This is a genomic window from Pseudomonas putida (assembly GCF_004357765.1).
In the GTDB taxonomy this organism is placed as follows: Bacteria; Pseudomonadota; Gammaproteobacteria; order Pseudomonadales; family Pseudomonadaceae; genus Aquipseudomonas; species Aquipseudomonas putida_U.
The window spans coordinates 226,068-554,739 of record NZ_SMTE01000001.1 but is presented as its reverse complement, the minus strand read 5'-3'; the positions used below and the strand labels follow the sequence as shown (position 1 = coordinate 554,739).

General features: G+C 63.2%; 295 protein-coding genes and 2 pseudogenes. 151 read left to right on the top strand and 146 right to left on the bottom strand.

Annotated features, from left to right (window positions below; all coding sequences use genetic code 11):
- Window positions 1-328: 328 nt before the first annotated feature.
- The gene (locus tag E2H86_RS02560) at window positions 329-1,648 is read left to right on the top strand and encodes a Na+/H+ antiporter family protein (protein WP_133324374.1); all 1,320 of its coding nucleotides are present in this window, start codon (window positions 329-331) and stop codon (window positions 1,646-1,648) included.
- Window positions 1,649-1,655: 7 nt separating this feature from the next.
- On the opposite strand, the gene E2H86_RS02555 is transcribed toward E2H86_RS02560, so the two are convergent.
- Window positions 1,656-2,660: a FecR family protein gene (locus E2H86_RS02555; RefSeq protein ID WP_133324372.1), complete on the bottom strand. Its 1,005-nt coding sequence runs from the start codon at window positions 2,658-2,660 to the stop codon at window positions 1,656-1,658.
- A gap of 208 nt (window positions 2,661-2,868) precedes the next feature.
- Here E2H86_RS02555 and E2H86_RS02550 point away from each other — a divergent pair, with 208 nt between their 5' ends.
- The 4 genes from E2H86_RS02550 to E2H86_RS02535 all read left to right on the top strand — a co-directional run bounded on the left by E2H86_RS02550 (window position 2,869) and on the right by E2H86_RS02535 (window position 6,945).
- Window positions 2,869-3,342 carry a MarR family winged helix-turn-helix transcriptional regulator gene (locus tag E2H86_RS02550; RefSeq protein WP_133324370.1) on the top strand — a complete coding sequence of 158 codons (474 nt, stop codon included), beginning with the start codon at window positions 2,869-2,871 and terminating at the stop codon, window positions 3,340-3,342.
- 30 nt (window positions 3,343-3,372) lie between these two features.
- Window positions 3,373-4,563: an HlyD family secretion protein gene (locus E2H86_RS02545; RefSeq protein WP_133324368.1), complete on the top strand. Its 1,191-nt coding sequence runs from the start codon at window positions 3,373-3,375 to the stop codon at window positions 4,561-4,563.
- On the top strand, window positions 4,560-6,095 hold the full coding sequence (locus E2H86_RS02540; RefSeq protein WP_133324366.1) for a DHA2 family efflux MFS transporter permease subunit: 1,536 nt from the start codon (window positions 4,560-4,562) through the stop codon (window positions 6,093-6,095). The genes E2H86_RS02545 and E2H86_RS02540 overlap by 4 nt, the downstream gene beginning before the upstream one ends.
- 103 nt (window positions 6,096-6,198) lie before the next feature.
- Window positions 6,199-6,945, top strand: coding sequence for an SDR family oxidoreductase (locus E2H86_RS02535; protein WP_133324418.1), 747 nt, complete (start codon window positions 6,199-6,201; stop codon window positions 6,943-6,945).
- Window positions 6,946-6,952: 7 nt separating this feature from the next.
- Here E2H86_RS02535 and E2H86_RS02530 read toward each other — a convergent pair whose 3' ends face one another.
- The 3 genes from E2H86_RS02530 to E2H86_RS02520 form a co-directional block, all read right to left on the bottom strand.
- Window positions 6,953-9,016: a PAS domain-containing protein gene (locus E2H86_RS02530; RefSeq protein WP_133324364.1), complete on the bottom strand. Its 2,064-nt coding sequence runs from the start codon at window positions 9,014-9,016 to the stop codon at window positions 6,953-6,955.
- 72 nt (window positions 9,017-9,088) lie between these two features.
- Window positions 9,089-10,498 (bottom strand): GntR family transcriptional regulator MpaR, encoded by a 1,410-nt coding sequence (mapR, locus tag E2H86_RS02525; protein WP_133324362.1) that lies wholly within the window; start codon window positions 10,496-10,498, stop codon window positions 9,089-9,091.
- An 83-nt stretch (window positions 10,499-10,581) separates the two neighbouring features.
- Window positions 10,582-10,815 (bottom strand): DUF3203 family protein, encoded by a 234-nt coding sequence (locus E2H86_RS02520; RefSeq protein ID WP_133324360.1) that lies wholly within the window; start codon window positions 10,813-10,815, stop codon window positions 10,582-10,584.
- 152 nt (window positions 10,816-10,967) lie between these two features.
- On the opposite strand from E2H86_RS02520, the gene E2H86_RS02515 reads away from it, so the two are divergent.
- Window positions 10,968-11,507, top strand: coding sequence for an MgtC/SapB family protein (locus E2H86_RS02515; RefSeq protein ID WP_133324358.1), 540 nt, complete (start codon window positions 10,968-10,970; stop codon window positions 11,505-11,507).
- A 530-nt stretch (window positions 11,508-12,037) separates the two neighbouring features.
- Here E2H86_RS02515 and E2H86_RS02510 read toward each other — a convergent pair.
- From E2H86_RS02510 to E2H86_RS02500, 3 genes are all read right to left on the bottom strand, one after another.
- A complete protein-coding gene (locus E2H86_RS02510) occupies window positions 12,038-12,937 on the bottom strand; it encodes a hydroxymethylglutaryl-CoA lyase (protein WP_133324356.1) in 900 nt (299 codons plus the stop codon).
- 21 nt (window positions 12,938-12,958) lie between these two features.
- Window positions 12,959-13,357: a MerR family transcriptional regulator gene (locus E2H86_RS02505; RefSeq protein ID WP_133324354.1), complete on the bottom strand. Its 399-nt coding sequence runs from the start codon at window positions 13,355-13,357 to the stop codon at window positions 12,959-12,961.
- A gap of 96 nt (window positions 13,358-13,453) precedes the next feature.
- Window positions 13,454-14,332, bottom strand: coding sequence for a helix-turn-helix domain-containing protein (locus tag E2H86_RS02500; protein ID WP_133324352.1), 879 nt, complete (start codon window positions 14,330-14,332; stop codon window positions 13,454-13,456).
- A 170-nt stretch (window positions 14,333-14,502) separates the two neighbouring features.
- Between E2H86_RS02500 and pobA the strand changes: the two genes are divergently transcribed.
- From pobA to sodC, 3 genes are all read left to right on the top strand, one after another.
- Window positions 14,503-15,690: a 4-hydroxybenzoate 3-monooxygenase gene (gene pobA, locus E2H86_RS02495; protein WP_133324350.1), complete on the top strand. Its 1,188-nt coding sequence runs from the start codon at window positions 14,503-14,505 to the stop codon at window positions 15,688-15,690.
- A 74-nt stretch (window positions 15,691-15,764) separates the two neighbouring features.
- A complete protein-coding gene (locus tag E2H86_RS02490) occupies window positions 15,765-16,646 on the top strand; it encodes a LysR substrate-binding domain-containing protein (protein WP_133324348.1) in 882 nt (293 codons plus the stop codon).
- 175 nt (window positions 16,647-16,821) lie between these two features.
- Complete coding sequence (gene sodC, locus E2H86_RS02485) at window positions 16,822-17,337, top strand: superoxide dismutase family protein (RefSeq protein WP_133324346.1); 516 nt, start codon at window positions 16,822-16,824, stop codon at window positions 17,335-17,337.
- Between the two features lie 55 nt (window positions 17,338-17,392).
- Here the strand turns inward: sodC and E2H86_RS02480 are convergent, their stop codons facing one another.
- Window positions 17,393-17,989 carry an START domain-containing protein gene (locus E2H86_RS02480; protein WP_133324344.1) on the bottom strand — a complete coding sequence of 199 codons (597 nt, stop codon included), beginning with the start codon at window positions 17,987-17,989 and terminating at the stop codon, window positions 17,393-17,395.
- A gap of 770 nt (window positions 17,990-18,759) precedes the next feature.
- Window positions 18,760-19,596: a bifunctional allantoicase/(S)-ureidoglycine aminohydrolase gene (locus E2H86_RS02475; RefSeq protein ID WP_133324342.1), complete on the bottom strand. Its 837-nt coding sequence runs from the start codon at window positions 19,594-19,596 to the stop codon at window positions 18,760-18,762.
- Between the two features lie 274 nt (window positions 19,597-19,870).
- On the opposite strand from E2H86_RS02475, the gene E2H86_RS02465 reads away from it, so the two are divergent.
- The gene (locus tag E2H86_RS02465; protein ID WP_133324340.1) at window positions 19,871-20,749 is read left to right on the top strand and encodes an SMP-30/gluconolactonase/LRE family protein; all 879 of its coding nucleotides are present in this window, start codon (window positions 19,871-19,873) and stop codon (window positions 20,747-20,749) included.
- A gap of 3 nt (window positions 20,750-20,752) precedes the next feature.
- Here E2H86_RS02465 and E2H86_RS02460 read toward each other — a convergent pair whose 3' ends face one another.
- Window positions 20,753-21,415 carry a class I SAM-dependent methyltransferase gene (locus tag E2H86_RS02460; protein WP_133324338.1) on the bottom strand — a complete coding sequence of 221 codons (663 nt, stop codon included), beginning with the start codon at window positions 21,413-21,415 and terminating at the stop codon, window positions 20,753-20,755.
- A 153-nt stretch (window positions 21,416-21,568) separates the two neighbouring features.
- On the opposite strand from E2H86_RS02460, the gene E2H86_RS02455 reads away from it, so the two are divergent.
- The 5 genes from E2H86_RS02455 to E2H86_RS02435 all read left to right on the top strand — a co-directional run bounded on the left by E2H86_RS02455 (window position 21,569) and on the right by E2H86_RS02435 (window position 24,616).
- Window positions 21,569-21,853: a DUF6555 family protein gene (locus E2H86_RS02455; RefSeq protein ID WP_133324336.1), complete on the top strand. Its 285-nt coding sequence runs from the start codon at window positions 21,569-21,571 to the stop codon at window positions 21,851-21,853.
- Between the two features lie 76 nt (window positions 21,854-21,929).
- Window positions 21,930-22,463, top strand: coding sequence for a hypothetical protein (locus E2H86_RS02450; RefSeq protein WP_133324334.1), 534 nt, complete (start codon window positions 21,930-21,932; stop codon window positions 22,461-22,463).
- A gap of 137 nt (window positions 22,464-22,600) precedes the next feature.
- The gene (locus E2H86_RS02445; RefSeq protein ID WP_133324332.1) at window positions 22,601-23,137 is read left to right on the top strand and encodes a cupin domain-containing protein; all 537 of its coding nucleotides are present in this window, start codon (window positions 22,601-22,603) and stop codon (window positions 23,135-23,137) included.
- A 105-nt stretch (window positions 23,138-23,242) separates the two neighbouring features.
- Complete coding sequence (locus E2H86_RS02440; protein WP_133324330.1) at window positions 23,243-24,349, top strand: Gfo/Idh/MocA family protein; 1,107 nt, start codon at window positions 23,243-23,245, stop codon at window positions 24,347-24,349.
- A gap of 33 nt (window positions 24,350-24,382) precedes the next feature.
- A complete protein-coding gene (locus E2H86_RS02435; protein ID WP_133324328.1) occupies window positions 24,383-24,616 on the top strand; it encodes a PLD nuclease N-terminal domain-containing protein in 234 nt (77 codons plus the stop codon).
- A gap of 14 nt (window positions 24,617-24,630) precedes the next feature.
- On the opposite strand, the gene E2H86_RS02430 is transcribed toward E2H86_RS02435, so the two are convergent.
- Both E2H86_RS02430 and bamA read right to left on the bottom strand, forming a co-directional pair.
- Entirely contained in the window at window positions 24,631-25,029 is a 399-nt protein-coding gene (locus E2H86_RS02430) for a hypothetical protein (RefSeq protein ID WP_133324326.1), read from the bottom strand.
- Between the two features lie 103 nt (window positions 25,030-25,132).
- On the bottom strand, window positions 25,133-27,496 hold the full coding sequence (bamA, locus tag E2H86_RS02425) for an outer membrane protein assembly factor BamA (protein ID WP_133324324.1): 2,364 nt from the start codon (window positions 27,494-27,496) through the stop codon (window positions 25,133-25,135).
- 210 nt (window positions 27,497-27,706) lie between these two features.
- Here bamA and E2H86_RS02420 point away from each other — a divergent pair, with 210 nt between their 5' ends.
- From E2H86_RS02420 to E2H86_RS02410, 3 genes are all read left to right on the top strand, one after another.
- Window positions 27,707-28,399, top strand: coding sequence for a response regulator transcription factor (locus E2H86_RS02420; protein WP_133324322.1), 693 nt, complete (start codon window positions 27,707-27,709; stop codon window positions 28,397-28,399).
- Window positions 28,396-29,649, top strand: coding sequence for a HAMP domain-containing sensor histidine kinase (locus tag E2H86_RS02415; RefSeq protein WP_133324320.1), 1,254 nt, complete (start codon window positions 28,396-28,398; stop codon window positions 29,647-29,649). The genes E2H86_RS02420 and E2H86_RS02415 overlap by 4 nt, the downstream gene beginning before the upstream one ends.
- 772 nt (window positions 29,650-30,421) lie before the next feature.
- Window positions 30,422-30,892 carry a MaoC family dehydratase gene (locus E2H86_RS02410; RefSeq protein ID WP_133324318.1) on the top strand — a complete coding sequence of 157 codons (471 nt, stop codon included), beginning with the start codon at window positions 30,422-30,424 and terminating at the stop codon, window positions 30,890-30,892.
- Here E2H86_RS02410 and E2H86_RS02405 read toward each other — a convergent pair.
- From E2H86_RS02405 to E2H86_RS02360, 10 genes are all read right to left on the bottom strand, one after another.
- On the bottom strand, window positions 30,855-31,853 hold the full coding sequence (locus tag E2H86_RS02405) for a 3-hydroxybutyryl-CoA dehydrogenase (protein ID WP_133324316.1): 999 nt from the start codon (window positions 31,851-31,853) through the stop codon (window positions 30,855-30,857). The genes E2H86_RS02410 and E2H86_RS02405 overlap by 38 nt on opposite strands.
- Complete coding sequence (locus tag E2H86_RS02400) at window positions 31,850-32,950, bottom strand: NAD/NADP-dependent octopine/nopaline dehydrogenase family protein (RefSeq protein ID WP_133324314.1); 1,101 nt, start codon at window positions 32,948-32,950, stop codon at window positions 31,850-31,852. Before E2H86_RS02400 ends, E2H86_RS02405 begins: the two co-directional genes overlap by 4 nt.
- 97 nt (window positions 32,951-33,047) lie before the next feature.
- On the bottom strand, window positions 33,048-34,007 hold the full coding sequence (locus E2H86_RS02395) for an AraC family transcriptional regulator (RefSeq protein WP_133324312.1): 960 nt from the start codon (window positions 34,005-34,007) through the stop codon (window positions 33,048-33,050).
- A 1-nt stretch (window position 34,008) separates the two neighbouring features.
- Window positions 34,009-35,367 carry a spinster family MFS transporter gene (locus tag E2H86_RS02390; protein ID WP_133324310.1) on the bottom strand — a complete coding sequence of 453 codons (1,359 nt, stop codon included), beginning with the start codon at window positions 35,365-35,367 and terminating at the stop codon, window positions 34,009-34,011.
- Between the two features lie 70 nt (window positions 35,368-35,437).
- Window positions 35,438-36,742 (bottom strand): MFS transporter, encoded by a 1,305-nt coding sequence (locus E2H86_RS02385; protein WP_230385473.1) that lies wholly within the window; start codon window positions 36,740-36,742, stop codon window positions 35,438-35,440.
- Window positions 36,743-36,764: 22 nt separating this feature from the next.
- Window positions 36,765-38,009: an OprD family porin gene (locus E2H86_RS02380; protein WP_133324308.1), complete on the bottom strand. Its 1,245-nt coding sequence runs from the start codon at window positions 38,007-38,009 to the stop codon at window positions 36,765-36,767.
- Window positions 38,010-38,118: 109 nt separating this feature from the next.
- Window positions 38,119-39,078, bottom strand: coding sequence for a PDR/VanB family oxidoreductase (locus E2H86_RS02375; RefSeq protein ID WP_133324306.1), 960 nt, complete (start codon window positions 39,076-39,078; stop codon window positions 38,119-38,121).
- Between the two features lie 10 nt (window positions 39,079-39,088).
- Window positions 39,089-39,565 carry an aromatic-ring-hydroxylating dioxygenase subunit beta gene (locus E2H86_RS02370; protein ID WP_133324414.1) on the bottom strand — a complete coding sequence of 159 codons (477 nt, stop codon included), beginning with the start codon at window positions 39,563-39,565 and terminating at the stop codon, window positions 39,089-39,091.
- The gene (locus E2H86_RS02365) at window positions 39,565-40,848 is read right to left on the bottom strand and encodes an aromatic ring-hydroxylating oxygenase subunit alpha (protein ID WP_133324304.1); all 1,284 of its coding nucleotides are present in this window, start codon (window positions 40,846-40,848) and stop codon (window positions 39,565-39,567) included. Before E2H86_RS02365 ends, E2H86_RS02370 begins: the two co-directional genes overlap by 1 nt.
- Before the next feature lie 173 nt (window positions 40,849-41,021).
- Window positions 41,022-41,945: a LysR family transcriptional regulator gene (locus E2H86_RS02360; RefSeq protein WP_133324302.1), complete on the bottom strand. Its 924-nt coding sequence runs from the start codon at window positions 41,943-41,945 to the stop codon at window positions 41,022-41,024.
- Window positions 41,946-42,476: 531 nt separating this feature from the next.
- Between E2H86_RS02360 and iacA the strand changes: the two genes are divergently transcribed.
- The 5 genes from iacA (at window position 42,477) to E2H86_RS02335 (ending at window position 46,366) form a co-directional block, all read left to right on the top strand.
- Window positions 42,477-43,646 carry an indole-3-acetate monooxygenase gene (gene iacA / locus E2H86_RS02355; RefSeq protein ID WP_133324300.1) on the top strand — a complete coding sequence of 390 codons (1,170 nt, stop codon included), beginning with the start codon at window positions 42,477-42,479 and terminating at the stop codon, window positions 43,644-43,646.
- Window positions 43,647-43,664: 18 nt separating this feature from the next.
- Window positions 43,665-44,027 carry an IacB protein gene (locus tag E2H86_RS02350; RefSeq protein WP_133324298.1) on the top strand — a complete coding sequence of 121 codons (363 nt, stop codon included), beginning with the start codon at window positions 43,665-43,667 and terminating at the stop codon, window positions 44,025-44,027.
- 82 nt (window positions 44,028-44,109) lie between these two features.
- On the top strand, window positions 44,110-44,850 hold the full coding sequence (locus tag E2H86_RS02345; protein ID WP_133324296.1) for an SDR family NAD(P)-dependent oxidoreductase: 741 nt from the start codon (window positions 44,110-44,112) through the stop codon (window positions 44,848-44,850).
- Between the two features lie 48 nt (window positions 44,851-44,898).
- Entirely contained in the window at window positions 44,899-45,858 is a 960-nt protein-coding gene (locus E2H86_RS02340; RefSeq protein ID WP_133324294.1) for a PDR/VanB family oxidoreductase, read from the top strand.
- Window positions 45,859-45,868: 10 nt separating this feature from the next.
- Complete coding sequence (locus tag E2H86_RS02335; RefSeq protein WP_133324292.1) at window positions 45,869-46,366, top strand: flavin reductase; 498 nt, start codon at window positions 45,869-45,871, stop codon at window positions 46,364-46,366.
- A 38-nt stretch (window positions 46,367-46,404) separates the two neighbouring features.
- On the opposite strand, the gene E2H86_RS02330 is transcribed toward E2H86_RS02335, so the two are convergent.
- Window positions 46,405-46,884 (bottom strand): MarR family winged helix-turn-helix transcriptional regulator, encoded by a 480-nt coding sequence (locus E2H86_RS02330; protein WP_133324290.1) that lies wholly within the window; start codon window positions 46,882-46,884, stop codon window positions 46,405-46,407.
- Between the two features lie 173 nt (window positions 46,885-47,057).
- On the opposite strand from E2H86_RS02330, the gene E2H86_RS02325 reads away from it, so the two are divergent.
- Together E2H86_RS02325 and E2H86_RS02320 are read left to right on the top strand one after the other, a co-directional pair.
- Complete coding sequence (locus E2H86_RS02325) at window positions 47,058-48,182, top strand: amidase (protein ID WP_133324288.1); 1,125 nt, start codon at window positions 47,058-47,060, stop codon at window positions 48,180-48,182.
- Between the two features lie 7 nt (window positions 48,183-48,189).
- The gene (locus E2H86_RS02320; RefSeq protein ID WP_133324286.1) at window positions 48,190-48,702 is read left to right on the top strand and encodes a nuclear transport factor 2 family protein; all 513 of its coding nucleotides are present in this window, start codon (window positions 48,190-48,192) and stop codon (window positions 48,700-48,702) included.
- A gap of 83 nt (window positions 48,703-48,785) precedes the next feature.
- Here the strand turns inward: E2H86_RS02320 and dctM are convergent, their stop codons facing one another.
- From dctM to E2H86_RS02280, 8 genes are all read right to left on the bottom strand, one after another.
- Complete coding sequence (gene dctM, locus E2H86_RS02315; RefSeq protein ID WP_133324284.1) at window positions 48,786-50,069, bottom strand: C4-dicarboxylate TRAP transporter large permease protein DctM; 1,284 nt, start codon at window positions 50,067-50,069, stop codon at window positions 48,786-48,788.
- Entirely contained in the window at window positions 50,069-50,701 is a 633-nt protein-coding gene (locus E2H86_RS02310) for a TRAP transporter small permease (protein WP_133324283.1), read from the bottom strand. The genes dctM and E2H86_RS02310 overlap by 1 nt, the downstream gene beginning before the upstream one ends.
- Window positions 50,702-50,773: 72 nt before the next feature.
- Window positions 50,774-51,772: a DctP family TRAP transporter solute-binding subunit gene (locus E2H86_RS02305; protein ID WP_133324281.1), complete on the bottom strand. Its 999-nt coding sequence runs from the start codon at window positions 51,770-51,772 to the stop codon at window positions 50,774-50,776.
- A 157-nt stretch (window positions 51,773-51,929) separates the two neighbouring features.
- Window positions 51,930-52,748 carry an HpcH/HpaI aldolase/citrate lyase family protein gene (locus E2H86_RS02300; protein WP_133324279.1) on the bottom strand — a complete coding sequence of 273 codons (819 nt, stop codon included), beginning with the start codon at window positions 52,746-52,748 and terminating at the stop codon, window positions 51,930-51,932.
- Window positions 52,745-53,944: a CaiB/BaiF CoA transferase family protein gene (locus E2H86_RS02295; protein WP_133324277.1), complete on the bottom strand. Its 1,200-nt coding sequence runs from the start codon at window positions 53,942-53,944 to the stop codon at window positions 52,745-52,747. The genes E2H86_RS02300 and E2H86_RS02295 overlap by 4 nt, the downstream gene beginning before the upstream one ends.
- A gap of 36 nt (window positions 53,945-53,980) precedes the next feature.
- Window positions 53,981-55,330, bottom strand: a complete 1,350-nt coding sequence (locus tag E2H86_RS02290; protein ID WP_133324275.1) for an MmgE/PrpD family protein — start codon at window positions 55,328-55,330, stop codon at window positions 53,981-53,983.
- Window positions 55,331-55,340: 10 nt separating this feature from the next.
- Window positions 55,341-56,504, bottom strand: coding sequence for an acyl-CoA dehydrogenase family protein (locus E2H86_RS02285; protein WP_133324273.1), 1,164 nt, complete (start codon window positions 56,502-56,504; stop codon window positions 55,341-55,343).
- Window positions 56,505-56,524: 20 nt separating this feature from the next.
- Window positions 56,525-57,364 (bottom strand): FAS1-like dehydratase domain-containing protein, encoded by an 840-nt coding sequence (locus E2H86_RS02280; protein WP_133324271.1) that lies wholly within the window; start codon window positions 57,362-57,364, stop codon window positions 56,525-56,527.
- 147 nt (window positions 57,365-57,511) lie between these two features.
- Between E2H86_RS02280 and E2H86_RS02275 the strand changes: the two genes are divergently transcribed.
- Window positions 57,512-58,426, top strand: a complete 915-nt coding sequence (locus E2H86_RS02275; protein WP_133324269.1) for a LysR family transcriptional regulator — start codon at window positions 57,512-57,514, stop codon at window positions 58,424-58,426.
- Here E2H86_RS02275 and E2H86_RS02270 read toward each other — a convergent pair.
- The 3 genes from E2H86_RS02270 to E2H86_RS02260 all read right to left on the bottom strand — a co-directional run bounded on the left by E2H86_RS02270 (window position 58,423) and on the right by E2H86_RS02260 (window position 61,851).
- A complete protein-coding gene (locus E2H86_RS02270; RefSeq protein ID WP_133324267.1) occupies window positions 58,423-59,142 on the bottom strand; it encodes a TorF family putative porin in 720 nt (239 codons plus the stop codon). The genes E2H86_RS02275 and E2H86_RS02270 overlap by 4 nt on opposite strands.
- An 83-nt stretch (window positions 59,143-59,225) precedes the next feature.
- Window positions 59,226-59,948: a FadR/GntR family transcriptional regulator gene (locus tag E2H86_RS02265; RefSeq protein WP_133324265.1), complete on the bottom strand. Its 723-nt coding sequence runs from the start codon at window positions 59,946-59,948 to the stop codon at window positions 59,226-59,228.
- 169 nt (window positions 59,949-60,117) lie between these two features.
- A complete protein-coding gene (locus E2H86_RS02260) occupies window positions 60,118-61,851 on the bottom strand; it encodes an IlvD/Edd family dehydratase (protein WP_133324263.1) in 1,734 nt (577 codons plus the stop codon).
- 186 nt (window positions 61,852-62,037) lie between these two features.
- On the opposite strand from E2H86_RS02260, the gene E2H86_RS02255 reads away from it, so the two are divergent.
- The 8 genes from E2H86_RS02255 to hemB all read left to right on the top strand — a co-directional run bounded on the left by E2H86_RS02255 (window position 62,038) and on the right by hemB (window position 70,943).
- Window positions 62,038-63,345, top strand: coding sequence for an MFS transporter (locus tag E2H86_RS02255; protein WP_133324261.1), 1,308 nt, complete (start codon window positions 62,038-62,040; stop codon window positions 63,343-63,345).
- Window positions 63,346-63,373: 28 nt separating this feature from the next.
- Window positions 63,374-64,363 (top strand): AraD1 family protein, encoded by a 990-nt coding sequence (araD1, locus tag E2H86_RS02250; RefSeq protein WP_133324259.1) that lies wholly within the window; start codon window positions 63,374-63,376, stop codon window positions 64,361-64,363.
- Between the two features lie 29 nt (window positions 64,364-64,392).
- Window positions 64,393-65,967 carry an aldehyde dehydrogenase (NADP(+)) gene (locus tag E2H86_RS02245; RefSeq protein WP_133324257.1) on the top strand — a complete coding sequence of 525 codons (1,575 nt, stop codon included), beginning with the start codon at window positions 64,393-64,395 and terminating at the stop codon, window positions 65,965-65,967.
- A 98-nt stretch (window positions 65,968-66,065) separates the two neighbouring features.
- Window positions 66,066-67,397 carry an MFS transporter gene (locus tag E2H86_RS02240; RefSeq protein ID WP_133324256.1) on the top strand — a complete coding sequence of 444 codons (1,332 nt, stop codon included), beginning with the start codon at window positions 66,066-66,068 and terminating at the stop codon, window positions 67,395-67,397.
- A gap of 9 nt (window positions 67,398-67,406) precedes the next feature.
- Window positions 67,407-68,363, top strand: a complete 957-nt coding sequence (locus E2H86_RS02235; RefSeq protein WP_133324254.1) for a 2-hydroxyacid dehydrogenase — start codon at window positions 67,407-67,409, stop codon at window positions 68,361-68,363.
- Between the two features lie 90 nt (window positions 68,364-68,453).
- Window positions 68,454-69,347: a PA4780 family RIO1-like protein kinase gene (locus E2H86_RS02230; protein ID WP_133324252.1), complete on the top strand. Its 894-nt coding sequence runs from the start codon at window positions 68,454-68,456 to the stop codon at window positions 69,345-69,347.
- A gap of 14 nt (window positions 69,348-69,361) precedes the next feature.
- Complete coding sequence (locus E2H86_RS02225; RefSeq protein ID WP_133324250.1) at window positions 69,362-69,829, top strand: hypothetical protein; 468 nt, start codon at window positions 69,362-69,364, stop codon at window positions 69,827-69,829.
- 139 nt (window positions 69,830-69,968) lie between these two features.
- Complete coding sequence (gene hemB, locus E2H86_RS02220; RefSeq protein WP_133324248.1) at window positions 69,969-70,943, top strand: porphobilinogen synthase; 975 nt, start codon at window positions 69,969-69,971, stop codon at window positions 70,941-70,943.
- 13 nt (window positions 70,944-70,956) lie between these two features.
- On the opposite strand, the gene E2H86_RS02215 is transcribed toward hemB, so the two are convergent.
- On the bottom strand, window positions 70,957-71,913 hold the full coding sequence (locus tag E2H86_RS02215) for an AraC family transcriptional regulator (RefSeq protein WP_243744021.1): 957 nt from the start codon (window positions 71,911-71,913) through the stop codon (window positions 70,957-70,959).
- Between the two features lie 108 nt (window positions 71,914-72,021).
- On the opposite strand from E2H86_RS02215, the gene E2H86_RS02210 reads away from it, so the two are divergent.
- Together E2H86_RS02210 and proP are read left to right on the top strand one after the other, a co-directional pair.
- Window positions 72,022-72,855: an oxidoreductase gene (locus E2H86_RS02210; RefSeq protein WP_133324244.1), complete on the top strand. Its 834-nt coding sequence runs from the start codon at window positions 72,022-72,024 to the stop codon at window positions 72,853-72,855.
- Between the two features lie 114 nt (window positions 72,856-72,969).
- The gene (proP, locus tag E2H86_RS02205) at window positions 72,970-74,472 is read left to right on the top strand and encodes a glycine betaine/L-proline transporter ProP (protein WP_133324242.1); all 1,503 of its coding nucleotides are present in this window, start codon (window positions 72,970-72,972) and stop codon (window positions 74,470-74,472) included.
- A gap of 9 nt (window positions 74,473-74,481) precedes the next feature.
- On the opposite strand, the gene E2H86_RS02200 is transcribed toward proP, so the two are convergent.
- From E2H86_RS02200 to yghU, 13 genes are all read right to left on the bottom strand, one after another.
- The gene (locus tag E2H86_RS02200; protein ID WP_133324240.1) at window positions 74,482-75,183 is read right to left on the bottom strand and encodes a YoaK family protein; all 702 of its coding nucleotides are present in this window, start codon (window positions 75,181-75,183) and stop codon (window positions 74,482-74,484) included.
- 9 nt (window positions 75,184-75,192) lie between these two features.
- On the bottom strand, window positions 75,193-75,822 hold the full coding sequence (locus tag E2H86_RS02195; RefSeq protein ID WP_133324238.1) for a riboflavin synthase subunit alpha: 630 nt from the start codon (window positions 75,820-75,822) through the stop codon (window positions 75,193-75,195).
- A 92-nt stretch (window positions 75,823-75,914) separates the two neighbouring features.
- Window positions 75,915-77,981, bottom strand: a complete 2,067-nt coding sequence (gene treS / locus E2H86_RS02190) for a maltose alpha-D-glucosyltransferase (protein ID WP_133324236.1) — start codon at window positions 77,979-77,981, stop codon at window positions 75,915-75,917.
- Window positions 77,982-78,016: 35 nt separating this feature from the next.
- Window positions 78,017-78,883, bottom strand: a complete 867-nt coding sequence (locus E2H86_RS02185; protein WP_133324234.1) for a TIGR03915 family putative DNA repair protein — start codon at window positions 78,881-78,883, stop codon at window positions 78,017-78,019.
- Window positions 78,874-80,094, bottom strand: coding sequence for a putative DNA modification/repair radical SAM protein (locus tag E2H86_RS02180; protein ID WP_133324232.1), 1,221 nt, complete (start codon window positions 80,092-80,094; stop codon window positions 78,874-78,876). Before E2H86_RS02180 ends, E2H86_RS02185 begins: the two co-directional genes overlap by 10 nt.
- A gap of 80 nt (window positions 80,095-80,174) precedes the next feature.
- A complete protein-coding gene (locus E2H86_RS02175) occupies window positions 80,175-81,959 on the bottom strand; it encodes a thiamine pyrophosphate-requiring protein (protein WP_133324230.1) in 1,785 nt (594 codons plus the stop codon).
- Between the two features lie 14 nt (window positions 81,960-81,973).
- Complete coding sequence (locus E2H86_RS02170; protein WP_133324228.1) at window positions 81,974-82,684, bottom strand: SOS response-associated peptidase family protein; 711 nt, start codon at window positions 82,682-82,684, stop codon at window positions 81,974-81,976.
- A 204-nt stretch (window positions 82,685-82,888) separates the two neighbouring features.
- Window positions 82,889-84,133: a saccharopine dehydrogenase family protein gene (locus tag E2H86_RS02165; RefSeq protein ID WP_033698250.1), complete on the bottom strand. Its 1,245-nt coding sequence runs from the start codon at window positions 84,131-84,133 to the stop codon at window positions 82,889-82,891.
- A 32-nt stretch (window positions 84,134-84,165) separates the two neighbouring features.
- A complete protein-coding gene (locus E2H86_RS02160; protein ID WP_133324226.1) occupies window positions 84,166-85,263 on the bottom strand; it encodes a carboxynorspermidine decarboxylase in 1,098 nt (365 codons plus the stop codon).
- 186 nt (window positions 85,264-85,449) lie between these two features.
- Window positions 85,450-86,367, bottom strand: coding sequence for a pyridoxal-phosphate dependent enzyme (locus tag E2H86_RS02155; protein WP_133324224.1), 918 nt, complete (start codon window positions 86,365-86,367; stop codon window positions 85,450-85,452).
- Window positions 86,364-87,047 (bottom strand): helix-turn-helix transcriptional regulator, encoded by a 684-nt coding sequence (locus E2H86_RS02150; protein WP_133324222.1) that lies wholly within the window; start codon window positions 87,045-87,047, stop codon window positions 86,364-86,366. Before E2H86_RS02150 ends, E2H86_RS02155 begins: the two co-directional genes overlap by 4 nt.
- Window positions 87,048-87,135: 88 nt before the next feature.
- Window positions 87,136-88,839, bottom strand: coding sequence for an amidase (locus tag E2H86_RS02145; protein ID WP_133324220.1), 1,704 nt, complete (start codon window positions 88,837-88,839; stop codon window positions 87,136-87,138).
- 161 nt (window positions 88,840-89,000) lie between these two features.
- Window positions 89,001-89,840 (bottom strand): glutathione-dependent disulfide-bond oxidoreductase, encoded by an 840-nt coding sequence (yghU, locus tag E2H86_RS02140; RefSeq protein ID WP_133324218.1) that lies wholly within the window; start codon window positions 89,838-89,840, stop codon window positions 89,001-89,003.
- A gap of 240 nt (window positions 89,841-90,080) precedes the next feature.
- On the opposite strand from yghU, the gene E2H86_RS02135 reads away from it, so the two are divergent.
- From E2H86_RS02135 to E2H86_RS02125, 3 genes are all read left to right on the top strand, one after another.
- Entirely contained in the window at window positions 90,081-90,968 is an 888-nt protein-coding gene (locus tag E2H86_RS02135; protein WP_133324216.1) for an EamA family transporter, read from the top strand.
- A 157-nt stretch (window positions 90,969-91,125) separates the two neighbouring features.
- The gene (locus tag E2H86_RS02130; RefSeq protein WP_133324214.1) at window positions 91,126-91,314 is read left to right on the top strand and encodes a hypothetical protein; all 189 of its coding nucleotides are present in this window, start codon (window positions 91,126-91,128) and stop codon (window positions 91,312-91,314) included.
- Between the two features lie 139 nt (window positions 91,315-91,453).
- Complete coding sequence (locus tag E2H86_RS02125) at window positions 91,454-91,759, top strand: hypothetical protein (protein WP_133324212.1); 306 nt, start codon at window positions 91,454-91,456, stop codon at window positions 91,757-91,759.
- 46 nt (window positions 91,760-91,805) lie between these two features.
- On the opposite strand, the gene E2H86_RS02120 is transcribed toward E2H86_RS02125, so the two are convergent.
- Both E2H86_RS02120 and ampC read right to left on the bottom strand, forming a co-directional pair.
- On the bottom strand, window positions 91,806-92,138 hold the full coding sequence (locus tag E2H86_RS02120) for a hypothetical protein (protein ID WP_133324210.1): 333 nt from the start codon (window positions 92,136-92,138) through the stop codon (window positions 91,806-91,808).
- Window positions 92,139-92,437: 299 nt separating this feature from the next.
- A complete protein-coding gene (gene ampC / locus E2H86_RS02115) occupies window positions 92,438-93,574 on the bottom strand; it encodes a class C beta-lactamase (RefSeq protein WP_133324208.1) in 1,137 nt (378 codons plus the stop codon).
- Window positions 93,575-93,678: 104 nt separating this feature from the next.
- Between ampC and E2H86_RS02110 the strand changes: the two genes are divergently transcribed.
- Window positions 93,679-94,683, top strand: a complete 1,005-nt coding sequence (locus tag E2H86_RS02110) for a bile acid:sodium symporter family protein (RefSeq protein ID WP_133324206.1) — start codon at window positions 93,679-93,681, stop codon at window positions 94,681-94,683.
- A 32-nt stretch (window positions 94,684-94,715) separates the two neighbouring features.
- Here E2H86_RS02110 and E2H86_RS02105 read toward each other — a convergent pair whose 3' ends face one another.
- The 3 genes from E2H86_RS02105 to E2H86_RS02095 form a co-directional block, all read right to left on the bottom strand.
- Window positions 94,716-95,309 (bottom strand): eCIS core domain-containing protein, encoded by a 594-nt coding sequence (locus tag E2H86_RS02105; protein ID WP_133324204.1) that lies wholly within the window; start codon window positions 95,307-95,309, stop codon window positions 94,716-94,718.
- Window positions 95,310-95,323: 14 nt separating this feature from the next.
- Window positions 95,324-95,869: a cupin domain-containing protein gene (locus E2H86_RS02100; RefSeq protein ID WP_133324202.1), complete on the bottom strand. Its 546-nt coding sequence runs from the start codon at window positions 95,867-95,869 to the stop codon at window positions 95,324-95,326.
- A gap of 96 nt (window positions 95,870-95,965) precedes the next feature.
- Window positions 95,966-97,168, bottom strand: coding sequence for an MFS transporter (locus E2H86_RS02095; RefSeq protein ID WP_133324200.1), 1,203 nt, complete (start codon window positions 97,166-97,168; stop codon window positions 95,966-95,968).
- A 53-nt stretch (window positions 97,169-97,221) separates the two neighbouring features.
- Between E2H86_RS02095 and E2H86_RS02090 the strand changes: the two genes are divergently transcribed.
- Window positions 97,222-97,380 carry a transposase gene (locus tag E2H86_RS02090; protein WP_243744020.1) on the top strand — a complete coding sequence of 53 codons (159 nt, stop codon included), beginning with the start codon at window positions 97,222-97,224 and terminating at the stop codon, window positions 97,378-97,380.
- A gap of 43 nt (window positions 97,381-97,423) precedes the next feature.
- On the opposite strand, the gene E2H86_RS02085 is transcribed toward E2H86_RS02090, so the two are convergent.
- Together E2H86_RS02085 and E2H86_RS02080 are read right to left on the bottom strand one after the other, a co-directional pair.
- On the bottom strand, window positions 97,424-97,957 hold the full coding sequence (locus E2H86_RS02085; protein ID WP_133324198.1) for a cytochrome b: 534 nt from the start codon (window positions 97,955-97,957) through the stop codon (window positions 97,424-97,426).
- Window positions 97,954-99,000 carry a catalase family peroxidase gene (locus E2H86_RS02080; protein WP_133324197.1) on the bottom strand — a complete coding sequence of 349 codons (1,047 nt, stop codon included), beginning with the start codon at window positions 98,998-99,000 and terminating at the stop codon, window positions 97,954-97,956. The genes E2H86_RS02085 and E2H86_RS02080 overlap by 4 nt, the downstream gene beginning before the upstream one ends.
- A gap of 132 nt (window positions 99,001-99,132) precedes the next feature.
- On the opposite strand from E2H86_RS02080, the gene E2H86_RS02075 reads away from it, so the two are divergent.
- Both E2H86_RS02075 and E2H86_RS02070 read left to right on the top strand, forming a co-directional pair.
- The gene (locus E2H86_RS02075) at window positions 99,133-99,654 is read left to right on the top strand and encodes a sigma-70 family RNA polymerase sigma factor (protein ID WP_133324196.1); all 522 of its coding nucleotides are present in this window, start codon (window positions 99,133-99,135) and stop codon (window positions 99,652-99,654) included.
- A complete protein-coding gene (locus E2H86_RS02070; RefSeq protein ID WP_133324195.1) occupies window positions 99,651-100,403 on the top strand; it encodes an anti-sigma factor family protein in 753 nt (250 codons plus the stop codon). Before E2H86_RS02075 ends, E2H86_RS02070 begins: the two co-directional genes overlap by 4 nt.
- A 60-nt stretch (window positions 100,404-100,463) precedes the next feature.
- Here the strand turns inward: E2H86_RS02070 and xthA are convergent, their stop codons facing one another.
- Entirely contained in the window at window positions 100,464-101,276 is an 813-nt protein-coding gene (xthA, locus tag E2H86_RS02065; protein WP_133324194.1) for an exodeoxyribonuclease III, read from the bottom strand.
- A 161-nt stretch (window positions 101,277-101,437) separates the two neighbouring features.
- Between xthA and E2H86_RS02060 the strand changes: the two genes are divergently transcribed.
- Genes E2H86_RS02060 through E2H86_RS02050 form a run of 3 tightly spaced genes read left to right on the top strand, consistent with a single transcriptional unit; the run spans window position 101,438 to window position 107,553 of the window.
- A complete protein-coding gene (locus tag E2H86_RS02060) occupies window positions 101,438-102,088 on the top strand; it encodes a GNAT family N-acetyltransferase (protein WP_133324193.1) in 651 nt (216 codons plus the stop codon).
- A 51-nt stretch (window positions 102,089-102,139) separates the two neighbouring features.
- Complete coding sequence (locus E2H86_RS02055; protein WP_133324412.1) at window positions 102,140-103,882, top strand: autotransporter assembly complex protein TamA; 1,743 nt, start codon at window positions 102,140-102,142, stop codon at window positions 103,880-103,882.
- Window positions 103,879-107,553, top strand: a complete 3,675-nt coding sequence (locus tag E2H86_RS02050; RefSeq protein WP_133324192.1) for a translocation/assembly module TamB domain-containing protein — start codon at window positions 103,879-103,881, stop codon at window positions 107,551-107,553. The genes E2H86_RS02055 and E2H86_RS02050 overlap by 4 nt, the downstream gene beginning before the upstream one ends.
- Before the next feature lie 204 nt (window positions 107,554-107,757).
- Here E2H86_RS02050 and E2H86_RS02045 read toward each other — a convergent pair whose 3' ends face one another.
- Complete coding sequence (locus tag E2H86_RS02045) at window positions 107,758-108,249, bottom strand: winged helix-turn-helix transcriptional regulator (RefSeq protein WP_133324410.1); 492 nt, start codon at window positions 108,247-108,249, stop codon at window positions 107,758-107,760.
- Window positions 108,250-108,462: 213 nt separating this feature from the next.
- Here E2H86_RS02045 and E2H86_RS02040 point away from each other — a divergent pair, with 213 nt between their 5' ends.
- Both E2H86_RS02040 and E2H86_RS02035 read left to right on the top strand, forming a co-directional pair.
- Window positions 108,463-109,086: an isochorismatase family cysteine hydrolase gene (locus E2H86_RS02040; RefSeq protein WP_133324191.1), complete on the top strand. Its 624-nt coding sequence runs from the start codon at window positions 108,463-108,465 to the stop codon at window positions 109,084-109,086.
- A gap of 15 nt (window positions 109,087-109,101) precedes the next feature.
- Window positions 109,102-110,310, top strand: a complete 1,209-nt coding sequence (locus tag E2H86_RS02035; RefSeq protein WP_243744019.1) for an MFS transporter — start codon at window positions 109,102-109,104, stop codon at window positions 110,308-110,310.
- 220 nt (window positions 110,311-110,530) lie between these two features.
- On the opposite strand, the gene E2H86_RS02030 is transcribed toward E2H86_RS02035, so the two are convergent.
- On the bottom strand, window positions 110,531-111,454 hold the full coding sequence (locus tag E2H86_RS02030) for a LysR family transcriptional regulator (RefSeq protein ID WP_133324190.1): 924 nt from the start codon (window positions 111,452-111,454) through the stop codon (window positions 110,531-110,533).
- Window positions 111,455-111,489: 35 nt separating this feature from the next.
- On the opposite strand from E2H86_RS02030, the gene E2H86_RS02025 reads away from it, so the two are divergent.
- The gene (locus E2H86_RS02025; RefSeq protein ID WP_439958274.1) at window positions 111,490-111,741 is read left to right on the top strand and encodes a TetR/AcrR family transcriptional regulator; all 252 of its coding nucleotides are present in this window, start codon (window positions 111,490-111,492) and stop codon (window positions 111,739-111,741) included.
- On the opposite strand, the gene E2H86_RS02020 is transcribed toward E2H86_RS02025, so the two are convergent.
- From E2H86_RS02020 to E2H86_RS02000, 4 genes are all read right to left on the bottom strand, one after another.
- On the bottom strand, window positions 111,692-112,402 hold the full coding sequence (locus tag E2H86_RS02020; RefSeq protein ID WP_003291493.1) for an SDR family NAD(P)-dependent oxidoreductase: 711 nt from the start codon (window positions 112,400-112,402) through the stop codon (window positions 111,692-111,694). The two genes, E2H86_RS02025 and E2H86_RS02020, sit on opposite strands and share 50 nt — an antisense overlap.
- Window positions 112,403-112,431: 29 nt before the next feature.
- On the bottom strand, window positions 112,432-113,088 hold the full coding sequence (locus tag E2H86_RS02015; RefSeq protein ID WP_133324189.1) for a DsbA family oxidoreductase: 657 nt from the start codon (window positions 113,086-113,088) through the stop codon (window positions 112,432-112,434).
- Window positions 113,085-113,300 carry a tautomerase family protein gene (locus tag E2H86_RS02010; RefSeq protein ID WP_133324188.1) on the bottom strand — a complete coding sequence of 72 codons (216 nt, stop codon included), beginning with the start codon at window positions 113,298-113,300 and terminating at the stop codon, window positions 113,085-113,087. Before E2H86_RS02010 ends, E2H86_RS02015 begins: the two co-directional genes overlap by 4 nt.
- Before the next feature lie 537 nt (window positions 113,301-113,837).
- Window positions 113,838-114,206, bottom strand: coding sequence for a Mor transcription activator family protein (locus E2H86_RS02000; RefSeq protein WP_133324187.1), 369 nt, complete (start codon window positions 114,204-114,206; stop codon window positions 113,838-113,840).
- Between the two features lie 384 nt (window positions 114,207-114,590).
- Between E2H86_RS02000 and E2H86_RS01995 the strand changes: the two genes are divergently transcribed.
- Window positions 114,591-114,779 carry a hypothetical protein gene (locus E2H86_RS01995; protein WP_133324186.1) on the top strand — a complete coding sequence of 63 codons (189 nt, stop codon included), beginning with the start codon at window positions 114,591-114,593 and terminating at the stop codon, window positions 114,777-114,779.
- A 35-nt stretch (window positions 114,780-114,814) separates the two neighbouring features.
- Here E2H86_RS01995 and E2H86_RS01990 read toward each other — a convergent pair whose 3' ends face one another.
- The 3 genes from E2H86_RS01990 to E2H86_RS01980 all read right to left on the bottom strand — a co-directional run bounded on the left by E2H86_RS01990 (window position 114,815) and on the right by E2H86_RS01980 (window position 116,644).
- Window positions 114,815-115,189 (bottom strand): fe2+ zn2+ uptake regulation protein, encoded by a 375-nt coding sequence (locus E2H86_RS01990; RefSeq protein WP_133324185.1) that lies wholly within the window; start codon window positions 115,187-115,189, stop codon window positions 114,815-114,817.
- Window positions 115,190-115,424: 235 nt separating this feature from the next.
- Window positions 115,425-116,147, bottom strand: coding sequence for a UDP-2,3-diacylglucosamine diphosphatase (locus tag E2H86_RS01985; RefSeq protein ID WP_133324184.1), 723 nt, complete (start codon window positions 116,145-116,147; stop codon window positions 115,425-115,427).
- Window positions 116,144-116,644: a peptidylprolyl isomerase gene (locus tag E2H86_RS01980; RefSeq protein WP_133324183.1), complete on the bottom strand. Its 501-nt coding sequence runs from the start codon at window positions 116,642-116,644 to the stop codon at window positions 116,144-116,146. Before E2H86_RS01980 ends, E2H86_RS01985 begins: the two co-directional genes overlap by 4 nt.
- A gap of 248 nt (window positions 116,645-116,892) precedes the next feature.
- Here E2H86_RS01980 and E2H86_RS01975 point away from each other — a divergent pair, with 248 nt between their 5' ends.
- Together E2H86_RS01975 and cysS are read left to right on the top strand one after the other, a co-directional pair.
- Complete coding sequence (locus E2H86_RS01975) at window positions 116,893-118,596, top strand: glutamine--tRNA ligase/YqeY domain fusion protein (RefSeq protein ID WP_133324182.1); 1,704 nt, start codon at window positions 116,893-116,895, stop codon at window positions 118,594-118,596.
- Window positions 118,597-118,605: 9 nt separating this feature from the next.
- Window positions 118,606-119,988 (top strand): cysteine--tRNA ligase, encoded by a 1,383-nt coding sequence (gene cysS / locus E2H86_RS01970; protein ID WP_133324181.1) that lies wholly within the window; start codon window positions 118,606-118,608, stop codon window positions 119,986-119,988.
- A gap of 35 nt (window positions 119,989-120,023) precedes the next feature.
- Here the strand turns inward: cysS and E2H86_RS01965 are convergent, their stop codons facing one another.
- The 3 genes from E2H86_RS01965 to E2H86_RS01955 all read right to left on the bottom strand — a co-directional run bounded on the left by E2H86_RS01965 (window position 120,024) and on the right by E2H86_RS01955 (window position 123,241).
- Window positions 120,024-121,415: a sensor histidine kinase gene (locus E2H86_RS01965; RefSeq protein ID WP_133324180.1), complete on the bottom strand. Its 1,392-nt coding sequence runs from the start codon at window positions 121,413-121,415 to the stop codon at window positions 120,024-120,026.
- Window positions 121,393-122,073, bottom strand: coding sequence for a response regulator transcription factor (locus E2H86_RS01960; RefSeq protein WP_133324179.1), 681 nt, complete (start codon window positions 122,071-122,073; stop codon window positions 121,393-121,395). Before E2H86_RS01960 ends, E2H86_RS01965 begins: the two co-directional genes overlap by 23 nt.
- Before the next feature lie 148 nt (window positions 122,074-122,221).
- Complete coding sequence (locus E2H86_RS01955; RefSeq protein WP_133324178.1) at window positions 122,222-123,241, bottom strand: branched-chain amino acid aminotransferase; 1,020 nt, start codon at window positions 123,239-123,241, stop codon at window positions 122,222-122,224.
- Window positions 123,242-123,665: 424 nt separating this feature from the next.
- On the opposite strand from E2H86_RS01955, the gene E2H86_RS01950 reads away from it, so the two are divergent.
- From E2H86_RS01950 to ureG, 8 genes are read left to right on the top strand one after another with little or no spacing between them, the layout of a single operon-like run.
- Window positions 123,666-124,499, top strand: a complete 834-nt coding sequence (locus E2H86_RS01950; protein WP_133324177.1) for an urease accessory protein UreD — start codon at window positions 123,666-123,668, stop codon at window positions 124,497-124,499.
- Between the two features lie 9 nt (window positions 124,500-124,508).
- Window positions 124,509-124,811 carry an urease subunit gamma gene (locus tag E2H86_RS01945; protein WP_133324176.1) on the top strand — a complete coding sequence of 101 codons (303 nt, stop codon included), beginning with the start codon at window positions 124,509-124,511 and terminating at the stop codon, window positions 124,809-124,811.
- A gap of 19 nt (window positions 124,812-124,830) precedes the next feature.
- Window positions 124,831-125,148 carry an urease subunit beta gene (locus tag E2H86_RS01940; protein ID WP_133324175.1) on the top strand — a complete coding sequence of 106 codons (318 nt, stop codon included), beginning with the start codon at window positions 124,831-124,833 and terminating at the stop codon, window positions 125,146-125,148.
- Window positions 125,145-126,848, top strand: coding sequence for an urease subunit alpha (gene ureC, locus E2H86_RS01935; protein WP_133324174.1), 1,704 nt, complete (start codon window positions 125,145-125,147; stop codon window positions 126,846-126,848). The genes E2H86_RS01940 and ureC overlap by 4 nt, the downstream gene beginning before the upstream one ends.
- Before the next feature lie 10 nt (window positions 126,849-126,858).
- On the top strand, window positions 126,859-127,344 hold the full coding sequence (gene ureE, locus E2H86_RS01930) for an urease accessory protein UreE (RefSeq protein ID WP_133324173.1): 486 nt from the start codon (window positions 126,859-126,861) through the stop codon (window positions 127,342-127,344).
- Window positions 127,345-127,367: 23 nt separating this feature from the next.
- Window positions 127,368-127,913: a HupE/UreJ family protein gene (locus E2H86_RS01925; protein WP_133324172.1), complete on the top strand. Its 546-nt coding sequence runs from the start codon at window positions 127,368-127,370 to the stop codon at window positions 127,911-127,913.
- A complete protein-coding gene (locus E2H86_RS01920) occupies window positions 127,913-128,587 on the top strand; it encodes an urease accessory protein UreF (protein WP_133324171.1) in 675 nt (224 codons plus the stop codon). Before E2H86_RS01925 ends, E2H86_RS01920 begins: the two co-directional genes overlap by 1 nt.
- 11 nt (window positions 128,588-128,598) lie before the next feature.
- On the top strand, window positions 128,599-129,222 hold the full coding sequence (gene ureG, locus E2H86_RS01915) for an urease accessory protein UreG (RefSeq protein WP_133324170.1): 624 nt from the start codon (window positions 128,599-128,601) through the stop codon (window positions 129,220-129,222).
- Between the two features lie 60 nt (window positions 129,223-129,282).
- Here the strand turns inward: ureG and E2H86_RS01910 are convergent, their stop codons facing one another.
- The gene (locus E2H86_RS01910) at window positions 129,283-129,942 is read right to left on the bottom strand and encodes an HAD family hydrolase (protein ID WP_133324169.1); all 660 of its coding nucleotides are present in this window, start codon (window positions 129,940-129,942) and stop codon (window positions 129,283-129,285) included.
- 93 nt (window positions 129,943-130,035) lie between these two features.
- Between E2H86_RS01910 and lexA the strand changes: the two genes are divergently transcribed.
- Genes lexA through E2H86_RS01890 form a run of 4 tightly spaced genes read left to right on the top strand, consistent with a single transcriptional unit; the run spans window position 130,036 to window position 135,775 of the window.
- Window positions 130,036-130,653 carry a transcriptional repressor LexA gene (gene lexA, locus E2H86_RS01905; protein ID WP_133324168.1) on the top strand — a complete coding sequence of 206 codons (618 nt, stop codon included), beginning with the start codon at window positions 130,036-130,038 and terminating at the stop codon, window positions 130,651-130,653.
- Window positions 130,653-131,273, top strand: a complete 621-nt coding sequence (imuA, locus tag E2H86_RS01900) for a translesion DNA synthesis-associated protein ImuA (RefSeq protein ID WP_133324167.1) — start codon at window positions 130,653-130,655, stop codon at window positions 131,271-131,273. The genes lexA and imuA overlap by 1 nt, the downstream gene beginning before the upstream one ends.
- 6 nt (window positions 131,274-131,279) lie before the next feature.
- Window positions 131,280-132,698: a Y-family DNA polymerase gene (locus tag E2H86_RS01895; protein WP_133324166.1), complete on the top strand. Its 1,419-nt coding sequence runs from the start codon at window positions 131,280-131,282 to the stop codon at window positions 132,696-132,698.
- The gene (locus tag E2H86_RS01890) at window positions 132,695-135,775 is read left to right on the top strand and encodes an error-prone DNA polymerase (protein ID WP_133324165.1); all 3,081 of its coding nucleotides are present in this window, start codon (window positions 132,695-132,697) and stop codon (window positions 135,773-135,775) included. The genes E2H86_RS01895 and E2H86_RS01890 overlap by 4 nt, the downstream gene beginning before the upstream one ends.
- 9 nt (window positions 135,776-135,784) lie before the next feature.
- Here the strand turns inward: E2H86_RS01890 and E2H86_RS01885 are convergent, their stop codons facing one another.
- Window positions 135,785-136,606, bottom strand: a complete 822-nt coding sequence (locus E2H86_RS01885) for an aldo/keto reductase (protein ID WP_133324164.1) — start codon at window positions 136,604-136,606, stop codon at window positions 135,785-135,787.
- A complete protein-coding gene (locus E2H86_RS01880; protein WP_133324163.1) occupies window positions 136,594-137,499 on the bottom strand; it encodes a LysR family transcriptional regulator in 906 nt (301 codons plus the stop codon). Before E2H86_RS01880 ends, E2H86_RS01885 begins: the two co-directional genes overlap by 13 nt.
- Window positions 137,500-137,639: 140 nt before the next feature.
- Here E2H86_RS01880 and E2H86_RS01875 point away from each other — a divergent pair, with 140 nt between their 5' ends.
- The 4 genes from E2H86_RS01875 (at window position 137,640) to E2H86_RS01860 (ending at window position 141,466) form a co-directional block, all read left to right on the top strand.
- Window positions 137,640-138,338 (top strand): CoA transferase subunit A, encoded by a 699-nt coding sequence (locus E2H86_RS01875; RefSeq protein ID WP_133324162.1) that lies wholly within the window; start codon window positions 137,640-137,642, stop codon window positions 138,336-138,338.
- Window positions 138,339-138,373: 35 nt separating this feature from the next.
- Window positions 138,374-139,030, top strand: a complete 657-nt coding sequence (locus tag E2H86_RS01870; protein WP_133324161.1) for a CoA transferase subunit B — start codon at window positions 138,374-138,376, stop codon at window positions 139,028-139,030.
- Window positions 139,031-139,187: 157 nt separating this feature from the next.
- Window positions 139,188-140,606, top strand: coding sequence for a short-chain fatty acid transporter (locus E2H86_RS01865; protein WP_133324160.1), 1,419 nt, complete (start codon window positions 139,188-139,190; stop codon window positions 140,604-140,606).
- Between the two features lie 20 nt (window positions 140,607-140,626).
- On the top strand, window positions 140,627-141,466 hold the full coding sequence (locus E2H86_RS01860) for an AraC family transcriptional regulator (RefSeq protein ID WP_133324159.1): 840 nt from the start codon (window positions 140,627-140,629) through the stop codon (window positions 141,464-141,466).
- Here the strand turns inward: E2H86_RS01860 and E2H86_RS01855 are convergent.
- Window positions 141,428-142,012, bottom strand: coding sequence for a LysE family translocator (locus E2H86_RS01855; protein WP_133324158.1), 585 nt, complete (start codon window positions 142,010-142,012; stop codon window positions 141,428-141,430). The genes E2H86_RS01860 and E2H86_RS01855 overlap by 39 nt on opposite strands.
- 261 nt (window positions 142,013-142,273) lie before the next feature.
- Here E2H86_RS01855 and E2H86_RS01850 point away from each other — a divergent pair, with 261 nt between their 5' ends.
- Window positions 142,274-143,845, top strand: coding sequence for a TerC family protein (locus E2H86_RS01850; protein ID WP_133324157.1), 1,572 nt, complete (start codon window positions 142,274-142,276; stop codon window positions 143,843-143,845).
- Here E2H86_RS01850 and rarD read toward each other — a convergent pair.
- Entirely contained in the window at window positions 143,808-144,695 is an 888-nt protein-coding gene (gene rarD / locus E2H86_RS01845; protein WP_133324156.1) for an EamA family transporter RarD, read from the bottom strand. The two genes, E2H86_RS01850 and rarD, sit on opposite strands and share 38 nt — an antisense overlap.
- Before the next feature lie 31 nt (window positions 144,696-144,726).
- Window positions 144,727-146,313, bottom strand: coding sequence for an EAL domain-containing protein (locus E2H86_RS01840; protein ID WP_133324155.1), 1,587 nt, complete (start codon window positions 146,311-146,313; stop codon window positions 144,727-144,729).
- Window positions 146,314-146,615: 302 nt separating this feature from the next.
- Between E2H86_RS01840 and hppD the strand changes: the two genes are divergently transcribed.
- A complete protein-coding gene (hppD, locus tag E2H86_RS01835; RefSeq protein WP_133324154.1) occupies window positions 146,616-147,692 on the top strand; it encodes a 4-hydroxyphenylpyruvate dioxygenase in 1,077 nt (358 codons plus the stop codon).
- Window positions 147,693-147,698: 6 nt separating this feature from the next.
- Here the strand turns inward: hppD and E2H86_RS01830 are convergent, their stop codons facing one another.
- Both E2H86_RS01830 and E2H86_RS01825 read right to left on the bottom strand, forming a co-directional pair.
- A complete protein-coding gene (locus tag E2H86_RS01830) occupies window positions 147,699-148,295 on the bottom strand; it encodes a hypothetical protein (RefSeq protein WP_133324153.1) in 597 nt (198 codons plus the stop codon).
- A gap of 134 nt (window positions 148,296-148,429) precedes the next feature.
- A complete protein-coding gene (locus tag E2H86_RS01825; RefSeq protein ID WP_133324152.1) occupies window positions 148,430-149,116 on the bottom strand; it encodes a type 1 glutamine amidotransferase domain-containing protein in 687 nt (228 codons plus the stop codon).
- A gap of 203 nt (window positions 149,117-149,319) precedes the next feature.
- Between E2H86_RS01825 and E2H86_RS01820 the strand changes: the two genes are divergently transcribed.
- Window positions 149,320-151,386 (top strand): hybrid sensor histidine kinase/response regulator, encoded by a 2,067-nt coding sequence (locus E2H86_RS01820; RefSeq protein WP_133324151.1) that lies wholly within the window; start codon window positions 149,320-149,322, stop codon window positions 151,384-151,386.
- Between the two features lie 8 nt (window positions 151,387-151,394).
- Here E2H86_RS01820 and E2H86_RS01815 read toward each other — a convergent pair whose 3' ends face one another.
- The 5 genes from E2H86_RS01815 to E2H86_RS01795 all read right to left on the bottom strand — a co-directional run bounded on the left by E2H86_RS01815 (window position 151,395) and on the right by E2H86_RS01795 (window position 159,126).
- A complete protein-coding gene (locus tag E2H86_RS01815) occupies window positions 151,395-152,450 on the bottom strand; it encodes a tetratricopeptide repeat protein (protein ID WP_133324150.1) in 1,056 nt (351 codons plus the stop codon).
- A gap of 188 nt (window positions 152,451-152,638) precedes the next feature.
- Window positions 152,639-154,054 carry an efflux transporter outer membrane subunit gene (locus E2H86_RS01810; protein ID WP_133324149.1) on the bottom strand — a complete coding sequence of 472 codons (1,416 nt, stop codon included), beginning with the start codon at window positions 154,052-154,054 and terminating at the stop codon, window positions 152,639-152,641.
- A complete protein-coding gene (locus E2H86_RS01805) occupies window positions 154,051-157,230 on the bottom strand; it encodes an efflux RND transporter permease subunit (RefSeq protein WP_133324148.1) in 3,180 nt (1,059 codons plus the stop codon). Before E2H86_RS01805 ends, E2H86_RS01810 begins: the two co-directional genes overlap by 4 nt.
- A gap of 12 nt (window positions 157,231-157,242) precedes the next feature.
- Window positions 157,243-158,484 carry a multidrug efflux RND transporter periplasmic adaptor subunit MexE gene (mexE, locus tag E2H86_RS01800; protein WP_133324147.1) on the bottom strand — a complete coding sequence of 414 codons (1,242 nt, stop codon included), beginning with the start codon at window positions 158,482-158,484 and terminating at the stop codon, window positions 157,243-157,245.
- A gap of 162 nt (window positions 158,485-158,646) precedes the next feature.
- Window positions 158,647-159,126, bottom strand: coding sequence for a GNAT family N-acetyltransferase (locus tag E2H86_RS01795; protein WP_133324146.1), 480 nt, complete (start codon window positions 159,124-159,126; stop codon window positions 158,647-158,649).
- A 188-nt stretch (window positions 159,127-159,314) separates the two neighbouring features.
- On the opposite strand from E2H86_RS01795, the gene E2H86_RS01790 reads away from it, so the two are divergent.
- From E2H86_RS01790 to E2H86_RS01780, 3 genes are all read left to right on the top strand, one after another.
- Window positions 159,315-160,229 (top strand): alpha/beta fold hydrolase, encoded by a 915-nt coding sequence (locus E2H86_RS01790; RefSeq protein WP_133324145.1) that lies wholly within the window; start codon window positions 159,315-159,317, stop codon window positions 160,227-160,229.
- 63 nt (window positions 160,230-160,292) lie between these two features.
- A complete protein-coding gene (locus tag E2H86_RS01785; protein ID WP_133324144.1) occupies window positions 160,293-161,156 on the top strand; it encodes a pirin family protein in 864 nt (287 codons plus the stop codon).
- A gap of 213 nt (window positions 161,157-161,369) precedes the next feature.
- The gene (locus E2H86_RS01780; RefSeq protein WP_133324143.1) at window positions 161,370-161,630 is read left to right on the top strand and encodes a DUF1652 domain-containing protein; all 261 of its coding nucleotides are present in this window, start codon (window positions 161,370-161,372) and stop codon (window positions 161,628-161,630) included.
- 106 nt (window positions 161,631-161,736) lie between these two features.
- Here E2H86_RS01780 and E2H86_RS01775 read toward each other — a convergent pair whose 3' ends face one another.
- On the bottom strand, window positions 161,737-162,024 hold the full coding sequence (locus E2H86_RS01775) for a hypothetical protein (RefSeq protein ID WP_133324142.1): 288 nt from the start codon (window positions 162,022-162,024) through the stop codon (window positions 161,737-161,739).
- A 275-nt stretch (window positions 162,025-162,299) separates the two neighbouring features.
- On the opposite strand from E2H86_RS01775, the gene mnxG reads away from it, so the two are divergent.
- The 20 genes from mnxG (at window position 162,300) to E2H86_RS01675 (ending at window position 184,791) form a co-directional block, all read left to right on the top strand.
- A complete protein-coding gene (gene mnxG / locus E2H86_RS01770; protein ID WP_133324141.1) occupies window positions 162,300-168,131 on the top strand; it encodes a manganese-oxidizing multicopper oxidase MnxG in 5,832 nt (1,943 codons plus the stop codon).
- Window positions 168,132-168,149: 18 nt separating this feature from the next.
- On the top strand, window positions 168,150-170,129 hold the full coding sequence (locus E2H86_RS01765) for a cytochrome D1 domain-containing protein (RefSeq protein WP_133324140.1): 1,980 nt from the start codon (window positions 168,150-168,152) through the stop codon (window positions 170,127-170,129).
- On the top strand, window positions 170,126-170,794 hold the full coding sequence (locus E2H86_RS01760) for an SCO family protein (protein WP_133324139.1): 669 nt from the start codon (window positions 170,126-170,128) through the stop codon (window positions 170,792-170,794). Before E2H86_RS01765 ends, E2H86_RS01760 begins: the two co-directional genes overlap by 4 nt.
- On the top strand, window positions 170,791-171,459 hold the full coding sequence (locus tag E2H86_RS01755) for an SCO family protein (RefSeq protein ID WP_133324138.1): 669 nt from the start codon (window positions 170,791-170,793) through the stop codon (window positions 171,457-171,459). Before E2H86_RS01760 ends, E2H86_RS01755 begins: the two co-directional genes overlap by 4 nt.
- Before the next feature lie 41 nt (window positions 171,460-171,500).
- Window positions 171,501-173,006 (top strand): ABC transporter substrate-binding protein, encoded by a 1,506-nt coding sequence (locus E2H86_RS01750; protein ID WP_419183275.1) that lies wholly within the window; start codon window positions 171,501-171,503, stop codon window positions 173,004-173,006.
- Window positions 173,007-173,018: 12 nt separating this feature from the next.
- Window positions 173,019-173,663, top strand: coding sequence for a SurA N-terminal domain-containing protein (locus E2H86_RS01745; RefSeq protein WP_133324137.1), 645 nt, complete (start codon window positions 173,019-173,021; stop codon window positions 173,661-173,663).
- Between the two features lie 239 nt (window positions 173,664-173,902).
- Complete coding sequence (locus E2H86_RS01740) at window positions 173,903-174,436, top strand: response regulator (protein ID WP_165976025.1); 534 nt, start codon at window positions 173,903-173,905, stop codon at window positions 174,434-174,436.
- Window positions 174,437-174,496: 60 nt separating this feature from the next.
- The gene (locus E2H86_RS01735; RefSeq protein WP_133324135.1) at window positions 174,497-176,188 is read left to right on the top strand and encodes a GspE/PulE family protein; all 1,692 of its coding nucleotides are present in this window, start codon (window positions 174,497-174,499) and stop codon (window positions 176,186-176,188) included.
- Entirely contained in the window at window positions 176,169-176,963 is a 795-nt protein-coding gene (locus tag E2H86_RS01730) for a hypothetical protein (RefSeq protein WP_133324134.1), read from the top strand. Before E2H86_RS01735 ends, E2H86_RS01730 begins: the two co-directional genes overlap by 20 nt.
- Window position 176,964: 1 nt before the next feature.
- Window positions 176,965-177,507, top strand: a complete 543-nt coding sequence (locus tag E2H86_RS01725; protein ID WP_133324133.1) for a PilN domain-containing protein — start codon at window positions 176,965-176,967, stop codon at window positions 177,505-177,507.
- A complete protein-coding gene (pilO, locus tag E2H86_RS01720; RefSeq protein WP_133324132.1) occupies window positions 177,494-178,057 on the top strand; it encodes a type 4a pilus biogenesis protein PilO in 564 nt (187 codons plus the stop codon). Before E2H86_RS01725 ends, pilO begins: the two co-directional genes overlap by 14 nt.
- Window positions 178,057-178,569, top strand: a complete 513-nt coding sequence (locus E2H86_RS01715) for a hypothetical protein (RefSeq protein ID WP_133324131.1) — start codon at window positions 178,057-178,059, stop codon at window positions 178,567-178,569. Before pilO ends, E2H86_RS01715 begins: the two co-directional genes overlap by 1 nt.
- Window positions 178,566-180,428, top strand: a complete 1,863-nt coding sequence (locus tag E2H86_RS01710) for a secretin N-terminal domain-containing protein (RefSeq protein ID WP_133324130.1) — start codon at window positions 178,566-178,568, stop codon at window positions 180,426-180,428. Before E2H86_RS01715 ends, E2H86_RS01710 begins: the two co-directional genes overlap by 4 nt.
- Complete coding sequence (locus tag E2H86_RS01705) at window positions 180,425-180,898, top strand: type II secretion system protein (protein ID WP_133324129.1); 474 nt, start codon at window positions 180,425-180,427, stop codon at window positions 180,896-180,898. The genes E2H86_RS01710 and E2H86_RS01705 overlap by 4 nt, the downstream gene beginning before the upstream one ends.
- A gap of 5 nt (window positions 180,899-180,903) precedes the next feature.
- Window positions 180,904-181,278, top strand: coding sequence for a type II secretion system protein (locus E2H86_RS01700; RefSeq protein ID WP_133324128.1), 375 nt, complete (start codon window positions 180,904-180,906; stop codon window positions 181,276-181,278).
- Window positions 181,253-181,780 carry a type II secretion system protein gene (locus E2H86_RS01695; protein ID WP_133324127.1) on the top strand — a complete coding sequence of 176 codons (528 nt, stop codon included), beginning with the start codon at window positions 181,253-181,255 and terminating at the stop codon, window positions 181,778-181,780. The genes E2H86_RS01700 and E2H86_RS01695 overlap by 26 nt, the downstream gene beginning before the upstream one ends.
- Complete coding sequence (gene csgE, locus E2H86_RS01690) at window positions 181,777-182,178, top strand: curli production assembly/transport protein CsgE (RefSeq protein ID WP_133324126.1); 402 nt, start codon at window positions 181,777-181,779, stop codon at window positions 182,176-182,178. The genes E2H86_RS01695 and csgE overlap by 4 nt, the downstream gene beginning before the upstream one ends.
- Window positions 182,175-182,588, top strand: coding sequence for a curli assembly protein CsgF (locus tag E2H86_RS01685; protein WP_133324125.1), 414 nt, complete (start codon window positions 182,175-182,177; stop codon window positions 182,586-182,588). The genes csgE and E2H86_RS01685 overlap by 4 nt, the downstream gene beginning before the upstream one ends.
- Before the next feature lie 35 nt (window positions 182,589-182,623).
- Window positions 182,624-183,466, top strand: coding sequence for a CsgG/HfaB family protein (locus E2H86_RS01680; RefSeq protein ID WP_133324124.1), 843 nt, complete (start codon window positions 182,624-182,626; stop codon window positions 183,464-183,466).
- 1,106 nt (window positions 183,467-184,572) lie between these two features.
- Window positions 184,573-184,791, top strand: a complete 219-nt coding sequence (locus tag E2H86_RS01675; protein WP_306466420.1) for a hypothetical protein — start codon at window positions 184,573-184,575, stop codon at window positions 184,789-184,791.
- Between the two features lie 129 nt (window positions 184,792-184,920).
- Here the strand turns inward: E2H86_RS01675 and alkB are convergent, their stop codons facing one another.
- From alkB to E2H86_RS01645, 6 genes are all read right to left on the bottom strand, one after another.
- Window positions 184,921-185,565 (bottom strand): DNA oxidative demethylase AlkB, encoded by a 645-nt coding sequence (gene alkB / locus E2H86_RS01670; RefSeq protein WP_133324122.1) that lies wholly within the window; start codon window positions 185,563-185,565, stop codon window positions 184,921-184,923.
- 91 nt (window positions 185,566-185,656) lie between these two features.
- Complete coding sequence (locus tag E2H86_RS01665) at window positions 185,657-187,168, bottom strand: M60 family metallopeptidase (RefSeq protein WP_133324121.1); 1,512 nt, start codon at window positions 187,166-187,168, stop codon at window positions 185,657-185,659.
- A gap of 288 nt (window positions 187,169-187,456) precedes the next feature.
- The gene (locus E2H86_RS01660) at window positions 187,457-188,902 is read right to left on the bottom strand and encodes a curlin (protein ID WP_133324120.1); all 1,446 of its coding nucleotides are present in this window, start codon (window positions 188,900-188,902) and stop codon (window positions 187,457-187,459) included.
- Between the two features lie 16 nt (window positions 188,903-188,918).
- On the bottom strand, window positions 188,919-189,389 hold the full coding sequence (locus tag E2H86_RS01655) for a curlin (protein WP_133324119.1): 471 nt from the start codon (window positions 189,387-189,389) through the stop codon (window positions 188,919-188,921).
- Window positions 189,390-189,403: 14 nt separating this feature from the next.
- Window positions 189,404-191,641, bottom strand: coding sequence for an Ig-like domain-containing protein (locus E2H86_RS01650; protein ID WP_133324118.1), 2,238 nt, complete (start codon window positions 191,639-191,641; stop codon window positions 189,404-189,406).
- Between the two features lie 32 nt (window positions 191,642-191,673).
- Complete coding sequence (locus tag E2H86_RS01645) at window positions 191,674-193,002, bottom strand: hypothetical protein (protein WP_133324117.1); 1,329 nt, start codon at window positions 193,000-193,002, stop codon at window positions 191,674-191,676.
- 377 nt (window positions 193,003-193,379) lie between these two features.
- Here E2H86_RS01645 and E2H86_RS01640 point away from each other — a divergent pair, with 377 nt between their 5' ends.
- The 4 genes from E2H86_RS01640 to qhpG are packed head-to-tail and all read left to right on the top strand — an operon-like array spanning window position 193,380 to window position 198,977.
- On the top strand, window positions 193,380-195,290 hold the full coding sequence (locus E2H86_RS01640; RefSeq protein ID WP_133324116.1) for a sigma-54-dependent Fis family transcriptional regulator: 1,911 nt from the start codon (window positions 193,380-193,382) through the stop codon (window positions 195,288-195,290).
- Window position 195,291: 1 nt separating this feature from the next.
- The gene (locus E2H86_RS01635) at window positions 195,292-197,025 is read left to right on the top strand and encodes an ABC transporter ATP-binding protein (RefSeq protein ID WP_133324115.1); all 1,734 of its coding nucleotides are present in this window, start codon (window positions 195,292-195,294) and stop codon (window positions 197,023-197,025) included.
- Window positions 197,015-197,692 carry a subtilisin-like serine protease QhpE gene (qhpE, locus tag E2H86_RS01630; protein WP_133324114.1) on the top strand — a complete coding sequence of 226 codons (678 nt, stop codon included), beginning with the start codon at window positions 197,015-197,017 and terminating at the stop codon, window positions 197,690-197,692. Before E2H86_RS01635 ends, qhpE begins: the two co-directional genes overlap by 11 nt.
- A complete protein-coding gene (gene qhpG, locus E2H86_RS01625) occupies window positions 197,685-198,977 on the top strand; it encodes a flavin-dependent monooxygenase QhpG (RefSeq protein WP_133324113.1) in 1,293 nt (430 codons plus the stop codon). The genes qhpE and qhpG overlap by 8 nt, the downstream gene beginning before the upstream one ends.
- Window positions 198,978-199,024: 47 nt before the next feature.
- On the opposite strand, the gene E2H86_RS01620 is transcribed toward qhpG, so the two are convergent.
- Together E2H86_RS01620 and E2H86_RS01610 are read right to left on the bottom strand one after the other, a co-directional pair.
- Window positions 199,025-200,338, bottom strand: coding sequence for a hypothetical protein (locus E2H86_RS01620; RefSeq protein WP_133324112.1), 1,314 nt, complete (start codon window positions 200,336-200,338; stop codon window positions 199,025-199,027).
- A gap of 141 nt (window positions 200,339-200,479) precedes the next feature.
- Window positions 200,480-201,973, bottom strand: coding sequence for an aldehyde dehydrogenase family protein (locus E2H86_RS01610; protein ID WP_133324111.1), 1,494 nt, complete (start codon window positions 201,971-201,973; stop codon window positions 200,480-200,482).
- Window positions 201,974-202,381: 408 nt separating this feature from the next.
- On the opposite strand from E2H86_RS01610, the gene peaA reads away from it, so the two are divergent.
- The 5 genes from peaA (at window position 202,382) to E2H86_RS01585 (ending at window position 208,696) form a co-directional block, all read left to right on the top strand.
- The gene (gene peaA, locus E2H86_RS01605; RefSeq protein ID WP_133324110.1) at window positions 202,382-203,947 is read left to right on the top strand and encodes a quinohemoprotein amine dehydrogenase subunit alpha; all 1,566 of its coding nucleotides are present in this window, start codon (window positions 202,382-202,384) and stop codon (window positions 203,945-203,947) included.
- 48 nt (window positions 203,948-203,995) lie between these two features.
- Window positions 203,996-205,426: a quinohemoprotein amine dehydrogenase maturation protein gene (gene peaB / locus E2H86_RS01600; protein WP_133324109.1), complete on the top strand. Its 1,431-nt coding sequence runs from the start codon at window positions 203,996-203,998 to the stop codon at window positions 205,424-205,426.
- A gap of 1 nt (window position 205,427) precedes the next feature.
- Window positions 205,428-205,751 (top strand): quinohemoprotein amine dehydrogenase subunit gamma, encoded by a 324-nt coding sequence (gene qhpC / locus E2H86_RS01595; protein ID WP_133324108.1) that lies wholly within the window; start codon window positions 205,428-205,430, stop codon window positions 205,749-205,751.
- 32 nt (window positions 205,752-205,783) lie between these two features.
- Window positions 205,784-206,905, top strand: a complete 1,122-nt coding sequence (peaD, locus tag E2H86_RS01590; protein WP_133324107.1) for a quinohemoprotein amine dehydrogenase subunit beta — start codon at window positions 205,784-205,786, stop codon at window positions 206,903-206,905.
- A 114-nt stretch (window positions 206,906-207,019) separates the two neighbouring features.
- The gene (locus E2H86_RS01585; RefSeq protein WP_133324106.1) at window positions 207,020-208,696 is read left to right on the top strand and encodes a fatty acid CoA ligase family protein; all 1,677 of its coding nucleotides are present in this window, start codon (window positions 207,020-207,022) and stop codon (window positions 208,694-208,696) included.
- A 71-nt stretch (window positions 208,697-208,767) separates the two neighbouring features.
- On the opposite strand, the gene mobA is transcribed toward E2H86_RS01585, so the two are convergent.
- The 3 genes from mobA to E2H86_RS01570 all read right to left on the bottom strand — a co-directional run bounded on the left by mobA (window position 208,768) and on the right by E2H86_RS01570 (window position 213,714).
- Window positions 208,768-209,343 (bottom strand): molybdenum cofactor guanylyltransferase MobA, encoded by a 576-nt coding sequence (gene mobA, locus E2H86_RS01580; protein ID WP_133324105.1) that lies wholly within the window; start codon window positions 209,341-209,343, stop codon window positions 208,768-208,770.
- A gap of 61 nt (window positions 209,344-209,404) precedes the next feature.
- Window positions 209,405-212,527 carry an efflux RND transporter permease subunit gene (locus E2H86_RS01575; protein ID WP_133324104.1) on the bottom strand — a complete coding sequence of 1,041 codons (3,123 nt, stop codon included), beginning with the start codon at window positions 212,525-212,527 and terminating at the stop codon, window positions 209,405-209,407.
- 11 nt (window positions 212,528-212,538) lie between these two features.
- Window positions 212,539-213,714 carry an efflux RND transporter periplasmic adaptor subunit gene (locus E2H86_RS01570; protein ID WP_133324103.1) on the bottom strand — a complete coding sequence of 392 codons (1,176 nt, stop codon included), beginning with the start codon at window positions 213,712-213,714 and terminating at the stop codon, window positions 212,539-212,541.
- Window positions 213,715-213,903: 189 nt separating this feature from the next.
- Between E2H86_RS01570 and E2H86_RS01565 the strand changes: the two genes are divergently transcribed.
- Window positions 213,904-214,605 carry a response regulator transcription factor gene (locus tag E2H86_RS01565; protein WP_133324102.1) on the top strand — a complete coding sequence of 234 codons (702 nt, stop codon included), beginning with the start codon at window positions 213,904-213,906 and terminating at the stop codon, window positions 214,603-214,605.
- 6 nt (window positions 214,606-214,611) lie between these two features.
- Window positions 214,612-215,925: an ATP-binding protein gene (locus tag E2H86_RS01560; RefSeq protein WP_133324101.1), complete on the top strand. Its 1,314-nt coding sequence runs from the start codon at window positions 214,612-214,614 to the stop codon at window positions 215,923-215,925.
- On the opposite strand, the gene E2H86_RS01555 is transcribed toward E2H86_RS01560, so the two are convergent.
- Genes E2H86_RS01555 through wecB form a run of 5 tightly spaced genes read right to left on the bottom strand, consistent with a single transcriptional unit; the run spans window position 215,922 to window position 224,168 of the window.
- Entirely contained in the window at window positions 215,922-216,998 is a 1,077-nt protein-coding gene (locus E2H86_RS01555; RefSeq protein WP_133324100.1) for a GGDEF domain-containing protein, read from the bottom strand. The genes E2H86_RS01560 and E2H86_RS01555 overlap by 4 nt on opposite strands.
- Window positions 216,999-217,013: 15 nt before the next feature.
- Window positions 217,014-217,853, bottom strand: coding sequence for a DUF4434 family protein (locus E2H86_RS01550; RefSeq protein WP_133324099.1), 840 nt, complete (start codon window positions 217,851-217,853; stop codon window positions 217,014-217,016).
- A complete protein-coding gene (locus tag E2H86_RS01545; RefSeq protein WP_133324098.1) occupies window positions 217,853-220,846 on the bottom strand; it encodes a phage receptor in 2,994 nt (997 codons plus the stop codon). The genes E2H86_RS01550 and E2H86_RS01545 overlap by 1 nt, the downstream gene beginning before the upstream one ends.
- Window positions 220,843-223,017: a cyclic di-3',5'-guanylate-activated glycosyltransferase NfrB gene (gene nfrB / locus E2H86_RS01540; RefSeq protein WP_133324097.1), complete on the bottom strand. Its 2,175-nt coding sequence runs from the start codon at window positions 223,015-223,017 to the stop codon at window positions 220,843-220,845. Before nfrB ends, E2H86_RS01545 begins: the two co-directional genes overlap by 4 nt.
- Window positions 223,014-224,168 (bottom strand): non-hydrolyzing UDP-N-acetylglucosamine 2-epimerase, encoded by a 1,155-nt coding sequence (gene wecB, locus E2H86_RS01535; RefSeq protein WP_133324096.1) that lies wholly within the window; start codon window positions 224,166-224,168, stop codon window positions 223,014-223,016. Before wecB ends, nfrB begins: the two co-directional genes overlap by 4 nt.
- Before the next feature lie 192 nt (window positions 224,169-224,360).
- Between wecB and E2H86_RS01530 the strand changes: the two genes are divergently transcribed.
- The 3 genes from E2H86_RS01530 to yiaY all read left to right on the top strand — a co-directional run bounded on the left by E2H86_RS01530 (window position 224,361) and on the right by yiaY (window position 227,856).
- Complete coding sequence (locus tag E2H86_RS01530) at window positions 224,361-224,792, top strand: PACE efflux transporter (protein WP_133324095.1); 432 nt, start codon at window positions 224,361-224,363, stop codon at window positions 224,790-224,792.
- 181 nt (window positions 224,793-224,973) lie between these two features.
- A complete protein-coding gene (gene ilvA, locus E2H86_RS01525; protein WP_133324094.1) occupies window positions 224,974-226,536 on the top strand; it encodes a threonine ammonia-lyase, biosynthetic in 1,563 nt (520 codons plus the stop codon).
- 171 nt (window positions 226,537-226,707) lie between these two features.
- A complete protein-coding gene (gene yiaY, locus E2H86_RS01520) occupies window positions 226,708-227,856 on the top strand; it encodes an L-threonine dehydrogenase (protein WP_133324093.1) in 1,149 nt (382 codons plus the stop codon).
- 18 nt (window positions 227,857-227,874) lie between these two features.
- Here yiaY and E2H86_RS01515 read toward each other — a convergent pair whose 3' ends face one another.
- The 3 genes from E2H86_RS01515 to E2H86_RS01505 all read right to left on the bottom strand — a co-directional run bounded on the left by E2H86_RS01515 (window position 227,875) and on the right by E2H86_RS01505 (window position 231,362).
- Window positions 227,875-229,062 carry a hypothetical protein gene (locus E2H86_RS01515; protein WP_133324092.1) on the bottom strand — a complete coding sequence of 396 codons (1,188 nt, stop codon included), beginning with the start codon at window positions 229,060-229,062 and terminating at the stop codon, window positions 227,875-227,877.
- 90 nt (window positions 229,063-229,152) lie between these two features.
- Window positions 229,153-229,620 carry a VOC family protein gene (locus tag E2H86_RS01510; RefSeq protein ID WP_133324091.1) on the bottom strand — a complete coding sequence of 156 codons (468 nt, stop codon included), beginning with the start codon at window positions 229,618-229,620 and terminating at the stop codon, window positions 229,153-229,155.
- Window positions 229,621-229,742: 122 nt separating this feature from the next.
- Entirely contained in the window at window positions 229,743-231,362 is a 1,620-nt protein-coding gene (locus tag E2H86_RS01505; RefSeq protein WP_133324090.1) for an NADP-dependent glyceraldehyde-3-phosphate dehydrogenase, read from the bottom strand.
- Between the two features lie 140 nt (window positions 231,363-231,502).
- Between E2H86_RS01505 and E2H86_RS01500 the strand changes: the two genes are divergently transcribed.
- Window positions 231,503-233,734: a putative bifunctional diguanylate cyclase/phosphodiesterase gene (locus tag E2H86_RS01500; protein WP_133324089.1), complete on the top strand. Its 2,232-nt coding sequence runs from the start codon at window positions 231,503-231,505 to the stop codon at window positions 233,732-233,734.
- 141 nt (window positions 233,735-233,875) lie between these two features.
- Window positions 233,876-234,151 carry an HU family DNA-binding protein gene (locus E2H86_RS01495; protein ID WP_133324088.1) on the top strand — a complete coding sequence of 92 codons (276 nt, stop codon included), beginning with the start codon at window positions 233,876-233,878 and terminating at the stop codon, window positions 234,149-234,151.
- 8 nt (window positions 234,152-234,159) lie between these two features.
- Here E2H86_RS01495 and E2H86_RS01490 read toward each other — a convergent pair whose 3' ends face one another.
- The 17 genes from E2H86_RS01490 to E2H86_RS01415 all read right to left on the bottom strand — a co-directional run bounded on the left by E2H86_RS01490 (window position 234,160) and on the right by E2H86_RS01415 (window position 253,926).
- Window positions 234,160-237,804, bottom strand: a complete 3,645-nt coding sequence (locus E2H86_RS01490) for a dermonecrotic toxin domain-containing protein (RefSeq protein ID WP_133324087.1) — start codon at window positions 237,802-237,804, stop codon at window positions 234,160-234,162.
- 81 nt (window positions 237,805-237,885) lie between these two features.
- The gene (locus tag E2H86_RS01485; protein ID WP_133324086.1) at window positions 237,886-238,656 is read right to left on the bottom strand and encodes a ChbG/HpnK family deacetylase; all 771 of its coding nucleotides are present in this window, start codon (window positions 238,654-238,656) and stop codon (window positions 237,886-237,888) included.
- Window positions 238,628-239,788 (bottom strand): GNAT family N-acetyltransferase, encoded by a 1,161-nt coding sequence (locus E2H86_RS01480; RefSeq protein WP_133324085.1) that lies wholly within the window; start codon window positions 239,786-239,788, stop codon window positions 238,628-238,630. The genes E2H86_RS01485 and E2H86_RS01480 overlap by 29 nt, the downstream gene beginning before the upstream one ends.
- A 3-nt stretch (window positions 239,789-239,791) precedes the next feature.
- Complete coding sequence (locus E2H86_RS01475) at window positions 239,792-240,481, bottom strand: GNAT family N-acetyltransferase (protein WP_133324084.1); 690 nt, start codon at window positions 240,479-240,481, stop codon at window positions 239,792-239,794.
- The gene (locus E2H86_RS25915) at window positions 240,469-240,615 is read right to left on the bottom strand and encodes a hypothetical protein (protein ID WP_165976024.1); all 147 of its coding nucleotides are present in this window, start codon (window positions 240,613-240,615) and stop codon (window positions 240,469-240,471) included. Before E2H86_RS25915 ends, E2H86_RS01475 begins: the two co-directional genes overlap by 13 nt.
- Complete coding sequence (locus E2H86_RS01470) at window positions 240,615-241,919, bottom strand: lipopolysaccharide biosynthesis protein (protein WP_133324083.1); 1,305 nt, start codon at window positions 241,917-241,919, stop codon at window positions 240,615-240,617. The genes E2H86_RS25915 and E2H86_RS01470 overlap by 1 nt, the downstream gene beginning before the upstream one ends.
- Window positions 241,916-242,926, bottom strand: a complete 1,011-nt coding sequence (locus tag E2H86_RS01465) for a polysaccharide deacetylase family protein (RefSeq protein WP_133324082.1) — start codon at window positions 242,924-242,926, stop codon at window positions 241,916-241,918. The genes E2H86_RS01470 and E2H86_RS01465 overlap by 4 nt, the downstream gene beginning before the upstream one ends.
- A gap of 10 nt (window positions 242,927-242,936) precedes the next feature.
- Window positions 242,937-244,073, bottom strand: a complete 1,137-nt coding sequence (locus E2H86_RS01460) for a glycosyltransferase family 2 protein (RefSeq protein WP_133324081.1) — start codon at window positions 244,071-244,073, stop codon at window positions 242,937-242,939.
- Window positions 244,066-245,031, bottom strand: a complete 966-nt coding sequence (locus tag E2H86_RS01455) for a glycosyltransferase (protein WP_133324080.1) — start codon at window positions 245,029-245,031, stop codon at window positions 244,066-244,068. Before E2H86_RS01455 ends, E2H86_RS01460 begins: the two co-directional genes overlap by 8 nt.
- Window positions 245,028-246,398 (bottom strand): O-antigen ligase family protein, encoded by a 1,371-nt coding sequence (locus tag E2H86_RS01450; protein WP_133324079.1) that lies wholly within the window; start codon window positions 246,396-246,398, stop codon window positions 245,028-245,030. Before E2H86_RS01450 ends, E2H86_RS01455 begins: the two co-directional genes overlap by 4 nt.
- Window positions 246,395-247,495, bottom strand: a complete 1,101-nt coding sequence (locus tag E2H86_RS01445) for a glycosyltransferase family 4 protein (RefSeq protein WP_243744018.1) — start codon at window positions 247,493-247,495, stop codon at window positions 246,395-246,397. The genes E2H86_RS01450 and E2H86_RS01445 overlap by 4 nt, the downstream gene beginning before the upstream one ends.
- A complete protein-coding gene (locus E2H86_RS01440; RefSeq protein WP_133324078.1) occupies window positions 247,492-249,066 on the bottom strand; it encodes a GumC family protein in 1,575 nt (524 codons plus the stop codon). Before E2H86_RS01440 ends, E2H86_RS01445 begins: the two co-directional genes overlap by 4 nt.
- Window positions 249,067-249,081: 15 nt before the next feature.
- Window positions 249,082-250,101 (bottom strand): polysaccharide biosynthesis/export family protein, encoded by a 1,020-nt coding sequence (locus E2H86_RS01435; RefSeq protein ID WP_133324077.1) that lies wholly within the window; start codon window positions 250,099-250,101, stop codon window positions 249,082-249,084.
- A 19-nt stretch (window positions 250,102-250,120) separates the two neighbouring features.
- Window positions 250,121-250,768 carry a CpsD/CapB family tyrosine-protein kinase gene (locus tag E2H86_RS01430; RefSeq protein ID WP_133324076.1) on the bottom strand — a complete coding sequence of 216 codons (648 nt, stop codon included), beginning with the start codon at window positions 250,766-250,768 and terminating at the stop codon, window positions 250,121-250,123.
- A gap of 1 nt (window position 250,769) precedes the next feature.
- Complete coding sequence (locus E2H86_RS01425; RefSeq protein WP_133324075.1) at window positions 250,770-251,516, bottom strand: sugar transferase; 747 nt, start codon at window positions 251,514-251,516, stop codon at window positions 250,770-250,772.
- On the bottom strand, window positions 251,513-252,577 hold the full coding sequence (locus E2H86_RS01420; protein WP_133324074.1) for an NAD-dependent epimerase: 1,065 nt from the start codon (window positions 252,575-252,577) through the stop codon (window positions 251,513-251,515). The genes E2H86_RS01425 and E2H86_RS01420 overlap by 4 nt, the downstream gene beginning before the upstream one ends.
- Window positions 252,574-253,926 carry a UDP-glucose dehydrogenase family protein gene (locus E2H86_RS01415; protein WP_133324073.1) on the bottom strand — a complete coding sequence of 451 codons (1,353 nt, stop codon included), beginning with the start codon at window positions 253,924-253,926 and terminating at the stop codon, window positions 252,574-252,576. The genes E2H86_RS01420 and E2H86_RS01415 overlap by 4 nt, the downstream gene beginning before the upstream one ends.
- A gap of 382 nt (window positions 253,927-254,308) precedes the next feature.
- Between E2H86_RS01415 and E2H86_RS01410 the strand changes: the two genes are divergently transcribed.
- Complete coding sequence (locus tag E2H86_RS01410) at window positions 254,309-256,006, top strand: sulfatase-like hydrolase/transferase (protein ID WP_133324402.1); 1,698 nt, start codon at window positions 254,309-254,311, stop codon at window positions 256,004-256,006.
- A gap of 29 nt (window positions 256,007-256,035) precedes the next feature.
- Here the strand turns inward: E2H86_RS01410 and E2H86_RS01405 are convergent, their stop codons facing one another.
- Window positions 256,036-256,968: a LysR substrate-binding domain-containing protein gene (locus E2H86_RS01405; protein ID WP_133324072.1), complete on the bottom strand. Its 933-nt coding sequence runs from the start codon at window positions 256,966-256,968 to the stop codon at window positions 256,036-256,038.
- A 145-nt stretch (window positions 256,969-257,113) separates the two neighbouring features.
- On the opposite strand from E2H86_RS01405, the gene E2H86_RS01400 reads away from it, so the two are divergent.
- Entirely contained in the window at window positions 257,114-258,490 is a 1,377-nt protein-coding gene (locus E2H86_RS01400) for an L-serine ammonia-lyase (protein WP_133324071.1), read from the top strand.
- 185 nt (window positions 258,491-258,675) lie between these two features.
- Window positions 258,676-260,610 (top strand): acyltransferase family protein, encoded by a 1,935-nt coding sequence (locus tag E2H86_RS01395; RefSeq protein ID WP_133324070.1) that lies wholly within the window; start codon window positions 258,676-258,678, stop codon window positions 260,608-260,610.
- A 106-nt stretch (window positions 260,611-260,716) separates the two neighbouring features.
- Here E2H86_RS01395 and E2H86_RS01390 read toward each other — a convergent pair whose 3' ends face one another.
- The 3 genes from E2H86_RS01390 to E2H86_RS01380 are packed head-to-tail and all read right to left on the bottom strand — an operon-like array spanning window position 260,717 to window position 264,527.
- The gene (locus E2H86_RS01390; protein ID WP_133324069.1) at window positions 260,717-262,012 is read right to left on the bottom strand and encodes an NAD(P)/FAD-dependent oxidoreductase; all 1,296 of its coding nucleotides are present in this window, start codon (window positions 262,010-262,012) and stop codon (window positions 260,717-260,719) included.
- 15 nt (window positions 262,013-262,027) lie between these two features.
- The gene (locus E2H86_RS01385; RefSeq protein WP_133324068.1) at window positions 262,028-263,116 is read right to left on the bottom strand and encodes a polyamine ABC transporter substrate-binding protein; all 1,089 of its coding nucleotides are present in this window, start codon (window positions 263,114-263,116) and stop codon (window positions 262,028-262,030) included.
- A gap of 52 nt (window positions 263,117-263,168) precedes the next feature.
- Window positions 263,169-264,527 carry a glutamine synthetase family protein gene (locus E2H86_RS01380; protein WP_133324067.1) on the bottom strand — a complete coding sequence of 453 codons (1,359 nt, stop codon included), beginning with the start codon at window positions 264,525-264,527 and terminating at the stop codon, window positions 263,169-263,171.
- A gap of 149 nt (window positions 264,528-264,676) precedes the next feature.
- Here E2H86_RS01380 and E2H86_RS01375 point away from each other — a divergent pair, with 149 nt between their 5' ends.
- Entirely contained in the window at window positions 264,677-265,573 is an 897-nt protein-coding gene (locus E2H86_RS01375; protein WP_133324066.1) for a helix-turn-helix domain-containing protein, read from the top strand.
- A 145-nt stretch (window positions 265,574-265,718) separates the two neighbouring features.
- A complete protein-coding gene (locus tag E2H86_RS01370) occupies window positions 265,719-267,632 on the top strand; it encodes an AAA family ATPase (protein WP_133324065.1) in 1,914 nt (637 codons plus the stop codon).
- Window positions 267,633-267,764: 132 nt separating this feature from the next.
- On the opposite strand, the gene E2H86_RS01365 is transcribed toward E2H86_RS01370, so the two are convergent.
- Window positions 267,765-269,150, bottom strand: coding sequence for an aldehyde dehydrogenase family protein (locus E2H86_RS01365; RefSeq protein WP_133324064.1), 1,386 nt, complete (start codon window positions 269,148-269,150; stop codon window positions 267,765-267,767).
- Between the two features lie 104 nt (window positions 269,151-269,254).
- Here E2H86_RS01365 and ptrR point away from each other — a divergent pair, with 104 nt between their 5' ends.
- The 3 genes from ptrR (at window position 269,255) to E2H86_RS01350 (ending at window position 271,685) form a co-directional block, all read left to right on the top strand.
- A complete protein-coding gene (gene ptrR, locus E2H86_RS01360) occupies window positions 269,255-270,121 on the top strand; it encodes a putrescine utilization regulator PtrR (protein ID WP_207955605.1) in 867 nt (288 codons plus the stop codon).
- Between the two features lie 88 nt (window positions 270,122-270,209).
- Entirely contained in the window at window positions 270,210-270,956 is a 747-nt protein-coding gene (locus tag E2H86_RS01355) for a phytanoyl-CoA dioxygenase family protein (RefSeq protein ID WP_133324062.1), read from the top strand.
- 207 nt (window positions 270,957-271,163) lie between these two features.
- Complete coding sequence (locus E2H86_RS01350) at window positions 271,164-271,685, top strand: acyloxyacyl hydrolase (protein ID WP_133324061.1); 522 nt, start codon at window positions 271,164-271,166, stop codon at window positions 271,683-271,685.
- A 22-nt stretch (window positions 271,686-271,707) separates the two neighbouring features.
- Here the strand turns inward: E2H86_RS01350 and E2H86_RS01345 are convergent, their stop codons facing one another.
- Window positions 271,708-272,598: a universal stress protein gene (locus tag E2H86_RS01345; RefSeq protein ID WP_133324060.1), complete on the bottom strand. Its 891-nt coding sequence runs from the start codon at window positions 272,596-272,598 to the stop codon at window positions 271,708-271,710.
- Between the two features lie 118 nt (window positions 272,599-272,716).
- On the opposite strand from E2H86_RS01345, the gene hisN reads away from it, so the two are divergent.
- The 11 genes from hisN to aldA all read left to right on the top strand — a co-directional run bounded on the left by hisN (window position 272,717) and on the right by aldA (window position 285,238).
- Window positions 272,717-273,508, top strand: coding sequence for a histidinol-phosphatase (gene hisN / locus E2H86_RS01340; protein ID WP_133324400.1), 792 nt, complete (start codon window positions 272,717-272,719; stop codon window positions 273,506-273,508).
- Window positions 273,509-273,626: 118 nt separating this feature from the next.
- Window positions 273,627-274,358, top strand: a complete 732-nt coding sequence (locus tag E2H86_RS01335) for a hypothetical protein (RefSeq protein ID WP_133324059.1) — start codon at window positions 273,627-273,629, stop codon at window positions 274,356-274,358.
- A 199-nt stretch (window positions 274,359-274,557) separates the two neighbouring features.
- Entirely contained in the window at window positions 274,558-275,514 is a 957-nt protein-coding gene (locus E2H86_RS01330) for an AraC family transcriptional regulator (RefSeq protein ID WP_133324058.1), read from the top strand.
- A 102-nt stretch (window positions 275,515-275,616) separates the two neighbouring features.
- Window positions 275,617-276,975: a benzoate 1,2-dioxygenase large subunit gene (benA, locus tag E2H86_RS01325; RefSeq protein ID WP_133324057.1), complete on the top strand. Its 1,359-nt coding sequence runs from the start codon at window positions 275,617-275,619 to the stop codon at window positions 276,973-276,975.
- On the top strand, window positions 276,972-277,457 hold the full coding sequence (gene benB / locus E2H86_RS01320) for a benzoate 1,2-dioxygenase small subunit (protein WP_133324056.1): 486 nt from the start codon (window positions 276,972-276,974) through the stop codon (window positions 277,455-277,457). Before benA ends, benB begins: the two co-directional genes overlap by 4 nt.
- Before the next feature lie 70 nt (window positions 277,458-277,527).
- Complete coding sequence (gene benC / locus E2H86_RS01315; RefSeq protein ID WP_133324055.1) at window positions 277,528-278,538, top strand: benzoate 1,2-dioxygenase electron transfer component BenC; 1,011 nt, start codon at window positions 277,528-277,530, stop codon at window positions 278,536-278,538.
- A gap of 68 nt (window positions 278,539-278,606) precedes the next feature.
- Window positions 278,607-279,368, top strand: coding sequence for a 1,6-dihydroxycyclohexa-2,4-diene-1-carboxylate dehydrogenase (locus E2H86_RS01310; RefSeq protein ID WP_133324054.1), 762 nt, complete (start codon window positions 278,607-278,609; stop codon window positions 279,366-279,368).
- 220 nt (window positions 279,369-279,588) lie between these two features.
- Window positions 279,589-280,683 (top strand): metal-dependent hydrolase, encoded by a 1,095-nt coding sequence (locus E2H86_RS01305; RefSeq protein WP_133324053.1) that lies wholly within the window; start codon window positions 279,589-279,591, stop codon window positions 280,681-280,683.
- Between the two features lie 3 nt (window positions 280,684-280,686).
- Window positions 280,687-281,379, top strand: coding sequence for a TraX family protein (locus E2H86_RS01300; RefSeq protein WP_133324052.1), 693 nt, complete (start codon window positions 280,687-280,689; stop codon window positions 281,377-281,379).
- Between the two features lie 237 nt (window positions 281,380-281,616).
- The gene (locus E2H86_RS01295) at window positions 281,617-283,797 is read left to right on the top strand and encodes a PQQ-dependent dehydrogenase, methanol/ethanol family (protein ID WP_133324051.1); all 2,181 of its coding nucleotides are present in this window, start codon (window positions 281,617-281,619) and stop codon (window positions 283,795-283,797) included.
- Between the two features lie 7 nt (window positions 283,798-283,804).
- Window positions 283,805-285,238, top strand: coding sequence for an aldehyde dehydrogenase (gene aldA, locus E2H86_RS01290; RefSeq protein ID WP_133324050.1), 1,434 nt, complete (start codon window positions 283,805-283,807; stop codon window positions 285,236-285,238).
- Window positions 285,239-285,359: 121 nt separating this feature from the next.
- Here the strand turns inward: aldA and E2H86_RS01285 are convergent, their stop codons facing one another.
- The 3 genes from E2H86_RS01285 to E2H86_RS01275 all read right to left on the bottom strand — a co-directional run bounded on the left by E2H86_RS01285 (window position 285,360) and on the right by E2H86_RS01275 (window position 290,329).
- A complete protein-coding gene (locus E2H86_RS01285) occupies window positions 285,360-287,270 on the bottom strand; it encodes a sigma-54-dependent Fis family transcriptional regulator (protein WP_133324049.1) in 1,911 nt (636 codons plus the stop codon).
- A gap of 75 nt (window positions 287,271-287,345) precedes the next feature.
- The gene (locus E2H86_RS01280) at window positions 287,346-288,863 is read right to left on the bottom strand and encodes an FAD-dependent oxidoreductase (protein WP_133324048.1); all 1,518 of its coding nucleotides are present in this window, start codon (window positions 288,861-288,863) and stop codon (window positions 287,346-287,348) included.
- 137 nt (window positions 288,864-289,000) lie between these two features.
- Complete coding sequence (locus tag E2H86_RS01275; protein ID WP_133324047.1) at window positions 289,001-290,329, bottom strand: MFS transporter; 1,329 nt, start codon at window positions 290,327-290,329, stop codon at window positions 289,001-289,003.
- 163 nt (window positions 290,330-290,492) lie between these two features.
- Here E2H86_RS01275 and E2H86_RS01270 point away from each other — a divergent pair, with 163 nt between their 5' ends.
- Together E2H86_RS01270 and E2H86_RS01265 are read left to right on the top strand one after the other, a co-directional pair.
- Window positions 290,493-291,590 (top strand): sugar diacid recognition domain-containing protein, encoded by a 1,098-nt coding sequence (locus E2H86_RS01270; protein ID WP_133324046.1) that lies wholly within the window; start codon window positions 290,493-290,495, stop codon window positions 291,588-291,590.
- Between the two features lie 124 nt (window positions 291,591-291,714).
- Window positions 291,715-292,854 (top strand): glycerate kinase, encoded by a 1,140-nt coding sequence (locus E2H86_RS01265; protein WP_133324045.1) that lies wholly within the window; start codon window positions 291,715-291,717, stop codon window positions 292,852-292,854.
- A 10-nt stretch (window positions 292,855-292,864) separates the two neighbouring features.
- Here E2H86_RS01265 and E2H86_RS01260 read toward each other — a convergent pair whose 3' ends face one another.
- Entirely contained in the window at window positions 292,865-293,863 is a 999-nt protein-coding gene (locus E2H86_RS01260) for an SCO family protein (protein ID WP_133324044.1), read from the bottom strand.
- A gap of 99 nt (window positions 293,864-293,962) precedes the next feature.
- On the bottom strand, window positions 293,963-297,358 hold the full coding sequence (locus E2H86_RS01255) for an Ig-like domain-containing protein (protein WP_133324043.1): 3,396 nt from the start codon (window positions 297,356-297,358) through the stop codon (window positions 293,963-293,965).
- A 289-nt stretch (window positions 297,359-297,647) separates the two neighbouring features.
- Here E2H86_RS01255 and E2H86_RS25910 point away from each other — a divergent pair, with 289 nt between their 5' ends.
- Window positions 297,648-297,818, top strand: a complete 171-nt coding sequence (locus E2H86_RS25910) for a DUF6021 family protein (RefSeq protein WP_165976023.1) — start codon at window positions 297,648-297,650, stop codon at window positions 297,816-297,818.
- 28 nt (window positions 297,819-297,846) lie between these two features.
- Here E2H86_RS25910 and E2H86_RS01250 read toward each other — a convergent pair whose 3' ends face one another.
- Both E2H86_RS01250 and E2H86_RS01245 read right to left on the bottom strand, forming a co-directional pair.
- Entirely contained in the window at window positions 297,847-298,098 is a 252-nt protein-coding gene (locus E2H86_RS01250; protein WP_133324042.1) for a hypothetical protein, read from the bottom strand.
- Between the two features lie 24 nt (window positions 298,099-298,122).
- Window positions 298,123-298,623 (bottom strand): DUF4142 domain-containing protein, encoded by a 501-nt coding sequence (locus E2H86_RS01245; RefSeq protein WP_133324041.1) that lies wholly within the window; start codon window positions 298,621-298,623, stop codon window positions 298,123-298,125.
- Between the two features lie 170 nt (window positions 298,624-298,793).
- Here E2H86_RS01245 and E2H86_RS01240 point away from each other — a divergent pair, with 170 nt between their 5' ends.
- From E2H86_RS01240 to E2H86_RS01230, 3 genes are all read left to right on the top strand, one after another.
- Entirely contained in the window at window positions 298,794-299,036 is a 243-nt protein-coding gene (locus tag E2H86_RS01240; protein WP_133324040.1) for a hypothetical protein, read from the top strand.
- Entirely contained in the window at window positions 299,033-299,827 is a 795-nt protein-coding gene (gene xth, locus E2H86_RS01235) for an exodeoxyribonuclease III (RefSeq protein WP_133324039.1), read from the top strand. Before E2H86_RS01240 ends, xth begins: the two co-directional genes overlap by 4 nt.
- Before the next feature lie 104 nt (window positions 299,828-299,931).
- Complete coding sequence (locus E2H86_RS01230) at window positions 299,932-300,399, top strand: sterol desaturase family protein (protein ID WP_133324038.1); 468 nt, start codon at window positions 299,932-299,934, stop codon at window positions 300,397-300,399.
- Between the two features lie 6 nt (window positions 300,400-300,405).
- Here E2H86_RS01230 and E2H86_RS01225 read toward each other — a convergent pair whose 3' ends face one another.
- A complete protein-coding gene (locus tag E2H86_RS01225; protein WP_133324037.1) occupies window positions 300,406-301,293 on the bottom strand; it encodes a bile acid:sodium symporter family protein in 888 nt (295 codons plus the stop codon).
- 191 nt (window positions 301,294-301,484) lie between these two features.
- Here E2H86_RS01225 and E2H86_RS01220 point away from each other — a divergent pair, with 191 nt between their 5' ends.
- The 10 genes and pseudogenes from E2H86_RS01220 to ku all read left to right on the top strand — a co-directional run bounded on the left by E2H86_RS01220 (window position 301,485) and on the right by ku (window position 310,265).
- Window positions 301,485-302,363 carry a Dyp-type peroxidase gene (locus tag E2H86_RS01220; RefSeq protein WP_133324036.1) on the top strand — a complete coding sequence of 293 codons (879 nt, stop codon included), beginning with the start codon at window positions 301,485-301,487 and terminating at the stop codon, window positions 302,361-302,363.
- An 82-nt stretch (window positions 302,364-302,445) separates the two neighbouring features.
- Window positions 302,446-303,357, top strand: a complete 912-nt coding sequence (locus E2H86_RS01215; protein WP_133324035.1) for an aldo/keto reductase — start codon at window positions 302,446-302,448, stop codon at window positions 303,355-303,357.
- A gap of 4 nt (window positions 303,358-303,361) precedes the next feature.
- Window positions 303,362-304,648 (top strand): NTP/NDP exchange transporter, encoded by a 1,287-nt coding sequence (locus E2H86_RS01210; protein ID WP_133324034.1) that lies wholly within the window; start codon window positions 303,362-303,364, stop codon window positions 304,646-304,648.
- Window positions 304,649-304,905: 257 nt separating this feature from the next.
- A pseudogene (locus E2H86_RS01205) lies at window positions 304,906-305,019 on the top strand (KGG domain-containing protein); the annotation flags it as partial.
- A 63-nt stretch (window positions 305,020-305,082) separates the two neighbouring features.
- Window positions 305,083-305,277 (top strand): hypothetical protein, encoded by a 195-nt coding sequence (locus tag E2H86_RS01200; protein ID WP_133324032.1) that lies wholly within the window; start codon window positions 305,083-305,085, stop codon window positions 305,275-305,277.
- Between the two features lie 25 nt (window positions 305,278-305,302).
- A complete protein-coding gene (locus E2H86_RS01195) occupies window positions 305,303-306,634 on the top strand; it encodes an iron-containing redox enzyme family protein (protein ID WP_133324031.1) in 1,332 nt (443 codons plus the stop codon).
- Window positions 306,634-307,590, top strand: a complete 957-nt coding sequence (locus E2H86_RS01190; protein WP_133324030.1) for a methyltransferase — start codon at window positions 306,634-306,636, stop codon at window positions 307,588-307,590. The genes E2H86_RS01195 and E2H86_RS01190 overlap by 1 nt, the downstream gene beginning before the upstream one ends.
- A gap of 140 nt (window positions 307,591-307,730) precedes the next feature.
- On the top strand, window positions 307,731-308,312 hold the full coding sequence (locus E2H86_RS01185; RefSeq protein WP_133324029.1) for a phosphorylase family protein: 582 nt from the start codon (window positions 307,731-307,733) through the stop codon (window positions 308,310-308,312).
- A 117-nt stretch (window positions 308,313-308,429) separates the two neighbouring features.
- A complete protein-coding gene (locus E2H86_RS01180; protein WP_133324028.1) occupies window positions 308,430-309,335 on the top strand; it encodes an SDR family oxidoreductase in 906 nt (301 codons plus the stop codon).
- Between the two features lie 87 nt (window positions 309,336-309,422).
- Window positions 309,423-310,265 (top strand): non-homologous end joining protein Ku, encoded by an 843-nt coding sequence (ku, locus tag E2H86_RS01175; protein WP_133324027.1) that lies wholly within the window; start codon window positions 309,423-309,425, stop codon window positions 310,263-310,265.
- Window positions 310,266-310,273: 8 nt separating this feature from the next.
- On the opposite strand, the gene E2H86_RS01170 is transcribed toward ku, so the two are convergent.
- Genes E2H86_RS01170 through ligD form a run of 5 tightly spaced genes read right to left on the bottom strand, consistent with a single transcriptional unit; the run spans window position 310,274 to window position 315,887 of the window.
- Complete coding sequence (locus tag E2H86_RS01170; protein WP_133324026.1) at window positions 310,274-310,936, bottom strand: glycosyltransferase; 663 nt, start codon at window positions 310,934-310,936, stop codon at window positions 310,274-310,276.
- The gene (locus tag E2H86_RS01165) at window positions 310,933-311,532 is read right to left on the bottom strand and encodes a class I SAM-dependent methyltransferase (protein WP_133324025.1); all 600 of its coding nucleotides are present in this window, start codon (window positions 311,530-311,532) and stop codon (window positions 310,933-310,935) included. The genes E2H86_RS01170 and E2H86_RS01165 overlap by 4 nt, the downstream gene beginning before the upstream one ends.
- Before the next feature lie 11 nt (window positions 311,533-311,543).
- Window positions 311,544-312,299: a PIG-L deacetylase family protein gene (locus E2H86_RS01160; RefSeq protein ID WP_133324024.1), complete on the bottom strand. Its 756-nt coding sequence runs from the start codon at window positions 312,297-312,299 to the stop codon at window positions 311,544-311,546.
- Entirely contained in the window at window positions 312,296-313,339 is a 1,044-nt protein-coding gene (locus E2H86_RS01155) for an acyl-CoA dehydrogenase family protein (RefSeq protein ID WP_133324023.1), read from the bottom strand. The genes E2H86_RS01160 and E2H86_RS01155 overlap by 4 nt, the downstream gene beginning before the upstream one ends.
- Window positions 313,340-313,391: 52 nt before the next feature.
- Window positions 313,392-315,887 carry a DNA ligase D gene (gene ligD / locus E2H86_RS01150; RefSeq protein ID WP_133324022.1) on the bottom strand — a complete coding sequence of 832 codons (2,496 nt, stop codon included), beginning with the start codon at window positions 315,885-315,887 and terminating at the stop codon, window positions 313,392-313,394.
- A 156-nt stretch (window positions 315,888-316,043) separates the two neighbouring features.
- Between ligD and E2H86_RS01145 the strand changes: the two genes are divergently transcribed.
- Together E2H86_RS01145 and E2H86_RS01140 are read left to right on the top strand one after the other, a co-directional pair.
- Window positions 316,044-316,511: a phosphotransferase system, HPr-related protein gene (locus E2H86_RS01145; RefSeq protein ID WP_133324021.1), complete on the top strand. Its 468-nt coding sequence runs from the start codon at window positions 316,044-316,046 to the stop codon at window positions 316,509-316,511.
- The gene (locus E2H86_RS01140) at window positions 316,508-316,738 is read left to right on the top strand and encodes a metallothionein (RefSeq protein WP_133324020.1); all 231 of its coding nucleotides are present in this window, start codon (window positions 316,508-316,510) and stop codon (window positions 316,736-316,738) included. Before E2H86_RS01145 ends, E2H86_RS01140 begins: the two co-directional genes overlap by 4 nt.
- A 49-nt stretch (window positions 316,739-316,787) precedes the next feature.
- Here E2H86_RS01140 and E2H86_RS01135 read toward each other — a convergent pair whose 3' ends face one another.
- The 5 genes from E2H86_RS01135 to E2H86_RS01115 are packed head-to-tail and all read right to left on the bottom strand — an operon-like array spanning window position 316,788 to window position 321,025.
- Window positions 316,788-317,165 carry a termination factor Rho gene (locus E2H86_RS01135; protein WP_133324019.1) on the bottom strand — a complete coding sequence of 126 codons (378 nt, stop codon included), beginning with the start codon at window positions 317,163-317,165 and terminating at the stop codon, window positions 316,788-316,790.
- Window positions 317,166-317,179: 14 nt separating this feature from the next.
- Window positions 317,180-318,127, bottom strand: a complete 948-nt coding sequence (locus tag E2H86_RS01130) for a lysylphosphatidylglycerol synthase domain-containing protein (RefSeq protein WP_133324018.1) — start codon at window positions 318,125-318,127, stop codon at window positions 317,180-317,182.
- Window positions 318,127-319,329 (bottom strand): cardiolipin synthase ClsB, encoded by a 1,203-nt coding sequence (gene clsB, locus E2H86_RS01125; RefSeq protein ID WP_133324017.1) that lies wholly within the window; start codon window positions 319,327-319,329, stop codon window positions 318,127-318,129. Before clsB ends, E2H86_RS01130 begins: the two co-directional genes overlap by 1 nt.
- On the bottom strand, window positions 319,326-320,111 hold the full coding sequence (locus E2H86_RS01120) for an endonuclease/exonuclease/phosphatase family protein (RefSeq protein ID WP_133324016.1): 786 nt from the start codon (window positions 320,109-320,111) through the stop codon (window positions 319,326-319,328). Before E2H86_RS01120 ends, clsB begins: the two co-directional genes overlap by 4 nt.
- The gene (locus tag E2H86_RS01115; protein WP_133324015.1) at window positions 320,108-321,025 is read right to left on the bottom strand and encodes a DUF72 domain-containing protein; all 918 of its coding nucleotides are present in this window, start codon (window positions 321,023-321,025) and stop codon (window positions 320,108-320,110) included. The genes E2H86_RS01120 and E2H86_RS01115 overlap by 4 nt, the downstream gene beginning before the upstream one ends.
- A 203-nt stretch (window positions 321,026-321,228) precedes the next feature.
- Here E2H86_RS01115 and E2H86_RS01110 point away from each other — a divergent pair, with 203 nt between their 5' ends.
- Window positions 321,229-321,624, top strand: coding sequence for a low affinity iron permease family protein (locus E2H86_RS01110; protein WP_133324014.1), 396 nt, complete (start codon window positions 321,229-321,231; stop codon window positions 321,622-321,624).
- Between the two features lie 45 nt (window positions 321,625-321,669).
- Window positions 321,670-322,221 carry an ATP-dependent Clp protease proteolytic subunit gene (locus E2H86_RS01105; RefSeq protein ID WP_133324013.1) on the top strand — a complete coding sequence of 184 codons (552 nt, stop codon included), beginning with the start codon at window positions 321,670-321,672 and terminating at the stop codon, window positions 322,219-322,221.
- Between the two features lie 39 nt (window positions 322,222-322,260).
- Here the strand turns inward: E2H86_RS01105 and E2H86_RS01100 are convergent, their stop codons facing one another.
- Complete coding sequence (locus tag E2H86_RS01100) at window positions 322,261-326,403, bottom strand: CheR family methyltransferase (RefSeq protein ID WP_133324012.1); 4,143 nt, start codon at window positions 326,401-326,403, stop codon at window positions 322,261-322,263.
- A gap of 334 nt (window positions 326,404-326,737) precedes the next feature.
- On the opposite strand from E2H86_RS01100, the pseudogene E2H86_RS01095 reads away from it, so the two are divergent.
- Both E2H86_RS01095 and E2H86_RS01090 read left to right on the top strand, forming a co-directional pair.
- Window positions 326,738-326,899: pseudogene (locus E2H86_RS01095) on the top strand (general stress protein); the annotation flags it as partial.
- Between the two features lie 165 nt (window positions 326,900-327,064).
- On the top strand, window positions 327,065-327,352 hold the full coding sequence (locus E2H86_RS01090) for a DUF6555 family protein (RefSeq protein ID WP_133324010.1): 288 nt from the start codon (window positions 327,065-327,067) through the stop codon (window positions 327,350-327,352).
- 42 nt (window positions 327,353-327,394) lie between these two features.
- Here the strand turns inward: E2H86_RS01090 and E2H86_RS25905 are convergent, their stop codons facing one another.
- From E2H86_RS25905 to E2H86_RS01080, 3 genes are all read right to left on the bottom strand, one after another.
- Window positions 327,395-327,562 (bottom strand): hypothetical protein, encoded by a 168-nt coding sequence (locus tag E2H86_RS25905; RefSeq protein WP_165976018.1) that lies wholly within the window; start codon window positions 327,560-327,562, stop codon window positions 327,395-327,397.
- 150 nt (window positions 327,563-327,712) lie between these two features.
- Window positions 327,713-328,180, bottom strand: a complete 468-nt coding sequence (locus E2H86_RS01085) for a DMT family transporter (protein ID WP_207955606.1) — start codon at window positions 328,178-328,180, stop codon at window positions 327,713-327,715.
- 25 nt (window positions 328,181-328,205) lie between these two features.
- Window positions 328,206-328,637, bottom strand: a complete 432-nt coding sequence (locus tag E2H86_RS01080) for a DMT family transporter (protein WP_133324008.1) — start codon at window positions 328,635-328,637, stop codon at window positions 328,206-328,208.
- Window positions 328,638-328,672 lie beyond the last annotated feature (35 nt).

Genomic DNA, 328,672 nt, shown 5'->3' with positions numbered 1-328,672 from the left:
GGGCCGGATGCAGGAGCAAGCGGTTTTGCCTACTTTTCCCAAGAGAAAAGTAGGCCGCCGAAGGCGGAAGGGGCCAGTAGCGCCGCTACACCTCTCGGATCAACCATCCAATCCCCAATCCCCAATCCCCAATCCCCAATCCCCAATCCCCAAGCCCCAAGCCCAAACCCCACCAATCCAGGAAGAACCTCTAGCTCGCAGGACGGAAGGCCTAGACTACGAAACGCTGGCACAGCCGCACATGATTTCAACAGTCGCCGTTTTGACATCCTCCGCCCACTGCGGCAGAGTGCGCGCTTTTTTTAATCGCAACGAGGAACGCCAAACCATGAATGCAGTGATCGCCGCAGTGGGCATCATGCTCGTTCTGAGCCTGTCACGCGTGCACGTGGTCATCGCCCTGATCATTGGCGCACTGGTCGGTGGGTTGGTCGGTGGGCTGGGGATCGAGGGCACGCTCAACGCATTCAATGGCGGCCTCGGTGGTGGCGCTACTGTAGCGCTGTCCTATGCCTTGCTCGGTGCTTTTGCCGTGGCGATAGCCAAGTCGGGTCTCGCCCATGCCTTGGCCGACCGGGCCTTGTCGATGGTCGACCTGAAGGGGCGTGCCGAGGGTGGCAAGGTCAAGGGCCTGCTGATTGGCCTGATGCTGGTGGTGGCCGTGGCGTCGCAGAACATCCTGCCTATCCATATCGCCTTCATCCCGCTGCTGGTGCCGCCGTTGCTGTATGTGATGACGCGCCTGCGCATCGACCGGCGGATGGTGGCCTGCGTCATCACGTTCGGTCTGATTACCCCTTACATGTTCCTGCCCGTGGGGTTCGGCAACATCTTCCTCAATCAGATCCTGCTGGCCAATGTGGCCCGTGCCGGTGTCGATATCAGCGGGGTCAATGTCAGCCACGCCATGGCCATTCCGGCGGCCGGGATGCTGGTGGGGCTGCTGCTGGCGGTCTTCTTCAGTTACCGAGGCAAGCGTGACTACGACCTGGCACGCATCGAGCAGGTTGAGCAGGTCAGCGTGCAGTACAACCCCTTGACCCTGCTGGTGGCCGGCCTGGCGATTGCCTTGGCGTTCATCATCCAGTTATGGGTGGGGTCGATGATCATCGGCGCCATGGTCGGCTTCCTGGTGTTCTCGCTGTCGGGGATCGTGCGCTGGAAAGACACCGATGACCTGTTCACCGAAGGCATGAAGATGATGGCGATGATCGGTTTCATCATGATCGCGGCCTCCGGCTTCGCCGATGTGATGAAGGCCACCGGCGAGGTCAACAGCCTGGTCGAGGCCGCGGCCCAGTGGATCGGCCATAGCAAAGGCGTGGGGGCATTGCTCATGCTGCTGGTAGGCCTGTTGGTGACCATGGGCATTGGCTCGTCGTTTTCGACAGTTCCGATTCTTGCGGCGATCTTCGTGCCGCTGTGCGTGCAGCTTGGTTTCGACCCATTGGCCACGGTCTGCATCGTCGGCACCGCCGGCGCGTTGGGCGACGCTGGCTCGCCCGCATCGGACTCGACCTTGGGGCCGACCTCCGGGCTCAACGTCGATGGCCAGCACCACCATATCTGGGATACCGTGGTGCCGACCTTCATCCACTACAACCTGCCGTTGTTGACGTTCGGCTGGTTGGCGGCCATGGTGCTGTAACGCAGGGTCAGCCTTTGTTCGGCGGTGGGGAGATGCTGTTGAGGACGGTGCTGCCGTCCTTGCTGCGGGTCAGGTAGACCGGCAATACCTTGGGCAGGTTATCCACCAGTCGGCTCACTTCTCGAGTGTTGTAGATGCCGCTGATACGAACCCGGCCGGTGGCTTGGTCGGCCAGGCGCAATGGCGACTCCAGGTAGCGATTGATGACCGGCAGGGCCTGATCGAGCGGGAGGTTGTCGAGGATCAGCTTGCCGCTGCGCCAGGCCAGGTTGTTGCCGTAATCGTCACTCTGGGCCAATTGCGGCTCGAAGTCGCCCGCCTGGTAGTGAGCCTGCATGCCCGGGCTCAGATGGTAACCCGCACCGTTGCCGTTGCTGCTGACCAGCACGGAGCCTTCGACCAGTGTGACCTTGACCTGGTCCTGGTATTTCCAGACGTTGAACTGAGTGCCGGTGACCTGGGTCTGGCCCGCGCCTGCGTGGACGATGAACGGGTGGGTGCTGTCGTGCGCGACCTTGAAGAACGCCTCGCCGTGGTCCAAGGTCACGTGGCGCTGATCCTTGTAGTTGAGGAAGGTCAATTCGGTGTGCAGATTAAGCTCGACGGTGCTGCCATCGCTCAATTGCACGGTCTGCATCTGATCGCCGGCTTCGAAGTGCTGGTAATGGTTGGGCAGCCAACCTTGCTCCCAGCCCAACCAGCCGAGCAGGGGCAGTGCGACCAGCGCGACCACTGCAGCCGAGGCCAACGGGCGCCAGTTGCGTGGTGCCTTGGCCGCGGCCAGCGGGTTGAAGTCGACCACCGTCGCCGTGCGAGGCAGGAAATCGGCGGTGTACCAGATCTCCAGCATCGCTTCGTATTCTTCCCGGCGCCGGGAATCCGCTGCTATCCAGCGCGAAAATGCCTCCCGCTCGGCTGCTGTGCAGTCATCGGCATGCAAGCGCATGCACCAGTGGGCGGCAGCATCGGTCAGGTCATCATCGGGGCTGGGGTCGAGGCGGTCTTGGTTCATTGCGGCTCCGGGTTTTGCGCATTCTACCCTCGCAACCGGCCATCGATAAACGCTGTAATGGCGAATGACTATCAGTTGTGTGTTTTTTCGTCGGAATTGCGAGTGATTCCGATCCCGAAATGACTGTATTTGATAGCTTGCTAATCAAGGCTTTGACATTGACTGCCTAGGCAGTAATATTTGCATACAATTGTCCGAGTCATTCGCTATGCCTCATTTCACCCCGGAAAATTTCGAGACCTGTGCCATCGGCATCTTGCTGGGACGTGCGGCGCTGCTGAAGGACCGCATCCTTGACTCGCATCTGGAGTCCGAAGGCATCACCGCGGCCCAGTTCAAGGTGTTGATCATCGTCACCCAATATCAGGTGGATACCCCGGCCGAGCTGTGCCGCTATCTGGGGCTGGACAGCGGTTCGATGACACGCATGCTCGACCGCTTGGTGCAGAAGGGCCTGGTCGAGCGCAATCGCTGCGCCCTGGACCGCCGCCAGGTGCGTCTGGCGTTGACCAGCGAAGGCCAACGCGTGGCCAACCGCTTGCCTGAAGTGGGCGCTGCGGCAATGAACGAGCTGGTCGGCGTGCTGCAACCCGAGGAACTCGCCACCCTCGAAAGCTTGCTGGCCAAACTGCTGATGAATGCTGGCGACCCGCTGATGATCCGCCGTTTCGGCGATCGTTGAACCCTGTTACGTACTAGCCAAGGTATTATCATGGCCACTTCCACTGACACCCCGAACCCTGCCGAACAGGGCTCGCCACGCAAGCGCAAGGCCTGGTTGCTGGGTCTGCTGCTGTTACTCATTGTTGCTGGGGCCTGTACCTGGGCCTGGTACGCGCTGGTCGGTCGCTGGCAGGTCAGCACCGATGACGCATATGTCAACGGCAACGTGGTGGAGATCACCCCCCTGGTGACCGGCACCGTGACCAGCATCGGTGCCGATGATGGCGACCTGGTGCATGCAGGGCAGGTGCTTCTGCAGTTCGACCCTGCCGACAGCGAAGTGGCATTGCAGGCTGCCGAGGCCAACCTGGCGCGCACCGTGCGCCAGGTGCGCGGGCTGTACAGCAACGTCGACGCGCTCAAGGCGCAATTGCAGACGCGTCAGGCCGAATTGCAAAAGGCGCGGCAGAACTACAATCGGCGTAAGGTTCTGGCCGACAGCGGCGCTATCGCTGCGGAAGAAATTTCCCACGCCCGTGATGACCTCGCCGTCGCCCAAGCCGCCGTCAACAGCGCCCGTCAGGAGCTCAAGACCAGCAGCGCCTTGGTGGACGATACGCAGGTTTCCTCGCACCCCGAGGTCATGGCGGCCGCTGCCCAGCTGCGCCAGGCGTTCCTCGACAACGCCCGTACCACCCTGGTGGCACCGGTCACCGGCTACGTGGCCAAGCGCACCGTGCAGCTCGGCCAGCGCCTGCAGCCTGGCACCGCGACCATGGCGGTGATCCCGTTGGACCAGGTGTGGATCGACGCCAACTTCAAGGAAACCCAACTGCGCGACATGCGTATCGGTCAGCCGGTGGAAATCACTGCCGACCTGTACGGCAGCGATGTCAAATACAGCGGTACCGTCGATAGTCTGGGAGCCGGTACCGGCAGTGCCTTTGCATTGTTGCCTGCGCAGAATGCCACCGGTAACTGGATCAAGATCGTTCAGCGCGTACCGGTGCGTATCCACATCAATCCCGATCAGCTCAAGGACCATCCCCTGCGCATTGGCCTGTCGACCGTGACCGAAGTCGACCTGCACGACCAGAGCGGCCCGACCCTGGCGCAGCAACCGCCGCAGCAGGCCAGCTTCACCACCCAGGTCTACGACCACCAGTTGGCCGAAGCCGATGAGCTGATCGCCCGGCTGATCCACATGAACAGCGCCGCCGGCAAGACGGCCCAGCGATGAGCAAGGAAGCGCCTGCGCAGTTCACCCCGCCGAGTCTGTTGTTGACGACCATCGGTCTGTCTCTGGCAACGTTCATGCAGGTGCTGGACACGACCATTGCCAACGTGGCCCTGCCGACCATTTCCGGGAACCTGGGCGTGAGTTATGAGCAGGGCACCTGGGTGATCACTTCGTTCGCGGTGAGCAACGCCATTGCGTTGCCGCTCACCGGTTGGTTGAGCCGACGCTTCGGCGAGGTCAAGCTGTTCATTTGGGCCACCCTCCTGTTCGTGCTGGCATCGTTCCTGTGCGGTATCGCCCAGTCGATGCCGGAGCTGGTTGGCTTCCGGGTGCTACAGGGTGTCGTGGCCGGGCCGTTGTACCCGATGACCCAGACCCTGCTGATTGCCGTGTACCCGCCGGCCAAGCGCGGTATGGCCTTGGCGTTGCTGGCGATGGTCACGGTGGTGGCGCCGATTGCCGGGCCGATCTTGGGCGGCTGGATCACCGACAGCTACAGCTGGCCATGGATCTTCTTCATCAACGTACCGATCGGCCTGTTCGCCGCTGCCGTGGTGCGCCAGCAGATGCGCACGCGTCCGGTGGTCACCAGCCGCCAGCCCATGGATTACATCGGCCTGCTGACGTTGATCATCGGGGTCGGAGCGTTGCAGGTAGTGCTGGACAAGGGCAATGATCTGGATTGGTTCGAATCGACGTTCATCATCATCGGCACCCTCATCTCGGTGGTATTCCTGACGATCTTCATCATCTGGGAGCTGACCGACCGGCACCCGGTGGTGAATCTGCGGCTGTTCGTACACCGCAATTTTCGGATCGGTACCCTGGTGCTGGTCGGTGGCTATGCCGGCTTCTTCGGCATCAATCTGATCTTGCCGCAGTGGTTGCAGACGCAGATGGGGTATACGGCGACTTGGGCGGGGCTGGCGGTGGCGCCTATTGGCTTATTGCCGGTGATCATGTCGCCGTTCGTGGGTAAGTATGCGCACCGCTTCGATCTTCGGGTGCTGGCGGGGCTGGCATTCCTGGCCATCGGTGGCAGTTGCTTCATGCGGGCTGGGTTCACCAGTGAGGTGGACTTCCAGCACATAGCCCTGGTGCAGTTGTTCATGGGTATCGGTGTGGCGTTGTTCTTCATGCCGACGCTGAGCATTCTGCTGTCCGACCTGCCGCCGCATCAGATTGCCGATGGCTCCGGGTTGGCGACTTTCTTGCGCACGCTGGGTGGCAGCTTTGCGGCGTCGTTGACCACTTGGATCTGGATTCGTCGGGCGGAACAGCATCATGCCTATCTGAGCGAACACATCAGTACCTTCGATCCGGCGACCCGGCACACCCTTGAGCAACTAGGTGGTGCGGGGGAGCAGGGATATGCGCGCTTGGAGCAGATCCTCAACGGCCAGGCATACATGATGTCGACGGTCGACTATTTCACCCTGATGACTTGGGTGTTCGCGGGGTTGATCTTGTTGGTGTGGTTTGCCAAGCCGCCGTTCACTGCCAAGGCTGCGGCGGGGTCGGCTGGGCATTGAGGGTGGGGTTGGGCGAACAAATGCTGTACCCCAGATTCTCAGATTCCCACAAACCGGCTTTTCCCCTATTGTCGAGGACCCGTTACCAACGATGGGCAGATCTATGGAGAAAGTCATCATCATCACCGGAGGCAGCCGCGGCATCGGCGCGGCCACTGCGTTGCTGGCCGCTCGCCAGGGCTACCGGGTGTGCATCAACTACCACACCGACGACCGAGCCGCGGAGCGCATCCTCACCCAAATCCGTACGCTCGGCGCCGAAGCCATCGCAGTGCGTGCCGATGCCAGCGTCGAGGACGAGGTGATCCAGCTGTTCCAGCGCGTCGACCACGAGCTGGGACCTATCACCGCGCTGGTCAACAATGCCGGCACCATCGGCCAACAGAGCAAAGTCGAGGACATGTCCGAATTCCGACTGCTCAAGATCATGAAGACCAATGTCGTGGGCCCGATGCTCTGCGCCAAGCATGCGTTGCTGCGCATGTCCCGTCGCCACGGCGGGCAAGGTGGCGGCATCGTCAACGTCTCGTCGGTAGCCGCCCGTCTCGGGTCGCCCAATGAATATGTCGACTACGCCGCTTCCAAAGGTGCATTGGACACCTTCACGCTCGGGCTGGCCAAGGAAGTGGCCGGCGAGGGCGTCCGGGTCAATGGTGTGCGCCCCGGCTATATTCACACCGGGTTCCATGCATTGTCCGGTGACGCCGACCGCGTATCCAAGCTCGAAACAGGCTTGCCCATGGGCCGCGGCGGCCAGCCGGAAGAGGTGGCTGAGGCCATTCTCTGGCTGCTGTCGGACAAGGCTTCCTATTGCACAGGCAGCTTCATCGACCTCGGCGGAGGGCGCTAGCGGCGCGCTACTCGTGGCGCAGCAGCTTGCTCACGCACGTGGCCAGCTGTTCCAGGTTGAATGGCTTGCGCAGGACTGCCGAGTTGGGCAAGGGCTGCCCGGTGCCCAATGCCGCGCGCTCATCGTAACCGGTGATGAACAGCACCTTCAGGTCCGCGCGCAGGGCCATGGCCTGCTCGGCCACCTGCCGACCCTTGAGCCCATCGGGCAACTCTGTATCGATGATCAGCAATTGGGGATGGGGCAGCTGGCCGCAGACGTCGATCGCCGCACGCCAGGAGTCCAACGCCTGAACTGGATACCCCAGGTCCGCCACGACCTCTCCGATCACTTGGCGCATCGCCATGTCGTATGCCAGCAAAGCGACCCGCACAGACCCTGCGTCGGGCTTCGGTGCAATGTGCGGTGGTTTTTCGACACGCCTCACGTCTGCTCGGTGACGGGGTAGGTAGAGGCGAACATGGGTGCCCACGCCAAGTTCGGATTCAATGCATAGCTGCCCCTCTGATTGGCGCGCGAAACCGTACACCATCGACAAACCGAGCCCCGTTCCCTGGCCTAGCGGCTTGGTGGTGAAGAACGGCTCTATGGCACGCTCCAGTACCTGGGTCGACATGCCCAGACCGTTGTCCTCGACGCCAATACAGATGAAGTCGCCTGCGACCAGGCCCAGTTCGCTGGCGAGTTGGGTGTCGAGCGAAACGTTAGCGCCATGAATACGGATGGTGCCGCCATCTTGCAGGGCATCGCGGGCATTGAGGCAGAGGTTGAGCAGCGCGCTTTCCAGCTGGGGTGGGTCGACGAACGTAGGCCATAGTGTTTCAGCGAAATGGCAGCTTAGCGTCAGGTCCGGTCTCAGGCTGCCATGTATCAGGTATTGCATTTCATCGACCAGGCGACGTACATCGGTCGGCTGCGGTTGCAGGGTTTGCTTGCGGGAGAAGGCCAGCAAGCGATGGACCATGGTCGATGCGCGCTCTGCCGAGCGATTGCTGACGGCGAGAAGGGGGGCAAGCTCGCCGAATCGCTGCTGCTGCAACCGCTGCTGCATGACCTCCTGAGCGCCAAGGATACTGCCGAGAAGGTTGTTGAAGTCATGGGCGATGCCACCGGTGAGTTGGCCCACGGCTTCCATTTTCCGTGCTTGGTACAGAGCCTGCTCGGCTTGCTGCAAACGCTGTTGATCGTTGACCCACTCACTGATGTCGTAGGCGAAGACGAACGCTGCAGTGACGTTGCCGTCGTCGCCACGAATGCAGTCGAAGCGCAGCTCATAATGGCGCTGTGTAGCGCCCTGGCCAAACCTCTCGGTCACGGTGAACTGCTCGCCAGCCAACGCTCGCTGCCAAAGCGTCAGCGCAATGACGCTGTCGTGCTGGTTGGCTGGCAGCAGCTTCGGCAGTTCATCGCCCACGTTGGGGGTGATGCCGTACAGGTGATGAAAGTCGTGCTTGGCCTGACGATTGATCGCCAGCCATCGCAGCTCGGTATCCAACACATGGACATTGGCCGCGCTGTGATCGACGAGTTGAGCGAACAACTGTCGCTCCGACATCGCGATGTGGACGCGTTGTTCCAGATCCTTCTTGATCTGCTGCAGCAACTGTTCGGCCTTGCTCCGCTCGGTGACATCCCTGAACAGCACCGCCACCTGCCGCCGAGCCGCCGGCTCGATGCGAAAGCTGGTGACCGAGAGGACGTGGCCGGTGGCGATCAGCGTTTGTTCGAAGTGGGACGGTTCGCCCGTTCGCCACACTTCACGGAACCGCGCTACCCACAAGTGGGCTTCGTCAGGGATCAACTCACGTACGGATTTGCCGATTACTTCGCAGCTGCCTGCATGCCTGGTATAGGCCGCGTTGGTCAGCACATGTATGTAATCGCTGAGCGGGCCGTGCGGACCGTCGAGCAGCTCGAGGATGCCAAAGCCCTCGTCCATGGTTTCGAACAGGGAGCGATAGAACGACTGGTCATTCTGCCGATGCAACGCCAGACAAGCCTGCAACTGAGCGTTGCTGCGCCGCAGCTGCGCGATCTGCCGTTTTGGAGAAAGGTGTCGGCGGGATGACATGAGCGTGCTCGACTGGGGACCCAGCACTGACTTTAGCGGGTCCGTCGGCTGAACACTAACGATTCGCGATCGTTAGAACGATCGGATGATGCGCCCCAGCGTCTCCATGGCGTTCTCGATGCTAGTGCCCCAAGGACTTCCGTAATTCAGGCGGATGCAATTGTCGAAACGTCGGCTTGGGGAAAAGATCGGTCCCGGGGCGATGCTGATGCCCTGGGCGAGCGCGAGCTGGAACAATTTGAGCGCGTCCACTCGTTCAGGCAGCTCGAGCCACATGAAGTAGCCGCCGGACGGTTGGCTGACCCTGGTTTGCGCAGGGAAATAACGGGTGATGGCCGCGAGCATGTTGGCCTGCTGGCCTTCCAGCGCATAGCGCAGCTTGCGCAGGTGACGATCGTAGCCACCGTGCTGCAGGTAGTCGGCTATGGCCGCCTGAGCGGGCATCGAGGCGCACAGCGAAGTCATCAACTTGAGCCGTTCGACCTTGCGCGCGAAGCGTCCGGCAGCCACCCAACCGACTCGGTAACCTGGTGCGAGGCTTTTGGCAAAAGAGCCGCAGTGCATCACCAGGCCTTGGGTATCGAATGCCTTGGCCGGTTTTGGGGCCTGTTGAGCGTAATAGAGTTCGGCGTAGACATCGTCCTCGATCAGTGGCACCTGATGCCGCGTGATCAATTCCACCAGCGCCTGCTTTTTCGCTTCCGGCATGCTGGCACCTATCGGGTTCTGAAAATTGGTCATGCACCAGACCGCCTTGATCGGGTGCTTCTCCAGGGTTTGTGCCAGTGCCCCGAGGTCCATGCCTTCGCGCGGGTGCACGGGAATTTCCACGGCCTTGAGTTTCAGACGCTCCAATATCTGCAGGCAGGCATAGAAGGCAGGTGCTTCGATGGCCACCAGGTCGCCGGGCTCGGTCACAGCCTGCACACACAGGTTCAATGCCTCCAGGGCGCCATTGGTGATCAGCAGTTCCTCCATCGGTAGCATCAGCCCGCCGACCATATAGCGCAGGGCAATCTGTCGTCGCAGCTGCGGGTTGCCTGGCGACAGGTCGGTGACCACCATGCGCGGATCCATGGCACGGCTGGCGCTGGCCAGCGAGCGCGACAGGCGCTGCAGGGGGAACAGCTGCGGACTCGGGAATGCCGAGCCGAAGGGGACGGTGCCGGGGTCCTTGATCGATTCGAGTATCGAAAAGACCAAGGCACTGACATCCACCTCCGTCGACTCGCTGAGCGCTGGCTCGAGCTGTGGCTCGCAGAAGGAGCGCGGCGTATGGGCGTTGACGAAGTAGCCTGATCGCGGTCGAGCGCGGATGAGCCCCCGGCGCTCCAGCAGATAGTAAGCCTGGAATACCGTGGAGGGGCTGATCCGGTGGGTCTGGCTGGCGTAGCGAACCGACGGCAGGCGCTGGCCAGGGCCAAGCACCCCGGAGCGGATCAGTTCAGCGATGTCGTCGGCAAATTGTTCGTAGCGTTTCATACGGGTCTGCTGGCCAAGGTGAGACCCAGTATGGCGCCGGAACTGTTTGCAATACAGAAGCAGGTTAGCCGTTTTCAACCATATCAGATGACCGAGCCGGGGGTACTGGCTTTGAGATGCCTGCGGCTGTCCCGCGCTCCCGCGACGGTCAATGCATCGGCTTCGGCTTCGGTGATCGGTATTCGTTCACCGGCGAGCACTGCCACCGACATGCGCAGGCGCTCATCGGTGAAGATCTCGATCTCACTCCCTTTACCCTCGATACGCAGTCGGTCGCCAATCAGGGTGCAGTGGTGTTCGTTGATTTCGATGGGCATGGCTGTGGCCTCCTGGGGCGGACAATCATTCAGACCGTGGTTTCGAGGTGGATGCTGCATTTATTCGCTGCCGCCCACTGCGGGGGAACAGATTTCTCTGGGCCATGGTCAACCGCTTACCGACAACAGACCGACGTAGCGAGGGTGCGCTGATGGACCCATGGTGGGATTCGATCCGGCAGGCCGTCGCGGCCGAATTCGCCGATGTCACCGATCTGCACGAAGTGACGCGGATATTGGTGCGCCTTCTGATGGCCGCGCTGCTCGGTGCGGTGCTGGGGTTCGAGCGTGAACACCGAGGCAAGTCGGCGGGCGTGCGCACTCATATGCTGGTGTCCCTGGGGGCTGCTTTGTTCGTGTTGGCACCGAGCATGGCCGGCGCCGACGAGCAGGCAATGAGCCGGGTCATCCAGGGCATCGTCGCCGGCATCGGTTTTCTTGGCGCCGGTACCATCCTCAAGGGCAACGGACGGGACACCAGCCACGTCAAGGGGCTGACCACAGCGGCGGGATTGTGGATGACGGCGGCCATCGGCACGGCGGCAGGTATGGGGCGTGAGGCCACGGCCCTGGTCAGCACGGTCATGGCGCTGCTGGTGCTTGGGACGATGCCGTTGCTGGTCGAGAAGGTGGAGGGGCAGGACAAGGAGGAGCAGGCGATGAAGCAGGAGGAAGAGGGCAGGAAGCACTGAGGGGAGCCGAAGCTCCCCTCAAAGCGTTGTTGCCTGCTCTTTTATTATTATTGGAGACGGGCCTTTTGTTGTTTTTGTAAGCCTGCCTCGGTGTCGCGGGCGACCCCCATTCGGGGTCAAGAGCAAACGTATTTTTTTGAGCGCTGACCGATTTTCATCCTGAGATCCGTTCTGACTGCCGCTACCTGAAGGTAGTTTTATTGTTCTGTGTCAGTCCGCGGGGCGAACCCCTGAAAAAGCTGTCTACTCCAAAAAAATCTGCTTGCTGCGTCTCTGCCGTGTTGTTCTTGTTCTGTCAGAGCCGTTATCTGTTGTTTTTATTGGGTATCGCATTCTTGTTGTTCTTGTACCAAAGATATAGCAGGTCCCGTGCCAATTTTGAAAAATCCTTTTAAATCAAGCGGATACGATTTTCACTGAAAAAGTCACTCGGGAAATTCTATCGATTTGTTTCCCTGTTACCCGATTTTCTGTGGAGGAGGGCAGGGGCGGTAACACTCCCGCCCACACCGGTGTGACACCTGCACGAATCAGTGTGCGCTGCGCGCCCTCGCCACGCGTGAACCATTGGTGCGGCCCAGCACATCACTGATCCGCTGCCCTGCAGCGATCAGCCTGTCCAGGTCGATGCCCGTGTGGATGCCCAGTCCATGCAGCAGATACACCACATCCTCGCTGGCGATGTTGCCGGTGGCGCCTTTGGCGTAGGGGCAGCCACCGAGCCCCGCCACCGAACTGTCGAACACGGCGATGCCTTCGAGCAGGCTGGCATAGACGTTGGCCAGGGCCTGGCCATAGGTGTCGTGGAAATGCCCGGCCAGTTGCTCTCGTGGTATCTGTGCAGATACCACTTCGAACAGGCGGCGGGTATCGCCGGCGGTTCCTGTGCCGATGGTGTCGCCCAAGGAAACCTCATAGCAACCCATGTCATGCAGGGCCCGAGCCACCGGTGCCACCTGCTCGGCGCTAACCTTGCCTTCGTACGGGCAGCCCAGTACACAGGACACGTAGCCACGCACCCGCACGCCATGGCTGCCGGCGGCTTCCATGATTGGCTCGAAGCGCTTGAGACTGTCGCTGATCGAGCAATTGATGTTGCGTTGTGAGAAGGCCTCCGACGCAGCGGCGAACACCGCCACTTCTTTCACGCCGGCCGCCAGGGCATCTTCGAAACCTCGCAGGTTTGGCGCTAAAGCCGCGTAGGTGACGCCGGGACGCTGATCGATCGAAGCGAAGACCTCGGCGGACCCGGCCATCTGCGGGACCCACTTGGGCGAGACGAAGCTGCCGACTTCTATATAGCCCAAGCCCGCTGCGCTCAGGTCGTCGACCAGACGCACCTTGTCGGCGACGCTGATAGGTTGGGCTTCGTTCTGCAGGCCATCGCGTGGCCCTACTTCGACCAGGCGGACTTTGTTCGGCAACGACATGGCAAGGGCTCCAGTGACAGGTCAGGCTTTCTGGTTGTTGTTCAGAGTGGCGGCCAGGGCTTGTTCGCAGCGCTCCTGGGCGGTGTCGAGCTCGAGTTGCATCTGGTGGATGTCGAGCATCTGCTGTTCGAGCTGGCTGCGGCGTTCGGCGATCTTCGCCAACATGCTGTTGAGCTGTTTGAGGTTGCCGCTACTGGGATCGTAAAGCTCGATCAACTCGCGGCACTCGGCCAGCGAGAAACCGATTCGCTTGCCCCGCAGGATCAGCTTCAGGCTGACTTTGTCCCGTGCCGAGTAGACACGCTCAAGCCCACGCCGCTCAGGGCTGAGCAAGCCTTGCTCTTCATAGAAGCGGATGGCCCGGGTGGTGATGTCCAGCTCGCGGGACAGGTCGGAAATACTGTAGGTCTGGCTGCTCATGCGTGGCGCTCGACGGAAGACATGCAGCTATCCTGAAGGCAGGTTTACGTAAACGTCAAGCAGAAGCCTCAGGCACCCTGCATCCCGGGATGTGAGTCAATCCGGCTGCTGCGCGCGGCGATAGTGGTTGGGGGTCTGGCCGCTCAAGCGCTTGAAGAACCGGGCGAAGTACGTAGGGTCGCTAAAGCCAAGGTTGTCGGACAGCTGGCCGATGCTCATCTGGGTGTAGGTCAGGTTGCGCCGCGCTTCCAGGAGCAGGCGCTGATGGATCACCTGCAGCGCGGTTTGTCCGCTCAGTGCGCGGCACAGCTGGTTGAGTTGCAGACTGGTGATGTTCAGGCGCGCGGCAAACGCCTCCACGCTCAGGTGTTCGCGGTAGTGCGCCTCGACCAGGCGCAGGTACTGACCCAACAGTTGGCGGTCGCGTTCGTCGCGATTGCGAGGGGCCTGGCCTAGCTGCTGGCGCCGGCTGAGCCAAACCATCAGTGCCGTTACCAAGGCCTCGAGCATGACCGCCCGTGCCGGAGCGCTGCCTTGATACTCCCGTTCCAAGGTTTCGATCAGGCCACGCAGCGACCGTCGGTCCTTGCCAAGGGCATAGCAGGCGGGCGCCGTCAGCACATGCAGCGGCGCGCCAAGGCGCTGCTCCAGGTCGGCCACCAGCGCCGGGCCAAAGGTGAGGACGTAGCCTTGGATATCGGCGCTGAAACGAAAACCGTGCACCGCCAAAGGCGGTACCACCTGGATGGCAGCCTCGTGCAGGGTGGTGTTCACCCCTTCGATCTGCACCTGGGCCTCGCCGCGCTGGACGTACAGCAACTGATAAAGGTCGGGATGCTGGTGCGGCTTGATTTCCCAATGGTGCAGGCGGCTACGCGCCGGGATCGACTCGCAATGCAGCAGATCGGTGCTCGGCCAGGCCTGATTCTCACCGTACAGCTGAAACAGGGGTACACCAGGTAGGCTTGATTTCATGTTTTTCTGCCTGTCCGTTAATCGAACGCTTTTTGTAAAAGTGCAGGTTTTGCATCGGATAGCACAGTTTATTGGCCATGTTTGCCAGTAAAAATGCAAGGGCAAACCCTAACAGCAGATGTGCGCCACTGCCAGAGGTGGGGCGGCATCGCCACAAAGAGACAACAACAATGAGAACTCAGGTTGCAATTATCGGAGCGGGTCCGTCGGGCCTGCTGCTTGGCCAGCTGCTGCACAAGGCTGGCATCGAAACCGTCATCCTGGAGCGTCAGACTGCCGAATACGTGCTTGGCCGCATCCGCGCCGGTGTGCTGGAGCAGGGCACCGTAGACCTGCTGCGCGAAGCCGGCGTTTCGCAGCGCATGGACCAGGAAGGCCTGGTGCATGAGGGGGTCGAGCTGTTGGTGGCGGGGCGTCGCCAGCGCCTGGACCTCAAAGGTCTGACCGGCGGCAAGACGGTCATGGTCTACGGACAGACCGAAGTCACCCGCGACCTGATGCAAGCACGGGAAGCCAGCGGTGCGCCGATCATCTATTCCGCCAGCAATGTTCAGCCCCATGAACTCAAGGGCGAGAAGCCCTACGTCACGTTCGAGAAGGACGGCGAGACCTATCGCCTGGACTGCGACTACATTGCAGGCTGCGATGGATTCCATGGTGTGTCGCGCCAGAGCATTCCCGAAGGTGTGCTCAAGCAATACGAGCGCGTTTATCCCTTCGGTTGGCTCGGGCTTTTGTCCGATACGCCGCCGGTCAATCACGAGCTGATCTATGCCCACCACGAGCGTGGCTTCGTGTTGTGCAGCCAGCGTTCCAATACGCGCAGCCGCTACTACCTGCAGGTGCCTCTGGATGACCGTGTCGAGGCCTGGTCCGACGAGCGATTCTGGGACGAGCTCAAGGCGCGCTTGCCCGAAGACGTCGCGGCTCGGTTGGTGACTGGGCCTTCTTTGGAGAAGAGCATCGCTCCACTGCGCAGTCTGGTCGTCGAGCCGATGCAATACGGCAACCTGTTCCTGGTCGGTGATGCGGCGCATATCGTTCCACCCACCGGGGCCAAGGGGTTGAACCTGGCGGCTTCCGACGTCAATTACCTGTATCGCATCTTGGTCAAGGTCTACCGCGAAGGCCGGACCGAACTGCTAGAGCAATACTCGCCGTTGGCTTTGCGCCGAGTCTGGAAGGGTGAGCGGTTCAGCTGGTTCATGACGCAATTGCTGCATGATTTTGGTGAGCACAAGGATGCCTGGGACCAGAAAATGCAGGAGGCGGATCGGGAGTATTTCCTGTCGTCCCAGGCAGGGTTGACCAACATTGCCGAGAATTATGTGGGGTTACCGTACGAGGACGTGGTTTAGGTTCACATTCGGCTATCGGCAAGAACAAGCCCGTGCTAAAACAGCTGACCGCCATTTGAAAGCTGAATACCAAGATGTCCAACAGCGTCAAATCGAATAGGACCTTGTTCGACCTCGACTTGCTACGTGCCATTGTCGTCGTGGCCGATTGCGGTAGCTTCACCACCGCCGCCACGCGACTGCACTCCACCCAGTCGACGATCAGCCAAAAGGTGCGCCGCCTGGAGGACATGGTCGGCCACCGCCTTCTGGTCCGCGGCAAGCGCGATGTCCTGCCGACCGATGCCGGGCAGACCCTGCTCGGCTATGCCCGTCACATGCTCGCGCTCAACGACCAGATGCTCGAAGCCCTGGCCGGCGCCATGGTCGGCGTCAGCGTTCGCCTGGGCGTGCCCGAGGACTTCGTCGGCGGCCGTACCACCCATGCCCTGTCGGCTTTCAGTCGTCAGCACCCGCAGGTCAAGTTGGAAGTCACCAGTGGCCTGTGCCGCGATCTCAGCCAAGCCTACGACAATGGTGAGCTCGACCTGGTGCTGCTCAAACAAAAGCGCAACAGCCGTGAAGGCGTGGCCTCTTGGCCGGAGCGGTTGCAATGGATCGACAGCGCCCGCAGCCCGACCTTCGAGCTCGATCCTGTGCCGTTGGTGACGTTCCCTCCGCGCGGGCTGTATCGCGACGATATGATCAGCGCCATCGAGAGCATGGGCCGGCGCTGGCGCATCAGCTTCACCAGCTCGAGTCTCAGTGGCATCCAGGCCGCTGTAGCCAACGGCATGGGCATCAGCCTGTTGCCGCCGCGGGCAGCCACCCACGAGCATCGGGTGCTCGGTGGCGCACAAGGGCTGCCCGAGGTGGACAGTTACGAAATCGTCGTCAATCACCGGCCCACGGCCGACATCATGGTCAAAGCGCTGGCCGACGTGCTGCAACAACTGCTGGCTGCCGGCGGAATCTGACTGGCCCACCTCCAGGTGCTGCCTCTGCGGCGTAGTGGTGGCGGTGGATGGATTCGATACCCGCACGCGGTAAGTGTTTCAGTCTGTGGCTGTAGGGAATCGCCAGGAGTGGATGCGGTCCGACCTGTTACGTGGGTAGGACATCCCACCCACTCCAAAACCAGGGAGAGACCCCATGAAAACAGTGCTGTTCACCGCGTTGCTGGCCAGCGCCGGCGTGGCTCAGGCCGCGCAGACCGTGGAGCTGAAGATGGCGGGACCAGATGGTCCCGGCAGGACGATCGGCACCGTCAGCATCGAGCAGAATCGCTACGGGACGCTGCTGACGCCAGACCTCAAGGATCTGCCGCCTGGCGTGCACGGTTTCCATCTACATCAGAAAGCTTCCTGCGCCCCTGCCCATGAAAACGGCAAGGCCGTACCGGCGGGTGGGGCAGGCGGTCACTGGGACCCCGATTCGAGCAACGCGCATAAAGGACCCTACGACGACACTGGCCATCGTGGCGACCTGCCTGCGCTGTACGTAGGTGCCGACGGCAAGGCCACCTATCCGGTGTTGGCGCCACGCTTGAAGGCCGCGGACTTCAAGGGGCATGCGCTGATGGTGCACGCTGGCGGTGACAACCACAGCGACCAACCAGAGAAGCTTGGCGGCGGCGGTGCCCGGGTGGCTTGTGGTGTGGTGCAGTGATTGGTCTGGCGGCCCTCGGGCAGGGTCGCCGTCCCACGGCGCGGTTCGCTGCGCTTCAGGGTTGCCGCTCGGCCACGGCGCGCAGGGTGCGTAAGGTCACCACCGGGGCATCGACGACGAAGCGGTTGGCCAGCCAGCCAGGCACGTCACCGGCCGGGTCGGCCTGGAGCTGGTAGGTCACCTCGGTCTCGCGCTCGCCCAGCGGTTTCATGATCCATTTTCCGCTCAGGTGCTGCACGCGGATCATTCCCGGCTCCACGGGCAGCTTGCCCGGTTCGGCCTGCAGATGACGTACCAAGGTGCCGTCGTCGAACCGCTCGGTGCTGACCTTGAGGATGATGTCCCGGGGGAGGGTCGGCCACGGTAAGTTGGTGGTCAGGTACACCCAGGTACTATCGCCTTCGACCTCCACCAAGCGCATCTGGTCGCACGCGTACAGCCATTTGCAGGCCACTCGCAGGTTTTCCTGCAGGTCGGCAAGGGTGCGTACGCTGGCCTTGATGGTGCTGACGCCACGAAATTGCTGGTAGGGCGAATCGACCACGCCGCTGAGGTACACACGGATGCCCTCGCGGTCATAGGCGAGGTTCCAGTCGTCGGCCTGTCCGAGCGGGGACAGGAGCGCAAGGGCTAGCAACAGGCAGCGATGCATGGAAAGAGCCGCATTAGTTGAGCGTTTCGATTATGCGCGGCAAACGACCGGTGCGCCATGGGCGTCGGGGATCAGGTCCGATCGTCGAGTGAGTGGATTCCCACCAGAGTCAGCGTCGTTTCTAAGTGAGTGCACAACATTTGCCTAGATATCTCGGCCAGGGCGGGAGCGTATCGTTTTTCCGTCTGCGGTAGCCGTGCAAACACGACGACTGCTGCAGCGCTCCTTAACTCACAAAGAAAGGCACCTATGAAATCTATTGCATGGATAACGCTGGTGGCGATGACCGCCCTGGTTCAAGTCGCACACGCACAGCATCTCCCGCCTTGCCCGGAAGGTACGTGGGAAACGCTTCAAGGCTACTGCGTGCCGGACTCCGATTGGGAATGAGTCACCGCTCCAGCGCACGCTGACTCAGCTACGGAACAGGCCGGCCAGTAGGCGGCCTGTCGCACAACCTAAACGTCTTGGAGGAATACCATCTTGAAATCGATCGCATGGCTGACGCTGGTGGCGATGACCGCCCTGGTTCAAGTCGCACACGCGCAGACGCGACCACCATTACCTTGTCCAGAAGGTACCTACCCAACATCGGCAGGTCATTGTCAGCCGGAATGGGATTTCGACTGACCTTGAATGGTTTGAGCGGTCACCAGCGGCATAGCCCGCTCGGGTGAAGAGCGCTGGAAAGGAGGGGCAGGCCCTGACTCGCTATTCGCGGCCGACAACGCTCCACCTTTCCAGTCCATGCATTCAAGCGACAGAAGCCATCAGCGCTGCGGGTTGAGCGTCAAGTGCACGTGACGGTTGACGTCCTTGTACAGCAGGTAGCTGAACTTGCCCGGGCCGCCGGCATAGCAAGCCTGCGGGCAGAAGGCACGCAGCCACATGAAGTCGCCGGCCTCTACTTCCACCCAGTCCTGGTTCAGACGATACACCGCCTTGCCTTCGAGCACGTACAGGCCATGTTCCATGACATGGGTTTCGGCGAATGGAATCACACCGCCAGGCTGGAAGGTCACGATGTTGACGTGCATGTCATGGCGCATGTCGGCCATGTCGACGAAACGGGTGGTGACCCAGCGGCCTTCGGTACCCGGCATCTCGATGACGGTGGCGTTGTCGCGGTGGGTGACGAAGGACTCCGGCACGTCCAGCCCTTCGACTTTCTGGTAGTGCTTGCGCAGCCAGTGGAAGGTGACGTTGGACTTGCTGTTGTTACGCAGGCTCCACTCGGCGCCTGGCGCCAAGAAGGCATAGCCGCCCGGTACCAGGGTGTGGTGCTTGCCTTCCACGGTGATGTCCAGTTCGCCTTCGACGATGAACACAACGGCTTCGGCATTCGGGTCCAGTTCAGGGCGCTCGCTGCCGCCTTCCGGAGCGACTTCGACGATATATTGGGAGAACGTCTCGGCGAAACCGGTCAGCGGGCGGGCGATGACCCACATGCGCATCTTGTCCCAGAACGGCAGATGGCTGGTGACGATGTCACGCATCACGCCTTTGGGGATGACGGCATAGGCTTCGGTAAACATGGCACGGTCAGTCAGCAGCTCGGTTTGAGCCGGGTGCCCACCGTGGGGGGCGAAGTACGAATGATTCGACATGGACGATCTCGACTTGTTGTTCTCTCCCCGTGCCTTGGACCACACCGGCCGGTGCGTGCAGGGGATGTGCAGACAGAATAAGAGCCTGTGCATGGCATCCACAAATTAAATGTTGGAATACCCTGTATTTGATTACTGAATGCCCTGACTGCTATGTCCCGAATGGCCCTGAGGAGGTTGGCTTGTAGCGAAAACCCACGGGTACTGCGGTCTTCCTTTACATATTTTTCACATCCGCTTGCTAGGATCCTTGCGCCAATCAAGGAGCCTCTACATGCCCATCCTGCGCAGCCGCGGCTTTCGTCTCGGCGTGATCACCACCGCTGGCCTGCTTGCCGCTACCCTGAGCTTTTTCGCCTGGCAGACCTTCTATCCCGTTCAGGCCGCCGATGGCTGGACGGTCGATGTGCTGCACAGCAATGTGGAGAAGGCGGCGTCCTTGCTGCCCCAGGCCGACGGCAGCCTGATCGTCAGCCGTGAGCTGGACGATGGTCGCGGCAGTATCCTCAAGATCACCCAGCACGGTGATCGTGTGGTGCTGGTGAGCAATCTCTCTAAACCCGATGGCATGGTCGCGGTACAGGGAGGATGGGTGTTCAGCCAGGAAGGCGGGCGGGCGCCTGTGAGTCTGTCGCGTGACGGCCAGGTGACTCGTCTGTTCGATGGCGAGAGTGTGCAGGGGTTGTGGAGCGATGCTGATCACCTGTTCGCCATCGAAGACCGCAAGGGCAATGGCCGTCTGCTGCGTTACGACTGGCAGAGTGGTCAGCTCGACGTGCTGCGCTCGGGCCTGCGTGAGACCGAAGGCCTGACCCGCTGTGACGATGGGCGGCTGCTGTACACCGAAAAGGCCGCTGGTATCGTCCGCGCACTGTCCGACGATGGCCGGGATCCGGTGGTGGTCAGAGGTCTGCGCAACCCCACCTTCCTGCTCTGCGACCAGCGCGGTCTGTGGATCAGCGAGGATAACACCCACCGTTCCCGGCTGCTGCGCGTGGACGCTGATGGCAGCCAGCACACGGTGCTGTCGTTCCTCAAGGCACCACAGGCCATCGCGCCCGATGGCAAAGGTGGCTACTTGCTGGCCGAGGGTGGTCGCGACCGGGTGTTGCAGTTGACTCCGCCGGTAGAAAAAGCCATCGCCCGGCGTTGAAACTTATCCAGCTATCAACAGCAAGGACTGCGGTACCACGTTCTGCGGGTGCTGCGGCTCTTGCAGGCTGAGCAGGCCAAATCCCCCCATCTCCAGTGCATTCAACCAGCTCCCAAGGGTTCGGAAGTACCACGGCATCGGCTGCCAGTCGCCATTGAAACCGGTAAACGACTCCTCCCTCCAGCCGTCTTGATAGTCCCCGTTTGCCGTGCTCCAAGGGTGCAAGGTCTGGATCACCAGCGCCCCGCCCGGCGACAGCAGCGTTCTCACTGCGGCCAGTAACGGGATGATGTCTTGGTGCAGCAAAGCGAAGTTGGCGCAGATCAGGTCGTAGTTCCTGCCGATATCCACCTCGCCGCTGGCCAATTGCGCATAGTTGGCCTGATACACGGGAGTCGAACCCGCAGCCTGGGCAGCGGCAACCAGGGACGCGTCGCCATCCACGCCCGTGGCATCGATGCCGCGCTCTGCCAATGCGCGCAGCAGCCAGCCCTCGCCACAGCCGAGGTCGAGCACCCGCTCGGGCTGGCGACCGAGGATCGCCAGCAGGATGGCCTGATCGGTAACCTGCCGGCGGCTTTCTATGGCACCGCTGCGAACGGCGGCGATCCAGGACTGGGCATTGTGCCGCCAGCTTTGCAGCAAGGCGTTTTCAGGATCGTGCATTCAAGGCTCCCAGGCAGTGGTCAGCAGCTAGCATAGGCGCTCACTGGTAGGTATCTGCAAGTTCGATCCGTTTGAAGCGTCGCAAAACAATCCGATTGAATTATTTCCTCCGGTCTCGGCTCCATTAGGCGAGTGCTGACTGAGGAGTCACTGATGGCTGGAACCAACCTGTACGTAATTGAATACGCGCTTCACGGAGAGTACCGCACGTTCATTCTGCGCGCCGAGCGCATGGACAATGCTGAAGCCTGGCATTGGGCCAGTTGTGATGCCGGTGTCGGCATCATTCCACGTTTCGGCCAGCACAAGGTCAAGAAAGTCAGTCGTCCTATGGCTGAGCGCTACGGTTTGTCGAACGTACGCTGGCATCGATCCGGGCAAGGGCCTGAATTCGTGCCGTTGCCGGTGGATCCGAAAAAATTCACCGAATCGTTATAAATCGGCAGGGGCAGGGGGCGCAGTCCATGGAGTCCAGTCCCTGCCATTGCCCAACGATCGCCGAGGAATACGTACCGTGCCGCGTATCATTACACCTGCCACCCCTGAGCATGAAATCACCGAACTGACCGAAGGTAACACCAGGGTGTTCGGTTCGCCCAAGGACCGTCTGGATTTCTACCGGCGCGAGATCCATTACGAAACCAGCATTCTCGCCAACCGTACCGATGCCTATCTGGCGGCTCAGGCGTTCCTGGTGATTGCCTTCTGCTCTTCCATGGCCAACCTCAATCCAGACTGGGGCAAGGCTTTCACCTTGGTGGTGCCGCCGTTCCTGGCGCTGCTCGGTGCTTTCAGCTCGTTGAATGCCTGGCCGGGCATTCATGCCGCGTACAAGATCATCGAGCATTGGCAGTTCAAGCAAAGCCAGCTGTTGCGCAGCGAGCCGATGATGGGCATGGCCTACGACGAGTCGCCGCTGTTCAGCGACACGGAAACCTCACAGCAAGGCTACCGTAAAGCGTTGTTGTTTTCCTTGCGCACGCCGTGGGTGTTTCTGGCGTGCTGGATCTTTCTGGGAGTCTATTCGCTGTTCGTGCAATTGGCCTGATTGTTTCAGACATCAGCGGTCGGTTTGCTCGTGATCATCGGCGCAGCTTTTGCCATCCACCAAAAGGATGGAACTGCCACGCCGCCAGCTTGCCAACCGCAATAGATACCTGACGTTTGGCAACCAAGGAGCGGCCAATGACCTCTGCACCTGGCAATTCCGTGCAAACCCTGCACTTTGGCGATGACGGCGCCACCCCGAACAGCGCCTTGCCGGTCCTGTTGTATCCCTCGCGGTTAAGTGCAATCGACGACAAGGCCGCCGAATTCGAGGCCCTTTGCGCAGACCATCGTTGGCGGGCGCTCTGGCGCGGGGGCATCTTCGACTACCACCACTTCCACCCCAACGCTCATGAAGCACTTGGGGTCGCCAGCGGCCATGCGCGGGTCACCTTGGGCGGCCAGTCGGGTCAGACCCTGACCATTCGTGCCGGCGATGTGCTGGTGCTGCCGGCCGGTACCGGTCATCGCTGCGTCGAGCACAGCGCTGATTTCGTGGTGGTCGGTGCCTATCCGCACGGCCAGGAAGACTATGAGATCCAGCGGCCTGCTTCTGGCTCCCACGCCCGTACGCTGATGCGCATCGCCCAGGTGCCATTGCCTGAGCAAGACCCCCTGGCAGGTGCAGCGGGACCGTTGGTGACGGCATGGGGCAGGCGACGCGTTGCGCACTAGGCCGGCAGTGGGTCGCATCGCCAACGGAAAGATGGAACTGCGGCGCTGCTGCGCTTGCCCACTGCCCTGAACGGTTCACATTTGTCCGCATACGAGGAGGCGTCAATGCCCAACGCACAAGGGAAGGTTCGCTATGCAGTGGTCGGAGGCGGTTCGATTTCCCAAGGGGCGTTCATGCCCGGTGTCGGCCAGACTGACAACTCGGTGATGACCGCGCTGGTGACCGGGGACCCGAAAAAGGCCCGGCTGCTGGCGGACCGCTACGGCTTGTTGGCCTACGACTATGACCAATACCCCGCGTTGCTAGCCTCTGGCGAAATCGACGCGGTGTATGTCGCCACGCCCAATTTCCGCCATCGAGAATTCGTGGTGCCGGCACTGGAGGCGGGCATACACGTCCTGCTGGAAAAACCCATGGCCAGTACCGAGGCCGATTGTCTGGCCATCATCGAGGCCGCCAAGCACTCGGACGCCAAGCTGATGGTTGCCTACCGCTTGCACTGCGAGCCCGGGACGCTGGACATGATCGAACGGGTCCGTGCCGGCAATTTTGGCGATCCACGACTGTTCACTTCGACCTTCACCCAGACCGTCAAGACCAACAACCACCGAACCCAGAACGGCTTCGCCAGCGGCCCGGTGATGGACATGGGACCGTACCCGCTGAACATGGTGCGCCAACTGTTCAATGCCGAACCCATCGAGGTGTCGGCCATAGGCGTACGCAGTCCAGGCAGCCAGATGAATACCTGGGACACGGTGACAGTGAGCCTGCGTTTTGCCCAAGAGCGCCTGGCGCAGTTCACCCTGAGCTACAGCCTGCCGGACTCCGAACGGTTCCAACTGCTCGGGACCGAGGGCGAAATCGAGGCGTCGCCGTGCTTTGGCTATGGCGAGGGGGTTTCGATCAGCTATCGCGCTACCTTGGATGGAGAAACCCGGGTACATGTGAATCCGGTGGTGGATCAGTTCGCCGGTGAAACGGCCTACTTCTCGGATTGCATTCTCAACGATCAGACCCCTGAGCCTGACGGCGAGGAGGGGTGGCGCGACGTACGGGTGATCCTGGCCATTGCGCGCGCCCTCGAAACCGGCCAGTCGCAACGCCTGGAACCACTACCGCCGCGACGCCTGGCCCAACGTGAGCAGCGCCGCACCTTTGCTTTGGCGAGCGTGCCCGATTACATCGATACCGAATCGCCGACCGAGTAGACCGTCCATTTCGTTCAAATCAGGAGAGCGATCATGACTGACCCTGTGACGTATTTCTGGATCGCCTTGGTGGCGATCATTCTGCTGGTCGACCTGTGGGCGATCGTCAGCGTGTTCCGCAGCGACAAGTCCGATGTCACCAAGATCCTGTGGGCCTTGCTACTGGTGATTTTGCCGGTGGTCGGTCTGATCATCTGGGGCATTGCCGGGCCACGCGGTATCAAGCGCGGTACGGGCCCCAGCTCACCGGAGCACAGCAAAGGGTAGAGAGCAGCAGAGTCTCAGTCCTGCTGAGCCTGCAGCTGACGTGCGGTGGCCTTCAGTGTCTCGGGGCAGTCCAGGTCGCTGATCCAGGCCACCAGACGCTTAGGATCGTCGCCGCCCATGCGCTTGAAAGTATCCGATTCGAGCATGGCCTTGGTCCGCCAGCCCAGCGCCAAAAGATGTTCGACCATGTCCGGACCTACGGGGCCGTTGTCCTCCAGCGACAGCCCACTGCGACCGTGCTGGATGGCAAGGTGGTACTGGTTGGCGCCGAGACCGTCACCACTGCCAGCCAGGACCACGGTGTAGCCGGCGCCGAGCAGGCTCGCCAGGCGTTGCTGGACCAGGTCGAGCAACGAGACAGGTAACTCGTCGTGCACCGCGCAGGCGAGAACGTTGGGGGCGAATGGGGGCATGGTGGGTCTCTGCTGTGGCATTTGCATATGGCTGAAAGAGTAGGCCAGCCTAGGGTCAAGGAGAGTTAAGCGCGGGTAAAAACAGGTAATACCCGCGCGTCACTCAGAAGGTCTGGCCCAGAGAGAACTGGAACACCTGTGTCTCGGCGTTATCCGGCTTCTTGACCGGCATCGCCAGGCTGAAGCTCAGCGGCCCCATCGGGCTGTACCAGGTCACGCCAACGCCCAGCGACACCGCCAGTTGGTCGAGGCTGACCGTGCCGCAGCCCTGGGTGGTCGACAGGTAGCAGGTATCGGCATACACGTTGCCCGCATCGACGAACACCGAGCTGCGCAGCTGGCTCTGGTCCTTGATGAACGGCATCGGGAAGATGTATTCCGCACCGCCGGTGATGAGGATGTTGCCACCCAGCACGTCGGTGTCGCGATCGGAGTAATACGCCTGGCCGGCGCTGGAATAGGTTCCGGTGGCTGGCGTGCTGCGTGGCCCCAGGGTGCCGTCCTTGAAACCGCGCACCGAACCTTGGCCGCCTGCGGTGTAACTTTCGTAGAACGGCAGTCCATCGGTCGAGCCGTAGCCATTGCCGTATCCCAGGCTGGTATGCAACCGCACGCTGCTGCTATTGCTGACCGGCAGGAACGTCTGGCCGTTGTAGTCAATCTTGTAGAACGACAGGTCGCTGCCGGGCGTGGTAGCCATCAGGGTCAAGCTTTGCGAGTGTCCTCGGGTCGCCAGCACGCCTTTGTTCAGGGTGGACTCGGACCAACCGATCGACGCTTTGAGGTTGTTGAAGCTCTTGCCTTCGCGCTCGATGAAGTCGTAGATTTCGTCGGCGCTATAGGTACCCGGCGAGATATCATCGTGTTGCAGGGTCAGGCCGTAGCTCAGGCGCGACGTTTCGTTGATCGGGTAGCCGAAACTGACGCCGGCGCCATAGCTGTTGATGGCGTAGTAGGACACCCCATCGTCGTAGTAGTCGCTGTAGTCGGTGCTGCTGTAGAACAGGTTGTAACCCAGGCTCACGCCGTCTGCGGTGAAGTAGGGGTCGGTGAAACCGAAGTTGTACTTGGTCTGGTACTCGGAGCGGGTCAGTCCGATGGACACCTTGTTGCCGGTGCCGAGGAAGTTGTTCTGGCTGATCGAGCCACCGAGGATCAAACCGGCGCTCTGGGCGAAGCCGACGCTGGCGGTGATCGAGCCGGACGCCTGTTCCTCGACGCTGTAGTTGACGTCGACCTGATCGTCGGTGCCGGCCACCTGGGGTGTTTCGACGTTCACGGTCTTGAAGAAGCCCAGACGCTCGAGACGGGTCTTGGACTGGTCGATCAGGTAGGTCGAAGCCCAGCCGCCTTCCATCTGACGCATCTCACGTCGTAGCACTTGGTCTTCGGTCTTGGTGTTGCCGCGGTTGTTGATCCGGTTGACGTAAGCGCGTTTGCCCGGGTCGACGACGAAGGTGATGTCGACGGTGTGATCTTCGTCGTTGGCCTGAGGCACGCCGTTGACGTTGGCGAAGGTATAGCCTTCGTTGCCCAGGCGACGGGTGATCAGGTCGGAGGTATTGGTCATCACCTTGCGCGAGAACACCTGGCCCGGCTGCACCAGCAGCAGCGCGCGGACCTGATCCTCCGGTACCTTGAGATCACCGGAAAGCTTAACGTCGCGGACGCTGTATTTTTCGCCTTCGTTGATGTTGACCGTGATGAACACATGCTTCTTGTCCGGGCTGATCGAGACCTGGGTAGAGGCGATGTCCATGTTGATATAGCCACGGTCCAGGTAATAGGAGCGCAAGCGTTCCAGGTCGCCGGAGAGTTTTTCCCGGGCGTACTTGTCGTCGTTCTTGAAGAACGACAGCCAATTGGTCGTGTGCAGTTCGAACAGTCGTTTCAGCGTGTCGTCGTCGAACACGTCGTTACCGACGATGTTGATGTGCTGAATCGCGGCGACGGTGCCTTCGTTGATCTTGATCTTAAGCGCCACGCGGTTGCGCGGTTGCGGCACCACCTGAGCATCGACCTCGGCGGAGTAGCGGCCCTGGGCCACGTACTGGCGCTGCAACTCATTACGCACGCCTTCCAGGGTGGCGCGCTGGAAGATTTCGCCTTCCGCCAGCCCCGACTGTTTCAAGCCCTTCATCAGGTCTTCGGTGCTGATCGCCTTGTTGCCTTCGATCTCGATACCGGACACCGAGGGGCGCTCGACCACGTTGATGATCAGGACGTTGCCGTCACGGTCCAGCTGGATGTCCTGGAAGAAGCCGGTCTTGAACAGCGAACGGGTCGACTCCACCAGGCGCTTGTCGTCGGCCTGATCACCCACGTTCAGGGGCAAGGCGCCAAAGACGCTGCCGGCGGACACCCGCTGCAGGCCATTCACGCGGATGTCAGCGATCCTGAACGGCTCGGCCTGGGCCAGGGAGGCTTTTAGCAGCAGGATGGAGAGCAACAGTCGCGGGTAGTTCATGGGGGATTCCAGACGAGCGGGTAGAGGAGGTGACGGCGTCACCGAAGGCGCACGGCGGCTGCCAGCAAGCGGGCGATGAGAATAAGGGCGGGCTGTGTACGGCGCCGTTAACCCTGGGTAAAGATGTGTAAAGTTGCGGCGCTCGGCGGTGACAGCCCCGGCTCCCCAGGGCGATCATTGATCCTCCGAATAACTGACAACGAACCCACCATGACCCCCGTGCTGTTGGTCGACGACGACCGTGAACTCACTGAGATGCTCGCCCTTTACCTGGCCCGCGAGGGCTTTGCGGCCACCGCCGTGGGCACTGGCGAGGAAGGCGAGCTAAAGGCCCTCAGCGGCGCCTTTCAGTTGGTGGTACTGGATGTAATGTTGCCGGACATCTCGGGTATCGAGGTGTTGCGGCGGATCCGGGCGCGCAGTCAGGTGCCGGTATTGCTGCTCACCGCGCGTGGCGACAACATCGATCGGATCGCCGGACTGGAACTGGGGGCCGACGACTATGTACCCAAGCCCAGCTCACCGGGTGAGTTGGTGGCGCGGCTGCGGGCGATCCTGCGGCGGGTGCAGCCGCAATGGGTGTTGGAAAGCCTGGTGCCCGAGCGGGTGAGCAGTGGCAGTCTGACCCTCTGGCCCGGCCGTCGGCAGGCGCAGTGGGGCTCGGCGGGGCTCGAACTTACCGGCACCGAGTTCAGCCTGCTGGAGGCCCTGGCGCGCAACGCCGGGCAGTTGGTGAGTAAGCAGGACTTGTCGCTCAATGCCCTTGGCCGGCCCTTGACGCGTTACGACCGGCGTATCGATGTACACGTCAGCAGCATCCGCCAGAAGCTCGGCCCGCGCGCCGACGGCAGCAGCTGGATCCAGAGCGTGCGGGGCATGGGCTACATGTTGATCGTCGAATGAACCGCCGGCGCCTGTTCTGGAAGCTGTTTCTGGCTTTTTGGCTGGCCAACAGCCTGACCTTCCTGGTCGGCGCTGGCGCGTTCATGCTCGATGAGCTGCGTGGCGACACGCCGGCGCTACGCTCGCTGCTTGCTACCGAATTGAACATGTTGCAACGCTATGGCGAACAGGCTGGGCGGCAACTGCTCAACGTGACGCCCCAGGCGCCGGAAGTACAAGTGGGCCTGTACGACGAGCAGGGGCGATTGCTGGCGGGGCGCGCCGTTGCGCATGCGCGCTTCGAGCAAACGGTGCTAGACGTGAGAGGTCGCCCGTTGATTCTGCGGGCATCGGCGGCCAGTGGCATCGACCAGGCGCCGCGCCCCCGCGGCATGGGGCCTTTGGTCACCGGTACGCTGATGAGCGCGTTGTTCGCTTTGCTCTGCAGCCTGTACCTGACGCGCCCGCTGGCCTGGTTACGCTCGGCGATGGCCGAGGTCGCCCAGGGCCGTTTCGACATCCGGGTGCGGCCGCGCTTGGGGCGGCGGCGCGATGAGATCGTCGATCTGGCCGAAGATTGCGATCGCATGGCAGGGCAGCTCAAGGCCTTGGTGCAGGCACAACAGAACCTGCTGCACGACATTTCCCATGAGCTGCGTTCGCCGTTGGCGCGCTTGCATGCTGCCATCGGTCTGCTGCGCCAGCAACCGGAGCGGCATGAGATGCTCGAACGCATCGAGCGTGAATCGCGGCGCATGGACGACCTGATCGAGCAACTGTTGACCCTGGCCCGCGTCCAGGCGCAGCGGGGCGAAGAGGTGGGTGCGGCGCTGGACGTGGTCGAGCTGTTGGCGCAGATCGTCGAGGATGCGCGGTTCGAGGCGGGCATCAAACAGTGCCAGGTCGTGCTTGCCGCGCAAGCGCCTTTTCTCACCCATGGTCATGAGGAGCTGTTGTACCGAGCGTTCGAGAACGTCATCCGCAATGCGGTGCGCTACACCACTCCCGGTACGCAGGTGCGGGTAGAGGCGACGTTGCTGGCGGGGGAGCGTTTGCAGGTGTGCATCACTGACGAAGGTCCCGGTGTCGATCCGGCGCGGCTGCAGCGCATTTTCGAGCCGTTCGATCGGGGTGGCGACTCTGGTGGCGATGGTTTCGGCCTTGGTCTGGCCATCGCCCAACGTGCCGTCGCCCTGCACCAGGGCACGGTCACGGCCCGGTCAGGGGGCGAGGGTGGCCTGCAGGTGTGTATCGAGTTGCCACGGCTGTAGTCGAGGCCTTGAGCGGGCTTGTCCACGCAGAGCTTTGGTTCTTCACGGATTGTCGGGTGGGGGGCTGGCTGGTTTGGCATTGAGACTGGGGGAAGATCCATTTTGTGTAGCGGCGCTACTGGCCCCTTCCGCCTTTACGGCGGGCAACTTTTTTCTTGGGAAAAGTTGCACAAAACCGCTTGCTCCCACATACGGCCCCTACGCTGCGCTTCGGGGTCCCCTCGCTCCGGCGGCTTGCGGGCCCGCGCGGCCTACGACTTGCTGCGCAAGTCTACATCTCGCGCCTCCGGCTACGCCGGAGGGTGCTGCGCACCTGGCCCTCCAGCCACCTCCACTCGGCCTCCTGAGGTCGCGGGTAGATCAAAAGCAAGATCAAGAGCAAGAGCAAGAGCAAGATCAAAAGCCAGAGCCATGGCAGGCGAATCGCTGCGCTCTCGCTTTTCCCTTTACCTTCGTTTTGTGTTGCCGCGGATAGTGCGATCTGTCTTTCGAAGATAACGCCCGTGCAGGCGCCGCCCGTAACTTTGCGCCGTAGCGAGGGGACCCGTAGCGAAGCGGAGGGCCGGATGCAGGAGCAAGCGGTTTTGCCTACTTTTCCCAAGAGAAAAGTAGGCCGCCGAAGGCGGAAGGGGCCAGAAGCGCCACTACACACAATGGATCAGCTCACGATCTAGATGCCAAGCCAAGCCAAGCCAAGCTCCCCGACAATCCGTGAAGAGCCAAAACTTTGCGCTAGCCTAGAAGCCGACGACCCTACTTGGAGAGGCACGATATGTCCGTTGGCAATGCGATCTATCTCGATGACCTGCACGTCGACCAGACTTTCAGCAGTGGCGAGTTCCCCCTCGATGCCCAGCAGATCATCGATTTTGCCCGCCAGTTCGACCCGCAACCCTTCCATCTGGACGACGCCGCGGCACGAGGCACTTTTTTCAAAGGCCTGGCCGCGAGCGGCTGGCACACCGCGGCGATCACCATGCGCCTGCTGACCGAATGCCTGCCCATCGGCAGTGGCGTGATCGGTGCTGGCGGCGATATCCAGTGGCCCCGCCCGACCCGGCCCGACGACGTCCTGCACGTGGTCTGCAAGATACTGGAAATCCAGCCGTCGAAATCCAAGCCTGACCGCGCCATGGTGACCACCGAATGCCTCACCCTCAACCAGCACGACGAGGTGTGCCAGCGCATGGTCAGCAAGCTGTTGGTCATGCGCCGGCCGTCGGAGCCTGGAACACCGGCGTAAGCCCACTGCTGCGTATGCGCCCCACCAGCGTGGCCAGCCGAGCCTGACGGTAGGCGGCCACATCGACGTCCTGGTAATCATAGAAGCCGATGCCGTCTCGCAGCCCGCTACGCCCATCGCGCATGTTGGCGAGCACGCTGGGCGGTGCCTGGAAACGCTCGCCGAGCTGGCTGGCAAGGTACTGCGAGGCGTAGTAGAGGATGTCGCCACCGCCCCAATCGATGAACTCCAGCAGGCCCAGCACGGAAAAGCGCAGACCGAAACCGGTACGCACCGCAAGGTCGATCTGCTCAGCGCTGGCCACGCCTTCTTCGACCATGCGCGCAGCTTCGTTCATCACCAGCGCCTGCAAGCGGGGCACGATGAAACCTGGCACGGCGTTGCATACGACAGGGACTTTGCCGATGGCGCGCAGGGTTGCCAACAGGGCATCGACCGTCGAATCGCTGGTCTGCGCACTGCGTGACACCTCCACCAACGGCATCAGATGCGCGGGGTTGAGCCAATGCGCGTTGAGCATTCGCGCGGGCTTGTCGACCATGGCGGCCAGCTCGGTCACCAAAAAGGTCGAGGTGGTCGAGGCGATGATGGTGTCCGCTGCCACATGCTGGTCGATCCAGGCGAATGCCTCGCGCTTGGCCTGCAACACCTCGGGCACTGCTTCGAAGACCAGTCCACAATCTTGCAGCGCCTGGGGCCCCTCGGTGCGCGGCAGTAGGCAGATGCGCTCCAGCAAACACTGCGCCTGCGTGGCGTCGATCAGCTCGAGGGTCGCCAGGTTGGCGGCTTCGGCTGCCAGGTTGTCCCGTAGCACCTGAAAGTAACGTACCTGCGCCGTTTGCTCACGGACCTTGAGATCGATCAGGCTCACCTGCAACCCGGCCTGGGCGAAGGCCAGGGCGATACCTTCGCCCATGCGCCCGGCCCCCACCACTGCGATGCGCTGTACAGGCGCGCTCATGGCAGCACCCCCTCGCGCAGCAGCGCCGCCATCTGCGCCTTGTCCAGCGTCGCCAGGCCCAGGTTGTCCAGGGTTCGACCTTCGCTGTAGAGGTCGCGCCCGGTCACTGCCGAGGCGAGGGCCAGCAAACCCTCGGCCACAGGCGTCGGCACGCCCGCCCAGCGTCCCACCGAGACCAGCAGTGAAAGGCCCAGGCGAGTGTCTTCGAGCATGTAGCGGTGTTGCTGCAGATCGATCTTCTCACGCCAGTCGCCACTGTCGGTAAGCTTGCCGTGGGCACCGCGACCATACATCCATTCATCGCCCTGGTCGGTGTTGTAGTGGTCGGCCAGAGGGAAGTGCGGCGCGGGGTAGCCGAGCGCTTCGCGCACGCGCATGCGTTCGGCGTCCAGTTGGTTGGTGACCCGGCGGATCGATGGTTGGGTGCCTTCGTTGTGGATGTCCCAGGAGTCGAAGTGTTCCAGCGGGCCGGCGTTCATCAGGATCAGCGGTGGGTGGATGATCGGCCCGGCGTTCATCAGTGCGCCACTCAGGGCATCCTCGATCGGCTCCACGCTAGGGTACGCCTCGCGCAACACGGCAAAGGCATGGGCCGACAGGCGACTGGGCAGCACGCCGGTAGGCAGGCGTGTGGCATAGGCGCTGATCACCAGTTGATCGGGACCATGCTTGCGTACCAGGTAGGGCAGGGTGCCGGTTTCGGCGAAGGCTACCTCGGCGTGGTTGCCACACTCGTGCATGGCCTTGGCGAACACATAGCTGCCGAAGGTGCCCGGCGGCAGGAACACCACCTGGCCGTCGCGCAGCAAGGGTGCGACGTCAGCGGCCAGGGCCTGGTGCGTGGTCGCCGGCAGCGGAATGACCACCAGCTGCGCACCTTCCAGGGCCTGGGCCAGGTCGCCGACCAAGGTCAGTCGCTGGTCGAGCGCGACCTGCCGGGTGCCGCGAAAGTCGCGAACGGTCAATGCGCCGATGGCCTGCAATTGCTTCAGCGCCGCCTGGTCGCGCCGCCACAGGCGAGTGCTGTGACCGCGCTCGGCCATTTCGACGGCGGCTGCATAGCAGCCGTGGCCGCCACCAAGGATGGTGATATTCATGGGTGTCGTTTCCTGTGTTGAGGTCAGTCGATGCTAGCGAGCGGATCCGTCCAGGGCGCTACGGATCGCGCAGCAGGCGTACCGATTGCGCAGCGACTCAACGGTTCAGGGTGGCCGAGGGCAGGCAGCCGAAGCGGCGGCGGTATTGCTGGGTGAAGTGCCCGGGGCTGTTGATGCCATGGCGCAGCAGCACATCGGTGACGCTGCCTTCGCCAGCTTGCAAGGCATGGTGCACCGCCAGCAGGCGACGCTCGCGAATGTATTCGACCGGCGTTTGCCCCAGGAAACGACGAAAGCCGGTTTGCAAGGTGCGTAGCGAGACGCCGCTGAGGGCGCACAGGCTGGCCAGGGCCAAGGGCTGGTCCAGGTGTGCGTCGATATGGTCGCAGGCCCGGCGCACGTGCCAGGGCAACGGGGGGCGCTGAGCATGTTCGAGGGCGGCGCTGTAGTTGTGCGGCAATTGGGTCAGCAGCAGGTGCGCCAAGTGCTCCGACATCCCCTGACGCAACGCCGCCAGATTGAGGTCGAGGGCGAACAAGCGGCAGATATAGTCCAACCCCAGGCCCAGCGCCTGCACGCCAGGATGGCTGGCGGCAAGCGGCACATCGAACGCCAGTGGCTGGCGCAGGCTGTGCCCAAGCAAGCGCTGGACCTGCACTTCCAAGGCCTCGCGCGGCACGCTCAGGACGGCGTTGCGGCAGCTGCCGCCCGTGACGATACGGCTGCTGGCGAACGGCGAGCTGACGCTCAGGCCACCTGCGGCGACCGCTGCCTGCCGTCGGCCTTGGGTCACTTCGCAGCGCCCCTGCAAGGTACTGCGAAACAGGTACTGCTCACCGCTGCTCTCCAGGCTGATCTCCACTGGCGCGTGGTAGTGCAGTTCGAGCAACCGCACACCGCCGAACTCCACGCCGCCGACCTGTAAGTGCGGCGGCGTATCGTCCAGTACCCGCAGGCGATGCGGGCACAGGTAATTGGCCAGCTGCGTCTGCATCTCGGCCAGGTCGAAGGAGTCGAGCAGGACGAAACGCTGCAGCAGGCCGCTGTCGCTGAGCATCTCAGGCGGCGCCGGGGTGTTCGCGTTGCATGCTGGCCCTGAAACACTTGCAGCCCTTGGCCAATAGAACGATGGCCAGGAACGAAGCGAACACGCTGACGATCGACATCGACGAGCCGACTGCCGCCGGTACGCCGAAGTAGCGGTCGGTGATCAGCGCGACCAATGTGGTGCCAAGGCCCAGAGCGAGCAGGTTGCTGATCAGCAGGAACACCGCCGACACCTGTGCGCGCACCTGGTTCGGCGAGAGGATCTGCATGGCAGCCGTGGAGGCCGGCATCGGGAACGAGGCGAAGAACATGGCAGGTACCAACAACGTCACCGACAACCACAGCTGGTCGACCTGCGAATACAGGGCTGCCGGCACGATCATGCCCACTGCACCGATCACTCCTGTACGCATTGCCGCATCGCTGCGCCCGCGCTTGGCCAGGTGGTCGGTGAGCCAGCCACCGAACACCACACCGGTGGTATTGGCCAGCAGCAGGATGGAACCTAGCATGAAGCCTGCCTGCTCGGGGCTCATGCCGAACTTGCGGATATACAGTGCCGGTGTCCAGCTGAGCATGCAGTACAGCGCCATGGCGTAGAACGAGAAGCCCAGGTAGTGGCAGGCGAACGTCGCCCGATGACGACCGATGAAACGCAGGCCGTCGGTGAGCCGGACCTTGCGTACCTTGCCGTCGGCGTCCAGTTGGGCCCCTTTGCGTTGAGGATCGCGCACGGTCAACCAGATCAGCAGGCCGACGATCACCCCCGGCAGGCCGACGATGAAGAACGCCAGCTGCCAGGCCTTCATGGCGCCGAGAAACGCCACCTCGATGGTTTGCGCATCCTTGAGCATGGCGATCACGTAGCCGCCGACCAGGAAGGCGACGCCACCACCGACGAACGAACCGATCGAATAGATGCCAACAGCGCGGCCCAGCTTTTCCTTGGGAAACATGTCGCTGAACATAGAGTAGGCCGAAGGTGACAGGGCCGCCTCGCCGACGCCGACGCCGATGCGGGCCAGGAACATCTGCACGAAGTTCTTGCTCAGGCCGCAGGCCGCGGTGGCGATGCTCCAGAAGATCACTCCCAGGGCGATGATCCGCGGTCGCGAGAAGCGATCCGCCAGATAGGCGATGGGCATGCCCATGAACGCATAGAACAACGAGAATGCCAGGCCATGCAGCAAGCTGAACTGGGTGTCGGTCAACTGCAGGTCGGCCTTGATCGGCTCGATCATCAACGCGAGGATCTGCCGGTCGACGAAGGAAAATATGTAGGCCACCATGCACAGGATGACCACGTACCATTCGTAGAAGTAGCGCTTTTCGCGCAGCGTTTCGGGTTGCGCTTGGGTGAGGTTCGTCATGCTCGCATGCTCTCGAAAAGGAAGCCGTAAGGTGTCGGGGCGTTGAGATGTGGCTGAGGGCGCGGCGGGCTCATCGCCGTGGATCAGCCTGCGGCTTGATGGAAAACACCGCGACGGTAGTGATCGCGCCCATGACCAGGAGCATCACCGAGACCGGCCAGGCGTCCTTGTACAGGCTGAACAGCGCGGTGGCCGCCAACGGCGCCAGACCGCCGGAGAAGATCGAGGCGATCTCGTGCCCCATGGCCAGGCCCGAGTAGCGCACCTTGGGCGGGAACAGTTCGCCCATCAGCGCCGGTTGCGTGCCGATCATCGCGCCGTGACAGAACGCCATGCCCAGCAGTGCCGCCAGGTACACCCACACAGGCGAATGGGTATCGAGCATCCAGAAGAACGGGAAGGCCAGCAGCATCAGCCCCACCGAACCGATCGCGTACACCACGCGGCGGCCAAGGATGTCCGACAGCCAGCCCCAGAACACAATGGTGCCGGCTTCGACGATCATCGCGACCATCACGGCCGCCAGCACCAACTGGGTGTCCAGGCCGGTGAACTTGGCGTAGGCGATGGTGAACGCCAGAAACAGGTAGGCACTGCCGTTCTCAGCGATGCGGATACCCATGGCTTGCAGCACCGCCTTGGGGTGCTTGCGCAACACTTCCATGGCCGGGATGTGCTCAGGCTGGTCGGCTTGAGCCTGTTCTTCGACGAATGCCTTGCTTTCAGGCAGCCGGCGGCGGATGTAGACGCCAACCCCGAAGATCAGGATGCTGGCCAGAAACGGCACGCGCCAGCCCCAGCTCATCATGTCGTCGACCGGCAACATCTGCACCAGATAGAACGCGGCAGCCGACAGCACGAAGCCACCGGAGACCCCCAGCTGGCTCCAGGCCGCATAGAAGCCGACGCGGTCCTTGGGCGCGTTTTCGCTCAGCAGCAGCACGCCGCCGCCCCATTCGCCACCTGAAGCCACCCCTTGCAGCACGCGCAGAATCACCAGGCATGCGGGGGCCAGATAGCCGGCCTGCTCGAAGGTCGGCAACAGACCCATGGCGAAGGTGGCGGCGCCCATGATCGCAAGGGTCATCACCAGGGCCTTCTTGCGTCCGGCCTTGTCGCCGATGTGGCCGAAGATCAGCCCGCCGAGCGGGCGGGCCAGGAAACCCACCGCGAAGCCTGCGAACGAAGCCATGGTGCCGAGCACCGGATCGGTGCCAGCGGGGAAGAACAGCGGCGCGAAGATCAGTGCCGCTGCCGTGCCATAGAGGAAGAAGTCATACCATTCCAGGGCATTACCCAGTACCGAGGCAATGACGATACGGCGCATGGTGCGAGGATCGGTATCACGGGTGATGCTGGTGTTCAGATTACTCATGAGCCATCTCCAGACGGGCCACTCACCAGAATTTCCAGGTGTAGGAAGTGATCAGGCGGTACTCGTTGTAGTCGTTGCCATATTTTTGTTGGGTACGCATGTTCTTCAGGTCGAACGACAGGTCTTTCAGTGGCCCGCTCTGGATCACGTAGCTGAGCATGATGTCCCGTTCACTTTCCTGGTCCCGTGCAAGGCCTGGACCACGGTCGACGTCGGTGCCTTTGATATAGCGGGTGAACAGTTTCAGGCCGGGGACGCCCATCGCCGCGAAGTTGTAGCCGTAGCGCACGCTCCAGCTGCGCTCGTCCGGGCGAATGAAGGGCACGCTGGCCCAGTTGGGCAGCCACAGTTGCGGCACGTAGCCGTTGAGGGTCGGGAACACCGTGTCACCGGTCATGCGCTGGTAGCTCAGGCCGACCATGTGGCCGCTCTTCTCCAGGGTCACCAGGCCGAAGTAGGCGCGGTTGTCCACCGGTCCGCTGCGCGCGGCGCCGTCCTCGCGGTTGTTGAAGTAGCCGACGTCGGTCTTGAGCTGATAGCCATCGGCGAACTTCAGGGTGTGCTTGATGCCGCCGTAGTCCTGCTTGTAGACGTCGTTGAGCACGCCATGGAAGTAACTGCCTTGCAGGTCCGGGGTCAGGTTGTAGGTGGCTCCGACGAAGTCCAGGCCGTCGCTGTCCTGGCTATCGCTGGTGCCGTAGCGGTAGAGGCGCTCGTGGTTGGAGGATTCACGGGTGACGATCGACCAGAAACGGCCGCCGACCAAGGTCAGGCCATCGATGTCCCGCGACTCGACCACTGCACCCTGGTAGATGGTGTCGAGCTGGCGGCTGGGGTCATTGGACGCGACCGGGTAGAACGGCTTCTGGTCACCGATTTTCACCACGGTGCGGGCGTATTTCAGTTTCAGTGTGGCGCCACCGCGACTGTAGTCGTCGGCGGCCTGTTGACGATGCCGGCTGTAGGGCAGGGAGCCGTCGTTGCCGGTCGAATCCAGACGCAGCGCATACTGGCCATTGAGGTCCAGGCCGACGGCCAACGGCGTGTCGGTGTAGCCGGATTCGAACTGCAGGTCGAAGCCCTGGGACCAGTTGCCGACCTTGGACACAGGGGCACTGGAGTTGGTGAAGTTACGGTTCAGGTAGAGGTTTCGGAAGTTCAGCGAGAGGTGGCTGTCATCGACCACGTCCGCCCAACTGCTCAGGGGTATCAGGGTGCCAATACACAGGCAAATCGATTTCGCACGCAACGGCCTTATGAGTTCCATGGGGTAATCCTGGAAATGTGATCAGTACAAGTTCCGGGCAGTCGGGTAACTGGGCAGAAAACACTGCAGGTCTGGGCCCGCTTGTCTGTCACGTCTTGTTTTTGTTGTTTTAGATATCCAGCACCAGGCGCTTGCCGCGCGCCCGGGAACAGCACAGCACGATCTGTTCGTTGCTCTGTTTCTCCTCATCGGTCAGGTAATGGTCACGGTGATCGGGTTCGCCTTCGAGCACATCGCACAGGCAGGTGCCGCACACACCTTGCTCGCAGGACACCTCGACCTTGACCCCGACATCACGCAGCGCGGCAATCAAGGTCTGCCCGGTTTGCACCTGCACGCGCTTGCCACTGCGTGCCGCCACCACCTCGAAGCTGGCGCCCGAGGTGTCGACTTCAGCCTGGAAGTGCTCGTGGTGGATATGCCGGTCGTCGAAGCCTTGCTGGCGTGCGCCCTCGATCACCCAATCCATGAAGCCTGTCGGGCCACAGGTATAGAGATGCACGCCTTCAGTGCCTGGCCCCAGCACCCGGGCCAGGTCCAATGGCCGGTTGCCGTCTTCGTCGCTGAAATGGGTGAACACACTGGCGGCGAACGGCGCCGCCAGCAGTTCGTCGACGAAGGCGCAGCGGCTGCGCGAGCGGGCCCGGTAGTGCAGTTCGAACGGCTGGCCCTGGGCGTGCAGGGTGTGCGCCATGGCGATCAGCGGTGTGATGCCGATGCCGCCTCCGAGCAGGATCGAGCGTTTGGCATCACTGGCCAACGGAAACAGGTTGCGTGGCGCACTGATACGCATCGGCGTGCCGGGTTGCAGGCGTTCGTGCACCGTCCGCGAGCCGCCGCGCGATTGTCGGTCGTTGAGCACGCCGAGGCGATAGACATTGCGTTGCGCTGGGTCGCCGCACAGCGAGTACTGACGCACCAGATCGGGAGCCAGATGCAGGTCGATATGGGCCCCCGCGGCGAACTGCGGCAGCACCTGGCCATCGACCGCAGCCAGTTCGAGGACGACGATGTCGTCCCCTTGCACCTCGCGGGCGGTGACGGTCACGTCGAGCAGTTGTTCGCTCATGGCCGTCGCCCTAGAGGATGTAGCCGATACCGGCCAGGGCATCGTCGCTGTTGATCAGGCTGATGACCTTGCGGTGGATCTTGAAGCTGGCTTCGGCACGCACCAGGGTGTAAGTCAGATCGGCGCTGTAGTGCTTGAGGCTTTCCTTGCGGAACTCGCGGATGTTCTGTGCCGCACGCACGGTGACATTCACCCCATCGTCGGCGAGCACGCGGATGCGCGAGATCGTGCGCACGGTACGCGGTTGCGGGCTGGTCGAGATCGACTCGCCACCGATCAGCCGCTGCACGCGCAGGCCGCGCATGTGGTGGTCGTCGTAGGCGTAGTTGAGGGTATTCTCGTAATCGGTCTGCTTGGGATCGATGGGGATGATGTAGGTCCCTTTGTCGGTCCACAGGTTAAGCCAGGCGTCGTACTCACCATGGTCGAGCATGTCGCCTTCCTGCCAGATGAACGCGGTGACTTCGTTGAACAGGTTCAGGTTCATCATTTGCTCTCCGCGCTCATCATTTTCTTCCACTGCTGGTACGCCGCACGCATGCCGGTTTCGGCACTCACGTCGGAGATCAATCCGTCTTCGCTGGGCTTCTCGCCTGGCAGGCCGCGGTTGAGCATGATCCACAGGTTCTCGCCGGCATTGGCGCCTTTCTGCACCCGCTCCCAGGCCTCGGAATCGTCCGGCGTGCCGAAGCCCATCGGCCCCTGGAAGTGTTCGTGCAGACGCAGGCGGTAGCGGTTGGCTGCCGCCGGGCCGCCGTCCATGGTGATCACCGAGTGGTGGATCTCGGTCTCGCTCACCGAGATCGGCTGCAGCACACGGAAGAACGCCATCGAGCAGGCGACGTTGGGGAACAGATTGAGGTTGAAGCCCGAACCGCCGACGGCGCGCACGATGCGACGTACCTGCTGTTCCTCGATGCCCTCGTCACGCAGCTCGGCGGCGAGGCTTTCGAAGCGCTCCGGGATCGGCTTGTCGAGGTCGGCTTCGAGGTCCACCAGCTCAGGGATCATCACCATCACGCTGTGGCCATTGCCCAGGTCTTCGACGTAGCCTGGGCCTTTGACGAAGTCGAACAGCTCCAGGGTCTGCTCGTCGACCGAGGACAGGAAGCTCTTGTGCACCAGCGGGAAGTGGTAGGCGTCGGTGGTGTTTTCCAGCTGGATCTTCCAGTTGCCGGGGAAGCGGAAACGGTGCTCGCCTGGGACCTTGATGCCGTAGCCGGCGCCCTGTTTCATGAACAGGTCCATCCATTTCTTCGCCGCGCCGAGGAAGTCTTCCAGCGGCTCGATGTCCTCCTTGAAGGTGGCGAAGACCATGCCGGCGTAGCTTTCGGTGCGCAGGCTGACCAAAGGCAATTCGCTCTTGTCGATGCAGTCGCCATAGCTTTCCGGGTGCGGGATGCCACGCAACGAGCCGTCCAGGGCGTAGCCCCAGCCGTGGTAGGGGCAGACGAAGCTGTTGGTCTTGCCTTTCTTGTGCTCGCACACCGTAGCGCCACGGTGGCGGCAGCGGTTGAGCAGGACGTTGATGTCCTTCTTGCGGTCGCGCACCACGATCACCGGCTGTTTGCCGATATAGGTGGTCTTGTAGCTGCCGGCGTCGGGGATTTCGCTTTCGTGGGCGACCCAGATCCAGGTGCTGTGGAAGATCTTTTCCAACTCGGCATCGAACAATGCCGGGTCGGTGTAGAGGGAGGTGTGGACACGGTCGGCCTGCACCAGCTCGGCCGGGTCGACCGTCAGGTTGACGGCGGGAATCAGGTTGCTCACGGGAATACCTCTGCAAGGCGATTTCTTATGTGAGCAACGCTAATGGCAGGGTGAGGGGCGCTCAATGACAGGGACGGGCAATGTCGTTGCGTTTTATGCAACGAGTGTTCAGTTGCAACTGCGGTGTCTTCTTACCGGGGCCAACCCACTGCAGTGGTATCAGCAACTGGCTCTCAGGAGTTGGCCGCCATGCGTACCGCCTTGGCCATCTCCGTTGCCAGCTCGCGGCTCAGCCCATCCAGGGTCCGACCTCGGCGGGTGACGATCTGAATATCGGTGGCGTTCATCGCCGGGCAATCGATGGCCAGTGCCTTGAAGGTGCCGTTCCTGATCTCGTCGATGATCGGCAACTCGGCCAGCAACGTGGCCCCCAACCCCGAACGCACGTAGTCGAGGATCACTGCCAGCGAATTGGAGGTGAGGGTGGGCACGATGTCGAACGGTTGATCCTTGCACGCGGCATCGGCCAGTTCGCGCACCCGGAAGTTGGCGCCGGGCAACACCAGCGATTCGCGCGCCACCTCTGCGAGGGTGACGGTCGAGCGCTGGGCCATGCGACTGTCACGGTGCACGATCATGCGCAGCGGTTGGGCCAGGCTGAACAGCCGGGTCAGGCGCGCCGTCGCGCTGGGCGCGAAGATCACGCCGAGGTGGGCCTCGTCGGCCAGCACCTTGCGCTGCACCTCGAGCGATGGCGCGCTGATGATCTCGGCCTTGTGCGCGCCGTGGGCGTGGAGGAAGCCTTGCAGCGAATTGATCGCTCGGGCGCCGAGCAGGCCTTCGCCGATGGCGATGACCGTCGAGGCCTGCTGACGCTGACGCAGTTCGTCGAGACGGTCGATCAGTGCCGAGTGCTGGCGCAGGCGCTCGACGTAGTAATCCACGGCCGCCTCGCCGGCAGCAGTCAGGCTGATGCGATGGGTGCCGGGACGTACCAGTTCGATATCCAGTTCCTCTTCCAGCCGCGCAATCTGGCGGCTGACCGATGACGTGGCGACCCCCAGGGCTTCGGCGGCGGCGCGCATCGAGCCCTTGTCATGGCTCAGGTGCAGGTAACGCAGGCGGTGGTCCTGCATGTCGATAGGGCGGGTGGGCATGACCTCTACCTCGGAGTAAGCACGGCAGGCATTGGCGTGGTCCCCGCCATCCTGGTGGGGCGCTTTCTGGCTTGTTGTTATCGTCCCGGCGCGGTTGCCGGGCGTCGTCGCGGTCCATGCCTGGCCATCCTACACCAGCTTTTTTTTCGCTGAAATCATGTGAAAAGTGCATAAAAAATTTTTTGGAATATTGGCGGGGTCGGTTAGTTTTTTTTGCTTTGCCGCGAAGGTTCGGGATCTGAATAAAACGCCATTTAAATCAATTAATTAAGCGGATAGGTCGGGCGAATGCGGCCGGCTAGATCGTGAGAAAGCCATGATTTAAGCGTGAAAATTCAATTGACAATTCACGTAATCGAACGCAAATTTTGTTCACCGGCACACACAACAAGAGAGATACACCATGCCGCCCAGACCCACCTTCGCCATTGCGCCTGGCCCCTGTTCGCCTCGAGTGAGCGCAGCCAATTCGCATCCTGCCCCCGAACTCCAGCATCACTACAAAAACCGCGCCTGAGACGGAGATAGTCCATGGATTCGCTTTGCCTGCGTGCCGCGCCTGTATCGGCGCTTGCCTCCGGCCCTGCCTTCGAGGCTTTGTTAGAAGGCGTTCGTGATCGTGCCCGCCTGGGTGAGTTCGATCGCCAGCGCCACATTTCCCGCGACGTGATCGATGCCTTCAAGGCTCATGGGGTCTACCGCGCCCTGGTGCCGAAGCGCTTCGGTGGGCTGGAGTGCTCGCCAGCGGCCTTCTGCGAAATGATCGAACGCATCTCCCATGCCGATGGATCGGCTGGCTGGGTGGCCAGCTTCGGCATGAGCCCGGTTTACCTGGCAGCATTGCCGCTGGAAACCATCACCGAGATCTATGGCAACAGCCCCGATACGGTGTTCGCCGGAGGCATCTTCCCGCCGCAGCCTGCCGAGATCGTCAGCGGTGGCTTCAGGGTCAATGGCCGCTGGAAATACTCCAGCGGCTCGATGTGTGCCGATATCGTCGGCGTCGGTATCGCCCCACGCAACGGCGACAAGCTCGACCTGCCGCGCCTGGCCGTACTGCCACGCAGCCAGGCGCGCATCGAGCAAACCTGGGACACCGTCGGCCTGCTCGGCACCGGCAGCCACGACCTGGTGGTCGAGGACGTGGTGGTCGGCGAGCAGTGGACGTTCGTACGCGGCGGTAAGCCGAACCTGGACGAGCCGTTTTTCCGCTATCCCTCACTGTCTTTTGCTACCCAGGTCCTTTCGGTGGTTGGCCTGGGTGTGGCCCGCGCTGCCCTGGATGAGTTGTCGGGCATGGCCAGCGGGCGTATTTCGGTAACCGGAGCCCCGGCATTGGCCGACCGGCCGTTGGCCCAGGTGGACGTGGCCAAGGCCGAGGCTGCGTTGCGTTCGGCGCGTGCCTTCTTCTACGAGTCCATCGAACGGGCCTGGGAGCACGTGCTGACCGGCGATCCGGTACCGGTCGAGGTGACCAACCTGTTGCGACTTTCCTCGACCCATGCCGCACGGGTATCTGCCGAAGTGGCACGCAGCGCGCAGATGCTCTCGGGAATGACCGGCATCTACAACGAAAGCCCGCTGGCCCGCTGCGTCAACGATGCGCAGGTGGTCACCCAGCACGCCTTCATGGGCGACGTCACCTATCAGAACGCCGGGGCGATGTTCTTCGGTAAACAGCCCCTTCCGGGCTACCTCTAATTTCCAGGGATCTTTGTCATGAGCGATAAGAAAACCTTGCGCGTGCTGTTCTGCATGGGCATCAACCAGAACTTCTTCGATGCCCCACGCGAGGAGCAGTTGCAGGTGTGGGCCGCCTTCAGCGCCATGTGGAACGACATCCACGACCTGGCCGGGGTCAGCGTGCTGGGCAACATGGACGACGACCAGAGCATGGTCGGTCCGTCCGATGGCTACCCCTGGACCACCTACCTGCTGGCCGATGTGCCGGACATCGAAACCGTGCATGCCGCCTGTAACCTGTTCCGCACCACGGCGGTGGGCGACGGGCCGTACAAACTGTGGCGCTACGCCAAGGTCGAGGCCCGCGTGGGCCGCGAACTGATCATCCAGCGTGCCTGATGTCGAGGAGATCCTGTGAGCAATCTGATCAAGCCTGTCGATGCCATTGCCGGTATCGGCCATTTCTTCTGAGGAGCCGACCATGAACCAAGTCGCATTGGTCACTGGCGCCGGTCAAGGTCTGGGTCAGCGTTTTTGCGCTCGGCTCCTGGCAGCAGGATTCGACGTGGCGGTTTCGGACCGTGATCTGGGTTTGGCCCAGGCCGCCGCCGAGCAGTTGCAAGGGGCGGGTGGCCGGGTATTGGCGGTGAAGCTCGATGTCGGCGACAAGGCCGATTTCGAACAGGCCCTGGCCCAGGTGCTGCAGCACTTCGGCGCGCTGCACGTGGTGGTCAACAACGCCGCCGTGACCAAAACCACGCCGCTGATGCAGATCAGTCCGGAAGAGTTCGACGCGGTGGTCGGCCTCAACCTGCGCAGCGTGTTCCTGGGTTGCCAAGTGCTGGGGGCGTACCTGGCCGAGGCCGGTTACGGCCGCATCATCAACATGGCCTCGCTGGCCGGGCAGAACGGCGGTACCGCTACCGGCGCGCATTACGCGGCGAGCAAAGGGGCCATCGTCACCTTGACCAAAATCTTCGCCAAGGAATTCGCCGCCCGCGGCGTCACGGTCAACGCCGTTGCGCCTGGGCCGATCGACTCGCCGGCGGTGCACGCCGCCGTGGCTGCCGAACGCCTCCCGGGCTTGCTGGCAAACATTCCGGTGCAGCGTTTGGGCGATGCCGACTTTCTCGGCGATCTCATCGTGCAACTGGCGCGACCTGAAGCCTACTTCACCACCGGAGCGACCTGGGACGTGAACGGCGGGTTGTTCATGCGTTGATTTTTTCGGGGCGCACGGCGCCCCCTCTGGTAACCCGAGACACCGGCCATGAATGAAGAACTGTTGAATGTAGTCGTGCGCAAGCGCGAGATCCAAGGGGCCGACGTGGTCGTCCTCGAACTGGGACGGGCCGATGGCGCCGCGCTGCCAGCCTTCGAGGCTGGCGCACATGTCGATATCCATGTGGCACCTGGTCTGGTGCGCCAGTATTCGCTGTGCAGCGACCCCGCCGAGGTGACCGTCTACCGCCTGGGCGTGCTGAAGGACCCTGCGTCCCGCGGCGGTTCGGTGCAAGTTCACGAGTCGCTGCACGAGGGCCGCGAAGTGCAGATCAGCACGCCGCGTAACCTGTTCCCGCTGGCCAGCGATGGCAAACGCTCGATTCTGCTCGGCGGCGGTATCGGCATCACCCCGATGATTGCCATGGCCCATGCCCTGCATCGGCAGGGTGCCGAGTTCGAGTTGCACTATTGCGGACGCTCACGCAGCCGTAGCGCGTTTCTCGACGAACTGGCCAATGCGCCGTTCGCTGCGCGGGTGGTGACCCATTTCGACGACGAGGACGCCGCTCAGCGTCTGGACTTGCCTGCCGTGCTCGGCCAGGGCAGCTCTGGCACGCACCTGTACACCTGTGGTCCGTCGGGCTTCATGGACTGGGTCATCGCGGGCGCACGGCAGCAGGGTTATGACGAGTCCCATATTCACAAGGAGTACTTCCAGGTCGAGGTCGACGCCAGCGGTGACACCTTCGAGGTGGTGGCGGCGCGCAGCAACAAGACCGTGCAGGTCGCCGAAGGTCAGACCATTCTCGATGCCCTGGCTCAGGTCGGTATCAAGATCGACATTTCCTGCGAGCAGGGTGTGTGCGGCACTTGCATGTGCGAGGTGCTCGAAGGCGAGCCGGACCATCGCGATGTGTACCTGACCGACGAAGAAAAGGCCGCCAACGACCAGATCCTGGTGTGCTGCTCGCGGGCCAAATCCAACAAGCTGGTCCTGGATATCTGAGGAGATGACCATGGTAGAGGTAACCCAATTTCGCAACGCAATGGCGATGCTCGGTGGCGCCGTGTCGGTCATCACCACCGATGGCCCGGCCGGACGCTTCGGTTTCACCGCCTCGGCGGTGTGCAGCGTGACCGACTCGCCGCCGACCTTGCTGGTATGCATGAACCGGTCGTCGTACTCCAACGAGATGTTCAAGACCAACGGCGCGCTGTGCGTGAACGTGCTGGCCGGTACTCACCAGGCGTTGTCCGGCGCGTTCGCCAACCGTGAGCTGGACATGGACCAGCGCTTCGCCAGTGCCGACTGGATGGTCCTTGAGAGCGGGGCGCCGGTGATGCAGGAAGCGCTGGTGAACTTCGACTGCCGTATCGCCCAGGTTCATGAGGTGGGTTCGCACAGCATTTTCTACTGCGAGATCCAGGGCATCCGCCATGGCGGCGCCGATGACGGGCTGGTGTATTTCAACCGCGCCTATCACCGCGTCAGCGAAGCTTCGAAGGCGTGCTGAGGCGGCGCATGGCGAGGGCTGCCTAGCAGCCCTGGGCATCACGGCGTTTCGAGGTTATGGAAGACCACTTCGAGCATGCGATTCAAGCGTTGTACCTGGGCTTCGGTGAGCCCCTTGAAACTGCGCTGGAACAGGTCGCGGGTCACCTCCTGCATCCGCTCGATGCTCTGCAGGCCAACGGCAGTGATGCGTACCTGAGTCACGCGACCGTCCTCGGGGCTGGGCGCGGTATCGACCAGGCCGTCCTCCTTCATGCGGTAGACGATCTTGGTGATGGTCGAAAGCTTGGCGATGGCGTGGGTGGAAATTTCGGAAATGCTCGATTCGCCGTTCTCGTTGAGGATCCACAGCACGCGCCAGCGCGGCACGTCGAGGTCGATCTTCTTGAGCAGACGCTCCATGTTCTGGGTATAGCGGCCATGCACCCGGGCCAGCCAGTAGAAGGGGAAATCCTCCTTGCGAAATTCATCGCTGGCCGGGTCGTGATGGCGGTGACCTTTGCTTTTCGAGGTGCTCATCGATTCACTACTTGTGCGGAAATAGTCGCGACATCATAGACGTTTCAGCGAGTTTGGCCATGAAAAAGTGGCGGCATAATACTGGAAAGTTCAGTTGACATTTCACGTAATTATTCGCCATGTTAACGCCGGGCTCAGGTCCGGTATACATTCTTGAAAAGGGCTGCGCGAACATGACGATCATAGTTGAAACCCTTGACTTGGGCGGCGATGGCCCTCGAGTCGTGGTCAAGGACACCCTCGATGTCGCCGGTACTGCGACCCGTGCCTCTAGCCAGGCGTTGGAACATGCACCGCTGGCCGAGCGGCATGCCGAGGTGGTCAGCAATCTGCTGGCAGCCGGCGCACGCCTGACCGGCAAGGTCAGCTTGCATGAACTGGCGTTCGGCACCACCGGCATCAATCGCTACACCGGTACGGCGGCCAACCCGCGTTTTCCGGGGCGCATTCCGGGTGGTTCGTCGAGCGGCTCGGCGGCGGCGGTCGCCGCCGGCCTGGCCGATTTCAGCCTGGGTACCGACACTGGCGGCTCGGTGCGCATCCCGGCTTGCTGCTGCGGTGTGTTCGGGCTCAAACCCACGTTCGGCCGGGTCAGCCGCCAAGGTGTGATGCCAGCACGCACCAGCCTCGACTGCGTCGGTCCGTTCGCTGCAAGCCTGCCGATGCTGGTACGGGCCATGGGCATGATCGATCCGACCTTCACGCCTGCCCAGGTGCCGAGCCAGGCACGTATCGGTGTTCTGCGCGTCACTGCCGAAGCTGCCATCCACAAGGTGGTACAGGGCGCTTTGGCGGCCACCGGGCTGCCCCTGGGTAACGTCGAGTTCAAGCATTTCGGTGCCGCTTACGAGGCTGGCATGGTGGTGATCAACCGCGAAACGTTCGAAGGATGCGGGCACCTGTTGGACACCGGCAAGGTCGGCGCCGATATCGCCGGGCGTTTGGCAGCGGCAGGGCAGACCAGCGACACGGCGCTGGCAGAGGCCGAAGGCGTACGCACGCGTTTCACTGAGGAAGTCGACCGGGCCCTGGCTGAATTCGACGTGCTGGCATTGCCGACCATGCCGGATTTTCCCTTGCGCCTGGAAGATGCCGCCGACACCCGCGCTGTCCTGGGCATGACCTCGTTGGTGCGCCCGTTCAACCTGTCCGGGCACCCGGCGTTGAGCATTCCGCTGGGCAGTGAGTGCGGTTTGCCGGTGGGCTTGCAACTGGTAGCGGCCAAGGGCGCCGACGAAAAACTGCTGGCGGTGGCTGAGCGCGTGCTGCTCAACCTGTACGCCAACACTCGATGCTGAGGTGACGATGAGCGATATCGTTGAGTTGCAGGCACGCCTGCAGCGGTTCGAAAGCCAGCAGGCCATTCGGGTCTGCATCAATCGCTACATGGAGCTGTGCGACCAGCTCGATGCCAGCACGCCGCTGGATGAGCTGGCGGGGCTGTTCAGTCGCGAGGCGGTGTGGGAGGGTAAGGGTGCCAAGTATGCGGCGAGCTTTGGCGGATATCGCGGGCGTGAGGCGATTCGGGCGATGTTGGCCACCTACATGAAGACCCCGGCGCACTTTGCCCTGAACGTGCACTTCTTGACCAGCGAGGTGATCGAGGTCGATGGCGAGGAAGGGCTGGGACGCTGGGTGATGTTACAGACCAGTACCTTTGCCGATGGCGCCTCGCACCTGAATGCGGCGCGATTGACTGTGCGATTCGTGGTCGAGGATGGGGTGTGGCGGATGGCGCATTTTCAGACTGAGAATCTGTTCAGTCGGCCGGTTTCGCGATGGCACAGTGAGGCGGAGTTGCCAGTTCCTGGGCGGTGATTTGGGGGGTCGCTTGGGAGGTTTGGTGTGGCGGAGATCGAGCGCCGCTCGTGCGGCGCTCGATCTCGAAAGCACCGAAGACCTCAAGGCATGCCCAACCACTCCGGCAAAGCCAACGAGATAAACGGCACATAAGTAACCAGGATCAGGAACAACAGCAGAATCGACAACCAAGGCAGCGCAGCCCGGATCGTCTGCCCCAACGTCAACCCGGTCACCGCCGAAGTCACGAACAGGTTCAACCCCACCGGCGGATGCACCAACCCAATTTCCATGTTCACCACCATCACGATCCCCAGATGAATAGGATCGATGCCAAGCTGCATGGCAATGGGGAAGAAGATCGGCGCCAGGATCAGGATGATCGCTGAGGGCTCCATGAAGCTCCCCGCCACCAGCAGCACGATGTTGACCATGATCAGGAAGCCGATCGGCGTCAGTCCTTCGGACATCACCCACTGGGTGATCTGCTGGGGAATCTGCTCGGTGGTCAGCACATGGGCGAAAAGCATGGCGTTGGCGATGATGAACAATAGCATGATGGTCAGTCGCCCAGACTCCAGCAACACCTTCGGGCAGTCCCGCAAGCGCATGTCCTTGTACACGAACAAGGCAATGAACGCCGAATACACCGCCGCCACCGCCGCTGCCTCGGTGGGAGTGAACATGCCGCTGTAGATGCCGCCAAGGATGATCACCAGCAGCAACAGCCCCCAGAACGAACGCTTGGCACACCGCAGCCACTCGGCGAAGCTGGCCCGTGGTTGCGCCGGCAGCTTCTTGACCCGGGCAACGATGTAGATGGCCACCATCAATGCCACGCCCAACAGCGCGCCTGGCACCACACCGGCCATGAACAGCTTGCCGACCGACGTCTCCGTGGCGGCCGAGTACACCACCATCACGATCGAGGGCGGAATAAGGATACCCAGGGTACCGGCGTTGCAGATGATCCCCGCGCCGAACTCCCGTGGGTACCCCGAGCGCACCATCCCAGCCACGGCGATGGAGCCGACCGCTGCCACGGTGGCCGGCGAGGAACCCGACAACGCCGCGAACAGCATGCACGCCAGCACGGCGGCGATGGCCAGGCCGCCACGGATATGACCGACACAGGCATTGGCGAAGTCGATCAGGCGCTGCGCCACACCACCGGTGGTCATGAACGCCCCTGACAGCAGGAAGAACGGGATCGCCAGGAAGGTGTAGCTGTCGGAGGTCTCGAACAGCTTGATCGCCAGCGAGCTGAGTGAGTCCTGGCTGAACATCAGGATCGACAGCGCCCCGGAAAGGCCCAGCGAGATCGCGATCGGTACGCCCAGGAACATGAACACGAACAACAACAGGAACAGGCAGAGTACCGTCATCAGTGATGCTCCTCACCGGGGTTGGCCAGCTTGCTCGCTTCCGCAGCCTCGTCGGCCAGACCCAGGTCGTACTGGCGATGGGTGTAGAGGCGATAGAGGATTTCCAGGTAGCGCACGATGATCAGGGCAAAGCCCAGCGGCACGATCAGCGCGATATGGCCGATCTTGATGCCATAGCGGTCCAGGTCCTCGGCACCGATACTGGCCGCGAGCACCGCGCTCACCCATTTCACGCTGGCCAGCAGGAACAGCCCGGCGTAAGCCAGGCAGCAGGCGCAGGCGATCATCGCCAACACCCGCTGCACCGGTTTGGACGTGCGCCGCACCAGCACATCGACCCCCAGGTGGCCGGCAGTACGCACGCCATAGGAGATACCGAAGAAGATCAACCAGCCGAACAGGGCCTTGGTCAGGGCGATGCTCCAGGTCATTTCCTGGGCGTAGCCCATCAGATGGTCGCCGATGGACAGCAGCAGGTCGCTGGCCCAGGGCCAATGGTCACTGAGGCTGTAGAACAGTGCGTAGACGTTGTTCAGGGCCACGTAGATGAAGGTCACCAAGGTCATGGCCGCCAGGAGAAAGGCGATGGCGCCTTCCTCGAAATGCTCCCAGACACGCCTGAGCGATTGCATAGGGATTCTCCAGACAGAAAGGGCGGGCGGGCCACCCGTGCAAGGGGTGGCCCGGACAGCGCGGGAGGGCCGTCAGGAAGCTTTGTTGGAGGCGGCGGCAGCCTTGATCAGGTCGGCACCGATCTGGTCGGAGAACTTCTCCCATACCGGGCGCATCGCTTTGCGCCATTGCTCGCGCTGCTCGGCGGTCAGCGTGTCGATCTCGCTGGTCTTGGCGTCGATGATCTTCTGCTTCGCAGTTTGGTTGAGCGCCTCGGCCTGTTTATTCACCTCGACGGTGACCTTGTCCATGATCGTCTGCAGCTCGTTGCGGACCTCTTCCGGCAGGCCGTTCCAGAACTTGGCGTTGGTGATCACCATGTAGTCGATCAGGCCATGGTCGGTCTCGGTGAAGAACGGCTGCACTTCGTTGACCTTCTGGCTTTCATAGTTCGACCAGGTGTTCTCGGTGCCGTTGACGGTACCGGTCTGCAGGCCCTGATAGACCTCGGCGAAGCTCATCTTGCGCGGGTTGGCGCGAATGGCCTTGAACTGCTCCTCGAGCACGCTGGAGGCTTGCACGCGGAACTTCAGACCACGGGCATCCTTGGGCAGGATCACTTTCTTGTTTGCCGACAGTTGTTTCAGACCGTTGTGCCAGTAGGCCAGGCCGCGGATGCCCTTGTCTTCCATGGACGTCAGCAGCGCCTTGCCTTGGGGGCCTTGCTGGAAGCGGTCGACTGCCGCCAGGTCATCGAACAGGAATGGCAGGTCGAAGATCTGCACCTGTTTGTTGTAGTGCTCGAACTTGGCCAGCGACGGCGCCAGCATCTGCACGTCGCCCAGCAGCAGGGCTTCCATTTCCTTGCCGTCGCCGAACAGCGACGAGTTGGCGTAGACCTCGACCTTGACCTTGTCCTTGAGCTGCGGGTCTTCGGCGACCAGCTTCTGGAACATCAGCGCGCCCTGGCCCTTGGGCGTGCTGTCTGCCACCACGTGGGAGAACTTGATGACGATGGGATCGGCGGCGTGGGCCATGCTGGCCATGGACACTGCGGCGGCGCAGAGGAGCGCCTGGGTCAGCTTGAACATCGATGTCACCTCGGATTTATTGTTGTAGAGGGTTGGCGTAAAGATGGACCACGGTGCGTGTATGGACAATCAGCTTTTGGATAAGGCAGCGTTCGGCAGAGCCGAACGCACTGTCATTGACCGCGCAAACGTTCACTATAGAAGATTGTGCGAATCCTCAAGCACTGGATTGATCGAGCAAGCGTTGCGCCCTCAGCAGCACCGGCGCATCGACCATCTGGCCATCGAGCTGAAAGGCACCGGCACCGTTTGCCGCAGCACTGGCCGCCACCACCCGCTGCGCCCAGGCCAGCTCATCGTGGCTCGGCGCTAGCGCGGCGTGGATCACCGCCACCTGCCGGGGATGGATGCACAGCGCGCCGCCATAACCGATATAGCGGGCATGGCGCGTCGCCTGCTGCAAACCTTCGGGGTCGTCGATTGCCGGGAATACGCCGTCGAGCGGTGGCAGCAGCCCGGCGGCACGCGAATGCAGTTGCACCATACGGCGGGCGTGTTCGATGAATTGCCGGGCCGCGTCGCTCTCGGTGTTGAGGTCGAGGTCCAGTGCCAGGTCGAGGCTGCCGAACGATAAGCGCTCGACGCCATCGGCGGCGGCGATCTGCGCCAGCGCCAACAGACCTTTGGCGCTTTCGATGATCGGCCAGATCGGTTTGCCTGTGTGCCAGGCGACCGCGATCTGGGCGGCGTTTTCCACCTTCGGCAGCAACAGCCCGGCAACGGCTGGCTGGCGGGCGCAGAACGCCAGATCGGCGGCATGCTCGGCATGTTGCGGCGCATTCACTCGGACCCATACGCGCGACTGCGGCTCGGCTTGCAGGAAGGCTTTCAGGTTGGCGCGGGCTTGCTGTTTCAGTGGTTCCTCCACGGCATCCTCGAAATCGACGATGACCACGTCGGCACCGGCCGCCAATGCCTTGGCGAAGCGCTCCGGCCGGCTGCCAGGCACGAACAGTGCCGAGCGCACGCGGCTCATACCACACCGCCTGCGGCGAGATCGGCCTGTTGCGCGTCGTTCAAGCCCAGTTCGGCGAGGATGGCCTGGGTGTGCTGACCCAGCCCCGGAACGCCGTCCATGCGAGGGCTGAAGGCGTCGTTGCGCCCTGGTGGCAGCAGCGACGGCAACTTGCCGACCGGGCTGTCCACTTCGCGCCAGCGGTCGCGGGCCCGCAGTTGCGGATGCTGCCAGACGCCATGCATGTCATTGACCCGGGCGTTGGCGATCTGTGCCTGTTCCAGGCGCGCCACCACCTCGTCCAGCGACAGGCTGGCGAAGCGCTCGATGATCAGCTGGCGCAGTACGTCGCGGTTGTCCGAGCGTTTGAAGTTGGCGTTGAAGCGCTCATCGCTTGCCAGTGCTGGATCGAGCAATACCTTGTCGCAGAACAGCGCCCACTCGCGCTCGTTCTGCAGGCCGAGCATGAGCGTGCCGCCGTCGCCGGTGGGGAAGGGGCCGTAAGGGTAGATGGTCGAGTGCGAGGCTCCGGCCCTTGGCGGCGGTGTCGCACCATCGTAGGCGTAATACATCGGGTAACCCATCCATTCCACCAGGCTTTCCAGCATCGACACGTCGATGCGGCTGCCCACCCCGGTCTTGTCGCGCAACATCAGCGCTGAAAGCACACCGGTGTAAGCGTACATGCCGGCGGCGATGTCAGCGATCGAGCAGCCGGCCTTGGCCATTTCGTCGTCGCCAGGGCCGCCGGTCACCGAAAGGAAGCCGCCCTCGCTCTGAATCAGCAGGTCATAGGCTTTTTTCTTTTCATAGGGACCGCCTTCACCGTAGCCGGAAATGTCGCAGACGATCAGGCGTGGGAAGCGCGCATGCAGCGCCTCGAACGACAAGCCCATGCGCGCCGCTGCGCCGGGCGCGAGGTTCTGCACGAGCACGTCCGCCTTGGCCAACAGTCCCTCCAGGATGCTGTCGGCAGCGGGCTGCTTGAGGTCCAGGGTAAGACTTTCCTTGGAGCGGTTGGTCCAGACGAAATGCGAGGCCAGGCCGTCGACACGCTGATCGTAGCCGCGGGCGAAATCGCCGCTGCCGGGGCGTTCGACCTTGATCACGCGGGCGCCCAGGTCGGCCAGCTGACGGGTGCAAAAGGGCGCCGCGATGGCGTGCTCCAGGCTGACGACGGTGATGCCATCAAGGGGACGGGGCGTGGAGTGGGTCATGAGAGTCACCTAAGGTTCTGGGTTGCCGGGCGCGGCTCAATACAGGTCTGTCAGCGTGGTCGCATCGCGCAATTGCCATACCCGCTCGATCAACTGCTGGCCCTGGGCCTCGCTGCGTGCACCGGAATAGGCCAGCAGACGCTGGAACTTGGCTTCAAGCTCCGGGCGGCTGAGGGTATTGCCCGGATCGCCTTTGGGTTCGTCGATGGCGGCGCTGTAGTGGCGACCCTGCACATCGGTGACCTCGACACGGCCAAGCCAGCGCGCCGGGTAGGCCGCGTCGACTTCGGCGTCGAGTTGCATCTGCACTTTGTCGCGCAGGGCAGCTACCCGTGGGTCGCTCAAGGCCAGGTCGCGGAACTCCAACAGTTGTGCGCTACCGTGCACGGCGATCAGGCCCAACACGGTGCCCATGGAAAACTTGGCCTGGTGCACGGTGGTCGGCACGTTGACCCGGCCCAGTACATCGATGGCGCCCTGGTGGACGCGAGTGACCACCTTGGCGATCTGCTCATGGCTCAGGTTCTCGCGCTGCATCAGATGGAGCAGGGCATCGGCGGCGGGGTGGGTGTGACGGCACGAGGCATGGAACTTGAACGAGGTCTCGACCAGCGCCCAGCGTGTGCCGAGACCGTCACTCAGGCGGCTCGGGTCGGCGTCGCTGGACATGCCAGCGGCCATGCCTTGCTCGCCTTCGAGGATGTTGCGTGCGCCGGTCAGACCGTCAGCGGTGAGGTAGGCGGCGAGCAGGCCATCGGCGGCAGCCTTGGCGGTATGCAGCTGCTTGGAGTCGGCGGCGTCGCGCAGGAACTCCCACAAACCGGCGGCCTGGGTACCGGCGCTGCCCAGCAGGTTGATGAACTGCGCTTTGTCGAAACCGAGCAGCTTGCCCACCCCCACCGCGGCCGCGAGGGTGCCGACCGTGGCGGTGGTGTGGAAGATGCGATAGTGCGAGCGACCGAGAAACTCGCCGATACGAATGCCCGCCTCATAGCCGGCGACCGCAGCCAACAGCAGGTCCTGGCCGGATTTGCCCAGGTCCTGGGCGGCAGCCAGAACCGCCGAGAACACCACGGTGGCCGGGTGCAGCACCGAGCTGTTGTGCAGGTCGTCCTGTTCGACCAGATGGGAAGCGGCGCCGTTGACCAGCGCGGCGAAGTAGGGCGATGAGGTACGCCCGCTGGTCAGGATGCGCGCGCTGCCCTGGGCGGGGCCCATGCGTTCGGCATAGCGCTCGAACAGCGGGATCGGGTGCGCGCCCTGGCTGGCCAAGGCCGAGCCCAGCCAGTCGAGGAACAAGTCTTCGGTTCGGTCCAGTACGTGGCCGGGGATCTGTGCGTAATGCAGGCCGGCAAGAAAGTCCGCCAAGGCATGGGTATTTTGCATGGTCGGGCCCTCAGAAGCTGCGTGGCAGTTCGAGCAGGTGCTCGGCTACGTAGGACAGGATCAGGTTGGTCGAGATCGGCGCCACTTGGTACAGACGTGTTTCGCGGAATTTGCGTTCGACGTCGTATTCGTTGGCGAAGCCAAAGCCGCCGTGGGTCTGCAGGCAGGCGTTGGCGGCCTCCCAGCTGGCCTTGGCCGCCAGGTACTTGGCCATGTTCGCGGCGGCTCCGGCATTACGCCCACTGTCGTATTCCTCGCAGGCGCGCCAGCGCATCAGGTCGGCAGCCTCGATTTCGATATGCGCCTCGGCGATGGGGAACTGTACGCCCTGGTTCTGCCCGATCGGTCGGCCGAATACCACACGGTCGCGGGCATACTGGCTGGCTTTCTCGACGAACCAGCGGCCATCGCCGATGCACTCGGCAGCGATCAGCGTGCGCTCGGCATTGAGGCCGTCGAGGATGTAGCGGAAGCCTTTGCCTTCTTCGCCGATCAAGCTGCTGGCGGGGATTTCCAGGTTGTCGAAGAACAGCTCGTTGGTTTCGTGGTTGACCAGGTTGGCGATCGGCTGCACGGTCAGGCCGTTGCCGATGGCATCGCGCAGGTCGACCAGAAAGATCGACATACCTTCGGACTTCTTTTTCACTTCGGCCAATGGTGTGGTGCGCGCCAGCAGAATCATCAGGTCGGAATGCTGGACCCGCGAGATCCACACTTTCTGACCGTTGATCACGTACGTGTCGCCTTTGCGCACGGCGGTGGTCTTGATTTTGGTGGTGTCGGTACCGGTGGTGGGTTCGGTCACGCCCATCGACTGCAGGCGCAGTTCGCCGCTGGCGAGCTTAGGCAGGTAATAGCGCTTCTGTTCTTCGCTGCCGTTACGCAGCAGGGTGAACATGTTGTACATCTGGCCGTGGATGGTGCCGGAGTTGCCGCCGCAGGCGTTGACCTCTTCGAGGATGACCGATGCCTCGGCCAGACCCAGGCCCGAACCACCGAATTCCTCGGAAATCATCGCCGACAGCCAGCCGGCTTCGGTCATGGCTTTGACGAAGGCCTCGGGGAAGCCTTTTTCCTCGTCGATCTTGCGCCAGTATTCGGCAGGGTACTCGGCGCACAGTGCGCGCACGCCTTCGCGAATGGCAGTCAGGTCATCGTTATCGTAAGTAGGCATTTGGGTGTCCCTGTCAGCGATCAGTCGAAACGAACTTCGGCGCTTTGCGCCACACCGTCGGCATTACCGGCCCACAATTGGGCCTGGCCGGGCTCGACGAGGCGACCGGCTACCTCGAAAGGCGTCGGCACGGTCAATGGGCGTACGCCGCGATAGGCGAAATGCCGCACGCACTTACCCGGATTGGCGCGAATGAACGCATGCAGGTTGAGCGTGGCGATCATCGGGCCGTGCACCACCAGTCCGGCATAGCCTTCGGTGGCGGTCACGTAGGGGTGGTCGTAGTGGATGCGATGGCCGTTGAAGGTCACCGCCGAGTAGCGGAACAGCAGGGTCGGCGTCGGTGTCACCGACTCGCTCCAATCGGCTCGGGCATCTGCCTGGCGGCTGTCCAGCTTGGGCGGGTTGGGTTCGCGGTAGACGATGTCCTGTTCTTCACGCACGCACAGTTGGCCGTCTTGGGAGTAGTCGTGGCGCACGGTGACGAACAGCAGGGCGCCTGTGCGGCCATGCTTTTCTTCGATATGAACGATGGTCGAAAGACGCTGGGCTTCGCTGCCGACCCGCAACGGGGCGATGAACTCGACCCGTCCGCCCGCCCACATGCGGTTGCGATTGTCGGCCGGAGGCAGGAAGCCACCGCGGGCCGGGTGGCCGTCGCTACCCAACTGTGCCTCATTTACCGGCTCCTGGAAGAAACACCACATCCACAGCGCTGGCAGGGGCTGGCCGACAGCCGGCGCAGTCTCGCCGAAGGTCGCTGCGATGCGCTTGACCAGGTTGCGGCTCAGCTCGTCATGGACCTCTTCGGTGCGGCCGATCCAGGCGCTGTAGTCGGTAGGCGGAGTTGTAGCAGTCATCACGATGCCTCTGCTTTGTTGTTATGGGGCGATCATGCGAGGCGCCTGGCATTCTGTGAATTTGCATTTGCGTAAAGCCGCGTTCATGTATGCTGAACGCCATGATTGTGCCTGTATCGACGCTAACGCCCCCGACCGGAGCCTCCCATGCATTTCGACCTGGCCGACCTGAGGCTATTCATTCATATCGGCGAGTCGCCGAGCCTGACCCAGGGCGCACGCCGCGCCTGTCTTTCCCCAGCTGCCGCCAGCGCCCGCATCAAGGCGCTGGAGGCGCAGCTCGATACCCGTCTGCTATACCGCGACAGCCGAGGTGTCGAACTGACACCCGCTGGCCACAAGTTGCTGACCCATGCGCGGCTGATCATGCGCCAGGTGGACTACCTCAAGGCTGAGTTCACGCAATTCGGTACTGATTCGGCCGGGCATATCCGCATTTTTGCCAATACCACCGCGGTGACCGAGTTCCTGCCTGAGGTGCTGGCAGGCTTTCTGGCCAAGCGTCCAGGGGTGACGGTCGACCTGCAGGAGCGCCTGTCCCGGGATATCGTGCGGGGTGTGCTCGATGGCAGCAGCGACATGGGCATCATCGCCGGCCCGGTCGAGGCGAGCGGCCTGCAGGTGATGCATTTCAGCACCGACCGCCTGGTGCTGATCGTGCCCCAGGGGCATGAGCTGGCGGAGTACCAGCAGGTCACGTTGAAGCAGACGTTGGCGTTCCAGCATATCGGCCTGCATGACGGCAGCACGTTGCTGAGCTTTCTGCGCGACCATGTCGAACGCATGGGCTTGAACCTGTCGCTGCGTATCCAGCTTTCGAGCTTCGAGGCCATCTGCCGGCTGGTAGAGGCCGGTGTCGGGATCGGCATCATTCCCGAATCGGCCGCGCTGCGGAACAGCCAGACCATGAACCTGGTCACCATTACCCTCGACGAGCCCTGGGCGGTGCGTGAACGCAGTATCCTGGTGCGTGAACTGGAGGCGCTGCCAGGGACTGTCCGGGCTTTGATCGCGACCTTGATGCCAGAGAACGGCGCACAGGCACTGACGCCAAGTACCTAGAAGAAATTGCGTTGAGCCTTGAGTGTGACCACGCTTTCGCAATAGGTATTGATGCCGGCGTAGGCGTCGCAACCACCACCGCTGAGGTCGGAACTGCTGTAGATCAGGTCCAGGTCCAAGCCTAGCCAAGGGCGCGAGAGCTGTAGCGACCAGTCGGAGAAGCCATCGATCTGGCTACCGTCACCGATGGTGAACGGTGTGCCCAGCTGATGATGGGCAAGCTTGACGGTGAGCTGCGCATCGAGCAGTGGCAGCCGGCCGAGATCGGCGAACAGGGTACCGGTGCGATTGTCGGGGTTGTCGCGCAGTGCGCCGCCGAAGCGGCTGCCGAGTATCGAGACGCCGCCATACACGGCATAGCTGTCAGGTCCGGCGATATTCGGCTGGCTGTAATGGATCAACCCCACCTCATACCCCAGGGTATGGTCGAAGTGATGCTTGTAACCCAGATAGCTGTCCAGCCGCAGCGTGGAGTCGGGCGCTACGCCCATGCTCGGGGCATACTGGCCGACGTACCAGCCGCTTGGGTGGCTCAAGTCGAGGCCGCCGTGAAAGGCGCCGACGGCGCTGGGCGAGATCAGGCCCTGAGCCATGCTGCGTGAGGGAGTGGTACCGAGGGTGAAGTCGAAGTCGCCCAGCTGGCGGAGCATTTGCTGGGCGTGCAGCGCAGGGCTCAGCAGCAGGGCCGCGCCCAGCAGCAGAAGGGGCCTGGTCATGGTCACCGTCCTGGAAGGCTTGCTCTAAAGGGGCCAAGGATACCTGGGTTGACCGCAACGGGTATACCATGACGCCCAGCGTATCAACCGAGCGGGTCTTGTCCGAGAACCTTGCTCAGGGCCACCCGCGCATCCTCGAGCTGAACCAGCGAAGCATGCCGGGCCCCCAGCGCATCGCCATTCTGGATCGCGGTGAGGATCGCCTTGTGCCGAGGCAGGGCGAGTTCATCGAAGTTGGGGCGCTGGTTGGAGTAGCGCACCGATTCACGCAGCGCCATCGACAGCATGTTGCACAAGTAGGCCAGCAGGTCGTTGTGGGTTGCGTCGGCGATCCGTGCATGGAAATCCAGATCCGGCTGCAGGCGTTCTTCATGGTTGCGCGCCGCTTCCATGCGTTGGTAGGCCTCATCGATCGAGGCAACGTCTTCGGCCGTGGCATTGGTCGCTGCCAGCGCGGCGGCGGCCGGTTCGATCACCCAGCGTACGCTGGACAAGGTATTGAAGAATTCCTGTTGCGGCGTGGCCTGCATCAGCCAGTGCAGCACGTCGGGGTCGAGCATGTGCCAGTCATGGCGCGGACGAACCAGGGTGCCGACCCGCGGGCGGGCTTCGACCAGGCCCTTGGCGGTGAGCGCGCGCATCGCTTCACGAAATACCGGCCGGCTGATCGCGTAGGTTTCGCACAGGCTCGCCTCGGAGGGCAGTTTCTGCCCGGGCTCGAGTTGGCCGGATACGATCTGCAGGCCGAGGTCCTGGACCAGAGTGGCGTGCATGCTCTTGCGCGTGGTGGGCTGGCGGTAGTTCATGTGAGGCGGGGGAGATCCTTCGGGCGGAGGCTGCGCATCATAGCATCAGTGGGAGGGGGGCCGGTCTGGTGTTCGTCGTGACATGCGCGGCGCCTTGGGCATCGAGCGCCGCGCGGGCGGCGCTCGATGCGTGCAACGCCACCCCATCCAACGACGAGCCCCCAGGCATTCAGTGCGAATGCTTGGGTACCGCCGAGCCACGGCAGCCGACCAGGAAGTCGAAGTCACAGCCTTCGTCGGCCTGCATCACGTGATCCAGGTACAACTTCGCATAACCGCCGCTGATCAGTTGCACGGGCGTCTGCAGGTCGGCCAGACGGCCAGCCAGTTCCTCTTCGGAAATGTCCAGGTGCAGACGGCCCTCCTTGCAGTCCAGCTCGATCCAGTCACCTTCACGCACCGCCGCCAATGGTCCGCCGGCCGCTGCTTCAGGCGCCACGTGCAGCACCACGGTGCCATACGCCGTGCCGCTCATGCGGGCATCGGAGATACGCACCATGTCGGTGACGCCCTGGGCCAGCAGCTTGGCCGGCAGGCCCATGTTGCCCACCTCAGCCATGCCTGGATAACCCTTGGGTCCGCAATGCTTCATGACCAGGACCGAATCGGCATCGACATCCAGTTCAGGGTCGTTGATACGTGCCTTGTAGTCTTCGAAGTTCTCGAACACCACCGCGCGACCACGATGTTGCATCAGTGCCGGTGTTGCCGCCGATGGTTTGAGCACCGCGCCCTTGGGGGCCAGGTTGCCGCGCAGGATGCAGATGCCGCCATCGGCCACCAGCGGTTTGTCGAGCGGACGAATGACCTCTTCGTCATACAGCGGTGCAGCCTGACAGTTGTCCCACAGGCTCTTGCCATTGGCGGTCAATGCGGTGGGGTTGGGCAGCAGGTTGTGTTCGCCGAGGCGACGGATGACGGCAGGGAGACCACCGGCATAGTAGAACTCTTCCATCAGGAAACGCCCTGACGGCTGCAGGTCGACCAGGGTCGGCGTACCACGGCCGACCCGGGTCCAGTCTTCGAGCTGCAGGTCGACGCCAATGCGCCCGGCGATCGCCTTGAGGTGGATCACCGCGTTGGTCGAGCCACCGATGGCGGCGTTGACGCGGATGGCGTTCTCGAACGCCTCGCGGGTGAGGATTTTCGAAAGGCGCAGGTCTTCGTGGACCATGTCGACTATCCGCATGCCCGACAAGTGCGCCAGCACGTAGCGGCGTGCATCCACCGCCGGTATGGCAGCGTTGTGGGGCAGCGAAGTGCCCAGTGCTTCGGCCATGCAGGCCATGGTCGAGGCGGTACCCATGGTGTTGCAGGTGCCCGCCGAGCGCGACATGCCGGCTTCGGCCGAAAGAAACTCGTTGAGGTCGATCTGGCCGGCTTTGTAGGCCTCGTGCATCTGCCAGACGATGGTCCCAGCGCCGATGTCCTTGCCTTTGTGCTTGCCATTGAGCATCGGCCCGCCGGTGACCACGATGGCTGGTACGTCGCAGCTGGCGGCGCCCATCAGCAACGCAGGGGTGGTCTTGTCGCAGCCAGTCAGCAGCACCACGGCATCCACCGGGTTGCCACGGATCGCTTCTTCCACATCCATGCTCGCCAGGTTGCGGGTAAGCATGGCAGTCGGGCGCAGGTTGGACTCGCCGCTGGAGAACACCGGGAATTGCACAGGGAAGCCGCCAGCCTCGAGCACGCCTTTCTTCACATGCTCGGCGATCTTGCGGAAATGCGCGTTGCAGGGCGTGAGCTCGGACCAGGTATTGCAGATGCCGATGATCGGCTTGCCCTGGAATTCGTGGTCGGGAATGCCCTGGTTCTTCATCCAGCTGCGGTACATGAAACCGTTCTTGTCGGCAGTGCCGAACCATTGGGCAGAGCGCAGCGGGCGTTTGTGATCAGACATGGGAGGGGTACCTTATTGGTATTACTATTTGTCGTTATGGTTGTGAATGTACCGGCAAAAATGACGGATGTGAAGGGTTGTCGATTTAAATAGTAATACTATAAGATCGTTCAGCCAGGTCAGAGGTCTGCCAAAAAGCCCCGGCCCGGTGCTGTGCCCATTACAAGAACAATTGGAGACATCGCCATGATTCAGGAGCAGCGGCTGGTCCGCCTGATCACACTGAAACTCATCCCTTTTTTGGTTCTGCTTTACCTGGTGGCCTATGTCGATCGTTCGGCGGTGGGCTTCGCCAAGCTGCACATGGGGGCCGATATCGGTCTTGGTGATGCGGCCTACGGCCTGGGCGCCGGACTGTTCTTCATCGGCTATTTCATTTTCGAGGTGCCCAGCAACCTCCTGCTCGACCGCTTCGGCGCCCGTCGTTGGTTCGCCCGCATCCTGGTGACCTGGGGGGCGATCACCGTCGGCATGGCGTTCGTCACCGGGCCCAATGGCTTCTATGTGATGCGTTTCCTGCTCGGCGCGGCCGAGGCGGGCTTCTTCCCGGGTGTGCTGTACTACATCACCCAGTGGTATCCGGTGCGCCACCGCGGCAAGATCCTCGGCTTCTTCATCCTTTCGCAACCGCTGGCGATGTTGGTCACCGGCCCGCTGTCCGGGGCCTTGCTGGGGCTCGATGGTCTCCATGGCCTGCATGGCTGGCAGTGGCTGTTCATCTGCATCGGTACCCCGGCGGTGTTGCTGGCCTGGCCAACCCTGCGCCTGCTGCCGGATGGTCCGGCCAAGGTGCGCTGGCTGTCCGACGAGCAGCGCAACTGGCTGCAGGAGCAACTGGCCAACGACCTGCGCGAGTTCGGCCAGACCCGCCATGGCAATCCCCTGCATGCCTTGAAAGATGGCCGGGTGCTGTTGCTGGCGCTGTTCTATCTGCCGGTGACCTTGAGCATCTATGGACTGGGCCTGTGGCTGCCAACGCTCATTCACCAGTTTGGTGGCAGCGACCTGGTCACTGGCTTCGTATCGGCCGTGCCCTATGTGTTCGGCATCATCGGCCTGCTGGTGGTACCCCGCAGTTCCGATCGCCTGAACGATCGTTACGGCCATTTGGCCTTGCTGTATGCCCTGGGCGCACTCGGCCTGTTCCTCAGCGCCTGGTTGAGCGTGCCGGCGATGCAGCTGGCGGCGCTGTGCCTGGTGGCGTTCGCGCTGTTCTCCTGCACCGCGATCTTCTGGACCCTGCCGGGGCGGTTCTTCTCCGGAGCCAGCGCTGCGGCGGGGATCGCCCTGATCAACTCGATCGGCAACCTCGGTGGCTATCTCGGCCCATATGGCATCGGTGCGCTCAAGGAGCACACCGGGCAGTTGTCGTCGGGCCTGTATTTCCTGGCCCTGGTGATGCTGTTCGGGCTGCTGCTCACCGGCGTGGTCTACAACCGCCTGGAGCGCCGCCAGCGCCTGGCATCGACGCGGGTGGCCGAGCCCTCCCGCTAATCTTCGCAACTGAAAAGCGAGCACAAACATGCGATTGATCCAATTCGAAACCGCTACCGGCGAGCGCCGTGTGGGCGTGGTGGAAGGCGAGCACGCCTTGGAAGTGCGTGGCGCCGGCAGTACCCGCGAGCTGGCCCTGCAGGCCATTGCCGCTGGCCGCGACCTGGCCAGTGAAGTGCAGGCCGCAGGCTTGGGCGAGCACCACGACTACCTGGCCCTGCTGGCCGAAGGTCGGGTGTTGCCCCCGCTGGACCATCCGGATCCGGCGCATTGCCTGGTCACTGGTACCGGCCTGACTCACCTGGGCAGCGCCGCCACGCGTGACAAGATGCACCAGCAGCAGGCCGAAGGCGCCGTGACCGACAGCATGCGCATGTTCCAGTGGGGCCTGGAGGGCGGTCGGCCGCTTGCAGGCGAGGAGGGCGCACAGCCGGAGTGGTTCTACAAGGGCGACGGCGGCATCGTCGTACGCCCCGGCGCCGACCTGCCGTTACCCGCTTTCGCTGAGGATGCCGGCGAGGAGCCGGAGCTGGTCGGGCTGTACCTGATCGGTGAAGACGGCACGCCGTACCGCCTCGGCTATGCCCTGGGCAACGAGTTTTCCGACCATGTCATGGAACGGCGCAATTACCTGTACCTGGCCCATTCCAAACTGCGCGCCTGCAGCTTCGGGCCGGAACTGCGCCTGGGCGCGTTACCGGCGCACCTGGAAGGCACCAGCCGCATCCTTCGCGATGGCCAGGAGCTGTGGAGCAAACCATTCCTCTCCGGCGAGCAGAACATGTGCCACAGCTTCGAGAACCTCGAGTTCCACCACTTCAAGTACGACCAGTTCCTGCGCGCCGGCGATATCCATGTGCACTATTTCGGCACTGCCACCTTGTCGTTCGCCGACGGCATCCAGGCCCGTCCTGGCGATACCTTCGAGGTCAGCCTGGATGCCTTCGGCCAGCCGCTGCGCAACGGCATCAAAGCCGCGCCCGAGCAGGTCCGCCCCGGGGTCGTGAAAAGCCTCTGAGTTTTTTTCTTTCGTTACAGGAGTCAACCATGACCGTAAGCAACTTCATCGGTGGCCAGCGCAGCGCTGCTGGCAGCGTACGCCTACAGAGCCTCGATGCGCGGACCGGCGACGCATTGCCCCTGGCCTTCGCCCAGGCCACTCCTGAAGAAGTGGCCGCCGCAGCGCAGGCCGCCGAAGCGGCATTCGCCGAGTACAACGGTCTGGCGCCGGAGCGTCGGGCGCAGTTCCTCGATGCCATTGCCGAGCAACTGGATGCGCTGGACGATGACTTCGTGGCCACCGTTTGCCGCGAGACGGCGTTGCCGGCCGGGCGCATCCAGGGCGAACGTAGCCGCACCAGCAACCAGATGCGCCTGTTCGCCAAGGTGCTGCGCCGTGGCGACTTCCTGGGTGCACGTATCGACCGCGCGCAGCCCGATCGTCAGCCGTTGCCGCGCCCGGACCTGCGCCAGTACCGTACCGGCGTCGGCCCGGTGGCCGTGTTCGGCGCCAGCAACTTCCCGTTGGCGTTCTCCACCGCCGGTGGCGATACCGCCGCTGCCCTGGCTGCCGGCTGTCCGGTGGTGGTGAAGGCGCACAGTGGCCACATGGCCACGGCGGAAAAGGTGGCTGAAGCCATCGAGCGTGCAGCCGTAGCCACTGGCATGCCGGCTGGCGTGTTCAACATGATCTACGGCGCCGGTGTCGGTGAGGCGCTGGTCCGTCACCCGGCGATCCAGGCGGTTGGCTTCACCGGTTCGCTCAAGGGCGGTCGCGCCCTGTGCGATCTGGCAGCGGCAAGGCCGCAGCCGATCCCGGTGTTCGCCGAGATGAGCAGTATCAACCCGGTGTTGGTGTTGCCTGGAGCGTTGCAGGCCAGGGGCGAGCAGGTGGCCAAGGAGCTGGCCGGCTCGGTGGTGTTGGGCTGCGGGCAGTTCTGCACCAACCCTGGCCTGGTCATTGGTATCGCCGGTGAAGCCTTCAGCGCCTTCGTCGCGGCACTCGGCGCGCAACTGGCCGACCAGGGCGGGCAGACCATGCTCAACGCCGGCACTCTGCGCAGCTACGCCAGTGGCGTGCAGCGTTTGCAGCAGCACCCGGGAGTGCGCCACCTGGCCGGTGCCGATCAGGTCGGCGACCAGGCCCAGGCGCAGCTGTTCCAGGCCGATGTGAGCCTGCTGCTCAATGGCGATGAGTTGCTTCAGGAAGAGGTCTTCGGCCCTACCACGGTCGTCGTCGAAGTGGCCGACGAAGCCGAACTGCGCCGGGCGCTGGAAGCCCTGCACGGGCAACTGACCGCCACGCTGATCGCTGAGCCGGAGGACTTCCAGCGCTTCGCCGCCTTGGTGCCGCTGCTGCAGCGCAAGGCCGGTCGCCTGCTGGTCAACGGCTACCCGACCGGCGTCGAGGTGTGCGATGCGATGGTGCACGGCGGCCCCTATCCGGCGACCTCCGATGCCCGCGGCACGTCGGTCGGGACCTTGGCCATCGACCGTTTCCTGCGTCCGGTGTGCTACCAGGACTACCCGGACGCGCTGCTGCCTGATGCCCTGAAGAACGCCAACCCACTGGGCCTGCAGCGCCTGGTCGATGGTCAGCACAGCCGTGAGGCGCTGAGCTGACGCCCAGCGGTAGGCGTTGCACTGCTGTACGCCCGCCAGGCCTCGTCCGGCGGGCTTTTACCGAATGCCCCCAAGAACAACAACAAGAGGTTGCAGCCATGCCCAGCCGTTCCGTGCCCGTCGACCTGGTCGAACGGGAGTCGTTGGATAACCGCCTGTTCCGCAAGATCAACTGGCGCATCGTGCCGTTGTTCATCCTGTGTTTCCTGTTCGCCTATCTGGATCGCGTCAACATCAGTTTCGCCAAGTTGCAGATGCAGAGCGCACTGGGTTTCAGCGATGCCGTGTATGGCCTGGGTGCAAGCCTGTTCTTCGTCGGTTACTTCCTGTTCGAAGTACCGAGCAACGTGTTGCTGCACCGCATCGGCGCGCGCATCTGGATCGCTCGCATCATGATCAGTTGGGGCCTGACGTCCGCGGCGATGATGTTTGTCACCAGCGAGACCTGGTTCTATGTCCTGCGTTTCCTCATCGGCGTCATGGAAGCCGGGTTCGTCCCAGGGGTACTGTACTTCTTCACTCAGTGGTACCCCAGTGATCGCCGTGCGCGTATCAATGCCTACTTCAAGAGTTCGATCTGCCTGTGCGGGATCGTCGGCGGCCCGCTGGCCGGTTTCATTCTCAGCCATTTCGACGGGGTCAACGGCATGGCTGGCTGGCAGTGGCTTTTCCTGCTCGAAGGCTTGCCGTCGGTGCTGCTTGGCCTTCTGGTCCTATGGCTGGTGAGCGATCGGATCGAGGACGCGCGCTGGCTCGACGCAGAGGAGAAACGCTACCTGCGCGAGCGCCTGGACGCCGAGCCCAAGCCCAGCGGTGGCAGCTCCATACGGGCCATTCTGCGCGAGCCGGCCTCGATCGCGCTGTCGGCGATCTACCTGTGCCTGGTGATGGCGCTGACTGGCCTGCTGTTCTGGATGCCCCAGCTGATCCGCAACGCCGGGGTGGCTGATGCGATGGATATCGGCCTGCTGACGATGATCCCGTATCTGCTGGCGGTGGTCGGCAACCTGCTGATCGGTCGCAGTTCTGACCTGCGCAGCGAGCGTCGCTGGCACATGGCGAGCTGCGCGGTGATGACTACCCTTGGCTACGCGCTGTGTGCCGGCTTCACCGGACAGCTGTGGCTGTTGATGCTGGGCATGAGCCTGATCATGACCGGGATCATCGCCTGGATGCCGATCTTCTGGACCCTGCCTCCGAAGTACCTGGCTGGCCTCGCTGCCGCCGCCGGCATCGCGTTGATCAACTCCATCGGTCAGCTCGGCGGCATCGTCGCTCCGTACCTGGTGGGCAAGGTGCGCGATGTGAGCGGCTCGCCGACCCCGGCCCTGTGGCTGCTGACGGCGGTCAGCCTGTTGGCGGTGGTGTTGATCCTCTGGGCCGTGCCGCGCCGCCTGTATGCAGCTCAACCTGAATCGCGCATCGACTGAGGAGGTTTCATGCAACATGTCGTTTCCTTCGGGCCCATCGCCAGCGCCGAGGTGCTGGCCGACCTGGGTCAGCGTTATCGCTTCCAGCGTTTCGACCAGCCGTTGGCCGATCGCGAGGCTTTTCTCGCGGCATTGGCCACTGCTGACGGGCTGATCGGCAGCACGCTGCCGCTGGGTGCAGAGTTGCTCGACCGCGCACCGGCGCTCAAGGTCATCGCCAGCGTGTCCGCTGGATTCGACAACTACGATCTGGGCTACCTGCGCAAACGCGGCATCTGCCTGACCAACACGCCTGATGCGGTGACCGAAACCACTGCCGACACCGGCTTCATGCTGTTGATGATGGCCGCACGCCGGGCCTGCGAGATGGCGCAACTGGTACGCGACGGCGAGTGGAGCAGCGGAATCGACGCTTCGCGCTTCGGTCTCGACGTGCACGGCAAGACCTTGGGCATCGTTGGACTGGGGCGTATCGGCGCGGCCGTGGCCCGGCGCGGGCATTTCGGTTTCGGCATGCCGGTGCTGTACAGCGGCAACAGTGCCAAGCCTGAGTACGAGGCGGAATTCGGCGCCCGACGCCTGCCGCTGATGCACTTGTTGGGCGAGGCCGATTTCGTCTGCGTCTGCGTGCCACTGAGCCCGGCCACTTATCGCCTGTTCGGCCGCGAGCAATTCGCGGCGATGCGTGACCATGCCGTGTTCATCAATATCGCCCGTGGTGCGGTGGTCGACGAGCCCGCCTTGGTTCAGGCGCTGGCGCAGGGGCAAATCCGCGCGGCTGGACTGGATGTGTTCGAGCGTGAGCCTTTGCCTGGCGACTCGCCATTGCTGGCGCTGCCCCAGGTGGTGGCCTTGCCGCACATCGGTTCGGCCACCGTCGAGGCGCGCGCCTTGATGGCCCGTACCGCGGCGACTGAAATGGCAGCGGTCCTCGCGGGTAGGGCACCTTGCCACCGCGTGGTGTAAGACGCAGACAGACGAGCAAGACGCAGCAGCCTGTGAGAGGATGGCTACTTCGCCGCCAAGTGGCCAAACAGGACCTCGAACGCAAGCCTGATGAAGACGCCAAAACGAATCGAACCGCTGATTGAAGACGGCCTGGTCGACGAAGTGCTGCGCCCGCTGATGAGCGGCAAGGAAGCCGCCGTCTACGTGGTGCGCTGCGGTAGCCAGGTGCGCTGCGCCAAGGTCTACAAGGAAGCCAACAAGCGCAGCTTCCGTCAGGCCGCCGAATACCAGGAAGGGCGCAAGGTGCGCAACAGCCGTCAGGCCCGTGCCATGGCCAAGGGCAGTAAGTATGGGCGCAAAGAAGCCGAGGACGCCTGGCAGAACGCCGAAGTGGCCGCCTTGTTCCGCTTGGCCGGTGCCGGGGTCCGGGTGCCGAAGCCGTTCGATTTCCAGGACGGTGTGCTGTTGATGGAGCTGGTCACCGATGCCGATGGCGACGCCGCGCCACGCCTGAACGATGTGCATCTGGAGGCCGAGGAGGCGCGCGAGTACCACGCTTTCGTCATCCGTCAGATCGTGCTGATGCTGTGCGCCGGCCTGGTCCATGGCGACCTGTCGGAATTCAACGTGCTGCTCGGGCCCGACGGCCCGGTGATCATCGATCTGCCGCAGGCCGTGGACGCTGCCGGTAACAACCATGCGTTCAGCATGCTGCAGCGCGATGTAGGGAACATGGCGCATTATTTCGGCCGTTTCGCCCCGGAGCTCAAGGCCACCCGCTATGCCCAGGAAATGTGGGCGCTGTACGAAGCCGGTGAGCTGCGACCGGACAGCCCGTTGAGCGGGCAGTTCGAGGATGACGAGCATGCAGCGGACGTCGCTGGGGTGATGCGCGAGATCGAAGCGGCCCGGCTCGACGACGCCCGTCGACGTGCTGCACTGGCGGAAGTCGAGAGTGGGCCGGCCAGGACCGAAGAGCCGCCTCCGCCCTGGTTGCAGTAGTTGGGTTGAGGTCGATGGGGTTTTTCAGGTCGTGCCTCGGGGAAATCGACGTAGTCGCCAGCGTCCCAGGCAAAGTCGTACCCAGTGGGCGGAACAAGCTGATACAAGCCAGCGAAGTGGCCATCGTTCAGTCGATTCATGTACACCTGTCCGGTGATCCGGAAGGGAAGAAAGTGCAGTACCTGGACGCACTCGAGGTCGCTCAGGTGACCGCCGATGACTTCCTGTTCGCCAAACCTGCCATGGTGACGGCCAAAGCCCTGGCGATCGTCCCGCAGAGTGGCCTGCAGTTGGCCGAATCGACCTTGGCGATGCAACCCGCTTCGTTAGCAGAGAGACCGTCGACCACACCTGCGCCGCTGCCCAATGTGGCCAACCTGGTCGAGGCGATGGCTGCCTTCTTGCCTCAGCCGGGGGGTTCCGCACTGGCTGCCCAGGCGCCTGTACAACCCTGGGAGTCGACGCTCGCCGTTGCAGTCTGAACATGCCTGCCAAGCCGGTCCATGAGGTGCTTATGGGCCGGCTATTGCATCACCTGCAATGCACATTCTCGCGATTTGGCCTTTCCACTGGCGCGTGACAGGCATAAGGTATACGCCGTTAAAAATCCCTGGAGCTGTCATGTCCAACCTTTTCCCTGCCGTTCGTCCACGCCGCCTGCGCCAGAACGAGTCCCTGCGCACGATCTTCCAGGAGACCGAGTTCCGTCTCGAGGACCTGATCCTGCCGATCTTCGTCGAGGAAGGCATCGATGACTTCGTGCCAATCACCAGCATGCCGGGCGTCAACCGCATTCCGGAAAAACGGCTTGCCCAGGAAATCGAGCGTTATGCCCGTGCCGGTATCAAGTCGGTGATGACCTTCGGCGTTTCCCACAACCTCGATGCCACCGGCAGCGACACCTGGAATGAGAACGGTCTGGTGGCGCGTATGGCGCGTATCTGCAAGGACACCGTGCCGGAAATGGTGGTGATGTCCGATACCTGCTTCTGTGAGTACACCAGCCACGGTCACTGCGGCGTGCTCCACGACCACGGCGTGGACAACGACGCCACCCTGGCCAACCTGGGCAAGCAGGCGGTGGTCGCGGCCGCAGCCGGTGCCGATTTCATCGCGCCGTCGGCGGCGATGGATGGCCAGGTCCAGGCGATTCGCAGCGCATTGGACGGTGCGGGCTTCCATGACACGGCGATCATGGCCTATTCGACCAAGTTCGCCTCGTCGCTGTATGGCCCGTTCCGTGAGGCTGGCGGTACCGCGCTCAAGGGCGACCGCAAGAGCTACCAGATGAACCCGATGAACCGCCGCGAAGCGGTGCGTGAGTCGCTGCTCGACGAGCAGGAAGGGGCAGATGTGCTGATGGTCAAGCCGGCCGGCGCCTACCTCGATGTGATCGCCGACATCCGCGCCGCCTCGCGCCTGCCGCTGGCGGCGTACCAGGTCAGCGGCGAGTACGCGATGATCAAGTTCGGCGGTCTGGCCGGCGCCATCGACGAAGGCCGCGTGGTTCGTGAAAGCATCGGCGCGATCAAGCGTGCCGGGGCTGACCTGATCCTGACCTACTTCGCCATGGACCTGGCGCGCGAAGGTATCTGATTTGCCGAACGCCTCAATGTGACGAGACGTACTGTGCCCCGGCGCACGCCGGGGGCAGGGCAAAGCTTTCCCGCATCCGCTTGGCCTCGGCTGCCGGTGTCAGGCCGAACAGTCGCTTGAATTCCCGGCTGAACTGCGAAGGGCTGGTATAGCCCACCGCATAGCACGCCGTTTCCGCCGTCATCCCCTGACGCACCATCAGCAGCCGCGCCTGGTGCAAGCGTGTCGACTTCAAGTACTGCATTGGCGAGGTGCGGGTGATCGCCTTGAAGTGACTGTGGAAAGTCGGCACGCTCATGCCGGCTTCACCGGCCAGGTGCCCTAGATCGAGCGCTTGGGCATAGTGGGCGTGGATGCAGCGCAGGGCCTTGCCGATCTTGCCGAAGTGCCCCTGCATCGCCAACGCCGCGCGCATCGTTTTGCCCTGGGGCCCGGTGAGCACCCGATAATACAGCTCGCGTACCCGTGCCGGTCCGAGGATGGCTGCGTCCAGCGGCTCGTCCAGTGCTTCCACCAGGCGCAGCACGCACGCCTGCATCGTGGCATCCATGGGGCTGGACATCATGCTCTCGGGTGGGTGTACCCGTGCCGAGGGCTGATGCTGGTCGATCTCCACCAGCAACTCGGCAGCCAGTTGGAAATCCAGATGCAGGTAGAGCGCCAACAAAGGGTGTTGCGCACAGGCTTCGGTTTCCATGGTGAACGGCACCGGGACCGCGACCGCCAGGTAGTGCTGCTCGTCATACAGGTACACCTGGCTACCGAAATAGCCCCGCTTGCGGCCCTGGCAGACGATCACGATGCCAGGGTCATACAGGACCGGCGTGCGGGCCAAGGCCCGGTTCGAACGCAGGATGCGCACGTCGGGCAGGGCCGTCAGGTTGTAGCCTTCGGTGGGTGCCTGAGCGCGCAGCAGGGTCAGCAAGCGTTGCCGGTCGGCCAGCGGCGCAGCGGCAGCCGTCTCGTTCATCGGCGATGGCCTCATAGAAATAGGCAAGAAAACCACAGAAACCAGCCTGAGGAAAACTACCACGGCTGGTTATCGTGCATCCACGTCAACGTTCAGTGGAGTGCGCACATGTCATCTAGCAAAACGCTTTTCATCACCGGCGTCAGCAGTGGATTCGGTCGAGCATTGGCCCAGGAGGCGCTCGCTGCGGGCCATCGTGTGGTCGGCACGGTCCGCAGTGAGCAGGCGCGGCAGGCCTTCGAGGCGCTCGATGGCGCCCATGCAGTGGGCCGCGTGCTCGACGTGAGCGACTTTTCTGCCATCGACGCGGTGGTAGCAGACATCGAGAACAACGTCGGGCCGATCGATGTACTGGTCAACAATGCAGGCTACGGCCATGAAGGGGTGATGGAAGAGTCGGCACTGAGCGAGATGCGCCGACAGTTCGACGTCAATGTGTTTGGTGCGGTGGCCGTGAGCAAGGCCGTGCTGCCGCACATGCGCTCGCGCAGACGCGGGCACATTCTCTACATCACCTCGATGGGTGGCTTCATCACGATGCCGGGCATCGCCTATTACTGCGGCAGCAAGTTCGCGCTGGAAGGCATCTCTGAAGTTCTTGGCAAGGAGGTGAAGCCGTTCGGTATCCACGTCACCGCCGTCGCGCCCGGCTCGTTTCGCACCGACTGGGCTGGGCGTTCGATGAGCCGGACGGCCCGTTCGATTACCGATTACGACGCGCTGTTCGACCCGATTCGCCAGGCCCGCGAAGAAAAGAGCGGCAAGCAGCTGGGCGACCCGAGCAAAGCGGCGCGTGCGATGTTGGCGATCATCGGCAGCGAAACACCCCCTGCGCACCTTCTGCTGGGCAGCGATGCGCTGGCATTGGTGCGCGAAAAGCTCGCGACCTTGAGCGAGGAGATCGATGCCTGGGAGGCGTTGTCGCGTTCGACCGATGGTTGAGCGGGATAAACGCTGGCGTACTGAATTTTTGCGGGCAGCCGCGTATCTCATGCTTAGCACCCGGCCATCCAGACGATCAGGTCCGGGGAACAGTGAAGCACAAGGGATATCGGCATGAAATCACGCAAGAAGGGCGTCAAGCCCATCGGCCTCAAGGACATCACCATCGTCGACGACGCCAAGATGCGCAAAGCGATCACCGCTGCGGCGCTGGGCAATGCCATGGAATGGTTCGACTTCGGTGTGTATGGCTTCGTCGCCTACGCCCTCGGCAAGGTGTTCTTCCCCAACGCCGACCCCAGCGTACAGATGATCGCTGCCTTGGCGACCTTCTCGGTACCCTTCCTGATCCGTCCGCTGGGCGGCCTGTTCTTCGGTGCCTTGGGCGATAAGTTCGGCCGGCAGAAGGTGCTGGCCGCGACCATCGTCATCATGTCGCTGAGCACCTTCGCTATCGGACTCATACCCTCGTACGCGACGATCGGCATCTGGGCGCCGATCCTGCTGCTGCTGGCCAAGATGGCCCAGGGCTTTTCGGTGGGAGGCGAATACACCGGCGCCTCGATCTTCGTCGCCGAGTATGCGCCGGACCGCAAGCGCGGCTTTCTCGGCAGTTGGCTGGACTTCGGTTCGATTGCCGGCTTCGTGTTGGGTGCCGGGGTCGTGGTGCTGATCTCTACGGTCCTGGGCGAAGAAAAGTTCCTCGAGTGGGGCTGGCGCCTCCCATTCTTCCTGGCCTTGCCGCTGGGCATCATCGGGCTCTACCTGCGCCATGCACTGGAAGAAACGCCGGCATTCCAGCAGCACGTCGACGCGCTCGAGCAAGGTGACCGCGAAGGGCTGGCCTCAGGACCGAAGGTTTCGTTCAAGGAGGTGGCGACCAAGCACTGGCGTAGCCTGGTGACCTGCATCGGCGTGGTCATCGCGACCAATGTCACCTACTACATGCTGCTCACCTACATGCCCAGTTACCTGTCGCACAACCTGCACTACAGCGAAGACCACGGCGTGTTGATCATCATCGCCATCATGGTCGGCATGTTGTTCGTCCAGCCAATGATCGGGCTGCTCAGTGACAAATTCGGTCGCCGTCCATTCATCATCCTGGGCAGCGTCGGCCTGTTCGCCTTGGCCATCCCGGCATTCATGCTGGTCAACAGTGGCGTGTTGGGGCTGATCTTCGCCGGTCTGTTGCTCATTGCCGTGCTGCTCAACTTCTTCATCGGCGTGATGGCCTCGACGCTGCCGGCGATGTTTCCGACCCATATCCGCTATAGCGCGCTGGCCAGCGCGTTCAACATCTCGATCCTGATCGCCGGCCTGACCCCGACCTTGACTGCCTGGCTGGTGGAAAGCACCGGCAACCTGTACATGCCAGCCTACTACCTGATGGTGGTCGCCGCCATCGGCCTGCTGACCGGGGTGACCATGAAGGAGACCGCCAACAAGCCACTACGCGGGGCCGCACCGGCAGCGTCGGACATCGAAGAAGCGCGCGAACTGTTGCAGGAACATCATGACAACATCGAGCAGAAGATCGAGGACATCGACGCGCAGATCGCCGAACTGGAGGCCAAACGCAAGCTGCTGGTGCAGCAGCATCCGCGCATCGACTAGTGGCTGTGCTCAGCGCGGCATGTAGCCGCGCTGCCAGTTGCGCGGGATGAAGCGCGATACCAGGGCCAGCACGCAGGCCAGGGCGCAACTGCCAGCCAGCGCCTGCAGGCCCAGGCGCTGCTGCAACCAGGCGCCGAGGGCCGCACCCAGGAGCATGCCGGTCCACGGCACCAGTTGCACGCGCCAGCCGCTACGGCGCTCGCCCAGCAACCAGCGGCCCAGGCCGCGACCGAAACGCGACAGCGCGCCGGTCACGTAGGTCAGCCCAATGGGCAGGCCGTTTACCTGCTCGACCACCGCATTGATCATGCCCATGGCCAAGGTCGCCGCGAGCAAGGCCGGAAAGCTCGCTGCCCACGGCCACGCCGCAGCGCCGGCAAGCAGTCCCGCCACCACCAGCAACACGGGCCAGGCCCGTCGCTGGAAGCTGCGTGCCAGCAGCACGCCCAGCGCATTGCCGGCGACGAATCCGAACAACGCGCCACTCAGGCGCAATACCAGGGCAAGGTCAGCCTCGCTGATGGCTACCGCCAGGCGGGTGGTATTGCCGCTCATGAACGACACGAAGTCGCCCAGTGCCAACAGGCCGATGGCATCGGTCATGCCGGCCAGTACCGACAGGCCGGCGACCAGCCCGAGGCCCACGCGCCCACGCAGGACTTGCAGGCGCACACGCCTGGCGTTGCGGCTGGAGAACGCGCTCGGCAGCATCGGCAGGCCTCAGCGCAGCAGGTTTTCGCGGGCCAGCGTCCCTTTGAGGGTGCGCTCGACCACATCCACCAGAACCATGGTCTGGTGATCCACCTCGATGTTGAGCAGGTCCCCGGCCTGGTAGCGGGCAAAGGTGGTCTGGCGCAGGGTTTCCGGAATCAGGTTGATGGTCACCACGCCATCCTCGACATCGGCCACGGTCAAGCTGCAACCGTTGACGCCGAGAAAGCCGCGGGCGAACACGTACTTGGCCCATTCCGGCGGCATGCGGAATTTGATGAAGGCGCCGGTTTCCTCGATCGACAGCTCGACGATCTCGGCCGTGCAAGCAATGTGACCTGCCATCAGGTGCCCACCGACCTCGGCGTTCATCTTCGCCGAACGCTCGATGTTCACGCCTTGGCCAGCGCTCAGAAAGCGCAGGTTGGTGCGTTCAAGGGTTGCGGTCATGGCATCGAAACGCACCTGGCTGCCGTCGATCTCGGTGACCGACAGGCAGGTACCTTCGACACTGACACTGGCGCCGATCTTCAGCTCCTCTAGCAGTTCGGGGGTGAGGTCGATGGTGAACTGATTGTGACCCGGGTAGCGGGTCACATCGAGGAGAGGGCGGACGGCCTGGACGATGCCGGTGTACATGGTGTTGCTCCTGGGCGCGGGCTGGAAACCCCAGCACGCTATGCCTCTGGAGCGGTAAATGCAAGGTGGCCGTCCTGGGCTCATCGCCGCTATCAGACATGTCCGCTGCTGCTGACGATCCTCAGGCACAGTGCCTCGTACGGGTCCAGATTGATCATCAGGCGGCCATCTTCGGTCAGGTCGCCCTCGACCGTCTCGTTGATCATGTCGACCACCGGGCCTGGGCTGAAGCCGGTCAGGTGCAGCTCCTCGGCGATCACCTGCTGACTGAAGTTCAGCGCACTGATCTGAATGCCGCGGCCAGCCGGTAACTCGTGCACCATCACCAGCAGCCCAGGGCTGGTCACCTCGGGCACCAGGACTTGGCGACTGGTGGCGATGCCGTAGGCTTGGCGTACGGCGAGCAGCTTCTTGACCTTGCAGGCGAACGAGTCGCCGTTTTCCAGCTGGCTGTCCAGGCTGCCATACAGCGCCCGCGCCCGTGGCATGCCGCGCACCGAGGCCTCAGCCTGATCATCGAGCCCGGCCAGGTCGTAGCCGCCGCGGTGGATCCAGCGGGTGTCGCCGTCGGCCATGCGTTCGGCCACTTGCTCGGCGTCCAGCGGCAAGGCGCCGACCAGGTCCCAGCCGGACAACGCCACCACCCCCGGCTGCATGGCGTTGTACATCACCAGCAGCAGGTGCACCTTTTGCACTTGCTCGATATCTGCCGCGCTGATCCGTTCCAGGTCACGAATGCCCAGTGCCGCAGTGATCAGGCTTGCCGTAGTGCAGGAAATACCATTGGTGACGAAGCGCAGGTTGTACGGCGCATGTTCCCCCGAGAGGCGCTCGTAGATCTCCTCCCGAATGTGCTCGCGCAGGATGTTGCCGGGCAGGGTCTGGCCCTTGTACATGAACATGTCGTGGGCATGCAGGGTCCAGAAGTGCACCAGCTCGACCGTCAACTCGTCATGGTTCTGCAGGGCATGGATCAGCGATGCCGGGTCGATGCCGAAACTGTGCATCTCCTTGAGCATCAGACGCAGGAACTCGGTATCGCCGGTGAGCAGCGCATGCTGGTAGGCCGGCCGGGTGATGAAATCGTAGGAAAGATCGGCGCCGCCCTTGGACATCTGTGCGATATCGTCCAGGGTCAGGTTCAGCTCCTGAAAGCTGAAGCCACCGGCTTTGCGGATCATGCCGCCGATCAGCTGGTTGCCGACGATCGACAGCGGGTGGCTCTCGGACCAGGCCGGGCCGTCGACACGCGTCTCGACGCCGAGAAAGCCGTTGGCGTCCAGGCGCAGGCCACGGGCACCGAGGCAGTCCAGCGCATGCAAAGCGTCGCCGATGATCATCTGCTGGGCAGCGAAGGTCGGGTCGAGCCAGTTGAGCGAAGGTTGGCCCTCCTTGAAGTAGTGCAGGTACACCCAGCGTCGGGTCTTGCCGTCCACGCCAGTGATCGCTGCTGTGGCGCTCCAGTCGGTTTCCTTGACCCCTGGCTCGAAGAAGATCACTCGTTGCAACTGGCCGACGATGTAGTGGCGCAGCTTGAGTTCGTCACACTGTGCCGGCAGCAGGTTGACCGCATCGCGGCCCTCCGGCACCTCTGGTAACAGGTGCCAGTCTTCCTCGCGGATCTCGATCATGTGATAAAGCCCCGGATAGGCGCCATGGGCCATTTCCGCGAGACGGAAATCGGCGCCTTTGCCGGTGTGCGAAGGGATCAGGTCGTCGATGGTCACGGCATTGTGCGCTGCTGCCATGCGGCTCATGTACACCAGCTCCTGCTCGCTACCGTACAACGGGTCGATGTCGAAGCCGATGCGGTCGAAATTGCCATCGATGCTAGGCGTGTAGTCACGCCCGCGGATGCCGCCAGACTGCTTGATCGGGCCAGTGTGGATGCCTTGTACACCCAGCTCGGACAGGCGTTTCCACAAGGTCTCATGGCCCAGCGCAGCGAGCACCGAACAGCCTTCGGGGGCGATGATGGCGTCGGGATAGACGGTCAGCCAGACCGAGGCGATCTCGGTGGCGCGGCGGGGCTGGGCCTCGGCGTACGGGTTGAGCCACAGGCGCGACTGCCCCGCGTAGAGCTTTGCGCGTTCCTGGGAGGCCTTGAGCATCGATCGCTCTTCGAGCCACTTGACGTATGACGGGTCGGGTTGGGTCATTGCGCATCCTCTTTGCATGTCGGCACCGACCCAAGTTAAGACGATGTTGTCGGCGGAACGTTCGGCTGGAGTCGACCGACCCGTTTCCCACGCTGGCTGGCCACTTCCACGGCCTGCCCATCGCGCTGCTTGCCCTGCCGGGCCAGCCCCTCCAGCTGCGGGATCAGCATGCCCTCCGGCAGGTGCCGCCAGAAACGCCCCGGCAGATGCTGGCGCAGTGCATCGGGGTTGAGACGGGCGGGGTTGAAGGTGTGTCGGTAATAGGTCCGCCACAGGTCGGCACCTGGGTCGTCGGCGTTGCGCGCCCAGTCACGCCAGGCTTGCGGGCAACATCGCTGGTAATCGAACGCCTGGCCATCGAAACGGATGCCGTCTTCGGGTGTGGCGATCAACCAGCGCTGGCGACCGAGGCGGTCGGCAAAATGTCCGCTGGCGCTTTCCAGAATGTCGTGGGCCGGCTCGTGGAAGGCCACCAGGTCGAGTTGCAACCGTGCGGCCAGGCCTTCGGGCAACGGCACGAACCGTACGAATGCGTGTAAATGGTGGGCTTCGCGGCTGACCTGCTTGATCCGTCGCTGCAACTCGCTGCCCAGGCGGTCGCCAGCCAACATCGCGGTGCGGTCGCCATGGGCCACCCGCCAGAGCACCTCGTAGAGCAGGTTCCAGCGCTGCGCGCCGCGATAGCGTGCCGCTTGTTCCAACTGATCTAGCAGCGCCGCCGGTACCCGAGCCTTGAACGGTCCGGGCTGTTCGGGCAGGGGCAGCGGCGTGGCCAGCAGGTCATTCATAGGTCCCTGGGCCCAGGTCACTTCGGCAGGGTCGACGCCGTGTTCGAGCAGGCGCCGGGCTTGTTCACGCCAGCGGCTGAAGCGGTTGTCGCAATCGAGCGCGATCATCCCCACAGCCCCATTTGCACGGGGGCCTGAGGTTCGCGCAGGCGGGCCCGCAGCAGTCCGCTGCGCAGGTCTGCCTGGGCCGGTCGATAGTCGCTGGTGACGATGAACGGCCGGGCCTTTTCCAGCACGCAGCGCAATTGGATCAGATCGTCGTAGCGAATCCGCCGCTCGCGGCGCAGTGCGACCAAGCGCTGTACGCTGCGCAGGCCGATGCCAGGGATACGTGCCAGCAACGCCGGCTCGGCCCGATTCACATCCAGCGGGAAAACTTCACGATTGGCCAGTGCCCAGGCCAGCTTTGGATCGATGTCCAGGGCCAGGTTGGTGTTGTCGCTGAACAGTTCGCCGGCCTTGTAGCCATAACCGCGCAGCAGGAAGTCGGCCTGGTACAGGCGGTGTTCGCGCAGCAGGGGCGGGGCGGCCAGGGGAACGCTACCCGGGCTATCAGGGATCGGGCTGAACGCCGAATAGTACACGCGCTTGAGCCCGTAGCCCTGGTACAGCGACTCGGCATTGCGCAGAAGGGTGCTGTCGTCGGTGGCATCGGCGCCGACGATCACCTGGGTACTTTGCCCGGCCGGGGTGAAACGCGGTGCCCGCGGCTCGTTGGCCACGGCCTGTTGGCCCTGATGGATGACGCCCATGGCCTGGCGGATGGTGTGTGCTTGCTTCTCCGGCGCCAGGCGCTTGAGGCTGGCGTCGGTGGGCAACTCGATGTTCACGCTCAGGCGGTCGGCCAGACGCCCGGCTTCTTCGATCAGCAGGGGATCGGCGTCAGGGATGGTCTTGAGGTGGATGTAGCCGCGAAAGCCATGCTCTTCGCGCAGCAGGCGGGCCACACGGATCAACTGCTCCATGGTGTAGTCCGCCGAGCGGATGATCCCCGAGCTCAGGAACAGGCCGCTGATGCAGTTGCGCCGATAGAAATCCAACGTCAGGCGCACCACCTCCTCAGGGCTGAAGCGCGCCCGGGGCACATTGCTGGAGCGGCGATTGACGCAATACTGGCAGTCGTACAGGCAGAAGTTGGTCAACAGCACCTTGAGCAGCGACACACAACGACCATCGGGGGTGTAGCTGTGGCAGATGCCCATGCCATCGGTGGCGCCCAAGCCGTTGCCGCCACGCGAACTGCGCTTGGGCGCACCACTGCTGGCGCAGGAGGCGTCGTATTTGGCGGCATCGGCGAGGATGCCGAGCTTGGCGATGAGCTGCATGGGGCGTTCTCAATTTACTGAATATTCATACAGTATTTTGAGCGCGCGCGTATTGCAAGGGCCTGCTGTCGACCTCGTCCTCAATCCTTCGATCCTGGCAGAACGTTGCTCAGCAATTGCCGCGCCGTTTGTTTGATGATTCCGCCGCTGTCAGGGTCCTGCAGCAGTGCCGAGGCGAATTTTTTTGCCTGTTCCAGGCTGATGTGCGGTGGCAACGGCGGCACGTCCGGGTCGGTACGAAAATCGATCACCACCGGTACGTCGCTGGCTAGGGCCTGTTCCCAGGCCGGGCCGACGTCTTCTTCGCGCTCTACGTAGATACCCTTGAGGCCGATCGAGATGGCGAACAGATGGTAGGGCACATCGGGGATCTCCTGGCTGGCGACGAACTTGGGGTCGCCCTCCATGACCCGCTGCTCCCAGGTCACCTGATTGAGGTCCTGGTTATTGAACACTGCACAGATCCAGCGGCCATTCGTCCACTGGCGCCAGTACTTGGCCACGGTGATCAGCTCAGCCAGGTTGTTCATCTGCATGGCGCCATCGCCGACCAGGGCGATCACGCTGCGTTCGGGGTGGGCGAACTTGGCGGCGATCGCGTAGGGGACGGCCGCGCCCATCGAAGCCAGGCCGCCGGACAGCGAGCATTGCATGCCCGGACGGATCTGCAGGTCGCGGGCGAACCAGTTGGCGCATGAGCCGGAGTCGCTGGTGATGATCGCCTGGTCCGGCAGGCGCGGCGACAGTTCATGCACCACCCGTTGTGGATTGATCGGCGATGCCGGGGTAAGGGCGCGTTTCTCCAGCTTGTCGTCCCAGCGCTTGCGCCAGCCTTCGATGCGCTCGCGCCAGGTGCGTTTTTCCTTATGGACCAGTAGCGGCAGCAAGGCGTCCAGGGTATCGGCCGCATCGCCTTGCAGGTTCACCTCCATCGGGTAGCGCAGGCCGAGCATGTCGGGTGCGATATCGATCTGCACGCCGCGTGCCTTGCCTTCCTCGGGAAGGAACTCAGCGTAAGGGAAGCCTGAACCGATCATCAGCAAGGTGTCGCATTCGTTCATCAGTTTCAGGCTGGGCTCGGTGCCTAGCAGGCCAATGCTGCCGGTGACCCAGGGTAGCTCGTCGGCGAGTACGGCCTTGCCCAGCAAGGCCTTGGCTACGCCTGCGCCCAGGGTGTTGGCCACCGCTGCAACCTGGCGGCTGGCTTGCAGCGCCCCGGCGCCGACCAGGATCGCCACCCGTTCACCGCTGTTGAGGATCTGCGCAGCTCGCTCCAGCTCTTCGCCCCGGGGGACCATACTGGGCCGCTGGTAGCCAACGCCGGAGTGCAAGGTGCCATGGGCCCGGGCCGGGGCCTCGTAGGGCAATTCCTGCAGGTCGTTGGGCAGAATCAGCGCGGTCACCCGACGCTCTCCCAGGGCGGTGCGTGCCGCACGGTCGAGCAAATGGCGGACCTGCGCCGGTGCCGAGGCCTGCTGAACGAAAGCGCCGGCCACGTCCTTGAACATCGACACCAGGTCCAGTTCCTGCTGGTAATGCCCACCCAGGGCGGTTCGTGCCTGTTGGCCGACGATGGCCAGCACCGGCATGTGGTCCATGCGCGCATCGTAAAGACCGGTGAGCAGGTGCGAGGCGCCCGGTCCTGAGGTGGCGATGCATACACCCAGCTCGCCAGTGAACTTGGCATGGGCGCTGGCCATGAAGGCGGCCATCTCTTCGTGGCGGCACTGGATGAATTCGATCTTGCCGGCGCGGCGTAGGGCACCGAACACGCCGTTGATGCCGTCCCCGGGATAGCCGAAGATGCGCGTCACGCCCCATTGGCTAAGGCGTTCGACAACAAAGTCGCTGACGGTGGTGGTCATGGTTTGACTCCTGTTCAGATTGCGTTCGAGGTGGCGCAGGGCTGCATTGCCGTGCTGCGTCGGCGCCCAGCCATGAAGGTGCGCTTGGTCCAGAACAGTTGTTCCAGGTGGTCTGCGCCCAGTGCCCCTTGGTTGGCCAGGGTTCGGGCCTGTTCCCAGTCAAGGCCGGCGCGCAGCCAGGCCTGGGCGCCGGCCTCGTCGAAGGCGAGGAGGTGAGTCACGCCATTGCCGGGGTCGTAGGTCACCAGAGCCAGGCCGTCACAACCATTGTGTTCGTCGCTGGCCTGGGCTACGGCAGCCAAAAACAGGGGTTCATTGCGCCGCGAAGTGACGTAGGCCAGCCGAGGGCGCGCTCCGGGTGTGTCATCACGGGCGGCCTCATACCAGCCTTCCACGGGGATCAAGGCACGGCCCTCGTCGCGCAACCTGGCATACAGGCGCGAGCGCATCACCTGCTCAAGGGGTAAATGGGTCAGGGCGGGGCGGGTGCCCATCGACCAGTGGGGCACCCAGCCCCAGCGCACCTGCAATGGCGTAGCCTCGCCATCACGGCTGAGGAGGGCCTGCAGGCGCATGCGTGGTTTGACCAGGCGTCGCCGAGGTTCGCCTTGGCTTGGGGCAGTGTCCTCCGGATCTTCGTCCGTACCTGTCACGTCGCAGTGGAGCGGGCCTGACGGTGCAAGTCGGGCACCGGTTGCGGGTGGCTGGACGATGCATTGGCACATAGTGTTCCTCCTCCTTGGCTTGGATCCCTGGGACGACAGGCCAGGCTCATGGCGAGCGGGCCTGCACTTCCGAGGGCAGGAGGACGGTTGCCGTTCAGCCTCATGCGAGGCGGCGGCGACGAACGGGGAGGGGACCGAGGAATCGGGCAAACCAATGCCGGAAAAATGAAAGGGGCGCCGATTGGCGCCCCTTTCGTGAACCGCTTAGGCTTCAGCGTCCCAAGGACGATCGCCTTTTTCATCCTTGACGCGGGTGGGCAGGCCCATCACGTCCAAGGCTTTGAGGAACGGCTCGGCTGGCAGCTCCTCGACATTGACCATGCGCTTGGCATCCCACTCGCCACGGGCGACCAGCAAGGCCGCCGCCACAGGTGGAACGCCTGCAGTGTAGGAGATGCCCTGGCTGTCGGTCTCAGCGTAGGCTTCTTCATGATCCGCCACGTTGTAGATGAAGACTTCGCGTGGCTGGCCGTCCTTGGTGCCTTTGACCAGGTCGCCGATGCAGGTCTTGCCGGTATAGCCGGGGGCCAGTGAGGCTGGATCCGGCAGCACCGCCTTGACCACTTTCAGCGGTACCACTTCCAGACCTTCGGCGGTTTTCACCGGTTGCTCGGAGAGCAGGCCGAGGTTCTTCAGCACGGTGAACACATTGATGTAGTGCTCGCCGAAGCTCATCCAGAACCGTACGTTCGGCACGTTGAGGTTCTTCGAGATCGAATGGACTTCGTCGTGGCCGGTCAGGTACAGGTTCTGCGAACCGACCACCGGCAGGTCGTCGGTACGCTTGACTTCGAACATGGTGTTGCTGGTCCACTGGCTGTTCTGCCAGCTCCAGACTTGACCTGTGAATTCGCGGAAGTTGATTTCCGGATCGAAGTTGGTGGCGAAGTACTTGCCATGTGAACCGGCATTGACGTCGAGGATGTCGATCGAATCAATGCGGTCGAAATACTGTTGCTGCGCCAGCTTGGCGTAGCTGTTCACCACACCCGGGTCGAAACCGACGCCGAGAATGGCGGTGATGTTCTTTTCTTGGCACTCTTCGAGGTGTTTCCACTCGTAGTTGCCGTACCACGGCGGGGTCTCGCAGATCTTGCCCGGCTCTTCGTGGATGGCGGTGTCCAGGTAGGCGACACCGGTATCGATGCAGGCACGCAGCACCGACATGTTGAGGAAGGCAGAACCGACGTTGATGACGATTTGCGATTCGGTTTCGCGGATCAGCGCCTTGGTTGCCTCGACATCGAGGGCATTGAGCGAGAAGGCCTGGATGTCGGCGGGTACCTTGAGGCTACCCTTGGCCTTGACGCTGTCGATGATGGCCTGGCATTTGGAGATGTTCCGTGACGCGATGGCAATACGACCCAGTTCGTCGTTATGCTGCGCGCACTTGTGGGCCACCACCTTGGCGACACCTCCTGCACCAATGATAAGAACGTTCTTCTTCAATTTATCCCTTGCTCCTTACTTGAAAGCCGGTCTTACGACAGGCTGGAAACGTAGTCTTCGAAACCGAATTCGCGTTTGACTTCGACGCTGCCGTCGAGCTGCTTGACGACGATGGCCGGCATCTTCAGACCGTTGAACCAGTTTTTCTTGACCATGGTGTAGCCCGCTGCGTCGACGAACGACAGGCGGTCGCCGATGGCCAGCGGACGCTCGAATTGGTATTCGCCGAAGATGTCGCCGGCCAGGCACGACTTGCCGCAAACCATATAGGTGTGCTCGCCGGCGTTGGGGGCCATCTTGGCGTTGAGGCGGTAGATCAGCAGGTCGAGCATGTGCGCTTCGATCGAGCTATCGACCACGGCCAGGTGCTTGCCGTTGTACAGGGTATCGAGCACGGTCACTTCCAGCGAGGCGCTGTTGGTGATGGCGGCTTCGCCCGGCTCCAGGTACACCTGCACGCCGTACTGCTCGGAGAAGGCTTTCAGGCGCGCGCAGAATGCGTCCAGGGCATAGCCTTCGCCGGTGAAGTGGATACCGCCACCGAGGCTCACCCACTCAACCTTGTGCAGCAGATGACCGAAGCGCTCTTCGATGTGCGACAGCATCTTGTCGAACAGACCGAAGTCGCCGTTCTCACAGTTGTTGTGGAACATGAAGCCGGAAATCTGCCCGATGACCTGCTCGATCTTTTCCGGATCCCATTCACCGAGGCGGCTGAACGGGCGCGCCGGGTCGGCCAGCAGGTAGTCGGAGCTGCTTACCTGGGGGTTGACCCGCAGGCCGCGGACCTTGCCTTCGGACTGTTCGGCGAAGCGTTGCAACTGGCCGATCGAGTTGAAGATGATCTTGTCGCAGTTATCGAGCATTTCCTCGACCTCATCGTCGGCCCAGGCCACGCTGTAGGCATGGGTCTCGCCGGCGAACTTCTGACGGCCGAGCTTGAGCTCGTAAAGAGACGAGGAAGTGGTGCCATCCATGTACTGCTGCATCAGGTCGAATACCGACCAGGTGGCGAAGCACTTGAGGGCGAGCAGTGCCTTGGCGCCGGAGTGTTCGCGCACGTAGGCGATCTTCTCCATGTTGCCCAGCAGCTTGGTTTTGTCGATGAGGTAGTACGGCGTCTTGATCATTTAAAGGCCCCCGGCCAGGCCGGCCAAAAAAAGGACACGCATTGTGCCTTCCCTTGCCGCATATCGAAAGGGCGGAACACGCATTTCGTCAGCGATGCTGGCGATTCGCCGGATTTTTTCCGTGCATGGCAGGTTCAGTAGAGCAGGACTATGTGACTATCTCGGGTAACCGCTGCACCACAACCCTCAAGCGCACCCCTCCAACCACGCCCGAATCTGCTCCAGCGTCGCCGTAGCCCCACCACAGACCACCACCAGCACCTGCTGGTAACTGCCCAACGCACCCGGCGTATACGCCAAGGCCAACGCCGCCCCACAGGCCGGCTCCACCAGCACGCGATGATCGAGCAGGAACCGCTCGCATGCCTCCAGCGCTGCCCGGTCGCTGACCCGGTGGCTCTGCACCGGATGCCGACGCGTGCACGTCATCGCTTGCTCGGCAACGCGCTTGGCCCCCAGCGAAGTGGCGACCGAATCAATTCGCTCCAGCTCCACCGTATGCCCTGCCTGCATCGCCGCATGCAGGGATGCCGCGCCGTCGGTTTCTACCGCCAGGACCGGCACATCGTGCCAACCATTGCGCGTCAACCCTTCGACCACGCCGCTGAGCAGACCACCGCCGCCTACCGACAGGACCACTGCGTCAGGCTTGAATCCGCTTGCCGCCACTTCATCGATCAGGCTGGCATGCCCGGCCCACAGCAGGGGGTCGTCGAACGGATGAATGAAGGCATCTTCAGCGCCGATCAAGGTTTGCGCCAGGGCGTTGGCCTCCTGCCATGAGCTGCCGTGCACGACCACATTGGCGTCTTCCTGGCGCAGCAGTTCTTTCGCCCGTTCGGTGGTGGTCTCGGGCACCACGACGGTCACCGGCACGCCCAGCTTGCGCCCGGCGTACGCAACCGCAAGGCCCGCATTGCCCCCCGAAGACGATACGAATCGACGCGCGCCACGGGCATGGTGCACCTCGCAGGCATGGCCGACGCCGCGTAGCTTGAACGAGCCACAGGGTTGCAAGGCCTCGAGCTTGAGCCATATGGAGCGTTCAGCGGTGAGGGAGAGCGGGCGCGATTCGATCAGGGGCGTATTGATATGTAAGGTCATGGCTTGGCTCCGCGCAGTTGCTCGAGATAGTTGTATACGGTGTAGCGGGTCACACCCAAGGCCTCGGCGGCCTTTTCCACGCCGCCTTTGACGATGAACAGCCCGCGCTCCTGCATGACGCGCACGGCTTCGACCTTGGCCTGTTTGTTCATCCGGCCCTGGCCTGAGCGCTGCAACGAGTCCTGAATGATTTCACTCATCAACAGGGCCATGTCGGCGGGCTCATCGGCAGGGCTCTGCGCGGGTGTGGCGCCCAACGGCTGGAGCTGCTGCAGAAAGCGCATGGCGGCGTCCAGGCCGGTGACGTCGGTGTTGACGCATAGACTGGCGAAGGGATGACCGCTGCTGTCGCGAAAGATCGCCGTAGCGCTGCGTAGGCTGCGGCCCTTCAGGTAGGTGGGGTAATCGGGCAGTACCACAGGGTCGCAACCCTGCTGTTCGGCAGTGGCCTGCATCAGTGCCTTGAAACCCTGGTCCTGTTCGGGGGCGGCCAGGATCGGGCTGCCGACCGTCCGCCCAGAAAGATGGCCGTTGACGATTGCCACCACGGACTGTTCCGGATGGTCGAGGTCGTGCAGGAGGATTTCCAGGTTGCCTGGAGCGACGCTACCCAAGGCCTGAATGGCGGCCTTCAGGACAGTGAGGGTGAGTTGACGCTCTTCAACGAGAGACAGGGGCATGGATGATCGCCATATTCAACTTTTTGTGTATTTTTGCACAAAAGGTTGAATATGGCGATCACCGATTACCCTCGAAGATGCCAGCGATTCAGCCCAGCGCGGGGGTGCGCGGCGGGATCATGCGGCGCGAGCCGGTCGACTCGAACGCCGCGGCGTAGCTCAGCAATGCGTTGTCGCTGTAGGCTTTGCCGGCAAAGGTGAGGCCAACCGGCATGCCGATATCCGCCATCACGCCCATCGGCACGGTCACCGTCGGCACGCCCAGGTGGCGGATGGCAAGGTTACCGTTCGCCACCCAGACCCCGTTGCTCCAGGCGATATCTGCCGAGGCCGGATTGACGTCGGCATCGGCTGGGCCGACGTCGGCTACGGTCGGGAACAGCACCGCGTCCAGACCAAGATCGTCCATCCAGTCTTCCAGGTCCAGCTTGCGGGTCGCCTCCAGGCCGCGCAGTCCGTCCGGCAGGGTCTCGATCTGGTCCCAGGTCTTCAGGCCGCGCTTGGCCATGTTGACGTATTCGTCCATGCCGGCGGCCAAGTCGTCTTCACGGTTGGGCAGGGTGCCTGGGTCGTGCGGGAATATCTGCGGCCCGTCGACGTCGGCCAGACGGTTGAGCTTGGGATCGCCATTGGCGCGCAGGAAGTCGTCGAAGCCCCAGCCCGACAGTTCCCACAGTTCATCGTGCAGAAACGCCTTGCTGACGATGCCCCGGTTGTAAACGGTCGGTGCACCAGGGCGATCGCCCTCGCAATTGGACACCAGCGGGAAGTCCACTTCGACCACCTCGGCCCCGGCTGCTTCCAAGGCCTGGCGCGCCGCCTGCCACAGCGCGATGACGCTGGCGCGGGTGTGGATGCGCTGGCCAGTCGGGCCGCCGATACCTGGCTTTTCCGAGGTACCGGCTTCGGGGTCGGCATTGATATACATGCGCGGTACGCCGAAACGCTTGCCCTTGAGGCTGCTGGCGTCCATCGCCAGGTCGAGGTAAGAGGCCGGGCGCACCGAGGAGGCCGCCGGAATCGGCACCCAGGGCTGCAGGCGCCAGAGGTCGCCGCGGGTGTCGGCATCGTCAGCGACCACCACATCGAGCACTTCGAGCAAGTCGGCCATGGTGCGGGCGTAGGGGACTACCACGTCCATGGTCGGCGTCAGTGGCCAGTTGCCGCGCACCGAGATCACGCCACGGGAAGGGGTGTAGGCGCACAACCCGTTGTTCGAGGCCGGGCCACGCCCGCTCGACCAGGTTTCCTCGGCCAGGCCGAAGGCACTGAAGCTGGCGGCAGTCGCGGTACCTGCGCCGTTGGAGGAGCCTGAGGCGAACGGTGCGGTCAGGTAGTTGGCGTTGTAAGGGCTCTCTGCGCGACCGTACACACCGCGCTGCATGCCGCCATTGGCCATCGGCGGCATGTTGGTCTTGCCCAGGCACACGGCGCCGGCAGCGCGAAGGCGCTCGATGGTGAAAGCGTCGCGCTGGGCGACCAGGTCCTTGAACGCCGGGCTGCCGGAGGCTGCCGTGAGGCCTTTGACCAGATAGCTGTCCTTGGCGGTGTAGGGAATGCCGTCGAGCGGGCTGAGAAGCTCGCCTTTGGCGCGACGGGCGTCGGATGCTTCGGCCTCCTTGATCGCCTCGGGATTGCGGACGACCACGGCGTTCAGCGCGGTAGCGGTGCCGGCCGGGTCATAGGCGTCGATGCGCGCCAAGTAGGCCTTGACCAGCTCGACTGCCGTCGTGCGGCCAGACTCGAGCGCGTCACGCAGCTCGGCAATGGAAACCTCGGTTACCTCGATCATGCTTTCACCAAAAAGATTGTGCAGGTTTGGGCTTATGCGAGGAGTGTACAAGAAGGGATTAGGGTAAGCAGGTTTGCGCGGCAGAAATGGATTTTTGCATGGGGGCATTGTTGCGGCGGGATTGCCCTATCGCCAGCGCACCGGCGATAGGGCTCAGGCCGTCAGTCCAGATCTGCCGCCGAATGTCGTTCCGCCACCTGGCTCGCCTCATCGCCCCAGGTACGGTTGACCCGGGTGCCACGTTGTACCGCCGGGCGCTGGGCGATTTCCTCGGCCCAGCGCTGCACGTGGACATATTCGTGCACGGCCAGGAACTCGGCGGCACCATACAGATTGCCGCGCACCAGTTGGCCGTACCAGGGCCAGACGGCGATGTCGGCGATGCTGTACGCGTCGCCGCCCAGGTAGCGGCTCTCAGCCAGACGTCGATCGAGCACATCCAGCTGGCGCTTGGCTTCCATGGTGAAGCGGTTGATGGCGTATTCGAACTTTTCTGGCGCATAGACATAGAAGTGGCCAAAGCCGCCGCCCAGGTAGGGCGCCGAGCCCATCTGCCAGAACAACCAGTTGAGCGCCTCGGTACGCTCGGCCGGGGCCGTGGGCAACAGAGCACCGAACTTTTCCGCCAGGTACAGCAGGATCGAGCCTGACTCGAACACCCGCACCGGCGGTTCTACGCTGCGGTCGAGCAGGGCGGGAATCTTCGAGTTGGGATTGACCTGGGCGAAGCCGCTGCCGAACTGGTCGCCCTCGCCGATGCGGATCAGCCAGGCATCGTATTCGGCATCCGTGTGGCCCTGGGCGAGCAACTCTTCCAGAGCGATGGTGACCTTGACGCCGTTGGGAGTGGCCAGGGAGTAAAGTTGCAAGGGGTGCTTGCCCACGGGCAGGTCCTTGTCGTGGGTCGCGCCGGCCACTGGGCGATTGATACTGGCGAATTGGCCGCCAGAGGCCGCGTCATTGCGCCAGACCTTGGGTGGGGTGTAGGGGGACTTGCTCATGCACGGTTCTCCTTCAATGGCGCAATGATTCAGGTAAAGACGTGGACCTGCATCTATGCCACGGGTTCGCTGGCGAGCGCAAATGAACAACCAGCGGGGCGCTCCCGCCGAGAGGGGGCCTTGCCGGGCATAACAGCGGACTGTTGCGCAAGGCTGCTCGGTAACTGTGCTGGTCCTTGGCTTGGGAATGGCCTTATGCTGTAACGAAATATGTCTCGAAGCCTGAAAAAGGATGCTGCAATGCCGCTCAAGGACCTGCTGACCGCGTTGGTGGTGATCATCGCGTGGGGAGTCAATTTCGTGGTCATCAAGGTCGGCCTCGACGGGTTGCCTCCGATGCTGCTGGGCGCGCTGCGATTCCTTCTTGTCGCTTTCCCAGCGATCTTCCTGATCAAACGACCCAATCTGCCGTGGCGGTGGTTGATCGCCTATGGCGCGACCATCTCGCTGGGGCAGTTCGCCTTTCTCTTTCAGGCTATGTACAGCGGCATGCCTCCCGGCTTGGCGTCGCTGGTGCTGCAGTCGCAGGCGTTCTTCACCCTGGGCTTCGCCGCGCTGTTTCTGGGTGAGCGTTTGCGTGTGGCCAGCGTGCTGGGGTTGTTGGTGGCGGCCAGTGGCCTGGCGCTGATCGGCAGCGAGGACAGCGGTCATGTACCGCTGGTGGCCTTGCTCCTGACCTTGTGCGGTGGAGCCATGTGGGGCATGGGCAACATCATCACCCGGCGTTTCGGTTCGGTGAACCTGGTGGCGCTGGTGATCTGGGGCGGGCTGATTCCACCGCTACCGTTCCTGGCGTTGTCGTGGTGGCTTGAAGGCCCTGAGCGTATCGGCCAGGCGCTGGTCAACATCAGCTGGAGTTCGATTCTGGCCTTGGCTTACCTGGCGTTCGTCGCCACCATGCTTGGCTACAGTCTGTGGAGCAAGCTGCTGTCGCGCCATCCGGCTGGCAAGGTGGCGCCGTTTTCGCTGCTGGTGCCGGTGATCGGCCTGAGCTCCTCGGCTTGGTTGTTGGGCGAGCGGTTGACACCGATGCAGGGCTGGGGTGCCTTGTTGGTAATGGCCGGCCTGCTGGTCAACGTGTTCGGGCCCAAGCTCGGCCAGCGCTTGCGGGCCGTGAGCGCCCAGTGAGCGTGGCGAGGATGAGCTGGCATTGAGCCACTGGTCGGCTGCCGCATGTTTTGCCCAGGTAGTCTGCAAATGACCGGCTAGTCTCATTTCATCGGCCCCGTTCTTTCAGGCAACCGATCTGGTTGCCGGCAGGGTCGCCGCTGGAGGGAGACAGGGCATGAGCGAGTCCTTTTACGAAGACATGAACGACGCATTCCCGATCAACAGCCAGGTACGTTGCGGTCAAGCCGCTTACCGCCTCGGCTTCGCCCACATGACCCTGGACGAATCGGAGCAATTGCAGCCGGCACATCTACAGCGTGCCAAGAAGGGCCGCTTCACTCCCCGCATACCACAGAAACGTTGAAACCCATCACACCCCGCCGAATGGCGGGGTTTTTGTAGGAATTGGTTGATCCTGCTCATGGTAACGTCGCTTCGCTCTCGCTGAAGCCAGGCGCTTGTGAAATCCTTGCGCGGTACAACGGCAAAGGAGAGCGTTATCCATGCGAGTCAGGGAAAAGACCTATTGGCAATGGGCCGATGCCCAGCTGCACAGCCGCTGCCATGATGAAGCATTGAGCGATGGCACCACCTTCGATGTCCAGGTGCGCTTGTCGCGCCTGGGCGCCACGCAATTGTTCATCGGGCTGTATGCCCCGGATGGCAAGGCCCTGGTAGAGGAGTATTACCGCGCTCGTCCGGGCGAGACCATGACCCGTGCGATGGTATGGGGGGTCGACCGCGCCCGCGCCTTGGCCACGGGGGCAATTGCCTTGCCGGAACCGGTCGCGGCAAAGTTGCGAGCATGAAAAAGCCCGGCCATCACTGGCCGGGCTCGAGTATCGGTGCAGCGATTCAGTTGAGCGGCTCGATCACCTTCACTGCCTGCTGCTCACGGGCGGCGGGCCATTCTTGTTGCAGGGTCTGTAGCAGGCGGCCAACGAACTCGGTGTCGGCGGCGGCCTTCTTGCCGACGTAGCCCTGGCCACGGCGGTAGACCTTGAAGCGTGCACGCATGCTGGGCAGGTGCTCTTCGAATTCATCTTCGATGGTATTGGGCGGAAGGCGGTCGAGGCGCACTTCGCCGGTTTGGCTGACCCACAGCAGGTGGTCATCCATGCTGTCCTTGCGTGCGGCGAACAGCTGGGCCAGTTGGTCGATCGTGGGATTGTTGTTCAAGTTCATCATATAAAGCCCCTATTACCCATTCGTTGTTGATTTTTCTCAGTTGGCGCTATCTCGGTGTAGCGCACTACCTAGGCTGCTACAGCAGCATCGCAACAGGGGCTTTCTCACGCTGCCTTTTGGACAGTTTCCCTCTCCACGGACGGCCTGCGTTACCGCGCAGGCCGTCTGGAACACCCTTGCCACCGCTCCCGATCGGGGAGACGGCCTCATCATGCCCAAGGGCGATTGGCGGCGTCAACAGTTTTGTAGTGAATTTTTTTTGGCACTACATCGTGTCGGACAATCCTGATGAAAGTGACTCACCGGTCCGCTTCAGAGAGGATCTGATAGGCGGCGCGCACCCGGGCTTCGTTAGGGTAATTGCGGTTCGCCAGCAAGGCGATCGCCTTGTTCTGCCCAGGGATGAACGCCACGTAGGCACCAAAACCATTGGTCGAACCGGTCTTGTTGTACCAGGCCGCAGTTTGACGTGGCAGCGCCGGATCCAGGCGCTGGGTAGCCTGCGGTTCACGGACCATTTGTGGGCCGTTGCCGTCGATCAGCGTCGCTAGCGAAACGGGGTAGGGATAGCGTTCCCATCCCAGGCCCTGGGTCATGGCTCCGACCTCGAAATAGCCTTGCTGGGTGATGTCCACGGCTTGGCGCAGTGCTGGCGCCAGTTCGGCGGGCTGCATGTGCAGGCGGGCGTAACGGAGCAGGTCTCGGGCGCTGGTCTTGATACCGTAGGCTGCATCGGCGAAGGGGCCTGGGCTTACCCGCACCGGGCGGTTCTGCGCATCGTAACCCTGGGCATACAACCCTTGGGCCTCGGCTGGGACCTGTAGGTAGGTGTGATGCAGGCCTAGGCGCGGCAACAGGTCCTGGGTCATGAGTGTGGCGAAGGGCTGATGCCGTGCGCGGGCGGCCAGATCGCCGAATAGCCCCAGACTCGGATTGGAGTAACAGCGCTGGCTGCCGGGTTGGCTGTGCGGCTGCCAGCGCTGAAGGAAGGTCAGCGCTTGGGCGTCGGTCCGTACCTCGTCGGGAAACTGCAGGGGTAGGCAGTCGGCACTGTAGGCGCCAAGGTCCAGCACCCTGGCCTTGCCCAAGGCGCTGCCCGCCAATGCCGGTTGATAACGCTGGGCCTGGGCGGTCAGGTCGAGCGAGCCTTCGGCGCTGGCCAGCGCGGCGAGGGTGGCGGTGTAGGTCTTGCTCAATGAGCCGATCTCGAACAGCGTGTCGGCGGTTACCGGCGTGCGCTCGAGTTTGCTCGCCACGCCATAGCTGAAGTAATGCGCCTGACCATGGGTGTAGACCGCTACGGCCATGCCGGTGATTCCTTCGGCTTTCATCAGCGGCTCGATGACGTCGTCGACCTGGGTTTGTAGCGGCTCGGCAGCCTGGGCCAAGGGACTGGACAAGGCCAGCAGAGTGAGGGTGAGGCGGGTGAATGACATGGTCGATCCTTTGAAAGGGTGTCCGTTGAGCGATATCGGCGGGAGCTCTGGCGTTAGCAGGAAGCAACAGCAGACGGTATCGTCGCGGTTTGGACAACGACAAGATGGAAACTGTTATGAAGTATGTGCGGATGTTGTTCGACAACTTCACCCTGGCCTTGCTCAGCGTTGTAGCGATCGCCACTTTGCTGCCTTGTTCGGGCGATGGCGCTGTCTATTTCGGCTGGCTGACCAACCTGGCCATCGGCCTGCTGTTTTTCTTGCACGGGGCGAAATTGTCGCGCGAAGCGATCATCGCCGGCGCCGGGCACTGGCGCCTGCACCTGCTGGTGTTTTCCTGCACCTTCGTGCTCTTCCCCCTGTTGGGCATGGCCTTCAAGCCATTGTTCGTGCCGCTGGTCGGTAACGAGCTGTACCTGGGGATTCTCTACCTTTGCGCGCTGCCAGCCACCGTGCAATCGGCCATCGCTTTCACCTCGCTGGCGCGCGGTAACGTCCCCGCGGCCATCTGCAGCGCTGCTGCCTCCAGCCTGATCGGCATCTTCCTCACTCCGCTGCTGGTGATGATGCTGCTCGGCGCCAGTGGCGACACCGGCTCCGGCCTGGATGCCGTGCTCAAGATCACCCTGCAATTGCTGGTGCCATTCGTGGCCGGACAGATTGCGCGCCGCTGGATTGGCGCTTGGGTCAAGCACAACGCCCGTTGGCTGAAGCTGGTGGATCAGGGCTCGATTCTGCTGGTGGTCTACACCGCATTCAGCGAAGCGGTGGTCACGGGTCTGTGGCATACGGTGTCGTCCCAGCACCTGGCAGGTTTGTTTGCCGTTTGCGGCATTCTGTTGGCGGTGGTGCTGTTCGGCACCCACTTGCTCGGCAAGGTACTGGGCTTCAGCGTGGAGGATCGCATCACCATCGTCTTCGCCGGCTCCAAGAAGAGCCTGGCCACGGGGGTGCCGATGGCGCAGGTATTGTTCGTCGGCAGCGGCATTGGCGCGATGATCTTGCCGCTCATGCTGTTTCATCAGATTCAACTGATGGTCTGTGCGGTCCTGGCGCAGCGCTATGCCAGCCGTGAAGTGGCGGCGGAGCAGGCGACCGCTGCGCCTTGAGTCGCAGGGCCATTGATAATGGCAGGGCGCGCTCAGCGTGCGTGCCCTGAACTGCGTCCACGCAATGCCTTTCTCACCTCGGCCTCGATCGCATAGGCCGGCTCCTCCAGCGCCTGGTAGTCGCGGGTGTAACGCTGGGCGAACGCTTCGACGCCCAGCTCCTGGTACTGTTGGACATGCTTGAGCTCGTGGGCCCACAACGCCACGTTGTCCTCGGCATCGTCGGCATGGCGGAACACGATCGTGTCGATCAAGGTGACCGCATTTACATCCGGGTTCTGCAGCATGGCATTGGCCGCACTGAGCTGTTGCTCGTCGCCAACCCGGTAGCGCGCTGCGTCCAGCACGGCAAAGTCGTACCACGGCTCAAGCTGCGCACGGATATGCAAAGGGATCGGTTCGCTGCCCAGGGCAGCCGCCTGGTCGCGCGCCTGGCGCAAGGCAAAGGCAAGACTGGCCGAGGCCATCACCTCGACATCCTTGAGCACCTGGCCAGCCTGGCCTGGATCGATCGGGGCGCAGAAGCACCCCAACAGGCACACCGGATATTGTCCTTCGGGGCAGGCTTGTTCGGCCGATACCGGGAGCGCCAGCAGCAGACTGGCCAGCAGGAGGAGGTGCCTCATCGGGGCGCCTGCGGTCAGAAGTTGGCCGGGGTGTTGGCGCTGATGATCTCGGCCTCGTCGGGGCCGATATTCTTGAAGCTGTGCGGCAGGGTGGTCGGGATGTAGTAGCCATCGCCAGAGTTCAGCACGCTGACCTGGCCATCGACCCACAACTCCACCGTGCCTCGGGTCACCAGGCCGCATTCTTCGCCTTCGGCGTGCACGATCGGCTCGCCCGAATCGGCGCCCGGGGCGTAGAGCTCACGCAACATGCGCATTTGCCGCGCTTCGACACTGGCCCCGACCAGCAGCATACGCAGGCCGTTGCGACCGAGGTCCGGCTGCTCGCCGGCGCGGAACACGAAACGCTCCTCGCGAACCGGCTCGTCGAAGCTGAAGAACTCAGCCAGGGTCATGGGGATGCCTTCGAGCAGCTTTTTCAGCGAACTGACCGATGGACTGACGCGGTTCTGCTCGATCTGCGAAATGGTCGAGTTGGTCAACCCACTGCGGCGGGCGAGTTCCCGCTGGGAGAGGTTATTGCGTTCACGCACCAGTTTGAGTCGTGTCCCCGTGTCCATAGCCGCCTTGAAGTCAGAAAAGAAGGGTTGTCAAAGGTGTCAAAAATAATGGGCGAGGCATTAAAACATACTCTGCTCGCTTGCGCGCTGTGCTTCTCAGGCTAGTTTGACGCGTGGCATCGGCCACAGCCCGACCAGCAGCAACAGCGCAGCCACTGCCAGGAACGGCAGGCGCGGATCGAGGGCGTAGACCAGGGTCCCGGCCAATGGTCCGATCACTGCGCCCATGCCCTGGGCTGCGCCGATCGAGCCGGCCGTGGCGCCTTGCTCGTTGGCTTGCATGGCGTTGGCGGCCAGTGCGGAAAAGGCCGGGAAGACGAAGCCCATGCCCGCCGCGGCAATGAAATAGCAGGCCCACAACCAGGAGGCGGAGGTGGCCGCCGCGCCACAGGCGAAACCAAGCGCCGAAACGCTGGCGCCCACCCGGATCATCTTCAGCGGTGGCCATTCCAGCCGCCGCAGCAGGAACTGCGCCAGAATCAGTGCCACGCCCACCGTGGTCAGGGCGATGCCGGCCGTCTGGGCAGCTTCGGCCGGGCTCAGTTGCAGGCGGTCGAGGGCAAAGAAACCGACCACGATCTGCGATACCGTCACTGCCAGCATGGCGCTGAAGGCCACCAGCAGGGGGCGGCGCAGGCGCGGATCAGCCAGGTGTACCGGGCTAGGCGCATGGTTGTGGGGCAAGGGGCGTGTTCTCAAGCGCAACAGTAGATAGAGAAAGGCCCCGGCAGGCAGCAGCGACATTACGTGGAACGGCAAACTCAGACTGTGTCGCGCCAGCAGCGCGGCCAGCGCCGGGCCGACCACCAGGCCGACCGCATTGGCTGCACCCAGTGAGGCCATGGCCCGAGCCCGTCGGCGTGGCTCGACATGGTCGGCGATCAGGGCATTGCACGCTACCGGAATCGCGGCATAGAACGCTCCGATGCAGCCACGGGCGATGATCAGGCCGACGAACGCCAGGGTCGCCCCTGGCAGCCAGCGCAGGGCGCCTTCGATGAACAGGCACATCAGCCAGTAGGCCAGGGTAAAGCCGGCGCTGCCCAGCAACAGAATGCGCCGCCGTCCAAGGCGGTCGGCGGCTCGCCCCCAGGGCCTTGCCAGCAGCACCCAGACCACGCCAGCCACGGTAACCGCCGCGCCGGCCTGCCAGGTGGCCATGCCGAGCAGCCGGGCGATCGGTCCGATCAGGGCGACGAACGCCATCATCGACATGGTACAGGCCATGTTCGCCAGCAGCAGCGGGCGCAGGTCCAGGCGGGAGGCGGACAGATTGGCAGGGTCCTGGGCGACGTTCATCGGTTTTCTCCGCGAGATACCCCGTACTTTAGTGCGGGAAGGGATAGCGAGGCGTGCGAACTCCGCCCAGTAGTCCGAAAGGTAGGACAGGCCTTGGAATAAGAGAATGGACTTGTGAGTGTGGTGTCACTCACGACCGCGACATTAACGCGGCGAAGAACATTCTCGCGGTCGGGCATGGCCGTCTACCTGTAGGAATCCCCGTCCTTTAGGGCGGGGAGGATGTCAAGAGAATGCTTACCCGATGTCGACCCGCTATTCGCTACGCCCCAACGGCCCAGGCCACATGCTGCGCATCACCGTGTCCCGACGTACCCAGGCATGCACCAGGGCTGCGCCAAGGTGGACCAGGACGGTAGCGAACAACAGATAGCCCGCCCAACCATGGGCCTGTCGCAGCATGGCATACAGCTGCAGGTCATGGGGAGCGATGGCGGGCAATTGCAGCGGACGCGGATAGCCACCTGCCGACAGCATGGCCCATCCCAACAGCGGCATGGCCAGCATCAAACCGTACAGCAGCAGGTGCGAGGCACCCGCAGCGAACCGTTGCACGGGGGGCAGGTCGGTGGGCAGGGCCGGGTGCGCAAGGGTCAGGCGCAGGCCAATGCGTACCAGTACCAGCACCAGCAATGCCAGGCCAATGGCCTTGTGCAGGGGCAGCAGCCAAGTGTGCCGGGGCGAGAGGTCGCCGACCATGCTCACACCGATGAACAGCATGGCCAGGATCAGTAGCGCCATCAGCCAATGCAGCAGGCGTGCGACGGGGTGGAAGGCTTGAGGTTTCATGGGCGGGCTCCGGTTTGCAGCGATTCTCGGCTGCGGCGGTTGAACGACTCCGAATAGGCGGTCGACCGCGCCGCGAGGATCGGATCGGCGGAGGGGCGGATACCGCTCGGCAGGATCAGCGGGTCGAAGTTCAGATCGCGGCAAGCACCCTGTTCTGGCCCGTCGACCTTTTCCAGCACCAGGGTGCCGGCGTCGACGCTGCGTCGTTCGCTTGGCCAGGGACGGGCGGGATCGTCGACGGCATCGCCGGGTTCGGCCAGGGTCAGGCGCAGGGTCCAGCGCAGCGGCCCCTGGGCCAGGCGCTGCTGCAGGTCGTGCTGGAGGAACTGCTTGTCGTCAACCTGTCCCGGCAGGGGCGTGAAAGCGGCCTGCGGCTCAAGCTGCCAGCGCACCGGATGCTCGGCGCCCTGCGCATCGATCAGGCGAAAGGCGTTGATGCTGTGGTACTGGGTGTTGGCAAAACTGTCGCTCGGCTTGTAGTTGGCGGCCCACTGGCGAAACGCCGCGCTTTCCGGGTGGGCAGCGAAGAAGGCTTGCAGCTTGGCCGGGTCGGGTTTGCGAGTGGCTGGGTCCGGTGCGCTGGCCAGTACCTGATCGTAGAAACCTTCTATCGTGCTCACCGCCAGTACCGGCGGATTGTTCATGCCAGTGCGCCAGACTTGGCCGTCATCGCTGCTGAGCTGCAGCGCCAGGCTGCGCACTGGAACACTGGTGTCCGGCGCGAAGGGATTGGCGCCGCCGATGGCGAAGCGGCCGATCACCGGTACCCGGGCCTGGCTGAACACGCGGGCGGTGGAGAGTGCGGCAGCCTGCCCACTGGCCTGGAAGTAACCACTGACGCAAAGGCCCTTGGCGTGGTTCTTCCGATAGCCTGGATGATGACCGGCCTGGGCTTCGAAAGTGTCGATGATGCGCTGCGGGGTCAGCGCGGGGCCACCGACCCAGCCGGCGGCATAGGCGAAGGCGCCGCCCAGCGCCAGCAATGTCGCGCCGATCCCGCCAAGGCGCAACGCCTTGGGCAGACCGTGCAGGGGAGCTTTCATGGCATGTGTCCATTGCAGTTGAGGTGCGTGTACGACGCGGCAGGGCAAAACTTATTCCCTGCCTGGGAATAGATTTCCTGCTCAGACGTCTGCCTCTTACACTGACCCACATCCAAAGCCCGGAATCTTGCCATGCATGAGCTGGATGACACCCAGTGGCGCGAGCTGCTGCAACGCCTGCGTCGCTTTGCCCTCTGGCTGACCCGCGATGCCGGTGGTGCCGATGACCTGGTCCAGGCTACGGTCGAGCGGGCCCTGAGCCGCAGCGACCAGCAGCGTGATGCCGATGGCCTGCGCGCCTGGTTGTTCACCATCCTGTATCGGCTGTTCCTCGACGGTAAACGTCGTGAGCGCCTGCACGCCCGCTGGCTGTCCTGGTTCGGCCTCGGCGAGGCTGCCAGCGAGCCGCTGGCCAGCGACACCGAGAGCATCGTCATGGCCCAGGCCGACTTGCGAGCCTTCGCCCGTCTGAGTGCGGAACAACGGGCATTGCTGCTGTTGGTCAGTGTCGAGGGACTGAGTTACAAAGAGGCCGCCCAAGCCTTGGGCATACCCATTGGTACGGTGATGTCGCGCCTGTCGCGCGCCCGCGCCGCGTTACGTGAATTGACCGAGGGCAACCCGCCGCCCCCGGCCTTGCGGAGGCTGAAATGACGCGCCTGATTCCCAGCGAGCACGAACTGCATGCGTATATCGACGAGCGCCTGGACCCGCAGCGACGGGCCGAGGTGCAGGCGTGGCTGGCTGCCAATCCTGAACAGGCCCTGCGCGTCGAGGCTTGGCGCAGCGACGCTCGGCGCCTGCGCACTGCATTAGCCGGGATGGGTGAGTTGCCAGGAGCGCCCCAACTGGATCTGAGCCGATTGCGCCGGCAGTTGCGCCAGCGTCGTCAGCGCCGCTGGGCATCGGCGGCAGTCTTGCTGGTAGCCCTCGGCGTAGGTGGGCTGGGCGGTTGGCAGGCCAGGGACATGGCTTTGGTGGACAGTGTGTTGCCCATGGCCGATGCGCTGCAGGCGCACCGCATGTTTGCCGCCAGCCAGGCGCTGGATGTCAAGGCCAGCGATCCGGCTATGCTCCGTGCCTGGCTAGGCCAGCATTTCGACCAGGTGGGTCCGCTGCCGGACCTCGGCGGCTATGGCTTCGCACCGGTAGGTGCACGATTGCTCAGCAACGAACAGGGGCCGGCAGCGCTGTTGGTGTTCGAAGACGAGCAGGGGCGGCGGATCAGCCTGTTCATGCGCTCGCCCGGCAAGCTGTTCGGGCGCATGCCCGATGGGCAGCGTGTAGATGGGCAGTTGGAGGCGCGTTACTGGTCCCATGGTGCGTACAACTTTGCCCTGGTCAGTGCCGCGGACGATGCGCGCGGGGCAGGGGTAGGGCAGGCGTTGCGTTTGGGGTTGTAGGCCAAGACTGCCAAGGCCCCATCGCCGGTCAGCCGGCTACAGGCGACGGGGCCGCTGGCATCAGCCCAGCTCCAGCCAGATCGGTGCGTGGTCAGATGGCTTTTCCATACCGCGCAGCTCGTAGTCGACGCCCGCCGCCTTGACCCGTGGCAGCAAACCCTGAGAGGCCATGATCAGGTCGATGCGCAGACCACGCTTGGGTTCATCCTCAAAACCGCGGCTGCGATAGTCGAACCAGCTGAAACGGTCGGCTACCTCCGGGTGCAGGTGGCGGAAACTGTCTACCAGGCCCCAGTTCTTCAGGCGCTCCATCCACTCGCGTTCCTCGGGCAGGAAACTGCACTTGCCGGTCTTGAGCCAGCGCTTGGCGTTGTCCGGGCCGATGCCGATATCGCAATCCTGGGGCGAGATGTTCATGTCACCCATCACCAGCAGCGGCTGTTCGGCAGTGAACTGACCTTCGAGCAGGGCCTGCAGGTCACTGTAGAAACGCTGCTTGGCCGGGAACTTGGTCGGGTGGTCGCGGCTTTCGCCTTGGGGGAAGTAGCCATTCATGACGGTGATCGGATTGCCGTCGGCGTCTTCGAACGTGCCCCAGATGAAGCGCCGCTGGGCGTCCTCTTCATCGGTGGCAAAGCCTTTGTGCAACGCCAGGGGAGGCTTGCGCGAGAGCAGGGCGACGCCGTAGTGGCCTTTCTGGCCGTGGTAATGCACGTGATAGCCCAACGCCTGGACATCTGCCAGCGGGAACTGATCGTCACTGACCTTGGTTTCCTGCAGGCCGATCAAGTCCGGCTGATGCTTGTCGATCAGCGCCGCCAGTTGGTGCGGGCGGGCACGCAGGCCGTTGATGTTGAAACAGACGATCTTCATGGCAAAGATGATCCTGGTAAAAGGCGCGATGCTAGCCGACATCGACCCTCATCACCAGCGTGGCGGCCTGTTAAGGTGACTGCTAACGTGCTGATGAGGCTGAACGATGCGCCTCTACGCGCCTCCAAGGCACTGAACGAATCTTTCCAAGGAGGAGCGCGATGCCCGATACCCATGCCCCGCAGGCAACGGTCTGCCAACTGGACGGCGGCTTTCGCCGTGAGGCGCGCTCGTTGCTGTACAACGCTTACCGCCATGAGCCCACCTTCGCCTACCTGTTCGAGGCGCAACGCCCTGGCTACGAGCGGCGGCTGCGCACCTGGGTGCGGGAATGGGTGCGCCAGCATTTCTACCTGCAGTTGCCAGCCATCGGCCTGCTGCTCGACGACCGCCTCATCGCCCTTGCCCTGATCGTACCGCCCCGGCGCCGGCTTGGCGTCGTCGACAGTTGGGCCTGGCGTCTGCGCATGATGTTGGGTACTGGCTTGCGCTGTACTCGGCGCTTCATGGATTACCAGGCCGCACTGGCCGGTTGCCTGCCGACCGACCCGGTCCATGTTCTGCCGTTGCTCGGGGTGCATCCGCAATTCCAGGGGCGGCATTATGGCGAGCAATTGTTACAGGCTGTGCACGACTGGTGTGCCGAGGATCCGACCACCCAAGGGGTGGTGCTGGACACCGGCAATGAGCATTACCTGGCGTTCTACCAGCGCCAGGGCTATGAGGAAATCGGTGAAATTGCGGTAGGACCAATACGAGAGCGGGTGTTCTTTCATCCGAATCCTTCCTCTTCAAAAGCGACACCCGTGTGAACTTCGCCCAGGCCGCTCCCTTGAGCGGCTGGCTCTGGTAGCATGCGCGGCATGACGTATTCAGGAAGACTGACCTGGGGCCTGGTTTTCTGGGCCGCCAGTTTTACCGCATGGGGCCAGAGCGAGTTGCTGGTGAAAGTCGCGCCGGCCAACAAGGACCTCAAGGCAAATGTCGAAGGCTATATAGGCAGCCTGGGAGACCGCGATGAGGAAGCGCTGCTGCGCTTTAGTCGTGGCGCCCAGGAGCAGGCTCGCAAAGCGGCGCAGGCACTTGGCTACTATCAGGCGCAGATCGACACCGAGGTCAAACCACCGGCCAAGGCCGATGGCTCGCCCCAGCTTGTTCTGCGCATCCAAACCGGTGAGCCTGTGCGCTTGCGCAACGTCACCGTGCGTGTCGAGGGGCCAGCCAGCGAACTTAAGGCGTTCAGGGTGCCGGACAGCAAAGCACTGCGCGCAGGCGAACAGCTCAACCACGGGGTATACGAGGACGCCAAGCGGCTGATCCAGAATCAAGCCCTGCGCTACGGCTTCTTCAGCGGTCGTTTCAGTCAGCAACGTTTGGCCGTCGATCCACAGGCCGGGGTTGCCGATATCGATCTGGTCTACCAGAGCGGACCCCGCTACTACCTGGGCGCCGTGCATTTCGACGGCGACACGCCCTTGGACGAAGACCTGTTGCAGCGCATGGTGTCGTTCGAGCCTGGCACGCCCTATGACTCGCAGTTGATCGCTGAACTCAACAACGACCTGCAGTCCAGCGGTTACTTCGAAGGAGTACGGGTGGATGCGGCACCGACCGCGGCGGTTGGCCAGGAGATTCCCGTCGATGTTCGCCTGGACAGCCGCAAGCCGCGCACTCTGGGCCTGGGCCTGGGCTTTTCGACCGACGTCGGCCCGCGTGGCAAGGCCAACTGGACCCGCCACTGGGTCAATCCCCAAGGCCACAGTTATGGCTGGGAAACCGAGCTTTCAGCCCCGCGGCAGAACGTCGGATTGTGGTACGACATTCCCCTCGATCCGCCGCTGACCGACAAGCTGCGCTTCGCCGGGGGCTACCAGTACGAGGAAATCGCCGGTACCGATACCCTCAGCAAATTGCTCACCGTGGGTCCCGAATGGCACAGCAAGTTGCCCAGTGGCTGGCAACGGGTGGTGTCGCTGAAGTACCAGCGTGAGGAATACCGCCTAGGTGATGACGCGGGGCTGAGTAACCTGTTGATGCCGGGCGTGAGTTTTTCCTACCTGCGCAGCGACAATCGGATCGACCCGCACAATGGCTACCGTCTGCAGTTCGACGTGCAGGCGGCCAAGGAAGGCCTGGTGTCGGACACCAACCTGCTGCATGGCAACGTCCTGCTCAAAGGCCTGACCACCGTCGGCCGCCGCCATCGCCTGCTCGGGCGTGTGCAGTTCGGCGGCAGCGCCACCAACGGTTACAAGCACAATATTCCACCATCGCTGCGTTTCTTCGCCGGTGGCGATCAAAGCGTGCGTGGTTATGACTACCAGACGTTGTCGCCGACCAACAGTGACGGCGACCGCATCGGTGGCCGTTATCTGGTTGCGGGCAGCGTCGAGTACCAGTATTCGCTGGCCGAGAAGTGGCGTGTGGCCACCTTCGTCGACCAGGGTAACTCCTTCAACACCTTGGAGCTGCCCAGCCTCAAGACGGGCGTCGGTATCGGAGTGCGCTGGGTGTCGCCAGTAGGGCCGCTGCGCCTGGACCTGGCTCATGCGCTCGATGATGACGGCGGTTTCCGCCTGCACTTTTCCATGGGGCCGGAGCTGTGATGCGTGTAGTCAAATTCGTTGTGCTGCCTGTGCTGGCGCTGTTGCTGCTGGTGGTCTTGGCAGTGACCACGCTGCTGGCCAGCGAAGGAGGCAGCCGCTGGTTGCTGGAGCGCGTCCCTGGGCTGGAGGTCAGTGACTTCCAGGGCCGTCTGGGTGGTAGTTGGCAAGCCAGCCGGTTGAGCTGGAACAGCGCAGGCAACCAGGTAGAGCTGCAGCAGCCGCAACTGGCCTGGTCGCCGGCCTGCCTGCTGCGTGCGACCCTGTGCGTCGAGCGTTTGCAGGCGCAACGCATCGACATGGCCTTCGCCCCCAGCGATCAGCCCGCCGAGCCAGGTCCGGTGCTGCTGCCGGCCCTGCGCCTGCCGGTGGCCATCGAACTGGGTGAAGTCAAGGTCGGCCAGTTGCGCCTCGATGGCAGCGACTTGCTGGGCGACCTGCAGCTGGTTGCACGCTGGACCAGCAGTGGCATGCGCATCGACAGTCTGCAACTGCAACGTGATGACCTGCGGGTCGACCTGCACGGCGACCTGCAACCGGAGGGCGACTGGCCGTTGAGCCTCGAAGGCGACGTACAGTTGCCGACTGTGGACGGCCAGCCCTGGCTACTGGCCCTCACCGCCACCGGCGAGCTGCAGAAGACCCTCAATCTACAGGCCACCAGCAGCGGTTATCTGCAAGCCCGGCTTAATGGCGAGGTGCAGGCGCTGGCCGAGCACCTGCCGGCCAAGTTGCACATCCAAAGCGATGCCTTCAAGCCGAGCGCAACGCTGCCGGACACCCTGCAACTCAACCAACTGAAACTCGATGCCAACGGCGACCTGCTCAAGGGATACCAATTGGCAGGCACGGCCAGCCTGCCTGCCGAACAGTCACCCGTGGCGCTGGTGCTGGCCGGTCGGGTCGATGCCAAGGGGGCGCGGCTGGCCGCTCTCGATCTCAGCGCCAGCGAGACTCAACGTCTCAGCCTGTCGGCCAGTGCCGACTGGCAGCAGGCACTGAAGGCCGAGGCGCGGCTGGTTTGGCAGGACTTCCCCTGGTTGCGCTTGTATCCCCTGGAAACCCCGCCTGAGGTGACCCTCAAGCGCCTCGACGCCCAAGTCCGGTATCTTGACGGCATGTATCAAGGCACCTTTGCCGGCGACCTCGATGGCCCGGCCGGCGCATTCAGCGTCGCCAGTCCGTTCGAGGGCGACCTCCAGCAGGTACGCCTGCCGGAGTTTGCGCTCAACGCAGGCCAAGGCAAGGCAGCAGGCTCCGTTGCCGTGCGCTTCGGCGACACCTTGGCGTGGGACGTCGACGTGCAGGTGTCTGCACTCGACCCTGCCTATTGGCTCGCCGAGTTGCCGGGGACCCTGGCCGGCCCGCTGCGTAGCAAGGGCGAGTTGAAAGGCGAGCAACTGTCCCTGGATGCGCAACTCGACCTCAAAGGCCGGCTGCGCGGGCAGCCAGCGGTGCTCAAGGTTGATGCCAAAGGCGCAGACCAGCAGTGGACGCTGGGGGCGTTGGCCGTGCGCCTGGGTGATAACCGCATCAATGGCAGTGGCAGCCTGCAGCAACGCCTGGCCGGGCGAATCGACCTCGACCTGCCACGCCTGGGGCAGTTGTGGCCGGGTTTGCAGGGCCAGGTGAAAGGTCGGCTGGACGTCGCCGGCACGCTCAAGGCGCCGCAAGGCACCTTTACCCTGCAAGGCCAGCAGGTGGCTCAGGCCGATAACCGCATCCAGCGCCTGGCGCTGAATGCGCGACTGGACAGCGCCCAGCGTGGCGTTGTCGACCTCACCGCCAATGGCATCCGCCTGGGCGAAACCGCCATGGGCACGCTCCAGGTCAACGGCAGCGGCGATATCCGCCAGCAGGCCATGACCCTCGGCCTGGACGGTCCGCAACTCAAGCTGGATTTGGCGCTCGATGGTCAATTGAAGCAGGGTGACTGGCGCGGCCGCCTGGCCAGTGGGCGGATCCAGGCCGGTGGTCAGGACTGGCAGCTGCAGGCCCCGGCGCGTTTGCAGCGCCTGGCCAGTGGCCAGGTGGACTTCGGTGCCCATTGCTGGCGCTCGGGCCAGGCCAGCCTGTGCGGCGACGACCAACGCCTGGCGCCGGAGCCGAGGCTGCGCTATCACCTCAAGCAGTTCCCGCTGGACAGCCTGGCGCAGTGGCTGCCCAAGGATTTCGCCTGGCATGGCCTGCTCAACGCCGACGTCAACCTCGATATTCCGGACAGTGGCCCCAAGGGCACGTTGGTCGTCGACGCCAGTGGCGGCACCCTGCGCGTACGTGACAAAGGGCAGTGGATCGACTTTCCCTACCAGACCCTGCGCCTGGACAGCACCCTGGCACCGCGTCGGGTCGACACTCGTCTGGTGTTTCGTGGCGATCGGCTCGGTGAGCTGAACCTCAATGCGCGCCTCGATCCACTGGGCAAGGACAAGCCGTTGAGCGGCGACTTCCGCCTGGCCGGCCTGGACCTGTCGGTGGCTCGGCCGTTCGTGCCTATGGTCGAGCGTTTGACGGGGCAGCTCAACGGCACTGGGCGCTTGTCCGGTACGCTGCTGGCTCCGCAGATCAATGGCAACCTCGCTCTTACCGGCGGCGAAGTCAGCGGTGCAGAGCTCCCGGTCAGTTTCGAGCGTCTGTCGTTGCAGGCATTGATTGCAGGTGAGCGTATTCAGTTGGATGGCGCCTGGCAGAGCGGAGCGAGTGGCCGTGGGCAGCTGTCCGGCGACTTGACTTGGGGCCAGGCGCTGGCAATGGATCTGCGTCTGCAGGGCCAGCGCCTGCCGGTTACCGTCGAGCCCTATGCCACGCTGGAAGCCTCGCCCGACCTCAACGTGCGCCTGGTCGACGACAAGCTGGCGGTGACGGGCAAGGTGCGGGTGCCCAAGGGTGAGATCGTCGTGCGCGAACTGCCGCCATCGACGGTGAAGGTGTCGGACGATACGGTTATCGTCGGTCATCAGACCGAGCAGGGGCAGACGCCGATGGCCGTAGCCATGGACATCGATGTCGAGGTGGGCCAGGAAAAGCTCTCGTTCAGTGGTTTCGGCCTGACGGCCAATCTGCTTGGTCATGTGCACATCGGCGATAACCTGGACACCCGTGGCGAACTGAGCCTCGCCGACGGCCGCTACCGGGCCTACGGTCAACGCCTCACCATCCGCCGGGCGCGGTTGTTGTTCGCCGGCCCCATCGATCAGCCTTATCTGGATATCGAAGCCATTCGCAAGGTCGATGACGTGATTGCCGGGATCCGTTTGAGCGGCAGCGCCGAGCAGCCCACCACCCAGGTGTTCTCGGAGCCGGCGATGAGCCAGGAGCAGGCATTGTCCTACCTGGTTCTGGGGCGACCGCTGAATAACAGTGGTGAAGATAACAACATGCTCGCAGAAGCGGCATTGGGCTTGGGGCTGGCCGGTAGCGCAGGGGTGACCGGCAGCCTTGCCTCCAGCCTTGGTATCGAGGACTTCCAACTCGACACGGAAGGGGCCGGCAACTCCACCAGCGTTGTCGCCAGCGGCAACCTGACCGAGCGCCTCAGCCTGCGCTATGGGGTAGGGGTATTCGAGCCGGCCAACACCATCGCGCTGCGCTACAAGTTGAGCAAGAAGGTGTACCTGGAAGCCGCCAGCGGCGTGGCCAGCTCTCTGGATATCTTCTACAAGCGTGATTTCTGAGCCCCGCTTCGGCGGGGCTGGCACTGCATCTGACGACGTTGTTCAAAAACGACTGAAATGACCAGGCCGAAATGTCACATTGGATTGCTGTGCACTAGCTGAGACGCAGTGATCGCTCGATCATGGCGGGACGCATAATCGCTTCCCTTCATGCGCTCACTCAGAATCCAAATATATCAGTAGAGGAAGGCCTTTTAGCCTCAGCTATTTTCGCTTGAAGGCTTCACGACGAGACTCGCGTTCGTCGAGAAAACGATCGCTGATCAGCGCTTCCAAGTCCTTGCGTTCCACAGCGTCGCCGCAGTGAGGACAAACGCTGGCCACCCCCACATCATGGCCGCAGGCGCGGTGCACGAAATGCACGGCCAACCCCTCATCCGGGTTCTTGCACCACTTCTCGCCCCAAGCGCGCAGCGCGTAGATCACAGGATAGAAGTCCCAGCCCTTGTCGGTCAGATGATATTCGTAGCGCAGAGGCTTTTCGCTATAGGGCCGGCGTTCGACCAGACCGTTCGCCTCCAGCGCTTTCAGGCGCGAAGTCAGCATCTGGGGCGTAGCGGTGGTTTGGATCTGCATTTCCTCGAAGCGTGTCGCGCCCATGTACAGCTCACGCAGGACCAAAATGGTCCATTTGTCGCCCACCAAATCCATCGAGCGTGCCACCGGGCACACCGTATCGCTTGTCACGTCCAGCATCGACTTCACGCTGCTTTCTCCGTAGAAACTATTGTTTTCATAGTAACCCAGTGAGATTAACCATGTCGCATGGAATAACGCTCAAAGCCTCATCCTCGTTGACACTATGATTTTCATAGTTAATATGAAGCCTCTGCGGCATGCGCTGTCGCAGCGCGGCATTTGCCGGTATAGCACACGTCCCAGAACGCCTCTCTCACCTGGAGCACCCTTATGACCCATCCTGTGTATGCCTCGGAGCGGACCGCTCTGCTGCTGGTCGACCCCTACAACGACTTCCTGTCCGATGGCGGCAAGCTTTATTCCATGCTCAGAAGCGTTGCGGATGAAGTGCGACTGCTCGACAACCTGCGCATGACCGTTGCCGCCGCGCGAGCACAAGCAATTCAGGTGTACTACGTGCCTCATCGGCGCTGGCAGCCCGGCGACTACACCCGCTGGGATCACCCCAATCCCACCCAACGCCTGATCCAGGAACGTCACACCTTTGCCAAGGGGTCCTGGGGCGGCGAATGGCATCCCGACTTCGTGCCACAGGAGGGCGACATCATCATCCAGGAACACTGGGGACAAAGCGGGTTCGCCAATACCGACCTCGATTTCCAGCTGAAGCAACGAGGCATAACACATGTAATCGTCGTAGGCCTGCTGGCGAACACCTGCATCGAATCGACCGCACGCTTCGCCATGGAGTTGGGTTATCACGTCACGCTGGTCCGCGATGCGACTGCCGCTTTCAGCAAGGAAATGATGCACGCGGCGCACGAACTGAACGGGCCGACGTTTGCGCACAGCATCGTCGACACCCGCGGGCTCGTGCAGACTTTGCAACAGTAGTGAAGGGGCTGCGTCATGTCTGCGTCTTGCGCATCACCAATGGGAGTTTCCAGCCGCCTTGTCACGCTTATGGCTCTGTGCTGCGCGCTGGCGGTCTCGACCATCTACTACCATCAGCCGCTTCTGCCCCAGATGGCCGCGTCGTTTGGCCTGGCGCCGACACAGGCCGGCCTGATCGCCACGCTGACGCAGCTTGGCTATGCGCTAGGCCTGTTGTTCATCGTGCCGCTCGCCGATTGTCGACAGCCACGCCAACTCGCGCTGCTGGCCATCGCGGGAAATGCCGTTGCCTTGCTTCTTTGCGCGGTAGCGCCGACGTTCACCATGCTGTGCGTGAGCAGCCTTCTGGTCGGGGTGACGGCGATCACTGCGCAGCTCATCATTCCCTGTCTGTCGGGGTTGGCCACTCCGGCTGAGCGAGGTCGAATCGTAGGGAGCCTGCTCAGCGGCCTCTCGGCAGGTCTGTTACTGGCGCGCATGCTCGGGGGCTTCGCCGGCGCACATGCGGGATGGAGAGTCGTCTTCGTGCAGGCCTCGCTCTGCGATGTCCTGCTGCTGCTCATCGTTGCCAAGCGCCTGCCCGCCACCACGAGTCTGCAGACGATAAGCTACGGGCGGCTCCTGGGTTCGTTAGGCAGCCTGGTCAAACAGGAAAGCGTGCTGCGTTACTGCGCGGCAAGCGGCATGCTGATGTTCGCTGCATTCAGTGCGCTGTGGGCTTCGCTTGCCGCGCTAGTGGCACAACCTCCATACGGACTCGACTCCGCTACCATTGGTCTGTTTGCCCTGGTCGCGTTGTCGGGCATCGTCGCGTCACCTTATATTGGCACGCTGACCGATCGCCTGGGCAGGCACACCATGGTTCTAGCCGGCGCGATGACCCTCGTCCTGGGCTTCGCCTGCATCGCAGCGGGCGGGCAACATCTTGGCTGGCTGATTCTCGGCATGTTGTTGCTCGACCTAGGCAATCGTGCCGGGCTGGTTGCTAACCAGGCACGCGTATTCACCCTGAGGACCGGGGCCAGAAGCCGGCTAAATACCGTATTCATGGGATCGTATTTTCTGGGGGGAGCGATCGGCGCCGCATTGGGGAATTATGGCGTGCACCAGGCCGGCTGGATCGGCCTTGCCGCCGTTGGCATGCTGCTGGCTTTAGCGGCTACGGTTATCAATGCGCTTGCACCCCGTGAATCGAGCTCGACGATGGGCGAGGTTCGCCCATGAGCGATCAAAAGTCGACGCGAGCGCGCATCTTTGCTGGTTTGCTTAGGCTTCCAGCCATGCCGTAAGTTGGCATTCAACTCCCAGGCGGGCGCACACTCCCCCAAGAATTGAGACACCCAATCCGCTTGGCTCCCCATTGAGCTCTCATAACTGTGTAGGGATCCTGCGTCGTGTTTCGTTCGCCCCTACCAGAACACCAAACGGGGAACGAACTTTCGTGCTAAAGCGAAGCCCACTCTTCGCGATATTGAACCAGGAAATCCACAAAAGCTCGCACTCTCTTCGGGACATGACGACCGTGAGGGTACAACAAGGTGTACGGTCTCGATCGCCCGCTGAACGGTTTCAAGACTTCGACGAGTCGTCCGTCAGTCAGCTCTTGTTCTACGATGAATTTGTAGGTTTGGAACAAACCGGCACCGTGCTTGGCGAGTGTCACTCCGCCCAACACATCGTCGGAACACGAATAGCTTCCAGCGGTGAATACCTCACGTTCTCGACCGCCCTCTTGGAACAGCCATGAGATACGCCTACCGCTGCTCGGGAGCTCAAATTGGATGCATTCATGCTGCTCCAGGTCCTGCAAGGTATGCGGTGTCCCGACTTTCTCCAGGTAGGCCGAGGAAGCTACGACAACCAGCTTGGCATCCTCCAGCAACCTCGCAATCATCGTGGAGTCAGGCTGAGCTCGTACACGAATCGCCAGATCGTACCCTTCTGCAACGAAGTCGATATTTCGATTACCAAGGTGGATGTCAACCGTTACTTCAGGATACAGGTCCCGAAATTTTGGCAGCAACGGCAGGATGCGGTGGTGACCATAAGTCGTGGGCAGGCTGATGCGAAGACGGCCTGAAGGCGTGGCTTGAGCGCCCATAACGGCCTGCTGGGCCTCCACCAGTTGCGTGAGTGCCTGGCTGCACTGCTCGAAAAAATCCTTTCCCGCATCGGTCAATCGAATGCTTCGGGTTGTCCTTGCGAACAGCCGAGAGCCCAGCCTTTTTTCCAAACGAAGGATCGACCTACTCACTGCGGCCGGAGTAACGCCAGCGAGCTGAGCTGCGGCAGTAAAGCTGCCCGCTTCCGCCGACAGGCAAAACAGCTCAATACTTCCCAACTGCAGATCGTCAAAATGCCGCTTCATAGGGTTTATCCGTACAGGGGCTGGTAGAAGGCTTGGTGTCGGACTGCAGTAGACGGTTGCACCGACCGGAGAACGCTGCTGAGTTGCTGACCGAGCAAGGATTCAACACTACCGGTATTGAACAGGTACTCAAACGGGTTTCCGTACCGAAAGGCTCCTTCTACCACTATTTCGATAGCAAGGATGCCTTCGGGCGTGAGGTACTCGCTGAATACGGAAAACTCTTTGAGCGCCGCCTCAATGGCCTGCGCTCTGACCGCCGTCGACGTGCAGGATCTCACCGGTGACAAACGAAGCGCTGTCCAAGTAGAGAATCGCTTGAACGATGTCATTGATCTCGCCCATGTGACCGACGGGATGCAGCTTGCCCAGGGCATCGTGAGTTTCGGCGCCATGCATTGGGGTCTTGATGATGCCAGGCGACACGGCGTTAGCGCGGATGCCTCGCTTGGCATACTCAATCGCGATCGATTTGGTGGCAGCGTTGATGCCGCCTTTGGTGAGGGATGCCATTACCGACGGAACGCCGTCGATTGCGTGGTCAACCAGGCTGGTGGTGACGCTGACCACATGCCCGCTACCATTCTTTTCCATTTCCGCGATGGCGAGCTGGGAGATGTAGAAGAAGCCGCTCATATTGGTCGCAACGACCTGCGCATAGTCTTCTTTGGTGTAGCTGGTGAATGGTTTGGCGACGAAAATCCCGGCATTGTTGACGAGCGTATCGATGCGCCCGAAGCGGGCCACGGCTTCGCGCACAACTCGTTCCGCTGTGGCCGGATCCGCAATGTCACCGGCAACAGTCAGGATATCTGGATCGGTCGATGGTTGAATGGAGCGCGAGGTCGCTACCACTTTGTGGCCGAGTGCTCGGAATCCTTCCACTACACCTGCACCAATGCCTTGAGATGCGCCAGTTACGATGATGACTTTTTGAGAGTTGCTCATGATATTTCCTCTACGATGGATTTAAGTTTTCAGTTAGACGAAGCGGCTTGTGCCGCCTGCCTTAACACTTGCTCGTAATACTCAACAGACTGTGAGCCTGCGACGACTTGCCGATTGTCCAGTACCATTGCGGGTACAGAGTTGATGCCGCGATCCAAGTAAAAATTTTCGAGCGCTCGGACTTCATCAGTGAATTGCCCGCTTTCAAGTAATACCTGCGCTTGCTGGGCGTTCAAACCGACTTTCTGAGCCAGCGCCACCAAAGTCTCGTGACTGCTAGGGTTTTGCCCGTTCACGAAGTAAGCCTCAATCAGCACTCGGTGAAGCTCACTTTGGAGCCCTTCATTCGCCGCCCAGAACAGCAGGCGATGTGCATCATGGGTATTGAAAAAGTGAGTTCGCCTTTGAAGATTGAACTCCAAGCCGAGCTCCCATCCTCTTTCAATAATCATCTGATTACGTGCCGCCACCTGCTCCGCAGTTCTTCCGTACTTGCGAATCATGTGCTGGATGGCGTCCTCACCTTCGGCAGGCATATCGGGATTGAGCTCAAACGGTTTAAACATCAACTTGACGTCGATTTCGTCGGCTACGTTGGCGATGGCTTGGTTCAAGGCAGTCGAGCCCAGCGCACACCAGGGGCAGACGACATCAGAAACGAAGTCGATTTTTACCCTGTGCTTCATGGCTTGGACTCCGACAATTGCTTTCTGTACTCGGTAGTCGTAATGCCGGAGTAGCCCCAGTTATCAGTGTCGACTTCTTCGATCACGATGTGGGTCAACTTAGGATCTTTATGAAGCACGCGCTCCATAGTGTCAGTAATTTCTTTTATTACCTGAGCCTTTTGCTCTCGGGTCACACCATCACGAGTGATGCGGACGCTGATGAATGGCATGGGAAGTTCCTCTATCAAGTGTGCATTTGGGTGATGAGCAGCTGATGGAGAAACTTTAAGAATTCAGAGAAAATTGATAAATATGCCCTGAGGTACTTCATTTGTGACTTCGTGTATCGAATCACGGGGCGCCTGGGTAGGACTTTCTGGCCTGGTACGTATCTGGGCACAGCTGTGGCAGCCTATACCTGCCGGTTGGCCGGGGTTTCCCTCTGGCAGTGTGCCGTGTCTCGGGCGGCAAGCCCTCAGGCGTCGCAGTCAGCGTTATCGGCTTCAATGGTCACGTTTTGGACGCCTTGCTGACCTCTATATACCGAGCTCTAAGAATGCACATCCTTACTCTGAGGATCGTTTCGCGTCACCCACCCGAGGCAGGAGCCGTATGCGGTAGTTCCGCACGTACGGATTTGTGCGGGGGGTGACAGGTAACTGCCATCCCTACCGCGACCATACTCGATGACCATAATTTTTAGGAGGGCAAGTAGCGAGTCTTCATTTTATTTTCTAGGTGAAAAACTTTTTGTCCAAGTTGAAAAACTACGTCTGGCGGCGAATGTTGCCAATCTGGCGCAGGCTCAGGCCGTATTTATGTGCCAGCAAGCTTCGAGATAAGCCATCGGCGCTTTCCTTTTGGATCTGCAAGTTGCGTAGCCGGCGCAGGAAATGATCCGGTTTAGGGATCTCCAGCGCAACGCCAGCAAAGCGTTTGATCAGAGCGTCGAGTGCCTCGGGTGGGAGAATATCGGCAAGCTTGGTGCGCGTCCGATGCTTGGGAATGTATTTGGGGCGACCACCGAAAGCGCAGGTCAGGGCGTAGGCGTTTTCGATACCTACGCATTCGATCAGCGCCTGCAACGATTGGGGCAACTGGGTGATGTCGATGCTGGTGAGGTCTGGCAATTCCATGTGAGGCTCCCTCCGGGAAAATGGGGTGCGATGCTTGAACATCCGTGGTGACAGGTCGACGATCACCGGGCATCCGGAATCGTGGACATGGAGGGATTTTCAGGCAGTGCCGAGCCTGGTCGCTAGGCGCCATGAGGCGTAGGGGGTGTAGGCGTGGTGAGCAGTATTTGCGGGCAGGAGTTTCCTACGATGTAGGAAGTGACGTCAGCGCTTACCTACAGCCCCTGATTTCTCGTTACCTTTCGCTGGAATAGCAATTGAGGGTGCCGGCCCCCAGGAGTCGCTTTCGATTGACCAGGAAATGCCCCGTGACTGGGGTAGGCAAGGTATGATGGCGCCGGCTCGTCGCGAGCCATTAGCCCTAGATGTTGCAAGGAACATTCGATGACACACGTACAGCGCCTGAAATACTCTCTGCTGATCATCCTGGTCGTATTGGGCCTGATGCTGGGCCTGTCCCACCTGCAAAAGCAGGGGACCATCAGCGAGCAGACCTTCCAGATCCTGGCCATCGCCATCGCTGTGGTCGTGGTGGTGATCAACGGGATCTTGCGGCGCAAGGTCAAGCCTTGACCATGCCGGCCGGCCAGCGCTGGCCGGCCCGGCGTTCAGCTTGGCAATGACTGATCCAGTACCGCGCGGGCCTCGGGGTTGAGGCTGTAGCACTTGTCGCTGCCCAAGTTGATGACGCCTTCGGCGCACAGGCGTTTGAGCACTTCGCGCACACTCAGAAATGACAAAGGGATATCCAGTTTTTCCAGTTGTGCGTGCACACCGCGCACACCGATGCTGCGACCGTTGCGGTCTGCGTGGTGCAGTGCGTCGATGACCTTGAGCCGGATGAGGCTGGTGCGTAGGCCAAAACTGCGCAGCAGTTCGCGGATCTGCTCGTTGCCCAGGCGTTCGTCCCCGCTGGCGACCGGTCCGTCGGGCGCCTTGCCCGGGCCCGGCCCGGCCTGCAATGAGGATTGCGGGTTGTACATGTGAATGCTCCTTTTCGTGGTTTTTCCCGAAAGATGGGTGCCTCACTTATTAGGACGAATGAGAACGGCAAATCTGCAGGCTTGCGCCTAAAAAAAAAGAGTTTTCATGGATTAGTGGGGGGGCTGGCTTTGGGGGCTCTGGGGTTGGGGCTTTGGGCTTGTGTGGCTGATCAGAGGGGTGTAGCGGCACTACTGGCCCCTTCCGCCGTAGCGGCGGAAGGGGCCAGTAGTGCCGCTAGGAAAACTCGAATGGCTCGAGATGGAAACCGTGCTCGTCCACCTGCAAAGTCCAGCCACGACGGTCCCAGTCGCCCAGCACGATACGCCGTCCGGGCTGTCCGTCGACCACCAGCTTGTGGATCGCCGGTCGGTGGGTGTGGCCGTGGACCAAGGTGCGGACGCCATGAGCGGCCATCACCTTGGGCACTTCCTGCGGAGTGACGTCGACGATCTCGGTGGCTTTCATGCGCACCTGGGCGCGGCTTTCGTTGCGCAGCTTGCGCGCCAGCTTTTGCCGCGTGGACAGTGGCAGATGCCGCAGAATCCACATTGTCAGCGGGTTGCGCAAGTAGCGGCGCATCTTCATGTAGCCGATGTCGCGGGTGCAAAGGGTGTCGCCATGCATCAGCAAGACCGGCTCGCCGCCCAGGTCGATCACGCTGGGGTCGGGCAGCAGCGTGGCGCCAGCGGCCTTGCAGAAGCCCTGGCCAAGCAGGAAGTCGCGGTTGCCGTGCATCAGGTACACCGCCGTGCCGCTGTCGCTCAATTGGCGCAAGGCCTGGCAGATCGATTGCTGGAACGGCGTCATGGCGTCATCGCCGATCCAGGCTTCGAAGAAGTCGCCGAGAATGTAAAGCGCCTTGGCGTGGCGGGCACGACCGTCGAGCAGATCAAGAAACGCCCGGGTGATATCCGGGCGTTCTTCTTGCAGGTGCAGATCGGAGATCAGCAGTATCACTCAATGATCTCGGCTTTCTCGATGATCACGTCGTCCTTCGGCACGTCCTGGTGGCCAGCCTTGGAACCGGTGGCGACCTGCTCGATGGCGTCGACGACTTCACGGCCTTCGATCACTTCGCCGAATACCGCGTAGCCCCAGCCCTGGGTGTTCTTGCCGCTGTGGTTGAGGAAGTCGTTGTCGGAAGCGTTGATGAAGAACTGCGCCGAGGCGGAATGCGGGTCCATGGTGCGGGCCATGGCGATGCTGTACTTCTTGTTCTTCAAGCCGTTATCGGCCTCGTTCTGGATGCTGGCGCGGGTCTTCTTCTGGTTCATGCCAGCCTCGAAGCCGCCGCCCTGGATCATGAAGCCCTTGATCACGCGGTGGAACACGGTGCCGTTGTAGTGGCCGTCCTTGACGTACTGAACGAAGTTTTCGGTGGTGAGCGGCGCTTTCTCGGCGTCCAGTTGCAGGACGATGTCGCCGTGGTTGGTGCTCAGTTTGACTTTGGACATGCTGAAATTCGCTCTTTCAAGGCATAAGGGAATTAGGGCGCGCAGCGTGCGCATGGACAGCTGACGCAGTATCAGGCTTGCACGACACATGGCGCGCATCGGCCATTTTGCCAGGCTCTGGCAAAAAGCTGGGAGAAATCGTGCCAGTTTGTCCGAGCCCGGCTGTCGGCAGCTCGACTGCTTCGGCTATGATAGGCCCTTTGATTCAATCGGCCTACCCAGGCCGGACACGTGCATTCAAGGATCCTATGAGCAAGCCCACTGCCGACAACGCGCCCAACGCCGCTGCCAAAGGCGCCCCCGCCGTCCCTGCGAACTTCCTTCGGCCGATCATCCAGGCCGACCTGGACTCGGGCAAGCACAGCAGCATCGTCACTCGTTTCCCGCCGGAGCCCAATGGCTACCTGCACATCGGTCACGCCAAGTCGATCTGTGTCAACTTCGGCCTGGCCAAGGAATTCGGCGGCGTCTGCCACCTGCGCTTCGATGACACCAATCCGGCCAAGGAAGACCAGGAATACATCGATGCCATCCAGCGTGACGTCAAGTGGCTGGGCTTCGACTGGGCAGGGGAAGTGCGCTATGCCTCGAACTATTTCGACCAGCTGCATGACTGGGCCGTCGAACTGATCAAGCGCGGCAAGGCCTACGTCTGCGACCTGACGCCCGACCAGGCCAAGGAATACCGCGGCAGCCTGACCGAGCCGGGCAAGAACAGCCCGTTCCGCGATCGCAGTGTCGAGGACAACCTCGACCTGTTCGCCCGCATGAAGGCCGGCGAGTTCAAGGACGGCGAACGTGTGCTGCGCGCCAAGATCGACATGGCGTCGCCGAACATGAACCTGCGCGACCCGATCCTGTATCGCATTCGCCATGCTCACCACCACCAGACCGGTGACAAGTGGTGCATCTACCCGAACTACGACTTCACTCACGGTCAGTCCGACGCCATCGAGGGCATCACCCACTCGATCTGCACCCTCGAGTTCGAAGGCCATCGTCCGCTGTACGACTGGTTCCTCGACAACCTGCCGGTGCCTGCGCATCCACGTCAGTACGAGTTCAGCCGCCTGAACCTGAACTACACCATCACCTCCAAGCGCAAGCTCAAGCAGTTGGTGGACGAGAAGCACGTCAGCGCCTGGGACGACCCACGGATGTCGACCCTGTCGGGCTTCCGCCGCCGCGGCTACACCCCGGCTTCGATCCGCAATTTCTGCGAAATGATCGGCACCAACCGCTCCGATGGCGTGGTTGACATGTCGATGCTCGAATTCAGCATCCGCGACGACCTCGATCGCACCGCACCACGCGCCATGTGCGTGCTGCGCCCCTTGAAAGTGGTCATCACCAACTACCCCGAAGGCCAGGTCGAACAACTCGAACTGCCGCGCCACCCGAAGGAAGACATGGGCGTGCGCGTGCTGCCGTTCGCCCGCGAACTGTACATCGATCGCGACGACTTCATGGAAGAGCCGCCCAAAGGCTACAAACGCCTGGAACCGGCAGGTGAAGTGCGCCTGCGCGGCAGCTACGTGATCCGTGCCGACGAGGCGATCAAGGACGCTGAGGGCAACATCGTCGAGCTGCGTTGCTCCTATGACCCGGACACCCTGGGCAAGAACCCTGAGGGTCGCAAGGTCAAGGGCGTGATTCACTGGGTACCGGCCGAGGGCAGCGTCGAGTGCGAAGTGCGTCTTTACGACCGCCTGTTCCGCTCGGCCAACCCCGAGAAAACCGAAGAGGGCGGCAGCTTCCTCGACAACATCAACCCCGATTCGCTGCAAGTGCTCACCGGCTGCCGCGCCGAGCCGTCGCTGGGCCAGGCGCAGCCGGAAGATCGCTTCCAGTTCGAGCGCGAAGGTTACTTCTGCGCCGACCTCAAGGACAGCCAGCCGGGCCGCCCGGTGTTCAACCGCACCGTCACCCTGCGTGACTCCTGGGGCAGCTAAGGAATCGCCGTGCTTACCATCTACAACACGCTGAGCAAGACCAAGGAAACCTTCAAGCCGCTCGATGGCAACAAGGTGCGCATGTACGTGTGCGGCATGACCGTGTACGACTACTGCCACCTGGGGCATGGTCGCAGCATGGTGGCCTTCGACCTGGTCACCCGCTGGCTGCGCAAGAGCGGCTATGAGCTGACTTACGTGCGCAACATCACCGACATCGACGACAAGATCATCAACCGGGCCAATGAAAACGGCGAGTCGTTCGACGCGCTGACCGCCCGCATGATCGACGCGATGCACGAAGACGAGCGCCGCCTCAACATCCTGCCGCCAGACCAGGAGCCTCGTGCCACCGACCATATCGCCGGCATGCACGCGATGATCCAGACCCTCATCGACAAGGGGTATGCCTACGCCCCTGGCAACGGCGACGTGTATTACCGGGTCGGCAAGTTCCAAGGTTACGGCAAGCTGTCGCGCAAGAAGATCGAGGACTTGCGCATCGGTGCGCGCATCGAGGTCGACGAGGCCAAGCAGGACCCCCTGGACTTCGTGCTGTGGAAGGGCGTCAAGCCTGGTGAGCCGAGCTGGGAGTCGCCATGGGGGCCGGGCCGTCCTGGTTGGCACATCGAGTGCTCGGTGATGTCGACCTGCTGCCTGGGCGAGAGCTTCGATATCCATGGCGGTGGCAGTGACCTTGAGTTCCCGCATCACGAGAACGAAATCGCCCAGAGCGAAGCCGCTACCGGCAAGCAGTACGCCAACGCCTGGATGCACTGCGGCATGATTCGCATCAATGGCGAGAAGATGTCCAAGTCGTTGAACAACTTCTTCACCATTCGCGACGTGCTCGACAAGTATCACCCGGAAGTGGTGCGCTATCTGCTGGTGGCCAGCCACTATCGCAGCGCCATCAACTACTCCGAAGACAGCCTGCGTGATGCCAAGGGTGCCCTGGAGCGCTTCTATCATGCCCTGCGCGGTTTGCCGCGGGTCGCGGCCCAAGGCGGTGAAGCCTTCGTCGAACGCTTCAGTGTGGCGATGAACGATGACTTCGGTACGCCGGAGGCGTGCGCCGTGCTGTTCGATCTGGTGCGCGAGATCAACCGCTTGCGCGACAGCGACCCCGTAGCCGCTGCCGGCCTGGCCGGTCGCCTGCGCGAACTGGGCGATGTGCTGGGTGTGCTGCAGTTGGATGCCGACGAGTTCCTGCGTGCAGGTGCCGAAGGCAAGGTCGACGCTGCCGAAGTGGAAGGTCTGATCCAGGCGCGCCTGCAGGCGCGTGCGGACAAGAACTGGGCCGAGTCCGACCGTATCCGCGACCAGCTGACCGCCATGGGCGTGGTGCTGGAAGATGGCAAGGGTGGGACCACCTGGCGTCTGGCTGACTGATAGACGCTGACGGGGCCGCTTTGCGGCCCCGGTTTCTACTTGGGCTGGCCTGCCAGCGGGCAGTGCAGCACCAACCTCGCTCCGCCTAGTTCACTCTCGCCGACCTCCAGCCCGAACCCATGCAGGTCGACGATCGCCGCGACGATCGACAGCCCCAGCCCGAACCCTGCGTGACGGTGACCTTCCTCGCTGCGATAGAAACGCTTGAGCACCGCCTCCCGCTCCTCGGTTGGGATTCCCGGCCCACTGTCATCGATGGCGATATGCACGCCGGCCTCGTTCTGGAGGGCCGTCACGACCACCTGGCCGCCCTCTGGCGTGAACTTGATGGCGTTGCCCATGAGGTTGGCAAGGGCTTCGAACAACAATTCCCGGTCGCCGTGAAGCGCTGCCAGTCGTTCAGGTTGCTGCAGTTGCAATCGAATGCCGCCATCCTCGGCCAGTGGCAGGTAGAAGTCATGCAGCTCCACCAGCAGATCATGCGGGTCCAGTTGGACGAAGCCGGCGCGCCGCTGGCGGTCTTCCAGTTCGCTGATGCGCAACAGGCCGCGGAACCGCGCCATCAGTGTATCGGTCTCGCCTATCGCCTGGTCCAGCGCTTCGGCCTGGGGCGAGTCGGCAGCACTTTGCTGACGGATGCGGTAGAGCTGGGCGCGCAACCGCGTCAGTGGCGTGCGCAGGTCATGGGCAATGTTGTCGCAAACTCCTTTGACCTCGTGCATCAGCCGCTCGATGCGGTCGAGCATGGCGTTGACGATGGCGGCAAGCATGTCCAGCTCGTCGCGTCGGGCGGACAGCGGCAAGCGGTGGGTGAGGTCGCCAGCGACGATCAACTCGGCCTGGGCCTGTATGGCGCGGATGCGCTTGAGCGGGCGGCGTCGCAACAGGTACCAACCGGCGAAGCCCGGGATCAGGGTCAGGGAGATACCCCATAGCAAAGCGTCGAGAATGATCCGCGTCACCACGAACAGCGAGCCGTTGTCACGCACCAGCACCAGCCAGCGGCCGTCTTGCACCTTGATGGCCACGGCGTCGCAGCTGTCGCGCGGAAGATGCGGGTCGTCGGCGTCCAGGCAGCGCTGGAGTTCGTGCACCTGGCCGTCCATACCCAGCTCCGGCGGGATGGCGCGGATGCGCCCGCCGATTGGGTTGAGCTGGGCGTCGAACAGGCCATAGGCGTCAAAAGCGCGCTCCTCGAAGGCCTGGCTGGCGATCAAGGCATCATCGAGCTGCTTGCCGCTCATGTGGGCGAACAGGTGCTGGCGCTGCAGCATGGAGTGGCGCGTCAGCTTGTTCAGGTAACTGGACACCTCGAAGTACAGCACCCCCATGAGGATGCAGCTCCAGGCCACGAACAGGAAGCTGTACAGTGCCAGCAGGCGGCTGGTCGAAGAACTCCAGCCTTTAGACGGGTTCGGCAATGGCATAGCCGGAGCCCCGAACGGTTCGGATCAGCGGCGACTGGCCGGGCGCATCGATTTTCTTGCGCAGGCGGCCGATGTGTACGTCGATGAGGTTGGTGCCCGGGTCGAAATGGTAGCCCCAGACTTCTTCGAAGATCATCATCCGTGTGATCACCTGGCCGGCATGGCGCATCAGGTATTCCAGCAGTTTGTATTCGGTGGGCAGCAGGTTGAGGGTCTGCTCCCCGCGGCGTGCTTCGTGGCTGATCAGATCCAGTTCGAGATCGGCGACCTGCAGCCGGGTCTGGGTCATCGGCACGCTGTTGCGGCGTAGCAGCACCTCGACGCGAGCGGCCATCTCGTCGGAGGCGAATGGCTTGGTCAGGTAATCGTCGCCGCCTGCGCGCAAGCCGCGCACGCGCTCGTCGACATCGGAAAGGGCGCTGATCATGAGGATCGGGGTGGCGATCTTCAGGTTGCGCAGCGTGGTGACGATGGTCAGGCCATCGACTTCAGGCAGCATGCGGTCCAGGGTAATGAGGTCGTATCCCCCGGCGATGGCCTTGGCCAGGCCCTCACGGCCGTTGTCGGCCCAATCCACGTCCAGGCCGTGGCTGGTGAGTTCGGCGACGATTTCCTGTCCGGTGACGGCGTCGTCTTCGATGGTCAGTACGCGGGGCATGCTGGTTCCTGGGCGGCGAATGGAGATTTGATTGTGCCAAAGAATAGACAAGCGGCGATTTAAGAAAAATTCATCTACCGGTGGCGCAAAAACAGAACGGGGCATGCCATTGCCTGGCATGCCCCGTCTCTGCGCGTGGCGCTAAGCCTCAGGCGACCTTGACGATCCAGCCTGCTGGCGCTTCGACGTCACCGCTCTGAATGCCGGTCAGCTCGTTATAGAGCTTTTGGGTAACCGGGCCGACCTTTTCCAGGTCGTGGAACACGTGCAGCTTGCCGTTGTACTCGATGCCACCGATCGGGGTGATCACCGCAGCGGTGCCGCAAGCGCCTGCTTCGATGAAGCGGTCGAGCTTGTTGATTTCGACGTCGCCTTCGATCACGGTCAGGCCCAGGCGCGATTGCGCCAGTTCCATCAGCGACAGGCGAGTGATGCCTGGCAATACCGAGGCCGACTTGGGGGTGACGAACTCGTTGTTGGCGGTGATGCCGAAGAAGTTGGCCGAGCCGACTTCCTCGATCTTGGTATGGGTCAGCGGGTCCAGGTAGATAGCGTCGGCGAAATTGGCCTTCTTGGCCTCGGCGCCTGGCTGCAGGCTCGCCGCGTAGTTGCCACCGACCTTGGCTGCACCGGTGCCTTGAGGGGCGGCACGGTCGAAGCTGGAGATCTGGAAGTTGTGCGGCTTCATGCCGCCCTTGAAGTACGAGCCAACCGGGATGGCGAAGACCGAGAAGATGAACTCCGGAGCGGTGCGCACGCCGATGTTGTCACCGGTGCCGATCACGAAGGGACGCAGGTAGAGGGCGCCTTTGCCGTGGGGCGGGACGAACTTCTCGTTGGCCTTGACCACTTGCTTGCAGGCCTCGATGAACACATCGGTCGGCACCTGCGGCATCAGCAGGCGGGCACAGCTGCGCTGCATGCGGGCGGCGTTCTGGTCAGGGCGGAACAGGTTGATCGAGCCGTCCTTGCAACGGTAGGCCTTGAGGCCCTCGAAGCATTGCTGGCCATAGTGCAGGGCAGTGGAGCCTTCACTGATGTGCAGCACGTTGTCTTCGGTCAGGGTGCCGTTGTCCCACTCACCATTGCGCCATACGGACAGGTAGCGCTTGTCGGTCTTGATGTAGTCGAAACCCAGCTTGTCCCAGTTAATGCTCTCGTTACTCATGACACCCTCGATTGTCTTGCAGATGCCCGATCGCTCGGGCGGCTGTTATATGCGCACCTCGCCACGATAATACATCCATCGCGGATCGGGAACGGTCAGTCACGAATTGTCCATGATCGAGAAGGTCTCCAAGGGTGGGGAGTTCGATCGCAGCGAACCCTTCATGCTCGCGCCCTTCACCTGAGCCTCTCGGCACCGAAACAGGGCCTGGCTGCGCCCCTCCAAAGGGCGTTGCAGCTGCTCATGCCCCATGCCAGAGCCCTCGCCGCAGATGTTTCATCTTCCTTCACCTGCAGAGTTGGCCCGCAACCTGCTATATCCAGCCAGCGAATTTGATCGAGTGGTCAGCCCGCCGCATCCAGGGGATGCCTCGCGGCTGGCCCTCTAAACGGCCATCAGGCCACGGATTATCAGGGGCCGCGGGATGTCGCAGGCGGAGCAGATCGAACAACCGGAACAGGCGGCAGGCTGGAGCGCTTACTTGCAGTTGCGCTTCGTCGAACGCGATGGCGTGACTCGTCTTGGTGCGCGTCGTCATTTTGGACCTCTTTTGGTGCAACGGCCTTTCTACCCCGAAGGTGCACCGTGCCACGTGTACGTCCTGCACCCGCCAGGTGGCATCGTCGCCGGTGACCGGCTCGAGCTGGATATCCACCTCGAACCCGGCAGCCATGCGCTGCTGACCATGCCCGGTGCCAGCAAGTTCTACCGCAGCATCGGCCCCACCGCACGGCTGGCGCAGCATTTTCACCTGCAGGCCGGCAGCACGCTGGAGTGGTTGCCGCAGGACAGCATCTTCTTCAATGGCGCCCGTGCCAGCCTCGACAGCCGTTTCAGCCTTGCGCCCGGCGCCCGACTGCTGGCCTGGGAGACCCTGTGCCTGGGGCGACCGGTGATGAACGAGCGTTTCGACCTGGGTGCGCTCGACAGCCGACTGCAGATCGATCTGCCTGATGGCCCCGGCCTGCATGAGCGGCTGCGTATCGAGGGTGGGCGGCTCGACAAGCTCGCCGGGCATCCGCTGCTCGCCACCTTTTGCGCAGCGCCTGCGGACCAGGCCGTGCTCGAACAGGTGCGTGCGCTGCTCGACCGACTGGATAACCCCGCCGGCGCGACATTGCTCGGCTCGCTGCTGGTGATCCGCCTGCTCGACCACGACAACCAAAACCTGCAACACACCCTGCAGCGCCTCTGGCACGTATTGCGTCCGGCCGTCCTCGGCCTGCCCGCGTGCCCGCCGCGCATCTGGGCCACTTGAGAGAGCGCCATGGAGCTGACCCCTAGAGAGAAAGACAAACTGCTGCTGTTCACTGCCGCACTGCTGGCAGAACGGCGCCTGGCCCGCGGCCTTAGGCTCAACTATCCGGAAGCGGTGGCGCTGATCAGCGCGGCGGTGCTCGAAGGCGCCCGTGATGGCCGCACGGTGGCCGAGCTGATGAGCTTGGGCCGTGAAGTGCTTGGCCGCGAGCAGGTGATGGAGGGCGTCGCCGAGATGCTCCATGACGTGCAGGTCGAAGCCACGTTCCCCGACGGCACGAAGCTTGTGACCGTGCATGACCCCATCGTTTGAACCGGCCCAGGAGCCCAGCATGATTCCAGGAGAAATCCAGGTCGCCGACGGCGACATCGAACTCAATGTCGGTCGCGAAACAGTCAGCGTCAGCGTCGCCAATCATGGCGACCGGCCGGTGCAGGTCGGTTCGCACTACCACTTCTATGAGGTCAACGACGCGCTGGTGTTCGAGCGCCAGCCGACCCGCGGCTTTCGTCTGGATATTCCAGCCGGCACCGCCGTGCGTTTCGAGCCGGGCCAGTCGCGTACCGTGCAGTTGGTGGCTTACGCCGGCAAGCGCGAGGTCCACGGCTTCCAGGGCAAGGTGATGGGCGCGCTGGAGGGCAGGGCATGAGCCGTATTTCCCGCCGGGCCTATGCCGACATGTTCGGCCCCACCGTCGGCGACCGCGTGCGCCTGGCCGACACTGCGCTGTGGGTGGAGGTCGAGAAGGATTTCACGATCTATGGCGAAGAGGTCAAGTTCGGGGGTGGCAAGGTCATTCGTGATGGCATGGGCCAGGGCCAGATGCTCGCAGCCGAAGCCATGGACCTGGTCTTGACCAATGCCTTGATCATCGACCACTGGGGCATCGTCAAGGCCGACATCGGCGTCAAGCACGGGCGCATTGCCGCGATTGGCAAGGCCGGCAACCCCGACGTGCAGCCGGGCGTGACCGTGCCGGTAGGGCCGGGGACCGAGGTGATCGCGGCCGAAGGCAAGATCGTCACCGCTGGCGGTATCGATTCGCACATCCACTTCATCTGCCCACAGCAGGTCGAGGAGGCGCTGACCAGTGGCGTCACCACCTTCATCGGCGGCGGCACCGGTCCGGCCACCGGCACCAACGCCACTACCTGCACACCGGGCCCCTGGTATCTGGCGCGCATGCTCCAGGCTGCCGATACCTTGCCGATCAACATCGGTTTGCTGGGCAAGGGCAATGCTTCGCGTCCGGAGGCTCTGCGCGAACAGATCGCCGCTGGCGCGGTCGGTCTGAAGCTGCATGAGGACTGGGGCTCGACCCCGGCAGCCATCGACTGTTGCCTGGGTGTGGCCGAGGAAATGGATATCCAGGTGGCGATCCACACCGATACCCTCAATGAGTCCGGTTGCATCGAGGACACCCTGGCGGCCATCGGCGATCGTACCATTCATACCTTCCATACCGAGGGCGCCGGTGGCGGCCATGCCCCGGACATCATTCGCGCGGCTGGACAGGGCAACGTACTGCCGTCGTCGACCAACCCGACCCTGCCCTATACGGTCAACACCGTCGACGAGCACCTGGACATGCTCATGGTCTGCCACCACCTGGACCCAAGCATCGCCGAGGACGTGGCCTTCGCCGAGTCGCGCATCCGTCGCGAAACCATCGCCGCCGAGGACATCCTTCACGACATGGGCGCTTTCGCCATGACCTCGTCCGACTCCCAGGCCATGGGGCGGGTCGGCGAAGTGGTGCTGCGGACCTGGCAGGTGGCCCACCAGATGAAGCTGCGCCGTGGCCCGCTGGCACCAGACGGCGCATACAGCGACAACTTCCGGGTCAAGCGCTACATCGCCAAGTACACCATCAACCCTGCGCTGACCCACGGCATCGCCCATGAAGTCGGCTCGGTGGAGGTGGGCAAGCTGGCCGACCTGGTGCTGTGGGCACCGGCGTTCTTTGCGGTCAAGCCAGCCCTGGTGATCAAGGGTGGGATGATCGCTACCGCGCCCATGGGCGACATCAACGGCTCGATCCCGACCCCGCAGCCGGTGCATTACCGGCCGATGTTCGGCGCCCTGGGGGCCGCTCGCCATGCCACGCGCATGACGTTCCTGCCTCAGGCGGCCATGGACCGTGGCCTGGCCGAGGAACTCGGGCTGCGCAGCCTGATCGGCGTGGCTCACGGCTGCCGCCAGGTGCGCAAGGCCGACATGCTGCTCAACACCCTGCAACCGGTGATCGAAGTCGATTCGCAGACCTACCAGGTGCGCGCCGATGGCGAACTGCTGGTCTGCGAACCGGCCAGCGAGCTGCCGCTGGCCCAGCGTTATTTCCTGTTCTGAAGGAGTGAAGATGATCGTTCTGACTCGCCGAATCGAGCGCGCCGACCGCGTCGATGGCACTGTCACCCTGGATGTCGACAGCCGCATCAAGAGTCGCTTGCGCGTGACCCTGGACGATGGCCGCGATGCGGGCCTGATGCTCGAACGCGGGCACTTGCTGCGTGGCGGCGAGCTGCTCGCCGATGCCGAGGGCGGCCAGGTCGTGCGCGTGCTGGCCGCGCCCGAGGCGGTATCCACGGTGCGCTGCGATGACCCGCACCTGCTGGCCCGTGCTGCCTACCACCTGGGTAACCGCCACGTGCCGTTGCAGATCGAGCCGGGCCTGCTGCGCTACCAGCATGACTATGTGCTCGATGACATGCTGCGCGGCCTGGGCCTGACCGTAGAGGCCGAGCAGGCGCCTTTCGAGCCTGAAGCCGGGGCCTACCAAAGTGCACCGCATAGCCACAGCCATAGCCACGACCACCCGTTCGTGCGCCTGCCATCCCACGCCTGATCCTGCTGTTAATGGAGCTTATGATGAAGAAGACGTTCGCCCTTGTCCTGCTGATGGTCGCGCTGCCGGCCTTTGCCCATCCCGGCCACGACGCCAATCCGCTGCACGATGGCCTGCTGCATCCACTGACCGGCCTCGATCACCTGCTCATGCTGTTGGGTACCGGCGTGCTGGCCGCGCTGACCCGGCGTAACCTGGTCCTGCCACTGGCGACCTTGGCCGCGATGTTCGCCGGCGCCGTGTGTGGGCACCTGTTCGGTGATGTGCTGGGTATGGAGAGCATGATCGCTGTGTCGGTGCTGGTCGCTGCCGCCGCCGTCCTGCTGCCCAGCCGCCAATTGCTGCTGGCGCTGGCCATGCCGGTGTTCGCCCTGTTCCATGGCTGGGCCCACGGTGTGGAAGCGACGCCAAGCGCGTTCTGGCAGTTCAGTGCCGGCTTCGTCACTGTCAGCGGCCTGTTGCTCTTGGCTGGCTTTGCCGTCGGTTGCCTGCTGCGCCGCCATAGCGGTCTGCAGAAGGCCTTCGGTGGCGGCCTGCTGGCCGGTGCCGCCGTCGTGCTGGCCGGTTGATGAACAGCGACCTGGCACTGCTGCGCTTGCTGCAGTTGGCCAGCCCCGGCCTGCCGGTCGGCGGCTTCACCTATTCGCAAGGCCTGGAATGGGCGGTGGAGGCGGGCTGGGTGAGTGACACCGGCGCTTTCGCCGCCTGGCAGCGCGAGCAGATGCACGACACCCTGGTCTACCTCGACTGGCCGGTGTTGGCGCGCCTGTACCGGGCCTGCCAGGCCAATGATGCCGAGGCATTCGCTCGCTGGAGCCGATTCCTGCTGGCCAACCGCGAGACCGCCGAACTGCGTCTTGAAGAGCAGCAGCGCGGCGCGGCCTTGGCGCGGATGATCGATGGCTGGCAACTGGGCCAGGAACCGGCCTGGCGCGCCAGTCTGGAGCTGACCCAGCTCGGCGGCATGGCCTGGCTCGGCGCCCATTGGTCGATTCCACTGCGACAGCTCGCCCTGGGCCACGCATTCGCCTGGCTGGAAGGTGCCGTGATGGCTGGCGTCAAGCTGGTGCCATTCGGCCAGCAGGCGGCGCAGACCCTGTTACGTGACCTGGGCACGGAACTGTCCGACCTGCTCGATCAGGCCCTGGCCCTGGCCGACGATCAGCTCGGTGGAGGCTTGCCGTTGCTTGCCATCGCTTCGTCACGACACGAAACCCAATACACCCGTCTATTCCGTTCTTGAGGACTGCCTTCATGCAAAGTTATCAGCAACCCCTGCGCGTCGGTGTCGGCGGCCCGGTCGGTTCCGGCAAGACCGCGCTGCTCGAAGCCCTGTGCAAGGCCATGCGCGATCACTACCAGATTGCCGTGGTCACCAACGATATCTACACCAAGGAAGACCAACGTATCCTCACCGAGGCCGGCGCCCTGGAGCCTGAGCGCATCGTCGGTGTCGAGACCGGCGGCTGCCCGCACACCGCCATTCGCGAAGACGCTTCGATGAACCTTGCCGCGGTAGAGGGTTTGGCACGCAAGTTCGGCAATCTGGAAGTCATCTTCGTGGAAAGCGGCGGCGACAACCTGAGTGCCACCTTCAGCCCGGAACTGGCTGACCTGACCATCTACGTGATTGACGTCGCCGAAGGCGAGAAGATCCCGCGCAAGGGTGGCCCGGGCATCACCAAGTCCGACTTCCTGGTGATCAACAAGACCGACCTGGCGCCCTATGTCGGGGCTTCCCTGGAGGTGATGGAGCGTGACACCCAGCGCATGCGCCCGCAGCGCCCGTGGACCTTCAGTAACCTGAAGAAGGGCGAGGGACTGCAGGCGGTCATCGACTTCATCGTCGAGCGCGGCATGCTTGGCGTCAGGGGGTGAGTGTTCGCTTGGGAGGGGTAGTGCCGCACACATCGAGCGCACGCTTCGCGAAGCGTGCCCTCACCCCCGCCTATCACCCATCAACGCCCACAACCGCGGGTCTTCAAAATCGTCGATCACCAGCCCAGCTCCCGCTGCCAAAAGCCGTTCTTCGGTCTGGGTGGTGGCCAGCCCCACGGTGAAGATCCCTGCCGCACTGGCCGCACGCACTCCTGGCAGCGAATCCTCGAAGGCCAGGGCCTGTTCGGGCCTGGCGCCCAGGCGCTGCAAGCCGGTCAGGTACGGCAGGGGGTCGGGCTTGGGCCGGGCCAGCTCTTCGGCCACCAGCACGTGCTCGAACTGCGCGCCCAGGCCCATGGCTGCGAGCATGTGCTCGGCATTCAGGCGCGGCGCATTGGTCACCACGCACATGCCCATCGCCTGAGCCTCGGCATAGGCCAGCAAGCGCAGCAGTCCCGGCATCGGAGCCAGCACCGGCGCCAGTTCGCGGAACAAGGCCTCCTTGCGCGCGGCCAGGGCCGCGCATTCGGCGGCGCTGGCGGCGGGAAACAACTCGGCGAACAAGGCGCCGTTGGCCCGACCGCTGACCTGTGCATCGAACTGCGCCTGGGTCAGCTCACGGCCGTCATAGTCATGCAGCAACTGGCGGAAGGCCTGCAGGTGCAGGGTATCGGTATCGGTCAGGGTTCCATCGAGGTCGAACAGCAGGGCGGTCAGCATCAGGCATCCAGGCAAGAAAAACACAACACCCTGGGATGATAACCAAAGCAGCCGATGAAGGGGGCTGTTCAGTGTGTTCCGAAAAGAGTACAAATGTACTCCATGGACATACTGACCCCAAAACGCCGGGCAATCCTCGGCTTCATTCGCGAACGCATCGCCGACCATGGCCAGTCGCCAAGCCTGGCCGACATCGCCACGCGCTTCGGTTTCGCCTCGCGCAGCGTGGCACGCAAGCACATTACGGCGCTGTGCCAGGCCGGTTATATAGACGTCACCCCCAACCAGGCGCGCGGTATCCGCCTGGCCGAGCCATTGCGCCGTCCGGAAATCCTCGAAATCCCGGTGCTGGGGCAAGTCGCCGCCGGTGCGCCGATCGGTCCCGACTTGGGTATCCACGAGCAACTGTTGCTCGATCCCAGCCTGTTCCGGCGTACCCCCGACTACCTGCTCAAGGTGCGCGGCGACTCGATGATCGATGACGGCATCTACGACGGCGATCTGGTGGGCATTCTTCAGCAAGCCGATGCGGGTGACGGCCAGATCGTGGTTGCCCGCCTGGATGGCGAGGTCACTATCAAGCGCTTGCAGCGCCAACCTGGCGGTTATCGGTTATTGCCGCGCAACCCGGCCTATGCCCCGATCGACGTCGGTCCAGAACGCGACTTCTGCATCGAAGGCGTCTTCTGTGGCCTGTTGAGGCGTGACTGATGGGCGCGGTCGTCGACCTGGACCGGCTGCTCGACCAGCGCCAGGTATGGCGTGGTCGGCAAGCCCAGGCCCGGCCCCAGGGACTGCAGCCTACCGGGCACGCCGCGCTCGACGAGCGCTTGCCCGATGGCGGCTGGCCCGCTGCTGCGCTGACCGAACTGCTCCTGGCCAGCCCCGGTTGCGGTGAGCTGCACCTGCTCTGGCCCTCGTTGGCACGGCTCAGCGCCGAGGGTGGCCGGGTGGTGCTGGTGGCGCCTCCTTTCGTGCCCTACGCGCCGGCCTGGCAGGCCGCGGGGGTGGACCTGCGCTGGCTGGTGCAGGTGGACGCCCAGCAGGCCGATGCCTTGTGGGCTGCCGAACAGTGCCTGCGCTCGGGTAGTTGCGCTGCGGTGCTGTGCTGGCCGGAGCGTGCCGACGACCGCGCGTTGCGACGCCTGCAGGTGGCGGCCGAAACCGGCCAGGCCCTGGCTTTCGCCTGTCGTCCGCAACAGGCTGCGCACAATCCGTCGCCGGCTGCATTACGCGTTGCCATCGACGCCCGTCCGGCGCAATGGCGAGTGCTCAAGTGCAGGGGCGGCCTGCCGCCGGCCGGGGCCATCCCCAGCCCAGGGCGGGGCTGATGCAGCATGCTCTGGGCCTGTATTCTCCTGCCGCAGTTGGCGCTCGACTCGGTCCTGCGCGAACGCCCCGACCCCGATAGTCCGCTGGTACTGGTCAACGGGCCGACCCAGCGCCGCGTCTTGCAGGCAGTCAATCCGGCCGCCCGGGCCTTGGGCCTGCGTGCGGGGCAGACACTTACCGCAGCCCGTGCGCTGGCCGATGGCTTCGCCTGCGTAGAGGTCGAGCCGGCGCGCATCGAGCAACTGCAACAGTTGCTGGCGGCCTGGGCCTACCGATATAGCGCCCAAGTCAGCCTGCATTATCCCCGTGCCTTACTGCTCGAGGTGGGTTCGAGCCTGCAATTGTTCGGTCCCTGGCCTACCTTCGAGGCACGGCTGCGTCAGGAACTGACCGAGCTGGGACTGCGCCAGCGCATCGTGTTGGCCACCAATCCGGTTGCCGCACGTATGCTCGCCAATGGTCACGATGGCCTGGCCCTGACCTGTCCGCAGCAGACCCGCGAGGCACTGGCGAGCATGCCCATCGAGCGTATCGGGCTGCCAGGTGATGCCGCCGAGGCCTTTTCACGCATGGGGTTGTGCCGGCTCGGTGAAGTCCTGGCCTTGCCCCGCGACGCTCTGGCCAAGCGCTTTGCCGCCAAGGTGCAGTTACATCTGGACCAGTTGCTCGGCCTGCGCAGCCTTGGACTGGACTTCTACCAGCCGCCGGACCGCTTCGAGGCTCGGCTCGAACTGAATTTCGACGTCGAGTCGCATCAGGCGCTGTTGTTCCCGCTGCGCCGTCTGCTCAATGACCTGGCGGCCTTTCTGGCCGGGCGCGACTGTGGCGTGCAGCGATTTTGCCTGCACCTGGAGCATGCCGAGGGGGCAGACACCTTGCTCAAGGTCGGGTTGCTGGCGGCCGAGCGCGATGCGGCGATGTTGTTCGAGCTGGCACGAGGGCGGCTCGAACCTCTGCAGATTCCGGCGCCGGTGCGTAATCTGCGCCTGGTAGCCGATGACCTGCCGGCCTTCGTGCCGCAGCACAGGGCGCTGTTCGATCCGCGTGCCCAGCAGTTGCAGCCCTGGGAGCAATTACGAGAGCGCCTGCGGGCTCGGCTTGGCGATAACGCCGTCAAAGGCCTGCGCGCCGAAGCCGATCATCGTCCGGAGTGTGCCTGGCAGGCGGCGGAGCAGGGCGGCCAGGGCGCGTTGGCGGTGCTGCCGGGCAGCCGACCTGGTTGGTTGTTGCCGACACCGCTGGCATTGGGCGAGGGTGGCCATCGCCTGCTCGGGCAGGCCGAACGGATCGAGTCCGGCTGGTGGGACGGTGGCGATGTGCGGCGCGATTACTACCGCATCGAAACCCGCGAAGGATTACGCGGCTGGGCCTATCAGGACCTCGCGGCGCCGGGGCCGTTGTGGCTGCAAGGATGGTTTGCATGAACAGCGTGGACTATGCCGAGCTGCATTGCTTGTCCAACTTCAGCTTCCAGCGCGGCGCATCGAGCGCCGACGAGTTGTTTCAACGTGCCCGCGAGCAAGGCTACCAGGCCCTGGCGATCACCGACGAATGCACCCTGGCCGGGATCGTGCGGGCCTGGCAGGCGGCCAGGGAGCACGGGCTACGGTTGATCGTCGGCAGCGAGGTGCGCGTGCACGGCGGGGCGAAACTGGTCCTGCTGGTGGAGAACCTGGCCGGCTACCAAAACCTCTGTGCCTTGATCACCCGGGCCCGGCGTCGAGCGGAAAAGGGCGATTACCAATTGCTGGCGGACGACCTGCAAGCACACCATCAAGGCTTGCTGGCGCTGTGGGTCGCCGACCCCGACAGCGATATCAGCGCAGGCCGGTCCTTGCTGACACTGTTCGGCGAGCGCTTGTGGCTGGCCGTGCACATGCACCGCGGCAGTGACGATCCGCAACGCCTGGCACGTGTGCGCATGCTGGCGGCGCAGTTGGGCATCCGCGCCGTCGCCTGTGGCGATGTGCACATGCATGTGCGGGGGCGCCGCGCTCTGCAAGATTGCATGGCTGCCTTGCGCCAGCACTGCGCCGTGGCCGAGGCGGGGCGCTTTCTGTTCGCCAATGGCGAGCGCCATCTGCGCAGCCGCGAGCAACTGGCCGAGCTCTATGCGCCAGACCTGCTGGCCGAGACCCTGGCGATCGCCGAGCGCTGCCAGTTCGACCTCGGCGAGCTGAAATACCAGTACCCCCGCGAACTCGTGCCCGAAGGCCATACGCCGGCCAGCTGGTTGCGCGAACTGTGCCAGCGTGGGTTGCCCATGCGCTGGCCGCAGGGCGCGAGCGACAAGGTGCGTGCGGTACTCGAAAGTGAGCTGACGCTGATCGAGGAACTGGGGTACGAAAGCTATTTCCTAACCGTCCACGATATCGTTGCCTACGCTCGCAGTGAGCATATCCTCTGCCAGGGGCGTGGCTCGGCGGCCAATTCGGTGGTCTGTTTCGTGCTGGGGATCACCGAGCTCGACCCCATGCAACACCGCCTGTTGTTCGAGCGATTCCTGTCCCGTGAGCGCAACGAACCTCCGGACATCGACGTGGACTTCGAGCATGATCGACGCGAACAGGTGATCCAATACGTGTTCCGTCGTTATGGCCGGCATCGCGCCGCGCTCACAGCGGTGGTCAGCACCTATCATGCCGCCGGCGCGGTGCGCGATGTGGCCCGTACCCTGGGGCTGCCTGCCGACCAGGTCGATGCCCTGGCCAAATGTTGCGGGCGTTGGAGCGACCGCATTCCCGATGCAGCGCGCTTGGCAGAGGCCGGTTTCGAGGCCGACAGCCCTTCTTTGCGGCGCATCCTGGTGCTGGCAGGGCAGTTGATCGGTTTTCCCCGACACCTCTCCCAGCACCCGGGCGGTTTCGTCATCAGCGAGCAGCCGCTCGACCAACTGGTCCCGGTGGAAAACGCGGCGATGGCCGACCGTACGGTTATCCAGTGGGACAAGGACGATCTCGATATGGTCGGCCTGCTCAAGGTCGATGTGCTGGCCTTGGGCATGCTCAGTGCCTTGCGCCGTTGTTTCGAACTGGTGCAACGCCATCGTGGGCGCAGCCTGACGCTGGCCAGCATTCCCGCCGAGTGCCCGGCCACCTACGCGATGATCGGCCGCGCCGAGACCATGGGCGTGTTCCAGATCGAGTCGCGGGCGCAGATGGCCATGCTGCCACGGCTCAAGCCGCAGACGTTCTATGACCTGGTCATCGAGGTGGCGATCGTGCGTCCTGGGCCGATCCAGGGCGACATGGTTCATCCGTACCTGCGCCGGCGCCTGGGCGAGGAGCCGGTCAGCTATCCGTCGGCGGCGCTCGAAGCCGTATTCGAGCGGACCCTGGGCGTGCCCTTGTTCCAGGAGCAGGTCATGGAGCTGGCCATGGTCGCCGCCGACTACAGCCCCGGCGAAGCCGACCAGTTACGCCGCAGCATGGCCGCCTGGAAACGTCATGGTGGTCTTGAGCCGCATCGCCTGCGGCTGATCCAGGGCATGTTGCGCAATGGCTATGAACAGGCCTTCGCCGAGCGGATCTTCGAGCAGATCAAGGGGTTCGGCAGCTATGGCTTCCCCGAGTCCCATGCCGCCAGTTTCGCCTTGCTGTGCTATGCCAGCAGTTGGCTGAAGTGCCATGAGCCGGCGATCTTCACCTGTGCGCTGGTCAACAGCTGGCCGATGGGGTTCTACAGCCCCGATCAGTTGTTGCAGGAAGCACGTCGTCAAGGGATCAGGGTGCATCCGGTGGATGTGTTGCACAGCGAGTGGGATTGCACCTTGGAGCCAGACCCAACGGGGGACCTCGCGATCCGCCTGGGGCTGCGGCAGATCCGTGGCTTTGCCGAGGGCGATGCGCGGCGCCTGGAGCAGGCGAGGGCGCAGCGCCCCTGGCGCGATGTCGAGGACCTGTGCCTGCGGGCCGGGCTCGACAGTCGTGCACGCGCTCGTCTGGCCGATGCGGGTGCCTTGCGCGCACTGGCCGGTAATCGCCACCAGGCGCGCTGGCAGGTGGCGGCGGTGCAGACGCAATTGCCGCTGTTCGCGCAGGTGGAACCGACGGCGGAAGTGGCAGTGGCGCTACCACCCCCCACGATCGCCCAAGACCTGTTTGCTGACTACCACACCCTGGGGACCACCCTGGGGCCGCATCCGTTGAAACTGCTGCGCGCCCGCCTGCGTGCACTGGGTTGCCGCAGTTCGGCGGAACTGGCCGGGCTGGGGCATGGCGATGCCATCGCCGTGGCCGGTCTGGTGGTTGGGCGCCAGCGTCCACAGACCGCCAGCGGAGTGACCTTCGTCACCCTCGAAGACGAATTCGGCATGCTCAACGTGGTGGTCTGGCGCGACCTGGCCGAACGGCAACGGCAGGCGCTGGTGGGTTCGCAACTGCTCAAGGTGAGCGGGCGCCTGGAGCAGGAGAACGGCGTGCGCCATTTGATCGCACGCCGGCTCGAGGATATCAGCGCATTACTCCAGGGGCTGGATGTGCGCAGCCGGGATTTTCACTGAAGCCACCGATCAGACCATCGCCAGATGCTGCTTGCGCGTCGGCGCCGGAAACGCCCGGTCGATGGCGCGCAGATCCTCGCTGGTCAAGGTCAGAGCACCAGCCGCCGCATTCAGGCGAACGTGTTCCGGGGAAACCGCCTTAGGGATGGCGATCACGTCCTCGTCCCGGGTCACCCAGGCCAGAATCACCTGCGCCGGGGTGGCCCCGTGGCGCTTGCCGATCTCGGCCAGGACGGGATGGTGCAACAATTGGCCGGCCTGGGCCAGCGGGCAATAGGCCATGGTCGGTATGGCGTGGTTGCGACTCCAGGGCAGCAGGTCGAACTCGATACCGCGCTGCGCCGGGTTGTACAGCACCTGATTGGTGGCGCACGGCAGGTCCTGCAGTTCACGCAAATCATCGGTGTCGAAGTTGGAAACGCCCCAATGGCGAATCTTGCCTTGCTCGCGCAGACGCTCGAAAGCTTCGACGGTTTCTTCCAGCGGATAACGGCCGCGCCAGTGCAGCAAGTACAGGTCGATGCAGTCGGTTCCCAGGCGCTCGAGGCTGCGCTCGCAGGCGGCTGGCACGCCGCGCAGGCTGGCGTTGTGGGGGTAGACCTTGCTGACCAGGAACACTTGGTCACGGCGGCCGGCGATCGCCTGGCCGACGACTTCTTCGGCACCGCCCTCGGCGTACATTTCGGCAGTGTCGATCAAGGTCAGCCCCAGTTCGATCCCCTGTTGCAGGGCCTTGACCTCGGCAGCTCTGTGGTCAGGGTCCTCACCCATGTACCAAGTTCCCTGGCCGATGGCCGGAACCCGCTCTCCTGCCAGTTTCACGTAGCGCATGTCACCTCCGGTATGCGGATATGGGTCAATAGAACTTCCAGCAGCGCCTGTGCTGCAGTGGACAGCGTATGGTCGCTCAGCGCGATGACACCGATGCGCCGTTCGACGATCGGCTCGACCAGCTTCACGCAGCGGGCGCCCAACTCCTGCATCTGGTTGATGCACAGTGCCGGCACCGCGCTGACGCCCAGGCCGCTGGCGACCATGCGGCCGACGGTCGCCAACTGATGGCTCTCGAACGCAACCGTGAGCTTGCCATGGTGTAACCCGACGTTCTGTTCCAGTAGCAGACGCACCGCCGATGGGCGCTGCAGGGCGACGAAATCCTCGGCCAGCAGTTGTGTCCAGGTGATGTGGGGCAGTTGCGCCAGCGGGCAGTCGGCTGGCACCACCGCGACGAAGCGGTCGTTGTACAGCGGATGGAAGTGCAGCCCCTCGGCGTTGTCCGGCTCGAAGCCGATACCCAGTTCGACGCGCCGGTGGCGCACCAGTTCCAGTACCTGCTCGTTGATCACATCGTGGACGGTGACGTTGACCTTGGGATAGCGCTGGCGAAACACCTTGAGCCCATGCGGCAACAGATTGCCGGCGAAGGCCGGCATGGCCGCTACCGACACCCGGCCCAACTGCAGCGTGAAGCGCTGGCGGAGCATTTCTTCGGTGTCGTCCCAGTCGGCCAGCAGCCGTCTGGCCAAAGGCAGCAACACTTCCCCCTCGGTGGTGAGGCTGACGCTACGGGTGGTCCGGGTCAGCAGGGCGCCGCCGAGGTTTTCCTCGAGGGCCTTGATGGTCAGGCTCAGCGCCGGCTGCGAGACATGCAGGTGCTCGCCGGCTTGGGCGAAGCTCTGGTACTTGGCCACGGTGACGAAGGCGCGCAGTTGCTTGACGTTCATGGCAGGCCCAATCGTTGTTTTGTAAAAGTTATTAATCGATGATTAAAACAAAATTAACAAATCAGTCGCCAGCGGTGAAGATGCCTGCACACGCTCGCCGACAGCCTCGTCGGTTAAACAACTACAAAAGGCGGATCAGCATGGCCGGACTGGACAAGCGCGTAGCAACCTATGAAGAGGCCCTCGAGGGCCTGACCGACGATATGACGGTGCTGGCCGGGGGCTTCGGCCTGTGCGGCATCCCAGAGAACCTCATCGCCGAGATCAAGCGGCGTGGCGTTAAGGGCCTGACGGTCGTGTCCAACAACTGCGGCGTCGACGGCTTCGGCCTTGGCGTGCTGCTCGAGGATCGGCAGATCCGCAAGATGATCGCTTCCTACGTGGGTGAAAACGCTGAGTTCGAGCGCCAGTTGCTCAGTGGCGAGCTGGAAGTCGAGCTCACCCCACAGGGCACCCTGGCCGAGAAGATGCGCGCCGGTGGCGCTGGCATCCCAGCCTTCTTCACCGCCACCGGCTACGGCACGCCAGTGGCCGAAGGTAAGGAAGTACGCGAGTTCAAGGGGCGCCAGTACATCCTCGAAGAGTCCATCACCGGTGATTTCGCCATCGTCAAAGGTTGGAAGGCCGATCACTACGGCAATGTCGTGTACCGCAACACCGCTCAGAACTTCAACCCGTTGGCTGCCACCGCCGGCAAGATCACTGTGGTCGAAGTCGAGGAAATCGTCGAGCCCGGCGTGCTGCTGCCCAGCGAGATCCACACCCCTGGCATCTTCGTCGATCGGGTGATCGTCGGTACCTTCGAAAAGCGTATCGAAAAGCGCACTGTCAAGGCCTGAGCGCCATCCATCAGAACAACAAAGAGATCCTGACCATGGCACTGACCCGCGAACAGATGGCCCAACGCGTTGCCCGCGAACTCAAGGACGGTTACTACGTCAACCTCGGCATCGGCATTCCTACCCTGGTGGCCAACTATGTCCCCGCCGACATGGATGTGATGCTGCAGTCGGAAAACGGCTTGCTTGGCATGGGCGAGTTTCCCACCGAAGGGACTATCGATGCCGACATGATCAATGCTGGCAAGCAGACCGTGACCGCGCGCCGCGGCGCCTCGATCTTCGACTCGGCGCAGTCGTTCGCCATGATCCGCGGTGGCCATGTCGATCTGACCGTGCTGGGCGCCTTCGAGGTCGATGTGCACGGCAACATCGCCTCCTGGATGATCCCCGGCAAGCTGGTCAAGGGCATGGGCGGGGCGATGGACCTGGTGGCCGGTGCCGAGAACATCATCGTCACCATGACCCATGCGTCCAAGGACGGTGAGTCCAAGCTGCTGCCCCAGTGCAACCTGCCGCTGACCGGCGCTGGTTGCATTCGCAAGGTACTGACCGACCTAGCCTATCTGGAAATCGAAGACGGCGCATTCATCCTGCGCGAGACTGCCCCAGGGGTCAGCGTCGAAGAAATCATCGAAAAGACTGCCGGCAAGCTGATCGTGCCAGACGATGTGAAGGAAATGACCTTCTGATTACACGGGCCGCAGGCTAACCCTGTGGGAGCGGGCTTGCCCGCGAATGCGTCGGTGATTTCACCTCTGCATTCGCGGGCAAGCCCGCTCCCACAGGGTTTTCGTGTTTAGCTTCAATCTGCGTTCAAATCGATAAAATCAATAAAAGGAAGATGTTGTGGCCGCTGAAATTCAAGACAGCCGCTCCGCCCGCTTTGCTCTGCGCTGTTCCAACTGGGCCGAACGCTGGTTCCCCGACTCCTGGGTGTTCGCTGCCTTGGCGGTGCTGCTGGTATGCATCGGTGCCCTGGCCATGGGCGCCAAGCCCCTCGACACTGCCAAGGCATTTGGCGATGGCTTCTGGAGCCTGATTCCCTTCACCATGCAGATGGCCTTCGTGGTCATTGGCGGCTATGTGGTCGCCAGCTCGCCGCCGGCAGCGCGATTGATCGACCGTCTGGCGCGCATACCGCGCAACGGCCGCTCGGCAGTATGCTGGGTGGCGCTGATCTCGATGCTCGCCTCGCTGCTCAATTGGGGCCTGTCGCTGGTCTTCGGCGGGCTGCTGGTGCGTGCCTTGGCGCGTCGTACCGACCTGAAGATGGACTACCGCGCCGCCGGTGCCGCGGCCTACCTGGGCCTGGGTGCGGTATGGGCGTTGGGCTTGTCTTCCTCGGCTGCACAGTTGCAGGCCAACCCGGCCAGCCTGCCACCCTCGATCCTGTCCATCACCGGGGTTATCCCATTCACCGAAACCATATTCCTGTGGCAGTCCGGTGTGATGCTGGCGGCGCTGGTACTGGTCTCGCTGGTCATCGCCTATGCCACCGCTCCAGGGCCGAACAGTGCGCGTAGCGCTCAGGACTGTGGCGTCGACCCGAGCTTCACCGCACCGCCAGCGCCCAAGCGCACCCGTCCAGGCGAATGGTTGGAGCACAGCCCGCTGTTGATCCTGTTGCTGGTGGTGCTCGCTGGCGGCTGGCTGTACCAGGAGTTCGCCACCAAGCCGGCGATCACCGCCATTTCCGGGCTGAACACCTATAACCTGCTGTTCATCATGGCCGGTGCCTTGCTGCACTGGCGTCCGCGCAGCTTCCTCGATGCGGTGGCGCGCGCCGTGCCAACCACCACCGGGGTGCTGATCCAGTTCCCGCTGTATGGTTCCATCGCGGCCATCCTGACTCAGGTCAAAGGCCTCGACGAGCAGACCCTGGCCCACCACATTTCGCTGTTCTTCACCCAGATCGCCACCCACGACACCTATGCCGTGCTGATGGGGGTGTACTCGGCGGTGTTGGGCTTCTTCATTCCCTCCGGTGGCGGCAAGTGGATCATCGAAGCGCCCTACGTGATGTTGGTGGCCAATGACCTGCAGTACCATCTGGGCTGGGCGGTGCAGATCTACAACGCCGCCGAGGCGCTGCCAAACCTGATCAATCCGTTCTACATGCTGCCACTGCTGGGTGTCCTGGGTCTCAAGGCCCGCGACCTGATCGGCTTCTCGTTCGTGCAGTTGTTGGTGCATGTGCCCTTGGTGCTGGTGCTGTTGTGGGCATTGGGGGCGACATTGCAGTATGTGCCACCGGTAATGCCATGAATTGAGAAAGGAGGAGGGCGATGATCGAGGTGTCACGGTTCTGGCGAGACGCGACATTGCCCTTCGTCGAAGCGCGCCGCGTGGGCGATGGAAGGCAGGTGTGCTATGCCGCCCACTCCCACGAAAGCTTCTCCATCGGCGTCATAACCGGCGGGCGCAGTACCTATCTGAGCGGCGAACACCAGAGGGAAGTGGGAGCCGGGACCACGGTACTGATGAACCCGGGTGTGGTGCATACCTGCAACCCCCTCGCTGGCCAGGGCTGGTCATATCTGATGCTGTTCGTCGACATGCCCTGGTTGCAGGCGCGGGGTTTCAACCTGCCAGGGCAGACATGGAGTGACTCGGCGCCACTTTACAGTCGCATGCTGCAAATGTTCGCTGACCTGTTCGATGGTGGAATACCGGACAGGCAAGCGCGGTTGGCTGATTTCTTTGCCGAACTGCCTAGCTATCTGCGTCCAAGCCATCGACCCGATCCGGTCGAACACCCGCAGTTGGACGCGGCTGCCGCGTTCATTCGGGCTCACCGAACCGACCCATTGGTCCTGGAAGACATCTGCGCTGCCAGCGGTTTGTCGCGTGCCTACCTGATCCGGGCGTTCAGGCAACGCTTTGGCCTGACTCCGCACTGCTATCTGCTGGATCAGCGCGTGCAGCATGCCAGAGCCTTGCTACGCGGCGGGCTGCCCATCGCCGAGGTGGCATTGGCGTCCGGCTTTGCCGACCAGGCGCATCTGCAGCGGGCTTTCAAACGACATCTGGCAACGACGCCTGGGCATTATCGCGGGGCCACTGCTCGGGCAATGCCGGGACATGCTTCATCCGAGCACCAGATAGACGGTACTCAGCACCAGTAGTCCCGCCAATCCTCGATTCAGCCACCGCAGGTAGCGAGGATCCCTCAGGTAGTGCCGGATGACACTGCCTGCCCAGGCCCAGCAGGTCACCGAAAGGAAGCAGATCGGTGCGTAGATCCAGGTGAACAACCACAACAGCGAGTGTTCACCGCCGGTATAGGCCCCAACGCCCGCCACTGCTGCCAGCCAGGCCTTTGGGCTTAACCACTGCATCGCAGCCCCGTGCCAGGCCGACGGTGCTGGCTGCCGGCCTGTGCTGTCTAGTTCGCCGGTATCGTTGGCCAGCTTCCACGCCATGAACAGCAGAAAGGCCACGCCCCCCCAATGCAGGGCCAACCCGAACACTGGCCACTGCTGGAGTAGGGCATGCAAGCCCAGACCGGACAACACCAGTAGCAGGCAAAACCCCAATGTTGCGCCAGTGACATGCCCAAGACTCTTGCGCAGACCATGGCTGGCACCGCTGGCAAGGGCGACGACATTGACCGGTCCGGGGGAAATGGAGGCGGCCAGTGCAAAGGTGGCCATGGAAAGCGAGAGGCTCATCGAACGATCCTGGGAAGTGAACGGGGGCCACCATCGTGCGGCTGATTCTGGAGACGGTATTGAACAAAAGTCCCTCAAGGGCCTCGCTTACAGGTTTTGTAATAGTTTCCCACTATCGGTAAAAACCACAGTGCTTGTAGGATCAACTTCCCAATTTGCTATCAAGGTCCCTATGAGCACCTTCGCGGAGCCCCCCAGTTTCTGGTCGTCCTGGCCATCCTCCCCCCGTCTTCGTGACGCCGCACACGTGAGTACCCGCTAATGGAATGGCTAGCCGACCCCACGGCCTGGCTGGGCCTGCTGACGCTTATCGTCCTCGAGCTGGTACTGGGTATCGACAACCTGGTGTTCATCGCCATCCTCGCCGACAAGCTGCCGCCTCATCAGCGCGACCGCGCTCGGGTGATTGGTCTGAGCCTGGCATTGATCATGCGCCTTGGCCTGCTGGCCAGCATCTCGTGGATGGTCACGCTGACCGCGCCGTTGTTCGAAGTGTTCGACAAGAGCTTCTCAGGCCGTGACCTGATCATGCTGTTCGGCGGTGTGTTCCTGCTGTTCAAGGCGACCATGGAGTTGCACGAACGCCTCGAAGGGCATATCACCCAAGCCAGCGGTGCAGTGCGCCATGCCGCGTTCTGGCCAATCGTGGCGCAGATCGTCGTGCTCGATGCGGTGTTTTCGCTCGATGCGGTGATTACCGCCGTGGGCATGGTCGAGCACCTGTCGCTGATGATGATCGCCGTGATCTTCTCGATCGGCATCATGATCGTTGCCAGCAAGCCGCTGACCCGCTTCGTCAACGCCCACCCGACGGTGATCATGTTGTGCCTCGGCTTCCTGATGATGATCGGCTTCAGCCTGACCGCCGAAGGCCTGGGCTTCCATATTCCCAAGGGCTACCTGTACGCGGCCATCGGCTTCTCCCTGCTGATCGAGCTGTTCAACCAGTTGGCCCGTGCCCGCCGCAAGCGGAGTCTGCAACAGCACAAGCCGCTGCGGGAACGTACCGCGCACGCCGTGTTGCGTCTGCTCGGCGGGCGCCGGGTAGAGGCCGACGAAGTGGGCGAGGACATCGCTGACCTGGTCGAAGGAGGCGAAGAACAGGTGTTGTTCGACCGCCGTGAGCGCGTGATGATCAGTGGCGTGCTGAACCTGGCCGAGCGGCCAATTCGCACGGTCATGACCACCCGTACCGAAGTCGACGTGATCGAGCTGGCACAACCGCCTGCAGCCATCACCGAGGCCCTGGCCAACTCGCCATACTCGCGCCTGCCGCTGATTCGCGATGGCCGTATCGATGAACCATTGGGCTTCGTGCACAAGAAGGAACTGCTCAAGGAACTCCTGTCGGGCAACCAGCCGGACCTCGAGCGCATGGCACGGGCACCGTTGAACCTGCTGGAAAGCTTCAGCATCCTCAACGCTCTTGAGCAGATGCGCAGTCAGTCGACGCACATCGCCTTCGTGGTCAACGAGTTCGGTGACTTCACTGGCCTGCTGACCATGACCGACATCCTCGAATCGATCGCCGGCGAGTTGCCGGATGCCAGTGAGGTGGAAGGCCCGGCGATCGTCGAGGAAGGTGGAGAATTCGTCGTCAGTGGTGCCTTGAACCTCAGCCAGGTGCAGGCGCGTACCGGGTTCAGCGCCCGGGCCACCGAGGATTACCAGACCCTCGCGGGCCTGGTGATGAGCCTGCTCGACCGCCTGCCGATAGTCGGCGATCGCCTGGCCTGGAACGGTTGGACCCTGACCGTCGTAGCGGTAGAGGAGCGGCGGGTCCGCCAGGTGCGCCTTACACCGAGCGCCGGCGCTGACGCAGCAGGTGCTTGATGCCTTCGAGCACCAGCACCAGCACCGCGGCCCAGATCGGCAGGTAGGTCAGCCACTGATCGGGGCCGATGGTGGCGCCGAGCAGCAGTGACACACCGACCAGCAGCACCGGTTCCACGTAGCTGAGCAGTCCGAACAGACCGAAGGGCAGTTGGCGGCTCGCCAGCACGTAAGCGATCAGGGCCAGTGCGCTGATCGCTCCCAGCAGTGGTATCAGACCGTACAGGCCTGGGTGCGCGGCGAGATCGGCGCTGCCAAGTGGGCCCTGGATCACGAAATACAGGGCCCACGGCAGCAGCAGGCACATGTCGCACCACAGCCCGCCCAGATGGTCGGTACGGCAGCGGCGGCGCAGGACGAAGTAGATCGGATAGCCCGTCATCACCAAAAGGGTTTCCCAGGCAAAGCTGCCATGCTGGTAGAGCTCGTGCCCCACCCCAAGGGCTGCGCAGCAGACTGCCACGGTCTGCAGGCGCGAGAGGCGTTCTCCGTATACCAGCCGTCCGGTCATGACCATCGCCAGCGGTAGCAAAAAGTAACCCATCGACACTTCCAGGCTGCGTCCATGCAGCGGCGCCCATAGAAACAGCCACAGTTGCAGGCCCATCAACCACGAAGTGCCGAGCATGCCGAACACCAGCATGGGCGTCTGACGCACCCGCGCCAGAAGCCCGCCAACCAGCTTCCAGTCCTTGCTGGCCAACATGAACAGGGTCAGACAGGGAAGCGTCAGCAAAATACGCCAACCGAAGATTTCCTCGCCGTCCAATGGGGTGAGCAGGGAGGTATAGCCGTACATCACAGCGAACAAGCAGGACGCCAGGACCGATGAAACAATGCCTTTTGACACGAATGCCTCTAAACCAGGGGGAGCGGGGAAGTCAGTCGCGCATGATCTCAGGGGGCGCGTCGTGCGGCAACCGTGGGGCATCGGCGCGGGCGGCGAGTGCCTGGAGGAACTCCGCCACCGCCATCGGCTTGGCGAACAGATAGCCTTGTTGGAAGTCGACGCCGTGGCGAGCCAGGTAATCGCGTTGCTGCTCGGTTTCGACCCCTTCGGCGACGGTCTGCAGGCCCAGCTTGCCGGAAAGATCGATGACACTGTCGAGGATGTGCACCGACAGCGCATCGCCGCCGATCATGGCGACGAAGCTCTGGTCGATCTTCAGGTAATCCACCTTGAACTGACGCAAGTAGTTCAGGCTCGACTGGCCTGTGCCAAAGTCATCCAGGGCGATCATCACGCCCAGGCCGTGCAGTTTTTCGAACAGTTCCAGTGTCACCGGGGTGGGTTCGAGCAGCTTGCGTTCGGTGAGCTCCAGGGTCAGCACCACACGGCCAGGCGGGAAGTGCTGAAGGAAGGTCTGGCAGTCGTCGAGCAGGCTGAGGTCTCGGCAATGGTCGGCGGTGATGTTGATCGCTACCCGAAAACCTTCTTCCAGGAGCGCCGCATAGGGCGTCAGCGCCTGCGCGGTGTGCAGCATCAAGGCGCGGGTCATGGCGACGATCTGCCCGCTGTGCTCGGCATAGGGGATGAACAGATCGGGGCGCACCAGGCCTTCGCGCGGGTGGTTCCAACGCATCAATACCTCGATGCCGGCCCAGCGGTAATCACCGGCACGCACCACCGGTTGGAAGTAGGGCAGAAATTCATCGGCTTCCAGGGCCCTGCGCAGTTCGGCACGCGGCGAGGAGGCGCGGCGAATCTGCCAGCGGCAGACCGAGCCTGCCAGGACACCGAGCACCACCAGCAAGCTGATCAGCGCCGGGTATTGGTTGCGCAGCATCCACTCTCCGGCGCCAGCGGCATATCCGCCGTGTACGCTGAACGGGTAGCGAGTCGATCCTTGGGTCGTCGGGGCATTGGCTGCCGGCGCCGGAGTGCCCTCACGAACCACGCCATCCACCCCCATCCAATGCTCGCCGACCTGCAGTTGCTGAATCTGGTGACCACCGATCAGGCGCAAGGCGGTCATCAGGTGTTCCCCGTCCACGGTGGTGATGGCGCCGCGGTCGCCTTCGCTTGCCCGGTAGACCAGCAGTGGATGCCGGGGGGTGATCGAATTGCCATCCATCAGCCAGAGCTTGCCGTCGGTGTAGTCCTCGGCATCGACATGCTCCGCGAAGTCGCCGAACAGCGAGCTGCAATAAAGGTTGTCGTGATCGAACAGATTGGTGGAGCGGACGAAGGCGTTACCGGTCACTTCTCGACGCAGGACCAGTTCGCTGTCCTGACAGGGCTGCCCGGCCAATGGCAGCAGGTTTTCGGCGACCCCGGCCAAGCTGTCGAGGATACGATCGATGTGCTCGACCACCTGCTGCGTGGTGGCCTGGCTGCTGGCCCGCAACTCGTGCTCCACCTGCCAGCGTATGACGGCCAGGCCGCACACCACCGGTAGCACCGCCACTCCCCAGGGCAGCAGGGCACGCCAGCTCCAGCGGGCGGGACGTTTAACCGAAAGGGGCATGCTGACCTAATCTTGTGGTAGGGAACCTGGGCAAGGATAGCCGCTTGTCGCCCGGGGGGGTGAACTAAAACGCGACAAAGCCAATTACGATAGGTAGAATCGATTTACGAATACAACAATAAGGCCCGCGTCGCCGCGGCCACCCACTCGCCGAGAATGCACACGCATGGCCTACCACGGGTTCAAACTCATCATTGGTGACTTCCTCGCCCGCAGTGTCCGAGGTATTCCCTGTTCGCCACCTGTTTCGTCCGATATCCCCAGCAATTAACCATTACCTGGCTGTAGATGAGGACACGAACATGGCAGATCTCTTTGATAACCCAATGGGCCTGATGGGCTTCGAATTCATCGAACTGGCGTCGCCAACCCCTGGTGTGCTGGAACCTGTGTTCCAGATGCTCGGCTTCACCAAGGTGGCCACCCACCGCTCCAAGGATGTGCACCTGTATCGTCAGGGTGGCATCAACCTGATCCTCAACAACGAACCGCGCAGCATCGCCTCCTACTTTGCCGCCGAGCACGGCCCGTCGGTGTGCGGCATGGCGTTTCGCGTCCGCAACTCCCATGAGGCCTATGCCCGTGCCCTGGAACTGGGCGCCCAGCCGGTGGAAATCGAAACCGGTCCGATGGAACTGCGTTTGCCTGCCATCAAAGGCATCGGCGGCGCCCCGCTGTACCTGATCGACCGTCATGAAGAAGGCAGCTCGATCTACGACATCGACTTCAACTTCATCGAAGGTGTCGATCGCCATCCGGTCGGTGCCGGGCTGAAGATCATCGACCACTTGACCCACAACGTCTATCGCGGACGCATGGCCTATTGGGCGGGGTTCTACGAGAAGCTGTTCAACTTCCGCGAGATCCGCTACTTCGACATCAAGGGCGAGTATACCGGCCTGACCTCGCGCGCGATGACTGCGCCGGACGGCATGATCCGCATCCCGCTGAACGAGGAATCCTCCAAGGGCGCCGGACAGATCGAAGAGTTCCTGATGCAGTTCAACGGCGAAGGCATACAACACGTGGCGTTCCTCACCGATGACCTGCTCAAGACCTGGGACGCGCTCAAAGGGTTGGGCATGCGCTTCATGACACCGCCGCCGCAGACCTACTACGAAATGCTCGAAGAGCGCCTGCCTGGACACGGCGAGCCGGTAGATCAACTGCAGGCCCGCGGTATCCTGCTCGACGGCGCCGCCGACGCCGGCGACCAGCGTCTGCTATTGCAGATCTTCTCGGAAACCCTGCTCGGGCCGGTGTTCTTCGAGTTCATCCAGCGCAAGGGTGACGATGGCTTTGGCGAGGGCAACTTCAAGGCACTGTTCGAATCCATCGAGCGTGATCAGGTGCGCCGTGGCGTGCTGAACGTAGACTGATCCCCTTCAAACGCTGCCCTGAACGGTGCGCAAGCGGCGCGGCGACCTGGTCAGGCCCAGGTAGCCGGTCGCACCGGTCATGATGCTCACCAGCGCCAGCGAGGGTAATACCTGCAACATCGACTGGCGCGCCTGGCGTCCGGTATGCCCAGGGCTGTAACTGCCTTGAACGGTGTAGCCGTGCTTGCTGGAGTGGGCGTGCTGGAGAAACTCGCCGCGATAGGCCGGATGGCGGTCATCGTCGCCACGGTGGCCCCAGATGGCTATGCCGGCCAATTCGACTTGAAGCGTCAGGTCGCTGTTGGCCTGGGTGAGGCTTTGCAGGCGCAGGTCGCGTGCCAGTTCGGCCTGCAGGCCGGCCAGTGCCTCGGCTCCGCGATGGCCGGGCATGACCAGCGCCTCCAGTCTGTTGACCTGCATCTGGTCGAGCAGTTGGTCGACCGCCTGCAACGTGTGGGCGACTGACTGGCGTACATTCGCTTCCAGCTGCCTGTCCAACTGCAGCGTCATCACCATGAATCCGAACACCAGCGGCAATACACCGATCGCCACGATCAACGCCGGTGCCAGCAAGCCACGGTGCGCCTTCAGCTCGATCGCCATCGGCCTTTGTCCTCGTATCCAATGAGTGCCCGACACGGGCACCGAAGAGAACACGAGCCTACGGTTGCACCTGGGTGGCGACTGTAATCCGTTTGACGCACGCGCCTCGGATTAGGAGCGCCGCCATGTAGGAGTCATTTCGCAGCCAGCGCTTTGAGCACCGCGTCGGCGACCCCGGCGCTGGACGCCGGGTTCTGCCCGGTGATCAGCCGGTCATCGCTGACCACGAAGGCTGCCCAGGGGTCCTCGTGCTTGACGTAGCGACCACCGCGTGCGACCAGTTCGTTTTCGGTGAGAAACGGCACGACCTTGTCCAGCTCCGCGAGCTTTTCTTCGGTATTGGAAAAACCGGTGATCTGTCGGTCGCGAAGCAGCAGGCTGTTGTCGCTTAGCTTGACGTTGAGCAGGCCCGCGACGCCGTGGCAAACGGCGGCGACAACACCCTGGTCTTCATAGATGCACCGGGCCAGGCCCTGCAGTGCGGCGTCTTCGGGGAAGTCATAGATGACGCCATGGCCGCCGGTGTAGTAGATGGCGCGGTATTGCTCAGCCTTGACCTGGCCGGGAGAAAGGGTTGCGCCCAGGCGGTTCATGAATGCTTTGTCGTCGTACCATTGCCAGTCCAACGCCGGGGCCATCTGCAAACTGTGCGGGTCGATCGGTACATAACCACCCCCGGGACTGACGTAGTCGACGCTGTAACCCGCTTGTTGCACGGTGTCGACAAAATGCACCGCCTCTCCCAGCCATAGCCCTGTGGCGCGGTTCAAACCGGGGTATTTCGCCGTATTGGTCAGTACCACCAGGATCTTCTTGCTCATGATCAGGTTCCCTTCGAATAGCGGGTGAGGGCGTCGTTGCAAGCAAGCGTGCAGGCTTGATCAGCATAGTCGTGGTTTCGCGTGCTGCCAGGGGAGGGTCTGCAACGGAGAAATGGGGGTACCCAGCGACATCGAGGCTTGCAGACCTGGCCATTGGCACCGATGATGCCAGAACCCCACTGGAATCGGACAAGGATCAGGGTTTGGCTGCTACCACTCCTACACCTAGGCCCAACGCCCCAGCCGTGCTGCTGGCACCCAACTCGACCAGCGGCGACCTGCCGGGCAAGTACCTGGCCGGGTTCGACTGGTCACGGACGCCTCTCGGACCACTGCCACGCTGGCCGGCCACGCTGCGCATCGCGGTAGACATGATGCTGGCTTCGCCCTTTCCCAGCGCAGTCGTCTGGGGCGGCGCGATGACCGTGGTCTGTAACGCGGCATACCTGGCGCTAGGCGGCGCTGCGTTCGATGCCTTGGGGCAACGCTTCGACGAGGTCTGGCGCGGTGCTTGGGAAAACATGGGGCCTTGGGTGTTCAAGGTGATGGAGGGGCAGTCGAGCTTCATCGAAGACCAGCCTGTGTGCATCGCGCTGAACGACAAAGGAGACACGGCCTATTTTGCCTTCAGCTATTCACCGGTGCGCGACGAAAACGGTGACGTAGCCGGCTTCCTGCACACCGTGATCGACAGCACCGCCAGCGTTGCCGCCCGTGAGGCCTGGCGCTGCCAGACGCAGAGTTTCGAGGCCCAGATCGCCCGTTACATGGCCGACCGTGAGCACATTTGGGAGCTATCGCGTGACGCGATGGTGATGGTCACTCGCGAACTCAAGTTCCATGCCGCCAACCCGGCGTTGTACCGGATCCTCGGTTGGAGCGAGGAGCAGATGATGGACCTGCCCATTCTCGACATGGTGCACCCGGCCGACCGAACGGAAGTCCAGGTGGCGGTGATCGACGTGGTGCACGGCAAGCTCGATGAGCCGATCGAGACCCGCCTGCGGCACCAGGATGGGCATTACCGGCGGTTCCGCTGGACTGCCAAGTTCGATGGCGAGCGCTTCACCGCGGTTGGCCGGGATATCACCGCAGAGCGCGAAGAGGCGATGCGCCAGGCCGAAGCGCTGATTCGCGATAGTCAGCGGCTTGAAGCGGTCGGGCAATTGGCGGGCGGGATGGCCCATGAAATGAACAACCTGCTGTCGGGCATCGGCGGTAGCCTTGAGTTGCTGCAGCGCCGATTGGCGCAGGGCCGTACCGAGGGCCTGGAAAGCTACACCAGCCTGGCGCTCGATTCGGTGCAGCGAGCCATGGGGCTGACCCACCGCCTGCTGGCGTTTTCACGCAAGCAGCCCCTGGCACCCCGGCCTCTGGACATCAATCGGCACTTGTCGGGCGTGGAACCGTTGCTGCGCCAGACGCTCGGCGCCGAGATGCGCTTGCAATGGCAGCTCGATGTGTTGCCGTGGCCAGTCTTTCTGGATACCGGCCAATTGGACAACGCGTTGATCAACCTCTGCGCCAACGCCCGCGATGCCTGCCTGGAGCGGGGCAGCGTGACCATTCGCAGCGTCAACGAGCGTCTTGTCAGCGCTTTTCCGGAAGAGGGCGGCTTGCCGCCCGGGGACTACGTTGCCTTGCACATCGAAGACACCGGCCACGGTATGTCATCTGAAGAAATCAGTCGGGCGTTCGAGCCCTTCTTCACCAGCAAACCGGTCGGGCGGGGCGCCGGTCTGGGTCTGGCGATGGTCTACGGATTCGTGCGCCAGTCCGGTGGCTACGTGTGGATCGAGTCCAGCCCTGGCGCAGGCGCGCGGGTATCCATGCTGTTTCCCCGCAGCCCTGAAGTACTGCCGCCAGAGCCCAGCGTGCCGCCACCGAGTGACCGACCTGCCGAGGGACAACGGGTATTGCTCGTCGACGACGAACTCAATTTGCGCACATTGATGCGCGAGTACCTGGATGAACGCGGCTTCATCGTCGCTGATGCACTGGATGCCAACGGCGCCTTGGAGCGCTTTCAGCAGGACGGCCCGTTCGATCTGGTGATAACCGATATCGGGCTTCCCGGTGGCTTCAGTGGCCGTCAGTTGGCAAAGACCCTGCGCATGCTCAACCCGGAACAGAAGATCCTGTTCATCACCGGGTTCACCGACGCGCCGATCGAGCCGCGGCTGTTGGAACAACCCGGCACGGCGCTGATGCTCAAGCCGTTTTCACTGGAGAGCCTGGCATGCAAGGCGGTGAGTATGCTCGGCGGCTGAATGCGCGTCTACAGGCCTTGCTGAAGAATGGGATCATCCGGGTTCTGCCGCTCCAGTTCGGCCAGCAGCACCTGGACGTTCTGCAATTGGCCGGTTTCCTTCCAGTACTGGATCAGCAGTAGGCGCGCTTTGCGGTTGGCGGGTTGGTGGCTGAGCAGCGTTTCCAACTGCTTCTGCGCCGCGTCGACCAACTCCAGGGAATGCAGGGTGACCGCTAGCGTGTAGCGGTAGTCCGGATTGTCCGGCTTGAGTTCCACCGCCCGCGATAATGCCAGCAGCGCGTATTCCGATTGTTGATGACGATTGAGCCAAAGCCCCAGTTCGTACTGTAGGAACGCGGAGTCAGGGCGCAGGGCCAGGGCTTTGGCCAGCACCTCACGCGATGCGTCATGCTGACCCTGGCGCTCGAGCAGCCTGACCTGGGTGGCCAGCGCTTCGAGGTTGTCGGGCGCCACGGCGAGACTGCGTTGCAGCGCCTGGGCTGCGTGGGCGTAGTCGTTCTCATGCAGGTACAGGCGAGCAAGGTGCACCTGTGCCGCGGCATCGTCCGGTTGTTGCTCCAGCGCTTGCTGATACTGTTCCAGGGCCGTCTGCAACGGCCCGAAGTAGAGGCCGATGGCGTCCGGATCGAGGCCGAGCAGGGCATCGACCGCGGCAAAGCGCACGCTCTGATCGTCATCATCGAGCAGCAATCCCAACACCAGGCTGCGCTGCGCGGCGGGCAGCAACCGGCGCACGCTGGCAATCGCGGCCCGACGTACCAGCGGATCATCGTTTTCCAGGTCATGGCGTGCCAGTTTCAAAGCCTGTGGCGACGGGTAGTTGGGCAACTCGGCGTAGAGCGCGGCGCGACGGATGGCGGTGAGGTCCTGGCGCTGCAACTGCTGGTACAGCACCCGTGCCGCACCGGGCAGACCGTCGTGCGCCTGGCGCAGCGCTTTGGCATAGCTGTGCGGCGGCAGGCTGGGCGTGGCCGCTGGCGGTGCGTGGCGCAGGTAGGCGATCGTGACCGATACCAGGATCAGCAGCAGCACGACGATCAGGTAACGGTGGCGTCTGGGCATCGGGTGGTCCATGACAGAAGAAGGGCAGAGCTTGGGGCAGAACGGCGCGTGCTGCAAGTTGTGCAGCCTGGCCGACGTCCAGTTCAGGTCTTGAGGTCTATGGAGCGTTGGAAACAAAAAAAAGCCCCGCTGGCAACAGCCCGCGGGGCAAACGGTTGGGGGAGGAGCCAACCAAAGGAGTCGTTGAATCAGTGCGCGCTGGCCACCGTCTCGGGTTGCCAGCCACCGCCCAGGGCCTTGTAGATGGCGACGATGCCGCGATACAACTCGACCTCGCCCTGGGCCTGGGCATCTTCGGCGCTCAGCCGTTCCCGCTCGGCGTCCAGCAGCACCAGGTAGTCGACGGTGCCTTCGCGATAGCGCACCGAGGCCAGGTCCGCGGCCTTGCGGCTGGCGTCGCTTTGGCGCATCAGCGACAGCAGGCGCTGCTGGCGCTTGCCATAGTCACTGAAGGCATTGGCCGATTCCTCCAGGGCCAGCAGCACCTGCTGCTCATAGCTGGCCAGTGCACCTTCGGCGTCGGCCTTGGCCCCGCGCAAGCGTGCCCGCACGCTGCCCAGGTCGAAAGCAGCCCAGGTGATACTGGGGCCCAGTGCCCAGGCATTGGCCGCCGATGATCCGATCTGCGAGCCGCGCGCCGCGGTGAAGCCCAGGAAACCGCTGAGGCTGACCCGCGGGAACAGGTCGGCGGTAGCCACGCCAACGTTGGCGGTGGCGGCGGCCAACTGGCGTTCGGCGCTGCGGATGTCCGGACGGCGGCGCAGCAGCTCGCCGGGATCGCCTACCGGCAGGGCCTTGGCGATGGCCGGCAACGCCCGAGGCGACAAATCGATGCTCAGCGCGTCCGGACGCTGGCCGAGCAGGGTGGCGATGCGGTTGCGCGCTCGCACCTGTTCGGCCTGCAGTTGCGGCACAGTGGCTTCGACACCTGCCAGGCGGGCATCGGCGCGCACTACGTCGAGCTCGTTACCAACCCCGGCATCGCGCAGGCTAACGGTGATGGTGCGCGATTCCTGCTGGGTCTTGAGGTTGGCCAGGGCGATCTGTTCGCGCAGTTGCGCGCCACGCAGTTGCCCATAGGCGTCGACCAGCTCGGCGATCAGGCTGACCTGCAATTGCTGCAGGTCGGCCTGGGCCGCTGCTTCCTGGGCTTCGCTGGCTTCGATCTGGCGCTGGATGCGACCGAACAGGTCGAGCTCCCAGGCCATGTCCAGACCCAGGTCGTAGCGTTCGCTGTTGACCCGCTGTTCGGTTTCTCCCGGTACCTGGCCCTTGCCGATTTCGCTGCTGGCGCGGCTCGTCACTACCGGGAAGGTGTCGTTCTCGGCATCCTCGCGAATCGCCCGTGCCGACTTGAGCCTGGCAAACGCCACGCGCAGATCACGGTTACCGTCCAGTGAAGCCTGTACCAATTGGTTCAGCACAGGGTCGTCGAACTGCTTCCACCAGATGCTTTCGAAGTGGCTGCGGTCGAACGCCTTGGCTTGGGCGTCACTGACCAGGCTGGCCGGCTCGGTGGCCGGGGCCTGGTAGTCCGGGCCCACTGCGCAGGCCGCCAAGGCCAGGGCCAGCAGGCTCGGGGTCAGGGGTTTGAGCAGGTTCATGCATGGCTCTCCAGCGATGGCGCGGACGCGGCCTTGCGGGCCTGGCGACGCTCCACGAAACGACGGATCAGGAAGAAGAACACCGGAGTCAGGAACAGCCCGAACACCGTCACGCCGATCATCCCCGAGAACACCGCCACACCCATGGCATGGCGCATTTCGGCACCGGCGCCGGAGGAGAACACCAGCGGTACCACCCCCATGATGAAGGCGATCGAGGTCATCAGGATCGGTCGCAGGCGCAGGCGGCACGCTTCCAGCACCGCGGCCAGTGGGTCGAGCCCCTTGGCTTGCTCGTCCTTGGCGAACTCGACGATCAGGATCGCGTTCTTGCACGCCAAGCCCACCAGTACGATCAGGCCGATCTGGGTGAAGATGTTGTTGTCACCGCCGGAGATGATCACCCCGGTGATGGCTGACAACAGGGTCATCGGCACGATCAGGATCACCGCCAACGGCAGGCTCCAGCTTTCGTATTGGGCCGCCAGCACCAGGAAGGCCAACAGCACGCACAGCGGGAACACCAGCAGTGCGGTATTGCCAGCGAGGATCTGCTGGTAGGTCAGGTCGGTCCATTCGTAGGTCATGCCATTGGGCAATTCCCGAGCCAGCAGTTTCTCGATAGCCGCCTCGGCCTGCCCGGAGCTGTAGCCTGGAGCTGCGGCGCCGTTGATCTCGGCGGTGATGAACCCGTTGTAGTGCATGACCCGATCAGGTCCGGAGGTGTCGCTGACCTTGAGGAAAGTCGCCAGCGGGATCATCTCGCCCAGGTTGTTGCGCACCTTCAACTGGCCGATCTGCTCGGCGTCGAGACGGAACTGCTGATCGGCCTGGACGTTGACCTGGTAGGTGCGGCCAAAGCGGTTGAAGTCGTTGGTATACAGCGAACCCAGATAGACCTGCAGGGTGTCGAAAATGTCGTTGATCGCCACGCCGTGGGTCTTGGCTTTTTCCCGATCGATGGCGGCATCGACCTGCGGCACGTTGACCTGATAGCTGGTGAACAGACCGGCAAGCTCCGGCACCTCGTGGCTCTTGGCGATGATGTTCTGGGTTTCCTTGTACAGCGCTTCGTAGCCCAGGTTGCCGCGATCCTCGATCTGCAGGCGGAATCCGCCGATGGTGCCCAGGCCCTGGACCGGTGGTGGGGGGAAGATCGCGATGTAGGCGTCCTGGATGTCGGCGAACTTGGCGTTCAGCGCCGCAGCGATGGCCGCAGCCGATTGGCTTGGATCCTTGCGCTCCTCGAACGGCTTGAGTGGGGTGAACACGATGCCGCTGTTGGGGCTGTTGGTGAAGCCGTTGATCGACAGACCAGGGAAGGCTACCGAGTCAGCCACCCCGGGCTGCTCCAGCGCGATTTCGCTCATCCGCTTGATCACCGCCTCGGTACGGTCAAGGCTGGCCGCGTCCGGCAACTGGGCGAAAGCCACCAGGTACTGTTTGTCCTGGGCCGGAACGAAGCCGGTCGGAGTCGATGAGAAGCCGAGGTAGGTGAGGCCCATCAACCCGGCATACACGAACAGAGCGATGCCGCTGGAGCGGATGACCCGACGCACGCCGACGACGTAACGGCCGGAGGCACGCTCGAAGAAGCGGTTGAACGGTGCGAACAACCAACTGCCCAGGAGTCGTTCAAGTATCCGCGAGAAGCGGTCCTTGGGCGCGTGATGGTCCTTGAGCAGTACGGCGGCCAACGCCGGCGACAGGGTCAGCGAGTTGAACGCGGAGATTACCGTGGAAATGGCGATGGTCAGGGCGAACTGCTTGTAGAACTGCCCGGTGAGGCCGGAAATGAACGCTGCAGGCACGAACACGGCGCACAGCACCAAGGCGGTGGCGATGATCGGACCGGTCACTTCGCTCATGGCCTTCTGGGTGGCTTGCAGTGGCTTGAGGCCCAGTCCGATGTTGCGCTCGACGTTCTCCACCACGACGATGGCGTCGTCCACAACGATGCCGATGGCCAGTACCAGACCGAACAATGACAAGGCGTTCAGCGAGAATCCGAACAAGTGCATCACCGCGAAGGTGCCGATCAGCGACACCGGTACGGCCATCAACGGGATGATCGAGGCGCGCCAGGTCTGCAGGAACAGGATCACCACCAGTACGACCAGCACCAGAGCCTCGAACAGCGTATGCACCACGGCTTCGATGGAACCGCGCACGAACACGGTCGGGTCATAGACGATGCTGTAGTCCATCCCTTCGGGGAAGTCCTTCTTCAGCTCGGCCATCTTCGCCCGCACTTCATCGGAGATTTCGATAGCGTTGGAGCCTGGGCGCTGGAAGATCGGAATGGCCACCGCCGGCTGGTTGTTCAGCAGCGAGCGCAGGGCGTACTGGCTGGAGCCCAGCTCGACCCGAGCGATGTCCTTCAGGCGAGTGATCTCGCCGTCGGCCCCGGCTCGGATGATGATGTTCTCGAACTCTTCTTCGTTGACCAGACGCCCCTGGGTGTTGATCGACAGCTGGAAACTGGTCGAGCCTGGTGCGGGTGGCGCCCCCAGTTGGCCAGCGGCGACTTGGCGGTTCTGCTCGCGAATGGCTGCGACCACGTCGCTGGCGGTCAGGTTGCGCGAAGCGGTCTTGTTCGGGTCGAGCCACACCCGCAGGGAATAGTCGCCCATGCCGAACAGCTGCACGTCGCCCACGCCGCCGAGACGCGCCAGTTCGTCCTTGATGTTGAGGATGGCGTAGTTGGAGAGGTAGAGCATGTCGTAGCGCTTATCCGGCGAGGTCAGGTGCACGACCATGGTCAAGTCGGGCGAGGCCTTGTCGACGGTGATACCGATACGGGTCACTTCCTCGGGCAGCTTGGGCTGGGTGCGGGTGACACGGTTCTGCACCTGGACCTGGGCGTTGTCCAGATCGGTACCCAGGGCGAAGGTGATGGTCAGGGTCAGCTTGCCATCGGCGGTGGACTGAGAGGACATGTAGAGCATGTTCTCGACACCGGTGATGGCCTGCTCCAGTGGCGCGGCCACGGTTTCGCCGATGACCTTTGGGTTGGCGCCGGGGAAGTTGGCGCGCACCACGACCGTGGGCGGAACCACTTCGGGGTATTCGCTGATCGGCAACTGGAACAGCGAGATGGCGCCGGCAATCAGCAGCACCAGCGACAGCACCGCGGCGAAGATCGGCCGGGTGATGAAAAAGGAGGAAAAATTCATCGGTGTGATCCCTTAACCGCGCGGCGTCTTGGCGCTGCTGGCTTTTTCGTTTGAGCCCGCCACGCTTGGCGACGGGTTGCTGGCCTCCAGGGCCTGGCGCTGCTGGGCGAGGGCGGCGAGGGTCTGCTCGCTGGCCATCGGTGCTTCTTCGGGGGTGACCGGCGAGCCCGGGCGTACCCGTTGCAGGCCCTTGACCACGATGCGGTCACCTTTGTCCAGGCCACTGCGCACGATGCGCAGTCCTTCGAGCTTGGGCCCCAGCTCCACGGCGCGGTAGGCGGCCTTGTTGTCCTTGTCCATGACCAACACGAACTTCTTGCCGAGGTCGGTACCGACCGCTTCGTCGTTGATCAGCACGGCGTCGTATTGGGCGCTGCCGACCAGTTTGAGGCGGGCATAGAGGCCGGGAGTGAACTGGCCGTCGCGGTTGTCGAACACCGCACGACCGCGGATGGTGCCGGTGCGTGGGTTGACCTGGTTGTCGACGAAGTTCATGTGGCCCAGGTGCGGATTGCCGGTTTCGTTGGTCAGGCCCAGATAGACCGGTGTGCTCTGACCACGTTGGCCTTCACGGGCCAACTGCGTGTATTTGAGGTATACGCGCTCGTCGGTGTCGAAATAGGCGTAGACCTTGTCGGTGGACACCACGCTGGTCAACGGTGTGACATCGGCGGTGACGATGTTACCGGCGGTGTATTCGGCACGGCTGACGCGGCCGCTGATCGGCGCGGTGACACGGGTGAAGCTCAGGTTCAGGCGGGCCAGGTCGAGTTGTGCCTGGATCGCGTCGACCCCGGCACGGGCTTCGGCGGCAGCGCTGCTGCGCGATTCGGCCAGCTCCGCGGAGATGGCGTTGCTGTCGCGCAGGCGCTCGCCACGGCGGGCTTCGTTGGCGCTGCGGATGGCGGTGGCCTTGGCCTGTTGCAGTTGGGCTTCGAGCCGACGCACCTCAGCCTGGAAGGGACGTGGGTCGATCTGGAACAGCAGGTCACCTTTGTTGACCTGGGCACCTTCGGTGAAGGCGACACGATCGATCTGGCCCGAGACACGCGGACGTACTTCGACGGTTTCGGGCGCTTCCAGGCGGCCGGTGAACTCGTCCCATTCGTTGATCGGTTGCTCGATGACCTTGGCCACGGTGACCTTGGGCGCGGCGGGAGCCTGCACGGCGTCGGGGGTTCGGCCGCAAGCGCTGACCATCACCACGGCCAGGGCGGCGAGGGGAAAGCGCAAGGGTTTGAGTGAGTGATCCATGGAGAACTCCGCCAATATATTAGTAGTGGGCGGAGTGTGAGTGTCTTGCGCGTGACGCACGAATCGAACGGAGCGAAGGTTATTATCACGCGCAATGATATGTCGGGCTGCATTATCGATGGCTAGGCATGCTCAACCCGGGCTAGCGCAGGGGAACGCGCTTCAGCCTTGGGCAAACGCCAGCAGTGTGTCGCCATCGAGGCGGTAACGCACCCACTCGTCCTGCGCCTCGGCCCCCAGCGACCGGTAGAAGCCGATTGCCGGTTCGTTCCAGTCCAGCACGCTCCATTCCAGACGCCCACACCGGTTCTTCACCGCCTCACGGGCAATGTGGCGCAACAGTTCACGTCCCGCGCCGCCGCCTCGTTGTTGCGGGGTGATATAGAGATCCTCGAGGTAGATACCGTTGCGCCCAAGCCAGGTCGAATAACTGTAGAAGTACACCGCGAAACCTATGGCCTGGCCTTCGCGCTCGCAGATCAGGCTGTGCACGGTGCTGCCCTCGTCGAACAGGCTGTGCTCGATGTCCTCGACGCTGGCCACGACCTCGTGACGGGCGCGTTCATAGTCGGCGAGTTCGGTGATGAAGGCGAGAATCTGCGCGGCGTCGCTACGCACGGCGGGACGAATGACAATGCTCATCGGGCTTCCTTAATACAGAGCAGATCGAATCAAGACGGCTAATCTACCGCAACTGACAGGGTGCAATGGCCGATTTTCGTGTCGGCTGATGCCAGGCAATGTCCCGATCGCCATGAATGAGTGATTTCGTTTCGCCTGTCGCTGTTTGTAGAATCGACGTTTTCCTGAACTGTTGAGTACACCAACCGATGCAGCTGATCCCCTGGTCCCACGACTGCTCCGAAGGCTTCACCTTGCGCGGCTGGCGATCGCCGGCCAGCGGCAGGCCGCTGCTGCACTTCCTGCATGGCAACGGGTTTTGCTGCCTGGTCTACCAACCGCTATTGGCGCGTCTGGCCGAGCACTTCGACCTGTGGCTGTGTGACGTCCAGGGGCATGGCGACAGCGACCACGGCGGACCCTTCCTTGGCTGGAACCGCACCGCGGCCCTGGCGCTGGAGGCTTTCGAGGCAGGGCGGGGCGAGTACGGCGAGGTCGACCGCTACGCCATGGGCCACAGTTTCGGTGGCGTGCTCACCAGCTTGATCGTGGCCGCTGAGCCGCATCTGTTCCGCCGCGCTGTGCTGCTCGACCCGGTGTTGTTCAGCCGGCGCATGCTCAGTGTCATGGGCGCGGCCCGGTTGTTCGGCTTGCATCGCCAGCATGGCTTGGCGCGCATGGCCGCGCGTCGGCGCAGTCATTGGCCGGACCGCCAGGCGGCGCTGGTTTCGTTGCAGGGGCGCGGCATTTTCAAGGATTGGGCTGAAACTGCGTTGCATGCCTATGTCGAACATGCGATTGGTGAATGTGGCGAGCAGGTGGTACTCAAGTGCCGTCCAAGCCGCGAGGTGGAAGTCTTCAGCTCCTTCCCCAGGCGCTTATGGGCATCGCTCAAAAGCATCACCACCCCAACACGCATCCTGTATGGGGAGCAGACCTACCCCTTCGTGCGGCAATCGGTCAGGTACCTGGCGCAACTCAATGGCGCCGTGAGCATTCTGGAGATGCCGGGTGGTCATTGCTTCATGCAGGAGCGACCGGGGCAGAGTGCGGAGCAGGTGCTGGACTTCCTGCAGCCTGACGCGACTGATTGTTCTGCTGGTGGAACGATCCATGCTATTTGAACACTCTACCGGGTGATTACAACCATTGGTAAGGTGGTATCCAGCCAAGAGAGGAGACTTCTCATGAAAAAGATCCTGGGTATTCACCGCAGTCCCAACGCCCATTGGGTCGGGGATGGTTTTCCGGTGCGCAGCCTGTTCACCTATGACGATCTGGCCAGCCAGATCAGTCCCTTCCTGTTACTGGATTACGCCGGGCCCCACGACTTCGGCCCCACTGAACAGCGACGGGGCGTCGGGGAACACCCCCACCGAGGTTTCGAAACCGTGACCATCGTCTATCAGGGTGAATTGGAGCACCGTGATTCGACCGGCGCCGGCGGCTTCATCGGACCCGGTGATGTGCAGTGGATGACGGCAGCCAACGGCATCATCCATGAAGAGTTCCATGCTCCATCCTTCGCCCGCAGTGGCGGCACCCTCGAGATGGTGCAGTTGTGGGTCAACCTGCCGTCGCAGCACAAACGTGCGCCGGCCGGTTATCAGACCTTGCTGGCCGCTGACATCCCCCAGGTACAGCTCGAAGGCGGCAAAGGTAGTCTGCGAGTGATCGCCGGTGACTACCAGGGGCACCGAGGTCCGGCACGAACGTTCACCTGCATGGATGTCTGGGATCTGCGCCTGAACGCGGGAGCAACGTTGCATCTGCCCGTTGCACCAGGGCGCAACGCGGCATTGGTGGTGTTGCGCGGTAGCGTGCGGGTCAACGGCGAGCGCGAGGCCGGCCCCGCCAGCCTGGTCCTGCTGCAGCGCGATGGCGCCGATGTCGCCGTCCAGGCGCTGGAAGATGTGAGCCTGCTGCTGCTCAGCGGTGAGCCGATCGACGAGCCCATCGTCGGTTATGGTCCTTTCGTCATGAACAGTCAGGCGGAGATCATCGAGTCGTTCGAGGATTTCCAGGCTGGCCGCTTCGGTCGAATGGCATAGGAGGGTAGTTGACCGCCCGTCGCCCGGTTGCCAGACCCGACCGAACGCCCGCCACGTTCGACCCTCTTCCACTAAGGTGCTAAAGGATTCTTCGCTCGATCATTGTCCTGGCGCATGGACGGCCGCTTGGGCATGGGCATTATCAATTGGCACTCCGCCCCATCAAGGCGTAACCACATACAACAGGCCATCCAGTACAGAGAGGGTCGTAACATGTCGTTGATAGGAGTTTCGATGCTAGAAATGCGGCAGATGATCGAACAGGCCTGCCTGCCGGATCGGTGTGAAGTCAGCTGCGCGGATGGCACCACCTTGACTATTCGCCTGGGCCAGGGTGATAACCTCGAAGAGGGTGTGATGCTGGCCGGCGTTCCACTGCACAGCCTCAACAGCTGCCGTGACCTGGTGAACCTGGTCGGGCAACTTCATGCCCTGCAGGCCAGTCAGAAACCACCGCTCAAGGCCATCGCCTGACACTGCCGCCGCCCGGTCAGTCATAACTGGCCGGGCACACGCACCAAGACCGCAACCGGCCGGATCGGAACGGGCCCTCTTCAGGGATCCCTCCGCTCCAGTCCAGTCATCGCAGTTCGAGCAACAGATTCAGCCCACCATCGCCGCACTTGCCGCGGTCACGCACCACGCCATGATAACTGCAACCTTCCCAGATGAAGGCGACGCTATGGGCGCGCTCGACCTTGTCCGGTAACGGCGGACAGATGTGCAGACGCAAGGCGGGGCGCCCTTGCAGGTTGACCGGAGCAAGCTGGCACTGGCACTCGACGCTCAAGGCCACTGGGCCGAACAAGGTGTCGCGTACGTAATCGAGTTTCAGATTGGCGTTAGGTGCTCGGCAAGGCATTTTCATGCGTTGGGCTCCAAAGCGAGTACGCAGAGGGGAGGGCTGTGGGTTCAAGGCAGACTCCGTGCGATGGGCGACGTGGATCAAGTTTGGAATCTTGCCTGGGGCGGACGTTCAAAATATTTCATCAAAGTTCATCCCCCTATTCGGGGCAACGGACTGGGGAATCCTCCCCAATTCGATTCGCTTGCAGACGTAACGTATTGAACTGAAAGATCTTTCCTGAATGGCATACACCTTGCTCACCTCCCAGCAGAGTTCCTGTGTCCCGGAGGTGCAGCATGTCGACCCCGACCAAAGGCTCCGTCCTGACATCCCTTGTGCTCGCCCTCCTGGGCTGGCAGGCCACCAGCGAAGCGGCGGTGCAGTGCCAGCGTAACTTGGTGGCCAATGTGGTGGCGCTGGACCAGCCGTTGATGTTCAACCGTCTTGGCGCACAGAACGCCAACGGCATGATCTTCGCCCTCCGTGAGGATGTGGTGGACGATAAGCAGATACCCCTGAGCATCGGCGGCGCCGCCGTACCCGGCAAGGTCACCCTGCGCCCGGACAAACGTCCGCGGCCTATCGTGCTGCGGGTCGCCGCCGGCGATTGCCTCACGGTCAACCTGACCAACTTGCTCGACTACCGGGCCAACCCTAATAAACACCGCATCGAAGCCGAAGGGCCGGATGTCGAAGGGCAGGAGGTCGAGAACGAAGCCGGCGAAGGCCTGGTCGCCGACGAGCAGGTCGCCGAGCGCATGGTCGGTTTCCAGGTCAATGGCATGCAGGCGGTCAATAGCATCGCCGATATCTCTGCCAACACCGGCCGCAACGGCAACTTCCTGGTCAGCCCGGGCAATACGCGCAGCTATACCTTGTACGCTGAGCGCGAAGGAGCCTTCGCTGCCACCAGCAAGGCGGCCACCTTCGGCGGTGAAGGCAATGCCGGCAACGTCTCCAATGGCCTGTTCGGTCAGGTAGTGGTGGTGCCCAAAAATGGTCGCACCTACCGCAACACCCTCACCGAAGAGGAAATGCGTCTGGCCACCATCGGCCGCGCGCCAACCGGCCAACCGGTGATCGATTACGAAGCGCGCTACCCGCAAAGCGAGCCGTGGATCAGCGAGGGCAAGGCCGGAAAGCCGATCATTGCCATGGTCTACAACAACCAGATCATCAACAGCGAGACCGATGCCATCGTCATGGGACCCAACCAGGACGGCAGCTTCCCGGCGTCGACCTATCCGCTGGAGAGCATCGGTAAACGCAACCCGGCGCTGCCCAACCGGCTCGAGGCGTTTCGTGACTTCGCCTCGCAGTTTGCCGACGAAGTCTCCGGTACCCAGGCCTTCCCCGGCTATTGGGCAGACCCGGTGATGGGGCACGTGCTGGAACCGGCGCGCGACTCGTTCATGATCAACTATGGTTCAGGCGGCATGGGCGCCGAAGTGGTGGCCAACCGGCTGGGGGTCGGGCCGATGCACGATTGCCTGTCGTGCGCTTACGAGGAATTCTTCCTCAGTGCCCACACGGTGGGCGATATCGGCACCCTGGTCGACGTACCGGCCAACGTTGGCCTCGAACACATTCGCCCGGGCGAGGTGCCGCCTGCCAGCGCCACGGGTGTGAAGGCGACCATGGCCCTGTACCCGGCTGAGCCTGCCAACGTGCACCACAGCTACATCGGCGATTTCACCAAGTTCCGCAATACCCACAATGGTCACGAGCAACACATCTTCCACCTGCATGGACACCAGTGGCTGTTCAACCCCAATGACGACAACTCCGACTACATCGATGCCCAAGGCATCGGCGCTGGCGTCGGCTACACCTATGAAATCGCCAACGGCGGCTCGGGCAACCGCAACCGTGTGGCCGGCGATGCGATTTATCACTGCCACTTCTACCCGCACTTCGCCCAGGGCATGTGGGCCATGTGGCGGGTGCACGATGTGTTCGAGGAGGGGACGCGCCTGGAGGTGAGCGGCCAGGGCGAGAACGGTTTCCATAGCACGCCGTTTGCCCTGCGCAGCGGCAAGCCGGCGATAGGTGCCCGGGCCTTGCCCGATGGCGAGATCATCGCCGGGACACCGATTCCCGCCATCGTCCCGCTGCCAGGCAAGGCCATGGCGCCGATGCCAGGCAAGGTGGTGGTGGTACCCAAACTGTCCGAAGCATTGGTCGCCAGCCACGAGGATGACGAGGAAGAGGACGAGGAGGGCGACGATCACGCCGATGAGCCTGCCGCCCGCCAGGCGATCGGGTCGCTGGCGCTGGTCGATCGTACCGACACCAACGCCGATGGCACCTTGAAGAACCCAGGCTATCCATTCTGGATCGGCGGCATGGAAAGCAGCGTCGGCAACCGGCCACCGACTCCACCACTGGACATGCTCGATCCGGACCTGGCACGTCAGCTCAAAGCTACCGGCAAGGCGCTGTGGGCCAACCTGGACGCCAACCAGGTCGATGGCTGGAACGGTGGCCTTGGCCGCCACGCCCTGGACGGCGTGTCTGCCGGCGGCGAGGCGGTGACCACGACCAACAAGCTCGATTTTTCCAAGGTGGTGCACAAGGCCAAGCCGATCTACCTGCCTGAAGAGGGCACCGATGTCGAACAGGCGGCCATGCAGTTTCATGCCATGGCCGAGCACCCCAGCTATGCCCTGGTACCTGGCGGCCAGCCTGTGCCCAAGGCATTTCGCACCAACGGTGGATTGCCCACTGCAGGCGCGCCGTTCTATGAGCCCTGCATGGATGACCGCGGCAAGCGCCTGACCCAATCTTCAGGGGCGGGTGAGTTCTTCAGTGGCGAAAGCCTCACCGGCGTCAGCTTCCGCGGCTCATCGGTCTTCACTGCCGACCGCCCACGCATCTACAAGGGTGCCAACATCCAGTTCGACGCGGTGTACAACAAGGTCGGCTACCACTTCCCGCAGGCGCGCATCATCGCTCTGTGGGAAGACGCCTGGCCGGTCATCACCAAGCAGCGCCCACCAGAGCCGCTGGTGATGCGCATGAACACCTTCGACTGCACCATGTACCAGCACACCAACCTGATCCCTTCGTTCTACGAAATGGACGACTACCAGGTGCGCACGCCGACTGACGTGATCGGCCAGCACATTCACCTGCCCAAGTGGGATCTGACCGCTGCCGACGGTTCGGCCAATGGCTGGAACTACGAGGACGGCATCCTCTCGCCCGGCAGCGTGGTCGAGCGTGTGCATGCCATTCGTGCCTTCAACGCTTGCACCGAAGGCGATGCCCGGGACGGTACGGCGGCTTGTCCGACCGCCAAGACGCACCCGTACTTCGGCCGTTTCGGTCGGGCCGACTGGCTGGGCGCTCGTACGGCCATGCAACGTTGGTTCGCCGACCCGCTGGTCAACGTGCACAACGTCGATCGGGGCCTGGGTACCATCTTCACCCATGACCACCTCGGCCCATCCACTCACCAGCAGTTGGGCCTGTATGCGACGGTGCTGGCAGAACCTGCCAATTCCACCTGGTATCACGCCGAAACCGGTGAGCAACTGTACAACCCGGCGACCCGTCAAGACGGTGGCCCGACCTCGTGGCAGGCGGTGATCCAGACCGGCGATCACGATGGCGATGGCAAGAACGACAGCTACCGTGAGTTCTTCCTCGAGTACAGCGACTTCCAGCATGCCTACGAGGCCGGTGTGTATGTCGGCGCCGGCCCCGATGGCATTCCCAATGCCCAGTCGTACCCGGCCACTGCCGACAGCTTCCGCTACGCCATCAATCCGCCGGTGCGGGGCAAGGCCTCCAGCCTGCTCGAAGCCATAGTCGAGGAGCGCGGCGGACTCAATCCGGGCTGCCCAAGCCGGCCTTGCCCGCAGGCGATCTCGGTGGACGACCCTGGCATGTTCGTCGTCAACTACCGCAACGAACCCTTGGCGCTGCGCGTGTTCGACCCGAACAAGGTCGGTCCGGACGGCAAGCGCGGCATGCAGGCCGATGGCCTGGCCGGCGACCTGAGCTATGCCTTGCAGACCCGCACCGACCGCGCCATCCCGGCGATGAACCTGGCGCCTTCGGCGATCACCTCGGCGGTCGGCCCCACCGGTGGCACCACGCTGTTCCCACCGCACATCAACCAGGGCAGCGAACCGGGTGACCCATTCACGCCGATGCTGCGCACCTACTCGGGCGATAACGTGCGCCTGCGCATGCACGCCGGGGGACATGAAGAGGAGCACAACGTCACCCTGCACGGCGTGAAGTGGCTGCAGAACGGTTCGGGTTTTGGCAATAGCTCCAACTCGGGCTGGAAGTCGTCGCAGATGATCGGCATCTCCGAGCAACTGGGCTTCATGGCTCCGGTGTCGATGATTTCCAGTTCCGCTGCCACCAACGGCGACTACCTGTACTCGTTGGATGCCGCGCTGGAAGGCTATTGGAACGGAATCTGGGGGGTGATGCGCAACTACACCGCGCAGCGCCCAGACCTGTTCCCGCTGCCTAACAACCCGCAGCCGGTCGCCATGCGCAATACCGTGAACTTCGATGGGATCTGCCCGAAAACCACCGCCAACCCTAACGGCATCGGCACCCGCAGCACGGTCAAGCGCAGCTACGAGATCGTCGCGGCATTGGCCAACGACATCCTCGAGAACCGCAACGGGGTCAGCATCAATGACCCTGCCGGGATCGGCCAGCATGTCGGCGGGCCGCTCAACGCCAATGGCGGTACCCTGGTGTTCAACAACCGCAAGACCAGCATCCCGTTGGTCAGCGGCGTCGATGTCGAGGACGGTGTGGCGTTCACCATCGGCGGCCACAGTGCCCCGCTGCATGACCCGACCGCGATCCTCTACGTGCGCAAGGCCGACCTGGACCCGATCACCGGTAAGCTGAAGCCAGGTGTGCCGGTTGAGCCGCTGATCCTGCGGGCCACGGCGGGCGATTGCATCAGCATCACCCTGGAAAACCGGCTGCCGCTGGTGATGCCAGACCTGCCGACCACCGCCGTGATGCACAACGTGGTCAAGCGCGACCGGTTCGACAGCGAAGGCTCGACCGCCTTTGCCAACAACCTGATGCGCCCATCCAGCCATGTCGGCCTGCATGCCCAGTTGCTGGCCTACGACATCACCAAGTCCGATGGCGCCAACGTCGGGCTGAACCCGGTGCAGACCGTGCCGCCACGGGCCGGCAACAGCGGTGCCTACCCGAGCAAGGTGTACCAGTACTACGCCGGCCACCTGGAGCGTGACGGCAAACCGGTGCTGCAACTGGGGCGCACGGTGGACACCATCAACGCCACTGCGATCGAGTTCGGCGGTCTCAACCTGACGCCATCGGACTTCATCAAGCAACCGCAGAAAGGGTTGGTCGGTGCCATGAGCATCCTGCCGCAGACCGCGACCTGGACCGAGGACAGCGCCAGTCGTGCCCAGGCCACGGTCAAGGTCAGCGGCCAGGCTGACTACCGCGACTTCGTCACGGTCTGGCAGCGCTCGCTGAACATGCGTTGGGCCGATGGCCGGCCGGTGGAGAGCTTCAACAGCGAGGGCAATGGTGCGGCAGGCGATGCACAGGACAACGGCAACATGGCCGTCAACTATCGCACCGAACCGCTGTGGTTGCGCTTCGGCATGGCCCCGGACTCACCGTTCGGTCATGCCGATGGTCTGGGCTTCGCGGACGTTCCCAACGCCCACATGGCCTATGCCAATGCCCTGGTCGGTGGCGACCCGCTGACCCCGGTACTGTACGCCAAACCAGGGCAACCGGTGCGCAACCATATCGTCATGCCCAGCGGCGGCAGCCGCGGCATGGTCTATCAGCTGGACGGCCACCTGTGGCCGCTGCACAACCACCTGGCCGAGAAGAGCGACGCCAATGGCTTCCCGATGAGCCTGTCCGGCATCGGCTCGGTGCGCTTCGGCCTCAACCCGATGGCGATGTACATCGGTGCCCAGGAGAGCGTGCTGCCGGCGGCGCACTTCAGCTTCATGCTACCCAGCGCCGGCGGTGTCAATGCCGTGCCGGGGGACTACCTGTTCCGGGACTATGCCGCCTACGGCAATCTCTCGGGGCTGTGGGGAATTTTGCGGGTGACCAACGATGCGCCACCGGCAACCGCCCCGGCGCAGTGACAGAGAGGGAACGCGAGCATGAACAAGAAGACTCGCCCGGCGTACCTGGGGATGTTGTTGGGGGTGGCGCTGATCGGCCTGGGGGTGGCCTACGAAAAGCTCTGGTGCGACCCACGCGAGCTGTTGCAGGCGCCTGAGGATCCGCAGGCGCTGCATCGGCTCAGCCGGGATGGCCTGACCGTGGAGTTCGAGGCTCGACCCCTGGCGGGCAAGGTGTTGCGCGAGGGCGATTTCGCCAACATCCGCTTCAAGGTCAGCGATCAGGCCAGCGGCCAGCCGCTCTCCGGCATGGCGCCAGGAGCATGGATAGACCCGGCACAAGCGGCGCCGCAGGCGGGCAGCCGTGACCAGAGCTGCAAAGCCCGGGTGGCGTTGTTTCTCAAGAGCAGCATCGGCGCACGGCCATTGCTGGACCTCAACAGCTACTTCCTGCTGGTGCTGAACAAGGACGCCAGTCTGACAGTGATCGACCCGACGGTGTCGGTGGGTGGCGTCACCAGCACCCTGGCGCGAATCGAACTGCCCGGTCAGCCAATGGACTGGGCCGCCACCAGTGACGACAAACAGGTGTTCGTGTCGATTCCCGAGCGCGGCAAGGTGGCGGTGATCGACACCGAAACCTTCACCCGCGTGGCCGACCTGGATGCCGGGGCGTACCCGCTGCGCGTGGCCCTGCAACCGAACCAGCACCGGTTGTGGGTCGGCAACAACAGCGACGATCCCGCCAAGAGTGGCGTTACCGTGATCGACGTGCCAGGGCGCACCACCCTCAAGACCTTCGCCACCGGCAGCGGGCATCACGAAATCGCCTTCAGTGGCGACTCGCGCTATGCCTTTGTCAGCAACCGCGACAGCGGCACCCTGAGCGTCATCGACATCCCCGAGATGCGCCTGCTCAAGTCCATACCGGTAGGGCCGCATCCGCTTTCGGTCGCGTATTCGGCCCTTTCCGAGGCGGTGTACGTGGCCGATGGTCGGGAGGGTACGGTACGGGTGTTCGACGCCCGCAGCCACCAGCTGCGCCATATCGTCAAGGCTGAACAAGGCCTTGGACCGATGAACTTCAGCCAGGACGGGCGCTATGGTATCGCTCTGAACACCTTGGAGAACCAGGCGCTGGTCATCGATGCCAGCACCGACCGGGTGATCCACCGCATCCCGGTGGCGGCCGAGCCCTACCAACTGGTGTTCACCCAAGCCTACGCCTATGTGCGCGGTCTGGCTTCGCCCAGGGTCAGCATGATCAACCTGAGCAGCCTCGGCGAAGGTCGTCAGCCCATCGTCCAGGGTTTCGAGGCTGGCCCCGCTGCGCCGCGCCAGGCCGGTGACCTGCCACTGGCCCAGGGCCTCTCGGTGTCGCGCGATGACAATTCGGTGTTCGTGGTCAACCCGGTGGATAACAACACCTACTTCTATGCCGAAGGCATGAATGCGCCGATGTCCAGCTACAACAACCGCGGCTATCAGGCCCGTGCGGCGATCGTCGTCGACCGCAGCCTGCGCGAGGTGGCACCGGGGGTGTATGGCTCGACGGTGAAGATGCCGGCGGCCGGTACCTTCGACGTGGCGTTTCTGCTCAACCAACCGCAGATCATCCATTGCTTCAGCACCGAGGTGGCCGCGGTATCGGATGCAGCAGGGCGCCGCGGCGGCCATGCCGAGTTCATCGGCATGGACAAACCCCTGGCGCAACACAGCACCTTCACCGCCCGCGTGCGCATCGTCGGTGCCGATGGGCAACCCCGGGCGGGCCTGCGCGATCTGCACCTGCGCTACTTCCTGGCGCCCTCGTCGATGCCCCGCGAGTTGCCGCTGGAGGAGGTCGAAACGGGGGTTTATCAGGTCGCGCTGACCTTGAACGACCCCGGCGCTTGGTACCTGCACGTGCAGTCGCCTTCGCTGGGGCGCAAGTTCGCCGAAGAAAACTACACCAGCCTGCGTGTGCTGCCGGCATCAGCCTCTAGCGCCGAACCCAGTGAAATCAGGAGTGTGCGATGAACATCAAGCCTGCTAGCAAGCTGCTGTCTCTGAGCCTGACCTTGCCGCTGTTGCTGTCCGCCCAGCTGGCATTCGCCCATGCCGGGCACGACCACACCGGCGGCGCGCCGCAGCCGCCGGCATTGCACCAGGAAAAGGCCAACGTACGCTTCGCCGATGTGTCGCTGCTCGACCAGGACGGCATGCCGGTACGCCTGGAAAAAGAGTTGGTGGGTGATCGGCTGGTGGTCATGGGCTTCATCTATACCAGCTGTACCACGGTGTGCCCGGTGGTCTCCTCGATCATGGGCAAGGTGCAGCAGCAACTGGGCGGTCGCGTAGGGGATGACGTCCAGCTGGTGTCGATCAGCGTCGATCCGCAACGCGATGACGCCAAGCGCTTGCAAGCCTATGCCAGAACCTTCCAGCACGGGCCTGGCTGGCGTTGGCTGACCGGCTCGCCCTACGCCATCACCGAAACCCTGAAAGGCCTCGGTAGCTTCAACGCCGACCTCAGTCAGCATCCGCCACTGATCCTTGTCGGCGACGGGCGCACGGGGCATTGGACCCGCTATTACGGTTTCACCGACCCGGCAGTGCTGGTCGAGGAGATCAATCGCCTCAGCGCCCGCCGAGTGCATGCCAAGAGCACCGCCATCGCCGAACACAACGAGGTGCAACCATGAACAGCACGACCGGCCGTACCACCTTGAGCGGCAGTGATTGGCTGGCCCTGGTGGCTTGCCTGTGGATCCTCAGTGCGGTGGCCTTCGCCCATGAGGGCCATGCACCTCAAGCGGTCGCGCCCAGCCCGCAGCCCGCGCCGCCGGCGATCACCCGGGGCGGCGGCACCCACGATGCCCAGGCCTGGTTCACCGACACCGTGCTCAAGGATCAGAACGGTCGCGAGGTGCGTTTCTACAGCGACGTGCTCAAGGACAAGGTGGTGATGCTCAACGTGATCTTCACCCACTGTACCGATGCCTGCCCGCTGATCACCCGCAAGCTGCGCGAAGTCCGCGAGGCGATGGGCCCGGCGCTGGCCGAACAGGTGACGTTCGTGTCGATCAGCAGCGACCCGCTCAACGATACCCCGCAGGTGCTCAAGGCTTTTGCCCAACAGCAGGGCGTCGATGGCCCCAACTGGCTGTTCCTCACGGGTGACAAGGAAAGTATCGATCTGGTGCTGGGTCGCGTTGGCCAATTCTTGCCGAGCCCCGAACAGCATTCGACTCAATTGATCGCCGGGGACGTGGCGGGCAAGCGCTGGAGCAAGATTCGCCCGGATGCACCGCCTGTGGCGATCGCCCAGCGCATGCAGCTGCTGGCACAACCTCTGGCAGGGCGGTGATTGCCATGGGCATGCAGGCGGCGGTGACCCTGCCAGCACTGATGATGGGCCTTTGTCTGGCGCTGGGGGGGCCAGCCCAGGCCCTGGAACTGACACCGAACGAGCTGGCCGGCAAGCGCCTTTTTCGTCAGGGTATCTCCAGCAGCGACGTGCAGTTGCAGGCGCGCGTGGGCGTCAGCGACATGAGCGTGCCGGCTTCCGTGCTGCCTTGCGCCAGCTGTCATGGCAGCGATGGCCGGGGCCGTGCCGAAGGTGGGGTACGCCCGCCCAGCCTCGACTGGCAACGCTTGGCGCTCGGCCAGGACGAGCGTGAAGTCAATGGTCGCCGTTATCCCGCCTACCGGGAGAGCACGCTGGCCCGGGCCATCCAACAAGGCATCGACCCGGCCGGCAATCGCCTGGACCCGGCCATGCCACGCTTCGAGCTGACCCTGGCCGACCAACGCAACCTGACGGCCTACCTCAAGCGCCTGGCCGATGAGCGCGACCCGGGCGTGGAGGAGGGCGTGCTGCGCCTTGGCACCTTGCTCCCGAGCCAGGGTCCCATGGCCAGGCTCGGGCAGGTCGTGCGGGCGGTGTTGGAGGACGGCCTGGCCCAACTCAACCAGCACGGCGGTATCCACGGACGCCAGCTGCAGCTGGTGGTACTGGACCCCGGTGAAACCCAAGCCAGCGCCGAGCAGGCCCTGAACCGCCTGATCGGCGAGCAGCGGGCCTTCGCCTTGGTGGCCCCGATCGCCCCGATGCTCGATGAACGTCTTGCGCAGGTGCTGGAAACCCAGGCGGTACCGCTGGTCGGCAGTGCTCCGCCGGGCGCCAGCAGCGCGCAGATCTTCGATCCGATGCCTGCGCTACCGACCCAGTTGCTGAGCCTGGCGACCTATGCCCGTGAGGGCCTCGGCCTGGCAGAGGACGGCCTGCGCGTGGTGTATGCCGGCCTCGACCAGGCGGACCTTGCCGAACAGGTGCGGTCGCGCCTGCAAGCCCAGGGCTGGTCGGTGGCGCCGGTGACGATGTTCGACGGCCAGCCAGTAGAGGCCCAGGGCATCGTCTTCCTCGGGCGCGCCCAAGCGTTTTCCGAGCTGGCGGCGAGCTTGCAGGCAGCCGGTCATCAGCCTTACCTGTTGGCGGCTTCAAGCCAGGTCGCGGGCGCGCTCTCAGGGCTGGCCGAGCCATGGTCGCAGCGGGTACTGCTGGCGTATCCCTATGTACCCGGTGACTGGACCGAGCAGGGCCTGGCGAGCCTGGCGGGCCTGCAGCAACGCCAGGGCCTGGATCGGCGCGAGGCAGCCTTGCAGGTCAACACCTTGTGCGCCTTGCGCCTGCTGACCGAGGCGCTCAAGCAAATCGGTCGCGACGCCAGTCGCGAGCGCCTGGTCAGCGCCTTGGAAGGCTTGCACGACATTGATACGGGGTTAACGCCTGCGCTGGCGTTCGGCCCGGGGCGTCGGGAGGCGCTGGCCGGTGCCCATGTCGTGAGCGTGTCGTTGCCTGGCCCGCGTTTCACGTCCATCACCCCCTACCGTCGAGTGCCGGATGCCCGGTGAATGGAGGTTGCCATGCGGAGTCTGATGATGTGCCTGTTGCTGCTGGTGTCCGCAGCTGGTTGCGCCGAGGAAGTCGCCGTAGCTCGGGTCAATGGCGTGGAAATCGGCCTGTTGCGCCTGGAGCGTTACTTCAGTGAATACCTCGATGCCCAGGGGCGGGCCCTGGGCAGTATCCGTAACCCGACGTTGTACAAGCGTTTGCGCGACCAAGCCCTGGACGAGCTGATCGACAAGGAATTACTTTGGCAGGAGGCCCAGCGCCAGGGTATCAGCGTCAGCGATGAACAGGTCGGGGCTCAGGTCGGCCAACTGGAGGCCGCGTTCGGTAGCCCGGCGATTTTCGAACGGAAGCTGGCGCAAGCAGGCTTCACTCGGGCAGAGTACGCTGACTATACCCGCCATGAGTTGGCTGCCCAGCAGGTCTACGCGCAACTCAGCGAGGTCGCCGAACCTACACAGGCGGACGTGGAAGCCTTTTATCAGGTCAATCGGGACAGGTTGCAAGGAATGCAGAACCAAAGTGATAACGCTTCTGTCATAACAGAACAGGGTCTGGCGCTGGCCAGGGCCGCGCTCATCGGTCAATTACAGGGCCAGGCACGTCAGGCGGTGCGCCAACGTTTGCGCCAATCCGCTACAGTGGAGGTTGCCGATTGAGCCCGCCGTCATGGATTGCCCCACTAATGGGGAATCGCGGTTTGGCAATGTGCCATCAGCTCCCCCGGATGTGGGGAACGGGGTGCTGGCGTGCGACAAAGACTCTGAGTAAAACGATAAGAATCAATCAGTTGCAAGTGGTGTGCGATGACTATTCATGCCTGGCACGAAGCCTGCTCAAGCCTCTACAAGGCCGCACTTCGCAGATCGGGTAACCGGGAAGTTCTTGGGAGTGGGCCTTGGTGAACAGAGTATTGGTAGTCGATGACGAACAGACCCTTGCGCAGAATCTGCAAGCGTATCTGCAGGCGCAAGGCCTGGAAGTTGATGTCGCCCACGAGGGGGCCAGTGGTATCAGCCTGGCTGAGACGCTGGCACCGGATGTCATTGTGCTGGATTACCGTTTGCCCGACATGGAGGGTTTTCAGGTCCTCGAGACCGTGCGCAGGAGCAGGCAGTGCCATTTCGTGCTGATCACCGCCCACCCGACCGCCGAGGTCCGTGAGCGGGCCGCCGAACTGGGTGTCAGCCATGTCCTGTTCAAGCCGTTCCCCATGGTGGAACTGGCCCGCGCAGTCTTCGACCTGATGGGCATCGAGCATCAGCGCAGGGCCACGGACAACCCGGCCGAAGGGTTCGTCGAACGACGCCAGACCAGGAACGAATCGTTCCCCCTGCAGCTGTTCGATGGTAGCTGGGTCCTGGCCGACCGCCGCCGTAATGGCGGCAAGCCCCCTGGACCTGACGACGACCAACTGCTCACTGGGGAATAGCGGCGCCCGCAGCCCTGACCGAGCCAGCCTGCGACGCGCCCCTGAGCGGAGTCGCAGGCCATGTCCGAAGTCCTTCCACGCAGTGTTTCGGCCCAGCAGTTGTCCGGCTACCCCCGTGAGCTGTTGGCCCAGGCCCGCCTGCAAGCCGCCGACGAACGCCTGCTCAGCTGCCTGGAACGGCTGGCAGCCGACACTCCCGACACCTTCACTCACCGTCTGGGCGCCACCCTGCATTACCCCGTGCTCGATAGCCAGACCCTGCTGTGCAGCACGCCGTGCTTCGACAAGGTCAGCCTGGCCCAGTGCCTGAAGCGCGAATTCATTCTGGTCGAACAGGCCGGGCAGGTGCTCGGTGTGTTCGCCGACCCCTTCGACCACGCCCGCCTGGCCTGGATCGACGACGTGCTGCAAGGCGCGCCGCTGTACCTGGCCCACGCCGCCGACATCGCCACTTTTCTGGCCCGTCACGAAGAAAGCTTCCATGCCGTCGATGCACTCGACCACGACGCCGAGAGCGGGAGCGAAAGCGACCCCCTGCAGCGTCTGTCGCTGACCAGCATCAGCGAGGATCAGAGCCGCGTTGTCAAGCTGGTCAATTCGACGCTGTACGACGCGCTCAAGCAGCACGCCAGCGACATCCACCTAGGCATGACCGGACAGGGGCTGACCATCAAGTACCGCATCGACGGCGTGCTCAACGCCGCCGGCAAGGCCAGTGGCAGTGCCTTCGCCGACCAGGTGATCTCGCGGATCAAGGTCATGGCCGAACTCGACATTGGCGAGAAGCGTGTGCCCCAGGATGGCCGGTTCAAGGTAGCCGTGGGCGATCGCCAGATCGATTTTCGGGTTTCGATCATGCCCAGCATCTTCGGCGAAGACGCCGTCCTGCGGGTGCTCGACAAGCAGGACCTGTCCGATCGTGTCAGTGGTGTGCAATTGCAGGCCCTGGGCTTTGCCGAGCATACCCTCAAGGCCCTGCGCCGGCTCGCCGCCGAGCCCTACGGCATGATCTTGGTCACCGGCCCCACCGGCAGCGGCAAGACCACCACCCTGTACGCCATGATCAGCGAGATCAACCACGGCGTGGACAAGATCATCACCATCGAGGACCCGGTCGAGTACCAACTGCCCGGGGTGCTGCAGATTCCGGTCAACGAGAAGAAAGGCCTGACTTTCGCCCGAGGCCTGCGCTCGATCCTGCGCCATGACCCGGACAAGATCCTGGTCGGTGAGATCCGTGACCCGGACACCGCCCAGATCGCCGTGCAGTCGGCGCTCACCGGCCACCTGGTATTCACCACCATCCACGCCAACAACGTCTTCGATGTCATCGGCCGCTTCAGCCAGATGCAGGTCGATCCCTACAGCTTCGTTTCGGCGCTCAACGCCGTGCTCGCCCAGCGCCTGATCCGCCTGGCCTGCCCGCACTGCTGTACGCCCTGCGAAGTCGATGACGAGACTTTGACCGCCTCGGGCCTGACCCGCGAAGCGGTCGCCGGCTGGTCCTTCGTTCGCGCCCAAGGCTGTGGCCAATGCCGCGGCAGTGGCTATCGCGGACGCAGCGCCATCGCCGAACTGCTTCACCTGGACGACGACCTGCGGCAAATGATCGTCGAACGCCGCCCCCTGTCGCAGATCAAGTCGCTGGCCTGCCAGCGCGGCCTGCGTCTGCTGCGAGCCTCGGCCCTGGACTTGGTCCGCGAGGGTCGCACCACGCTTGAGGAGATCAACCGTGTCACATTTATCGCTTGATCGTGGCGCTTACCAATACAGCGCCGTACTGGGTGCCGAGGGCGTCGGTCTTGGGCTCTGGCATCACCACCGCCATCAGTGGCTGGGCAGCCGCGCATTTACCTGTGATGCCGGGCAACCGGCCTGGGAAACCGCGCTGCAGGCACTCGCCGAGCTGCTCGGCGAGCATGGAGTACGCCGTGGCCAGTTGCGGGTATTGCTGTCGGCCCGCTACAGCCGCTTCTGCCTGGTACCCTGGAGCGATGCCATCGGCCAGCCAGGTGAGCTGCAGGCCTATGCCCGCGGCTGCTTCGAGAACCTCTACGGCCAGCCCTTGGATGACTGGCGTATCGTGCTTTCGCCAGAGGCTGCCGGTGCCGCGCGTATCGCCACGGCAGTGCCCGAGGCGCTGTTGCAAGGCCTGCAGGCGCTGGGCCGGGAAAGCCACCTGCGCCTGCGTTCGGTGCAGCCTTATCTGATGGCGGCCTACAACCGCTGCTCGGCGCAGGTCGAGGAGGGCGACTTCCTCTTCGTGCTCGCCGAGCCACGCCGCAGCGTGCTCCTGCTCGCCGCCGGAGGGGTTTGGCAGCAGGTACTGGCCCAGGGAAGCGCGGACACCGATCAGGCCTTGCAGGCGCTCATCGAGCGTACCTGCGAGCTGTATGGCGATCACCTGCCGCGGGTCTATCTGCATGCGCCCGGCCGCCGCGACATGGCGCAACTGGCGGCGGTGCAGCTGTGCCAACCGGCGGCTGACAGCGACCCGCTGTGCGCCATGTGGCGGGCGGTGGCCTGAAATGCGCCGCCTTGACCTGGAGTTCCAGCCTCGACGCAGCGGGCCCTTGGCCTGGGCGCTGTTGGCCCTGGCGGGTGCCGGGCTAGTAGCGCTGATCCTGCTGCAGCAGCGCCTGCAGGCCGAGCAAGTCGCCCTGGAGGACCGCGTCCATGGCCTGGAGACGCAGTTGGGCCGGCGTCCAGCCACCGCCGCGCCGCAAAGCAGCGCAGCCAGCCGGGAACAGGCCGAGCAGTTGGCGCAGATGCGCAATGTCTCCCAACAACTGCAACGGCCCTGGCAGCAACTGTTCGCCATGCTCGAAGCGCAGCCCCAGGAAGACGTGGCGCTGCTCAGCCTCACCCCGGACGCACGCAAGGGCCAGATCCGCATCGCCGCCGAGGCGCGCAACCTCGAGGCCATGCTGGCCTATCACCAACGCCTGGAACGCAGCGCCGAGCTGAGTGACGTGTCGCTGCTCAACCATGAAGTGATGACCAGCCAGCCCGAGCATCCCGTGCGCTTCACTCTCACCGCCACCTGGGAGACCCGCCATGCGCGTCCCTGATTCGTTGAACAGTCTGATTCTGCTCGAGCAGTTGCACCGGGTCGGCCCGGTCGGACTGGGTGCCGTCGCCGTTGCCACCTTGGCCTTGGGCGTGGCGTTGGCTGGGGTGCTGCCGCAGTGGCAGGCGGTGCGCGAACTGCGTGCCAGCGAGGCCGATGCCAGCGCCCAGGTGGAACGGGTCAAACGCGGCGAACTGAAGGTCGCCGTCAAGCCCGAACAACAGGCCCTGGACAACTTGCGCCAGCAGTTGCCCGGGCAGCCTGAGGCCAGCGAACTGATCGAGCGGCTCTACCACCTGGCCAGTGCCGAGCACATCAGCCTGGCCCGCGGCGAGTACGCACTGGGTGTCGATCCCAAGACCCAGCTGGCGCGTTATCAGATCGTGCTGCCGGTACGCGGCAGCTACCCGCAGATTCGCGGCTTCCTGCGCGGGCTGATCGGGCAGTTGCCGACCCTGGTCCTGGAGGATCTGGAGTTGCAACGCAAACGCATCGGTGACCGGGAACTCAATGGCCGCCTGCGCATGACCCTCTACCTGTCGAGGTCGTGATGAACACTCAACGAGTCCTGATGTGGGGCGGCTTCCTTGGCCTCAGCGCGGCACTGGCATGGGCGCCTGGGCATTGGTTTGGCAAAGGGCAGGAGGTGGCCCTGTTCGCGGGTAAACCCGCTCCTACAGGTGAGGCGTCGTCTGTAGCGGGTTCATCGGTGCGGCAAACCGCCGCGAATGGGCCGCAACAGGCCGCTCGCGATCTCTTCCCAGCCCAGCAATGGAGCAAACCCCAAACCCTGGCCACGGTCACCGAACAGCCGGTGGTGGTTGCGCCGCCCGTCGCGGTCGCACCGTCTGCGCCCTTGCTGCCATTCCAGTTCGTCGGCCGCATGGGCGACCGCGACGACCTGCAGATCTTTTTGCAAAGCGGCGAAAAGCTCTACGTCGTGCGCCAGGGCGACGTGATCGACGACACCTACCGCCTCGACAGAGTCTCGGCCAATGAGCTGGACCTGGTTTACCTGCCTTTGCATCAGTCACAGACCTTGTCTGTAGGGAGCGCACCATGAAGTCATCGAAGTCGTGCAGGACTGCTCCGTTCGTGCTCCTGGCGCTGTGTGCGGCGATTGCCGGCTGCGGCTCCAGTGCGGTCCGCGAGGACAGTGCCGAGTTGATCAAGGAAGGCCAGTACGAGGCCGGCATCGCCCGCCTCGAAGAGGCCCTGCGCGAAGACCCGCGCGACACCGAGCTCAACATCGCCCTGGCCCACGGCCGTCAGGCCGCGGTCGAGGCCCTGTTGACCCAGGCCGACAGCGACCGCATTCGCCACGACTTCGCCGGCGCCCGGATGGGCTATGGCCGGGTGCTGACCATCGAGCCGAACAACCGCCGCGCCCAGGAAGGCATCCGTCAGTTGGAACTGATGCGCACCCTCGACGAACGCGTGGCCCTGGGCCAGGCGGCGCTGCGTCAGGGCGACCTGTTCGGTGCCGAGCGCTACATGCGCGAAGTGCTGCGCCTGGACCCACAGAATCAGAAAGGCATGATGCTGCGCAGTGACATCGAGAACGTCCAGGCGCGCACCGCGCAGCCGTTCCCGCAACTGCGCAGCAAGCTCGAACGTCCGGTCACCTTGGAGTTCCGCGATGCCGGCCTGAAAACCATCTTCGAAGTGCTGTCCCAGGTCGCCGGCATCAACTTCATCTTCGACAAGGACCTGCGCCCGGACATGAAAGCCACCATCTTCGTGCGCGACGTGCGCATCGAGGACGCCGTGGCGCTGCTGCTGGAACAGAACCAGCTGCGCCAGAAGATCGTCAATGACAACACCCTGCTGATCTATCCCGATTCGCCGCAAAAGACCAAGGACTACCAGGAACTGGTCATGCGCACCTTCTACCTCACCAGCATCGACGCCAACACCGCGCTGAACATGGTCAAGACCATGCTCAAGACCCGCGATGTGTTCGTCGACGAGCGTCTCAACACCCTCACCATGCGTGACACCCTCGACGCCGTGCGCATGGCCGAGAAACTGCTGCAGTCCCAGGACCAGTCCAACCCCGAGGTGGTGCTGGAGGTGGAGGTGATGGAGGTCGCCACCCAGCGCATCCTCGACCTTGGCCTGCAGTGGCCGAACACCTTCGGCGTACTCACTTCCGATGGTCAATCGGTCAGCGTGCTCGATCAACTGCGCGGCATCGACTCCAGCCGCATCAGCATCTCGCCGGCTCCGCAAGCCAAGATCAACGCTCAGGACAAGGACATCAACACCCTGGCCAGCCCGGTGATCCGCGTCAGCAACCGCGAGCAGGCGCGCATCCACATCGGCCAGCGGGTGCCGATCATCAGCGCAACCTCGGTGCCCTCGACCCAAGGGCCGGTGATCACCGAAAGCGTCACCTACCTGGATGTCGGTCTCAAACTTGAAGTCCAACCGACCGTGCACCTGAACAACGAGGTGGCGATCAAGGTCGCGTTGGAAGTCAGCAACGCTACCCCCCTCGAAGCCACCCGTCAGGGCACCATCCCGGTTCAGGTCGATACCCGCAACGCCCAGACCAGCCTGCGCCTGCATGACGGCGAAACCCAGGTCCTGGCCGGCTTGGTGCGCAATGATCACAACGCCAGCGGCAACAAGATCCCGGGATTGGGCGACATCCCTGGCCTGGGTCGGCTGTTCGGCAGCAACAAGGACGACATGAGCAAGTCCGAGCTGGTGCTGGCGATCACCCCACGCATCGTGCGCAACTTGCCGTACCAGAGCCCGTCGGACATGGAGTTCGCCACCGGTACCGAGTCGAGCCTGCAGGTGCGCCAGGTGGCGCCGTTGCCCGTGCGTGACGTGCCCAGCGACGAGCATGACAACGCTCCGGTGGTCGACAGCCAGATGGCCGTGGTCCCGGCCCCCGTGAGTCCACGGCCATGAAACGGGCACAACGCGGTTTCAGCCTGATCGAAGTGGTGCTGACCCTGGCACTGCTCGGGCTGCTCGCCAGCATGGCCGCACCGCTGACCGAGACCGTGGTGCGCCGTGGCAAGGAACAACAGTTGCGCGAGGCGCTGTACCAGATCCGCGATGCCATCGATGCCTACAAGCGCGCGTTCGATGCCGGTTTCATCGAAAAGCGCCTCAATGCCAGCGGCTACCCGCCGAACCTGCAAGTGCTGGTCGATGGGGTTCGCGATGTCCGCAGCGCCAAGGGCGCCAAGTTCTACTTCCTGCGGCGTATACCCCACGATCCACTGCTGGCGGCCAAGGACGACGACCAGGGCGGCTGGGGCCTGCGCGCCTACGACAGCGAAGCGGATAACCCTCGCGAAGGCGAAGACGTGTTCGACGTGTACTCCAAGGCCCGTGGCAAAGGCCTCAACAATATTCCCTACGGGCAATGGTGACGGCCATGAAACGCAGCCGAGGCTTCACCCTGATCGAGTTGCTGGTGGTCATGGCGATCATCTCCACCCTGATGACCATCGCCATGCCACGCTACTTCAACAGCCTGGAAAGCTCCCGCGAGGCCACCTTGCGCCAGAGCCTGGCGGTGTTGCGTGAAGCGCTGGACCACTACTACGGCGACACCGGGCAGTATCCCGAATCGCTTGAGCAACTGGTGGAACGGCGCTACCTGCGCAACACCCCGGTGGATCCGATCACCGAGCGCAGCGACGCCTGGCAACTGGTGCCTCCGCCAGAGGGCGTGGCCGGCGGGGTTGCCGATATCAAGAGCGGTGCAACCGGGAGGGCGCGTGATGGCAGCCTCTATGCAGAGTGGTAAGGCCTGCGCCGGGTTCACCTACCTGGGCGTGTTGTTGCTGATCGCAGTCAGCAGTGTGGCCCTGGCCGCCAGTGGCACTCTCTGGAGCAGCGTCGCCCAGCGTGAGCACGAGCGCCAGCTGCTGTGGGTCGGCGGCCAGTACGCCCAGGCTCTGCGCAGCTACTACCGGGCCTCGCCGGGGTTGGCCCAGTACCCGCAGGAGCTCACCGATCTGCTGGTCGACAATCGTTTTCCCGAGGCCCGCCGGCACATCCGCAGGCTCTACCCGGATCCGATCACCGGCAGCGACGAATGGGGTGTGGTACGTGCCATCGATGGGCGTATCACTGGTATCCACAGCCGCTCGGATGCGACCCCGTTCAAACGCAGCGGCTTCGACAGCCAATGGTCGGGGTTCGAAGGCCTGGAGCATTACAGTGACTGGCAATTCGTCGCCGAACAGGCCTTCGCCGCCAGCGCTGCCGACGCCCAGAGCCACAGCCGCAGTGGAGATGCACCATGAGCCGCCTGGTGATCCTGACTCTGGCCCTGGCTCTGCTGGTGCCGCTGCCGAGCCGCGCACAGGAAAACGGCGAGAGCGAGATGATGGGGTTCATCGTCGACAACACCATTTCGCACATCGGTCATGACTTCTACTACTACTTCGCCGACCGCCTGCGCGCGACCAGCCGCCTGGACTTCAACCTGGTGGTGCGCGAGCGCCCCGACGCCCGCTGGGGCAGCCTGGTGACCGTGGAGTACGAGCGCGATGTGCTGTACCGCCGCTTCCTGCCCCCCAACACCACCGAACTCAAAGACGAGGCCACCGCGGCCGCCGACCTGGTCAAGCAACAGATCATCCAGCGCAAGCTGCAACGCCTGCTGCAAGACACCACCGATCTGGAGAGGGACGAGCTATGAACACCTGCATTCCCCGCTGCATCGCTGCCTGCCTGCTGGCCACCGCGTGTGCGAGTCAGGCGACCGAGCTGGTGTACACCCCGGTCAACCCGGCCTTCGGTGGCAACCCGCTCAATGGCACGTGGCTGCTCAACAACGCCCAGGCCCAGAACGACTATGACGACCCCGACCTCAAGGACCGCTCCTCGGCATTCTCCGGCACGACTGCCTTGGAGCGTTTCAGCAACCAGTTGGAGTCGAGGATGTTGTCGCAGTTGCTGGACAACATCAGCAATGGCCAGACCGGGAGCATGGCGACCGATTCGTTTCTGATCGACGTGATCGACGACTCGGGTGCCCTGAGCATCAAGGTCACCGACCGGGCGACCGGGGAAATCTCGATCATCGAGGTCAGCGGCCTGAACCCCTGAGAGGGACTGGCCAGTTTTTTTGGGGAGAGAACACCATGAAACGTCTGCTGAGCACCCTGCTGATCCTCGCCACCCTGCAAGGTTGCGGCCTGCGTGAGCCAATGCCGGCCGAGCAGGATTCGGAAACGCCTACCCTGACGCCGCGAGCCTCGACCTACTACGACCTGATCAATATGCCACGCCCCAAAGGTCGCCTGATGGCCGTGGTGTACGGCTTCCGTGACCAGACCGGGCAGTACAAGCCGACTCCGGCCAGCTCGTTCTCCACCAGCGTCACCCAGGGTGCGGCAAGCATGCTGATGGACGCCTTGAGTGCCAGTGGCTGGTTCGTGGTGCTGGAGCGTGAAGGGCTGCAGAACCTGCTGACCGAGCGCAAGATCATTCGCGCCTCGCAGAAGAAGCCCGACGTGCCTGAGAACATCATGGGCGAACTACCACCGCTGCAGGCGGCCAACCTGATGCTCGAAGGCGGCATCATCGCTTATGACACCAACGTGCGCAGCGGCGGGGAGGGCGCTCGCTACCTGGGCATCGACATCTCCCGCGAATACCGGGTCGATCAGGTGACGGTCAACCTGCGTGCGGTGGATGTGCGCACCGGGCAGGTGCTGGCCAACGTGATGACCAGCAAGACCATTTATTCGGTGGGCCGTAGCGCTGGGGTGTTCAAGTTCATCGAGTTCAAGAAGCTGCTGGAAGCGGAGGTCGGCTACACCACCAACGAGCCGGCGCAACTGTGCGTGCTTTCGGCCATCGAGGCGGCGGTGGGGCACCTGCTGGCTCAGGGGATCGAACGGCGGTTGTGGCAGGTGGCGGGGGATACGGCAGATGGCAAGGCCACGGTGGACAAGTACCTGAGCCAGTACCAGCAAGAGTAGAGGGGCGACGGTTGCCTGCACCGCCCCATTCGCGGCCCGCTCCCACAGGTTCACCGCACGTTTAAAGAGTGCGCAGTACTTGTGGGAGCGGGCTTGCCCGGGAATGGGCCGAGAGCGACGCCGGAAATGTCTCTATCGAAATCCTTACCTTGAAACGCCTGGCCGACATGGGTAGCCTTTCCCGGCTGTTGCAAATTCAGCAGCCGGGTTTGGTAGCCCGCGATCAATCAAGGCGCATAAGCGCCCCCATTGCGATACAGTCGGCGCTTTTTTTGTGTCCGCTGTTTCGTTTTATGGCGGCTGTGCGTAGGGCGCCTTCGTGCGCGCCGGTTTCCTTGATTCCCGGTCTACCAACCTGCGTACAGCCGTCACCCATTCGTTTGGTAGCGATCTGTGGCGGCTCCATTGAATCACAATGACAAAAGGCTTATCGGACCCTCCGAGCCGCGCCACCACCGTTTCTTCCGACTTCGGCAACTGTGAATGCAGTCATCCCGCGCTGCTCGCGAATGATCACAGTCTGGATGCGGCGAAGGCTGTGATCGAAGCATTACTCGATGGGGTTGAACTGCAGCAGGTGGGCGGCCGCTGAGTTCACTGTTGCCTGTACTGGCCCTTTCGCGGGGCAAGCCCGCTCCCACAAGTTCACCGCACGTTTGAAAGGGAGCGTAGTACTTGTGGGAGCGGGCTTGTCCCGCGAAAGGGCCGAGAGCGACGACGGAAATGTCTCTATCGAAATCCTTACCTTGAAACGCCTGGCCGACATGGGTAGTCTTTCCCGGCTGCTGCAAATTCAGCAGCCGGGTTTGGTCACCCGCAACTAATCAAGGCGCACAAGCGCCCCCATTGCGATACAGTCGGCGCTTTTTTTGTGTCCGCTGTCTCGTTCTATGGCGGCTGTGCGTGGGGCGCCTTCGTGCGCGCCGGTTTCCTTGATTCCCGGTTGACCAACCCGCGTACAGTCGCCACCCATTCGTTTGGTCACGTTGTGTGGCGGCTCCATTGAATCAAGGAGCGACACAATGACAAAAGGCTTACCGGACCCTCCGAGCCGCGCCACCACCGTTTCTTCCGACTTCGGCAACTGTGAATGCAGTCATCCAGCGCTGTTCGCGGTGCGTTCGGGTGTGGATTTCGAGGATGCGTTGGTTCATTTATCCACGCTGCTCAAGGGCGCATTCGCCGCCAATCTGAAAGCGATGGAACTGGCTTCGGGCACCTGCCGTGACCTGCTGCTCGCGAATGATCACAGTCTGGATGCGGCGAAGGCCGTGATCGAAGCATTACTCGATGGGGTTGAACTGCAGCAGGTGGGCAGCCGCTGAGTTCACTGTTGCCTGTACTGGCCCTTTCGCGGGCAAGCTGCTCCCACAAGTTCACCGCACGTTTGAAAGGGAGCGTAGTACTTGTGGGAGCGGGCTTGCCCCGCGAATGGGCCGATGCAACCACAGCACTCACCCCGCCTTGCGCAGCGTCAGGTTGATCCGCCGCTCACCCATCCTCGGGTGCACACCGGGCTTGATCGGCAATACCCCATGAAAGCGCAACCGATCCTCGCCGCCCCAGACCAGCACGTCGCCATGGCTCAGCGGGATGCGCCGGGTGCGGTCTGAGCGCTGCAACCCGCCGAACAGGAATACCGCCGGCAATCCCAGTGAAATCGACACGATGGGTTGGCCGAAATCACGTTCGTCCTGATCCTGGTGCAGGCTCAGGCGAGTGCCGGGCAAATAGTGGTTGACCAGGCAGGCATCAGGCACGAAACCCTCGAACCCGGCCGCCGCAGCAGCGCGCCCGGCGAGATCGAGCAGTACCTGGGGCAGGGCGGGCCAAGGCTTGCCGCTGGCAGGATCGGTGGGACTATAGCGGTAGCCGCGTTCGTCACTGACCCAACCCAATTCACCGCAGTTGGTCAGTGCGACCGCCATGTGCAGGCCCCCGGGCGTGCGCATGTGCCGGAACGGCGCGACGCGCAGTACCGGGCGCAAGGCATCGAGCAATGGCTCGATCTCGGCCAAGGCGAAGCCGGGCAGCAGCACGGTATGGCTGGCCAGGCGTTGCGGCTGGCTGCCGAACAGGTCGAGATCGGACTGGATCATGGCAGATTCAACGAGTGGACACCCCTCCCAGTATACGGCGTCGGCATTCGGTGACGAAGCGGCATCAGCGATGACCTGTGCTGGTTGCCTGTCACTCACCCGAGCGTTGTTCGGGATCGATCGGTTGGTAGTTGGATTCGCTGATAGCTGCACCAGTATCATGATCGAAAGATTTGGTCACGGCCATATTATTCACACGACGCTTGGTTTTCAGCACGTACCACCCCGATACCGTACTGGCGTATACAGGTCCATCTTCTGGATCATACCAGCCTTTTTGTGGATCATTGGTCGTCTTTATTCGGCTACCGAAATGCGCTGAACCTGCGATCTGTACGTATCCATCTATTTCGGATGCAAGGTTGATGTAGGTATCGGCCAGGAGGTGAAGGGTGGAGGGGTCTGGGCTGGGTTCCGGAAGGTTGAGGGAATTGATCTCCTGCAAGGTCCGAGCTTCGATCTGCCATCCCCAGCGGTCAAAGAAGGGTATCAAGTTGGCATGTGCTGCCTTGCAACAGGTGACCAGGAAATAATGACGATATTGCGCGTCGCCTTGGCCAGGTGTGCTGTTACCGTTAATACGGGTTTCCACATGGAGGCGGTGAAAGAAAGCATCGCCAAATGCCCGACGCAACTGTTCCCACATGACCCGTGTGTACTCGGGTGGCATTTTATCGAAATCACGATTATCGCTAGTGAGGTACTCATGCGCGGTTTTATCGTAGGTCACTGCACTGGAAAAGATCTTCACATAGCGCTGGGTAGCAAGCGTGTAAATGGCCGGCGACTTATCAGTCAGTGTGTTCGCGCTCCAGGCAATCTGTAGCTGCATGCGACTCAACTCATGCCAGAAATTCCATGCCCGCGGGTTAATAACGCCTCCCGCTCGCAAATATGTGGTGGCCAATGCCTTAGGCACGCGGAGGCCGTAGTGCATGGCGTGATAGGCCCCGTCCGCAATTTCCGATATCAAAATAGGCAGTGGGCTCTCCCCTGCTCCAATCGAGGCTATTTCGTTTTGTGCGTCAAGGACGTTCGCATAGCTATCCAACAGTGAGTCGGGATCTTCGTCTATCTCAGACAGTACGCTTTCCCAAGAAACCGTGAGGATCACGCGATCGCTGACTATCTGAACGGGAACGGCCTGGGCCCCTGCCTGCAACCTTTCCCGCCACTCGACAAGGTCTGTGATCGCTTTGCGAAACACGGGAATTGTCACTAAAGCGTTATTGTTGTCGCTGAAGGTCACCGTGAGCCGGCGGGCCGGTGACCCTGTTACATCCGATACAGCTCGGAGCCAGATCAAGCCGCCTGCGGAGTCCTTGATTCTGTTGACGCCCTCGCTTAACTCGTAGACGCGAACTTCGTCGCTATAGTACCCCGAAGTACCTATGAGCAACTGCACGGTCACGCCCTTGTGTTCCGGTAGTATGACCATCACGTCAATGTCGCGCGCATACAGTCCTGTCGTCTGAAAATCGGCGCGTTTGAACCAGCGTCCAAGTCTGGCACGCTCGGAGTCGCTGGTAGGAAGTACATCGAACGTCAAAGAAACCGACTCGACGCTTGGTTGTTCTATGCAGTGCTTATTGGCGTGGTCCATTGCATCATCCTCATGCTGTTGACGTTCGCGTGACCGGAACAGGGTCGAGTGAGTTGAAGCAACAGAGTCGATGATTTTCCCATGCGCGAAAACTGTCAAAAATGCCAGTATCCCTCTGACCTTTTGGCGCCATTGCGGACGACCTCACTCAGTGTGCAGGCCAGGTCGATCATGACTGCAAGGTTGGGAGGGCTGCCTGACGATCCTGTGGCGCAACACCGGACGATGGGCGGAAAAAAGGGACCGCGGCGCCAGGGAGAGAATGCGCCGCGATCCAAGGGGAGAGGTTTACTGCTGGGTCACAGTCGCCATGTTGCCGTTGCCCTGCTGGGTAATGCTGGCGCTCTGGGCGTAGCCGCTCTGATCGACGGTCGCCTTGTTGTAGTTGCCGCCTTGGACCACGGTGGCGAGGTTGGCGCCATCGGTCTGGGTGATGGTGGCCTCGTTGCCGCTACCGTACAGCTGGTAGGTGAAGCTTTGGTTGGCATAGCCGGACTGATCCAGGGTGATCACGTTGGCAGTGCCCTGGGTGGAGCCATAGGCATACTGGTCGGTACCCCGTTGGTCGGCGACGAGGATGTTGTCGCTCCCGTTCTGCTCGAAATACAGCTCGTTGTTGCTATCGGCCTGGTTGGTCTGGGTCGAGTTGTTGGTGCCTTTCTGGCTCAATTGCGCTTTGTGCATGGCGCCTTCCTGGGTCAGGTTGGCTTTGTTTCCGGTACCGCGCTGATCGATCACGGCTGTCTGGCTTTCGCCGAACTGGCCGCCGAGTTTGTCGCCTTTCCAGTTGCTGGCCATGACCTGGTTACCATTGCCCTGGGTGGTCACGGTCAGGCTGTGATTGTCACCTTCCTGATAGGTGAAGCTGAGGTTGTTGTTACCGCCCTGGGAGATGGTCACGGTGGCATTGTTGGTCTCGTACTGATCCGACCAGCTGGCGTTGGCATTGCCGTGCTGATAGAGGCTGGCCATGTTGGCCTGGCCGAAACTCTGGTCGATGTAGCCTTCGTTGTTGTTGACGTTCTGGTCGACGCTGGCGGTGCTGCCGATCTGGTTGTCCTGCCAGACCTCGACCGAGTTGCCGGCGCCGTACTGGTCTATGCCGATGGTGCCCCCGAGGCCGTCGCGCTGGTCGCCATAGGCCCAGTTGCCTTGGCCCTCCTGGTAGATCTGCACGTTGCCATCGGTATAAGCCAGGTGCTCGGCTGCAGCATAGTTGTCGGCACCGCTCTGGGTCACAGCGCTGTTGTTGTTGGTGCCACCGAATTGTTGTTCGACGAACGCTTCGTTGCGGTCGCCGTACTGCGTGGTGGTAGCCTGGCTACCCATCTCGCTGTCCTGCCAGATCGTCGAGGCGTTGCCGTTCCCTTGCTGGGTCTGGGTGGCCTGGTTTTCCATGCCGAAGGATTGGCCGGTGAAGGCGTCGTTGAACTCGCCTTTGGCGGTCTGGGTGATGGTGCTGCCATTCTCCGTCCATTGCTCGGCGTAACCGGCGTTGTAGGAGCCGGTGGCACTTTGCTTGACGTCACTGGTGCTTTCGATCTGCACGGCCAGATGATTGTTACCCAGGCCTGACTGAGTCTGGGTGGCCGAGGCGTATGGTGCCAGCGTCTGCTGGACTTCGGCGATGTTTTCGGTACCGGTCTGGGACTGGTTCGAGGTGCTGTCGTCAGCCATGACCTGGCCGGCCAAGGCCAGGACGATAGCGGCACTGAGAGGGGCGAGCTTGAACATGGTGGAGCCTCCAGGTCTATCGGTATTGGGTGATCTGAACGTGCTGGCCATTGCCGGCTTGGGTCACGGCGCTGGTAAGCCCCGTGCCGGCCTGCTCGATGCTGGCGCTGTTGTTGTTGCCGATCTGCTCGATCGAGGCGCTGTTGCCACTGCCGCTCTGACGGATCGACGCGCTGTTGCCGTATCCCTGCTGGTTGACGCTGGCCATCAGGTCCGAACCCTCCTGCAGGATGTACGCTTCCTGCGCCCCCCCGGCCTGGACGATGCGGCCCAGCAAGGCCTGGCCGTTCTGGTCGAGGGCGGCGCGGTTGCCGTCACCCTGCTGCTCGATCACCGCCAACTGGCCGGCACCAACCGGCAACAGGCGGATGATCACCGGCTCACCCAGGTCGCTGCCGGCGGCGAGGTCGGCGTTGTCCATCAGGTCGTCGGCCCAGGCCTGGCCAGTGAGGGACAGGCAGAGCAGCAAGGGTGACAGGCGGTTCATGACGTTCTCCTGGCTTACTGCACGACCACGTTGATGGTGCGCGTGGTGCCTTGGCTGGTGGTCACGGTGGCCGTCGGGTTGGCGGTCGGGATCACCGTGGTGCTGTTGCTCACCGCAAGACGCCAGCGGCCTGTCACCGGTACCGCGACACTGCCCAGGGTCACCAAGCCGCTCTGGGTGGTCACCTGGATGGTGACGGTGTTACCCGTGGTCACCGACGAGGTACCGCTGAAGTCCCAGTTGAAGCGGTTGTTGGAGCGTGCCGTGACCGTGGCGGTGGTGATCGCCAGGGTTTCCGCCGCCGGGCGTGGCGAGACGTTGACCGTGACCGTTGCCGGTGCCGAGAGCGCGCCGAGCGTGTCACGTGCGACATAGGTGAAGGTCGTGGTGAACGCCGTGGTGACGGTGGTCGGCGGCGTGTAGGTGACCGTCGTGCCATCGGTGCTGACCGTGCCACGGCCTGCGGCTGGCTGTACCAGGTTGACCACGGTCAGCGGCACGTTGCCCTCAGGGTCGGTGTCGTTGGCCAATACGTTGATGGTCAGAGGCACGCCCAGGGTGGCGGCGGTATCAGGGTTGGCAGTGGGTGCCTGGTTGGGCGCGACGTTGATGGTCACGGTGGCAGGTTCCGACTTCAACCCCTTGGCATCCATGGCCCGGTAGCTGAAGGTAGCGACCACAGGTTGCGTGGCATTGGCTGGCGGTGTGTAGACCACCGAGGTGCTGCCATTGAGTACCACGCCACCGAGGCCGGTGCCTGGCTGGGTGAGGTCGGTGATGGTCAGCGGTACATTGCCGTCCGGATCGCTGTCGTTTTGCAGCAGGTTCAGGGTCAGTGGGACGCCGACGCTGGTGCTGCCGGTGTCAGCTTGGGCCAGGGGGGGTTGGTTATCGGGTTCGATGGGCGCACTGCCGACCACGGTCACTGGCTCCACATCGCTGCCGCCGCGGCTCGACTTCACCGTGATGCTTGCCGGAGGCTGGGTGAGGTCGGCGACCGTGAGGGTCTGCAAGGTGCCGGACTTGGACAGGCGACCATAGCCTTGGGCGACCATGTCCGGGATCAGCACTTCGTCGCTGGAGCGGGCCTCGATCACCAGGCGCTTGTTGGCCCAGTCATAACGAGCGGTACTGATCTTGACCACATCTGAAAGCTTGCTGGAAATGGCAGTCGGCTGGGTCTGCAGGTCGCTTCCCGTGGCGGTCACCACGACCACCGAAGGCGGTTCGGACTGGCTCAGCTGTTGGCTGAAGAAGCGTCCTTCGTGGTCAGTGTCCAAGGTGAACTGGCAGGGCGAGGGTGGCGAGCCGATCAAGGCCAGGCCACTGCGCATGCACACGCTGGCATCGCTGGGGGCCTTGGCGAACACCTCGATGCGGGTACCGGTGCCGGTACGCGAGTAGGTGGCACGCTGGATCGACGCTGGCAGCTGCGGGCGCTGGTCGAGGACCTTGCCGGAAACGGTGAACTGGTCGGTGAAGATTTCACCCGCCGGGCCCTGGATGCGGATGAAGTTGGTACCGAATGGGCTCCCCAGTACGCGTTCGGTGCGGTTGGGGTCACCGATGAAGGTATCGGTGGTGCCGGTGTCCGGGTTGATCGCGGTGTAGGGCGCGCCTTCGCCCTTCAGGAATGGGCCCAGGGCACCGTTGAGCGCGCCGGTGAAGACCCCAGGCGCGCCGATGCCGATGTCGCGGGTGATGTTGATCGCCCGCCGACCAGGCGTGGTGACGTTGACCGTCTCGACGCCATAGGGGTGGGTGATGGTGTATACGCCAGCGGTCGGGACCGAGACACGGATGCGAATCCGGGCGAAGCTTTGCTGGTCGCCGTCCACCGGGTTCTCCGAGGCGAACGCCGCTTCCAGGCCGGCCACATAGGCATCGAGCTCATAGCCGCTGTTGCCCACCGCGGGAATGGTCGCCTCGGCCAGGAACCAGAACATCTCCGGCGGCCAGTTGTCCGGGAACACCAGCGGCAAGGTGTCGTCGTAGACGCCCGGCTCCGGCAGCAGCGTGCACATGTAGGCGGGTGCGCCCGGTGCGCCGGCGACCAAGGTACTCACCGCGCGTGAGCGGCACAGCTCCAGTGACGTACCGCCGGTTTCCAGGTCTTGATACCACAGCGGATAGCCCCCTGTGGCGAAGGTGTATGGGCCCGGATCGACATCGTACAGCGCAGCCCAGGCCGCACTGGTCAGGGAAAGAGAGAAACCGGCGGCGAACAGCGCACGGCGTGGCCAAGTGTTCATGCTGCCTCCTTGAAGGCTGAGCCTTTGTCTGTTCATGGCACCAGCACCACGTCTTCGATATCGCTACCGCCGTGGGTGCTGGTGACGCGCACCTGGGCTGGCGGTAGAGGTGTGATCGATTGGTTGAGCGTTTTCACTGGGCCGTCGCCGATGAGGTCACCGATTGGCACGCCGTCTGCGCTCTGGGCAGTGAAGGCCGGTGGGTCGGTTTCATCACTGCTGCTGGCTACCAGGCTGAGAGTGCCGGTTGCCAGGCTGTACTCGGCACGTGTGATGCTGACCAGATCGGTCAGCGGTAGGGCGGCCTCGGTGGCTTGGCTGGTCGCAATGGCCAGGCTGTTGTCGGCATTGATCAGAACGGTGGTGGGCAATGCCGGGCTCAGTGCCGACTGGGCGTACCAGGTGCCGGTGCCGTTGGCCTCGGTCAGCGCCAGGTTCGGCGTCTGGCTGGTCAGGGTGACATTGGCGGGCGGCGGAGGTGCCAAAACGAAAATGTCTTGCTGGGCGAGCAGGTCGCCATTCTCGGTGCGCCGGGAGTAGGTGCTGCGCAGGGGAATCAGCGGGGTAGGGCGCGCTACCTCGGAGAGCTTCCCGGATATCGCGAACAGATCGGTACGCAGGTCCAGGCCATTGGGGCCTTCGATGCGCACGAAGTTGGTGTTGAACGGGCTGCCTGTGACCGCCTCGTTCAAGTTGGGGTCGCCGATGAAGCGCTCCCCGGCTTCGGTGTAAGGGCCGTTGACGCTGCGCAGGAACGGCCCGACGTCACCCTTGAGCGCGCCGCTGAAGTCGCCCGCTGCGCCGATGCCGATATCGCGGGTCATATTGATCGCGCGGCGACCACCGGCAGGGACGTCGAACACTTCGACGCCGTAGGGGTGGGTGATGACGTAGGTGCCGGCAGTCGGCACATCGACACGAATGCGCACACGGGCGAAGCTGACCTGGTCGCCTTCGACCGGATCTCCCGAGGCGAATGCCGCTTCGATCGCGCTGCCATAGCTCAGGTCGATCCCGCGCGCCGCATCGACGATGGCGGCGTCGGCGGTGAACCAGAAGGCTTCATCGGGGAAGTTGCCGGGGAACGCGATGGGCTGGGTGTCATCGAACACGCCGGGTGTCGGCAGCAGCGTGCACATGTAGGAAGGCGCTCCAGGAGCACCTGCGACCCTGGAACTGACGGCTTTGCTCAGGCACAGGTCCAAGGTGCGCCCATGACTGTCTTGATACCAGGCAGGGAAGTTGCCATGGTCTGAGGTGTATTCACCCGGGTCGACTGCGTACAGCGCAGCGTGTGCCGGGACCTGGAGCAGGCCGGCGACGATCGCCAGTGCCAGCGGGTGAAGTTTCGGTCGGTGCATGAATCGATACCTCCTGCAAACGGGCCCATGGGACTTGGGGCGTCTGCAGGGACATCGGCAACAGCCGTGCCAAGTTTGTGAAGAATGTCTGCAAGCCTTGTGGCACAGCGCTTTCAGGAGGGAGGATGCGATTTCGCGGTGGGCGGTGTTCCCCAGGTTTGGGTGGGTGGTGGGGCTGAAAGGGGCTCGATTTTGGTGGTGTGGTGGAGCGCAGATCGAGCGCCGCTCGCGATGCGCCGCGCGGGCGGCGCCCGGTATATGCCACCCCGCTGAACCCAAGCCGAACACCTCGACGCCCATCAATTTCTCCCGCACACTGCGGAAAAAAAACCAAGCACGCAGCCCCCAACCGAAAGGGGCCACAGCTGGAGCGAGAGATGGCGCGACAACTCCCCACAACGAACGCCCAAGATCCTCTGCATCGGTCCCGGCAGGCGCGATTGCGCCTGGCCAGTGAGGGCGAATTGCCGTTGGGCGTGCTGCGCGATGAGATCGACGCCTCCTGGCGGCGTAGCCTCGGCCATGGCCTGGATTGCCTGCAAGGCGAACAGCTCGGTACGACCCTGGCCCAACGCCATGACTTGCGCCAATTGCTCGAGCAAAACCGCCTGCTGGTCGACGCCGTCACCCCCGAGCTCGATTACCTGGTCGCGCGCCAAGGCAAGGCCGGCATCGTCATCCTCGGCGATGCCCAGGCCAACCTGCTGGCCATCGAGGGGCAGACCCAGGTCCTCGACCGTGAAGGCCTGCGCGACCTGCACCCTGGTAGTTGCTGGAGCGAGTCACTGCGCGGTACCAATGCCATCGGCACCGCTGTAGTGGAAGGCCGGCCCACGCTGATCGACTGCGGCGAACACTACCTCGACCGGCTCAGCCCGTTCTCCTGTACCTCGGTGCCGCTGCGCGACCCCAGTGGCCAGGTGATCGGCGTGCTCGACATCACCCGCGAAGGAGCCCTGGCCCAGCCCCAGGACAGCCTGTCGATGCTGATGCTGGCCGCTGGCAACATCGAAAGCCGGATGTTCGGCCTGTGCTACCCGGAACACCTGGTGCTGGCCTTCCACAGCCGACCGCAATACCTCAACAGCGCCTGGCACGGTCTGCTCGCGTTGACCCTCGATGGCGAAGTGCTGGCGGCGAACGACAATGCCTGCCAGTTGCTGCAGATCGCCCGCCAGGACCTGCTGGGAAGGCGGAGCAGCGACTTGCTCGGCGAGCGTTCCCCAGCCTTTATCGCTCGCCTGTGGCAGGGTGGCACGAGCAGCGTGCACACGGCCCGGGGCGAGTTCTTCTTCCGCGCCCTGCAGCTACCGCGCCATAGCCAGATCCCAGGCGCGGCGGTGGCCAAGCCGACGCCTTCGGCCAAATCGCCGGCGCTCGACGCGCTGGCCGGTGGCGATGCGCGATTGGCGCGCAGTCTGCGCATGGCCCGGCAGGGGCTGGGCAACGGCCTGCCGGTGCTGCTTCTGGGCGAAACCGGCACCGGCAAGGAAGTGGTCGCCCGCGCCCTGCACCAGGCCAGCCAGCGCGCCGACAAGGCCTTCGTCGCAGTCAACTGCGCGGCGATTCCCGAAGGGCTGATCGAGTCCGAGCTGTTCGGCTACCGCGACGGCGCCTTTACCGGTTCCCGTCGCGGCGGCATGGTCGGGCGGTTGATGCAGGCCCATGGCGGTACGTTGTTCCTCGACGAGATCGGTGACATGCCGTTGGCGTTGCAGGCGCGGTTGTTGCGCGTGCTGCAGGAGCGCCGGGTGGCGCCGCTGGGCGCCGGCGAGGAACAGGACATCGACGTGGCGCTGATCTGCGCCACCCACCGCGACCTCAAGCGCCTGGTCAATGAGCAACACTTTCGCGAAGACCTCTACTACCGCGTCAACGGCGTATCGTTGCGCCTGCCGGCGCTGCGCGAACGCGAGGACCTGGTGGCCATCGTCCAGGGGGTGCTGGAGCGCTTCGGGGCAGGCAGCGTGACCCTCGACCCCGCCTTGGCGGCCTTGCTCGAAGGCTTCGACTGGCCGGGCAACATCCGCCAGCTGGAAATGGTCGTGCGCACCGCCCTGGCCATGCGCGAGGAGGACGAGCCGGTGCTGACCCTCGATCACCTGACCGACTGTCTGCTCGATGAGCTGACCTGTGGCAGTTCACCTTCGGGTAGCCTCAAGGACAACGAGCTGGAAATGATCCGCAGTGCATTGGCGCGCCATCAGGGCAACGTCACGGCCGCCGCCGAGGCGCTCGGCATCAGCCGGGCGACCCTGTATCGCAAGCTCAAACAGTTGCGCGGCTGACATGGGCGGACTGTTCGCAAGGCTGGTGGATTCCAGCGACCCATTGCTGATGCGCCAGGCCCTGGCCTGGCTGTATGGGTTCGTGCGCCCGCACCGTGCTGCCATCGCGGTCCTGCTCGGGTTGTCATTGGGGGCCACGATGCTGGCGCTGATACAACCCTGGCTGGTCAAGACACTGATCGACGAAGGCTTGTTGGCCAAGGATTACCAGACCCTCTGGCACATGGCCGCGGTGATGATCATCGCTGGCCTGTTCGGCACCGTGCTGGCAGGGGTCAACCGTTACCTGCACACGCGTTTGTCCGGGCGTATCCTGTTCGCCTTGCGCGATGACCTGTACCGGCATCTGCAGCAACTGTCACCGAGTTTCTACGGGCGGCGGCGCATCGGCGATATCCTCTCCCGGCTGGACGGCGACGTCGCCGAGATCCAGCGCTTTGCCGTCGACTCGCTGTTCTCGGCGGTGTCGGCGATCATCGGTCTGGTGGGCTCGGTGGTGCTGATGCTGACCCTGTCATGGCAGTTGTCGTTGCTGCTGGCGCTGCTGGTTCCGGTGCAGGTGGTCTGGCTGCGCTGGATGCGGCGCAAGGTCGAACGTGAGGTGCGCAGCCTGCGCGAGCGTTCGGCGGATGTGTCGTCGTTTCTGGTCGAGACATTGCCGGCGATGAAGTTCATCCAGGCCGCCGGCCAGCAAGGCCGTGAGGCCGGGCGCCTGGATCAGCTCGGACAGGGCTACATGCGCCAGTTGCTGAAACTCCAGGTGACCGAATTCTTCACCCAGGCGGTGCCCGGCACCCTGACGTCCTGGTGCCGCGCCTGTGCGTTCCTGGTGGGCGGCTGGTGGGTGATCCAGGGCCATTGGCAACTGGGGGCGTTGATCGCCTTTTCCACTTACATGGGCATGGCGGTAGGGCCGGTGCAGAGCCTGCTGGGCCTGTACGTGGCGGTGCAGCGCATGGCGGTGAGCCTGGGCCGGGTGATGGAGCTCAAGCGAGAAGCCGTGGCCGTGCGCGAAACCCAGACGCCCCGGCCAATGCCGGACGGGCCGGGCGAGTTGCGCCTGGAGGGCGTGCGCTTCACCCATGAGGGGCGCCAGGGCGCGGTCCTGGCCGACGTCGATGTCTGCCTTCCTGCGGGACTCAAGGTGGCGATCAGTGGCGCCTCGGGGGTCGGCAAGTCGACCCTGATCGACTTGTTGCAACGCTTCTACGATCCCGATGCCGGGCGTATCTTGCTCGATGGTGCCGATCTGCGCGAACTCGACCTGGCGGCCTTGCGTCGGCGCATCGCCGTGGTCAGTCAGGACATCGTGCTGTTTCGCGGTACCCTGGCACAGAACCTCGCCTATGGTGCGCCACAGGCCAGCCGCGAGGCACTCGAACAGGTGGTGCGCCTGGCGCACCTCGAGGGTCTGGTGGATAGCCTGCCGCTGGGCCTCGATGGTCTGCTCGGCGAGCGTGGGCAGCAGCTCTCCGGCGGGCAGAAGCAGCGCATTGCCATTGCCCGTGCGGTGCTCCAGGGGCCGTCGATCCTGGTGCTGGACGAAGCCACCTCGGCGGTGGACGAAGCCACCGAGCGCGAGGTGATCGCCGCCATCGACCAATTGTTCGCCGGGCGCACCCGAATCCTCATCAGTCACCGTCCCTCGACCCTGGCCGATGCCGATCTGCACCTGCATTTGCACAACGGCGCACTGGCTGTACGTCCCCACGAGGTGGTCCGGGATGAGCCATGACGTGCGTGTCGGCGTCATCGACAGCGGCTGCGCGCCCGGTCAGGCAGGCGCGGTCGTGCAAGGGCGGTGTTTCTGGCTGGAAGACGGCGTGATGCACGAGGGCGCACTGCAGCCCGATCGGCTAGGGCACGGCAGCGCCGTAGTGGCCAGCCTGCAAGCCGAGGCCGGCCAGACGCCGCTCTTGCTGGCCCAGGTGTTCAACGGCCAGGGCAGCACCAGTGCCTTGCAGGTGGCCGCGGCATTGTTGTGGCTGGCAGAGCAGGGTGTGAGCGTGGTCAACCTGAGCCTCGGGCTGCAACAGGACCGCCCGGTGCTGCGCCAGGCCTGCGCCGAAGCGCAGGCATCTGGCGTGCTGCTCTGTGCCTCCAGCCCGGCGCGGGGTGGGCCGGTGTATCCGGCCAGCTACCCGGGTGTCATTCGCGTCACGGGCGATGCCCGTTGCGCACCGGGGCAATGGTCCTGGCTGGGCAGCGCCCAGGCCGATTTCGGCGGCCACGTGGGGCAGCGCAACATGGCCGGAGCAAGCCTGGGCTGTGCGGCGTTGAGCGGACGCATCGCCGCCTTGCTGCGTCAGCAGCCAGACCTCGGACACGCTCAGGTGGTGGCGTGGCTGCGCGCCAATGCCACGTTCATCGGTCCTGAGCGGCGAGGTGCGGCAGATGTCTGAACCGCACATCCTGATCCTCGGCGCAGGCCCTGCCGGTGCCGCCACGGCCATCGGTCTGCGGCGCCTGGGCTACCCGGTCACCGTAATCTCCGACTGGCGCCGTTTCGCAGCTGTCGAAGGGGTATCGCAGCGTGTGTTGGAAGGGCTGCGCCATGCTGGGCTGGGTCAAGCGCTGACGCAAGCGGCGGTGCCGGCGTCGCGTCAAGTGCGTTGGAATGGCCAGCATTCGCGGTTGAACCAGGAGTTCCTACTGGACCGCCAGCGTTTCGACCTCGCTCTGCGCGATGACCTGAGGCGAGCTGGCGTGACCCTGGTGCACGGGCGAATTCGCGAGGTGACGCATGTCGCTGGATATCAGGTGCATCTGACTGACGGCCAGTTGCTGCAAGGCCGTTTCCTGGTCGAGGCGCGTGGTCGCCAGGCGCCGCTGGCCGCCGACCGCTTGCGCGGGCCGGAGACCGTCAGCCTGCTCAACCTCTGGCAGGGCGAACCTGGCGAGCCGGCTTCGGCGGTCGAGAGCCTGGACGATGGCTGGGCGTGGATGGCCCGCCTCGCCGACGGTCGTTGCTACTGGCAAGTGACCCTGGACGCCGAGCGTCTGCCGGGCAAGGTGGCATTGCCTGGCCACTGCGCCGAGCGCCGACGTGCTTCGGCACTGGTGGCCGAGCTGTTCGGCCTACAGGCCTTGGAGCCTGCCCAGGTGTATGCACGCAGCAGTACGGCGATTCTCGCCGGCGAGTGCATAGGGGACGACTGGCTGCGGGTGGGGGATGCCGCGATGGCGGTTGACCCACTGTCGGGTAATGGCATTTTCCAGTCGCTGTCTTCGGCATTGCAGGCACCGGTGGTGATCAACACCTTGCTGCGTCGGCCTGAGCGAGCGGCGTTGGCCAAGCAGTTCCATCAGCAGCGTATCGAGCAACTGTTTCTGCGCTTTGCCCGCATGGGGCGCGACTTCTATGCCCAGGAAGCAACCCGTGTCGGGCAGCCATTCTGGGACCGCCGCCAGGTCTGGCCGGACGCCCAACCGATGCACCAGGCGGCGCATTGGCAGGCGATACAGGTGGCGCGGCGCCCCGTGCTACGTGACGGCCTGGTGGATGAGGCCGAAGTGGTGGTCACCGCGGACCAACCGCTTGGGGTGTGGCATCTGCATGGGATGGAGTTGGCGCCGGTGGTACGGCGATTGTGCCGCGGCGAATCGCTTGAAACCCTGTTGCATGACAGGCCTCAGGCGCAGCAGTTCATGCTCCGGCGATGGTTGGCTGAGCAGGGGTATCGCTGAAACCTTGGTGACCTTATCGCCGGCTTGCCAGCGATAAGGTCCGGGGATCAGAAGAAGGTCCCGACGATCAACTGCATGTAGGTCCCTGTATCTCGTCCACCCAACTGCGTGCCGCCATTGGCTGCGCTGCGCTCCGGCTTGTAGAACCCCACCACCGGGCTGATCAGCAGATGATCGTTGACCATCCATTCCACATACAGGTCCAGCTCCCGACCGCCGAGGTTGCCCTGGTCGGTATCCAACGTATCGAAGTCGAAGTACAGCGCGCCGACGGTCAGATCGTCCCGTGGCTTGCCTTTGAGTGCCACGTGATGCACCTGACTGTTCTTGTTGAACGGCCCGGCGTAGTTGGCCGCCACTTCTCCCTGGAACCAGGTGCCGTAGCCACGGCTCAGTCCATAGAACAACGGGTCGAAGTCTTCGGAGAAACGGCTGTAGCGGTAGGTGGCGGTCGGTGACCAGGGTAGTTCCGAGAAGGTCCAGTTGCCCTCCAGGTACCAGGCGTTCTCGCGTCCGCCGGTCTTGTCCTGGGTCACGTACTCAGCGGCCAGCTCCAGGTCTTTCACCCCCAGGTTGCCGCGCCCACGCAGGCTGGCGGTGTCCATGCCGTCGCGGTGTTCCAGGCCCATGATCTGCGCGTAACGCTGGTCCACATCGAGACCGCGAATCCAGCTCAGGCCGACGGTGCCTGCGTCGGCGACATGCTCCAGGTTGGCCACCGCCAGCGAGGTATCGGCCTGGTAATGGTTATCGGACTTCAGCCACATCAGATCGCCGCGCCAGCCCTGGTTGCCGCCCAGGCGCAGCACGGCGGTGCGATCGAAGGCCTTGCGTGCGGCCAGGTAGTAGGCCCCGCCGCGGTCGAAGTTGGCGCCCAGGTCGACCTTGCCCAGGTTCACCGGGTCGCCTTGGATCAGGAATCCATCACCGAGGGTCACCACCTGGCGGCCACCGGAAATGTCCACGCCGTCCTCGCCCAGCGAGGGGAACAGGTTGGCCGAGCGCCAGCCCAGGTAAAGGTCTTCGATGGCGGTACGGCGCTCGTCGCCGAGGGTCAGGCCGGCGGCATCGCCATCGCCCCAGGTGGCGGAGCTCAGCAGGTTGAAGGCGCCGTAGAGCGTGCCGGCATCGGGCAGGGCCTGGCTCCCGCTGAGGCCGTACTTGACGTAGCCCTCCTGCCACGCGGTGCTGCCGGGTTGGCGGTTGCCGGCCTGGTTGAAGCTTTCGTCGCTGTGGAACACCCCGAACAGGGCTTCGAGGTCGGCGTTGAGGATGGTGCCGTCTTGGTTGTACAACTCATAGGCCTGGGTGGCGGGTGCGGCGAACAGCAGGGCCAATGTGCAGGCGAGTGCGTGCCTCATGGTGTGCTCCATGTTTTATTGTTGTTTTCGTGTTGCCTGTGCCGGCCTCTTCGCGGGTAAACCCGCTCCTACAAAGACCTCGCAGTTCGGTGATCCTGTAGGAGCGGGTTTACCCGCGAAGAGGCCGTCACAGGAAAAGGATCAGATCCTGATCAATACCGACTTGAGCTCGGTGTAGTGCTCGATGGCGGCGGCGCCCATTTCGCGGCCAACCCCCGACATCTTGTAGCCGCCGAACGGCAGCGCCGGGTCCAGCGCGCTGTGGCAATTGACCCACACCGAACCCGACTTGATGCGTGGAATCATCCGGTGCACGGCGCCCAGGTCGTTGGACCAGATACTGGCGCCCAGGCCGTAGGGGTTGTCATTGGCCATGGCGATCACTTCGTCGACATCGTCGAAGGGCATGGCCACCAGCACTGGCCCGAAGATTTCCTCCTGGACCAGGCGGTGACGTTGGTCGACATCGACGATCACCGTCGGTTTGACGAAGTAACCCGGCCCGAAGCTCTCGCCACCGCAGGCAATGGTCGCGCCCAGCTCGCGGCCCAGTTCGATGTAACCAGTGACCCGGTCCTGTTGCTTGGCCGAGATCAGCGGGCCCATCTGCACCGCAGGATCCAGACCGCTGCCCAGCTTCATGCCATTGGCGATCCCGGTGATGTCGCCGATGACATTGTCGAAGTGCTTGCGATGCACATACAGCCGGGACCCGGCGCAGCAGACCTGGCCTTGGTTGAAGAAGATCGCGGTGGCGGCACCCGCAGCAGCGTCCTGCAGGTTGGCGTCGGGCATGACGATGGTTGGCGACTTGCCGCCAAGCTCCAGGGTCACGCGGGTCATGTTGTCCATCGCCGCCTTGCCGATCAACTTGCCCACTTCGGTGGAGCCGGTGAAGGTCAGTTTGTCGACCCCGGGATGGCGGCTGAGCGCAGCGCCGGCGTTCAGGCCAGTGCCGGTGATCACGTTGAACACACCCGCCGGGTAACCGGCTTCGTCCACCAGTTCGGCGAGTTTGATCGCAGTCAGCGGAGTTTCGTCGGCGGGCTTGAGCACCATGGTGCAGCCGGTAGCCAGGGCCGGGCCGAGCTTCCAGCAGGCCAGCAACAGCGGGAAGTTCCAGGCGACGATGGCGCCGACCACACCGATTGCCTCACGCCGCACGAAGCCGTGGAACTGGTCGTTGGGCATCAACGGCATGGAGGCCTCGACGGTGCTACCCTCGATCTTGGTGGCCCAGCCGGCCATGTAGCGCAGGAAGTCGATGGCCAGTTGCACGTCCATGACCTTGGCCACGACGGCGCTCTTGCCGTTGTTCAGGCATTCCAGCTCGGCCAGTTGCTGTGCGTCGCGCTCCATCAGGTCCGCCAGTCGCCACAGCAGGTTCTGCCGCTCGCGCGGGCGCAGTCGGCTCCAGGGCGAGTCGTCGAAGGCCTGACGTGCGGCGCGCACGGCACGGTCGACGTCTTCCTGCTCGGCGGCGGGCACCTCGCCGAGGACTTCACCGCTCGCCGGATTGCGGAACGCCAGGGTGTGGCCGCTGACAGCGTCCTGCCAGTCGGCGCCGATGCGCATTCTCAGTTTGCGTTCGAGGAAGGCGCGGGTGGCGGGCAGGATGGGCAGGTCGGAAAGCATGGGGCGGTGCCTCTTGTCGTTGGATGTGCCCAGGTCTGGCGCAATGGCCGTGCCAAGCTCGATCAATGCGCGCAAGGTATTGAGCTGGCTGGGTTTTGTTCGGATGCAACGGGCAGGTTGCATCGCTGCGCTGTTGCACATTGAGACGCTGTGAGACGGTGATGAAACAGTGGTTGCGCTGGCCTTTTCGCCGGCAGCAGGCCCTGTCTCAGGATGAAACAGCCTGTCGCGAAATGGCACGCCCCAACCCATTGGGTAGCGCTTCATGGCCACCCCGAAAACCGGCTAAATAATTGAAATGCACCACTTTTAAGACACCTGGCACAGTTTCTGTATCGCTACCTGTCACATGCACACCGCTGTAACGAAGCGTGCAAGAACGATAATAACAACCGTGGAGGTCTGACCTTGAAGACGACTCGACTCCGGCGGCATGCGGGTAAACTGGCGTTGATCGCCGCCGCACTGCTGGGCACCCAGGCCATGGCGGCCGAGCAGGGCCCGAGCCTGTTGCAGAACAAGTGCATGGGGTGCCACATCCCCGAAGGCAATGACACCTACAGCCGTATCAGCCACCAGCGCAAGACTCCCGAAGGCTGGCTGATGAGCATCGCCCGCATGCAGATCATGCACGGCCTGCAGATCAGCGACGACGATCGCCGCACCCTGGTCAAGTACCTGGCCGACAAGCAGGGCCTGGCGCCGAGCGAAACCGACGGCGTGCGTTACGCCATGGAGCGCCGGCTCAATACCGTGGAGCACTTCGACACCCAGCTCAGCGAAACCTGCGGCCGTTGTCACTCAGGCGCACGTGTAGCCTTGCAACGACGCCCGGCACAGGAATGGGAGCACCTGGTCAACTTCCACCTCGGCCAGTGGCCGTCCCTCGAATACCAGGCCCAGGCACGCGACCGCGACTGGCTGGAAATCGCCCTCAAGCAGGTGGTGCCGGAACTGGCCAAGCGTTACCCGCTGCAAAGCCCGGCCTGGGCGGCCTGGGAGAAGGCCAAGCCCAAGGCCGATGCGCTGCCGGGGCAGTGGGCGTTCAGTGGCCACATGCTCGCCAAGGGCGATGTGCGTGGTGTGATGAGCGTCAGCCCGGATCAGGGCGATACCTTCAACGTCGAGGTCAAGGGCAGCTACGCCGATGGCACGCCCTTCAACGGCACTGGCTCGGCCATTCTCTACAACGGCTATGAATGGCGCGGCAACGTCAAGATCGGCGACAGCAACCTGCGTCAGGTGTTCGCGGCACTCGACGGTGAGATGAAAGGCCGCATGTTCGAAGCCGACCACGACGAACGTGGCCTGGACTTCACCGCGGTCAAGGAAGGCAAGGCACGCCTGCTGGCGGTACAACCGGCGTTCATCAAGGCTGGAGGTGAAAGCGAGATCACCCTGGTCGGCACCGGCCTGTCGGGCAAGCCCGCGCTGGGCGCCGGGGTCGAGGTGAGCGAGGTGCTGGAACAGACTCCGACCCTGGTGCGGGTCAAGGCCCGCGCCGCAGCCGATGCCAAGCCTGGCCTGCGCGAGGTCGCGGTGGGTGAGCTCAAGGGCGGCAGCCTGGCGGTCTACGACAAGGTCGACGAGGTCAAGGTGGTGCCGGCGTTCTCCATCGCCCGTATCGGCGAAAACGGCGCCAAGGTGCCGAAGGTCCAGGGCCGCTTCGAAGCCGAGGCCTGGGGCAAGGACGCCAACGGCCAGCCGCTGCGCATCGGTTATCTGCCGGCCACCTGGAAGGTCGAACCCTTCAACGAGCGTGCCGTGGAGGATGAAGACGTCAAGTTCGCCGGGCAGATGCAAGCTGACGGCGTGTTCGTGCCAGGCGGTGCAGGCCCCAACCCTGCGCGCAAGATGATGACCAACAACGCGGGCAACCTGAAAGTCATCGCCACGCTGGCCGACGGCGGCCAGACCGGCGAAGGCCACATGATCGTCACCGTACAACGCTGGAACAACCCGCCGTTGCCTTGAGGGCAGGGCGCAACGGTTTTTCCAACGGATCGATTATCGGAGGTCGCCATGGGCGCACTACTGAACCTGGTCGAACGCAACCTGCACGAAGTGCAGGTCGATGCCGACCGCATGTTGTTCCACATCCCCAGCAGTTCGCTGTTCACCGCCGATGCGGTGACCGGTGGCATCATCGACACCCTGCGCCAGCAAGGCTGCTCGGCAGAAGAATTGATGCAGCGTCTTGGCCAACGCTTCGCCGGCCAGGACATCGAAGAAACCCTGCATGAGCTCATCGCCCTGGAGCTGGTCAGCGACGGCTCACCGCTGACCCCGGAAATCGCCCTGCGCCAGGTCGAGCGCACCGCGCTCAATACCGTGGTGCTCAACGTCAACACCGGCTGCAACCTCAGCTGTACCTACTGCTACAAGGAAGACCTGGACAAACCCTCGGCGGGCAAGAAAATGAGCACCGACACCGCCGAGGCTTCGGTGGAGATGCTGCTCAAGGAGTCGCCCGATGAGCAGCGCTACAGCGTGGTGTTCTTCGGCGGCGAGCCGCTGTCCAATCGGCCATTGATCGAGCACATGGTGGCCTACTGCGAGCGGCGCTTCGCCGAGGCCGGCAAGCAGGTGGAATTCATCATGACCACCAACGCCACCCTGCTCACCGAAGAGATCATCGACTGGCTCAATGCCCACCGCTTCGGTCTCTCGATCAGCATCGACGGCCCCAAGACCGTGCACGACCGCAATCGCATCACCGTGGGCGGGCAGGGCACCTACGACGTGGTCCGGCGCAAGGCCGACCTGTTGCTGTCGCGCTACACCAGCCGCCCGGTGGGTGCGCGGGTGACCTTGACCCGTGGTATCACCGACGTCGAGACCATCTGGAACCACCTGTTCAACGAGATGGGCTTTGCCGAGGTCGGATTCGCTCCGGTCACCTCCGGCGACATGGCCGACTTCAACCTCACCGGCGAAGAACTGGTGCAGGTGTTCGCCAACATGAAGGCCCTCGGTCGTCGTTACCTGGAAGCGGCATTGGAGCACCGCAACATCGGCTTCTCCAACCTCCATCAGTTGATCACCGACATCCACGAGGGGCACAAGAAGGCCCTGCCATGTGGCGCCGGATTGAAGATGCTGGCCGTGGACCACGAGGGTGAGCTGAACCTGTGCCACCGCTTCACCGGCTCCAGCCTGCCGACCTTCGGCAACGTGCACCAGGGCGTCAAGCAAGCGCAGTTGAACGACTTCCTGTCGCAACGCCTGGATCGCAGCAACACCGGCTGCGACAGCTGTCACATCCGCAACCTGTGTTCCGGCGGTTGCTACCACGAAAGCTATGCCCGTTACGGCGATCCCCAGCACCCGACCTACCACTACTGCGAACTGATGCGTGACTGGGTCGACTTCGGCATCGAGGTCTATAGCCGCATCATGGCCGCCAACCCGGCCTTCATCGATCGCTACATCACTCCGCGGAAGGCGCACTGACATGAAGCACTTGAAGCCCCTGAACAACAAGGCGCGCATCCTCGAGCAGGCCGCCGCCGAAGACCGCGTCGAAGACGTCGTGGCGATGAGCGCGGTGGCCGGTTGCACTGCCACCACCGACCCGGGCTGGGAAGTGGACGCCTTTGGTGGCGTCAGCTCGTTGTGCCAGCCGATGGAAGCTGACCTGTATGGCTGCTCCGACCCTTGCTGGTGGCCGGCCCAGGTGCCGGACATGATGAGCACCTACCAGGATTGGAACGCCCAGGCGACCAACTCCCAGGAAGACTGGCGCAACCTGGGCACCGTGTTCCCGAAAGACAAGTGATCGGCCTGACAAGAATGACAAGGGGAAACCGCATGAATGCTGGACGTTGCGCGCAACTCGCGCTGACCATCGCCGCCTCGGCCTGCGCCTGGTCGGCCCAGGCCGACGACACCGGGCCTGCCCTCAAGGCCGGCCAGGAATATCTGATCACCACCAACTACCCGAACAACCTGCACGTCATCGATGTGGCCAGCGATACGCTGTACAAGAGCTGCCAGATGCCCGACAAGTTCGGCCCCGGCACGGCGATGATGGCGCCGGACAACCGCACCGCCTACGTGCTCAACAACCACTATGCCGACATCTACGGCATCGACCTGGACACCTGCAAAACCACCTTTCACGCCAACCTTTCCAGCGTGCCCGGCGAAGTCGGCAAGTCGATGTACTCCTTCGCCCTCAGCCCGGATGGCAAGGAGGTCTACGCCACGGTCAACCCGACCCAGCGCCTCAACGACCACTACGTGGTCAAACCACCGCGCCTGGAGGTGTTCAAGACCGCTGACGGTTTGCAGGCCAAACCGGTGCGGACCTTCCCGATGCCGCGCCAGGTCTACCTGATGCGCGCCGCCGACGACGGCAGCCTGTTCGTCGCCGGGCCCGACCTCTACAAGATGGACGTCAAGACCGGCAAGTACAGTGTCGCCTTGCCCCTGCGCAATTGGAATCGCAAGGGCTACAGCGCCCCGGACGTGCTGTACTTCTGGCCGCACCAGAGCCCGCGCCACGAGTTCTCGATGCTCTACACCATCGCCAAGTTCAAGGACGACAAGCAGGACCCGAACGAGGCAGAGCTGCTGTACGGCTACCTGAGCGTCGACCTCAAGACCGGCAAGACCCACACCCAGGAATTCGCCGACCTGACCGAGCTGTACTTCACCGGCCTGCGCTCGCCGAAAGACCCGAACCAGATGTACGGCGTGCTCAACCGTCTGGCGCGCTACGACATCAAGCAACGCAAGCTGATCAAGGCAGCCAACCTGGAACACACCTACTATTGTGTGACCTTCGACAAGAAGGGCGACAAGTTGTACCTGGGCGGGACGTTCAACGACCTGGCGGTGTTCGACCCTGAGACGCTGGAAAAGGTGAAGAACATCAAGCTGCCGGGCGGAGACATGTCCACTACCACGCCGCAGGTGTTCGTCCGTTAGTTGAGTGTTGTTTTCTTCGCGGGTAAACCCGCTCCTACAGGATGTGCAGTGCCCCCTGTAGGAGCGGGTTTACCCGCGAAAGGGCCGGAACAGACAAACAATAAGAGAACACCCATGCCCCAGCCAAGCTACTCCCTGGGCAACCAGGACAAACCGCTGCTCGACCAATGCATCGGAGATGCCTTCGACGCTACAGTCGCACGTTTCCCCGACCGCGAAGCGCTGGTGGTTCGCCACCAGGCCCTGCGCTACACATGGCGGCAACTGGCCGAAGCCGTCGATCAGCATGCTCGCGCCCTGATGGCCCTGGGCGTGCAACCCGGCGATCGCCTGGGGATCTGGGCGCCCAACTGCGCCGAGTGGTGCATCACCCAGTTCGCCAGCGCCAAGATCGGCGCGATCCTGGTCAACATCAATCCGGCTTATCGCAGCAGCGAACTGGACTACGCCCTGGGTCAGTCCGGTTGCAGCTGGGTCATCTGTGCCGATGCCTTCAAGACCTCCGACTACCATGCCATGCTGCTCGACCTGGTGCCGGGCCTGGCGCTGGCCCAGGAGGGTCAGCCAATGGACTGCGAGCGCTTCCCGCAGCTGCGCGGGTTGATCAGCCTGGCCAGTGCGCCACCCTCAGGTTTCCTCTCCTGGCAACAGTTGCAGACACGCGCCGAGGCCGTGAGTGCCCAGGCTCTGCGCGAGCGCCAGGCCCGGTTGCACCGGGACGACCCGATCAACATCCAGTACACCTCCGGCACCACGGGCTTCCCCAAGGGCGCCACGCTGAGCCACCACAACATCCTCAACAACGGCTATATGGTCGGCGAAAGCCTTGGCCTCACCGAGCATGACCGTCTGGTGGTGCCGGTGCCGTTGTACCACTGCTTTGGCATGGTCATGGCCAACCTCGGCTGCATGACCCATGGCAGCACGCTGATCTACCCCAATGATGCGTTCGATCCGCTGGCCACCCTGCGCGCCGTGGCCGAGGAGAAAGCCACCGCCCTCTACGGTGTGCCGACCATGTTCATCGCCGAGCTGGATCATCCGCAGCGTGCTGACTTCGATTTGTCTAGCCTGCGCACCGGGATCATGGCGGGTGCCACCTGCCCGATCGAGGTGATGCGCCGGGTGATCGGCGAAATGCACATGGCCGAAGTACAGATCGCCTATGGCATGACCGAAACCAGCCCGGTATCGCTGCAGACCGGCGCCGCAGACGATTTGGAGCGACGAGTCACCAGCGTTGGCCGGACCCAGCCGAGGTTGGAGAGCAAGGTGATCGACAGCGCTGGCGAGACTGTCCCTCGTGGCGAGATCGGTGAGTTGTGCACCCGCGGCTACAGCGTGATGCTGGGGTATTGGAACAACCCTCAGGCTACCGGCGACAGCATCGATGCCGACGGCTGGATGCACACCGGTGACCTGGCGGTGATGGACGAACAGGGCTATGTGCGTATCGTCGGGCGCAGCAAGGACATGATCATCCGTGGTGGCGAGAATATCTACCCGCGTGAGCTGGAGGAGTTTTTCTTCACCCATCCGGCGGTGGCGGACGTGCAGGTGATCGGCGTGCCTTGCAGCAAGTACGGGGAGGAGATCGTCGCCTGGGTGCGCCTGCATCCGGGGCAGATGGCCAGCGAACAGGAGCTGCGCGAGTGGGCCAAGGCCCGGATCGCGCATTTCAAGGTGCCGCGGTATTTCCGCTTCGTCGAGGAATTCCCGATGACGGTGACGGGCAAAGTGCAAAAGTTCCGTATGCGCGAGATCAGTGTCGAGGAACTGTCAGCGGGTTGATGCACTGCCTGTACCGGCCTCTTCGCGGCGCCGAACCGCCGCGAAGAGGCGGGTACAGACAGCCAACAACCTCAACCGCGCAGCAGCTCCGGACTATTGAAATTGCTCAACCGGCGATCCCCCTCGGCACAGTCCAACCCCACGACAGTCTCCCGCAGCAACGCCTTCTGCAAACTCCGCTCACCTGTCGCCCAGGCCTGCTCCAGCACCGGCAGCACCCGCCGTGGCAACACGCTGAACATCGGCTGCCAAAACCCACCCTGGCGCACCATCGCCGCACAATCGTTGGCCACCGCCAAGCGCCGCAGATCGTCGATCAGCGCCTGGTCCACCAAGGGCGAATCGCACGCCAGCAGCACCACCCAGTCGTGCCGCACCGCAGCGAGGCCGGCGATAACGCCGGCCAACGGGCCGGGGAAATCTGCATCGGCATCTGCGACCAACCGATCGGCATAACCGGCATAGGACGCCTGGTTGCGATTGCAGGAAATCAGCAGATCGTCGGACAACGGCCTTACGGTACGCTGGACATGCGCGACCAGCGGCTCACCGCGCCAGTCCAGCAGGCCCTTGTCGCGCCCACCCATGCGTTGGCCGCGGCCACCGGCAAGTATCAATACGGAGCAGGGGGGCAGGGTGTCGGGCATGAACAAGGGTCCTGGGCAGTCGATGCCCGGAACCCTCTCATTCAACGCCTGGCTTGTCCAGTCAGGCTTCGCCGCTCAGCGGTTCGATTGCCCGGGATCCGCCCCGAGCCGCCAGGCGCATCACCACCACGAAGAACACCGGCACGAACACCACCGCCAGGGTCGCGCTGAGCATGCCACCGATCACGCCGGTACCGATCGCCTGCTGGCTCGCCGAGCTGGCGCCACTGGCGATGGCCAGGGGCACGACGCCGAGGATGAAGGCCAGCGAAGTCATCACGATCGGTCGCAGGCGCAGGCGGGCAGCCTGTACGGCGGCCTCGGCAACGTCCATGCCCTGGTCCACCAGATGCTTGGCGAACTCGATGATGAGGATGGCGTTCTTCGCCGACAGGCCGATCAGGGTGATCAGGCCGACCTTGAAGAACACGTCGTTGGGCATATCGCGCAGGGTCACCGCCAGCACTGCGCCGAGCACGCCCAGCGGCACCACCAGCAATACTGCGGTCGGGATCGACCAGCTCTCGTAGAGCGCCGCCAGGCACAGGAACACCACCAGCAGCGAAAGCGCCATCAGCATCGGCGCCTGGCTGCCGGACAGGCGCTCCTGCAGTGACAGCCCGGTCCACTCGAGCCCGGCACCGGCAGGCAACTGCGCGACCAGGCGCTCGATCTCGGCCATGGCTTCGCCGGAACTGCGACCTGGCGCCGGTTCGCCGGAAATCGACACCGCCGGGTAGCCGTTGTAGCGGGTCAGTTGCACCGGGCCGCTGATCCATTTGGCCTGGACGAATGCGCCCAGGGGCACCATCTTGCCGCTGGCGTTGCGCACATGGATTTTCAGCAGGTCTTCGACTTGGCTGCGTTGATCGCCCTCGGCCTGCACCACCACCCGCTGCATGCGCCCCTGATTGGGGAAGTCGTTGACGTAGCGCGAGCCCACGGCCACATCCAGCACCGTACCGATGTCGTCGAACGTCACGCCCAGGGCGTTGGCCTGACGGCGGTCGACCTCCAATTCGACTTGCGGGCTTTCTGCCAGGGAGGCCTCCCGCACGTTGCTCAGCACCTGGCTCTTGCGCGCATTGGCCAGCAGCTCGTCGCGGGCAGCCATCAGCGCTGCGTGGCCCATGCCGCCACGATCCTGCAGGCGGAACTCGAACCCGGTCGATTCGCCCAGGCCATCGATGGGCGGCGGCAACACCGAGTAGGCGATGGCGTCCCTGAGCTGGCTGAAGGCTGCAGTGGCGCGGTCGGCGATCGACTGGGCGCTGTCATCGGCACCGCGCTCGGACCAGTCCTTGAGCGTGGTGAAGGTCAGCGCCGCATTCTGGCCGCTGCCCGAGAAGCTGAAGCCGAGAATCACCGTGGTGTTGCCGACGCCGGGTTCTTCGGCGTTGTGGGCCTCGATCTGCGCTGCTACCTGCTCGGTGCGCAGGCGGCTGGCGCCAGGCGGCAACTGGATGTCGGTGATGGTGTAGCCCTGGTCTTCGGTCGGCAGAAACGCCGTGGGCAATTGGCTGAAACCATAGCCGAGCACCGCCAGCAGCACGCCATATACCAGCAGGTAACGACCGCTGCGGGCCAACGCCCGAATCACCCAGCGCTGGTAGCCGTCGCTCATGGCCTCGAAGCGGCGGTTGAACCAGGCGAAGAAGCCCCGGTGCTGAGGGTGCTCGCCCTTGGCGACCGGTTTGAGCAAGGTGGCGCACAGGGCCGGGGTCAGGCTCAGGGCAAGGAACGCCGAGAACAGGATCGACACCGCCATCGACACCGAGAACTGCTGGTAGATCACCCCCACCGAACCTTTCATGAAGGCCATGGGCAGGAACACCGCCACCAGTACCACGGTGATACCGACGATGGCACCGCTGATCTGGCCCATGGCCTTGCCCGTGGCCTGCTTGGGCGGCAGGCCTTCCTCGGCCATGATCCGTTCGACGTTCTCCACCACCACGATGGCATCGTCGACCAGGATGCCGATGGCCAGAACCATGCCGAACAGGGTCAACACGTTGACCGAGAAGCCCAGCGCCAGCATCACCGCGAAGGTGCCCATCAGCGCCACCGGCACCACCAGGGTGGGAATCAGCGTGTAGCGCAGGTTCTGCAGGAACAGGAACATCGCCGCGAACACCAGCAACATGGCCTCGAACAGGGTACTGATGACCTGCTGGATCGATACCTTGACGAACGGCGAGGTGTCGTAGGGGATGTCGTACTTGACCCCCTCCGGGAAGTAGCGCGAAAGCTCCAGCATCTTGGCCCGCACCAGGGTGGCGGTTTCCATTGCGTTCGCCCCAGGGGCCAACTGTACGCTGAAGGCGCTGGCCGGTTTGCCGTTCAGGCGTGTGCCGTACTGGTATTCCTGGGCGCCGATCTCCACCCGGGCGACGTCGCCGACGGTCACGCTCGAGCCATCCGGGTTGGCCCGCAAGACGATCGCGGCGAACGCCTCAGGCGTGCTCAACTGGCCCTTCACCACGACGTTGGCGGTGATTTCCTGGGTAGCGCGGGCCGGCAGGTCGCCGATGCTACCGGGTGCGACCTGGGCGTTCTGCGCGGCGATGGCGTCGGCCACGTCATTGGGCGTGAGGTTGAAACCGATCAACTTGCGAGGGTCGATCCAGATCCGCATGGCCCGCTCGGAACCATAAAGCTGAGCCTTGCCCACACCCTTGAGGCGGCGTATCTCGTTCATCACGTTACGCGCGAGAATATCGGACAGCGCGGTTTCGTCGAGGCTGCCATCCTCCGAGGTGAGGGTGCCAAGCAGCAGGAAGCCGGTGGACACCTTTTCTACCTGCAGGCCTTGCTGGGTCACTGGACGCGGCAGGCGTGACTCGACCACCTTGAGGCGGTTCTGCACGTCGACCTGGGCCAGGTCGGGCAGGGTGCCGGGTTCGAAAGTGGCGGTGATGGTGGCGCTGCCCAGGCTGCTCTGCGACTCGAAGTACAGCAGGTTGTCGGCGCCGTTGAGTTCCTGTTCGATCAGGCTGACCACGCTCTCGTCCATGGTCTCTGCCGAGGCCCCAGGATAGACGGCATAGATCTCTACCTGCGGCGGTGCCACGTTGGGATATTGCGCCACTGGCAGTTGCGGGATGGCCAGGGCGCCGGCGAGCAGGATGAACAGGGCCACGACCCAGGCGAAGATCGGCCGCTCGATGAAGAACTGTGGCATGGCTCAGTCCCTCACTGTTCGAGGCGCTGGGCCACAGGCTGTGCCTGCGCCACTGTGTCGACCTGGACCTGGTCGCCAGCCTTGACATGCTGCAGGCCTTCGACAACCACCCGTTCGCCTGCGGCGAGCCCCTCGGTGACGCGCCAGCGGTCACCTTGCACGCTACCCAGCACCACCTGGCGCTCGCTGATGCGTGACTGGTCGTCGACCAGCAGGACTTTGGGCACCCCGGCGCTATCACGCAGGATGGCCCGTTGCGGCACGCTGATGCCCTTGGGTTGTACGGCCTGCTCCAGGCGCACCCGCACGTAGCTGCCAGGAAGCAGGTCGAGATCGGGGTTGGGGAATTCGCTGCGCAGGGTCACCTGATTGGTGCTGGGATCGACACTGATGTCGGAAAACAGCAGCGTGCCTGGCAGCGGATAGGTGCTACCGTCGTCCTGAACCAGGGTGGCGCGGGCCTGGCCATCACCCACCTGTTGCAGCTCGCCGGCGCGCAGGGCTCGACGCAGTGCCGTGAGTTCGTGGGCTGACTGGGTGACATCGGCGTGGATCGGATCGAGCTGCTGGATGGTCGCCAGTGCGGTGCTCTCGTTCTGTCCGACCAATGCCCCTTCGGTGACCAGGGCGCGGCCGATGCGGCCGGAGATCGGCGCGGTGACCGTGGCATAGCCCAGGTTCAGGCGCGTGCGCTGCAAGGCCGCCTTGGCCGCAGCCACCTCGGCTTCGGCCTGCAGGAAGCCGGCACGAGCGTTGTCGTACTCCTGACGGCTGACGGCCTTGTCGTCGACCAGTTGACGATAGCGTTGCTCCTGCAGGCGCGCCTGGTAGCGGTTGGCCTCGGCCTTGGCCAGGGCGGCGCGGGCGCTGTCGTGGTCAGCCTTGAACGGGGCCGGATCGATGAGAAACAGCACATCGCCCTGCTTGACGTCGCTGCCTTCGCGATACACGCGCTTGAGCACCACGCCGGCCACCCGCGCGCGGACTTCGGCGGTACGCGGCGCCAGCAGGCGGCCGCTCAGTTCGCTGCTGATGGCCAGGGGCTGCAATCTCAGGGTCTCGACCCTTACCTGGGGTGTCGGTTGCTTGGCTGGCTGTTCGCTGCCGTCGTTGCAAGCGCTGAGGGGCAGGGTGATGAACGCCATGAGCGCCAATTGGCGCAGGCGGGTGGGGCGAATGATAGACATGCGGATCTTCCGATGATGACCGGAGGTATCCTAAGGCAACGTTGCCCCTGGAGGCTGTTACCAGCTGTAGGAGGTGTGTGAAAAAGTGTGAAGAATGGTCCTGTGTAGTTGTAGGGTTCTATATCCTGCATAGGCCTCTACCGGCTCCATCGTCGATGATTCCTTTCGCAAACGCCAGCCAAGCCCTCTATGCCGAACATTTTCCTGGTCGAAGACGACAGCGCGCTCTCCGAATTGATCGCCAGCTACCTGCAACGCAACGATTTCCACGTCCGGGTCATCGCCCGGGGCGATCAGGTGCTGGAGGCGTTCCGAGAGGAAAAGCCCGACCTGGTCATCCTCGATCTCATGCTCCCCGGCATGGATGGTTTGCAGGTCTGCCGCCTGCTGCGTCAGGCCTCGCCAAGCGTGCCGATTCTGATGCTCACCGCCCGTGACGACAGCCACGACCAGGTTCTGGGTCTGGAGATGGGCGCCGACGACTATGTCACCAAACCCTGCGAACCGCGGGTGCTGCTGGCCCGCGTGCGGACCTTGCTGCGCCGCAGTACGGTCAACGAACCCCGTCTGGACAATGAACGGATCGTCATCGGCGGGCTGTGCATCGAGCTGGCCGAGCGGACAGTGTGTTGGCGCGGTGATGAGGTCGAGTTGTCGAGCGGCGAGTACAACCTGTTGGTGGTGCTGGCACGCAACGCCGGCGAGGTGCTCAGCCGAGATCGCATCCTGCAGCAGCTGCGCGGTATCGAGTTCAACGGCACCGACCGCTCGGTGGATGTCGCCATTTCGAAACTGCGGCGCAAATTCGACGACCATGCCGGCGAAGCACGCAAGATCAAGACCGTCTGGGGCAAGGGCTACCTGTTCAGCCGTGTCGAGTGGGAGTGCTGAAGGTCGATGCTGAAACTTCTGGTGCGCCTGTATCTGGTGATCATCGTCGCCTATGCCGGCGCCATCCTGTTCATCCCCCAGGCTATCGTCGGCTTGTTCCATGAGCGCTATACCGCCTACAACCTGGATCAGGCCAAGGGTGTACAGGCGCTGATCGTGCGCCAGTTCAAACAGGCCCCACGCGAGCGCTGGCCTGTGCTGGAGCAGGAGTTGGCGCAGACCTTCGCGCCGCTTGAGGTCAAGCTGGTGACCATGGACCAGGCCGGGCTCAGCGCAGCCGAGCGTGGACGCCTGGAGCAGGGCCTGCACGCCGTGCGCATCGCTGAGTGGGGTTACTACGAAACCGTACTGGCGCCGCTGGGCGACGGTTGGCTGGTTCGCCTGCATTCGCCGCCCGATCCACTGGACATAAACCTGTTGTCATGGGGCGTGACCGTTCTGATCGGCGCTGCGATGCTGGGCTGCCTGCTGCTGTGGCTGTGGCCCCACTGGCGCGATCTGGAGCGGCTCAAGGAAACCGCTCGACGCCTCGGGCAAGGGCAGATGGCTGAGCGTACGCAGATCTCCCCGCATTCGAACATCGGCGAATTGGCTGGGGTCTTCGACACCATGGCCGAGGACCTTGAACGTCACGTCAACCAGCAGCGCGAATTGCTCGATGCTGTTTCCCACGAGCTGCGCACGCCGCTGACGCGCTTGGACTTCGGCTTGGTGCTGCTGTTCGACGAGGTGCCGCCAGCCAGCCGCAAGCGTCTGTTGGAACTGGTCGGCCATGTAAGGGAACTGGACGAGCTGGTGCTGGAGCTGCTTTCGTACAGCCGCCTGTACAACGCCGATCAAGCCCGAGAACGGGTCGAGGTGTCGTTGCTGGAGTTGGTCGACAGCGTGCTCGGTGGCTTCGCCGAAGAACTCGAAAGCCGCGATATTCGTTGGGAGGTGCGCGCCGAAAGCGAGCTGCCACGTTTCGTCCTCGACCCCAGGTTGACCGCTCGGGCGGTGCAGAACCTGGTGCGCAATGCCATGCGCTATTGCGATAGACGTCTGCTGCTGCGTCTGCGCCTGGACCAGAAGGGCGCCTGTCTGCTGACCGTGGAGGATGACGGGATCGGCATCCCCAGCGAAGAACGTGAGCGGATCTTCCAGCCCTTCTACCGCCTGGACCGTAGCCGCGATCGTGGCACCGGCGGGTTCGGCCTGGGCCTCGCGATCAGCCGGCGTGCCATCGAGGGACAGGGGGGTACTCTGGCCGTCACCCAGTCCGCGCTCGGCGGAGCGCAGTTCATCATCCGTCTGCCTGCAGGTCGGGCACCCGCCGCCTAGGGCGCGGTCCAGACGACGAACCTGTCCTTGCCGTTGTGCTTGGCTGTGTACAGCGCCTGGTCCGCCTTCACCAGCGCGGCGCTGAGGCTATCGCCGGCGTTGACCTGGACCAGCCCGATGCTGATGGTTACCGACGGCGTCCCTAGGTCTTCCCGCACCCGTCGGCACAACGCCCCCACTTCCTGTTCGGCCGCTGAGCCGGAAATGCCGTGGAACAGGATCGCGAATTCCTCGCCGCCCAGGCGTGCGTAGTCGTGGTCGGCCACCGCCAGCTTGATGTGGGTGGCCACGCGCTTGAGCACTTCATCGCCGACATCATGGCCAAAACGGTCGTTGACCTGCTTGAAGTTGTCGATGTCGATCATCGCCAGGTACTGCCCGGGGGCCGGCACCTGTATCTGTCGCTCGGCCTTGGCCATGAACGCACGTCGATTGGGGATTTCGGTCAGTGCATCGATATAGGCCTGGTCGAGCAGGACCTTGGACAGGTAGAAGTTGTGCAGCTTGGCCCGGCGCATCTGCAGGTAGCTGTAGGTGACCAGCCCGCTGAGGAACAAGGCGTAGCTGATCAGCATGGTGGCCTCGAGGTCGTCGAGGTCGATGCGGGTATGGTAGAACGGATTGAGCAGCGCCCAGGTGATGGCCACTGCACAGAAGAACGACCAGCGCCGCACCGGCAGTACCGATATCGCGTACAGCACGGTCGATACGCCCAACACCAGCCATACCGGACGCAACTGGATGGGTATGCCTTCGATCACCAGGCGCATGCCCAAGGTGATGATGCCGACGAACAACAGGTTGAGCACGTCGAAATGATGGCTGCGGCGGGTGAAGCGCAGGATCACCGTCAGGATGCCGAGCAGTGCCAGGAACATCCAGGAGCGCCACGTGAAACCCTGACCGCCGAGGAAGCTGACGATCAGGTCGAACACCAGCCAGATACCGATGCTGACGCAGAAGATCAACATGCAGAAGGGGCGTAGCAGGTCGAACTCGTGTTGACGGAATTCCGAGCGCAGGGCGGCGGGGGCGACCTGCTTGCGCACATAGGCTTCGATGGTCTTGAACATGGAGGCTCCGGCTGGTCAATCGCGCCGCAGAATGCCCTGCGCCCATGAACGATAGCTCAATGCGAACACGGCTTCGGCATGGCAGCCGCTACCGAGCAGCGGTTGCGCAGGCTCGGCGCGAAACGGCTGGCCGGGGGCGCTGACCTGGCGAAACGCTTCGCGAACCACCCCTACCTGACAGGGTAACGCTTGTTCGTAGCCCTGGCGTACCAGCGGTGACAGACGCCCGGTGCCGGCGCCGTCCTGCCACCATACCTGCAGCCCCAATCCGGCTAGTTGTTCCAGCCACTGGGCATTGACCCGAGGTGCCAGCTTGCCCGCACTGAAGGCGCTGATATGCACGGGCTTGTCCAACTGCCGGTTGAACGCTTGCAATTGACGCTGTAACGCTTCGCGGCGAGAGGCCTGGCGGAAATGCCAGTCATCGAGCTCCATGGGCAGGTACCAGCCGGCCACCTGCAGGTTCCAGTGCTCGCGTACCTTCTGATACTGCTCAAACGAACGCCCCAGTTGGGTTTTCCAGTAGTTGTTCAGGCCGTCGTCGTCGAGCGCTTCGATACGTTGGTAATAGTCCGGATCCATGTACAAGCCCAGCACCAGCTCCAGGCCCTGGGCGCGCGCTTCGCGCAGGCTGTTGGCCAGCCAGCCCTGGGCACCGCCGAAGTCACTGTCGCCGTAGGCGCTCCACTGCACCAGCAAGGTCTTGCCACCCTGGGCGACGGTGGCGCGCCAGAGCTGTTGCCACTGCGCCGGGGTGACGCTGGCGTCGCGGTTCAGCGGTTGGTAGAACAGGCGCTGGTCAGCCATCGCCGGCAGGCTCAACACGAGCATGAGAATCGCCAGGATCGTCCGCATCAGAAGGTCAACTCCGCACCCAGCAGCACGCCATTGGCGCGTTCATAGAGATTGCCGCCCAGCGATTGCTGGTACTCGGCACGTACTTTCAACGAGCCGCGGTAGGCGTTGTAGCGATCGTCATCGAACCACCACTGCCAGCGCACACCGAGCCCGGCACGGGCGTCCTGACGCCAGTCGTTGCTGGGATCCTGAGCGGAAAACTCGAGAAAACCGTAGGGCATGATGGTTTGTGGAGAGTTGCCGGGCAGCTTCCAGGCATGACCCTGCTGGTAGCGCGATAACCAGGCATGGTCACCGGCGCGGGTCCACCAGGCGGCGTCAAGGTACAGGAAGCGCTCGTTCCAGTCGTCTTCGTCGATGCGCCAATCGTTGCGCCACTCGCCCTGATCGAGGAACGAGGCGGTGGCGCGCAGCAGCAGGTCGTTGCTCGACTCGGCGTGGCCACGCAGGTCGCCCCAGTTATCGCCGACCTTGCTCGGGCTAAGCAGTTCGCCCAGGCTCAGGCCGCTGTAGTGTTCGCTGTCGATCTGGCGTTGGTGATAGAGCTCGGCATAGAGATTGAGGTTGGCCTGACCGAAGGGCTTGTAGCGCAGGCCGATGCCGGTGCCCATGCTCTGGGCGTAGTCACTGCGGCTTTGCCCGCCGAACAGTACCCGGCCATACACCGATAGCGTGCGGCCGTTGCGGCTTGGCTCCTCGCCCAAGGCATGGTCCCACATGGCCAACTGCACGTTCTGCGATTGGGCGCGGCGGTCGCTGCCGCTGCGAAGGCCATTTTCCAGGAAGCGATCGTTGGTCGAGGTGCCCGCCGGTGACCAGGTGCTGGCCAGCGTTATGGTATCGCGACGCGAGAGGGCTTCGTGGGCCCGGCGCTGGCGGTACTTGCGGGCTTCAAGGCTGCCGTATTCGTCGTCGCCATCCACCACGTTCTGTTCGACGTCGATGACCCGGCGCAGCTCACGGCGTGCCGCGGCGCTGTCCTCGACTTCGTCATAGCGCAGTGCCAGGGTCTCGCCGAGCCGGTAATCTTCCGGAAAGTCGCGGGTGGCGCGTTCCAGATAGGGGATCGACTGACGTCGCTGAGCCGGTTCCGCCGAGCTTGCCAGGCGCATGCCGTAGTCGGCGCGATAGCGCGGCTGGTCCGGCGCCAGGCGCACCGCCTCGGCCATCCAGGCGGTGCTCTGCGCGGTGTCCCCGGCCAGTTGCGCGGTATTGGCGGCGGCGTAGTAATGATCTGCGCGCGGCTGGTGAGTCAGGGCTTGGCGCTGCATGGCCAGGGCGCCTTGCAGATCACCCTGGCGTTGGGCAATGGCGGCGCCCAGGGCCCAGTCATCGGCGCTGTCATGGGCGGCGGCGTCCCAGTAGCGGCGGGCGGCTGCGGCGTCGCCTGCGTTGAGCGCACCGCTGGCGGCGGTCAGGCGGGCGTTGTCGTTCCAGGCCTCGGCCGGCAGGTTACGCCAGATCGGCAGCGCCGCTTCGGAGTCGCCGGCGGCTTCCAGGGCATAGGCGAGGGGCAGGGTACTCTGGCCAGGGTCCAGGCGTTCGGCGGCCTGATAATAGACCACGGCTTCCCCCGGCTGATCGGGCATGGCGCAACGGCCCAAGGCGCGATATTGCCCAGCTTCGCTCGGCGTGGCCGGTATCGCCTGGCGCACGGCCTGGCATTGCCCGGCCTCGGCCAGACGGCCCAGCAGTTGCCCTCGGGTGGCGGCGTCGACCCGAGGGATCAGGTCCAGCAAGCGCTTCGAGGCCAGTGGCCCGCCATCGCGTGCGTAGAGATTGCCCAGACGCTGCAGCAGAGAAGCGTTCAAACGACCCTGGCGACGATCATAGGCCTGTTCGAGCAACTGACGTGCACGGTTGTCCTGTCCGTTCTGCATCAACAGGTAGGTGGCTTGCTCGAGAGCTGCCAGATCGCCCGTCTGCCGATAGCGCGCTTCCCACTCTGGTGCGGTGCGCGGTTGCGGTGGGTCGCCGTACAGGCGCTGCTTGAGAATTGCGTAGCTGCGTGCATCGGCGCTGACGGTACAGTCCTTGAACTGGGCACGGGCCAGATCGCGATCGTGCCGCGACAGCCATTCCACCGTCTCCAGGCACGGGCGCTGCAATTCATTGCTCAGACGACGCACCAGCGGGGCATCGCCACCTTCTCGGGCCAACTCCCACAGTTGCTGGCGTTGCTCAGGTTGCTCCAGTTGATCGGCTGGCAGCGTTTGCAGCCAGCGCTTGGCTTGCTGGTTCTGGTCGACGGCGATCGCGCGGTTGGCCATGGCCAGGCGAGCCTGATTGGCTGCTTGCGGGGACGGCGCGCTGGGCAGCAGTTTTTCCAGCCCGGTTTCATCCACCTGCTGCACATAGGCATTGGCCAGGCGCTGCCAATCTTCGGCCGCAAGCTGGCCCTGAGCGGCCAGCGGCTCGAGCTGTTCGATGGTCTCGCTCCAATCGTGCAGCTGCTCGGCGAAATTGGCCCGGGCCAGGCGTAGCACCCGGCCATCGTTCTGGGGTGGCAAGTGGTTGAGCCAGTCCAGGGCCTTGGCTGCGCCTTCGGACTTGGCCAGGCGCAGGCTGTAGGCCTGCCAGAGTCGGACCCGTTGATTGCCGTCGCTGCTGGCCAGCCAGCTCTGCACTTGGTCAGCGGGCGGAGACCCCTGCTCGATCCACGCCAGGCGCAGCTCCAGCAAGGCATCGGCGTGCTCGGGGCTGGCCTGCAACTGTTCGGCGAGCGCCTCGGCCTGGGCATAGCGCCCTTGATGCGCCAGCGCCTGCACCAGCAGTGCACGGGCCTCGTCGTTGTTGGGCACGCGGCCCAGAACGTGCCGGGTCAAGCGCTCGACTTCCGCCCAGTTGTCCTTCTTCGCTTCGCGATAGCTCCTTTCCATGAACGGATAACTGGTGAAACGCTGGAAGTCGGTCATCGGCGCTGCCAGGGTCGGTAGTGCGGTGGAGCACAGCAGCAGGCCGGTGAAGGTCAGGGTAATACGCGGCGTCATGCCACCTCCCGGGTCAGGTCATAGGCGGCCTGCTGCTCGCGGGCCTGTTCTTCTAGCGCCTCTTGCAATACCTGCTCGGTGATGATGCCGCGCGCGACCAGGTGTTCGCCCAAGGTCTGCGACTCAGGGTCGAAGTCGATCAACGCCTGGTTGAACAAGGCCACGGGGACCATGCCGCGGACCTGCAGCAGGGTGCCCAGCAGCACCAAGTGTGCCGCCACCCGTTCGATCAGCTCGGCGTCATCCTGATTGCGCTGAAGTACGGCCAGCATTTGCCGGGTCTCAGCTTTTTGCCAGGGGCTTGGGTAGTGATGCAGCAGTCCCAGAGTCACCCGACCCTGGGGTGCCAGGCGGGCCCTGACCGGGCGTTTGAGCTGGCGGCTGATCACCCCTAGTGACACCTGGCTGACCGGGCTCTCGCTGGCCAGCACCAGGGTGTCGCCATCTTCGTCCACCGGTAGTACGCCATAGTGGGTGGCCAGGCGGCGCGGCAGCTTGGCGATCAGTTGCGGGTCGAGCTTGAACGGGTTCAGCAGCGCCCAAGGCATGTCGAACTGTTCGGCCAGGGCTTTGACCAATTGCTCGCTGTTCAGCCAACCGCGCAGGAGCAGCTCATGCCCCAGGCGCCTGCGCACCGGGCTGGTGATGGCCGCTTGAAGCTGCTCTTCGTCGAGCAGCCCCTGGGCAACCAGGCGCTGGCCGAGAGGTTGCCGTGCCGGTTGGGTGAGCGCCGGGAACTCGTGGGTGGTCTTGTCCCAGGCCACGCGCCGCGAGTCGCCCATCTCCATGACCTGGCGCAGGGCGCGCAGGTTGGCGAAGAAATTGACGAAGTTGCTCCACATCATGCGCGGGGCCGACAGCAGACCCTCGCCGATACCGTAGTAGCGGGTCACGAACCAGCCGCGTTGGAACAGGCGGTTGACCAGCATCAGGCCGTTGAGCCAGAGCAGTGTCGATAACAGCCGGCTGTCGCCGAGGATCGACATGAAGTGCCAGGCATCCGGGGCGATGGCCGTCACCAGCCACATGGCCAATAACACCAATAGCAACAGGTTGACGAGAAAACTCAGCAGGTAGGCGAACAGCCCCCGGCGGTCGCGCCAGAGGAAGTAGTTGAGCGCGCCTTTGCGGCTCCAGCCCAGGTTGCTGGTGCCCTGGAAGACGATGCCGACGATCCAGCGCGACTTCTGCCGGATGGCATGCTGCCAGTCGCGCGGGAAGTGCTCGCGTACGCAGATCACCTGGGAGAACTCGCGGCTCATGCCTGGGCGCCACTCCTGCTTGAGGGCCAGCGCCGGGTCGGTGATGGAATAGCGGGCGAAGATGCACTTCATGCCTTTCTGCTTGAGGCGGAAGCCGATGTCGTAGTCTTCGGTCAGACTCTGCACGTCGAAGGCGATGCCATCGCCGTCTTCGAGCAGGGCGGCGATGGCCCGACGGCTGAAGCAGGTGCCCACGCCCGCGCTGGGTACCTGGCCGGTCAGGGCTTCGCGCACGATGACGTCCTTGCCGTGGTTCTCGGCGAATTCGTCGACATAGTGCCCGGCAGTGAAGCCTTTCCACTCCGGTGCGTACGGATACACCGGGATCTGGATCATGTCCTTGGCTGGCAGCAGGTAGTTGAACAGGCGCAGCTCCATGGGCGAGATGACGTCCTCGGCATCGTGGAGGATGAAACCGGCGAACTGGATTCGGGCGTCTTCCTGGAAGCGCAGGATGGTATCGATGATGTTGTTCAGGCAGTCGGCCTTGCTGGTAGGGCCAGGGCGTGCACAGACGACTTTGTGCACGTTGGGGTAGTGCAGGCAAACCGCGTCGACGTCGGCCTGGGTCTGCGGATCGTTGGGGTAGGTGCCGACGAAGATCTGGTAGTTTTCGTAGTCGATGGTCGAGGCGGCCAGACGCGCCATCTCGCCGACCACACCCACCTCGTTCCAGGCCGGGACCATGATCGCCAGGGGCTTTTCGGGAATTTCGTAAAGACGCTTCTCGTCCGCCCGCTCGTACTTGTCGTAGATGCGGAATTGGCGGATCAGCTTGCGTCCCCAATAGCAGAGGTCGATGAACAGGTCATCGAGACCCAGCAGAAACATCAGCGTGGCCAGGATGATCGCGAGGATCTTCAGGCCGAACAGCACATAGGTGAGGAAATCGATGAAAGCCAGGCTCATGCGTCTACTCGTTGCTCAGCGGTTTCCTGGAACCAGCGGGTCAGGCGCTCGGCGATCTTGTGACTGGCCGTGCCGTCACCAAATGGCGTATACACCCGCGCCATGCGCTCGTAAGCGACCGGGTCGTCGAGCAGGCGGCTGGTTTGCTCGACGATGTGTTCGGTCTGGGTGCCCACCAGCTTGACCGTGCCGCCCTTGAGCACCGCGGGCCGTTCGGTGACCTTGCGTAACACCAGCACGGGCTTGCCAAGGGCCGGGGCCTCTTCCTGGACGCCGCCAGAGTCGGTGAGAATGACGTGGGCGCGGGCCATCAGCCAGACGAAATGCTGATAGTCCTGCGGCGCGATGAGATGGATGTTGCCGCGGTTGGACAGCACGCCGTACACCGCTTTCTGTACTTGCGGATTGAGGTGAACCGGGTAGACGAACTGCACATCTGGGTAGCGTTCGGCCAACTGGGCCAGGGCCTGGCAGATACGCTCGAAGCCGGGACCGAAGTTTTCCCGGCGATGGCCGGTGATGAGCACCATGCGTTGCTCGTCGCGCAGAGCGCTCAACGGCGAATCGGCGGCCGGGCGCCATTGGTGTTCGGCCAGGTGGTCGCGCATCCACAGCAGTGCGTCGATCACGGTGTTGCCGGTCACTTCGACATGTTCTGGCGGCACGCCTTCGCGGATGAGGTTGGCGTCGGAGTCGCGGGTGGGCGTGAAGTGCAGGTCGGCAAGCACCCCGGTCAGGCGCCGGTTGGCTTCCTCTGGCCAAGGTTGCTGCAGATTGCCGGTGCGCAGGCCAGCCTCGACGTGACCGATGGGGATGTGCCGATGGAAAGCGGCGAGGGCGGCGATGAAACTGGTGGTGGTGTCGCCGTGGACCAGCACGATATCGGGCTTGACCTGTTCATAGGCGCTGTCGATCTTGTCCAGCAGGTCGCGGGACAGGCCGTTGAGCGTCTGGTTCTGGGTCATGACCCTGAGGTCCTGGTCCACGCTCAGGCCGAAGGCAGTGAGGACTTGTTCGAGCATTTCCCGGTGCTGGCCGGTGGAGCAGATATGCAGGTCGACGTCTGGCCACTGACGTAACACGCGGGCCAGTGGTGCCATCTTGATTGCTTCGGGGCGGGTGCCGAACACCATCATCACGGTATGGGGCATGCTGTACTCCTCGTCCTGGTCCCTGTCCGAGATCTGCACGCACAGTGCAGGAAATTAGATACAAGCAGTGGACCTGCCGCTTGTCCAATCCGTTCAGGTCTTTGACGCCGGCTCGCTGACGTCGACAGCGGGAGGTTGATCGCTCTGGCCGGGCGGAGTACCGTTTGCGCTCTTCATCAACGGGAGCCCCGCATGCAAGGCAAGGCCCGCAAGATCGTCCAGGCCATTCTCTACGAAGCCATCGCCGTGGCGTGCGTCGCGCCTGCGTTATCGCTGATGTTCGACGCCGGGATGGCCCATTCGACGGTGCTGTCGGTATTGATGTCGGGCGTGGCCATGAGCTGGAACATGGGTTTCAACTGGGCGTTCGAGCGTTGGGAAGCGCGCCAACAGGTGCGCGAACGGACCTTTCTGCGGCGGTTGCTGCATGCCTTGGGCTTCGAGGGCGGACTGGTGGTGCTGTTGCTGCCGCTGGTGGCGTTCTGGCTGGACATCAGCCTGTGGGCCGCGCTGCTCACCAACCTGGCGCTGTTCGCGTTCTTCTTCGTCTATGCCTTCGTGTTCCAGTGGGGGTTCGACAAGGTTTTCGATGTGCCACTGTCGGCCCAGCAAGCCAAGTGTTGACTCAGGCCCAGGCGGCAGGATAACGTCTCGCTCCATGAACCCATTCCCGCACGTCCACGCCATTATTATTACCGCCATTATCAGCTTGGCGGGCTAGCGCGTACGTGCACCGAACCCGCCCTGGAGGCGGGTTTCTTCTCTCTGACTCCTGGGCAAATACGAAAACCGCCAGGAGTCATCGATGACCAACCTCAGTGTCAGCCCACGCAGCGCCTCAACTCCCCAGCAACTGCTGTCGGAGCAGGTGCGGCGCATTCTTGCAGCGCCTGTGTACGACCTGGCCCTCGAAACCCCGCTGCAGGCCGCGCCGGCCCTATCGGCCAGTCTGGGCAACCAGGTGCTGCTCAAGCGCGAAGATCTGCAACCAACCTTTTCCTTCAAGATCCGCGGGGCCTATACCCGGCTTTCGCGCCTGAGCCAGGCCCAACGCGAGCGTGGCGTGGTGACCGCCTCGGCCGGCAACCATGCCCAGGGCGTGGCCCTGGCCGCTTCGCACCTGGGCATCAAGGCCACCATCGTCATGCCCACCACCACGCCGTCGTTGAAGATCGAGGGGGTGCGCTCGCGCGGTGGCCATGTCGTGCTGCACGGCGAGAGCTTCCCGCACGCCTTGGCTCACGCCTTGACACTGGCCGATAGCGAAGGCGCGACATTCGTGCCTCCCTATGACGATCCTGATGTCATCGCCGGGCAGGGCACCGTGGCCATGGAAGTGCTGCGCCAGCACCCGGGGCCACTGGATGCGATCTTCGTGCCGGTCGGCGGGGGTGGGTTGATCGCTGGCATCGCCGCCTACGTCAAGTACCTGCGCCCGGAGGTCAAGGTGATCGGGGTCGAGCCGGACGATTCCAATTGCCTGCAGGCGGCGATGGCCGCCGGTGAGCGGGTAATCCTGCCCCAGGTCGGGACCTTCGCTGATGGCGTTGCGGTGGCGCAGATCGGAGCCCACTGTTTCGAGCTGTGCCGGCATTTCGTCGATGAGGTGATCACAGTCAGCAGTGACGAATTGTGCGCGGCCATCAAGCACATCTATGACGATACCCGTTCGATCACCGAGCCTTCCGGGGCGTTGGCGGTTGCCGGGATCAAGAAGTACGTGGCCCGCGAGGCGGTGCAGGGACAGACCCTGGTGGCCATCGATTCCGGTGCCAACGTCAACTTCGACCGCCTGCGCCATGTTGCCGAACGTGCCGAGCTGGGTGAGCAGCGCGAGGCGATCATCGCGGTGACCATTCCCGAGCAGCCGGGGAGCTTTCGCAGTTTCTGCCAGGCCCTGGGCAAGCGTCAGATCACCGAGTTCAACTACCGCTACTACCCAGGCCAGGAGGCGCGCCTGTTCGTCGGTGTGCAGACTCACCCAGTACAGGATCCGCGCCAGCAGTTGCTGGCGGCCTTGCAAGGGCAGGGCTACAGCGTGCTCGACCTGACCGACAACGAACTGGCCAAGCTGCATGTGCGCCATACCGTGGGAGGGCATGCAGCGCCGGGGGCCAACGAGCGGGTGTTGCGTTTCGAGTTCCCTGAGCGCCCGGGGGCGCTACTGGGGTTCCTGGAGCGGTTGGGCAAGCGTTGGAACATCAGCCTGTTCCACTACCGCAACCACGGTGCGGCGGTGGCGCGGGTGTTCGCGGCGCTGGAGGTGCCGGAGGACGAACTGGCGGGGATGCCCCAAGCGCTGGGTGAAATGGGGTATGACTACTGGGATGAGACGGAGAATCCGGCGTACACGCTGTTTTTGGGCTGATGGTTTTTGTGCTTGGCGCTGGATGGATGGTGGGTGTGAGATCGAGCGCCCACCACCGCCCCCAAACCATGCACTCAGAAAATCCTTACAAACAATTGCCACAAATCAACATGCTGTTTATCGATCAGGCAGATGCTCGTTGGCCTACCGAACGCCAGGAGGATCCCGGCCATGAGCAGCACCTTCTTCATTCCACCCGTCAACATCATGGGTATCGATTGCCTGCAAGATGCCATGGCCGCGATTGCCGGCTATGGCTTGCGCAAGGCCTTGATCGTCACCGACGCGGGCCTGGCCAAGGCTGGTGTGGCCGAACGCATTGCCGGATTGCTGGCCGAGCGTGATATCCAATCGGTGTTGTTCGACGGCGCCAAGCCCAACCCCAGCATCGCCAACGTCGAGGCTGGTCTGGCCATCCTGCAGCGCGAAGGCTGCGATTGCGTGGTGTCGCTCGGTGGCGGCTCGCCCCACGATTGCGCCAAAGGCATCGCCCTGTGCGCCACCAACGGTGGTCATATCCGAGACTACGAAGGGGTCGATCGTTCAGCCAAACCGCAACTGCCGCTGATCGCGATCAATACCACCGCCGGCACTGCCAGCGAGATGACCCGCTTCTGCATCATCACCGACGAAGCGCGTCACGTGAAAATGGCCATCGTCGATCGCAACGTCACGCCGATCCTGTCGGTCAACGACCCGGCGTTGATGGTCGCCATGCCCAAGGGGCTGACCGCCGCCACCGGCATGGATGCACTCACTCACGCCATCGAGGCATACGTCTCGACCGCCGCCAACCCGATCACCGACGCTTGCGCCCTCAAGGCCATCACCCTGATCAGCGACAACCTGCGCCAGGCGGTAAACGACGGCAGCGATCTACAGGCCCGGGAAAACATGGCCTATGCACAGTTCCTTGCCGGCATGGCATTCAACAACGCCTCGCTCGGCTATGTGCATGCCATGGCTCACCAACTGGGTGGCTACTACGACTTGCCCCATGGTGTCTGCAACGCCGTGCTACTGCCCCATGTGCAACGTTTCAACGCCAAGGTCGGCGCTGCGCGCTTGCGCGATGTCGCCAAGGCCATGGGCGTGAAGGTGTGCGGGCTGGACGCCGAGCAGGGCGCCGCTTCGGCGATCTCGGCCATCGAGCAGCTGGCCGCCGCGGTAGGTATCCCGGCAGGGCTGGCCGAACTCGGCGCCAAGCTTGAGGATATCCCGGTGCTGGCGGAAAACGCCTTGAAGGACGCCTGCGGCCTGACCAATCCACGCCCGGCGAGCCAGGCGGAAATCGAGGCGATCTTCAGCGCCGCGTTCTGATCGCCGTCGCGGCCGGCTTCAGCGCTCGCGCATGAAGAAGCCGGCCACGTACTTGCGGAAGGTCTCCAGGCTCTTGAAGTCGGCATAGCGCTTGAAGTTCTCGGCATCGGGTTCCGGGCCGATCGGTTGTTCCAGCAGGGATACCGAGAGCACCCGGTCCTGGTCCGAGGTGAGCACCAGTTCGTCCATCACCTCGCCGCCGATAACCGGCCGCCGCATCTGCACCTTGACGCCTTTGCCCGCCATCCAGTCGATCAATGACACCAGGGCCTTGAGCGGTTCGCGTTCCTCGTCGCGGTACACCGGGAACAGGTGCGCACGTGACAGCACCGGCACGCTGGCGACATGGATCAACTCATAGAAGTGGCTACCGGCACTGGTCGGTGAATACAGGGTCAGTGCCAGCAGTGGGCCGGAGGTTCGGCCACCGCCCCAGAACAGGTGGTGACCCTGGAAGTCGAAACCATCGGCGCTGCGGTTGTTGAACAGCTTGCGTCCCTTGATCTGGTCGACACAGTCGAGCAGCAGGCCATGCCGCCGGTGATTGCCGAACACCGTGGCCTCGCGCAGGCGAGCCTTGAGCATCATCATATGCTTCATGTCCAGGCGCGTTTCCAGGTAGTTGCTGGCGGGGACGCGTTCGAGCAACGGGTAACGGCTGGCAACACCGCGCAGTTCGGCAAACTGCTCGGTCAGGTCCCTCTTCAGGTGGGTGGCGTACAGGTTCAGGCCACTGATCTCGATCCAGGTCAGCAGCAGCGAAAGCAGGCGCTGCTGTTCGCGCCGCTCGCTGGCATCGCCTGGACCGCCTGCGCCTTCGTTGGCGCGACGAAAATCGCCGATCAGGCGCAGGGGCGTGTCAGGCGCCAGCCACGCGGCAGGAGACGGCGATTGCTCCTCGCGTTCAGCGGCCTCGCGCTCGTCCTTGGTGAAAGGGCAGCCCAGCGCATGCTCGGCGGTGCCGGGGTTGTTCTTGAGAAACAGCGTGCCCGTGCTGCCATTGAGCGTGACGTTGAGCACCGGCAGGGCATCCTTGCGGCAGTCGCAGGCCAACCATTGGTTGGCGCTGCGCACTTTCATCAGCAATTGGTTGGCTTGCAGCAGGCGTGGGCCATTCAGGCTACCGTCGGCGAAGCCGATCAGGAGTGCCTCTTCGGCGGGTGTGAGGCTGCGCACCTGCGCGGCGGTCTTGTCGATGATTCGCATGTCAGAGCAGCTCCAAGCTACGAGCCTCAAGCTTCAAGCAAAGTGGCGCGGCTTTCAACTCGAAGCGCATGGCTTTGGCGCTGCTCGGTGTCACTCACCGCCGAACAGTTTGGCGGCGCGGGCCCGGATCTGTTCTGGACTGAGGTCTTCCTTGTGGGTGGAGACAAACCACAGATTGCCGAAAGGATCCTTCAATGTGCCGCTGCGGTCGCCATAGAATTGGTCGGATACCGGATGCACCTGACTGGCACCTGCGGCAATGGCCTGGGCGTAGACCCTGTCGCTGTCCTCGACATACAGGTGCAACCCTACGGACGCGCCAGCGAGCGACTGGCTGGCGCGCAGGCCACCTTCCATGTCGCAGGGATCGGCGAGCATCAAGGAGGAGTCGCCGATCCTCAACTCAGCGTGGCCGACGCGACCTCCAGGGCCTTCGAGGCGGAACATCTCGATGGCACCGAACGCTTGCTTGTAGAACGCAATAGCCTTGGCGGCGTCTGCAATGGCCAGGTAGGGGGTGATGCTGTGCTGGCCTTCGGGGATGGGTTTGGCGGTCATGGTCGAAACTCCTCCGTGGGGATGACGACGGGGCGCTCACATGGCGCCCTGTCGCCTAGAGTCGTTCAGGCTGGCGGCAAATCGACGGCGTCGTTAGACCAAATCCCTATAACGGCGCCCTTTCAGAAGATGTAATCGGTGGTCAGGAAGCTCGATTCGCGGTTTCGAATGATCTCGCTGATCAGTTCCTTGTTGGCCTCCTGGAAGCGAGTGGCGACCAACGTGCGGATGGAGAACACACGCAAGGCGTCATGCACCGACAACGTGCCCTCGGCGCTGTTCTTGCGTCCGTTGAACGGATAGGTGTCCGGCCCTCGCTGACACTGGGCGTTGATGTTGATGCGCCCGACCTGGTTGGCGAAGGTGTCGACCAGCGCACCGATAGTGGCTGGGTCGTTGCCGAACAGGCTCAATTGCTGCCCGTAGTCGGAGTCGAGCACGTACTCGACCACCGTTTCCAAGTCTCGGTAGGGCACGACCGGTACCACCGGGCCGAACTGTTCCTCGTGGTAGACGCGCATGTCACGGTTCACCGGGTAGAGCAGGGCAGGGTAGAAGAACGAACCGCGGGTCTGGCCACCGCCTGAATTGAGCACCCGGGCGCCTTTGCCGGTTGCGTCGGCCACCAGTCCATCGAGGTAGTCGATCTTGCCGGCCTCGGGCAGAGGTGTCAGCGCGACACCCGGTTCCCAGGGCATGCCGGGCTTGAGCGCGGCCAGCTTGCGCTGGAACTTGTCGAGAAACGCCTCGACCACGTCCTCATGCACGAACAGGATCTTCAATGCCGTGCAACGCTGGCCGTTGAACGACAGGGCGCCGGTGACCGATTCTTCGACGGCGTTGTCGAGGTCGACCTGGGGCAGCACGATGCCTGGGTTCTTGGCGTCCAGGCCGAGGGCCGCTCGCAGCCGGTGCGGGCGCGGGTGCAGCTTCTTGAGGTCGCTGGCGGCCTTATGGGTGCCGATGAAGGCGAATACATCGATCTTGCCGCTGGCCATCAGTGCGCTCACGGTTTCCCGGCCACGGCCATAGATCACGTTGATCACCCCCGGCGGGAAGCTGTCACGGAACGCTTCGAGCAGCGGGCGAATCAGCAGAACGCCGAACTTGGCGGGCTTGAACACCACGGTGTTGCCCATGATCAGGGCCGGAATGAGGGTGGTGAAGGTTTCGTTCAGCGGGTAGTTGTAGGGCCCCATGCACAGCGCCACGCCCAGTGGCGCGCGGCGGATCTGGCCGAGGGTGCCTTGCTCGAGTTCGAAGCGGCTGGAGCGGCGGTCGAGGTCCTTGAGCGCATTGATGGTGTCGACGATGTAGTCGCAGGTTCGGTCGAACTCTTTCTCTGAGTCCTTGAGATTCTTGCCGATCTCCCACATCAGCAGCTTGACCACGGCCTGGCGTTGCTCGCGCATACGTGCCAGAAACGCCTCGACGTGCTGGATACGCTCAGCGACACGCATCGTCGGCCAGGCGCCGCGACCTTTGTCGTAGGCTTGCACGGCAGCATCCAGGGCGGTCAGCGCGGTGTCGGCATCCAGCAGCGGTGCACTGCCGAGAAGCACTTGTTGCTCGCCGCCTTCGTGTTTGAGCCAGACCGGACTGCGTACTGTTGCCAGGGGGCCGTCCCAGCGCCGCAAGGCACCGTCGACCAGATACTCGCGTTGTTCCATGGGCGCTTCGAGGCGCCAGGGCTCGGGAATGGCATCGGCATTGGGGAACAGCGAATCGAAGGTTGGATCCATGGCGATAGCACCTCATTAAGTTCAGGCTGATGAAACGCTTCAGCCACGAGCATGCGCTTGCCCGCAGAAAAACACCAGTCTGGCTCAATATTGCCTGCCTTGCGCCGATACAGGAGCAATAGCGTGTATCTGCAAGGCCTATGACCAGCTTTCATTCTCCCTTCCCCGACGACCCGGCGCGCACTCCCAACTGCCTGAGCCGCTACCTGCAACGCCTGTTGCCGGTCGGTTTTGCCCTGGTGGGCGTCGGTTTGTCGATCGCGCTGGGGCACTTGGACACACAACGCCAGCGCGGCGAACAGGTGGCCCAGGTCAATGCGCGGCTGGCCGGTGTCCAGGGGGCCCTGGAAGCGCATTTGCGCGCCGCGTTCGGTGAAGCCGAGGGCATCGCCCAGCTGATTTCGGCCGATGGCACCATCAGTCGCGAGCACTTTCGTGGCATGGCCGAGGATGCGCTCGACTCGGTGAGCTACATGCGCACCATCGCCTTGGCCCCAGGCGATGTGGTGCGTGATATCTATCCTTTGCACGGCAACGAGGGCCTGATCGGCCTGGACTACCGAAGCCTGCCGCAACAGTTTCCCATGCTGCAATCGGCACGCGACCTGCAGCGTGCGGTGCTGGCCGGCCCGGTGGCGCTGATTCAGGGCGGAAGGGGGCTGATCTATCGACGCCCGGTGTTCATCAGCGGCAAGCGAAATGTTCTGTTCTATTGGGGCAACATTTCGATTGTCGCTGATATCGATCGTTTGTTGCTGGAGTCGGGCGTACGGCCCGACGCCGATTTCCAGCTCGCCGTGCGCGGCCACGACGGCCAAGGCGCCCAGGGCAAGATGATCTGGGGGGAATCTCGTCTGTTCGACGAACCGCATGCGACGATCGATGTCACTGTTCCCGGTGGGTTGTGGCAGATGGCGGGGGCGCCGCATGGTGGCTGGCCGGCGCTGAGCCTGTTCGGTTCGTCACTGTTCTGGATGGGGCTGGCCTGTACCGGACTGTTCAGCCTGTTCGTCGCCCAGCTCAGCCACAAGAAACGCCAGCTGCAAGTGGGCAACCGTGAGCTGCGCAGGTCTCAGGCGCGCTTCGAACGTCTGGCGCACTACGACACCATCACTGGCCTGCCGAACCGCTTGTTGTTCCAGCAACAACTGGCGCAAGCGATTGCCAATGGCCACGGCTTGGCCGTGCTGATGCTCGACATCGACGGCTTCAAGCAGGTCAACGATAGCCTGGGCCACGCCATGGGCGACCTGTTGCTGCAAAAGGCCACTGCACGCTTCTTGCAGGAGCTGGACAGCGCGGACCGTGTGTGTCGCTTGGGCGGCGATGAGTTCGTGTTCATGCTCCAAGGGACCCAGGGCCAGATCAATCACCAGGTCCGCCACTTGCTGCGTACGCTGCAGCGACCATTCGACCTCAATGGCAATGCCGCACTGGTTACCGGCAGCATTGGCCTGGCCTGGTGCCCGGAGCACGGGGAGGACGTCGGCAGCCTGTTGCGCCATGCCGACACCGCGATGTACGTGGCCAAGGAAAGCGGGCGCAACGCCTGGCGCCCCTACCACCCGGACATGACGCAGCGCCTGCAGCAGCGCCTGGAGCTCGAGCGCAATTTACGCCGTGCCCTGCAGCACAATGAATTCGAGTTGTGGTACCAACCCAAGCTGGACTTGTTCAGCGGTCGTCTGGAAGGTGTGGAGGCGCTGTTGCGCTGGCGCGACCCCGAGCACGGCCTGGTGCCGCCCGGCGAGTTCATCCCGCTGGCCGAGCGCACCGGCTTGATCATTCCCCTGGGGGAACGGGTGCTGGAACTGGCCTGCGCACAATTGGCCGCCTGGCGGACCGCCGATTGCCTGCCAGGTCCCCTGGCGATCAACGTGGCGGCCCTGCAGATCGAGCGGAGCGACTTCGTTTCGAGCCTGGCGGTGGCCCTGGAGCGCCATGGCCTGACCCCGAACCTGCTGGAGGTGGAAATCACCGAGAGCCTGTTGATGGAGAGTCAGCAGCAGGCCTGCGCAGCCTTGGCCCAACTGCGTGCGATGGGGGTCGCGACGGCAGTGGACGACTTCGGCACCGGTTATTCTTCGCTGGCCTATCTGCGGGCCTTGCCGATCGACCATCTGAAGATCGACCGCGCCTTCATCAAAGACCTGCCCGCCGACGAAGGAGCTGTTGCGATCGTCCGGGCGATCATCGACCTTGGCCACGCCCTGGGCTACCGCATCACCGCCGAAGGCATCGAGACCCAGGAACAGTACGACTTCCTGCGCAATGCCGGCTGCAACCAGGGGCAGGGCTATCTGCTCGGTCGGCCGATGCCGGCCGAGGCATTGCAGGCGTGGTTGAGCAGCCAGTCACAACGGATCCTGTGAGGGGCTGTCATAGCGGCTAAGTCAGGCGCTGGCTACTGACATTTTTACCAGTTGTGGTCTTTGCCGGCAGCGCCTGAAATGCAAGCTGCGTCGGCATTCGCGTGTAATGCCGGGTTCTTTCCAATGACACAGGACAGCCCGATGAACAAAAAAGAACTGATCGCCAGCGTCGCCAAAGCCGCCAACCTCGAACAGAGCAAGACCCGACGCGTGCTCGACGAGCTGCTCGAACGCATCACCGAGGCCCTGGAGAGCGGCAAACCCGTCACGTTGGTCAATTTCGGCTCGTTCAAGGTGCAGTCACGGGCGCCCCGGACCGGGCGTAACCCGCGCACCGGCGAAATGGTTCCGATTCCAGGGGCCCAGACAGCGAAGTTCACGGCCGGCAAAGGCCTCAAGCAGAGGGTGAATGCGTAACCGCGCCTCTACGCATACTCAAGCGGTAGATCCAGCAGCCGGTCGGCGGGTTGGGCCAGGACCCGCTGTCGGTAGAGCGGGTCTTGGTCCATGTGGGTCAAGCGGCGCCATGTCTCCTCCCGCGTCCATCCTTCGCCTTCAATGTAATGCGCGCTCACCAGCAGGGCGCGCAGATTGCGTCTGAAGTCCAGCGGTAGCCTTCTCCACACCGCCATCTGACCTTCGCCCGCGCCCGCCAGCAATGCTTCGTAATCCAGATCAGGGACCAACAGGTCGACCCCGGTAGCCTGGAAATACTGGTCGGCCTGGCGCAAGGCTGAGTCGCCCAGTTCTGCGCTCTCCAGACTCAAGGTTGCCGCCACATGGGGCGCAATTGCCTGCGCATTGGGAATGTCGACCAAGGGGTTTTCAGAGAAATCCAACAGCAAAGGAGCTTGCAGATGTTGCAGGCCAGAAGGTGGCATCGGCAACTGGCAACGCGTCATGTACACCGTGCGTAGATGGGGTAGCCGGCTCAGGTCAGGTGCGTTGAGCAGGGGGTTGTCGGACAGGTCGAGTACCCCCAGGTTCGGCATTGCTTCCAGCGATGCCTGCGCGGCAGGATCCCAGGACAATGCATTGCGGTCCAGGTCCAGCCAAGCCAGGCGGGCCGGTTGCGCGACCTGGGGAATGCGCTGGAAATTGCAGCGACTCAGGATCAGGCGTTCCAACCTGGGAAACCGTGCCAGAAAGGCCGTCGGTAACTGACTGAGGCGAGCGTTGCAGGACAACCTGAGTTCACCGATGTGCGCGAAATCATCAGGCAAGGCCAATGTTTGCAGATCATGGTCTTCTAGCTCCAGTGCCGCCAGATCCAGGTCATAGAGCGTCTGTGCTGGGGTGAATCGCATCGTGCTGGTACGTTGCCAGGCCGCCAGCACGCGAGCGCTGGCCCGCTCTCGGCGTGCTATCCGGTTGGCCCAGACATTGAGGTCGCGGCGCAAGGTGCCCAGCCTTGCTTCGAGTCGGTCCAGTTCCAGGGCGGCCGACAGGCCCTGCTGGCGCCAGTTGCGCAGTTGATTGAGATAGTCCATTTCAGATGCGTTGGGGTACACACGCAGGTAGCGGCGGGCCAGGGGCGTTCGGATGAATGGCCGGATGTTTCCCCGCCAGGGTTCCCCTCCCCGCAGTCCAAGACGAGGGCGCTCCGCTTGTGGACCCCACAACCGTGCTGGCCATTGCCGGCGGTCACGACCGGCGATGGTCAACAGGGCCTGACGCAAATCCTCGGCGGCCGTGCCTGCAGCACCCAGCGCCTGGCGCTGCCGGCCCGACAAGATGTCGAGTAGCGCACGACCGGGGTCGTCGTAGCTGGGTCGAGCAACCGGACGTTCCTCTCGGAAGCCCTCATAACCGTCTTCGGTCTTGATCAGTATCAGTGGTTCCTGCCCATCTCCCGTGGCCGCCAGCACGGCGCCGCTGGCGCTGGCTTCGCGAATCTCCAGGCGCAATCGTTGCGGCCAACCGGGCAACCGTCGCAGACAGGCCAGCCATAGGCGCAGGCTGTCGGTGTTGGCCAAGGCCGGAAAGTAAAGCCCCTCCAAGGCACGCAGCAAGGGCAACTCGTTTGCCACCTCTGGCGGCAATAGCGCCAGGTTACCGCTGTCCAGCGCTTTCAGTTCAGTACCGGCCCGAATGGCTTCAATCCGCGCCAAGGTGTCGCTGAGCAGGGTGGGTGTCGGTGCGCCAGCCACGAACACCTGTTGCAGGGTCTCGGGCGAGGTGCCGCTGATGACCATGGCGCTGTCGAGGTCTGCATCATCCCGCGCGGCATGACGCGGGTACAGCCTGCGCAGCAAACGCTGTGCGGTCCAGGTCTGCGGGTGCTCGAACGGCAAGTGCCAGGCGCCCGTGCCATTGTGCATCAGGGGCGGTCGGTACGCCTCGGCGTCGGTGGGGTGCACCAGGCGCCAGACGCCGTCGGCAGGGTCCTGCTGGACCTCGTGTACGTAGCCATCCAGCCGTAGGTACTGCCGCCCCTCATGTGCATAGATCGCGAATTCGTCCGGGGTGAGCTCCTCAGGCAGGGTCACCCGCGCGCGATAAGGCGTCAGATCAGGTTTCCATAGCCTAGGTTGACCGTCGGCGCTCTCGACAGCATCGAGGCTGTCCATCAATGGACTGCCGAACAGTTTGGCCAGCCCCTTGCCGGCGACCGCCAGGCCGCCCATCAGTGCGACGTTCAGGCCGACCGACTCCAGGTGTTGCAGTGCGAGGTGGCGGTCGCCATCGCTCCAAGCCTCGACGCCTTCGACCACCTCGCCCAGCAATTGGCAGGCGGCGACCCCGATCATCACACTGCCGATCGCCGGCACGAAGAATCCCGCCAGGTTGAGTGCGGTCAGGCCATAGCTTTCCCACTGTTCCAGACGCCGTTGGCGAGCCTGCGCATCCACAAGTGCGCAAGGCACGGCAATCTCCTGGGCTTCGTCCTTGAGTCGTTGTACATGGCGCGCTCGCAGAAACGCGAACAGCTCGTCCTCGATGGCTTGGCAATTGATGTGCAAACTTGCTCCCGCCGGGGCGGACCAGGTTTGTTGCGCGCTAGCGTCGGTTTGCGTGCTGAGGTTCTGCAGCAGCAGGTCGAGAAAATGCGCCTGCTGGTTACGCGGAAGGTGGACCTGAAAAGCCTCGCGCCCTTGTGGCGTCACCAGCCGTTCGATCAGTTCCTGCTCCACAGCCTGCAGATTCGTGCACTGCAGGAATGTCGATGGTTGGCCGGGGAGATACAGCAACAATCCGGCCTTGCCCGCGTCGATCAAGGTCACCTCGTGCACCGGCAGACCGAACAGCGTGACGGTCCAGCAGCGGGGCTGTCGTCCATCGAGCAGGGCGGCGACGCAGTCGTGACCGGCGCCGGTCAGGCCATGTTCGAGGTACGCCAGATCCGCAGCCAGACGCAAGGTGTCGCGCAACACGGCCCGGGTGGCCCTTTGTACGTCCTCTTGGCCATGGTGCTGATCCAGGTGGCGTTGATAGGCCGCGCCCAGATCCAGGCGCCGGCACAAGGTCGCGAAGCTTTCCGGGCTGATGGACAGGGGGGTTACCTGGTACTTTTCGCTGTTCAGTTGCAAGGTTGCGCCAGGGCCATCGGGGCCGGAGGGGACGCTGCCTTCGACCATCACGGGCTCGACCTGGATGTCTTTGGACAGGGCGATGGCGCTGGGACTGACGAACTCTTCGTCATCGGCGAAGTTCTCCAGGGCCGCTTGCAACAATGTGATCCGTCGGTGGCTGTAGGTGTAGCGCAGCCCCAGCCAATGCCAGGTGCTCTCGACGCGCAGCAGCTCGCAGTCTTTCAAGGCATGGTCGAAGCCATCGGCTTTGAGCGCGGCTTCAAGGCGTGGCTCGGCAAATGCGTCGATCTGTTGCAAGCCTTTGAGTGCTCGTGCCAACGCGGATCGACTGTGCTTGAGCTGGTGCCAGCTGTGTTCAACTGCCTCGCGCAGATGTGGGGCGGCATTGGCGATGATATCGGCCGCCAGTCCAGCCTGCTGGTGCACAGCTTGCAGTGTGCGGCGCATGGCGGCCCATTGATCGGGCTGGGCGTGGATGGCCCAGCGCGGAAGTTGAGCCTGGATCAGGTCGACGTGGGGGTTGTCGTTGTATTGCATGGGGGGCTCCCGGTTCGAAGAGCCGATAGCAAACACCCCATGCAATGGGCCGGAGAGGTACTCTGTTGTTACCCATAGGGGCTAGGCGGCATCCGGTACCGCCGCGTAGCTGATGCGTTGCACCTCACGCAGACGTTGGTCGATCAAAGCCTGCAACGACTCGCCTGACTCCAAGTAGGCATCGCCGAAGTCGCGACCGCCCAGTGCGCTGGGGTGGGCCACCACTTCCAGCACCCCGGTTGCCGGCGCCAGGCCGTCCTTGAGGTCGGCTGGCGTGCAGACATAGTCTGCCGTGGCACCGCTGAGCTGGCGCAGGCGCAGGTTCAGCAGCGTCTTGAACGCGCGTTTCAACGGGCCGATGTTGTGTCCCAGGTTGCGCGCCAGGCGCACCGGTACGCCTTGCTCGCGGGCAAAGCGCGCGACCACCTCGCCGATGGGCCAGATGTTGTGCACATGCTGGTGGGAATCGAGGTGGCTGGGCAGTACACCGTGATCGAGGCATCGCTGCCATTGGGCGCGCAGCTCTTGCTCGACGGCTGCGCGTTCGCGGCGCGTCAGGCGCAAGGTCCTGCGCTTGATGCGCAGGTCGAACTCTCCATGGGGGGCACAAAAGCGCGGCTCGGCGAGGATCGCCTGGCTCAGTGGGCGGCCGTAGGTCAGGTTGAAATGCAGGCCAATGCGGCCCTTGAGCGTCGGTTGATGGGCCAGCACACAGGCCGCGGCGAAGGCTGGCATGTTGGCCATGACGGTGGCCGAACTGATCAGCCCTGCCTGGAACGCATGCAGGATCACCGCATTGGTATGGGCACTGAGGCCAAAATCGTCAGCGTTGACTATGACCTGGGATGGCATTCGGGCTCTCCTGTTGGGAATCTGGGGCATCGTTGTGGCGGGCGCTCGTGTTCTTGTCCCGGCGTGACCTCAGCCATCGCCAGGCGCGCAGGGCGTATCCCAGCAGCATGCCGTCGGGGCGCCAGCTGTAGCAGCTCAAGCGCCATTGTTCGATGCAACCTGTCATGCGTTCATGCAGTTGGTGACTGGAGTTGGCCAGGCTCACCCGTGAGGCGTCGACCCAGTCCCAGCCTTGCTCCAGCCCCCAATGGATGTATTCTTCGAGCAGCACCCGGCCACTGCCGAGGTCGCGATGTTCCGGGACGAAGGCGAGGTTGTAGTCGTAGACCCGGCCACGTTCGAGCAGGCCCAGGCGATAGCTGATGCAACGCCCGTCGAGCTCCAGCAGTACTGCACATACCAGGCCCTCGGCGGCCAGGGCCGTGAAGCCCTGGTATATCCACTGGCGGTGCTGAGCGCCGGAGAAGATGCCGACTTCGTCATCCCCTTTCCAGCTCAGCGCTTCGACCGCGCTGACCGCATCGAGCAGTGCCTGGATAGTGTCCGCCGTGGCCAGGACTCGTCGTATCCGGGCACCGCAGGCGTTGATCCGCTTGCGGGCGCGCCGCAGTTTGTAGCGAGGATCGCCGCTGACCTCCTGATGATCGGCCTCACTGATACGGTGCACGGGTACTTGGCAGGTCAGGCGCCGTTCGAAGGTCGAACTTTGCCCGGCCCACTCGCGTAGCCAGTCTTCGCCTGCGGCGGGCACCTCGCTCAGTTGCATCAGCGCATGCGGCAGGCGTTGACGGATCGCGGCGAGGACCCGACCGGCGTGGATGGTGGGCAAATCGATGAGCAGGGCGATACGGTCGGCCAGAGGGTAGCCCAGGTGACGCACCACCGGTGCATGCAGCGGACCGAACGGCTCCCGGGCACGCACCAGCGGCAGGCACAGGCACAGACGCTCACCTTGGTAGCCCAGCAGCACCTGCAGCTGTTGCTCTGGTCCCAGGGCAGCCTCGGCGGCCCGCAGCCAGCCCAGGTGGTTGAACGGAGTGCTGCCGGGCAGGCGCTGGCGCAGCGCCTCGTAGTCGGCAGCAGGGAAGTCAGGGGTGCGCAGTGAGGCGCACCAGCTCAAGCGCAAGGCCATGGGTCAGGAAGCTGCAGCCGGGGCCGTTTCCGCTGCGGGCTTGCGCAGCGGCTCCAGACGCGACTCGGTATAGCGGCTTTCGCGGAAGAACTTCCAGCGGCCGAACAGGCAATAGACGTTCATGATGCGTCCCTGCTCCTGATAGCCCATGCGCAGGTGCAGCTTGAGCGCCGGGATATTGTGTTGCTCGCAGACATCCACCACCTTGGTGCAACCTTGGTCGGCCATGGCTTTCCACAAAGCCAACTGCAGGTCCACCGACAGCTCGGTGCCCCAGTATTTGCGGGTCAGTTCGCCGCCGAATTCGAAGAACTCGCCTGGGCCCACCGGGAACCAGCATCCATAGAAATGCCGGTCGTGGTAATGCCGGGCGCTGCCCCAGATGAACGCCACCACATCGCCGGCGTCGTCGAGGAACATCAGCCCGGTGTAGCCTTCGGCGGCCAGTTCGCGCATGGTTTCGACGCGGTCGCCGAAGTAGCGCGCGAAGGCCCTGACGTTGTTCACCGTGATCGGCTCGATGCGCAAGGGTGGATAGGGTTTGAGCCGGTGCGGCGGGACCGGGCTGACCAGGTCACGCTCCATCCACACCAGTTCCCAGTGATAGAACACGAAGCGCTTGTACGCTGCGCTGAGGGTATTGCGCAGTCCTTTGCGCTTGATACGGTCCTGGAGCTTGCTCAATACACGCATGGTGCCTCCTGTTTACGGCAGGTCGCGGTGCGTCCGCAGACGCGTTCCATGGCCGGGGCGCGTTGCATGCCCTGCTGGGGGCCGAGCAAGGTCTCGGCCCTGGGCGGGTGCGCCGGGGTGGTGGGTCGGTTCATCACGCCGGTCTCCGCTGCAGCATCTGGCGCAGGGGGGCGAAATCGCTGGGCAGGATGATCAAGGTCTGGCTCAGAGCGACGCCGCTGAGCCGGCAATAGAGCACCAGCATCGCCACGGTGACGGCGAGATAGGCGATCGACGAGGCCAGCGCGGCGCCGACGATGCCCAAGGTGGGAATCAGCAGTACGTTGAGCAACAGGTTCAGAGCGGCACCTGCACCCATCATCAATGACACCGTGCCGGGGCGATTCTTGCCCAGCAGGTCGAGCCGCAGGATGCTGGCGTAGCACAGCCCGAGCAGGCCGGGCAGCAGGGCCAACAGGGCAGGGTAGGCAGGTTGGTAGGCCGCGCCGAACAACGTCACGATCAGCCATTGGCCGATCAACGCCATGCCCAGGCAGGCGCCGAGCATCACCGTGGCGGTCAAGCGCAAGGCCAGCGGGGTGAGCTTGTCCATGCCCGCGTCCTGCTGCAGGAGGCGTTTCATCAACGGAGTGGTGACGGCTTCGGGCACGATCAACAGCAGTTCTGCGGCGGCGCTGGCCATGGCGTAATGGCCCAGGGCGGTACTGCCGAGCAGAGCACCGATGAACAAGTAGTCCGAGCGCAGGATCAGCTGCTGGAACAGCAGGTCCGGGTGGCTCTTGGCGCTGTAGCTGAGCAGCTCGCGCTGGCCGCTGCGGTCCCACTTCAACCCCAGTCCGTGTGAGCGGCGCAGCCACCACAGGCCCAGCACCAGGACCAGGCCGATGCCTGCCAGCCAGCTGATCAGAGCGGCTTCCAAGGCCTGTTCGTGCCACATCCAGAACAATCCGAGAAACAGCAGCAGCGGGGCCAGCGACTCGCTCAGGCGCAAGGCGTTGAAGGCGCCGACGCCACCGCTGGCGTTGTGCAGAGTCAGCAGGCCACTCTTGAGCACGGTCATCGGCACCGCCAACAGCAACAGCCAGGCCAGCAGGCCGAGTTGCACGGTCACTTCCAGGTCCGCGCCGAAGGTGCGCACCAGCCACACACAGGCCAGCGTCAGAACGCCGGCCAGCAGGCAGCCATACACCAGGACCTGAGTCAGCAGCAGACCCATATCGCGCTGTTTGGCTGCCTGGTAGCCGACAGCACTGTTCAGGCCGCCGCTGGTGGCGGCGCTGATCAGGTCGGGCAGGGTGCTCAGCAGGGCGAACAGGCCGCGTTCGCTGGGGCCGAGTATGCGCGCCAGGAGCACATTGCGCAGCAGGCGCAAGGCGATCATGGCGAGCTTCGTGCCCATGCTCAGCATCAGGTGGCGCAGGTAGCTGTCGCGGCTCATGTGCGGGCTCCTCGGCTCATGCGCCAGGCCAGCAGCATTGGCCGACTGGCATTGCGCTGGCTGACGCCGATGCGCGGCAGCGCCAGGGGGTCGTCATGGCCCCGGCAGATACCGGGCCGGGTGCTCAGGGCGAATGGGTAGCGGTGCGCGGCGACGCGGGCCCGGACCCGCTCATCGTGGTCCCCGTTGGGATAGCAGTACACCGGCAGCGGGTCGCGGCAACCTGCCTGCAGGGCTGCCTGGCTGCGCTGCAGCTCCTCGTCCAGGCGGTGGTCGTCCAGTTGCGGCAGCAGGGCATGACTGGCACCGTGCGGGCCGAAACGCACCAGGCCGGAATTCTCCAACTCGCGCACATGTTGCCAATCCATGGCCTGGGGCATGGACTCCGCTGGGCAAGCGTCGGTCAGCAACTGCAAGGCCGGCTGGCTCAGGCTCTTGAGACTTTGCAGGTAGTGCGCCAGCGCATGGCTGCGCGCCTGCGGCCGCTCGGTCATGAAATAGGCGGCCGGCAGCGGCCTGCCCAACCTGTGCAACTGCTCGGTCAGGTGTTTGCGCGGGCCCTCTCCATGGCTGCCCCACAGGGTTTCGCCGACGCTTTCCCACCAGAACCGTTGGCGGCTGCCGATGAAGTCGGTGGACAGGAAGATGCTCGCCGGGACCTGGTGCTTGCGCAGCAGCGGGAAGGCGTTGAGCGCGTTGTCGCGCCAGCCGTCGTCGAACGTCAGGGCGACCTTGGGACGGCCGTCCCGACGTGGTGCGGCGTGGTCGTCGAGCAGGTCCATCAGTCCGACGCAGTCGAAATGTCTGGGTAGCCAGCGCAGCAGGCCCTCGAAAGCCTTGGGCCCGACGCACAGTTCGTTACGGTGGGGCAAAGCGGCGCTGGCGTCGTCGGCCAGCACGCGGTGCAGCATCAGGATCACCCCCGCGCCACGCAGTTCGGCACGGCCTTTGGGCGACTTGAAATACAGCCACCCGCTGGCTTGCTTGATTCGGGTCTTTATCGGCATGGGCGGCTGCTCATCGGTTCTGGTCCGGGTTCCATTGGCTGTAGCCCTGTCCGCGCAGGAACTGCCACAAGCCGACGCACATCCCGGCCAGGGTCACCAGGACGAAGGCTGCCAGGCGAAAGGGCTTTGGCAGGCGATGGCGCACGTCGAGCAGGCCGGCAATGGCGACGGCGTAGCCCAGCAACTGTGCGGCGAGGGTCAGGCGATACAGGCCGGGCTCGGCGGCCAGCCACAGGTTGGCCAGCAGCAGCGGCAGCAACAGCACCGGCGCCAGTCGGCGGATCAGCTTGTGGCTGATCAAGGCGATGGCATACAGGCCATGGCGCAGCGGATTGAGCAGCTCGCGGCGTGCGGCCAGGCTTTGCAGGCCGCCGACGGTGACCCGCTGACGTCGACGAAACTGCTTGTCGGCTTCATCGACGCCCTGGTCCATCACCACGGCCTCGGGGACATAGACGATGCGCTTGCCGGCTGCCGGGGCACAGGTGCTGATGAAGAAGTCGTCATTGACCCGGGGCGGAATGGCTTGGTACAGCTCCCGGCGCAGAGCCAGCAGGGCACCGTCGGCCGAGACCATGCAGCCGGTGCGGTTCTCGACCTTGCGTAACCAAGCTTCATAGTGCCGGTAGAGGCTGTCGCCCAAGCTCAGACCCTTGCCAGGGTTGGGGATGATCATGTGCCCTGCAGTGCCGCCGACCCGGGGATCGGCAAAAGGCGCCAGGAGCAGGCCGAGGGTGTCGCCTGCCCACTGGTTGTCAGCGTCGGTGAACACCAGGATATCGCCGCGGCAGACACTGACCGCCGTGTTCAGTACGGCGGTCTTGCCCAGGCGCGGCAGGTCCAGGACCTGCACCCGAGGGTCGCGCACGCCGCGTGCCAGTTCCACCGTGCGGTCGCTGGAGCCATCGCTGGCGACGATCACCTGCAGCTCGGCACTCTGGTAGTCCTGGTCCAGCACGCTGCGCAGCTTGTGCTCGATATGACGCGCTTCGTTGTGCGCGGCGATTACCACGCTGATGCGCTGTGGTGGCAGTGGCGGCGGGAGGTGCCGGCGAAACAACGGAGCTGCCAGGGTCAGCAGCACGGGGTAGCCGACCCAGGCATACAGAGGGAGCAGCAGGCACAGCCAGAAAATGATCTCAGCCACGGGCGGGCCTCCTTGCAGTGCGGTTGAACAGGCTGAGTACGAAGGCTGCCCCGGCCAGATGCAGGCGCAACCAGTGCAGGCCCCACAATTGCAGGCTCAGCAGCGGCTCACGATGCTTCAGGCTCTGACGCAGCGCCAAGCCGAGGGCAGGCAGGGCGCTGATCAGCAGGAACCCCAAGGCCAGGTGGGCGAAGCCATCGAGCAGGGCTGACAGCGCCAGGAGATCGAGTGCCCAGGCCACCAGCGACAGCAGCGGGAAACGCAGCAGACGCAGGCTCACGCCGTGGCTGCGCAGCAATTGCAGGTGACTGCCTTGGCGCCACATTTCCTTGCCCAGCCATTCGCTCCAGGAGCCTTCGAAGCCCCAGTGCAGCACCACCGGCTGGCGCAGAACGCGCAAGCGCGCACCGGCCTGGCTCAGGCGCAGGGTGAAGTCCTTGTCCTCGCCGGTACGCAGGCGTTCGTCGAACCCCCCGACCTGCTCGAACCAATGGCGGCGCATCAATAGGTTGGGAGTCGGCAGCCAGGTGCAGTCCTGCACCGTTTGTCCGGTGCGCAGGGTACGGCGTTGCCAGGCATGGGCGAACCAGGGTGCCTGCCGCGGGGTGTCGCAGTCGAGGGCGAAGACATCGCCTTCACCGCGGCGTTGCAGGTCGAGCAACAGGCTCAGCCAGTTGCCAGGGACTTCGATGTCGGCATCGAGAAACGCCAGCCAGTCGCCTGAACAGGCGTGGGCGCCATGGTTGCGCAGGGCGCCGATACTCACACCGGGCAGGCTCAGCAGTGTGGCACCGTGCTCAAGGGCTATCTGCGGGCCGTTGTCGCGGGAACCGTTGTCGACCACCACCAGTTCGCAGCCGACCCCGGCAAAGCCGGCGGCGCGGCGGGCGGCATCGAGGGTGCGGCCAATATGCTGGGCCTCGTTGAACATGGGAATGACGATGCTCACCAAGTTCATCGAGCTCCCTCCTTACCCCTGGGTTCCTGGGCCTGGCGCACGACCACGCTCGACAGCGCCAGCATCAGCCACAGGTACTTGTGCGCCGGGACGCTGAGGAACATCAGGAACAAACCGATGGCCAGCATGCTCATGGTCAAATGGGTCATAAGGTCGGCGTTGTCCCGATCACCGCTGGCGCGCAAGGTGGCGCGTGCGTGCCAGAAGTTGCGCACGGCCAGGACGATCATGCCGACGAACAACAATCCGGCCGGTATCCCTTGTTCGGTGAACACTTCCAGGTAGGTGTTATGGGCCCGTCGGTAGAGATCGGTGGTCTTCGCGCGGAAACCGGCGAACGCCTTGGAGAACCCGGTTTGCGCATAGTGCAGGGGGAAGGTGCCTGGCCCTGTACCGAGCACAGGGCTGTGGCTCAGCATTTCCTTGCCCACCACCAGGTAGGACGAGCGTCGACCCAGGGATTCGTCCTTGTGGGCGTTCACGCCGGCTTTGAGTTGAACCAGGGTCTGGATGCGCTCGATGTAGCCGGCAGGCATCACTGCGGCGCCCAGCGGCAGCACAATGGCCAGGCCGAGCATGGCGAAGCCGAGGTGACGCGGGCGAATGTGCGTCAGCTGCTCGCGATAGTTGTACAGCACGATGCCAGCGCTGATCAGCAGCACGACCAGACCCGAACGTGATTCGGTCTTGGTCATGCCGGCCAGCAACAGCAGGCAGCAGGCGATCCACAACAGGCGCAGCGCCAGGGGGCGGGTCTTGATCGCCAGCCACAGGGCGAGGGGCAGGGCGATGGTCACCAGCAGGGCGAAGGCGTTGGGGTCGAGCATGGCCGAGGCGCGGCCCTGCTCCTGGTAATGGGTGGAGAACAGCGCGAACAGGCAGATCACGCACACGCTGAGGGTCACCAGCCGCGCCAGCATCGGCAGGTTGAGGTCGCGCCCGGCCAACAGGGTGATGATGAACACCACCAGGCCCACCAGCAGTTCGCGCAAGTGGCCGACCGACAGTTGCAGGTTGTCGCTGGTCCACAGGCTCAGCAGATAGAGCGCCATGAACGGAACCAACAGCCGCCAGTGGCTACTGCGCAGGCGCTCGACCGGCAGTTGGCGGATGGCCAGTTGCAGGCTGAGGATCAGCACCAGGCCGATGCCGACCAGCTTGGCGACCGACAGCAGGCTGTCCTTGAGCAGACCCTCCAACGGCACCAGGGTGGCGATCGCCAGCAAACCCCAGGCCGGCTTGCGGTACAGCACCAGGGCCCCGGCCAGGCCCAGCACCCCGGCCGGTGCCAGATAAGGATAGGGGCTGGCCAGCAGCCCCAGACATAGCAGGCCGACCAGGCCCACCAGCGACAGGGGGATGATCATGCGACAACCTCCTCGGGCGTGCCCCGGTATACCTGCGCCCAGCGCTGCGCCAGGGTCGGCAGGTGGTAGTGTTCGCGTTGTGTCTGACGGGCACTGGCCACCAGTTCTGCAGCCTGGGCCGGGTCTTCGAGCAGCGCGCGCAGGTGTTCGCCCAGTTCGTCCACCGCCAAGGGCGCGGCCAGCAATCCGCTGCGGCCATGCTCGATGACGTCAGGGATACCGCCCACGCCGAAGGCCACCACCGGCACGCCGACCTGCATGGCTTCGAGCAGGATCATCGGCGTGCCTTCGGTTCGCGAGCTGATCACCAGGGCGTCGAGGCGTGTCATCCACGGCCGCATATCACGCTGGAAGCCGGGCAGGGTGATGCGGCCTGCGAGGCCGGCGGCTTCGATACGGGCCTGCAGCACATCGCGCTCCGGACCTTCGCCGAGCATCACGGCGTGGGCCTGGGGGTAGCGCTGGCACAAGGGGATCAACGCGTCGAGAAACAGGTCCGGGCCCTTTTCATGACTCAGGCGCCCGACGTAGGCCGCCAGCCAGGTACCGCCTGGCTGGCCCCAGTGCCGCTCATCGAAGGCATAGGGCGATGCCGGCAAGCCGTTGGGAATGACGTGCAGCTTGCGCGCCGGCACGCGTGCGTCGCGGTGAATGCGGGCAATGCTCTCGGCTACGCAGACGACCTGTCCGATGGTTGGCGTGCGGCATAGTTGCAAGCTCAACCAGGTGTAGAAGTGTTGCTTGCGGCTGCGTGGGGTGAATCCATGCTGGGTGGCGATCATCGGCACGCGCAACAGGCTCGCCGCCAGCCAGCCGTAAACCAGTCCCTTGAAGTTGTGGCTGTTGAGTAGCACGCCCTCGGCGCGCAGCCGGCGCAGATGCGCCAGCAACTCGCCAAGGTCCGCGCAGGCGTGGCAGTCCACCCCCGCTTCACGGAAACGCGCCACCAGCTCGGCCGGGGCATCGAGGAACAGCACCCGGTGCCGGCCTGGCGTGGCCAGGCAATGGTCCAGGAGCATGCGCTCGGCACCGTAGAACCCGCCGCTGCTGAGCAGGTGCAGGATCGGCCGGGCGCAGCCCTGCACGGCGGCGTTCAATTGCGCACCCAGTGCACCAGCCGCGGCAGAGTCCAGGCCTTGTGCGGGTTGGGCAGGGCCGGGGTCTGGTCGTTGATCACCAACAGCACGGGCAGGTCGAGCTGGTGGGTGATCTGCGCCGGATGCTTGAAGCGGCGATCGAAGAACTCACGCACGTAGACGATGGCGATCGCCAGCAGCAGACCGGTCACCAGGCCGAACGGGATGATCAGGCCAGGCTTGGGGAACGCGGCTGCAGTTGGCTCGTAGGGCGCGCTGAGGATCCGTGCGTTGGACTGACTGCCGTCGAGCAGACCCTGGCCACGGCTCTCTTCGTAGCGTTGGGCATAGGTGGAGAAGGCTTTGTGCAGCGCCTCGATCTCGGTATCCAGCTGCCGGGTCTTGCTCTGGGTTTCACGCAGTTGGTGGATGCGGTCCTTGTACTCGGCGATGCGCTGGGTCTTCTGATCGATCACCTGCTGAGTCACAGCCAAGTCCTGTTGGCGTTCGCGGATGCGGTTGCCGACGATCTTGAGGAACTGGCCACGCAGCTTGGCGATCTGTTCGCGGGCCATCAGCATCTGCTCGGAGCCTGGCTGGAACACGGTCAGGTCGGCGTTGTAGCGTGCGGTCTGGGTGGTCAGTTGCTCGCCGAGCTGCTTGATCTCGCGGTCTTCGAAGGCGACGTTGTCGACGGTGGTGGTGAAGGTGTAGGGGAAGGCGTAGTCCAGCATCTTGGCTTTGCTGGCAGCGGCCAGGTTGGTCTGCAGGTAGTCGAGCCATTGGCTGTTCTGCAGTTGGCGATCGCGTTGCAGGTTGAGCGCTTGCTCCTCGGTGTTGATGGCGTTGAGGCGGAAAGTGATCTCTTCCTTGGGGTCGGACGAGCCAATGGCCGTGAGCAGACCCAGGCGCTGGCTTTCCAGATCGCCGAGGCGCGCCTGGTAGTGCAGTTTCTTCTGCTCGTAGAACGCTTCGGGCAGTTCGTTGGACTGCAGGTCCTGGCGATTTTTCAGGAAGTTGTCCAGCAGGCGGGCGACGAACAGCGTTCCGAGCTTGGGATCCTCGGCGCTGTACACCACCGAGATGACGTTCGATCCAGGCAGGGTCTCGACCGTGAGGTTCTTGACGGCCTGCTCGGTCAGCACGTCCAGCTCGGTGTCGCGGCTTTCCTCCGGCTTGCTGGCGAACAGACGCTCGACCGGCGCGACCACGGCATTGTGCAGCGGCGTGAAGAGCGTGCGCTGCAGCAGGCCGGGCTCGGTTTGATAGTGACCTTCCTTGCGCAACTGGTTGATGGTTTCACGGATCAACGTGGGCGAGCGCAGGATATTGCTCTCGGTCTCCATGTCGGCCAGCGATGGCGGGATGAACTGGTCGGCCTCCTGGGCCAGCGCCGAGCTGGTATCGCTTTGCGAGAGCTTCTTGGACTGTACGATGACCTCGGCGGTGACGTCGTAGCTCTGCTTGAGCAGCAACGGCAACAGCACCGCGATCACGGCGAAGGCCAGGAACACCCGCTTCACCAACTGGCGGTTGGCGAAGAAGATGCGGAAGAACTCGTGCACGTAGTTTTCTTTCGGTTGCGTGATCATGCCGGGCTCCCCCTGTCAGTTGTCGCTGTCTTTGTCGTCGACGCGGTAGCTGAAGCTGAAGCCCCAGCCCTGGAACAGCACGACATCGGCCAACTGCCGGGACAGCTCGGCGGCGCTGGCAAGTGTGGTCTTGGGTACGTACAGCATGTCTTCGGGCTGCAGGTAAGCGAGGTTCTGGCTACCGCCTGCCAAGGCCTTGTCGACGTCATAGTTCACGGCATGCACGGTGTTGCCCTCCCGGCGCATGATCACCACTGAGCCGAGCTTGGCCTTGAGGGTCGGGCCGCGGGCCAGGGTCAACGCCTCGAGTACCGAGACCGGACGGCGGATCGGGAAGGCGCCGGGCTGGCCGACTTCGCCGAGCACGTAGATCTCGTTGCCGGCGGTGGACTTGAGCAACACGTCGACGGTCATGCGCCCCGGCAGGCTGGCGTAGCGTTCATTGAGGTAGTCACGCAACTGGTTGACCGTCATGCCTTGCAGCGGCACGGAGCCGATCTCCGGGAAGGTCGCGCGGCCGTCGCTGCCCACCGTGATGTCCCGGCTCATGCCGGTGCCGGGGTGGGTGAGGGTGTTCTTGAGTTGCACCTCGCTGGTCATCGGGCTGAGTACCCGTACGGTGACCTGGTCGCGGTTGTTCTGGAACACCCGTTTGTTACGGTAGGCCTCACGGATCGCCGTCTCGGCGTCGGCAGTGGTCAAACCCTCGACCCGTACCGCCGAGTTGGTGCTGGGCAGGGTGATGGTGCCGTCGGGCTGCACCAACTGACTGCCGTTGAGGCCGCTGGCGGCCATGAAGTTGAGGTCGACGGTGTCGCCGGACTGGATACGGTATACCCCTGACGAGCTGTTGGGGATGTGGAAGATCACTTCCAGCACGTCCTGTGGGCGCAGTACCTGTTCGCGCTTGGCGACCTCGGTGGCCTGGCTTTCGGCCGCCGGGGCGGTGAGGATCTGTACCGGCATCTCGCGGGTCTGCTGGCTGGCGCAGCCGCCCAAGGCAAGCAGGCACAAGGCAATCGATGGGTATCTCATGGTCTTCTCCTGTATCGGCCTAGAGGTTGTCGTACAGCCACTTGGGCATGTAGTACTTGCGCTTGTTGAACACGCTGCCGATCAGCCGCGCACCGGCCTGGGTCAGGCGTTGGGCGGCGGCCTGGGCCACTTCCCAGCGGGTTTCTTCGGCGCACACCACCAGGATCACGCCATCGACCAGCGAACCGATCACCAGGCTGTCGGCACTGGCGTACACCGCCTCGCCGTCGATCACGACGAAGCGGTAGTGGTCACCGAGCTGCTGCAGCAGAATGCGCAGGCGTTCCGGGTCGAGCCGCTCGCGCCCTCTGCGGAAGATGCCGCCGGGCAGGATGTCGAACGGCTGGTCAGCCAGGCGCACGATGCAGTCCTGGGCCAGTGGCGGGGTGTCCTGGTCGAACAGCAGGTCGGTGAACCCGCGCAGCTTGCCCAGGCCCAATTGCTGACTGAGGCTGGCGCCGCTGTTGCTGCTGTCGATCAACAACACGCTGCCCGCGCTCATCATCGCCAACTGATTGGCGAAGACCAGGCTGCTGGTGCTGGTGCCGCTGCCGGTATTGGCCGCGGTCAGCAGCAAAGTGCGCTGGTCGAGGTCGAGGACAGTGGCGGTGAGGTTGGTCTCGCTCGGGGTGGCGACACTCAGGCTTCTCGAAGTAGAACCGTCCATCTCAACTTGCTCCGTGGCCAGTGAAGACTTTGAACGGAGTCTTGAGCAGGATCTTCAGATCCAGCACGGGGCTCTGTTCGTTGATGTAGCTCAGGTCGAGCTCGACGCGTTGGTCGAAGTCGATGTTGCTGCGCCCGGAGATCTGCCAGAGGCCGGTCATGCCGGGATGGATCGACAACCGCGCGAGGTGGTTGTCCTTGTAGCGGTAGGCGTTGAACGAGGTGGGGCGGGGGCCGACCAGGCGCATGTCGCCGGTGACCACATTGATCAGGTTGGGCAGCTCGTCCAGGCTGCTGCGGCGCAGCCAACTGCCCACCGAGGTGATGCGTGGATCCTTGTCGATCTTGAAGTCGATGGCGTCGGCGCCGTGCTTGTTCAGGTGGCGGACCGAGTCTTTCAGCGCTTCGGCGTTGGCGACCATGGTGCGAAACTTGAACATGCCGAACACGCGGCCGCGGTAGCCGGTGCGTTTCTGCACGAAGAACACCGGGCCTTCGCTGGAACCCTTGATCAGTGCAGCGAGCACGAGGAAGACCGGCGACAGCAGCAGTAGCAGGACAAGCGCCGCGAAGCACGACAACACCCGGTTGGTGCGCGACAGGGTCCAAGGCCGGCCACCGATGCGGCCGGTTAACCAGCCGCGGCCTTGCATGTGGATGGCAGCATCGATGCGCTGCCGATGCGCTGGGTCCATCCGTTTATCCTGGTACAGCGCCTGCAGTTGCGCGCTTCTGGGTTGTCCCGTCATACCGCCCTCCGTTGATCCGACTGCTCGCCTGCGCGGTTGGCCTGGGGGCCATTGGGCGAGTAGTAGTCTTGAAACCAGGCGACGAACCGCCTGAGCCCTTCATCCAGTGAAATACGTGGGGTAAAGCCGGTGACCTGGTCCAGGGTGGTGGCATCGGCGCAGGTCGCCAGTACATCGCCCGGTTGCAGAGGCAGCAGCTCGATCACGGCATCGCGCTGCAGGTGTTTTTCCAACAGCGCCAGGTAGTCGAGCAGTTCAACCGGTCGCTGTCCGCCGATATTGAACAGGCGCCAGGGTGCATGACTGGTGGACGGGTCCGGCTGCATCGCGTCCCAGTTCGAGTTGGCGCTCGGTGGGTGGGGCAACAGGCGTACCAGGCTCTCGACGATGTCATCGATGTAGGTGAAATCGCGCTGATGGCGACCGTAGTTGAACAGTTGGATCGCACGCCCCTGGCTGATCGCCCTGGCGAATTGCATCGGCGACATGTCCGGGCGCCCCCAGGGGCCGTAGACGGTGAAGAAGCGCAGGCCGCTGCACGGCACGCCGAACAAGTGGCTGTAGCTGTGGGCCATGGCCTCGTTGGCCTTCTTGGTCGCGGCGTACAAGGACAGGGGGTGGTCTACGGCGTCCTGGACTCGGTACGGGGTGCGCTGGTTGGCGCCGTATACAGAGCTGGACGAGGCGTACAGCAGGTGCTGTACCGGATGACGCCGACAGCCCTCGAGAATGTTGAGAAAGCCCGCAAGGTTGCTGTCGATATAGGCCTGGGGGTTCTGCAACGAATAACGCACGCCAGCCTGGGCGGCCAGGTGCACCACCACATCGGGGCGCTCCAGGGCGAATAGCCGGGCCACGCCGTCGCGGTCGCCCAGGTCCAGGTGATGCACCGCCAGGTCGCCGGCCTGCTCGCGGACCCAGCGCACCCGGTCATGTTTGAGGCTGGGGTCGTAATAGTCGTTGTAATTGTCCAGCCCCAGCACCTGATGGCCATCACCTAGCAGCCGCAGGCAGGTATGGGCACCGATGAAGCCGGCTGCGCCGGTGACCAGCACCTTCATGGCGCGCTGACCTGGGGCGTGACTTGGCGTAGGCCGATGCCACTGTAGAGCAGGCCATGGGCCGCCACCTGCTCGGGATTGTAGAGGTTGCGTCCGTCGATGATGACCCGCTCGCGCAACTTGCTGGCCAGCAGGGTGAAGTCGACCACCCGGAAGTTCTTCCACTCGGTGCAGATCACCAGGGCGTCGGCGTCCTGCAGGGTATCGTCACGGGTGGCGCACAGCTGCAGGTCGTCGCGGTAGCCGTAGAGGCGCCGGCATTCGTCCATCGCTTCCGGGTCGTAGGCACGTACCGTGGCACCTTCGGCCCAGAGCGCTTCCATCAGGTAGCGACTGGGTGCTTCGCGCATGTCGTCGGTGTTCGGTTTGAACGCCAGGCCCCACAGGGCGATCGACTTGCCGGCCAATTGACCGCCCAGGCGTTGCTTGAGCTTGGTGAAAGGCACCTGACGCTGTTGATCGTTGACGTCGTTGACGCTCTGCAACAGGCGCAGCGGCATGCCGCTGTGCGCGGCGGTATGCAGCAGAGCCTTGATGTCCTTGGGGAAACAGGAGCCGCCGAAGCCGCAGCCGGGGTAGATGAAGTGGTAGCCGATGCGCGGGTCGGAGCCGATGCCTTTGCGCACCGCTTCGATGTCGGCACCCAGGCGCTCGCTCAGGTTGGCCAGTTCGTTCATGAAGCTGATGCGCGTGGCGAGCATGGCATTGGCTGCGTACTTGGTCAGCTCGGCGCTGCGGTTGTCCATGAACATGAGCTTTTCATGGTTACGGCAGAACGGCGCGTAGAGTTCGGCGAGCTGGTCATGGGCCAGGGCATCGCGGGTGCCGACGATGATCCGGTCGGGTCGCATGCAGTCGGCGAGGGCGCTGCCTTCCTTGAGAAACTCCGGATTGGACACTACGCGCACCTGCAACTGCGCCTTGCCCAGTCGTTGCAACTCCTCCCGTGCCAGGGCCAGTACCTGGTCAGCGGTGCCGACCGGAACAGTGGACTTGATGATCAGGGTGCGGTCTTGCTCCATGAGTTCGGTGATCTGCCGAGTGACGCCCAGGACGTGGGAAAGGTCGGCCGAGCCGTCCTCGTCCGGTGGCGTGCCTACGGCGATGAAGATCAGTTCGGCATGGCTGACGGCATCGCTGGCTTGGGTGCTGAATGACAGACGCCCTTCGCGGATGTTGTCTTCGAGCATTTCCGACAGGCCTGGCTCGCTGATCGGCGGCACGCCCTGACGTAACTGGTTGATTTTGTGAGTATCAACGTCCACGCAGAGTACGCGGTGGCCTACGTCCGCCAACGCCGCCGCTTGTACCAGACCGACATAGCCGGTGCCAAAAACGCTCACGTCCATGCGCATCGCCTCGCTGGATGAGTAATGGGGATGAAACAGATGTGATTTGGGTATAGCTCAGCCTTTCGAAGTTGCGTCAAAGCAATGGCATGTTTCGTCTCATTTACAAGCGCTGAGCGATAGGGCGAAATGCCAGCAACCCGTTGTCAATCTGAGGGTTAGCGCTGAAAGCTAGTGGCAAATGGCCGAAGAAATAACCGATGAACGGCTGTAGGCCACGTAAAATGTGGCTTGTAGGTAATAGAGAGTGCCAAGGATGAGACACTGATGGCGCCAAATTCTGGCGTTGTGATATCGCCGGTAAATTGACATTTTCGACTTGTGGATTGTGTCTGGACTGCTACGGTTTGAGGAGAAATCGATGACCGTGAGGGTCCGGGACATGCGCGGCTGGGTAAAGATTCTGTCGGTGGTTGTGTATCTGGCCAGTTTCCAGGGGTATTACATCGAGCGCATCGAAGCTCTTGGCGTGGGCCTGCCGCTGCTGCTTTACCTGGGTGTATTCGCGGTTCTCGCGGCGGCGTTGCTGCTCGCTGCGTGGACGAGGCCGGCGCCGTTGCGCTGGGCGTTGGCGCTGGGATTTGCGCTGAGCGCCGTGTTCATCGACGCGTACACCCGCATTACCGACTCCTATATGACCTACAGCGCTTTCGTGTCCATGGTCTACGCTGGCGGTTTCGTACAGGAAGCCTTGCAGCAATACCACTACGCAATCGCCATGGCGCTGGCCAAGGCGCTGCTGTTGTTGTTGGGCCTTGGCCTGCGCCCAGGCCCTGCGCCCCGCTTGCTGCCAGCCTGGCTGCCGATTGCCGCGCCGGTGCTGGCACTGGCGCTGTTGGTGACCATCTTGTTCGTGCGCGCAGGCGAAGGCGCCCGGGGGCTGCCCGTGATGTACACACCGCTGGCCTACTTGAGCCTGATGGGTTACGAAACCTTGCATGCCAGTGTCGGTCCGCGCCAGCCGGTAAGCCTGCCGCGCACGACAGCTCCCCTGGCTCGCGACATCGTGCTGGTAATCGATGAAAGCATCGCTGGCAACTACCTGGACATCAACACCCCGGCCGGGGTGAGCAGCCACTTGAACCGACCACAGCCCGGCGTGGACATCGTCAATTTCGGCTATGCCGCCTCCATTGCCAACTGCAGCGCCGATACCAATGTCACGTTGCGCTACGGCGGTACCCGTGAGGATTACCTGCGCATCAACTCGACCCAGCCATCGATCTGGCAATATGCCAAGGCAGCGGGGCTAGGCACGGTCTATATCGACAGCCAGCGTACCGGTGGGTACCTGCAGAACCTGATGACCGAGGCGGAAAAGCGCGACATCGACCAATTCATCCAGTTCGACGACACCCCGGTGGTGCAACGCGACATGGCCGCGGTGGCGAGTCTGGTGGCGTTGCTGGCCGATGGCAAGCCGCAGCTGATCGTGATCAACAAGGTCGGCGCGCATTTCCCCGTGCATGACAAGTACCCCGACGATTTCATGACGTACCGGCCAGCGCTCCCCCGCGGGCGGTTTACCGACGTCACCGATATCGGCACCCGCGATGGGTTCGATGGCCGACCCCAGGATTGGGTCTTGTATCGCAACAGTTACCGTAACAGCCTGCAATGGAACGTCGGCGAGTTCTTCCGGCGTCTGTTCGCTGCTGGTGACCTGAGCCAGGCAGTGGTGATCTACACCTCCGACCATGGGCAGGACCTGCATGAACGTGGCAACCCTGGGCTGAACACCCATTGCGACAGTGACCCTGTGCCGGAGGAAGGTTTGGTGCCGTTGCTGGTGATCCAGGGGCAAGGCCTCAAGACCCTAGACTGGCAGGCGCACCTGGCCCATAACCGCAATGCCTCCAGCCACTACAACATCTTCCCGACCTTGTTGCGCTTGATGGGCTACGACCGCACCGGGGTGGCAGCAGCCTATGGCAAGGCCCTGGATCAGGTGACCGACGATCCGTTCACCTTCAACGTGCGCTTCAATGCGCGTTTGGGGGCCAAGCCAGACTTCCGTCACATCGACCTGGGGCAGGTGGTGACCCCTGAGCCGGATCAGGGAGTGACGGCGGTGCGCTGACGTGTCATTGCCCGCCTTGGCGGCGATGTTCAGCCGCCATGCAGTGCCCGGAAACTGCTGGCCTCTTCGACCAGCCAGTCATGCACCGCCCGGGCACCTGGCTGGGTCAATCCGCCGGGTGAGTAGTGCAGCATGTAGCGCTTGTGGTTGGCGATGGGCACGCCGAACGGCACGATCAGCGCCCCGCGCTCCAACTCGTCGTTGAGCAGGGTGCGCCGGGCGATCGCCACACCGATGCCGGCGATGGCCGCTTCGATCGTCAGGTGGTTGCGGTTGAACGTGTGGCCCCGGCGGACGTCGAGCCCGTTGGCCCCGATGCCCTCCAGGTAGAACTCCCACTCGGCGTATTCCGAGCTGCCTCGCCAGGCGGTCATGTCGTGCAGCAACGGGTAATGCACCAGGTCCGCCGGACCATGTAGGGGCGGGCGGCCGCGGAGCAGGGCCGGCGAGCAAACTGGAAAGATCTGCTCATCCAGCAAGGGCGTCGACAACATGCCGGGGTAGCTGCCGTCGTTGAGGTCGATGGCCAGATCGAAATCTTCAGGATCCAGGGCTTGGGCGCTGTCTTCGGCCACCAGACGCAATTCGATATCCGGGTAGCGCTGCTGGAAGCGTGGCAGGCGCGGGGTCAGCCACTTGGCCAGGAACGAAGGGATCGAACGCAGGCGCAAGGTGCCGCGGATTTCGCCAGCGTCCAGGCGCAGCAACTCCGCCTCGATGCTGCCGTAGGCCTGGGTCACGGTCTGTGCCAGGCGCTGGCCTTCGGCACTCAGCTCCACGCCGCGTGGCCGGCGCAGGAACAATGGGTAGCCGAGGCGTTCTTCGAGTTGGCGCATTTGCTGGCTGACGGCACCGGGAGTGATATGCAGCTCCTCGGCGCAGCGGGTGAAGGACAAGTGCCGGGCAGCACAGGAAAACACGTGCAGCCAGACGAACATCTGGCCATTGAGTTGGCGTCGCATCGTTTAGCTCTGCTAATAGCTCGCTTAGGAAGTTTCGTTGGTCATTGCTGAAAGTGCGCGTCAGTATGGCGCCATTCGGCAATCCTGCCCAGATTTTCTACGGAATCGTCGCGGCCGAAAGTGGTCGCCTCGATCAGGCATTAGTATGGCTATCAGTGTTTTTGATCTTTTCAAGATTGGCATCGGTCCTTCCAGTTCTCACACGGTGGGTCCGATGCGGGCTGCCGCGACCTTTGCCCAGGCATTGCGTGAGCAGGATCTGTTGACCCAGGTTGGCCGCGTCGAAGTCTGTCTGTATGGCTCGTTGTCGGCTACCGGAGTCGGCCACGCGACCGACCGCGCCTGCCTGCTGGGGCTGATGGGGCAATGGCCGGACCGCATCGACCCTGCCAGCATCGATTCACGCATCGCCCAGGTGTTGCAGGAGCGCTGCCTTATCCTCGATGGTCGCCAGCCGGTGGTGTTCGATTATGACCGGGACATGCGCCTGCTCGGCGAAGACCTGCCGTACCACCCCAACGCCATGAGCCTGCACGCCTATCGCGGCGAGGTCTGCCTGTTCAGCCAGACCTACTACTCGATTGGTGGTGGCTTCATCGTCGAACAAGCCGAGATCGATAGCCCGCTGAACGACGCTGCTGCAGTGCATCTGCCCTATGAATTCGCCAGTGGCGCCGAACTGCTGGCGCTGTGCAAGACCCACGGCCTGAGCGTGAGCCAGCTGATGCTGGCCAATGAGTGCGCCTGGCGACCTGAGACCGAGGTGCGCGAGGGCCTGCTGCGCATCTGGGCGGCGATGAAGGAATGCGTGGTCAATGGCTTGCGCAACGAAGGCGTGTTGCCAGGTGGCTTGCAGGTCAAGCGACGTGCCGCGCGGCTGCACCGCAGCTTGCAGGAACTGGGCAAGCCCAACGTGATCGGCTCGACCCTGAGCGCCATGGAGTGGGTCAATTTGTATGCCCTGGCGGTCAATGAAGAAAACGCCGCCGGCGGGCGCATGGTCACCGCGCCGACCAATGGCGCTGCCGGCATCATCCCGGCAGTGCTGCATTACTACATGAAGTTCAATCCGCAGGCCTGCGACGACGATGTGGTGACCTTCCTGCTCGCGGCAGCGGCGGTGGGCATTCTGTGCAAGAAGAATGCGTCGATCTCCGGCGCCGAGGTCGGTTGCCAGGGGGAGGTGGGGTCGGCCTGCTCGATGGCCGCGGCGGGCCTGGCCGAGGTGTTGGGTGCGTCCCCGGCGCAATTGGAAAACGCCGCGGAAATCGCCCTGGAGCATAACCTGGGGTTGACCTGCGATCCTGTGGGCGGTCTGGTCCAGGTGCCGTGCATCGAGCGCAATGCGATCGCAGCGGTCAAGGCGATCAATGCGGTGCAAATGGCCCTGCGCGGCGATGGCGAACACTTCATTTCGCTCGACAGGGTCATTCGCACGATGCGTGATACCGGCGCGGACATGCATGCCAACTACAAGGAAACCTCCAGAGGCGGGCTGGCGGTCGCGTTCGTCGAGTGCTGAAGGGACGGCGAAGGGCGCCGCGCTATGTGGGCAGCCAATTTAATGGCGCCACTCGTGCTTCATCTTCACGATGAATTGCCGGTCGTCGGTTTATTGACTTGCGCACTTGGCGCTTCTTTCTCATGAACGCTACACCTATAGGTGGCACATTGCCTTGACCGCCGTTCAGACGAAGGATTCGACCCATGCGCCAGGACAGTTATCGTTCGGATATCGATGGGTTGCGTGCCATCGCGGTGCTCGCGGTGTTCCTGCATCACCTGAGTCCTGGCTGGCTGCCTGGCGGTTTCATCGGGGTCGACATTTTTTTCGTCATCTCCGGCTACCTGATCACTTCGCAGGTCTTCCAGGAGCTGCGTGAAGGCAGTTTCTCGCTCAAACGTTTCTATCAGCGCCGGATCAATCGCATCGTGCCGGCGCTGTTCACGGTGCTGCTGGCCTGCGTGCTGGTGGGCAGCGTGCTGCTGTCGCCGGTCGACCTGATTCGTCTTTACCACAATGCCTTGTACGCTCTGCTGGGTGTTTCGAACCTGTTCATCTGGCTCAAGTACGGTAACTACTTTGCTGCCGATGCCAGTGAAGCGCCGCTGTTACACACCTGGTCGCTGGGTGTCGAGGAGCAGTTCTACCTGCTCTGGCCGCTGATGGTGCTGCTGGTGTACCGCTTCGCGCCGCGTTACCTGCTGTGGTTGCTGGGCGTCGGCGTGGTGCTGGCGGTCGGCTTTTCCGAGTACGCCACCGGTATTTTCGCCACCGCTGCCTATTACCTGCTGCCAACCCGGTTCTTCGAGTTGATGCTCGGTGGCTGGTTGGCGATCTGGCACGTGCAACATCGGCCAAAGGTCGGGGCAGGGCAGTCCCTCGCGTGCACGGTATCGGGCTACCTGGCGATCGCCGCGCCACTGTGGATGCTGAATGAGCAGTCGACCTTTCCAGGCTTCAACGCCCTGTGGCCGTGCCTGGGCACTTTGCTGCTGATCCAGGCGGGCAGTGGTGGCGGTCGCTCGCCGTTGCTGGCCAGTCGGCCCATGGTGTTCATCGGCCTGGTGTCGTATTCGCTGTACCTGTGGCATTGGCCGCTGATCGCCTATTTGAACTACCTGGAAGTGCCGATGAGCGTGGGCCTGGCGCTGCTGGTGATGGCGCTGGCGTTGCTGCTGGCTTGGTTGTCCTGGCGTTACGTGGAAAAGCCGTTTCGCCGTTCGGGTGTGCAGCTATCGTTTCCGCGGGTGGTTGTGCGGCGATTCGCCCTGCCGGTGCTGGGGCTAGCCGTGCTGGCGGGCGTTGGACAGTGGCTCGATGGCTTTCCCCAGCGGTTCAGTCCGCAAGTCCTGGCTCTGGAGGCCATGACGCTGGACAAACCGGCACAGAACCGGCGCGGCTGTCATGTGCCCAATGCCCTGTATCGCACCGAGCCGAATACCGACTGCCGCCTGGGCGCGAAAAAGGCGGACCTGGACGGCATCATGGTCGGTGACTCGTTCGCCAATCACTTCACCGGCATGGTCGACCTGTTGGCCAAGCGCGATAACATCAGCCTGATGGACTACACGCTGGACTCCTGTCCTCCGATCCTCGGTTACCGCGAGCGCATGCCGGCGGTGTACGCCGACCACTGCGCGTTGCGTAACCAGCGGGTATTCGAACTGATCGAACGCAACCGGTACCCCTACGTAGTCTTGGCCGGCAACTGGCCGCCAGACGAAGCGTCCGGAAGGTTGGTCGAGGCCAGCCTGGAGAAGGCGGTGGCAGCCAGCGGTGAGGTTATCGTCATCCTTGATAACCCCATGATCGAGAAGGGGGCGACCTGTCCGATCCGCCAGTTGATGTTCGGCTTGACCGATGCCTGCACGGTGGCACAGCGCAGCCGGCCGCAATATTGGGGGCATGTCAAAGCGCGCTTCACGAATATCCGTTTCATCGACCCTGACCAGGTGATCTGCCAAGCAGGCCAGTGCTCTCCGATGATCGACGGCAAGCTGCTGTATCTGGACCCTGCGCACCTCAATGCGGTCGGCTCGCGCTTCATCGGACAGACCTTACTGGCGCGGGGCTATTCGCTGCTCAAGGATCCTGAAGAAAAGACCATTGAGAACAAGGGGTTGAAGGCGGCTCTTTAACCGATCTGGAAGCACCGTTGGAAGTTAAGGTAAATTATTAAGCTATCCGTAAAAACATATTAGAAACAGTAATTTGCAAATCGTTTCTAATGTTATTTATTGGTTGTCAGCTCAGCATTTCCCTCATCCGATACCACAGCATTCCAAGCGCCAGCAGCGGTGAGCGCAACGCTTTGCCGCCGGGGAACGTCAGATGCGGTACCGCACTGAACACGTCCAGGCCCTGACTCTGGCCAACGGCGATCGCTTCGGCCAGCAGTTTTGCCGTCCAGTGTGTGACATTCAGGCCGTGCCCTGAATAGCCTTGGGCGTAGTACACGTTGGGATGCTGGCGCAAGCGCCCGACCTGGGGGAAGCGGTTGGCGGTGATGCCGATCATTCCACCCCACTGGTAGTCGATGCGCACCTCGGCCAGCTGTGGGAACACCTTGAGTACCTTGGGCCGCATGTACGCGGCGATGTCCTTCGGGTCTCGGCCCGAATAGTGGCAGGCGCCGCCGAACAGCAGGCGGCGGTCGGCGGTGAGGCGGTAGTAGTCCAGGCCGACCTTCTGATCGCACAGGGCCATGTTGCGCGGAATCAGCGAATCGGCGAGGGCTTCGGGCAATGGTTCGGTGGCCACCACATAACTGCCAGCGGGGAGCACCTTGCCGCTCAGGCGCGGCTCCAGTTCCTCGAGATGGGCGTTGCAGCCCAGTACCAGGCTCTGCGCACGCACCTTGCCGCGCGCCGTATGCAGCGTCACGCTGGACCCGTGGTCGATGCGCAGCACCGGACTCTGCTCGAAAATACGCACGCCCAAGCTTTGCGCTATGCGTGCTTCACCCTGTACCAGGTCCAGCGGATGCAGATGGCCTGAGCCCATGTCCACCAGGCCTCCGGCATAGAGGTCGCTGGCGACCACTTCGTGCACACGGTCGGCGGGGAGCACTTGGGTTTCATGGCGATAGCCCATGTCCGCCAACGCCTCCTGCTCGGCGCGCAGCGCCTCGAATTGTGTGGGCGTGTTGGCCAGCTCGCAAAAGCCCCAGCGCAGGTCGCAGGCGATGTCGTACTGGGCGATGCGCCGAGCGACCAAGGCCACCGATTCGATACCGGCCTGCTGCAGGTACGCCACACCGTCTTGCCCGACATGCCGGGCGAAGCCGCTGACGTCGTGACCGATGCCGCGGATCAACTGCCCGCCGTTGCGTCCGCTGGCACCCCAGCCGATACGCCGGCCTTCGAGCAGAACCACCGACAGTCCACGCTCGGCCAGCTCCAGTGCAGCATTGACCCCGGTGAGGCCACCGCCGACCACGCACACGTCGGCCGTCAGCTCACTGTCCAAGCGGGGGTAGGAGGAAGCGTCACGCGCGCTGGCGGCATAGTAGGACGCAGTGTGTTGGGTGGCATGGGGCATGGTGGCTCACTCGGCTCAGCGGTTGGACTTGATCTTGCTCCAGGAGCGGGTCATCACCCGCATGATCTTCGGGCTCGGGGTGCTGGAGATGTAGAGCTTGTCGAGTACGTCTTGGGGCGGATAGATCTCGGGGTTGTTCACCAGCGAGGCGTCCATGTAGGCCTTGGCATCGGGGTTGGCGTTGGCGTAGCCGACGGTGGCGCTGATCTTGGCGATCACTTGTGGGTCGAGCAGGTAGTTGATGAATGCCAGGGCTTGCTCGGGGTTGTTGGCGTCCTTGGGGATGGCCAGCAGGTCGAACCACAGGTTGCTGCCTTCCTTGGGAATGCTGTAGGCGACTTTGATGCCGTTTTTCGCTTCCACGGCGCGGTTGGCCGCCTGGAAGACGTCGCCGGAGTAGCCGAAGGCCACGCAGACGTTGCCGTTGGCAAGGTCCGAGACGTACTTGGAAGAGTGGAAGTAGGTGATGTAGGGACGCAGTTCGAGCAGGCGCGCCTCGGCCTTGGCATAGTCGGCAGGATTTTCGCTGCGTGGGTCGAGGCCAAGGTAGTTGAGCATGGCCGGGAACAGTTCGTCCGGCGAGTCCATGAATGCCACGCCGCATTGCTTGAGCTTTTTCAGGTTCTGCGGCTCGAACAGCACGGCCCAGGAGTCGATGCGGTCGATGCCCAGGGCGGCCTTGACCTTGTCGACGTTGTAGCCGATGCCGTTGGTGCCCCACAGGTAGGGCACGGCGTAGCGGTTGCCGGGGTCGTTCTGTTCGAGCTGCTTGAGCAGTTTGGGATCGAGGTGTTTCCAGTTCGGCAGCTTGCTGCGGTCAAGCGGCATGAACGCCCCGGCCTGGGCCTGACGACCGAGGAAGTGGTTGGAAGGCACCACTACGTCATAGCCCGTGCGTCCGGCCAGCAGTTTGCCTTCCAGGGTTTCGTTGGAGTCGAACACGTCGTACACCACTTTGATGCCGCTGCTGGCCTGGAAATCGGCCAACGTCGTATCGCCGATGTAGTCGGTCCAGTTATAGACGCTGACGCTCGGCTCGGCCTGGGCGGCCGCTGTGAACAGCAGGGTGAATGCTGCGGGAATCAGAGCTTGCAGTTGACGCATGACGACACCTCGTTGGTCTTGTTCTGGATGCACTGTGGGCGATGGGTTGGGATCAGACGCTGAGCAACAGGAACTCGCGCTCCCAAGAGCTGATCACCCGTTTGAAGTTCTCGTGCTCGGCGCGCTTGACCGCCACGTAGCCCTCGACGAAGGCGTTGCCGAGGTATTGGCGCACCACTTCGCAGTCTTCCATGTGCTGCAGGGCATCCTCGATGGTGATGGGCAGGCGCAGGTTGCGCCGCTCATAGGCACGACCCTGCACTGGGGCGCTTGGCTGTAGCTTTTCGATCATGCCCAGGTAGCCGCACAGCAGGCTCGCGGCAATCGCCAGATAAGGGTTGGCATCGGCGCCGGGCAGACGGTTTTCAACCCGCATCGACTCGGGGCTGGAGGTTGGCACGCGCAGGCCTGCGGTGCGGTTTTCCTCGCCCCACTCGACGTTGACCGGCGCCGACGTGTCCGGCAGGAAGCGGCGGAACGAGTTGACGTTGGGCGCGAACATCGGCAACAGCTTGGGGATGTACTTTTGCAGACCGCCGATGTGGTGCAGGAACAGCTCGCTCATGCTGCCGTCGGGGTTGGCGAAGATCGGCTGGCCGCTGGCGATGTCTACCACGCTCTGGTGCAGGTGCATGGCACTGCCCGGTTCGTCGGTGATCGGCTTGGCCATGAAGGTGGCGGTGACGTTGTGCTTGAGCGCCGCTTCGCGCATGGTGCGTTTGAACACGGTGATCTGGTCGGCCAGGTCCAGCGCGTCGCCATGGCGGAAGTTGATCTCCATCTGTGCCGGGCCGTCTTCGTGGATCAGCGTGTCCAGGTCCAGGCCCTGGAGCTCGCACCAGTCGTAGACGTCTTCGAACAGGGGGTCGAATTCGTTGGCAGCGTCGATCGAGAACGACTGCCGGCCACTTTCGGCGCGCCCGGAGCGGCCCAGCGGCACTTGCAGGGGCAGGTCGGGGTCTTCGCAGCGCTGAGTCAGGTAGAACTCCATCTCGGGGGCGACGATGGGCTGCCAGCCTTTGTCGGCGTAGAGCTTGAGCACCTTTTTCAGCACGTTGCGCGGCGACAGCTCGATGGGATTGCCCTGTTTGTCGAAGGTGTCGTGGATGACGATCGCAGTGGGCTCGATGGCCCAGGGAATCTGGTACACCGCAGCCGGGTCGGGGCGGCAGACCATGTCGATGTCGGCCGCATCGAGCAAGCTGTAGTAGATGTCGTCCTCGACATAGTCACCGGTGACCGTTTGCAGCAGCACACTTTCAGGCAGGCGCATGCCGCGCTCGTGGAGGAACTTGGCAGTGGGCGCGATCTTGCCGCGGGCGATGCCGGTCAGGTCGCTGATCACGCATTCGACTTCGGTGATCCGGTGTTCTTTCAGCCAGGCGGAGAGCTGATCGAAAGGGGCGTTCATACAAACCTCGTGGTGTGGATTCGGAGGCGCGCAGGGGGATGGCTTCCCAGCGGACGCGCTGAGGACTATCTTGGGCGTAGCTCGCCCAAGCGATCTATCCACTTTCTTCGGGTCATGAATGCACCAAAAGAGTGCAACTAGGACGATGCGTGACAACGCCCCATGCTTTGCAGGTCCAGGCTTTCCATACCACCGATGTGACGGAGCAGGTGCGTGCCACCCCTGGCTGGCAACAGCACTATCGGCAGATGTCGCCGGGGCATTTCAGTGGCCAGCTGCGTTGCCTCGGCCTGGATGGCGTGGAGGTTTACGAAGAACGTCTGAACACACGGGTGGAGCAGTTCTTCCGGGCGCCGAGTGGCTCGTTGGCATTCTGCTTCGACCAGGTTGAAAACAGCCTTTACCTGTTGAACGAACAGAGCCGAAACATCTGGATCACCCCGGAGAACTACCAGGAAGTGGCGGTGGTGTTCGACCAAGCGTTCCTGGCGCGCCATGGCCTCGACCCGCAGCGGCTCGAAGGCCTGTTCATGGTGCCGCTGGGCAGCGGCCAGAACGCGTTGTTCGGCAGTTGGCTCAGCGCCACCCTGACGCGGCTGGGCCAGTCCGATAGCTCGCTGCAGGGCCAGGCACTGGCCGAACAGCTGCTGGAGGATTGCCTGTTCATTCTCGACAACGCGTGCCAGCGCCTGGACGGTGGCGCCTTGGGGCGACGCGGCGAGGAGCGGGCGATCATGCAGCGGGTTAGCGAGTGGTCGGCCGATTGCCCCGAGGAGACCCTCAACCTGGCGGAGTTGGCGAAAGTTGCCGGAGTCACCCTGCGTCAGTTGCAGCAGGCGTTCAAGAGCTATACCGGCATGCCGCCGGCGCATTGGCTGCGCTTGCGCCGGCTGAACGGCGCACGGCGTGATCTACTGCGCGGTGGCGCCACCGTGGCGGAGGTGGCCATGCGCTGGTCGTTCTGGCATTTGGGAAGGTTTTCAGAGAGTTACCGGCAGTTGTTCAAGGAATTTCCGAGCCAGACGTTAAAGCGATGCAGGGATTGATGACTGCTATGGGTCGATGGTCTCTTGGCGGGTCGATCGCAGCGACGCTTCGCTCATACAGGTCGATCGCGGTCTTCTGTACACTCGCGACACATTCCCCCCGGAAAATTGCTAACCTGCCCGGCAGTTTCCACCCGAGGTCCCGATGTTCTACCTGCCTTTGTCCAGCGACCAGGCCGACCGCCTGGCCAGCGAGCCCGAACCCTGTGAATTCCTCGCCACCGCCAGCCTGCTGCAGGCGGCTGCGCTGCTGTTCGTGCAGAACCTGCCACGCCAGCCGACTACCGCCTCCGCGGACGCACAGGAGCGCCGTTTCGCCGAGATCGTGCGGATCGCCCAAGCGCTCGAAAGCGCCGCGCCCGGACGTTTTCAGGAGCAGGTGGCACAACGCTTCGACCGCGAAGCGTTCGCCATGGGCTTGGGCATGCTCGGTGAGAACGGGATTGGCCTGCTGACGGCCGAGGTCGAGTACCCGGTCGATGAACTGCTCGACGACGAAGGCCAGTGGAATTTCCTGTTCGCTGATAGCTACCGTCAGCGTGTCACACCCTTGCATGCGGCCTACGTGCCAGCGCTGGCCAGTGACCTGCTGCTCAGCGACCAACAGAATCGTCTGCTGCGCGAGTTCCTCTCCGGTATCGATGAGTCGGTGGCGGTGCAAGGCTTCGCCGGCACTGGCAAGACCTTCCTGATTCACCAGTTCGCACGCCTGCTCGATCCCCAGCGCACCTTGTTGCTTGCCTTGACCGAAGGCCAGCTGCGGGCACTGCAGGCCCGGGTCAAGGATGCGGCAGCGTACACGGCGATGACCTTCGGCCAGTTGGCCGACGACATTCTCAACCGTGACCTCACCAGCAATGGCTGGCGCTTGCGCGACCCTTACCGCACCAAACTGTCATGGCGGCCGCAGGATGCGCAGGTGGTGAAGTGGCTCGGCATCACCGACGTCGGCCCACTGCAGGCGCGAGATGTGGTGGGCCTGTGCATCAAGGCCGTGCGCAACTTTTGCCGCAGTGGCGACAGCCAGGTGCAGTTGCACCATTTGCCTTGGGCAGGCCTTGGTACCACCCCACTGGACCAGGAGGTACTGCTGGAAAAGGCCCGGCTGTACTGGCAGGAGCTGATTCGTCCGTCCGCTCGCGAGATCCAGCTGCCGGTGCGTGACTACCACCGGGTCAAGCTGTTGTCGCTGACCTCCCAGGTGATCGACAGCCGCTACACCCACGTCATCGTCGACGAAGCCCACGAGCTGTCGGCACCGATGCTGGCAGTACTCGACCGCAGTCCGCAGGCGGTCATTGCCCTGGGGGACGAATTACAGAACCTCAACGGCTTGAGTCCGCACCACGGCGGTTTCATTCGCCAACGCTACATCGACCACTCGCTACGGGCCGGGCCAGCCATGGACGGCGTGCTCAACCCGTTGATCCAGGCGCATCCTGCTTCGATCCAGGCCGCGTTCAGCGGAAGTGCCGAGCACTACACGCGGGTGAGCTTCTTCGACACGGTGACGGTCCCCGAGCAGCCCACAGCGCTGATCGTGGATGACGAATGGGGTCTGTTCGGCTGGTTCCAACGTCTGACCCACCAGGGCGTGCCGTTCGTCTTGCTGCACAGTGCACGCAAGGATTTCGAACTGTTCGTCGAGGACTGCATCGAGCTGTATCGCTACGGCACCCGGCCTCGTCACCCGATGTTGTTCCGCTATGCCAGCTGGCAGGCGCTGGAGCAGGACAAAGGGGACGACAAGGCCTTCGTCGCCGTGGCCAACATGCTACGCAAGGGCTATACCCCGGAGCACTTCGCCAAGGCCAAGAGCCGCTACCGCTGGGACAAGGCGCCCAAGTTGTTTCTCGGTCGGGTACGGGACGTCAAGAACATGGAATTCGCGCGGGTGATGGTGTCGCCAGAGCTGATGGTGGCACCGCTGGCGGCGGGCAATCGCAACGAGCGAGCGAGGCTGCTGGCTGGGTTGTACACCGCTTGTTCGCGAGCGCGGCATGAGTTGATCGTGCCAGGAGGAATGCTCGACTGGGTCAAGGACCAAGTAAGGGGTTGAAGCCATTGGGGCTGTTTTGCAGCCCTTCGCGGCAGTTCGGTGCCCCGACCAGCCCGCTACCCAGGTAGCGCACTGTACTCAAGGACAGTGGGATACCGGAAGGCGCCGACTTGCCGGGGCTGGGAGGGCCGATCAGTTACGATCCAGCCACACAGTCTGGGCATTGGTGAACTCACGGACACCAAAGTGCGACAGCTCACGGCCGAAACCACTCTTCTTCACCCCACCGAAGGCCACGCGGGGGTCGGAGGCGCAATAGCCGTTGATGAACACGCCGCCGGTGTCCAGTGCTGCGGTCATGCGTTCGGCCAAGGCGTAGTCCGCCGTGTAGATGGTCGAAGCCAGGCCGAACTCGCTGTCGTTGGCCAGTTCTACCGCATGGTCGGCATCTCGTGCGGTGATGATCGCCGCCACGGGACCGAACAGTTCCTGCTTGAACGCGGTCATGTCCGGGGTCACGTTGGCGAACACGGTCGGTGCATAGAAGTTACCGACGCCTTCGAGCTTGTTGCCACCCAACAACAGTGTCGCGCCCTCGGCCAGGGTCGCCTGGACCTGCCCATCGAGTTCGTCACGCAGGTCATAGCGGGCCATTGGACCGATGTAGGTGTCGTCTTCGAGCGGGTTGCCGATTTTCAGCTGGCGCGTCGCTTCGACGAACTTGGCGGTGAACGCCTCGACGATGCTTTCCTCGATGATCAACCGCTTGGCTGCTGCGCAGACTTGGCCGGTGTTCTGGTACCGGCCAATGACGGCCGCTTGCACCGCCGCGTCCAGATCGGCATCGGCCAGCACGATGAAAGGGTCGGAGCCGCCGAGTTCGAGCACGCATTTCTTCAGCGCGGCACCGGCCTGGGCACCGATGGCCATGCCGGCGCGCACGCTGCCGGTGAGGGTCACCGCAGCGATGCGCGGATCATTGATGGCGCGGGTGACGCCTTCCGGGGTCACGTTCAATACTTCGAACACGCCTTGTGGCAGGCCGGCATCCTTGAACAGCTCACCCATCAGGTAAGCGCTGCCCATGACGTTGGGAGCGTGCTTGAGCACATAGGTGTTGCCGGCCAGGATCGCCGGTACCGCGCCGCGCAGCACCTGCCAGATCGGGAAGTTCCAAGGCATCACTGCCAGGATCGGACCGAGCGGACGATACTCGATGCGGGCCTTCTCCACTTGGGTCGGCTCGGCGGCGAGCATCGCCGGGCCATGCTCGGCGTACCAGCGGCACAGGCCGACGCACTTGGCGACTTCACCGCGGGCCTGGCTGATTGGCTTGCCGATTTCGCGGCTGATCATCTGGGCGAAGGCCTCGGCCTTGGCTTCGAGGGTGCTGGCCAGGGCGAGCAGGGCCTCACTGCGCTGTCCCAGCGACACCTGGCGCCACTGGCGATAGCCGGCCTTGGCGCGTTGCAGCGCCGCTTCCAGTGCGGCGTCGGTGTCGAAGGGGTAGCTGCCGATCTGCTCGCCGCTAAATGGGTCGATGGAGATGGCGTGGGTCAGGCTGCTGATCTCGCTCATGGCTGGCACTCATTGTTGTTGATTCGTGACGCCAGACTAGTGGGCTACTGCTTTATTGAAAACTGAATAATAATGAGCGAAACATTCACGTTTGGAGAATGATCGTGGACCTCGTGCAACTGGAGATCTTCAAGGCGGTAGCAGAGCAGGGCAGCATCAGTGCCGCCGCCCAGCACATTCACCGCGTACCGTCAAACCTCACCACGCGCATCAAGCAGTTGGAGGAAGACCTCGGTGTCGAGCTGTTCATCCGCGAAAAAAGCCGACTGCGGCTGTCGCCGGCGGGTTGGAACTTCCTCGAGTACACCCGGCGCATTCTCGAGCTGGTCCATGAGGCGCGGCTGACCGTGGCGGGCGAGGATCCCCAGGGCACTTTCGCGCTGGGGTCTCTGGAAAGCACGGCGGCCGTGCGTATACCGGCGCTGTTGGCTGCCTACAATCAGCGTTACCCCAAGGTCGATCTGGATCTGTCCACCGGGCCATCGGGGACCATGCTCGAAGGGGTCCTGGCCGGGCGCCTGGTGGCCGCGTTCGTCGATGGTCCGTTGCTGCACCCGACGCTCGAAGGCATGCCGGTGTTCGAGGAGGAAATGGTGGTGATCTCGCCGCTCAACCACGCGCCGGTAACCCGTGCCCAGGACGTCAATGGTGCGAATATCTATGCATTCCGTGCCAATTGCTCGTATCGCCATCATTTCGAGAACTGGTTCGTCCAGGATCAGGCGGTGCCGGGCAAGATCCATGAGATGGAGTCCTACCATGGCATGCTCGCCTGCGTCAGTGCCGGCGCAGGCCTGGCCATGTTGCCGCGCAGCATGCTCGACAACATGCCCGGTTGCTCCACCGTCAGCGCCTGGCCGATGTCGGAGGACTTCCGTTACTTGAAAACCTGGCTGGTGTGGCGCCGCGGCACTGTTTCGCGCAGTCTGAGCATGTTCGTCAAACTGCTCGAGGAGCGTTTTGCGGCGTAGTCAGCCGACCCTATGTCCGAACGAGCGCCGGCGATGCGCGGGCATTGGATAATGGGCGAGCCATCCCTGCACACAGGAGCGTACCGCCATGGCCCTGGACACGCAGCTGCAAGCACTGGAAGAGCAAGGCTACGTGCTGCTTCCCGGTGTGCTGGAGCCTCTGCGCATCGCCTTGCTGCGTTGCGCCATCGACGATCTGCAGCCGATTCATTGGGACTATCAGGGGCTGCTGGAGCATTACAAGTGCGTCTTCAATCGCAACCCGCTGTGGCTACCGTTTCTCGACCTGCCACCTTTGATCGAACTGGCCGAGGCCGTCCTGGGCAGTGATTGCCACGTCATCGGCCAGACTGCCTGGCGTAGCCATCCAGGCTATGCCGGCACCGGTCTGCATGTGGACCACCTGCCGATGACGTTACCGGACTGGCTGAGCGAGCGCGGCGATTTCAGTCAACCGGCGCAGATTCTGACAGCGCAGCTTTACCTCAGTGACATCGACCACGACATCGGTCCGACCTGGATAGTACCGGGCAGCCACCGCGCGGGGCGCGTACCGCGGACCGAGGAAGACCGCTGGCGGGGCCAGGCCGCCCACGCGGTACTGTGCCAGGCCGGGGACGCGTTGGTGTTTCGCAGCGATGTCTGGCACAGCGGTGGCGCCAATCGCAGTTCCACGCGCCAACGCGACATGCTGCAGGTGCACTATGGGCGGCGGATGGTGGCTCAGAAGTTTTCACCCTACCTGGACTGGCGCTTCAACCCCCGGGTATTGGAGGAAGCCACACCGAGGCAACGCCGCTTGCTGGGCGACCACGAGGAGTCAGAATACGACTGAATCAGCCGGTGACGGGTGGCTGCGGTAGCAATAAGATGGCAAAACGATTCAACTTTCTGATTATCTAGACAATAATCAGAAAAGTATGACGATGTGTGACCGGTTGGATGCGCCGGTCCGCAAGAATACGAGGGGTTAGAGCCCCCAATTGCCAGTAGGCCTCGCGCCCTCGCGACGGCCTCCCGTGACCATCAGGAGATGTCATCGATGAAAACCCGTCTTGCCGCTTCGCTGGCGGCTGCCGCCCTGGCTTTTGCCTGCGCGGGCCTAGCACAGGCCGCACAGGTCTCCGGCGCCGTTGGCGCTACCAGTCAGGGCGACATGACCTACCGTCTGGGCATGTCGTTCGACTGGGACAACAAATGGCTGCAAAGCGACACCGGTTATGTGACTGGCTACTGGGATGCCGGCTACACCTATTGGGAAGGCGGTGAGGCCAGTGGTGCCCACTCGTTGTCGTTCAGCCCGGTGTTCACCTACGAGTTCAGCGGTTTCACCTATACCCCCTATATCGAGGCAGGCATCGGCCTGGCGGCGTTTTCCAAGACCGATGTGGGTGATCAGCGCCTGGGCTCGGCGGTCAACTTCGAGGACCGGATCGGCTTTGGCTTGAAGTTGCCTGGCGATCAGAAAATCGGCCTGCGGGCGATGCACTACTCCAACGCCGGCATCAAGCAGCCCAACGACGGGATCGAGTCGTACTCGTTGTTCTACAGCCGAGGATTCTGACCTTCGGCGGTTCCACCGTCACTCAACGCACCGCCTTGATCGCCAGCACATTGCACAGCGGATGTTCCACCACATGCGCTGTGGTCCCTCCCAGGAAGGTCTGCAGGGCGTCGTGGCGGTGGCTGCCCATCACGATCACATCCATGCGACTGTGAACGACGAACTGGGCGATGGCCCGTGTCGCGGGCCCTTCGAGGAAATGCCGCCGTTCCAGCGGCACCTGATGGCGGTCTCCCAAGTGGTTGAAGGCCGTACGCTGCGCCGTGCGCACGCTGCCATCGAAGCCTGGCATGGTCACCGTTCCGGCTCCGAAGTCGGCGATGTGGGTCTTCGCCGCATCACAGACATGCAGCAGGTGCAGTTCGGCATTGCATTGCAACGCCAATGCATGGGCGCTGGCGATCACCTGATCGTCGAGATGCTCGCCCGCGCCGGCGCTGTGCAGGTCGACTGCCGCAGCGATCTGCCGGGGCAGCGGCAGACGGATATCGCTGACCAGGTGCACAGCCACGGGACTGTCCTTGAGCAATTGCCAATCCAGTGGCGTGACCAGCAAACGCTTGAGGACAGGTTCGTGCTGAACGTCCTTGATCAGCAAATCGCAACCAAGCCGTTCGACCTGTTCGAGCGCGCTACGCAGCGGATCGCGGGTCAACAGTATCTCGGTGGAAACGTCCAGGCCGGCATTGCTCAGTTGCTCAGCTTCATCGGCGAGCCACTGACGGTTGTGTTCGAGCAGGCGCTCACGTTCGCGACTGTCGCTCATCAGGCCGAACGTGTCGACATCGTCGACGAAGACGTTTAGATCCAGCAATGCTCCACAGGTATCCGCCAAACCCGCGGCGCGTTGCAGGGCAGGGGAGTGACGCATTTGCGGACCCAGCATGACGAACAAACGCTTGAACTGGCTCATCTCAGACCTCCACGTGCGGTAGCCCCCCGGTTGAATGTCCATGTGTTCAGTCTAGAGCGTGCATCGCAGGTTGTCGGGTATGATGCCATTCCCATTCTTCACACGAGACCTGTCGCACATGCCGCTGAGCGCCGACCAGATCGTCGAATTCCGTACCTTTGCCGAGCAACTGGCCGACGCTGCCGCTTTGGCGATCGAGCCGTATTTCCGTGCCAGCCTGGACGTCGAGGACAAGGGCGGCCGGCTATACGACCCGGTGACCGTCGCCGACAAAGCGGCTGAAGACGCCATGCGTGCGTTGATTCAAGCCCGTTATCCGGAGCACGGCATCCTCGGCGAGGAAGCCGGTGTGGCGGTAGGCAGCAGTCCGTTGACCTGGGTGCTGGACCCCATCGACGGTACCCGCGCCTTCATCACGGGCCTGCCGCTGTGGGGCACGTTGATCGCCCTCAACGATGGCGAGCGCCCAGTGGTCGGCGTGATGAACCAGCCGTTCACCGGCGAGCGCTTCATCGGCACGCCGGAAGGTGCCTGGCGCGGCAGCACCGCGCTCAAGACCCGCGCTTGCGCAGGGCTGTCGGCAGCCACGCTGATGTGCACCACGCCAGACATGTTCGATACTGCGGCGCGCAAGGCGGCCTTCGAGACGGTGGCCGGTCAGGCACGGCTGATGCGTTACGGCGGGGATTGCTATGCCTACTGCATGTTGGCCTCGGGATTCGTCGACGTCATCGTCGAGGCGAGCCTGCAGCCTTATGACGTGCAGGCGCTGATGCCGATCATCGAGGGCGCTGGCGGAGTGATCACCGCTTGGGATGGCAGCTCGGCGCAGAATGGCGGCTGTGTGGTGGCCTGCGGCGATCCGGCGCTGCATGCACAGGTGGTGGCGCTGCTGCGCCATGCCATGTAATTGAGGCGGTTGGACCAGGCTAACGCCTACTGCCGCCGCACTTTTTCGCATTTCCGGGCTCTATCGATGGCCAGGCTGCGCCGACTCCCGGCGCGGCCGACGATTTCGACCCGGATCAATGCTTGCAAGCACGTTCTCATTGCCCTGCCGTCTGGCCCTGGCGGTAGCGCTTCTCTGCCTCGCGGCCTGCACCCAGCAGCAGGGCCGCGACATCGTTACTCAGCTCGGCAACGGCAAGCCCAGCGAGTTGTTCCAGACCAGTGTCGACCGCATGGCCACCCTGGCCATGCGCGACAACCTGCAGAGCCTGTATCTGCTGATGAACAAGCTCTACCTGCGCAATCCAAACCAGTGGAGGCTTTCCGGCTTCCTCGATGCCACTACCGCCGAGCGCCAGATCCGCGTGGCCATCGAGCAGCGTCAAGGGTTGCCGCAACTGGGTGATCGCCGCGACCTCGCCGCCTTGAGCTATGCCTTGAGTCCGGAGTTCCGAGGCGACCGCGTCGGTGCGTTCATCTACGCCATCGGCAGCATGCTCATCACCGCCCATGGCGGGCGTACCGAGTTCTACATGACCGATACCATCGACCCGCTGTTCATCAACAACGCTGCGCGCAACATCGAGAAGGCCACCTGGATGCTCAGCCAGCGCCAGGATGCCAATGGCGAACTGTTGCTGTTCTCCAACGAAATTTCCGATGCGGGCAGCAATTTGAGTTTCGCGGTGGAGTTCGGCAAGATCGTCGCGCGCCTGGACCTGTTGGCCGAATTGCTGGACGAACGTTACCGCCGCATCGGTCTGAACTATGCCCAAAGCCTGCTGCTGATGAACTTCCTGCCGGTGCAGTGACGCCACCGCTCTTGCTGTTAGAGGGCAGGTTCTGCCATCACCTGCGCGTTCGATTATCGGACGCTTCACGTTTTCGGCTATCCGTTATTCGCCCGGCGAATCCCTTCGTCGCATTGCTCCCTGTTGCGCTTTTACATACTGTGGGCACGCGTAAACTGGAAACACACAAAACATAACTACAAAACCGAGTGCCTGCCTTATGGAAAGCCGCCTGCTGAGCGAGCGCAGTAGCGTGTTCCATCACGCCGACCCTTATGCCGTGTCCGACTACGTGAACCGGCACCTGGGTCAGCATTGCATCGGGTTGTCCCGCAGTACCCGCCCGCAGTCCAGCCTCAGCCACCGCAAGTTCGCCGAACTCGATTTGTGCCGCATCAGCTACGGCGGAAGCGTACGTGTGACGTCGCCGGCGCTCGAGACCATTTTCCACCTGCAGATCCTGCTCAACGGCAGTTGCCTGTGGCGTGGCCATCAGCGCGAGCATCATCTGGTGCCGGGCGAACTGCTGCTGATCAACCCGGACGATCCAGTCGATCTCACCTATTCCGAGGACTGCGAGAAATTCATCCTCAAGGTGCCGACTCATTTGCTCGAAGCGCTGTGCGATGAACAGCGCTGGCAGCGTCCGGCAGGCGGCGTGCGCTTTCTGCGAAACCATTACCGGCTGGAGGAACTGGAAGGTTTTTCCAGTCTGCTGGCCATGGTCTGCCAGGAGGCCGAGGCATCCGATCCATTGCCGCGGGTGCAGGGCCATTACAGCCAGATCGTCGCCAGCAAGCTGCTGACCCTGATGAATACCAACATCAGTCGCGAGGGGCTGGGCACCCCTGGAGCGAGCCTCGAACGAATCCTCGACTACATCGACCGCAACCTCAAGCTGGATCTGACCGCCGAAGTGCTGGCCGAGCAGTCGAACATGAGCCTGCGTTCGCTGTATGCATTGTTCGACCGCCACCTGAGCACCACCCCCAAGCAGTATGTGCGCCAACGCAAACTCGAACGCGTACATGCCTGTCTCAGCGATGCCAGTTGTAGGGTGCGCAGCGTCACCGAGCTGGCCATGGACTATGGCTTCCTGCATCTGGGGCGGTTTTCCGAAACCTACCGCCAGCGTTTTGGCGAGCTGCCCTCGGAGACCTTCAAGCTGCGTCGCTGAGCGTGCACAAAATGGATAGCACTCTGCACTGAGTGGATATTGCCTCTGGTCGATAATTCCTAACCTGACATGGCCTGAACAATAACAATGGAGGCCCTGGCCATGTCCCTGGGATTCGACTACCTCAATGCCATGCTCGAGGACGACCGCGAAAAGGGCGTCTACCGTTGCAAGCGTGAAATGTTCACTGACCCGCGCCTGTTCGACCTGGAGATGAAACACATCTTCGAGGGCAACTGGATCTACCTGGCCCATGAAAGCCAGATCCCCGAGAAAAACGATTTCATCACCCTGACCATGGGGCGCCAACCGATCTTCATCGCGCGCAACAAGGAGGGGGAACTCAACGCTTTCCTCAACGCCTGCAGCCACCGTGGCGCCATGCTCTGCCGGCACAAGCGCGGCAACCGCTCCAGCTATACCTGCCCGTTCCACGGCTGGACGTTCAACAACAGCGGCAAACTGCTCAAGGTCAAGGATCCGAGCAATGCCGGTTATCCGCAAAGCTTCAACTGCGAGGGCTCCCACGACCTGACCAAGGTCGCCCGGTTCGAGTCGTACCGTGGGTTCCTGTTCGGCAGCCTGAATGCCGACGTCAAGCCGTTGATCGACCACCTGGGCGAATCGGCCAAGATCATCGACATGATCGTCGACCAGTCGCCAGAAGGCCTGGAAGTGCTGCGCGGGTCGAGCTCCTATATCTACGAAGGCAACTGGAAACTGACGGCCGAGAACGGTGCCGATGGTTACCACGTCAGCTCCGTGCACTGGAACTACGCCGCCACCCAGAATCAGCGCAAACAGCGCGAAGCGGGTGAGGAGATCAAGACCATGAGCGCCGGCGCCTGGGCCAAGCAGGGCGGGGGCTTCTACTCGTTCGACCATGGCCACCTGCTGCTCTGGACGCGCTGGGCCAACCCCGAGGACCGTCCGGCCTACGAGCGCCGTGAGCAACTGGCTTCGGATTTCGGCCAGGCTCGCGCCGACTGGATGATCGAGAACTCTCGCAACCTGTGCCTGTACCCGAACGTGTACCTGATGGACCAGTTCAGCTCGCAGATCCGCATCGCTCGCCCGATCTCGGTGAACAAGACCGAGATCACCATCTACTGCATCGCCCCGAAGGGTGAGAGCGCCGATGCCCGGGCCCAGCGTATCCGCCAGTACGAAGACTTCTTCAATGTCAGCGGCATGGCGACCCCGGATGACCTCGAGGAATTCCGCTCCTGCCAGACCGGCTACGGCGGCGGCACCGGCTGGAACGACATGTCCCGTGGGGCCACCCATTGGGTCGAGGGCGCCGATGAAGCGGCCAAGGAAATCGAGCTGCATCCACTGCTGTCGGGGGTTCGCACCGAGGACGAGGGGCTGTTCGTGCTGCAGCACAAGTACTGGCAGGACACCATGATCAAGGCCCTGGAGCAGGAACAGCAACTGATTCCCGTGGAGGCCGTGCAATGAGCCTCTATGAGACCGTGCGCGATTTCCTCTACCGCGAAGCGCGCTACCTGGATGACGCTGAATGGGACCAGTGGCTGGAACTGTATGCCGTGGACGCGAGCTTCTGGATGCCGTCCTGGGACGATGACGACACCCTGACCGAAGATCCGCAGAGCGAAATCTCGCTGATCTGGTACGGCAACCGTGGTGGCCTGGAAGACCGAATATTCCGCATCAAGACCGAGCGCTCCAGCGCGACCATGCCCGATACCCGTACATCCCACAACATCAGCAACATCGAGATCGTCGAACAAGGTGAGGGCTACTGCAAGGTGCGCTTCAACTGGCACACCCTGAGTTTCCGCTACAAGACCACCGACAGTTACTTCGGCAGCAGTTTCTACACCCTGGACCTGCGTGGCGAACAGCCGCTGATCAAGGCCAAGAAGGTGGTGCTGAAGAACGACTACGTGCGTCAGGTCATCGACATCTATCACATCTGATTCGAGGTCAAGCGAGCTGCTCGGTGCGCCAACAGGTGCGCCGTGGCCCGGCTCGCCCGCGAGGTGCAACATGAGTTTCCAGATCGCGCTGAATTTCGAAGACGGGGTTACCCGCTTCATCGAGGCCACGGGCTTCGAAACCGTAGCCGATGCCGCCTATCGCCAAGGCATCAACATTCCCCTGGACTGCCGTGACGGCGCTTGCGGTACCTGCAAGTGCAAGGCCGAATCCGGCCGTTATGAGCTGGGCGACAATTTCATCGACGATGCCTTGAGCGAAGACGAGATCGCCGAAGGCTACGTGCTGACCTGCCAGATGCGCGCCGAAAGCGACTGCGTGGTGCGCATTCCGGCATCGTCGCAAGTGTGCAAGACCGAGCAGGCCAGCTTCGAAGCGGCCATCAGCGAGGTACGCCAGCTTTCCGACAGCACCATCGCCTTGTCGATCAAGGGCGATGCCCTGAACAAACTGGCGTTTCTGCCGGGGCAGTACGTCAATCTGCAAGTGCCGGGCAGCGACCAGAGCCGTGCTTATTCCTTCAGCACGCTGCAGAAAGGCGGCGAGGTCAGCTTTCTGATCCGCAATGTGCCGGGCGGGCTGATGAGCCGCTTCCTGACCACCCAGGCCAAGGCCGGCGACCGCGTGAGCCTGACCGGGCCTTTGGGCAGCTTCTACCTGCGACCGATCCAGCGACCCTTGCTGCTGCTGGCTGGTGGCACGGGGCTGGCGCCATTCACGGCGATGCTGGAAAGGATCGCCGAGCAGGGCAGTGCGCATCCGTTGCACCTGATCTACGGGGTCACCAATGACTTCGATCTGGTCGAAATGGACCGCCTCGAAGCCCTGGCCGCACGCATTCCCAATTTCACTTTCAACGCCTGCGTGGCCAATCCCGACAGCCAATACCCGCAAAAGGGTTACGTGACCCAGCACATCGCTCCGGGCCACCTGAATGATGGCGATGTCGACGTGTACCTGTGCGGCCCGCCACCGATGGTCGAGGCGGTCAGCCAGTACATCCGCGAGCAAGGCCTGACCCCGGCGAACTTCTATTACGAGAAATTCGCGGCAGCTGCCTGAGTTTGCTTGGGGCTGCCGGCATCGTGCGGGTAACGGCAGCCTCTTTTTCGGACCGAGGAGAGATCAACATGAACAACCGATTCCAAGGCAAGATCGCGCTGGTCACCGGTGCCGCCCAAGGCATCGGCCGTGGCGTGTGCTGGAGGCTCAAAGCCGAAGGCGCGAAAGTCGTGGCGGTGGACCGCTCCGAACTGGTTCACGAACTGGCCGGGGAGGGCATGCTGACCCTGATCGCCGATCTCGAGCAGCATGCCGATTGCGTCCAGGTCATGGCCAGCGCGGTGCAAGCCTTCGGCCGCCTCGACATTCTGGTCAACAACGTCGGCGGCACCATCTGGGCCAAACCGTTCGAGCACTACGAAGTCGAGCAGATCGAGGCCGAGGTGCGCCGCTCGCTGTTCCCCACCCTCTGGTGCTGTCACGCCGCGTTGCCGTACATGCTCGAGCAGGGCGCCGGCGCCATCGTCAACGTTTCCTCCATCGCTACCCGAGGCGTCAATCGTGTGCCCTACGGCGCGGCCAAGGGCGGGGTCAACGCACTGACCGCGTGCCTGGCCTTCGAAACGGCCGGGCGCGGTATCCGCGTCAATGCCACCGCCCCGGGCGGCACCGAGGCGCCGCCACGGCGCGTGCCGCGCAACACGGACCAGCAGAGCGAGCAAGAAAAGATCTGGTACCAGCAGATCGTCGAGCAGACCCTCGACAGCAGCCTGATGCACCGCTACGGCAGCATCGACGAACAGGTCGGCGCGATTCTGTTCCTGGCCTCTGACGAGGCCTCCTACATCACCGGCGTAACCCTGCCGGTAGGTGGTGGTGATCTCGGCTGAGCACTGCCCCCGGCAAGGTTTTTTTAATGCCTGCTGTAAGGTAGTTGGCGCTCGATCCCGGGGACACTAAAAAGCTCAAATCAAAGCCATGTCCACACCTGGAAACTATTCTGAGACGGCTTGTCGTGGTCCGTGACACAATTTTTGCCACATAGCTGCATTTGCACCACAGGAGTTCGAGCGGTAGTTTCCCTGAACAGCCCATTCAGGAAACCTACCCTTGGACTCCATCACCCAGGCCGTGCTCGGTGCGGCCCTCCAGGGCACCGTGCTCGGTCGCATCCAGGGCCGCCGTGCGCTTGCCTATGGCGCAGCCCTCGGCAGCGTGCCTGACCTCGACGTGCTCATCCGCTACGCTGACCCGGTATCGCAGATGACTTATCACCGAGGTTTCTCCCATTCCATTTTCGTTCTCAGTGGCGTGGCGCTGTTGCTCGCCTTGCTGGTCGACTGGCTGGGTCGCACACGATGGCCCGACAAGGGCTATCGCTTTACCCGATTGTTCGTCGCCTTCTGGCTGGTGCTGGTCACCCACCCACTGCTGGATTCGTTCACCGTCTACGGCACCCAGTTATTCTGGCCTCTGCAGGTCACGCCGCTGAGTTGGGCGGCGGTGTTCATCATCGACCCGGTATACACCGTGCCGCTGCTGGTGGCGGTGATCTACGCGCTGCTCAGGGGTATGTCCGGTAAGGCCTTGCGTGGGTTGAGCCTTGCCTTGCTGTTCAGCACCGCCTACCTGGGTTTCGGCCTGGCCGGGCGCATGCTGGCCGAGCATCGCTTGCAAGCGGCGCTCGATCAGCAGGGCATTGCCGTCACCGAGGTGCGTGCCGTGCCGATCGCTTTCAACAGCCTGATCTGGCGAGTACTGGCCAAGACGCCGCAGGGCGATTACTACGAAGCCATCAGCAGTCTGTTCGATCGTAAGCCTCCGGAGATGCTCCGCCTTTCGCGTCACCTCGATGCGGCACGTCCACTTGCCGGCTCGGCGTTGCACGAGCGCCTGCGTTGGTTCACCGATGACTGGCTGCGCTACGACGAAGTCGGCGATGCGTTGGTCGTGACCGACCTGCGCATGGGCGTGCCCGGTAACTACATCTTCCGCTTCGACATGGCCCGGCGCGATAGGCAGGGGCAGTGGCAGGCCCGAACGCCCACGGTCTGGGTCCAGGACGATGGCGTGTTGCGGATGGACGATGTGTTGTTGGTCTGGCGGCGCATCTTCGATCAGCAAACGCCGTTGCCGCTGTCGACCTGGGCCGCGCGGCAGGATCAGGCGGCGCTGGCCAGCGGACATCCGCAGCGGAGTCGATGAAACATGCGTTCGGTGGGCCTGGACCTGGTCAAGTGGACAGCGATCGTGACGATGGTTGCCGACCACCTACGTTATCTGTGGCCTGGCGCCGATGGCCTGTTCGTCGTCGGCCGTCTGGCGTTCCCGCTGTTCTGTCTGGCGATCGCGGTGAACCTGGGACGCAGTCAGACCGATGCATCCGGCAGTGGGACCAACCTGCGCTATCTGGGCTGGATGCTGGTTTTCGCCCTGGTGTCGGAAATTCCCTACCGTTGGCTCGACGGTGGCACGCAGACTTTCAGTGTGATGCCGACCCTGCTTCTGGGGTTATTGGTGGCCCAGGGCGTACACCATCGGCACTGGCCTGTGCGTTGCCTGGGCGTGGCCAGCGCCATGCTGGCGGCGTGGTTCAGTCCTCAGTTGATGTACGGTTTGCCCGGTGTGTTGCTGCCGGCTGCGTGGCTGCTGGCGCGACGGCAGGGAGGAGTTGCCTGGGGTCTCCCTTGCCTATTGGCCGTTGCCGGCAACCTGACCAACAGCTGGCTGAGCCAGCATCTGCTGGCCCCGATCACTGTCTTCGCGCTGGGCTCGGCCGCGCTGGCGGTGCCTGTGGGGTGCCTGCTGCTGCAGGCCAGGACAGCGTGGGTGCCCAAAGTCGGTCGATGGGGCTACTTTTTCTATCCTGGGCATCTGGCGGTGATCAAGCTGCTGACTTGAGCGCTGCGCCAGGTAAGTCGAGTCACTTACCAACCAGGCCCTGACACACCTGTGTCATCCGTGCATCAGATGTGCCTTGATTGATGCAAGCTGCGGCATTCTACGAGCGGCTGCATTACGCCGCCCAAGCGCTCTAACACGGGCATCCAAGCGCTTCTTCCAAGCGGTGGCACAGCCATTGCTCTCCCTCTCGGCGACGCCTCACATCGTCGCCATAACAAGAAACGGAGAGCCCCCATGAAACGATCAGGTCCGCACCGCCGGCCCCTGTCCACCGCCGTGAGCTGCCTGGCTCTGGCGCTTGCCTGCATCACGCCTGCCTTCGCCGCCGAGGTCGATGGCCAGCGCATCATCAATGCCGACAAGGAGCCCGGTAACTGGATGAGCCACGGCCGTACATACGACGAGCAACGCTACAGCCCGCTCAAGGCCATCAACCAGGACAACGTGAACCAACTGGGCCTGGCCTGGAGCTACAAGCTTGACCTCGACCGGGGCGTCGAAGCTACGCCCATCGTCGTCGATGGCGTGATGTACACCACCGGTCCGTTCTCGGTGGTGTACGCCCTGGATGCGCGCAACGGCCAGCTGCTGTGGAAGTACGATCCGCAATCCGACCGTCATCGCGCTGGCGAGGCCTGTTGCGATGCCGTGAACCGAGGTGTGGCGGTGTGGCAGGGGAAAGTCTATGTGGGTGTGCTCGATGGCCGACTGGAGGCCATCGATGCCAAGACCGGCAAACGGGTCTGGTCGGTGGACACCCGTGCCGATCACCAGCGCAGTTACACCATCACCGGTGCGCCGCGGGTGGTCAACGGCAAGGTCGTCATCGGCAACGGCGGCGCCGAGTTCGGCGTGCGTGGCTACGTGACCGCCTATGACGCCGAGACCGGCAAGCAGGCCTGGCGGTTCTTCACCGTACCGGGCGATCCCAAGCTGCCCCCCGAGGACAAGGCCATGGAGATCGCCAGCAAGACCTGGCACGGCGATGCCTATGTCGAATGGGGCGGTGGTGGCACGGCCTGGGACTCGTTCGCCTACGATCCGGAACTGAACCTGCTGTACATCGGCGTCGGCAATGGTTCGATGTGGGACCCTAAATGGCGCAGTCAGGCCAAGGGCGACAACCTGTTCCTGTCGTCAATCGTGGCAGTCAATGCCGACACCGGTGAATACGCCTGGCACTATCAGACCACCCCGGGAGACGCCTGGGACTTCACCGCCACGCAGCACATGATCCTCGCCGAGCTGCCGATCGACGGCAAGCAGCGCAAGGTGCTGATGCAGGCGCCGAAGAACGGCTTCTTCTATGTGCTCGACCGTGCCACCGGGGAGTTGTTGTCGGCAAAGAACATCGTGCCGGTCAACTGGGCCAAGGGTATCGACATGAAGACGGGCCGGCCTATCCTCGACGACGAGGCGGCGGCCTACTGGAAGGACGGCAAGCGCAAGCTGGTGACCCCGGCGTTCTGGGGCGCCCATGACTGGCACCCGATGTCCTACAACCCCAACACCGGGTTGGTGTACATCCCGGCGCACATCATGTCTGCGTATTACGAGCACATCCCCGAGGCGCCCAAGCGCAATCCGTTCAAGAGCGTGTACCAACTCGGCCTGCGCACCGGGATGATGCCAGAGGGCGCCGACGGGCTGCTGGAAATGGCCAAGACCTGGTCGGGCAAGCTGATCGCCTGGGATCCGGTCAAGCAGGCACCGGCCTGGGAGGTGCCGTACATCACCATTTTCAACGGTGGCACCCTCAGCACCGCTGGCAACCTGGTGTTCGAAGGCAGCGCCGATGGGCGGGTCATCGCCTATGCGGCCGACAGCGGCAAGAAACTCTGGGAATCGCCCGCCGCCAGTGGGGTGATGGCTGCGCCCATCACCTATTCGGTCGACGGCGAGCAATACGTGACCTTCATGGCTGGCTGGGGTGGGGCATTCTCGACCTTTGCCGGAGCGCTGTCGCTGCGGGCCGGGGTACAACCGTTCTCGCAGGTGCTGACCTACAAGATCGGTGGTACCGCCCAACTGCGCGAACCGGCGCCGCCTGCCGATGCACCCGAGCCGCCAGCGCTGACGGCTGATGCCGAGACGGTAGCCGCCGGTGCCGCGCTGTATGACGGCAACTGCTCGCAATGCCATGGCATCCATGCAGTCAGCGGTGGCGTATTGCCTGACCTGCGCAAGCTCAGCGCGGAGAAACACCAGATGTTCCTCGGCATTCTCTATGGTGGCCGTGTGCCCGACGGCATGCCTTCGTTCGCCGACAACCTCAAGCCCGAGCAGGTGGAACAAGTGCATCAATACCTCATCAAGCGTGCCCACGACCTCAAGCGCGAAGGCAACGCCTGGCAGCAGTTCAGCGCCAAGCCAACAGCCCAGGCGCCGTTGGCCGACAACCATGCACAGGAGTGAAACGACGATGACTGACGTGACCTACCAGAACTTCATCGACAACGGCTTCGTCAGCAGCGAAAGCCTGCTCGAGGTGTACAACCCAGCCAATGGTGATTTGTTGGGTCGAGTGCCGGAGTCGCCGGCTGAGCAGGTCGAGCGCGCCATTGCCGCCGCACGCCGGGCGCAGAAAGGCTGGGCCGGTAGAACGGCCATAGAGCGGGCAAGCTATCTACGCCAGATCGCCACCAAGATCAGAGCCAATGCCCAGCGCCTGGCGCGGATCATTACCCAGGAAGGCGGCAAGGTGCCGGCGCTGGCAGAGGTCGAAGTCAACTTCACTGCCGACTACCTGGATTACATGGCCGAATGGGCGCGTCGGCTGGAAGGCGAGGTGCTGACCAGCGACCGTGTCGGCGAACACATCTTCCTCATGCGCAAGCCACTGGGGGTGGTGGCGGGTATCCTGCCGTGGAACTTCCCGTTCTTCCTGATCGCCCGCAAGATGGCGCCGGCGCTTGTCACCGGCAATACCATCGTCATCAAGCCCAGCGAGGAGACCCCGCTCAATTGTTATGAGTTCGCCAAACTGGTGGCAGAAACCGATTTGCCGGCCGGAGTCTTCAACGTGGTCGGTGGCCAGGGTGCAAGCGTAGGGCATGGACTTTCCAGCCACGCCGGAGTCGATCTGGTGAGCTTCACCGGCAGCGTTGCGACCGGTGCGCGGATCATGGCCGCGGCGGCGCCGAACATCACCAAGCTCAACCTCGAACTTGGCGGCAAGGCACCGGCCATCGTGCTGGGCGATGCCGACCTGGACCTGGCGGTGAAGGCCATCGTCGCTTCTCGGGTGATCAATACCGGACAGGTGTGCAACTGCGCCGAGCGGGTGTATGTGCAACGCAATATCGCTGATGCTTTCGTCGACAAGGTGGCTCAGGCGATGGCTGCGACCCGCTATGGCGACCCATCACAGCAGGCGGACCTGGACATGGGGCCGCTGATCAACCAGGCCGGGCTCGACAAGGTCGCGCAGATGGTACGGACCGCGGTAGGGCAGGGTGCTCAAGTGGTCACCGGTGGCCAGGTGGCCAACCTCGGTGCGGGTTTCCACTACCAGCCGACGGTGCTGGCCGGTTGCTCCGCCGAAATGGAGATCATGCGCAAGGAAATCTTCGGACCGGTGCTACCGATCCAGGTGGTGGAGGATCTCGATGAGGCCATCGCCTTGGCCAACGACAGCGAATATGGCCTGACCTCGTCGCTCTACACCCGCGATCTGAATGCAGCGCTCAAAGCATGCCGCGAAATCGACTTTGGCGAGACCTACATCAACCGGGAGAACTTCGAGGCCATGCAGGGCTTCCACGCCGGGGCGCGCAAGTCGGGGATCGGCGGGGCCGATGGCAAGCATGGTTTGTATGAATATACGCGGACGCAGGTGGTGTATATGCAGGGGTGAGCAGGCCCGTCTGGAGAGCACCTCTGCTTGTGAGATCGAGCGCCGCCCGCGCGGCGCTCGATCTATGCGCTACTGCAAATCCATCGACGAACACTCCAAGCGCCTGCCAGCCTCGGCGTAATCACCCCACCAGATTCGGCTGCACGATCCCATACCGCTTCATCTTCCGATACAACGTCGAGCGCGATATCCCGGCGGCCTGGGCCGCCGCGCTCATGTTCCACCTTTCCCGTTTCAACACCTCAAGCAGATGCCGCGCCTCGGTATCCTCGACCTGCGCATCCAGCGCCGAGTGCGTTGTAGGGCCAGCCTGGTCAAGCAATTCTTCCGGCAGATCGGCCAGTTCGATCACTCCACCCTCGGCCAATGCCACCGCATAGCGCAGCGTGTTGAGCAACTGCCGCACATTACCCGGCCATGGATGGCCCAGCAGGCAGTGACGGGCCTCGCCGCTCAGGCGCAAGCCTTCGCCACCGGGCAATCCAGCCAGCAGCCGCTCGATCAATTCGGATCGGTCGCTACGTTCGCGCAGTGCCGGCAGCACCATGCGCATGCCACACAGGCGATAATACAGATCCTGGCGAAAACGCTTGTCGGCGATCATCGTCTGCAAGTCCTGGTGGGTGGCGGAGACCACCTGGATGTCCAGCGCCACGGGCGTATCAGCCCCCAGCGGCAACAACTCGCGCTCGGCGAGCACACGTAACAGGCGGGTTTGCAGATGGGCCGGCATGTCGCCGATTTCGTCGAGGAACAGCGTGCCGCCATTGGCCAGCTCCAGCTTGCCTTTCATGCCCTTGCGGTTGGCACCGGTGAAACTGCCGGCGCGGTAGCCGAACAACTCGCTCTCGATCAGCGTCTCGGGAATCGCCGCGCAGTTGAGCGCCACGAATGGCCCTGCCTGGCGCCGGCTGGCCTGATGCAGGGCGCGGGCAAACGCCTCTTTGCCGGTGCCGGTCTCGCCGCACAGGAGGATGGCGATGTCCTGGTCCAACACTTTGCGCAGCCGCCGGACGCCTTGCTGCAGTTGAGGGTCGCTACCGGCCAAGTGGTCCAGGCCCGGGTGACGGACCCCGGGAGCGACGCTGGGGCGTACCGGGGCTTGGCGGTAGCCGGCAGGCACGCGCAGGCCAACGTCCAGCACTTGCTCGCCCTGGTTGCGCAGATGAGCACCGCGTGCGCCACCGCGGGTGAGCTCGAGCAAGGCATCGACGCTGGCCGGCAGCAGTTGGTCGATGCGTCGTCCCAACAAGGCATGGGCGTATGCAGCGAACGCCGCCTGGTTGGCGCCGATCACCCGGCCACTCGGGTCAAGGGCGAGCAGTTGCTCGTTGGCCAGGTCGGCGTGGTCGTCGCGGGGGGTGACCGCCAGGGTCAGGCAGTCGCGGTAACGCTGGCGGAAGTGAGTGTTCTCGATCAGGCGCGCATACAACGTCACCAACTGCAGCGTCAGTTGCTGGGCTTGCTTGGGGCCTTCGTTATGCAGGCACGTAGCATTGAGACAACCCAGCAGTTGGCCTTGCGCATCGAACAGCGGTGCGACCGAACAACTGAGGCGGGCATTGGCGGATAGGAAATGCTCCTGGCGGTGAATGGTCAACGCTTGGCGCGAAGCGAGGGCGGTGCCGATGCCGTTGGTGCCGGCGATGGACTCGTCCCAGCAGGCGCCGACGCGCAATCCGGAGCGGGTGTAGCGTTGTCTGTCGGCTGGCAGGCGTGCGTCCAGGGTGATGCCATCGGCATCGCTGAGCAACACGGCGAAGCCGGCATCGACCACACGCCGGGCCAAGCCGTTGACGCCTTGACTGGCAATCGTCAGGTAAGCCTCGTGCTGGGCCTGGTGCTGGCGTACCTCGGCGGCACTTAGGATGTTGTCGACGTGGCGCAAGTCCGGGTCCAGACGATGCTGGTTGATGCTGCGATACCACGATTCGGCGATTACCGCCTCGGGCTGCAGCCCGCGGTCGGCGAAGTGGCAGTCGATGAACGCCGCCAGCTCGCTGGGGCGTGGGAGTGCTGGATACGCAGGCATGAGCGGTCCATGGCTTGTTATTGTATGCGGTGTGGCAACCATAGCTGGTTTTCGTCCGCTTGGCCCTGCAACGGGTCAGATCAGTGTCCGGGCCTCTGTCAGGCTCAGTGGCCGCTTCATGCGCTGCGACAGCTGGGCCATGGCATCGGAGTAGCCTTTGGCGATCACTGCCTCGACCTGATCGCCCACGCACTGCAGGGCAATGAAATCCCCCTGTTCCGGCTGGCCGACGAATTCGATGTGGTCCCAGTCGCGAGCATGGCCCAGCACTTCATAAGTCCGGCCGTGCTGATAGGTCCAGAAGAACGGCACATCGTCGTACTGGCGCTGTTCGCCGAGCATGTTGGCGGCAGCGATCACCGCGTGTTGTTGGGCCAGGCGCCAGTGTTCGATGCGCACAGGGCGGCCAGCCAGGGGAAAGGTCGCGATGTCACCTGCGGCCCACAGGCCGTCGGCGGCGCGCAACTGCGCATCGACGTTTACCGAACGGTCCTCTGCCAGGTCCAGGCCATGCAGGAAGGCGGTGGCCGGACTGACGCCGGTGCCAAGCAGCACCAAAGGTGTTGGCAAGCGCTCGCCATTGGCCAGTAGCACCGCCTCGACCTGATGCTCGCCCTCCAAGCGCAGCACTTGCATGGGACCATGGAAGATCACGCCCTTGCCTTCGTGCAGTTGGCGGATGCTGCGGCCGATGCGTTCACCCAGTTGCTTGGCCAGGGGGACTTCGTGGCGGCTCACCACGTGCACCTTCAAGCCGTATTTGTGCAATGCCGCAGCGGCCTCCAGGCCGATGAAACCGTCGCCGACGATCACCACCGGTTGGCCGGGCTCGGCGGCATCGAGCAGGCGCGCGGCGTCCTCACGCGATCGTAAGGTCAGCACCCCGTCCAGGTCGGCGCCGGGAATGTCCGGGCGGCGCGGCTTGCCGCCGGTGGCGAGCAGCGCGGCGTCGTAGTCGATGCGCTGGCCGTCGGCGAGGGTGATGCTGCGCTTTTTCGCATCCAGACCGCGCACTTTGGCCTGGCGTCGCTCAAGACGGCCCTGACGCAAGTCATCCGCCTCCAGCAGTGCGGGCACTTCATCGGGCGGCATTTCCCCGGCGATGACGAATTTGCTAAGCGAGGTGCGGTCGTAAGCGGGCTGACGCTCCTGATCCAGCCACAGCAGGTGGCCGTTGAATCCATGACCCAGCAGGGTGGCCACCGCCGCCGAACCCGCCGCGCCGGCACCGACCACGACGAAACGACGGGCATCGCTGTGGCGCGGCGCTGTGGGTTTGGGCAGGGGCTGGTCGTCGACCCAGACTTGGCCGTTTTCGACCCAGGCCCGGTAGCGCCGCAGATCGGCGAGGGCAGGGGGTTCGCAGACGGTGCCTGCGTCGGTGGCGAAAGCCGCCTTGTGCCATGGACAGACCAACAGCCCCTTGCAGATCACGCCTTCCTCAAGCGGCGCGCCGGCGTGCGGACAGTTGGCTTGATACGCGTGCACCAGGTCGCCCTGGCGGACGAGGACAACTTCTTCGTTGCCGGCCTGCACGCGCAGAGGGCGTTTGCTATCGAGTTGCTCGAGGGTAGCCACGGCATGGCGGGTCATGGGCTTCTCCAAAGGGGCCTTTGGAACTATTTGACGCCTGGGCGTTGAAGAGGGTGCGTCGATCTGACGATCGGAAGGGAATTTGCGGGCAAGCCCGCTCCTACAGGGGCAGCAGTGATCCTGTAGGAGCGAGGGGGTCAATTGGCCGGGGCGGCTTTCAGGGCACCGGCGCGCGACACGCGCAGCGCCACCAGGCTCCCGACCATGATGAGGCCGGCCAGGGAGTACAGCGCGGCGTCGGTCGAGCCGGTCTGGTCCTTGATGAAGCCGACCAGATAGGGGCTGAGGAAGCCGGCCATCTGTCCCACCGAGTTGATGATCGCCAGACCGGCAACGGCAGCGCCGGCGCTGAGCAGGGCGGTCGGCATCGGCCAGAACATCGGCAGCCCGGTCAGTGCGCCCATGGTGGCGATAGACAGGCCGAGGATGGCCACCTCAGGGGTGCCGGCGAAGTTGACGGCGATCAGCAGGCCAACGGCGCCCATCAGCATCGGTACCACCAAATGCCAACGGCGTTCGTTGCGTAGGTCGGCAGAGCGGCCACAGAGGATCATGAACACACCGGCCAACAGGTACGGAATGGCGCTCAGCCAGCCGATCAGCAGCGGGTTGTCGAAGCCCATGTTCTTGATGATCGACGGCAGCCAGAAGTTGATGGCGTACACGCCACTCTGGATGCAGAAGTAGATGAAGCCGAAGGTCCAGACCAACGGGTTGGTCAGCACGGCGAGGATACCGTCGCCCATGGTGTTGGGCTTGCTGGCGGCATCGGCGTTGAGGTCCGCTTCGATCAGTTGGCGCTCGGCCGGGCTCAGCCACGCGGCCTTCTGGTAGCCGTCGCTGAGCAGGCCGATGGCCAGGACGCCCAGCGCCACGGTTGGCAGGCCCTGGATCAGGAACATCCATTGCCAGCCGGCCAGGCCGTGCTGGCCCGCCGCGAAGTGTTCGAGGATCCAGCCGGAGAACGGCCCGCCAAGCAGGCCCGAAACCGGGATCGCCGACATGAACAAGGCCATGATGCGGCCACGACGGTCTGCCGGGAACCAGCGCGAGAGGTACAGCACCACGCCCGGGAAGAAACCGGCTTCGGCGGCGCCGGTGAGCAGGCGCAGGGTGTAGAACTCGCTGGGGGTGGTGACGAACAGCAGGCAGGTCGACAGCGCGCCCCAGGCGATCATCATCGCCGCGATCCAGCGCCGCGGCCCGAAGCGGTTGAGCGCAAGGTTGCTGGGCAGGCCGCAAAGCACGTAGCCGATGAAGAAGATACCGGCACCGAGGCCGTACACGGTTTCGCTGAACTGCAGTGCATCGAGCATCTGCAGCTTGGCGAAGCCCACGTTGACGCGGTCCAAGTAATTGAACAGGTAGCAGATGAAGATGAACGGAATCAGCCGCAGAGTGATGCGCCGATACAGCGCGTTGCGGGTGATGTCATTGCCTTGGTCAGGGGCAGGGCTGTGTGCCATGATCGAATTCTCTGTTGTTATGATTCTCGCCGCGTCGCCTGTACCGGCGCTCGCCCTGACGAGTCTCGGGGAGTGGGACGCGCCTGTCTTTGTGCTTTTGCACAGTCCGGAGGTTACGATGCTGTGCTACCTCACAATGCCCAACTACTGAAGGATTCGTTGAATGTTCGAACTGGACCATGACCTGGCGCAGGATATCGTGGATCGGGCCATGGCCATCCTGCCCTGCAACGTCAACGTCATGGACAGCCAAGGCCTGATCCTGGGCAGTGGTGAGCCCGAGCGTATCAATACCCGGCACGAGGGCGCGCAACTGGTGTTGGCCAATGGACGCATCGTCGAGCTGGATGTCGATGCAGCCAAGTGCCTGAAGGGTGTGCAGCCCGGCGTCAACCTGCCATTGATGCTCGATGGCCGCCTGATCGGGGTACTGGGGCTGACGGGCGATCCGCTGCAACTGCGAACCTATGGCGAACTGGTGCGCATGACTGCCGAGATGCTCCTGGCCCAGCGCCACCTGCAGGTCGAGCAACAGTGGCGGCGTCAGCGCTGCGACGACCTGCTGGCGTTGTTGCTCGGCGCTAGCGGCGACTCACCAAGACTGCTCGACGAGGCGCAACAGCTAGGCCTCAGACCACAACTGCCCAGGGTGCCGTGCCTGTTCGAACTGCGCGCGGGGCCGCCTGCCGAAACGCTGTCGGCCTGGCTGTCGAGCCGCTACCCGGAAAGCTGGTGTGTCAGTCCATCGCGCGAATCCTTGCTGTGGTGCCGCCCCGCCAGCGTGGGGCTGGATGAGGTTCGCCTGCTCGAGCGTTTGCAACGCCATGGCTGGGAGGTCGAGCGCCTGGCGCTGGGTAGCGTCGCGCAGAGCCTTGAACAGTTGCGCCGAGGCTACCGGAGGGTACGCGACCTGCTGGCCTACGGGCGCGAAGTGCTACCCGGTGAGCGCCTGTTGAGCTTGTCCCGTTATCGCTTGCCGGCGTTGCTCTGGCGCCATCGCAACGACGATGCGCTGGATGAGCTGCTGGAGCCGTTGCTGCGTATCCGTGCCAAGGATGGCAGCGGCCAGTTGCTGCCGACCCTGCGCGCCTGGTGCGCGCACGATGGTCAGAGCCAAGCCTGCGCCGATGCGCTGGGGATCCACCGCAACAGCCTGCGTTATCGACTGGAGCGCGTAGCCGAACTGGGTGAGGTCGACCCACTGCGGCTGGAGGGGATGCTCAGCCTCTACCTTGGCTTGCAGCTCTTGCCAGCGGACTGAGTGCACGTCGAGCCAGTCGGAAAATGCATTTGCCCAAACAAGCGCCACGGGCTTTTGTGCATTCGACCGAGGCCAGTGCGCAGCGCAACTGTCAGCATGCCCTCAACTGGACAGGAGAATCCCCATGAAAATCGTCATCGCCCCCGACTCGTTCAAGGACAGCCTGGACGCCGCCGGCGTGGCCCATGCCATCGCGGGCGGCCTGGCCGAAGCCTGGCCAGGCGCCGAGCTGGTCGAGTGCCCGATGGCCGATGGTGGAGAGGGCACCCTGGAGGCGATCGTCGCCGCCAGCCAGGGCGAGTTGCGTCGCCAGGTGGTGCGTGGCCCGCTGGGGCAGGGTGTCGAGGCCGCTTGGGGCTGGCTGGCCGACAGCCGTACCGCAGTCATCGAGATGGCCCAGGCCAGCGGCATTCAGTTGCTGCCCCGCGATCAGCGCGATGCCTGCCGCAGCAGCACCTGGGGCACTGGCGAGCTGATTGCAGCCGCCTTGGCCGCTGGCGCCCAGCGTATTGTCCTGGCGATCGGCGGCAGCGCCACCAATGACGGTGGTAGCGGTATGCTGCGTGCCCTAGGCCTGCGCCTTTTCGACGCCCAGGACCAGCCTCTGGCCGAGGGTGGCCTTGCCCTGGCCGGGCTGGCCCGCCTCGACGCCAGCGGTGTTGACCCGCGCTTGGCCGAGGTATGCGTCGAAGTGGCCGCCGATGTCGATAACCCCCTGTGTGGCGCCAATGGCGCATCGGCGATCTTTGGGCCGCAAAAAGGCGCCAGTGCCGAACAGGTGAAGGCGTTGGACCAGGCGCTTGGGCACTTCGCCGACCACTGCGCACAATTGCTCGGGAAAGACCTGCGCGACGCTCCAGGCAGCGGCGCGGCCGGCGGCATGGGCTTTGCCGCCAAGGCGTTCATGGGGGCGCGGTTTCGCCCCGGCGTCGAGGTGGTCGCGGAACTGGCCGACCTCGACAGCCTGGTACAGGGCGCCGATCTGGTGATCACCGGGGAAGGGCGTTTCGATGCCCAGACTCTGCGCGGCAAGACCCCGATGGGCGTGGCCAAGGTCGCCAAGCGCCATGGTGTGCCGGTGGTGGTACTGGCGGGCACGCTGGGTGAGGGCTATCAACAGCTGTATGGCCATGGCATCGATGCCGCGTTCGCACTGACCAGCGGGCCGATGAGCCTGGAACAGGCCTGCGGCGAGGCTGCCACGCTGTTGCACGCTCGGGCCGGTGACATCGCCAGGCTGTGGCGGATTGCCCGGACAGCCTGATGACGGGCGTTCAAGGTGTTTGTCTGGCAGCCATTGGCGTCTGGATACGCGCCGTTTCATCTTCCAGGTAGTTGAGCAGGGCGGTGACCTCGGCGTCACCCAGGCGCATGTTGGGCATGGCCAGACCGTTGTATTGTTCGAGCAGCAGCATGGCCAGCGGGTCCTTCTCGGCGATCACCTGGTCCGGGGCCTTCAACCAGCGGACCAGCCACTGGATGTCACGTTGCCGTGTCACCCCCAACAGATCGGGGCCGATGCCGGGTTGGCTGCCGGACTCGGCGTTGCCCAGGGTATGGCAGGATGAGCAGCGGGTACGAAAGATCTGCTCGCCACTGCTGGGTGGGCGCACTTGCGGTGCACTGGCGTAATCATTGGCCGTGGCGCTGGCTTGGCGCCAATTGTGCAGGCTGTTGCCCAGGCGGTCGGCGAGGATGTACGGGCTTTCGAAGGGCGAGGCTTTCATCCAGCGCCCGGTGGCCTGGTTGCCGATGATCAGGCTCAGGTTGTGATCCTTGGAACGGCCGTTTTCCAAACCTTCTATGTAGAGGCCCAGACGCCGGCGCAGTTGCTCGATGTCGTCGGCTTCACCCGTGAGCAGGGTCCAGCCGGGGCCGATACCGAACTTTTCGGCGTAGCGCTTGAGGGTGGCGGGGGTATCGTTGTAGGGGTCGATGCTGATGGAATAGAGAAAAATGTCCTTGCCCACCCGATCGCCGAGAATTTTCTGCACCTGGCGCAGACGTGCAGTTTCCACCGGGCAGGAGTCGGAGCAGCCGGTGAAGATGAAGTTGATGGCCACCACCTTGTCCTTGATGAGGTCATCGAAGAAATGCACTTGCTTGCCATCCTGGGTGAGCAGCGGGGTATTGGGGAAGTAATCCGCACCCCAGGGCGTAGCTTCATCGTGCGGCGATGTGGCCAGCGCTTGAGGGACAGGCTTGAGTGGCCAGTAGTGAAGGCCGACGGCAAAGAGCAGGAGAGCGAGCAGCACACGCCATGACCAGGCCATGATGGCATCCTCTTCGAGATTGCAGGTGTTTGCTCGGCGGCGGGCCTGCGCCTACAGGTACCGAAGTACGCGTAGGCGCAGGCTTGCGCCGACGACGACTCACTTGACGCTGATCGGCGCTGTCACGCTGCCTCCCAGGGCGGATTTCACGGTGATCGTCGCTGGACTGGCCGGGCCGCTGCCGGTGGTGGTCACCGACAGCCGCCAGCGTGCGCCGCTGCCAGAGGCGCTGAGCGTGGCCTGGCCAAGGTTCAGCGGACCTGCGGTGGTCGCTGCGATGACAGTGATGCTGTTGCCCGTGGCTACCGAGGTGGTGCCGGATAGATCCCAGGTGTAGCGGTTGTTGCTGCGCAACTGCACCGTCGCGCTGCTGACCTGGATCTGGTCGGCCACCACTGCTGGCGAGACAGCGACGCTGACCGTAGCCGGGGTCGTCGATTCCGCACCCTTGGCGTCTCGCGCCGAGTAAGTGAAGCGAGCGGTGAACGGCGTCGGCACGGTTTCAGGGGGGGTATAGGTCACTTTCACGCCGTCGCTGCTCACCACGCCTTGCCCGGAGTCCGGCTGGGCCAGGCCCACCACGCTCAACGGCAGATTGCCTTCGGGATCGGTATCGTTGGCCAGCACATTGATCTCGATCGGCTTGCCAGCGGTGGTCGCAGCACTGTCATTGACCGCCACCGGAGGCTTGTTGCTGGTGTCCTCGCCATTGTTGCTGCTGGGGCTGCGGAAGGTCGGCAAGCCCACTGAGGCCACGTATCCCACACCATCCCAGCCCGGCAGCGGGGTCGGCATGACCTGGAACTGGCCAGGGTGTTCCAGGTCCCACCGCAGCAGCATCGAGGAGTCTTCGTGCTGGGTATTGTGGCAATGCTCCATGTAGGTTCCGGCGAACTCGCGGAAGCGAATGGCCATTTCCACCTCTTGCGATGAGTCGCTGTCCGGCCCGATGCGATAGACATCCTTGCGTGCCCATTTTTCCCATTCCGGGGGTGCCTTGCCGTCGCGGCTGAGGATCACGCCTTCCTCGAAATGCACGTGCACAGGATGGCTCCAGCCGTTACCGCCGTTCTTGATCTTCCACACTTCCAAGGTGCCGTCGCCGCTGAAGCCTCCGTCCGTGGCCTCGCTGGCCAGTTGCGGCGCGGCGGTGATGCGCCTTGGGTCCATGCTGTAGCCGAAGCCGCCGTCGGTCTTGATGGTCCAGGGCGTGGTATCGGTGCCATCGGAGCGACCGAAGAGGAACTCACGATGTCGCGCTGCCTTGAGCTTGTCCTTGTCGGCGACTGCGTTGCGGTCGATGGTCAGCGGGATCATTTTCAGGCCTTCAGCCTTGCCAGGCTTGGCCGGTTCATAGGCGGTCGGGTCCATGGCCTGGTCGACGCCGCTGTATGGCTGTACCAGCAGTTGCAGGAACTTGCCCACCACTGGGTCGCCTCTGTCCCATTCCGGACCTTTGCTGGTCTGCTTGATCTCAGCCTTGTACTTCTCCGACAACACATCGGCGAGCGAGATGACCTCGCCCGGGCCTTTGCCGGTGTCGTGTGCCTGAAGGTTGACGAAGTACAGCTTGTCGCCCGCCTTGATGCCGTTCTTGGCGAAGTTGATGATGATGTCGTAGCGTTCGGCGATGCCTTGCAGGGGAAGGATGCCGTTGTTGTCCTCCAGTTTGCCGTCGCCATTGAGGTCCATGGTGCCGTCGAAGGGCACGGCGTGTTCCATGATGTTGCCGTCGTTGGCGATCATATGGAACGGCACCCGTGCATAGGACAGGTTGGAGCCCGAAGGGCCCTTGAACTCGCCGCTGTTGCCGGCGACCTCACGCACCACGGCGAATTTGAAGTACCGCGACACCGAGCCGTTGAGGATACGGAAGCGGTAGCTGCGTGCCCGCACCTTGAGCTTGGGCTGGTACTGCCAGTTGACCAGGATCTGGTCGCCGAGGAAACCATCCGTGTTGAACGGGTTGAACCACAATTGGCCATTTTCGTCCCAGGCCTTGTCGGCGATCACCAGGTTGACGTCATAGTCGCGGTTACCCCAGGGCAAGCCGGTGCCGCTCGGGAAGCGCAGGTTGACGCCGTCCTGAACGGCCTCGTTGCCACGGTCGATGGCGCTGTAGTAGTTCATCATCACCGCGTTGCCCTTGTAGACGTTCTGCGCCGTGAAATCGAGCATGTGGTCGTGGAACCAGTGGGTGCTCATGGTTTCGTGCCAGTCGCCACGGATCTTGATGGTGCCGTTTTCGCAGGTTTTCAGGCCCGGTGAGGCGTCGTTCACGTAGAGCGTTTCACCCGGTGAGCAGGGGAACGCTGCTCGTGGATCCTGCGCCCGGGTATTGATCGTGTCGTAGCCTGCCAACTGCACCGGCCAGCGGTAGTCGTAGTATTGGCCGGGGAAGAAATAGGCATTGGCGAAGCCGTCGCTCTCGGCCGGCGAGTGGCCGTTGTGCTCGTGGGTGGAAATGGTGTGCAGGCCGAATCCCCCGTTGGCCGAAGGATCGATCGGCAGCGCGTTGTAGTGGCGCATCAAAATCGGCTGGCCATAGCGCACCATCAGCAGCTTCGGCGGGAAGGTGCCGTCGAAGGTCCACAGCGATTTGTGATTCTGCACCGGGAAATTCGGGTGGAACCGTGTGTCGATGTTCTTGGTGGTGCCGAGCGTGGTCGGAATGTCCGATGTCTGGTAGTACAGCCCGCCGGGGGCGAACTCGCCAACGGCATAATTGTGCAGTTGCTTGCGGTCGCGCAGGCCCAGGTTGATGCGTGCTCCGGCCTGTGCGGTCTTGAACGCTGCCTGCGGGTAGAATTCGTTCCAACGCTGGTGTGACCAACCTTTTCCTGGCGGCCGGCCCTCGGCTGGCGATCCGACCGAGTTGCGGTTCAGGAACAGTTCGATCTGCGCCTTCCACGGGTTGCGGTCCAGGGTATTGGCGTACTGGCTAGGGAAGGGAAACAGCCCCGGTTGCTTGAGGAAGGCTTCCAGGGCACTGCCGCTGGGGCTGCTGCGTGCGACCACGTTGGGGTCTTGAGTGGGGGCCGGACCGAGGGTCGGCACCGGGAATGAAAGCTCAGGCGGCGGCAGATTGGGGTCGAGTTTTTCCAGACCGAATTCTTCGAACAGCAGCAACTGCTGGGTGAATGGTTGGGCACCGAACAGCGGGCTGGGCTTGCCGTTGGTGGGGTAGTTGCGCGAGGTCTGTTGAGCGGGCTGCAGGACGTTGTCGACACGCACGGTATTACGGTCGCCATACTCGCCGTCTGGCAACTCCAGCGCACCTTCGTTGGCCTCAGGCATATTCAACAGGTCGAGCAGGGCCGGAGTGGGGTCGTCTGGTTGATCGTTGTAAGCGGACGGATCCGTAGGCGGTGGCTGGCTTACATCGTCTAGAGAGGAGGCACTGGCGGAGATCAGTCCGAAGCCGAGCAACAGCGCGGTGACGGCGCACAGTGGGAACGCATGGCGATTGGGGTGGAACAGGTCAGGGGTTTTCATTGCCTGATGCCTCGCTTGCAAAATGGCTCTTGGCCATCAATGGCGTTTTGCCTGGTTCTACAAGGGCTCAGCAACGGGTGTGCCAATTCGAGGCTCAGTAATGCTTTGTTAAACAAATGCTTGTCAGGCCTGAGCTGCGCTAAAGGACAGAGTGCCAATGAACGGGTGATTTCCCCGGGAGCGGGGCTTGGACGGACCCAACTGTGGTGATTGGGCCCCAGTGCAAATAAATCAAACTTTCGCCACGGATGAGCGCTCTTCCCTAGACATGTTCAAGGGAGATTTCCGTATGTCCAGGTCAGAGCAGCATCCCGATTCCAAGCAGGGCCCGCACTCTTCGGAGCATGCCGACGACCAGGCCGACCTGGGTTTCGACCCGGACTCGCCTGACCTCGAGGACCCGCAGGTCGATCCTCAAGGCCCCGCGAAGCCGCCTCGGGACCATGAGAAAGAGGGGTAAGGAAAGGGCCGCAGATGCGGCCCTTTTTTCAGCTCTCCAGCTGTTTCGCTGCATCGACCCCTGCAGCCGACAACTTGATCGGATAACTGACGCTGATCTGATGCTGGTCGTCCACACTGACGTGGGCGCCCTGGATCAGGCCATGCTCTTGCAGGGTCTTGAGCATGCCGGCCACGGCCTTCTCGCCGCGGTAGTTGTCCAGCACTTCCTTGCCCAACCCCTCAGGGTGAGCGTGCAACAGGCGGGTGAGGATTTCCGTGCGTAGGGCATCGTTGCTCATAGGTAGCCTCCGAGGGATATCACGTTACTTGTCATGCTTTGCCTTCAGTTCCTTGGCGTGCTGCAGGTGTTTCTCCAGCGTCGGCAGGGTTTTTGCGGCAAATGCTTTCAGCTCGTCCTTGTCGGAAGAATTGGCTTCTTTCTGGAACAACTCGACGGCCTTTTCATGGGCGTCGACCTGATTGTTCAGGTAGGACTTGTCGAACGAATCGTCGCGCCACTCAAGGATCATCTTCTTGACCTTGTCGGTAAGCGCGGCATCGTCGGGTACCTCGATGTCCAGCTTGCCGGCGAGGGCGGTGAGCTCCTCATTGGCCTTGGTATGGTCGGTAACCATTTGCTTGGCAAAAGCCTTGATCTCGGTGTTCTGGCTTTTCTCCTGAGCCAGGTTGCCGGTGACGATCTCGGCGATGCCCGCTTCGGTGGCGGCATCGACAAAATCGTTGGAGGAGGCTGCCATCGCTTGCCAGGAGGCCATGCCCAGTACCATCGACAGGCCGACGCGCTTGATGAAGAGGTTGTTCATGTCCCGCTCCTTAAGAGGTTGATGCGACTTCGGTGTCGCGTACGGTTGAGCCGGGGCGTGGGGCAAAGGTTTAATTTTTTTGCCATGGCCCAGCCTGGGCGGGTTTGCCGTTGAACGTTGTGCCGGGTCTGGGCTCACACATTCAAAGACCTGCAAGAGGAGTTGAGCCGATGAGCATCGAACGCAGCATTGCCGAGCTCGAAGCGTGGTACGCCCAATACGATGACGTCAGCTATCGCCGCGAATCGCCGGACGCCTACCACCATGAGTTGCTGCGCACTGCACAAGCCTTGCGCGACGATGGCGCCATCGATTGGGACGACTGGCTGGCACTCAAGCGCCTGGCCGATCAGGCCCATGCCCACGCCTTGGAAGACGCTGTGCAGGCCCACGTCAATGACCCCGACGCATGAAAGCGCTGAAGATTGCCACGTTCAACGTCAATGGCATTCGCAGTCGGCTGCCGGCGCTGCTGGACTGGCTGGCCCGTGAACAGCCGGATATCGCCTGCCTGCAGGAGCTCAAGGCGGCGGATCGGCAGTTTCCTCGCGGAGAACTGGAGGCCGCAGGTTATGGCTGCCTGTATCACGGCCAGCCATCATGGAACGGCGTTGCCATCCTTGCCCGAGGTGGCGAACCGCTAGAGGTCAGGCGCGGTTTGCCGGGGATGGAGGACGATCAGCAGAGCCGCTACCTGGAAGCGGCCGTACACGGCGTGCTGGTCGGTTGTTTGTACCTGCCCAATGGCAACCCACAGCCCGGCCCCAAGTTCGACTATAAGCTGCGCTGGTTTCATTGCCTGATCGAGCATGCCCGCACCCTGCTGGTGAGTGAGCACCCGACGCTGTTGGCGGGCGACTTCAACGTGGTGCCCACCGACCAGGACATTTACAACCCCAAATCATGGCGCAAGGACGCCTTGCTGCAGCCTGAGTCGCGCGCATGTTACGAGCGCTTGTTGGAGCAAGGCTGGACCGACGCCGTGCGCCACCTGCACCCGCAGGCGCAGGTCTATACCTTCTGGGATTACTTTCGCAATCATTGGGCACGCAACGCCGGACTGCGCATCGATCATCTGTTGCTCAATCCGCTGCTGGCCGACCACCTCAAGGCGGCGGGCGTCGATGCCTGGGTGCGCAACGAACCCAAGGCCAGTGACCATGCGCCAGTGTGGATCGAGTTGAGTACGCGCAAGCGACGCTGAACCCGCTTCAGCCACAACGCCCTGCAGTCGGTCACGACCACGTGGCAATGCGGGCGGGTAATCGGTACTCTTGCGCGATCGTTCAACCGCTGCCGGACCGTTTCATGCTGTTCAATCTCACCGTGCTGTGCGCCACCCTGGTGGCCATGGAGGGTGTCGGCACGCTGGCCCACAAGTACATCATGCATGGCTGGGGCTGGTGGCTGCACCGTTCGCACCACGAGCCGCACTTGGGCGTGCTCGAGACCAACGACCTGTACCTGGTGGCCTTGGCGCTGATCGCCGCGGCACTGGTGGCACTGGGCAAGGCTGGCCATGCACCGCTGCAATGGGTGGGGGCCGGTGTTGCTGGTTATGGGGTGCTGTACGTCGTGGCCCATGACGGTTTCTTCCACCGCCACTGGCCACGCAAGCCGCGACCGGTCAATCGCTATCTGCAACGCCTGCACCGCGCCCATCGGCTTCACCATGCCGTTAAGGGCCGCAATGGCAGTGTCTCGTTCGGGTTCTTCTATGCGCCGCCGCTGGACGTGCTCAAGCGCCAATTGCGCAAGCGGCGCGATCTGCGCTGAGTTCTCCTATGAGGAACGCGCCGGTGCCTGTTCGTTGCGCCGGCGACTGACCAACCAGCCAAACCCCGCCGCCGTGAAGAACATGATCAGGCTGTACAGCGCCGCCGGCACTGCCATGGTCGCGTTGTTGAGCAACGATGGACTCAGGGCGAGAGCGATGGCCAGCGTGCCATTGTGGATGCCGATCTCCATGCCGATGGCGATGGCCTGGCGCTTGGGGATGTTCAACAACCGGGGCACCCAGTAGCCCACTGCCAGGCTGAGCAGGTTGAACACCAAGGCTGCCAGGCCCACCATCGGCGCGTATTCGAGCACTGTCTGCCAGTCCTTGGCCAGCGCCAGGGCGATAGTGAACGCCAGGAACAATGCCGCTACCTGTTTCATCGGTTTTTCCATGCGGGCGGCGAACCCTGGTGCCCAACGGCGAATCAGCATGCCCAGTGCCACCGGTAGCAGGACGATGGCGAACACCTGCATGACCTTGGCGAACTGCAGGTGAATGGCCTGGTCCGAGGCCATGAACCACATCAACGAAAGATTGACCAACAGTGGCATGGTCAGGATGGCGATCAGCGAGTTGACCGCCGTGAGGGTGATGTTCAGCGCCACGTCGCCATGGGCCAGGTGACTGAACAGGTTGGCGGTGGTGCCTCCCGGCGAAGCCGCGAGCAGCATCAGGCCCACCGCAAGCGCCGACTCCAGGCCGAAGCCATTGGCGATCAGGAAGCACACCAAGGGCAGCAGCAGGATCTGACAGGCCAAGCCAATGATCACCGGCTTGGGATATTTCACCACCCGGGCGAAATCGGCCAGGCTCAGGGACAGGCCGAGGCCAAGCATGATGATGCCCAAGGCGAGGGGTAGAACGGCGGTGAGCAGTGGCGACGCGGTCATGGGCGGTCTCTGGGCGAAGGGTTTGCAGCAGTGTAGGCCGGTCGTGGCCAAGCATTGAGGTCGCAGACCGGGCGTTAGTAACCTTTTGTTACCGCCCAGGGAATTTCCCGCCGTGTCAGTGCAAGCGGCTTCGCTGGCCAAGGGCCTCAGGGCGCAGTAGCATTCCCGCTTTTGCCGAGGATCCGTCTCTCATGCCGTACCAGCAAGGTCTGCTTGCCACTCCGGTGCCTGTGCACGCCCGCCACCTGTTCTTCGCCATCGATTCGCTCGATGCGCTGCCTGCAGCCTTGCACGCACTGCAAGGCGAGGTCGATGGTCGTCGCTTGAGCCTGGGCGTCGGTGCGCCCCTGACCAAGGCCCTGGGCCGTGAGATCGAAGGGCTGCGACCGTTCCCGCAACTGGACGCGGTGGTGGAAAACCCGAGCACCCAGCATGCGCTGTGGCTCTGGCTGCGAGGCGAGGAGCGTGGTGACCTCTATTTGCGTGCCCAGGCACTGGAGCAAATGCTGAGCCCGGCGCTGCGCCTGGTGGACCACGTCGATGGCTTTCTGCACCGCGGCGGGCGTGACCTGACCGGTTATGAGGACGGTACCGAAAACCCCCGAGACGATGATGCAGTCGAGGCGGCGATCGTCGCTGGCGAAGTTGCCGGCCTGGCAGGCTCCAGCTTCGCCGCCGTGCAGTTGTGGAAGCATGATCTGAACTATTTCAAGTCGTTGCCGCAACCGGAGCAGGATGACATCATCGGCCGTCGTCTGAGCGATAACGAAGAACTCGAGGATGCGCCGGCATCCGCCCATGTCAAGCGCACTGCCCAGGAGAGTTTCAGCCCCGAGGCCTTCATGGTCCGCCGCTCGGTTTCCTGGGCCGACACCCGTGGCGCCGGCCTGGCCTTCGTCGCCCTGGGGCGTTCGTTCGATGCGTTCGAGATCCAACTGCGCCGCATGAGCGGGCTGGAGGATGGCGTCATCGATGCCCTGTACCGGTTCAGCCGGCCCTTGACCGGCGGCTACTACTGGTGCCCGCCGATGGCCGATAACGGTATCGACCTGCGGCACCTACTGGGCTAAACATCCAGATACAGAATCTCGCGCCGGTGCGGGCCAGGCGGACTAGCCTTGAAGGTTTCCGAATGATGACGGGAGCTTTGCCATGTACGCACGCCGTGATGTCCTACGCGCAGGTGCGACCTTGGGGGCTTTGGCTGCAGTCAGTCCCTGGCTGCAGGCTGCAGCCCAGCGCAGTCTCCTGACCCGCGCCATCCCTTCGACCGGCGAAGCGCTGCCGGTCATTGGCGCGGGCACTTCAGGCAGCTTCGAGGTCGAGCCGGACTCTGCCCAGTACCAACAGCTCAAGGTCGTACTCAAGGCGTTCTTCGAAGGCGGTGGCAAGGTCATCGACACCTCCCCCAACTATGGAGGCGCCGACGCCATCCTGGGTCAGTTGCTGGAGGAGGGCGGGTGGCACGCGCGCTGCTTCCTCGCCACCAAAATCGCCGCCGACAGCCTGGCCGATGCCAAGGCCCAGTGGGGCGGTAGTCTGGCAAGCCTGCGCACCGACAAGGTCGATCTGCTGCAGGTGCATAATCTGCGTGACTGGCGCACCCAGTTGCCCTATGCCCGAGAGCTCAAGCAACAGGGCAAGACCCGCTACATTGGCATCACTCACTACCTGCGAAGCGGCCAGGATGACGTGGCCCGTATCGTGCGCAGCGAGCCCTTGGACTTCATCCAGATCAACTACTCGGTCAATGCCCCAGAGGCGGCGCGCGAGTTGCTGCCCCTATGCCAGGACAAGGGCGTGGCCGTGTTGATCAACCGCGCGTTCGACGATGGCCGGTTGTTCGCCAAGGTCAAGGGCCAGGCACTGCCGGGCTGGGCTGCCGAGGCCGGGATCGGCAGCTGGGCTCAGCTTTTTCTCAAGTTCGCCATCAGCCACCCGGCGGTTACCACCGTGATACCGGCTACCAGCCGCCCCGATCGGCAAGTGGACCAGCTCAAGGCCGGCCATGAACCCTTGCTCACCCCGGCGCAACAGCAGGCGCTGATCAAGCAGTTCGAGTGACACCATGACCCACTGGCGGCGGCGCCTGCACCAGGGTTTTAACCTCCAGTCCGGTGAAGGCCCGGCGGTGGCGGCGGGGTTGCTGCTGTTCTACTTGTTGTTCACGGGTTATTTCATGTTGCGGCCGGTGCGCGAGACCATGGGGGTTGCCGCAGGGGTAGACAACCTGCAGTGGCTGTTCACCGGTACCTTCATCGCCACGCTGGCGTGCCTGCCGCTATTCGGCTGGTTGGCCAGCAAGGCCCGGCGCCGGCACATTCTGCCGTGGACTTATGGATTCTTCGCCGGCAACCTGCTGTTGTTCGCCGTGTTGTTTCAACGTAACCCTGAGCACATCGGATATGCGCGGGCGTTCTATATCTGGCTCTCGGTATTCAACCTGCTGACCATTTCGCTGGCCTGGAGCGTTCTGGCCGACCTGTTTTCCCCCGAGCAAGGCAAGCGCCTGTTCGGCCTGCTCGCCGCCGGTGCCAGCCTCGGCGGGCTGAGCGGACCGGTCCTCGGCACGGTGTTGGTCGCCCCCCTGGGCCATGCCGGCTTGTTGGTGCTGGCGGCTCTGGCACTGCTTGGCAGTATCGGCGCGACCGTATACCTGCAGCGCTGGCGCGATGCTCAGCCGCACACGCCTGACCAGGCGCGGGGCACCAGCCGCCCTCTGGGCGGCAACCCCTTCGCCGGTGCCAGCGCAGTCCTGCGCTCGCCCTACCTGATGGGTATCGCCTTGTTCGTGGTACTGCTGGCCAGCGTCAGTACGTTCCTGTATTTCGAGCAGGCACGGGTGATCAGCGAGGCATTCCCTGACCGCACACGGCAGACCCAGGTATTTGGCCTGATCGACACGGTGGTACAGGTACTGGCGATCCTCACCCAGTTATTCATCACCGGCCGCCTGGCTCGGCGTTTGGGCGTTGGCGTGCTGCTGGTGGCCGTGCCGCTGGTGATGGCCGTGGGTTTTCTGTGGCTGGCATTGGCCCCGGTGTTCGCCGTGTTCGTCGTGGTGATGGTGGTGCGCCGAGCTGGGGAGTACGCGTTGGTGCGTCCGGGGAGGGAAATGCTGTTCACGGTGATTCCGGCCGAGGACAAGTACAAGGCCAAGAACTTTATCGATACCGTGGTCTACCGGGGCGGCGACGCGCTCAGCGGATGGCTCAAGCGCGGTCTCGACGTGCTGGGCGAGCATCCACAGCTGGCGATGCTGATCGGCGCAGCGATTGCATTGGGTTGGGGGCTGACAGGAGGTTGGCTGGGCCGACGCCAACGGCGACTGGAGAGCAGTCAAGCAAGTCGTTAACCGTTCCAGCCATCGTCAACAGACCGCGGACCTCACCAGCCACCTGAGGCAGGGCGTAACCTGTCGCACCAAATACGCATTCGACCGGTATTTAACGCCACCGGTCCGAACCCGCCGCAATAAACCGAATCCGCCGTTATCGCCGAACTCCGAACCTATGTACGGGGCGAGCCCGTGCACCCTAAAGCCACACGAGGTGTCAGAACATGGACAAGAAAGACAACAGCCGCACCGGCAGCCAGGGCAGCAACAAGAACCCGGGCAACTTCGCCAACGACCGCGAGAAAGCTTCCGAAGCCGGCCGCAAAGGCGGGCAGCAGTCTGGAAGTGGCCGTAGCAGCGAGTCGGGCCGCAAGGGTGGCCGGTCGTAAGTGAGGCAGCGCGGTGCCAGGGTGACCTGGCACTGCATACCTATTCATGACGGAGGACATACCATGCGCCTGTTTCCCTTGATTGCCTTGTTGGGCAGCCTGACTTTGCTGGGGGGGTGCTTCGATCGGGACAACGATGATCATGCGACCCAGGGTAGCGACCAGAGTAAATCCTCGGTGCAAATGCAGAACACCGACAAACCTGCGCCACAGCCGGCGCCCGACCCCGAGCCGATGCCGCGGGAAGAGAATCGTTGATCGAGAGCCTGCCCAGGAGCCCTGCATGACGGTCATGACCTGCAACACCCCACAGCTGGTAACCCCACTAAGCGGCAATGATACGCTGCAACAGCGTTACCGCCGCTTGCTGCAGGGAGTAGAGGGAGACAGCCGAGCCTGGCTTGACAGGCAATTGGACCAGGCCGCGACCTTGTCCGATGACCTTCCATCCGATCCTGCACAGCTCCCGGCCTGGAGCCGCATGCATGCCAACCAGGTCGCCCAAGCCCATGCCGGTTATCTCGAACGACGTCACCAAGGAGCGCCGCGGCGCTATTTCAGCAACCGTGCCCACGCGCTCTGGTTCATCCAGCAGGTGGCTCCGACCAAGGCGGTGGACGGTGCATGGCTGTATTCGACCTTGCCGCGATGGCGCGATCCCCGTTACCACGGATTGATTCGAACGTATCTCGAAGAGTTGGGCGACGGCGATCCTCGTTGCAACCATGTATTGATCTATCAGCGCCTGCTTAGCCGCCTTGGCTGCGTGGATACGCTTCCTCTTGCCGATGAGCGTTACCTCTCTGGTGCCTTGCAACTGGCGTTGGGCCAATATGGCGAGCACTACTTACCTGAGGTCATCGGCTATAACCTGGGTTACGAGCAACCGCCTTTGCACCTGCTGATCACCACCTACGAGCTGGCTGAACTGGGCATCGACGGACACTACTTTCAACTGCATGTCACGATCGACAACGCCGCCAGCGGCCATGCGCAGAAAGCCATACAAGCGCTGCACCTGCTGTGCCCAGAGGACGCTGGCGAAAGCTTTTATCGACGTGTACGCAATGGCTATCGGCTCAACGACCTGGGTACCGCCACCCCCGCGTTGATAGAGCGATTCGACCTGCAGGCCGAATTGCTCGCTGCGCTGGAGCGCAAGCGGGTGTTCGGTCAGTTCATGCATTGCGACCGCTGCCGGCTGCAGAAACGCACCATCAACCAATGGTTGGCCGAGCCAGGGTTGATGCCAGGCTTTCTCGCGGCCATGCAGGACCAAGGCTGGATCCAGCGCGGTTGCGACCCGGCGCAGAGCCGCTGGTGGCGTATGATCGAAGGCCCATCGGCGCCTATGTTCGGGGTATTCGACGCCTATGAGAAACAACTGTGGTACGACTGGATCGCCGCCGATTGGCAGGGCCAGACCCGCCGAGTCGCGCCGGGAAGCTGGGAAGCGCAGCTGGCGCTGGAGCCGTTGCCACCGACTGGGACGCACGACAGTGTCGACGCGCTGATCGAACGAATGAGCGGCAACCGTCATGCCTTGCCAGAAGGATTGCTCGCCACCCAGGCCTATATTCGCGCCACGGGCCTCGTCCAGGAGGTACCCCATTGATGCGACTGGACCCTGAACAGACCGAAGCGGACGCTGCGCTGTTGCAACTCGGGCGCCGCTTGCGTGCCGATGGCTACCGCTTCACGTGTGTCACGCCGGCAACCCACGCGTACAACAATGGGCGCCCTGGAGCCGAACAGGCGCACACGCTGCGTGACATCTTCGGCTGGAGCCGCCCCTTCGAACCGTCGCTGATTTCCGCTGACGAACTCGAGCAGTTGCGCTTGGCCCAGGTGATCGTGAACGAACCGGGCGGGCTGCTGAGCAGCTCGGTGCGCTGGTCCAGCCTCGACGATCTGCTGCTGGTGCATTCGGCATACCCGACCGATACCGCGGACGCCGTGTTCTTCGGTCCGGACAGCTACCGTTTCGCCGACGTTATCCACGATCATCTGCAAAGCCGCCCCAGCCGTGTCGAGCATGCGGTGGACATTGGCTGCGGCAGCGGCCTCGGTGCCATCCTGATCGCCCGTGCGGCGCAGCATGCGCAGGTCAGCGCTGTCGATATCAATCCCTTGGCCTTGCGCTATACCGCCATCAATGCTGCGCTCGCGGGGGTCGGCAACCTGTCGGTTGAGCCCAGCGACCTGCTCGACGGTATCGCCGGCAACTTCGATCTGATCGTGGCGAATCCACCCTACATGCTCGATGGCGGCGAGCGAACCTACCGTCATGGCGGCGGCGCCTTGGGCGCACAGTTATCCCTGAGGATCGTCGAGCAGGCCCGCGAGCGGCTCAGCCCAGGCGGTACGCTACTGTTGTATACGGGGGTGGCGATGGTCGAAGGTCGGGATGCCTTGCTCGAGGCAATCCGTCTGCGCCTGGCCGGCCCACGCTGGTCGTGGGTATACCGCGAGATTGACCCGGATGTGTTCGGTGAACAACTGCGCGAGCCGGGTTATCAGCAGGTCGAGCGCATTGCAGCGGTCGTACTGACGGTCACCCGCAACGGCTGAGGCCAGTGCGCACGCGCGTGATCAAGGCCTGTGACAGGGGGCCGACGTAGGATGTTACACAAGCGCTGCCAAGGGGTTTGCAGCCATCAGCAACGCCGTTTAGAGTGGCCGGGCGCCATTTACTGCGGAAAGAAAGCCCCATGATCCACATCGATGAACACACCAGCGTCGCGCTGGCAGACACCCTCTTTGTCTTTGCCCTGGAGGCCGAAGCGGCCGATGCTTTCAGCCATGTCGATGCGGTGTTCACCGGGATCGGCAAGGTCAATGCCGCCATCGCGTTGACCAAGGCGCTGCAGAGACGCAGGCCCAAGTTGATCGTCAACCTCGGCTCCGCTGGGAGTCCTCGTTATGGCAAGGGTCAACTGGTGTGCTGCACACGCTTCGTGCAACGGGACATGGATGTAACGCCATTGGGATTCGCCCGTTACGAAACGCCTTTCGCGGATATCCCGGTGGTCCTGGAGCAAGGCCTGAGCATGCCGGGCCTGCCGTTGGGCATCTGCGGCACCGGCGACAATTTCGAGACCCAGCATGGCGAGGCGCCCTACGACGTGGTCGACATGGAGGCTTACGTATTGGCCTTGATCGCCCGCGAAGAAGGCATCCCCTTCCTGTGTTTGAAATATGTCTCCGATGACGCCGGCAGCGATGCGGCAGACGACTGGTCGGTCCAGGTACACCTTGCCGCCGCGGCTTTCGCCAAGGCGCTGTTCGACTGATCGACCATTGGTCGGCCATGGGGGCGGCGCGAACAAACCTTGACGCCGATAGCCTTCTCGAAACCCTAGGTGGCCCGCTTTAGGAGCCACGACGGTTTTACTCAGAGGAGGCTCCCAATGGCCAGCAAACCCCAGGATCAGTTCAGCCTGCAGAATCCGCTGACGCAGTATCCCCACCCACCGTTTCCCTCCCAGGGCCAGTCCGCACCAGGCCTGGACGCGGACATGCAGCCCAAGCCGGACCATGGCGAAGCCACCTATAAAGGATTCGGCCGACTGGCAGGGCGCAAAGCGCTGATCACCGGCGCGGATTCCGGCATCGGCCGTGCAGTGGCGGTGGCATTCGCCCGTGAAGGGGCTGATATCGCACTCAACTACATGCCGATCGAGCAGGCCGATGCCCGCGAGGTGATCAAACTGATCGAGGCTGAAGGCCGCAAGGCCATAGCGATTCCTGGCGACCTCAAGGACGAGGCGTTCTGCAAGACCCTGGTCGACCAGGCCCACGAACAGCTGGGTGGGCTGGATATTCTGGTCAACGTCGCAGGCAAGCAAGAAGCGCGCAAGGATATTGGCCAAATCAGCCACGAGCAGTTCGACCACACCATGAAGACCAATGTGTATGCGTTGTTCTGGTTGTGTCAGGCCGCAGTGCCGTTGATGCCGGCCGGTGCGACCATCATCAATACCGCTTCGATCCAATCCTACCAACCCTCGGCGACCTTGCTGGACTATGCCACCACCAAGGCGGCGATCGTCGCCTTCACCAAGGCTCTGTCCAAGCAGGTGATCGAGCGGGGTATCCGGGTCAATGCGGTGGCGCCTGGACCGATCTGGACAGTATTGCAGCCCAGCGGTGGCCAGCCGCCTGAGAAAATCCCCGAATTCGGCAACCAAACGCCGATGAAACGCCCGGGTCAGCCTGCCGAATGCGCACCTCTGTATGTGCTGCTTGCCAGCCAGGAGTCAAGCTATATCACTGGCGAAGTGTTCGGCGTGACCGGCGGCAACCCTCTGCCGTAGGGCAGGCCGGCTAAACCTTCGTCACAGTGCGGAGTCTGCTGAGGAAAGCGCCCTGCGGGTCAGGGCGCCTACCATAGGAGCAATGAAATGGCTCGGGCAATCTGGAAAGGCGCGATCAGCTTCGGCCTGGTGCACATACCGGTGTCGCTCAATTCCGCGGTGCGCTCGGAGCGGGTCGATTTTGACTGGCTCGACAAGCGCAGCATGGAACCAGTGGGTTACAAGCGGATAAACAAGGTCACCGGCAAGGAAATCGATAAGGATGACATCGTCAAGGGCGTCGAATACGAAAAAGGGCGTTATGTGGTGATCAGCGAGCAGGAAATCCATGCGGCGCGGCCAGAAGCGACCCAGACCATCGATATTTTCTCGTTCGTCGATGCATCCGAAATACCGCTGCAGCACTTCGATACCCCCTATTACCTCAGCCCTGACAAGCGCGGCGGCAAGGTGTATGCCTTGCTGCGGGAAACCTTGGAAAGCACCGGCAAGGTAGCCCTGGCCACCGTGGTACTGCATACCAAGCAGCATCTGGCCTTGCTCCGCGCACTGGACGATGCGCTGGTGCTCATCACCCTGCGCTGGCCGGCAGAAGTGCGCGGCCTGGACACCTTGGAACTGGACAAGAGCGTGACCGATGCCAAGGTGGACAAACGTGAGCTGACCATGGCCAAGCGCCTGGTGGAGGACATGAGCGGTAGCTGGAGCCCCGATGACTACCACGATGCCTTCCGCGAGACCATCCTCGACCTGGTCGAGGAAAAGGCCAGCAAGGGCAAGATCAGCGTGGTGGAAAAAGGAGAGGGCGGCCAGGGGCAGAAAGGAGCCGACATCATCGATCTCACCGAGCTGCTCAAGCGCAGCCTGGGTGGCAAGAGCACCCCGGCTGCCAAGAAGAAGCCGGCCAAGCGCTCTCGTAAGGCCTCTTGAGCAGGGGCTCAGCTGATCATCGATTGCAAACCGGACAGGTAATCGCCAAAGCCTTCTCGCGCGCGACTGTCGGTCCGGCTGCTGGTCGCCACGCTGTGCCGGGCGGTCCACACGATCTGCGCGCCCAAGGCCTGCAGGTCGCTGATCAACCGCACGTCCTCATGGGCGGCCAGTGGCTGGAAACCTCCGGCCCGTTGATAGGCGCGTGCACAGATGCCAAGGTTGGCGCCGTGGATGTGTCGATGTCCTTCTTCGGCTCGATAGCGGCTCAGGTACAACTTGCGTAGCGAGGCTTTCTGCCAGGGTTGCCAGCGCGCCACATGCACGGTTCCGCAGACCGCATCGGCGTTGCAGGCCATCTGCGAGACCAGCCAGTGGGGCGGCACCTGGCTGTCGGCATCTGTGCAGGCCAACCAGTGTGCGCCGCGGTCCAGCATCCACTGAGCACCGGCTCGGCGGGCCATGCCGACATTTCCGGCATCGACCTCCAGGGTGTCCACCCCATGGTGACGGGCGATCATCGCGGTGCCATCGCTGCAGCGGTCGAGCACTACCAAGGTCTGCACGTCGTGCCCTTCGCGCTCGGCCAGTGCCACTGCCGTGCGCAGCGCCTTGAGACAACGCCCCAGACGTCGGGCTTCGTTGTGCGCAGGAATGATCACGGCGATCATGGGCAGGTCTCGTCCAGGTCGATGACACTGGGCTGGCAGGCCCAGTACTCGAGCAGGAAGTCGCCTTCCTCGTGGCGGAACACCCGATACAGCGGCAGGTGCCGATCCAGCATGGCGTGCACTTCGCGACCGTCCTGGGGGCACCCGGCAATGGGGTGACGCCAGTGGCAGGCGAGCAGTCCGCCGTCGTAGGTCAGACTGCGGATCGACTGCTCGATCACTTGCAACCAGTCGGTCGGATCCAAGTAGTAACCCACCTCGCTGAGCACGATCAGGTCGAATCGCCCGCCTGGCCAATCCCCAGGCAGGCGACCCTGTGCAACCGATGTGTTGGGCATATTCGCCAAGCGGTCGCTGGCCAAGCCGACTGCGGTGGGATCCAGATCCTGGCATAGCAGCTCAGCGCACCGCTCGGCCAGTGCCGCGCTCAACTCTCCGTTGGCACAGGCCGGTTCGAACACCCGCTGATAGCACTGGCGCGGCAGGCTGGCCATGACCAAGTCGCGCTTGCGCCGCTCGTACCAGCGGGTGCGGAATGCCCAGGGGTCTTCGTCGGTGGCGTAAAGGTCGGCGAAATATTGCGCATCGAGGCTCATGGAAACTCCGTTCAAAGAAACACCAGTTCGAAAGGCTGCAGTAAGCAATCCAGTAGCGTTGCAGGCAGCACTGGCGGCTTGTCCTGGTCGGGTTGCAATTGGCTGACGTGGGCTGCCAAGGCCTGGCGCTTGCGGGCGACCTGGGCTTCGTCCAGTTGGACGCGGTGGGCGCGCGGCCAGGGCAGACGTGGGTCGTCCGGTTGTGCCCAATGCCAGGCCCAGACCGGTACTTCCACCAGGCGTGCCTGGCGCGCCTGACTGGCCTGGGCAGCTGCACGGCCCACGGCTTCGTGGTCGCAGTGGCCATCGCCGCGCCAGGTGGTCAGCACAACGTCGCCCGGCTTGAGCAACTGGTTGAGGTGATTGAGCAGAAACGCTTCGTTACGTGGCAGGTCGCCATCCTTGAGGTTGAGGCGGCGCCAATCCAACTGGTTCAGGTCGAGGTCGAGTTGCGCAAGCGCGTGCCGGCTCTCCAAGGGGCGCTGGCGACGTAGGCGGTGTTCGGTCCACTGCTGCGAACCTGGGTGGCTGCCTTCGCCATCGGTGGCGGAGATCAACACCAGGTCCCGTTCACGGCCGCGAAATTCGCCGAGCAGGCCGCCGGCCATGAGAATCTCGTCATCGGGGTGGGGGGCCAGCAAGATCAGGCGCTGTCCAGGCGGACACAACTGTTCGGGGCTCATCCAACTGGCCCTGGCCAGGTGCGCGGAGTGTTGCCAGGCCGACCACGGAGTGCCGCTGCTGGCCTGGATCAGGTTTTCGGTCATAACTGCCAAGCTCCTGCAGGCATCTGTGCCAACTGTTGGCCGAGCCCGGCCAGATCCCGTTCGGCATGACTCTGGCGCAAAAATACCGGTAAGTCGGCGCTCAGGCGCGCAAAGTGCGGGCTGCGGCAGAACGGTGTGGCCCCTAGCGCCCGACCGACGTGATGGATGACCTGATCGACTGCCTGTTCGACCTGAGCCCGCGTCCGACGTACTTCGAAGCTGGCATCGGCAGTGGGTTGTTGGTCGATCCACGCCGCGCATTCGCGCAAGCTGGCGCGGGCACCGTACAAGGCGGCATCCACTGCACCCAGGTGTGCCTGGGCATGCGGATCGGGACGAGGCTTGCGGCAGTGCTCGCGCAGATAGTCGGCCAGCGCTTCGGCGGCACCGTACCAGCAGGCCGCGATACCCGCGCCGCCGTGCCAGAAGCCGGGGCGGGTCAGGTACTGCCCAGGACGGCCGATGGCGATCCCCGGCGCATCGTCGAATTCCAGTTCCACGCTGGTGGTCGTCGCCATGCCAAGGGCCTGCCAACGCTCGACCTGCAGCTGTTGGCCGCCATCAGCCAGGTCGATGGCCACCAGTTGTGGTTGGTCGTCGTCAGCCCAGGCGGTGATCAAGGCCCGGTCGATCTGCAGGGCGCCTGAGCACCAAGCCTTGCGCCCGGACAGGCGCACCTGTTCACCTTCCCGGGCGACGATCCTCGTGCGCGCATCGGGCGGCTCGGCAGCCCACACGCCCCAGATACCCGTGCGAGCGTGGTGGGCTGCACTGCATTCGGCGAGAATCGCCAGGGCATCGGTATGACCTTCATAGAGCTTGGCCAAGGCCAGGTCGCAGCCGGCCACGCGCGCCAAGGTCTGCCAGCGCCGCAGCGTATGGCCCTGACCAGGCAACGGCAGCAGGTCGAGTTGATCGGCTTGCAAGGCGTGCATCAGCTCGGGCAGCTGGGTATCGAGGTTCAGTGGCTGCGCACGCTGGGAAAAGCTGCGTAGCAGACGATCCAAATTGTTCAGGTCGAAGTCCTGGATGATGCTCATGTATACGGCTCCACTGCCATGGTCTGCTGCAACGATCGGATCCGGCGCGCCATCAGGTCAGCCCCATCTGCTTGCGCATGCGGGCGGTGATCGATTGGCGGGTCTTGGTCATGTCGGCCCAGGGGTCGTCGACCTCGGCCAGGCGCTCAGCGATGTTGCCGATGTGCCACTGGTTGGCGCCCTTGAGCTGGGTCAGTTCGTCACGCCAGATCGGCACCGATACCGGCAGCCCCTCGCGCGCGCGCAGCGAATAGGCGCTGACGGTGGTGGCGCCCTTGCCGTTACGCAGGTAGTCGATGAAGATTCGTCCCACGCGGTTCTTTGGCCCTGAAACGGCGCTGATGCGGTCGGGGAACAGCTTGGCCAGGTAGGTCACGATGGCATGGCTGAAATCCTTTACCTCGTCCCAGCCGGCTCGCCGACTCAACGGCACCACCAGATGGATCCCCTTGCCGCCGCTGGTCTTGATGAACACCTTCAAGCCCAGTTCGTCGAGCAGAGTGAGGGTCAGTTGGGTCGCCTCGAGCATGGCCTTCCAGGGCAACGCTGGATCCGGATCGAGATCGAGGACAAAGCGGTCGGGTTTGTCGAAGTCCTTGTCGGTGGCGTTCCAGGTGTGCAGTTCGAGCGTGTTCATCTGCACCGCGCCGAGCAGGGATTCGGGGCGGTTGATCACCATCGCTGTCTGGCCGGCTTCGGCTTTGTCATAGGTGAGCACGTTGGGAATGTGCAACTGGCCGGCGTTCTTCTGAAAGAACAGTTCGCCGGCCAAGCCGTCCGGGGCGCGTACCAGGGCCACGGGACGGTGCTTGAGGTGCGGCATCAACCAGGCACTGACCTCGGCGTAGTAGGCAGCGACGTCGCGCTTGGTCACGCCGGAGGTGGCGTCGATCACCCGATCGGGGTGAGTCAGGCGCAGCTTGCCCAGGTTCTTGTCGGCCGGCTTGGATGCGGTCTTGTGCGACATGGCGCGCTCCAGGTCGATATCGGTGGCAGGTTTGTCGTCGCGCAGGCCGTGGAACACCGAGTGGCGAACCACGCCGTCGCGGGTCATCTGGGCGTACGCGACCTCGGCCAACAGGTGTGGCTTGAGCCAGTGCACGCCACGGGCATCGGCCCCGGTCGGAGGCTTGGACAACGCCGACTTGGCGATTTCCAGCGGTTTGAGCCGTTCATGGATACTGGCCAGGGTGGTGGCGTTGAAGCCCGTACCGACTTTACCGGCATAACGCAGTTCGCCCTTGTCTGCGTCATGCAAGGCCAACAGCAGGGCGCCGAAGCCACTGCGGCTGCCCTTGGGGTCGGTGAAACCGATGATCACGAACTCCTGGCGCTGCTGACACTTGAGCTTGATCCAGTCAGCGCTGCGCTTGCCCTGATAGGGGCTGTCGACACGCTTGCCGATGAGACCTTCGAGCTTCAGCTGGCAGGCGCTGGCAAGCAGCGAGTCGACCGGTTGATCGAAGCTTTCCGAGTATTTGAGCAGCGCGCACGGTTTGTGTTGCAGCACCTGACGCAGGGCGTCGCGGCGCGCCTGTAGCGGTTGTTGCCGCAGGTCCTGGCCACCGAGGTAGGGCAGGTCGAACACGTAGTAGGTGATGCGCTCGTCGTCTTCGGTATCGAAGGCGTTCTGCAACGCCTGAAAGTCGGTGGCGCCGTGTTCGTCCATCACCACCATTTCGCCGTCCAACCACGCCGAGTCCAACCCCAGCGCACGTAGCGCAGCGACCTGATGCGGCATCTTGGCGCTCCAGTCGTGGCCATTGCGGGTGAACAGGCGCACCTGATCGCCATCGATACGGGCGAGAATGCGGTAACCATCGAACTTCACTTCGTAGCGCCAATCGCCGCTTGGCGGCGAGTCGACCAGTGTCGCCAACTGCGGTTGCAGGTGATCGGGCAGAGGGGCTTTCTTCGCAGGTTTCGGAGGTTTCGCAGGTTTCGCAGCTGAGCGGCGGCGAGGCGCTGCTGGGGTCTTGGCCTTGCGCGGGATCAGGGTACGGTCGCTGAGCACACTGTCCGGTTGCGCCTCGACAATGCTGTAATCGGCTTCGCTGCGCGCCTCGCCGTCGTGCGACTTGACCAGCATCCATTGCTCCTTTTTACCGGCCAGACGGGTGCGGAACAGGTTCCAGATACCGGCAAGCTTCTCGCCCTGCAGGCGAAAGCGCAGCTTGCCTTTGGTGTAGGCGGCTTGGGGATCGCCCTCGGGCTCCCAGACGCCGCGGTCCCAGACGATGACATCGCCGGCACCATAGTGGCCTTCGGGGATATGGCCTTCGAAATCGGCGTAGTCCAGAGGATGGTCTTCGACGTGCACGGCCAAGCGGCGCACCTTGGGATCCAGAGACGGCCCCTTGGGAATGGCCCAGCTCTTGAGCGTGCCGTCGAGTTCCAGGCGAAAGTCGTAGTGCAGATGGCTGGCATCGTGCTTCTGGATACAAAAACGCAGCGCATGTTCACGCTTGCCGCGGCTACGAGCTCCACTGGGCTCGGGCGTGGCGTTGAAATCGCGTTTGCGGTTGTACTCCTGCAGGGGCTTGGCCATGACGGCTCCGAGACGGCTCGCGGTGTCTTCAATTGGGAGGCGAGAGCGCTCGGAGGAGTTCAATCTTTACGCAGCAGGAGACTGGCACGAAGAAACTCTGAATCATTGCCTGGACCAGATGGTCGACCGGTTATAGCCACCTGACGGAGAAACGAGATGTCTCGACCAGACGATCCCAAGACCTACGTTCCGAGCGAAATCGATGACACCGAGGACCGTATGGGCAGCGTTCACGAACTGGACTTCAGCGAACGCAACGACGAGCGCCAAGGCCGGGCGGGAGACGAACGGCCGGCACAGGAAGTTGCGCAAGAGTTTCCCAGCCGACGGGTTGCCGAAAGCGGCATGACTGGCGGCGAAGCCCTGAGCGACAGTCTGCATGAAGACAACGTCACCTATGACGATTTGAGCCCCGACACCTTGCTCGACGAAACCGGCGCTCGCGACCCTCATGAGCCAGGCGGTGCCGGGGGCCCGGCTGACAAGCGCTTGCGCCGGGTCGACGCTGAGGAAATTGGCGGCGGCATCGGCCTCGACGAGGCTGAACTGGCACGTTCGGCGCCGCTCGATGGCGAACCCTGGAGCGACGATGTGATCGATGAAGAAGGGAGTACCGACCGATGAGCGATGTACGTTGTGCCTGTAACCACTGCCACTGCACGGTCGATGGCAATACCGTGACCCAGGGTGACAAGGCTTATTGCTGCGAGGCATGCGCCACCGGCCACCGCAATGGCGAGCCGTGCCGCATGGCCGACTGCCATTGTGGTGAGGCGGAGCAGCCCAAGGAAACCAGCGTGGACAATGCGTTGGATGAGACTTTTCCCGCCAGTGATCCGATTTCGCCCTGACCCGGACCCCCTCGCGAAAGACCCGGGCTTGGCCCGGGTTCGCGTGTAATCAGTGAGATTTTCGTAACGCTTCCAGCAACTGGGCCTTGTTCATCGTCGAACGACCGGTGATATCGCGCTTTCGCGCCCGATCCATCAACTCTGCCTTGGTCAGATCAGCCAACTGCTCGCCAGGTCGCGGTACCCCGCGCTTGGTGGCTACTGCGCGCTTGGCCGATGCCTCCCGCGACTTGGCCTTGGCCGCTGTACTTTTCTGGCGCCCCGAGCCTCCTTTGCGCTCACCACCACCGGACTGTTTGTTGACCGTGGCCCAGGCACGCGCCTCGGCCTCGTCTTTGGACAAGCCCTTGGCCTCGTACTCGTCCTCGATATGCTCGGCTTTGCGTTTTTGCTTGTCAGTGTATTTGTCCTTGTCTCCGCGAGGCATGGTCGGAATCTCCTTCAGGTTGGTTTGACGCGTTGGCGCATGGCCTTGGCGCGTTTTTCCAGCACCAGGTAGGTGAGGACGGCCAGCACCAGGGGAATCAGGTAGTACAACGTGCGATACCCCAGCAATGCGGCGACCAGGGTGCCTTGCTTGATCTGATCGTGCAGCAGGGCAAGGAACACGGTTTCCAGCACCCCGAGCCCCGCCGGGATATGTGCGACGACGCCGGCCACGCAACTGATCAGCAAGATGCCCAGGATCGAGGGGTAGAACGCTTCGCCTGGCAGCAACCAGTAGATCAGAGCCGCCATCAGCGCCCAATTGCTGGCTCCCAGGGCGACCTGGCACAGCGCCAGGCGCAGCGAGGGCAATGTCACCTCGTGGTCACGCCATCGCCACGTGCGTTTCTTGGCGAAGCCACAGGCCAGCAGGTAGCCCAAGGAGATGGCAAGCAGCACCACGCCGATCAACTGCAGCCCGGTGGCGCCGACCGCCCAGTTCGCCGGTAATTCGACCAGGCGCAAGGCGAATACCGTGCCGGCCAGCAGCATGTAACCCATCCAATTGGTCAGCAGGCCGAGCGTGAGGATCCGGGTGATGGTCGGCGTGTCCAGGCCCAGGCGGCCATACAGTCGATAGCGTAAGGCCACGCCGCCGACCCAGGTGGTGAAATTGAGGTTGAACGCATAGCAGACGAACGCCACCGGCAGCACCTGCCGGGCCGGCAGGTTGTGGCCGGTATAGGTTCGGGCGAGCAGATCGTAGCTGGCGAAGGTGGCATAACTGCACAGCGCAAGTACCAGCCCGATGGCCAGGGTGCCCGGCTCGTATGCCAGCAATGACTGCCGTACTTCATTCCAATCAAGGTTGCGCGCCAGCAGATACAGCAACGTCGGGATCAGTATCACGAACAGCAGCGTGAGCAGCCGCTTGCCCCAAATGTGCCAAGCTTTGTGCGCCATCAGGTATTGCCCTCGTGCAGATCACCATGGGCCTCGCTCTCCGGCTGCACCGAACGCAGCCGCTGGCGGTGGGCAGGGAGCCAGCCGGCAATTCGCGGGAACTGGCGGATTGCGTGGAAGCAGGCAAAGATCAGCGGCGCACGCCACCAGTAGCCACGGACCATGCGTTCGAGGGTCACCGGTTTGCATTGCTGGGCGGCCAGGCTTTGCAGGTGCTGGGCAAGTTGCTGGTTGAAGGTGCGGTCGCGTATGAACAAATTGGCCTCCAGGTTCAGCGAAAGGCTCAGCGGGTCGAGGTTGCTCGACCCCACCGTAGACCACTCGTCATCGACCAGCGCCACCTTGCCGTGCAGCGGGCGGCGGCAGTATTCGTGAATGTGAACGCCGTCGCGCAGCAGGTAGTTGTAAAGCAGTCGAGACAGGGCGCGGACCCAGCGCATGTCTGGCTGACCCTGCAGGATCAGGGTCACTTCCACGCCACGGCGGGCGGCGTTGCGCAGTTCGCGCAGCAAGCGATACCCAGGGAAGAAGTAGGCGTTGGCGACGATGATGCGTCGCTGCGCCCCGCGCAATGCTTCAAGATAGCGGGCCTCGATCGCGGTGCTGCGCTGGCCGTTGTCGCGCTCGACCATCACGGCGGTGACCTGGCCGGTCGCCTGGATCTGCGGGCGTACTTCGCTGGGAGGTTGCAGTACCGGCGACATCAGGCGCCGGCTAGCGGCGTGGATCTGCGCCACCACCGGGCCGGTCACTTCGACCGCGTAGTCCTGCTTGGCCATTGGACCGTAGTCCCCCAGATGATCGGCGCTGTAGTTGATGCCCCCGATGAATGCCCGGGCGCCGTCGATCACCACGATCTTGCGGTGCAACCTGCGGAATAGGTTGGTGCGCATGCCGGCCAGGCGCGGTTGCGGGTCGAAGGCATGGAAATTCACCCCGGCGTCGGTCATCGCGGCGATGAAGGGGTCGGGCAGGTCCGCGCTACCATAGCCGTCCACCACGACTTCCACCCGCACACCGCGGCGTGCGGCATCGATCAGCACCTGTTGCAGCTGCTGTCCGACCTTGTCATCGAAGAAAATGAAGGTTTCCAGGAGTATTTCCTCCTGGGCCTGGCTCATGGCCTCGAATACCCGCGGGTAATAGGCTTCGCCATTGATCAACAGCTCGACATTGTTGCCGTCCAGCCACGGTCGGTTCATAGGTTGATCTCCGCAACCAAAGGGGCGTGGTCGGAGAGGTGCGACCACGGATATTTCGTCAGCACCTGCGCCTGGCAGGGCAGGGCGTTGCGCAGGTAGATGCGATCCAGGCGCAGCAGCGGCAGGCGGGCAGGGAAGCTGCGCGCTGGGCTGCCGAATCGCTCGCCGAACGCCTCGACCAGGTGTTCGGACAACACCGCATCGGCCTTCAACCGCCAATCGTTGAAGTCGCCGGCGATGATCACGGGGGCTTTGGCGGGTAGCTTGTCGAGCAATTCCAGCAGCAACCGGATCTGGCTTTGCCGATGGGCTTCGCGCAGGCCCAGATGCACGCAAATAGCATGTACCTGCGCGTGGCCGGGCACTTCCAGGCGGCAATGAAGCAAGCCGCGCTGTTCATTGCCGGCGACCGAAACGTCCAGATTGTGGTGCTCGATGATGGGGAATTTCGACAGCAAGGCATTGCCGTGGTCGCCATGGGGATACACGGCATTGCGGCCGTAAGCGAACTGCGGCCACATGCTGTCGGCGAGAAACTCGTACTGTGGCGCCTGCGGCCAAGTCGGATGACGCTCGGCATGCTGCTGGTGGCTGCCATGCACCTCTTGCAGGAACACCAGGTCGGCGCCGGTCGCACGCACCGCTTCGCGAAGTTCGGGGAGGATGAACTTACGGTTGAAGAAGGTGAATCCCTTGTGCACGTTGATCGTCAGCACGGTCAGGCGGTTCACCGAGGTGACCTTGTCGATGATGCAGCGAGGTGTGGTCAGGGTCGGGTTCACAGGGCCACCTCCGGCAAGGCGCCTGGCTCGGTGAGCAGGTCATGGTCGAGATCGAGCTTTTCCAGCAACCGACGGGCATCGTAGGGGGCATGGACCTTCTGGTCGTTGTCGAAATAGCAATACACATCCCGCGAAGCGCGTCGGGGGGCCGCCTTTGGGATGACCAATTGCGCATCGTCGGCTTGGCCGCCGCTGCTCCAGCACTGGATTCGCTGCTTCCAGCGACGTAGGGCCCGCGCGGTGTAGCCACTGCTGTAGAGTTCGACATCGCCATGCAGGCGCAGGTAGACGAAGTCGGCCGTCACATCCTCGACGTAGGGCCACTTACCGGCGCTGTCGGCCACCACCAGCGCCACCTTATGCTTGCGTAGCAGCTTGATGAAGCTCTCGCAGAGAAAGCTGTCATGACGGACTTCCACTGCATGTCGCAGTCGGGCATTGCCTTTTATCGCCGTGCCGCCATTGCCTTGCAGGCCCTCGGCACAGCGTTCGGCGCAACGGCGCGCGGCCCTGCGATCATGTGGCAGCAATTGCAGGAAATGGCTGAAGCGGGCTTCGTCGTAGCGCATGTTCGGGGGGAACTGCCAGAGAAACGGGCCGAGTTTGTCACCCAGCAGCAACGGCCCTGAGGCGAAGAAGTTGGCCAGGGGTTCTTCGATCTCTTTCAGGCGTCGCAGATGGGTGATGTAGCGAGGACCCTTTACCGAAAACACAAAGTCGTCCGGGGTCTGCCGGTGCCATTGCAGATAGCGATCGGGGGTTTGCAGTGCGTAGAACGAGCCATTGATTTCGATGCTGTTGACCGCCCGCGAGGCAAACGCCAGCTCATCGTCCTGGCGCAGGCCCTTGGGGTAGAAATCCTTGCGCCACGGGCCATAGCGCCACCCGGATATGCCGATGCGGATATCGCTCACTACCTTCCTCCTCGAAGCTCTGCGAAACCTGCCTTTATCTGAGGGCCTTGCAAGCGTTGCCGTCGGCCCTTGAATTGCGACAGGCCGAGAGGGGCAAGGGTTCAGGTCGATTGATCGATGGCCGCAGCAGCACCGGCAAGTTGAACTTTGCTGTCGCCGGCGATTCCACCCATAAGCGGAGCACGCGATGGAGGACCGATGACATGAGATTCGAGCGTTTCGCCCAATGGCTGGCCAACTGGGCCGGACGGCCGCTGACCTTCGGTGTGGCCCTGGCATTGATCGTGATCTGGGCACTCAGCGGCGCCTTGTTCGACTACAACGACACCTGGCAATTGGTGATCAACACGTCGACCACCATCATCACTTTCCTCATGGTCTTCCTGATCCAGAACACCCAGAACCGCGACAACGATGTCTTGCACATCAAGATCGACGAACTGCTGCGCACCACCAAGCGTGCCCACAAGGCGTTGTTGGATCTGGAGGACATGGATCCTGCGCAACTGCATGCGCTGCGGCAGCAGTATCAACGCTTGGGGGAAGACCAGGAGCATAAGCAGCGAAGCTCCGACCAGCCGACTCAAGACGCCGAATGAGCGTCTGCGCCAATTCGACAACGAACCGCCAAATCCGGAGGTCGCATGTCCAGACACATCATTCACTTCACCGGTCCGATCAATTCATCGACCTGCGGCAACCTGATCAGCACCTGTGCCAAGGTGTTGCATCAAGGGGCTGACGTACTTCAGCTCAATATCGCCACCATGGGTGGGGAATGCAGTTATGGCTTCACTCTTTACAACTTTCTGCGCACACTGCCGGTGCCTGTACACACCCATAACCTGGGTACGGTCGAGTCGATGGGCAACATCCTGTTCCTGGCAGGCGAGCGGCGTACGGCGTGCGCTCACAGCAAGTTTCTGTTCCATCCCTTCCATTGGACCCTGCATGGTTCGGTGGATCATTCGCGCATGGCCGAATATGCCATGAGCCTCGACTACGACTTGCAGTTGTATGCACAGATCGTCGCCGAACGGACCCAAGGCAGTAGCGAGGTTCTGGATGTGCAGCGGTACCTGATGGCATACCCGCGCATTCTCGGACCGCAGGAGGCGCTGCAGAGCGGGATGATTCATGCCATCGAAGACAAGCCCATCGAAACCGATGCCAGTCAGTGGAGCGTCCATGCCTGAGCATGGACGGCGGGGTGCAGCTGCCGCGAAGTGACCTTGTCAGTACGGCAGCGAACCACTCAAGGTCTCGATGGCCACGACCAGATCGTCATAGCCCACAGGCTTGTTGAGGTGCCTGTCGAACCCGGATTCACGCGAGCGGTGCTGATCGGCACTGGCGCCGTAGCCGGTGAGGGCGATGGCGGGGGTGTGGCGCAAGTGGTGATACGCGCGCAGGGCCTTGATCAGGGTGTGTCCATCCATCACTGGCATGCCGATATCCGAGAGGATGATGTCGTATTCACCGCCTGCGGCTGCCTCGAGCGCTTTGCGCGGATCACTGAAGGCTTCGACGACGGCGCTTTCCATCTCTAGCAGTTGTTGCATGATTTCCAGGACTTCGACCGAGTCGTCGACCAGCAGCACGCGGATGCCCGCCAGGCGGCCTTCGCTCGGAGCCTGGACATCCTCGCCGCGCAATTGGAGTTCCGAAGCGCCCAGCGGCAGGCGAACTGTGAAGGTACAGCCTTGGTTGAGCCCCGCGGAGCTGGCCAGCACGCTACCGCCGTGTGCCTCGACCAACTGGCGCACCAGCGACAGACCGATCCCCAGGCCTTCGCGACTGTGGTTGGCCAACTGCGGCGCAGCCTGGCTGAACAAGTCGAAGATGTGCTCGATGCTATCGTGGTTCAGGCCGATACCGTGGTCGATGACGCGCAACACCGCTTCGTCGCCTTCGCGCGTCAATTGCAGGTGGATGTCGCTACCGGCCGGGCTGAACTTCAGGGCGTTGTTCAGCAGGTTCCAGATGATCTGCTCAAGACGGGTATAGTCGCCGATGATCAACAGGGCGCCGGCCTCGGCCTCTATGTCCAGATGGACGGGGCAGGGTTGTTGTTCGCTGGTCACGACGCTGTGGATGCCGCGCAGGATGTCGGTGAAATTCACAGGTTCGGTCTTGAGCTTGAGTTTGCCGGTGCGGATGCGTGCCACGTCGAGCAGATCATCGATGATTCGTGCCTGGCTCGACACAGCCTCGCAGATGGTGCCCACGGCCTTGCTGGCGGCTGCGACGTTCTTCACCGAAGGCAGTCTGCGCAGGATTTCGGCATTGAGCTGAATCAGGTTCAGGGGGTGCTTGAGCTCATGGGACATGACGGCGAAGAACTCGTCCTTCATGTGGCTGGAGCTCTGCGACTCGGCCAGTTGCTTGCTTTGCTCGTCGTGCAGGCGCTTGTGGCCGGTCAGGTCGCGAGCAATCTTGACGTAGCCTCGTAGGCTATTGCCCTTGAGCAACGATACCTCGCCGCTGCAGTAGAAGCGGCTACCGTCCTTGCGCACGTGCCAGCGCTCGTCCTGCCCGCGGCCGTGTTGGCGGGCGCTGCGCAATTCCTGCTCGGGAACGCCGTTCTGGCGGTCCTCGTCGGTGAAGATCAGGGCATAGCTGGTGCCTAGCACTTCTTCCTTGGTGTAGCCGAAGATCAGCGTGGCACCGGTGTTCCAGTCGGTGACCAAACCTTGCTCGTCGAGCAGAATGATGGCGAAGTCATGGGTGCTCTCGGCCACCAGGCGCATGCGCTCTTCGCCCAGGCGCACGCGCTCCTCGGCTGCGCGGCTCTTGCTGATGTCGATGAACGTCAGCACTGTGCCGTCGATTTTCTGCTCGCTGGAGCGATAGGGCAGCAGACGTGCCAGGTACCAGCGCTGGCTGCTGCTACTGACTTCGCGCTCGACGATGGACTGGCCCTGGACCACCGCGCGGGCGTCGTCGGCGAGCTCGGGGTAGGCCAGGCGGTGGGTGATGTCGAGCAGTGATCGGCCGGTGTCCACCGGAAGCATGTTGAACAGATCGGTGGCGCGCGGCGTGAACCAGCGGATATGCAGATTGCGATCGACGAAGACCGTGGCGATGTCGGTCGAGGCGATGAGGTTGCTCAGGTAGTCGTTGACCTTGTCGGTTTCCTCGACCTTGGTCTTGAGCTCATAGTTGACGGTCAACAGTTCTTCATTGATCGACTGCAGCTCTTCCTTGCTGGTTTCAAGCTCTTCGCTGGCCGAGCGCAGCTCCTCGTTGATGGCTTGCATTTCCTGGTTCGAGGCGGTCAGTTCCTCACTGGATATCTCCGATTGTTCGATCGTCTCCTGTAACTGCTGACGGGTACGTTGCAGCTCACGCTCCAAGTTGTTGAGGACCATGCTGTCAGTCTGGCGAATGCCTGCCGGCTCCGGCAACGGGGCGTCGGCCTGGCGCAACTCGAACACCACTAGCAGGCAGTCGGTGCCGCTGGGTTCATCCTTGTGCAGTTGCACGGTGATTTCCACCTGGCATTTAAGCTGCCCTTCATCCAGTTCGATGGGCCGCGAGGTGATCGGTTGCACGCCCTGACGTGCCTGGAACAGCGTGCTGCGCAGGGCCAGGCGCAGGGACGGCAGTACCAGGTTGATGAGGTTGCGGCTGGGCTCGCCACCGGCCAACTGCAGGAAGCGGCCGACGCCTTCGCTCATGTGCAGGATATTGCCGTCCAGATCGACCACCAGGCTCGGCGGCGTGCGGCGTGCCAGGGCCCGGTGGTGGATTTCGGCATAGACGAGCTTGCGCCCCGGTTTGGCGATCGTGCGTCTGTTCACCGGCGATGGCGCGGGCTCGGCGTCGGGCAGTTGCCGCCCAGAGCGACGCGTGGTGGGGCTGACGTCACGGGCGCGATAGATGCGGTTGCGCTTGTCGACCACGACGAACAGGTCTGCGGCGGCATCGGCCGACTCGGACGAGCCGAGGAACAGGTAGCCGCCGGGGCGCAAGGCGAAGTGGAACATCTGCAGGATTTCGCGCTGTACCTCGCGGTCGAGGTAGATCAGCAGGTTGCGGCAGACGATCAGGCCGATCTGTGAGAAAGGCGGGTCGGACAGTAGGTTATGACGAGCGAACAGGACCTTTTCGCGAATGTCCTTGCGCACTCGGTAGTGCTGGTCTTCGTTGACGAAGAACTGGCGCAGTCGCGCAGGCGGCACGTCGGTGAGAATGGCTTCGGGGTAAGTGCCGGAGCGGGCGATATCGATGGCGCGATCATCGAGGTCGGTGGCGAACACCTGCACCTTGGCCTCACGCTGCTCCAGCGCCAGTTGTTCGGACACCAGAATGGCCAGGCTATAGGCCTCCTCGCCAGTGGAACAGCCGGCTGACCATACGCGCACTTCGCCAGGTGTCTCATCGTCCTGCGGCTCGCTGACCAACTGCGGCAGCACATGGCGCTCGAGGGATTCGAACGCTTCGCGGTCACGGAAGAAGTTGGTCACACCGATCAGCATGTCGGCCAGTAGCGCGGCGGACTCTTCGGGATGTTGCTCAAGATAGCGAAGATAGGCTTCCAGGTCGGTCTGGCCGGTGACGTGCAGGCGCCGCTCCATGCGCCGCAGCACGGTAGCGCGCTTGTAGTGCTGGAAGTCGTGTCCGGTGTTGGCGCGCAAACGCTGGAGGATTTCCTCGAGCAGCGTTTCCGACATGTACGTGTGATCGACCGCGTGGCCCAGCGATGGCGGAAGGTTGTCATCACCGATATCGGGCAATCGAACCTGCCGCGCGGTACGCCAGAGATCGAGCAGTTTCTGGGGGATTTCGGCAACCGGCAGGATCAGGTCGACCATGCCGGTTTCGATGGCGGCACGCGGCATGCCGTCGTACTGAGCATCGTCGGGGCTCTGGACCAGGGTAACGCCACCTTGCTCTTTGATTCGGGAAAGACCCACCGCGCCGTCGGCCCCGGTGCCGGACAGCACCACGCAGAAGGCGTGGCTCTTGTGCACGTCGGCCAGGTCGCGGAAGAACAGATCGATGGCGACGTGGTCGCCGCGCCGGCGGTTGGCAGGTGCGACCCGCAAGTAACCGTCATTGGTCGATAGCCGGTTGGCGGGCGAAATGACATAGACGTGGTTGCGCTGAATGGGGACCGGCTCACTGACCTGCCGCACAGGCATGGCAGTGGCTTCCTGGATGATGCGGTCGGCCACGCTCTGGTGGTCCGGAGACAGGTGCAGCACCACCACGAAGGCCATGCCGCAATCGCTGGGCATCTGCCGGAAAAACGTGCCGATAGCCTCCAGGCCGCCCGCCGAGGCGCCGATGCCGACAACCGGGAAGTCCAGGTGGCTGGTGCTCAGGTGGGGGTTGTCGGGCCCGGATACGGGTTGCGAGGGGGACGACTTCATCTCATGACCTTCTGCATACCTGTCTGCGGCCCCGCGACCAAGCGCTGGGCATATGAGTGGCGATTATAGGCTTGGCGTTCCCCAGACTGCGAGCGCTCAAGGCCACGGTCTTGGTCAAAGCGGCGGAATACGGCGGTGCAGTGTTTGCCGCAACGCCAAACTTTGGTGCCACCTGTCCGACATCTGGCAAGGCGATGGAGCATTAGCTGGCAGCTCCGGCTCGGAGCTAAGGCAAGGTCCACCGACCTGAGCAAACCTTCCCATCGCAAGGAGATACGATATGGCTCGTGATCAAGCCCAGCCCAGCCAACGTGGCGGTACCAAGGAAACCAACCCGGGCAATTTCGCCAACGACCGCGAAAAGGCATCCCGCGCCGGTCAGAAGGGTGGCCAGGCCTCTGGCGGCAACTTTGCCAACGACCGTGAGCGCGCTTCGCAAGCCGGCCGCAAGGGAGGCCAGAACAGCCATGGCGGCGGTCGCTCCAAGAGCCAGTGAACCGTCCGCCGCTACCCGCTAATGACTGGCGGGTAGCGGCGCAGTCCGGTCCCCGACGCCGTCGCCCTCCACCGTTCAGGCAACGGATTCGACGATTTATTGAATCTTCTGACGCGGGTGATACTCCATGAGGAAGTCATCCATGGAGAAGAGGAGGGCCCAGGGATGCCTAGTCCCCAGCTGTACATCATCGATTACCAACTGCACGGCAAGCCGCGCAGTTTCATCATACGCCTGGAGCGGATGGACAATGCCGAGGCGTGGCATTGGGCAAGCTGTGATGCGGGTATCGGTATCATTCCCAAGTTCGGTCGCGAGAAGATTCGCAAGGTCAGTCGGCCCATGGCGGAGCGCTACGGCATCACTGCCGTGAGTTGGCGGTTGTCCGGCGACAAGGCCAGCCAGGCCGCAGGTGATCCGCCGACCGGAGAAAAAGATCCCGCCACCCTGTAGTGTGTTGCCCCGGTCCTCCTTGTGGTGCCGGGACAACTTGCATCAAGCCCCGGACTCCGGGTCGCTCGCCGGTACGCCGGGGCGGTTCTGGTCATCGTCAGTCAGATTGGGGTCGGCATCGGGATCATCGGCGTGATCGTTGCTCGGCATGGGTTCCAGTTCCGGCCAGTCGTCCTGCGCATTGCCGCCGCCCATATGGAATGAATGCATGCTGCTGTCCTCGCCTGAAGGAAAAAAAGGCCCGCGCGAGGGCAGGCCAATACAGGTGTGAGAGGCAAGCCCTGACCACCCCTCATCATGTGAGAGCTTTGCCAGTCGCCAGGGGTCATTGCGATCTCAGACCGAGCCGACCAATGGTATTCAGCCAGTGATAGCCTGGGTACGTTTGGTGACTGCTTCAGCGGCATTGCTCTTGTAGATCAGTACCAGCGCGACCGCGAGCAGGCCGATCGCGATCATGCGCGAGCTGCCAAGGTGGATGACGTGATTGCCGAACCAGCCGAAGTGATCGACCAGCAGACTCATCAGCAACTGGCCGCTGATCACTGCCACGGTAGCTGCCGCTGTGCCGACCCGCGGCATGGCGAAGACGATCACCAACATGTACAGCACGCCGAAGAAAGCCCCCGTGATTTGCCAACGCGGCACGGTGAACAGGGTCATCGCGTGCGGCGGCTCGAACAGGAAGGCATACAGGAAGCTGACGAGGGTACCCAGCGCGAAGGTGAGCCAAGCGCTTTCCAGTACGCCCACCTCTGCACCCAGACGGCCATTGATGGCCGATTGCGCGCAGAGCACGGCGCCGCTGAACACGACGAGCAAAAGCATGATGATGAGCACTGCGTGACTCCTTTCAGATATTGATGAACCACAGGGCGCCAAGAATCGCCACCAGGGCACCGACCCGGTAGTGGTCGACGGGCCGCTTTCCTGCGCCGAACCAGCCGAAATGATCGATGACCAAGCTGGCGGCCACCTGACCGAAGAGAATCCCGACCATGGTCAGGCCGACGCCGATATGCGGCGTGGCCAGGGTCAGTGCGCCCACGTAGACCGGTCCGAGTACGCCTCCGACGAGCATCCAACGCGGTTTGCCGAACAGCCGTCCAAGCCTAGGCCGTGCGAACACCAGGCCCAAGGTGAGCAGGAGCGTGCCCAGGCCAAAGATGCCGAGGGTGGCCCAACCGTGGCCGATCTGCTCGCCCAGCGGGCCCAGCAGGCCGGCCTCGACCGACAAACCCATGCCGGCCAGCACGACCAAGGGGAGAATCCATAGTTGTTGCATTGAGGTACCTCTGCGAAACGAAGTGCAGAGGCTAG

Excerpts from the sequence above, each read along its gene's own strand:
- E2H86_RS02560 (WP_133324374.1), top strand. The coding sequence starts at position 329 with ATGAATGCAGTGATCGCCGCAGTGGGCATCATGCTCGTTCTGAGCCTG.
- E2H86_RS02555 (WP_133324372.1), bottom strand. The coding sequence starts at position 2,660 with ATGAACCAAGACCGCCTCGACCCCAGCCCCGATGATGACCTGACCGAT.
- E2H86_RS02550 (WP_133324370.1), top strand. The coding sequence starts at position 2,869 with ATGCCTCATTTCACCCCGGAAAATTTCGAGACCTGTGCCATCGGCATC.
- E2H86_RS02545 (WP_133324368.1), top strand. The coding sequence starts at position 3,373 with ATGGCCACTTCCACTGACACCCCGAACCCTGCCGAACAGGGCTCGCCA.
- E2H86_RS02540 (WP_133324366.1), top strand. The coding sequence starts at position 4,560 with ATGAGCAAGGAAGCGCCTGCGCAGTTCACCCCGCCGAGTCTGTTGTTG.
- E2H86_RS02535 (WP_133324418.1), top strand. The coding sequence starts at position 6,199 with ATGGAGAAAGTCATCATCATCACCGGAGGCAGCCGCGGCATCGGCGCG.
- E2H86_RS02530 (WP_133324364.1), bottom strand. The coding sequence starts at position 9,016 with ATGTCATCCCGCCGACACCTTTCTCCAAAACGGCAGATCGCGCAGCTG.
- mapR (WP_133324362.1), bottom strand. The coding sequence starts at position 10,498 with ATGAAACGCTACGAACAATTTGCCGACGACATCGCTGAACTGATCCGC.
- E2H86_RS02520 (WP_133324360.1), bottom strand. The coding sequence starts at position 10,815 with ATGCCCATCGAAATCAACGAACACCACTGCACCCTGATTGGCGACCGA.
- E2H86_RS02515 (WP_133324358.1), top strand. The coding sequence starts at position 10,968 with ATGGACCCATGGTGGGATTCGATCCGGCAGGCCGTCGCGGCCGAATTC.
- E2H86_RS02510 (WP_133324356.1), bottom strand. The coding sequence starts at position 12,937 with ATGTCGTTGCCGAACAAAGTCCGCCTGGTCGAAGTAGGGCCACGCGAT.
- E2H86_RS02505 (WP_133324354.1), bottom strand. The coding sequence starts at position 13,357 with ATGAGCAGCCAGACCTACAGTATTTCCGACCTGTCCCGCGAGCTGGAC.
- E2H86_RS02500 (WP_133324352.1), bottom strand. The coding sequence starts at position 14,332 with ATGAAATCAAGCCTACCTGGTGTACCCCTGTTTCAGCTGTACGGTGAG.
- pobA (WP_133324350.1), top strand. The coding sequence starts at position 14,503 with ATGAGAACTCAGGTTGCAATTATCGGAGCGGGTCCGTCGGGCCTGCTG.
- E2H86_RS02490 (WP_133324348.1), top strand. The coding sequence starts at position 15,765 with ATGTCCAACAGCGTCAAATCGAATAGGACCTTGTTCGACCTCGACTTG.
- sodC (WP_133324346.1), top strand. The coding sequence starts at position 16,822 with ATGAAAACAGTGCTGTTCACCGCGTTGCTGGCCAGCGCCGGCGTGGCT.
- E2H86_RS02480 (WP_133324344.1), bottom strand. The coding sequence starts at position 17,989 with ATGCATCGCTGCCTGTTGCTAGCCCTTGCGCTCCTGTCCCCGCTCGGA.
- E2H86_RS02475 (WP_133324342.1), bottom strand. The coding sequence starts at position 19,596 with ATGTCGAATCATTCGTACTTCGCCCCCCACGGTGGGCACCCGGCTCAA.
- E2H86_RS02465 (WP_133324340.1), top strand. The coding sequence starts at position 19,871 with ATGCCCATCCTGCGCAGCCGCGGCTTTCGTCTCGGCGTGATCACCACC.
- E2H86_RS02460 (WP_133324338.1), bottom strand. The coding sequence starts at position 21,415 with ATGCACGATCCTGAAAACGCCTTGCTGCAAAGCTGGCGGCACAATGCC.
- E2H86_RS02455 (WP_133324336.1), top strand. The coding sequence starts at position 21,569 with ATGGCTGGAACCAACCTGTACGTAATTGAATACGCGCTTCACGGAGAG.
- E2H86_RS02445 (WP_133324332.1), top strand. The coding sequence starts at position 22,601 with ATGACCTCTGCACCTGGCAATTCCGTGCAAACCCTGCACTTTGGCGAT.
- E2H86_RS02440 (WP_133324330.1), top strand. The coding sequence starts at position 23,243 with ATGCCCAACGCACAAGGGAAGGTTCGCTATGCAGTGGTCGGAGGCGGT.
- E2H86_RS02435 (WP_133324328.1), top strand. The coding sequence starts at position 24,383 with ATGACTGACCCTGTGACGTATTTCTGGATCGCCTTGGTGGCGATCATT.
- E2H86_RS02430 (WP_133324326.1), bottom strand. The coding sequence starts at position 25,029 with ATGCCCCCATTCGCCCCCAACGTTCTCGCCTGCGCGGTGCACGACGAG.
- bamA (WP_133324324.1), bottom strand. The coding sequence starts at position 27,496 with ATGAACTACCCGCGACTGTTGCTCTCCATCCTGCTGCTAAAAGCCTCC.
- E2H86_RS02420 (WP_133324322.1), top strand. The coding sequence starts at position 27,707 with ATGACCCCCGTGCTGTTGGTCGACGACGACCGTGAACTCACTGAGATG.
- E2H86_RS02415 (WP_133324320.1), top strand. The coding sequence starts at position 28,396 with ATGAACCGCCGGCGCCTGTTCTGGAAGCTGTTTCTGGCTTTTTGGCTG.
- E2H86_RS02410 (WP_133324318.1), top strand. The coding sequence starts at position 30,422 with ATGTCCGTTGGCAATGCGATCTATCTCGATGACCTGCACGTCGACCAG.
- E2H86_RS02405 (WP_133324316.1), bottom strand. The coding sequence starts at position 31,853 with ATGAGCGCGCCTGTACAGCGCATCGCAGTGGTGGGGGCCGGGCGCATG.
- E2H86_RS02400 (WP_133324314.1), bottom strand. The coding sequence starts at position 32,950 with ATGAATATCACCATCCTTGGTGGCGGCCACGGCTGCTATGCAGCCGCC.
- E2H86_RS02395 (WP_133324312.1), bottom strand. The coding sequence starts at position 34,007 with ATGCTCAGCGACAGCGGCCTGCTGCAGCGTTTCGTCCTGCTCGACTCC.
- E2H86_RS02390 (WP_133324310.1), bottom strand. The coding sequence starts at position 35,367 with ATGACGAACCTCACCCAAGCGCAACCCGAAACGCTGCGCGAAAAGCGC.
- E2H86_RS02385 (WP_230385473.1), bottom strand. The coding sequence starts at position 36,742 with ATGAGTAATCTGAACACCAGCATCACCCGTGATACCGATCCTCGCACC.
- E2H86_RS02380 (WP_133324308.1), bottom strand. The coding sequence starts at position 38,009 with ATGGAACTCATAAGGCCGTTGCGTGCGAAATCGATTTGCCTGTGTATT.
- E2H86_RS02375 (WP_133324306.1), bottom strand. The coding sequence starts at position 39,078 with ATGAGCGAACAACTGCTCGACGTGACCGTCACCGCCCGCGAGGTGCAA.
- E2H86_RS02370 (WP_133324414.1), bottom strand. The coding sequence starts at position 39,565 with ATGAACCTGAACCTGTTCAACGAAGTCACCGCGTTCATCTGGCAGGAA.
- E2H86_RS02360 (WP_133324302.1), bottom strand. The coding sequence starts at position 41,945 with ATGCCCACCCGCCCTATCGACATGCAGGACCACCGCCTGCGTTACCTG.
- iacA (WP_133324300.1), top strand. The coding sequence starts at position 42,477 with ATGGATTCGCTTTGCCTGCGTGCCGCGCCTGTATCGGCGCTTGCCTCC.
- E2H86_RS02350 (WP_133324298.1), top strand. The coding sequence starts at position 43,665 with ATGAGCGATAAGAAAACCTTGCGCGTGCTGTTCTGCATGGGCATCAAC.
- E2H86_RS02345 (WP_133324296.1), top strand. The coding sequence starts at position 44,110 with ATGAACCAAGTCGCATTGGTCACTGGCGCCGGTCAAGGTCTGGGTCAG.
- E2H86_RS02340 (WP_133324294.1), top strand. The coding sequence starts at position 44,899 with ATGAATGAAGAACTGTTGAATGTAGTCGTGCGCAAGCGCGAGATCCAA.
- E2H86_RS02335 (WP_133324292.1), top strand. The coding sequence starts at position 45,869 with ATGGTAGAGGTAACCCAATTTCGCAACGCAATGGCGATGCTCGGTGGC.
- E2H86_RS02330 (WP_133324290.1), bottom strand. The coding sequence starts at position 46,884 with ATGAGCACCTCGAAAAGCAAAGGTCACCGCCATCACGACCCGGCCAGC.
- E2H86_RS02325 (WP_133324288.1), top strand. The coding sequence starts at position 47,058 with ATGACGATCATAGTTGAAACCCTTGACTTGGGCGGCGATGGCCCTCGA.
- E2H86_RS02320 (WP_133324286.1), top strand. The coding sequence starts at position 48,190 with ATGAGCGATATCGTTGAGTTGCAGGCACGCCTGCAGCGGTTCGAAAGC.
- dctM (WP_133324284.1), bottom strand. The coding sequence starts at position 50,069 with ATGACGGTACTCTGCCTGTTCCTGTTGTTGTTCGTGTTCATGTTCCTG.
- E2H86_RS02310 (WP_133324283.1), bottom strand. The coding sequence starts at position 50,701 with ATGCAATCGCTCAGGCGTGTCTGGGAGCATTTCGAGGAAGGCGCCATC.
- E2H86_RS02305 (WP_133324281.1), bottom strand. The coding sequence starts at position 51,772 with ATGTTCAAGCTGACCCAGGCGCTCCTCTGCGCCGCCGCAGTGTCCATG.
- E2H86_RS02300 (WP_133324279.1), bottom strand. The coding sequence starts at position 52,748 with ATGAGCCGCGTGCGCTCGGCACTGTTCGTGCCTGGCAGCCGGCCGGAG.
- E2H86_RS02295 (WP_133324277.1), bottom strand. The coding sequence starts at position 53,944 with ATGACCCACTCCACGCCCCGTCCCCTTGATGGCATCACCGTCGTCAGC.
- E2H86_RS02290 (WP_133324275.1), bottom strand. The coding sequence starts at position 55,330 with ATGCAAAATACCCATGCCTTGGCGGACTTTCTTGCCGGCCTGCATTAC.
- E2H86_RS02285 (WP_133324273.1), bottom strand. The coding sequence starts at position 56,504 with ATGCCTACTTACGATAACGATGACCTGACTGCCATTCGCGAAGGCGTG.
- E2H86_RS02280 (WP_133324271.1), bottom strand. The coding sequence starts at position 57,364 with ATGACTGCTACAACTCCGCCTACCGACTACAGCGCCTGGATCGGCCGC.
- E2H86_RS02275 (WP_133324269.1), top strand. The coding sequence starts at position 57,512 with ATGCATTTCGACCTGGCCGACCTGAGGCTATTCATTCATATCGGCGAG.
- E2H86_RS02270 (WP_133324267.1), bottom strand. The coding sequence starts at position 59,142 with ATGACCAGGCCCCTTCTGCTGCTGGGCGCGGCCCTGCTGCTGAGCCCT.
- E2H86_RS02265 (WP_133324265.1), bottom strand. The coding sequence starts at position 59,948 with ATGAACTACCGCCAGCCCACCACGCGCAAGAGCATGCACGCCACTCTG.
- E2H86_RS02260 (WP_133324263.1), bottom strand. The coding sequence starts at position 61,851 with ATGTCTGATCACAAACGCCCGCTGCGCTCTGCCCAATGGTTCGGCACT.
- E2H86_RS02255 (WP_133324261.1), top strand. The coding sequence starts at position 62,038 with ATGATTCAGGAGCAGCGGCTGGTCCGCCTGATCACACTGAAACTCATC.
- araD1 (WP_133324259.1), top strand. The coding sequence starts at position 63,374 with ATGCGATTGATCCAATTCGAAACCGCTACCGGCGAGCGCCGTGTGGGC.
- E2H86_RS02245 (WP_133324257.1), top strand. The coding sequence starts at position 64,393 with ATGACCGTAAGCAACTTCATCGGTGGCCAGCGCAGCGCTGCTGGCAGC.
- E2H86_RS02240 (WP_133324256.1), top strand. The coding sequence starts at position 66,066 with ATGCCCAGCCGTTCCGTGCCCGTCGACCTGGTCGAACGGGAGTCGTTG.
- E2H86_RS02235 (WP_133324254.1), top strand. The coding sequence starts at position 67,407 with ATGCAACATGTCGTTTCCTTCGGGCCCATCGCCAGCGCCGAGGTGCTG.
- E2H86_RS02230 (WP_133324252.1), top strand. The coding sequence starts at position 68,454 with ATGAAGACGCCAAAACGAATCGAACCGCTGATTGAAGACGGCCTGGTC.
- E2H86_RS02225 (WP_133324250.1), top strand. The coding sequence starts at position 69,362 with ATGGGGTTTTTCAGGTCGTGCCTCGGGGAAATCGACGTAGTCGCCAGC.
- hemB (WP_133324248.1), top strand. The coding sequence starts at position 69,969 with ATGTCCAACCTTTTCCCTGCCGTTCGTCCACGCCGCCTGCGCCAGAAC.
- E2H86_RS02215 (WP_243744021.1), bottom strand. The coding sequence starts at position 71,913 with ATGAACGAGACGGCTGCCGCTGCGCCGCTGGCCGACCGGCAACGCTTG.
- E2H86_RS02210 (WP_133324244.1), top strand. The coding sequence starts at position 72,022 with ATGTCATCTAGCAAAACGCTTTTCATCACCGGCGTCAGCAGTGGATTC.
- proP (WP_133324242.1), top strand. The coding sequence starts at position 72,970 with ATGAAATCACGCAAGAAGGGCGTCAAGCCCATCGGCCTCAAGGACATC.
- E2H86_RS02200 (WP_133324240.1), bottom strand. The coding sequence starts at position 75,183 with ATGCTGCCGAGCGCGTTCTCCAGCCGCAACGCCAGGCGTGTGCGCCTG.
- E2H86_RS02195 (WP_133324238.1), bottom strand. The coding sequence starts at position 75,822 with ATGTACACCGGCATCGTCCAGGCCGTCCGCCCTCTCCTCGATGTGACC.
- treS (WP_133324236.1), bottom strand. The coding sequence starts at position 77,981 with ATGACCCAACCCGACCCGTCATACGTCAAGTGGCTCGAAGAGCGATCG.
- E2H86_RS02180 (WP_133324232.1), bottom strand. The coding sequence starts at position 80,094 with ATGCAGCTCATCGCCAAGCTCGGCATCCTCGCCGATGCCGCCAAATAC.
- E2H86_RS02175 (WP_133324230.1), bottom strand. The coding sequence starts at position 81,959 with ATGACCACCACCGTCAGCGACTTTGTTGTCGAACGCCTTAGCCAATGG.
- E2H86_RS02170 (WP_133324228.1), bottom strand. The coding sequence starts at position 82,684 with ATGTGCCAATGCATCGTCCAGCCACCCGCAACCGGTGCCCGACTTGCA.
- E2H86_RS02160 (WP_133324226.1), bottom strand. The coding sequence starts at position 85,263 with ATGATCAAGACGCCGTACTACCTCATCGACAAAACCAAGCTGCTGGGC.
- E2H86_RS02155 (WP_133324224.1), bottom strand. The coding sequence starts at position 86,367 with ATGACCTTACATATCAATACGCCCCTGATCGAATCGCGCCCGCTCTCC.
- E2H86_RS02150 (WP_133324222.1), bottom strand. The coding sequence starts at position 87,047 with ATGCCCCTGTCTCTCGTTGAAGAGCGTCAACTCACCCTCACTGTCCTG.
- E2H86_RS02145 (WP_133324220.1), bottom strand. The coding sequence starts at position 88,839 with ATGATCGAGGTAACCGAGGTTTCCATTGCCGAGCTGCGTGACGCGCTC.
- yghU (WP_133324218.1), bottom strand. The coding sequence starts at position 89,840 with ATGAGCAAGTCCCCCTACACCCCACCCAAGGTCTGGCGCAATGACGCG.
- E2H86_RS02135 (WP_133324216.1), top strand. The coding sequence starts at position 90,081 with ATGCCGCTCAAGGACCTGCTGACCGCGTTGGTGGTGATCATCGCGTGG.
- E2H86_RS02130 (WP_133324214.1), top strand. The coding sequence starts at position 91,126 with ATGAGCGAGTCCTTTTACGAAGACATGAACGACGCATTCCCGATCAAC.
- E2H86_RS02125 (WP_133324212.1), top strand. The coding sequence starts at position 91,454 with ATGCGAGTCAGGGAAAAGACCTATTGGCAATGGGCCGATGCCCAGCTG.
- E2H86_RS02120 (WP_133324210.1), bottom strand. The coding sequence starts at position 92,138 with ATGATGAACTTGAACAACAATCCCACGATCGACCAACTGGCCCAGCTG.
- ampC (WP_133324208.1), bottom strand. The coding sequence starts at position 93,574 with ATGTCATTCACCCGCCTCACCCTCACTCTGCTGGCCTTGTCCAGTCCC.
- E2H86_RS02110 (WP_133324206.1), top strand. The coding sequence starts at position 93,679 with ATGGAAACTGTTATGAAGTATGTGCGGATGTTGTTCGACAACTTCACC.
- E2H86_RS02105 (WP_133324204.1), bottom strand. The coding sequence starts at position 95,309 with ATGAGGCACCTCCTCCTGCTGGCCAGTCTGCTGCTGGCGCTCCCGGTA.
- E2H86_RS02100 (WP_133324202.1), bottom strand. The coding sequence starts at position 95,869 with ATGGACACGGGGACACGACTCAAACTGGTGCGTGAACGCAATAACCTC.
- E2H86_RS02095 (WP_133324200.1), bottom strand. The coding sequence starts at position 97,168 with ATGAACGTCGCCCAGGACCCTGCCAATCTGTCCGCCTCCCGCCTGGAC.
- E2H86_RS02085 (WP_133324198.1), bottom strand. The coding sequence starts at position 97,957 with ATGAAACCTCAAGCCTTCCACCCCGTCGCACGCCTGCTGCATTGGCTG.
- E2H86_RS02080 (WP_133324197.1), bottom strand. The coding sequence starts at position 99,000 with ATGAAAGCTCCCCTGCACGGTCTGCCCAAGGCGTTGCGCCTTGGCGGG.
- E2H86_RS02075 (WP_133324196.1), top strand. The coding sequence starts at position 99,133 with ATGCATGAGCTGGATGACACCCAGTGGCGCGAGCTGCTGCAACGCCTG.
- E2H86_RS02070 (WP_133324195.1), top strand. The coding sequence starts at position 99,651 with ATGACGCGCCTGATTCCCAGCGAGCACGAACTGCATGCGTATATCGAC.
- xthA (WP_133324194.1), bottom strand. The coding sequence starts at position 101,276 with ATGAAGATCGTCTGTTTCAACATCAACGGCCTGCGTGCCCGCCCGCAC.
- E2H86_RS02060 (WP_133324193.1), top strand. The coding sequence starts at position 101,438 with ATGCCCGATACCCATGCCCCGCAGGCAACGGTCTGCCAACTGGACGGC.
- E2H86_RS02055 (WP_133324412.1), top strand. The coding sequence starts at position 102,140 with ATGACGTATTCAGGAAGACTGACCTGGGGCCTGGTTTTCTGGGCCGCC.
- E2H86_RS02045 (WP_133324410.1), bottom strand. The coding sequence starts at position 108,249 with ATGCTGGACGTGACAAGCGATACGGTGTGCCCGGTGGCACGCTCGATG.
- E2H86_RS02040 (WP_133324191.1), top strand. The coding sequence starts at position 108,463 with ATGACCCATCCTGTGTATGCCTCGGAGCGGACCGCTCTGCTGCTGGTC.
- E2H86_RS02035 (WP_243744019.1), top strand. The coding sequence starts at position 109,102 with ATGTCTGCGTCTTGCGCATCACCAATGGGAGTTTCCAGCCGCCTTGTC.
- E2H86_RS02030 (WP_133324190.1), bottom strand. The coding sequence starts at position 111,454 with ATGAAGCGGCATTTTGACGATCTGCAGTTGGGAAGTATTGAGCTGTTT.
- E2H86_RS02020 (WP_003291493.1), bottom strand. The coding sequence starts at position 112,402 with ATGAGCAACTCTCAAAAAGTCATCATCGTAACTGGCGCATCTCAAGGC.
- E2H86_RS02015 (WP_133324189.1), bottom strand. The coding sequence starts at position 113,088 with ATGAAGCACAGGGTAAAAATCGACTTCGTTTCTGATGTCGTCTGCCCC.
- E2H86_RS02010 (WP_133324188.1), bottom strand. The coding sequence starts at position 113,300 with ATGCCATTCATCAGCGTCCGCATCACTCGTGATGGTGTGACCCGAGAG.
- E2H86_RS02000 (WP_133324187.1), bottom strand. The coding sequence starts at position 114,206 with ATGGAATTGCCAGACCTCACCAGCATCGACATCACCCAGTTGCCCCAA.
- E2H86_RS01995 (WP_133324186.1), top strand. The coding sequence starts at position 114,591 with ATGACACACGTACAGCGCCTGAAATACTCTCTGCTGATCATCCTGGTC.
- E2H86_RS01990 (WP_133324185.1), bottom strand. The coding sequence starts at position 115,189 with ATGTACAACCCGCAATCCTCATTGCAGGCCGGGCCGGGCCCGGGCAAG.
- E2H86_RS01980 (WP_133324183.1), bottom strand. The coding sequence starts at position 116,644 with ATGTCCAAAGTCAAACTGAGCACCAACCACGGCGACATCGTCCTGCAA.
- E2H86_RS01975 (WP_133324182.1), top strand. The coding sequence starts at position 116,893 with ATGAGCAAGCCCACTGCCGACAACGCGCCCAACGCCGCTGCCAAAGGC.
- E2H86_RS01965 (WP_133324180.1), bottom strand. The coding sequence starts at position 121,415 with ATGCCATTGCCGAACCCGTCTAAAGGCTGGAGTTCTTCGACCAGCCGC.
- E2H86_RS01960 (WP_133324179.1), bottom strand. The coding sequence starts at position 122,073 with ATGCCCCGCGTACTGACCATCGAAGACGACGCCGTCACCGGACAGGAA.
- E2H86_RS01955 (WP_133324178.1), bottom strand. The coding sequence starts at position 123,241 with ATGAGTAACGAGAGCATTAACTGGGACAAGCTGGGTTTCGACTACATC.
- E2H86_RS01950 (WP_133324177.1), top strand. The coding sequence starts at position 123,666 with ATGTCGCAGGCGGAGCAGATCGAACAACCGGAACAGGCGGCAGGCTGG.
- E2H86_RS01945 (WP_133324176.1), top strand. The coding sequence starts at position 124,509 with ATGGAGCTGACCCCTAGAGAGAAAGACAAACTGCTGCTGTTCACTGCC.
- E2H86_RS01940 (WP_133324175.1), top strand. The coding sequence starts at position 124,831 with ATGATTCCAGGAGAAATCCAGGTCGCCGACGGCGACATCGAACTCAAT.
- ureC (WP_133324174.1), top strand. The coding sequence starts at position 125,145 with ATGAGCCGTATTTCCCGCCGGGCCTATGCCGACATGTTCGGCCCCACC.
- ureE (WP_133324173.1), top strand. The coding sequence starts at position 126,859 with ATGATCGTTCTGACTCGCCGAATCGAGCGCGCCGACCGCGTCGATGGC.
- E2H86_RS01925 (WP_133324172.1), top strand. The coding sequence starts at position 127,368 with ATGAAGAAGACGTTCGCCCTTGTCCTGCTGATGGTCGCGCTGCCGGCC.
- E2H86_RS01920 (WP_133324171.1), top strand. The coding sequence starts at position 127,913 with ATGAACAGCGACCTGGCACTGCTGCGCTTGCTGCAGTTGGCCAGCCCC.
- ureG (WP_133324170.1), top strand. The coding sequence starts at position 128,599 with ATGCAAAGTTATCAGCAACCCCTGCGCGTCGGTGTCGGCGGCCCGGTC.
- E2H86_RS01910 (WP_133324169.1), bottom strand. The coding sequence starts at position 129,942 with ATGCTGACCGCCCTGCTGTTCGACCTCGATGGAACCCTGACCGATACC.
- lexA (WP_133324168.1), top strand. The coding sequence starts at position 130,036 with ATGTACTCCATGGACATACTGACCCCAAAACGCCGGGCAATCCTCGGC.
- imuA (WP_133324167.1), top strand. The coding sequence starts at position 130,653 with ATGGGCGCGGTCGTCGACCTGGACCGGCTGCTCGACCAGCGCCAGGTA.
- E2H86_RS01895 (WP_133324166.1), top strand. The coding sequence starts at position 131,280 with ATGCTCTGGGCCTGTATTCTCCTGCCGCAGTTGGCGCTCGACTCGGTC.
- E2H86_RS01890 (WP_133324165.1), top strand. The coding sequence starts at position 132,695 with ATGAACAGCGTGGACTATGCCGAGCTGCATTGCTTGTCCAACTTCAGC.
- E2H86_RS01885 (WP_133324164.1), bottom strand. The coding sequence starts at position 136,606 with ATGCGCTACGTGAAACTGGCAGGAGAGCGGGTTCCGGCCATCGGCCAG.
- E2H86_RS01880 (WP_133324163.1), bottom strand. The coding sequence starts at position 137,499 with ATGAACGTCAAGCAACTGCGCGCCTTCGTCACCGTGGCCAAGTACCAG.
- E2H86_RS01875 (WP_133324162.1), top strand. The coding sequence starts at position 137,640 with ATGGCCGGACTGGACAAGCGCGTAGCAACCTATGAAGAGGCCCTCGAG.
- E2H86_RS01870 (WP_133324161.1), top strand. The coding sequence starts at position 138,374 with ATGGCACTGACCCGCGAACAGATGGCCCAACGCGTTGCCCGCGAACTC.
- E2H86_RS01860 (WP_133324159.1), top strand. The coding sequence starts at position 140,627 with ATGATCGAGGTGTCACGGTTCTGGCGAGACGCGACATTGCCCTTCGTC.
- E2H86_RS01855 (WP_133324158.1), bottom strand. The coding sequence starts at position 142,012 with ATGAGCCTCTCGCTTTCCATGGCCACCTTTGCACTGGCCGCCTCCATT.
- E2H86_RS01850 (WP_133324157.1), top strand. The coding sequence starts at position 142,274 with ATGGAATGGCTAGCCGACCCCACGGCCTGGCTGGGCCTGCTGACGCTT.
- E2H86_RS01840 (WP_133324155.1), bottom strand. The coding sequence starts at position 146,313 with ATGCCCCTTTCGGTTAAACGTCCCGCCCGCTGGAGCTGGCGTGCCCTG.
- hppD (WP_133324154.1), top strand. The coding sequence starts at position 146,616 with ATGGCAGATCTCTTTGATAACCCAATGGGCCTGATGGGCTTCGAATTC.
- E2H86_RS01830 (WP_133324153.1), bottom strand. The coding sequence starts at position 148,295 with ATGGCGATCGAGCTGAAGGCGCACCGTGGCTTGCTGGCACCGGCGTTG.
- E2H86_RS01825 (WP_133324152.1), bottom strand. The coding sequence starts at position 149,116 with ATGAGCAAGAAGATCCTGGTGGTACTGACCAATACGGCGAAATACCCC.
- E2H86_RS01815 (WP_133324150.1), bottom strand. The coding sequence starts at position 152,450 with ATGCCCAGACGCCACCGTTACCTGATCGTCGTGCTGCTGCTGATCCTG.
- E2H86_RS01810 (WP_133324149.1), bottom strand. The coding sequence starts at position 154,054 with ATGAACCTGCTCAAACCCCTGACCCCGAGCCTGCTGGCCCTGGCCTTG.
- E2H86_RS01805 (WP_133324148.1), bottom strand. The coding sequence starts at position 157,230 with ATGAATTTTTCCTCCTTTTTCATCACCCGGCCGATCTTCGCCGCGGTG.
- mexE (WP_133324147.1), bottom strand. The coding sequence starts at position 158,484 with ATGGATCACTCACTCAAACCCTTGCGCTTTCCCCTCGCCGCCCTGGCC.
- E2H86_RS01795 (WP_133324146.1), bottom strand. The coding sequence starts at position 159,126 with ATGAGCATTGTCATTCGTCCCGCCGTGCGTAGCGACGCCGCGCAGATT.
- E2H86_RS01790 (WP_133324145.1), top strand. The coding sequence starts at position 159,315 with ATGCAGCTGATCCCCTGGTCCCACGACTGCTCCGAAGGCTTCACCTTG.
- E2H86_RS01785 (WP_133324144.1), top strand. The coding sequence starts at position 160,293 with ATGAAAAAGATCCTGGGTATTCACCGCAGTCCCAACGCCCATTGGGTC.
- E2H86_RS01780 (WP_133324143.1), top strand. The coding sequence starts at position 161,370 with ATGTCGTTGATAGGAGTTTCGATGCTAGAAATGCGGCAGATGATCGAA.
- E2H86_RS01775 (WP_133324142.1), bottom strand. The coding sequence starts at position 162,024 with ATGAAAATGCCTTGCCGAGCACCTAACGCCAATCTGAAACTCGATTAC.
- mnxG (WP_133324141.1), top strand. The coding sequence starts at position 162,300 with ATGTCGACCCCGACCAAAGGCTCCGTCCTGACATCCCTTGTGCTCGCC.
- E2H86_RS01765 (WP_133324140.1), top strand. The coding sequence starts at position 168,150 with ATGAACAAGAAGACTCGCCCGGCGTACCTGGGGATGTTGTTGGGGGTG.
- E2H86_RS01760 (WP_133324139.1), top strand. The coding sequence starts at position 170,126 with ATGAACATCAAGCCTGCTAGCAAGCTGCTGTCTCTGAGCCTGACCTTG.
- E2H86_RS01755 (WP_133324138.1), top strand. The coding sequence starts at position 170,791 with ATGAACAGCACGACCGGCCGTACCACCTTGAGCGGCAGTGATTGGCTG.
- E2H86_RS01750 (WP_419183275.1), top strand. The coding sequence starts at position 171,501 with ATGATGGGCCTTTGTCTGGCGCTGGGGGGGCCAGCCCAGGCCCTGGAA.
- E2H86_RS01745 (WP_133324137.1), top strand. The coding sequence starts at position 173,019 with ATGCGGAGTCTGATGATGTGCCTGTTGCTGCTGGTGTCCGCAGCTGGT.
- E2H86_RS01735 (WP_133324135.1), top strand. The coding sequence starts at position 174,497 with ATGTCCGAAGTCCTTCCACGCAGTGTTTCGGCCCAGCAGTTGTCCGGC.
- E2H86_RS01725 (WP_133324133.1), top strand. The coding sequence starts at position 176,965 with ATGCGCCGCCTTGACCTGGAGTTCCAGCCTCGACGCAGCGGGCCCTTG.
- pilO (WP_133324132.1), top strand. The coding sequence starts at position 177,494 with ATGCGCGTCCCTGATTCGTTGAACAGTCTGATTCTGCTCGAGCAGTTG.
- E2H86_RS01715 (WP_133324131.1), top strand. The coding sequence starts at position 178,057 with ATGAACACTCAACGAGTCCTGATGTGGGGCGGCTTCCTTGGCCTCAGC.
- E2H86_RS01710 (WP_133324130.1), top strand. The coding sequence starts at position 178,566 with ATGAAGTCATCGAAGTCGTGCAGGACTGCTCCGTTCGTGCTCCTGGCG.
- E2H86_RS01705 (WP_133324129.1), top strand. The coding sequence starts at position 180,425 with ATGAAACGGGCACAACGCGGTTTCAGCCTGATCGAAGTGGTGCTGACC.
- E2H86_RS01700 (WP_133324128.1), top strand. The coding sequence starts at position 180,904 with ATGAAACGCAGCCGAGGCTTCACCCTGATCGAGTTGCTGGTGGTCATG.
- E2H86_RS01695 (WP_133324127.1), top strand. The coding sequence starts at position 181,253 with ATGGCAGCCTCTATGCAGAGTGGTAAGGCCTGCGCCGGGTTCACCTAC.
- csgE (WP_133324126.1), top strand. The coding sequence starts at position 181,777 with ATGAGCCGCCTGGTGATCCTGACTCTGGCCCTGGCTCTGCTGGTGCCG.
- E2H86_RS01685 (WP_133324125.1), top strand. The coding sequence starts at position 182,175 with ATGAACACCTGCATTCCCCGCTGCATCGCTGCCTGCCTGCTGGCCACC.
- E2H86_RS01680 (WP_133324124.1), top strand. The coding sequence starts at position 182,624 with ATGAAACGTCTGCTGAGCACCCTGCTGATCCTCGCCACCCTGCAAGGT.
- alkB (WP_133324122.1), bottom strand. The coding sequence starts at position 185,565 with ATGATCCAGTCCGATCTCGACCTGTTCGGCAGCCAGCCGCAACGCCTG.
- E2H86_RS01665 (WP_133324121.1), bottom strand. The coding sequence starts at position 187,168 with ATGGACCACGCCAATAAGCACTGCATAGAACAACCAAGCGTCGAGTCG.
- E2H86_RS01660 (WP_133324120.1), bottom strand. The coding sequence starts at position 188,902 with ATGTTCAAGCTCGCCCCTCTCAGTGCCGCTATCGTCCTGGCCTTGGCC.
- E2H86_RS01655 (WP_133324119.1), bottom strand. The coding sequence starts at position 189,389 with ATGAACCGCCTGTCACCCTTGCTGCTCTGCCTGTCCCTCACTGGCCAG.
- E2H86_RS01650 (WP_133324118.1), bottom strand. The coding sequence starts at position 191,641 with ATGAACACTTGGCCACGCCGTGCGCTGTTCGCCGCCGGTTTCTCTCTT.
- E2H86_RS01645 (WP_133324117.1), bottom strand. The coding sequence starts at position 193,002 with ATGCACCGACCGAAACTTCACCCGCTGGCACTGGCGATCGTCGCCGGC.
- E2H86_RS01640 (WP_133324116.1), top strand. The coding sequence starts at position 193,380 with ATGGCGCGACAACTCCCCACAACGAACGCCCAAGATCCTCTGCATCGG.
- E2H86_RS01635 (WP_133324115.1), top strand. The coding sequence starts at position 195,292 with ATGGGCGGACTGTTCGCAAGGCTGGTGGATTCCAGCGACCCATTGCTG.
- qhpE (WP_133324114.1), top strand. The coding sequence starts at position 197,015 with ATGAGCCATGACGTGCGTGTCGGCGTCATCGACAGCGGCTGCGCGCCC.
- qhpG (WP_133324113.1), top strand. The coding sequence starts at position 197,685 with ATGTCTGAACCGCACATCCTGATCCTCGGCGCAGGCCCTGCCGGTGCC.
- E2H86_RS01620 (WP_133324112.1), bottom strand. The coding sequence starts at position 200,338 with ATGAGGCACGCACTCGCCTGCACATTGGCCCTGCTGTTCGCCGCACCC.
- E2H86_RS01610 (WP_133324111.1), bottom strand. The coding sequence starts at position 201,973 with ATGCTTTCCGACCTGCCCATCCTGCCCGCCACCCGCGCCTTCCTCGAA.
- peaB (WP_133324109.1), top strand. The coding sequence starts at position 203,996 with ATGGGCGCACTACTGAACCTGGTCGAACGCAACCTGCACGAAGTGCAG.
- qhpC (WP_133324108.1), top strand. The coding sequence starts at position 205,428 with ATGAAGCACTTGAAGCCCCTGAACAACAAGGCGCGCATCCTCGAGCAG.
- peaD (WP_133324107.1), top strand. The coding sequence starts at position 205,784 with ATGAATGCTGGACGTTGCGCGCAACTCGCGCTGACCATCGCCGCCTCG.
- E2H86_RS01585 (WP_133324106.1), top strand. The coding sequence starts at position 207,020 with ATGCCCCAGCCAAGCTACTCCCTGGGCAACCAGGACAAACCGCTGCTC.
- mobA (WP_133324105.1), bottom strand. The coding sequence starts at position 209,343 with ATGCCCGACACCCTGCCCCCCTGCTCCGTATTGATACTTGCCGGTGGC.
- E2H86_RS01575 (WP_133324104.1), bottom strand. The coding sequence starts at position 212,527 with ATGCCACAGTTCTTCATCGAGCGGCCGATCTTCGCCTGGGTCGTGGCC.
- E2H86_RS01570 (WP_133324103.1), bottom strand. The coding sequence starts at position 213,714 with ATGTCTATCATTCGCCCCACCCGCCTGCGCCAATTGGCGCTCATGGCG.
- E2H86_RS01565 (WP_133324102.1), top strand. The coding sequence starts at position 213,904 with ATGCCGAACATTTTCCTGGTCGAAGACGACAGCGCGCTCTCCGAATTG.
- E2H86_RS01560 (WP_133324101.1), top strand. The coding sequence starts at position 214,612 with ATGCTGAAACTTCTGGTGCGCCTGTATCTGGTGATCATCGTCGCCTAT.
- E2H86_RS01555 (WP_133324100.1), bottom strand. The coding sequence starts at position 216,998 with ATGTTCAAGACCATCGAAGCCTATGTGCGCAAGCAGGTCGCCCCCGCC.
- E2H86_RS01550 (WP_133324099.1), bottom strand. The coding sequence starts at position 217,853 with ATGCGGACGATCCTGGCGATTCTCATGCTCGTGTTGAGCCTGCCGGCG.
- E2H86_RS01545 (WP_133324098.1), bottom strand. The coding sequence starts at position 220,846 with ATGACGCCGCGTATTACCCTGACCTTCACCGGCCTGCTGCTGTGCTCC.
- nfrB (WP_133324097.1), bottom strand. The coding sequence starts at position 223,017 with ATGAGCCTGGCTTTCATCGATTTCCTCACCTATGTGCTGTTCGGCCTG.
- wecB (WP_133324096.1), bottom strand. The coding sequence starts at position 224,168 with ATGCCCCATACCGTGATGATGGTGTTCGGCACCCGCCCCGAAGCAATC.
- E2H86_RS01530 (WP_133324095.1), top strand. The coding sequence starts at position 224,361 with ATGCAAGGCAAGGCCCGCAAGATCGTCCAGGCCATTCTCTACGAAGCC.
- ilvA (WP_133324094.1), top strand. The coding sequence starts at position 224,974 with ATGACCAACCTCAGTGTCAGCCCACGCAGCGCCTCAACTCCCCAGCAA.
- yiaY (WP_133324093.1), top strand. The coding sequence starts at position 226,708 with ATGAGCAGCACCTTCTTCATTCCACCCGTCAACATCATGGGTATCGAT.
- E2H86_RS01515 (WP_133324092.1), bottom strand. The coding sequence starts at position 229,062 with ATGCGAATCATCGACAAGACCGCCGCGCAGGTGCGCAGCCTCACACCC.
- E2H86_RS01510 (WP_133324091.1), bottom strand. The coding sequence starts at position 229,620 with ATGACCGCCAAACCCATCCCCGAAGGCCAGCACAGCATCACCCCCTAC.
- E2H86_RS01505 (WP_133324090.1), bottom strand. The coding sequence starts at position 231,362 with ATGGATCCAACCTTCGATTCGCTGTTCCCCAATGCCGATGCCATTCCC.
- E2H86_RS01500 (WP_133324089.1), top strand. The coding sequence starts at position 231,503 with ATGACCAGCTTTCATTCTCCCTTCCCCGACGACCCGGCGCGCACTCCC.
- E2H86_RS01495 (WP_133324088.1), top strand. The coding sequence starts at position 233,876 with ATGAACAAAAAAGAACTGATCGCCAGCGTCGCCAAAGCCGCCAACCTC.
- E2H86_RS01490 (WP_133324087.1), bottom strand. The coding sequence starts at position 237,804 with ATGCAATACAACGACAACCCCCACGTCGACCTGATCCAGGCTCAACTT.
- E2H86_RS01485 (WP_133324086.1), bottom strand. The coding sequence starts at position 238,656 with ATGCCATCCCAGGTCATAGTCAACGCTGACGATTTTGGCCTCAGTGCC.
- E2H86_RS01480 (WP_133324085.1), bottom strand. The coding sequence starts at position 239,788 with ATGGCCTTGCGCTTGAGCTGGTGCGCCTCACTGCGCACCCCTGACTTC.
- E2H86_RS01475 (WP_133324084.1), bottom strand. The coding sequence starts at position 240,481 with ATGCGTGTATTGAGCAAGCTCCAGGACCGTATCAAGCGCAAAGGACTG.
- E2H86_RS25915 (WP_165976024.1), bottom strand. The coding sequence starts at position 240,615 with ATGAACCGACCCACCACCCCGGCGCACCCGCCCAGGGCCGAGACCTTG.
- E2H86_RS01470 (WP_133324083.1), bottom strand. The coding sequence starts at position 241,919 with ATGAGCCGCGACAGCTACCTGCGCCACCTGATGCTGAGCATGGGCACG.
- E2H86_RS01465 (WP_133324082.1), bottom strand. The coding sequence starts at position 242,926 with ATGCCGATAAAGACCCGAATCAAGCAAGCCAGCGGGTGGCTGTATTTC.
- E2H86_RS01455 (WP_133324080.1), bottom strand. The coding sequence starts at position 245,031 with ATGAACTTGGTGAGCATCGTCATTCCCATGTTCAACGAGGCCCAGCAT.
- E2H86_RS01450 (WP_133324079.1), bottom strand. The coding sequence starts at position 246,398 with ATGATCATCCCCCTGTCGCTGGTGGGCCTGGTCGGCCTGCTATGTCTG.
- E2H86_RS01440 (WP_133324078.1), bottom strand. The coding sequence starts at position 249,066 with ATGATCACGCAACCGAAAGAAAACTACGTGCACGAGTTCTTCCGCATC.
- E2H86_RS01435 (WP_133324077.1), bottom strand. The coding sequence starts at position 250,101 with ATGAGATACCCATCGATTGCCTTGTGCCTGCTTGCCTTGGGCGGCTGC.
- E2H86_RS01430 (WP_133324076.1), bottom strand. The coding sequence starts at position 250,768 with ATGGACGGTTCTACTTCGAGAAGCCTGAGTGTCGCCACCCCGAGCGAG.
- E2H86_RS01425 (WP_133324075.1), bottom strand. The coding sequence starts at position 251,516 with ATGACGGGACAACCCAGAAGCGCGCAACTGCAGGCGCTGTACCAGGAT.
- E2H86_RS01420 (WP_133324074.1), bottom strand. The coding sequence starts at position 252,577 with ATGAAGGTGCTGGTCACCGGCGCAGCCGGCTTCATCGGTGCCCATACC.
- E2H86_RS01415 (WP_133324073.1), bottom strand. The coding sequence starts at position 253,926 with ATGGACGTGAGCGTTTTTGGCACCGGCTATGTCGGTCTGGTACAAGCG.
- E2H86_RS01410 (WP_133324402.1), top strand. The coding sequence starts at position 254,309 with ATGCGCGGCTGGGTAAAGATTCTGTCGGTGGTTGTGTATCTGGCCAGT.
- E2H86_RS01405 (WP_133324072.1), bottom strand. The coding sequence starts at position 256,968 with ATGCGACGCCAACTCAATGGCCAGATGTTCGTCTGGCTGCACGTGTTT.
- E2H86_RS01400 (WP_133324071.1), top strand. The coding sequence starts at position 257,114 with ATGGCTATCAGTGTTTTTGATCTTTTCAAGATTGGCATCGGTCCTTCC.
- E2H86_RS01395 (WP_133324070.1), top strand. The coding sequence starts at position 258,676 with ATGCGCCAGGACAGTTATCGTTCGGATATCGATGGGTTGCGTGCCATC.
- E2H86_RS01390 (WP_133324069.1), bottom strand. The coding sequence starts at position 262,012 with ATGCCCCATGCCACCCAACACACTGCGTCCTACTATGCCGCCAGCGCG.
- E2H86_RS01385 (WP_133324068.1), bottom strand. The coding sequence starts at position 263,116 with ATGCGTCAACTGCAAGCTCTGATTCCCGCAGCATTCACCCTGCTGTTC.
- E2H86_RS01380 (WP_133324067.1), bottom strand. The coding sequence starts at position 264,527 with ATGAACGCCCCTTTCGATCAGCTCTCCGCCTGGCTGAAAGAACACCGG.
- E2H86_RS01370 (WP_133324065.1), top strand. The coding sequence starts at position 265,719 with ATGTTCTACCTGCCTTTGTCCAGCGACCAGGCCGACCGCCTGGCCAGC.
- E2H86_RS01365 (WP_133324064.1), bottom strand. The coding sequence starts at position 269,150 with ATGAGCGAGATCAGCAGCCTGACCCACGCCATCTCCATCGACCCATTT.
- E2H86_RS01355 (WP_133324062.1), top strand. The coding sequence starts at position 270,210 with ATGGCCCTGGACACGCAGCTGCAAGCACTGGAAGAGCAAGGCTACGTG.
- E2H86_RS01350 (WP_133324061.1), top strand. The coding sequence starts at position 271,164 with ATGAAAACCCGTCTTGCCGCTTCGCTGGCGGCTGCCGCCCTGGCTTTT.
- E2H86_RS01345 (WP_133324060.1), bottom strand. The coding sequence starts at position 272,598 with ATGAGCCAGTTCAAGCGTTTGTTCGTCATGCTGGGTCCGCAAATGCGT.
- hisN (WP_133324400.1), top strand. The coding sequence starts at position 272,717 with ATGCCGCTGAGCGCCGACCAGATCGTCGAATTCCGTACCTTTGCCGAG.
- E2H86_RS01335 (WP_133324059.1), top strand. The coding sequence starts at position 273,627 with ATGCTTGCAAGCACGTTCTCATTGCCCTGCCGTCTGGCCCTGGCGGTA.
- E2H86_RS01330 (WP_133324058.1), top strand. The coding sequence starts at position 274,558 with ATGGAAAGCCGCCTGCTGAGCGAGCGCAGTAGCGTGTTCCATCACGCC.
- benA (WP_133324057.1), top strand. The coding sequence starts at position 275,617 with ATGTCCCTGGGATTCGACTACCTCAATGCCATGCTCGAGGACGACCGC.
- benB (WP_133324056.1), top strand. The coding sequence starts at position 276,972 with ATGAGCCTCTATGAGACCGTGCGCGATTTCCTCTACCGCGAAGCGCGC.
- benC (WP_133324055.1), top strand. The coding sequence starts at position 277,528 with ATGAGTTTCCAGATCGCGCTGAATTTCGAAGACGGGGTTACCCGCTTC.
- E2H86_RS01310 (WP_133324054.1), top strand. The coding sequence starts at position 278,607 with ATGAACAACCGATTCCAAGGCAAGATCGCGCTGGTCACCGGTGCCGCC.
- E2H86_RS01300 (WP_133324052.1), top strand. The coding sequence starts at position 280,687 with ATGCGTTCGGTGGGCCTGGACCTGGTCAAGTGGACAGCGATCGTGACG.
- E2H86_RS01295 (WP_133324051.1), top strand. The coding sequence starts at position 281,617 with ATGAAACGATCAGGTCCGCACCGCCGGCCCCTGTCCACCGCCGTGAGC.
- aldA (WP_133324050.1), top strand. The coding sequence starts at position 283,805 with ATGACTGACGTGACCTACCAGAACTTCATCGACAACGGCTTCGTCAGC.
- E2H86_RS01285 (WP_133324049.1), bottom strand. The coding sequence starts at position 287,270 with ATGCCTGCGTATCCAGCACTCCCACGCCCCAGCGAGCTGGCGGCGTTC.
- E2H86_RS01280 (WP_133324048.1), bottom strand. The coding sequence starts at position 288,863 with ATGACCCGCCATGCCGTGGCTACCCTCGAGCAACTCGATAGCAAACGC.
- E2H86_RS01275 (WP_133324047.1), bottom strand. The coding sequence starts at position 290,329 with ATGGCACACAGCCCTGCCCCTGACCAAGGCAATGACATCACCCGCAAC.
- E2H86_RS01270 (WP_133324046.1), top strand. The coding sequence starts at position 290,493 with ATGTTCGAACTGGACCATGACCTGGCGCAGGATATCGTGGATCGGGCC.
- E2H86_RS01265 (WP_133324045.1), top strand. The coding sequence starts at position 291,715 with ATGAAAATCGTCATCGCCCCCGACTCGTTCAAGGACAGCCTGGACGCC.
- E2H86_RS01260 (WP_133324044.1), bottom strand. The coding sequence starts at position 293,863 with ATGGCCTGGTCATGGCGTGTGCTGCTCGCTCTCCTGCTCTTTGCCGTC.
- E2H86_RS01255 (WP_133324043.1), bottom strand. The coding sequence starts at position 297,358 with ATGAAAACCCCTGACCTGTTCCACCCCAATCGCCATGCGTTCCCACTG.
- E2H86_RS25910 (WP_165976023.1), top strand. The coding sequence starts at position 297,648 with ATGTCCAGGTCAGAGCAGCATCCCGATTCCAAGCAGGGCCCGCACTCT.
- E2H86_RS01250 (WP_133324042.1), bottom strand. The coding sequence starts at position 298,098 with ATGAGCAACGATGCCCTACGCACGGAAATCCTCACCCGCCTGTTGCAC.
- E2H86_RS01245 (WP_133324041.1), bottom strand. The coding sequence starts at position 298,623 with ATGAACAACCTCTTCATCAAGCGCGTCGGCCTGTCGATGGTACTGGGC.
- E2H86_RS01240 (WP_133324040.1), top strand. The coding sequence starts at position 298,794 with ATGAGCATCGAACGCAGCATTGCCGAGCTCGAAGCGTGGTACGCCCAA.
- xth (WP_133324039.1), top strand. The coding sequence starts at position 299,033 with ATGAAAGCGCTGAAGATTGCCACGTTCAACGTCAATGGCATTCGCAGT.
- E2H86_RS01230 (WP_133324038.1), top strand. The coding sequence starts at position 299,932 with ATGCTGTTCAATCTCACCGTGCTGTGCGCCACCCTGGTGGCCATGGAG.
- E2H86_RS01225 (WP_133324037.1), bottom strand. The coding sequence starts at position 301,293 with ATGACCGCGTCGCCACTGCTCACCGCCGTTCTACCCCTCGCCTTGGGC.
- E2H86_RS01220 (WP_133324036.1), top strand. The coding sequence starts at position 301,485 with ATGCCGTACCAGCAAGGTCTGCTTGCCACTCCGGTGCCTGTGCACGCC.
- E2H86_RS01215 (WP_133324035.1), top strand. The coding sequence starts at position 302,446 with ATGTACGCACGCCGTGATGTCCTACGCGCAGGTGCGACCTTGGGGGCT.
- E2H86_RS01210 (WP_133324034.1), top strand. The coding sequence starts at position 303,362 with ATGACCCACTGGCGGCGGCGCCTGCACCAGGGTTTTAACCTCCAGTCC.
- E2H86_RS01200 (WP_133324032.1), top strand. The coding sequence starts at position 305,083 with ATGCGCCTGTTTCCCTTGATTGCCTTGTTGGGCAGCCTGACTTTGCTG.
- E2H86_RS01195 (WP_133324031.1), top strand. The coding sequence starts at position 305,303 with ATGACGGTCATGACCTGCAACACCCCACAGCTGGTAACCCCACTAAGC.
- E2H86_RS01190 (WP_133324030.1), top strand. The coding sequence starts at position 306,634 with ATGCGACTGGACCCTGAACAGACCGAAGCGGACGCTGCGCTGTTGCAA.
- E2H86_RS01185 (WP_133324029.1), top strand. The coding sequence starts at position 307,731 with ATGATCCACATCGATGAACACACCAGCGTCGCGCTGGCAGACACCCTC.
- E2H86_RS01180 (WP_133324028.1), top strand. The coding sequence starts at position 308,430 with ATGGCCAGCAAACCCCAGGATCAGTTCAGCCTGCAGAATCCGCTGACG.
- ku (WP_133324027.1), top strand. The coding sequence starts at position 309,423 with ATGGCTCGGGCAATCTGGAAAGGCGCGATCAGCTTCGGCCTGGTGCAC.
- E2H86_RS01170 (WP_133324026.1), bottom strand. The coding sequence starts at position 310,936 with ATGATCGCCGTGATCATTCCTGCGCACAACGAAGCCCGACGTCTGGGG.
- E2H86_RS01165 (WP_133324025.1), bottom strand. The coding sequence starts at position 311,532 with ATGAGCCTCGATGCGCAATATTTCGCCGACCTTTACGCCACCGACGAA.
- E2H86_RS01160 (WP_133324024.1), bottom strand. The coding sequence starts at position 312,299 with ATGACCGAAAACCTGATCCAGGCCAGCAGCGGCACTCCGTGGTCGGCC.
- E2H86_RS01155 (WP_133324023.1), bottom strand. The coding sequence starts at position 313,339 with ATGAGCATCATCCAGGACTTCGACCTGAACAATTTGGATCGTCTGCTA.
- ligD (WP_133324022.1), bottom strand. The coding sequence starts at position 315,887 with ATGGCCAAGCCCCTGCAGGAGTACAACCGCAAACGCGATTTCAACGCC.
- E2H86_RS01145 (WP_133324021.1), top strand. The coding sequence starts at position 316,044 with ATGTCTCGACCAGACGATCCCAAGACCTACGTTCCGAGCGAAATCGAT.
- E2H86_RS01140 (WP_133324020.1), top strand. The coding sequence starts at position 316,508 with ATGAGCGATGTACGTTGTGCCTGTAACCACTGCCACTGCACGGTCGAT.
- E2H86_RS01135 (WP_133324019.1), bottom strand. The coding sequence starts at position 317,165 with ATGCCTCGCGGAGACAAGGACAAATACACTGACAAGCAAAAACGCAAA.
- E2H86_RS01130 (WP_133324018.1), bottom strand. The coding sequence starts at position 318,127 with ATGGCGCACAAAGCTTGGCACATTTGGGGCAAGCGGCTGCTCACGCTG.
- clsB (WP_133324017.1), bottom strand. The coding sequence starts at position 319,329 with ATGAACCGACCGTGGCTGGACGGCAACAATGTCGAGCTGTTGATCAAT.
- E2H86_RS01110 (WP_133324014.1), top strand. The coding sequence starts at position 321,229 with ATGAGATTCGAGCGTTTCGCCCAATGGCTGGCCAACTGGGCCGGACGG.
- E2H86_RS01105 (WP_133324013.1), top strand. The coding sequence starts at position 321,670 with ATGTCCAGACACATCATTCACTTCACCGGTCCGATCAATTCATCGACC.
- E2H86_RS01100 (WP_133324012.1), bottom strand. The coding sequence starts at position 326,403 with ATGAAGTCGTCCCCCTCGCAACCCGTATCCGGGCCCGACAACCCCCAC.
- E2H86_RS01090 (WP_133324010.1), top strand. The coding sequence starts at position 327,065 with ATGCCTAGTCCCCAGCTGTACATCATCGATTACCAACTGCACGGCAAG.
- E2H86_RS25905 (WP_165976018.1), bottom strand. The coding sequence starts at position 327,562 with ATGCATTCATTCCATATGGGCGGCGGCAATGCGCAGGACGACTGGCCG.
- E2H86_RS01085 (WP_207955606.1), bottom strand. The coding sequence starts at position 328,180 with ATGCTTTTGCTCGTCGTGTTCAGCGGCGCCGTGCTCTGCGCGCAATCG.
- E2H86_RS01080 (WP_133324008.1), bottom strand. The coding sequence starts at position 328,637 with ATGCAACAACTATGGATTCTCCCCTTGGTCGTGCTGGCCGGCATGGGT.